Genomic DNA, 435,996 nt, shown 5'->3' with positions numbered 1-435,996 from the left:
ATAGGAAGCGAAGTGAGCATTCCTTATATAATGCACACCTTTGCGGATCGTCATTCTTTTCTCGTGGTTGGAAGGTGCGATACTTTTTAACTTCTTTGCTGATGGTTGTAGGATGTTTTCCTACAATCCTTCCTATCTCAGCAAAGGATTTACCATCATTCAGCCCCTTTTCAACTTTTATTCTCTGGCTGGTAGTAAGGTGTTTCTGGTCATATTTATTATCGTCAGACATTATGTAAACCTCCTATTTATGGATGGAGGAATCCACTGCCTGACTAGGTTATCATGTAAGAGTAAATTCAGCTACATAGAATTTAACCTTACAAACAAGAATTAACTTTTACATTTTAGGATTTTTTCAGATGTGGACTCTTGACGTGGATTTTTTTTGAATTATAATTGTTACTAATTAGTGCTTTGACGTGTTAAAGTACGGGAAGGGGAAGCTGTTATTATGGCTAAGAAAAATTTAGATTGGGCAAATATTGGATTCGCATATCATGTTGCCGACAAGAGATTCGTATCCAATTACAAGGATGGAAAATGGGATGATGGTGTGATCACAGAAGATTCCACAATCACTCTCAGTGAGGACGCAGGTGTTCTTCACTACGCACAGGAGTGCTTTGAAGGCCTTAAGGCTTACGAGACAGAAGACGGAAGAATTGTAACCTTCAGACCTGACCTTAACGCAAAGAGAATGGTAGATTCCGCTAAGAGACTTGAGATGCCTTCTTTCCCGGAAGATAGATTTATCAAGGCTGTTGAAGAAGTTGTTGCAGCAAATGCAGACTGGGTACCACCTTACGGAAGCGGCGCAACTCTTTACATCAGACCTGTTATGTTTGCAACAGGAAATGTTATCGGTGTTAAACCTGCCGATGAGTATCAGTTCAGAATTTTCGTAACACCTGTAGGACCTTACTTCAAGGGAGGCGCTAAGCCAATCGTTGTTAAGATAAGTGATTTCGACAGAGCAGCACCTCACGGTACAGGTAATATCAAGGCCGGACTTAACTATGCTATGAGCCTTCATGCTATTGTAACAGCTCATGAAGAGGGATTTGCAGAAAATGTATATCTTGATGCTGAATCAAGAACTTACATCGAGGAGACCGGTGGAGCTAACATCATCTTCGTAACTAAGGACGGAGGACTTGTTGTACCTAAGTCTCACACAGATTCAATTCTTCCTTCAATCACAAGAAGATCAATTGTTTATGTTGCAAAAGAGATTCTTGGCATGAATGTAGAAGAAAGACCTGTTAAGATTTCAGAAGTTCCTGAATTTGTTGAGATGGGACTTTGCGGAACAGCAGCTGTTATCAGCCCGGTTGGCAAGATCAATGACCACGGCAAAGAGATCGTTTTCAAGAACGGATGCGAAGAGATGGGTCCTGTAATCAAGAAGCTTTACGACACACTCACAGGTATCCAGATGGGAACTGTAGAAGCACCTGAAGGATGGATCCACGAGATCAAAATGTGATTATATTAAAATAATGAAGCGCTCCGGAGAATTTATCCGGAGCACTTTTTATTTGTTGCAGTATTGAGAGTACTTCTTGGGTGAGATTCCAACGGACTTGGTGAATGCTTTTAAGAAATTACTGTAATCCGAAAAGCCGCAGCGTTCGCAGACTTCACTGACGCCAATGCCTTCTGCAAGGAGGGACTTGGCAATGGAGATTCTGCGAGCGGTCATGTATTTGTTTATTGTGGTTCCGGTTGCGGCTTTGAAAATTCTGCAGATGTAGGATTCACTGATATAAAAGTGTCTGGAGAGGTCGCCAATGCTCACCGGGTATTGAAGGTTGTTATTTAAATAGGAGAGGATCGAATCAACCTGTTCGTTGTAGGTTGAAGGTTTCTCTGCCTCTGTATTGTTTTCTCTATCAGCGACGATCTTATTGATCATGACAAAGAGTTCTGTGAAGGTTGCGCGCTCTAAAAGATCGTGTCCGTAGCCGTTGCTGGTAACAAGTTTGTTAATGAAATAAAGGAATCTTCCTTGCTGTTCCTGGGTAAGGCTTAGCTTGTGAGAGAAGTGCTCTGATCTGTTCTGAAAGCATGCATCGAGGTTTGTTTCCTCAGTGGAAATGCTTCTCATATATTCCGGATCTATCATTATTACAATTCTCTCGTGAAGCTCTTTGTCAATTTGAGTAAGATAATGAGAATCATATTGATTGATAAGGAAAAGATCTCCAGGAGCAATATCATAAACCTGATTATCTATAAGGAACTGTTTGCCTCCTGAAATGGAGAAGTATACTTCATAACAGTCATGGATATGCATCTCCATGGCTTTTTCGTCTTTATACAGATGTGCAACGGCAAAATACTTGTTTTCGATGCTCTTAGCCATTGCCTCTTTACAGGAATTCAGCTCTTTCATAATGATTAGATAGATGTAAGCCCTTTCTTTTTAATACCCACATTTTACAATTTAACTTCATTATTTGCAAGTTTTTAATTCGATGAGTAAAATAAACAGAATAAATTGTTATTGTTTTGTCATGCAATATGAGATGTAAATCATGCTGATTCAATTTTATGAAAAAACTGTTGACAAAAATAAGCGCTGTTAGTACAATATCAAAGTATGCAAATGAAAAACGTAAATAATTGCCTGTAAATAAGGCAGTTTCTTATACGGATACAGTAAGGAGGTGTTACTGAAATGTCAATCTGCCCTAAGAATAAGTCATCAAAAGGCCACAGAGATCAGAGAAGAGCTAACTGGAAAATGACAGCTCCTACACTGGTTAAGTGCAGTCACTGTGGAGCTCTTATGCAGCCACATTGCGCATGCAAGAAGTGCGGCTATTACAATAAGAAGAGCATTGTTGAAGTTGAGGATTAATTTTTAGTAAAACCTCATTTTTACAAAGAATAAAGGCTTTCCGGAACTATCCGGAAAGCCTTGATTTTTGTATAGCACTTTAGTAGAATGTTTAAAGATTGCGGATTTTCTTTTCACACGCAAAATAATTTGAGGATGGACTTAAGATGTCTGAACTTGTCAGAGTTGCAGTTGATGCCATGGGCGGAGATAATGCTCCTTTCGTAACAGTTAAAGGCAGTGTCGATGCTGTTAAGGAGAATAGTAATCTCAAGGTATTCCTTGTAGGTCAGGAGGAAGTTGTAAATGCAGAACTTTCCAAATATGACTATCCCAAGGACAAGATCGAGGTAGTTAATGCTACCGAAGTCATTGAAATGGCTGAGCCACCTGTAATGGCAATCCGTAAGAAGAAGGATTCTTCTATAGTAAAGGCCATGTATATGGTTGCACACGGAGAAGCTGATGCATATGTATCTGCCGGAAGTACAGGAGCTACTCTTGTAGGCGGACAGGTAATAGTCGGAAGGCTCAAGGGAGTAGACAGAGCGCCGCTTGCACCGCTTATTCCTACTGAGAAGGGCACATCACTTCTTATTGACTGTGGGGCCAACGTTGATGCAAGATCATCACACCTTGTTCAGTTTGCCAAGATGGGAACCGTTTATATGGAGAACATCATGGGAATCAAGAATCCGACTGTCGGCATTGTTAATATCGGTGCCGAGGAAGAGAAAGGTAATGCTCTTGTAAAAGAGACATTCCCGCTTCTTAAGAACTGTCCTGATATCAACTTCATCGGAAGTGTTGAGGCGAGAGATATCCCTGCAGGTGGAGCGGATATCATTGTCTGTGAGGCGTTTACAGGAAATGTAATCCTTAAGATGTATGAAGGCGTTGCCAAGTCAATGATGCATATCATAAAGGGCAGCCTCATGAGCAGTCTTAAGACCAAGATCGGAGCACTTCTTATAAAAGACGACCTCAAGAAGTCACTTTCAAATTACAGTCTTGATCAGTATGGCGGAGCTCCTATGCTTGGACTGAAAGGCCTTGTAGTCAAGACTCACGGAAGCGCCAATGAAATAGAGGTTAAAAACTCTATTTTGCAGTGTGTAACCTTTACAGAACAGAAAATTAGTGAGAAGATTAGCGCAAAGATATCAGAGTGATAAAACGTGCTGAAATATTTTATAAAAGGAACGGAGATTTAAAATGGAATTCGAGAAGATGAAAGAAGTTATTGCAAACGTACTTAATGTTGATCCTGATGAGATTAAGCCAGAGACAACATTTACAGAGGATCTTGGAGCAGATTCACTTGATCTTTTCCAGATCATAATGGGGCTTGAGGATGAATTTGATGTACAGATCGATCCAGAGAAGACAGAGAATATCACTACTGTAGGAGAGGCCGTAGAACTCCTCAAGAGCGCAATCGCAAGTAAATAAGTTTTGTCTGAGGCGGCTTTGAAAGCTGCCTCATTATTTATATTATGGAGAAATTATGTTAAAAGATGCAGATATAAGCAGATTTGAACAGATGATAGGCTACACATTCCGTGATAAGGAGCTTCTTATACAGGCATTTACTCACAGCTCTTTTGTAAACGAACAGAAGATCAATAAAAGACCTGACTATGAGAGGCTTGAATTTCTTGGAGATGCTGTTTTGGAGATGATTTCAAGTGCCTATCTGTTCAGAAAATTCCCTGATAAAAAAGAGGGACAGATGTCAAAGATGAGAGCTTCTCTTGTTTGTGAAGGCGCTCTTGCATATGACGCGCAGCAGCTTAGTCTCAAGGAATATATTTTGCTTGGCAAGGGAGAAGAGGCTACTGGTGGAAGAAATAAAGAATCCATCATTGCCGATGTTATGGAAGCTGTTATAGGAGCTCTTTTCCTTGATGGCGGAATAGAAGAATCCAAGCGTTTTATCGATAGCTATGTACTTACAAATACTGATGCTGTGGAGATGTTTGGAGACAGTAAGTCATTACTTCAGGAAAAAGCCCAGGGAGAAAATTTGGGCGAAGTAAGGTATGAAATATGTGGCGAAAGTGGACCTGAACATGATAAAATATTTGAGGTCCGCGTTTATGTCGGCGACAAGAATTTGGGAGAGGGGACAGGAAAGACCAAGAAGGCTGCAGAGCAGAAAGCGGCCTACCGGGCTCTTCTTGTATTGAAGAATAAGCAGTAATGTACTTAAAAAGTATTGAGATCCATGGCTTTAAGTCTTTTGCGAATAAGATTAAATTCGATTTTCATAACGGTATAACCGGAATCGTAGGACCCAACGGCTCAGGAAAGAGTAATGTTGCTGATGCTGTCAGATGGGTTTTAGGTGAACAGCGTATAAAACAGCTGCGTGGCGGATCCATGCAGGATGTTATTTTCTCAGGCACAGAGCTTCGTAAGCCTCTTGGCTATGCTTATGTTGCCATCACATTGGATAATTCTGACCATTCCCTTGCAATCGATTATGATGAAGTAACTGTCTCCAGGCGTCTTTACCGCTCGGGAGAGAGTGAATATATGATTAATGGCTCATCCTGCAGGCTTAAGGATGTCAATGAGCTCTTTATGGATACAGGTATCGGTAAAGAGGGATATTCCATTATTGGACAGGGCCAGATTGACCAGATACTCTCAAGCAAGCCGGAAGACAGAAGAAATCTATTTGATGAAGCTGCCGGTATCGTTAAATTTAAGACCCGCAAGGAAACAGCTATCAAGAAGCTCGAAGAGGAAAAGATCAACCTTACCAGACTTTCCGACATTCTTTCAGAGCTCGAGAAGCAGGTTGGCCCACTTGAGAAGCAGTCTGAAGTAGCCAAAGAGTTCCTGCGACTTCGTGAAAGACTTAAAACTCTGGATGTAAATATGTTCCTTGTAGAAAACAAGGCGCAAAAGCAGCAATTTGAAGAAGCTGAGAAGAATCATGAAATAGCTACTCATGCTCTTGATGAGGCAAAAGAGAGCTACGAGAAAACCAAAGAAGAATACGAAAATATCCAGAAACAGCTGGAAGAAATAGACAAAGAAATAGATGAGGCAAGAGCCAGGATCACTGATTCATCCGTCAAGAGAGAAAAGCTTGAAGGTCAGATCGGAATCCTTAACGAGAAGATCAAGTCTGCCTCTGATAATGATGCTCATTTCAAGAAAAGAGAAAAAGATGAGCGTGAAAAGCTGGAAGTCAGATATGCAGAAAGAGATAAATATCTTGAAGAAAAAGAGACAATAGACAAGGAAGCCGGAAGTCTGCAGGCTGACAGGGATAAGGCAAGAAAAGAGCTTGAAGCTACTCTTTCACAGATAGAAAACATCAACAATGAGATTGAGGAGTGCAAGAGCACAATCATAAATACGCTCAGTACAAGAGCTAACATTAAGTCCAAGCTGAGTTCACTTGATACCATGAAGGAACAGGTGAACATCAGAAAGGCTGAACTTACAGGTAAGCTTGTAAGAGCACGTTCTGATGAGTCCAGACAGGAAGAGACTCTTAAAAGGCTCAGAGATGAGTTTGACAGCATTACGGCTGAAATCTCTGAGATGAACAAGAAGCAGAAAGAAACCGAGAAAGAAGTTCTGAGCATTCGTGAAAACATGAGCATCAAGGATACGGAGCTTCGCAAGACTCAGGAACTCTATCAGCAGGAAAAATCCAGACTAGAGGCACTTGCAAATCTCACAGAGAGATATGAAGGCTATGGCGGTAGTGTCAAGAAAGTCATGGAGCGCAAGGAAGACACAAAGGGAATTATCGGTGTTGTTGCCGATATTATCAAGACTGAGCCCAAATACGAGACAGCTATTGAAGTTGCTCTCGGTGGTAATATTCAGAACATTGTAACAGACAATGAAGAGACAGCCAAAGAGATGATCGCTTACCTCAAGCAGTCAAAAGCAGGAAGAGCAACATTCCTTCCTCTTACATCTCTTGATAATCCTCCGGAACTCAAGGCCAAAGAAGCACTTAATGAACCCGGTGTTCTGGGAATGGCTGATGAACTTGTTAATACCGATCCCAAGTACCAAAAAGTTGCGAAAGCTATGCTTGGCAGGATCGTTGCTGTCGATAATGTAGACAACGCGGTTAAGATTGCCCGTAAATACAATTACACAGTAAGAATGGTAACTCTTGAGGGAGAACTTCTTGTTCCCGGCGGAGCTATCAGTGGTGGTGCGTTCAAAAACAATTCCAATCTCCTTGGAAGACGAAGAGAGATGGAAGACCTTGAAAAGAACGTGAAAAAGTATAAACAAAAGGTAGAAGATATCCAGAAGGAAATCGATGATTCCAAGGCAAAGAGAAACGAACTTCGTGCCCTTGCCGAAGAGCTCCGAACAGAGCTTCAGGGCAAATTCATTGCTCAGAATACTGCAAGAATAAATGTAGAAAACGAAGAAAAGAAGCAGGAAGAGCAAAAGGGATCATATTCTGACCTTAAGACCGAAAATGCAGAGATAGAAAGCAAGCTTGCTGAGATAGCGGCTGAGAAGGAAGAAGCGCTTACTCAGCTTGCAGAATCCGAAGAACTTGAGAAAAAGTGCTCAGAGAAGGTTGAATCCTTCCAGGGACAGCTTGAAACGCTGCATAATGAGGAAGAACTTAAGAACGAGAATGTTGCCAAGTGGGACATTGAATTCGAGAAGATTGTTCAGAAGCAGGACTTCCAGAAACAGACTCTCGATCGTATAAACAGTGATATTGAGAGCGAAGAGGAATCTCTTGAGGAGATCCTTGAAACCATCAAGAAAAATAATGAAACCCTTGAACAGTCCAAAAAGGATATTGAAGAAATAAGGCTTACAATTGAAGCTTCAACCGATGTCCAGACAGATGCAACCAAGGAACTTGAGGAGAAAAAGGAAGCCAAGAATGCTCTTTCTCTCTCTCAGAAGGATTTCTTTGAGAAGACCCAGGAGCTCAACAAGCAGATGTCTGATCTTGAAAAAGAAGTTATCAGACTTGTCGGCAAGAAGGAAAAATGCCAGGAAGCAATTGAATCTCAGATCAACTACATGTGGAATGAGTACGAGATCACTCTTGCTGACGCAGCTGCAATGAGAGATGAAGAGATGACTGATATACCTTCGATGAGAAAGGAGACTCATTCTCTTAAGGATTCAATCAAAAAGCTTGGCGATGTTAACGTAAATGCCATTGAGGATTATAAAAACCTCATGGAGAGATATACTTTCATGAAGACACAGCACGATGATCTCATCGAAGCTGAGCAGCAGCTTAAGGAGATCATTAAAGACCTTGATGAATCTATGCGCAAGCAGTTCATTGAGCAGTTTGAGCTCATCAACAAAGAGTTCGATAAGGTATTCAAGGAAATGTTTGGCGGTGGTCACGGAGCACTTGAGCTTGCTGAAGGGGAAGATGTACTAGAAGCAGGTATCAGGATCAATGCACAGCCACCGGGCAAAAAGCTGGTCAACATGATGCAGATGTCCGGAGGAGAAAAGGCTCTTACTGCAATAGCTCTTTTGTTCGCTATCCAGAACCTGAAGCCTTCACCATTCTGTCTTCTTGATGAGATCGAGGCTGCCCTCGATGAGAACAATGTTGTCCGCTTTGCGAAATATCTCCACAAGCTTTCAAGCACTCAGTTCATTGTTATCACGCACAGAAGAGGTACAATGGAAAGTGCGGACAGACTGTACGGAATCACCATGCAGGAGAAGGGTGTGTCAACCCTTGTCAGCGTTAACCTGATTGATAAGGAGCTTACAAATTAATGGCAAAGGGCTTTTTTGCGAAACTACAGATAGGACTTGCTAAGACCAGAGATAAATTCCTTTGGGGAATGGACAATGTCTTTTACGATGATGCATTTATAGATGAGGATTTCTACGAAGAACTGGAAGAAGTCCTTATCATGGCGGATATCGGCATCAATGCCACCAGCAGAATTCTGGACAAACTGCGTGAGCAGGTAAAAGAGAAGGGAATCATCCACCGTAAAGAGTGCAAGCAGCTTTTGATAGAAGATATCAGAGAGCAGATGAAAACTGACGGAGACGATTATGCCTTCGAGGATAAGAAAACCATTATTTTCATTATTGGAGTAAACGGAGTAGGCAAGACAACTACTGTCGGTAAGCTTGCTTCAATATTTAGAAACAAAGGCAAAAAGGTTATAATCGCTGCGGCAGACACATACAGAGCGGCTGCGACAGAGCAGCTTGCAACATGGGCTGAGAGGGCTCAGACTCCAATTATAACCGGTAGAGAGGGAGGCGATCCCGCCAGTGTAATCTATGATGCCACTTCTGCTTTTAAGGCAAGAGATTGCGATATTCTTATAGTTGATACCGCAGGCAGACTGCATAACAAGAAAAATCTTATGGAAGAGCTTGCCAAGATGAACAGGATAATTGATAAGGAGCTTCCTGGTATTTGCAGAGAAAACTTTATCGTATTGGATGGAACAACAGGTCAGAATGCGATAAATCAGGCAAGAGAATTCGGTGAAGCTGCAGATCTTACCGGAATAGTTCTTACCAAGCTTGACGGAACCGCCAAGGGAGGAATTGCTGTCGCCATTGTATCAGAGCTCAATATACCGGTTAAATATGTCGGTGTGGGTGAAGGTATTGATGACCTTGAAAGATTTAATTCAGATGAGTTTGTAGATGCTCTCTTTGATATAAGAAGAGATGACATAGAACAAGATGAAGAACAGGAGAACAGTGATGGCTGACGAAAAGAAAATGACCCTGGACAAATTTGAAGAAGCTTATGAGGACGTCAAGAAAGTAACTCTTGAGACTAAGCTTATTTACTCTGATTACTGGAGCAGTATGACAGGCGGCAAGGTTTATCTTAAACCTGAGAACCTGCAGAGAACCGGCGCATACAAGGTGCGCGGAGCTTATTACAAGATCACGACTCTTACAGATGAAGAACGCAGTAAAGGACTTATAACAGCATCTGCCGGAAACCATGCGCAGGGTGTTGCTTATGCTGCAAAGCAGTATGGAGTTAAGGCTGTAATCTGCATGCCTACGTCAACACCTCTTATAAAAGTAAACAGGACCAAAGCTCTGGGAGCAGAAGTTGTGCTTTACGGAGATGTTTACGATGAAGCTTACCAGAAAGCTTTAGAGCTTGCTGAAGAAAACGGATATACACTGGTTCATCCTTTCGATGATCTTGATGTTGCTACAGGACAGGGCACAATTGCCATGGAGATCATTAAAGAGCTTCCTACTGTTGATGTTATTCTCGTTCCAATCGGAGGAGGCGGACTTGCAACAGGTGTTTCAACCCTTGCTAAACTCCTAAATCCCAAGATAAAGGTAATCGGTGTTGAACCTGCTGGTGCTAACTGCATGCAGGAGTCTTTCAAGGCAGGACACGTTGTAACTCTTCCGACAGTTAATACAATCGCCGACGGTACTGCGGTTAAGACTCCGGGAGAGCATATTTTCCCATACCTCCGGAAAAATATTGATGAGATAATAACTGTACCTGACGAGGATCTTGTTGTTTCTTTCCTCGATATGGTTGAGAATCACAAGATGGTTGTCGAGAATTCCGGCCTTTTATCAGTTGCTGCGCTCAAGCAGCTTGACCTTAAGGATAAAAAGGTTGCCTGTGTTCTTTCAGGTGGAAACATGGATATCATAACGATGTCCTCAGTAGTTCAGCAGGGTCTTATCATGAGAGACCGTATATTCACTGTATCAGTTCTTTTACCTGACAAGCCGGGTGAATTATCAAGAGTATCCGGAATTATTGCCGATGTAAAGGGAAATGTAATAAAATTAGAGCATAACCAGTTCGTTTCAATCAACAGAAATGCTGCAGTTGAGCTTAGAATAACTTTAGAGGCTTTTGGAACCGAGCACAAAGAGCAGATCATAAATGCGCTCAATGAACACGGCTACAAGCCAAGGATAGTAAGGACCAATATTTAATGAATTCAAAAAAAATATCTCCAAAGAAGAGACTCAAGGAGTATCTGATAATTACTTTCGCAGCACTGATCTACGGAGTTGGAACAAGTCTTTTGGTAGACCCTAATAATCTTGCTCCGGGAGGTATGACAGGACTTGCGATTGTTTTAAACAGGCTTGTCGGGATAGGAACCGGTATGTGGTTTCTTATACTTAACATACCGATCCTTCTTATAGCCATTATGAAGTTCGGCATCAGATTTACGATATCAACAATCTATGCCACAACAATGATCTCTGTGTTTACAGATCTTTGTACCAAGTATTTTGGTCAGTATATAATTCACGATATGATACTGGCTGTAACTATAGGAAGTGCAATGACCGCCGTAGCAATAGGACTTATCTTTAAATGCCATGCTACAAGCGGAGGCACTGATGTTATAATTAAGCTGTTGAGACTTCGTTATCCGCATCTTAAGACCGGAATTCTGTATATTATGACAGATATGGTTGTTCTGGTCATCGCAGCCTTTGTATTTCATGATCTTGCTGCTGCGATGTATTCATTTTTGTCAGTACTTGTTGTAAGTGCCGTTGTGGACTTTGTACTGTACGGAAGAGACGGAGCCAAGCTTATTTATATCATTTCAGACAGACCGGACATTATTACCGCAAGGCTGCTTGATGAGCTGGATATTGGTGCAACACATGTATTTGCTCAGGGCGCCTACAGTGGGGAGAAAAAGAAGGTAATAATGTGCGCTATCAAAAAGAGACTCTCACCTCTTGCAGAAGATATAGTAAGAGAAGAGGATCCAAACGCATTTATGATCATTACAAGTGCAAGTGAGATTTTCGGTGAGGGATACAAAAGTTATTTTGATGAGAGAATGTAAGGTATGGCAAATTCAGGGGATTACAGATTACGCAAAGGCGTTAGAAATACGCAGAATATTATATCCATCATTTTCCTGAGCCTGGTGGCTTTGATGGCGCTCACTTTCAGTATTGTGCTTCTTATAAGAAATGCCAATTTACAGCGACAGGAAGATGCAATAAGAAGTGAACTGGATGCTCTTAATCAGGAGGGCTATTATACAGAAGCAGAAGCTACCAAGCTTGTTCAGGATGCAAAAGAGGAAGCAGCTGAGGAGACCAGGAATTCCATCAAAACTATGATACAGCAGAAGCTGGAAAATGGGGATGGGGCTACAAGTACGATCAGATCTCTTTTCCCTGATCAGATTGTAGTGGCAAGTTCAGGAAGATACTATTTCTTCCCGATTTCCGATGATATCGAGCATCATGGTTTCGGTGAGGAAGATTTCGAAATGGGAGATGACGGATTCCTCAAGTATGTAGGCGATGATTCAACAGTAGAAGTCAAGAACGGCATCGATGTTTCAAGGTTTCAGGGTAAGATAAACTGGGAGAAAGTAAAGGCAGCCGGTATTGATTTTGCTATTATCAGAGCCGGCCTTCGAGGAACAACAGAAGGCAAGCTTCTCACAGATGATTTCTTTGAGGACAACATAGAAGGTGCTACTGAAAACGGCATTGACGTTGGTGTATATTTCTATTCTCAGGCTGTCAACAAAGAAGAAGCGGAAGAAGAAGTTCAGCTTATACTGGATCTTATTGAGCCTTACAAGGTTACATACCCTGTAGTAATTGATGTTGAATCTGCTGAATCCGATTCGGCAAGAACAGTTGATCTGACAACAGATGACTATGAACTAGTTGTTAAAACTTTCTGTGATATGGTATCAAAGGCAGGTTACAAGCCAATGATATACGGTAATGTTAAGAGCTATACACTTCTTATGGATGCCATTGATGTAGATGACTACGATATCTGGATCGCATATTACGGAACACCGCTTTATTATCCTTATCACTTCAATATTTGGCAGTACACCTCATCCGGAAGAGTTGACGGAATTGACGGAGACGTAGACCTTAATATCTGTATAACGGATTATTGATATGAAAAATGGATATGATGCTTCATTATCATATGAAGCCTATGAACAGAAAGGGTATTTGAACGAGGATTTTCGCTTCTTTCATATTAAGAGCAGCGAATCCTTCGACATTCCTTTTCATTATCACGATTTTCATAAGCTTATCTTAATACTTGATGGCAACGTAAAATATTATATCGAAGGGCTGGAGTATGACCTCATGCCCTTCGATTTTGTGCTTGTTAACAGGTTTTTGATACATAAACCCGAGATAGTTGAAGGTAAGACTTCAAAAGGATATGACAGGATAATACTTTATCTGTCCGATGATTTTCTAAGGCAATATGGACTTCTTGATTCATTTGATAAGGCAAAAGAGCTAAAGAGCTATGTTGTAAGATTCCCTGCAAATGTAAGTGCCGAGATCTTTAACATGTTTGAGACTGTTGAGGCCGATGAAAAGAAGCAGGACAGTGAATACGCCGGAAGGCTTACTACAAGACTCGATCTCATGAAAGCACTAATCGCTTTTAACAAAGCATGTATTTCCGAAGACTTTGGCTTTAAACCTGAAGCAAGATATAATCGTAAGATTATCGAAATAATAGAATACATCGGAAATAATTTAAGTAAAGATCTCTCAATTGACCTTCTTGCCGATCATTTTTATATGAGCAAGTACCATATGATGAGAACATTCAAGAATGAAACCGGATATTCGATTCATCAATATATTTCCGAAAAAAGAATTCTGCTTGCCAGAAGCTATATAATGGGAGGCATGCCTGCGACAAATGCCTGCATTGAATGCGGATTTCGGGATTATTCATCTTTTAGCCGAGCATTCAAAAATCAGCTTGGAATCATGCCGTCGGATGTAAAAATGTAGGTGTCAAGAAAAAATACTTGACACCTATTTCTTTTTTGTATATTATACTCATTGTGCATATTTGAGGATGAGGTTAACTATGGAGAAAATCGTTGAACAGGGTTTGCTGTACGATTTCTACGGTGAACTGCTGACGGAACATCAAAAGCAGATATATGAGGCGGCAGTTTACAACGATATGTCCCTTACAGAGATTGCCGATGAACATGGCATCAGCAAACAGGGCGTACATGACCTTATCAAGAGATGTACCAAATCCCTGCAGGAATATGAGGACAAGCTTCATATGATAAAAAGGTCTGAGGCAATCAGAGTCCAGGCTGAGAAGCTTAAAAATGTTTCTAACGGGAATGCTGAGCTGATCAGCATATCAGATAAAATTTTAGAGGAGCTTGGTTAATGGCTTTTGAAAGTCTGACTGACAAACTTCAAAATGTATTTAAAGGCCTTAGGAATAAGGGAGTCCTCACTGAGGATGATGTTAAGGCTGCGCTGAAAGAAGTTAAGATGGCTCTTCTTGAAGCAGATGTAAGCTTTAAGGTAGTTAAGCAGTTTGTAAACTCAGTACAGGAAAGAGCTGTCGGCGAGGGCGTTTTAAACGGACTCAATCCCGGACAGATGGTTATCAAGATAGTTAATGAAGAGATGACCAGTCTCATGGGCTCTGAAACAACTGAGATACAATTTAGGCCTATAAATGAGATCACAGTCCTTATGATGTGCGGTCTTCAGGGTGCAGGTAAGACAACAACCGCAGCCAAGATAGCGGGTAAGATCAAGCTAAAGGGCAGAAAACCTCTGCTTGTTGCCTGCGACGTTTACAGACCCGCTGCTATAGATCAGCTCAAGATAAATGCTGATAAACAGCAGGTTGATTTCTTCTCAATGGGAACCGATGTAAACCCTGTTGAGATAGCTAAGGCTTCAATCGATTATGCCAAAAAGAATAACAATAATGTTGTTATCATCGATACGGCAGGTCGACTCCAGATAGATGAAGTAATGATGAAAGAGCTTATTGATATCAAGGAAGCGGTTACTGTTCATCAGACACTTCTTGTTGTAGACGCAATGACCGGTCAGGATGCTGTCAATGTAGCGTCAGAGTTCAATGAGAAGGTTGGCGTTGATGGAATAATCCTCTCTAAGATGGATGGCGATTCAAGAGGTGGTGCGGCTCTTTCAACCAAGGCAGTAACAGGTAAGCCTATTCTTTATGTTGGTATGGGTGAGAAGCTCTCAGATCTTGAGCAGTTCTATCCCGACAGAATGGCCAGCAGAATCCTCGGAATGGGCGATGTTCTCAGTCTTATTGACAAGGCTGTAGAAGCCAATGCTCAGATGGATGCCGAAAAAGAAAAAGAGATGGCCCAGAAGATGAAAAAGGGCAAGCTCGATTTCGAGATGTATCTTGAGAGCATGAAACAGATGAGGAACATGGGCGGACTTGGCGCCATTATGGGAATGCTTCCCGGAATGGGCAAGATCGGTGATGACCAGCTCCCCGATGAAAAAGAGCTTGCAAGGCTTGAAGCCATTGTTCTTTCAATGACTCCCCAGGAACGCAAGAATCCCAAGCTTATGAGTCCTCAGAGAAAATATAGAATTGCCAAAGGTTCAGGTAATGATATTGCAGCAGTAAACAGATTCATCAAGCAGTTCGAGCAGATGAACAAGATGATGAAGCAGATGCCGGGACTTATGGGAGGCAAAAAAGGCTTCGGAAGATTCGGTAAGTTCGGTAATCCTTTCGGAGGCGGTAAGTTCTTTTGAGCAGAGCACTTGATGCTCACTAACTAATGATATGTATTGATTATGCATATAGATAACAATTATTCATTTATATTTAATGGAGGAAATTTAAAATGGCAGTAAAGATCAGATTAAAGAGAATTGGTAAGAAGAAGGTTCCTTTCTACAGAATCATCGTTTCAGATTCAAAGGCTCCTGTACAGGGTAAGTTCATCGAGGAGATCGGAACATACGATCCTAACACAGATCCCAGCACAGTTAAGGTAAACGAGGAGCTCGCTAAGAAGTGGCTTTCAAACGGTGCTCAGCCTACAGAGTCTGTAGCTAAGTTATTCAGACAGGCCGGCATTCAGAAATAATTTTCTAAATTAAAATATGCCGGAGGTTAATCAATGAAAGAGTTAGTTGAAGTTATCGCAAAGGCGCTTGTTGATAACCCGGATGAAGTAGTAGTAACCGAGAAAAAGGACGGGCGTAATATAATGATCGAGCTTCATGTTGCACCTTCAGACATGGGCAAGGTAATTGGTAAACAGGGCCGTATTGCCAAGGCAATCCGTGCCGTTGTTAAGGCAGCCTCAACCAGAGAGAACATCAAGGTTGAAGTAGAAATTGTTTAATTAAATGTAGCCGAATAAGAGAATTTTCTTATTCGGCTATTTTTTACAAGGAGAACAATGAATTATCATGTGATGACTCTTTTCCCTGAGATGATAGAGCAGGGGCTATCTGCAAGTATAATCGGCAGAGCAATAGATAAAGGCTTCATCTCCTTTGAAGCTGTCAATATAAGAGACTATTCAGGTGATCTTAAACACCACAAGGTGGATGATTATACCTATGGAGGCGGAGCCGGTATGCTCATGCAGGCTCAGCCAATATATGACTGTTATAAAGCAATTGAAGAGAAAATATCCGGTCAAAAGCCGCGTGTAATATATGTAACACCCCAGGGATCTGTATTTGATCAGAAAATGGCTGCAGATTTTGCAAAGGAAGAAGACCTTGTTTTCTTGTGCGGACATTATGAGGGTATAGATGAAAGAGTTCTGGAGGAAATTGTTACAGACTATGTTTCAATCGGTGATTATGTCCTTACAGGAGGAGAACTTCCTGCAATGGTAATGATCGATGCGATATCAAGACTTGTTCCCGGAGTCCTTAATAACGACGAATCAGCTCTTACAGAGAGCTTTGGAAACGGACTTTTAGAGTATCCTCAGTATTCAAGACCCGAGGAATGGATGGGCAAGAAGGTACCGCCGATTCTTTTGTCGGGAGACCACAAAAAAGTAGATGAATGGAGACTTGAGCAGTCTATAATAAGAACAAGGGAGAGAAGGCCGGATCTGTACGAGCAGTATATGATAGACAATCCGCCAAAACCCGAGAAAAAGAAGAGAAGAAGAAAACCAAAGGCAGAACCGGAGGGAGAATAAATGACAGAATCATTTCAGGTTGGAGTAATTGCATCGACACATGGTCTTCAGGGAGAGGTTAACGTTTTTCCTACGACCCAGGATCCTGACAGGTTCAAAAAGCTTAAAAAAGTAACGCTCCATACACAGAAAGGTGAAGAAATCTTACTTGATGTCGTAAGTGCGAGATTTTTTAAGAAATTTGTAATCGTAAAATTCAAGCAATTTAATAACATCAATGAAGTAGAGAAGTTCAGAGGTTGTGAACTTACCATCGACAGAAAAGATGCAATCAAACTCAACAAAGGCGAATATTACTGCGCTGATCTTATTGGGCTTAAGATTGTTGATGAAGAGGACAAAGAGCTGGGGACTCTTTCTGAAATTCTTCAGACCGGTGCCAATGATGTCTACGAGATGACAAGGATCGAATCGGATGATAAGGTTTATATTCCGGCTATCAAGGACTGTGTAAAAGAAATAGATGTAGATGGCGGAAAGATAGTGATCCATGTAATGGATGGACTTTTAGACTGAACTAAAATTAATATTCCAAAAAGTTGTTAAATGTTATTATTTGGATTATAATATTAGATAAATATATTTAGTGTGTGTAACTATGCGCATACAAGATGTTGGGGTAATTATTATGGTAGATTATACAGAAGGTGCCGGTTATCAGTACCATACACATGTAAAACCCGGAGATGTAGGAAGATATGTACTTTTGACAGGTGACCCGGGTAGATGTGAATCTATTTCAAAACTCTTCGATAATCCCGTTTTTGTAGCTCAGAATAGAGAATATACCACTTACACAGGTACACTCTGCGGTGAAAAGGTAAGTGTTATTTCGCATGGAATCGGTGGAGCTTCAACAGCAATCTGTGTTGAGGAGCTTGCCAAGTGCGGAGCTGATACATTTATCCGTATGGGTACATCAGGCGGAATGCAGGAAGATGTCATCGGCGGAGATATTGTGATCGCCAACGGTGCAATCAGGGCAGAAGGTACATCCAAAGAGTATGCTCCGATTGAATATCCTGCAGTTGCAGATTTTGAAGTTGTAAATGCCCTTGTTAACGGAGCCAAGACAGTAGGAGCCAAGTACCACGTAGGCGTTGCTCAGTGCAAGGATTCATTTTTTGGACAGCATGAGCCGGAGACCAAGCCGGTAGGTCCTGAGCTTCTTTATAAATGGGATGCTTGGATCAAGTGCGGATGCCTGTGTTCCGAAATGGAGAGTTCAACTCTTTTCATTGTCGGAAGTTACTTAAGACTTCGTACAGGCGCAGTATTATTGGTTGTTGCCAATCAGGAAAGAGCCAAAAAAGGTCTTTCAAATCCTCAGGTTCATGATATGGATGCGGTCTATAAGACCACAATCGAGGGCATCAAGAACCTCATAGCTTTGGATAAAGCCTGAAAAGGTTTTATTATAAATGTTTCTATTATTTCATTACAAACGGAGGGAAATTATGAAAAAGAAACTTTTCGCAGTTCTTATGGCTGCAACAATGGTATCTTCATTAGTAGCTTGTGGTGACACAGCTCCTGCTACTACAACAGATACTGCAGAGACACAGACAGAGCAGACAGCAGAGCCTGCTGCAGAGCCCGCTGCTGACACAGCTGCTGAGGCACCTGCTGCAGAAGCAACTGACATGAGAGTTGCTATGGTTACTGACTACGGCGATATCACAGACCAGTCATTCAACCAGTCAACTTACGAAGCTTGTAAGGCTTTTGGTGAGGCTAACGGTGTTGACTTCACATACTACAAGCCTGAAGGCGATTCAGACGCTGAGAGAGAGGCTATGATCGATAAGGCTGTAGCTGATGGCTACAACGTAATCGTAATGCCAGGTTATGCTTTCGCAGGCGCAATCAAGGATACAGCTGATACTTATCCTGATGTTAAGTTCGTTGCTCTTGATGTTTCAGAGTATGATCTTGAAGGTGATTCTTCAGACTTCAACAACGAGACATTCGCTAACGTATTCTCAGCAGTATATCAGGAAGAGCTTCCTGGATACATGGCTGGATACGCAGCAGTTAAGATGGGCTACACAAAGCTCGGTTTCCTTGGCGGAATGGCAGTTCCTGCTGTTATCCGTTACGGTTATGGTTTCGTACAGGGTGCTGACGCAGCTGCAGCTGAGCTCGGTGCTGATGTAGAGATCAACTATGCTTATGGTAACCAGTTCTACGGCGATGCTGATATCACAGCAGCTATGGATACATGGTACCAGGGCGGCACAGAAGTTGTATTTGCTTGCGGCGGTGGTATCTTCACATCTGCAGGTGAGGCAGCTGCTAAGGTTGGTGGCAAGGTTATCGGTGTTGACGTTGACCAGGCTAAGACAATTGATGGAATGTTCGAGAGTGGTATGACTGTAACTTCAGCTATGAAGGGCCTTCAGGCAACAGTTAACACACTTCTTACAGCAATCAAGGATGGCAGCTGGGATTCTTACGCTGGTAAGATCCTTAACCTTGGTCTTGTATCTGCTGACGACATGAGCCTTAACTATGTAGGTCTTGCTGACAGCACAATCTGGACTGACGGATTTACTGAGGCTGATTACAAGCAGCTCGTTGCTGATATGGTAAACGGCAAAGTTACAGTATCTAACGATTCTTCAGCTGAGCAGCCTTCAGCTACAACAGCTAAGATCAACTTCCAGGGTAACATTAAGTAATTATTCCCTAAGTTAATAAGGGCCGGTGGATTCATAGTCTTCCGGCCTTTTTTCGACAAAAGCAAAACTATTAATGTGTGGAGGAAAAACAGGTGGCAGGAAACAGCGAATATGCTATCGAGATGCTGAACATTACCAAGAGATTCCCCGGAATCATAGCTAATGATAATGTTACAGTACAGCTCAAAAAAGGCGAGATTCATGCACTGCTTGGGGAAAACGGAGCAGGAAAGTCTACCCTTATGAGCGTTCTGTTTGGTTTGTACCAGGCAGAAGAAGGTATTATCAAAAAGGATGGTGTCGAGGTTAAGATCAATAATCCAAATGACGCCAACGACCTCGGAATCGGAATGGTGCATCAGCATTTCAAACTTGTCCAGTGCTTTACAGTACTTGACAACATCATTCTTGGAGACGAGACGACCAAATATGGCTTTTTACAGAAGGAAGAGGCAAGGAAAAAGGTCCTTGAACTCTCTGATAAGTATGGCCTTAAGGTAGATCCGGATGCCAAGATTGAAGATATAACAGTAGGAATGCAGCAGAGAACCGAGATTCTAAAGATGCTCTACAGAGATAATGAGATTCTTATTTTTGATGAGCCTACAGCTGTTCTTACACCTGCAGAGATCGATGAGCTCATGGAGATCATGAGAAACCTCTCCAAGGAAGGTAAGTCTATACTGTTTATTTCTCATAAACTTGCTGAGATCATGGCAGTTGCTGACAGATGCAGCGTTCTCAGAAGAGGTAAGTACATCGGTACTGTAAATATAGCAGATACAAATCAGGACGAACTTTCAAGAATGATGGTTGGTCGTGATGTTCAGCTTGTTGCAACCAAGGAAGATAAAGAACCCGGAGAAGTAATTCTTCACGTTGAGAACATGACTGTTCCCAGCAAGCTTCACCACAACAATGCTGTTAAGAACGTGTCCTTTGATGTAAGAGCCGGGGAGATTGTATGCATCGCAGGTATCGATGGTAACGGTCAGACTGAGCTTGTTTACGGACTTTCGGGCCTTGAGAATTGCACAAGCGGCAAGATAACTCTTTCCGGAAGAGATATTACTCATGCTTCAATCAGGGAGAGATCAACTCACGGAATGAGCCATATTCCTGAAGACAGACACAAACACGGTCTTGTAATGGATTACTCTCTGGCATACAATCTTGTGCTTCAGAGATACTTTGAGCCTGAATTCTCAACCAAGGCAGGTTTCCTTAAAAAGGCTGAAATCAATAAATACGCCGAAAAACTCATTGAACAGTACGATATCAGATCCGGACAGGGTGCACCCACAATTGCCCGTTCAATGTCAGGCGGTAACCAGCAGAAAGCTATTATCGCAAGAGAAATAGACAAGAATCCCGATCTTCTTATTGCTGTTCAGCCTACAAGAGGTCTAGATGTAGGAGCTATTGAGTATATTCATAAACAGCTTATCAAGCAGAGAGATGAAGGACATGCGGTACTTCTTGTTTCTCTGGAGCTTGAAGAAGTTATGAGTGTATCAGACAGAATACTTGTAATGTATGAGGGTGAGATTGTAGGAGAATTTGACCCTAAAAAGACAACACCGGAAGAACTCGGACTTTACATGGCCGGTGCTAAGAGACAGGAGGTGGGAGCATAATGAATAACAAGGAAAAACAAAGCTTCCTTTCAAAGCCTGCTGTTCAGTCCACACTGGCTGCGCTTTTATGTATTGTTATCGGACTGCTTGTTGGTTACGTTGCACTTCTTATTATCAATCCCAAGGGTGCGACAGAAGCCATAATTACAATTCTTAAGAACTATTTTACATATCCATCGCCCAAGGCTGCAATGAAGTACCTTGGTAACACACTTGTAAAAGCTGCACCTCTTCTTATGTGTGCACTTTCAATTCAGTTCTGTTATCAGGCAGGTCTGTTCAATATCGGTGCAGCAGGCCAGTATGTAGCAGGTGCAGGAGCAGCTCTTTACTGTGCGCTCGCCCTTAACCTTCCATGGCCTATCTGTCTTATTGCAGCATTTGTAGCCGGTGGTGTATTCGGAATCATTGTAGGACTTCTTAAGTCTTACCTTAATGTTAACGAGGTTATTTCAGGCATCATGCTCAACTGGATTGGCCTTTATTCCGTAAATATGCTTCTTTCAGGTGTAAAAGAGACAGCGAGCCCTTATACAGTACAGCTTGCAAGCACCAATCCGGGTGCGCTTCTTCCTTCACTTGGAATGGAAAAGCTCTTTTCAAACAATAAGTATGTAACAATAGCTATTCCGCTTGCTGTTATCATTGCAATTGTACTTAAGGTGATCCTCAGCAAAACCGTATTCGGATATGAGATCCGTGCAACCGGTATTGCCAAAGATGCTGCAAGATACAGCGGAATGAAAGAGAAAAAGAACGTCATCATAACACTTTTCATTGGTGGTGCTCTTGCAGGACTTGGTGCAGCGTTCTTATTCCTTTCAGGATATGAGCAGTGGTCAGTAACTCAGTCCTCGGTACCGAGCATGGGCTTTAACGGAATCGCTGCTACATTCCTCGGCGGACTTGACCCTATAGGAACAATTTTTGCATCATACTTTATTCAGCATATTACAAGTGGAGGTTCATACCTTGATAAGAACGTATATCCTTCACAGATTTCAGACTTTATTTCTGCAATCATTATCTACCTTTGCGGTTTTGTTCTTTTCTTCAAGCTTCATCTCAACAGCTATTTGAGAGCAAGAAATGAGAGAGAGAAACAAAAGCCAATTGCAAAAGCAAATAAAGAGGAAGGAGGTAAGAACTAATGGTACTGCTTCTTCAATACACACTTTTATTTGCATCGGTTCTTATTCTGGTAGCACTTGGAGGATGTTTCTCAGAACATTCAGGTGTTATTAACCTCGGACTTGAAGGTATCATGGTAATCGGAGCTCTTGGTGGTGCGCTTACTCTTAAGTATATTGACCCCAGTACTCCCAAGGCACTCATTTTGCTTGCTGTTTTAGCGGCATCAATAGTTTGTGGTGTATTGTATTCGGTTCTTCTTGCCGTTGCCTGCATAAACTTAAAAGCTGACCAGACACTTGTCGGAACTGCTCTTAATATGCTCGCAGCAGCTGCAGCAACAGTTATTGTTAAGTCAATCAATATGGCAGAGAACCCTGATAACGTTTCATCAACCGTTCAGTACATGGCAACTAAGAAGGCTCTAGTTAAGAATATCGGATCATTCCAGTTCAACTGGTTCATGCTTGTAGCTCTGATCATGCTTATTCTTGCATATATCATTCTCTACAAGACAAGATTCGGTCTTAGACTTATGGCTTGCGGTGAGCATCCTCAGGCTGCTGATTCAGTTGGTATCAATGTTTATAAGATGCGCTGGGCAGGTGTACTTATTTCAGGTATGCTCGCAGGAATCGGCGGTATTGTTTATATCACCGCCGGTGTCAGCGAATGGAAGTTTGAGGTGGGTGTTGCCGGATTTGGTTTCCTTGCACTTGCTGTTATGATCTTCGGACAGTGGAAGCCTATAAATATCGGCCTTGCAGCTCTGTTATTCGGTTTCTTCAGAGCTCTTTCAAACGTATATTCAGGCTTCGACTTCCTTGCAGCTCTTAATATTCCGGGCTCGGTATACAACATGATGCCTTATATCATTTCACTTATCGTTCTTGCATTTACATCATCCAATTCAAGAGCGCCTAAGGCAGAAGGAATTCCTTACGACAAGGGATCGAGGTAATAAAGAAACAATTATGGATACACAATTACAGGAATTAATAGATACAGCTCTTTCTATGCGCAAGATGAGCTACACTCCATACTCTCATTTTAATGTCGGAGCAGCTCTTCTTGGAGCAGACGGCAAGATATATACCGGCTGCAACATTGAGAATGCATCTTATACACCAACTAACTGTGCAGAGAGAACAGCGTTTTTTAAGGCAATAAGCGAAGGAATGAGGGAATTCAAAGCAATCGCCATTGCCGGTGGCAAAGAAGATGCCAAAGAGCTGGATTACTGTCCTCCGTGTGGAGTGTGCAGACAGGTTATGAGCGAATTCTGCAAAGATGATTTTAAAATCATCCTTGTAAAATCATCAACTGAATATAAAGAATATACTCTTACAGATCTTGTTCCTGAAAGATTCACACCCGATAATCTTTTGGGTTGACGGATGCACGTATAATATGTTATATTAAAATGCGTTGTGACAATCAGACGGTCCTCTGATGTACATAAGATACATTTAAGAACGTCCATTGAATAGGAGAAAAGATATGAGTACTATTATCGAAGAGCTCGAGAAAGAGCAGCTGAACGCTAACGCGCCTCAGTTCCACACAGGTGATACTGTAAGAGTACACGCTAAGATCAAGGAAGGAAACCGTGAAAGAGTTCAGGTTTTCGAAGGAACTGTCAAGAAGATCCAGGGCGGTAGCAACCGTACAACCTTCACAGTAAGAAAAGAGTCTTACGGTGTTGGCGTAGAGAAGACATGGCCACTTCACTCACCTATCGTTGAGAAGGTAGAGGTTGTTAGAAGAGGTAAGGTAAGAAGAGCTAAGCTGAACTACCTTAAGGGACTTACAGGTAAGAAGGCTAAGGTTAAGGAGCTTGTTACCAGATAATATGTTTTTTGAAGGGCAGTTACTATTTAGTAATTGCCCTTTTACGTTATAAGTTTATTTAGAGGTAAATATGAGATCAAGACGGAATACTTTTACATTTCACCAGAAGAAAAAAAGAATAACCTCAAAGCTTATACGTGAGATCTTTTCATGGATCTTTGTTACACTTCTTGCAATTGTCATTGCAACAGCGCTTGTATTTGCCTTCGGTATGCAGGTCAAGGTGATAGGTGATTCAATGCAGCCTACGCTGAAAAACGGACAGGCAGTACTTATAGACAGAGCGCTTTCTAAGATTATAAGCCCCAAAACAGGTGATATAATCGTATTTTTGCCAAACGGCAATGTAAATTCCCATTATTATGTAAAGAGAATAGTGGCTACTCCCGGAGATAAGGTACAGATCATTGACGGAAGCTTATACGTCAATGACGAGTTAAAGATGGAAGATAGCGATTTGTATGATAAAATGGAAGATGCAGGGATAGCTGCTAATCCGATCAAACTGCAAAGCGGCGAATATTTCGTTCTTGGAGATAACCGAAACAGCTCTGAGGATTCAAGAAGTGCAAATATCGGTATCGTCAAGTCCGGCATGATTGTCGGAAAGGCATGGTTCAAACTGAAGTTTGAAGATTATCGTGGCGGACCGATATTAAATCACTATTAAGGAAGGGTAGATTTATGAATTATCAGTGGTATCCCGGTCATATGACAAAAGCGATCAGAATGATGCAGGAAAACATCAAACTGATCGATATAATAATTGAACTTACTGACGCCCGGATACCTGCTTCAGGCAGAAACCCGGATATAGATGAACTGGGCAAGAATAAATTCAGGCTTGTGATCCTTAACAAAGCAGATCTTGCTGACCCGGAAGTTACAGCAAAGTGGCGGGATCTTTATCAGTCACAGGGCATGTATGTTCTTGAAATGAATTCCAAGACAGGCAACGAAGCCGGCAAAGTAAAAGATCTTATCCTGAAGGCTTGTGCTGAAAAGATAGAGCGAGACAAGAAAAGAGGCATTGTGGGAAGACCTATAAGAGCAATGGTTGCAGGTATTCCCAATGTAGGTAAATCCACATTCATAAATAAACTATCCGGTAGATCTTCTGCCAAAACAGGAAATAAACCCGGTGTTACAAAAGGTAAACAGTGGATATCTCTTGGCAAGAATATGCAGCTTCTTGATACCCCCGGTATTCTCTGGCCCAAGTTTGAAGATGAAACCGTTGGTCTCCATCTCGCACTCATAGGTTCAATGAACGATGAGAACCTTGATACTACAGAGCTTGCCTGTGAGCTGATAAAGATTTTAAAAGAGCTTTATCCGGATGTAATCAAATCGAAATACAATATTACAGACGAACAGATAGCAAAGTTTGAAGAAGAACAATACGCGACACCTTTAAGTGCTGTTTTATCAGCAATTGCTGAAAGCAGAAAGCTTATCAAACAGGGAGCTTTGCCGGATATAGAGAGAGCATCCGCGCTTATTCTTGATGATTTCAGAAATGGAAGATTGGGAAGATTATCAATAGAAAGACCATAAAAAGTGCACAGCACAGAAAAGAGATAAGACATGAATAAAGTTCTAAAGGAAATTCTTAGTACAGTACTATACCTGCTTGTAATTTTTGCTCTTACATTTCTATTTATAACTTTTATTGCTCAGAGAACAGAAGTAAGCGGACAGTCGATGGAGCCTACTCTTCATGACAGAGACTCGCTTCTGGTAGATAAGGTTACATACAGATTCTCAGATCCAAAACGATACGATATAGTTATTTTCCCTTATCAGTATGGAAACAGACAGTATTTTATAAAACGTATAATCGGACTCCCTGGTGAAACCGTAAGAATAGATACCGATGGTAATATCTATATAAATGACACACAGCTTGTAGAAACCTACGGAGCTGAAGTAATTCTTGACCCCGGAAGGGCGATTGATGGCGTCAAGCTCGGACCGGATGAGTACTTTGTCATGGGAGATAACAGAAATCACAGTATGGACAGCCGTGATATTACTGTTGGCAGTATTAAAAAGAAAGATTTCCTTGGTAAAGCCTTTATCAGAATCTATCCATTCTCAAGTTTTGGGGGTGTAGAATAATGCCATCAGCCTCAGAACAGAAGAAAATAGACGCACTAAACAAGGAGAGAGCACGTACATATGAGCTTAGCAAGTATGAAAGAGAAAATGCTCAGTACGGTCTTTTATGCGGTATAGATGAAGTTGGCAGAGGCCCTCTGGCAGGACCTGTCTATGCAGCTGCCGTAATCCTTGATCCGAATGAAGAAATCTTATATCTTAATGATTCCAAGAAATTATCCGAAAAAAAGAGAGAGGCCCTTTATGATGTTATCATGGAGAAGGCCTTAGCTGTAGGCATAGGATGTTCATCTCCCGAGAGAATTGACGAGATAAATATCCTTCAGGCAACATTTGAGGCTATGACCAAGGCTGTTAACTCTCTCAAGGTTAAACCCGGAGCTCTTCTGATAGATGCTGTGCATATACCGCAGCTTGAAGATTACAAGCAGATTTCTATTATTAAGGGTGATGCTAAAAGCGTTTCAATTGCAGCTGCCAGCATAATTGCAAAGGTAACAAGGGACAGAGTCATGAAGGAAATGGCTTTAAAATATCCTCAGTATGCCTTTGAATCAAACAAAGGTTATGGTACGGCTGCTCATATTGCAGCTCTAAAAGAGTTCGGTCCCTGTGAAATACATAGAAGGTCATTTATAGGAAACTTCGTATGAATGTCATAAGTAATGTATCTCAACAAAATACCGTCATTATAGATGGTAGCAGGTTTACAGATCAAAAAGCAGCTGAGAAGCCCTTAGATCTGAGAACCGGATCTACCATCCAGGGTACCGTTGTGTCTGTTTCACAAGGTGAAGGCGGTGAGAGACTTGCGACAATCAGCGTTGGCAACAATGTTATAAATGCTAAGCTTTCTGATGAAATGGGCCTTAGAGAGGGCCAGACTCTTAATTTTTCTGTAAGATCAAATGGCGCAAGCGGAGTGACAATTACTCCGTTATATGAAAACACATCAATTGATCAGAGTACGCTTAAAGCGCTTACAGCTGCCGGTATTGAAATAAATAATGATACCGTTCAAATGGTTAAGGACATGATGGAAGCAGGACTTCCCATTGGGAAGGATGCTCTTCTTGAAATGAACAAAAACCTTTCTGCCAATCCAAATACTTCAATTTCGACAATGGTTGAGATGAAGAGTCTTGGAATTCCGATTAATGAAAACAATATAGTACAGTTTGAGAGCTATAAAAATTACGAGCATCAGGTTACTTCAGCTATGGAAGATATAATGAACGAGCTTCCCGATGCATTTTCAGAGCTTACTGCTTCAGGTAATGACAAGGCGGCTCTTGATCTTTACGGGTCAGTCCTAAAGCTCTTTTCAGGCGAAGAGATTACTTCTGGCCAGGAAACAGTGTCCGTAACACAGGAAGCTGCCGGCGCTCAAAACACCAACGCCTTGGCAGAAGCAACGGAAGAAAGTCTGATTAATCCTGAAATAACCGAAGAAATAGCAAAAGAATCTTCAGAAGGAAATTCACCTGTTCAAAATGGATCTACCATACAAAATGAAGATGCTAAGGCTCAAAATGACGCAGCGCTTCAGGGAAAAAACATTTTATCGGACAGTTTTGTAAATGACCTGAAAAAACTTGGAATTCCTGAAGAAACAATCAAAAACTACGAAAATGCCTTAAAGGAAGTAAGCAAGAATCCGGAAGGCGCTACCTCAGAAGCGACAGCTCGCCTTGAAACAGCGCAAAAAGAACTGTTAAAAGAGCTGTCATCCGCATTTGAGAGCTCCGACACTAGCACTCAGACTTCTGCTGATGCATGGAAGAGTGTCTTTTCCAAAGATGAGTTTACCAAGCTTCTCAAAGACAATATATCTTCACAATGGCATATAAAGCCTGGTGAAGTTGAGAAAAAAGAGAATATTGAGAATCTGTATCAAAGGCTGGGAAATCAGGTTAAAGGTCTGACATCAGCTATTGAACAAAATCTTGGAGCTGAATCAAAGCTTGGACAAACAGCAAATAACCTTCAAAACAACTTAAACTTCATGGATCAGTTAAATCACATGTTCCAGTATGTTCAGCTTCCGCTTCAGATGACAGGTCAAAATGTACATGGCGATCTCTATGTATATCGTAACAAGCATAAAAAGATGACCGATGACGGATCGGTCAGCGCTGTTCTTCACCTGGACATGGAGCACCTTGGCCCCCTTGATGTATATGTAAAGATGAAAGACAACAAAGTTGCTACTAACTTTTATGTGGCAGATGACAGTATTCTGGATCTCATAAATGATAATATTCATATTCTTAATGAAAGGCTTGAAAAACGAGGCTATACAATGAGTGTCAAAATGATGCTCCACGATGAAATGGACGGTCAGGACGCGGCAGTAGACGAGATGCTGGATGTCATGAAGACCCCGATTCTGTCCACAGCCTCTTTTGATGCAAGGGCGTAAGGATAAAAAATGCCGGATGAAAAAGAAAAGCAAAAAGTAAAAACCGCGGTAGCTCTTGCTTACGATCCCAACGAAGACGGAGCCCCCAAGGTCATAGCTTCCGGTAAGGGTGCGCTGGCAGAAAAGATCATCGAACAGGCAAAAGATAATAAGATTCCTGTTCACGAAGATGATAAACTGGCAGAGACATTATCGCGCCTTGAAATAGGGGAAATGATTCCTCCTGAACTGTATGAAGTTGTAGCTGAAATCCTTGTTTTCGTTGATGCGATGGACAAGATCAAAGCAAAAGATAAAACCAGACATTAAAAGAAAGGCACAAATTGAATAAAAGAGTAGTAGGTGATACAAAAGAGCTTCTGGCCTGCAACTATCTTTCGCAGCAAGGCGTCAAGATACTTGAGAGGAATTTCAGATGCAGAACAGGCGAGATCGATATTATCGCAAAAGACGGTAAATACCTGTGCTTTATTGAAGTCAAATACAGGTCGGACGATTTTTTCGGTGAGCCGCAGGAAGCAGTTAATTTCAGAAAACAAAAGCATATTTGCAAAGTCTCAGATTTCTATTTATATTCTAAGTATAAGTCTTTTGACCTTCCGGTCAGATACGATGTAGTAGCAATTTCCCAGAAAGACAATATATTTACATTCAAATGGATAAAGAATGCCTTTTATCATATTTGACATACGAGACAGAGAGGAATATCTATGAATAAAAATATTAAAATAAAGCGCTGTGGAGGCCTGAAAACTTTAGAGCTAAGGGATCACAACGGTTTAAAATATCTTGTATTTCCAAGAATAGAAGAGCTTGGGATGGTAGACCATCTCTTTAGCACCAGACTTGGCGGAGTTTCCAAAGGATACTATTCAGAATGCAATTTAAGCTATACAAGAGGCGATGACAAAGAAGCGGTAGATGAAAACTACAGACGTGTTGCAGATGCTCTTGGCCATGGGAAGACTCTGGATGACTTTGTATGTACATTCCAGACTCATACAACAAATATCCGGATAGTAACAGAAGAGGACAGAGGAAAAGGCCCTGCAAGACTTCGTGACTACACGGATATAGACGGTCTGATAACCAACGTTCCGGGTATAATACTTGGAAGCTTTCACGCCGATTGTCCGCCGGTATATATAATTGATCCTGTTAAAAGAGCTATCGGCCTTGTCCACTCCGGTTGGAAAGGCACAAAAGGCAAAATATCAGCCGGAGCTATTGAGAAAATGAAGGAAAACTACGGCTCAGATGCAAAAGACCTTATCTGTGCTATCGGCCCCTCAATCTGCGGACCGTGTTATGAGATAGGAAGCGATGTGGCAGAAGAGTTTTCAGGTTCTTTCTCCGAAAAAGAACTTGAAGATTACGGAATACTTATTCCATATCCTGAAGGCAAGTACCGCCTGTATCTATGGAACGCGATAAAGCTGACGCTTATGCAAAGCGGTGTAAGTGAAGAGAATATTCTTGTAACAGATATATGTACAAGATGTAATCCTGATCTTCTGTTTTCGCACAGAATACACCATGAAAACAGAGGTAATTTATGTGCGTTTCTATCAATAAAAAATTAATTGTCGTATATTCGTCTATTTCTTAAGAAATCTTAAGAAATTTCGACGGTAAATCTTAAGAATTTAATGATTTAATAGATATTAAGTAAAAAATGTGAGGATGCTATGGAGAATATTTTAGTTTGTGATGATGACAGAGAAATAGTTGATGCCATTGAGATCTATCTTGAACAGGAAGGCTTCAAGGTTTACAAAGCCTACGACGGAGAAGAGGGATTGAATGTTCTTAGGCATGAAGAGATACATCTTGCCATCATTGATATCATGATGCCGAAGCTTGACGGTATACATCTGGTCAAGGAGCTGAGAGAATTCAGTACGATTCCGGTTATATTCCTGTCTGCCAAATCCGAAGATTCAGACAAGATACTTGGTCTTAATATCGGGGCTGATGATTATGTAACCAAGCCTTTTAATCCACTTGAACTTGTTGCAAGGGTCAAATCAAACGTAAGAAGGTATACATCCCTCGGAAAAGTAATAGAAAGAGCCAATGTATATACCTCAGGTGGACTTGTGGTTGATGATAATGCCAAAAAGGTAACTGTTTACGGCGAAGATATCCGTCTTACCCCCATCGAATACAAGATTCTTGCTTTCCTTGCCAAAAACAAAGGAAAGGTATATTCCATTGACCAGATTTATGAGAATATCTGGGGTGACATCTCCGTCAGGACCGATAATACCATAGCAGTTCACATTAGACACATTAGAGAAAAAATAGAAGTAGACCCTCGCGAACCCAAATTCCTTAAGGTTGTATGGGGCGTAGGCTACAAGATTGAGGATGACAGAAGATGAAAAGTGCTACAGGTAAACTACGTTTGATCAGATGGGGTCAGCATTTTATTGCTGCTTTTATTGCCTTTGTGATCGCATATTCGGTTGCAGGAAGTAATATTATGATCAAGGGAATAAACGGATCATATTCCTACAATTTGTATGAATCAGATAAAAACAGAAATTATGAGGATTCATATCTTTTCAATAATATCTTAGGAAACAACATTTCTGATGTACTCAGACATGTTGCCGTTAAAACCCAGATGGAAACGAACGGACAATATGACAGCCAGAAAAAAGTTGATGTTACTGCTTATGTAAACAGGGGGGCCAGCCTTTCAACCGATTATGTAACAGCTGTATATTACCTCTCAGACCTTTTGAAGTGGGCACAGTACGGTTTTAAGTATGAGACAAGGAATTTTACCGAGGAAGAGAGCGCCGGGTTCCTTAGTCCCACTACTACATATACACATCTTAAAAGCAACGGTTATTCAGGCGGAATGAATGCTTACCTGAATTCTCAGATAGAAGGAAACAGTATAACCTTTACTCTATCAGGTAATTCCACTCCCAAAGAGGGCGGAGAACACACTTACCTGATTCCGCGCTATCAGACTGTTGACGGTAAGAATATTGAGAACATTGTTTCTACATGGGAAGAGTATAACCTTGTAAGCACATATGTTGAAGATGCTGCCAACGACCTTCTGACTAATTATGAGGAATATACCAGAGCAGAAGATTACTACGACTATTCAAATACAAATCTGAGATATTATATTGTCAGAACCATAGACGGTAAAACCGATGTATATACAAATATTTCGGAATTAAAGGGTGAGACTACAGGCAAGAATATCAAGTCCATATTCCAGGATTATGGAAAATACATTTATTATTGTCCGTATGAGCTCAGCTATGAAACCAATACATTGATAAAGGAAAGCGTTCTTAGAAATATCGTTAAATCTTTCAGCTATGCATATCCTGATCAAATCAAGATGTATATTGCTGTAGACACAGAAAACTACCCGGCTTCAGATTCATTTACTTCAGGCAAGGACAGCTTTAGCAGATTTATGCCATACAAGTCCCAGTTGTATATTCTCGGAGTAGTTGCAGCAATAATCTATATCATCCTGTTTGTCCTTTATATCGCAATCATGAACAGACAGCTTTTGTTAACAGATAATACGGGTGAGTCCACAGAAAGACATGGTATTTATACTGAAGGTTATTTCCTGATCGGCCTTTTGATCATGGCAATTCCAATTCTTGGATATTTAATCTATAGGTTATTAAACGGAGATCTGTGGAATCTTATAAGAATGGTTTCATTCCCTTATATCTGCGCTTTTGCAGGATTTGTTATCAGTATAGGATTTCTTTTTGCAGTATATGGTCTTATCAGAAAGGGAAAGAGTAAAGTTGCTTACAGGGACAGTTTCTTAAAAGCTCTTATCCTTGCCACCAAGAATCTGATCACCAATACGACTGATAATGCCAATGTAATCATAAGAACCTGGATTCCATTTCTGTTCTTTGTAGCAATGAATATCCTTTTGACACGTATAGGGATTGCAGGAATAGTAATTGCCATTCTTCTTGATATTCTTGTAGGTATTTACCTCTACAGACAAAATCTCGACAGAGATAAGATAATAGCCGTTATTAACGCTATTAAGGATGGTAATGTCAAATCAAAGGTTGATATAAAAGAGCTTCATTCAGACAATATAGCACTTGCTGAAGCAGTGAACTCAATCGGTGAGGGTATTGATGAAGCGGTAAATACAAGCATGAAGGATGAGAAGCTAAAAGCTGATCTCATAACCAACGTATCTCATGATATAAAAACGCCTCTGACATCGATAATTAACTATGTAGATCTTATCAAGCGAGAAGATATTGATAATGAGAGAATACGAGAATATGTTGAAGTGCTTGACCAGAAATCGCAGAAGCTCAAACAGCTTACAGAAGACCTGGTAGAAGCTTCCAAGATAAGTTCAGGAAATATCAGCATTCAGCTATCAAAGATCAATTTCGTGGAACTGGTAAATCAGACCATCGGAGAATTCTACGAGAAACTGGAAGCAGGAAGCCTTCAGGTTATATTCAAGCCACAGGATCAGAACATGTCTATAATGGCTGATTCAAGGCACCTTTGGAGGGTAATCGAGAATCTTCTTAACAACGTATGCAAATATGCTCTTTCAGGCACCAGAGTATATCTTGATATGCATTACGAAATGATAGAGAACGTACAAAAAGTCATTTTCTCAATTAAGAATATCTCTGCAAAAGAGCTAAATATTGATGCATCTGAACTGGCAGAGAGATTTATAAGAGGAGATGAGTCCAGAACGACAGAAGGAAGCGGCCTAGGCCTTTCAATTGCCAAGAACCTGACAATTGCTCAGGGCGGAACCTTCGATATAAGGCTGGACGGTGATCTGTTCAAAGTAATTATCAGCTTTAATGCATGCGAATAAGCAAAATAAAAAAGCTTCCGGAATTTTCAAATCCGGAAGCTTTTATTTTACTCGTAAAGCTCAGGTGCTATGAGACCTTTATTGTATTTATCAACAATCTCATGAATCTTGTCAGTTGGCATATTAACAGTAGACATTGATGCGTCGTGATTTAAGAAATCAATGATAGTAGCAAGGAACTTGCCCATATCTGCGATAAATATGTATTCTCTTGATTTCACATCATCGTTCATATAAGTCAGGTTAGTAGTGATGACTGCATCAAAGTAGCCATCTTTATAACCCTCGTCGAATTTCTTCATTCCGTCAGTGAAAAGACCAAAGGTAGTACAGATGAACACCCTCTTGGCACCCATGCTCTTAAGCTGGCGCGCTGTGTCTATCATGCTGGATCCAGAAGATATCATATCATCGATGATGATAACATCTCGTCCCTTAATATCTGAACCCAAAAACTCATGTGCAACAATAGGATTAGAACCGTTTACGATGTGTGCATAGTCACGTCTCTTGTAGAACATACCGGTGTCTGCACCGATAACATTTGCAAAGTACACAGCTCTGTCCAAAGCTCCTTCATCCGGGCTTATAACTGTAAGATGGTCCTTATCAACTGTAAGATCGCTGATATGAGAAAGAAGAGCTTTCATAAACTGATATGAAGCAAGGAAATTATCAAAACCTCCAAGAGGCTTAGCGTTTGAAATCCTCGGGTCATGTGCATCAAAAGTTATGAAGTTTGAAATACCCATGTCATGGAGCTCTTTAAACATCTGAGCCGCGTCAAGGGATTCCATTCCGGATCTCTTGTGCTGACGTCCTTCATAGAGGAAGGGCATGATAACATTTATTCTTTTGGCCTTACCGGTTATGGCGCCGATTACTCTTTTTAAATCCTGATAATGATCATCGGGAGATTTGTGGTTCTCGTAGTTGTACATCTTATATGTGATGCTGTAGTTGCATACATCGGTAAGAATGTAAACATCGTGGCCACGTACAGACTCATTGATTGTTGCCTTGGCTTCGCCGCTTCCGAATCTGTCTAAAGTGTAAGCAATCTGATAGCTGTCCTTGGCATATCCGTGGAAAGCAGGATCTCCTTCCGGCATTTGATGTAGATTTCTTCTGAATTCTGCGATATACTTGTCAACGCTCTCACCCAGTTCTCTGGCTGATTCCATTACTATGAGATTAAGTGGTGCTACCGGAATGAGAGATTCTAGCTGCTGAAAATCTGGCATGTTTTATCCTTCCTTGTATCTTGTGTGATGCTACATATTTGTTTTACCATCCATATTACTGACACGTCAAGGAAATTCGGGTATAATATGTTGATAAAGGAAAACTATGAAAAAACACAGTATACATATAATTAAATCAATAATTCCCGGCAGTATCGCCGAGGAAATGGGCATCGAAGCAGGAGATCAGCTTCTTAAGATTAACGACAACGATATCGAGGATATTTTTGACTATCAGTATCTTGTACAGGACGATCATCTTGATATCCTTATCAAAAAAGCTGATGGTGAAGAGTGGCTGCTTGATATCGACAAGGATTTTGACGAGGATCTAGGTATAGAGTTTGAGAACGGACTCATGGACGACTACAGATCCTGCAGCAATAAGTGTATCTTTTGCTTTATCGATCAGATGCCAAAGGGTATGAGACCAACTCTTTATTTTAAGGACGATGATTCAAGGCTTTCTTTTTTACAAGGAAACTACGTCACTCTGACAAATATGTCTGATGCTGATATAGACAGGATTCTTAAATATCATCTTTCTCCCATAAACGTATCTTTTCAGACTACAAATCCTGAGCTTCGCTGCAAAATGCTGGGAAACAGGTTTGCAGGTGAAGCATTGAAAAAAGTGGACAGACTCTGTGCAGAAGGTTCAGGAATAGAGCTTAACGGTCAGATTGTGCTCTGTAAGGGAGTTAATGACGGTGATGAGCTTGAAAGGTCAATCAGTGACCTTACCAAGTATCTGCCTAATCTTCAGAGCGTATCTGTAGTACCTGTCGGACTGTCCAAATACAGAGAAGGTCTTTATCCTCTTGAGCCTTTTGATTCAGCGGATGCAGAAAAAGTTATAGATACCATAGAGACCTGGCAGAAAAAAGTCTATAATGAGTATGGTATGCATTTCATCCATGCAAGCGACGAATGGTATTTCCTTGCAGGAAGAGATTTTCCCGAAGCCGATAGATATGATGGTTATCTTCAGCTTGAAAACGGCGTTGGAATGATGAGACTTCTCATAGATGAATTTGATGAAGCCTTTGAAGATGTTCTTGAGCATCACTCTGAAGAATTGCAGAGCATAAACAGATCAATATCTCTCGCAACAGGAAGACTTGTATATCCATGCATTCGTGATATGGCCAAAAGAGCTATGGACATATGCCCGGGACTTGATGTTAAGGTATATGAGATAGTGAATGAATTCTTTGGTGAGAGGATTACGGTATCAGGTCTTTTGACAGGACAGGATATAATAAAACAGCTAAAGGGCAAGGATCTGGGGTCAATGCTGTATCTTCCTGAAAACCTTCTCAGAAGCGGAGAAGACTATCTTCTCGATGATATTACCGTATCAGATATAGAAAGAGAACTTGGAATTTCTGTGGGAATCGCCAAGTGTGGCGGAAGAGATCTCGTAAGTGAGCTCTTTGGATTTGAAATTTAAGACTGGATAAAGGAAACAGAATGAGTAAGAAAAACATAGTAGCGGTTGTAGGACGACCGAATGTAGGAAAATCAACACTTTTTAACGCACTGGCAGGTAGCAGGATTGCGATTGTCCAGGATACGCCCGGTGTTACAAGAGACAGGATCTATCAGGATGTGGAGTGGCTTAATCATAGCTTTACTCTGATCGATACCGGTGGTATTGAGCCTGATTCAAAAGACATTATCCTGTCCCAGATGAGAGAGCAGGCGCAGATAGCAATAGATACAGCGGATGTCATTATCTTTATGGTAGATGTCAAGCAAGGCCTGGTTGATGCTGATGCCAAGGTTGCCGATATGCTCAGGCGCTCAGGTAAGCCTATTGTGTTATGTGTTAACAAGGTTGATAATTTTAAACGAGATGAGATGGACATCTATGAGTTCTATAATCTCGGAATTGGAGAGCCTTTCCCAATTTCAGCTGCAGGCAAGCAGGGCATCGGTGATCTTCTTGAGGAGGTTGTAAGCCACTTTAAGAAGGATTCAACTGCTGAAGAAGAGGATGATTCCATCAAAGTTGCCATCATCGGTAAGCCCAATGTAGGTAAAAGCTCAATAATCAATAAGCTAATCGGTGAAAACAGGCTAATTGTATCAGATATTGCAGGTACAACCAGAGATGCCATAGATACAGAAGTCAAACATAACGGCAAGAAATACGTATTTATCGATACCGCCGGTCTGAGGCGTAAGAACAAGGTCAAGGATGCTCTCGAACACTACATGATAGTGAGAACTGTCGGGGCAGTTGAGCGCGCTGATATAGCTGTTCTTGTAATAAATGCAGAAGACGGGGTGACAGAACAGGATGCCAAGATAGCCGGAATAGCTCATGAGAGCGGCAAAGCTGTTATTATAGCCGTCAATAAATGGGATCTTATCGAAAAAGACAATCATTCCGTTAAGGAGTTTACCAAGAACATCAGAAATACGCTTGCTTTCATGAACTATGCAGAAATAATGTTTATTTCTGCAGAGACAGGACAGCGACTTATAAAGCTTTATGACATGATCGACATGGTAAGCGAGAATCATGCTCTCAGAGTTTCAACAGGTGTTCTTAACGAGATCATGACTCAGGCAGTTGTAATGCAGCAGCCTCCGAGTGACAAGGGCAAGATCTTAAAGCTCTTTTACATTACTCAGGCATCCGTTAAACCGCCGACATTTGTAATATTCGTCAACGACAAGAATTTGATGCACTTTAGCTATACAAGATATATCGAGAATCAGATACGTGAAGCCTTTGGATTTAAGGGAACACCGCTCAGATTCATAATAAGGGAGAGAAAAGAGGATAAATAGTATGTTGGAGAGAATAATCTGTTTACTTGTTGGCTACGCTTTCGGTCATATTCAGACCGCGGTAATGTATGGCAAACTTAAAGGTATCGATATCAGGAAGGTAGGAAGTGGAAACGCAGGAACCACCAATACACTCAGAGTAATGGGCGCAAAAGCCGGACTTATAGTACTTCTCGGAGATATGCTTAAATGCATGGCTGCAATTCTGATAACATATTTCCTTTTTGGAAGAAGTAATCCAAACCTTCAGATCCTTTACATGACATATACCGCAGCAGGTGCTGTACTCGGACATGATTTTCCTCTTCATCTAAAATTTAAAGGCGGAAAAGGTATTGCCTGCACTGCAGGATACACTATACATCTCGGAATAGTGTTCCATTGGAGCTTTATTCTCATGGGCGTTATTGCGTTTTTCCTGCCTCTTAACATCTGTCATATTGTTTCTGTCTGCAGTCTTTGCTATTACACATGCCTTCTGATAATGGTGATCGTATGCGGACAAAATGGCATATTCCTTGATAAATTCGGTGCGGTTCCTCAAGGGGCTCTTATTGAAGTTTACATTATATTAGCTCTCTTAACGGCTCTTGCTTATTACCAGCACAGAGGCAATATCAAAAAGCTCCTTGCCGGTAACGAGAGAAAGACATATATTTTCAAAAAGAATAAAATAGACTAAACATTGGGAGGAAATATTTGAGTACACAGATTGGCGTCATAGGCGCCGGAAGTTTTGGCATTGCCCTTGCATTTCTGCTCTCAAACAATGGTCATGATGTGACTGTTTGGTCAAGAAGTGAAGCTTCTGTAGCCAAACTCCGTGAGTATCACGGCAATGAGGATAAACTTCCCGGCGTAATCTTAGATGACAGTGTTAAATTTACAAGCAGTATACAGCAGGCAGTTTCGGGAAAAGACATTTTGGTTCTTGTTGTTCCTTCTGCACATATGAGAGAAACAGTTAAGCTGATTGCTCCGTTTATTAGTTCAGAACCAGATGAGCAGCCTATTATCGTTAACTGTACCAAAGGTATTGAGGAATCTACACTAATGGTCATGAGCGATGTGATTTTGGATGAATTACCGGGATCAAGAGTTTGTGTCCTTTCAGGTCCGTCTCATGCGGAGGAAGTGGGTAAAAAGCTTCCCACGACTATTGTTGTCGGTGCATTTGATAAGGAAACAGCCAAAGAAGTCCAGAACATCTTTATGAACGATGTGTTCAGAGTTTATATAAGTCCGGATATGCTTGGAATAGAGATTGGAGCAGCTCTTAAGAACGTAATTGCTCTCGCTGCCGGAATGGCCGATGGTTATGGTCTTGGCGATAATGCCAAAGCTGCTCTCATAACAAGAGGAATTGCGGAAATTTCAAGACTTGGAATGGCTATGGGCGGTAAATTTGAAACCTTCGCAGGGCTTTCCGGTATCGGAGATCTGGTTGTTACGTGTGCATCAATGCATTCGAGAAACAGAAGAGCCGGAATCCTTATCGGACAAGGCAAATCCATGCAGGAAGCCATGGATGAAGTAAAAATGGTGGTCGAAGGTGTATACAGTGCCAAGGCAGCGGTTACACTCGCAAGACAATATAACGTGGATATGCCCATTGTTCAGGGAGTTAACGAAATACTCTTTGAGGGTAAATCCGTTGAAGAGGGCATTACAGAACTCATGATAAGAGAGCGCAGAATTGAGAATTCATCTCTGGACTGGTAATAAATAAAAGCCGAAATCATTACCTTAAAGTAATGACTTCGGCTTTTTGATCATCATGCTTTCTTTTTATTAAATGACTTTAAATTTATACTAAGAGCAGGCTTGATAACCTTATTGACAACCGGTAATAATATCATAAGGATGATGACATCAGCGGGAAGTTTACCTGCATTTGCCGCTATTCTCGGAACCATGATTGCCTTAAAAGCATTTCCTGTAGTCATCATAACCCAGAGAGTATTAAGCCCGAGATTGCAGAAAACCTTGACACAAGCTTCTGCAGCAATAACTCTCCAAAGCTTTACAGGTCTTTTGTAGAGAAACAGGCCGTAGATTATACCGGCTACAATAGCAGTAAGAGTATAACCGGGGAAAAATTCACCTGTCGGATTGATGAAGAACTTAATGATATCCATGGCTCCGCCGAATATTGCACCTACCCATGGGCCAAAGAGATATGCAATTATCTGGTTGGGAATACTTGAAAAGCCGATTCTTAAGAAATCGCCGACTTTGATGGTAGCAACAGTGCCAAGAACTATGGCAACAGCGCCCATTACACCGCAAAAGCACAGTACCTGGATCTTTTTCAGTTCATTAACTGAATTAAAACTGAGCCTTTCGCTGTTTTTGAGAGTTAATTCGTTATCTTTTTCAGACATAAAAACACCTCCTTTGCAGTTTCCTTTAACCACATCGGAGGCGCACTTCGCTATCGATGCAGCAGCGGGATGCGACATTAAAACCGCGGATAAATCCTTCGTCCTGATGACAACTCCCTGTTCAAAAGGCACTTAACGCTTTAACGTCTACTCTGCGTAACATATTATTTTCGTGCTTATAATACTTCATTTTTACTTGTAATACAATACAATTTTGGTAAAATTGTTCATGGTGTTATTTAACTTATTAAGGAGCAATATTGAATGACTAAACTTGAAGAATACAAGAAGATAAATAAAGAGCTTGGCTTCATGGCCCATGCAATCAATCTCATGTACTGGGATATGCAGACAATAGCCCCTGAAGGTGGCAAAGAAAGGTTATCCGACAGTATCACATATTTTTCTACTGAAATGTTTAAGAAATCTACCAGTGATGAATATTATAAGCTTGTATGTGATCTTTCCGAGCCCGAAGAGTTTGATAAGCTTGATGACGTAATGAAATTTGATGTAAAAAAGACTAAAAAAGATCTGGACGAAATGAGAAGGATCCCTGCTGATTTCTATGAAGAGTATGTAAAGACTACAACAGCCTCAAGCATGATATGGCCCAAGGCCAAACAGACAAGTGATTATTCACTTTATGAGGAACCTTTAAAGAATACAATAGAAGCAGTTAAAAAGTATCAGAAATATAAACGCCCCGATATGGAGGTATATGATTCTCTTATCGATCAGTTCGAAGAGGGAATGGATACTAAGACAATCGACAGAGTCTTCGGAGAACTTAGAGAGGAGCTTATACCGCTTCTTGATGAAATCCTTAAAAAGCCACAGCCTGATCACAGTAAGTTCACTATGTTTATTCCGGCTTATAAGCAGGCTGAGCTTTGTAAGATGCTTGTAGAATATATGGGCATGGACATGAACGGCTTTGCCCAGGCTGAAACAGAGCATCCTTTCACAACAGGGATTGCTCCGGGTGATGTTCGTATCACAAATCACTATCACGAGAATGACATCCTGCAGCCAATATTCTCTGCGATACATGAGGGCGGACATGCTCTCTTTGACCAGAATATCGACCGTAAATACGATGATACAGCAGGTTCTCAGGTCAATATGATGGGCCTTCATGAGTCTCAGAGCAGATTCTATGAGAACATCCTTGGCAGAAACATCAATTTCTGGAAGCCCATCTGGCCTAAGGTTCTGGAGATCATTCCTGAGTTTAAAGATATTACCCTTGAAGACTTTGTCAGGGAGATCAACCATGTTGAGAACAGTTTCATAAGAACTGAGGCCGATGAACTTACCTATTGCCTTCACGTTATTTTAAGATATGATATTGAGAGAGCAATTTTTGTAGGCGGAGCAGATGTAAAAGATCTCCCTAAGATGTGGAATGATAAGATGCAGGAGTATCTGCATGTAACACCGAAAAATGATGCGGAAGGAATACTCCAGGATATGCACTGGTCAGATGCTAGCTTTGGCTATTTCCCATCATATCTTTTGGGAAGCATATATGACGGAATGTTCCTTGAGGCCATTGAGAGAGACCTCGGAAGCATCGATGATATTCTTGCAGCCGGTGATATTAAAAAGATCACCAAATGGCTTAATGAAAATATTCATCAGTACGGAGCAACAAGAACATCCAAAGAAGTACTGGAAGCCGTATGTCATAAAGAGCTTTCAGCACAGCCACTGATCAAATACTTTAAAGAAAAATACAAGAAGATATACGGTTAAGGAGGAAAGAAATGAAAATTTTTGAGGAACTTAAGGCAAGAGGTCTTATTGCTCAGGTTACAGATGAAGAGCAGATCAGAGACCTTGTTAATAACGGTAAGGCAACCTTCTACATTGGTTTTGACTGCACAGCTGATTCACTTACAGCCGGACACTTCATGGCACTTACACTTATGAAGAGACTTCAGGAGGCAGGAAACAAGCCAATCGCTCTTATCGGTGGCGGTACAACAATGATCGGTGATCCTTCAGGAAGAACCGATATGAGAAAGATGCTCACAAGAGAAGATATCGATCACAATGCTGAGTGCTTTAAGAAGCAGATGGAGAAGTTCATCGACTTCGGAGAAGGCAAGGCAATGATGGTCAACAATGCTGACTGGCTCATGAACCTCAACTACATTGAGCTTCTTCGTGAGGTTGGAGCTTGCTTCTCAGTAAATAACATGCTCAGGGCTGAGTGTTACAAGCAGAGAATGGAAAAGGGTCTTTCCTTTCTTGAGTTCAATTACATGATCATGCAGTCATACGACTTCTACTACATGTTCCAGAAGTACGATTGTAACCTTGAGTTTGGCGGAGATGATCAGTGGAGCAATATGCTGGGCGGAACAGAGCTTATCAGAAGAAAGCTCGGCAAGGACGCTCATGCCATGACAATCACACTTCTTACAGATTCAAACGGAAACAAGATGGGTAAGACAGCCGGAAACGCTGTATGGCTTGATCCTAACAAGACATCACCATTCGATTTCTATCAGTACTGGAGAAATGTCGGTGATGCAGATGTTGATAAGTGCATCAAGATGCTCACATTCATTCCGATCGAAGAGATCCAGGAGATGGAGAAGTGGGATCCAAGCAGGATCAATGAAAAGAAAGAAATCCTTGCCTTTGAGCTTACAAGTCTTGTACACGGAAAAGAGGAAGCTCAGAAAGCACAGGACGCTGCAAGAGCACTCTTTGCAGGTGGCGGAGACATGGCCAATGTTCCTTCAGTATCACTTAAGGAAGAAGACTTCAGAGACGGCGTAGTAGATATTCTTCAGGTTCTCGTATCAGCAGGCCTTTGCGCTACACGTAGCGAAGCAAGAAGAGCCGTAGAACAGGGCGGAGTTTTATTTAATGATGAGAAGGTTACAGATGTTAAAACCACTTATACAAAAGAAACTTTCGCCGATGGAATTATGGTAAGAAAAGGAAAGAAATCCTTTAAGAAAGTTACAGTCTGAATTTAATAAAAAAGTATTTTGAAGGGTCTGACTTTTGATGGTCAGGCTCTTTTTTTATGCAAAATCACGAAAATTGATTTTCGTAAAAGAGGTAACAAAATGACACTTTTATTTTGATTTTAAATTGTTATGATGGACGAGGAAACAGAAAATAAGTTGCATCAAAACAACAATTTATTTCTTTAAGAGAGGGGAAAAATAGTATGGCTAGTAAGAGACTAAGAAAGGTTATGCACAAGTCGTTAGCAGTTGCCACATCTGCAATACTGGTTGCAACTGCGTCAGTTGGAGCAGGATTTACTGCTTTTGCCGAGGATGAGTTCGAGGATGTTTCAGGGCCAGTTATTTCTGATCCGGATGCTGAAGAACCGGAATATCAAGGCCCAAAGGAAGTTGGAAGTATTACTTCTTATTGTGATGGAATAATTGTGGATAATGGTGGCGAAGTTACAGCTCATGGTAATGTTACTGTTGATAGTGGCGTTGGGATACAAAATTCAGGCGGTACAGTACTGGTAGAAGGAAATGTAGATTCTGCTAGTGCAGGAAGTAGTGGGACTAATGGTATTTTTGTTAACGGAGAGGGAACCACTAAAGTTGACGGTAATGTGGCAGGAAACGAAAATGGTATACATGTAGTTACTGAAGAAGCAGAAACTGCAACTGTAACTGTAACCGGTGATGTTACCGGATCAGATTATAATGGAATACAAATTGGCAGAGATTATAATGATATAGATGGTAGTAATGCAACTGTAACTGTAATTGGTAATGTTACAGGAAATGTTGATGGTATACATATAACATCAGGAGGGGAAGTAACTGTTACTGGTGATGTTAAAGCATTAAAAGATGATGGAATTCAAATCGGCCATGCTGGTGGTTATAGTGATGGGATTAGTGGAAATGTAACTGTGAATGGAAATGTTACTTCAGGAAGTTATGGATTATATATTGATAAAGGAATAGTCGATGTTTCCGGTGACATAACAGGAGAATGGTATGGCGTTTCTGCAGATGATAAAAGTAATATAAAAGTTGGAGGAAATGTTACAAGTAAAGAATATGGTATAGACTCATCTAATTCAACAATATCTGTAGAAGGAAGTGTTACAAGTAAAGAAATTAGCATAGAATCAACCAAATCAACCATATCTGTAGGAGAAAGTGTCAACTCAACTATAGGAAATGGCATATATTCGAGAGGATCAGAAATTACAGTAGGAAAAGATGTAGAAGCGAATATATCAGGAATTGGTGCATTTTCAAAAAAAGATTATAGTTTTGAGTTCTTAGAAGGATTTGAAGAATGGGCACATATATCATCTAATTCTGACTTTGTAACAGCCAGACCAATTAGTGAAATATTGAAGCCTGAAGTGATTCCTTCAAAAGTTTATGTTGGTGGCAATGTAACCGCTGGATTAAATGGTGTTACATTAGATCAAAGTAGTACTGTTCATGTAAAAGGTGATGTCACAGCAAGTGGAGAAATTAAAGAAGATGAGCAGGAAGATAGAGAAGCAATTGAATTCGAGATAGAATTCCCAGATGAAATCGAACCCAAATACCCTATAGCTGCTATTACGATAGAGGTCGAAAATGAGGATTTCAGTGAGCGGTTTGAATCCAGACGTCTAGCATTTGCAATACCTGATGATGATGCTGATCCGGATGCAGGTGAAGAACCCAAAGAAGAAAACCCGAAATCAGAATCTGTTAAGGGCATTGTAATAGTAGAGGGAACAGTAAAAGTCGGAGACTACGAAAATGGAGCGTATGGTGTACTTCTGGGAAATAGAGGATATGAAACAGCAGCGGAAATTATCGCAGCAACTCCGGATATAGTTGTATATGAATTTGACCTTGGTAATTCTGGAGAACTTGTTGGTTATGAACATTATAAAACACCAAGTGAAGCGGAAATAAGGCCGATGGCACTTTCACTTGCTGCAACCGATGGAGAAATTACGACGGGTGTTACTCCTATTGATGACGAGTATTCAGAAGAGATCGAGGAACTTGAAGCAGAAGTTATTGATACTGTTAAGGGATTGATCAATTACATTATAAAACACGATGATGAAGTTTCACTGGATTCTTTAAATGATGGTGAAGAAGTAAGAAAATATGAAGGCCTTGAAACTATGAGAATCGGAGAGGTTCTTAGTATTAAATTCCAGGAAGGCTATGAGCTTGAGAATGAGGATTATTTAAAGACAATTGCAACCGTTGAAAAGATATCTGATGGTGTTTACAAGATTACATTAAACAGTGAACTTGGTGGAATCAATATTAAAGCACTCAAGAAAGCTATTGAAGATGACATAATAGAAGATCCGATAGATGATCCGGTAGATGATCCTGATGATCCTCAGGAAGATCCTATTGATCAGCCTCAGGATGAGCCAAATAATGAACCTACAGTAGTAATTATCGAAGAGTCACAGCCTGCTCCTGCGCCGGTTTCAAATCCGGAACCTGTATTGGTTCCTTTAGTAGCCGGTGCTACAGCACCTGCTCCGGCACCCGCTCCCGCTCCTGAAGGAGCAGCAGTTCTTGGTGCAAGAAGAGGAAGCACAGAAGATACAGCTAATTCACCGATAAGAGTGATGATCATTCTTTTTGCTTCACTTGGAGCTTTAGTTGTATGTGGTACAAAGTATTTTGTAAAAGAAAAATAATGTAAAGACGTGAGCCACCAGGCGCACATCAAAAAATGCAGGTGCATAAGCACCTGCATTTTCTTGTTCAAGACAATAACTTATATTACTCACCAAAAACTGCTAGATAATCCTTCTGGAACTTCTCGATACCTGCGTCTGTAAGAGGGTGATGTGTCATCTGCTCAATTACCTTGTAAGGAATTGTTGCGATATCAGCGCCTGCAAGAGCACAGTCTGTTACGTGGATAGGATGACGAACGCTTGCTGCGATGATCTCTGTCTGGATGTTGTGGATGTTGAAGATCTCAGCAACCTCTGAGATAAGATCTGTTCCACGAACACTTATATCATCAAGTCTTCCAAGGAATGGGCTTACAAATGCAGCGCCTGCTCTTGCACAGAGAAGTGCCTGATTTGCTGTGAAGATAAGAGTCATGTTAACCTTGATTCCTTCGCTTGAAAGAACCTTACAAGCCTTAAGGCCTTCGATTGTCATAGGAATCTTAACAACCATGTTCTTGTGAAGCTTGGCAATCTCACGTCCCTCAGCGATCATGCCTTCTGCATCAGTTGTTGTAGCCTTAACTTCCCCACTGATAGGTCCATCAACAATAGAAGCGATCTCCTGAACAACCTCGTAAACGTCACGACCTTCCTTGGCGATAAGAGAAGGGTTTGTTGTTACGCCACAGATAACTCCCATATCATTTGCCTTCTTGATCTCCTCAATATTGGCAGTGTCTAAGAATAACTTCATTTTTCTCACTCCTTTTTAAGCTGTAGTTTATATTACCAAAAAACATACTAACACAATTTATCCATTTCATGTGGTTAATTTTTGCTATTTTCCTCTCAAATAACTAATCAAATATATAAATTGTTTACAATTTATTTATGGAAAATTTGTGATACAATATACACATGGATAAATATATGATTACAGGCATGAGCTGTGCTGCATGCCAGGCAAGAGTTGAAAAAGCAGTAAATAGTGTAGAGGGAGTAGATTCCTGTAATGTCAATCTGCTCACCAATTCAATGGGCGTAGAGGGAAATGCTTCCAAAGAAGCCATCATAAAAGCCGTAGAAAATGCCGGATACGGCGCAAAGGTCATGGGTGAAAAAGACGTTTCTGATTCAGGAAACACCTCGGCTTATGACTTTTCCGAGGAAGAAGAAGCTCTGAGAGACAAAGAGACACCTGTTCTTAAAAAGAGACTGTTCACTTCTCTGGTTTTCCTTATTGTGCTTATGTACATTTCAATGGGGCACCATATGTTTGGATTACCACTTCCGCATATGCTCATGGAAAACCATATTCTTTTCGGTCTTACTCAGATGATCCTGGCTCTTATTGTCATGATCATCAACAAGAAGTTCTTTACAAGCGGATTTAAGAGCCTTATACATGGCTCTCCAAATATGGACACGCTTGTTGCGCTGGGCAGTTCAGCATCTTTCATCTACAGTGTCTTTTCCATTATCCCGGGAACCGATCTGTATTTTGAATCCGCCGCCATGATAGTAACACTTATTACAGTCGGCAAAATGCTTGAAGCAAAGAGCAAAGGAAGAACTACAGATGCCATAAAGAGTCTTATGAAACTCGCTCCAAAAACTGCTGTCATAGTGGGCCAAGACGGCAAGGAAAGAGAGATTCCGATTGAAGCAATAAATGTTGGCGATATTTTTATCGTTAAACCCGGTGAAAATATTCCTGTAGACGGAATCGTAGTAGAGGGAAACAGCTCAGTTAATGAGTCAGCCCTCACCGGTGAAAGTATACCGGTTGATAAATACATCGGCAGCGAAGTAAGTGCTGCTACAATCAATACTTCCGGGTATATCAAATGCAGAGCGACGCGTGTCGGACGTGACACAACTCTTTCACAGATAATACAGATGGTAAGTGATGCTTCAGCCACCAAGGCTCCGATTGCCAAAATTGCTGACAGGGTATCAGCTGTGTTTGTCCCTGTCGTGATTGGCATAGCAGCCATAACATTCATTATCTGGAAACTGGTAGGAGCAGAATTTGGATTTTCATTATCCAGAGCAATAGCTGTTCTTGTGATCAGCTGCCCATGTGCTCTTGGACTTGCTACACCTGTAGCAATCATGGTCGGCAATGGTATTGGTGCCAAAAACGGTATCATGTTTAAGACAGCAACTTCTTTGGAAAATGCCGGAAAAACCCAGATTGTTGCCCTTGATAAAACAGGTACAATCACCAAGGGCGAACCCATTGTAACAGACGTATTTACCGTTGATTCCATTTCCAGAAGCGGCTATTCACTTATTAACAACTCAGAAAACGAGCTCCTTAAGATAGCAGGTCTCTTGGAGAAAAAGAGTGAACATCCTCTTGCAAAAGCCGTTGTTTCTTATGTCGGTAATCCCGGTGCTTATATAGATGATCTTGATGAAGAGGATGAATCTGATGATATAACAGATTTTGAAGTTCTTCCCGGACACGGCCTGCGAGGCATTTACAGGGGTTCTGAAGTGATTGGAGCTTCCTTTAAATACATAAGCAGCATATGCAAAATTTTGCCGGAAGTCAGAGAAAAGGCAACCGGACTTGCATCTCAGGGCAAAACTCCGCTTTGCTTCGCCAAAGATGGTAAGCTCATTGGCATTATAGCCGTTGCTGATACAATAAAAGAAGATTCGGCCAAGGCAATAAAAGAGCTCAAGAATATGGGCGTGCACGTTGTAATGATTACAGGTGACAATGAGCGAACCGCAATGGCAATCGGAGATCAGGCAGGAGTTGATGAAATAGCAGCAGAAATCCTTCCCGAAGGAAAGGAAGCTATAGTCAGAAAGCTTTCTGAATACGGAAAAGTTGCTATGGTTGGTGATGGAATAAATGATGCACCGGCTCTTACAAGAGCAGATACAGGAATAGCTATCGGCGCAGGCACAGATGTTGCGATTGATGCTGCAGATGTAGTACTAATGAAGAGCAGCCTTTCAGATGTATCCGGAGCGATCAGGCTTTCCAGGGCGACACTTAGGAACATATATCAGAATCTTTTCTGGGCATTCTTTTACAATGTCATCGGAATACCGCTTGCAGCCGGAGCCTATATTAAGGCCTTTGGCTGGGAGCTCAGCCCTATGTTCGGTGCAGCAGCCATGAGCCTTTCGAGTTTCTTTGTCGTCACCAATGCTCTAAGGCTTAATCTTCTTAAGATTCATGATCCTTCAAAGGATAAGGTCATGAAAAATGCTATAAAATCTGAAATCCTCACCACAGAGGTGCTTGATGATATCAAGAAACAAACGGATAAAACTACAGTAAAAAGAAAGGATAAAGAAATTATGACAAAGACAATCAACATTGAAGGAATGATGTGCGGGCACTGTGAGATGGCTGTCAAGAAGGCGCTTGAAGCCCTTGATGGTGTTACCGGAGCTGAAGTAAGCCATGAGAAAGGAACTGCTGTAGTTTCTTTTGATGCAGAAGTCGCTGATGATGTACTCAAGAAGGCTGTAGAAGACAAAGACTATAAAGTTACTTCCATTAATTGATTTTTGTGGTATTATATTTAGACGGCCTAAAATAATGGGGAAGGGGAGAAGTATGGAAAAAAAGATTAAGATTAAGTATTTCAACGACAAGATTGAAAAGCTTCAGTACATTGACGGCAAGTCAGACTGGATAGACCTTAGAAGCGCTGAAGATGTTGATCTTAAAGAGGGAGAATTTCATCTTATTCCCCTGGGAGTAGCCATGGAGATACCTGCCGGATATGAAGCACATATAGTTCCAAGGAGTTCTACTTTCAAGAATTTCGGTATAATCCAGGCCAACCACATGGGGATTGTCGATCATTCATATTGTGGAGATAATGATCAGTGGTTCATGCCCGTTATAGCAATGCGAGATACTCACATTGGCTTTAATGACCGTATTTGTCAGTTCAGGATCATGGAGAACCAGCCAACAATCGTCTTCGAGGAGTGTGATCACTTAGAAGGCGCAGACAGAGGCGGTTTTGGTTCTACAGGAACAAAATAATCATCACAAAGAGGAGTTAAAATGACTAAGATTCGTACAAGGTACGCCCCGAGCCCAACAGGACGTATGCATGTGGGCAATTTGAGAACAGCTCTTTATGCTTATCTTATTTCAAAGCATGAGGGCGGAGACTATATTCTTCGTATTGAGGATACAGACCAGGAGAGGTTTGTAGAAGGCGCGACCGAGATCATCTACAAAACTCTTAAGGACACAGGTCTTATTCATGATGAAGGTCCCGATATCGGCGGACCCGTAGGCCCATACGTTCAGAGTGAGCGTCAGAAGGCCGGTATTTACATGCAGTATGCAAAAGAGCTTATAGATAAGGGCGAGGCATATTACTGTTTCTGCGATGAAGAGAGACTTAAGACTCTTGTTCAGAAGATCGAAGTAGACGGAGAAGTAAAAGAAATCAGTGTTTATGACAAGCACTGCCTGCATCTGTCCAAGGAAGAGATTGAGAAAAACCTCGCAGAGGGCAAAAAGTTTGTCATCAGACAGAATAACCCTACCGAAGGAACAACTACCTTCCATGACGAGCTCTACGGAGATGTAAGTGTTGAGAATAAAGAACTTGACGATATGATCCTTATCAAATCGGACGGCTATCCTACATATAATTTTGCTAATGTTGTAGACGACCATCTCATGGGAATCACTCACGTTGTAAGAGGTAATGAGTACATTTCATCTTCCCCCAAATACAACAGACTTTATGATGCTTTCGGATGGGAAGTGCCAAAGTATATTCATTGTCCGCTTATAACAGATGAAGAACATCACAAGCTCTCTAAGAGATCCGGACATTCATCATTTGAAGATCTTATCGAACAGGGCTTTGTACCTGAAGCTGTAGTTAATTTTGTAGCTCTTCTCGGATGGTCTCCTGATGATAACAGTGAGATCATGAGCCTTAAAGAGCTTGTTGAGAAGTTCGATTACAGAAGAATCAACAAGTCACCTGCAGTATTTGACTATACTAAGCTCAAATGGATGAACGGAGAGTATCTCAAGAAAATGGATGAAGATGAGTTCTTTGCTCAGGCCAAGCCATATCTTGAGAAAGCAATCAAAAAACCGCTTGATCTTAAGAAGATTTCAAATATGGTCAAGACCAGAATTGAGATCTGGCCAGATATCGAGGCTATGGTTGACTTCTTTGACGAGCTTCCTGAGTATGACACAGCAATCTATGCTCACAAGAAGATGAAAACTGATAAGGAGTCGTCACTTAAGGTTCTCAAAGAGGTACTTCCTCTTCTTGAAGCTCATGATGATTACACAAATGATGCTCTTTATGCACTTCTTTCAGACTATATCAAAAAGAACGAGTACAAGAACGGTTATGTACTCTGGCCTGTAAGAATTGCCGTATCCGGCAAAGAGATGACACCATGCGGAGCAACTGAACTCATGGAAGTAATCGGCAAGGAAGAGACTCTTAAGAGAATTAAAAAAGGAATAGAATTACTTGAAGCTTAATACATTAAATGATGCTCAGCTCCAAGCTGTTCGCCACAAAAACGGCCCTGCAATCGTACTTGCAGGGCCCGGAAGTGGCAAGACCAAGGTAATTGTTGAAAGACTGAGGTATATGATAGAAGAACACCATATACCGCCATCTGCCATTCTGGTAATTACATTTACCAAGGCTGCAGCGATCGAGATGCAGTACAGATTCTTAAAAATCACGGATAGTTCTTATCCGGAAGTTGTCTTTGGAACATTTCATTCTGTCTTTTACAAGATCATTCGAAACAGTAAATCCAAAAACGAGAGTAAATTAGAAATAGCAAATGAAAAAATTAAATATGAGATTCTAAGGGATAGTCTGTCTATGCTTAGGAGCAAGGGTAAAATTGATGACAAGACTTATGAAGACGCAGGTATAGAACTGCCTGATATTATCTCTGAAATTTCAAGGATAAAGAACCTTGGAATAACACCGGATAAAGCAATCGAAACATTATCAATAAGTCCTGTATTCACAGAGATTTTTGATTATTATAACAACAGGCTTGTTGAGTTTGGCATGATAGATTTTGATGATATGATCGTCAGATGTATGAAGATGCTGAGTGAGAACAAAAGCATACTAAAGACATGGCAGGAAAGGTTTAAATATATCCTCATTGATGAATATCAGGATATAAATCCGGTTCAGTACAGTGTTGTAAGACTTCTTTTAGGCGATTCAAACAATATCTTTGCGGTAGGAGATGATGACCAGTCAATATATGGCTTCAGGGGATCTGATCCGAAGATAATGCTTGATTTTCGTAAAAGCTTTGAAGAGTTTTCACCTAAATTCATTAACTTAAGTATTAACTACAGATGCGGAAGAGAAATTCTTGAAAATGCACTCAAAATAATCGAAGAAAACAATGTCAGATATGCAAAAAAACTTTCTGCCTTCGAAGGTAACGGAAAGGGTGCTGTTGTAACCCGCAGATATGTGAACAAAAAGATTCAGAATGAAACAATAGCTCTTTTCCTGAAAAAACATATTGAGAATCTAAACGAAATTGCAATCCTGTACAGAACTAATTCTGAAGCCATGCAGCTTGCAATGCTGCTTCACGAGTATGGAATTCCTACAAGTCTTGATAACCAAAATAAAAGCCTGTTCACTGACAAGGCAGTTGAGCTTTGTATTTCCTATATATCTTTTGCCTATAACGGTCAGAAAAGAAGCGATTTCTATAAGATCATTAATAAGCCTATGAGGTATATATCCAGAGACTGTGCGCCTTCTGAAGCAGTTAAAGAAATTGATGTATGCAGATACTACAGAGGAAACAGCACCAGATTAAAGAGCGCCAGAGAATTCTTTTCTCAGATATCCATGATAAATCATCTCAGGCCGTCCCTGATGATAAGGTATCTAAGGAAAACAATAGGGATCGATGAATTATATCCCGGAAGCAAAAGTGTTCTTGATGAGTTTGAGAGAATATCCTCGGAATATAACGACAGTAGAAAGTTCCTTACTTATCTTCTTATGAGGCAATCCGCTGAATCAGATAACAGAAATAAAAAACAATCCGATTCAGTAACAGGAAATCGCGTGAATATTATGACTATGCACGGCTCTAAAGGTCTTGAATTCGACACCGTATGGCTGCCGGATCTGAATGAAGGAATTATACCGACACGAAGCGCTGTCACCTGCGAGCAGATAGAAGAAGAGCGCCGTATGCTCTATGTCGCAATGACCAGGGCAAAAAAGGCGCTCATAATGTCATATATAACCGGAAACAAGGAAAATCAGATGCTTCCGTCTCGTTTTATACGTCCCATCAGAAAACTGTGGGAAAAGACCTATAAAGAAAATCAGACATCCTCTGAACCTTCCTCGGGAAGATCTATTAGTTCATCAAATTCTGCGTCATCAAGATAAAGGTCAAATGCTTCCTCTACCTTTGCATATTCTTCATCGTCTTCAATGTTTCCAAGTTCAGGGTCCTTATCAAAGCTCTCCCAGATAAATTCATAGATCCATACAACGCCATCTGTATTCTGTCCCTTTTCATCCAGTGGAAGAAGTACTATATAGTCCTTGGACTCAACTGTAAGAACCAGCATAGGAGCACAGGTAACAACTGAACCGTCATTTATCTCTATATCAACAGTGCCCTGGTCTCCATTTTCGATTCGTGTGTTCATTTCGATGGCATTTTTTGAAAATTCCATATCAGCCTCCCTTGCTATTGATAAAAATTACTGTTTATAGCCTTAGTATAGCATAAACTTAGGCGGATTGTGTGCATAATAGGGGCAAATGTGATAAAATAATACGGCGTATTTAAAAAAATGGGGAATCAGGTGCAAAATGACATCAAAGATAAGGATTTCAAGGGAAAAACCGTATCCGCTGGGATGCTACATCGACTATGACAAAAGCCTAGTTGTCAGAAGCGTTTTTGAAGATAACGTCAGCTGCGGAATAGTTCTTTATCCGGCCGGAAACAACAAGAACAGCAAACCTCTAAAAATAGAACTTCCCAAGACTCTGAAAAGAGGAGCTATCTATTCAGCCAGAATAACCGGAATAGATAATATAGAAGACTATCAGAGCTACAATTACTTCTGTGATGATGAGTTTTTCTGCGATCCTTATGCAAAGCAGTTTTATGGCCTGGAGAAGTTCGGACAGTTTGTACCTGATGCAGATATCAGAGCTAAACTGGACAATAAAGCAGGATTTAACACATCGCATGATACCTTCGACTGGAAGGGGGATGATCACAGCTTTATTCCATACGAGGACAGCTTTGTCTATCTGCTTCATGTGAGGGGATTTACCAAATCCTCCAGCAGTAATGTCGAGCATTCAAAAAGAGGTACATTCTCGGGAATCATAGAAAAAATCCCATATCTCAAATCACTTGGCGTGACAGCTGTAGAGCTGATGCCTGCTTATGAGATGAATGAGATAGATTATACCAATAAGAGATCAGACAAAAGGCGTTCAACCCTGTATTCCAATAACGGAAATATCTCCAGCAAGAACATGCTTGAGCTTAAGCCAAACTTCTGGGGGTATAAAAAAGGATATTACTTTGCTCCAAGGACAGCGTATTGTGAGAATCCTCAGGATGCAGAAAACGAATTCAAGAATTTCGTTAAAACCATGCACCAGAACGGCCTTGAAGTCATCATGCAATTCTATTTTGATGAGCATGAGAGCGGAACTCTTATTATTGACGCGCTCAGATTCTGGAGATGCACATATCATGTGGACGGTTTCCACTTAAAAGGAAGCAGGATACCGCTCAGGATCATTATAAATGACCCGCTCTTTACAGATATCAAGATATGGAACGAGTACTTTAATTACGGCGAGATATATGAAGGAAATACACCATCACAGCGCCTTCTTGCCGATTACAACAACGCATTCCTCTACAACAGCAGAAGATTCTTAAAGAGTGATGACAATGCGGTCTCAGACTTTATGAAGGCCATGATCGCCGGAAGTAATGACCATGGAATCATCAATTATATCTGCGATTATGAAGGCTTCAGACTTGCTGATCTTGTAGCCTACGAGCACAAGCACAATGAGGAAAACGGCGAGAATAACAAGGACGGTACCGACAATAACCTCAGCTGGAACTGCGGAATAGAGGGCAGAACCAGAAAACATGATATTCTTAACTTGCGTAAGAAGCAGATAAAGAATATTCTTACAATGCTTTTCTTTGCTCAGGGAACGCCGATGATCTTCAGCGGCGATGAGTTTGGAAATTCCCAGAGCGGCAACAATAATCCATACTGTCAGGATAATGAAACAGGCTGGGTTGACTGGAAGGCAATGGAGAAAAACAGTGACATCCTGGATTTTGTGAAGTACCTTTCAAATCTTCGTTTTGGTCACAGAATTCTTCACAGCAGGATGCCTTTTAAGCTTATGGATTATATTTCCTGCGGATACCCTGATCTTTCGTGTCACGGAAGAGAGGCCTGGAGACCTGATCTGTCAGGTCACAGCCATATGCTCGGAATGCTGTTCTGTGGTCTATACGATAATGAATCAGCAGACAAGCCATTTATCTATGTGTCTTTTAACATGAACTGGACACCACAGGAAATGGCACTGCCCGGGCTGCCGGAGGGCTATAACTGGAAGCTTGTAATGGATACTGATGACAGAGGCATGAAGCCGGCTGTTAAATCCAAAACCTCTAAGACCGCCGGTAAGAGTTCTTTACCTGAATCAGAAATGTTTACAGAACTTCTTGCAGACAGATCCGTACGTATCTACATGAGTGAGCAGAACAAGAAATCAACCAAAAAGAAAGTGACGGTTAAAAAGAAAAAATGAGTAATATTGATGTGATTGAAGATTTTTTAAGATATGTAAAAATCGATACCCAGTCAGATGACACAACAGGAGCTTCTCCTTCTACTGCCAAGCAGCACGATCTGGCATCTCTTCTTGCAAAAGAGCTTACGGAAATAGGAGCAAGTAATGTTTACTATGACAAAGAGCATTGCTACGTATATGCTTCAATTCCTTCAAACACTGGTAGTGATGCTCCTGCCATCGGCTTTGTATCCCACATGGATACTTCTGATGAAGTAAGCGGCAAAAATGTAAATCCAAGGATTGTTGAGAAATACGACGGAGAAGACATTGTCCTTTCTGCGGACGGCAGTATTGTTTTATCACCTGCTGATTTCCCTGAGCTTAAAAACCACGTAGGAGAAGACCTCATCGTTACAGACGGAACCACACTTCTGGGTGCTGATGATAAAGCCGGTATTGCAGAGATCATGACTATGGCTAAGACTCTTTTGTCTGACCCTTCGATCAAACACGGAGACATCAAGATAGCTTTTACTCCTGACGAGGAAATCGGACAGGGAACAGCTTATTTTGATATCGAGAGATTTGGTGCCAAATATGCTTATACCGTAGACGGAGGCAAACTCGGAGAACTGGAATATGAGAACTTTAATGCAGCAGAAGGAGTCATCAAGGTAAATGGCAGAAGCGTTCATCCCGGTGATGCCAAGAACAAGATGATAAATGCTGCTCTTATCTGTTATGAATTCCATTCACTTCTTCCTGCATTCCAGAATCCCATGTATACCGAAGGCAGAGAAGGATTCTTCCATCTTACTGAAGTAAACGGCGGATGCGAAAGCGCAACCGCTTCATACATCATCAGAGACCACGATGAGAAGCTCTTTGAGCAGAAAAAACAGCTCTTTAAGGATGCTGCTGAATATCTCAATAAGAAATATGGTGAGGGCACGGTTGAAGTTACTGTAAGAGATCAGTACTACAACATGATTGAGAAGATTCAGCCTCATATGCACCTCATAGACAATGCCAAAAAGGTCATGAAAGATCTTGGCATCACACCCATAGACAATCCTATAAGAGGTGGCACAGACGGAGCAGCCCTTTCATATAAAGGACTTCCTTGTCCAAATCTATGCACAGGCGGATACAATTATCACGGTAAATATGAATATGCATCAGTTCAGGAAATGAAACAGGTAGTTAAGATACTCCTTGGAATTGTTGATGCATACAAGTAATTTTGAATTAGAAAGAGTTTTGGTTAATGGAAATAAATATTTTAAACAGCAACAAAAATGATGTACACGATAGCGAGAGCATAAGGCAGCTTGAATTTATAGAACAGGCAAAAGAGAAAGTCTCAGCCCTTGAAAAGGAACTCGGAAGGAAACTTACAGCCTGCGTTGTAACTTTTGGATGCCAGATGAATGCCAGAGATTCAGAGAAGCTCCTGGCAACTCTTAAGCTTGCAGGTTATGAGGAGAGCGAGAGTGAGGATGCAGACTTTGTCATATACAATACCTGCTCTGTTCGTGATAATGCTGATCAGAGAGTTCTCGGAAGACTTGGACAGACCAGTAATTTCAAGAAAAAGAATCCTCATATGAAGGTAGCAATCTGCGGATGCATGATGCAGGAAGCAGGTGCTGTAGAAAAGATTCAAAAAAGCTACAGATTCGTTGATCTGATTTTCGGAACTCACAATATTTTCAAGTTTGCTGAACTTTTAAATACTGTTCTTGAATCAGACAGAATGATAATTGATATCTGGAAGGACACCAACAAAATTGTTGAAGATCTTCCGGTATTTCGTAAGTATCCGTTCAAGTCCGGCGTAAATATCATGTTTGGCTGCAACAACTTCTGCACATATTGTATCGTGCCTTATGTAAGAGGACGCGAGAGAAGCAGATCACCCAAGGAGATCATCCGTGAGTGTGAGAAGCTCGCAGCTGACGGAGTAAAAGAAGTAATGCTCCTTGGCCAGAACGTTAATTCCTATGGCCTTGATTTTAGTGATGATAATCCGGATAAGATCTCTTTTGCAAAGCTACTTGAGCTTGTATGCGAAGTTGAAGGAATTGAGAGGGTAAGGTTCATGACTCCTCATCCCAAGGATTTCTCGGATGAACTTCTTGATGTCATTGCTGCCAATCCCAAGATTGCCAGACATATTCACCTTCCGCTTCAGGCAGGTAACACCGAGATTCTTCGCAGAATGAACAGAAAATATACCAAAGATGACTACCTTAAGCTTGCGGACAAAATCAGAAACAAGCTCCCTGATGTAGCCATCACAACAGATATAATTGTCGGATTCCCGGGAGAGACGAAAGAAGCTGTCCTGGACACCATAGATGTTATTAACAAGGTTAAGTTTGACAATGCCTTTACCTTTATCTACTCCAAAAGGCCGGGTACTCCAGCGGCTAATTTTGAGGATCAGGTACCGGAAGAAGTTGTTAAGGAGAATTTTGACATGCTGCTTAAAGTTGTTCAGGAAACAGCCAAGGAGCAAACAGCCAGGTTACAGGGAAGAATTGAATCCGTGCTTGTAGAAGGCGTTAATGAGCATGACTCATCTCTTTTAACAGGAAGAATGTCTAATAATACGCTTGTACATTTCCCCGGGGGAGAGGAACTTATAGGAGAATTTGTACAGGTAAGCCTTGACGAATGTCATGGATTTTACTATTTGGGGAAGTTAGTTAAATGATTGAAAGTATTGATATCACAAAAGTATCTCCCATGATGCAGCACTATATATCTACCAAAAAAGAATATAGTGACTGCATTCTGTTCTACAGACTGGGAGACTTCTACGAGATCTTTTTTGATGATGCTCTTGTTGCTTCAAAAGAGCTTGAGCTGACACTTACAGGTAAGGCCTGCGGCCTAGAAGAGAGGGCTCCCATGTGCGGAGTTCCTTTTCATGCTGTGGATTCTTACCTGAACAAACTCGTTTCAAGAGGATATAAAGTTGCCATCTGTGAACAGATGGAGGACCCTAAGCTTGCCAAGGGAATTGTCAAAAGAGAAGTCACAAGGATAGTAACACCGGGAACAAACCTTAATATGCAGTCTCTTGAGGAGACCAAGAATAACTATCTGATGAGTATCTTTTACTCACCGGACAGTATAGGAATTTCCGTCGCTGACGTTACAACAGGTGATTATTTTCTTACAGAAGTTGATTCCCTCAGGGCAACAATGGATGAGATCGGCAAGTATTCGCCCAGCGAGATAATCTGTAATAACGCCTTTGAATTCTCCGGAGCAGACCTTGAAGAGATCAGAAATAGATTAAATATATTCATAAATCCTGTTGATAACAGATATTTCGATGAAGATTCCTGCAAACGACTTCTTATGAAGCACTTTAAGGTATCTTCACTGATAGGCCTCGGCGTCGATGATTTCCCAAACGGAATTGTCGCTTCCGGTGCACTTCTGCAGTATCTGATCGATATGCAGAAGTCCGATATCAGCAATATTACTCATATCTATCCTTATCTCACCAGCAAATACATGCTGCTTGACGGCTCTACAAGAAGAAACCTTGAGCTTGTTGAGACCATGCGAGACAAGCAGAAAAGAGGAACACTTCTCTGGGTCCTTGATAAGACCAAAACTGCCATGGGAGCCAGAACCTTAAGAAGCTTTATTGAGCAGCCTCTTATCGATAAGGATGAGATTCTTCTCAGGCAGAATGCAGTTGAAAAACTTGTTAAAAATGTAGTTACCAGAGAAGAGATAAGAGAATATCTTGGACCGATCTACGACCTTGAGAGACTCATGTCCAAGATAGTATTTAAGACAGCAAACCCAAGGGATCTTCTGGCCTTCAGAAATTCCATCAAGATGATCCCTGCAATTATTACAGCGCTTTCTGATATTTCAGGCGATACAGGGATTGATAATGTAGCAGGAGATCTTGATCCGCTTATTGATATTTACGACCTTATAGACAAAGCAATCGTAGAAGAGCCACCACTTGCCATCAAGGAAAGCGGAATTATAAAAGATGGATTTGATGCCGACATCGACCACTTCAGAGAAGCAGGCACAAACGGTAAGCAGTGGCTCGCTCAGATGGAAGAGGAAGAAAAAGAAAAGACAGGCATCAAAAACCTCAGGATTAAATACAGTAATGTTTTCGGTTATTCTTTCGAAGTCACCAATTCGTTTAAAGACAAAGTTCCGGATTATTTTATAAGAAAACAGACTCTTACTAATTGTGAGAGATATACGACGCCTCAGTTAAAAGAGCTCGAGGATACAATTTTAAACGCGCAGGACAAGCTCAATAACCTTGAATATGAGATGTTCTGTAAGATCAGAGATTCCATTGCTCTTGAGATTGACAGAATACAGACGACAGCTAAGGCGATAGCTCTTTTGGATGTATATGCATCTCTTGCATATGTAGCAGAGAGAAATCACTATATCAAACCTGACCTCAACGATAAAGGGCAGATCAATATAAAGAACGGTCGTCACCCTGTTGTCGAGAGGATGCTTGATACATCAGATATGTTCATTGCAAATGATACTTATCTTGATAACAAGAAGCATTGCATTAACATTATTACCGGTCCCAACATGGCCGGTAAGTCAACATACATGAGGCAGACAGCTCTTATTGTCCTTATGTGCCAGATTGGAAGCTTTGTTCCGGCCGACAAAGCGGATATGTGTGTCGTCGACAGGATATTTACAAGAGTCGGTGCTTCCGATGACCTTGGAAGCGGACAGTCAACTTTCATGGTTGAGATGAACGAAGTTGCCAATATCCTAAGAAACGCAACGCCCGACTCGCTTCTCATTCTTGATGAGATTGGACGCGGAACATCAACCTATGACGGCCTTGCAATTGCATGGGCAGTAACAGAGCATATTTCAAACAGAAAAATACTTGGCGCCAAGACCTTGTTTGCGACCCACTATCACGAGCTGACAGAGCTTGAAGGTAAGATGGACAACGTCAACAACTACTGCATAGCAGTAAAAGAAAACGGCGACGATATTGTCTTCTTGCGTAAGATCATCAAAGGCGGAGCCGATAAGAGCTACGGTATCCAGGTAGCCAAGCTTGCAGGAGTGCCTGACATGGTAATTGACAGGGCAAAAGAGATTGTCTCTGAGCTAACCGACAATGACATTACCGACAAAGTTCAGGCAATAGCAAAAGAAAATAAGAGTGACAGAAAGGTCAAAGTCAAGCACTACGACGATGTTGATACCAACCAGATGTCACTGTTTGATACAGTAACCGATGAGGAAGTATTAAGGCGTCTTCAGGAGATTGATATAACTACTCTTACTCCCATGGATGCGCTGAATACCCTCTATAAACTCCAGAGCGATCTTAAGAACAGGTGGAAAAGCTAATGGCATTTATCAATGAACTTGATAAAAACACAATAGATCAGATTGCGGCAGGCGAAGTTGTTGAAAGGCCGGCAAGCGTTGTAAAGGAACTCGTGGAAAACGCAATAGACTCCGGTGCAACTGCTATTACCGTTGAGATAAAAGGCGGCGGTATCGACATGATAAGAGTAACCGACAACGGTTCGGGAATCGAGAAGAGTCAGATCAGAAAAGCCTTCAAAAGACATGCAACCAGTAAGCTTAAGAGTATTGAAGATCTCTTTTCCATTCATTCTCTGGGCTTCAGGGGCGAGGCTCTTTCCAGTATCGCCTCAGTTGCACAGGTTGATCTCATCACCAAGACCAAAGACGAACTTGTAGGAACCAGATACTGTATAAACGGCGGAGAGGAAGCTGCATTTGAAGAAATCGGCGCACCTGACGGATCAACGCTTATAATCCGTAATCTCTTTTACAATACTCCTGCCAGAAAGAAATTCCTTAAGACACCTCAGACAGAGGGAAGCTATATCGGTGATGTGATGGAGCATATGGCTCTTGATAATCCCACGATCTCTTTTCACTACATCAACAACAAAGACGACAAATTCTCAACATCGGGAAACGGCGATCTTAAGGAAATCATCTACAGGATATACGGAAGAGACATCTCTGTAAGCGTTATTCCTTTTAAGGCAGAAGAAGGCGGAATGATACTTGAAGGGTACCTCGGAGAGCCGTCCATAAACCGTTCCAACAGAAACTTTGAGATATTCTTTGTAAACGGCAGATATATCAAGGACAAAGTTATGAGCAAAGCTCTTGAAGAGGGATATAAGCAGTATCTTATGATGCACAAATTTCCCTTTGCCATTCTTCATTTGCGCCTTGATCCTTCCTGTGTGGATGTAAATGTTCATCCCGCCAAGATGGAAGTCAGATTTAACAATCAGCAACAGCTTTATGATTTCATCAGTTCTAACGTAGAGAGAGCTCTCAGTCAGAGAGAAATGATCCCGGATGCACTTCTTGGAGAATGTGACGACGAGCCCAAAGAGATACCAAAGCAGGCAGAAATACATGATTCAGAAGAAAAATCAGAGAAAAAAGCAGCACCTCAGCCTTTTGAAGCACTTCGTTTCGAAAAGCATAAGATAAGCGAAGATACTCCTGTTTTTGCCAAGGGCGTCAAAGCTGAGCCCATCAAGATTGAAGACAGCAATAAATCAGCAGTATGGACCAGAATATTTGGTGATTCAGACGGAAGCATCGCTGAGAAGAACGAGCATCTTTCTCCGATAATCAAATCAGACAACGCAATAGTTGTTGAAAAGGTAACCCAGCTCGATCTGTTTGATGAAAAGGTCCTTACCAAAGAAAATGTAAAAGAATATGACATTCTGGGGCAGATTTTCGGAACCTACTGGATCATAGGCTTTAAGGACAAGATGTTTATTGTCGATCAGCATGCTGCCCATGAAAAAGTCAACTATGAGCGAATGCTCAAGAGATACAAGAATGGTGAAATGCTTTCCCAGATGGTAAATCCGCCTGTTATAGTTGCTCTTACCAGTGCGGAGGAAGAGCTTTTCTTAAATTACAGGCAATATTTTGAAAAGCTTGGATTTAATATTGAAAACTTCGGCGGACGAGAGTATGCTATGAGAGCTATTCCAATCGATCTGTTCGGATGTGATAACGAGAAAGACATGTTCATTCAGATTCTGGATGAACTCTCACATGAGACCGGTCTGGACAGAACTCCGGATGTTATCAACTATAAGATAGCCAGTATGGCATGCAAGGCATCTGTCAAAGGTAATACCAAGATGAGCAGAGCCGAGATGGAAGCTCTTTTGGACGAGCTTCTCACCCTTGATAATCCATACAATTGCCCTCATGGAAGGCCAACGATTATTTCCATGAGCAAGTATGAGATTGACAAGAAGTTTAAGAGAGTAGTTGAGTAATGGATAAACAGAAACTTGTTGTAATAACAGGTCCTACAGCAGTAGGTAAAACAAAACTGTCTATTGAACTTGCAAAAAAAATTGGCGGAGAGATAATCTCCGCTGATTCTATGCAGGTATATAAGTACATGAACATCGGAACTGACAAGATTTCCCCTGATAAGATGGGAGGTGTTCATCATCATCTGATCGATTTTCTTGATCCGCACGATGACTTCAATGTATTTATCTTCCAGAAGCTTGTAAAAGAAGCCATTGCAGATATTTCCAAAAGAGGCAAGGTGCCGATCATTGTCGGAGGTACAGGCTTCTATATCCAGGCTGTACTTTATGACATTGATTTTACTGAGACTGATGAAGATGAGAGCTACAGGCATGAGTTGGAAGAAAGAGCCAGAACAGAGGGAGTTCATGTTTTGCATGAAGAACTGAAGGCTGTTGATCCCGAATCTGCCGAGGCTATCCATGAGAACAATTCCAAGCGTGTAATACGTGCGCTTGAATATTACAAAAAGACCGGTAAAAAGATCTCTCAGCACAATACTGAACAGCATGGAAGAACATCTCCGTATGATTTTAAGTATTTTGTCCTGACTGACGACAGATCTGTTCTGTATTCAAGAATAGAAAAACGTGTTGATCAGATGATAGAAGAAGGCCTAGAGAGAGAAGTCAAAGACCTTCTTACTATGAATATTCCAAGGGATGCAACTTCAATGCAGGGACTTGGATATCGTGAGATGATAGGCTATCTTGAAGGTGAATACGACCTTGAAAGAGCTGTTTATCTTATAAAAAGAAATACTAGACATTTTGCCAAGCGCCAGCTCACCTGGTTCAAGCGGGAGAGAGATGTTATATGGATCGATAAACAGGAATTTGACAGAGACGATGAAAAGATTTTGAAAGAGATGATAAGGATTTATGAACAATAAGATTTACGAAGAACTTGGAATTTCAGAAAAAGTAGTTAAATTTGGCCAGGATATTCTTGATGGTCTTAAAGAGCGGTTTGAAAAAATCGATGAGACAGCTGAGTACAACCAGCTTAAAGTCATCAAGGCCATGCAGGAGAACAAAGTAAGCGAAGCCTGCCTTCTTGGAACAACAGGATATGGTTATAACGATATCGGAAGAGAGAAGCTTGAAGCAGTTTATGCCTCTGTTTTTCATACAGAAGATGCACTTGTAAGACCTCAGATAACATGCGGAACTCACGCACTTGCACTTGCTCTTATGAGTAACCTTCGACCCGGCGACATGCTCTTTTCCCCTGTAGGTAAACCCTATGACACTCTTGAAGAGGTCATAGGAATCAGGCCTTCAAAGGGTTCACTTAAAGAATACGGTATTGACTATACTCAGGTTGATCTTCTTCCTGACGGAAGTTTTGATTTTGAAAACATTAAAAAAGCTCTTTTGACAAATAAAAACATTAAGCTTGTAACAATCCAGAGATCCAAGGGATATCAGACAAGGCCTACGCTTTCAGTCGAAAGAATCGGTGAGCTCATCAGCTTTATCAAAGAGATCAAGCCTGAAGTTATCTGCATGGTTGATAACTGCTATGGTGAGTTTGTTGAGACCATTGAGCCGACAGATGTAGGTGCGGATATGGTTGTAGGTTCTCTTATCAAGAACCCCGGCGGCGGACTTGCGCCAATAGGCGGTTATATTGCAGGTAAAAAAGAATGTGTTGAAAATGCTGCTTTCAGACTCACTTCACCTGGTCTTGGCAAAGAGGTTGGAGCTTCTCTTGGAATACTTCCTCAGTTTTATCAGGGATTCTTTTTGGCGCCTACCGTTACAGCTTCAGCCCTTAAGGGTGCAATCTTTGCTGCAAACATTTATGAGAAGCTTGGATTTGATGTTGTTCCAAATGCCACAGAAGAGCGTTATGACATTATTCAGGCTGTTACCTTTGGAAAACCTGAGGGAGTAATAGCATTTTGTGAAGGTGTTCAGGCTGCAGCACCCGTTGACAGTTTCGTTACACCTGAGCCATGGGATATGCCGGGATACGACGCTCAGGTCATTATGGCTGCAGGCGCCTTTATTTCCGGCTCTTCAATTGAGCTTTCTGCTGACGGCCCCATCAAGGAACCGTATTCTGTTTTCTTCCAGGGCGGTCTTACATGGCCACACGCCAAGCTTGGCATCCTAAAGACCTTGCAAAGGCTTGTGGATAAAGGGATTGTTGTGTTACAATGAGTGATAGGCATTTTAAAAGGCAAGCGGAGCAATCCGTATTATCACGGAGTATATAAATGTAAATATAAACATTCAAGGAGGCTGTTTTGGCTAATATATTTGGAATCGATCTTGGAACCAGCAATATCAAGATCTACAACAGAGACGACGACGGACTTACCGTAGAAAAGAACATGATTGCCATCGAAAACAAGACAAATGTTTTCGCATATGGTAATTCAGCATATGAAATGTATGAGAAGGCTCCCGATAAGATTAAGATATCTTATCCCCTCAACAGCGGTGTTATTGCTGATATCGAGCATATGGAGACCCTTGTTAAACTCTTTATCACAGATCAGATGAAGGGCAGTGTTAAACCATGTGAAGTTTACATTGCAGTACCCAAGGATGTTACTGAAGTTGAGAGAAGAGCTTTTCATGACCTTATAAACGATGCAGGTATCAAGGCCAAGAAGATCATGATGGTCAAAAAGCCTCTTGCAGACGGCCTTGGAATGAATGTAGACGTTATGAATTCACAGGGTGTTCTCGTTGTAAATGTAGGTTATGATACAACAGAGATTTCAATCCTTTCACTCAGAGGTATTGTTGTCAGCAAGCTTATCAAAGTTGGCGGCAAGAAATTTGATGAATCCATCAGAAACGTGATCCGTAAGGAATTCGGTCTACTGATCGGAGAGAAGACTTCAGAAAATGTCAAGATATCCCTCAAGGATCTTGAAAAAGAAGGTAAGGATGCTGTTGTATACGGTCGTGATATCGTAACAGGTCTTCCTGTAGAGAGAATGATCCCGACAGATCTTATCAATCAGTCGCTTATCGAGAACTTTGATGCAATCCTTGATAACATCAAGGCTGCTCTTGAGAAGACTCCTCCGGAGCTTGCAGCTGATATTTTCAAGCACGGTCTTTACCTTACAGGTGGTGCATCACAGGTTTGCCACCTTGCGCAGAGATTGAGCAACGGTGTTGGTCTTAATGTTAATATAGCAGAAAATCCAATTGGTTCTGTTGCTATGGGTCTTGCCAAGATTATTCAGGACGACCAGTATAAAGCTCTTGCATATGGAATTGAAGAGGATAAATAAATGAGTCCCATTGTCAAGAGAAGAGGAGAAGAATTTACCCTGCCAAGTAAATATCTCCTCTTTATTTTAACAATCTTATGTGTAGTAACGATCATAATCACCTTTAACACCAGCTTATTCACCGGACCGCTTAACTCCTTCGCTGGTGTTTTTGTTGTGCCCTTTCAGAAGGGTATGACAACTGTAGGAACGTTCCTGAGAGATACGACTGACAGGCTTGAATCTATTACTAAGCTCCTTGACGAGAACCAGGAACTCAAAAAACAGATTGACGAACTTACTGTTGCCAATACAAATCTTGAACAGGAAAAGTACGAACTTACCGAGCTTCGTAATCTCTATGAACTCGATGCTCTTTATGAGAATTACCAGAAGACAGGCGCCAGGATCATTGCCAAAGACGCAGGAAACTGGTACCACGCCTTTGTTATTGATAAAGGCTCGGATGACGGCATCATGATCGATATGAATGTTATAGCCGGCGGAGGCCTTGTGGGAAGAGTAATTGACGTTGGTCCCGACTGGGCCAAGGTTCAATCCATCATTGCCGATAATGCTGCAGTGAGCGGAATGGTTCTTTCATCATCAGACAATCTTATTGTTTCCGGTGATCTTGAACTCTACAAACAAGGTTATGTCAGCTTCTCCAAGCTTGTAGACGAAGCCGATAAAGTAAGTATCGGAGATAAGGTAGTCACTTCCAATATCAGTGACAAATACCTTCCCGGAATTCTGATCGGCTATATATCAACAATTGACGATGACTCCAACAATCTTACCAAATCAGGCAGGATCACGCCTGCGGTAGATTTTGAACACATGAATGAAGTTTTGGTTTTACTGGACCAAAAGAAACAATACGGTGAATAAATAATATGAATTTTAGGCGTCCATTATACAATTTCATACTGGTTATCGCCTCTTTTATACTACAGACAACTGTTTTCAGAGTAGTGGACTTCGGTGGTATCACACCCAATCTGCTTATTATCCTCACAGCTTCAACGGCATTTATCAAGGGCGATAAGCCCGGCCTTTTAGTTGGATTTTTCAGCGGACTTTTAGTGGATATCTTTTTTGGTAACTATATTGGATTCTTCGCGCTTATCTATATGTACATCGGTTTCGTTGTAGGTAAGCTTCATGTGATATTCTTCACCCAGAATCTTGCCATTCCTATTGTAATAATCAGCCTTGCAGACTTTGTTTTCGGTTTTGTCTGCTATATACTTATGTTTTTGTTCAGAACCAAGTTCAACATAGGCTACTATATGACAAGCATTATTATCCCTGAGCTTGTATATACCGCACTTATCGCAATTTTCTATTATCCGTTTATCCTATGGATAAATAACTCGATCGACGAGAAAGAACAGAGGAGCGCTAAAAAATTTGTTTGATAATTTTTGGGAAGAATTCAAAAAGTTCATAACATCCAGAGCTGTGATAATTTCCACTGTTCTTGTTGTACTTTCCTGTCTTTTGGTCTACAGGCTCTTTTCCCTGCAGGTAATAAATGGAGAGTATTATCTTGATACCTTCAAGCTCAAGATCAAAAAGGAAAAGACAATTGCAGCTGCCAGAGGCAATATCTATGACAGAAACGGTAATCTGCTTGCATATAATGAACTTGCCAATGCCGTAACAATCGAAGACGTATATAAATCCGGTTCAGGCAAGAGTAAAGCCATCAATGATACGCTCGACAGACTTATTGACATTATAGAGAAAAACGGTGACAGCATTGATCAGGACTTTAATATCATCTTAAATGATGCCAATGATTTTGAGTTCACTGTTGAAGGCAACCAGCTTCTTAGATTTCTTGCAGATGTCTATGGGCACAGTTCAATTAACGACCTCAAATACGAGGAAAAGACAAAGACCGCCGATGAAGTTGTTAATGATATGTGTAAGAGCTTCAGGGTTGGTGATACCGATGAGACTACCGGTGACTTTGTTCCCATGAAGGGCTATTCAAAGTCCAAGTCGCTCAAGATCCTCAACATAAGATATAACATGAGCCAGAACAGTTATCAGAAATACATCGATACAACCGTAGCTTCTGATGTCAGCGATAAGACCGTAGCAGATGTGCTCGAAAATGCCGATACTTTGGAAGGTGTTTCCATAGAAGAGAGCACTGCCAGAAAATACGTAGATTCTGAGTATTTCTCACAGCTGCTTGGATATACCGGTAAAATATCTGAAGATGAGCTTGCTGCACTTGCACCAACCAATCCGAGCTACGGCCTCAATGATACAGTCGGAAAATCCGGTATCGAACAGGCTATGGAAAGTGTTCTTCAGGGTACTAAGGGTTCAGAGACCGTTTATGTAGATAATACCGGACAGGTAATTGAGACCAGCAACTATGTTGATTCTGTTGCAGGCAATGACGTGTATCTGACAATCGACAAGGACCTCACAGAGGCATGTTACAACATTATTGAACAGTCACTTGCCGGAATTCTTGTCTCCAAGATACAAAATGTAAAAGAATACCATTTCACCTCAACATCAAGCTCCAGTAACATTGTAATTCCTATATATGATGTTTACTATGCGATATTTGATAACGATGTTGTTGATATCAGCCATTTCAGTGCAGCCAATGCAAAAGAGAATGAGAGAGCTGTTTATGAGCAGTTTGTAAATAAAAACGCAACTGTTCTTGACCAGATAAGACTGGAACTTACCGAAACCCAGACTCCATATACCAATCTGTCAAAAGAATATCAGTGGTATATGAGCCATATTGCCTCTATGCTTTATTCAAACGGCATACTCGACTCTTCCAAAGTCGACAGGGATGACAGCGTTTATGTTGCATGGACCAAAGATGAGACAATATCACTTGCTGAATACCTTAAATACACTATTGCCGTGAACTGGGTCGATGTATCCAAGCTTAGTCTGGATAACCAGTATGCGGATTCGGAAGAGATATTTAAGCACATTGTAAATTATATAGAAAAAGAGCTTGAAGAAGATTATGATTTCCAGACAAGGCTCTATAAATACCTTCTTCTGGACGGTCACATAACAGGAACCCAGGTATGCAACCTTCTGCTTGAACAGGAAGCTATAACCATGGATCCCGAAGAGCAGGCTGTTTGGGAGAGAGGCGGAGAGTCTCCTTATACATTCATGATCAACAGGATATCAAGCCTTGATATCACGCCTGCCCAGCTTGCGTTGGATCCCTGTACAGGTTCAATGGTCGTAACTGATGTTAATAACGGAGATGTTCTTGCGCTTGTTTCATATCCGGGATACAACAATAACCTTATGGCCAACGGCGTTGATGCAGCATATTACGCCAAGCTAAGGAGTGATAATTCAAATCCTCTTTACAATTATGCGACTCAGCAGAAGACAGCTCCGGGTTCAACCTTTAAGATGGTATCTGCAACAGCCGGGCTTAACGAAGGTGTGATAACCACTGATTCCGTTATATATTGCGGAGGACAGTTTGATAAGCTCAATCCTGCTCCTCGATGCTGGATCCATCCGGGAGGACACGGAGGGCTCAATGTTACAGGAGGAATCAGAAATTCCTGCAACGTATTCTTTTACGAAGTCGGATACAGACTTGGTCTTGTCGGCGGAACTTATTCGCCTGAAACCGGTCTTCAAAAACTTGCAGGATATGCAGATATGTACGGACTTACCGAGAAATCAGGAATTGAGATTGCAGAATCCGAGCCCAATGTATCGGATCAGGACGCTGTACGTTCCGCAATCGGTCAGGGTACACATTCTTATACAACAGTAGGTCTTGCAAGATATGTAACAACTGTTGCTAACAGCGGAACCTGCTATGAACTTACTCTTATCGACAAAACAACTGATCCAAACGGTAATCTGCTTGAGGATTACAGTGCAAAAGTTCGCAACACAATAGATATGTCACCTGCATACTGGAATGCTATTCATACCGGTATGAGACAGGTTGTCCAGGACAAGTCCTATTATGCAAACCTCGGTGTAGCAGTAGCAGGTAAGACAGGTACTGCCCAGGAATCCAAGAACAGGCCAAACCATTCACTATTTGTATGCTATGCGCCTTATGAGAAGCCTGAGATAGCTATTGCAACGCGAATAGCCTACGGTTATACATCAAGCTATGCGGCACAGATAACCAAAGAAGCCCTTGCTTATTACTTCGACCTCAGGGACGAAGACGAAATTATATCAGGTACGGCGCAGACTCTGCAGGACGGAGCAACAAACGCTGACTAAGGAACAATATGGATTACTTTAAGAAGTACAGGTTGGTTGATTACGACTTTTTTCTTGCTCTTATGGTCGTGTTACTGACAATAATCGGAATAATGGCAATTAGCTCGGCAGATCCTTCATCTCAGAAAAAACAGATTGCAGGAATGGTGGCGGGCATATTTGCCATGGTTTTTATATCTTTGCTTGATTACCTTTGGTTTACAAGGCTTTACCTGATTGCTTATGCTGCAAACCTTGTTTTACTGGGGCTTGTACTGTCACCCCTCGGAAGCAGTACTAACGGTGCGCAGAGATGGATAAACCTTTTTGGCATCACTTTTCAGCCATCTGAAACAGCCAAAATTTTATTGATTTTATTTTATGCTCAGTTTATTATGAAATATAAGGATAAAGTCAAAAACCTCGGATTTATCGTTATTTGCCTGTTGTTATTGGCTGCTCCTTTAGGTCTTATAGCTTCTCAGCCTGACCTTTCTACCTGTATCATGGTCATGGTCATTTTTGCATCCATTCTCTATGTTGCCGGTATAAACAGGAAGATTGTATGGACAGTACTTGGAATCACGATTCCGACAGCTCTTTTTGTCATATACAATGCTGTTCAGGGTGAGAGCAGTTTGCTTCATGATTATCAGCAGAGGCGTATTCTTGCATGGCTTCATCCCGAAGATTATGCCAATTCCGATGCATATCAGACACTGAATTCAATGATGGCAATAGGCTCAGGACAGCTTTACGGCAAGGGTTACAACACCAATGAGATCAGTTCGGTTCTCAATGGCGGTTTCATATCAGAATCACAAACAGACTTTATTTTCACAGTTATAGGTGAAGAATTCGGATTTGTAGGCGCATGTCTTGTTGTTGCACTTATAATGATGATAGCAATAAGATGCTTTATGATATCACTTCGTGCCAAGACCAAGGCAGGAGAAGTGATTGCAGCAGGTGTAGGTGCCTGGATAGGATTTCAGGGCTTCTTAAATATGGGGGTTGCTACAGGAATCATGCCAAATACAGGTATCCCACTTCCTTTTGTCAGTTATGGACTGACTTCACTTATAAGTGTTTATGCGGGTATAGGCTTTGTACTCAATGTACGACTACAAGGCAACAAATATATTACAGGGAGGGTATAAGTTAATGAATATCGCACTTATAGCACATGACGCAAAAAAGAGACTTATGCAGAACTTCTGTATAGCATATAGAGGCATACTAAGTAAAAATGATCTTTTCGCGACAGGTACAACCGGACGCTTGATAGAAGAGGTTACAAATCTGACTGTGCACAAATATCTTGCCGGACATCTTGGGGGATCCCAGCAACTTGGTGCAGCTATCGAACACAATGAGATCGATCTTGTAATCTTTTTGAGAGATCCGCTTACTGTTAAATCACATGAGCCTGATATCAACAATGTTATGACTCTTTGTGACATGCATAACATACCTGTTGCTACCAACCTTGCATCAGCGGAACTACTGATCAAATCACTTGACAGAGGAGACCTTGAGTGGCGTGAGATGTACAAATAAGCTGCTTAGAGCTTTAAGTATTGTTTTATTGGGGACTATTTGTGTAACAGGTTGCTCCGGACTTTCATATTCATCCAAGTACTCAGTTACCTCATCACAAAGCGATAACAGAAATACTCTTTATTATCCTACATTTGCTTCGGAGCTGTGCGTCGCAGAAGATAACATGAACGAAAACGACGTAGAAATAGCAGAAGTGGCAAGTGCAGGTCTTTTTGACTTAAATAAAAAAGAAACTCTTTTTGCAAAAAATGTAAACATGCAGGTTCAGCCGGCCAGCCTTACCAAGGTAATGACAGCTCTCGTGGCGCTGAAATACGGCAAACTGGATCAGGTTCTTGAAGCACATTCTGATGTTTATGTCACTGAGAGCGGAGCACAGAAGATCAATCTAAAAGAGGGCGACAGAATGACCCTTGATCAGGCTCTTCGCATTCTTCTGATATATTCAGCCAATGACGTTGCCAACTTAATAGCATCAAATTTCGGAAGCTCCATCGAAGATTTCGTAGGCCTGATGAATAAAGAGGCTCAGGCTATCGGTGCGACTAATTCTCATTTTGCAAATCCACATGGTCTTACTGCTGATGAGCATTATGTGACGGCTTATGATATGTATCTCATTTTTAATGCTGCCATGCAATATGACACTTTCAGTGAGATTATCAATACCACCGAGTATTCAACGACTTATCTTGAATCAAGCGGAACATCCAAAGAAATAACGGTCAGTACCACAAACGGTTATTTAAAAGGTGACAAACAACAGCCATCCGGAGTAACTGTCATCGGAGGCAAAACCGGTACAACTCAGGCTGCCGGACATTGTCTAATACTTTTGGCCAGAGATACTGCATCAAATCCCTATATTGCAGTAATCATGCGGGATACAGACAGTGGACAGCTATATACCGATATGACTTCATTACTGAACGAAATCGTTAATTGAGGTTGTCTTTTAGGTACTAAAGACTTATAATATTTTTATAAAAATTTCTACTTGCAGGAGGGTATGCCGATGGTTCAGTTAATTGTTGGGAAAAAGGGAAAAGGAAAGACAAAATGCCTATTAGACAAGGTTAACACCGAGGTAAAGAACGTTCTTGGAAGTGTCGTATTTCTTGACAAGAACACCAAGCACATGTATGAGCTTAACAACAAAATCCGTTTAATTGTAGTACCGGATTTCAGTATCACCAATTCTGATGAATTCATTGGATTTGTCAGTGGTATCATTTCACAGGACCACGATCTCCAGCAAATGTATTTTGACAGTTTTTTGAAAATCTCTTGTCTTGAGGGGAAAGACATCTCAGAAGTTATTGAGAAATTAGACAAGCTCAGTGAGAAATTTGGGGTAGATTTTGTACTTAGTCTCTCATTAGACGAGTCTGAACTTCCAGAGTCAGTTAAATCTAAAGTAGTTATTTCACTTTGATAGTTTTAAATAGGATTATTCTTATAAGCCGCGGCTATCCGCGGCTTATATTCTGAAATTATACTTTAAGGACAGGTAACAGATGGCGAAAGGTCATAATCGAAAGGTTACCAAATATCCCAGAAATATAAACAATATAAATATTGGAATGATATTCTTTGCTGTAATGGCAATCTATATCATTATAAGTGTTATCACATATTTTCGCAGGGATCATATGGTTGGATATGAGGTAAAAGAGGGAGCTCTTTCAACCAACAATATCTATGACGCGGTTGCTCTTCGTACCGAGAAGATTGTAGAAAGTGATACGGCAGGTTATGTCAATTATTTCGCAACAGAAGGCGGAAGAGTGGCTGTAGGCAATCTTGTCTACACAGTTGACGAGTCGGGTCAGCTCCTTGAGTATCTCAAGTCTCAGGGAAGTGAGGAGGTTTCCTTAAGTGACGGCGATCTCTCTGAACTTCGTACGCAGATAGTAAACTTTGACTCATCATTTGATCCTCAGAATTTCCACACAGTATATGATTTTAAAGTCAGCCTTGACGGTACGGTACAAAAGCTTTCCAACAACAGTATTCTTTCAAATATCCAGTCTCTTAACGCGAACAGTGCAACACTTCAGTCTATTAATTATAAAAATGCGCAGGATACAGGTATTGTAATCTACTCAATAGACGGCTACGAAGACCTTACTCTTGAAAAAATGACTTCTGCAGTCTTTGATGAATCAAATTACACTAAGACCCAGCTTGTCAACAATACTCTTGTTAAGTCCGGAGATCCCGTATACAAGCTCTGTACCAATGAAGAGTGGTCAGTAGTGATCAAGGAAGATGATCCTGAAAAGGTACAGGAACTTGTCGATCTGGAATATGTTAAAGTGAGATTCATCAAAAATCAGCATGAATCCTGGGGCAAGGTATCAACCTATACTAATCCTGAAGGTGAAACATTTGTAAAACTGACATTTACAAATTCAATGATAACCTTCTGCAGAGACAGATTTATAAACATAGAGCTAATAACCGAAGATGAGAAAGGCCTAAAAATTCCCAACTCATCAATAGTAACCAAGAGCTTTTATCTTGTTCCCAAGAGTTACATTATAAAGAATAACGAAAACAACACCGGCGTTCTCAAAGTCAAATACGATGAACAGGGCAATGAAACTTCTGAATTCATTAACGTTGTAATCTATAATGAATCAGATACTATGTATTATCTTGGTATGGATACATTAAGAAGCGGTGATAGTCTTATACTTACTGATTCAAACCAGAGATATACCATCAGCAGAACGGACTCTCTTATAGGCGTGTATAACATAAATAAGGGGTATGCTGACTTCAGACAGATCAGTATTCTTTATCAGAATGATGAATACTCAATCGTAAGATCAAATACAACATATGGACTCAATGTCTACGACTACATAGTGTTAGATGCATCCACAGTTGATGAAAATGCTTCACAAGAAGCAACTGAAGAAATGACAGAGGAATCGACTGAAGAGGAAGCAGAAGAATCTGTTGAGGATATTTCTGACACAGGAGTCACAAACGAGCAAAAGCCCGAAAATGGCGGATAAATTTCTTAACAATATTTGACAGAATATGTCATTTTACGTTAAAATTATAGAGGTTTGTTGGGACTAAATGTGAGGAGTATAGTGATATGAGTTTCATGGATAAGTTTTTGAATGCAATTCAACTTAATGGGGAAGAAGATGGTTATTACGATGAACCTGACGAGGGCTTCACTTCCAAGGTAGATTCCATTAACAACCAGACACCTATTGGAAAGGATGATCCGAGCATAGAAATCGCTGAGGAGAAGACCAAGAAGACTGCTCCTAAGGTTTCTCCGAGCAGATCCAAGAAATCTTTATCTGCTTCAGGCATGGAAGTATGTGTAATCAAACCTACTTCGGTTGAGGATGCAAGAGAAATCACAGAAACACTTCTGGCTAATCGTACTGTTGTACTTAACCTCGAAGGTCTCGATGTTGACATTGCTCAGAGGATAATTGATTTCACATCAGGTTCGTGTTTTGCTATTGCAGGTAATCTTCAGAAGATATCAAGATATATTTTCATCATTACACCTGCATCAGTTGATATTTCCGGAGATTTCCAGAATATCTTGAGCGGAACATTTGGCGGTGGTATTACAGAAGGACCACAGCAAATAGATTAAATATCAGGCTGTTGACATGTAGCTTTACAGTCAACAGCTTTTTATTTTGAATAAAATAAACGGAGAAAAGGTATGGAAAACAGACTGACAGTAAACTATGAGGGTAAACCCTGCTATGATATAGTTTTTACCGATTCATTTTCTGATCTGTCAAAAGAGATTTCTTCTCTTGGATTTGAAAAAAGGAAAATAGCGGTAATTACAGATACTAATGTTGGAAAAATATATGGCGATGAAGTAAAAAAGAAGCTTGATGAGATTTCAGACACGGTTGTCATTTATGAAATTCCTGCAGGCGAGAGCAATAAACAGCTCTCAGAAATCGCAAAAATATATGAATTTCTTATGGAAAGACACTTCGACAGGCATGATCTGATCGTTGCTCTTGGCGGAGGCGTTGTAGGAGATATGGGTGGCTTTTGTGCAGCAACTTATCTCAGAGGTATCTCTTTTGTTCAGGTTCCCACAACTCTGCTTGCTCAGACCGACAGCAGCGTTGGTGGTAAGACCGGGGTCGATCTCAAGGGCGTCAAGAACATGGTTGGTGCATTCTATATGCCGAGACTTGTTTATATCAATGTTTCTACACTCAAAACTTTGGATGGCAGACAGTATGCATCAGGTTTTGCCGAGGTCATGAAGCATGGTCTTATCAAGGATCAGAATTTCTATGAGTTCCTTATTGAGAACATGTACGAGATCAATGATAAAGACCCTGAAGTTGTAATGGAAATGGTAAAGAGAAGCTGTGACATCAAGAGAGCAGTTGTAGAAAAAGATCCAACCGAAAAGGGAGACAGAGCTCTTTTAAACTATGGCCACACTCTTGGTCATGCCATCGAAAAGCACAAGAATTTCGAGCTTACACACGGTGAATGCGTTGCACTTGGAGCAATCGCAGCAGCTTTTATCTCCTGGAAAAGAGAACTTATCTCAATGGAAGAGTATTATGAGATAAGGGATATGTTTGTTCCGTTCAATCTTCCTATTTCAATCGAGGATGTAGATAAAGAGGCTGTTCTCGATCTCACAAAGTCAGATAAAAAATCCGACTCAGATAAGATCAAATTCATTCTTTTAAAGAAAATCGGCAAAGCTTTCATCGATGAAACAGTTACACGAGACGAGATGTCAAAAGCTCTTGATGAGATAATCTATATCGAAAATAATGATTAAAGGTTTTAAGCTATGAATACAAAAATGTCTAAAAAGAAAAAAATATTTCTCGCAGTGGATATCATAATGATCATATTGCTTGTGGCACTTGATCAGTTCACTAAATATCTTGCGTGCGAATACCTTCAGGATAAACCTGCAATTCCTCTTATTAAGGGAATTCTTGAACTAAACTTTTTGAAGAACAGCGGAGCAGCTTTCGGAATGCTGCAGAACCAGAAAGTCTTCTTTATACTTGTAGCTGTACTCATCCTCTTTATCATCGCATACGTTCTATTCAGAATGCCTGATGACAAGAAATACAACATTATGCATATACTTCTTGTCATGATTGCAAGTGGTGCAGCCGGCAATATGATAGACAGAATAAGACAGGATTACGTTGTAGACTTTATATACTTTGTCATCATAAATTTCCCGATATTTAATGTTGCAGATATTTACGTAACAGTATCGACCTTCCTCTTTGTAATTCTTTTCCTTTTCTATTACAAAGAAAATGATTTCAGTTTCCTCAGCTTTAAACAGCAGAAAAAATACAGGGAAATCAAATAATGGACGAAAACAGCGAGAAGCTTGAGTTTATTGTTACAGACGAATATGAGGGCCTTAGGATCGATAAGCTTATCAGTGAGCTTGTGGATTCTCTTTCGCGTTCATTTATCAAAAAGCTTATAGACGATGATAAGGTTATCTGTAACGGCAAAAAGGTAAAAGCCAGCTATCAGGTATCGGAAGGAGACAGAATTGAGCTGGAGATACCACCTCTTCAGATTCCTGAAATTGTTCCCGAAGATATTCCGCTTGATATTCTCTATGAAGACAATGATGTTCTCATTGTTAATAAGCCCAAGGATATGGTTGTTCATCCTGCAGCAGGCCATTACACCGGAACGATTGTAAATGCGGTAATGTATCATTGCAGAGATAATCTTTCGGGAATTAACGGTGTTATGAGACCCGGTATAGTACACAGAATTGACAAAGACACCACCGGCTCAGTAATAATCTGCAAGAATGACAATGCCCATATCAAGATTGCCGATCAGCTCAAGGAGCATTCGATAAACAGGGTCTATCATGCAATATGCTATGGAGTCATAGATCATGACGAAGGTGATGTTGATGCCCCGATTGGCAGAAGCCAGACAGACAGGAAAAAAATGGCAGTTGTAAAAAGCGGCGGAAAAGAAGCATTCACTCATTATAAGGTTTTAAAGCGCTTTCCTGAAGATAAAATGACTTATATAGAATGCAGACTAAAAACCGGAAGAACACACCAGATTCGCGTTCATATGGCTCATATAGGTCATCCTCTTTTAGGAGATGAAGTATATGCACCATCTCGAAAGAGTAAATTTAAACTTAACGGTCAATGTCTCCATGCCAAGACCCTTGGATTTATCCATCCGACAACAGGAGAATATGTGGAAGTTGATGCACCTCTTCCTGAATATTTTTCCCATTTGCTAGAGATACTCAAATAGTATAAAATTAAATTATAAAAATGCGAAGGAGTACCGGCGTATGAATACAATAATAACAATCGGCCGTCAGTTCGGTTCAGGGGGAAGAGAAATCGGAGAGAAGCTTGCAGAGCATTTCGGTATTAAATGCTATGACAAGGAGCTTCTTAGCAGAGCTGCCAAGGAAAGCGGCTTCTGTGAAGAGATGATCCAGAATCATGACGAAAGGCCTACAAATTCATTTTTATATAATCTTGTCATGGATACCTATTCCTTTGGTTACAATGCATCAAGCTTTGTTGACATGCCTATCAGCCACAAAGTTTTCCTTGCGCAGTTTGATACAATCAAAAAGATTGCGGATGAAGGTCCATGTGTAATCGTTGGAAGATGTGCGGATTATGCTCTTGCCGACTATGACAACGTCCTTAATCTCTTTATTCACGGCAATGAAGAATGCAAGATCAAGAGATTAAAAGAGCGCTTTGATGACATCACAACTGATGACAAAGCAAGAGAGATGATGAGCAAGAAGGACAAGCAGCGTCAGAGCTACTATAACTACTATTCATCCAAGAAGTGGGGCAGAGCAGACAGCTATGATCTTTGCATCAATTCAAGTATTCTTGGTATAGATGGCACTGTTAAGTTCATAATTCAGTACATTGAAGACTTTGAAAACTCAAAAAAAGCATAATTATGAATTATTGAAATTTTACTTCCGGAAAGCCCTGTGTTTTCCGGAAGTTTTTTTCATTTAGGAGCAATTTTAATACATATTTAATAATAATTTCAATCATGTGATGCTATACTGAGCGCAACACAGAATAAGGGTAATTGTACCCAGCTTGAGAGCGAAACTTAATTACTCCATCCGCAGAATGGAATCTGCGTGTATCTTTCAAGGAGGAAGAATATGGCTAACAACATAGGAGGTAGTATCAACCAGCTGTTTCGCGGTAATTCACCGGGAAATGTAAGCAAAGCCGGAAAGCCTGATGCCAAGGCTAAATTGCCATCAAAAGTTAAAGACGATGGTAAGTTGCAGAAGAGCGATAATCTATTTGGTGCAAGTGCTAAGGTAGAATTATCACCTGAAGTCGAAATGTACGGTAAGGTAGTAGATCTTTTGCAAAAGAAATACGACAACGCCGATGTATTCGTGGCAGGTCCGGGAGAAGATCTTTCTCAGATCGGAGGAGATCTTGAGTACAGCATCATCCTTTCAGAAGACGAAATGAAACTTCTTGCATCGGATGATCCAAAGGACAAGGAAGCCAAAGATAAACTCATGGGGCAGATTGATGATGCTATGAAGACCATCTCTGACATGAGTGAGAAGATTGGCGGTAATACCGATGAATCGGATGATATATCCAATTTTGGTATTAAGATGGACAAAAACGGAAAGATGAATTTCTTTGCGGATATAAACGGAAATTCATTTAAAGCTGATTCCATCGACAATTTAATCAAGAGTTTTGCAGCATCAAAAGCATAATGATAAAAGAAGTTCGTCAGCATATCTGGCGAACTTCTTTTTTATATCTTAATTGTATAGCATGCAAAGTGCATTCTCCACTAAAACACTTGTATATAATTATTGTAAATATAACACAAATTATATTTCGGAATTGTTCAAACAATTAGCCAATATACACACAAAATGTATGGTAATTATATATGTATTTGGTATAATATACTAAGTAAGGCTTTTACAATAACAAAATGGGAGGACAAATTGCATATGTCTACGAGAATTTATGATTGCCTAAAGTGTATCGGTGAAAAGATTATCGAAAACAAGGATTTTCTTACCGATCTTGACAGAGAAATCGGTGATGCTGACCACGGTGTAAACATGGCGAGAGGTTTTACAGCCGTTATTGAAAAGACATCTCCGGATGATCCGGATATCGGCGCGGTTCTTAAAAAGACCGGAATGACTCTTTTATCTACTGTAGGCGGTGCTTCAGGTCCTTTATATGGAACAGCATATATGGAAGCTGCAAAAGTACTTGCAGGAAAAGATACTTTATCGGCCGAGGATTTCAAAGCTGCTCTTGAAGCTGCAATTGCCGGTATTCAAAAAAGAGGAAAAGCTGAGAAGGGTGAAAAAACAATGCTTGATTCTCTGATTCCTGCTCTTGATGCATATTCAGCTAAGATAGCAGAAGGCGGAAGCCTTGTAGACGGCCTTGAAAAGGCTTGTGAAGCAGCTGAGGAAGGTATTGAATTCACAAAGACTATCGCTGCAACCAAGGGCCGTGCAAGCTATCTGGGTGACAGAAGTATCGGTCATCAGGATCCCGGTGCAACATCTGCAACAATGACACTTGAAGTAATCAGAGACTTTCTTAAGGGGTGAGCCATGGTAGGATTAGTAATCGTATCTCACAGCAGTAAGATTGCTGATGGAATAACAGACTTAACAGCTCAGATTGCAGCCGCTCATAAAGGTATTATTGCAGCAGGCGGTATGGAAGACGGAGAAATAGGTACCGACGCCGTAAGAATATCTGAGGCCATTAAAAAAGCCAACGATGGAGACGGAGTTGTTGTTCTTGCCGATCTCGGAAGCGGAATTATGAGCGCAGAAACAGCAATAGAGCTTCTGGACGGTGAAGATATCAATGTAAAACTTGCAGATGCACCAATTGTAGAAGGTGCCATCGCTGCAGCTGTAACAGCAGTTTGCGGTCAGAATATGGAGGCAGTTATTGCAGCCGCTGAGCAGACGCGTGCTGTCAAAAAAATAAATTCATAAAACAAGGAGGCAGGACATGAAGAAACTAATCAATGGGGTTGACAACGTTGTTGACGAGATGCTGGATGGTATGATTGCAGCTTATCCTCAGTATCTGAAAAGGCTCGATGGCTTTGATGTTGTTGTAAGAGCCGGTGGCTCAGATGGTAAGGTTGCTCTTGTATCCGGTGGCGGAAGCGGACATGAGCCGGCACACGGTGGCTACGTTGGTAAGGGAATGCTTGATGGCGCTATTGCAGGCGCTGTTTTCACATCACCTACTCCTGACCAGATTTTTGAAGCTATCAAGGCAGCTAATGGTGGTAAGGGTGTTCTTCTTGTTATCAAGAACTATACCGGTGATGTTATGAACTTCGAGATGGCTGCTGATATGGCACGAGATGAAGGCATTGAGGTTGATCAGGTTATTACAGCCGACGACGTTGCTGTTGAGAATTCTACCTGGACTACAGGAAGAAGAGGAATCGCAGGAACTATCTTTGTTCACAAGCTGGCGGGCGCATGCGCAGAGGCCGGTGGAAGCCTTGCTGATGTTAAAGCAGTTGCTGAAAAAGTTATTGCTAATGTTCGCTCAATGGGTATGGCTGTTGATGCCTGCACAGTTCCAGCAGCAGGAAAGCCAAGCTTTGATCTTGCAGAGGATGAGGTTGAGATCGGTATCGGTATCCATGGTGAGCCCGGTGTAAACCGTGAGAAGATCAGTCCTGTTAATGATATCGTAGATAAACTCCTTGCTAAGATCCTTGCAGAAGGCATCTATAATGCAGGCGACGAAGTAGCTGTTATGGTTAACGGCATGGGCGGAACACCTCTAATGGAGCTCTTTGTAGCAAATAAGCACCTTGCAGATGAGCTTGCCAAGAAGAATATCAAAGTTTATAAGACTCTTGTAGGTAACTACATGACATCACTTGATATGGAAGGCTTCTCAATCACACTTCTCAAGGTTGATGATGAGCTCAAGAAACTCCTTGATGCTCCTGCAGATACACCAGCATTTGTTCAGGCATAATATGATACAATAATATAAAATAATATATTAAGCCGGAGAGTAGGATATCCCTGCTTTCCGGCTTTATTGGAGGAGAAATAATGGCAGCTGCAAAAACCACTACAACCAAGAAAACAACATCAAAAAAGACTACAACTGCAAAGAAGACAGGTACTACAGCTAAGAAGACTACAACAGCAAAAAAGACAACGGGAACAGGTACTTCCGTAAAGGTTACTGCAACCGAGAAGAAACTGCTTGAGCTATACAGAGCTGCTGATTCTGATACCAAAAAGGCTGCAATAGCTCTTTTGAAAGGTGAGAAGTCACAACTTAGCGGCATACTTGATTCTATATTGGAAAACAAGCAAATAATGAATACAGTAACCAGTTTATTTAAGAAGTAAATCAAGAGGCGGATTGTTGGGCAAAACTAAATGAAGAATCATCCGGAGGTAACGAATGGATCAAAAAACAAGAAAGCATTCTATATGTGAAAAGATGCCATATATCGCCGTTATACTCAGCATAATCATTCCTTCGCTTTTAATCGGAATAGGCGGTTCTATAGGTGATTCAATTTCAAAAAATGCAGGAAATATATGTATATGCATTTTTGCTATAATATCGATGCTTGTTTTTTGGCGTTGGTTCTCTCCGGAATTTAAAGGATTTGTTAAGCCTGAAGTTCCGGCCAAGAATATATGTATTGTAATGATCCCCTTAGGGATTCTTTTGCTCTGTACGCTGATAGAGCCATTATTTTTTCAACATTCGTATTATTTTAATCCTTCTCTTAGTGCAGTTATTATGGGAATTGCAGCCGGATTTGGAGAAGAGACAATGTTCAGAATATTATCACTGGCCATAGTCATGAAATATGTCCGAAAAGAAAGAAGATTGGCTGCGATAATTATCCTGGCTGTAATATTTGGGCTTTCTCATGCAGGAAATATTTCACAGGGTGCAGATATAGTCATGACTGCATCACAGATATTCCATACAACATTCATGGCATTTTTGCTAACCGCTTTATATTTAGGGACGGGCAGCGTGATATTCCCGATATTTGCACATGCTATATATGATTTTATCTGTTTTTCAACGGACCCATCACTTTCCGGAAATGGAATACTTACGCAGCAGTATAGTACGGGACAGCTGTTGTATGAGTTCATTGTAGTTATGATCATAGGAATAATTGCACTCTATCTGATCAGCAAAAACAGATTTACAGAAACCAATATAATTTGGGAAAAGAAGTGGAGAGTCGAGGTAAAATTTTCTTATACAGAACTACGATGATGACTCTGTAGGCATGATAGTAAACTTAGCAAAACCATGACTGCACCTGCTATTGGGTAGACAATAATAAGTGAATTGGTCGTGCCATAGATTGCCAGTACACCAGCAAATATGCTTCCAGTGCTAAATATCGCAATGGCTGTATTCCAGAGGTATAGAAATTTTCTGTCAGGATATTTTTCCTTAAGCATAAGGATAGAATAGGGCAGTACGCCCATCGCAAGAGGTATTGCAAATGCATACAGCATGAAGTAGGAGTATACTTCGTGACTGAAGATTTCATATATTGCTCCAAACAGTGCAAGGAAGACTGTTCCGATGATATTAAATAGCAAATGCAGCTTTAATTGTTTTTCCATTTTAGTGTTCCTCCTGTTGAAATTTTTTAGATATATACAATGTCGCTGACACTTCGTTCCTTGATGCTTCCTCCAGTAGTGGGATTGTTGACAACGTATCCATTAAAGTACATTGTGGAAGATCCTCCGCCATCAAGGTTATAGGCTGTTTCAACGCCCAGTCCCTTCATGAAGGTTGCAAGTTCATAGAGACTAAGGCCTTCGCTCTCAGAAGTTCTTCCATCAGACACCACAAAAACAAAGTGATTTGCATCTATGACACCTATGGCAGTTCTTGGATTGCTTGCCTTTGCCTTGGCAACTTCGGCATTTTCATCAACGGTAACAGAGCTGTCTTCTACAAGAGCCGGGCCAAAGGAAAATGCCTGCCATACTCCCATTGAAACAAGTTCTTCGGCTGAATACTCACTGTCATTTAAAACTTCCATTGTTCCATCAGCATAAATACATAAAACATCTGATCCGTTTGCGCTGTCGCGGTAGACAATTCCGTTACGTATAACATATCCATTTTCCTGAACACCGTAGTAATCGCCGTTTATGGCCAGTACAGCATTGTTATTTTCTGCAATCGTAGAGGTTGTGGCAGTGACATTTTTGCCGTAAGTATCATTTGCAAATGCTGTCTTTAAGTACTGAGCGGAGGAAAGAATAACGTCTGCCACATAGATTTTGGTGTCGTTCTGATAATATTCAGTTAATGTAATGCTATAGTTATCTGAACTTACAGTATTTTCGCCTGTATAGGGCTCTGAGGCATTAATACCGGATGAACTTTCTGTGGTTTCTGAAGAAGTCACTGTTGCACCTTCAGATGCACTTGTTCTGGAATGCTTCCTGCCGGAACGAGATTTGTGACTTTCTGATTGCGTATTATCTATAGATTCGGTTAATTGAGTATCGCTGTCAGTCTGACCATCGAACAAGGACGTATTTATTTCTGTGGCATTGGAGTTGTAGCTCTCGCTTATAATAAAGGTATCGAGTGAAATATAAGTCGTAAATGCTATCAGGACAAAAGCTGAACATATAGCCCAGAGGTGTTTTTTCATATGATCTTGCCTGCCTTTCTTAAAAATATAACTGTGTTGTATAAAGTAACTGAGTACAAAAATTCAGAGTTCCACGATTATACGAGCAAGGGTATTTGCCACGATGAGTGAACCGGATATCGCAGATATCACGCAAAACAGTCCGTAATCAACAAGAACTCCGGGCTTCTGTCATTTACTATTATGATTTCAAAGCCTTCCTGATATAGGCCCTTAGAAACATCAATCATTTTTTCATCTGGCATGTATGCGGGAATCAGAGCAATCCTGTTCATTATTAACCCTCTCTTTTGATATAATGATCATAATCTGATGATATATAAGAAGCCTAAAATCAACCTAAATCTAGAGTAAGAGTTATAACATTTCAGGGCAATTCATTATTCAGATAAATAGAAGGACAATAGGAAATGAGAAAGACTATCATGATGATCTTAATCCCCATTCTACTGCTTAGTGGTTGCAGAGGTGAAAGGGATGAGAATTTCACATCGCCCGAAGGAACCAATACGGTAATTGTGCAATATGATTTCGTTAGCAGGCCTAGTGTTTACTACAACGGACAGAAAATCTTTGATTATGAAAAGCCTGGGTTTAATGAAGAGGCGTATTTCTATGTAGAGTGGATTTCAGAAGATGAGTTTTTGCTCAAATACGATGATCCCTCCCATGATGGAAAGTATGCAGAAGAATACACAATAAGTCTTAAATAAAGTACAAGAAAGAGCAATTGATCAAGTTTTTTTGCCTTTGAAATAATCGGCTGTCCTATTTTTGAAAAAGGGGAAGCAGGATAAATGAATATGCCCACGTAATTGCCATGTAGTTGTTTATAACGGCTATGTGGCTTTTTTATATTATAAATTAGTTGACAAATACAACTAATGATTTTATCATTTAAATCCATAGGAGGGCATTCGATGGATAAGGTAAAACTATTTCGAGAAAGTACCAGAGAATTAGAACGTAATTTTGAGAAGCTAAACAGTTCTGATTGCTGTCAATGTAACGTCAATACATCTCAATGCTTTCTGGTTGTTGAGATAGGCAGAAACCCCGGAATATGTGTAAAGGAACTTGCTGAACTTCTTAAGATGGATAAAAGTGCTGTAAGCAGATCTGTAGAAGAACTTGTTCAAAAAGGATATGTTTTGCGAAAACCTTCAACAAGGGATCGCAGGTGCGTAGTGCTTAATCTGACTGATGAAGGAATGGCAAGATTCAGTACAATAGAAAAAGATATGAATATGAAGTTTAAGAGAGTTTTTTCTATGATTCCAAAGGAAAAACAGAGTCAGGTTTTAGAGGCATTAAATATCTATAACGATGCGATAAAAAAATCGGAGGTGGAATGCTGTGATTAGAGAAATGAGAGATGAAGACTGGGGGACAGTAGCAGAGATTTACAAGCAGGGATTAGAAGAGGGAACATCAACTTTTAATACAGAGTGTCCTAGTTTTACTGAGTGGAATGCAGGCCACATAAAGAATTGCAGGTTTGTTTTTGAGGAAGAAGGAAAGGTTGTAGGCTGGATAGCGCTAAGTCCTTCTTCAAGTAGGTGCGCATATAAAGGCTGCGTTGAAATGAGTGTATATGTTGATAGAAACTATAGAGGTCATGGGATAGGAACAGCTTTGGTAAATACGATTATCCGAGAGGCTGAGCAATGTGGATATTGGAGCATATATTCTGCAATATTTTCAATTAATAAAGCAAGTATAGCTTTACACAAAAAATGTGGTTTCAGGGAAATTGGCTATAGGGAAAGAATAGCTAAAGATCGATTTGGAAAATGGCAGGACACAACTCTTATGGAGTACAGAGCTTCATAATTAGTTTATAGGAGAAGCTACTTATGACTATTGAAGAAAAAGCAAACAGGATTATTGAAGATATACGTAATGAAAAAGGCGTAAATCCTATCAAGATGTTTAAGTCAATGGCAAAGAAAGCGTATATAAGCATACATGGGCCAGAGCATCATATATTAGATGGGGCATGTCTTTTAATGGCTTATCATAATGCTGGTGGCAAAATAGATATAGACTATGCCTTGGAGAAGCTTTTGAAAGAAGGACTTCGGATGCCGGGAGCAATGTGCGGACTGTGGGGAATATGCGGAGCGATAACATCTATAGGAGCAGCTCTTTCTATTATTGATGGTACAGGACCACTTTCTGAGGATGGCACATGGGGTTATCACATGGCATTTACATCAAGCGCCATAGGAGAGCTTGGCAAGATAAATGGCCCAAGATGTTGTAAAAGAGATGCTATGATTGCGTTCAAGCATGGAATAGAGTACGTAAGACAGCACTACGGTGTGCAGATTGAATATGAGAAGCAACACTGTGAGTTCTCATCGCAGAACCAGCAGTGTATCAAAGAAAGATGCCCTTTCTTTGGATAATGGAAAGCTTTTTGTTCCGGACGATTTAGAAATTATGGAACTTTGAATTCCAGCATATCTTGCTTGAGGATACATTAACAATTTGTATAATTTCTGCTTGCCAGGTAAAACCGGTCAAAGAATATACTGCTGAAGACATTAAAAATATCCGTAAAAAAACAGGAACCTAGCAAGGATTCCTGGCTAAATGGCTGGGGGTCTAAAAAAAGACTGTACAAGCATGGGAAAGTGGCATGAATGTACCAAACGGCCCTTCCGCAAGACACCTATGGTATGCAACATTGTAAGTGCAATATTAGTGATTGCATTTGTTAGCTTGCCATAAGGGTATTCTTTTTTTCATTGAAGAACCTTCTGGCAAACTCCGGCATATGGTCATCAATCATTCTGTTTGCTTTTTGAATTGAAATCTGATCCTTAGATAATTTATCCATAGATAAATTATAGATCGCAACCTATATCACGAACAGTGACAAGGTTAACGCAACCTTTTTGAGGAGATTAAAGGTCTATAATTGCGATAAAAATGGCATTTTACAGATAGCGCAGGGATAGCGCAGATAGCGCAGGTAGAGTGTTATACTTAACTATTCGCAAAACACAGGTTTTATGAATAGTTAGATATGGAACTTACCCCAAAACCCCAAAACCTGCCAATTTTCGCGGATAGTCATTATTCCGCACCTCAGCATATATGCAGAAACCAGTATGGAGCCGACAATATCCAGATAAAATGAAAATTTGGATGAAGGCATAAGAACTACTGTCAAAAGTGTCAACGTAACGCATACATCCACAATGGATTTGGCACCGTAGAGCCTTGCCTGGATACCAAGTATGGCATTATGCTCCGACTTATATAAAGAACGGTATTTCAGATAAAAAAGCGTATTTGCGATTGCGCCAAATAACGCTATAAAGAACGCGGGAAGTACATTGCCTTTTTCCTGCGTATCAGATGCAAAGGTAAGTATCAGCATACTGATACCACTGATGCACATTATAAATCCCACAAAAACATTGCTCTTTCGCTCGATATTTGATTTCCAGGCAGAATCACGCCCCTCTTCTTTGTTTGTGATAGTGTATACCACAAAAGCCGCGATCAAAGCCAGTAATTCAGCTGTTCTTCTGGTGAAATCAGAAATCTGTGTTGAGCTTCTCCCAAGTGTCAGTCCATAGCCCAGGATCAGTGGTCCGGGAGAGCTTAAAACAACCGAAAGCAGCAAGGTTTTGTATCCACTCTTCTTTTCCTTATTCATTCACTTCCAATCCTTACTTTATTATCTGAGTATCAGCTCAAATACTGACAGTATCACCATAGCAGTCACCGGGCAAAAGAATGTGTCCAGTCCCTTTTCATCCAAAAGCTCTGCCACAGCTGGACAGATAGCGGTAACCAGAGAAATCACTATAGTCCATAAGTTACTGTATAGATTAAAGTACAGCAGTACGGACAGAACACCCACAAAGCTGCAACAAGCCATGGCTCCTGATCCTTCCATAGACTTTTTCCCGGATATGCCTATCTTGTACCTGCCAAAAATCTTACCTATCAGCGCTGCAGCAGCATCTCCCGGTGCCCATGCAAAAAAACACGCCACCACTAGTCCTCTTTTTCCAAAATATCCCCAAAGAACAGTGGCAGTTACAATATACGCCAAGGCATATGCAGTAAAGCTGTATGCGAATTCGCCTCTTCTTCTGGCTACAACTGCCTCACTTATTCCGGGAATTCTTGATAGCAGTATCAGGCATGGAGTGATCACAACAAAAGCACAGGCTGTGATCAGAACGGATTGCCTCCAGTCCTCCAGGGCATAAAGCCACAGTATCAGCGCTGCAAAAGCCAGCATATGAAGAAATTTTCTAAAAACTTCCTTAGCAATCATACTTAGAGTAAAATCCCTACCAATCTCTTCTTATCTTTTCAAAATCGATAGTCTTCCCAACCTTCTTCCATACAATAAACGTCAGGACTGCATTTATTGCTGCAATTGCAAAGTATGTAATAAGGATACGCATCCCATCCGGACCGGTATTAATATAAGACGAACCAGAGTTTTTCACCGGAACAAACAGTCCTTCTGTATAACCGGCAAAAAAGTCAAACAATCCATGTGTCACACCGCAGGCCCAAATATTTCTGGTCTTCCAATACAGTATAAGAAGAGCTAGTCCAAAAACACCTGATTCCAAAGTTTTAGCTATCGCCTGTCCCCATGCAATAGCGGACGTTGCATCAAATTCTCCCACAATATGTGCTGCTCCGAATACTACAGAAGATACTACTGCACTAAGAACAAAAACATATTTCTTTTCCCTGAACTTATAGATTATTGCATCGTTTATAACTGCCCTGAAAGCCAGCTCCTCAAAAAGGCCAACGGAAATGAACATAAGAAATATGATGATTAATCCCAATAACGGTTTATCATTCAAGGGGACCTGCTCTTCTATATTTGAGAGCATCAATAATGTCCCCATGATAAGGGACATTATAAGAAACCCTATGGAATTCTTGATTACATATCCTGTGGAAATGTAACACGATGACAGGGTTTTATCTCCTGATATCTGGTACAGGAAAAAGCATACAGCTCCGCAAAGCATGGTTCTTACTATAAAGAACTGAAAATTCGTCTCTGTATGTACTGTTTTGAAACACACAATCACATATACTATGCAGAGCGCGGCTGTTATCAGTGGAGATCTTTTCATGAATTCAATATACTTTTTAAGCATAGTTCATCTTATCCTCTTCTGATTTTATTGCTTAAGCCCCAGTTTCGATTGTTAGAGCAGAAAAATTCCCTGCGTTCTTCTTGGCTCTTAACAGCACTTTGATTAAAACTACAGTATTTGTGATGATTGCTATGAGGCCAAGTATGCCGCCTCCAATATAATCACCATCCTTAATAACTACAAAGTTAAAAACTGTTCCTGCATCGTACAGAGTATGTAAAGCCATTGGAATAATGAGTGCCAAAATCCAGTATAATACAGTCTGTCCTTCGCCTTTTTGTTTGTTATACTTAGCCCTGCCAATAAATTCTCCCATGATCATGTTAAGTGTCATATGAGTGAACATTAAAGGAGTTCTGATCAGTAAAACAATAAGCGAATCTCCAAAAGTAAAGTCCTCCACAACCGTAAAACCAAGACCAACTGCCGCTCCAAGAAGAATATACTCATAAATATTGCTCACTTTATTTTTAAGGATAATGAGCGTTAAGATGATGGCAAGAAACTTAAACAATTCCTCTACTCCACCTGCCATAAAAAATGCTGTATAAAAAGATGCCGGAAAGCTCTTCATTGAATCAGTCGATACTCCAATGCTTTTTAAAACAAATAATAAACCAATTCCGGAACCGCCGGAAATTGGAACGCAAATACCACCTAAAATCGCCGGCAGGATTGCCTGTAGTTTCCCTATAGGCTCAGGAACTTCTCTTTTGATCATTCTCATATAGAGTAACCCACAAATAACCAAAGCAAATAACGAAGCAATAATCGAAATTATAGTTGTTTTTACGTCCATAATAATTTCCTTTCCTATTAGTTGCTTAAAAAAGTGTCCCTTAAGTTTTAGTACAGATTATTTATATACTCAGTCAATGCCTGCCTGTCATAGAAATGCTCCGGCTGCTGAATCACATAATCCGGTTCAACTCCCTGATCGATGTCATACACAGCCCCGTTTTTCATGTAGCTCAGGCGATTTTTGCTAGACATCTGAAGAATAGTTCCATCTGCAGTAACAAATGGCATTACCGTGCATGCGCCGCCTCCGCTTTGCTGACCTAATATTGTGACCTGTCCCGACGATTTTAATACGCTCGGAACCAGATTTCCGCAGGAAAAACTGATAGGCGAAGTTAGGCAATAGAGATTGTAATCAAGAAGCGAATCCTTTTCATCGTATTTGCCATCAAGATTGGCATCTGCGCGAAAACACTCGTTGGCATAAGCGCCTGTCAGTGTATCCTTGATACATACTGCCCCCTCTCCCAAAAACAGGCTGATTATAAAGCTTGCAGTAACGGTATCGCCACCGGAATTCATACTAAGATCCATGACTACATTCTTTACAGGGCTACCCCTTCTTGTAATCTGAGCATAAGAATACAGAAGAAGACCAACTGTATCCTGAGTATCGGCAGTAGGTGCATTTTCATAATAATCAGCATCCTTATCTTTTGTCCTGAAACTGTCAAAGGTGATATATGCAGTGTTTCCGACTTCTTCATAGCCCGGAACTCCATCAGGGTAAAACTTTTCTCTGGCAGCGTAATACTTCATTGCTGAACTGTTCATATCCTGAATTGACTTGCCAATCTTCCCCTCAACGTTTGTATCCATGCCAATTCGCCACGAATTGAGCAAATACCCGCTATGTATGTCATCAATGAAAAGTTCCATCAAAACTCTCATCGCCCTTGCAGACATCCCGGGATCAGTACTCATTAGAGAATCACGAAGAGCTGTTTCAGCAAAGAAATCGTCAAAATTCTCAATTCCATGACTTTCTTTCAGACCATAATAGTAATCCATTACCATACACAGCTCGTTATAAGTAAACTCCGCAAGCTCATCGCTTTTGCTCTCTTTTGGCTGTGCTTCATAACATTTTCTCAAGAGTTCTCTTCCGGGTTCCGAACCATATTCATACACAAATACTCCTTCATTGTTGTACAAAAGACATACATAACTCGGAAGGGACAACATAATATCACTTAAGGTCTGCATGGGAATATAGCATTTACCATTCTCTTCAATCAGATCTATCCCATATTTTTTCAGATCAAAAACCACCTCCGAGCCAAAGCGGCTGTAAGAGTTTTCCTCTGAGAGTATCAGGCCATCAAAGACTGTATCAGGCTGCAATACATCTATAACCGTGCTTGTCCAGGACGGTACAAAAAAGGCATCAAAATCATAAAAACTTATCGTATCTTTATCACAATCTATCTGCATAGGATACTGGTTTTCACGAGTAATTGTTACCACTGAGCCTTGGATAGAAGTGGTCAGTGCATAGTTTTTATCTTCAATAATCTCGTGATTGACTCTCTCAATCAGGGCGACGGCAGTATCAATGTCAAGGTAGGGAATATCTTTGCTTTCATCAGCGAAACAGAGCTTGATACTTTCCTCATTATCGACAGAATGAAAATATAAAGGAATCTCCATTTCATTAAGGGTGTCTCCGGATAATGTTCCGCATGATGTTAAAAGAATACTCCACCAGATGGTCAATACTAATACTGTCCATAGCGGATTGTATAATTTCTTTTTCATGAATCACCTCCTGATCAGGGACCTGATACTTTCCCTTTATTGTGAGGTACAAGCTCTCATATATAAATTATGAGCCAATCCGGATGTGAACTCCAATAAAAAATTGATAAATTGTGTATTGTTTTGCGTTTAGCCCAATAAAAACGGGCAAGCTTTTCGCTTGCCCATAACTCAATCTATTTATTCAACTAGTATAAGTCTTGTAAATGTCTACCTGATCATAGATACAGCGCCATGAACTCCATGCATCAGCTGTAACACAGATATAATGACTTCCGTCATTGGATATCTGATAACTTGCTCCGCAACAGCCGGACTGGTTTACAAAGCCTGTCTTGGCCCCGACTACAGCACCGTTTGTGTCCTTGTCCTCAATACGGCGAAGAAACCAGTTTGATATCTGAAGCCCTTCGGGATGCTGGGTTGTAGGTGTTGTCAGATAAGTTCTAGCATTCAATATTTCATGGCATAGGCTGTTTTCCTCAGCGGCCTTAAGAATCATAGCCATATCCATCAGCGTACAGTAATGATTTTCATCAAATACACCTACGCAGTTTGTAAAATGAGCTGTATCAGAAAGTCCAAGTTCTTCAAGCTTTTCATTCATCATATCAACAAAAGCTTCCTGACTGCCGGCAATATACTCAGCAAGGCACATCGCTGCATCGCCTCCTGAAGGAAGTATGGTTCCGTACAAAAGATCTTTTACCGTAACCACTTCTCCAACTTCAAATCCAACAGCGCTGCAATCATGTCTGTAAACGAAATCACCTATTGCCTGTGTCATTGTAAATGTATTGTTTATATCATCTAAATGCTCAACGGCGACAAGAAGAGTTAGAATCTTGGTCATTGATGCAGGATTAATTCTTACGTTACCATCCTTGGACGCAACAACCTTACCTGTATCAAGGTTGATCAAAAGGCCATAGGAACTCTGAACCTCTTCGCTGGCAATATAAGCAGTATTCTCATCCTGCTCGATAACATAACCATCAAAAAAGTTTTCAGAATCCTCGGACTTAAGAAGATATTCATTCTCCTCTTCTATTTCAACATCATCTACTACCGTGTCTATTATTGTCATCTCCTGCGTAGCTGTATTTTCGACGATTTCAGCCGGAACAGGTTCTGATTTCTTATGTGTTACTTTATGAATCAAAAAGATTGATGTTGCGACAAATAAGATAATCAGTGATGCCAGCATAGTAAGATGAAGAATGATTTCTTTTTGACGTCTTTTTCTATATTCAGAGGCTGTCAGTCTTCGACCGTCTTTTCGTCTGTAATTTACTCTTGTATTTCCCAATATTTAAATCCACCCAACAAAGAATAGTACAGGCTATATCTTAACATTTATGCACTATATCCATCAATATGAAAATGCCACAATATTTGGTGGCTTGTTTTAGCAAGAATCAATTAGTGGTATAATTATCCTATGCAAAGCAAGAGAAAAGACGAAAAATACTATACCGAACAGGATAAACTTAACACTCTTAAGATGCGAGAAGTCCTTGATACTCTTCCAAGGTTCTGCAGACAGTATTTCAGGGGAATTGAACCCAGAACTTCTGCAAGGACCAGGCTCGGATACGCCTATGACCTTCGCATCTTTTTTGAGTTCATTAAAAACAACAATCCTTCTATGAAAAATACGGATATCAAGGACTTTTCCGTAGATCTTTTGGATCAGATCGGTCGTGAAGACATCGAGGAGTATTTGGAATACCTCTCGCTCTATGAGAAGAATGAAAAAGAGCTTTCCAATGCCGAACAGGGTAAAAAGCGCAAAATGTCTGCTCTCCGTTCCATGTATACATATTTTTACAAATCGGAAATGATTGAGAGAAATACAGCAGAACTCATTGATATGCCCAAGCTTCACGAACACGAGATCATCAGGCTTGAGCCTAATGAAGTTGCAGTCTTGCTCGATCAGGTTGAAGCAGGTGAAAAGCTCACCAAATCTCAGCTTAAATATCATGAAAAAACCAAACTAAGAGATCTTGCCATGCTTACTCTCCTGCTCGGAACAGGAATACGTGTGTCAGAATGTGTCGGAATAGATATCGATGATATAGATTATGAAAATAACGGCCTTAGCATTCATAGAAAGGGCGGATACAATACAACGATCTATTTCCCCGACGAAGTTAAGGCAGCTCTTCTTGACTACCATGAGCAGAGAAAACAGATAGCTCCGTGTGAAGGCTCTGAAAATGCATTTTTCTTATCTCTTCAGAATAAGCGCATCACTGTAAGAGCCGTTGAAAATCTGGTAAAGAAATATGCCAAGAACGTTACTACTATCAAAAAAATAACTCCTCATAAACTGAGGAGCACATTTGGTACTAATCTATACAGAGAATCCGGTGATATTTATCTTGTAGCCGATGTTCTCGGCCATAAAGACGTAAATACTACAAGAAAGCATTACGCAGCCCAGGAAGATGAAAACAGGCGCAAAGCTGCAAGGATGATAAAACTCCGTGAAAATAACAATGAGGGTCAAAACTGACCCTCATGCCGGTGTATATGTCTTTTTAAAAATAGATTTCTCAACAATGAAAATATCATGTGGATCATCCACACTTACTGCTATATAATCGCCTTTTTTACCCACCATGTATGTTTCACTGTCCCAATACGGAAACAGCTTGGTGGTTTTATTTAGCTTTCGGGCATATATATTCATCTCTCCGGTAGATATACATCCCTTTGCATCAGGCATAAGCGGATATATCTGACCATTGTCAGCGTTCTTGATCGTAGGTGTGTAATCAAGATTCAGCTTAAATCTCTTACCGGTAGTTGTATAGGCACTTGCAAACTTCTCCTCTGAAATTGCTGTAACATCTCCGTTGATACCAATAATCAGGACTGTATTGTCCCTGATCTCAACATTGTTATCACCTTTCAATGTACGAACGATAGCCATGTTACCTGAAGGAATATGCTTCTGAGGATGCACGAAACCGACGACGATCGGACTCTTAACATATTTGGTCATTGTTCCGGCATCTAATTTAGCTCTCTTAGCATATATGATTTCAGAATTCTCAAAATAATCATTAAGTCGCTCTCTGATAATGTTCGAAATAGAGAATTTCGCTGAATCATCATCAATTTCGACAAAGTCAGGATAGACCTTTTTTATAAGTTCATTCTTGAGAAGCCCTCCGGCCTTCTCGGTATGTCCACCACCGGAGCCGATCTTCTCCGCAATAAATGAAGCAAGTTCATCTGCTCTTGTCTCTGAAACACAGCTTCTGATTGAGAATTTAGTTCCAAACGGAAGCACTGTATATACAAGACATACATCTATAGTATCTACAGCAACAATAAAGTCACCTATAAGACCAAGAATATTTGGATCACATGGTTCACTTCTGAGTATCGCATAATGATTATCCTTGTGATACTCGACGCCAAGCATGGCGACTCCGGCTATTCTGGCTTCCTTCAGAGTCAGATTCATATTCTTGAGCCTTAAGATAAGATCTTTATCATATCTTAGTGAATCTCGCATATCCAGGTCCAAAGGATGCGCCATCTCTGAAAACGCATTTGTATCAGAATAAAGTCCGTAAAATAAGGCTGTAGAGACCTTCTTGTCAAGGAGCTTATCCTCATCATCTATTTTCAGCAGGTTCCAAATTACAGTGCATGAACTTCCGAGATTACTTCTTACTTCATTGAGCTTCGGAAGATTACCGGAAACCTGATGATGATCAATAACTGCTATTTCCTTGGCACAGAATTTCCTTACATTGCCTTCTCCGTACTGACAGTCAGTCATCAAAAGAAGATCCGGCTTGGATTTTAGTTTCTGTACATATTCGATTGGAATCTGAAGTTTTTTAATAAGATATACAAGATTACTTTTACTGATTTCAAAATTTCCGGAATAAATAAACCGTACCTTTTTATGATACGATTTAAAATACCTGTACAGAACATACCCCGAACAGATTGCATCAGCATCAGGATTGTCATGACATTGTATGACAATCGAATTGTAATTCAACAAGCTTGATAGTTTCATCGTTTTCCCCTTGATACTATATTATATCAAGACGGAATATAAAGCTATGAATATTATTTGAATTCTGTAGAAAAATACGGAATTATGATTGCTTCTCCGGCTTTTATTGAATCAGGGTCAGAAATTGAGTTTATCTTACAAATCTCGCCCATATATGAATTCATATTATCATAATTGTCTGATGAGAAATTCTCATCTGCAATGTTCCAAAGAGTTTCATTGCTGTGTACTGTAACAGTCTTATAATATTTAAATTCCGGCTCATAATCATCTGACTGAGCTGATGTTCTTATAGATGTACCCATAAGAATGAAAAGGAATACAAAGAGAGCTACTGTAAGTCCCAGTAAAATAAACTGTCTTCTTACAATTCTCTGACGTCTTATCTTATTCTTCTGAATTCTGATCTCGCTTTCGCTGTTATATCTGGGATTGTTATAAAGACTTGCTGCTGCTCTCATTGCCTCGCTCATATCTCCACCTCTTAAAGAAACCAAACAAATGTTGCGAACAACTGTTCTGATATAAATATATCGAACATACTTTCTGTTGTCAATAGTTTTTCGAACATATTTTCCGAACAAACATTTGCTTTGCCATGAAAGCTGTGCTATACTTATTTCAGAAAACAAGTCAGGAGGAGCCACTATGCCAAAAGGAAAAATTTCGCCCAAGCAGCAGGAAATTCTTGAGTATATCAAAGAGCAAACTCTTTCAAGAGGTTTTCCACCTGCTGTACGTGATATATGTAAGGCAGTTAATCTTAAATCTACATCTTCCGTACACTCCCATCTTGAAACACTTGAGAAGAACGGATATATCAGAAGAGATCCTACCAAGCCCCGTGCAATCGAGATCTGTGATGATGGCTTTAATATGGTCAGAACCGAGATTGTCAGCATACCCGTAGTAGGACAAGTCGCAGCCGGAACTCCTATTCTGGCCGAGGAAAATATAGATTCCTATATACCCATTCCTGCTGAAATGTGCCCTAAGGGAGCAGATGCCTTTATTCTTAATGTTAAGGGCGATTCAATGATAAATGCAGGAATTTACAACGGAGACAAGCTTTTTGTACAGGTTTGTAACACTGCCAAGAACGGCGATAAGGTAGTTGCTCTTATCGATGATTCAGCAACCGTTAAGACTTATTACAAGGAAAAAGACCACATCAGACTACAGCCCGAGAACGACACAATGGATCCAATCATAGTTAATGACTGTCAGATCCTTGGTAAGGTATTCGGAGTAATGAGATTTTATTGATAGGCATAAAAATAGGGTCAGACTTTATAAAAGTCTGACCCTTTATTTTTAACTATTTGATTATTTTAAATCTGCAGTATCAATCTGCTTACCGTCTCTCCAGATTCTCTCAAGATCATAGAAAAGTCTGTTCTCACTATCAAAGACATGAACCACAATATCTCCGAAATCAAGAAGTATCCAGTTGGCTCCCTCATATCCTTCGACATTTTTTGTCATATATCCGGCTCTTCCAAGCTTTTCCTGAACATTATCAGCCAGAGCCTGAACCTGATTTCTGTTAGTTCCGGCAGCTATGATAAAGAAATCGCCAAGAGTAGATATCTCACTTATATCAATTACGCGAATATCTTCACCCTTTCTGTCTTCAAGGGCATCAACCGCCATAGCAGCCATTTTCTTTGAAACTTCAATATCTGACATGTATACCTCTTTCTTTATTTGTAAAATTTTTTGTAGAATTCATAGGCGTTCATAGTCGCCTCATCAACTTCCTTGCCTATTGTTTTAAGATAAATAACCGAATCATGAAGTATATGCGCAAGGCATCTGTCAATATCAGTAAATGCCTCTTTTCTGATCTCAGCCATATTCTCAAGAGGTTTCCTGTTAGGCTCTATAAAATCAGCTATATACACGATCTTCTCGAGAAGAGTCATATCTTCTCTTCCTGTTGTATGCCATCTTATGGCTCCGAGAATCTCTGTATCATAAATATCGTATTTTGTTCTTGCAAGATACATGCCGACTTTTGCGTGTAAAAGAGAATGATTCTTTCTCTCTACTTCTGTGATCTCAATATTGTTTTTTTCACAGATCTTTATCTGCTCATCATGAGACATGCACTTGGCACAATCATGCAGATATCCGGCTATAAGCGCTTTTTCTGTATCAGCACCGTACAAGAAAGCCATATTTGCAGCTGTATAAGCCACTCCCAATGTATGGTCAAATCTGTCCGGTTTTAATTCACTCTCAAGCTGTTTGCGTAATTTCTGTGATATCTCAATTATCTTCATCTGTATAATCCCTTTATGCAAATAAATTCAATACATTCATCAGGTAAAAGATATCTTACAGATCTTCCGGTCTTGACGCGCTGTCTTATATCTGTGGATGAAATATCAATTCTGTTAAAGGTCATTATCCTTATATCTGCGCCAAATCTTGTATTGAGTTCCCTTCTCTTTCTGTCGAGAGCCGGAAGATCATCTTCCTCTCTGACAGCTGCAAGAATAATACATGATTTCAGGAGTTCATCAGATTTATACCAGGTATCAATTCCTATTATTGAATCTCCGCCCAAGATCAAATAAAGCTCATCACCGGGGTACATCAGTTTAAGTTCATTGATAGTGTCTATAGTATAAACACCTTCAGGCTTATCTATTTCAAGTCTCGAGCAAGTAAAATACGGATTATCCGCAATAGCCATCTTGACCATTTGATAACGGGTATCTCCGTTTGATATCTCGGATCTGTTCTTTAAATGAGCCAGATTGTTGGGCATGAAAATTACTCTGTCCAGAGAAAACTGTTCTCTGGCTGATTCTCCTAATAGCAGGTGTCCATTGTGAATTGGATCAAAAGTTCCACCCAGTATACCAATCTTTCTGCATTCCATAAATGAGCCTCCAATATGGTATATTTTTACTCAGACTTTTTGTTCCTAGGAAGGATTATCTTGGGTTCATCCTTGAAAGGCTTGTATAATACAAACTTTCTGCCGATTACCTGAACAAGATCGGATCTTGTTCTCTCTGCAACTGTACCGGCAACTTCCTTGACATCATCAAGGCAGTTCTTAAGAACTGTAATCTTAATGAGCTCATGTGTATTAAAAGCTTCTGTGATCGCGCTTGTAACCTCAGGTGTAACACTGGATTTTCCTATCTGAAATACAGGCTCAAGATCGGCAGCAAGTCCTTTTAAAAAAGCTCTCTGTTTACTTGTAAGTGTCATTATTCTTCATCCTCATCTATTTCGTCATCGCTCTCGGGAACTGCTGTATCTGCGTTTCTGTAATACTCAAAGCTGAATCCGTACATCCTTACAGTATCACCTTCACCTATATGCAGCTTCTCAAGTTCGTCAAGAATTCCGTTGTCCGCCAGGAATTTCTGGAAGAATGCAAATCCTTTTTCAGAATCAAGATTTGTATAACCCAGCATTTTCTCAATCTTAGGACCTTCAACAACATATTCGGCTTCATCCTGATCGTAGTATACAGAAAATGCTTCATCGGCTTCTCTGGACATTTCTTCAGGGAAGAATTCCTGTTCAAATGTAATAGGTTTTTCTTCGATTTCAGAAAGGGTCCTACTTACATAGTATAACAGTTCCTTGATGCCTTTTCCAGTTAGAGTGGAGGTTGCAAACACTTTCACTCCAAGTGGTTCATACTTATCTTTAATTTTCTGAATTATCTCTGAATCTTCTCCGTCAGGAAGCATATCAACTTTGTTCGCCGCAATTACCTGAACCTTTTTGGATATATCAGCGTTGTAATTAGCAAGCTCTTTATTGATCGCTTCCAGGTCTTCAAGAGGATCTCTTCCTTCAGTTGAAGCAGCATCAACAACATGGATCATCATGCGTGTACGTTCAATATGTCTCAAGAACTCGTGGCCAAGGCCTGCTCCGTCTGATGCTCCCTCTATAAGGCCTGGGATATCTGCAACAACAAAGCCCTTAGCACCATCAAGATCAACAACACCAAGCATTGGAGTAAGTGTTGTGAAATGATAGTTGGCAATCTTCGGCTTTGCATTGGATACCTTTGAAAGGAATGTAGATTTGCCCACATTTGGAAAGCCAACCAGTCCTACATCGGCAATCACCTTGAGCTCAAGAAGAACTTCAAGCTCCATTGCAGACTGACCCGGCTGTGCATACTTGGGAGCCTGCATAGTTGATGTGGCATAATGCATATTGCCGTTTCCGCCTCGTCCTCCCTTTAAGATGACAGCCTCTTTATTATCTCCGCTCATGTCTGCGATAACTTTGCCGCTGTTTGCTTCTTTTATTACGGTTCCTTCAGGAACCTTTATGATAAGGTCTGCGCCATTTTTTCCATGGCAGCGCCTTTTATTTCCGTTTTCACCATTTTCTGCTTTATACTTGCCGCCGTAATGGAAATCAGAAAGTGTGTTGATACCCTCATCTACTTTAAAGATGATATCTCCGCCTTTTCCGCCGTCTCCACCGTCAGGTCCGCCGTTTGGAACATATTTTTCTCTTCTGAAAGAAACATGTCCGTCTCCGCCTTTACCGCTCTGTATAAAGATTTTTGCTTTATCTACAAATACTGGCATATTATTACCTCAAGAAGTATAAGTTAAAAATAGGCTTCAAACAAAAAGTTTGAAGCCTGTCTTAACAAAAATTACTTATTCTCTACAGGATGAACGCTAGCCTGTTTCTTATCTCTGCCCTTGCGCTCAAATCTAAGAACACCATCAACAAGTGCAAATAATGTGTCATCGCTACCGATTCCTACATTAACACCAGGATGAATGTGTGTTCCACGCTGTCTGTATAAAATATTTCCGGCCTTCACGAATTGTCCATCAGCTCTTTTTGCTCCAAGTCTCTTGGATTCTGAATCTCTACCGTTCTTGGTTGATCCAACACCCTTCTTATGAGCAAAAAATTGAAGGTTCATATTCATCATGACTTATTCCCTCCTAAATTTAATGTTCAAAAATTTCTTACCATACTGTTCGTATATACTTGTGACTCCAAGTTCAAAGGACTGCAGTAAAAGATCTGCTTCCTTGGAAGGAACTCCTTCAAACTCCAATCTCAATATACCTTTTTCTTCATTCTGGCTCGTAACAATCTTATCTTCTGTGAATCTCTCCACAGAATTGATAGTATTGATAGTCAGGACCGAAATTGCAGCACATACAATATCTTCACCGTATTCAGCAAATCCTGCATGTCCGTTGCATTCAATCCATTTATAACTGCCATCTGAAGCTTTAGAAATTGTAATAGTCGTCATCTGTATACTGTCAGCTTAAATTACATTGTGATCTTGTCGATCTTAACAGTTGTGAATGGCTGTCTGTGACCGTTCTTCTTGTGATAGCCAGTCTTTCTCTTGTACTTGTAAACAACAACCTTCTTGGCACGTCCCTGCTCAACAACTGTAGCGCTAACCTTAGCTCCGCTTACATCGCCAGCAACCTTAAGTGTCTTGTCGTCGCTTACTGCAATAACATTATCAAATGTTACTTCTTTTCCGGGCTCTACATCAAGCTTCTCTACCTTGATCTCGTCGCCCTCGGAAACTTTGTACTGCTTACCACCAGTTACAATAATTGCGTACATAAGTTACCTCCTTCTTCAAAAAACTCGCTAACTTCGGCGGGGATAGACCCACTTAGGCCTAGTTAAGCGGCATACCATGATATATTATCATTCATTTTCCATGTTGTCAACAGTTTGATTATTATTTTGTAATATTTCTTTTAATGATTTATCGTTTTTGTTTCTTGTGAGCTCAATTATGCCAAGTCCCGTTATATCAACAAATTCTGTATGTACAGTCTCTTTTCTGGCAAGTTCCTTAACATGATTGCAAAGATTTTGAACAGCTTCCTTGTCCTTCATGTTAATAAAATCTATAAGTATCATGCCTGTCAGGTTTCTGAGCCTGATCTGCCTGAATATTTCATCGGCAGCTTCCATATTCACCTTGAAAGTCACATCATTCTTGCCTGAAATTGCTTTTCCGGTATTAACATCAATTGCATTGAAGCTCTCAAGTTGTTCGATCACCAAAAAAGCTCCTGACTTAAGCCATACCCTGTTCATAAGGAGCTTATCAATGTCTTTTTTGAGATTGTGAACCACTGATTCTCTTATCAGTCTCGGTTCATCATCCGTTCTTGTACTGATAAAGGCTCTGGCCTTATCTGTATGATATGTTTCATCCGCACTGTCATTCTTGTGCAGACAGGAAAAGACCTTACGCGTACCGGCAGTTTTCAGAATGCCTATAAGCTGATCAAGGCAGTCCTGTATATCAGATTTAATGCAGTTATCAAACTCGTCTTCGGAAAGCTTTGCCGCATCCGTCCTGATTATCACGCCAAATTCCGTGCCATTAAGCGTATTTCTGTATTCATCAACCAGCTCTTTATAATACTTTTTAGAAGTGCTGATCAGTCTGTTTCTGCAATCTTCCGAAAGTTTAAGAGATGCTCCAACTCCTTTTCTGCCAAGAGTTACAGCACAAAACTTGCCCGATGTCGACAGACGTGATGAAAGCTTGGCCTTTTTAAGCTTGACAGGCTCAGCTTCTACCTGTAGTACAATCTCATCACCCTGCCTGAGTTCATTTGGAGAATCAATGTGTCTGTTTACCACAGTAATCCCAAGAACATTTTTCAAGGCAACATATCCATGCTCATCTTCGCCGTATCTTACAAAAGCTGAGTTTATATTCTTCAGGATATTCTCTACTCTGCACAGATAAACATCGTTTAAAACCGAATCCCTTACAACAGAAACAAACTCCAGTTTATCATCGATATACGCGGATACAATCGGATATTTATCATAGTTTGAAACAAATATATCAGTCATTTAAATATATTCTCTCATCAGTATCGCCCGGTATAAAGGGCTCAATATATGTCTTTTCGCCGTCTTGAAAATCACGGTAAATATCAACTCTGTGTATATCAAGCCAAACAGTGTTAAACTCTCTGCCCATTGATCTGAAGAAGTATTCAAAGAGCAAGGTTGGCTTTAATGTCACTTTACTGCTCATCATAAGAAGTATATCAAGACAATCTTCTCCAAACTCATATTTCAAAATCATAGGCTTCATGTCTATATCTTTTTCACCGCTTTTGGTCTTTTTGATCGCGGGAAGATTGTCTTTTGCAAGATATGACTTCATCGCACTTACCCAGTCAAAATCAGGCTTTGAGTTCTCTCTGAATTTCAGATGGTACTTTGCAGCATAGGAAGTGGTCATAGCTTTTTCTTCGCGTTCGTCAAGTTCAGCAATTGCAACAATCTTTATGCCTTCATTCATCACTGAATTAAGGCTGTTCATTACTTCCTGAATGCTGTTCATGGAATTAACAGTCATATCGAGATATTCGCCATCACTTGTAGCCCCGACACTGAGCGGTTGCGCAAAAGATAACACCTGATGCGGACTGAAGCCTTCAGAATACTTAATATCAACTCCGGCCCTTCTGATAGCTTTTTGAAAATAACGCATGACATCCAAATGTCCTATGAACTTTATCGGGCCGTTCTTTGAAAATTTCAAACGTAATTTATGCATTAACTTTACTCTCCGTGCAAACTCCGACTCCATAGGAAGCCGCGCCGCATCCTAAACATCCTTGTCTGCAATTCATTGATTTCTTGCCTGCCAGGGCATTTTTCCATTCTCTAAGCAAAAACGCCTTGGTCACGCCGCAATCGATGAGATCCCAGGGGAATATCTCATCATCAGCTCTTTGTCTTGTTGTATAAAAGAACGGATCAACGCCACATTCCTTAAATGTATCCATCCATTTTTCGAAGTTGAAGTATTCACTCCAGGCATCAAAAACGCAGCCCTTCTCATACGCCTTTAAAATAACGTCACAGAGCTTTCTGTCACCTCTTGCAAATATTCCTTCCATCATGCTCGCATCAGCTTCATGCCAGTTATACTTGATATGCTTCTGGTTGAGCTGTGACATGATACCTTTTCTGGTCTTGTTGGCTTTATCAAGGAACTCTTCTTTGGTATTCATAGGAGCCCACTGAAAAGGTGTAAACGGCTTGGGAACAAAGAATGATGTACTTGCAACAATATCTATTGTTCTTCCGCCTCTTTTTTCCTTGGGTACAGTCTCAAAATACTCTACAGCAACCTTGTTTGCGATATCACCGATTCCGTAAATATCCTCATCCGTTTCTGTTGGAAGTCCCAGCATGAAATAAAGCTTAACCTTATTCCAACCGCCAAGAAATGCCTCATGTGAGCCGCGAAGAATATCTTCCTCAGTAAGTCCTTTATTGATGACATCTCTCATCCTCTGAGTTCCGGCTTCAGGCGCAAAAGTAAGAGAGCTCTTCTTGACATCCTGAACCTTGCTCATTACATCCAGCGAAAAGGCGTCAATTCGAAGTGAAGGCAGAGAAATATTGATCTTCTTTTCATTGCAGCTCTTTATGAGAAAGTCGATAAGTTCAGGAAGTTTGGAATAATCACTTGAACTTAAGGAGCTTAATGAGATTTCCTCATAGCCTGTGTTCTCAAGTGCTTCAATAGCGATCTTCTTAAGATATTCTACATCCTTTTCTCTCAGCGGCTTATAGAGCTGACCTGCCTGACAGAATCTGCACCCTCTTATGCATCCTCTCATGATCTCAAGTACAACTCTGTCCTGTGTGATCTTGATGTAAGGTACAACAGGTTTTGTAGGATAAAACTCATGAGATAAATCTGTGCACATCTCTTTTTTGATAGTCCTTGGTATATCATCAAAGACCGGATTCATGCTATCAATCGTCCCATCTCCCTTGTACCTGACTTCATAGAACGAAGGAACATATATACCCGGGATTTTGGCAGCTTCATGAAGAAAATCCTCTCTGCTTATCCCTTTCTTTTTTGTATCCTTATAAAGGTCAAAGAGCTCTCTGTACCTCGTTTCACCTTCGCCTATATAGAAAATATCAAAGAAATCAGCTATAGGTTCAGGATTGTAAGTACATGGTCCTCCGCCTATTACAATGGGATCATCCCATGTTCTGTCGTCGCTCTTTAACGGAATCCCGGAAAGATCAAGTACCTGGAGTATGTTTGTATAACACATCTCATATTGGATTGTGAAGCCAAGAAAATCGAAATCCTTGACAGGATCCTGAGATTCAAGCGCAAAAAGAGGAATGTTCTTATCCCTCATGAGAGCATCCATATCCATCCATGGTGAATACACACGCTCACACCAGACATCGCTGTAGGAGTTGAACATTCCGTAAAGAATTTGAATTCCGAGATGAGACATACCTATCTCATATACATCAGGAAAACAGAAGGCAAATCTAATATCGATCTGCCCCTTATCCTTAATTACACTGTTGACCTCGTTGCCTATATATCTTTCAGGCTTTTCAATGGTCAATAATGCCTCATCTGTTAATGCTAAATTATGATTCATATTGCTTTCCTTATCGTCTTGACAGTTCGTCGGTTATATCCTCCCAGCTGACATTTTTAACAGCCATGAGGACCATCATATGATACAGGAAATCACTCATTTCGTAAATAACTTCATTTTCGTTCGGGTTTTTGGCGGCTATAACCATCTCGGTTGCCTCTTCTCCGATCTTCTTCAGGATCTTATCGATACCTTTTTCGTATAGGTAGTTCGTGTATGAACCTTCTCTTGGATTATCCTTTCTGTCCTTAATAACCTCATATACAGCATCAAGCACCTTCTGAGGATTCTTCTCGGAATAATCCTTTTTGGCTATCTCATTAAAGAAACATGAGTAGCTTCCGGTGTGACATGCAGCTCCGATTTGCTTAACTTTTGCAAGAATCGTATCCAGATCACAATCTGCAGTAAGCGATTTTACATACTGGAAATGAGAACTTGTCTCACCCTTTACCCAGAGCTCATTCCTGCTTCTGCTGTAATAGGTCATCTTGCCTGTAAGAAGAGTATTGTTATATGCTTCCTCATTCATATAAGCAAGCATGAGAACCTGATCTGTTCTGTAATCCTGTACAATAACCGGAACCATACCGTCTGAATTCTTCTTGAGCTGTTCCCAGGTAAATGCAGGCTCTAACGCGCTTATCTTAAGCCCCTTTGATGTTAAAAGATCTTTTATCTGATTGATACGTTCTGCATTAGCATTGACGTTTGTTCCGGAAACCGCATCAATAAAGCCATACTTAAAAAACATCTCTTCCGGATGATCTTTGTAAGGCAGTTCCTTAGCATCAAACACAACCATTACAGGAAGTCCCAAGCCGGGATCTGTAATTTTGTCCTGATCTTTTGTAACCAGAACCAGCTCTGAAGCGTAGCTCAAAACATCATCTTTGTTTGTAATCACAGTATCTGCGTTTTCATAGCAGACTACTATTTTTTCTTTTCCAAATTTATCGGAGACTTCCTTCAGGATCTCAATATTGCCCTCTTTTGAGAAGTTCAGAGCAGCTCTTTTACAACCGGCGTATAGGAGCTTTTTGATGTCCTCCATTCTCTTTACATTGCCTGCACCGATTACAGGAACATCCACAGTCTTACAGATGTCCTTGATCACATCAAGAGATTCTTCATGAGCTTTGTCATCACCGGCAGGAGAAAGATCAAAGACTATAATTTCGTCAGCATTTGAATTTGAAAGGCGCTCAGCTTCACTTACCGCATCAAAATCACATACGCTGTCACTCCCAAAACCTTCCATGGCTCTTCCGTTTTTCAGGTAAATTGCTCCGACTATCTTTTTAACGTTATTTCCCATAATCAAAGTGCTCCTTTTGTACTGAGTACGCCTTCAATCCTAGGATCGATCATAGATGCTTCATCAAGGGCTTTTGCAAAGGCTTTGAAGATCGCTTCAATCTTGTGATGATCGTTGGATCCGTTTAATACTTTTATGTGAAGGTTCATAGCTGCCGAGTAAGATACTGCATAGAAAAACTCTTTAACAAGCTGTGTATCAAAATCCCCGACCATTGGTGCGCTAAACTCTGCATCCATAACAAAATATGGTCTTCCGCAAAGATCTATAGCACACATAACAAGAGTTTCATCCATCGGGAGTATCATGCTTCCATAGCGCTTGATCCCCTTTTTATCGCCTAAAGCTTTTGAAATAGCCTGTCCAAGCACGATTCCGGTGTCTTCAACAGTGTGATGACCATCAACATGAAGATCGCCATTTACTGTGACATCCATGTCATAAAAGCCATGTTTTGTAAATCCCTGAAGCATATGATCGAAGAATCCTATACCGGTTGTGATGTTTGAAGTGCCGGACCCGTCAAGATTCAAAGAAACCTTTATGTCAGTTTCTTGCGTTTTTCGTGTCACTTCTGCAACTCTTTTTTCCATAGCTTGTGTCTCCTTATATGCAGCTTACAAAATATTGTGAATTTCAATTATAAACAATATGTAAACTTGCATTTTATATACGTTTTAGAAAGTAAACTTGCAATTTTAATGCCATATGGAACGATTACATGTGTAATTTTATACCATTGACCAGTCGAGTCGTATTGACCATTCCGGATAATCCTACTCGAATCTCACAGCGATTGAATTCGCATGTGCCGTAAGTCCTTCCTGCTTGGCGAATAATTCAATATCACCGTGTACCTTTTCAAGAGCAGTTCTTGAATATGAGATAATACTTGTTTTCTTAACAAAATCATCCACAGAAAGCGGTGAAAAGAACCTTGCTGTCCTGTTTGTAGGAAGAATATGATTCGGTCCTGCGTAATAATCACCAAGAGGCTCTGACGAATAATCCCCAAGGAAAATAGCACCTGCATTCTTAATTTTTGTCATAGTCTCATACGGATTAGCGGTTATAATTTCAAGGTGTTCAGAAGCAACAGCATTGGCAGCTTCTATCGCATCATCCATATTGTCTGCAACAAAAATATATCCATAGTTATCTAATGACTTCTTTATTATATCCGCTCTTGAAAGAGTCTGCAAAAATCCATCTATTTCCTCGGATACTTTATCTGCAAGCTGCTGGGATGTTGTTATTAAAATAGCACTTGCCATTTCATCATGTTCAGCCTGTGATAAAAGATCCGCAGCCACATATCTTGCATTGGCCGTCTCATCTGCAAGAACAAGTATCTCGCTGGGACCTGCTATGGAATCAATTGAAACATGTCCAAAACATGCTTTCTTGGCCAATGCAACGAAGATATTGCCAGGACCTGTAATCTTATCAACCTTCGGCACAGATTCTGTTCCGAATGCCATAGCTGCTATCGCCTGTGCTCCGCCTACTTTATAGCCTTCCGTAACACCTGCTATGTCAGCTGCAACCAAAGTTCCGGGATTAACCTTACCGTCTTTTCCGGGAGGTGTGCACATTACAATTTTCTCAACACCTGCCACCTTTGCAGGAACTACATTCATTAGAACGCTCGAAGGATAGGCAGCCTTTCCGCCCGGAACATATACACCTGAAATCTCTATAGGAAGAATTCTCTGGCCAAGAATGCTTCCATCTTCTTTGGTATCTATCCATGTGTTTCTTTTTTGTTTCTCGTGGAATGCCCTTATATTCTCAGCGCTTCTCTTCATAACTTCAACAAACTCAGGATCAAGCGCTTTGTACGCCTCTTCAATCTCCTGTTTTGTTATTCTGATGCTCGTAGCATCAATCACACATTTGTCAAACTTTTCAGTATATTCAAAAAGAGCCTTGTCGCCGTTTTTACGAATATCATTTATTATTCCGTTAACTGTATCTTCATACTCTCCGTAACTTCCGGGGTTTCTGTTAAGAAGGTTGCCCAAAAGCTCTTTCTTGGTCTCTTCAGTAAGTTTAAGTGTTCTCATTTATTCCAGATTCTCCTTAATATCATTTATAAGCTTTCTGATGCGTTCAGTCTCCATCTGCATACTTACCTGATTAACTATCATCCTTGCAGAAAGAGGACAGATTTCCTCAAGTACTTCGAGGCCGTTCTCACGAAGCGTTGAACCGGTCTCTACGATATCAACTATAACATCTGACAGATTAACAATAGGTCCCAGTTCAACAGATCCGTTAAGTTTGATTATATCAACAGTCTGATGTTTCTTGTTGTAGAAATAATCCTTGGCAATGTTGGGATACTTGCTGGCAACTCTTATCATCTCACGATGTTCCAAAAGCTCTTTTGCCTCATGAGGACCGCAGACACACATTCTGCACTTTCCAAAACCAAGATCCAAAACCTCATATACCCTTCTGTTCTCTTCAAGAATGGTATCAGCTCCAACAATGCCTATATCAGCAGCGCCGTATTCAACATATGTCGGAACATCCGGTCCTTTTGCCAGGAAGAACTTCAGCTTAAGCTCTTCATTTGTAAAAATAAGCTTCCTTGTCTTTTTATCCAGAATCTCTTCGCACTCTATGCCACATTTATTAAGAATTTCCATGGTAGAGTTTACGAGACGCCCTTTTCCGAGGGCAAATGTAAGATATCTCATATTGTCACCCATTATGCCTTTCTGTAATCCAGTGCAACCTTCCGGCCATCTTTTCTCATCTTTATAGCCTCTGAAAGCTGCGGTCCAAAATTCTCTTCATCAAACTCCATGATTACAGTCTGCTTCTCATGCTCCATTTCTACATTCTGCCTGTAAAGAGCTGACATAAGATCATCTAACAGGATCACGAAGCCAATTGCCGGTGCATCCTGGCCGTATTTGCCAAGTAGTGTATTGTATCTGCCTCCTTTTGCAATGGCATCGCCTACACCATAGGTATACGCACTAAAAATGACACCTGTGTAATAATTGAATTTACTCAGCATTCCAAGGTCAAAAGACACATACTGTGTAACATCATACTCTTTCAATACCTGATAAAGTCTTTTAAGACGCTTTATCGCATTTAGAGATCTCTCATTTGAAACCTGTTCCTGAGCCTTATCCAATGCATCGTCAGAGCCGATGAATTCTGCCACCTTTACGATCAGGTTCTTGTACTTTTCAGGGATGTTGCGTTCAACCATTATGTTCTCAGCAGCAAAATAGTTCTTCTGAACGATCTGCTCTCTTATCATAACTTCAGTTTCAGCATCAATTCCGGCTTCCTCACAGATTCCCTTGTAGTACTCAGCATCTCCGATGCTAACTTGGAAATCCTTAAGGCCTGAGCTCAAGAGAGATTCTATTAAAAGAGCTATCATCTCAGCATCAGCATATACAGAATCATCCTGGAAAAACTCAACACCGATATTATAGTTCTCCTTGAGCTTCCCCTGCAGACTGGATGTATTCATAAAAGTACTGCCCTGGTAAACAACTCTTACAGGCTTCTTATCTTCAAGCATCACCTTGGATGCGCATCTTGCTATTGATGGAGTAAAGTCAGGACGAAGAACCATTGTATTTCCGTCCTTGTCAAAGAACTTATAAAGCTCTCTTGCATCACCTGCATTTATCTCCTGAGCAAATACGTCAAAGAATTCAAATGTAGGTGTATCGATATCTTCATATCCGTAAAGCTTCATCTTTTCATGGATTTTGTCCCTGATTATGAGTCTGTCGCTGCATTCAGATCCGTAAATATCTCTCACTCCGTCGGGAGTATGTAATAGTACTTTGTTCATGTCAACCTCACTTTAGTAATGCGCAGTGCTACTTCGATAATTCGCTACCATAGAAAAGAGTTTACATTATATCAAACAATATGTCAAACAATTATTCCCTCTCTTCAAGGTCAATCTGCATGGCGTCAAGAAAAGGAATCAGAAGCCCCGGATCCCTGTGGGGCTTTATTACATATTTAAGGTCCAGCTCATCATGTCTGAAGCTCTTTCTGCCACCGGCCTGAGCTCTGTCCCAGAATATACGAAGTTTTCTGTAGGGAAGATAATAGAATTCGTCCAGAGACGTAAAATAAATAAGAAAAAAAGCAACTCCATTCTGCTCCTCAAAGCTTTGCATGAAGTTAACCTGGTGCTGATGAATATTTTGCAGCGCAAAAGATGTTGTGGCACATTCCTTCGCATCAAAGCATACAGGAATACCCTGGACCGCACCGATGTAGTCCACGGTTGATTTCTGATCAAAGTAGGCAAGAGTTATATGTCTTGTCTCTTTCTCAATGTTTATAGGTGTAATTGGAGTGGGAATTTTCTGAATAAGACAAAGTCCAAGTTCAAGGTACCTCTCATTTGTTCTGTTGACCATGTCTTCAAGCGTGGATCCCCTGAGTCCACGAGATTTCCATGTAGGCATATATACCTCTTATTCAAAAATATCGAATTCTTTTGGAAGCGGTGCAATAAACTCTTTTCCCGAAAGTGATGAAAACGGCTCATCAAGGCCTTGTGGGAACTGTAGTCTGTAGCTGTGAAGAAGCTGATAGTTTATTTTTTTATATGCACTTCCACCATATTTAATATCGCCGATGATAGGATGCCCGATACTTGAAAGATGAGCCCTTATCTGATGCGGTTTTCCTGTTATAAGCTTAACTTCTAGCATTGTAAGCGAGCTTTCACTGTTATACCCCACAACATGAAACTCAGTTTCGATGTAAGAAAAATCCGGATTATGAGGATCCTTATCAAGAATGACAACTTTATTCTTTTTCTCATCCTTGGACAGATAACCTTTTAGCGAAAAATCCTTATCTATCTTTCCTTTTACAAGAGTTCTGTAAAACTTACCAACGTTTCTGTCCTTGATGAGCTCATTCATCTTACGGGCTCCTGTGAGGGATTTTGCGCATATTACAATCCCACTGGTGTTTCTGTCCAGCCTGTTGCATATGGATGGTCTGTAGGTTTCAAGGCTATCCACAGTTATATCGCCTTTATCAAGGAGATAGCCGATAAGCCATTCATTCAGGCTGTAATCTTCTTTTTGCGCCTTCTGTGACAGAACTCCCGCCGGTTTATCTACAAGAACTATATTGTCATCCTCGTAGATTACAGTAAGCTTTCCAAGCTTCTCATAAGCCTTAAGCTCAGGCTCTAAAGAATCCTTTAAAGTGCCCTTACCTCTGAATTTATTTAAAGTATCATCAGTAAAGAAGATCTTTATTACATCTCCTTTTTTTAGCTTCTCCGAGCCATCAGACTTTTTGTCGTTAAGGGTTATGTTCTTTTTTCTCAGCATCTTATAAATAAAGCCACCGGATGCTTCTTTTAAGTACCCCTTAAGAAAGCTGTCAAAGCGTTTATCCTGTTCGTTTTCTCCAACTATGATCTCTTTCATTCATCCGCCTATAAAGATATAGATAAAAGTATTCCCGCAGCTGTCTGAGCCGTTCCGGGGACCCATGAATCCTCTATTGCCTGTGGATCGATATTCTTGTCGCTTCTGAGCTTTTCCAGCTGATCAAGCCTTGAACAGAAGCTGTCGAGCTTGTCAAACACCTTTATGCTGTAATTTGAATATCCGCCCTGTGCCATCATTTTTTTGATGTGTTTCTCTATGTCATCTGTATCAGCAGCATCATCAGAGCATAAGCAGCAGATATTCTTATCAAGTACTGTAGAAGCAGCTACATTAAAGTTCTTGTCATAGCTTGTGATCACATGATCGTAATTTATTAAAAGTCCGCCTCGGTGCGCCTCAATTTCCCTGTGAGCATCATCACTGCAGGCCTTGGCCTTGAGAAACATTATCATATTGACTGCGCTCCAGCCTGTAGGAAGACATCCCAGCGCTGCTATTATGGAAAAGACATTTTTCTGTGTGCCATTGATAGCAAGACCTATTAAAAATATTCCTACAGAAGCCGCAAGACAAATGACAGTCCTTACGGTTGTGATCTTCTTTCTGTAAGCTATATAACCAAAGTCGCCTTTATACTTTTTCATTATTCTGTATATCCCCAATAATCTTCAATATAGTCATCTGCCAGTTCCTTCTTCACATCGTCGCTGTGCCTTGAGTAATCATCACTGACAGCAACAACGGTCATACCTGCGTTTTTGGCAGCTTTAATTCCATCAACCAGATCTTCAAATACAAGACACCTTGAAGGCTCTGCTCCAAGCTCCTCTGCAACGGTTAGATAAATATCCGGTGCAGGCTTACCCTTGACTACCTGTGTCCCTGATTTGACGCTCTGGAACTTGTCTTTTATACCATGAGAAGAAAGGACCTGATTTATCAGTTCTGTCGAGTTACTGGATGCAATGCCAAGCTTTATCCCATTTTGCATGCATCGGTCCAAAAACTTCGAAACACCTTCTTTTAAAGGTACTTCATTGGTATATTTATCCCAAGCCATCTTATTCCAGTCGTCTCCGATTTTCTCGATAGAATCGGAAAGGTTGAACCTGTCCTTAAAATACCTTGCAGTCTCAACAAAACTTCTTCCGCCTATATCCTTCTGCAGGGTCTTGGGCGCTTCTATTCCATGTCCTGCCAGATACTCTATATCTATAGCCTTCCACATCCACATGGAATCAACAAGTGATCCGTCAAGATCAAAGATCACTGCCTCAAAATCGTTTAAATTAATATCTTTCATACAAAATCCTATTTCTTTAATTCGTTTATTTCCTGATCGGTAAGTTCTCTGTAGTCTCCCGGTTTAAGATCATCATCCAGCTTAAGGCTCCCCATGGAAAGACGCCTAAGGAAAACAACCTCATTGTCAACTGCTTCCAGCATCCTCTTCACCTGATGGAATCGTCCTTCATGAATAGTAAGGAAAATTACAGGATTCCCTTCAGCGTCTTCCTCTTCTGCCACCTGTACCTTAGCAGGGAGAGTTAAATCAACACTTCCGTCGTCATTTTTATCTCCGATATTGACACCGTTTTCCAGTTTCTCTATGTCTGTTTCTTTCAAAGGCTTACTGATATGTACTTCATATACCTTGTCCACATGCTTCTTGGGAGATAACAGCTTATGGATCAGATCCCCATCATCGGTTAAAAGAAGCAGTCCCTCTGTATCAATATCAAGCCTTCCGCAGGGAGAAAGCCCTTTTATGTTTTCTCCTGCCAGAAGATCCAGAACTGTCTCATTTCTTCCATCTCTTGTTGCTGATACGACGCCTGCAGGCTTATTCAGGAGATAGTAATGGAACTTACTGTATCTAAGAGGTACCCCGTCAAATGCTATCTCATCATTGTTCTCATCAATGTGAACATCAGCTTTAGCTGCCGGAACACCGTTTACAGTACACCGTCCGTTCTTGACATACTCTTTTATCTGCTTTCTTGTGCCTATATTGAGTTCTGAAAGAAACTTATCTAATCTCAACTTCTCACCTTTAATAATTAAATGTTGCCGCTACCTGAACAGGATTGCTAAGGCTTCCCTTTTCATAGTTGTTATACGAAGCGCAAACAATAGTTGGATTTACAGTTCCACTCGGGACTTTAACATTAAAGGATTGTGTTTCTTTGGTTCTGTCCCACATCTGCAATATGTTAAAGCTCTTGCCTCCGTCATAGCTGTACGTAAAGTATATTACAGGGCTCTGTGAATCCCTGGTAGACATCTCCACAAGAACATTTCCACTGGAAATATCATAATTAAGGACCTTTATCTCACATTTCTCAGGTCCTGTCTCATCCTGATAAAGAACTCTTCCCGGCTTTTTGACAGATGCGTACTTAAATCCTGAATAATCAGCTCCCGTAATAGATGACTTAAGCTTGAAGTACTTGGCAATCGCCGTAGCATCTGCTACAGCAAGTTTATTGATAAAATCTCCTTCTTTGATCTTGGAAACGTCATATCCGTGGTCAAGGTATGCATGCTCCATTATTACGCAGGGCATATTCCTGGCTACGCAGGCTCTTATTATTCCGTAATAATCTTTTCCGGATGATCCTATTCTTGTTTTAACGCCTTTCTGATAAAGGCCAAGTTCATTCCACTGTGACTGTACAATATTGCCAAACTCAGAGCCTGCCACATAATAATTGCCGAAGGTTGAGGTCCATACTTCTGAACCGTAGAATGCATGGTCACCGGATGCATTAAAGTGAATACTGAACACGAAATCAGCACCGACACTCTTGGCGTAAGCAGCTCTGTCCTCCAGCGATATTGCAGTATCTGTAGTCCTTGTGGTATAAACAGTAATCCCGTCGTATTTCTCAAGTTCAGCCTTTAGAGCATTTGCCACTCTCAGAGTCAGCTCTTTTTCTGACAGTCCGTTGTACTGTGCTCCCAGATTTCTGTCCCCCTCGCCGCCATGTCCGGGATCTATCACTACAACTACATTTTTAGGTGCAGCAAAAGACTTTGTGGAAGCAGCTCCAAGCACTGTCAAAAATACCATGATAAAGGTAAATACATACGCAATACTTCTTTTCATCCAAATACCCCCGAGTCGTATAAAGATAAAAAGCTGTCGCAAAAATGCGGCAGCTCTTAGTAATCGCTACTTAATTAAGCATATCAAGATTTAAACTTCCATCATTTGAAGCTCCGCCAACCTGATCCTCTGTTGTAGCAGCATTTGCACCGGAAGAACCGCTAACAGGAGGACGAAGGTCTGCTCTGTTAGACTTGATTATCTCACTGTACTGTGTAAGTGCTGAGAGAATGCTGTCATTGCTCTGAGTTACCTCTTTTACAATGTTGATGCTGTTCTGCTTGACTGACTCGATGATCTCGTCGTTGTTTTTGCTTGTAGCATCAATAGACTGATTGATAATGGAATCCACATTCTCAAGAAGCTGATCTGTGTACTGCACAGCAGCTGCCTTCATTTCGTTGGCTTCTATTGTTGCTTTGTCAAGGATATCCTTGGCCTGGGCAGCAGCCTGTGAAATAACTTCATTGGCCTGAGCATACGCCTGCTGCATGATCTCATGCTCGTTGATAAGCTCGTTGGTGTGTGCTGTTGCCTCGTCAATAAGCTCCTGAGCTTTCTTACGGGCATCATTTAAAATAGCTTCCTTGTTGCTGATTATCTTCTGATATCTCTTGATCTCTTCAGGAGTCTTGCTTCTAAGCTCTCTTAAAAGCTCGTCGATCTCCTCTTTATTGACAATGATCTTAGTCTGAGATAAAGGCTGTGGTTTGCAATTATCAATATATGTCTCGATCTCATCAATAAGCTGTTCTATTCTGCTTGTCATGATAAATACCCCCGACTTTATTTATATCCGTATTTTTTGTACAGCTCTTCGCCAACAAAATCTGAAACGCAAGGTGTAATATCCCCATTATAGCTTGCGATCTCTTTTACAACAGAACTGCTCAGATATGAGTATTCAAGGCTCGTTGTAAGAAATACGGTATCCACCTCATGATGTGATAATTCTCTGTTGATCTGTGAAATCTGAAGTTCATACTCAAAATCAGTTACAGCACGAAGACCACGTATAATAATATGTATCTGATTCTGTTTGCAATAATCTATAAGAAGTCCGTCAAAAGACTCGATTTTCACATTTGGCAGGTCTTTCACAGATTCTTTTAACATTTTAACACGTTCATCAAGGGTAAACAATGGAGATTTGGTCGAATTGGTCATTACAGCAACGATCACTTCATCAAACATGGCCGATGCGCGCTTGATAATATCCAAATGTCCAAGTGTCACCGGATCAAAACTTCCGGGATATACAGCAGTCTTCATACACACTTAGCCTTTCTGTAAAGGAATACATGTTTATTGGTCTTATATTCTTTTTCTCTTCTGACTTCAAATCCATAGTCGTCCGCAAAAGAGAAATCATAGTTTTTGTCGCTCTCGACAATGATCATTGTGTTCTCGGTTACATAGCTCATCTGCGAAAGCTGAGAGAGTGTTCTCTCATACAGCTCACCCTGATACGGAGGGTCTATGAAGATAATATCAACTTCACTTTCCTTGATGCTGCGCAGTGCCAGGACAACATCCTGTTTGAGCACAGTTGCACTCTCCTCAAAATGTGTTGTCTTTAAATTCTGCAGAATGCATTTGTATGCACTCATTGCATTCTCTACAAAATAAGCTCTGCTTGCACCTCTTGAGAGTGCCTCTATTCCGATTCCTCCGCTTCCGGCGAACAGGTCAACAAATACAGATCCCGGAACCTGATTCTGGATCATGTTAAAAAGAGTCTCTTTTATCCTGTCCTGCGTTGGTCTTGTGTCATTTCCTTCAGGAGTTACAAGTCTAAGTCTCCTGGCAGATCCTGCAATTACTCTCATAATCTTACCTTTGTTCCTTTTGTATCTCTGCTTGTGATCTTTAGGTGTCCGAGATGAAGCTCCTTGCCGTTGTGTTCTATACTTCTCTCTTCCATGTCATTTAAGAAGAATACATCTCTAATATAGTCATTCTTGGTAAGTCTCATACCCCTTACACCGACAGCTGCTTTCTTTTTCTCAGGTACGGTATCAATCAGGAACCTGAGGAAATATCCGTCATTGGTGCGAAGTACAAGAGTCTTCTGCGTCCTGATCACTTCTACGCTGACCACTTCATCGTTATCCATAAGCTTAGTGGCAGCAACTGTTCTCTTTGATACATCAAACTCTCCGCCGTCGACAACCTTCATCATGGCATTCTTGGTTGTAAAGAGCAGTCTGTAGAGATTGAGATCAGACTGACTTGACGCCATGATTATGGTTTCCTTGGATGTATCAAAATTGCTTACATTGTCGATAGGAATACCTTTATCTCTCATCTTGCCCTGAGGAAGATCCATAGCCTTGACGGTATGAAGGTTTCCTGTATTTGTAAAGAAACAGATCTTGCCGGTATTCTTCATGATGAATGAATACTTAAACTCAGCCTGTATTGTCTCCTTATTTTTCTCATATGTAGAAGCATCGATGGTTTTGGCATATCCGAATCTGTCCATGATAAATGCCACATCCATTTCTTCTACAGGCTTTTCTTCGTAAACTGCGCTCTCTCTGTTGTCAATGACAGTCTTTCTAGCCTTATGATACTCCTTCTTGATCGCAACAAGCTCATTCTGGATCACCATTGACATTGACTCGTGACTTTCAAGAATGTCCTCATATCTGTAAATATTGGCAACTGTCTCCTCGTGTTCTTTGATAAGAGCTTCGAGTTCAAGACCGATGAGCTTATACAGTCTCATCTCAAGGATGGCATCAGCCTGTGCTTCTGTGAAAAGAAGCTGGGCTGCCATAGCCTTGGATTCTCTTGATTTAAAATTGATTCCTTCTGTATTGCCGTTAACAAGGCAGTCCTTGGCCATTGCTCTGTCCTTAGAGCCTCTGAGTATCTCAATAACAAGATCAATAACGTTGCAGGCCTTTATAAGACCTTCCTGAATCTCTTTCTTGTCCTGCTCCTTTTTAAGAAGTGTCTGATATTTTCTTGTTGCTATCTCAAACTGGAAATCCGCACAGGCACGCATGATCTCCTTTAATGACATTGTCTCGGGACGACCGTTATCAATTGCAAGCATGTTAACGCCAAACGTGTCCTCAAGCTTGGTCTTTTTGTAGAGAAGGTTTGTAAAGTTCTCTACATCAGTATCCTTTTTGAGCTCTATTACAATTCTGATTCCCTCTTTGGAGGACTGGTTTGAAATATCAACAATATCGTTTGTGATCTTCTTCTCAGCAAGCTCCGCCACATCAGCCATAAACTTGCCAATGCCGGCTCCGATCATTGTATAAGGAATCTCAGTGATTACAAGATTAATATGTCCGTTTTTGCCCTTCTCAGTCTCAACCTTACCTCTGATCCTGATCTTACCTGTTCCTGTCTCATAAATCTCAGCAAGTTCATCTTTATTGATGACAATACCGCCTGTAGGGAAATCAGGACCCTTTATATACTTCATCAGCTCTTTGGTTGTAAGAGAGTCATTCTGAATATAAGCGATCTCAGCATCGATTACTTCCGCAAGGTTATGAGGAGGTGTGCTGGTAGCCATACCTACTGCGATACCTTCACTTCCGTTTATAAGGAAATTGGGAATCTTGACAGGAAGGACCGATGGCTCTTTCTCTGTCTCATCAAAATTTGGAAGAAAATCAACGACATTAAGGTTTAAGTCCTCAAGGAAATTCTCCTGGGTAACCTTTGCAAGTCGTGCTTCTGTGTAACGCATGGCAGCAGCGCCATCGCCTTCTATGTTTCCGAAGTTTCCGTGACCGTCAACAAGAGGAATGGCCTTTTTAAAATCCTGCGTCATAACAACAAGACAATCATAGATTGAGCTGTCGCCGTGCGGATGATATTTACCCATTGTATCGCCGACTATTCTTGCGCTCTTTCTGTATGGTCTGTCATATCTGATACCCAGTTCATACATATCGTAGAGAGTTCTTCTCTGAACGGGTTTAAGTCCGTCTCTGATATCCGGAAGTGCACGGGCTACAATAACGCTCATTGCATAGTCGATAAAAGACTTTTGCATGACCTCGGAATATTCAGTTCTGATAATTCTGTCTTCCATTTATATCCATCCTTAAATATCAAGCTCCGCATCAGTTGCATGCAGATGTATAAATTCTCTTCTAGGCGGAACATCAACGCCCATGAGCAGCTCGGTCATCTGTGAAGCCATCTTGGCATCCTCGATCTCAACAAGCTTGAGAAGCCTTCTCTCGGGATCAAGTGTTGTCTCCCAGAGCTGTTCGGGATCCATTTCTCCGAGACCCTTGTATCTCTGCAAAGTAAAGGATTTACCCTTGTGTGCATTCCTGTATTTGGCAAGAGCCACATCGTCATAGAGATACTCTTCCTTGCCCTTACTCGGAAGTGCCTTATAAAGAGGAGGCATTGCAAGATACACATGTCCCTGATATATAAGCTCAGGCATAAATCTGTAGAAAAGAGTAAGAAGCAGCGTTGAAATATGCTCACCGTCAACGTCGGCATCAGCCATGATAATGATCTTGTCATAGCGAAGCTTGTTTATATCAAAGTCATTGCCATATCCTTCAGAGAATCCACAACCGAAAGCATTGATCATGGTCTTGATCTCGGCATTGGCAAGGACTTTGTCGATACTGGCCTTCTCAACATTGAGGATCTTACCTCTGATCGGAAGTATTGCCTGATAATTACGATCTCTGGCCATCTTGGCACTACCGCCGGCAGAATCTCCCTCTACGATAAATATCTCGCACTTGGATGAGTCCTTGCTTATGCAGTTTGCAAGCTTACCGTTTGAATCAAATGAATACTTCTGCTTGGTAAGCATGTTGGTCTTGGCTTTCTCTTCAGTTTTTCTGATCTTGGCTGCCTTCTCGGCACATCCGATAATTGACTTCAGAGTTTCAATATTTCTGTCAAAGAACCTTGTTACTTCATCACCCGTTATCTTTGATACGATTTTGGCAGCATCCTGGTTATCGAGCTTAGTCTTAGTCTGTCCCTCAAATCTAGGATCCGGATGCTTGATTGAAACAACGGCTGTCATTCCGTTTCTGACATCCGTACCGGTAAAGTTGACATCTTTATCTTTGAGGATTCCAAGCTCTCTCGCATACTGATTTATGATATTTGTAAACATTGTCTTGAAGCCGGTAAGATGAGTACCGCCTTCAGCATTGTAGATGTTGTTGCAAAAGCCCAGTACTTCTTCATGGAATTCGTTGACATACTGGAATGCAACCTCAACCTCAACGCCTTCGCTCTCTCCGTTAAAAGAGATAACATCACAGACAGCTTCCTTGGACTTGTTCATGTCCTTGATAAAGCCGGTTATTCCGTCGGGTTCATGGAATTCAATATACTCCTCGACTCCGGGTCTTTTATCCACAAAGACAATAGTAAGCTCAGGGTTAAGATATGCAGTCTCATGAAGCCTTGACTTGATATCGTCCTCTCTGAATCTTGTCTTTTCAAATATGGTATCATCCGGAAGAAAGCTGATGGTCGTTCCCGTTTCTTTGGTCGTACCTACGGTAGGTAAAAGACCGTTCTCCAGCTTGACTGTAGGAATGCCTCTCTCATAGGCATCCTCATAGATATAGCCTTCCCTCTTTACTCTGACTTTAAGCCATGTGGAAAGCGCGTTAACAACGGAGGAACCTACACCGTGTAAGCCTCCGCTGGTCTTATAAGAATTGTTATCGAATTTACCACCTGCATGAAGCATCGTGAGAACAACACGCTCTGCGGTAAAGCCCTTGGCATGCATTCCCACAGGAATTCCTCGACCGTTATCTTCTACAGTCGCGCTGCCGTCCGCTTCCAAAGTCACCGTTATTCTGGAACAATACCCTGCGAGATGCTCGTCGACAGCATTGTCGACAATCTCATATACAAGATGATTAAGTCCCCTGGTTGTTACGCTTCCGATATACATTCCGGGGCGCTTACGCACCGCCTCAAGTCCCTCAAGGACTGTAATGCTGGAAGCTCCATAATCTTGCATAGTCATTAAAAATAACCCCTTTAATTCAATAAATTACTTTTTCATACGTGAAGCTTTTTGGACACTGTAACAGCCAGTGCTCCCGGTCCGATGTGGCATCCGACAGACAGTGACAGCGGATCCATGTGCATCTCATGTCCCGGAAAGGCAGCTTCTACCTCTTTTTTCCATTCCATGGCAGCTTCAAGATTGTTGGTATAAGCTCCGGCAATGATAAAGTCTCCGGCCTCCATACCTCCGAATCTGTTCTCAATATCCGCCTTGATGGCATTTATCATGATGCTCTTTCCCTGAGCAGTAGTTCTTGCTTTGGCAAAAGCATCAAGCTTCTCACCCTGGATCTGAAGTACGGGTTTTAATCTTAAAAGTGTTCCCAGAGCAGCTGCTGCAGGAGTTATTCTTCCTCCCTTTTTGAGATAATAAAGAGTGTCCAGCATAATATAGATACTGGCATCCATCTTTGTCTCAATAAGTTTATCCTTGATCTGCTCTGCAGTGTAACCAGCATCTGCCATAGCCTTGGCATCAAGTGCAGATTGCCTCTGAGTTACGGAAATCCTCTGGTTGTCTATTACAAAGACCTTGCCCTCATATTCCTCCTGAGCAAGCATATACGCACTCTGACATGAACCCGAAAGTCCGCTGCTCATCGGAATGTAGATTATCTGATCATAATCCTTAAGAACTTTGTCCCACAGTGTTAAAAGAGATTCAGGCGTAGGCTGACTGGTTGAAACCGTCGCATCCTCAGCAAGCTTCTCATAGAACTGGCCCTGGGTTAAGTTGATATCCTCAAAGAAGTCTTCACCATTTATCATAAATGGCATAGGCACAACGAAAATACCGAGTTTATCAGCCTCTTTTTGGGTAATACCACTGTTACTGTCAGTAATAATAGCAATCTTAGACATATGATTGGCTGGCAAATGCCAACACTCCTCCTATTTTCTACCTTATTTACTAAAAATATCTTACTTTTATAAAGTGGTAAAGTCAACAAAATTTGCAGATTTTGTGCTTACCAGCTCCTTAAGTACATTATGTTGTGGAAGAAGCAAATCAGGATCTGTAGACAAAATTCTGTCAGCATCCATAGCAGATTCCCGTACAAGATCACTGTCATGATAAATATCGCCGACTTTAAAGCAAAGCTCACCTGACTGTCTCACACCGAAAAGATCTCCCGGACCTCTTTGTTTGAGGTCTACTTCTGCGATAACAAATCCGTCATTCGATCTGTTCATGATATCAAGCCTCTTTGCAGCATCTTCATCGTCTGAAGAATTGATAAAGATACAGTATGACTGTTTCTCGCCTCTTCCAACTCTGCCTCGTAGCTGATGAAGCTGTGAAAGTCCGAATCTCTCTGAGTTTTCAATCATCATAACGGTGGCATTCGGAACATTGATACCTACCTCAATTACAGTTGTAGACACCAAAACATCGATATCTTTTCTCGCAAAAGCCTCCATTATGGCATCTTTCTGAGCAGGCTTCATCTTGCCATGCAACATTTCAATATTAACGGATTCCGGCAGAGTTGCTCGCAGCATCTGAGTGTAGCTTACTACATTCTCAACACCGTCAAGCTCTCCCTCCTCGATCATCGGGCATATAACATAGACCTGGCTGCCTGAAGCAACCTGATCTGCAATAAATTTATATGCTGTAGGTCTGTATCCCGTGCCAACGACACAATTCTTGATTGGTTTTCTTCCTCCCGGAAGTTCGTCAACTATTGAGATACTAAGGTCTCCGTATAGTATGATTGCAAGTGTTCTCGGAATGGGCGTTGCACTCATTGCAAGCACATGAGTCCCCTCACCTTTCCCGGCAAACGTTCCGCGCTGTCTGACACCGAATCGATGCTGTTCGTCAGTGATAACAAGTGCAAGATTCTTGTAGATTACCTTATCCTGTATCAGAGCATTTGTGCCTATGATACAGTTAACTTCACCCTCTGAAATCTGCCTTTGTACTTCTTTCTTATCCTTGGCAGATAAAGCTCCTGTCAAAAGAGCTACCTTCAGGCATTTAATGTCATATTTCTTTATAAGGCTTTTAAAGCTCTCAAAGTGCTGTGCAGCCAAAACCTCAGTAGGCGCCATAAGCGCACCCTGATATCCGTTTGCTGCAGCTGTTATGAGCGAAAGAAGTGCCAAAACAGTCTTACCCGAACCAACATCTCCCTGAATAAGACGGTTCATAACATGGTCGCTCTCAAGATCTCTTTTGATATCTTCCCATGCCCTGAGCTGTGCTCCGGTAAGTCTGTAAGGAAGCTGTTCAAGAAGCCTTGTGGTATCAGCCACTTCTATCATGGGATAATTGTTTTTTATTTCCTCTGAATTCTGCTTAAGAAGTCTGAGTTTTAAAACAAATACAAGAAATTCGTTATACGCAAGTCTCCTTCTCGCATTTTCAAGCTCATCCGCATTTTTAGGAAAATGAATCTTCCTGAGTGCTTCAAGATATCCAATAAGATGAAGCCTTTCAAGAATTTCATAAGGCATAAACTCCTCAAGTCCGCCCGCACTTATAAAGGCCTTATCCACAGCCTTCATAACAGTATTATTGGACAACCCCTTAGTAAGGGGGTATCTTGGCTGAAGGCTCCCAATGAGAGGCGCATACTCTTCCACCTTGTACATTTTGGGGTGATCCATTGAAAAGAAATTTCCCTTACGCCTTACTACTCCTCTGAAAATATATGTACTTCCCGATTTAATGGAATTCACAAGATAAGGCGCATTAAAGAAAGTCATCTTTACACGACCCGTTTCATCAGCTGCTTCAAAAGCAACTATAGACAGGTTCCTTACATGACGCCTTGTTACAGATCCGATTATTGTTAGCTTACAAGCGCATATAATATTTTCTTTAAGGTCGCAGGCCCTTCTGGGTTCCTCAAACAGATCATATCCTCTGGGGAAATAATAGAGAAGATCTCCCAGTGTATTGACGCCGATCTTATTAAAGAGCTTACCGGTCTTTTCGCCTATTCCCTTAAGTTCAATTACGCTTTCCTGTAATTCTCTTTTCCCCAAAGCATTACCCCCGTATCTTATGGACAAAAAAAGCCGGACTAAAACAGCCCGGCTTTAAAAGCTTTATTCAGCAGAGACAACGTAGTAGTAAATTGGCTGACCGCCAAACTGAAGCTCAACATCACACTGAGGATACTGTGCTGAAATTCTGTCTCTGAGAGCTTCTGCATCCTTCTCGTCTACTTCGTCTCCGTAATATACACTGATAAGCTCAAGCTCATCACTCATCATCTTCTCAAGCATACCAAAGGTTACATCCGCAATATCGGAGCCGACATCAAGGATTCCCTTGTCTCCGATTCCCATGTAGTCACCCTGCTTGATGGTAACATCATCGATTACCGTATCTCTTACCGCATAAGTAACTTCACCGGTCTTGACGGTAGAAAGTGACTCTGTCATTGCAGCAATATTGTCATCAATTGCAACGTCCGGTACAAAGTTGATGATAGCTGTTATTCCCTGAGGTACTGTCTTGGAAGGAACGACTACAATCTTCTTGCCATCATCGGAATCCTCTGACATAATGGCCGCCTGATTGGCTGCAAGGATAATGTTCTTATTGTTTGGAAGAACAACTACAGTATCTGCATTTACCTTGGCAACTGCATCAAGAATATCTGCAGTACTGGGGTTCATTGTCTGTCCGCCCTCAATTACATAATCGACGCCGAGTCCTCTAAATATCTCAGCAAGTCCTGAGCCTGCACAAACAGTTACAAATCCTACATCCTTACGAGGTCCGAGATCTTCCTCGGGCTCTGAAGACATATCCACCTTGTCGCCAAGAGGAATATCATCACCGGCACTGTAAGTAGGTGTGAGCTCTGCAGCTCCGTTTATCTCAGTCTGGATCTCTGACCATGATCCGTCCGAGTTCTCATGGAAGAGCTTCTCTCTATGCTCCATCCACATGTTGTCAATCTTCATATTGGAGAGCTGACCGTACATAAGAGCTCTCTGGATAGCAAGTCCCGGATCATTACTGTGAACATGGACTTTGCAGATCTCATCGTCGGCAACCATTACTATGCTGTCTCCGATTGACTCAAGAAATCCCTTGAAATCTATTTCCTGTTTAACATTAAGAGGCTTATTGAGAAGAACGATAAACTCTGTACAATAGCCAAACTTGATGTCTTCCTGCTTGGTCTCTGCACCGGGAACCGCTTTGGCGCCAGGTGTACCTGCATCCTCACTGATTGAAAGATCTATCTCCTTGCCAAGGAATCCGTCACGTGCACCCTTGAGTACCTGAACAAGACCCTGTCCGCCGGAATCAACAACGCCTGCCTGTTTAAGAACAGGAAGCATATCGGGAGTTTTGGAAAGAACCTCCTCCGCATAATCAATTACTTCATTGCAGAAGGTCTCGATATCATCGCATCCCTCCATTGCCAGCTCATGAGCTTTCTCACTTGCACCCTTGGCAACGGTAAGGATTGTACCTTCCTTGGGCTTCATAACAGCCTTGTATGCAGTCTCAACAGCCTTATCAAAAGACTCTGAAAGAACATTGACCGTAATAACATCATGCTGTTTAACAACCTTGGTGAAACCACGAAGAAGCTGTGATAAGATAACACCCGAGTTACCTCTTGCTCCTCTCAGTGACCCTGATGAAATAGCCTTGCAGATAGCTTCAAGATCTGCAGAATCACCCAGGTTCTGAACTTCCTTGGCTGCTGACATGATAGTCATTGTCATGTTTGTTCCTGTATCTCCGTCAGGTACAGGGAAAACATTCAGTTCGTTGATCCATTCCTTTTTGGCATCAAGGTTCTTGGCACCGCTAAGAAACATTTTGGCCATCATCTTAGCGTCAATAGAATTATTACTCAAAACAAATTCCTCCTGAACTTAAAATCGATTTAATCAATGACACGGACGCCTTCGACATAGATGTTTATCTTTTCGATTTCAAGCCCCGTAAATTCCTCAACTTTATATTTAACAGTATCTATAAGGTTTTCTGATACAGCAGAAATACTTACGCCGTATGAAACAATAACATGAAAATCCAGTTTAAGTTTGTTGTTCTGGTCAAGGGTAACATTGATACCTCTTGTCATGGAATCAAGCTTTAAAAGACTAACAAGACCATCCTTAACATTTACGTTAGCCATTCCTACGATTCCAAAGCACTCCATTGCAACCGCACCGGCATACTGGGCAATAACTTCATTATCAATAGAAATATTTCCCATGTGAGTGTTTACCACTGAAGCCTTCATATTTATCCTCCTTAATGCGTAACCTTCAAATTCGCATACATGTTTTATTATAACGTACTTTGAAAAAAAATAAACTATAAATTTTTCAGATTTTACTTGCAATCCTTTTTGATATTTGCTAATATATCAATGTTGCGGAAATTTCCGCATAAATTTGCTATATGAACTTTTACATGGCTTATAAGGAGGTGTCAAAATGGCTAAATGTGAAATTTGTGGCAAGGGCGTTCATTTCGGAAACAACGTAAGCCATTCTCATAGAAGATCTAACAGAGTTTGGAAGTCAAACGTTCAGCACGTAGCAGTTAAAATCAATGGAGCTACACAGAGAATGAATGTATGTTCAAGTTGCCTTAGATCAAACAAAGTTGAAAGAGCTTAATTTCAAAAACAAAAATCACTCGGAGTAATCCGGGTGATTTTTTTATGCTCTTCTTTTCTTTTATTATTTTTATTATTGAGAAATCATATCGAGAATCCAAACAGAGCAAGCTTTGATATTATAAGCTCGCTGATGATCATACCCATTCTCTCTTTTTCCGAAGGGTCGATCTTAACCAGTTGTTCTACTGTATATATCTTTTCCTTAAAGCCCTTTTCTCTTTTTTCGGGATTCTTGTACTGACATACTCTTATCCTGGCTCTGAGTTGTTTAAATATCTTGTAATCAAATCCCTCTTTATTCAGATGATATAAATGTGACTCGATTGTCGTATCGTAATCCACTTCGTCCTTAAGATACTTGGTGATAATGGTCTTGAACTTGAAAGGAGTCATTTCATTGTCCAGTATCTCTTTGTAGTTATACCTTCCTCCGAAATAATGCCTTTCAATGTCCTGCATATAATATTTAAAATCATCTTCGTTTACTATGTTATTCATGCCTTATCGTTTTTGCCCATCTCGATATCTTCAATGTTATCTCCGCTGAACTTGATGGCTGTGCGGATCTTGTCTTCGTCCCATCCTGTCTCTTCCATCAGCTCTTCAACGGTTACTTTACGTCTGAGGTCCTCTGAAAGCTCTTTTGCCTTGTCATTGACCTCGTTAACAAGATTAAGGACCTTCTGCATTCCGGTATCTTCTGCCAGGTTCTCCTCAATGATCTTCTCCATGGCATCAAGCATAAGCTTATATAAAAAACTCTCGACTTCCGAAGGTTCTCCTACAGCATCAAGCATTGTAACCCCTTTTGTAAGCGCTACGTTGCCCTCTCCTATCAGATCTTCCAAAAACACTCCCTGCTCCGCGTACATCCTGGCTACATCAACTACCATAGGCAGATAATTTTCTATAAGCTTATCCTGTGCAGCCTTATCTCCTGCGATGGCAGCCATAGAAACTGCTTCTCTCTCTCCGTCAGAGAGCCTGTTAAGTCCTTCAAGACTCTCGAGATAATCCTGAAGATAGTTGGTCTCCTCAGTTGTAAGGTTATCGGATGTATCAATAGCTTCATCTATGCCGATATTGTGCTGTTTCAGATAATCATAAACCATCTGAAGCTGCTTCTCATCGAGATCAAGTTCAGCAAAAGCATCATCCACCTGCTCCCTGACAATGACGTTTTTATTCTCCCTTGCAAGTCTTGTTACGTACTTGAGGGTCTCCGCAAATTCTTTTTCCTTGTTATCTATGTTTCCCATATTACTCCCGTTATAAGTTATTTAATATGCTGATGTGTAAAGAGATGATCCTGACAATATTCATAGTTGCCATTGCACTTAGAACAGAATCTGAACTCAAGATTGGGATCATCGGTCTCACTTCTGCCACAAACAGCGCACTTGTGCCTTGTTATTCCCTTAGGCGCCATCTTAACATTCTGCTGGAACTCTTTTCTCCTGTGGCTCTCACTGGGCTTAAAGTGATATGCCCTACCCGTTGAAATGTAGAACAGTCCAAGGTTTATAAACTGGAAAAGAATAACAAACAGAACCGGAATGTCTCCTCCAATAATGCCGGTAAATATAGCCTCTATTGCCATATATGCCGCATAGAGTATTCCCAGATACTTGACCTTAACAGGTATTATAAACATAAGCAGAAGCTGGATTTCCGGATAGCTGATAGCAAATGACAAAAATACCATCTCCTGTACGTAATATGTACTGAAATAGCCTGAATAGTACATCATCTTACCGGCAACGGCCATCTCTCCTTCTGCTCCATAGGTTAATACAACCCATCCATAAGAGATAAACGCAGCAACTATCATAAGCAGCATTCCGCCAAAAATGAAAACATTATATCTGAAGGTGCCGACTGTTCTCTCCATTGTCGTTCCGATAAAGTAATACAGATACAAAGTAATGAGCAGCCAGATGCTAAGCGCCGTCGGAGGAATAAGAACCCAGGAAACCAGTCGCCATATCTGTCCGTGAAGGATCAGATAAGGATTTAGTGTAAGGTAATACTGGATCATAGCACCGTTAGGCATAAGCTTTATCACATAGCCTATAACATACAGGACAATGATATACAATGTAAGGTTGTTTATTGCATATCTGCCGAATTTTCTTTCCATATTGCTCAAGAATTTATTCATGTAAAAGACCTCTTCTTAAAAATTTAGACTTTTATATATTAACATATTTTATACAATTTGTTTCGTTGATTTTTACTTACCAGTGCATTATAATCATAGGGATTGTCTTCTGCAACATATAATAAGAAGAAAAAGAGGTATACTATGATTTCCAAGGATTACACATTAGGTATTGATATCGGTTCTACAACCGTTAAGATCGCTCTTTTGGACAATACAAACAATATTGTATTCTCCGATTATAAAAGGCATTTCGCCAACATTCAGGAAACTCTTGCTGACCTTTTAAAGGAGGCACAGGCCAAGTGCGGTAACATCACTCTTCATCCCGTCATCACCGGTTCAGGCGGACTTACACTTGCCAAACATTTAGAGGTTCCGTTCGTTCAGGAGGTTGTAGCTGTATCTACTTCCCTTAAGGCCATTGCACCTAAGACCGACGTTGCAATTGAGCTTGGTGGTGAGGACGCCAAGATCATTTACTTCGAGGACGGAAATGTTGAACAGAGGATGAACGGCATCTGTGCAGGCGGTACAGGATCCTTCATCGACCAGATGGCATCCCTTCTTCAGACAGACGCCACAGGACTTAATGATTACGCCAGAAACTACAATTCATTATATACAATAGCAGCCAGATGCGGCGTATTTGCCAAATCTGATATCCAGCCGCTTATCAATGAAGGTGCTACCAAGGAAGACCTTTCAGCTTCAATTTTCCAGGCTGTTGTCAACCAGACTATTTCAGGTCTTGCCTGTGGTAAACCCATAAGAGGCCATGTAGCGTTTTTGGGTGGACCTCTACACTTCCTTGATCAGCTTCGCGCTGCTTTTATCCGCACTTTAAATCTCGATGACGAACATGCCATCAACCTCGACAACTCTCATCTTTTTGCCGCTATAGGTTCAGCCATGAATGCCGAAGAGAACACCCATTACACAATGGATGAGATGGTTGGCAAGCTCTCAGGCAAGATTGTGATGGAAGCTGAAGTATCAAGGCTTGATCCCCTCTTTGAAAACGAGGAGGATTACAAGGTATTCAAGGATCGTCAGGATAAATATCGTGTCAAGACCAGAAAACTTGATGATTATAAGGGGAATGCTTTCCTCGGAATCGATGCCGGTTCAACCACCACAAAGTGTGCGCTTATCAGTGAGGATGGAGATCTTCTCTACTCTTTCTATTCAAGCAACAACGGAAGTCCTTTAAAGACTGCAATTTCCTCAATTCAGGAGATTTATAAGCTTATGCCCGAAGGCGTAAGGATTGCAAGAGCATGCTCTACAGGTTATGGCGAAGCTCTTCTTAAGTCTGCTCTTCTTCTTGATGACGGTGAAGTAGAGACTATTGCACATTACAACGCTGCTGCATTCTTTGATCCCAAGGTTGACTGCATACTTGATATCGGCGGTCAGGACATGAAATGTATCCACATCAAGAATAATTCAGTTGATTCCGTACAGCTTAACGAAGCATGTTCCTCAGGCTGCGGATCCTTTATTGAAACCTTCGCCAAATCCCTGGATTACAGCGTACAGGATTTTGCCAAGGTAGCTCTTTATGCTAAATCACCTGTAGATCTCGGAACAAGATGTACGGTATTCATGAACTCCAGAGTAAAGCAGGCTCAGAAGGAAGGCGCTGATGTAGCTGATATCTCCTCAGGTCTTGCATACTCTGTTATCAAGAATGCGCTCTTTAAGGTTATCAAGGTATCGGATGCCAAGGACCTCGGCGAGCACATCGTTGTTCAGGGTGGTACTTTCTACAATGACGCAGTTCTGCGTGCCTTCGAGATAATTTCAGGTGCAGAGGCTATAAGGCCCGATATTGCCGGAATCATGGGTGCTTTCGGAGCCGCACTTATTGCAAGAGACAGATACAGTGAGACTGAGGATTATAAGACCACTATGCTCTCTATTGATCAGATCAATGCTCTTCAGTACTCAACCAGCATGACAACATGCCAGGGATGCACCAACCACTGCAGACTTACAATCAACAAGTTTACAGGCGGACGTCAGCACATTTCCGGTAACAGGTGTGAGCGTGGTATCGGTAAGGTCAAAAATGCAGAGGGTATTCCTAACCTCTTTGACTACAAATATAAGAGAATATTTGGTTATGAACCTCTAGATGCTGACAAAGCTCCGAGAGGAACTGTAGGTATACCCAGAGTTCTTAATTTCTATGAGAATTATCCATTCTGGTTCACCTTCTTTACAAAGCTGGGCTACAGAGTTGTTCTCTCGCCAAGATCTACTCACCAGATTTATGAACTTGGTATTGAGTCAATTCCCAGTGAATCAGAGTGCTATCCTGCCAAGATATCTCACGGACATGTTGAGTGGCTCATCAGACAGAAGGTTGACTTTATCTTCTATCCCGGTCTTTTCTATGAGCGCGAAGAGGTAGAAGGTGCAACCAACCACTACAACTGCCCTATTGTTACATCATATTCGGAGAACATTAAGAATAACGTTGAAGCCATTACAGGAGGCGAGGTCAAACTCCGCAACCCATTTATGGCATTTACAAGTATTGAGACCGTAACCGATGCTCTTGTAAAAGAGTTTTCTGAGATTCCTGCAGAGCTTGTCATAAATGCTGCCAAAGACGGCTGGGAAGAGATGGCCGTAGCAAGAAGAGACATACAGATAAAGGGCGAAGAAACCCTTAAATGGATGGAAGAAAACGGCAGACATGGTATCGTTCTTGCCGGACGTCCTTACCATGTTGACCCCGAGATCAATCACGGTATTCCTGATATGATCTGTTCTTACGGAGTTGCTGTACTTACTGAGGATAGCGTATCTCACCTGGGCAAGCCAGAGAGACCTCTTATCGTATCGGACCAGTGGATGTATCACTCAAGACTCTATGCTGCAGCAAGTTTTGTAAGAGAACGTGATGATCTTGATCTTATTCAGCTCAACTCCTTCGGATGCGGACTGGATGCTGTAACAACGGATCAGGTTAACGATATTCTCTCAGGTTCTGACAAGATATACACCTGCCTTAAGATCGATGAGGTAAACAGCCTTGGCAGCGCAAGAATACGTGTACGTTCACTTCTTGCCGCTATCCGTGTAAGAAAGCAAAAGAACCAGCAGAGGACCATCAGATCCACTGCCAATAACAGAGTACTTTTCACTGAGGATATGAGAAAGAACTATACTATTCTCTGCCCTCAGATGTCACCTATACACTTTGATATCTTAGAGCCCGCTTTTGCTGCCTGCGGCTACAACTTTGTTGTTATGCAGAACGATAACAGACATGCGATCGATATGGGTCTTAAGTATGTAAACAATGATGCCTGCTACCCTTCACTTTGGGTTGTAGGACAGATTATGGATGAGCTTCACTCAGGCAAGTATGACCTTAACAGGACAGCTGTCATCATGTCTCAGACAGGTGGCGGATGCAGAGCCACCAACTATGTAGGCTTTATCAGAAGAGCTTTGAAAAAGGCCGGTATGGAGCAGATTCCTGTAGTTTCCTTAAACCTCTCCAAGCTTGAAGCAAACCCGGGCTTCCATATCAACGCCGAGATGCTTCAGAGAGCTGCTTACGGCGCTATATTCGGCGACGTATTCATGAGATGTGTATATCGCATGCGCCCTTACGAGAAGGTCAAGGGTTCAGTCAATGCATGCCATGAGAAATGGAAGAAAGTTGCTACTGACTTTGTAACTTCCAAGCATATGAGCTACTTTAAGTTCCAGAAAATCTGCCGCGACATTGTAGAGGATTTTGATAAGATTGAACTTACAGACGAGGTTAAGCCAAGAGTAGGTGTAGTCGGCGAGATCCTTGTTAAATTCGCTCCGGCTGCCAACAACCACCTTGTGGAGCTTTTAGAAGCCGAAGGCGCTGAAGCGGTTGTTCCCGATCTTATCGACTTTATGCTTTACTGCTTCTACAATCAGATCTACAAAGCCAAAGAGCTCGGTACTTCCAAGAAAGCCGCTGTTCTTATGCGCGGTGCAATCTGGCTTATCGAAAAGCTCAGAGCGGGAGCTGCAAAAGCATTCAGAGAAAGCATACACTTTGATCCGCATACAAGCATCTATGAGCTTGTTAAGTACGCAGAGCCCATAGTATCTATCGGTAATCAGACCGGTGAAGGATGGTTCTTAACCGGTGAAATGGTTGAGCTGATTCACGAGGGAGCAACCAATATAGTCTGCACACAGCCTTTTGGATGTCTTCCTAATCACGTAGTAGGTAAAGGTGTTATTAAACAGATGCGTCATCTGTATCCCGGATGTAACATCGTAGCCATAGACTATGATCCCGGAGCATCTGAAGTTAACCAGCTCAACAGAATCAAGCTAATGCTCTCAACTGCGCAGAAAAAGGTTCAGGAAGAGCAGAAAAAGGTAGTTTGATAAGCAAATAAATTAAAAAATGCCACGGCTTTTGCCGTGGCATTGTTATTACATGATTATTTAAGCTTTGATTTCAATCTCTCAATTGCATCCTCATGTCTCTGGATGGCATAGGTAGCAGATTTAATCTTCAGCTCTGTAGACATCTTCTTTTCATGGATGTCATTGCATTTCTGATAATAATCAAGAATGGATTCATCTTCTACTTCCAGGAATTTGTTGGCAATGCATCCGGGAAGAACAAATTTCTTGACCACATCAGCGAATTTTACTTCGATATATTTTCCATCCTGTTTAGTGATCACACCCTCACCAAACTTCTTGTGAGAAACCTTCATCTTCAGAGCAGATTTCTCCCCAAGAGCTTTCTCCTCTTTCTCAAGAGCAGCAAGTTCGGAGTCCAGTTCGGTCTGAGAAGCCGTGAGTTCCTCAATCTGTTTTGCATTCTCCTCAAGCATTTCCTTGGTTTTCTTAGTAGGTTTTTTCTTGAGATCTGTAGCATTTACGTTTGCGTCTTCGTTTTCAAGATTTAGAGGCATATGCGTTCTCCTTGAAGAAAAATTATCGACTTAACATATTTATTTTAACTTATTTAAATACAAATTACAACTCTGTGGTCTCTCCTCCCTTGAGCTCAATCGTCTTTTTATCAACCTCAATCCATACACTCTGAGAATTTGGATTATAGGCGAAATCCGCGTCAACAGAGACTTGTACGCGGCTTGCCGCATCCAGATAATCAACAATTTCTATGTTGGTTGCATACCATATGTCCGATTTGTTTTCTATTTTTTTAGAAAACTTTTCGATAATATTCCAATTATTATCACGCTCGAATTCATAGCTGTGTCCCCATAAATAAAACATATACAAATACTGGGTTTTATGATTATCTATGAACTGATCTGCCAGATCAAAAAGAGCCGGATCAGCGTGATGGCATGTCGGATCCCATCTTAAGAAATCCCCCGGCATTCCAAAGCCATGCGTTGAATTAACAGTTCTTCCGTATCTGATTCCACATGCCTTAAGAGCATCCACAACATTGTCATCAACAGAGCCGTTGGGATATGCAAGCCCTCTTACTGTATATCCCATGATCCTCTCAAGAGCTCTTCTATCCTCAATCACCTGAAGAATCATCTGTTCCCTGGGTGTTCTTGCTATGGTTGGATGAGTTGCTGTGTGGCACGCAACCTCATGGCCTTTATACAGATCAGTAAATTCAGCCATAGGTATTCGCTCATTATAAGCAACATCAAATGAATTGTTCTCAAGTCCCGAATTCAAGTTGAAAGTTCCTCTGATCCCATGCTCATTGAGGATTGAAACAAGCCTTCTGTCCGGTATCTTGCCGTCATCATAGCTTAGTGTAAGGACTTTGTGCTTTCCTCCCGGAAACTGAGTATATATATTTCTGAACCTCACGGATGCTGACATAAACGTCTCTCCTTATTTGTTAATCTTTTGTGTAAGACCATGCTTGGCAAGACTTCTCTTTTCCTCATCAAGAATCTGCCCCCATTTATACGGAGTATTCTGATATACATAGTAGTTAAGCCAGTTGGTATAAAGATTGTTGGCATGTCCTCTCCAGACAAGATCGGGTTTATTGTCCGGGTTATCATCCGGATAATAGTTTACCGGCGGCTGTATGGGAAGATTCTTGGATAGATCCCTTTTGTACTCAGTATCCAGTGTAAGCCTGTCATACTCTGCATGTCCCATGGCAAATATCTGACTTCCTGCTTTGTTCATGCACAGGAACACACCGGCTATAGGTGATTCAGCAAGAACTACCAGATCATCACACTCATGAATCTTGTCCGCGGGAGTCTCTGTATGCCTTGAATGAGGCATGTAAAAGACATCATCAAAGCCTCTTACAAGCGGAACCTTTCTGTTCATTACTCTGTGCTGATATATTCCGAATCTCTTTTCCGGAAGAGCAACTTTATCTATTCCGTAGTGATAATAAATTCCTGCCTGAGCTCCCCAACAGATATGGAAAGTACTGGTTACATTGACTTTGGACCACTCAAAAACCCTACAGAGCTCATCCCAGTAATCCACTTCTTCAAATGGCATCTGTTCAACCGGAGCACCGGTTATTATAAGTCCGTCGTAAGTATTCTCCTTCAGCTCATCAAAGGTATGATAAAACCTGTTCAGATGGTTAGGTGACGTATTTGTTGAGTGATGTGAACTCATCTGCATAAAAGATACATCGATCTGAAGAGGAGTATTGGACAGAGACCTTAGAAGCTGAAGCTCAGTATCTTCTTTGAGCGGCATCAGGTTCAGGATACATATCTGCAGCGAACGGATATCCTGATGCATAGCCCTGTTCTCATCTACTACGAATATATTCTCCTTTTCAAGTATATCTCTTACGGGCAGGTCATTTTTTACTTTGATTGGCATTTTGCTTATCTCCTTGTCGGTACATGTGCAGATATGTCTGCTTATGTCCGTTTTTTATTTTAGCATATCTAAGAATTCCGCTTCATCTATAACTTTAATACCAAGCTCACCGGCTTTTGTGAGCTTACTTCCCGCCGCTTCTCCCGCAAGCACAAGAGAAGTTTTTTTGGAAACACTTCCGGAAGCTTTTCCTCCGTTTTTAACAATGAGTTCCTCTGCTTCTTTCCTGCCAAGGGTAGGAAGTGTACCGGTCACAACAATTGTCATTCCGGCCAGTTTATCGGATGCATCCGCATCTTTCACAGCCTGCATATTTAGTCCCAGGTTTTTCATTTCCTCAATTATAGCCGTATTCTTGTCATCATGGAAGAAATCATACAGATCCTGTGCAGTTGTCTGTCCTATATCGGGGAGACTCATGAAGCCGTCAACTGTAACCTTTTCAAGCTCAGTCAGGTTGTCAAAATGCTTCATTATCTCTCTTGCGGTGGATTTTCCGACATTTCTGATGGCAAGGCCTGTCAGAAGCCTTACAGGATCGTTTTCCTTGGACTTTTCAATCTCTGCAAGAAGTTTATCAGTATTCTTTTCTTTGCCTATGAGGCCTTTTTCTATCAGTACATCTCTGTGATCTCTGAGATGGTAAATGTCAGCGTAACTCTTAAGATATCCTTCGCTTACAAGCGCATCTATAAGTGTATCTCCAAGGCCCATGATATTCATGGCATCTCTTGAGACAAAATATGCTATTGTCCTTGTTACCTGAGCGGGACAGTTCGGATTGATGCATCTTATATCCGCTGTATCTTCCTCTCTTACAAGATGACTTCCGCATACAGGACATGTTTTCGGTGCTTCGAATACTACCGGCGGCTCTTTTACACATCCATTGAGTTTGGGTATTATCTCTCCGCTCTTAAATAGCTTGTAATGGCCCCCTATTCCAATCTTCATATCTGTAATATAGTCCTGGTTGTGAAGAGTTGCCCTTGAAACACTGGTTCCGCAGAGTCTTGCTGGCTTTCCTGTCTCTGCATCATGGAAGCTTCCGGTAAATGTAAGTTTTCCTGTTCGTCCCACGTCAACGAGTATCTCATCCATTTCGATCACACGCTCTTCGGGCGGATACTTATAGGCAATATGTCCGCTTGAATACTTGCTTCCTGCAGGGAAATCATCTCTCCAGGCCGTATTGTCAACCTTAACGACAGCTCCGTCCAGGTCAAAATCAAGGTCATTTCTCATCTCCCCGATTGCATTAATTGCCTCTATGACCTGCTCCGCATTCTCACATGCCTTGTGATAAACGCATCTTACTCCCGCCTTTTCCAGGATTTCCATTCCTTTGACATGAGATGCCTTTATTTCATCAGGACCGTCCTGAACATTGAAAACAAACATCTTAAGGCCACGTTTCCTTGTAATGGTTGGGTCAAGCTGTCTCAGCGTTCCGGCTGCCAGATTTCTCGGATTCGCAGCAAGCTTTTTCCCGGCCTTTTCCTGTTCCTCATTAAAAGCCTCAAAATCATCGTGAGACATGTAAACCTCGCCCCTGAGTTCAAGATACTCATAAGGAAGGTCAAGTATCTTTTGTACATCGGGAATTACCAGCGCATTGGCTGTTACATCCTCTCCTATAAGTCCGTCTCCTCTTGTCTCTGCCAAAGTAAGATGAAGCTTGCCATCAGCCTCATCTCTGCTATATCTCAGAGACATACTGAGTCCGTCAATCTTCTGTTCAACCGAAAAAAGAGCTCCGGGATGCCTTCCGTGCACCTTATTTACAAAAGCTGTCACGTCATCGGTATTAAAAACATCTTCAATTGAAAGCATAGGAACATTGTGAGTGATCTTGACGCCGGCTTCTCTCTTGGCTGTTCCACCGACAATCTGACTGGGAGAATCTTTGGTGATCAGCTCAGGATTCTCCCTTTCCATAGCTTTAAGCTTCTGCATAAGCTGATCATATTCATAATCCGATATCTCAGGAGTATCCTGATTATAGTAAAGGTCCATATGATACTTTATTGTTTTTGAAAGCTCTTCATATTCCCTTTTTATCTCTTCTGTTGCCATTTTTCTCCCCCAATTTCGTATCTCTGTATAGTGTAGCTATTTCTTCCGCTGTGAGGCGTTCATACTCTCCTGCTTTAATCTTGTGGTTTTTGAGTTCCACACACATGACTCTTGTTCTCTTGAGGCTTACCACCTCAAAGCCAAGTTCATGACACATGCGCCTGATCTGCCTGTTGAGCCCCTGTGTAAGTATAATGTCAAAAGACCTTTTTCCTGTCCTTGTAACTTTGCATGGCCTTGTAGTTCTGTCGAGTTCTCTTAAATATACCCCAAGAGACATGTGTTTCAGAAAGTCGCCGTTTATATCCTTATCAACAGTGACTTCATATTCCTTCTCATGTTTATTGGAACCCTTCATCATAGCCTGAATGAGGTCGCCGTCATCGGTCATTATAAGAAGTCCTTCTGAATCACGATCGAGCCTTCCGGCGTAGGTCACTCTTTCAGAAAAGCCAAGATCATCAATGACAGTCTTTTTGGCGTGTGCATCTCTTGTGGTACATACTACGCCCACAGGCTTGTAATATACAAGATAATTATGCTCACTCTTTGCTTTAATCTCCCGGCCATCAAGAAATACACTGTCAGAGTCTGACACATCCTGTCCGGGTGAAGGGGCAGACCCGTTTACTGTAATTCTTCCGTCAGCTATTAACTTGTCAGCTTCTCTTCTGGAGCAAACTCCGCAGGAAGAAATATACTTGTTGAGTCTCATAGTCCCTCGTCATTAATCAATAAAAAGAACGGCAATTTTCATTGCCGTTCCTCTATAATCTCCGTCACATATCAAGTGATGCTATCTCATAGATTGCATTGCACTTAATAATGCAATCATAATTCTCTTTAATGTGTGCAATTACATGAAGGTTACTAGCTTGAAAATGTCCAAATTCATATGCCATTGTAAACAGTGATGCAAATATCTTGGCCTCTTCATCCTCTCTCATCAGGTCGAGGTAATATCTGCCGTTTACAGGATTCTTGTACAAGCTGCTGGATATCTTCAATCCCTTCGGCGCCTTCTTGCAGAACTTGATGACCGTATTCAGATCATTAAATTCAAAGATATACTCGTGGAATTTGAGCCTGCGCTCGTTCTTGTCTTCTTCAGCATGCTCTTTTTTCCTGCTTGCACCCGTTGATATCTTATCAGCTTTATTCTTAGTGTTCTCTACTGTAGCGCCTTTGTTTACAGTAAGTTTGCCCGGATTGTCCTGGGTATTGTCAGCATCGCCCATAATATCCTTAACTGAATTGGTGAGCTGTTTAAGACTCTTTAAATACTCATTAAGTCTGTTTATGCGATCTTCTGATGCACTGTCACCAATATCCTCAAGGACATTCTTGGGGATCTGAATTCCGGCCTTCTCAGTGAGATTCTTGAGTATCTCGCTGAAGGATGCGGAAGCATTCTCTGAAAGTGTAAGGGAAATTGAATGATCCGGAAGGACTGTTATCTGCATTGGCATAAATGCACCTGTAGGCTTATAATCAACCTCTTCCTCAGCCTTCTTCATGACTTCATGCAAAAAGTCCATGGCTTCCTTTTTCTTTTCAAAAAGGTCCTCAAGCTTGATTCCCTGTTCAAACATATCATCTTCAGTGATGATGCATGTAACTGTATCTTTATTTATTCTCTTAAATTCCATAATTTACCCTGATCAAAACATATCAAAAACAAATTACTGTTTAAAAAACTTATGAATTGTATAATACCACATCTAGCAAATTCTTGGAAGTCCTTCGCCGTACATTGGCCCAACCACGCGCTTTCCGCCTATTTTTGTCCTGACGAAAACTCCACGGTCTCCACCATCTATATCGGCTTTTGAAACCGATCCGATAACCTTTGCATTTTCTCCGTATCTGGATTGTTTTATAAGCAAAAGAGCTTTTTCTGCATCATCCTTATGTACAGAGAGTACCATTTTGCCCTCATTTCCCATATACATAGGATCAAGGCCCAAAATTCCGCAGAAATCCTTAACTGCTGCAGATACGGGAAGTTCTGTTTCAACAAGTTCAATACTGCACTTTGAAGCTTCGCTGAACTCATTAAGAACAGTTCCGAGGCCTCCTCTGGTTACATCTCTCATGGCATGAACACGTACTCCGCCGTCCATAAGCTTTTTTACCATCTCAGAAAGAGGCGCATTGTCAGAGAGAATATTTGATTCGATTCCCATGCGTTTACCCAGTATGGCTGCATGATGATCTCCGAGATTACCCGAAATAATGATCTTATCACCATCCATGAGCTTAAAAGGACCGGGAACATCAAGATCATCCGGGATGAATCCAACTCCCGAAGTATTGATAATAAGACCGCCTTCTCCGCCTCTGTTCTCTATAACCTTGGTATCACCCGTTACTACAACAACGCCTGCCTCTTTGGCTGTCTCAGCCATCGAAGCTATAACCCTGTCCAGAAGGTCGATATCAAGCCCCTCCTCAAGAATACATCCGCAGGTTATATATTTCGGAACAGCTCCGCTCATAAGTAGATCGTTAACAGTTCCGCATACGCAAAGCCTTCCTATATCTCCTCCGGGAAACTCAAGAGGTGTAACCACAAAGGAGTCTGTGGTAACAGCAAGCTTTCCTGCACCCGGAACCACAGCCGAGTCCTCGAGTTTAGATAAATACTCATTATTAAAATGTTTGGCAAATACCTCTGAAATAAGTTTGGAAGTCGACTCTCCGCCACTTCCGTGAGCCATAGTTATTCTCAAGTTAATGCCTCCCCGAAATATAGTAGTTATAACAGCTTCCCTCGGTTGAAACCATACATGCTCCGTGTGCATTGTCCGGAGTACAGCTCTTTCCGAATAAAGGACACTGATTCGGGCTTATCTTGCCCACAAGGACCTTTTCACATGAACATCCGGGCGGCATATGATCCTCATCAAGTCCTGCACTTCCGGCATCATATTGTTTGTACTCCTGCCTCAAAATCATTCCTGATCCTGAAATTTTGCCCATTCCGCGCCATGATGAATCAGAGCACTCAAAGTACTTATCAACGCATTTCTGAGCTGTTTCATTGCCATTTGGAGTAACTGCCTTTTTATACAGATTCTTAAATCCACCCTTGCCCTTCATCTTAACAAGAGCATAGATTGTTAAAAGAAGCTGCTCTCCTTCAAATCCCGAAACCACAAAGGGAATTCCAAGTTCTTTTGCAAGGTCTTTAAAAACTCCCTCGCCGGTCACAGCAGCCACATGTCCCGGAGCGATGAAGCCATCAATTCCGCCTGCGTTATTTACTACCCATCTGATAACCTCAGGCATCGTCTTGAGTGATGTAAGAAGCTTAAGATTATTTATATTCTCCTCTATAGCTTTCTCAATCACCATTGCGTATACAGGTGTTGTAGTCTCAAATCCAATTGCTGCAAAAACATAATTTATAGCCGGATTTTCTTTTGCCAAAGCTATTGATTCCATCGGCGAGTAAAGCATCCTTACATTTGCTCCCTCTGCCTTGGCATCGGCAAGTGACATCTTGCTTCCCTTGACCCTGATGAGATCACCGAATGTCAAAACACAGGTATTCTCGGTAAGAGAAAGCTCTACAAGTTTATCTATAACCGCAGTCACTGTGACACATACGGGACATCCGGGTCCTGAGATAAGTCTTATCTTGGGCGATAACATCGCAGGAATCCCATTTTCAGAAATCGCAGCTGTATGTGTTCCGCAGACCTCCATGATCCGCACTTCATCACCGTCATAGTTTTTCAGCTCTTCAATTACTGTCTGCAAAAAATTATCAGCCGCCAACGCTTATATCCTCAATCTCTCTGAACATCTCTTCAAGTTCATCCGCCATGGAATCATCCATGGTCTGAATGATGCAACCTGCATGAACGAGAACTCTGTCTCCGATATTCACTTTAACAAGTCCAGCCTCTGCAGTTACAATATTTCCGCTAAAGTCAACAGTGGCTTTAGTTCCTTCAAGTCCTATTACTTTTCCGGGTAATGCTACACACATAAATTTCTCCTGTCTGTGCTTTCGGTCAGCATCGCATAGTATGCCTGGCCGAGTGAAATACCTCCGTCTCCCAGCGGAACCTTTCTGTTCCAGTAAACTTCAAAGCCACAGCGCTTAAGTTCCTCTGCAGCTCTGCCAAGGATGATCCTGTTGTTAAAAACTCCGCCGGAAAGGCATACAGTATTTAATCCTGTTTCTTTTTTTAAAGCCGTAAAGGCCCTTATGATCATGTCTACCACCGCCATATGAAAGCCATATGCTATAGCATTTCTATCTGCGGCCTTAGTATTATAACACATGTATATATCTTTAAATAAGGAGACCTGATCAAAGACAAGTCCTTCATCAGTCTTTCTCATTATAAACTCAAATTTCGGATAGTCTCTAACGCCGCCCGTTATAAAGCTCTGGGCACATTTCTCGAGATTTACTGCACATTCACCCTCATAGGTGTTATAGCTGCAGACATCAAGAAGCGCAGATACTGCATCAAATAACCTTCCCATACTTGATGATCTGAAAGCCCCTGCTCCGACCTTCTGAGCAGCCATCATCATTTTGAGATCCTTATTATCCGGGAAAAGAGCTTCATCCAACATTCCTTCACCGATACATTGCCCTATGTAGCAATTCATCGTCTGAACAGCGTTCTTGGCGGCTTCATCTCCGCCTACAAGATTCACATAAGAGAGATGCCCTTTTCTTGATGGGTTGCATTCATCTATAAAGACAAACTCCCCACCCCATATAGCTGCATCTTCCCCGTAGCCGGTTCCGTCAAAAGCCGCTCCAAGTGCAGAACTTAATCCATTTTCAGCCATAACGGAATATATATGGGCAAAATGATGCTGAAGCCTTAACTGTTTTAAGTCCATCTTCGATGCCATATATGATGATGCATAAAGCGGATGCAGATCACTTACAACTACTGTAGGTTTCAGTGAAAAGAGCTTTTCGTAATGCTCCTTTACATGATTCCAAAACTCCATAATATCAATATCATTACTGAGGTCTGAAATATAATGAGTTGTCAGAACTCTGTCTTTTTTGGCATAGGATATAGTGTTCTTAAGGTCTCCTCCGACTGCAAGAACACAGTCTTTATTTTCGGCAAAAGACTCTTTTCCTTCTATAACAAACGGCAAAGGCGCATAACCTCTGGCCCTTCTGATAAACTGGGTAGATTCTCCGGAGCCGATGTTTATTGTAAATACTACAGAATCGTCCTGAGCAATATTTATTTTTCTGTCATGATAAAGAATTCCACCGATCTTATCAAGAAAAGTCTCACGGAATAATTCATCATCAAATATGATCGGATTTCCCGATCTGTTACCACTGCTGACAATAAGAGGTCCCACAGCATCGCAGAGAATCCTGTGTATTCCTGCCGATGGCAAAAAAGCGCCTATATAACTGCTTCCCTTGTCAACTTCAAACGGAAATTCTGTTTTCTTTTTTATAAGAACTATGGGCCTTTCGGAAGATTCCAAAAGTTCTTTTTCCTTTTCGCTTATATAAGCTGCCTCTGATGCAGCCTCTACAGATGAAAACATAACAGCAAAGGGTTTATTCTCTCTGCCCTTTACTTTCCTTAATAACGCAGCTGCTTCGGATGTCGGAACGCAGACAAGCTGATATCCCGATACTCCCTTAAGTCCGATGATCTTACCGGCTTTAAGATCATTAATTGCCTCTCCTACCGCGTCTTCTTTTTCAAATTCAAGCTCATAATCATTTTCATCTATCTGCACATATTTCATCTGTGGTCCACAATCATGGCATGAAATAGTCTGTGCATAATGTCTTCTGCCCTTTCCGTATTCATTAAGGCAGTTATGACACATATCAAAGTCGATCATTGTAGTCGTATCCCTGTCATAGGGAAGACTGTTTAAGATGCTGAACCTTGGGCCGCAAACTGCGCAGCTTATCAGCGGATGACGATACCTTCTGTTTCCCTTATCAAGAAGCTCGTTCATGCAATCATTGCAGATACCTATGTCCGGAAGAAATACAGGGATTTCATCATTAAGATTTATCTCAGAGCTTTCAATGATCAAAAAGCTCTCCGGAACCTCAGTATCTGAAGGTGCATCAAAGGCATTAACGGAAATAATATAAGCTCCTTGTGGCATCTCTTTTTCAAGCAAACAAATAAAAGAGGCAATATCTGCTTCCTTACCGGAAATGAGTATCTCGACAGCTGCCCCTATATTCTTAACATAGCCTTTAAAGCCGTATTCAGTTGCCTTTTCTGCAATAAAGGGGCGATAACCAACACCTTGTACCGCCCCTTTAACTGTTATGATTTTTATCATTCTTTGTTTTCTACAGGTGCTTCCTGCTTAGGTGCCTGTGCTGGAGCTGCAGGCTTTGCCGGTGCTGCTCCGCCGGCTTGTGCTGCCTGTGCTGCCTTAGCCGCAGCTGCAGCGGCTGCTTTTTCCTTGGCTGCCTTCATGAGTGCTTCCTGAGCAGCAATAGCTTTCTCAGACATCTTGAAGGTCTTGGTAACTTTCTCTGAACCGGGCTCCTGGAATCTGAGTCCCATAGAAAGTGACTTCTTAGGACAGTTATCAACACAGCATCTGCACTGAATGCAGCTCATAGGTCTGATTGACCAAGTCTTCTCAGCCTTATCCACGGTTATTGCATGGGTTGGGCATTTAATTGAACATAATCCGCAAAGGATGCAGAGATCCATATCATTCTCAACATGTCCTCTTGTTCCCTCGGGATACTCTTTTTCAGCCTTTCTTGTCTTGGGCTTTGAAAAGAGATTATGTAATACTGTTTTATTAAAGCTTACAATTGCCATTGTGGTCTCCTTTAAGTGAAAAACATCTCTTTTAACAAATGATTATCTCTCTGTACAGCTGATACATGGATCAATTGTAAGAACAAGAATAGGCACATCAGCAAGGTCGCATCCCTTAAGTGTCTCAACAAGTCCTGAAAGATTTGCAAAAGTGGGGGTGCGGACTCTCATTCTGTCTATGAACTTAGTACCGTTAGCCTTAACGTAATAGATAGCTTCTCCACGAGGCTGCTCTATTCTCATTACATATTCGCCATTGGGCATTCCCTTAACAGGAACATCAATATCTCCTGCAGGCATGTGGTCAATGAGCTGACGGATAATGTCAAACGCCTGGAAAATCTCCTTGATACGGCATTCTGTACGAGCATATGAATCGCCTTCATTAGATACAATTGGTTCAAAATCAACATCACCGTAAGCGCAGTATCCTGTAGTTCTGATATCTCTTGCAATGCCGCTTGCTCTAAGGAAAGGTCCTGCGCATCCAAGTGCATCAGCCTGCTCAGCAGCAAGGATTCCAACTCCGCGAAGTCTTGTCTGAACTGCCATATCGTTAAGGAAAGGCTTGGCAATAACCTTAAGATCTTCTTCCATCTTGTTGATTCTCTGGTAGAAGTCCTTCAGCATCTCATCGGATACATCTCTTCTGATTCCGCCAACCTTCATTACTGAGAAGATTACACGTCCGCCTGTTGAAGCTTCAAACATATCAAGAGCTTCTTCTCTGAGTCTCCAGCATTCCATGTAGAGTGACTCAAATCCAAAAGCATCGGCAAGAAGTCCAAGCCAAAGCAGATGTGAATGAACTCTTGAAAGCTCAGACCAGATTGTACGGAGATATTTAGCTCTTGAAGGCACATCAATATCCATAATGTGCTCTACAGCTTCACTGTATCCAAGTCCGTGTCCAAGTGAGCAGATACCGCAGATACGCTCAGCAACATAGACCATCTCATTAAAATCTTTTTTATCAACCAGCTTTTCAAGACCTCTGTGGATGAATCCGATTGAAGGGATAGCTTCAACAACTTTCTCATCCTCCATTACAAGGTCAAGATGAATGGGTTCCGGAAGAACCGGATGCTGGGGTCCAAATGGAATTACACTTCTAGTAGACATTTTGGTTCCTCCAATTATTTAAATGGTGTCTCGATCGCTGTGCGATAGAGCTTGCCTTCAAAATCAATATTGATCATCTTAATCTGAACTCCGAAGAGATCGTGCATTTCATTCTCATAAATGAATGCGCAAGGAAAAATACTTGTGATACTTGAAATTTCCTGATCCTCCGGGAGTACCATCTTAATATTCTTCATCTCGAGGTCTTTTCCGAAAGTATAGATAAGCTCATATGCATCAGGAACTCTTGTTGCGCACTGCTGAATTAGATGATATCCGGCAAATTTAAGCTTCTGAGATTCATCGATAATGCTTTCTGGATTAACAGTTATAAACTCTGTATTCACTGTTTAATTCTCTCCTTTCTCAGAATTATTTGCCGCAGGGGCCGGAGCCGGTGCTGGCTTAGGTGCTGCAGCTGCAGGAGCTGCAGGCTTGGGAGCCGGCTTAGCAGTAGCTTTGATCTTCTCTTCGGCCTGCTGTCTAAGTGCTTCCTCTGTAAGTACGGCATCATACTGTGTGCTTGGATCGTAATCGTCGGCAGTCATATGAATAGCCATCTTTGAATAATCTACTGTGCAGTATCCCTGCTTCATAGATGCTTTTAACTTCTGTCTCTTCTCTTCAAGAATGCCTACAGCCTTAACCACACCCTCAATAAGAGCTTCAGGTCTTACAGCACATCCCGGAACATATACGTCTACAGGAACAACCTTGTCGGCGCCTCCCAAAATGTTGTAGCACTCCTTGAAAATACCTCCGTCACATGCGCATATACCGCAGGCTACAACAACCTTTGGATCAGGCATCATGTTGTAAAGCTGTCTTACAACAGGTGCTGTCTGTGCATTGATACCTCCTGTAAGAAGCAGCACGTCTGCATGCTTGGGATTTCCGGTATTGATGATACCAAATCTCTCAACGTCGTAGAGAGGTGTCATGGTAGCAAGAACTTCTATATCACAGCCGTTACAGCTGGAGCCGTCATAATGTAACACCCATGGTGATTTTGCAATGTTCATTGATTTACTTCCCTTCTATTCTTATTTCAGTACGTTAAGGATCAGCAGATTTGTTCCTGCGAATACCAGGATAACTGTCCATGTAACCTTCAGCATTGTGATGTATTTAACTCGTGGGAACACATTATCAATAAGTGTCTCAATGAAGAATACAACCACACAGGCGATAATTGCCCAGATTCTGCTGATAGGACTCTGCGTAATAAAGAACATTCCAACAATACCCATCATCAGGACTGTGTCATACCACTCCGCAATCTCAACAAGAGCAAGGTTAGAACCGGAAAGGTCTGTTGTAAGACCTTTTACCATTTCCTGATGCATATGATGTGATGTGCTCAGGTCAAATGGTGACTTGCGAAGCTTGATTATCAGAATGAATACAAATCCGATAAAGAAACCGGGAATCTGTAAAATAGCAGGTGAGCTTGCCTTAACAAGGTCGTTTACCATGAAGCTTCCCTGTGCATAATAGAATCCGATGGCAACAAGAAGTGTCATAGGCTCATAGCACATCATCTGAAGAAGCTCACGCTGAGCACCCATAATACTGTATGGTCCGTTGGTAGAAAAAGCAGCCATAACCATAAGTACCTCTGACATTGACAGCGCGAAGAAAACAAGAAGCATATCTCCGCCTGCAAAGAATAGGCAACCTGTAAATACAGTCATGATAAGATATCCTGTCACAAACAGAACCTGGATGCTGTTAACAACGGTGGTCTGCTTATGAAGGAGCTTATTTACATCATAGAAGGGCTGAATAATAGGCGGGCCCTGTCTTCCCTGCATACGTGCAGCGAAAAGTCTGTCTGTACCGGAGAGAAGTCCTCCGATAAGCGGAGCAAGTATTAAATATAGTACAGCTTTTATTATAAAGTTAATTTCCATCAGATAGCACCTCCAACAACGATGATCAGCATTACTGCCACCAGGACAGCTGCTACCCAGATACAAGGCCAGAGAAGTTTCTTTTCACCGAAATATTCTTCCATGTACCAGTTAGACATGTAAAGAGCTCTCTCCTTACCGAATGAATCTATATAATGTCTGTCATCACCGGCGTTAACACCTGCAACGTAAGACATTGTCATCTTGGAGTTCTTACCGATTGAGAGGATTCTTGATCCGATAGGGATCATGAATACCATAGCTACCATGATCATCATGATGATGACATCACTTCCGCCGATAACATCAGGAATGTTTGCGTGATAAGCCTCATCAAGGATCGGCTGTACCATATGTCCTGACATCCATGGGAATGCAAAGCACATGATGATTATAAGTGAAGTAAGAGGGAAAATTGAAACCAGCTCACTTCTTGGTGTTATATCTTCCAGCTCAAATGACTGGTGGATAACAGTACAGATCTTGCCAAGCCACTTAGCCCAGTAGAAAAGAGTACTTCCTGAACCAAATACAAGGAAAAGAACAAGCCATACAGAACCTGAATCAACGAAGGATTTAAGCGCTGCCCACTTTGATACAAGCATTCCGAAAGGTGCCATGAACATACCGCAGATACCGATGATCATGATAAATGCAAGTCTTGGAAGCTTAATGATAAGTCCGTGCATATCCTCAATGTCACGGCTGTGCATGCAGTTCTCGATATCTCCGACAGTCTGGAACAGAAGTGACTTGGAAACAGCGTGAAAAAGAACAAGCATTACAGCTGCCCATACACCCTCCTGAGTTCCTGTGCCTGCACAGGCTGTGATAAGTCCGAGGTTTGAAATTGTAGAATAAGCAAGTACCTTCTTGCCGTCACTAACTGTAATTGCAAGAAGTGATGCTGCAAAGAATGTAAATCCACCGATGACAGTGATCATAACACCTGTCAGAGTTCCCTTCATAAGAGGTGAAAGTCTGATAAGCATATATACACCGATCTTAACCATTGTAGCTGAGTGAAGAAGTGCACTTGACGGTGTAGGTGCAACCATGGCGCCAAGAAGCCATCTTGAGAATGGGAACTGCGCACTCTTTGTAAGTGCAGCAAATGCAAACAGTGTTGCGGGAACTATAAGAGCTGCCTCGCCCATATCTGTCACCTGGCTGAGATTAGAAATACCAAATGCCATGTTGCAGATCATAAGTCCGGCTGCAAAACCGCATCCACCGAGAAGGTTCATCCAAAGTGCTCTGAATGAGTTATCTACTGCTTCCTGTGTTCTTGTATAACCGATCATAAGGAATGAACAAACAGATGTGATCTCCCAGAAGAAATAGATCCATCCGAGGCTGTCTGAAGAAATAAGTCCGAACATTGCTCCAAGGAAAACAAACATAAGAGCAAGGAAATAATTTGATCTGTCCTGTACATCAGTATGATGATTGTGATAGTCCTTCATGTAACCTGATGCATAGATACAGATAAGAATACCTACGATACCTACAATAAGATACATTACTGCAGCAAAGGTATCGATTCTGATATGAGTATTGCCTTCCACTACTCTGCCGGTAAGGTCCATCCAAAGAACAGGAATGGTTCCTGCAAGTGAAAACAGGATCGCATAGTACTTCTTGTACTTGATGCTAAGGAAGCATACAAGGCACATGAGGAAGATTTCTCCTGCGATCACAAACTTATCAGGCAGATGAGTCTCAGTAAGATACACAAACTGTGATGTATCTCCGGATGCAATAACAGAAACCGCTACATAAATAGCAGCTGCCATGATAGTAAACCCACCAATCATAATAACAGCACTTCTGAGACGGCTTGTCTGCTTAAGAAGACCTATTATTACTGCCATGATAAATGGGAATAGAATTAGAAAGTTTACTACGTCAATAATTGGAATAGTCAAGGATTTTCGCCCCTTTCACATACAATTCTCCAAGCGTTTGCTTAGGAGTTTTTCATAAATTTGTCGACGGCCTCATTTAATTCGATGATGGCCTGTTCATCTCCGTCCTGAACTGCGTGGACAATGCAATGACTCATGTGTTCTTTCAGGATCTCTTTTCCGCAGTTATTGATTGCGGATCTCACAGCTGCCAACTGGATGAGAACCTCGGTACAGTCGCGATCATTCTCCACCATGGTCTTTACAGACTCGAGGTGGCCAATTGCCTTTGAAAGCCTATTGACGATGGCTTTCATATGTTCAGGGTCATGATGATGCTCATGGTGATCATGATGATCATGAGAGTGAGCTTTCATATAAACCTCCATAAAGAATGTGCGTTTATGTTAATTTTTTGACTTTCGACTTCAAAAAAATTTAATCCCCAATAAACGCACAACTGACCGAATAACATTATATTTTGTTAGGCATAAAAAATCAATAAAGATTATCTAACATTTCCAATAATCTTGTATAAAAGCTTATAGAGTATTCCCGCTTCCTCTGCAGTGAGCTGAACACATGAGCCCATGGCATCAGGAATAGAGAGCGCTTTGTCTCTTAAAGCTACTCCCTCATCTGTGATGGATACTACAAGATTTCTCTCATCCTCAGAGGATCTTACTCTTGTAATGTACCCCTTGGATTCGAGTTTTTTAAGTACCGGTGTAAGTGTACCGGAATCAAGATAAAGACATTCTCCGAGAGTCTTAACATTAACAGTGTGCTTCTCCCAGAGAACCATCATTGTTATGTACTGAGTATAGGTAAGATCAATATCATCAAGATATGGCTTATACTTCCTTATTATTTCTTTAGAGCAGGCATAAAGAGGAAAACAAAGCTGCTTTCCAAGTTTAAGTGACTCATACTTTTCTTCGTTGGTACCCATAATAATCTCCATTAAAATCAAATTTTGTACTATTAAATTATACCACAAAATTTCGTTTATGACTTGTTATCTTTTTTCCGCCGGTAAAATTTGTCTGAACTTTGCTCTCTACAAAGGTAAAGAACATCGTCAGATAGCGCATAAACGGCTCAGTTGCAATTGCGAAAAGCACAAAGAGCATTGCGCACTTCATTGAAACGTGACTAATTGAAAAAAGATCATTAAATACAATAGCTGCCACTATCATTCCGAGAATACATCCCCCGATAACGCGGAGTCTGTATGCATTAAGCGGATAACAGATATTGGCCAGGATTATAAATCCGACTATCGCAAGAAGGAATGTTGATGCAACCGATACATCCGTCTGGTCAACACCAAAGGTATTACCAAATACCACAAGTGCTGCAATTGCTAAAAAGTCTGTCAAAGCCGCAGGCATTGCTTTCAGTAAAACCTTAATAAGGAAGTGTCCCTCTATCCTTCTGTTATTGGGCTCCATTGCAAGGAAGAATCCGGGTATACCTATATTGAAAAGACTTACCATGGTGATCTGAGATGGCTGCAACGGATATGTAAGCACATTAATAATTGAGAATAGTGCAAGGAACAGTGAGAATATATTCTTTACAAGGAAAAGTGTCGCTGTTCTCTCAATATTATTGATATTTCTACGACCCTCTGCCACAATCTTGGGCATATTGGCAAAGTCGCTGTCCATAAGGACAACCTGCGCTGCCTGAACAGCCGCATCAGAACCGGCGGCCATTGCCACTGAACAGTCCGCATCCTTCATAGCCAGAATATCATTAACACCATCTCCGGTCATGGCTACAGTATGTCCATCCTTCTTAAGCGCCTTTACAATCTTCTGTTTTTGTTCAGGTGAAACACGTCCGAATACCGTATATGTCCTTACGGCATCCGGAATGTCAGCATCATCAAGAGTGCTGGCATCCACATACTTATCGCTGTTTTCTATTCCGGCATTAAATGCAACATTTGAGACAGTCATTGGATTATCACCGGATATGACCTTGACATCCACTCCCTGTTTCTTGAAATAAGCAAAGGTTGCCGGAGCATTTTCCCTGATCGGATTCTGGAGCAGAATAAACACAAGAGGTCTTGTCTTAGCCCCATTCAGAACTCCGTTCGGAAGCTCAATTGACAGATTTTCAGCATTCTCATCAACAACTTCTGAGCCGTCCGCTCCGCCAAAATAGCTTGCAAAGCAAAGTACTCTTAATCCAATTTGAGCATAGCTGTCGATAAGTTCTTTGTAATTAGCGTACTCGTCCTGAATAATAAATTCAGGCGCCCCCATCAGATATGTTCCGTCCTTGAACTGCACACCGCTGTATTTATACTTCGATGAAAACGGATGGAACGACAAACATGTTCTGCTGTTTCTTATGGGGAAGTAATCCTCTAGTGCATGCATGGTAATGTTGTCATCCGGAACACAACCTATATAGTCCGCAATCAGATTAACATAATAATCAAGAGCCTCAGGCTCTTTTGAACCGTCAGAAAGAACCGCATCCGCAACAAGCATACTGTTGTCTGTTATTGTGCCGGTTTTGTCCACGCATATTGTATCAACCCTTGCCAACGTCTCTATACTTCTCATATCGTGAAGCATGACTTTCTGCTTGGCAAGTCTGATTGTACTAAGTCCAAGAGTGATACTAAGAAGCAAATATAATCCTTCAGGTATCATACCGATAAGCGCTGCCACCATTGAAGGAACACTCTCAGCAAATGAGTTCCCCTGAATATAAAAGCTCTGTACAAAAAGAAGTATTCCGACTGGAATAATGATAAGACCCGCAAATGCAACAATCTTGTTAATGGACTTAACCATTTCAGACTGCTCTGATGAAGGCATTTTCTTAGCCTTGAGCATAAGCTTGGAAATGTATGAATCCTGCCCGACTCTGGTAAGCTGTGCAAGACACCTTCCGGAAACCACAAAGCTTCCGGACATAAGCTCATCACCCGGCTTTTTGTTTATCTCATCCGCTTCTCCGGTAAGAAGTGCCTCATTAACGGAAATCTCACCCTCAACGACTACAGCATCAGCGCATATCTGACTTCCTGCAGTAAGAACAATTACATCACCCAGAACAAGCTTATCAACGTGAACAATCGTCTCTTCTCCATCTCTCACAGCCGTCACGGTTGTCTGATGAAGAACCTTAAGCCTGTCCAGTATGTTCTTGGCCTTGATTCCCTGAAAAATACCAATAAGCGCATTGCAGACAATTACCGGAAGGAAGGTAAGTGAATTCCATGCTCCCGAAATTACCAGCAAAATGGCCATAATAAAGAATATCAGGTTGAAATATGTAAAAATATTCTCTCTGATTATCTCTCTGTTGGTCTTTCCAATGCTTTCAATTTGAGTGTTGCCTTTCCCCTGCTGTAAGAGCTCTGCAGCTCTTACACTTGAAAGGCCCGTACTAGTATTATCCATAAGCTAATTATTTTTTGACATTATGATTCATATTCTTGATAGGGATGTTTGCATAAAGAGCCGGTACAGTCTTACCACTGCCTTCTTCAGTATCCATCTGTGTGAAATTGATATCGATTCCATCCATATCAATCTCAGCATACTTTGAAAGGACTTCTATAATGTCACTTCTGATCTTCTGCATGATTTCAGGAGAGCAACTGGCTCTGTCAGATACAAGAACGAGTTTTAAGCGGTCCTTGGCAACATCACTTGATGATTTCTTTTTAAAAATATCTGTAATCTTCATTGCTCTTACCTCCTATCACTTTTTCTTAAACCAGGAAAAGAGACCCTTTCTTGCATCAAGGTCAAGGAAAGGAACAGCCTCACCTGTCACTCTTCTGCAGATATTCATATATGCCTGTCCGGCCAGTGAATTATCTCCAACAAGCGGTTCTCCGTTATTGGTTGCAACTACGATGTTCTCATCGTCCGGAACCTGGCCGATAAGTTCAACCGCAAGAATATCAACAACATCATCTGCAGACATCATATCGCCCCTCTTGATCATATCAGGACGAAGTCTGTTTACTACAAGCTGAGGATTCTTGATCTCATTGGCTTCAAGAAGTCCGATTATCCTGTCTGCATCTCTTACCGCAGAAACTTCAGGTGTTGTTACAACAAGAGCCCTGTCTGCTCCGGCAATGGCATTCTTGAATCCCTGCTCTATACCTGCAGGACAATCAAGGATGACATAATCAAACTCTGTCTTAAGTTCCTCTGTAAGCTTCTTCATCTGCTCAGGTGTTACGCTTGTCTTGTCTCTTGTCTGTGCAGCAGGTAAAAGAAAGAGATTCTCATATTTTTTGTCCTTGATAAGAGCCTGCTTTAATTTACAATTTCCTTCAACAACATCCACCAAAGTGTATACTATTCTGTTCTCAAGTCCTAAAACGACATCAAGATTACGAAGTCCTATATCCGTATCAACAAGAACAACTTTCTTGTTAAGCTTGGCAAGTCCTGTTCCAAGATTGGCAGTTGTTGTTGTCTTACCAACTCCGCCTTTTCCTGATGTAATAACTATTACTTCTCCCATGTTATCCTCCTAAAACACATAAATTAAATCTTGTAAAACTGTCTTAAAAATGACGCACCGTAACCGGTCTTAACTATATGACCGTTTTCTATGTAGGCGACCTCAGGATCTCCTTCACCGCCTCCAAGTATTTTCTTTTTTCTGACCTTTATCTTGGCACCTTTTTCAGCATCCGGAGAGATGGCAATTGCATCTGCAATCCTCACCTGTATAGGTCTCAAATCCAGTGCCATAATAATAGCACTCTGATCTCCGCTTGCTCCTGCAAAAGCATTTCCGCGAAGCTCTCCCAGAATATAGATACTGCCGTAAGAAGTAACATTTGCACCCGGTTTAACATCACCTAAAACAACAATACTCTTCTCACTGGAGATATCCTGGCCCGAGCGCAGATTCCCCCTGTAGATCACAGCAGAATCATCGAACATATCATTTATAACAGTTTCCTGAACCGCCTCTTCAATGACCGGTTCTGCTGTTTTTGCGTGCTTGAATTCCTTTTCAAACACAGATTCATCGTCAATGATACAGGTGATGGTAAGCTCGGAATTCTCCTGAATTAAAGATACAACAAGGTCCTTCTCTTCATCTGTCAGCTCTCTTCCTCTTATAAGGAGTCCCATATTATTCTTGCCCAGAAATGATGACGCCTCTTTGAACTTGTCCTTAACAGACAGGCAAAGATCCTCAAAAGGTAAAGACGGATCCAAAACCAGAATAATCCCTGACTTTGTTCCCTTGATAGTAACTGCAGCATCCAAAATGAAATCACCCAACCTTCTTCATACAATATGTGCGTCTTTCTTCCCCAAAACACACTATGACTAGTATATGACATTCGCCCCGAAAATTCCACCTATAAAGTGCACAAAAAATAGGGGCCTTGGATCAACCAAAGCCCCTATAAAGTAAGTCAATTATAAATTAGCCAAGTGTTCCGGCCTGCTTAGCAACTTCCTCAGCGAAGTTCTCGTTCTTCTTCTCGATACCCTCACCGGTCTCGAAACGAACGATCTTCTTGATCTTAATGTTTGCGCTGTTGTTCTTGCCAACCTGTGCAAGGTACTGAGCAACAGTCTGCTTGCCATCCTCAGCCTTAACGTAAACCTGCTCATTAAGGCAGATTTCCTTGAACTCCTTGTTAAGACGTCCGATAAGCATCTTCTCGATGATCTCCTGAGGCTTTCTCTTTCCTTCAGGAAGCTCCTCGTTCTCCTTCATAGCCTGAGCAAGAAGGATCTCCTTCTCGTGGTTTCTGTACTCCTCTGAAATATCCTCAGAAGAAATGAACTTAGGATTAAGAGCTGCAACCTGCATAGCTACGTTCTTAACAGCATCCTTGATGTCATCGTTAACAACATCAGTATCTGCCTCAACAAGAACAGAAATTCTTCCGCCGCCGTGTACGTAAGGAACTACAATACCGTTCTCTGCAACAACCTTCTCAAATCTTCTGATGCTGAGCTTCTCAGAAATAACTGCTGTGATCTCGACAAGAGCATCGTTAACAGTCTTGGACTCGTCAAGGTTCCACTTCTCAGCCATGAATGACTCAAGATCCTTAGAATCTGAATTAACAGCCTGTGTAGCTACTGCCTCTACGAATGACTGGAACTTCTCGTTCTGTGCAACGAAGTCAGTCTCTGAGTTAACCTCAACAACAGCTGCTGTCTTGTCATCCTTAACAGCGATTCTTGTAAGACCTTCAGCTGCGATTCTGCTGGCCTTCTTCTCAGCCTTCATGATACCGTTCTTTCTAAGGTACTCAACGGCTGCATCCATATCTCCGTTAGTCTCTGTAAGAGCCTTCTTGCACTCCATCATTCCGGCGCCTGTAGACTCACGTAACTCTTTAACCATTGCTGCTGTAATAGCCATTTATATATCCTCCGTAAGGTTTATTTGATTTTTGATTAAGCCTCTACTGTCTCTTCTGTAGCTTCCTCTGCGCCCTCTGCGTCATAGTTTGCAGCTGCATCAGACTCTGCACCCTGGTTAGCCTCGATAACAGCGTCTGCCATCTTACCAACGATAAGCTTTACTGCTCTGATAGCATCATCGTTACCGGGGATGATGAAGTCAAGCTCTTCAGGATCACAGTTTGTATCACCGATACCGATAAGTGTGATTCCAAGAGACTCAGCCTCCTGAATGCAGATTCTCTCCTTCTTAGGATCTACAACAAAGATAGCATCAGGAATTCTCTTCATATCTCTGATTCCGCCAAGGTTAGCCTGAAGCTTTGAAAGCTCCTTCTTAAGCTGAGCAACTTCCTTCTTAGGAAGAACATCGAATGTTCCGTCTTCCTGCATCTTCTCGATAGCCTTCATACGTGCAATTCTGCTCTGAATTGTCTTGAAGTTTGTAAGCATTCCACCGAGCCATCTCTCATTTACATAGTACATTCCGCAACGCTCAGCCTCTGTCTTAACTGCATCCTGAGCCTGCTTCTTGGTTCCAACGAAAAGAATTGTTCCACCCTGCTGTGCAATCTCGAATACTGCCTTGTAAGCCTCGTCAACCTTAACAACTGACTTCTGAAGGTCGATGATGTGGATACCGTTTCTCTCTGTGAAGATGTAAGGAGCCATTTTAGGGTTCCATCTTCTTGTCTGGTGTCCGAAGTGAACACCTGCCTCAAGTAACTGTTTCATTGATACAACGCTCATTTTAATACCTCCGTTTGGTTTAATCTTCCGCACATCCCTTACCCATGAGTCCACAAGGGGCGTTATCCTATGTGGTGGGCTCCCGGCTGATCAGTAAAACTGACACCGGCCAAGAAATAAGATATGCGTGTTTAATTGTTTCCGCCATGCACCTTTAAATGGGCATAAATAGCCTATAAATGTCCACAGCTCTTCAATATTATCACATGAGCCTCGATAAATCAACAAAAAAGAAGTGGAATTTTCCACTTCTTTAAAATTTATCCTGTAGTTATTATCCTTGCAATCTCTTCATATGTTGCATTGGCAGGAATTGTCTTTGTTCCGGATCTTATTATCCTGTCGACTCTTCTCTCAACAAGGTATTTATTAAATGCTACCGCATCATCAATTATTCCCTCTCTTGCAAGAAGTGAAGCGACACCATCGCTTCCCATTCCGCCAGGGATTGTAACAACCTTGCTGGATGAATTAAGAGTTGTCGTCGAATCTGTAATTCCTGTTGACGGAGCTTCGGTTACGCTCTCTGTTTCAGCAGAAGATGTCGTTGCTGAAGCAGCGCTGTCAGCTTCTGACTCGGTTTCTGTTTTAACGTCCTTGACAGGTTCTTTTATTTCTTCTGCTTTTGAAGAGGCGCTTGTTGCATCTGAGCTTTCTTTTGTCGATGCGTCAGAGCTGCTGTCAACTTCTGTGACATCGCTTTCTGTTTCTTCCTTCTCAGTAACCACTTCCGGAACTGACGGATCTGATAGAGCGAGTTCCTGGTTGATTTCTTCAGGTATTTCTTCTCCGATTTGATCCAGTGTCTGATTGGATGAAGATGCATCATTGCCTTCCACCTCACTGTCTTCACTTTGTGTCTGGGTGAGAACTTCCGCAGTAGCTTCTGTCATTCCCAAAGCCTTGGCTCTCTTTATGACTTCGGCATCACTTAGTGTTGCTTTTCTTCCCCCAAGGGCAAAGCCCATAACAATCGCAGTGAGAATAATACCTATTCCCATTCCGCGAAGATAATACTTTAACTTCATTTAAATACACATCCTCTTATCTGACTTTTCTGTGCTTGTTTGAAAGATCGATAACCAGCTTGACTTCTCCGATTCCAAGCCCCAGTTCTCTTGCAATGACCATGTTTGATTTACCGGCCTTGTGCATTTCTATGATCTGTTTGTTCTGAGAAACAGGATCATTGGCAGTAAGTTCTCTCATGTTTTTATCAGGATTTTTGGATCTTCCTTCAACTCTAACCGCCTCTGTTATCTGCACAACCTTGGATGATGTCTGCTCATGGTCTTTTCCGCCGATAACATGAAGTCCCGATATCTGTTCTGAAGTGAGTACCTCAGCCGGAATCTCTTTAAGAACATCAAGTTCCTTAAGATTCTTTTCATCAACATATCCGCTTTGAGGAGCTATCTGTTCAGGTTCAGGTCTCACAACTCTTACAGGTTCCTGCTGCTGTATGGGCTGTACAACCTCTGTCTCCGGAGCAGCCATTTGGGGCTCAGGCTCTTTTGGCTTGACGGGAATCTTAATTCCGCTCAATCTGTCATCTGTTTCATCTAAAAGAATTGCACGTACATTGTCCGGGGTAGCAGCCTTTAAAGAACTTGATGCCTCCTGAGCTTCTCTTGCGGTTGCTTCGGCATCTCTTACTACCTGTTTGGCTTCATCAGCCTTTTTGGTAACCTCACTGACAACATTTGTAAGATTCTTGTGTTTGTCATTGAGCATGTCGTACATGAACATTACTTCATCGTGATTTTTGTGGATATCATTGATAACAGTATCAGAGTATTCGCCAATAGCTGAAAGCTTCTCATTGGATATACGCTCCATGGCTCTCTCTGTTCTGTCCAGAGAATTCTCGACGGTGTCATCCACCATGTCTTCGATGGTTTCCTTCTGATCCTCAACCTCACGCCTAACAAGCTCACGAATTTCACGTTCCATGAGCATCTTGTCTTCTTCGTCAAGTTCCTTACCGGCTGGAAGAAGGTATCCCAATATGATCGCGGCAAATCCCGCGACTATGAGAACAATTTCCGTAATACTTATCATCTCCGCCCAATTACCCCACAAAAATTAAACGTACGAAAAAATACGTCTATTAATTATAATATAGAAAACTTAAATCTTCAAATCGAAACCTGAAGAGATACGCAGATCAACAGGCTTACCGTTTCTGTCCAGCATATTGCCTGCCATCTTTTCCATCTGTTCAACTGACAGCTGTCTCTCCGGCGGCTGATTGTCCCCATTTCCGCCTGAACCTCTTCTGTTTCTTCCACCGTCTCCCATGTACTCATTTGAGCCTTTGTCCTGTGCATCGGAATTCAGCGCACCCTGATCAATATCATTTTTAGCATTTACGGAATGTTCTCTGTTTTGAACTTCCTCTCTGAACTGTGCCTGAAAATTCTGCTGATCGGCAACAGGTCTTGCCTCTTCCGCAGCTCTCATTGATGTAACATCCGTAGATGTCGCCATCACCCCAAAATCAATATGATTAATAGACATGGGTCATACACCTCCTCTCTCCTCATCAGATTGGTGCCAGTCTCACATCCCCTTCCTTAACAACAAACCTGCTGTATTGAACAGGCTTTTTTACAATCATGGAAAGCTCACCTATGTTTACTGTTGTCCCGGGATAAGCTGTCCCCTCAACTATTACTTCAGCTTCCTTGGACTCAGCAAGTTTTTCCATAAGTTCCGAGTATTCCTCTGAATCTTTTTCTATTTGCATAGTCAGAGTTTTGTTAAGTTCAATCAGCTTCTTGGCATTGGCAACCTGATCCGGTGTGAATTTGGCTCCTGCCTTCAGCATCTTGGTAAAGCCCTCTATAGTGGGTTTGATTCCCTCTATATTTTTGCTTGCAGCAGCAATACTTTTCTGAAGCTCTTTTAACCTTAACTTAAGTTGTGGATCTGCACCTACTTCTATAACTGTATTGGCTCCCATCTCGGAACCCAGGATCTTGGCTTGTATCTTGTCTGCGGCAGAAACCTTGCCACCTGCAATAAAGCCTCTTTTACCTGTAACATTAATCTCTGTTCCCGATGAAACCGTTGAATGGAGGATACACTCGCTGGTGATTCCTCCTCTTGCTGATATATTAGCATTTTCTATGAATTTTGTAACTACATTTCCACCGGCTTTTATATTTCCGCCAGCCTTAACACCGCATTCAAGGATTACATCGGCTCCCGCATCAAGTACCGCACCTTCAACAATGCCTTTTACAACTATGTTTCCGCCTGCTTTGACGCTGAAGTTGCTGGCAACTACGCCCTTTACCTGGACACTGCCTTCATATTCGATATTTCCTGTAGCAACATCCACATTTTCAAGTGTAAGAACATCAGAAACAGTGATTTTTCCTTCCTTAACAGTAACATGTCCGGACTTCTCAGCAGTCAGAGTGAGTTTGTCTTCAGAAAGAACTGTATTCTTGCCGTACTTAATATATGTTGACTTAACTGCATGCGGTTTAATATTCTCGCCGTAAATATTTATGCCCGGTTCTCCGAGTTCTTCAGGATGAAGCGTTGCCAGAAGCTGCCCTGCTTCAACATTATTGATGAGGTTTAAGTGGAAGTAGTCAACACTGCCATCCTCTCTTAATGTCGGTTTGGCTCTTAAGTTTGCACTAAAATGAAGCTCCACCTTTGCATCGTGTCCTTCTTTCACAGGCTTACCCTGTGCGACAACAATCTCAGTGCAGTACTTTCTGTGCTCAAAGAAATCATGAATAGCATCAGTCTGTATACCATATGTAACTTTTCTGTACGCCAAAGAATCCATGACTTCTTTTTCTGTCATTAGCTCTGCGCCTTCACTGGGAGGGTAAAAAAATGCCGTGACAGTCATACGATCCTTGGAAATGTCGAATTTACAGCCTTCACGCTCAGGAAGAAGCTGAGCATCTGTAAAAATAACAACATTTTCTTCGGCCTTAGTCACAGCATCGTTTATAATAACTACATCATATTGAATTTTCCTATCATCAAGATAGTCCCTCACGTCGTTGACGTTTAAGGGCTGCCCCCCATCAGTAGGTGCATACACCTTGATTCCGGTGCCTTTTGGTGTTATAACAAGCTGAAAATACCCATTCATAATCCACCTCTGTATTATCTTGAATTAGTCACAATCCCCAGATAATCTCCTAATTTTTCTCTCATTTTCTGAAGTGCCCTGGTGTGTAATTGAGATACTCTCGACTCTGAAACTTCCAGCACTTCCGCAATTTCTTTTAGTGTAAGTTCTTCGTAGTAATAAAGAAGAATAACTTTCTTTTCCTTGTCTGTCAGCTTTTCAAGTGACTCGGCCAACATCTTTTTGAGTTCTTCTTTTTCCATTGCCTCTTCAGGCTTTACAAACGAAGAGCTTCTGTTGTTATTGTCCTCCGGTATGTCAGATCCCTGTTCCATAAACTCGTTAAGGGATACAACACCTGTGACCTTCATCTGGTTCTGCCAGTTCTGATACTCGTCTTCACTTATCTCCATCTTGGCAGCGATTTCTGCATCCGTAGCAACATGACCTCCATCTTTTTCGATTTCTCTGATGGCGGCCTCGATTTTCTTTTGCCTCTGTCTTATGGTACGCGGAATCCAGTCCATTTTTCTGATCTGATCAAGAATTGCACCGCGAATACGAAGACTTGCATAAGTTTCGAATTTTACGTCTTTCATCAGATCAAACTTGTCGATAGCATCTATAAGACCAAAGATGCCGTATCCGACAAGATCATCGTACTCTACGTTAAAGCCCAGGTACATGGAAAGTCTCCCTGCAACCAGTTTTACTAAAGGCGCATACTCCAAAATCAGCTGCTCACGTATATCAGCTGATTTTGTCTTATGATATTCAGTCCATAATTTATTTCTGCCTGCCTCATCCATGCAACATTATCCCCAGTTTTTTAGAATTGAGGTGGCTGCTCCTGGTCATCTCCAGTTCCTATATCTTCGCCACCTTCCGCCTCCATGGCGGCCCTTGCCTCTTCCTCGAGACGTTCTGCTTCAAGTCTTTCCGCCAAAGCCTTCTCATAGTTGATCTCAAGAAATCTGTTGAGCATTTTTTCAATGATCAGTCCAATAACAAGAAAGATAACAACTGAAGCAAAAACAATGATAAAAAAATCTCCTGCCGGATAGTGCTTAAAGTACGTAAAGATCGCGATGATCGCAGTACAGCTAAGCACTATCAGCGGTGTGACAACCTTTGTATTGACTTTTTTAATCTGATCAATATCGGTATTCATATTATTTTCTCAGGCTTTCCAACAGCCCTTATCACAAAGTTTCCGTTCTCCGGATAAAAAATGACCGTTCTACCATAGGAATCACCGGTATCCTGAGCAAGAACCGGAATATTCATCTCCTTGAGCTTCTTGAGTGTAGCCTGTACATTCCTGTCACCAACACGCATTTGTGCGTTGCTGCTTTGGAATGCAAACATCTGGGCGCCTCCCGCGATCTTGGCAACGAGTCTCTGCCTGCTTGCGCCTTTTGCCACAATCTGCTTGATCAGCTCTTCGATTCCCGTATCAGCAAACTTGGGAATATTCGAATTATTCTTAATCTCAGTTGAATCCGGTAGCATTATATGTGCCAGACCACCAATCTTGGTGACCGGGTCCCTTACTGCAATTCCAACACAGGATCCCAGTCCCAAAGTGGTTATTCCGTCAGGGCTGACACAAATATTCAGATCGGCCATACCAACCTTAATTATTTGACTCATATGTCGCCCTTTCGTTTAAAGCTGCACTTCTCCCATTCCAAGTGAAGAAAGAATCTTACTGTATCCATCCATATCTGGCAGAAGAATAAAGTATCCGCTTAACTTTAATTCATCGAAAAACTGTGTCTCGATCAAAAGAATCTTATCGCCCATCATACCGAATTGGATAGCCGGAACACTAAGGATAGCAGCAGCCATATCGATGGCAACGTACGGAATTGATGGAATCATTTTCAGGTTTGTCATCATAGATAAGGAGTTCAGATAGGATCCTGTGATGATATTTCCTACTTCCTTAAGGGCTGACATTTCAACCTCATCAAACTCCTCATCCTCTGATTTGGGTCCTGTTCCCATAAGCTTGTCTACCAGATGTCTCGCAGCAACCTTGTTGAGAAGGAACATAATGCTTCCATCAATATCGCCCTCTACCGCAAGGTAAATACCTGCCATGATCTGCTCAGCGCCGCCCATCATATCACCGACATCCTTGAAATCAAGGAGCCTAACCTGAGGTACAGCCATATCAACCTTGGTCCCGATCATCTGTGCTAGAGCTGTTGTCGCATTTCCGGCACCAATGTTTCCTAGTTCTTTCAAAATGTCAAAATACTGACTTGAAAGATTGTCAAGACTCATCTCACCCATATATTATCCTCCGATCAGCCGGCATTAGATGCTTTCTCTTTTGAATCCTTCTCAGATATCACTGCATCGAGATCAAGTATAGATACAAGACCTCCGTCATAGTGTCCTACACCATTAACAAATGATCCGTTCGTTTTGTCTTTCTTGTCGTCATAGCGAACCTTTTCGACATTTTTGGAATCAAGTGTAAGAACCTGGTTAACCTGGTCAACTATTATTCCTACAAGATCTCCTTCTCCGGACTTAAGGATAATGATCCTGGTCTTGCCGGTAATCTCATCTTCAGAGAGTCCCATTTTCATTCTCACGCTCATTACGGGAACAATCTCGCCTCGGATATTGATAACGCCCTTAAGATAGTCATCAACCTTTGGTACTCTGGTGATCTGCTGCATCCTAACGATGTTATCTATGTATTTGATGTTGATTCCGTATTGCTCATCATCAATCTTGATAATAATGTACTGAATAAGTTCGCCGGTCTCGCTATTATCTCTAAGTTCATTCATATCGATAATCTTCCTTTCTTTTTCATATCAACAATATGCAGCCAAAACTCTTAGATAACTGAGTTTGTATCAAGGATAAGTGCTATCTCACCATCACCAAGGATAGTAGCGCCGCTTATGAGCTTGCACTTAGCTGTATACTTGCCAAGAGGTTTAATAACGATTTCCTGCTGGCCCATGAGTTCATCGATAACAAGTCCGTAGGACTGATCGCCCTTTCTGGTAATTACAACTACCATGTCCTCATCAGTGGACTTTGTAGACTCTGTATCAAGAACTTCATTAAGTCTGATAATAGGAGTAACGCTTCCACGAAGATTGATAACTTCCTTATTCTCAACAAGCTTGATATCTGAAGGAGTTACATCTTCTATACTCTGGATGGAATCAAGAGGAATAGCATATTTCTCCTCGCCGATGATAACCATCAGAGCCTGAATAATAGCAAGTGTAAGAGGAAGTCTGATAACCCATGTCGATCCCTCGCCAAGCTTTGTTCTGACGGTTACTTCACCTGAAAGGGACTCAACCTTTGACTTAACAACGTCAAGACCTACGCCTCTACCTGAAATTTCAGATACCTGCTTGGCGGTTGAGAATCCCGGATGGAACAGAAGCTCAACACACTGCTTCTCTGTTAAAAGAGCTGCCTGTTCAGGAGTTACAACTCCCTTCTCAATAGCTTTATTTTTAACTGCTTCCGCATCGATACCGTTACCGTCATCACCTACTTCGATAACTACGCTGTTACCATCCTGGAAAGCATGAAGGAAAATCTGTCCAACTTCAGGTTTACCGCGCTGTGCACGAAGTTCTGCAGACTCAATACCATGATCGGCACTGTTTCTGATAAGATGCATAAGAGGATCACCGATCTCATCAACAACGGTACGATCCATTTCTGTATCTTCACCGGTCATGGTCAGTTCCATCTTCTTATTAAGTGTCTTATTAAGATCACGGATCATACGAGGGAATTTCTGAAGTACGCTCTCGATAGGAACCATTCGAACTTTCATAACTGATTCATGAAGGTTTGTGGTTACACTTTCAAGGTACTCAATCTGCTCGTTTACATTACCGTTACTTACACCTGATGTGTTAGCTGCTGAAATAAGTGAGTTCTTGGCGATAATAAGCTCACTTACCAGATTCATGAGAACGTCAAGTTTTTCAATATCAACACGGACTGTTCTGTTAACAACAGGCTTTCCTACCGGTTTCTTGCCACCGGCGCCGCCTGCCGCAGGTGCTGCTGCAGGAGTCTGAGCAGCAGGAGCTGCTGCTGGTTTGGGAGCCTCTGCTGCAGGTGCTGCAGCCACAGGTGCCTCTTCCTTCTCCTCGGCGTTCTTTGCGCCATTAAGGTCAAATTCGCCACATTCGCAGCCTTCAACCTCAGAAACAGCCTTAACTATTTCCTCAACCTTTTCTTTTGATTCATCTGTGATAACAATTAAACTGAATGTGAAATCAAATTTCTCATCTTCGATATCCTGTGTTGTAGGATCGGAAACAGCAATTTCACCGATTTCTTCAAGGCCCTTAAATACAAGGAAGCCTCTTGCTGCTTTCAAAATACAGGATTCCTGAATATGAACCGTAACACCGTAAATCTTTTTACCCTGTGCTACAGCTTCTTCCAATGTAGACTTTACAGACGGATCGAGCTTGATTGCTCTGTAATCCGAAGATCCATCAGCTCCGGCTGCCGGTGCATCACCACCTGCACTTGCTTCTGCTGCGGGCGCAGCTTCAGCTGCAGGCGCTGCATCACCACCGCCGCTTGTGCCGTTTCTAATATCTGCCAGAGCTTTGATAATATTCTGGTGCTCCTCAGTACCCTCGTCCTGATTCTCTGTGATATTGTCTACATAGCCCTGAATAGCATCAAGACACTGCAAAAGAACGTCAATATCAGCAGATTTGATCTTAATCTTGCCGCCACGTACGTCTGAGAATACATCCTCCATGTCATGAGTAAGATTCTGCATTCTGGTATAGCCCATTGTTCCGGCCATACCTTTCATAGAATGCGCCGATCTGAAGATCTCATTAATACAATCTTCATTCTCAGGATCCTGCTCGAGAACCATGATATTGTCATTTAGAGACTGAAGGTGCTCCTTTGCTTCATCGAGAAAGACACTTAGATACTGGGAAACATCCATAACCTATTTACCTCCATGAGAAATGATTGATGTTCAACACTGTACACTTATTATCGCATACTTTTGAACATTATATCGGCTTTCTGAATGGAGGAATTTAAGAAATTTAGATTAAAGAATTATAAAAAAGTAATGAAACCCCTCAATTCACACCGACATGCATTATTATTTCCTGGGCAATGTTATCAAGTTTAACAACCTGATCCACAAGCCCAGCCGTTGCTACAGCTTTGGGCATTCCATAAACGGTACAGGTACTCTCTTCCTGTCCGATTACATGTACTTTTTTCTTGCTCTTTAGATTCTTGATTCCTTCTGTACCATCCGCTCCCATTCCGGTCATAACAACACAACATACCTCGTCGTAATCTGAGTCCATCAGGGATTCATACATGAAGTTTGCACACGGCCTTACGCCTTCTCTTGTCGGCCCGTCCACATAATGAATGGTACTCTTACCACCGCTTTTGACTATGTGCATATGCTTACCGCCTCGGGAAATATAAACCGTTCCTGCTTGAAGCTGATCGCCTTCGGCAGCTTCCTTGACTTTGATCTCTGAAAGAGAATCAAGTCTCTCTGCAAGTGATGCAGTAAAGCCTTCAGGCATATGCTGGACAAGTACAACCGGTGTTTTAAGATTCTTGGGAAGCTTCGGAATAACCGACTGAAGTGCTCTCGGCCCTCCGGTTGAACTCGCTATGGCAACAATCCTGTTACCGGTGATCTTACTTGCAGATTTTGTTACAAGCTCAACTACTTTGCGGGATTCCTTGGCTTCTTCGAAAGAGAACGCCTTGGTTGCTACAGGAAGTCTACTGTTTGCCACAGCTGCAAGAGTGTTGATAAACAGTTTACCGAATTCTTCTCCTCTACACTCCGAAGCTCTGTCAGGCTTATGTACGAAATCCTGAGCGCCCAGATCCAGACAGTCCATGGTAACCTTTGCACCTTCTTTGGTATCGGTGCTGGCCATCATGATTCTGGCTTTGATCTTATTCTTCTGAAGTTCCTTAAGCATCGTAATACCGTCCATACGAGGCATATTGATGTCAAGAACTACAGCATCATAAGTATTCTTTTTCAAAAATTCAAGGCCTTCTACTCCGTCCTTGGCCTTGTCAACAACCTGGAATCTTGAATCTGCATTAATAATATCACTGAGGACGGTTCTCATAAGTGCAGAGTCATCAATTAGTAGAATTTTTTTCATAATTAAGTCTGCTTCTTTCTGATTTTTCGTTCTTCCTCAAAGATAAAATGAATGATATCTTCTCTGGAAGTCTCGTCAATATACACGTACTGGATGCGGTGTTCAAAAAGCCCCGGTCTTGATTCCAGTTCCTGTACCTTTAACACGTTACAGATCATTTCATACTCTTTGTTGTTTACATTCCCCGGCAGAGAATATGCGCAGTATATCGTGCTTCCTTCCTCATAACGGAAATTGGCTACAAATCTGAGTCCTCCACCGCTAATATCAACAACGACGCTCTTTTGAAGATCTTCTCCGGGGTCAACCAGATACTTCCTGTTCATCTCAAAGGCTTCAAGTTCCTCTTTGGAACACAGTCTCGATTTAAGTTCAAGCGCACAGCTGAATCTGTAGTATTCCCTTCGCTGAAGCTTTTGAAGTTCGCTTGTCAGATCCATTACGAGAATATACATATTATCGCTGCGGTATCTGTCAACGATTTTGGCAAAGCATTGGAACAGGCCTCTTGTAGAATAAAAGCACATGCTGTATTCGCCATCTACAGGTAACAAAACGATCTTGCCTCTCTCAAAAGGCATCAGCACCTCAATGCGATCATCTGAGGTAACGTCCATTATCTTGCTCATGTAGATGTGTTTGGTACGGGAATCATCGTCCATCCAAATCTTGCCTGTGGCTTTTAGCTCCACCCTGTTGCCCGGTGAAATGTAGTCAGTGAGCATTTATTTGTCTCCATTATTTTGATAATTATATTATAACACGATAGATGTTAATTTGGTGAAACCGGTGCTCCGGATGTAGCATTTGCGGAGATCTGCGTGCTTGACAGTTTCCTGCCGGTAATAATATGCGAAAAGAATGCTGCCATTCCTCTCTGTTTGACCTCTGTTGCTTCTCCCGGATTCATTAAAGTCCCTGCGATGTTCTCGAATGCCTTAACAGACTTAGCATTCGGATACTGAAGAGAAACAGGTGACTGCTGCATTACGCTTCTTGCAAGCATCTGATCCTGCGGGATGGCGCCAAGATATGTCAAAGGAAGCTTGAGATACCTTGCAACAACAGCGTTTAACTTGTTAAAGAGCTGTTGTCCCTCATCATCTGATGATACTCTGTTGGATACCACCTTTACCTTTGTATTTTCTCTAGAGAACCTCGGTGATTGATTAAGTGCCTTCAAAAGAGAATACGAATCTGTTATAGATGTCGGCTCAGGAGTGGTTACAAGAATAATCTCACCACTGGCCACGAGGAATTCCATAACCGCACTTGAAATTCCGGCGCCGGTATCAATTATTATGACATCAGCAATTGCATCGAGCTGAGCCAGATTGACAATTATATAAACAAGATAATCACGGCTTAAATTATACATACCCGATATACCGGAGCCTCCGGATATAAATCCTACGCCTTCCGGTCCCCAGGTAATTATGTCTTTTATATTTTTGCCCTGATAAATAAGATCACTCAGATTGTGTTTGGGAATTGTGCCAAACATTATCTCTATATTGGCAAGTCCAAAGTCGGCATCGAGAATGATAACTCTTTTACCCATCTTCCTGAACTGAACGGCAAGATTTATAGCTACATTACTCTTTCCGACTCCTCCCTTTCCGCTGGTAACGGTTATGATCCTTGCCAGAGGTCTTTGAGGCTTACTCTGATTTTTAATAATATTTCTTAACTGTTGCGCTTGATCCATATATTAACACCCAACAAATTCAGCTCTTTCCACCCAATAGATTTTTAACGATTCTCTGAGCATCAAAAACAGCGATGTCATCCGGTACGTTCTGACCGTTTGTAATATAAGCAATCGGAGATCCGGTGTGCATTCTGATATTGTAGAGATTCCCCTTTGCACCGGTCTCATCCATCTTGGTAAATATCAGCTTGTAAGCAACCATCTCAGAATAAGCATCAGCGATTTCAATAAGATCGCGATATTTTGTGGTTGCAGAAAGAACAAGATAGTTTTCGCAGTCCATCTCTTCTTCCAGAACTCTGATGAAGCTCTCTACGCCGGCCTTAAGTTCATCGTTATGAAGTGAATGACCCGCGGTATCAACCATCAGATAATCGTAGTCCCTGAAGTCCTCTGCCGCCTGCTTCATCTCCTCAACTGAGTATATAACCCTGAACGGTATTTCAAGGATTGAGGCGTAGGTCCTAAGCTGCTCGGCAGCTGCAATTCTGTATGTATCAACTGTAAGCAGAGCTACTTTCTTGTGCTGAGTCACACTAAGTTCTGAAGCAAGCTTAGCTATAGTTGTTGTCTTACCGACTCCTGTAGGTCCTATGAAAATCTCAGCCATAAGTCCGTCATGATCCATCTTGATAGGCTCAGACTTGCCGAACTTAAGGACCATTTTCTGATATACATTTGAGAGTGCATAATCAAAAGGCATTCCGGGCTTGGCAAGTTTTTCTACCTCGTCCGTCAACTGATTAACGTAAATCTCATCAACTTCATTCTCAATCAGCGTGTTATACAGCAATTTGATAAAAGACATTGTCTCTTCGGAAATGTCCTCGTTCTTATTGCTCTTTTCAGGCTCCTCAGCCTTTTCAGGAGATACACTTCTCTGCTCAGCTTCTGCTTTCTCGGATTTGAGAAAGTTCTTTTCAAGAAGATTGCTGAGATTATCAAGCTTCTCCTCAATGGCACTGTTTTCATCCTTAATATCAGGAGCTTTGGCAGCTGTCATATTTGACGAAGCAAGAATAGTATCTCTCTGTGCGATATCCTCTGACGGAGCAGTCTTTCTGGTCGCCGGACGAATATCCTTCTGAGGCGAAAAAGTCCTCTGGGGCCTCTCGGCTTCTTCCTCAAGTCCCACAGTCACCTCGATTTTTTGAGGCGAAAAGAATGAGAAAAATCCGGTTTTTCTTAACGGTTTGACCGTCATTACAACAATACCCGGTCCAAGTTCTCTCCTGGCTTCTTCTGTAGCCTCACTTTCAGTTTTTCCAACATACTTTTTAATAATCATCTTATGCCGTTACCATCCCCACAGATTGTAGTTCGATTGTCGGTTCAACTTCGTTGTAAGAAATTACAATCAGATCCTTGTAATAATCCTGAGTCATTTTCTTAAAGTACATCCTGACTATAGGAGATGCCATGATGATCGCCATCTTACCGGCATCTTCAAGTCTTTTTATATTCTCCCCAACTGCAGTAAGAATTGACTTGGTTCGTGCAGGATCAAGAGTAAGGAACGCGCCTGTTTCTGTCTGTTTGACGCTGCTCATTATCTCCTGTTCAAGTTTTGGATCGAGGGTGAGTACACTGGTCGTCTCTCCCGTTGCAAAATACTTACTGGATATTGCTCTCTTCAGGCTCTGCCTTACATATTCCGTAAGAATGTCAGGATCATGAGTTGAAGGTGCAAAATCTGCAAGTGTTTCAAATATCGTTACGAGATCACGTATGGAAACTCCCTCGCTGAGCAGGTTCTGAAGTACCTTCTCGATTTCACCAAGACTCATGAGCTTAGGCACAAGCTCGTCCACCAGAGCCGGATTGTTCTCTCTGAGGTTGTCCACAAGATTCTGTACATCCTGCCTCGTCATAAGCTCGGCAATATGTTCTCTTATGATCTCTGTAAGGTGTGTAGCAATGATAGAAGGCGGGTCAACAACGGTATAGCCGAAGCTCTCAGCTCTTTCCCTCTGTCCTTCTGTGATCCAGGTAGCAGGAAGATGGAAGGAAGGTTCAACTGTAGGAATTCCGGTGATCTCTTCCTCAACATGTCCGGGATTCATGGCCATATAGTGGTCAAACAAGATCTCGCCGTCACTGACCTGTATACCTTTAATTTTAATGATATATTGGTTGGGATTCAACTGAATATTATCCCTCAAACGGATAATCGGAACCACTGTTCCGAGCTCTAACGCTATCTGTCTTCTGATCATTACAACACGGTCAAGAAGGTCTCCGCCCTGGTTTACATCTGCCAGAGGAATGATTCCGTATCCAAACTCAAGTTCAATAGGGTCAACCTGAAGAAGACTTGTAACGTTCTCGGGCTGCCTTATCTCCTCAGCCTTCTGTTCTTCCTCCGTTGCAACTTCTCCCTCAACTGCCACCTCTTCCATGGTCTGGCCGGCAACTCTTCCGAGAAGAATAAATGAAGCACCGAATGTAACATAGAGGACCGTAGGCAGCGGTGAAAAGATACCGAGGCCTGCCACAACCGCTCCAACCAAATACAATGTTTTGGCCGTTCCAAAAAGCTGTCCGATAAGAAGATGTCCAAAATCTGCCTCTTTGGATCCCTTAGTTACCAGAATACCTGTTGACATGGAAATCATCAGCGAAGGTATCGAGCTTACAAGTCCGTCACCCATGGTCAGGATTGAATAGGTGTTGATGGCCGTATTCGCATCCATGCCCTTTCTTAGCATACCCATTGCTATTCCGCCAATAAGGTTTGTAGCGGTGATGATAAGACCGGCGGTAGCATCTCCCTTTACATACTTGGTAGCACCGTCCATGGCTCCGAAGAAGCTTGCTTCTTCCTGAATCTTGTCACGTCTTTTCTTGGCCTCCGCATCAGTTATTGCACCGGTATTAAGATCCGCATCAATAGCCATCTGTTTACCGGGCATGGCATCCAATGTAAAACGTGCCGATACTTCAGCTACACGCTCGGAACCTTTGTTGATTACCATGAGCTGTACGATGATCAAAATGATATATACGATAGCTCCTACGATAAGATCGCCGCCGCCAACGAAGGAGCCGAATACTTCAATAACTTCACCTGCGCTTCCCTGGGTCAGAATAAGTCTTGTGGACGATACGTTAAGCGCAATACGGAAAATTGTCGTGAACAACAGGATTGTCGGGAAGAATGACATCTCCAGCACATCCGTTGCAAACATGGCCGTAAACATGATCACAAATGAAAGCGACATATCAAAGGCCAGCAGGATATCCAACAGCCAATCCGGAAGCGGAATAATGAGCATGACAATAGCCGCAACGATATAAAGCGCCAGACCATAATCAAATACACGATTCTTGATTTTACTAAGATCCATCATTATCCTCCTTCCGTCAGATTAATTGTTTCTTCTTCATACCTTACCCTGTAAGTGATAAACGTAAGCCAGAACTTCAGCTACAGCCTTATAGAGTTCAGGCGGAACCATTTCGCCAACCTCGACATTTGCATAAAGCATACGGGCAAGAGGTTTGTTCTCTACAATTTCAACCTTGTTATCCTTCGCGATCTCTTTTATCTTCTGTGCCAGATAATCAGCACCCTTGGCAACAACTATAGGTGCATCTGCTTCATCGGCGTCATACTTAATAGCCACAGCATAATGAGTAGGGTTCGTGATGACAACGTCTGCCTGAGGGAGCTGCTGCATCATTCTTCGCCTTGACGCCTCCATCATCCTACGTTTCTGAGCGCCTTTGACCTGAGGATCTCCTTCAGAGTTCTTGTACTCATCCTTGACCTCTTTCTTGGTCATCATCATATCCTTGTTAAACTTTCTTCTCTGATAGATGAGGTCAATGAATGCTATAACCATATAAGCAGCAGCAATCCTGAATCCCAGATCAATTATAAGATTTCCCATAAGTCCGATTGCCTGCTTAAGGGGCATATCATATAACAGGAAAAGAGATTCCGTTCTGCCTGTGAAAAACGAAAAAATCACCGCACCCATAACAACGAGCTTAAGTATTGACTTGCCCAGATCAAAGAGCTTTCTTGCGGAAAAGATCTTTTTCATACCGCTTATGGGATTGAGCTTACTAAGCTTGGGCTGGAGCGGTTTCGAAGTAGGCTTAAACCCGACCTGTACCAGGTCAGAAACAAAAGCAATTATAAATGCAACTATAAAAAACGGAGCAGCGATCAGTAACATAGTGATGATCGCATTTGTGAGGATACTCCTTATATAAGCAATAGGGAGCATTCCGTCGTAAGTTCTCGCTACATTCGGAATATTGTTGTAGACCCTTTCAAAAAGTGTCTGGAAATTCTCTCCCATAAAGGGATAAATTACTCTGATAATGACAAACAGCGCAAGTAAAGTAAACGCAGTGGCAATTTCCTGACTCTTTGCCACCTGCCCTTCTTTTCTTGCGTCGTCAAGCTTTTTAGCGGTTGGTTGCTCGGTCTTTTCAGCACCGTTTGCATCCTCAGCAAAAAACTGCAGATTATATTTAATTAAAAGGCCATCAGTATCAGCCGCTCTGCATGCTGTATACAAACTGCTGTATCATCTCCTTCATGTTGATATAAATAAAGTTCGAAGCATCAGATAGCATTGTCACAGTAATAAACATTATTGCAAGACCAACAACTATTTTTATCTGAATACCCACAGAGAACATGTTCATCTGTGGAGAAACCTTGGCCAGAACTCCAAGAATAACATTGGTTATAAAGGTAATAATAAATATCGGAAGACAAATTCTGAATCCTATGACTATATAATCCTTCATAAAATTCAGCATCGTATTAAGCATACGGTCAGTATTTATTACAGCACCGTTTATGGGTATAAGGGTAAAAGAGTCAACCAGCGCCCTTAAAATATACTGATACATTCCGGTTATTATCAAAGCGATGGTAAGATACTGAGAATAAAGCGAGCCGGTAATTGTAACCTGCTGGCTTGTAGCCGGGTCCATCATTGAAACCATCGACAGACCGATTTGCATATCCACAACGCTTCCTGCAAAAGAAGCAATCTGTTGGCATAGCGTAACTGCAAAGCCGATCAAAAGGCCAACCATTACTTCTTTTAAGACAATGACCGTATATCCTGCAACAGTGTTGTAATTCGGAGGATAAAAAGGAACAGCTCCGTATAAAAGCACCGATAGAAGCAGCCCATAGCCAATCTTGACCAAATTGGGCGTCTGCCTTCCTCCGAAAAATGGGCATACAAAGATGAAACTCATTATCCTCATGACGATAAGAAGATATACTTCAAAATCGCCGTAGCTAAAGGTATGATTGATCATCCTGCACTCCTAGCGTACATATTTTGAAAAATCCGACCAAAGATTTGTGATATAACCGGAAAGCTCTGTCATCATCCAGTTTCCCAGGAGCATGATCATCAAAAACACTCCGATAACCTTTGGCACAAATGTAAGTGTCTGTTCCTGAATAGATGTAACGGTCTGAAAAATAGATACAACCAGACCTATTATCATTGAAGTAAGAAGCACCGGAAGCGACATTCGTATTATGAGCATCAAGGCTTCCGAAACTATTCGATTAATATCCGCCAGTGAGATCATTATGCGCTCCCTTCTGTTCACTAATAGAACGATTTGACAAGGTTACCGATAATCAAGCTCCATCCGTCCGCAAGAACAAAAAGAAGTATCTTGAACGGAAGCGATATGGTGGTAGGCGGCAGCATCATCATACCCATACTCATAAGTACCGATGCAACAACCATGTCGATTACGATAAACGGAATATATATAAGGAAGCCTATAATAAAGGCTGTCCTGAGTTCGCTGACTATAAAACTTGGAACCAGCACCACATTGGGAATGCTCTCCAGTTCTCCATCCCAATCCAAGCCATCAATCTGCATAAAGAGTTTTACGTCTTTAATCTGGGTCTGGCCATACATAAACTGTCTGAAGGGCTTCATAACCTCTGTGAAAAACTCCTGTTGCTCCATATCGCCGTTTTCAAAAGGAATCACAGCTGTGTTATAAGCCTCTGTCAAAGTGGGCTGCATGATAAAAAGTGTCATAAACAAAGCAATCCCAATCAATACCATATTGGGAGGCGATGTCTGTGTACCTATGGCTGTACGGGTAAAATGAAGTGCGACGATGATCCTGGTAAAGGACGTCATCATTACAACAAGTGTGGGCGCGAGCGAAATAAGCGTCAGTGTAATGAGGATCCTCAAGGATCCATTCAACATACCGTTTCCGTTGTCATAGGTAATAGTCACAGTATTGGCTATATTAAGCTTTTTAAGATCATCCGGTGTTTCTGCCGACCCCGGATCTGTAATGTTTGTCCTCTCATCCTGCGTGCCTGTAAGATTGGAATCTCGGTCGACGGTAGGATCAGTGGGCGTTGTATCACTTATTATGTTCTCTGTCGCATGAGACGTAAGGGGAATAGAAAATGCTAAAAAGGAAAACATGGCAAGACAGGCAAGGGCTGACACCAGCCCTCTCCTCAAAAGATACATTATCTCTTTGTTAAAAATCCCAGCTCCCCTGTTCTTACCCATTTACTTCTTTTTATCACCCTTAATCTTTTCAAGGATCTCCTTGAAACTCATATTGTTTTCAGGATCATCTTCCTTGATAATCAGGTCCTCCTTGGATAATTCTCCTAAGTTTGTGATCTCATCCTTGCCAACACCGATAGCTACGTACTTCCCACCGATACGAACTATCTGAATATACTTGGTGGTTGAGATTCTCGCAGTTTCGATAACTTCAATGTTACCTGAAGCTGTCTTTTCCTTCTGGTATCCTGCCATCCATTTTGTAAAAAAATATGTGACAGCCAGAACAATCACGAATATAACGAGCATAGATATAAGCTGTAAATAAGAATCCATAGTCTATGCTCCTATCTTACTGAACAATCTCGGTCACACGAACGCCAAAACTTTCTTCGATTACTACTACTTCGCCCTTTGCTACGAACTTGCCGTTAACCAGAACATCTACAGGCTCACCTGCAACTTTATCAAGCTCTATGATAGTACCGGGTGCAAAGTCCAGGATATCCGCAATAGGCTTGGCTGTTCTTCCCAGCTCAACTGTAACTTCAAGCGGAACATCCTTGATGATGCCTATGTTCTCACCGCCTGCCATAATGGTTGTTCCGCCGGCAAAGGTCTGGAACTGAGCAGGTTGAATATTCATATTCATCATCTGAGGCGCCATCTGCATCTGCGGCATCGCCATCTGCATCTGTGGCATTGCCATCTGAGGCATAGGTCCCGCAGCCATCATTGACGGATCCATTCCCGGCATAGGCTGTGGTGCAGCAGCGGGCATCGGTTCAGGTGCCGGTGCAGGAGCAGGTGCCGGAGCGGGCTCAGGTTCTGAAGAACCGGCATCACCGGTAATAACCGTATCTTTAAGAGTCTTGGCAAAATCAATAGGATACAACTGCATAAGAGTTGAATCCACAAGATCTCCAACCTGCATCTTGAAGGAAATCTTAACGAAAGTTCCCGTCAGGAATTCAGCGATATCTGAAGGATCATCATTAATCATATCAAGAAGAGTAGCCTGTGGCGGGCTGATATCAACCTTCTGATTGATCATGGTGGAAAGTGATGTGGCAGCAGCACCCATCATCTGGTTCATTGCCTCGGAAATAGCTGATAACTGCAGCTCACCGATTTCACCGTCCGTATTGGTTCCGTCACCGCCCATCATGAGGTCGGTGATAACCATAACGTCATGTTCCTTCAAAATAAGGATATTGGTGCCATCAAGACCAACCGTGTACTTGATCTGAATAAATACACAAGGCCTCTCATAGTTATTGATGACGTTCTCCCAATTGGCAAGTTCTACCTGAGGTGTTGTGATATTAACCTTCTGGTTAACAAGGGAATACAGCGTCGTAGCTGAAGATCCCATACTGATGTTGGCAACCTCACCAATTGCATCTTTTTCAGCATCATTCAAAAGAGACTCATCAATTCCACTTCCACCTGCCGGCGCCGTAGCGGCAGCAGCCTCAGCAGGAGCCTCCATCCCCGAATCAACAGGAGCATCTGCAGGTGCAGCGTCGCCCCCACCGGATGTATCCATACCGGCCAGCAAAGCATTAATTTCGTCCTGAGATAACATTCCATCCATGCTCCTACTCTTCCTCCTCTCTTACAACCGACGTAATACGTACGGCATATTTGTCTTTTGCGGTACCGGGCAACGCCGTGAATTTGTAGATATTGCCCACATATACCTGCATATCTGTATTAACTCTGTTATCAAGCCTTATGATGTCTCCGGCTTGCAGATGAACAAAATCATTTACCGAAACATTGCATCTTCCAAGAACTGCTTTTACAGGAACATCCACATGCCGCACCATAGTCTCCAGGTGTTCCTCGTAGTCCTCTTCTGCATTCTTTTGCATTGTTGAGAACCAGAACTTGGTGTTCAGCTTGTCCATAACACTCTCTAAAGTGAAATACGGAAGGCAGACATTCATTAGACCTTCTGTATCGCCAATCTTTATATTAAGTGTTACGATGGCGATCATATCAGTCGGTGATATAACCTGAGCAAACTGAGGATTGGTCTCAATTCTCTCCATTACCGGATTGATGGCAACAACGTTCTGCCACGGTTCAACCATCAGCTGCATACAGATGGTTACCAGCTTCTCAATCAGTGGCATCTCAATGTCTGTAAAGGGCCTTGGCTTATCAAGTCCGTTTCCTTCACCCCCAAGCATTCTATCTATGAAGGAAAATCCAATATTGGCCTGAAGCTCCAGAATAATTGTTCCCTGCAATGGCAAGAAGCTGATTACTCCGAGAATAACCGGGTTACTCAGCGCATTTGAAAACTCAGAATATGTAACCGTCTCAGAGTTAGCAACCGATACAGTAACGTTCTTACGCAGGTAAAGCGGCAATGTTGTGGACAAAAGACGCCCATAGTGTTCGTAGATCATCTCCAGAGTACGAAGATGCTCTTTTGAGAACTTGGCCGGACGTTTAAAGTCATAATCCTTGACCTTCTTTTCGTCCGAGGCCTGCATCTGGTCCACATCAAGCTCACCGGTACTGAGTGCTGACAACAGGCTATCTATTTCGCTTTGTGACAGTACTTCACTCAATGTTTAGTCTCCTTAACAAAATCTCTTTTCATAAAACCTATATCAAGAATAAAGAACGCTTGAGAAGCTGATGTCATAAATAAAGTTTGAATTGAACATCGCCTGAACATTCTCAAGGATAGTTTCTCTTGCAACTGCATCCATTCCGCCCTGAAGTTCTTCCATCGTATAACTTGCAAGCGTATTGGTTATCTCTGACTTAACAACCTCTTTGACGTTAGCAAGATTCTCTTCTGTTCCGAGAGTCGCATAATCTGCACTTGCCTTGTTCATCGAGAACACCACTTCAACTACCATGTAGTGCGCTTTGCCGTCTTCGCCGGGCTTAAGCGCAATTGTCAGCTTCTCATCGCCGGTAAATCCCCATGTTGCCATATCTGTTACAGCAACAACTCCTGATGCCGAACCTGAGAATCCTCCGGTATTGCCGCCGTTTGCCTCAAGTTCAAGGGCAGCAGCTATATCAGAGATAAGCTTGGCTGTCTGTGAATTGGTGGTCATGACACTAAGCATCATAAAACCTGTCATGCCGAGGTTAACTACTAGAAGTGCAAGGATAATGATTGATAACAAATTCTTTTTCATAAGTGTTAGTCTCCTTGTTTAGTATGAACCGCTTAAAGGATTGTATATCTTTATCTCAACTCTTCTGTTACGAGCTCTTCCCTCATCAGTGGAATTGTCAGCAATAGGATCGTACTGGCCTCTTCCTGTATGAACAATCTTGGAAGGATCAAGGTTTGTATGCTCAGTCAGATAGTAAAAGACCGAAAGCGCTCTTCCGGAACTGAGCTCATCATTGTTGGCATATTTGCCGCCGCCAGACATCGGTATGTTATCCGTATGTCCCTCAATATCAATGGTGCCTCCGGCATATGCCTCCAGTATCTGTCCCACTTTGTCAATTACAGGGATTGCATCTTCCTTGATCTCTGTCTTACCTGAGTCAAACAGAATTGAACCCTGTATAGTAAGTTCAACATACTGGCTTGTATAATTCAGCGATACCATATCATCTATCTCGCCTTCATCAAGAGCTTTCTCTATCTTCTCGGCGAGCTCTGCGGATGCTTCAAGCTGCTCTGCCTCAGCGGCATCCATAAGTTCTTCCTGGTCCATATCCCCGACAGCCTTTTCATTCTCGTCGGAATCCTCACCGGATTGCGCAAGTCCCATGGAAGTTACATATGCGGATAACTGATTGAGCTGTGAAACGCCGTCTCCTATCAGTGCGCCTTGACCTATAGCCATTTCACCACCTGAGAATACGCTAAAAGCCTGGCTGAAGGATGCTGCTACCTCTTCGAATTTAGCCGCGTCCATATTGGCCATGGAGAAAAGCAATACGAAGAAGCAAAGCAGAAGGTTCATCAGGTCTCCAAAGGTACCCTGCCACGCCGGCAAGCCGGGTTTTATTTCTTCTTGCTTTTTTGCCATTATTCTCCGCCTCCATCGCCACTGCCGTTCTCGGCTTCATAAGCAGATCTGTCTGCAGGTGACAGGAAGGATTTAAGCTTCTCTTCAGTAACACGCGGGTTTTCACCTGCCTGAATAGAAAGAAGTCCTTCTATAATGATGCTCTTAACCATATATTCTGCGTTGCTACGAGCTTTAAGCTTATTCTCTGCAGGATAACAGAACCAGTTCGCAAGAACCGAGCCATAGAATGTTGTAATGAGGGCAACCGCCATGGACGGTCCGATAGACGACGGATCCGACATGTTCTGAAGCATCAGAACCAGTCCGAGAAGGGTACCGATCATACCCCAGGAAGGACCCATACCTGCAACATCGCCAAAGAAAGAATAGTTCTCTTTATGTCGCTCAGCCATAGCATCGATCTCAGCTTCAAGAATACTCTTAACAAGCTCAGGCTCAGTACCGTCAACTATCAGCATAACGCCTTTTTTCATGAAGGCATCTTCCAGGTTGCCGGCTGCTTCTTCAAGAGCAAGAAGTCCTTCTTTTCTCGCCGTATTGGAAAGATCAATAATGCTCTTTATAACAGACTTGGTATCATCTTTCGGCATTTTGAAGATAAGCGTATAAGATTTGAGTCCGCTGATAAAGCTGGGCATACTTCTCGAACCAAGAACCGCCATGAAAGCACCACCGAAGGTGATCATCGCAGACGGAGCATCCAGGAAGTACTGAACACCCGCAATTCCTGCCGAGAACACAATACTCAGGATCATGAAAACGAAACATAGTCCTACACCAAGCAATGTAGCAATATCCACAACATTTCCTCCTTTGAGAATTTATTGTATGTATTATGAATTGATCAGCTTGTATATCTCACCTATATCTTCTTTTACCAGAACCTTCCTTCCAGACTGCAAAACCAAGACTGTATCCGGATTTCCTTCAACAGTCTCGATCATGTCTGGATTGATCAATATTTTCCTTGTGTCCAGTTTGGTAAGTTCAATAATCCTACTCATAATTTCACGCTTTTAGAAAAATTTCACCACAAAATGAAATTTTATTTCCGCCTATATTAATTTTACCACTCATTTTGCGCAAAATCAGCTATTTTTGTTCACAATTTGGACATATTTGTAACATAATTTCACGTTCGGGATCGAATAATGAAATATTATTCTAAGACATCCTTATCCCCCACCAACTCATCCGTGACATACCACAACATATACTTAGGCATAGTACTAGATATTGTGGTATTAAAAACATTGTACCACTTTTCCATGTAGAAAACAGTATTAATTTGGTAAAATTTTTCTTTAATAAATATAAGAAAAAGAGCCGGAAACTCCGTTTACGGAATTCCCGACTCCAAGTCTTACATAATCATTTAATTATTTAATGATCTTAATGCCACCGATAAGTGGTACAGGCTTCTCTTCCTGGTTGATTGCTGCGATAAGTCCAAGAATCCAGCAAACTACCATAAAGAGGCTCCAGATTGTTCCTACGATAGGAATAACTCCGAGAAGTGAAAAAAGAGTGATAACCAGTGCCTGGTTAAGGTGGAACTTAGCACCCTCTTTGTCACCTGCTGCAAAAGCAATAATAAGGCCGATCAGTGAAAGATAAGCCACAATGCTTGTTGTTTTAGCGTCCATACTCTCCTCCTTAATAATTTGTAAAAAAATGTCACAGTGATTAGACTACCATGTATTATTGTTACCTGCAAGCGAATATTTTGTGTCCAAAATAAAAAAAATAATCCCCTTGGAACGGACGTATTCCAAGGGGAATGATTTATTGATGGATTGTGCCTTTTAATATTATCTCTTAAGGTTTGTAAGCTCCTCAAGAAGTGTATCTGATACTGTGATGATACGGCTGTTTGCCTGGAAACCACGCTGTGTTGTGATCATCTCTGTGAACTCTCTTGAGAGATCTACGTTTGACATTTCCAGAACACCGGTATTCATGTAGCCACCATCTGTTGTGATATCCTGAATAGTTGCCTCACCTGAGTTAAGTGTTGATGCATAGAGGTTATCGCCCTCTTTTGAAAGACCTGATGCATTGGCAAACTCTGCTGATGCAATCTGTCCAAGGAGCTTCGTCTGGCCGTTTGAATATGTTGCGAAGATCTGTCCGTCAGTACTTACGTTAACACCGTTCATCTCACCAACCGCACGACCTGTGTTAAGGGACTTCTTGTCACCCTTTACAGCCTTGATTGTAGATGCACCCTGTGTATTGTAGTTAGTAACTGTTGAGAAATCTACTGTCAGTCTTCCGGGGATTGCTTCTTCACCGTCATTGGACTGCTTCTGATAACCAAATGCCTCATTTCCGGGGATTGACTGATCAAATACCAGATCAACAAGACCTGTGGATTTTCCGTTAGCTGTTGTAAGAGCACCTGTAGCAGGATTGAACTTAAGCTGTACTGTCTGTGTTCCTGTAGTAAGTGTAATACTTCCGTCTGCGTTTATTGAATATGTTCCGTCTGTACCGTAAGCATCAGCATCTTCATCAGTTACCTTATAAACTTTACTGAGAAGTCCCTTATATTTTCCCTCAGCTGTTGCAAGCAGATCACTGATATTGCCGGAATTTGGAAGATCTGTCCATGCTACAGTATCAGTTTTTGTTACATATGTAACAGAACCGTCTGAAGCCTGCTGTGTTCCATAATTCGCATTGATCTGAGGCTGAGCTTCCATTGTCTGATAGATTGAGATCTGTCCGTTTGACGCTATGGAAACCTGATAATTTGCTCTGAATTTTGAAGCATCAAGTCCATAAACATCATTCAGGAACTGAGCATTATAATCTCCAACTGTCTTCTCTGTGCCCTTAAGAACATATGCTGAATAGTCTTCAGAGTTTGTATAAACTGCGCCGAGTTCTGATGCTGCTCTTGCAGGGAAAGCTGTCTCATTGGCTGTAAGTCTTCTTGTAAATGCCTGTCCTGTATATAAAACATTTGAAGTATCTGCTACTTTCTCAGGCATAGTTTTGTAGAAACCGATGCCGTCAGTTCCGGTTAATGTATTTATTCTGAAGTAAGTATATCCGCCATCAGTCATGTAGTTGTTCAACTGAGCAACTTTTACATCGTCAGCAGCACCATCAGCATATGAAATTGCACCTGCTGCTTTAAGAGCCTCTGCCATCCGGAGCTTCTGAGTATCATCAAGGCTGCTGTATGAAAGTACAACATCTTTTTCAATTCCTGTAATTGTACCAATCTGCGCAGCACTAACAGCCTCTGTCGTTGTCGCATCGGAAAGCTTTGATCCATATACTGTAAGCTGTCTGTCTGTTGTAAGCTTGCTCTTATCAAGACCTGAATATGTGAAGAAGATTTCCTCATCATAGTCTGCATAAGCCTGTGTTGCCTCAAGATCGGTAAAATCTGTGTAATACTTTGACAGATCAGATTTTGAAGTCTCTTTTGCAGTAGCTGTTGTCTCAATGTTTGGAGCAGCATAAATTGTGAAACTGTCGTCGCCACTTCCGTTGCTTGTAAATACATAGTCATAATTGGCATTGGTATATTTTGTTAAATCAGCATCAGTAACAGTTGTTGTTGCGCCCTGATCTCTGTATACATTTTTGAGAGTAGTCTTAAGCGCTGTGCTGAGTTTAGATACACTGTCACTTGTATTTGTAGGCATGAGATAAGCTTTGCCGGTACCGTTTTTATCAACGTAATAGTTCATACTATTACTTGTGTTATATGTGTATCCGTTGGGCTTAGCTGATCCGCCGTCAACTTCCTGATCATAAGTAATTGTAAGTGTTCCGCTTGTGGCATCAATTGTATAAGGCGATGTCTTGGAATATCCCAATGTTCCGTCATTTACGTCTTTATCAGAAATGTTATAAACTTTCTGAAGAAGTCCGGCATATGAAGACCTGCTGGAAGTCATAAGATCAGCAAGTGTTCCGGATGCAGGTACACCTGAATACTCTGTAGCGCCTGCAAGGAGATTTACAGTTGATGTTGTTGCTCCTACAACTACCTCATATGCTGGATCAACAGTAGCTTCGGAAGGCTCTGTTGTACCAAACTTAACACCGGCCATTCTCTCTGCGCCGATGGAATTTCCGTCAGAATCAATGATATCAGTAAGCTGAATTGAGAAGAGGTGATCTGTTCCTGTATCCTTAAGTGTAAACTTACCGGTGTAGAGATATCCCTTGTTGTCATAGAACTCAAGAGTTATTGTCTTACCATCATCAGATGTTACGTTTGTGTCGTTGTCATCGATATTTCCACTGTAAAGAGCCTGTGTTGTAGATGCAGGTGAATATGTAGAGTTTCCTGCACTCATGATCTGAAGCGATGAAAGTCCACCGTTTCTGTTAATCTTAATCTCACCGGTCTCTTTATCTTCCTGAGCAACCCATCCCTGAACCAAATATCCGTTTGACTGCATAGCAAGGTTTCCGGCACCGTCTACATAGAAGGAGCCGTCTCTTGTGTAGAGATTCTCTTTTCCGTTGTTAACAACGAAGAAAGATTTTCCTGTGATCATGATATCAAATGGGTTGTTTGTTGTCTGAGTAGCACCCTGAGACTCAATTGCTGTTGCAATCGCGCCACTCTTTGCACCAAGACCGATCTGACGAGCATTAACACCACCCTTTGTAGCTGTTGCGCCGGATGCTGTCTGTGTTGTCTGATACATAAGATCTGAAAATGTGATTGACTGGGATTTAAAAGAAGTTGTATTTACGTTAGCAATGTTGTTACCAAGTACGTCCATCTTGGTCTGATGTGTGCGGAGTCCCGCTACACCAGAATAAAGTGATCTCATCATAAGGCATTGTCCTCCATCAAATTAAAACTGCGACTTCGGACGAAGCTTTTGCGGATAAACCCGGCAGTCTGTCCGGATTTAAAAGATTTCCTGGCAGGTCAGGGCACGTCCACCCATTTTGACCTGCTTCGGTCCAATCATGCAATAACTGCTCCGTCGATATTTGTGAATACGTTGCTTTTGTTTTCTGTCTGATCCATTGCTGTCACTACTGTGCTGCTGGGTACATTTACTATAAATGCCAGCTGATCAACCAGGATAAGTGAATCCTTAATGCCCTTTTCCATGGCTTCTTCTCTTCCATGCGAAAGTCTTTGCATCTGATCCTGTGTAAGCTCTATGTTTCTCATGCTCAATCTGTTCATGGCATGCTTAGAAAACTTAACAGCTCCTTCACTGTTAATATTATCGGCACCATCTTTGATTTTATTTAGAACAGATGCAAAAGAATTTTCTCCTGTAGGCAAAGAATTGTTTTCTTTGCCTACTTTAGGAGTTTTAGGATTCAAAAACTGATCCTGGACCTGTCCTATTGACATATACTGACGATCATCCATTATCATTTTTCTGTCCTCCGGTAGCTTTGGTTATGCCTTTTCTGCAAAGGTCCTGTGAGTGTCACCTCTGATGTCATCGATACGGTTTACATACTGAAGAAGTGCTGTAACATAATTCTTATCCATCATGCCCTTAGCTCTCTCCTCCATGTTCTCAGTGTAGTACTGATACATGGTATCGATTGTAAGTCCATGATCCTCTTCTGTTACCAGGTCAAGGCTGTTTGGAAGCTTGTCAATTGCCTTCTGGAAGTCTTTTACCGCTTCAACAGCTGAAGTATAGTTAGGGTCAAGAACCTGAGCCACATCGTCGATGTCGTAGTTTGTTCCGTTAATGTTCAGGTAAGCTTTGTTTCCGCTGTAAGTGACAAAATCAACAACACCTTCAACCTCAGTTGTCGTTCCGGTATCCGGATTGGTCTGGCTGACAACAACCGTCTTTCCGACCATCTCAGATGCTCTGGAAAGCGACATCGCATTGGCCATATTGGAAAGCTGCTCAACCTGTGTAAACGTTGCATACTGTGAAATGTATTCAGTGTTGGATGTCGGCTCCAAAGGATCCTGATATTTCATCTGCGCTACAAGGATCTGCATGAAGGCATCTTTGTCATAGCCACTAGGGGCAGTCTTAGACGCTGCTTCCTGCTCTTTAGTCTTTATCCCTGAATTTATTACTTCACCATTCTTTATAATTGCTTCTACTGAATTAATATCTGCCATAATGACCTCTTTTTCCTGAGCTTCAGTTACGCACTGAAGTCAACCATATTACCATTTGCTGCCATCATTTGAAGCGCTATTCTTTCAGCATCGCTCTGAGCTTCGATAGTCTCATCTTCATCAAGCTCTCCAAGGTTTATCCTTCTGAGGGGCTTAACCTTTCTCTCTGCACCCGCTTCACCGCTCTGTCTTTCATTACCCTGTTCAAGATTCTGCTCGAAACCGTGGCTTGCGATTGTAACTTCGATTGAAGTAACCTTTATACCCTGCTCATCAAACTTCTGCTGAAGCTGTACCATCTGTGCTTCAACAGCCTCTTTTACCAATGTATTCTGTGCTGTAAACTTAGCTACTATTCCGTCTTTACCACTGGTTAAAAGAATATTTACATTACCGAGACTTGCGGGATGGAGCTGAAGTTCCATTGATGTCTCTTCTGCTTTTGCTGAAATGGTTATCTTTTCAGTGATCTGTCTAATAATGTTTTCCATCTGTGCTCTGTCCGTGTAGGAAACCATATCCGTTCCGTCCACTTTGACAGCAGCATCTGCGATATTATTCATTACCTGATTGAAAAGATTTGATGACTCTGCGCCATTGTTAAGAGAATTTTTGTTACCGCCTTCCTTTGAACCATTTGTGGTAATCTCGACTTTCTTCTCTTCAACCATTGGCCGGTCTGTGAACGCCTCTGACTGTGGTGCACCGGTCTTTGTGTTCTTGTCTGTATTAACGAAAGCTTCTTCACCGGTTGCGGTCTTTACGTTTTCGTTAATTTCATCTTCAGGCTCTGCTTCGACTTTTGCATTAAGATTTCCTTCAATGACTTTTCCAAAGTCCTCTTTAGCATCTGATATGCCTGCCTGAAGTTCTTCCTCTGACAGATCGAACTCATTCATAAGTTCGTCCTTCATACTTTCTGCACCCTCCATGAGGTCCTGCAATGAAGTATATATGTCAGTGTCTGTTATAAGATCGATTGTCTCCTCCTGGCCGCTTATCTGAGTGAGCATCTGAGCTATGTTAGCCGGATTCAAAAGATCTACTGCCATGAGGCCAAGTATCTGCATCGCATTTACTACATCATCCTCTGAGATGTTTAGTTCTTCTGCGAATTGAGCTACAAGCTCTTTTCCTGCCTCATTTATGGCTTCCTGCAGCTTTGTGTCAGCTTTTGCGCCTTCCGTTTCATCTATCACAGTATTTGTATTGTTATCTTCAACGCTGTTTGTTTCCTGTAAATCAGCTTTTGTGATTTCTGTCTGTCTGTTTTCATCAATCTTTGTAGTAGAAGTATTTGCCTTAACCTGTTTTGCGTTATCCAAAGACTGATTTGCCTGTTTCGATACATCCGTTGTCTTATTCTGGATCATTGTATCTGATACCTTGTTCAGAACCATGTCAAAACTGCTGTTTACTGCTCTTGATGCATCTCTGACTGTTGTGACATTTGAAACGCTTGTGGCTGCAGTGCCCTGTACCAGGTAAGCTGCCATTGTGCTCACCATATTATTTGCACTGCTCATCAAAACCCTCCTTCCATATTCTATTTTTTATGGGCATACATACTCCGCCCATAATCTTTCGTTAAATATATCGGAACATACAGAAATAACTTTAGCTTTACGCCAAAATTTCTTTTAACAAAAAGGCGCCTTAAACGGCGCCTTTTAACACTCTGATCACTTGTTTTTAACAATCGGAGGAATCTGTGATACAAGATTATCGATATGTTCGAACACACTGCTCTTTGTGGTTCCCAGTGCATTTACTCTGTCGAGCTGGTTAACAAGTGCGTCGTATTTGTTGTTTATATCATTGAAGCTGTTTCCAATCCTGGAGAGTTCATCGGATGCAGTATCTGCTGTATCTGAAATCTCCTGCTGTACTGCATTGGCACCATTGGCACTCTCGATGATCTCAATAAACGTATCTTTGGTCTCGTCTACTTCTTTAAGGCTTCTGTCCATAGCATTTATTGAGTTCTCCATGCTGACTGAAAGCTTCTCACTTTCCTGTCCGGCTGCATCAATTGAAGCATTTACCTGACTGATCATCACTTTGATCTCATCGGCAAGTTCCCTTACCTCAGTTGCAACTACAGCAAAGCCTTTTCCTGCAGCTCCTGCTCTTGCAGCTTCAATTGAAGCATTAAGCGCAAGAAGATTTGTCTGAGTTGCAATTCCGATGATCTTTTTCATGTAATCCGAAATCTGATCAACAGCACTCTTGAAGTTTTCAAAGCCCTGTGCCATTTCATCAAAGCTCGCTCTTACCTCATTTGAGCTTGACTTGAGTTCTTCAACCTTATTCTGGGCATTTTCAACACTGTTAAGAATGTTGACTTTAACGTCCTCGAATTTGGAAGCACTTTGATTAACAGCATCAAACATTTCATTGAAAGCATCCATCTGCTCTCTAAGCTGCGCATTGCTTTCAATAACCGCTCCAACCGCTTCTCCCATATCATGTATTTCAGTCAGAGAATTCAGTTCGTTCTGAACGAGCTCTTTCTGAAAAACTTCTATTGAATCAGCAATATAGATAAGAGATTGCAATCTCTCACTATCATCTTTAACCTCTACCTTGGGCTGATTTTCCACAGTTTCATTCTTTTTCTTAAAAATATCTGTAAGCATATCCATTCTCTCCTTATTATTCGAATACAACACAGGTCATTGTCTGATTAACAAATTGCGAATTGTAATGCTCACCGAATCCAATGAGCCCACAGGAGGTGCCAAGGGTAGCTATTTTGCCCAGATAGGAATTAAGTTCACCTCTTTCCTTCAGAACCAGATAGCGGAATATACAGTTAACCGAATATACACCGGAAATCTTATTAAAGTCATTCTTTATCTTATCGATTGTAGCCTGCGCAACTTCCATAGGATCACGCATCTCAAGGATTGTTAAGATATCGGAGTCATTGATCTGTCTGTAACAGATAAGTCCGGAGCCTGCCACGTCCTTGATAGAAACGATACATACATCATTTCCGATCATCTTTCCAAGAGGATTCTTAAAGGTCTGATTTACGATTTCCTTATCTGTAGAAGTATGTGTAAGATCCATATATACCTGCTTAGCTGAACGGCCATTGAGTTCGCCAAGATAGTATTTTGCTTTATCCGTCTTGGATGCGATAAGCTGTGTGTTATCTCTTGGAACATAGATATTTTCCTTATATGTCTTAACTCTTCCGCCTTCGTTGCGGATTACGGCATAAGTCATTGCATCCTGATAAATCTTACCATTACAGGAAACTTTTCCGGCATCACCTGTTGCTCCCATGATCTGAAGATTGTATTTATCAACAAGTCCACGTAGAGTTGTAAGAACCGCAGCATCATTTCCAGTACAGAAGTCGATAATAGCTGTATTTTCGCTTCCCGGTTTTACCTTTTTTATATCTTCTTCAAGTCTGCCGATATATCTTGCAGGCATTGTAGAAACACTCTCAAGAATACCTGATGCGACCGTTACGCCCTCAGAAAATGCCATTACGGAAACGCCATTTTCCAGAATTGATGCATCATATCCCATACCGACACAGCCGATGCTCGGAACGCCGGGGAATAACTGTTCAACATCTGCAACCGCTTTTTCAAAGCTGTCTGCACTACAGGTAAAGACAATCAGTTTAGGCTTACTAAGCCCGGATACCGCTTCTTTCACATTACATGATGCGCTTTTTCCATAGAACATTTTCATGAGGCTTTTCTCCTTTTTTGAAATAAAGTTTTCCTTTATTAAGTATATCTGTTAATAGTCAATATTACATTAAACTATGTATGAAAATTTCATAAACAAATTCACTATGTACAAAAAAATCCACCATCAAAGCTGATGGTGGATATATCAATTTATACAATTTAACCTGTAACCTTAGTCGTCTTCTGCTCAAGCGCATTAGGTTCAAGAAGTTGTGTCAGCTTGGCAGCATTGGGTTCTTCCATAGCAGCCAGGATATCGCCTCTGTTTTCAACAGACATCTGTGCCAGGATTCTTGCAACAAGCTCTATCTGGTTCTCTGTTACCATTTCGTCAAAGATCTTGGCCGCACTCTTTGCCTTCATTCCCGAATAAGTAGTTGCGAAAGCCTTTATAGCCGCATCATCTACGCCGCCCTGAACAACACTTCTGTAAATCTCAGCAGCTGTATCGGGATCAATCTCCTCATAGTACTGCCTGTAATTTGCTGCGTCAGGAGCATTTTCACCGTATACCACTTCGTTGTAAAATTTCTCTCGCTCCTCATAAAACTCTTTTTGCTGAAGTTCAAAAGGGGCAAGTCTTGTAACTTCAGCTTTTAATTTCTCGTTTTCTGTAGAAAGAGCACTGTTTTGCTCCATCTCTGACTGAAGGGCCTGTTCCAGTCTCTTAATATATGCAAGAGCATCCTCCATAGTTTCTAAAGAGCCTGAAGTTGTTCCATCACCGGAGACATCTGTTACTGTTATATCCTGAGTGTCAGTACTGCTTGAAGACTTCTTCTCATAAGAACCCTCAGGAAGGATCCAATTAACATACGGAACATCCTTAAGAATCGGAGCAAGTACATCCGAGCCAAAGCCGCCAACATCAAGCTTTACAAGAAGCACCATGATTGCCAGCCATATGAGAATTATCAGGAATGTAATTACCAGTGTTGCAAGCCCTCCGGCATTATCTCCGTTAATCTCCGCAGCTCTGTCGGCAAACTCTCTTTCCTGCTCCTTTTGTGCCTTAACCTGTTCTTTAAGCTTTTTTCTGTATTCTTTTTTGTCAGCTTTTAGCTTGGCCTTGGCCGCTTTAGGGTCTTCAGGTGTATTTAATAAATTAGTATCAGCCATTTATTCCTCTTCCTTTTGTTTTTGTCCGTAAGTAAAGCTTGTTCGCTGATCGTTTTCTTTTGCTTCTTCCTGCTTCTGCTCCTCAAGGTACTCTGAAAATGCTCTGTCTCTAAGAGTCTCCTGCATCTTTCGCTCCTGGATGTTCCTGGTCAGTTTGATCCTCACCTGTTCGACGCGGTCTTCATACTGTTTGATCACTCCCGCCTGATGTTTGATCATTACATCCATCTGCGCAGTCGCATACTGATTATCCAGAATCTCCTGGAGTTTTAAGCTGTCATCATTTCTTAGCTCTTCTGCTTCTCTAAGATAATTCTCTTTTCTTGTTATGTATTCCTCAAGAATATCAAGCTGCTTGTTGAGCTCTGCCTGTGCTACAGCGAACTCCATCTTGGTCTGGTTTTCTGTCTGCTGCTTGATATTGAGGACACTTTGCATTTTGTAGACAAACCTTGCCATAAATCAAGCCTCTTAATCTCTGAATATACCAAGCAGCTGATTTCTGATATCCTCAAATGTGAATTTCTCGTCCGTCTCCTGTGTCAGGAAAGCATTTACCTGATCTATCTTCGATATCGCATAATCAATGTTTTTGTTGGCGCCGCTTCTGTATGCTCCGATATTTATCAGATCTTCCGCATCATTGTAGGTTGCAAGAACAGTCTTGAGCTTACCTGCAGCTTTTTTGTGTTCCGGATCAGCTATGGCAGACATACATCTTGAAATGCTGGCCAGTACATCTATGGCCGGATAATGATTCTTTTGAGCAAGCTTTCTGTTAAGAACAATATGCCCGTCAAGGATACCACGTGCAGTATCCGTGATCGGCTCATTCATATCATCGCCGTCTACAAGGACAGTATAAAGACCTGTGATTGACCCCTTTCGGGATCTTCCTGCTCTTTCAAGGAGCTTGGGCATTTCGGCATATACAGACGGAGGATATCCTCTTGAAACCGGAGGTTCTCCGCTGGCAAGACCAATCTCTCTCTGAGCCATTGAAAAACGGGTAAGCGAATCCATCATCAGAAGGACATCCTTACCTTTATCTCTGAAATACTCAGCAATCGAAGTGGCAGTTTTGGCGGCCTTAAGTCTCTCAAGCGCAGGCTTGTCAGAAGTAGCACAGACCACTATGGATCTCTTCATACCTTCCTCGCCCATATCTCGCTCGATGAATTCGCGCACCTCTCTTCCACGCTCCCCGATAAGGGCTATAACATTTATATCGGCCTGAGTATTTCTTGCAAACATACCAAGAAGTGTGGATTTTCCGACACCGGATCCGGCAAATATACCGATACGCTGTCCTTTACCCACAGTAAGAAGACCATCTACCGCTTTTACGCCAAGAGGAAGCACCTCTGAAATAGGGTCTCTGGTCATGGGATCCGGTGGCTGATTCTCGACAGAGTATGCCACGCCTCCTTCAAGCTGTACACCCTGGCCATAGTTTGTTCCGTCTATCCTGCCAAGGCCGTCCAGAGTCTTCCCCAAAAGTCCTTCACCAACATTTACTCGAAGCGGTGAATCCGTATTTTCTACAATGCTTCCGTTACCGATACCGCTGGTATTCTCATAAGGCATCAATTGGACATGACCGTCCTTAAAGCCTACAACCTCCGCCATAGAAGGTTTTACAACACGGTCTGTTATAGGATCGTCTGTCTTTTTCTTGGGATAAATAAGGCATATATCTCCAAGCTTGGCATCCGGTCCGGCAGACTCGATGGTAAGACCGATAACATTGACCACCTTACCTCTTGTGCGGTAAAACGGTGCATTTTGCATCTTTTTGTATTTTGACAAATCAACCGAACTTATAAGCATATTTATCCGCCTTTATCTTCGTTTTCTGTCAAAAGAAAGGAGCTTAAGTTTCCTTGTGATTTCTGAAAGTTCAACGCCCAGGCTGCAGTCAAATACACCGCTGTCTGATTCTATCATGCACTCATTTTCCTTAAGGAGCGGATCCTCAATTATCTCCATGCTAGTATTGGGCGATGTGATGCAGGCATCCAGCTCGTCCTTCTGATCCATGACATCATCGTAATCATCAGATGAAATATGGACAATGAGATCGTTGCCGGTTTCGATCCTGGAAAGAGTTGTCTTCAAAAGATGAAGGATTATTCCCTTATCTTCTCTAAGTTCAATATTAAAAACATGCTCATAGATCTGTGTGAGTACATCCACCATTTCAGGCTCGAGCTCGTCGACTATCTGCTGATACTCTTTTTCCAGATCTTCGCGCTGCTGTTCATAGTCTGCCTGGAGCGCCTGGGCAGCTGCAACACCTTCCTGATATCCTGCATCATAACCTTCCTGATGTCCTTGCTGCTGAGCGGAAGCCATAATCTCCTGAGCCTGTTGATGAGCATTGTTTATTATCATATCAGCCTGTTCCTGAGCCTGCTGGAGCTTAAGATCAATCTCAGCCTGCATTGCTTCCATATCAAATTGAGGATCAGGAACTGATTCCAGCATGCTCTGATCCTCTGTTAGCTGCGATAACTGCTCCATATCGATGCCGGGGATAAAATCATCCCCTTCACCACCGTCATAGGAGGGCTCATCCGCGGCCATCTGAGCCCTTTGTTTCTTTAGTTCAAGCTCCTGAAAAGCTTCTATTTTTTGATTAGCCAGCTCGTTACTGTCTATGATCCTTGCTTCAGACTGATCATAGCTTACGAAGCCAGCTTTAAAAAGATTAGACAACTAGTTCATCACCTCCACCTCTGGAGATTACGATCTCACCGGAATCCTCGAGCTTTCTGATTACATTTACAATCTTCTGCTGAGCTTCCTCAACATCCTTCATACGCACAGGGCCCATGAAGTCCATATCTTCCTTGATCATAGCAGCCAGACGCTTGGAGAGGTTGTTGAAGATAGCTGTCTGTACCTGCTCGGTAGCACTCTTACATGCAAGAGCAAGATCAGAGTTCTCAACCTCACGCAGCACTCTCTGAATGGATCTGTCGTCCAGAAGAAGAACATCCTCGAATACGAACATCTTCTTTCTGATCTCGTCGGCAAGCTCCGGCTCTTCGATTTCCAGAGTCTCCATAATGTGTTTCTCTGTTGCTCGGTCTACGGTGTTGAGGATTTCTACTACAGCGTCCACACCACCGATGATTGTGTAATCCTGGTTTACAAGTGATGACAGCTTTGATTCCAATACCTTCTCTACCTCTTTTATCGTATCCGGACTTGTTCTGTCCATTGCTGCTATACGCTTTGCAACATCAGCCTGTCTGTCAGGCGCAAGAGCAGAAAGGATCATAGCGCTCTGAGCCGGAGACATATATGACAAAATAAGGGCAATTGTCTGCGGATGCTCATCCTGAATGAATGTAAGGATCTGCGAAGGTTCAGTCTTTCTGATAAACTCAAAAGGCTTAACCTGAAGTGAAGCAGTGAGCTTACTGATAACATCCAGAGCCTTATCCTCACCGAGAGCTTTTTCAAGAAGCTCTTTGGCATAGGTGATACCACCTTCTGCAATATACTGCTGTGCAAGGCAAACTCCGTAGAACTCTTCAAGAACTGCCTCTTTTATCTGAGAAGTTACACTTCTCGTATTGGCAATCTCCAGAGTAAGCTCCTCTATTTCTTCTTCCTTGAGATGCTTAAATATGGCGGAGGATTTTTCCGGTCCCAGTGCGATCAGAAGAATCGCCGCTTTTTGTGTCCCCGTAAAATCGGCGGTTAAGGCATTTCCACCGGTTTCTTCCATGTCCATCATAGTTTCATTACTCCCCTTTAAAATTTCTAATTAAACGAAGTCCTCATTGAGCCAGTTCCTGAGAAGTGTAGCCGCTGCTTCCGGATTCTCGTCAACAAACTTCTCGATAAGTCTCTTGGTCTCCGATCCCTGATCCATCTCGATATCACTGAGAATCTCTTCCGGCTGTGACTCAAGAAGCTGTTCAACAGAAAGCTCTTCCGGCTGCTCCGGAACTTCCTCTGTCTTCTTGCTGGTCCACATGCTTCTGATGATGATGAATGCCAGAAGTGCAAGGATTACAAGAATGAGTACAATCTGAAGGACATCGGTTACAGTAACAGCATTGGCTGTTCTGTCGAAAAATACATACTCCGTATATGCTGCCATTGCGACATTTTCAGACGTTATTCCGGTGGCCTTGGATACTACATTTATCATCTCCGGCGGAACTTCCATGACTATAGGTTCTGTATTATTTACCTTAAAGTCATTCCAGGTCATGTTTTCATGTTCTTCGGCTTTGTAATCCTCTTCTTTCATAATGGCATAATTGATAGCCGTGACAGAAATTGAAGACTCGTCATATTTGATACGCCCCGGGACGTTGGTCTCTGTAGTTATCTTCTCATTCGGAAGGTAATCCCTTGACTCCTCGGTAATTGAAGAAGTTGAATTGGTATTATCCTGTGTTACGTATGTAGTCTCATCCTCTGCATTCGTATCAGTTCCGGGAATTCCGCTTATTCCACTGACATTCTCAGCGTTGTATGTATCTTCATGGCTGAGAACACCCTGAGTCTGATCCTCCGCAGGAGTGTATGTATGCTCTGTAGTTTCTTTATTGCTGAAATCCATTACCAGATTGCTGGCAACTTCTATATTGTCATAGAGCTTGGTTCCGAGAAGAACCTTTTTAACCTCACCTTTTACAATCTGTTCAGCCTTGGCCTTGGCAGAAAGCTGAGTTGTTGCAAGGCCTGCAGTTGTCGTATCTTCTCCTCCGGAAAAGAGCATGTTGCCCGCCGAATCCATTATGACAATGTTATCGGTGTTCTCGTTACCTATGGCAGAAGCCACCGCTCTTGCAAGATATGCTGCATTATCCTCATCAAACTTGCCGTCCTCTTTCATAGTCAAAAGAATCCACGCATGAGCCTGCTCTTTATTGCCAATAAGGGTACCGTCGTTATCAGGAATGTTCAGCTGTACATTTGCTCTCTCCACAGCATCAAACTTTGACAGAAAATCCTGCTCAAGTCTTGATTCCAGATAGAGTACGTATTTCTTTTGTTTGTCTGATTCAGTTGTTGAAAAGCTTCCGTTGGTGACATTATCGATACTGTAAGCATAGGACTGAATGTCGTTTGCTCCCAGCAGCAGACTTGCTGACGCCTGATCCTTCTTTAGAACTCTAAACTCAAGTCCATCGTCTGACATTTTATAATTTATAGAATCAGAATCAAGAAGGTCTCTTATCTCAGAAGCCTCCTTGGTAGATTGGGCAGTAGCCAATAAAACATATTGCGGTTGGTTAAGTACAGACACCAAAATAATGATGGTCAATAATACAACCGTGCTGGCACCTATGATCAAGGTTTTCTGCCTGGCTGTAAATTGGTTCCACCAGTCGAGAATTTTCTGCCAAATAGCTCTTACTCTTTCAGGCATTTATTCTCCCTCCCCTCTATAAATGAAGCTATCGCGATATACGCCCTTGAATCCCTATATCGCTCAAATCTGCATCTGCGTCAACTCCCTATACGCAGACATCGCACGATCTCTGATGGCCACTGTGTATTGAAGCGCCATCTGCGCTTTCTGAAGAGCAATCGAAAGATCGTGTGTATTCTCTGTCTGACCCAGAGCCCATTTGATTTCTTCGTTCTCTGCGTCAGAAAGATAAGCATTAGTAGTAGATATATTATCTACAGCTGCCGAGAAAATGCTTTTAAAGGATTCATCGTTTCCTGTTGAATCCCCAAGCACATTGTAAACTCTGCTGTTAGTCTTCTCAGCATGTCGTATAACATCTGATGTAACATTTCTAAGTTGCGAAATATCAAGAGATGCCATTTATCTCCCTCCCATTAACTGTTGCCAAGTTCAAGTCCCTTGGAAGCTATGTTCTTACTTGCATTAAAGGCTGTTACATTGGCCTCATATGATCTGCTGGCGTCAATAAGGTTGGTCATCTCTGTGACTGTGTTGACGTTGGGATATGTTACATATCCGTTCTCATCAGAATCCGGATGTGACGGATCGTAGACAATATTCATCTGTGTCCAGCTGTCATCCTCAACGCTTACAACCTTAACTCCCCTGCCTGAATAGTGGTCAAGTCTCTCATTTAAAATTCTTGAGAAAGGAGTCTGAGTGCCCTTCTCGGCAAATCTCACAACCTTCCTGACATAAGGAGTCCCTTCCGCTGTTCTTGTGGTGTTGGCATTGGCAATATTCTCAGAGATGATATCCATCCTGAATCTCTGAGCCGTCATACCCGATGAATTGATATTGAATGAATCAAATATATTCATGCTCTGTCCTCCTTATCATGAAGACCTTGTTACGGCACTAATGGTCTGGAACTCATGCTTGAGTCCTGCCATCAGTCCCTGGTACTTGAGCTGATTGGCTGCCAATAGAACGTTTTCGGTATCAACGTCAACGTTGTTTTTATCTGTTCTGTAGGAGAAGCCGGAATAATCATTGACCACTCTTGCCTCAAGGTGCTTATCCTTAATATCGGCAACTTTTTTGTCCATGGTCTTATATCTGGAGTGCCCCAAAGCCCTCTCCAGCTCGCTCTCAAAGTTAAGGTCCTGCCTCTTGTATCCGGGAGTATCGATATTTGCAATATTGTTAGCAATTATCTCATTCCTGGTCCATGATGCATCGGCCGCTTTATCCATGACATTAATGTAATCAAAGACATTACTGTTTATCAAAAGCCACTCCTCCTTTTTACTCTATTTAATAATAAAATTTTTTTGTGTAAAATACAAGTAAAATATACTTTATATTGTATATCGGTATATATTTTGCTACAAAATGTATGAAATAAACAAAAAAGGATTTATCGCATTTGATAAATCCTTTCATCATAATTTCCATCCATGTCGCTGATACTGTTTTTCACAATATTCATCGGCAATTTAGATTTCCTGCTTTAGCTTTTTTATCTCGCCAAAGACAACATCGTTGGTAACCTTAATGTATGTGCCCTTCATTCCTGAAGATCTCGATTCAATAACCCCAGCGCTCTCAAACTTCCTGAGGGCATTTACGATAACACTTCTTGTGATCCCAACTCTGTCAGCAATCTTGCTGGCTACCAGCACACCTTCCATTCCGTCCAGCTCATCAAATATATGAATGATGGCCTGCATCTCGGAGAAGGAAAGAGTTCCTATTGCCGATTTTACAACTGCAAGTTTTCTGCTTTCTTCTGCATTCTCCTCATTGACTGCCCTGAGCATTTCAAGTCCTACAACAGTGGTGCCGTATTCGCAGAGAATAATATCATCGATGTCGTAAGGCTTGTCGGTCTTGTATATAAAAAGAGTGCCCAGCCTCTCTCCGGCTATTTCGATTGGTGTTATTATCGCCTGGAATTTGGATGCATCTATTCCTTCAAATCCAAGAGTCTCAAGATTGACGTTTTCTTTTGTCGAAAGTATTGTTAGTAATCTTTCATTCAACATCGGATCAATAAACGAACCAACGTTATCTACCAAAAGATCGCTGAGTGAATCAACATTTTCACTTTCGCCTATACCGAGAACTTTGCCCTTTTTACTTATAACAAACATGTTGGAGGCTAAGATGTCACATAGCACTCTGCATATGTCGTTAAAGACAACCTTCCCGGAATTACTGTTGTGCAAAAGCTTGCCAATCTTTCGGGTCTTATCCAGTAGCTGTACACTACTCATCAGATTTCTCCTTTACCAGGTATTTCCCCACCTTTCATAGTGACGATTCAACATAGACGTTAAACCGTATATAAACTCACTACGCTATTTGTATCATAGCATAAATAAATAGGCGCTTCAAACAATAAAGCGCCTACAATTATGAAAAAACGTTAAAGTTTTCAGAAAATAAATATATATGGATTAGTTCGGAATATCGTAATCATAATAGTAATCAAGGCCGAAATCAGGATTCTTGGTTACGTCCTCGCCATAGATTGTTGTCCAGTCATTTTTCATTGAAACAGGAACCCAATTATGCTCTATGCTCAAATCGTGCATCTTCTTGGCCTTAGCTTCATTGCCGTATTCTCTTTCAAGATCGTCACAACAAAGCATAAACGCCAAACTCTTATACGGATTATTGTTAACCACATAATCGCACATACTGGAATCTCCGGTGCTGTTACCAAAAGCCAGTACCGGCTGTACTCCAATCTCCTGCGCTATAACGGATACTTTGTTCATCTGAAGATCTTTTGTCAGGAACTTTCCGCCGGTAATGATCTTATCACCCGGCTGCATTTGAACTTCAAGCCCATCAGCATCTCCCTGGCTGCTTGAGATAATATTCTCATCTGAACCTATAACCTGGCTCATTGGAATATTGAGCTTATCTTTTACTATTCCTCTGGATATAATTCTGTCTGTTCCGCTGACAACATATACTGTAAATCCGTTTTCCTGCAGATAATCCACAACCTCAACCATAGGCTGATAAAAAGACTCTTTTCTTGTCATTCCGTCATATCCCGGAGCCGCTTCTTCTCTGAACTTAAGAACATAGTCCATGAATTCATCCATCGTCATCCCTTTAAATGCAGAGGCAACAGCCTGTCCGTGCATATTCATCATATCCTCAGGAAATTCTCCGGTCTGTATTCCCTTAAGTATTGCGTATGCTGTCTCTTTTTCAAAGTCAGAAGCTTTGTCCTTATAATCAGGATCCTCAAGAACTCTGTATATCAAAAGACAATGATCAAAGTAATAAGGATTGGTCTCTGATATAAGTGTTCCATCCATATCAAAGACTGCAATTCGTCTGTCAACAGGTATATAATTCGGACTGTTTATATCGGTAATATCCGCCATATATGAAGTAAGTTCTGCCTTAAGAGGTGCTGAATCCGTCCAGGAAGACAGTTCTTCATAGCTTCCCGGTGTACCCGGCTGTCCCTTACTTCCGACGTTTCCAAGAGATACAACAACAAGGATAGCAGCAAGTAAAACTCCCACTGCCTGTGTCCACTTCGGAAAAGTGGTCTCAGCGCTTTCATCTGTTCCAAGCTGCTGATTTTTAGCTTTTGTAAAAAGAGCTATACTTCCTGCGATAAGTACTCCCGCCAGAGGGATAAATTTGTTGATCCTTCCGTACATTACTCCGGGGAATCCAAAGATGAAAACCAGATACAGAATGACTTCCAAAACCACGATTCCAATTGAAATTATCTCTGAATCCTTTTTATCTATTCTGTCTGCAAGGATCACACAGTTACATGCAATGACAGCCATAATGAGCCTTGTTATGCCGGATACAACAGGTTCTATTCCCGTTGTTATGATAAGAACTGCTCTTAGTATCTCCAAAAGCGCATAACAATTGATGATAAATACCAGATATTTTCTGTTTTCATCCTTAGACTTGAATGTTCCGAATCCGATGATCAAAAGACAAACCAGTGCTTGTCCGGCATAAATTATGATTCTTCTGATCTCGTGGCTTCTAAAACAGGCATAGCCCGATAAAATAAGCGCAGCCACCACAAAAACGGTTTGAGCAATGATTCCCCATCGCATTTTCTCGGAAATGCCACTTTTTCCATTTACAGAGTTGTTATCCATGATGTCTTTACCTCCATTTCGTATATAAATATTATTATAAACCAAAAAAAGACCCGGACCTTAATCAGTCCGAGTCTTTATGATTTTTTTATGTTTAGTTGTTTTCTTTATTCTCTTTGTCCTCGACCCATCCGCATTCCGGATTGCCACAAGCAAGCTTATTGTTCTTGGCATACATTACGCCGCCGCACTTAGGACACTTCTTGGATACAGGTCTCTGCCATGACATGAAGTCGCAGTTAGGGTTATCGATACATCCGTAGAATATTCTGCCCTTCTTGGTTCTCTTAAGAACAATGTCTTTGCCGCACTTAGGACAGCTTGCTCCGATCTTCTCAAAGTAAGGCTTGGTGTTTTTGCACTCAGGGAATCCCGGACATGCCAGGAATTTACCGTGAGGGCCATACTTGATAACCAGATTTCTGCCGCAAAGTTCACAAATTTCATCTGTTGCCTCATCCTGAACCTGAACCTTCTCAAGTTCTTCCTCGGCAGCCTTCACAGCCTTGTCGAGATCAGGATAGAAATTCTCTATAACAGTCTTCCACTTAACATCACCTTCAGCAATTCCATCAAGAAGTGCTTCCATATTGGATGTAAAGTTTACGTCCACAATCTGAGGGAAGGCATCCATCATCATCTTGTTTACAGCCTGGCCAAGCTCTGTAATGAAAAGAGATTTGTTTTCTTTCGTAATGTAGTGCCTTGCCATGATAGTTGAAATTGTAGGCGCATAAGTACTTGGTCTGCCAATTCCGAGAGCTTCAAGGTCGTGAACCAGAGAAGCTTCTGTATAATGAGGAGCCGGCTGTGTAAAGTGCTGTGCTGACTCAAATGAATCAAATTTAAGTTTGGTATTTGTATCAAGGTTCTTCATGAGAGCATTCTTCTCAATCTGATCCTCATCATCAGTATAGACATTAAGGAAACCGTCAAAAACAGTCTTGGATGCAGCCACGGTAAATCTGTGCTCTCCTGCATCAATCTTGACAGAAGTGGTCTCATACTTGGCAGCAGCCATTCTGCTTGCCATAAATCTTCTCCAGATAAGCTGATAAAGCCTGAACTGATCTCTGGAGAGATAATCCTTGACCATCACGGGAGTGTGATCAATGTATGTGGGACGGATCGCCTCATGAGCATCCTGTATCTTACCTTCCGTCTTCTTGGCTCCTGCTCCGTCAGCAAGGTATTTATCGCCAAAATTCTTGACTATATAATCATTGGCTGCCGCAACAGCTTCATCGGATACACGGGTTGAATCGGTACGAAGATAAGTTATAAGACCTACTGTTCCCTCTTTTCCGAGTTCAATTCCTTCATAAAGCTGCTGAGCTACTCTCATTGTCTTCTGAGTTGAGAAGTTAAGAGCCTTGGAAGCTTCCTGCTGAAGTGTTGATGTTGTAAAAGGAAGCGGAGCCTTCTTGGTTCTCTCACCTTTCTTGACATCACTTACAACAAACTTCTTGCCCTCAATTGCCTTACATATCTCATCAAGTTCCTTCTTTGATGAAATCTCTTTCTTGTCGTTCCCGATACCGTAATAGTGTGCAACAAGCGGCTTCTTCTCGCCTTCAGCCATAAGCTTGGCATCCAGTGTCCAATATTCTGTAGGAATAAAGGAATCTATCTCTTCCTCTCTGTCGGCAATTATCCTAAGTGCCACAGACTGAACACGACCTGCTGAAAGTCCGCGCTTTATTTTGGACCAGAGAAGCGGAGAAATCTCATAACCCACCATTCTGTCAAGAACACGTCTTGCCTGCTGTGCATCAACAAGATTCATGTCTATGTCTCTTGGATGCTTCATAGCTTCCTTGACAGCATTCTTAGTGATCTCGTTAAAGGTCACTCTCTGAACCTTGGCATCGGCTTCATCAAGCTTAAGTGCAGAGCACAGGTGCCAACTGATAGCTTCTCCCTCACGATCCGGGTCGGTTGCGAGATAAACTTTGTCAGCCTTCTTGACCTGTCTTCTGAGTTCAGCAAGAACATCTCCCTTTCCTCTGATAGTTATATACTTGGGCTCATAGCCATGCTCGATATCAATTCCCATGGTACTTCTGGGAAGATCCCTTACATGTCCGTTACTGGCTGCCACTTCATAGCCGCTGCCCAAAAATTTCTTAATAGCCTTTACCTTTGTAGGTGACTCAACAATAAGTAATGAATTCTTTTTAGTAGTATTAGTTTTCTTAGTCGCCATTAGCTATAATAATGCCCCTTTTTTTATTTAGCCCGAAAGCTCGCTTCTTATTAATAAACATTTTTAAAGATTAAGTCAAGTGTACATTTTTGTTCACTTGACTTAATCTTAAATGAAATATCGATTATTTATCACTCTCAGGCAGCCATGCTGTCTCTTTTGGAGTCTTTTTAATGAATGGCCTTGCAACAGCCTGTTTAAGGCCGTTTGGAAGGATGTATTTAAGCTTGTCCTCTGCCTTTCTCATTGTTGAAGCTCCTGGGTTATCCCTGGTGAGTTTGATAGCGTCAAACTCGCATCTAGTTGTGCAAAGTCCGCAGCCCACACACTTGTTAGGATCAACGATTGAAGCTCCGCAGCCAAGACATCTGGATGTCTCTTTCTTAATCTGTTCCTCTGTAAGGAGCTGTCTGGTATCTCTGAATGTCAGCTTGCCGTCTTCAGTCTTACCAACACCGGGGTGCTGGCGTCCAACATGGTCATAATCTTTAATTGATATATCATCCTTATCCAACTCAATGAAGAAGTTAGGATCACGACCTATTGTAAGTGAGGAATGAGGCTGTACAAATCTGTGAATAGACTCTGCTCCTTCTTTTCCGCATGCAATGGCATCAATGGCAAATCTAGGTCCATAGAACATGTCTCCGCCAACAAATATGTCTTTTACGGAAGTCTGGAATGTTACACTGTCTGCAACAGGAGCCGGTCCTCTGAACTCTACGTTCTCATCCTTAAGAAGGTCTCCCCAAACGGTTGCCTGACCTACTGCAAGAATAACATTGGAGCATGCAATCTCCATAGTCTGGCTCTCATCGTACTGTGGATCGAATCGTCCCTCTGCATTCTTAACCTGTGTGCACTTCTTGAATACGATGCCCTTAACTTTACCGTTCTCTTTGAGGATCTCCTTTGGTCCCCATCCGCCCTGAAGAATAATTCCTTCGGACTCTGCAACTTCGATTTCCTCAGGAAGAGCCGGCATAATGTCTCTTGTTTCAAGAGATACCTGAGTAACCTTGGATGAACCGCAGCGAATAGCAGTACGGCTTACGTCTATAGCAACATTTCCGCCACCGATTACTACAGTGTCACCACTAAGTTTGTAATTCTCATCGTCAATTACATCATGGAGGATGTCCACGCCCTTGATAACGCCCTCTGCGTCCTCTCCGGGTACATTAATTCCTCTGCCGCCCTGACATCCGATAGCGATATAAAATGCCTTGTAGCCTTCATCTCTGAGCTGCTTAAGAGTAATGTCTTTTCCGACTTCTACTCCAAGACGGATATCTACTCCAAGGTCTCTTAAAACGTCTACTTCAGCCTCGATAACATCCTTCTCCATTACAAAGGAAGGAATTCCGTATGTAACCATTCCGCCGGCTTTCTTATTCTTATCAAAAAGAGTTGGCTTATAGCCCTTAAGAGCCAGGTAATAAGCGCAGGAAATACCTGCAGGGCCCGCACCGACGATAGCTACTTTCTCATCAAAGCCTCCGCCGATCTTAGGAATTACCTTATCCGGTACAAAGCGTGTCTCAGACTTAAGATCGCGCATAGCAACGAACTTCTTGATCTCATCGATTGCAAGAGCCTCATCAATTGTTCCTCTGGTACATGCATCCTCACAACGTCTGTTACAAACATGTCCGCAAACAGCCGGAAGCGGATTGTACTTCTTGATAAGGGCAAGAGCCTCATCGTATCTGCCCTGTGAAGCCATCTTAATATATCCCTGTACGGGAAGATGTGCAGGACATGCAGTCTTACAAGGAGCTGTACCTGTTTTGTGAGTGTTGATGCGGTTTATGTCACGATAATCCTCAGTCCACATATCCGTAGACCACTTCTTCTCTGTAGGAAGAGGCATCTTAGGATAAATAACCTCGCTGCCGTCCTTCTTGCAGAGCTTCTGACCAAGAGTCGCAGCACCGGCAGGACAAACCTCAACGCAGCGTCCGCAAGCTACGCAGTTATTCTTGTCAACGTGAGCAACATATGCTGAACGTGACATATTAGGTGTATTAAAGAGCTGTGATGTACGAAGCGCATAGCATACGTTTACATTACAGTTACAAATAGCGAAAATCTTCTCTGATCCATCGATGTTTGTGATCTGATGTACAAATCCGTTATCTTCAGCCTGCTTGAAAATCTCAAGGGCTTCTTCCTTGGTAATGTAACGTCCATCCTTCTGAGTCTCAACGACGTAGTCAGCCATATCGCCAACTGCGATGCACCATCCTTCAGGATCATCCGCACAACCCTGATCATAGGTCTTTCTTGATCTTCTGCAGGAACAAGGAGAAGCTGCATACTTGCCCTCATAGTAATCAAGCCAGTATGAGATCTTCTCAAGACCTATAGCGCTGCCCTGCATTTCAATAGCCTTCTCAACAGGGATTACATGCATTCCTACACCTGCGCCGCCCTGAGGAACCATATGTGTAAGTCCCTCAAGAGGAATACGTGTCATTCTCTCAAAGAAAGGACCGCCTTCAGGATGCGCTGCAAGTACCTTGCCGTTCATGTTTGAGAACTCTGCAGATCCGGGAACAAACATAGGAAGCACATACTGCTTCTCATGCTTCGGATTCTCATAGTTCCACTCTATGATGCCGTTATATGACATTTCATCCAGGTGCTTCTGAAGTTCCTCCTTGGAGTACTCAGGACAAAGAGCTGCGATCTGCTCAAAAGTCTTGGGTTTACGCTTTTCCATCTTAAGCGCTATCTCGCACTGCTCATCTGTAATAAGATTATATACGCCCCAATACTCAGGGCTCTCTTTTGTTATCTTCTTGATTCCGAGTTTGATTTCTTTTCTGTCGGTAATATGTGTCACAAGCCTTGCCAGTGGCTCTCTGAAAGGAGCATCCATATCAACTGTCTCAGGAATGACTCCTGCTCTCGGATCTACCTTGTTTCTATTAGGATCTAAGGAATAGGGGGTCATTAAATCCTTCATATCAAATTGCTCTTTATTCATCTCTTACCCTCATCTTTCTTGATTTGACAAATAGTTTATGTAGCCGCTATCTCTTTTATCATGAATTCGTTTCCCTTCAAGAGATAGGTGTGCTCGCTTCCGCAATTGGGACATATCTTGCCATATGTCACAGTTTCGTATTCGCTCTTACAGTCCTCACAATAGGTCACAGCAGGAAGGGTTTCTATGATAAGCTCTGAGTCTTTCATAAGCTCTGTCCTGTTTGCAGCCCATTTCCATGCGTCTGTAAGAAGCGATGGAACAACGCCGGACACCTCTCCCAGCTGCAGAGTAACCGAATGAATTTTCTCAAGTTCGTTCTCTTTTCCAAGTTCCGTAAGATCGTCTATTATGCGAAAAACAACTCCTAATTCATGCATGTTTTTACCTGTCTGCCTTTTAATTTTTTCGAAAAAAATGCCGAGCGATAACGCATAAACTTCCCCTGTTTATCGCCCGGCATCTCTATAGTCTCTTTGCCAATGATTATTTACTTGATACTCTCATCGATATTCTCTGAAAGCCACTTAGCCCATTCCTCTATTCCCTCGCCTGTCTTGGCACAGATAGGAATAACCTTAGCCTTGGGATTGCGCATATGGATGTACTCCTTGCACTTCTCAAGATCGAAGTCGAAGTATGGCATTACGTCTATCTTGTTGATAAGTACAACATCACAGATAGAGAACATAAGCGGATACTTCAGGGGCTTGTCATGTCCCTCAGGAACTGAGAGTATCATGGCATTCTTGGTGCTGCCGGTATCAAATTCAGCAGGACATACAAGATTTCCAACGTTTTCAAGGATTGCAAAATCAACATCCTCAAGACCCAGCTCTTTAAGTCCCTGTCTTGTCATATCAGCATCCAGGTGGCACATTCCACCGGTATGAAGCTGAATTGACTTAACTCCTGTAGCTGCTATAGTCTTGGCATCAACGTCTGAATCGATGTCCGCTTCCATTACACCAATTCTGTATTTATCCTTAAGGGCCTCAATAGTCCTGGTAAGAGTTGTTGTCTTACCTGACCCCGGGGATGACATCAGGTTCAAAAGAAATGTCTTAGATTCCTTAAGTTCTCCTCGTAGTCTCTCTGCATCCTGGTCGTTACTCTCAAAAACACTTCTTTTTACTTCAATAACTCTGATGTTATCCATTAAATTTCTGCCCTTTCCATGGCAAGATCAAAGTCCTTAGTACCAACGAATACGTTGTTGGAGTAAGGGTTCTTGCCCATCTTGATTGATCTCTTAATGATCTCAGCCATGCAGATCACGTTAATGGCAATTGCAAGAATAGCTACAACGCCCTGTGCTGTAGGATTAGCTGTGATGCCGAGTGCTGAGATAGCCTCTCCGGCTGCTGCAGTTTTACCTGCACCTGAATTATACAGGGAAATAGCTTTCTCGTAAAGCATTGCTGTGTTTACACCGGCCTCTGTTGCTCCGCCGTAAATTGAAGGAAGTGCTGCCTGGAATCTTCCAACAAGCTGGAATGTAGGAACAACCTGTGCCCACATGCACCAGATAGCAAGTGTATTAGCACGGTTCTGGATCCATGCGCCCTTGTTCCAGAATGCGTTAGCAAATGTAGGAGCAAGAAGAAGTGCAACACCACAGTACCATGAGTGTGTAGGAAGGTTGAGGTATGTGTACTCAAAATTCCATACATCGTATGCAAGAATGAACCATACTGTCATATCAGGCCAAAGCATATCAGCATGATTCTTGTCCTTGGATGAATAAAGGTGAATACATCCTGTCATACAGAAGATGTTGATAAGACCTGCAATGGCGTTAACAACGTTCCACCATCCGCCGTAGATGAATACACCTTCGTTGGATGCCCACCAAGCACCTGAAAGGTTGCCGGCGATCTTGTAAGATGCGATAGCTGACTCCATATCAGATACATTAGCGATCATGATGTTGGCAGCAACGATGAACCATGGGAACCACTTGAACCATTTTTCCTTGCCGATGCCCCATTTGTACTTGATCATCATGAAGCCTACGCAACCGATATCAGCAGCGTAAAGCTTGAAATAATGGAACCATCCGTCCATGTATGCAACTGTTGGGTTTGCCTTGCCACCAAACATACCAACATGTGCAAGAATAAAATAAATAGTTAAAATTGTAGGAATGATAACAAAAACTAACATTCCGCCGGCCTTTGTTCTACGACCGATCTCGTTCATGAGAATAAGACCCACAAACACCAGTACCCAGCCTATGAGCTGCATAGAAGCAGCATCGCTATAGAGTTGGAATAACATAACAAAATCCTCCTTTGACATTGCATATTTATATTTTTGCGCAATATCACTACATTATGTTATTGTAGCATATTGCACAATAATATACAAGGTTTTAACGCTTTATTTGTCTAAAGTGGGGCACTGTTTTTTGTAATATCAGTTTCCGCAAAAACGTTTTAATCCTTCAGTTTCCAAATGGAATATCGAAATCATCTCCTGCTTTAATCGGAATATCAAAGTCTGTAGCGGTGCCCTTTTCAGATTTAGACTCTGCTAACTTCCGAGGCTCTTTTTCCGAAATTATTTCGGATTCATTTTCAGGCTCTTCTTCATGAATAATCTGCTCAGTTTCCTTTTCAATTATTTTTTCTGTCAGTTTTTCTTCAGCCTCTTCTGTCTTTTCTTCTACTTCTTCTTTATCTTCTTTATCTTCTTTATCTTCTACCTTTTCTTCCTGTTCAATTTCCTTCAATTCAGGATAGTAATACTCTTTTTCCTCTGTCTCCTTTTGCTCTTCCTTCTTCGCTTTTACCTTGATAAGTCCTCTGTCCACAAGGTCAGATCTTCTTACATACCAGAGAAGTATTATCAGCATCAAAAGTCCCAGTGCCGTCACAATAATACTCTCAACAAGATACGGATAAACAATCCTTATCTTTGTCATTCCGCTTCTTGTTATAAGAAGTCCGTTATCAACAAATATGCTCTGCTCGGAATTAAAGCAGTCATGATATGCAAGCCCCGTATTTATATAATCGACATTGGAATCAACAGTGATCTCATTGGTCCCATAGTTTATTGATATCGGATATATCTCTCTTTCCGGAAGTATCCCCGGCTCCATTCCCATTACCCACTGCATTAGTTTCTCTGCATTGGTATCCTGAGTAAGATAGTAATAAAACGGAATATTGAGTCCAATGTAGCAGATATTATCGTTGAGTCCTGTACCGAAAAATGCCAGTTCAACATTATTATCCGAAATGGTTCCTCCAACATTCTGCAGTCCGTTCAGATAGTAAGTTACCCACTTTGAGTATCCCCTGGGGAACAGATCACAGTCCATTTCTCCAAAATCCCTGGTATACAGAATAGGATATCCGTTCTCAAACTGAACAACGTTACAGGTAACGCCAAGGAACGTCTTGGATCTGGTCTCACGGTCTTCCGGCATTCCATCTGCGAGGATCACTATCCTTACACCGTTCTCCGAAAGAGTTTTAACCATATCCTCAGCCCTGGCTCTGTCCTCATAGAAGAATCCACTGAGGTAAACCGTTTTAAACTGTGACAGATACTCATATGAATAGTGGTCTATATAGTAGTCACCGGTCTCTTTGATATTGGGAAATGCCAGCGAGAGACTGTATGCACTGTATCCGATTCCTATAGCATCATATTTGGCTTTCGTGCCGTAGGTTCCGTCAACATTTAAGTGATACAGCATATAACCTTCATTTTCATCAATAATGTCATAGCCGAGACTCTCTGCCGCTTTATCGAGTTTTACAAGAGTCCTCTCGCCATATGTTGCCTGTGCTTTCTGAATAATTATGGTATCTGCCCCAAGTTCGATGCATCTGTCAAACAGATAAGCAAAATACTCATCACTCATGGCACTGTTAAGGCGCTTTGTATTACCGGAAGTGGCCGAATATTGCCATCCGCTTCCGAATACACTCATATTCTCTCCGCCAAAATCGCTTATCAGAAAAGCGCCTTCAGCTCCAAGGCTTGAAAGGTCAAAAAGAGCTATTCGCTGTACGCAGAGCTCTTTTGCCTCCTTGATCAGTGTATCCTCGCTCTCCTTGATATACCTTGACTGAGGAGCCCTGTTGTTCTGCTGTCCGATTATCCAATAGAATGAAGGAACGCAGTCAGCGCATATAAGAACGATAAACAGTATCAGTACCCACTTCCTGAGCTTGTCCCAGTACAGTACTCCAATCAGAACAAGAGCCAGCGCAATAGACAAAAATCTCAGCATTAAAAGCAGTTCCGATCCCGGAACGATACTGATAACCACATATGCCGATGCTGCAGTAAGCAGAACTATTATGATAGCTGTAATAAATCCCGGAGCAGATGATTTATTGCTGGCAAGAGCTCCAAGGATCGCAATTATAAACAATGACAATCCAAAATACGCCAGTTCCGGTGACTTGGTCATTCTAAGCACAGGATTCAAGGTCACAAGAATACTCTGAAAGAATACGGCTGCATACTCTTCACCTTCCGCGGCAATATTTCCCTTTATGTACGGAACAAGAAACATTCCGCTCAGCAAAAACGAAACAACAATGCCCGCAATAATCTTTGCGATACGTCTTCTCTTTTTCTGAAAGATTCTGAAGATAACAAGAAAGACAACTGTCCCGACCGTTGTCATCTTTGCAAATTCATAGTTGCTTTGGATCATCAGGAAAAGAGCCAGTACCACCCCCAGAATATGTACCCAATATCCATTTTCCAGAAACTGATATACCGAATAAAACAGTAATGGCAAAAAGACATATGCCAATGACTTCGCGATATTTCCTTCAACAAACAACGTGTATATATTGTTCGGCAGAAAGAACCATATTATTCCGAATAACAGGCCGGTAACAGGTCTTTTCCGAAGCATCCCGATAATTGTCCAGGCAGCAAGTCCCAAACAGAAGATGCATGACACATAATAAAGATATGCACTAAAAACGTTGCCCCCGGCTGCAAATTCGCATACCGCAAACAGTATAGGGGAAAGCGGAGTCTGGTATCTGAACAACTCAATACCGTTGTACATGAGCCTTGAATATAGAGGAATGCTCATCTGCCTGTTAAGGGATTTGTAGATAACATCTCCCCTGAAAATATGGTACATAGTATCAGAACCAGAAGGGTAGAGACCTCCGGCCGCCAGAAAATCCATCAAAACCACGGAGATTACTGCCCCGAATATGAACATAAATACTATAACAATGAAATTTGTAACCTTATTCTTCATTTATGCTCTCTTCGACTATTGAATGTATGATATTTCCAAGAGCATTTCTTGTATGCTCCTGAAGATCATTTAAGTATTCATCTCTTCCTCTGAAGGAATATATATATGTTCTCGACGGAGTCTCGCTTGCTTCAACCTTGATAAGAAGTCCGCCTATTCTTTTTACTTCCTCGTAAAAATGAGGCGCAAAGTAGTCCATCATATTCTCAAGCGTCGGTATCACGTGATCAAAAGGAGGGATATCATTGATGAGCTTGTCCTGATAGGGCTCAAGATATTCATCAACAGCCTTCTCAAAGTCAAGAAACTTGATGAATTTGTCCTTATCTACAAGCACCTCAATTACAAATTCCCAGGTGTGTGGGTGACTCTCACCTTTTTTCCCATTGAATATAACGAAGTGATTGGCGTTTAAATACAATTTGAACTTATACTCTCGCAGCGCATCATTACGCATTCTTCTTGTCCTCTGTGTTTTCGCTCTTTGTTCTGTATCTTGACTCTGTCCTGCTGTCAGGTCTCATGACCTTTCCTGTCTCAACACCGGTCAGTGGAGGATTTCCCATACGTTCCATTATCTTGTTAAACTTCTCTTCCATGGCAGTTGCAGTGGCCGCTGTCTCACTTCCCAAGAACTCACAGTCTCCCTTTACTGCCTTGGAAAGCTCTTTTGCCTTGGTTGCATTGCATTTAACGCTTAAAATCAGTGCAAGATGAAGTCTGCCATCATAGAATCTGATATCATGCTTGCCAAGAGTTACACAGTTTCTTCCAAAGAATCTTGATACAGTCTCCTTGTCACCGTACCTAAAAGCGATAAACGAAATCGGGAAGGCAGCTCTTTTATCCTTGTACTCTTCCATAAACAGCCTGACTGTGGGAAGTGAAAAGAGATTCTTCCTGTTATCATAGATTTCATCCGTCGTCAGTTTCTCATTTAATTTTTCTACCGCACTGTTAACTTCCTTCAGTTCCTGCCCTGTCTCAAATATCTTCTTCTGCATGATATTGTGCATGATCGTAAGAATGATAGGCATGATAAATATCAGTGAATAAACAACGATAAAGATGATGATCATCTCCATCTTGGAGCCCAGGAATTTATTGTTATCAAGAAGTACTGTGGTATTTGTTAAAAGACATATCCTGTATTCCTCACCACCGTACTCAAAAAGAGCGCCACTTGCTATATAATCTTTTCCGTCAAGTTCTATTCTCTCGTGATTAACTTTATTAACTATCAGGTTATCGATAAAGTTCGTAGCCGAGTCGGATCTGTAATATGAATTTGCCGTCAGCGACTGATATCTGTTGGTTTCAAGAGCATCCTTAACATAGAGCATTGTCTGTTCTTTTGAAAATGTCCAATAGCGGTTTGATGAAGAATCCAGAGTACTAAGGATATTCTCTATAATCTCCTGATCGGTCCTGTTTTCTTTCAGGTTAATCTGGTCAATAACCAGCTGAACATACGAATCCTGCTGGGTTGCGCACACGTCAATAAGACCGTCCTCATATCTTTGCATTTCAAAGAATGTGAGCCCGGCAAGGCCTGCTACAACAACTGCCATCAGAATCAGCACCAGTGTAACGCTTATATACTTTTTCTTGTTCTTTTTCTTCTTACTCATGGCTCATTCAGGAAAGAATAAAGTCTCTTGCTGATGCTCGTAAGTTTCATGGCTTCCGCCTTAACTTCCTGTTTGTACTCCTCTATCTCTTCGGTCAGTGTCTTGGTCTTCCATGCACTGGTGGTATTCATACTGTTGAAGATTCCGGTAAGTCTGATAAAGAATGTCAGGACATTAAAAAGCGGAAGGATCGGAACCACCCACCAAAGAGTCCTGTAGTACTTCTTTATGTCAGGAAACTCCTCCAAAAAAAGATTAATTGAAATGAAATATAAATAGGCGATGATGATATAGCAGATCATTACAAGTATGGTTGAATAAACGATCATGGTGGTCGAAAAGCCCATCAGGAAAAGACATAACAGAGCAACGCACCAGATTACTCTCGGAAACGCAAAGGTGTGATCGTAAATAAGAGTCCTTACATTTACATCTCTGAGAATCCTTATAGGTCTAAAGCTTCTTGAATCAAAAAGCTTGGCAACTTCCAAAGAACCTCTTTGCCATCTCTGCCTCTGAGTATAGAGTTTATTCATGCCCTCTATCGGACCCACAAAATATATGGCGTTATCACAGAGCTTAACCTTCTGCCCCATGAGATATCTCATCTGGAATGTGATCTGAGTATCTTCTGCAATGGTGTTAGTGTTGTACATTCGCGACTTGAGCACTGTCGATTTTCTGAAAGCCGAGAAAGCACCTGATAATGTGTACACGTTGTTATTCTCAGATGCATAGCTTCGTCCTGCCAGAAACGCCTCGACATACTCAACAAATTCGATCTGTCTAAGAAGTCTTGAGAAAAAATGCCTGTACTCCTCGATCTGTTCAGGAATTGTAAGTATTGCCCCTGTCATACAGCCTATGGTGTGATCAGATTCAAACTCATCCACCATGTTCTGAAGTGCATGTTTCTCCAGCACTCCGTCGGAATCAATGTTTATGATATATTTTCCTGTACTGTTATAGAGCGCCATGTTCAAAGCCCTGGATTTTCCCTGTCTGGCGTTAAGCCACTGCATCCTGATGGTGGGAAATTCCTTCTGAGCTTCAGTATATACATGAAACGAATCATCTTTTGTTCTGTTGTTTACAAGATAAACTCTTATCTTGCTGTCGTCATAAGTCGACTCGTGAATTGACTTGATGCAGTCATGAAGGGATTCACTGGAGTTATATACCGGTATGATCAGTGATATCTCCGGATAGGCCTGAGGCTTTGGCGGATGATAGTTTCTGATCCTCTTTTTTATAAGGACTATGGCACTGCCGATAGAGGGGATAATCTCCATCATAAAAGGGATGATTATCCACGCGCCCCAGAATATAAAGGAGTTTAGTAGATTATTTATTCTCATCCTCTTTTTCCTCTGCTTTTTCTTCAGAAGTATCCTTTGTTTCTGCAGCCTTCTCTTTGTCATAAGAGAAGCTTCCAACCTTCATCCTCACTACCTGAGATTTGGTAAATACATAGAAGTAAAGAATTATGGTTGCTGCGTAAAAGAAAATTCTGCCCACGTAAGTATGCGCAATATAATACATATCCTCGCCTCCGAAGTGTATCATTGTGGCGATAATGATAATTCTGAGTGCATTGGCTACGATGATATAGATAAATCCAACGGCTGAAAGGATTGCCCTTTCCGATACCGAGTAAACTCTGTAGAAAGTCAGTATAGACAGGTAGACCATTATTTCGATGATGCCCGAACATTCAAAGTCTATCTGAAGAGTTATCGATCCGGATTTTGTTGCGACAAACAAAATTCCGTATTTAAAGAAGGGAGTAAATGTGCCGGTGAGTCTTCCTACAAAACCGGCAAGAGCTGCAACTATCCTTGCCAGAGGCTGAGTCGCCCAAGGCCTGACAAACACCATCATAAGTACAAACATTCCGAGCATGCCGACAGTAATAAATGCCGCCTGGTTATTAACTCTGTAAAAGATCCTTAGGTTAATAAGCCAGATTGCTGTCAGCACCACAAAAATGATTATCATAGTGGTTGTCGAAAAATTGATAGTCGAAAAAAAGGTAGTCAATCTTTGCATAAAAACAGCCTCCCTTGTAATAAATGATATCACCAGGGAGGCGTTAAATTAAGCATTTTTGTCCATTTTATAGATATTTAATATTCGCTATATCAATAATTTTAGTTTTTTCCAAAGGTAAATCTCTTTTTTGCCACAAAGGGAACCAACGCAGAAAGCACACACATTCCGGCACTTGCAACAGGTCCCGTCGATGTTCCGGCTGATGTAACAACCTCCGGACCTATCCTTACATACTGCGATGATACCTTCTTAAGATCCGATTCAACAAGGCCATATCTTGCAGCAAGTTTATTGGAATCCACATACCACTCCATATCATGTCTTCCCTCTGTAAGAGTGATAGTAGCCTTTCCGTAACATACATCAGCATCTGCAAGGTTGTTTATATTCTTTGAAGTTCCCCAGCAGCCAACATCAAAGATGTAGTATTCGTAAGATCCGTTTTCAAGATTCTGTTTTGCAGGATTCCAGTTTATGTTTCCTGCAGAGTCAACAGTTGCAAGCCTCATCTGAAGAGCATGGCTCCAATCATCATTTACGATAATCGAAACACCCTGAGTGTATTCTCCGCCTTTCTCATCAAGGTGAGACTGCATTCTTGTCTCGCAATGTCCGTAAACATTGTTGTCTACATAAATAGCAGCCTCTCCGTCAGGAACGTTTTCATGAGTTCCTGCTGTTGCGTACTGGATCTCCTTGTGAGGATAGTTATCCCAATCTCCGTAGAGTCCATCATACTTTATGTCCGTTGTACTCTCATGCGCGAGAGTATCACCGTATCCATCAAGTGTTGTGTCAGACAGATAAAGTCCAAAGCTGAGCCCGCCGTTGTTATTCGGAAGTGAGCTTGTAGGGATAGCTATCTCCCACTGGCTTCCTGTATGGTTTGCCACTGCTCCCTGTGCACCTACAACAGCTCCATCCTCTGTAAGCTGGAATACAAGTGTTCTTCCGAGATCTGTTGTGATCGCATACTTACCGTTGTGATTGGGACCTGCCCAGGTTGCTGAATTCGATCCATCATCTTTTATATAAATAAACACATAATCGCTCTCAATTACCCAGGCAACTTCTTCTACGCACTGATCTCCGTTAGGTTCGTTGAGAGTAGACTTCTGAACCGCATTCCAGTCGTTGAAAGTACCGTCCAGAGAGATTCCTGTGTAAACTGCTCCGCTGTTATCCTGAGCAATAGGTGCTCCGTCAATCTCTGCCTTGTATTCTCCGCTCGAGAGTGTGAAATCCATAGAGTCAAAATATGACGCAGGAATTGTAATAGTAGCTATCTCTGTATCATTCTGGTCTGTAGATTTTGATACGGTGGCTCCGCCGATATTGGCCCAGTTATCACCATGTACTCCGTTTCCATCCCAGTCAAACTGGATTGTTCTTGTGGTACCGTCTGCATAAGTTATAGTGATCGGATTGCCCTGATAGGAATAATCCCAAGGATTTGAGTGCTTGGTCTTGTAAGAAATAACAACGCTCTCCCCGTTATTTGAGACCTTAAGTCCCATAACATCCTTGATCTGTGCATCATTTGACCACATTCCGGACTCACCTGATGAGCTCGAAGAACCTGAAGATTCTTCCGAAGATGTACTTGAAGCAGCCTCCTGAGACTGCTGGCTCTGTTCCTGCTGTGCCTGTTGTTCCTGCTGTGCCTGTTGTTCCTGCTGTGCCTGCTGTTCCTGTTGTTTCTGCGCTGTTCTCCTGGTTTCTTCTTCAGCATTTTCATTATTTGAAGCCTCAGGATTTGTATTTTCCTGTGTTGTAGCTTCAGCATTACTTGCAGGTTCCTGAGAATTATCATCTCCACCGGCTACAGGTGGGGGCGTAATATTCTCATTATTTGCAGGTGTTTCTGTTCCGGCATTATTCTCTTCAGGAACAATCGGCTCAATAGGGGCTATCGGCTGCAGTTCGGAGCCTGAATCGCCGCTACCGGTTCCCTGCTCAGAACCACTCTGGCTACCGGATTCCTGAGATCCGCCCTGCTGAGCCTCGGTGCTCTGGCTGCTTTCAGATGCATCCTGTGTCAAAACCTGTGGCTCTGACGCATTTTCATTGCCAAGAGTCGCATCTTCTGCAGCAAATACGGTTGCGCTCATCATATTCATTGCTATAAAGATTGCTACGATTCGATAGAATTTGTTTCTCATCTTAAATCTCCTCATACTCATCAATCACGAAGTTCATTCGTTATCACATATACGCGAAGAGGTGTTTCACCTATTTCAAAGCGATCCATCTCGTAGTTTATTTCTTTCAGTGCTTCATCAATCTCAAAGCAAAGAACTTCTCCGAGTCTCTCAATTGTTGCATTTTCCTTAAACTCCGGGAGGTCATTGAGGTATTTGTTCTCGTACTTATCAAGGCATCTCTGGATTATATCTTCTACCTTTCGGTAATCGATAACATCCTCAGTCTCTGTCCTGATACTGCAGTTAATGGCAATGGTATGAGCATGAAGGTTTTCTGTATTGCCGTCATAACTATGCTGGATTGCAATAAACCGTTTTAGCTTATACCTTTTTTCTTCTATAACCTGCATGAGTTTTGCCTTTCGTCAAGATATGCACAGTATTTTACAATTTTATGATAATCAATACACAGGTTTAAATCTATTAAAAAAAGTTAAAATCTTACCCATATAATAATAAAGTTTCAATCAAAAAGACCCGGAAGAGAATTAAAATTTCTCTTTCGGGTCCTGTTTATTCTTCCATGCTTAATACTCTCAAATATTCTAATGTATGATATGCAATTGCAATATTGTGATTCGGATAGGCTTCCATAAGCTCAGCATAGTTCTCTGTAACTGCCTCCAGCCCATCTTTGTAATAGGTTATGGTATTATTTGTCTGTGAGAGCAGCCCCGGTTGAAGTTCATAGACATTAACCATGCGCTTGCCGTAATATCTTGCAAGGGCTGCTTCTCTTTTAATGTTTTCTATCTCCATCCCCTTAAGATAATTGAGCACAAAGACCTGATCCGACTCCTTGAGTAGTTTTCTCATTGCTTTGTCATGCCCCATATTATCATAGGAATAAGGAATACAAATACATATATCCAGATGATCCTCATCGGATGCACATTCCTGTCTTATATTCATAATGTTGTTTGTGTATTCCTCCAAGAGCTGATCCGGTGTATTGTGCCACTTGTCGAGAACATAAGGCTCTACATCGTAGACAATTCCCTTTATTCTTGCCTCCGGATCCGTCTGGCTGTTCAGGTTTCTGACTCTCTCAAGTACACGCCTCATCCCCTGATACTCTGATTCATACGACCACTCAGGTTCACCGTCCAGAATATAAACCTCAATCTCTACCTCGTTCATTGATCTCAGGAAGTCCAACATCTCCTGATCCGTATACTCCGGTCTCAGGTATTGATAGATCTCTGTTATCCGGTTATCCTTAATACACTGTATGTCTTTTATATTAGGCAGATGATCCCAGGAGAATACACCAGCTCCCAGTTTAAAGAGCTCTTCCGTATCTATTTCTTTTACTTCTTCCTCTGTTGTAGCCTCATTGGAGCTGCTATCATCCACGACAGCTTCATCAGCTTCAGGTACAAAACTCTCATTAATTGATATTGTCTGATTATGATCAGAGTCATAGAGAGAAGCCGCTTCAGTTCCCGAGCATGCAGTAAGCATTAACATCGGCAAGGCCATGTATATTATGCAGTTTTTTATCTCTTTAAAGCCTTTCAAAAAGTTCCCTCTTTCTCCTGATCATTTCCTCTATATTGTCCATATACAACTTGACATCCTTGATGTTATCACATCTTTCGATTCGTCCGCCCTCTCCGAACACTCTCTTTGTCACAGTTCCGGCACCGAGAGCTACAATCGACTGGACTTCTTCATTTATAAGGATGTTATAAATACCGGCTTTTCCCTCTTTTGCATATCCGGTATTTTCTAAGTTCCCGCTTATATTCTTTTGTCTGTACAGATAATATGGCTCAAGCCCCAGAGTCTTAGCTCCCATGCGGGCTATTTCCATCATTTCTCCGGTATTGCTCATTGAATATTGCAAAGAAACCTTAAGCTCTCCCTTTAGCTCTTTTTCCCTAATGGTCTCAAAGAGCCTTGATCCCCTTTTTATGGCAAGGGAATGAACCGTCAGATCATCAGGAGCAAGCTTTACTATCTCATCGATGGTATGCTGAACATCCTTCTCCGTCTCGCCCGGGAGCCCCAGGATAATATCCATATTGATATTATCAAAGCCCTCTTCTCTGGCCATCTTAAATGAGTCGATGAGCTGCGCTACGGTATGTTGCCTGCCTATGAGTCTTAAGGTATCATCACTCATGGTCTGGGGATTTACAGAAATCCTCGTCACTCCCATCTCTTTCATGGCAATGAGCTTGTCCCTTGTTATTGAATCGGGTCTTCCGGATTCTACCGTGAATTCTTTTACATGGGACATATCCAGTTTGTCCCTCAGGTAGCCTATAAGTCTTCTTATCTGATCAGGTAAAAGAGTTGTCGGCGTACCTCCGCCTATATAGACAGTATCAAGGGTCTTATCCGCAAAAGCATCTGCCACATAATCTATCTCTTTCTCAAGGCAGGTGATGTAATCGTCTACAATTCCCTTAAATGCGCCTATAGGGTAGGATGTAAATGAGCAGTAGAGACATGTAGTCGGACAAAAGGGAATTCCGATATAAAGACTGTATCCGTTCTCATAGTCTATATCTGAGAGAATTCTCTTTTCCCTTCTGGCGATATCAATCGCAAGGTCGGTCTTCTCCTCGCTTACAAGGTACGTTTCTCTCATATAGTCATGGATTTCTTTATTGCTCATCCCCTCATCAATGAGATTCATGGCAATCCTTGTGGGTCTGATGCCTGTCAGATCGCCCCAGGGAAGCAGCTTTCCTGTTTTGGCAGAAAGGTCTTTGTAAATACTTCTCTTCAGCTCATTTTTATCTCTGTTTACATCAATAAAGGATATCTCATCATCAGGTGAAATATCCGTTTCCTTTTCAGGTACGCTGCCCTTCTCACCTACAATCACCCTTACATCCTCATCGGGATAAAAGGCCTTGTAAAGTGAATGTATATCATATTGAAATTTATCTTCTTTAATATAAACTACTTGCATCCTTGCATCTCAAATAATAAATGGATTGTACAGCTTCTCATGCCCGATCGTGGTTATATCACCATGTCCGGGATAAACTATTGTATCCTCAGGCAGAACAAAAAGCCTTTCCTTGACACTACGTATGAGCTCTGATGTGGAACTTGTCGGAAAATCCGTTCTTCCTACAGACTCTTCAAAAAGAGTATCGCCGGCTATAAGGATACCATCTTTTTCAAAATAATAGCAGCATCCTCCGGAAGTGTGTCCCGGAGTCGCAATAAGTCTGCACTTCAGACCTGCTGCTTCTATTTCTGCATTATCTTCATATAGTATGTCCGGAGTAACAGAGAATCTCAGGCCGTAATCGTTGGACAGATTAAGGTACATGTCCTTACACATGGCCTGTTCCTTGATGTAACACCCGATCTGGGCTCCTGTAAGTTCCCTGAGCTGCTCAGCTCCTCCTATATGATCAAAGTGACCATGGGTTAAAAGAATCAGATCAACAACAAAATCTTTCTCAGTGAGGGCTTCATAAATCTTAGCACCCTTATCGGCAGGATCAAAAAAGATACAATGCCTTTTGCCGTTATCGTCTGTGATAGTATCGTCAAAGACAAAGTAGCAGTTTGTGCCCACCATTCCAAGGGTAAACATTCCAACCTGAGTTTGTTTATCTGCCATCAGCCCGTAGTCCTTTCGATATCAATTACGCTGTCGATCTGTCTGATCTTATCTACAATCTCACGAAGCTGGTCTCTTGATGAAACCTGGAAAGATGTCTCCATGGTTGCCAATCCCTGTTTGCTGGTTCTGGTATTCATGGAAATGATATCTATGCCCTTTTCGGTGAGAGCCCTTGAAACATCAGCAAGAAGTCCGCTTCTGTTATTGGCGAATATCTTGATGGTAGCAGCATATTTACCGCCTGACTCTGAGCTCTCAGCCTGCCATTTGGCTTCGATAAGTCTTGTTCTGTCTTCTTCCTGCATCTTGATGACATTGACGCAGTCTCTTCTGTGAATGGATACTCCTCTTCCTCTTGTGACAAATCCGCAGATATCATCACCGGGTACAGGATTACAGCACTTGGAGAATCTTACTGCCACATCGTGAACACCTTTTACGATGATGGCGTTATCTGTTCCCGAAACCTGAGGTGTCACATTGGATTCAGCAACTGCTGCAAGCACTTCTTCATCGGTAATGTTGCGCTTGTGCTCTGTCTCTGAAAGCTCGAGTATCTTGTTTATAATCTGGCCTTCCTTGAGTCCGCCGTGACCTACTGCTGCAAGCACGGCATCCCATTCATGGAAGCCATATTTCCTGGTAACAATAGCCTGAAATTCAGGCTTGGCAATAATGAAATAATCAAGTCCCTTACTCTTACAGTACTCTATAAGAAGTTCCTTGCCCTTGCTGATGTTCTCTTCTTTCAGTTCATGTCTGAACCACTGATTGATCTTGTTCTTGGTAGAAGTAGACTTGGCAATTGAAAGCCAGTCACGGCTCGGTCCCTTGGAATTCTGGCTGGTTACAACCTCGATTCTGTCGCCGTTTTGAATCTTGTAATCAATTGGAACAAGTTTGCCGTTGACCTTGGCACCAATCATCTTGTTACCGACAGCACTATGAATGCTGTAAGCAAAATCAATAGGTGTTGATCCAGCCGGGAGGTTCTTGACTTCACCGGTAGGTGTAAAGCAGTAAACATCCTCAGAGAACAGGTTAAGGTCACTCTTAAGAAGGCTCATGAATTCCTGGTTGTCAGAAAGATCCTGTTGCCATTCAAGAATCTGACGAAGCCATATGAGCTTCTCTTCCTCACCGTTTTCAGCCTTCTTGCCGTCGGAAGCCTCTTTATACTTCCAATGAGCAGCGATACCGTACTCAGCAGCCCTATGCATGTCATAGGTTCTGATCTGGATCTCAAACGGCTGTCCGGTCGGCCCAATAAGTGTCGTATGAAGCGACTGATACATATTGGGCTTGGGCATTGCTATGTAATCTTTGAATCTGCCGGGAATGGGCTTGTACATCTCATGGATGACGCCCAGAGCAGCATAACAGTCTTTTACCGTATCGACGATAATCCTGATGGCGAAGAGATCGTATATCTGATCCAGAGTCTTGTTCTGGTTGCGCATCTTCTTGTAAATACTGAAGAAATGCTTAACCCTTCCGTTTACTTCGCCCTTTATGCCTGCGTCTGAAATGCTCTTTCGAACATTCTCGCAGATCTCTTCAACATACCTCTCACGCTCGCTCTTTCTTACAGCTACCTTCTCTGCCAGATCCTTGTATACGTCAGGCTTAAGGTATTTAAGAGAAAGATCGTCCAATTCTACCTTGATCCTGCTGATACCAAGTCTTCCGGCGATTGGTGAATAGATGTCCAGTGTTTCCTGGGCAATCCTCTGCTGTTTCTCAGGAGGCATATGCGTAAGAGTACGCATGTTGTGCAGACGGTCAGCAAGCTTGATCAGAATGACTCTGATATCCTTGGCCATTGCAAGAAACATCTTACGCAGGTTCTGAGCCTGCATATCAGCCTGTTCAGGTGTCTTGCTGCCTGCATCTGTTGAAAGCTGCAGAGCTGTCAGTTTGGTAACTCCGTCTACAAGAAGTGCTACGTCACTTCCAAAGCTCTCTTCTATTTCTTCTTTGGTGCAAATAGTATCTTCAACGACATCATGAAGAAGCCCTGCTGCTATGGTCTCTTTGTCCATTTCCAAATCAGCAAGGATGATACCTACGCAAAGCGGGTGAATAATGTACGGTTCACCTGATTTACGCAGCTGTCCCTCATGTGCGTCACGCGCCTGTTTATAGGCCTTCTCGATCAGCGTGATATCATCCGACGGATGATATCTGCGCACTCTCTGAATCAGTTCATCATAGAGTTTATCGGGGGTCTGAAACTCGGGCGTGGCTTCGATTTTTCCGTCATCGAACTTTTGCGCCATTAAAAGTTACTTCCCTTCGTAGCTAAGTGCTGAATCTAATCTGTATTTGCTGAGTCTCTCGCGGCCTTTAAGTCCCTTGAGCTCCATAAGTACTAAAATACCGGCCACTTCTCCGCCAAGCATCTCAACGAGCTTGATCATAGCTTCGATTGTTCCGCCTGTAGCCATAAGATCATCTACAAGAAGGACCTTCTGTCCCGGTTTGATGGCATCCTTGTGAAGTTCAAGAGTAGCTGAGCCATACTCAAGATCATATGTTACCTCAACTGTCTCACAGGGGAGCTTGCCCTTCTTACGAACGGGAACAAGAGCCTTGCCTCTGTTGTAAGCTATAGGTGCACTGAAAATGAATCCTCTTGACTCAGCTCCGAGTACAACATCAAAGTCGAGGTCACTTACAAGCTCCTGCATCTTGTCGATTGCAAGCTTGAATCCATCTGCATCCTGAAGCACAGATGTGATATCTCTGAACATGATACCTTTCTCCGGGAAATCCGGTATAGTACGTACATAATCTTGAAGTTCTTTCATTTTATAACCCTCTCTGCACATTATATTTAATTGTCTGTGCGTTTTATCAATAATACGACATTTTATTATATCACAATTATGCGCAAGTAGCATATACACAATAAAAAAAGATGGCGAAGTTCGCCATCTTAAGAGCTGGAAAAGGGACTTGAACCCTCGACCTACTGATTACGAATCAGTTGCGCTACCGACTGCGCTATTCCAGCATGGTTGGTTCACCGCTGTTGTTTAATTCAAAAGGGCACATCACTCATTATAATGTGCCCTTTGTCAGTTTTCAAGCAAAAATAGATGCCTTATTTCTTTTTGGGTGCAGGTCTTCTTGCACTTGATGTGGCAGGTTTATCTGCCTTCTCTTTGGCAGAAGTCTTCTTGGCGGCAGTTTTCTTTGCCGGTGCTTTCTTGGCCGGAGTCTTCTTGTCAGCAGTCTTTCCGCTCACACTCTTTATTGCTTCCTCTGAGACAATTGAGAAGATTCTCTCTTCCTCTATCTTCTCATATTTCTCTTCTATTGCCTTTTCCTGCTCAAGGAGTTCTTTCTCATATTTGAGCTTGAGTTCCTGAAGAATTCTCTCCTCTTCCTCACTCTGTTTCTGCTTGAGAGCAGCAATTCTCTCTTCTTTCTCTTTTTCCTTCTTTATCTCTTCCTCTTCCTTGATGGCACGGATCTTCTTTTCCTGTTCCGTATAAGGAGTGTAGCTGAAGATTGAAAGTGATGCGGGAGCCATGGATACGGAGATAGAGTAAAGTCGTCCGTCGATCTCTTTTCTCCTTGCTTCCTTGCGGCCCTCATTAAGGATTCCGCTTCCGCCGTAGCTTACATCATCCGAATTGTAAACCTCTGTATATCTGCCGTCAGCCGGAACACCGATTTCAAAGGTTCTCTCAATACCCGCCATATTTGCAACAACTACCTGCATTTCATCGTCATTCTCTGTCTTTCTGACAAAAGCAAGCATACACTCGTCTGCAGCCAGAACATTGATCCATTCAAAGCCGCTGTCACTGTCATCAAGTACATGGAAAGCAGGCTTTTTATCATAAAGCTCATTGAGCTTTTTGATCATGTTCTCAACAAACACAGCCTGGTCAACAGTAAGCGCATCCGGCTCCATATAAACGTGCTTTCTTCCGGGATGTACCATCATATAGCTCAGTGCCAGTCTAAGATTGGCCATCTTCTGAGCAGAATCTCCGGGCATCAGATAGTAAAGTCCCTCGAGGCCCTTCTCCATATCTTCATGTGTGAAAGCAAGTATAAATCTCTCTGTATAGCTGTAGATAAGACTAAACGTAAGCTCATCGTGGTGGCCTGATCTAAAGAGCGGATCATTCTGCATATATGACAGGAAATCTCTCGACCATCCGTTATTCCACTTGTAGTCAAAGCCAAGACCGCCGTTTTCAACAGTATCTGTTACATGTGGCCAGCAGGCTGTCTCTTTTGTTATAAGAATTGTACCCGGATTGTCCTTGTGTATGACGGTTGTGAACTGCTTAAGGAACTCCAGTGCCTCAAGATTCTCATTGCCGCCGTAAATATTAGGAAGCCACTCTCCGGGCTTTCTGTCATAGTCGAGGTAAAGGATCCTGGAAATATCGGATGTTCTGATTCCGTCAATGTGGAAATTCTCAATCCAGTAAAGCGCATTGGAAATAAGGAAATTCGTTACCTCCTTGCGTCCATAGTCAAATATCATGTCTCCCGACTTGGGATGAACGCCTATCCTCGGATCGGCATACTCATAAAGAGTTCTTCCGTCAAAATCGCTCAGGCCGCATGAAGCCTTCGGGAAGAAGGTCGGAACCCAGTCAAGGATAACCCTGATCCCGGCGCCATGACATGCATCCACGAATTTCATGAAATCAGCAGTATCGCCGTAAGCATCATCCAGAGCAAAGAAATCAAGGATATGATAAAAATGTCCGGGAACATGCTTCATTACAGGCATGAGTTCAATGGTATCAAAGCCGTGATTGGTAACATATTCGAGAACGTCTGTTGTGATCTCATCCATAGTACTCTTGCCTTCATGTCTTCCGGCAAAAGACTCCAGACAGATCTCAGCGATTGAAAGCGGGCTCTGAGCTACGTCAAACTTTGTTCTCGCTTTCATCCACTTGTCATCTGTCCACTTGATAGCTTTAAGAGGTGTAATAACAGATATAATACCATTCTCACCTCTGGACTTGATTGCATACGGATCCGGACGTTTTAGGATAAGGCCGCTTCTGGTCTTAATTTCAAACTGATATCCATCATTTTCCTGAGCTCCGGGTATGAATATCTCAAACACGCCTATGGGATCCAGTCTGTGCATCTGACATATACGGCCGTCCCAATTGTTAAAGTCACCGATAACACTGACTCTGGCAGCAGCAGGTGCCCAAACCGCAAAGTTAGTACCGCTTATTCCGTTTCTTGTCATAGGGTGAGCGCCAAGCTTCTCATATATACGGAAATGAATTCCGCTTCCAAGCTTGATAAAGTCCTCCCTGTCCATAAGAGGTCCAAAAGCATAAGGATCAAAGACTTTGCTCTCAACACCCTCAGCATCGGTAATTGTAAAATAGTATTTGAGCTTATCAACATACGGAACTATGACAGCAAAAAAACCGGCTTCATCAGCAAGTTCCATCTCATAGCTCTTTTTGCTGTTCTCAATATATACCTTGATGGATTGCGCATCCGGGTAAAATGCCTGAATAAGGTAACTGTTTCCCACCTTGTGTGCTCCCAGTATTCTGTGTGGGTTGTCACCATCGGAGTAAATAATCTCTTCTATTTCCGGCCAATTCATCATTTTGTAAAGTTTATTATTCACGACACTGCCTCCCTTATGGATTTGTAATTAAATCATACCATTAATTTCATGTATAAATAACCCACTTAAGAGTTTTGGTTCAAACCATGTGGACTTAGGCGGCATAAGCTTACCGGCATCCGCAACGTCAAAAAGTTCTGATATTGATGTAGGATACATAGAAAATGCCAGACACATGTCATCGTCAGCTCTTCTTTCAAGCTCGGAAAGTCCTCGGATTCCTCCGACAAAATCTATTCTCTTGTCGGTTCTGGGATCCCCGATTCCGAGAACAGGTGAAAGAAGTTCATTCTGAAGCACGGATACATCAAGCCCTTCAACAGCATCATCCTTGTAAATGTCCTTGTGGGCCTTAAGGCGGTACCACTTCTTGTCCAGATACATTCCAAATTCGCCCTTGCAGGAAGGATGCACCGCTTCACTTTCTTCGTTCACATCAAATTTTTCAGCAACCTTAGCCATGAACTCTTCACGGCTAAGGCCATTCAGATCCTTAACCACCCTGTTATAATCCATTATCATGAGCTGTGAATCAGGGAAAAGAACTGACAGGAAGTAGTCAGACTGCTGCTTGCCTTTGAGCTTTCCGGCGTTTTCTTCTCTCATCTTAAGGCCGACCTTCACAGCTGATGCACATCTGTGATGTCCGTCAGCTATATAAATCTCGTTTATTGATGTAAATATCCTGCAGATCATATTGTTTTCTTCTTCATCAGCCATAACCCAGACTCTGTGAGTAACACCGTCATCAGAAGTAAAGTCATATACAGGCTCATCCATAGCTTTGACCTTGTCAATTATCTGACTTATAAGCTGATTTTCTCTGTAGCACAGAAAAATCGGTCCTGTCTGGGCTTTACAGGTATAGACATGGTTAATTCTATCCTGTTCCTTCTCTTCTCTGGTATTCTCATGCTTCTTTATAACATTGTTCAGATAATCATCTATAGAAGCGACAGCAACAATTCCCGTCTGGCTTCTTCCGTTCATGGTGAGTTCATATATGTAGTAGCATTTCTCCTCATCCTGAATGAAATCACCTTTTTCTATCCTGGCCCAAAGCTCTTTTCCCGCCTTCTCATAGACTTCCGGAGCATACATATCATGCCCCTCTTCAAAAAAAGTCTCAGGCCTGTCGATCGCAAGGAAAGAATCAGGGTTCTTCTCAACTATTTCTCTCGCCTCTTTGGTGTTATATACATCATAGGGAAGAGCTGCAATTGCAGACACCTTCTCAGTATTTGGTCTGTATGCCTTAAAGGGCTTAATATCTGCCATTTTTATGTCCTCCGAATAAAATTTAAGGAGAGATCCTGATAAATCAAAATCTCTCCTGTTATCATACCACTTAAAATGCGTTTTAGACGTCTTTTCTTACTACTCTTACTCTGATTACGCCGTCAACTTTTGAAAGCTTTTTAACTATTTCGTCTGTAACCGTATCTTCAAGGTCAATAAGTGTATAAGCATAATCTCCCTTAGACTTGTTGGTCATATCCGAGATATTCATGCCTGCAGCGCCAAGAACAGTTGTGAACTGGCTGATCATGTTAGCTACGTTCTTGTGGAAGATAGCAACACGAGGCTTGTTGCAGATTCCCATGTCGCAATTAGGGAAGTTAACCGAGTTGTTGATGTTACCGTTCTCAAGATAATCCTTGAGCTCAAGAACCGCCTTTACAGCACAGTTGTCTTCGGACTCTTCTGTTGATGCTCCAAGGTGAGGGATAACAATACATCCGTCATGACCTGCAATTACAGGGTTCGGGAAGTCTGTTACATACTTTCTGATCTTGCCTGCATTGATTCCGGAAAGTACATCTGCCTCATTGCAGAGGATATCTCTTGCGAGGTTGATGAGGATGACACCCTTCTTCATCTTCGCAATTGCATCTTTGTTTATCATGCCCTTTGTTGAATCAAGAGCAGGAACATGTATTGTGATGATATCGCACTTTGAGTAGATATCATCTACATTTGTAACATGCTTAACATCTGAAGAAAGTCTCCATGCTGCATCGATTGAAAGATATGGATCATATCCGTAAACTTCCATGCCGAGCTGTCTTGCAGCATTAGCTACGCGGACACCGATTGCTCCAAGTCCGATGATACCGAGCTTTTTGCCAAAGATTTCGGTTCCGGCGAATTTCTTCTTGGACTTCTCTGTAAGCTTGGCGATCTCAGGATCTCCGGCATTGGCCTTAACCCACTCTGTTCCACCGATAATATCACGGCTGGCAATGAGCATTGCAGCAAGAACCATCTCTTTTACGCCGTTAGCGTTGGCTCCGGGAGTATTGAATACAACAATACCCTGTTCTGCGCACTTGTCACAAGGAATATTGTTAACTCCGGCACCCGCTCTTGCAATTGCAAGAAGATTGTCGGAAAAATCCATTTCAAGCATGTTGGCACTTCTTACAAGGATTCCGTCCGCATCGTCAACATTGTCTACTGCACTGTAATTATCATTGAAATTATTAAGACCGATCTTAGCGATTGGATTTAAGCACTTATATTTGAACATCTCTTCCTCCTTATGCGTTTTCTTTCTCAAACTTATCCATGAACTCAACGAGCTTCTTAACACCTTCGATAGGCATTGCGTTGTAGATACTTGCTCTCATTCCGCCAACTGTTCTGTGACCCTTAAGGCTTACGAATCCTGCCTTTGTAGCCTCAGCTATAAACTTGGCGTTAAGTTCGTCTGAATCTGTTACGAAAGGAACATTCATAAGAGAACGATCTTCCTTTCTTACTGTTCCCTTGAACATCTTGCTCTGGTCAAGATAATCATAGAGAACCGCAGCCTTCTCCTCATTTCTCTTCTTCATCTCTGCAAGGCCGCCCTGTTCCTTGAGCCATTTGAATACAAGACCGCACATATAGATACTCCAGCAGTTAGGAGTGTTGTATAAAGATCCGTTGTCAGCCTGAGTCTTCCACTTAAGCATTGTAGGTGTGTAAGAAGGTACATCATCTGTTATAAGATCTTCTCTGATGATGCTGATAACAAGGCCGGCAGGTCCTACATTCTTCTGAACGCCTCCGTAGATAACGCCGTACTTGGATACATCCACAGGCTCAGATAAGAAGCATGATGAAACATCAGATACAAGGATCTTGCCCTTTGTGTTGGGAAGAGTCTTGAACTTGGTTCCGTAGATTGTGTTGTTTTCACAAATATATACATAGTCAAGGTCATCTGCAATATCAAGATCAGAACAATCAGGAATATATGAAAAGGTCTTATCTGCACTTGATGCAAGTTCTACTGCCTCTCCATACTTCTGAGCTTCCTGGTAAGCTTTCTTAGCCCACTGTCCTGTGATGATATATCCGGCCTTCTTGTTCTTCATAAGGTTAAGGGGAACTGCTGCGAACTGCTGGCTTGCTCCGCCCTGTAAAAAGAGAACCTTGTAATTGTCAGGAATGTTCATAAGATCTCTAATGTCCTGCTCGGCAGTCTGAATAACGTTGTCGAAGGTCTTGGATCTGTGGCTCATCTCGTTGATGGACATTCCACATCCGTTGTAATCAAGCATTTCTGCTGCAGCCTGTTTTAACACTTCTTCCGGAAGTACTGCCGGACCAGCTGAAAAATTATAAACTCGTGACAATTTAAATCTCCTCCTAATCAAAAAAATCTTTTTGCGTTTGCAACTATAAATTTCATTGTAAACGCAAAAAGATTTTTGTCAATAATGTCATTTCATAATGCGTGTTATTTTATTATTTTAGAGGTGATTTTTTAAGTCACGATACATCTTCAAAAGTAACGGAGTCTCTTTTGCAATAATGTCAATTTCTCCGTTTTTACCTGCACTTTCAAGGTTTTTGGCAAGATCAGAAATCTCTATCGCACCTACTGTTCTGGCAGAACTTTTCAGAGAATGAACCAAGGTTGTGTAGGTGTCATAGGCTTCATTTTTCCATGAATTTTCAATTTTTTCAGACTTGGAATCTATCGAATCTTTAAAAACAGAAAGCACTTCAAGATAATCTTCAATTCCTCCGCAAAGATAAATTCCAAGATCGGTATTCAGCTGCTCAAGTTCCAAAAGTTTTTCCGGAAGAACATACTGATTGTCCATATGAAGTATGGCTTCTTCAGAAGAATTTTCACGGAAGTCCGCCTCTTTCTGAGTACCTTCTCTCATCTCATATCCGGTATCTTCATCGATCATTTCAAGCATTATATCCGCAAATTTCGGATCAAACTGAGCACCTTTTCCCTTTTCAATTTCGCCTCTGACCCTTTCCTGTGGCATGGGTTCACGGTAGCTGCGGTTACTGGTCATGGCATCATACGCATCGGCAACTGCAATGATCCTTGCTTCTTCAGGAATTTCGTTACCTCTTAGTCCGTCAGGATATCCTCTGCCATCCACTCTCTCATGATGCCATCTTGCACCAAAAGCGAGCTGCGGCATTTCCTTAATCCTTTTAAGAATATTGTTTCCGGTTACCGGATGCTTTTTGATCTCAGCAAACTCTTCATCTGTAAGGCGGGAAGTCTTATTGATGATCCAGTCCGGGACACCGATCTTTCCGACATCGTGCAAAAGCCCCATCATATAGATCTCATCCTGCTGACTGTCATCATATCCGTATCTCTTGGCAATTTCTTTTGAATATGCAGCAACTCTGCCGGAATGGCCATTGGTATAGGCATCCTTTGCATCAATTGCCTCAGCAATAGTCTGAACCACATGGAGCGTTAACCTGATATTCTCCTGGGTCTTTTTCTCAACTTCCTTTGCAAGCTCTTTTTTAAGACGTTCAAATTCGATGGTCTTAGTAACACGCATAAAAAGGATGTCCGGAACCACAGGCTTTCTTATAAAATCAACAGCTCCGAGATGGAGTCCATCTGCCTCAGTCTTAAGATCCTCATCGCCCGTCAAAAAGATTACCGGTATTTCCCCCTCCGGCTTTTCCCTGAATGCCTTTAAAGTCTCAAACCCGTCCATCTCATCCATATAGACATCCAAAAGAACCAGGTCGGGAAGCGGAACCATTCCCTCGACATAATTAAGAAGCTCTTTTCCGGACGAGAGTTTTGTGACCTTCATGTCTTTCTTAGTAAGAATGGAAGAAATATGCTCAAGGCTTTCTACATCATCATCTACAACAACTACCCAAAACATAAAAGTTTCCTCCTATCCAAAGATCTCCTCAACTGCCTTCATGAGTGAAGGACGCCCTTCAGATTTGGACACAATTCCATCGGGTCTCACATCTCCTGATCCCTCACAGTCGGTATCATCCATGCCGGTTCTGTAAACAACGGGGATATCCTTAGTCTCCGGATTTGAGCGGATAGCTGCAAGTACCGCAGGCCCATCCATCTCAGGCATCGCATAGTCAAGAAGTATAAGATCCGGTCTGTCAGAAGAAATCTTATCAAGCGCCTCTTTTCCGGATGCAGCCTTCATTACTTCATAGCCGCCCTTTTCAAGCCACCTTCCGGTCATGGCCAGCATATCTTCATCATCATCAATAAGTAAAATGCGTTTCATAGTTTTCCTCCTTCAGTGACTTATTTATAAAAGACTCTTAAGCACGGAGAACAGTTCATCCGGCTCTATCGGTTTTGCAAGATGCGCATTCATTCCCGCATCAAACGACCTTCTTATGTCCTCAGCCAGTGCATTGGCAGTAAGTGCAACGATAGGAATGCTTCCCGCATCAGGCCTGGAAAGCCCTCTTATTGCCTTTGTCGCATCAAGTCCGTTCATCTTCGGCATCCTGATATCCATGAGGATCGCATCATAAGTTCCCGGCTCGCTTTCCTCAAAAAGTTTCAGTGCCTCCTCTCCATCATGTGCTACATCCACATCGATATCATTTAGCCTGAGGAGCTGCTCCATGATCCTTATGTTTAGTTCGTGGTCCTCCGCAAGCATGACCTTCTTGCCTGTAAGTGCAGATGCCTTGCTGGATTTCTTTTGATCTTTCTTGTGCTCCGTGAGTATCTTCGAAAGCTCCTCTTTAATATTTCCCGCAAACATAGGCTTTGCCAAAAAGCCGTTTACACCCGCAGAAAAAGCTTCCTCCATAACTTCATACCAGTTGTACGTTGTGAGAATCACAGCCACTTCATCCTTACTATAAAGCTCTCTGATGCGTCTCGTCAGCTCAATGCCGTCCATCTCCGGCATCTTCCAGTCAACAAGCATCAGATTAAACGCAGGCTGATGTCTCGGAATATTCTTGCATATATCAAGTGCTTCCCGGCCGCTTAACACATACTCCGGCTCAATTCCCACTCTGTGAAGTATCATCTTCGCATGCTCGCAGGCTGTCACGTCATCATCAACAATAAGAGCACGTATGCTGGCCGGATCAAAAGAATCCTTGACATTTTCGCTATTGCTACATATTCCCAGCGGAATTATAACCGTAAATGTTGACCCTTTTCCTTTTTCTGAAACAGCACTTATAGTGCCTCCCATCATCTCAACAATATTCTTTGTTATGGCTAGTCCCAGCCCCGTTCTGCCGGGAACACCTTCGCCTTCCACTGCAAATGGTTCAAACAGATGTGGCATAAATTCTTTATCGATACCTGCCCCCGTATCCGTGATTTCCATGCAAATCTGTGCTTTTCCATCTCCGCGTTTTTCTTCTTTTACGGCAAAAGAGATTTTCCCGCCCTCCGGAGTGAAATTGATGGCATTTTCCAAAATATTGAAAAGCACCTGTTTGATCTTTAGATCATCTCCCACATAGCGCTCGTCAATAGGTCCGTTCACACTGCAATCAAAAGAAATCTTCTTATCGTCACATTTTGATTCAGTGATGGTGTTTATCTGTTCCAGCATATTACCGAATGAAAACTCTTCATTTTTGAGCTTCATGCTGCCGGACTCTATAAGACTCATCTCAAGGATATCGTTAATAAGCGAAATGGTATGCCTTACACTTACGCCAATATGAGAAATTATGTCTCTGGTCTCCTCATCGAGCCCCTTCTTTTGCAGTGCGATATTGTAAAGACCAACAATATCATTAAGGGGTGTCCTTATCTCATGACTGACATTAGATAAAAACAGAGTCTTGGCCAGATTAGCCTTCTCCGCTTCTTTAAGAGCTCTTGCAAGAAAGAGCTGTCTCTCCTCTTCAACTACTTTAAGAGCGACTCTGCTGCTCTCGTCCTTTACCTCGTAGTCCTTTAAAACCTTTCCGAGAATATCTTTCAGCGCTCTGTAATCGCGTAGCAGCTCCGGAATATTCGCTTCCACCAAAGCCATATCTCCCGCCTTGGCGCCGAGCTCTATTTCCTTGGCCTTGTCAGAAAGCTTGCAGGCTCCGATTGCAGCCGACGTGCTCTTAAGAGAATGGACATTGAGGGCAAGGGCATCAAGGTCATTATTCTCCAGATTTTCTTCTATCTGTTCCGCCTTAGTGTCGATGGACATGGAATAGGTCTCGATGGCAAAGATGTAGTCTTCAACATCTCCGCAGTATTCGATACCTTTTTCCGGATCAAGCTCTTTATACTCAAATATAACCTTAGGAAGTTTTGAAAACTCATCATCTTCAGGTTCTTCTTCCTTACCGTCATATAAAATGACCGAATCCTGCGGAAGATATTTGATCATCATACGTTCCATCTCATCGATGTTTACAGGCTTTGAGAGATAGTCAGTAAATCCGGCCTTCATCATCTTCTCTTTATCCCCTGTAACAGCACTTGCTGTAAGAGAGATTATAGGTGTACTTTCAAACTTCTCGGGATACTTCTCCCTGAGGGCCTCGAGAGTCTCAATACCATTCATCTGCGGCATCCTGTAGTCAAGAAAAACAAGGTCATAATGCTCTTTTCCGAATTTCTCGATGCACTCAGCTCCACTTGTGGCTACATCAATATGAATCTTGGTGCGCTTAAGCAGCCCGGCAATAACCTGAAGGTTCATTGGTGTATCATCAACTACAAGGATTCCGAGTCCCGGCGCAGTAAACAGCGTATGTTTGCTCTTTACCGTCGAGGTATCATGCCCGTGAGGTTCTAAGTCAAAATTTCCTATCTCTGTCCAGTCAGATACTTTCTGAGTGAGGGCAAAAGAGAATTTGGAGCCCTTCTCATATCTGCTCTCCACTTCAAGTTCGCTTCCCATAAGCGATAGGAGCTGTCTTGTTATCGCAAGTCCCAGGCCCGTCCCCTCAATGGTTCTTGTCTTTTTAAGATCCAGTCGGTCAAAGGGCTCAAACAGCCTTTCCATATCCTCTTCTCTGATTCCGATTCCGGTATCTACTACAGCCACTTCAAATCTGACTGCATCATCAAGCTTCTCAAGGAGCTTTATTTCAAAATCAACACCGCCCTTTTCGGTGTATTTGACAGCATTGGTGAGAATATTGGTTATGATCTGCTTAATTCTTATCTCATCGCCAAAAAGATGTACCGGTAATTTAGGATCAACTATAAAATTAAGCTCAAGTCCCTTTGCCTCGGCCCTGAACTGCACCAGATTATAGAGATCCACCACAAGGGACGAGAGGGAATACTCTTCATTTTCAAGGGTTAGTTTTCCGTTTTCAATCTTCGAGAAATCAAGAATATCACTGATGATTCCAAGAAGACTCACTCCGGCCTTACGAATATTTTCAGAGTAGTCCAGTATGGTAGAATTCTCTGTTTCTCTCTGGATCATCTCATTCATTCCAAGAATTGCGGTTATGGGCGTTCTGATCTCATGACTCATGTTGGAGAGAAATGCGCTCTTTGAGTTGTTTGCCGCTTCGGCCTGTTCAAGCGCTGTCGCAAGAGACTGAGCCCTCTGCTTTTCCTGTTCTGCCAGCTTATGCTCCGTTATGTCCTCAATAAACACATAGTAAACTGCACCATGGCCGGGGAGCGATGCATAATGGCCATAGTCATCGACCCATCTGATTGTCCCGTCTTTTTGTATGATCCTGTAAACAACATAGTCAATACTTCTTCTGTTTGAAGGCTGTGCAATCTGTTCATCAATAGAACTTTGAATTTTCTCAAAGTCATCCGGATGGACCATGCCACGAAAACTGTTTCCGGTAAACTTCCTGAATTCATCTACTGTTTCGCAGCCGTAGATCTCGCAGGTTGACTGATTGACGTACAAAAGCTCCATGCTTTCATCCGCACGATATATAAAGAAACCTCCCGGCATCTGCTCAGCAATCCATTCTACCGCAGTCATTCCTTCTCTGGACTGTATGGTTGTCATTATCTCATCACTGATAACTCTGTTTTTCTGCATAGCGCTTTCCTCATCTTCATCGCATGCTGCCAATTGCATTATCTATCTTATTTCCCAAATCTTCGTACTTCATAAGGAACTCCGAAACCTTAACGTTTCTTTCCTCTTCACCCAAGCCCTCGACCTTCTTCTCTATTTCTTCTGCAAGGGCCGACAGCTCTTTTGCACCAATTGCACGTGACGTACTCTTAACAGAGTGGGCAGTCAGAGTCAGATTCTTCAAGTCTCCGTTTTCAATAAATCCCCTTATCTTCGAAGCCTTATCTGCCACTGAAGCTGCATAGACCTTAAGAGCTTCCATATACTCTTCTTCATCTCCGCAGTACTCTATTCCACTCTCGATATCAAGTTCCCCTATAGCTTTTACCTGTGTCGGAATCTCATCAAAAGAAGCCTCTTCATTGTATGGATTAGCCCCTGTCTTATGTATCTTGGATTCCGGCAGATACTTAAGAAGCATATTCTCCATTTCAAACAGCGTCACAGGTTTGGTCAGGTAATCCGTAAAACCACTTGCGATCATCTGCTCTCTGCCTCCGGCCAAAACGTTGGCTGTAAGGCATATTATCGGTGTCTTTTCTGTCTTTTTTGGGTATTTATTCCTAAGTATTTCCAAAGTCTGGCTGCCACTCAGATTCGGCATCCGCTGGTCAAGAAATACACAGTCATAGTCTTTATCAGCAAAGAGCTTAATGCACTCATCGCCGCTCTCAGCCGTTTCAATGTTCATTTCATTCCCCTTAAGAAGGCCGCATATTACCTGCAGGTTCATCGGAGTATCATCAACAATGAGTATCTTTGCTTCCGGAGCAGTAAATGTTGCCGTTCTCTTCTTTTTATGAGAGCCATCATCGCTAAGATAAATGGGCTTATAGGGTCCTATTGGTGTTTTATCTGATATTTCCTGTTCGACAGTAAAGGAAAACTCAGAGCCCTTTCCATACTCACTCTCAACCTTTATCTCACTGCCCATCAATGCCAGAAAGCTGCGCGAAATGGCCAGCCCCAGCCCGGACCCTTCAATATTTCTCGTTTTTTCCAGGTCGAGTCTGTCAAATGCGGAAAAGAGCTTATCCATCTCCTCCTCTTTGATTCCAATGCCGGTATCTGTGACTGCGACTTCCATGGTAAAAGAATCTTCAGTCTGCTCAAGGAGCTTTGCAGAAAACTTCACTTCACCCTCTTTGGTATACTTCACAGCATTGGTCAAGAGATTTGCACAGATCTGGCGAAGCTTTTGCACATCGCCCACAGCTTCAGAAACAAGCCTTTCATCAATGTCCATGATAAGGCTTAAGTTCTTTTCCTCAGCCCGGTTTAAAACCATCATATGAAGACTGCTGAAAAACTGAAGAAGTGAATACTTCTGCTTGTTCAGTTCCATACGTCCGGCTTCTATCTTGGAGAAATCAAGGATTTCATTGATGATACCAAGAAGGCTTTCACCTGCTTTTTCTATATTTTCAGCATAGTGGAGCACATTACTGTCATTTGACTCCATCTGTATCATTTCATTCATGCCAAGGATTGCAGTAATCGGCGTTCTGATCTCATGAGACATATTGGAGACAAAGTCAGTTTTCATACGATTTGCCTGCTGTGCATGCATAAGAGTCCTTACGATAAGCGCAATCACCAAAAGCGCAATGATAAGAAGCATCGTAAAGAATATCCACATATTGTCTCTTAATCTGTCAGTAAGTGTATATGTGTAAAGCTCATTTGAATATTTGTTTGCTATATCACTCGGGTAATCCGTGCCTATAACCTTTACCCCGTGATTAAGGAGTTTTAACAGGCCTTCATTTCCAATCTTGACGCCAAAGCACCTGTCATCCAGATGGCTTAAGGTTCTGGAAGAAAGTCCTTTGTATTTGCTGTTTCTAAGTATCTCGTTTGCTCTAAGGCCATTAAGAGTGGTGACACCCGCTTCTCCCTTAAGAACTGCCTGCAGACATGCGTCAAATCCGTTGTAGAGTATGATCTCCGAATCCGGATAATAAGTACGGATATAGTAATACTGCATTCTATTGTTTTCATTTACAGCAATTTTAGAAAGGCTCTCTTCACGGTATTCATCCTTATAGACCAGCTCCATGGTCGAATAAACAACTGAAGTCGACTGATAAATACCGTTTACTTCCGAGTAGTAAAGACCTCCGCCCACAGGAAATCCCGCATCGATTTTCTCATCACGCAGCGCTGCAACCATCTCGTCATAGCTGTCATATCCAATGTATGACACTTCCAGATCCCTGATATCCATGTTGTCAAGCATCTTGGGGATTATGTCTTTTATTATGCCGTTTACATTTCCATCTTTGTCTGTTGCACTGTAGGGAAGATAGTCATTAAGATAACCTATTTCCAGAGTCTTGTTTTCTGAAAGCCACTGTCTCTCAGCTGCAGAAAATGTATGGCTCGAAACGCTTGATGAATAGTATTTACTCTGAAGATTTGCCACATAATTCGGTTCTTCCATGGCAAGCATGTTCTGTGCTTCTTCCAGTTCCGAAAGAATATCCAGGCGATCTTTTGTCACACACAGATAATAGTCCGATGTGCCAAAGGTACATAATACCTCCGCATGCTTACGTCCATAAGCTCCATCACCTTCTGCGGCCATAACATCAACAGCCTTGGTGTCAAAGGCTGTAAAAAGAGATTCATAATCATCGAAAGTAACTATCTCTGCATTTATTGAGTTTTCATTAAGGTAGTCTTCAAGGATATCAACGATGGCGCTTTGAAGTACGCCGATTTTCTTCCCTGAAACAGAATTTGGAGAAAATGTGACCGATTCGTCATCATCATGTTTGACAAGGGTATAGACCTCGTTCCCCATAGGGGCCGATGGATACCCAATAATACTAAGCCTGTCATCTCGCTTTGCAAGACCGGCAAGAAGATCTATATCACCGGATAGCAGCATATCATACAGCTCTCCAAAGCTGCCGTAGACATACTCATAATTCCAACCGGTATATTCCGAAAGCTTTCGGTAATACTCATACGCATAACCTGTCTTAACTGCCTCGTCAGAAGCGCCTTCTTCGAAGACTTCATTCTCGTAATATCCGATCCTTACCGTTTCTGCGCTCTCTCCATCGGCACAGACAGGAATGCTTACTGTTAATGCAAAAAAGCACACAATTAACAAAGAAAAAAGCATGGAGACTACTCTTTTCCTCATAGAAAATAGCCGTTTAGGATAAAACTCATGGTGTTTTACGCATATTCTCATACTACTAATATATCACTAGAAGCGCACCTTCATCCACTTTTTCCCGAAGTTTTTATGACTATCGTTCGTAAATTCATAAAAAAATCCGGCAGCAAATGCTGCCGGAAAAATATCAGTAATATAGAATTACAGGAGTTCCAACATCTACAACATCCCAGAGCACTTCTACGGAATCGTAAGGACAATTAATGCATCCGTGGGATCCGTCTGATTTGTAGATCTCTTCTCCAAATTTGCTGCGCCAGTTCGCATCGTGAATTCCAACTCCCTTGTTAACTCCGAGCCAATAATTCACGTAAGAAACATAATCAACACCGCGAAGGTAAGTGTGATATCTCTTGTTGTAGACAGGATAGATTCCAGTGGGAGTTCCTCTTGATCGGTTTACGTTTCCCGTCACAACAGGCATATCCATGTTGAGCTCGCCGTCAACATAGTAGTACAGCATCTGCTTGCCCATATCCACCTCGATATAGGTCTTGCCGAGCTTCTCATTGGCGTCATATACCACTGCACTGTCTGAAAGCTTAACTTCCCTTTCCTCAGTACCGCTTGCTGCTCCAGTCAGCATCCTGTCCTTAAGATGGTCAAACTCTGACTCAATATCAAATATAGAGCCGTCACCTCTGCTGGTAGAATTTAAAATTATCGTATTGCTGACACCCTTCCTGTACTCATCCATCATCCAGGATGTATCATGAGAGTCTGCAAGATTTTGGAAGAAAGCATACATCTTGCTCTCAGATACGATCGGATTGTAATCAGTATCTGTTACGATGCCTTCCACTATCTTAATGTCTTCTCTTTCGGGAAGCCCCTTCTCTTCACCTGCAATAATAAAATGTCCAAGTCCGGGATTGCTTTTACTTGTCTTTTCCTCAAGAGCCGCTTCGTAATCTCTCTGAGTCAGAACAAAGTTACTGGCCTTATTCTTATCAAGAGTTATCTTGGCACCTTCAAGATCATAGGTCACATTACAATTCTGAATAACATCAAGCTTACTAAAAACATTGACCTTATCCTGGTCGGAACTTCTGACATCAAGCTGCGTATAGCAGTCATCACACTCAGTAAGATCAAGAACGCTCTGCCTTGAAAGCATTGACTCATAAACCTTATCAATTATTCTTTCCTTCTCAGGCAAAGTTATAAATGCATTCTCAAGTACGTATCCGTCTTCTGTCTTCTCAATTGAGCACTTAAGATCTGATGGATCAATGAATATCTCCCAATCGGATACCATTTCAGCCACCTTATCCCTGTTCAGCATTACATCGGGTTCATACTCACAACTCAGGTTTTTGAAAGCATAAATTCCCCATTTTAACGGGTCAGTATTTCTAAACACCTCAGTAAGAGCACCGGTGTAATCCATAGTAAGGTCGGCGTCGGCGGAACTTACAAAGAGCCTTGCTCCGCTCCTGTCCATAATGGCAATGCCATCATATGGCGAGTCCTCTAAAAGCTCTGCATTGACCTCACTTACTGATTTTCCGGTACAGTAAATACCATTTATCCAGGTAAAACACGGGAATCCGCCCCTGTAATAGAGCCCCAGCGCAAAATAGAGCGCAGCCATAAGCACAATTATTGTCGCGGTAGCTGCCAGGGCTCCCTTCAATACCTTTTTCATAATCTCCTCAATTTATTATTTCTTGTTTTTAAGGTCCTTCTCATCAAAGACTTCGCTTATTGAAGCTCCCGGAGGCACCATAGGGAATACCTTGTCGTCTTCTTCTATAATGCAGTCAAGAAGAACCGGCTTCCCCATCTTAAGTGCTTTCTTAAGAGCAGGAGCAACCTCACTCTTCTTGGTAATTCTTATAGCTTCACAGCCAAGTCCCTCAGCAACCTTACAATAATCAACCTTATCTTCAAATACAGTCTGTGAGTAGTGCTGCTGATAGAAAAGTGTCTGCCACTGCCTAACCATTCCAAGTACATGGTTATTGATCACAACCTCAATGATCGGAAGATTGTATCTGGAGGCAGTAGCCATCTCGTTCATGTTCATTCTAAAGCATCCGTCGCCTGCGATGTTGATGCAGACTTTATCGGGGTTACCAACCTTGGCGCCGATACATGCTCCAAGTCCGTAGCCCATTGTTCCAAGACCGCCTGATGTAAGGAAAGTCCTGGGCTTTTTATATTTGTAATACTGTGCAGCCCACATCTGGTGCTGTCCCACATCTGTAGTGATAATGGCATCGCCCTTTGTGAGCTTGTCAATCTCCTCGATTATGTAAGGACATGTGAGCTTATCAGTATCATAGCCCAGAGGGAACTTCTTTTTATAATCTGCTATCTTTTTAAGCCACTCACTATGATCAAGCTGATCCAGCTTCTCATTTATTGCAGCAAGTGCTCTCTTAAGATCTCCAACAATAGCAAAATCAACTCTTACGTTCTTGTTGATCTCAGCAGCATCAACATCGATCTGCAATATCTTGGCCTTAGAAGCAAATGTCTTGGCATTACCGGTAACACGGTCTGAAAATCTGGCTCCCAGAGTGATAAGAAGATCACACTCACTTACTCCGAGATTGGATGCCTTGGTTCCGTGCATTCCGATCATGCCTGTATAAAGCTTGTCTGTTCCATCGAAAGCGCCCTTACCCATAAGGGTATCACAAACAGGTGCATCAACTTTTTTGGCAAATTCCTTAAGCTCTTTTGAAGCCTCGGAGATTATAGCGCCGCCGCCAACATAGATAAAGGGGCGCTTTGAAGCCTTTATCATCTTAACAGCCTGATTGATATCATCTGTGTGATACTTCTTGACAGGCTCCTCTTCTGATATTGTAACAGGTCTGAAATCACAGGTCTTGGCTGTAACATCCTTTGTAATATCGACAATTACAGGTCCGGGACGTCCGCTTTTTGCAATCTTAAAGGCCTTTCTGATTGTGTCAGCAAGATTCTTAACATCCTTGACGATATAGCCGTGCTTGGTGATAGGCATTGTAATACCGGCGATATCTACCTCCTGGAAAGTGTCTTTTCCCAAAAGAGGAAGGTTAACGTTGCAGGTAATAGCCACCATTGGGACAGAATCCATATAGGCTGTTGCAATTCCCGTTACAAGGTTTGTTGAACCCGGTCCGCTTGTTGCAAAGCACACACCAACCTTACCTGTAGATCTTGCATAGCCGTCAGCTGCGTGAGCTGCACCCTGCTCATGGCTGGTTAAGATGTGAAGGAAGTTATCACTCTGCTTGTAGAGTTCGTCGTAAATGTTAAGGATTGTTCCTCCCGGGTATCCAAAGATTGTGTCAACCCCCTGTTCCTTAAGACACTCAAGAACAATCTGTGATCCTGTAAGTTGCATTTCAATACTCCTTTGGCTTCTATATTATTCGCCCGAAACAATTCAGGCTCTTGGAATTTCAAGTACAGCTCCTCTGTTTCCGCTGGTTACAAGCTCTCTGTATCTTGCAAGATAACCTGTTGTAACCTTGGGTTCTCTCGGCTGCCATTTCTCTCTTCTCTTTGCAAGCTCTTCATCTGAAACCTTAACATTAAGAGCGTTGTTCGGGATATCGATTGAAATGATATCGCCCTCTTCGATAAGAGCAATAGGTCCACCGACAGCTGCCTCAGGTGAAACATGTCCGATGGAAGCACCACGGCTTGCACCTGAGAATCTTCCGTCTGTGATAAGAGCAACGGATGAGCCAAGGCCACGGCCTGCAATAGCTGATGTAGGATTGAGCATCTCTCTCATTCCGGGGCCGCCCTTAGGTCCTTCGTATCTGATAACGACAACGTCTCCGGCAACAATCTTGCCACCAAGGATTGCTTCAATAGCATCCTCTTCACAATCAAATACTCTTGCAGGTCCTTCGTGAACCATCATCTCCGGAACAACGGCGCTCTTCTTAACAATACCTGTATCGGGTGCGATATTGCCCTTGAGAACAGCGATTCCGCCTGACTGCATGTAAGGATTCTCGATAGGTCTTATAACCTCAGGGTTCTTGTTGTATACACCCTCAAGGTTTTCTTTTATTGTCTTACCTGTTGCTGTAATAAGATCTGTATTAATAAGATTCTTCTTAACAAGCTCTGACATAACGGCAAGTACTCCGCCGGCTTCGTTGAGGTCTTCCATGTATGTGGGACCTGCAGGTGCAAGGTGGCATAGATTTGGAGTTTTGGCAGATACTTCGTTGGCAATCTCCATATTGATATCAACTCCGGCCTCGTGTGCAATCGCAGGAAGATGAAGCATTGTATTTGTTGAGCATCCAAGAGCCATATCCATGGCCATTGCATTCATGAATGCCTCTTTTGTCATGATGTCTCTGGGACGGATATTCTTCTCGACAAGGTTCATAACTGCATATCCGGCCTTCTTGGCAAGTCTGATACGAGCCGAATATACAGCAGGAATTGTTCCGTTACCGGGAAGTCCCATTCCGATTGCCTCTGTAAGACAGTTCATGGAATTGGCTGTGTACATGCCTGAACATGATCCACATGTAGGACAAGCCTTCTCTTCAAGTTCGCAGAGCTGCTCATCAGTCATCTTACCGGCTGATACAGAGCCAACAGCCTCAAACATTGATGAGAGTGAAGTCTTATGGCCTTCAAATCTTCCGGCCATCATAGGACCTCCTGATACAAATACAGTGGGAATATTTACTCTGGCAGCAGCCATCAGAAGTCCGGGTACATTCTTGTCACAGTTGGGAATGCATACCATTCCGTCAAAGGCATGTGCTTTGGCAAGACACTCTGTACTGTCTGCAATAAGATCTCTTGTAACAAGTGAGTACTTCATACCGATGTGTCCCATAGCGATACCGTCACATACAGCGATTGCAGGAACCACTACAGGCATTCCGCCCGCTTCTGCTACAGCCAGCTTAACAGCTTCTGTGATCTTATCCAGGTTCATATGTCCCGGAACAATCTCGTTGTAGGAACTAACAATACCGATAAGAGGTTTGTTTCTCTCTTCTTCCGTAAAACCAAGTGCGTTGAACAGACTTCTGTGTGGAGCCTGCTGAAGCCCTTTCATAACTCTGTCGCTATTCATTGCCATAATTCTCTCTCCTCCTGCTTACTTAATATATAAAATAAAGTTTTCATTCTCATATATATTGCGCATTGAATCTATGTAGTCCCAATCGATAGTTTCATAGGTCTGATAGAATTTCCAGAAATCAGGCCCACTGTAACCGGGCTCTAAAAGATTTTTATCTATAATAACACAATCTGCGCCGTTTACATCAGTCTTTTCACAATCAATGTTCCATCCGAATTTGAGAAGGTACTGCTGATCGCAATCAAGAACCGCAATATTCTTGCGTCTTGTGACATCTGCTATATATAGCGTATTGTACACGTTATTTTCTCTGGTACCAAGCTGACAATTGTAATCATAGCTGGTTACTCTGACTATAAAAAGAACTATGCAGAAAATCAGCGGCAGATAGATACCCTTTCCGTTGTACCACTTCTCACCTTTAACTGTTGTCTCGCTCTCGTTGTGAGCCACATTTTCCACAGTACTGCCGGCCTTTTTACGCATCATGTCGTTATATATTCTTATGGTCACATTTATAAGCCTCTCGAAGCATGCACAAAAGCACACCGCAAGAATAAATGCTCCATAGCTGAACACTCTGAGATATGGAAGCTTTTTTTGAACAACAAGCATAAGGCCGGTCACAATAACATTGGAAATTATCATGACATTTATGATAGTTCTGCTATAGGCAAAATGTCTGATGCACTCATAGCCTGCAACCCCTATACTTACAAGAACCACCACCGGAATAATATACATAAAGCCGGGGATCATATAGTTATAGAGCCTTAAAACCCATCCAACGCATTCTGCTCTGAAATCAGCTGAAGAAAGGCTCTGTATATACGGCTGAGAAAGCATATAATCCATTCCCCTGAGGAGTGAACTTACCGGAGCCCTTAAGAGCACCGTTGCATGACTCATTCCGAAATACTCTGACCCTTCTGTTTTAACCAAAAGGTTAGAGCCTATTGCAAGCCATATAAGCGCATACAGCGCTGTCGTGATAAGCGCAGCAATCAGGCCATGATTAAAGAACTTCACGAATTTCCTGTAGTAGACGTTGTCCTTAAGGCTGTCATGAAGCGCTCTGCTCTTATAAGCATTTACGAGAAGATAAACCGTGATTGCGACACTTACCGGGATAACCCAGTATATACTGCTCGGAACAGTATATAATCCCATGGCAAAAGCAAATGTGATGCACAGGTAGTAAACCGGCTTGGTCTCCTCAAGGCTGCAGATATATCCGGCAATATAAACAGAGAGCAAAAAACAAGTGGTAGCCAGAGTATATCCTCTTCCCTGTATACTGTACTCCACAACCACCTGCATGGCCGAATAAAGCATAAGTGCTCCGAAAGCCAGGCCATGGGAATAATATCTTTTACATATTCTGTATACCAGTATCAGATTAGATATCGCGCAGATAAAAGACACTCCGCGCAGAGCAATAAAAGGGTTGCCTAAGTAATAAAGAAATGCTGATAAAACAGAATATCCAACATGGTTGTTGGGAAGCGGCCAATGGATGGCTGAGTAGATAACTCCCCTGCTGATAAATGTATAGTAGGTATACAGCTCATCGTACTGAGGCGTTATGGCAAACATTCGCCACAGATAATATGACGACATGGCTATTATAAAGAGAGTTGTTGCCATTGCCTCAGGCTCATGAGGCAGCAGATTATATATTCTTTTTTCAGTTTTATAGGTTAACGATTCGTTCAACTAGAAGGTCTCCCATTTGCTTACAGCCTACCTGAGTAAAGCCCTCTCCTGCTGATGCTGACATGAGATCAACAGTTCTGTAGCCGTCCTCCAAAACTTTTCTGACTGCATTTTCAATAGAATCTGCTTCCTTGTCCAGGTTAAATGAATATCTGAGCATCATCGCAGCCGAAAGAACTGTTGCGATGGGGTTAGCTATATCTTTGCCGGCAATGTCGGGAGCACTTCCGTGACTGGGCTCATAAAGACCAAAACTTGTATCATTGAGGGAAGCACTTGGAAGCATTCCGATGGAGCCTGTGATCATGCTGGCTTCATCAGAGAGGATGTCGCCGAACATATTCTCTGTGAGAACCACATCAAACTGAGAAGGATCTCTGACAAGCTGCATTGCACAGTTATCAACAAGCATGTGCTCCAGAGTAACATCCGGATAGTCCTTGGCAACTTCCTCGACAACTTTTCTCCAAAGTCTTGAGGAATCAAGGACGTTAGCCTTATCTACGCTGATAACACTCTTTCTTCTCTTTCTTGCGACTTCAAATGCCTTAATGGCAATTCGTCTGATCTCGCTCTCTTTGTAAACAAGAGTATCCGTAGCTGTGATCTCTCCGTCAACTTCCTTGGTAAATCTCTCGCCGAAATACAGTCCACCTGTAAGCTCTCTCATGATGAGCATATCAAAGCCCTTGGCAGCAGCTTCCTCCTTGAGAGGACACGCTTTCATAAGCTGGGGATAGAGATATGCGGGTCGCAGGTTTGCAAACAGATTAAGTGCCTTACGAATACCAAGAAGTCCGGCTTCAGGTCTCTTGGAAGGTTCAAGTTTGTACCATGGTGATGTGGAGGTATTACCTCCGATAGATCCCATCAAGACTGCGTCTGCACTCTTAGCAGCATCAATTGTCTCCTGGGTAAGAGGAACGCCGTAAGCGTCAATAGAACATCCTCCCATTAAAACATCTTTGTACTCTATCTCATGGCCATATACATCTGCCACCTTATCAAGTACTTTTTTGGCCTGAGCGACTATCTCAGGACCTATTCCGTCACCCGGAATACATGTGATGTTTAGTTTCATACTCTCCTCCTGAATATAGAAATTAAGCCCGATTGGGTAGTCCCAACCAGGCTTTAACAGACATGAAAAATATTACTTCTTTTTCGAATCAGAAGTATCATTAGTTGAAACAACTGCATCTTCAGGCTTTTCAACCTCAACAATCGCTTCCTTAACCATTGGGATACGGCAGTTCTTGTTGTTACCGAACTCAACGATTACCATGTCGTCGTTGATGTCGATTACTGTACCGATGAATCCGCCTGTTGTCTTGACACTGTCCCCAATAGCCAGAGATGAAAGGATCTGTGCTCTCTGCTTCTTTTCCTTGCTCTGCGGACGCATGAACAGAAAATAGAATACTGCGATTACCGCTGCATAAACCAGAACCATTGAAATGATACTCTGTGTATTAGCTGATGCTTCTGCACCTGTTAAAAGTAAACCCATAACTTCCTCCATACCTTAAAAAAATAATATACACCAAACAATAATACTAAAAAGAGGATTCAAGTTCAAGCTTTTTAACCCTTTCTCCAGTTTTTAGCAATATTGTAAGCATCTTTTACCGAATCACCGTCAAACTCCTGCATTCCATCGAGCTTACGTTTCTTGTACTGAGCGAATTCACCTGCATCAAGCGCATCCCTGATCTCTTCCATCATGTGGTTATAAAAATAGAGATTATGAAGTACGCAGAGTCTCATTCCAAGCATCTCCCCAGCTTTAAGAAGGTGTCTGATATATGACTTGGAATATCTTCTGCAGGCAGGACACTGACAGCCTTCTTCTATGGGCGTATCATCCATCTCGTATCTTGCATTGAGAATGTTGATATGTCCCCTGTTTGTATAAAGGTGTCCGTGGCGGCCGTTTCTGCTGGGATATACACAATCAAAGAAATCAATACCTCTCTCAACAGCCTCAAGGATGTTTGCAGGTGTTCCAACACCCATAAGATAAGTCGGCTTATCATCAGGCAGATAAGGAACAACAGTTTCTAAAACATGATACATCTCCTCGTGGCTCTCGCCTACAGCAAGTCCTCCCACTGCATATCCGTCAAGATCAAGATCCCTTATAACCTTGGCATGCTCTATCCTTATATCATCGAATATCGCTCCCTGATTGATACCAAACAGCATCTGATGAGGGTTAACCGTGTATTCAAGACTGTTTAATCTGTCCATCTCTGCTTTACAGCGCCTTAGCCATCTTGTAGTCCTGTCTACCGACATCTGAACATATTCGTGCTCAGCCTTAGCTGATGGGCACTCATCAAACGCCATGGCAATTGTCGAGCCAAGATGAGACTGAATCCTCATGCTCTCTTCAGGTCCCATGAACAGCTTGTGTCCGTCTATATGGGAATGGAAATACACTCCCTCTTCCTTAATTCTTCTTGTCTTTGCAAGAGAAAAGACCTGAAATCCGCCTGAGTCTGTCAGAATAGGCTTATTGCAGCTCATAAATTTGTGCAAACCGCCCATTCGATAGATGAGGTCGTCCCCCGGTCTTAAATGCAAATGGTACGTATTGGAAAGGACCACCTGGGTACCTATTCCCTCAAGGTCCTCCGTGGAAACGCCTCCTTTTATTGCTGCAACTGTCGCAACATTCATAAACACCGGAGTCTGAATAACTCCATGAACAGTAGTAAACTCTGCCCTTTTGGCATTTCCTTCTTTTTTTAAAATCTTGTACATATATTCCTCTTAACTCATTTAATCAACATATAAATTCCAGAACTCTTCCAGGCAGAGGTTATTGTCTGTGATCACGTTTGCCGCATCAACACCTACATATCTGAAGTGCCATGGCTCATATTCTATACTTGTGATCTCCTCTTTACCTGAAGGGTATCTTAAGATAAATCCGTATTGCGCACTGTTATCCGCAAGCCACTTACCTGCAGCAGTATCTCCAAACCCTTCATCCAGAGATGAATATCCGTCAGTAATAATGTCAACTGCAAGACCAATCTGATGTTCCGATGATCCGGGAACAGTTACTGCCTGTGAAGCAAGATTGTAGGCATCCATGTATGACATCCCACCGCCCATGTAACGATCAACCTTATTACCAAAGAGCATAGTCTGTCGGTCTATATCTCTGTACGGTGAGCAGACAATAAGATTAACACCCTCAGCTCTTGCAGCCTTGAGCATATCAAGCAGAGGTGAAATAACTCTCTCATCGCACTGCATACTTCCGCTGATGGTCCCCAGCTCAAACTCATAATCATCAGGGATTGGGTGCTGCTTGTTTACAAGTACCAGCTTCCAATCATCACTGTTAAAGGAAACTTCATCCGCTCCCTGGGATAAAAGAGCTCTGGATTCCTCAACACTTACGCTGGCAGGTATTTCTGAATCAAGAATCTCTGAAACAGAAACCATGTTCTCAATTTCAGCAGCATCAGGATTTACCACCTCGCTGGCCTCCTGAAGCACTTCAGTATCCACATCCCTTTCAGTAATAAGCTCGGCATCAGACTCGGCAACTTCTTCTTCGGAAAGTACTTCCTGTACCTCTTCTGTTCTCTCTATAGCTTCTGAATTGGCAGCAAAACTGATATTCAAAGACATAGCCGGATAGGAAAAGCTACTGCTTGAAATAAAGAAAAGAATTATACAGGCCAAACATGTAAACCTTTTGGCATTTCTGTAGAAATAGAACAAAAAGTTATAGACTGTTATAGTGACCATAGCAAAAGCAATTCCCAAAAAAGAAAATGCTTTGTGCTTTCTATTGAATTTTGTGGCCTTGGAGATTACCTTATTTCTAAAGGTAAGCTTCATTTCCAAGCTACTGGCATTCATATCGGAAATATCCCCTCTTGTTCCGGATATTTATTGCAATATAAAGAAAACTACCATACAATTATATAACTAATTCACAAAAAATTCACTATTTTGGGCTGAAAAAGTCATTTATACTCAATCTAACAACCTAAATTTCATAATAAGGAGAGCTTATGTCAGGATCAATAACTGGTAAAAACATAAGGATTTCAACCTGGGGTGAATCCCACGGAAAGGCTCTGGGATGCGTTATTGACGGTTTCCCCGCTGGCCTTGATATTTCCGAGGAGGACATTCAGAAATTCCTGGACCGCAGAAAACCCGGAACATCTACTGCAACAACTTCCCGCAAGGAAGATGATCTTGTGGAGATCCTATCCGGAATATTTGAAGGCAAGACCACAGGTACCCCGATATCTCTTTTAGTAAAAAACACATCTCAGCGCTCAGCGGATTACAAGGAGATTGCCTCCTACTATCGTCCCGGCCATGCTGATTATGGCTATGATCAGAAGTATGGATTCAGGGACTATCGCGGCGGCGGTCGTTCTTCCGGAAGAGAGACCATCGGCAGAGTCGCAGCCGGAGCAATCTGCAGTAAGCTTCTTGAAATAATGGACATAAAAGTCTGTGCTTACACAAGATCCATCGGCGACGTTGAAATTGATTACAACAAGTTCGATGAGGCTGTAAGGCTCACAACTCCTACCGCCATGCCCGATGCCGAAGCAGATAAAAAAGCCATGGAACTCATCGAAAAGGCCCGTGAGGAAAAAGATTCCCTCGGAGGTGTTGTCGAGTGCAGGATCACAGGTGTTCCTGCCGGCATAGGCGAACCGGTATTTGATAAGCTCGATGCTCTTCTTTCACAGGCAATAATGAGCATCGGCGCAGTTAAGGCCGTCGAGATCGGTGATGGCATCAACGCTTCCAGAATCAAAGGTTCTGAGAACAACGATGCCTTTGAAAACAACGGATCTTACATCACCAAAAAGACAAATCACAGCGGCGGAATACTTGGCGGAATGTCAGATGGCAGCGATATCGTAGTCAGGGCGTATTTTAAACCGACTCCCAGCATTGCATCCACACAGGAGACCATCAATAGTAACGGCGAGAATATCACAGTAAATATCAAGGGCAGACACGATCCTGTTGTTGTCCCGAGAGCTGTAGTCGTTGTTGAGAGCATGTGCGCACTCACAATACTTGATCTTATGATCTCCAATATCACATCCACCGTAGACCCGATAATCAGCTTCTATAAAAACAAACAAAAATAAATTAAAAGAGGGCAGTCAAATCGACTACCCTCTTGTTTTATGTCTTATTTGCCACTAAGCTTGTGGAATACGATACAGTTAGGTCTTGAAACTGTAAGCTCCGGTCCGTTCATAACCATTGTTCCCTTGTCCATATCCACAGTAAAGAATGTAAGTGAATCCGACTCGTGGTTAAGTGATACAAGGTGCTTGTTGTCAGGGAAAAGAGCTGCATCCTTAGGATACTCTCCCGCTACAGGGAGCTGGATCTTCTTGGTCAAAAGACCTGTCTCCTTGTCTACCTTGTAAACAACAGCGTTGTTCTCGCCTGCAGTCGAGCTTACAAGGTAATTGTAATCCTCCGAGAATGAAAGAGCACTGCATGCAACACCGATTGAATCAGATTCATCGGAGTTTGTAACCTCCTGAATCTTGTTGAACTCAGGCATTCCGTTCTCTTCATGATACTCATAAACATCTATTGCACACTTCTGCTCAAGGCATATATAGAGGAACTTGCCATCCTTGGAGAACTGCATATGTCTGGGTGATGATTCCTGATCACAGTGAATGACATCAACCTCTTTGATCTTGCCATTGTCATGGTTGAGCGAATAAATATTAACTCTGTCCATTCCAAGATCTGCCGCGAGCAGATACTTGTTATCCTTGGAAACCTTGATGCACTGAACGTGAGGTACATGGTTACGTCCTGCAGCCGTACCAAGGCCCTTGTGATATCTCTCATCAGTTATCTCACCGATGCTTCCGTCTTCGTTAAGTCTTAAAATTGTCACCTTGCCATCGTGATAGCCTGCAGTAACAAGGAATTTGTCATTCTGATCCTCGTTGAGGTAACAGCCGCGCATTCCGTTAATTGACGCTTCATTGAGGAACTCAAGACTTCCATCCTCAAGAATATGATAAGCCTCTACGCCGTCATCTGTGATTGAATACAGAGTATTTCCGGAGTGAGATATTCCGATATATGAAGAATTGGTGATCTCAACCTTCTGTTTCTCGGTCATACGTCCGTTCTTAAGATCTACATCATAAATTCTGATTCCGTATTTGGTGCCAAGTCCTGATGTATAGCTTGACACATAGGCTACATATTTATCTTTCGCTGCCACCGTGGTGCCTCCTAAAAGCATAATTTGAAAAAAGCTTTATTTATCACATTCTATCACAACTATTACAAATAAAAAAGGTCGCTCAGCAAAGAGCGACCCTATTTTATCAGATTTTCAAGGCCAGTTTACATACTTGCCATCGATACAGACTCCTGCATAACCATTGGCGATCATAACTGCCTTGTCGGACTCGGAAATAACAGGTGTAGCATTTTTATCGCCTGTAGCCACATTGAAATAGTTAGCACCGTCACTTACAACACCGGTCTGTCTGTAACCGGCCATGATTCCGTTGCCCTTTGTAAGCGAGAACGATGCCATTGGAACACCTGTTTCGTTATAGAGCATTGAAATTTTCCCGGTCTGAACCAGTGACCCGGTCTTACCTTTTGCAATAGTAACAGGAAGTGAATTGTTTACAGGCTTAATATTCTGAACATAGACCTCAACACAATCATGAGCGTCTTTTGTTCCAAGTCTTTCATCATCTGCATAGAAGTGGAAAAATACATTTTTACTCTGTTCATCATCACCGATGTGGAATGTCACATTCTGGGACCCTGATTTAAATGAACACTCAAGGTATGTTGCATCACTTGTTGCCCCCTCCACATAATAAGTGTAGTTAAAATCACTTCTCATAGACATGGTCTTTGATGATCCGGCATCAATCGACATTGTTGTCTCACCAAAATCAAGCCAGAACTGCTCACTGGACGCATAAGCCTTACCGGCCGGGATCATCGCGATCAGTGCGAGACCAAGAATAGCTGCTGTCAAACACCTTATGATTCTATTCATCAGAAATTACCTCCGCTTATACTTTTAGTAAATATCGCCCTATTGCAAGTAATTACATTATAGATTCAAATTATCGATATTGCACATAAATTATTTCTAAACAGCATAAACAATCTTTAGAAATATGTGATGTTAAGGTTAGCTGTATCAGCGCAGACTCTCGCTTCTGCCCCCATCACAATCGGCAGCATCGGATCAATATGTCCTATTTCCGCATCCATGATAATGTCTTTTCCAAGGGATGCAAGAATATCAGTCACAGCATTGTACTGATCAACTCCCATCTGATCCTGTTTCCATGCAGTCAGTGGTCTGCCGATGATAAAACCTGCTGCAGTATCAAACCAACCTGCCTCTTTAAGACACCAGATACTTCTTCTGATAGACAATGGCGTGAGGTCACAGGCTTCCAGAACCCAGATGATGTTTCCGTTCTCCTTGACAAATTCCTTCATTCTGTCAAATCTTGTTCCGCAGATGTTAACAAGAATATCCAGACATCCTCCAAGGAGCATTCCCTGCATTTCGGTCTTATCCTCAGATCTGATCAGCTTGCCGTCCTTATTCCTGTAGATTACAAGCTTTCTGTCTTCATTGTTGGCATAAGGTGCCCGCAGATACTCATCGGTATACTCTTCCGGCGAAGGAGCTGCTTTCTGCGGATCCACAAATCTCTTATATCCGTCAAAAGAGCTCTTTGTTCCCTCAAGGAGTGCAAAGGAGTCAAATTCAGTCTCTTCCCATTTCTTGGCATAACCGCAAACACAGGGGCCGTATATTCCCTGAACTCCGGTTATCGTCACCAAGGGAAAAATAAAGTTCGTATTATCCGAATATCCGATGAACCACTTTGGCTTGTAATTTCTAAGCTCATAAAAGTCCATGTTGCTTATGGTCTCACACATGAGTTCTCCGCCGCCTGCTGAAATGATTGCATCGAGGTCCTCTCTCTTATAGAAATCCATAAGCTCTTTTCCTGTAACCTCAGGGTCAGTGCTTATACCAAGTCCGTCGCATTTAAAGACAGTCTCTCCTGCAACAAGCTTATATCCTCGATTTTCTATATTCTCTTTTGCAATCTTATACATCAGGCTGTAAGGCTCTGTCGCAGGTCCAAAGGACGGAGCTGTTATACCTATTGTATCTCCGGATTTTATATGATCAGGTTTTTTAATCATGTGTTCTTCCTTATTTCTTGAGATCGGCAAGTTTTGAATATGACTTGCGATAGTGTCTGTTCATCTTGATACATTCAAACAGCGATAAATAGTGACCTTCTCCGTTTCTCATCACTGCTATGTATGCAATACAGCCCTTATCAAGTACCATAGCCACTGCTTCTGCATCATCCTCTGATGAGCCCACACAATATGCACCATCATTAGGTGCAAATACCACATTCACACTATTTTTGATATTATGATAGATCTCATCTTCGTTATTAGGGATCTTAACTCCCACTCCGATAAGCTGGGCAAAGTCGTCAAGAAGAGGCTTCATATGATTGGCGCGTCTTGAAACCATGAGCGCCGCCTCTGACTTATTGTGCTTTATATAATTAACATCTTTTCTCTTATCGTAGATCTGTTCATGGATGCGTTTTACTCTCTCGGGTGTATCACTATTGTCATAAACAATACTGTCTCCGTCTCTGTGAGAGTTATAACCGTATTCCACTCCGTGAGTCATGTCCATCTTGCAGACATCAATCAGAAAGTCGTTGCAGGCTGACTCCATTACCTCAGCTTCGTACACAGCCTCATTGGAATTCTTGCCAAGGCAGAGTGTTCCATGATTGGCCATAATGATTCCGTTGGAATCCGAATACTTCTTAAGGGTTCGTGTAACGTTTTCAGCAAGTTTATCAGTTCCCGGCATAGCGTAAGCTGCCACAGGAATTGTGATATCCTCATCCTCGTAGTATGAAAAAATCTTCTTAAGTCCAAGAGTACCCGCGCATGTAGCAAAAACCTGGTGCGTGTGCACGATAAAGCCACAGTCCTTGCGTACCTTGTAGGCAGCTGCGTGTACTTTCAGTTCACTTGAAGGTTTATACTCTCCTTCATAAGAAAGGTCGTTTATATTGACCTGAACTATCATTTCAGGGGTAAGATCCTCATACCTGATACCGCTGGGGGTAATAAGCATATGATCATCATCGACTCTGCTGCTGATATTGCCCCAGGTTCTTACAAGAAGACCGATTTCATGGAGATCTCTGGATATTCTTATAATATGCTTTTTAGCATCCAAAAGTTCATTCTGATTCATGATTATCCTCTGATCTGCCCCTCTCCGGTTATCTCATATTTGTAGGAAGTCAGCTCCTTAAGTCCCATTGGTCCTCTAGCATGGAGCTTCTGAGTGCTGATACCTATCTCGGCGCCAAGTCCGAATTCAAACCCATCTGTAAATCTTGTTGAAACGTTGACATAAACACAGGCTGCATCGACCCTGTCAAGGAATCTCTGCGCAGTCTCTTTGTTCTCTGTTACGATGCACTCAGAGTGACCTGTATTGTATTTATTGATGTGAGCAATTGCTTCATCAACGTTTTTAACTGTCTTAACAGAGATTATATAGTCAAGATACTCTTTTCCGAAATCCTCTTCAGTAGCTGTCAGAGCATTCTCAATAAGCGGCTTGGATTCTTCATCGGCACGCACTTCAACATTGTGCTCATTCATTGCCTTACTGAACAGAGGAAGGAAGCTGTCCTTGATATCCTCATGAACCACAAGAGATTCTGCAGCATTGCAGACACCGATCCTCTGGGTCTTGGCATTTATGATTATCGGAATAGCCTTATCAAGATCTGCATCCTTGTCTACGTAGATGTGACAGTTTCCTGTTCCTGTCTCGATCACAGGTATGTTTGAATTCTCTGTGACAGCTCTTATGAGACCTGCACTTCCTCTTGGGATAAGAACATCCACATACTGCTTCATGGTCATGAACTGTTTTGTGACTTCTCTGTCAGTATCCTCGATTAGCTGGATAGCTTCAGGAGTAACTCCGTTTGCTTCCAGTGCCTTCTTAATAGCTTTGGTTATGGCGATATTGCTGTGAATGCAGTCGCTTCCGCCCTTAAGGATTACAGCATTGCCCGACTTAAATGTAAGTGCAAAGGCATCAGGTGTTACATTCGGACGTGACTCATAAATGATTCCAACTACGCCCATGGGAACTCTTACCTTCTTGATCCTCATTCCGTTTGGACGTGTAAACTCCTCCATAACTTCTCCGATTGGATCAGGAAGACCCGCTACCTGTCTGAGTCCCTCAGCGATAGCTTCGATTCTCCCATCATTCAGAGTAAGCCTGTCTATCATTCCGGGATGCATACCGTTCTTTTTTGCATTCTCAAGGTCTATGCCATTGGCTGCAATAATGTCTGCTGATTCGGCGATTATCTCATCCGCAACAGCCAAAAGCGCTTTATTCTTAATTTCAGTGGAAAGATTTTGGACTTCATACTTGGCATCAAAAGCCTTCTGACAAATCTCTGTAAGTGTCATACATTCCCCTCCCCGATACTTCAATTTTCTGAAAAAATTCCACTAAATTATCCCATAAACCCACAAAAAAGTCCATGAAAAAATGGCCCCCCGGGACGGAGTCAAGGGACCATTTTCAGAATATTTCTTATTTTTTCTTTCTATTTTTCAACAAAAGCGCTCCTGCAACAGCCAGCACACATGCGACGCCTGCAATGATCGGCACAACTGCCTTTTTACTGCCGCCTGCCCCACCTGTACCGCCTTTAACAAGCACAACAGAAGATATGGGTTCTACAGTAACAGTACCTGAAACAGACTCAATCACTTCTGTTCCGGCCTTATCTCCCTTAACGTAAACATTCCATTTTCCATCGGGAAGTGCAACAGATGTCTCTGTCTCGTTAGGGTTAAAGGCAAGGAATATCTTCTCAGCACTTTCGCCCTCAAGTGACTTGTCTGAATTATCCATGACAAACGCCAGCACATTCTTATCAAGTCCTTCGACAGCACTGACCCTTGATGAAACCTCCTCTGCTGTTGAAAGCCTTAGAAGTGAATGCTCTTTCCTGAAAGCAATCAGCCCCTTGTAATATTCAAGGTTCTTCTGATACTTGTCATCATCAAGATTTTCCCACTTAATGCAGTTTACTTCATCACCCGAACTGTAGCTGTTTGAGTCAAAAGAGCCATCCTCTTTGACCTTGGTTCTGAGAATTTCCTCACCAGCCTGCATGAAAGGCACACCTTCAGCTGTGAGATAAAAGCTTGCTGCCAGGTTGCTCATCTTGATCCATGACTCTTCATCCAGATCTGTCCTGGATCCTGCAATCCTGTCAAATAATGTATTGTTGTCATGGCATGACGCATACTGGATTATCTGAGATGGATTCTTTGACCAGGTTTCATTTGCAAGGAAAGAATTTGTCATGGCTCTCTCTGCATTCCTTGCTCCTGAAGCCCAACCAACTTCAGAAGTGCTGAACACGCTTCCCTTCAGGCCATCACGTATATTGTCGTTGAAATATGCAAAGCCCGGTGTCTTCTCTGAAGACTGCTGTGTTGCCATAACAACATTATCCCTGGTCACATCACTGCTCATGCTCCAGCCCTCACCATAGAAAATAACATCCGGGTGAGTCTCATGTACCTTAGTAACAATTTCATTTATAGTATCCACATCAAGCAGTCCTACCAGATCAAATCTGAAACCATCGATGTGATACTCATCTGCCCAGTAGCATACTGAATCGACAATATACTTTCTGACCATACTTCTCTCTGAGGCAGTATCGTTACCGCATCCGGATCCGTTTGAATAGGTTCCGTCGGGATTTATCCTCGAGAAGTATCCTGGAACAAGACGATTTATGCAAAAATCTTTTCCGCTGTATACATGGTTGTAAACAACATCCATAACAACAGAAAGTCCGTTGTCATGAAGAGCCTTTACCATCTCTTTTGTCTCTTTTACCCTTACGTTTCCATCATGGGCATCGGTAGAATAAGATCCTTCCGGAACATTGTAATTGACAGGATCATATCCCCAGTTAAAGCGTTCTGAGGTCTCATCGTTCTCATCAACCGATCCGAAATCATAGAAAGGCAGCAGATGAATGTGAGTAACTCCAAGACTCTTAATATAATCAACTCCTGTCGGATTACCTCCTGCAGTCTTTGTTCCTGTCTCTGTGAATGCAGTATATTTACCTGCATTTGCCATATTCCCGTTCTCATCAACAGAAAAATCGCGGATATGAAGTTCATATATTACTGCATCATTTATGCTTTCTGATGCATGCGGATTCTTATCGTCTGCCCAGCCGTCGGGATCTGTTGAGTCAAGATCGATGACCATAGCTCTTTTACCGTTAACACCCGTAGTCCTTGCGTAAGGATCACAGGCTTCCACATTCAATCCGTCAAGAACTGCTGTGTATGTGTAATAGGTTCCGGCAAGATTTTTTGAAACTTCACAAACCCATGTGCCCTTCTCATCGGCATTCATTTGGGCTGTTTCAATAAGATCTTTTTTCCATGGATCACCTGTCTCGTACAGGTTTACAGATACGCTCTCAGCCGTAGGTGCCCATACACGGAACACGGTCTTGTCCGCAGATACTGTAGCGCCCAGGTCATCACCTTCATAGGTGTACTTATCTTCGAATTCCTGTGTTGAATAAACAATGGGCATATTAACAGGAAACTCCTGACCGTCAAACCCAAGACGATAGTTCCTGTTTGCATCGAGCACTTCTCCGATTGTCAGGTCATAAAAATACTGAGTATCAGAAGCTTTTTCTGAAAGCTCAGCCTTAGTCACTTCTATATCTCCGAGACGTCCGCTGACATAAAAAGTGTCAATCTGTGACTTATCAATCTCTCCTGTAAGTTCAATCGTTATTGTCTTATCTCCATCATAGACAGCATTTTTCAGCTTAGTTCCAGTCATCACATCCTCCCCGTATTCCTTGACTGCGCCTTCAACTCCCGATTCCACATAGGCGTGAACCGTTCCTGAAACCACTTCAGACAGATCAATGAACTGGTCCATATCAACGTCTTTATCCCAGTCCTGCGTTCTGACAATAAATCCAACTTTTGTTTTTCCAGCAGGAACGCTATATGTTGCCACCATCTCTCCGCCTTCATCTTCAAACGGAATTCCTGCACCTTCTCCTCCGTCAGGCCACATCCAGACGTCCCATCCATCGTACTTCTCATCATCCCTGTGATAGTGGAGCTTAAGTGTAACTCCCTCGTCTGCTCTTACAGTGATCGACAAACCGGGGTCTGCCAGCAAGGCAAAAGACATAAATACTGCCGTCAAAAGAGCTAAACCCCGCCTAAATACAACTTTTTTCACTTATCAAATCCTCCCCTTGATTTTATGGAAAACGTTTTCCTATGTATTTTACTCCCTGGGGCTATTATGCGTCAACGAAAAAAACACCCCCAACTACATCATTTGTAGTTGAGGGTGTCTCTTAAATTCCTTTAAAGAAGAACTCAAACTGATATTTTCCTTCCTTCGGAAGAAGGTATTCAGGATGTGGTCTTGATCCCCAGCTGTCATCGCCTGCGATACCCATCTGCCCCATTGACGCTCTTACGTAGGTGTAGTGAACCTGTGGAAGCTCAAACGGATGAGATGCATTCTCCATCTCGTGAGGAGAATATGGCAATGCGCTGAAGTAAAAAGGTTTTCCAAAGAACATCATTCCTCTTCCTCTCTTGTCGGTTACCTTTGCGTATCTGACATCGCACTTGTTACCGCACTCCTGAGGAACAAGGTATTTGGCTACATTGTCTTTAACTTCGTTTTTGTATATGCCAAGCTTTCCACCGCGCTTTCTGTCGGCATAAGTTTCATCAGGTCCAAGGCCGTACCATGTCAGCTGATCGTAATCAGCATTAAGCTTAAACATCATTCCAAACTCAGGTGCATCCCCAAGCTCTTTTACAAGATCCATGTCCATCGCACATCTGATGGTTCCATCGCCGAATACTTCGTAGGTTACAAAGCACTCTGACCTTGGTGTTGTTGGCAGGAAGTACTTGTATCTTATGCTGATAGAATTCGGCCCCGGTACAACTTCAGGCATCTTCATATCTGCCATAGAGTAGCCCTTTAGTGTAGAGTACATACTTGCAATCTTCCACTGAGCGTAGTCATTGGTCATGGTATAGCCGTTATCATTGTCAACCGGTGCTCTCCAGAAGTTTGGAGCAGGGCTCTTCTCTATCATCTCTTTTCCGCAGTACACATAGGAAACCAGCGCAGCTGACGGGTATGTGAAAAGAGCTGAGAAGTCATCACCGTATATTCCAAGATTACTGTTTCCAAGAACAACCTTAAGCGGCTGTGAGCACTTGTACTCGCTAAAGTACTGGCCGACAGTAGTCTGTCCGAAAGCAACCTCGTGACCCTTCTTAGCCCAGAGTGTATCTTCCTTAAGAGCAAAAGAAACAGTCAGAGTAAACTCAACGTCCTTTCCCGACATGGACTCTGCCTTCTCAAACTCATCCATTCTCTCCAGGATTTCTCCCGGCACATTAAAGCTCTTTGAAGAAAGAGGCATAAGGCTTATATCCACAGGATGCTGCGCAATCTCTTTTCCGTTTACATTTAATATGATACAGGCATCAAAGGTATCTGTATTGACGAAGAGATTCTTATTTATTACCTTAAACTTCTTGCCGCTCTTATCAAACTCTACCGATATGTTCTGGTAATTGAACTTCACCTCCTGCATCTTGGGTGAAGGAGTTCTGTCGCCGTAAGCGATTCCGTTTCCTGAGAAGTTGCCGTCATTTGGTCTGTCACCAAAATCTCCTCCGTATGCTTCAAACTCTTTTCCGTATCTATCCTTCTTTGTAATTGACTGGTCAATATAATCCCAGATAAAGCCTCCCTGATATCTTGGCTCAGTATCTGTCAGGTCAGTGTAATAGTGCATTCCTCCACAGGAATTACCCATGGCATGTGTATATTCGCAGCAGATAAACGGCTTATCCTTGTTCTTATCAAGGAACGCCTTAATATCTGCAGCATGAGGATACATCTGACTCTCCATGTCAGATGTGTCATTGTATGTTCTGTCGTGGAAGACTCCCTCGTAGTGTACAAGCCTTGTGTCATCAAGCTTTTTGAAAAGAGCCGACATCTTCCTGATCACTTTTCCGCCATGAGACTCGTTGCCGCACGACCAGATAAGAATTGAAGGATGGTTTTTATCCCTCTGATAACAGGAGTTTACTCTGTCCAAAAGAAGACCTTCCCATATCCCGTTGTCTCCCGGAACAACATATTCCTTTGGCTGAGCGCCTCTCTCAAAGGGCTCCCAGGTTCCGTGAGTCTCCATGTTGTTCTCAGCTATAAGATAAAGTCCGTACTCATCGCAAAGCTCATAAAGGGCAGAGTCATCAGGATAGTGACTTGTCCTTATGGCATTGATATTGTTCCTCTTCATGGTTGTGATATCAGTGATCAGCTCTTCTCTGCTTGGAACACGTCCGTTTTTATTGCTGAACTCATGCCTGTTGACGCCCTTAAAGACAATTCGCTTGCCATTAAGAAGCATCAGCCCGTCTTTCATCTCGAAACGCCTAAAGCCCACGTACTGTCTGATAACCTCAGATACCTTGCCCTTGGCATTTTTAACAGTAATGAGAAGTTCATATAGATTAGGCTCCTCTGCACTCCATAGCAAAGGCTTGTCTACTTTAAAGGTCCCTTCGCACTCTCCATTTGAAGAGATTGTTATTGCATCCTCAAGAATCTTCTCCCCCCTGTAGGAAAGCACAAATTCTGCAGTTCCTGTACCCTGCGTCAGGGCCTTGATCTCAAGCTTTGCACTTTTTAAGTTTGAAGCAAGCCCCGGTTTAACAGAAAGATCAGATATATGTGTACTTGGAATACTATACAAGTAAACAGATCTGAATATTCCGGAGAATCTGAAGAAATCCTGATCCTCGCACCAGCTACCGGCTGTCCACTTGAACACTCTTACGCATAGTTTATTCTGTCCTTCAACAAGGTAATCCGTCAGATCAAATTCTGCCGGATCGAAGGTGTTCTCAGAATATCCTACGTATCTGCCATTGAGCCAGAGCGCAAATCCGCTTTCAACTCCCTGGAAAGAAATGCATACTTTATCGTGAGCAAAGCCCTCCGGAAGTGAAAAGAGCTTGACATAATCCGCAACCGGATTGAACTCCTGTGGAATTTCAGGAGGAGTAAGTCTTTCCCTTCCATCCCACGGATACTGAACATTAACATACTGAGGCTTGTCGTATCCTTCCATCTGAATGTGAGCAGGAACACGGATTCTATCCCATCCTGTTGTATCAAAATCTACATCAAAAAAGCCTTCCGGAGCATTTTTTATATTCTTTGCATAATGGAAATGCCATACACCGTCAAGGCTAAATCGAAAGCTGCTCTCACCGGTTGAAAGCTCAGCCACTGACTTATATGCCACATGGTCAGAGTGTGCCGGCAACCTGTTCTGAGCAAAAATCTCAGGATTTTTTACTATCTCATAATCAAATGTTTCCATGATATTCCTCACCTTATTGTTTCATTTTCATTGATAAGCATCATCGGCTTTATATCATTGACATCCGCATCGATGATCTCGTCAGATATCTGGCATGCAAAGCAAACAGCTACAGTCCTGTAATAGGGGTGTGCGCTTAAATATCTGTCATAAAAGCCCGCGCCGTAACCAATCCTGTTAAGCTGCCTGTCAAAAACAGCCCCGGGCATGATCACAAGAGTCTTTTCAGGATCAAGTTCTTTTGCAATATCCGATGATTCGGTAATCTCAGGCTCTCTAATGCCAAAAGCCCCCTCGCTCATCTCCTCCAGAGAGTCGATCCTTACAAATTCCATCTCTGATTTTTCTACATCTGTCACTTTGGGGCAAAAGACATTTTTCCCTAGAGAAAGTGCATCCAGAATCATCTCATCAGTGATGACCTCTCCTTTTCTCGAAGCATATGCCAGAATATTATCAGCATTCTGATATTCAGGAAGTTCAACAAGCCTCTCCAGAATCTGTCTGCTCTTTTCCTGCTTCACCTCTGTAGGGATGGTCTGTCTCTTTGCTATATATATTGTTCTAAGTTCTCTCTTATCCATATCGTCCTTACCTTCAAGTCAGCAATTTTTCGGCAACCCATTCGGCACTTCTTATGCCATCCATAGCTGCTGACATTATGCCGCCCGCGTAGCCGGCCCCTTCTCCGCAGGGGAATAATCCCTCTATTCCGGTAGATTCTCCTTTATCATTTCTTGTGATGCGGACCGGGGATGAAGTCCTGCTCTCAACTCCAAGCACAAGTGCATGGTCATCGTTGTAGCCTCTTATCATCCTGCCAAAATTCTCCATACCCTCTACAAACGCCTTGTTGAGTTCATCCGGAAGAATCGTGTGTACATCGGCAAATTCATATTCTCCCTTTGTCTGTGGATTAAAACTCTCAGCATCAATGTAGTTCTTATCAGGCCCCTTTTCAGCGTTGCCACAGGCTTTCTTAAAGTCACCGTAGTACTCTGCAGGTATCCTTCCTCCGGCCAGCTTATATGCATTCTCTTCAAGCCTTCTTTGGAATTCCACACCGGAGAGCACATCGCTTCCTCCGAAATCCTGCGGGTCAACGGTTATGATAATTGCAGAGTTGGCGTTTTTACCGTCACGTCCGCTGTAGCTCATTCCGTTAACCGCAAGCCTTCCCTTCTCTGAAGATGCGTTGACCACATATCCTCCGGGACACATGCAGAAGGAATAAACGCCTCTGCCGCTTTCTGTAGTCGTAACAAGCTTATATGGAGCTGCTCCGAGTCCCTTTACATGCTCTGATCCGTACTGGCTCATGTTAATAAGGCTCTGTGGATGTTCAACTCTAAAGCCCACTGCAAACGGTTTTGGCTGCATATCAGCATTTTTGTCTTTGAGCATGTAGAATGTGTCTCTTGCACTGTGCCCGATGGCCAGAACCGCCACATCGCAATCTATCTGCTTCTTGTTTCCATCAGCCCCTTCTGCTATTACGCCTTTAAGTGAACCGTTTTCACTTAATACAAGCTCCGTTACCTTAGTTTCAAAATAGACTTCGCCGCCATAGCTCTTTATATCTTCTCTTATATTCTTAACAACACTCTTTAGTATATCCGTACCAATGTGGGGTTTGGCTTCATACTTTATCTGCTCCGGAGCACCATGATCGGTAAAGATATCAAGAGCTTCCATTCCCCTGCACTCTTTATCTTTAACCATGGTGTTGAGCTTACCGTCTGAAAATGTTCCGGCTCCGCCCTCTCCAAACTGAACATTGGTTGTCTCATCCAGCTCTCCGGTAGCCCAGAACTTATCTACAATCTCGCTCCTCTTATCCACATCCGCTCCACGCTCCAATATCAGCGGCTTAAATCCCTGTTTTGCCAGTTCATATCCGCAAAAAAGCCCTGCAGGTCCGCAGCCGATGATAATGATGCGCTTATCCGAAAGGTCTTTTTCCTTATGGACTATGCCCGGGACATGACTCCAGAAATCATATTTCTTCTCGGAAACAACAGACACGTTCTTATCCCTGCACGCCTTAACAATTTTCTCCTCAGGTTTTCCATTCACCTTAAGATCAATTGTATAAATATGGTATAACTCCGGCTTCTTCCTGGCATCCAGGGAATGCTTAACTATACTCAAAGATTCAATATTTATCTCCTGAATCTTCAGTATTCTACAAGCCTTTTTCTTAAGAAACTCAACCATAGCCTTCGTGCTATAGTCCATATTCTCATCATGTTGTATTTTTATCTGATTGATTCTTATCATATATGTACTTTCTTTGTTATTTCACAATGATGCAGCGCAGCCGGCGATACTTCCGCTGGTCCAGGCGAACTGAAGGTTATATCCGCCACATCTTCCATCAACGTCGAGAAGTTCTCCAACACAGTACACTCCGGGAGCGCCCTTGCAGGAAAAATCACTTCCTATATCTCCGAGACTGACGCCTCCTGTTGTAACCTGAGACGCCTGGTAGCCATAGCTGCTATCAATGGCAATTTTCAGATTTCTGTAGTTATCCAGAATGCAATCCGCCATGCTCACGGATATGTTTTTCATCTTCATTTTTCTGCCAAGCTTCATTCTGCCAAGAACCATATCGGTGATACCACTGTTGGCAAAACCCTGCAGGAATTCTTCCAGGCTTCTGTCATCCTTGAGGCGCAGCATATCTGATTTCAGAGCTTTAAAGTCGCTCTCGTCATAGTCCGGAAAGAAATCGATAACGGCAAAGATTGGCTTTTTGTCCTCTACAAATCTTATGACCTCTCTTGATGCCTGCATAACAGGTATTCCTGAGATTCCGTCAGAACTAAGCTGAATCTCACCGTATTCCTTCGCAATGACTTCTGTTCCCAAAATAAAAGAAACCTCTGCAGTAGCTCTCACTCCCGCGGAAGGCATGATTTCTCCGTCCGCCACTTTAAATCCAACAAGTGCCGGATAAGTGTCCTTTACAGACATTCCAATATTCTTGCATATGTAGTAGCCATCTCCTGTGGACATGGTACTCTTGGCACCGGAAAGCGCACCCATTGAAAGTATCACAGCATCAGCTTCGTACTCCGCCTTATTGGAGCTTAGCCTTACTCTTCCGCCATCAAGACATTTTACGGCTTTTACCTGCTCACCGAAATTCACAGTTACACCAAGTCGTTTTATCTCATTTTCAAGCGCATTGACAACACTCATGGCCTGTCCGGAAACCGGATAGATGTATCCGTCTTCGCTTTTGATCACAACTCCCAGAGATTTAAAGAATGATATGACATCCTCCACACCATAGGTAGAGAGCCATTCTTTCATTCTCCCTCTTGCAGAAGCGTTGTAATATTCCTCTCTCATATCAAGATTGGTCAGATTACATCTGCCGTTACCTGTCATGGAAAGCTTTTTGCCAAGACAGGAATTTTTCTCAATAATGGAGACTTTCGCACCGTTTCTTGCTGCGTAGATAGCTGCGCACATTCCGGCAGCCCCACCGCCTGCAACAATTATTTCCTTATTCAAATTCAACCCTCTTCATATCTGTCGCGCCTTATGGCAACGGAAATGCCGTAGAAAAGTTTACCAAACGGTATCTTCCCCAGCTCATGGGCCAGGACGCCCCCTGTTACAACCATGACAAGCATATATACCGCCCAAAAAAGCACAATGCAGATGATCAGTGTAAGTATATCTCCGATGACATTGATAAGCAGTTTGTTTACCAGAAATACAATAAGTCCGGCTGCTGCGGCAGACGCCACAGGAAGTATCAGACTCTTCATCCATTCGTGATGATGATGCAGAACCTTGGAAAGCATGAAATAGCAGGAAGCATCGTATACACCCACAGACAAAAGGCTTGCAAGCAGAACACCCATCACGCCCATATTAAGCGGCCATATAAACAATAACAGGCAGAGAATATGCACTGCCCATCCTATTCCAAGATTGACCAGTATGGCTACAGATTTACCCATATGATTCAAAAGCCAGGAAGACATAAGCGCATGGCATGTGCAGAGTATCATTATCCCACCGAGGCTCATCAGAGAATTGGCCAGAGCATTGCTCTTTCCGTACAGTGCAATAAGCAGAGTCTCTGCTGTTGCGAACACGAAAACCGATACCGGCACAAAAAACATATTGGAAAACCTTATAAGGCGCTTGTATCTGTCCCTTGCGCCCTCGTATTCATCTCTTTCAATCCTTGCCATTACCCTGTTCATAGGCTTAATGTAAGGTATAGTGCAAATAGTTGTAAAAAGAGCTATCGTGCAGATAACGTATCCCGCGTAAGTCCCGTAGCTTGACATAAAGTCTATATCGCCATGAACCTTTCTGGTAAAGATGCAGTAAACACAAAGATCAACAATAACTGCGAGTGCCGGTGTCGCGTACAGTGGCATAATAGGTCTTATTCCGGCCAGTACATCATTTTTATTATCGAGATATCTTGGAGCTCCGTTCTTAACAAGCTCCTGAATCTCGCTCTTTCTCAGGTGATAGCTGATAATGGTCTGAACAAATCCCACTATACTTCCAAGAAGTATTCCCGCCATAAGTCCCGTCGATCCATAAACTGCACTGAACTCATCGGCATGAAGAAGTCCGTTAACTTTAAGGCCGTAGTTATAAAGTATAGCCACAGCAATGGTACCCGATACAATGGACACAGTTGCAATAAGCAAATCTGAAAGCATAATAGGCTTGGTATATCCTATTCCCTGGAGGTATCCCCTTAGTACACCCTGAATCCCCAGGAATATTACGGATGCTCCCGCCAGCATGAGCTGGATAAATCCTCTGTCAGAATCAAGTACTGCTTTGCAAAGCGTGTAGCTGAGTGCGATCAAAAGACCTCCCGTCACCAGCGAGCATATACTGAATATCCTCATTGACCTCTGCATATTGGTCTCAGCATTGTGAAACTGCGATCTTCTTGCACGAAGCCTTACCATTATATAAACCGCCTTTTGTACCGCCAGTACAAAACAACAGTAAAATATTCCGTAGATAAAAAACGGGCCGACTGCAAAGAAAGCTCCTTTATCGCCACATATTCTGATTGCCACAATCCAATAGACCATCATTACCATTACTGCAAGGTAAACGGTGGCTGTCAGGATGTGAGGCCTTATTCTCTTCTCTTCTGAATAGGTCTTCATATTTTATTTCCCCGTACAGGTATCAGTCTCTGGTTATACCAAGTTCTCCCAGAACATCCTCCTGCTTTTTTTCCATAACCTTTGCCTCTTCCTCTTCCATGTGATCATAGCCGCACAGGTGAAGCATACTGTGTGCTACCAGAAAGGCAAACTCCCTTTTTATGCTGTGACCGTAGTCCTCAGCCTGAGAACGTACTCTGTCCTCGTTTATTACAATATCTCCAAACATGATTCTGCCGGTGTCAGGGTCAAGAAGATCCACCAGCTGTTCCCCTAAAAGCACTGAGAAATCCCCAGCTCTCTCATAGCTTACATTCGGGAAAGACAGTACATCAGTCGGTGCATCGATTCCTCTGAACTCCTTGTTAAGCTCATGGATACCCTCACTGTCTGTTATTGTAAGGCCCACTTCCAGATCGGCAGCGCATCCTTCCATCTCAAGAACAGTATCGGCAACACTGTTTGCAAGCTCCTCTATATCAAAACCAAAATCAGCATGGACTTCATTCTCAACGTAAAAAGTCATAGTATAATTTCTCTTTCTTGAGCAGGGCTCTCATCTTATCAAAATCCCTGAAAGTAACGGCATAGTCCTTCAGATCACCATCACTGACCTTCTTATCCAGGATGCTGTCTATCAGTTTATCATAATCTATTTTAGCATCTTTATTCTGTTTTATCAGATACATAATGGATGCAATTACCGTCTCACTGAGTTGTACCGCCAGAGCTTCTCTTGACTTGATGGCACCTTTCTCAGGTTCGATATACTCATGAAGGAACTCTATCGCCTCCACAGGGAAATCATTCTCAATATAAAAATGTTCTACATCAGGCCACTTAAGGCTTCCATCCAAAAGACCTATTCTGTGGTAATAAGCACAAGCCTTTACCGCCCTTGCATTAAATCCAAGTCCGAGAGCAATCCTCTCCGCAAGATATCCGGTATGAATCGCCCTGAAATACTCGTCCTTGTCTTTCTCCTTGAGAGTAACAAGAAGCGGATACTCAACATCGTTGATCTCCATGTACATATCATTGGATTTCCTGATGACATAAACACCGAACATGTTGAGGAAGATCAGAAGAATGATCAGATTCAACATCAGATTCAGTATGGGAAGTATCAAAAGGTTGATGGAAAAAGTCCTATTCTGGAACAGAACATAAAAAGCTATCAGCAGCACCGCCTGCATCAGCATTGAAATAAAGACCGGAAGTGCTATCTGCGTATTCTCTCCAAGGTCTTTAAACAGCGCCAGAGCTACAGTTCCGGCAAGAACATACATGAACAGCTCATCGATGCCCCCGCTCTCCTCCAGCATTACAGAGAGAGTTACAAAGAATACTCCTGACAGCATACCTATCTCTGTGTTTGAGAACAGCGCCATCACAACGATAAGCGACATATACGGCCAAAATGCGCTGGGAACCAGGGAAAAGAAACATGACAAAACCACCATGATCATGTAAACAACAAAATACCTGTTTCTCTTATAGAAGTTGTCGTAGGAGAACCCTTCCTTACCTCTTCCTGCTGCATCCATCAGCATGAAGATAATGGTTCCTGCACCGATCAAAGAAACAATGGTATTTCGCAGTATTGCTTCATGGCTTTTTCCCAATATAAATGATATGCCAAACACGAACGCTCCCGTAAACAGGAACATAATGGCATACAGAATCTTTATCCTGTTAAGTGACCCCTTCTCACTTTCCATTTAGCGAACTTCTCTCCAACTTCTGAACTCTTTTCCTGGTCTGCTTATTTGCAGTCTTTTTCTCATAGTCCTCATATGCCTTAACAATCTTCTGAACAAGTGGATGTCTGACTACATCGGCACTTGTAAGATTACAGAAGGCTATGTCGTCAATGCCCTTTAGTACTGAAGTTGCAACATCAAGTCCCGACTTTGTTCCGGGTGCTAAATCTTTCTGGGATGCATCACCCGTTATTATCACCTTGGAACCAAAACCTATTCTGGTCAGGAACATCTTCATCTGAGCCGGCGTTGTATTCTGAGCCTCATCCAGAATGATAAAAGCGTTGTCAAGAGTTCTTCCTCTCATATACGCCAGCGGAGCAACCTCAATAAGTCCCTTCTCCATATTCTTGATGAAGTTCTCGGTACCCATAATCTGATAAAGAGCATCGTACAGAGGTCTTAAATACGGATCAACCTTACTCTGGAGGTCTCCGGGCAAAAATCCAAGCTTCTCTCCGGCCTCAATGGCAGGTCTTGTAAGTATGATACGGCTTACCTCATCCCTCTGAAAAGCTGTGATAGCCATAGCCATAGCAAGGTAGGTCTTACCTGTTCCGGCAGGGCCAAGGCCAAATACGATCATCTTATTTCTTATGGCATCAATATATCTCTTTTGTCCAAGAGTTTTGGGTTTAATAGGCTTACCGGAAACCGTATGACAGATAACGTCCATATCAATTCCTGCAAGGACGTTGTCTTTTTCCTTGACCTCTTTCTCTATTGTATCATCATTCTTAAGCGAAATGGCGTATTCTACACTCTGCTCTTCAACAAGAGAGCCTCTCCTTGAGAGAGTCACAAGCTCTCTTATGATCTGAGATGCCCTGTTTGCACCTTCCTTATCTCCTATTATGTGAAGCTGTCCGTTTCTGTCTATAATTTCTACAGAAAGGCTCTTTTCTATCTTTCTGATATAACTGTCGTTACCGCCAAAGATATTTCTCTCATCCTCAGCTGTAAGCTGCAGTGTCAGTTCTGTGATCTCACTCATACATATCCCCAAATCCGTTATTTGTGATAGGGCTCATTGTTTATTATCCTGTAGCCCCTGTAAATCTGTTCCAGCAGTATAACTCTCATCATCTGATGTGGGAAAGTCATATCCGAAAAGCTTATCCCCTGGTCTGACCTTTTTAGAACACTCTCATGAAGCCCCAAAGATCCTCCGATAACAAACTGAATATGGCTGACTCCCGAAAGAGCTTTTTTATCAAGAAAATCAGCGAATCCTTCAGATGAAAAGCGCTTGCCGGCTATCTCCAGAGTACATACAAACGCATGGTCATCGACATTCTTAAGGATTCTCTCTGCCTCTTTTTTCTTGATCTGATCACAGACAGCCGGCGGTGCATCATCCGGTGTCTTCTCATCCTGAACCTCAATTATATCGAGCTTACAGTATCTGCTAAGCCTTTTGGAATATTCTGCAATAGCATCGTTCCAGTACTTCTCTTTAATTTTGCCGACAACAATAAGAGTTATCTTAATCACTAATACTCCTTATTTACGTACACTTCCGCCGGTTATGATTCCTGTTACGCCATTCCCCTTGGCGCCTTCTTCTGTCATGTAAATATGACGCTCATTGTCCTCTCGAAGGCTAAGTACCGGAATCTTACCCTTGGAATCAACAGCTGCGTATAATACCTGCTCCCAGGTACCAGCATTGCATTTGCCATCCCATTCGGTAGTATCGCCGTTTTTATCGACGATGATTATGTACATATCACCATTATAGTTGCCATCCTTAAAACCGCCAATGGCATTCTGCAAATAGATATCCTTATCATTCATATTCTCAGAAACATAGTCATAGTGCTCCTGGCCCTGACCATTTGGAAGGTCTGATGCCCACTCACCGGAATACATATGCTCTTTTACTACATACTGACTGTAATTCGGATAAAAAGAGATCCATGTTCCCTGTCCGCTTCTGACACCCTCCGACCAGTCTCCGAAGTAGTACTGGTTATTGGCATATATGGCAAGTCCCTTACCGTTTGGAAAGCCGTCTCCTGTAGTATCTCCGTAGTAAAAGAAATCATTACTGCCCTGTAAACTGTATGACATTACTTCAAATCTTTCAAGATGCGCAAGATCTCTTACTGCCTCTGTGTTTCCCTCTGCCCAGTATGTATACATCTCCTTCATCTGGCTCTTGGCATCGTATTTGACTCCCTTATAAACATCCTTTAAAACAGCAGTATTTGTTGCATAAAAGCTGTTTCCAGAAACTGAATTCTCAGCTGTGTCCTTGTATTCTGAAGTGGCCGGCTGTGAGGCTGCTGTTGTAGAGCTGTCTGAAGCTGCCTCTTCTGTACTCGCTGTAGAAGCAGCATCTGCTGCGACTGTTCCCACCGATGCATCTGATGACGCCTGGCTGTTTGCATAATCCGTGATGCTTGCATTCATCTTCGCTTCATCACCCTTGTTTTTTCCTGAAAGAGCAAGGAAAAGAATAAGAATAAGCAGTATTACCGACGCGATACCTGCGGTAATCGCAATCTTTATTTTTTCTTCTTTGTTCATGATATAATCTCCGTTTCACTAACTTTGTTATTATACCATGGTATCAGGTAATTCTTAAGATTTACCGTCGAAAATTCTTAAGATTTCTTAAGAATTAGACTTTATTTCAATAAAAAACTGCCACAGAATAATCTGTGGCAGTCTGCACTCAATAAATTACTTTGAAAGATACTCGTCGATACCCTTTGCAGCAGCTTTTCCTGCTCCCATGGCAAGGATAACTGTAGCAGCTCCGGTAACAGCATCTCCACCGGCAAATACGCCCTTCTTGGAGGTCTGACCGTTTGCTTCCTCAGCAACGATACACTTTCTTCTGTTAACTTCAAGACCTTCAGTTGTTGAAGAGATAAGAGGGTTAGGTGATGTTCCGAGAGACATGATAACTGCATCACACTCAATCTCAAACTCTGAACCGGGGATCTCAACAGGGCTTCTTCTTCCTGACTCATCAGGCTCGCCAAGCTCCATGCGGATACATGTAATGCTCTTTACCCATCCGTTCTCGTCTGCGTGGATCTCAACAGGGTTTGTGAGAAGATCAAAGATGATTCCCTCTTCCTTGGCATGGTGTACTTCCTCCTTACGTGCAGGAAGCTCTTCTTCACCACGTCTGTAAACAACGTGAACCTCAGCTCCGAGACGAAGGGCTGTTCTTGCTGCATCCATCGCAACGTTTCCGCCGCCGACAACAACACACTTCTTAGCTCTCATGATAGGAGTAGTTGAGTTCTCATCAAAAGCTTTCATGAGGTTACTTCTTGTAAGATACTCGTTAGCTGAGAATACACCCATAGCCTGCTCGCCGGGGATATTCATGAATCTTGGAAGTCCTGCACCGGATCCGATGAATACAGCCTCAAAGCCTTCCTTCTCCATGAGCTCATCTATAGTAACACTCTTACCGATAACAACGTCTGTCTCAAGCTTAACGCCAAGAGACTTAACGTTCTCGATTTCTTTCTTAACAACAGCATCCTTAGGAAGACGGAACTCAGGAATACCGTAAACAAGTACTCCGCCGGCCTCATGAAGAGCCTCAAAAATAGTTACGTCATATCCCATCTTGGCAAGATCGCCTGCACAGGTAAGACCTGAAGGGCCTGAACCGATAACGGCAACCTTCTTGCCCTTTTTCTCCTTGGCACCTTCCGGTTTAATGCCCATCTCACGTGCTGTATCGGCAACGTATCTCTCAAGCTTACCGATAGAAACAGGATCGCCCTTGATACCTCTTACGCACTTGCCTTCGCACTGGCTCTCCTGAGGACATACACGTCCGCATACTGCAGGGAGTGCACTGGATTTACTGATAACCTGATAAGCTTCCTCAACATTGCCTTCCTTAACCTTCTGGATAAATCCGGGAATATCGATAGATACAGGACATCCGGCAACGCACTTGGGATTTGGGCAGTTAAGGCATCTTGTAGCCTCATTCTCTGCTTCTTCTTTATTGTATCCAAGGCATACTTCCTTGAAGTTCTTAGCTCTCTCTTTTGCGTCCTGCTCACGAACAGGAACTCTTACAAAACCATCCATTTGTTTGCCTCCTTATTCATGATTATTCGCAATTGCCACATCCGCCGTGGTGAGTGTCGCCCTCCTGAGCCTTGAGCATGAGTCTGCCCTCCTCAGTCTTATAGAGCTTCATTCTGTTCATGGCCTGATCAAAGTCAACCTTGTGACCATCAAACTCAGGACCGTCTACACAAGCGAATTTAACTTCTCCGCCAACAGTGAGTCTGCAGGCGCCGCACATACCTGTTCCGTCAACCATGATTGGATTCATGCTTACGATTGTAGGAATTCCAAGCTCCTTAGTGAGCTTGCAGACGAATTTCATCATGATCATAGGTCCGATTGCTACGCAGTGATCATACTTATGACCTTCATTCCAGAGATCCTGAAGCGCTACCGTTACCATACCGCTTCTGCCGTAGGATCCGTCATCTGTTGTGATGTGAAGGTTACATACTTCCTTGAATCTGTCCTCAAGAATAACAAGGTCTTTATTCTTGGCACCGATGATTACGTCACAATCCACGCCGTGCTCCTTGAGCCACTTAGCCTGTGGATATACAGGAGCTGTTCCGACACCTCCCGCGATGAAAACAATCTTTTTCTTCTTGAGTTCTTCGATATCTTCCTCAACAAGGTCAGACGGTTTTCCAAGTGGTCCTACAACATCAGCAAGCTCATCCCCAGCTTTAAGCTTGGAAAGTTTGTAGGTCTCTGCACCGATAGCCTGAACAACGATTTCAACAGTCCCCTTCTCTCTGTCGTAGTCACAGATTGTAAGCGGGATTCTCTCTCCATCCTCATTGACGCGGATGATGAGGAACTGTCCCGGCAAACATGAGCCTGCAACACGGGGAGCTTCAACAATCATCTGAAAAATGTTTGTTGTAAGCTCACGGGCTTCCAAAATTTTGAACATAAAAATTCTCCTCCTATCTATTAGATATTGTTATCAGTGTATATTTGCCACTGGAATCATAACCAAGTCTGTTTACGGTTCCGTCGTGAGTATTTACGGCATACATAAGTCCAGTAGGTGCGCTTGTTCCGTCATTAAGAACATGATTCTCAACAACAACATAGTACTCACCTGCACCTTCTATCTCGATGATCGAGTTATAAATATATTCATTGTGACCTTCAATTCCTCTGACCTTTCCTGAATTGTCCAGAAGAATATCAAGTCTGACAAGTGTGCTCACAAGGCTGTTAACAGCCTGTTCCGGTGCAACAAGTCTTGAATAGACAAGATGATAATCCCTTTCAACAATCTCACTGAAATTCCCGTCATTGTCATATGCAATGAATTTGTAATGACTTGTACCCACAGGCATTGTTATCGGAGATATGTATTGCTTGGATTCCATGGTGGGATCTGAGCCGTCTGTTGTGTAGAATATCGAATACTCCGCCTTGGTAACAGCAACAATCATCGTATTCTGATTGTACTCACCGCTTGGTTCCATTATCTCAGGAGGGGGTACAGCTCCTGCTTCGATAACATATTCGCTTTCTGCTACAACCGAACTGATTCCGTATTCATTAACCGCAACTGCCTTAATGTTATATACGCCTTCATTCTCCAGAACGATCTCGTTCTCATACAGAATACTCTCATCGCTCGGGACACCGTCATTAACGGTATAATAAATTGCGTTTCCTGATCCGTCAACCATTCTAAGACTAACATTTACAATATCATAAGTTCCGGATTCCGGATAAATGGCCGGAGCATTGGGAACATACTTGGAACGCAATTCTTTTACTGTCTCTGAGTCGTTATCCGCAAAGAGCTCACCGGCTTTGCTGAAATCTCCTGTCTGCTTATAGATCGACATAATACTCTCATATGCAGATTTAACCTTGTCCTCCGGAAAAAGACCCGAATCCACAATAATCATCAGAGAATCAACAGCACCTTCAAAGTCTCCTTCTTCCAAATAGTAGTCTGACATTCTGAAAATTATGTCTGAATTGTCAGGATGCTGTTTATTGCCTTCTTTCAGCTGCTCAATAGCACCGGCTGTATCACCTGATGCCTTGGCAGACTCAGCAAGACTGAGATAATACAGCGAAGTCTTGTTGTGATATGCAAGGAAAACAGAGGCAAATACTATCACAAGAATAAGTGCTGCAAATGCTGCTACAATTATCTTCCATCTCTTTGCAATAGCCTTAAGCAGAGCTTTTCTCTTTCGCCTCTTTTCCTCTTTGGCCTTCTCATCTCTATTAAGTTCGTCTGCCACCCCGGATAGAGTGGCATTTATTTCATTTTCTACTTCCGGCTCAAAATCCGGCACAATGTTGATCTCTGTACCGCAATTGTCACAGTACATGTGCCCTTCCGGAATTTCAAGCCCGCATTTGGGACATTTCATTGGCACTCCATATAATTAAGCATTGTGCAAAAGAGCTGCCTCATAGCAGTTATTCATAAGCATAGCGATAGTCATCGGACCAACACCTCCGGGTACCGGAGTAATGTAGCTTGCGATCTCCGAAACCTCGTCGTACTTAACATCTCCGCAGAGCTTACCGTCTTCTCTTCTGTTGATGCCGACATCGATAACCACAGCTCCTTCCTTAACATGATCTGCGGTTATAACGCCAGCTTTACCGACAGCTGCAATTATTATATCAGCTCTTTTACAAACTTCCTCAAGATTTTTGGTTCTTGAGTGAGCAATTGTCACCGTAGCGTTTTCTCTAAGCATCAGAAGTGACATCGGCTTGCCTACAATATTGCTTCTTCCGATAATAACGCATTCCTTGCCGGAAATGTCGTATCCGTCAGTGCCTCTTTTCAGAAGCTGTATTACTCCTGCGGGAGTACATGACACAAATCCTTTATCACCAACTACCAGGGCTCCCACATTCATCGGATGAAAACCATCAACGTCCTTGGAAGGATCAATTGCATTTATAACGGTCTTTTCGTCAATATGCTTTGGAAGCGGCATCTGGACAAGGATTCCGTCCACATCTCTTCTTCCGTTGAGTTCATCAATAAGCTTTAGGAGTTCTTCCTGTGAGGTCTCCGCCGGAAGCTCATAGGACAGTGAGTTGTACCCTATATACTCACAGGCTCTCTTCTTGTTGCGAACATAAACCTGAGATGCAGGATCCTCTCCGACCAGGATTACAGCCAGAGTTACTTCAATTCCGTTTTCCTTAAGAGCTTCTGTCTTCTCTTTAAGATCATCCTTAATCTGTTGTGAAATAGCTTTTCCGTCAATAATCTTAGCGCTCATGTATCCTCCTTAGAAAAGCCCGACTATTTTGCCGTCTTTATCTACATCGATATCAAAGGCTGCAGGTCTCTTGGGAAGTCCGGGCATAGTTACGATAGCCCCTGTAAGTGCTACTACAAAGCCTGCTCCTGCCGATACATAAGCTTCGCGAACCGTGATATTGTAATCCCTTGGTCTGCCCAACATATTAGGGTCATCAGAGAGTGAATACTGAGTCTTGGCCATGCATACAGGAAGCTTTCCAAAGCCCATCTCTTCAATCTTGGCAAGCTGTCTTGACGCTGCAGGAAGGAAGTTCACTCCGTCTGCACCGTAGATCTCTGTAGCGACCTTGGTGATCTTATCTGTAAGAGAAAGATCATCAGCATATATAGGTGCGTAATTTGATGGCTTGGTCTCGATTGTGTTTATAACTTCCCTGGCGAGAGCTTCTCCGCCTTCTCCGCCTTTTGCCCATACTTCTGAAAGAGCAAACTTGCAATCTCTCTCTTCACAGAACTGCTTAACATAAGCCATCTCTGCTTCGGTATCTGTAAGGAATGCATTGAGGGTCACAACTACCGGAACACCGTATTTCTGGATATTTTCAATGTGCTTTTCAAGGTTTACGATACCCTTTTTGAGAGCCTCAAGATTCTCTTCTCCGAGATCCTTCTTGGCAACTCCGCCATTGTATTTAAGGGCTCTGATTGTTGCAACAAGAACAACTGCATCAGGCTTAAGACCCGCAATCCTGCACTTGATATCAAGGAACTTCTCGGCACCGAGGTCAGCACCGAAGCCCGCCTCAGTAACTGTATAGTCTGAGAGCCCGAGTGCTGTCTTGGTTGCCCTTACAGAGTTACATCCGTGTGCAATGTTTGCGAAAGGTCCGCCGTGTACGATTACCGGTGTGTGCTCCAAGGTCTGAACAAGGTTAGGCTTGATAGCATCCTTTAAAAGAGCTGCCATTGAGCCGACTGCATTGAGATCGCCGGCAGTTACAGGCTCACCGTCTCTTGTGTAAGCGACGATTATCCTTGAAAGTCTTGCCTTGAGGTCATCCATATCGCTTGCCAGGCAAAGGATTGCCATGATCTCGGAAGCAACAGTGATAACAAAATGATCTTCTCTCGGAACACCGTCTGCCTTAGCTCCGAGACCTACTACTATATTTCTGAGGGCTCTGTCGTTCATGTCCTCAGCTCTTTTCCATATTATCTGGCGTGTATCGATACCAAGTTCGTTACCCTGCTGAATATGGTTGTCTATAAGTGCTGCAAGAAGATTGTTTGCTGAAGTGATGGCGTGGAAATCGCCTGTGAAGTGTAAGTTCAAATCTTCCATTGGAACAACCTGGGCATATCCGCCGCCTGCTGCTCCGCCCTTGATACCAAAGCATGGTCCAAGTGATGGTTCCCTCAGTGCGATAACAGTCTTATAGCCAAGTCTGTTAAGCGCATCTCCAAGGCCGACACTGGTAGTAGTCTTGCCTTCTCCCGCGGGAGTTGGGTTAATAGCAGTTACAAGGATGAGTTTGCCTTTTTTGTTTCCTTCGACCTTTTTAAGATACTCCTCTGTAAGCTTGGCCTTGTACTTGCCATAGTACTCAAGGTCATCCTCGGTAATTCCGAGTTTCTCGGCAACCTCTCTGATGTGAAGCATTTTAGCTTCCTGTGCGATTTCGATGTCACTCTTTACAGCCATTTAATCTCCTCCATTCACATACGCGTCAAATTCTTGCTTACTCATTAGCACTTTCCTAGGCTTGGTGCCCTCCTCGTCTCCTACAACGCCTGCCTCACAGAGCTGATCCATGATCCTGGCTGCCCTGTTAAATCCAATCTTGAACACGCGCTGAAGCATACCGATTGAAGCTTTTTCTTTTTCTATGATAATGTTCCCAGCCTGAACAAAGTACTCGTCTCTATCTGATCCCGTATCACCTGAGGATGATCCGCCGGATGCAGAGCCCACTGCCATGTTATCGATTGAATTCATAGCCTCTTCATTATATGTGGTCTCTGAAGCCTGATTTCTTAAGAAATCTGTAACCGCCTGCACTTCTTTGTCTGATACGAATGCGCCCTGAACTCTGGCGGGCTTGGTGTAGCCCTGAGGGTAAAAGAGCATATCACCCTTTCCCAGAAGCTTCTCGGCACCGTTGATATCAAGGATTGTCCTGGAATCAACACCGCTTGAAACAGCAAATGCAACACGGCTTGGCATATTGGCCTTGATAAGGCCTGTAATAACATCTACGGATGGTCTCTGAGTTGCGATTATAAGGTGGATGCCCGCAGCTCTCGCAAGCTGTGTAAGTCTGCATATAGCATCCTCAACCTCATTGGCAGAAACCATCATGAGGTCAGCAAGCTCATCCACTATTACAACAATCTGCGGAAGTACAGTCATATCCGGATCTTTACTGTCAGCTGCAAGCTTGTTGTAGCCCTTGAGATCCCTTACACCTGTGTCCGCAAACTTCTTGTATCTGTTGGTCATCTCAGCAACGGCCCAATTGAGCGCAGCAGCAGCTTTCTTGGGGTCTGTTACAACCGGGATCATAAGATGAGGAATTCCGTTATATACAGAAAGTTCAACAATCTTAGGATCGATCATGATCATCTGCACCTCTTCGGGTTTTGCCTTATATATGAGGGACATGATGATTGTATTGATACATACCGATTTACCGGAACCTGTAGCACCCGCAATAAGAAGGTGAGGCATCTTGGCAATATCGGTTACAACAACCTTACCTGCAATATCTTTACCTACCGCAAAGGCAAGCTTGGATGAAAAGTTCTGATATTCTGAGGATTCAAAGAGATCTCGGAGTGCTACTGCCTGGTTCTCCTTGTTTGGCACCTCAATTCCCACAGCTGCCTTACCCGGGATAGGCGCCTCAATCCTTATGTCACTGGCTGCAAGATTCATCTTGATATCATCTGCAAGTCCGACGATCTTGTTGACTCTGACTCCGGCTTCAGGCTGAAGCTCAAATCTTGTTACTGAAGGTCCCTGACTTATATCGGTAACCGTTACATTTACACCAAAGGTTTTAAGTGTTTCCTGAAGCTTGACTGCTGTCTCCTTAAGAGCTCTGGCCGAATCGGTGTTCTTGTTCCTGACACCCTTCTCAAGAAGATTAAGAGGCGGGAATACGTATTTCTTGGGTACGCTTCTCTTATGCTTCTCAATCTCTTTTTCCATACCCGGGCTCGTTGTGTGAGGTCCAGGACCAAGATTTACAGAAGAAGGCTTTGAGCCGTTAATTGTACTGTCAGCTCCGGCACTTCTTGAAATGTGGTCCTGAGCATGGATCACATAATCACCGTTCATTCCGTTTCCGAGATGCTCTGCATGAACAGGAACATCCGGAAGAATGTCTTCCTCGGAATCAAATTCATCTGTTGCTCTTGCCACAAGCTTTTTCATGGAAGGCGAAAGCTCTTTGACCGGTTCATGCTCAGGTTCAAAGTTATCCTCATCCCTGTAATCCGGCTCATAATCTGTCTCCGGCTCGTCATCTTCTTCAGGATCATATCTTCCGGCAGATTCTATCTCTTCTATGGCATCACTGCTGTTCTTTAAAATGATCTCATGAATATCGTCGTGGAACTCATCTTCATCGGGAATAAAGAGATTCTCCGATTTCCCTTTATCCTCGTTGTGGAGCTTTATCTCTCCCAAGTCATCGCCGTCCTCATCCTGCTTATCAAGTGCAGTATCTATCATCACGCCGCTGACCTTTTTCTCCATACGGAGGATCTTCTCGTCCTCCTTCTGTTCGATGGCAAGTCGCCTCTCTTCCTCAATCTCGGCGCGTCTTGCTTCCATCTTCTCGCGTCTCTTCTCGGCATAATCCCTGTAGTTGTCAGCTTCCTGCCTGGTCTTGTCAATGAGCTTTCTCCCGCCCTTCTTGAGGCCTCTGACGAAGGACTGCTGCGTTACCACAACTATAGATGCGATGCCAATAAGAAGTATCAAAAGAGCTGTTCCAGCCAGGGACAGATACTTGTAAGATGCATAGGCCATTGAGCCCGCAAAAACACCGCCACCGTTTTTTAGTTCGCTGGCTTTTGAATAAATGTCTTTTATTACATAGGATTCTGAAGACTGTGGTCTGCCTGTCAGCAATTCTGCCAACATTCCGATCACAAAGAATAAAACAACACCTGCAACTATCTTGCGAATAGATGCAATCGACCCAAAATTGGCGATTCCCACCACAACAGCTGCAAGTATGACAATAGGCGCAATATATGCGGTTATGCCGAACAATCCAAATAAGACACCGCTTACTGCGCTGCCAAGTGCTCCGCATACGCCGAAATTACAAAGAAAAAGAAAAATGGTAAGAGCGATCACACCAATCACGATCAGTTCGCTCTTTAAAGAATAATCCAGCTCTTCCTCCCGTACATTCTTACGCCTTGATGATGTACTTTTAGACCCGGATGATCTTCCTGTAGATCTCCTGGTAGAATTTCCCCTCGTATTTGCCACTATATCCTACCCGTCACAAAACTTTCTTTTATAAATTCGATCTGTTAATTATACGTGAACAGACCTTAGATAGTATACCATTTTTAAATCCTTTATGCTATACTAACTACTGATTTAAGTTTAGTCCAGATAAATAGTGAAGGAGAACATAATGGAATTTACACAGGAATTGGAAACCGGCACATTTAAGATGATCGGCAACACCGAAACTTCCCTTAAGATCAAGGAAGTTGCTGAGAAATGCCGTCTTGTCAAGACAGATAACGGTGTAAAGGTAGAACTTGCTTATACAGGTCCTAACGCCAGCAAATATATGCAGTACGTCGAGAAGCATAAAGAGGAGCTCACCAAGTACCTCATGCATCCCGATGAGGCTGATCTTTTCGAGTGGATGGAGACATCACATCAGAATCCCACCACCCTTAAAAAGCACGAGAAAGAGCATCTCATCCTCTACGTAAACTTCGACCCCGAGACACGTATGGTTCTTACCGGAATCGCTGATGAGAATGTAACCATGAAGCTCGGATCACCTCTTATGGAGGTCAACGTAGACCAGCTTACACGTAATGAGTTTAAGCTTGAGATCTACAACATGCTTCTTCTTGCCGATGAGATTTCAGTACTTATGGGCAATGCAGATCTTCGCAAAATGGCTAACATTCAGATTGTTAAGACTTATCTTACAGAGATTTATGACAAATATCACGAAAATGTATGATGATATAGGGACAAAAGCAAAACGCTATCTTGTGCTTGCACAACGATAGCGTTTTATTTTTGGACCTTTATCATTTTTTTGCTACAAACAGCGTTCCAACCTTCTTCTTCTCAATTACATCGTAGAGCTTCTCCGGGTTTTTGCCATTTGTAACGAGTACATCTATTCCATGAGAGGTTGCAAGTTCTGCAGCTTCAAGCTTGGTGATCATACCGCCGGTTCCGCGATTTGAGCCCGATCCTGATGCTACATTCTTGAGTTCTTCCGTAATCTCCTCTACCCTGCTGATGACCTTGGCATTGGGATCAGTCTTGGGATTGCCGTCATAGAGTCCGTCAATATCAGAGAAAATAATAAGTTTACTTGCCTTGCAGAATACTGCAACCACTGCAGAAAGCATATCGTTATCCGAAAAGAGCTTTTTCTCAGATTCAATTTCTGCATGGCTGACAGAGTCGTTCTCGTTAACTATAGGAATAATGTGATTCTCGAGGAGTGCATCAAAGGTATTCTTCAGATTTTCGCTCCTAATTGTGTCAGTGATATCTCCGTTATCAAGAAGGATCTGACCTACCATTCTTCCATATTCTGAAAAGAACTTGTCATACAGGTGCATCAGTTCAGTCTGGCCTACAGCAGCTGCAGCCTGCTTCATTCTGATCTCCTTGGGTTTCTGGGCCAGTCTCATCTTATTAGCGCCGACCGCGATAGCTCCGGATGAAACAAGCACAAGATCATATCCGAGATTCTCTACCCCCGAAAGAGCTCTGCACAAATGGTCCAGTGCTCTGATGTCTACATTGCCATCTTCATTTGTTATTGTGGAAGTACCAACCTTGACCACAATTCTCTTTTTACTAAGTGTCATGGCTCTCCTCTTATATAATTTCACACTTTAATTTGTTAAAAACACATATCCCTATTATATAACTGAAGTCCGAGAAATCAAGAACTTAATTCCCAGGACTTGAAATTGGGATAAAAAAAGAGTATATTAGATTGCGTGCAATTTAATTTGGGATTTGATTTGAAATATGAGGATAAATTATGAAGACTAAAGCATTTGAAGCAATTGATATGACAATAGGAACACCTTGGCAGCAGATACTTAAGTTCACGGTTCCAATGCTCCTTGGAAATGTTGTTCAGCAGTTATACAGTACAGTAGACAGTATCGTTGTCGGAAGATACGTTGGCGACAACGCTCTTGCTGCTGTAGGAAGTGCTGCTCCAATTCTGAACCTCCTTCTGGTTCTCTTTATAGGAATAAGTATGGGTGCTACGATCATGGTTGCCCAGTACCTAGGCGCAAGGGACAGAAACGCTTTGTCCCTCACCATCGGTAACTGTGTAACACTTATCCTTATTGCATCAGTTCTGATGACGATCATCGGTGTTGCCATTGCAAGACCGATGCTGGTGCTGCTCAGGACACCGGATAGCATTCTGGACTGGGCGACAGACTATCTTGTCATTCTGTTCCTCGGTAGCATCGGACTGGGATTTTACAATATCCTTAGCGGTGTTTTAAGAGGTCTCGGAGATGCAATGTCGGCCCTTATATACCTGATTGTAGCAAGCGTAATCAATATCGTACTCGATATATTATTTGTAGCAAAGCTGGGGCTCGGCGTACCCGGTGTTGCTCTTGCAACCATCATCGCTCAGGGCATTTCAGCAGTTCTTTGCATAGACAGACTTCGCAGAATGAATGATACCTTTGATTTCGGATTTAAATACTTTAAATGGAGCGGACAGTATGCAGGACAGATTATAAGGCTGGGCCTTCCTTCAGGAATAACTCAGGCTATTTTCTCCATGTCAATTGTCCTTGTACAGTCACTTACCAATACTTTCGGAGAACAGCTTATTACTGCCAACGTCATGGTCCAGCGTGTTGACGGTTTTGCGGTTCTTCCAATCTTCTCTTTTGGTTCAGCTCTTACTACATTTGCAGGCCAGAATATCGGCGCCGGCGATAAAGAAAGAGTTGAAAAGGGTTCACGCCAGGGACTTTTCATGTCACTTATGTTCTCAGTACTGATCGTTGCTGTTATCCTTATCTTTGGAAGACACCTCATGGGAATCTTCACTGATACAGAAGAACTTATTGATCTCAGTATGCATATCATGAGAATCCTTGCAGCAGGTTACCTGTTAATGGCCATAATTCAGGCTCTTACAGGTGTCATGCGTGGAGCAGGCGATACTGTAACTCCTATGTGGATTTCCATCATAGAGACCTTTTTCCTGCGTATGCCACTTGCCTATCTTATGGTATACCTCACTAAATCCGAGGCTCTTCCACTGGGCAATCAGGATATGATCTACTATTCTCTGCTAATAGCCTGGGGAATCGGCGCCGTAATGAGTATTCTCTTCTACAGATTCGGAAAATGGAGAAACAAAGCCATCGCTTTATAATAGTAAATAAAACGTCCCCGGTGTCTCATCAAACAACAAAAAACGGCTCTACTGAGCCGTTTTTTAGTGGATTAGGCGGGAGTCGAACCCGCGTCCAAAAATTCATCCCCTGTCCTTCTACTATCATAGCCTGTTATTTCGGAATTCTGCATTCCTGTTCCCTCATACCTGCGGTAACCGGCAACTGCAGATAATCGGTAGCCCCTGATACGTCCATGAAGTCGAGGCATCCCCCATGTCGTTTCCTACAAAGTTTGACGCCGGTTATCTGATGTGTAGGTGCATCAGAGCCGACGCGCCGCACTTAGGCAGCGAGTGCTAAATTATCGTTAGCGTTTAATTTTAATTTGAGGTTTAACGCAACCGTCCTTCGGATAGCTTCTCCAGCTTCAAAATCCCTGTCGAAACCTTTACTAACCCTTATTCAATTTGCTTTATAAGTATATCGGCTTTTGATGATAAAATCAATAACCTGTTGGTTTACTTAAAGCTCTGTCTGAAGTCCCTCTGAGCTTCTCTCTGCTGGTCCTTCTTGGCCATATCAGCCCTCTTGTCATAGAGCTTTTTACCTCTGGCAAGACCGACTTCAACCTTTACCCTGCCGTTTTTAAAATATACCTCCAGGGGAACAAGAGTGTAGCCTTGTGTCATCTTCTGCTGGTCAAGTTTTCTGATCTCAGCCTTGTGAAGAAGAAGCCTCTTTACACGAAGAGGATCTTTGTTGAAGATATTGCCCTTCTCGTAGGGACTGATATTCATTCCGTTGATGAAGGCTTCTCCTCTATCAATGGTAACCCAGGCTTCCTTGATGGAACACTTTCCCTGCCTTATCGACTTAACCTCTGTTCCAAAGAGTTCAATTCCTGCCTCATACTTCTCTTCTATGAAATAGTCGTGATATGCTTTTTTGTTGTTAGCGACAAGTTTTCTTGCCTTGTTATCTTCTGCCATTTTTATCACCTGTTATCTCTTCTTTTTTCTGCCCTTGCCCTGGGAGCTTCTTGCTGCCTTGCTTGTTGCAGACTTTTTGTACTTGTGTACCTTGTAAACCTTGCGTCCTGCAGGTTTCTTAAGTTTAGGTTTACCGGTTCTGGGATCAGGTTCCACATCCCTGAGATCCACCATCTCTCCGCGAACGCTCACCTTTTTCCTGCTCTTTTTAGGCTCTGATTTCTTCTTTGGAGTCTCGTCGTAAGACTCATCATCTTCTTCATCAGCCTCTTCCTGAGCGATTCCCATGAGTTTTCTGACCTTGCTTGCCCTGAACTCAGCCACTTTCCTGGCCTCGGAATACTCCACAAAATCATCTCCGTCATCATCCATATCAGGGTCAATGATCTTAAAATCTATAGCCTTGGTGAGTCTGTCAGCACCTACCACCTTGATCCAGACCTTCTGACCAAGAGTATATTCCTTGTGATAGCGTTCTCCGACAAGTCTCATATTATTCTCATCATAAACATAGAAATCATCTTCCATGGAAGCTGCCCTGATCATACCTTCGCAGGAATTCTCAAGCTCCACAAAAAGTCCCCAGGCTGTAACGCCCGAAACAACGCCTTCAAAGCGTTCTCCAAGATGATTTTCCATGTACTGTGCCTTTTTTAGCTTATCAGTTTCTCTCTCAGCCTCTTCAGCCCTTCTCTCAGTCTCGGACGAATGCTTAGCAACTTCATCCAGGATCTCGCTGTAGTGACGGGCCTTGGCTTCACTCATCCTGCCCCTTAGATGATCCTTGATGATCCTGTGTATCTGAAGGTCAGGATAACGCCTGATAGGTGATGTGAAATGGCAATAAAAATCAAAAGCCAGTCCAAAATGCCCCGTACACTCTGTGCTGTACTTGGCCTGCATCATGCTGCGAAGAGCCATTCTGCTGATGACTGCCTCTTCCTTGCAGCCCTCAATATTCTTAAGGAGCTTCTGTATCTCTTTTGGCCTTACCTCTCCATCGTTTCTGATCTTCATGTGATGGCCAAGGTGCCCGGCAAAGGTTGCCAATGTAGCCATTTTCTCCGGATCCGGCTGTTCATGGATACGGTATACGAAAGGACTCTGCAGGTAAAAGAAATGTTCAGCCACCGTCTGGTTTGCTGCAAGCATAAAGTCCTCAATAAGCTTAGTTGCTGTGTTTCTCTCATGAGGGACGATATCGATGGGATTACCCTCTTTATCCAGAAGTATCTTGGACTCAGGGAAATCAAAATCTATCGCTCCTTTCTTCTCTCTCTTTTTACGAAGGATAGCCGAGAGTTCAGCCATTTCCTTAAACATTGGAACCAGCTCTTTGTAGCGCTCTATAGTCTCAGAATCTTCATCCTCTATAATCTTGGCAACGTCGGAGTAATTCATTCTCTCGTTGACATTGATGACAGTCTCGGCAATCTCATGATCAACAAGACCTCCGTTCTTATCAAAGGTCATTAGACAGCTGAGTGCAAGTCTGTCCTCTCCGTGATTGAGAGAGCAGATTCCATTGGAAAGCCTGTGAGGAAGCATAGGAATTACCCTGTCCACCAGATATACACTGGTGCCCCTCTTTAGGGCTTCCCTGTCAAGAGCAGAGCTCTCCTGTACATAGTTAGTGACATCCGCAATGTGAACACCGAGGTGGTAAAGACCTTCCTCATCAATATGAAGGCTTACTGCATCATCAAGATCCTTGGCATCTTCACCATCGATGGTAACCATAACAACATCACGCAGATCCTTACGCCCGTACATGTCAGCCTCACTGATCTGATCCGGGCATCTGTTAGCCTGATTGATAACCTTCTCAGGGAATTCATATGGAATATCGTATCCCATGACAATAGAGAGTATATCAACTCCGGGATCGTTGATGTTTCCAATGACCTCTTTGACCTTGCCCTCAGGTTTTCTGCGTTTTAAAGGATCGCCGTAATCAGTGATCGTAACTACAACCTTATCTCCTGTCACAGCAGCCCCGTGATGCTCTATCGGAATAAAGATATCGTTTGTGATCTTGCCGTTATCAGGAACAACAAAGCCGAAATTCTTCTCGGCCTGGTAAGTTCCCACTACCTCTTCAATGCCTCTTACCAGTATATTTCTGATGCGTCCCTCTTGACGCCTTCCCTGTGAGTCAGGAAGAAGTTCGACCTCGACCGTATCCGTATGAAATGCACCATGTACATAATCCTCGGGGATAAAGATATCTTCCTCCATCCCTTCTACTTCCACAAACCCAAAGCCTCTGGCGTTACTGATAAACTGGCCAACCACATAGTTTTTATTATTCTTTTTACCGCCTGTAAGGCTCTCATCCATGCGCTTTAAGCGCTTTCCTTTACTCATAAACTCTACCTATAAAACAAGGCACCCTAATTAAATTAGAGTGCCTCAAAACAATTCATCAAAATGAAACCGGGAATTAAAGGATTCCCATATTAAGAACGATTGCAAAAACAATGAAAAGGACTGAAAGAGCAACTGTTATCTTCTTGAGAACGCCTTCTCTTGAACGGCCCTTGTTCTTGCCCCAATATGTATTCTCAACTGTTCCCTGAATTGCACCAAGTCCCTGATTCTTGCCTTCCTGAGCAAGCACAAGAACACAAAGTGCGACACATACTATGATAAATAATACTCCGAAAACATATCCTAAAACACTCACGATCAAACCTCCAAAGGTAATACTATCATTTAAAAACACGCAACAGTTACTATAACATATTAGCAGCGTTCAGTCAATTCTTTCTTAAATCACTTCTTAATAAGCAGGGACTTACCTGTCATCTCTGCAGGCTTCTCCTCACCCATGCACTCGATAAGTGTAGGAACGATGTCTGCAAGGCATCCACCCTCTGCAAGTGTGTATGCAGGATCATAGTTAACAAGGATGAAAGGAACAGGATTGGTTGTATGAGCTGTCCAAGGCTCTCCTGTCTCATAATCAACCATCATATCTGCATTACCGTGATCGGCGCAGATGAAGAGTGTTCCGTTTGTTGCCTTAATGGCATCAACAATCTTGCCAACACACTCATCAACAACTTCGATAGCCTTAACTGCTGCAGGAATAACTCCTGTATGACCTACCATGTCAGGGTTTGCGAAGTTAGCTACAACCACGTCATACTTCTGAGAATTGATTGCATCAAGGATCTTGTCGCAAACTTCAGGAGCGCTCATCTGAGGCTTGAGGTCATATGTAGGAACATCCTTAGGGCTGTTAACAAGTACTCTGTCCTCGCCCTCGTTAGGCTGCTCAACACCACCGTTGAAGAAGAATGTTACGTGAGCATACTTCTCTGTCTCAGCGATACGAGCCTGCTTAAGACCTTTGTTTGCAAGCCACTCACCAAATGTGTTTGTGAGCTGGACCTTCTTGAAAGCAACTTCCTTGTTAGGGATAAGAGGATCATAATCTGTAAAGCAAACATAAGTTACGTCCTTACGAGGTCCTCTGTTAAACTTATCAAACTCATCGTCACAGAAGCAGTGTGTGATCTCTCTTGCTCTGTCAGGACGGAAGTTGTAGAAAATGATTGAATCTCCATCCTTGATAGTAGCTACAGGTGCACCGTTCTTCATGATAACTGTAGGAATAACGAACTCATCTGTCTTGCCGTTCTTGTATGAATTAACCATGCACTCATGAGCAGAGTCAGCCTTGTTGCCTTCACCCTTTGTAAGTGCGTTGTATGCGATCTCTACACGGTCGTAGTTGTTATCTCTGTCCATTGCGTAGTAACGGCCTGAGATTGAAGCGATGGCACCAACACCGAGCTCCTTCATCTTGTCCTCAAGCTGCTGTACGAAATCAATTCCGCTCTCAGGTGGAGTATCTCTTCCATCAAGGAAGCAGTGTACATAAACCTTATCAAGGCCATTCTTCTTGGCAAGCTCTAAAAGGCCGTAGATATGTGTAATGTGGCTGTGAACACCACCGTCTGATACAAGACCGTACATGTGAAGAGCTGAATTCTTCTCCTTGCAGTTGTAAATTGCCTGCATAAGACCTTCGTTTGTAAAGAAATCTCCGTCCTCGATAGACTTGGTGATCCTTGTGAGCTCCTGGTATACGATTCTGCCGGCACCCATATTCATGTGACCAACTTCGGAGTTACCCATCTGTCCGTCAGGAAGACCAACAGCAAGACCTGATGCATAGCCCTTTACGAAGGGATAATCCTTCATAAGACCGTCCATCACTGGTGTGTTTGCCATAGCAATGGCATTATACTCAGGATTGTCATTAAGACCATATCCGTCAAGAACTAAAAGAACTGTAGGTTTGGAACCTCTCATATTTATATCCTCCATTTGTACAATAGATTAAAACTTATTTTTCCTTGCATAGTATATCTCATTGAGCATACCTATGACAAGCATTTAACAATACTTTTATAATTAGTGATATGCATAGTACCCATCAATATCAAGATACTCGACATCTCCGTCCTCTCCGATGCGCAGATATACTCTTGTAAGATATAAAAGGCCACCGTCCGGTGTGACAACAGGTGTGCTTATAGCGTGAGTATAATCATATTCTATTCCATCATTGTCATAAGCCGCCTCAAGCTCTTTTACCGTAAAGGACAGATCTGCATATCCGACAGTCTGCACTTCCTGACCGTTTGAAGCCTTAAGCTCAAACCTTGAGACATCTATTTCTGCGTCGTTATCATCTGTATGTGTACTAATCACAGCAATATGCTCATATCTTGAAACATCGATCACATCCACGTCTTTATATGCATAGATTTCCTTATCGTTTTCGAACGTGTCTTCAAAATAGTAAGAATCGCTTTCTTTAAGTTCTTCATCAAATTTAAAATCAGGATATTTCGCCTCAAGCTCTTTTACAAAATGTGTTCCCTCAGCATTTCCGTTATTTACAATTTGCCTGTAAGCAGACCTGGCCTTGGCCTTCTCCTGAGAAGTTGTCGCTTCACCGCCGACAGCAGCCTCAATATAGCTCAGTACTACTCCTTTCTGAGATCCGGTTATAGCAGCATATACGTTGATACCGGGCACAAGGTAATAGACAATTACAAGGATAAGGGCAATTGGGAAAAGAAATCCACCAATCCCCTCCTGTTTTTTAAGCCTGTAAACATAATAGATAAGGTAGATCACTTCAAAAACAATGAACATAATGCCGAGATATCTTCTTGTTGTAATGCCGTACTGGCCTATTCTCATGGCAAGGCACATGATCTGAATGATGATAAACGGCGCAAAGAAAAGCGGAGCGGCCTTAAGTATCTTTAATATTCTGCCTTCTGTGCAGCCCTGAGCCATGGTTATGATCACAAGTCCTGTCGCAAAAAGAGCTGTCGTAATAGAGTAGGCTTCATTGGAAGGGAATGTCATTGTAAAGATTATCTTCAGGATATAGACGTACACAATAACAGCTGCGACAGCAAGCAGCCCTGTGAACACATATCCAACCATGATCCGGGAAAACTTTGCCATGCTCTCTCCCATTTTGGAAAGGCCGACTAAAAGCGCAGGATATCCCACAAGTGCAGCAATAAGCAGCTCTACCGTTCCTGTATAATCGAAGCTTACAATAAGAGCATCAAATACCCATAAAATGCAGAGTGCGCCGATTGCCACCACAACATACACAGCAAGAGCTTTAAGGCTTCCAAGAAATGCCTTGACACTGTAGCCTTCAAAAGACTCACCGCTCCTCTTGTACATAAAAAACCATGCGCTGATCACACAAATCAAAATGTATGCCCATAAAAACCTATAGAATATATCAAGGCTAAAGCCCCGCTCGCTCAGAGCAGAGACGTCCTTTGATGACATAAATCCCTCTCTGTAGGCATGTACCAGGCTAAGTCCAAGAGAAATCACCATCACAATGATGTAAACAAAAGATTTCCTGATTTCAAAAAGACTCGTAAGCCTGCCAATCTGTTTTTTGTAATTGTAATTGGATTCGCAGAGAACAAAGCCGAAAATAAGACCCAGCGACAGGGTCTGTATGAATGTAATGACCCGCCATGCGCCGCTTCCGTTCTTTAGATTTAAAATATCTTCAAGAAGCGCAGTACACACTGCAAAAATCAGAACAGTAAGAATAGAAGCAGGATGCTCTTTGAAAATTCCCTTGGCATCCTCCTTTAGATTATTAAACCACAACATACTCTTTTCACTCCTCTTTCACAAAAACTTATCCCCAATTAACGCTGATCAGTAAAGTCCCCTCTTTAACCGAAACTTCCGCCTCCTCATCAATGATAAATTCATTGCTCACTCCAAGCGGAAAATCATTCGACAGCGTTCCGTCTTCCATGCTGTACATAAGCCCCTTAAGACTCACACCACGGGATACGTCAGACAAAGAAAAAACTGACAGATACCCTGTGTTCCCCCTGTGAAACTTAATTGTCTCATTCTCAGCTATAAACAGCATTGAATCCTTGTCCATTATATAGCCTCTGCCTCCATGATGCTTAATAAAGGTAAGCGTCTGTATATTGGCCAGGCTATGATCAAAGCGGCTTCCGCCCAGTGCTCCGTACAGATAAAACTTCCTGTATCCCCTGGAAAGCCCTATCTTAACCGCTTTTAGCGTATCCGTATCATCCTTCATGACTTCAAGCTGCACGATACGCTCCGGATCGCGCTCTGCAATCTCTCTAATACCACTAAGGACCTCAGGTGGAGCGGCTTTGGCTGAATCAAAATCTCCCACGATGAGGTCCGGTAAAATACCGAGCCTTTGAGCATAACCAAATCCCGCGTCCGCTGCGATACAAAAATCGCCCTCCCGAAGGTCAATCTCGACCTCCGGAAAGCTTCCTGCTGATATGATCACACACTTTGGCTCACTATCAATATTATTCATAAATTATGCTCTGATTCTGGATTCGATGGTATCGATATCCATCTCCCATTCATTTTCTCCACCCCAGTCACCGATGATGGAATTGATTGTGTTTCCGTCTTCAGTAGTGATGGTGGTTTCAAGCCTGTAGTTCATCTTGGCTACCCTTGTTGAGCCGCCCTTTGTTATGTAGCTCTTAAGGTAAGTCACATCATACTTGGTATGTGGATAAAGCTGTCCGTTAATCGCACCCGGCTCATAAGATATAGCATCTCTCTGAACTCCGTCATCCTCAAAAAAGTTCGCCCAGAGTGTTATTACACCTGCTGTCTCAGGATTCTCCTCAAAGTCGAGGAATCTGTAGCTCCACTTGCCCTCACTGTTGTTAAGAACAATCGCCTCACGGCTGATAGGAACGTAGGTCGTATTCTCCTGAGGTGTATACTCATCATTTAAAAAGATATCTCTGAGAGCCAGATACTCATCTGATACTACAAAGCTCCTGAGTTCATCTACATTTCCCACATCCAGCTGTGTGAAAATATCGGCAAAAATGCCCTGAACTTCCTGCGCATTGGTCAGGCACTCTTTGAAAGATTCGAGATTCTCATCTGTTCCCACCTGCGCCTGTATCTCACTTATAAGTGAAAGGTAAGCCTCTACGTCTGAATAATTCATGGTAAAAGAGCTTACTCCCGGTGTAGCATACTCAAGAATGACGTCTTTAAGTTCATCGGTTGGGTTAGCTGCATAAACTGCCAAAAGCTCTTTTTCGAAAGTCTCATATCCGGCAAAAGTAAACGTATCGCTTCCGCCTTCCGAGGAATATGTTGCAGCATCCGATCTGAAAAGTGCATCCTGATTGTAGCTGTACGCATCCGCAAATACTCTCGAATACGCTGCATCAAGAAGTTCTACCGCATCCTTGTTGGTATTGTCATCCTTAAGTACAGATTCAATGGAAAGAACTGTTTCCATGTCGGCATTTTTGGTGTTCATGGAATCCACTGCCTCATTGAGGATTACTGTGTGATAGTTTTCCAAAAGGCCTGTATTCTCTGTGTTCCTCCAGCCATCATAAAGTATCTTCTTGGCTGATTCTGAATCATCAATGCTAAGGAATGCTCCCGCCATATTGCTGTATGCCGTAACCGAATGCTTGTCGATCTTGATTGCTTCCGAATATGAATCTATAGCCGCCTCGTAATCGGCGTCCTTGGTATATCTGTTTCCTGCAGCAATCGCTTTATTTACTTTTACAAAAGGAAGGTGATTGTATCCTACGTATCCGCCTACAACTAAAACAAGTGCAGCAGCACAAAGAACTGCTATTTTCCTCATGTCGTAGCGACGTCTCTTCTTCCTTCGTGGTTTTCTTACTGTTACATTTCTACTGTAACTTTTATCTGAATTTCTGTAACTATGTACCCTGGCCGTGCTCAAAACGAATTCCCTTACTTCCCCTCAAAATTGAAAAATTAATACAACAAAAGAAGCCATATGCATCCCCACATACAGTTTCTCTCCTCAAAAATCATACACACTTTTGATAGTATAGCACAAACACAGCTCTACATAAAGCGTAATTTATTTTGACAAAAATATGGAAAATACGACACAGTAGCTTCAAAAGCGTAGACAGTCAGTGACCCCAAAAATAAAATATAATTATCATATATACATACATTTAAACTACTGTTATTTGGAGGGAATAAAATGAAAATTGCTCTTATCAATGAGAATTCTCAGGCAGCCAAGAATGCAATGATCTATGGCGCTCTCAAGAAAGTTGCGGACAAGCACGGCTTTGAGGTATTTAACTACGGTATGTACTCAGCAGAGGATGAAGCTCAGCTCACATACGTACAGAACGGAATCCTTGCATGTGTCCTGCTTAATTCCGGCGCAGCTGATTATGTTGTTACAGGTTGCGGAACAGGCGAAGGCGCTATGCTTGCATGCAACAGTTTCCCGGGTGTTATCTGCGGACATGTAACAGATCCTCTTGATGCATACACCTTCGCACAGGTTAATGACGGAAATGCCATCGCAATGAATTTTGCACTTAAGTCAGGCTGGGGCGCTGAGCTCAATCTTGAGTACAGCTTTGAGAAGCTCTTTTCAGAGCCAAGCGGACAGGGCTATCCAAGAGAAAGAGCCGTTCCCGAGCAGCGCAACAAGAAGATCCTCGACGAAGTAAGAAAAGTTACTGTAGTTCAGGATGTTCCTGCAATTTTAAAGAGCCTTGATCAGGATCTCGTAAAGGGTGCATTCTCAGGCGAGCATTTCCTTGAGTACTTTGATGCCAATGCCAAAGATGAGAGCATCAAAGCTGCAGTTCACGAAATTCTCGGAAAGTAAAAAGTTGAGTCAGTGGGTACGGTTCTCTCGGGAATCCCCACTGACTCAAAACTTATTTCACCACTTCTATAACATCATCCAAAACATAATGAAACAGAGGATAGGATGTATTCTCATTTTCTATATAGGCAGTTCTTAGATCTATCGTATCCGAAGGATCCTCCGGATTGGTACCGGTATAATTCCCTTTAAAAACAAAATCCACATCACCCTTTTTAAATCTTTCAACAACCGCATCCATTGCTTCCTGCGTCCCCGGTGCACAAGCCTGAAGGTTCAGATCTATTATCTCAACCCATCCGTTTTCAAAGCCCGCTGAAATATCAGATCCATGGATATTTCCGGTGACAACCTTTTCAATCTCTCTGCTGTTCATAACCGCATCGACAGCACCAAGAACATACGGCTCCCAACAGATTCTGGATGTAACCAGTGAAGATCCCGGTGCCACCTCGGACATGCTCTGGTTATAACCCACAAAATATACTTCTTTTTTCTGAGATATTTCCTCACATGCGATTGCAGGCCCGATCGTATCTGTATGCTGGGATATTATCACGCAGCCGTCATTTATAAGTTTTTGTGCCGCATTCTTTTCCTGGGCATAGCTGCTCCAGGTATGAGTATAAGAAACACGCATCACAGCCTGTGGCACAATACTTCTTACTCCCAGCAAAAATGCCGTATATCCCGAAATCACCTCAGAAGTAGGGAACGCTGCGACAAAGCCGACTATAGCCTCATCATCTCTGATAATGCCCTCCTGTATCATCTGCTTAATCTTCATGCCGGCTGCTATTCCGCTGACATATCGGCCCTGATAAGCCTCGCCCTTAAATGTATGATAATTATCCGGTACCGTCAGGCCACTCATATCCATATATGATGTCTGGCAAAACTGAATGTCCGGATACTGAGGCGCAAGGTCTTTTACCAGTTCACTGTATCCGTTGAAAAAGATGATATTGCATCCTTTTGCCGCCAGATCTCTTAAAGGTTCTTCCATCTCTTCATCAAGTACATTGCTGCAGGTCAGTATTTCAACATGTTCTCCGTATTCTTTTTCCAGGGCGTCCTTTGCCAGTGAAAAATTATAAGTGTAAGGAGTACTCTCATCGTTGTCGTATATAAAGCCTATCTTAAGAGTATCTCTGCCCGTTGCCGGATGAAGATATCTGAATATTCCAAGGAAACAGACGAGCATAACAAGACATGTCAGGAAAGTTGCCAAGTAAGTCCTTTTCATACCTTCGCTCCTTTCTCCGCTTCACTGCTGTCTTTTTCATCCTTCTTCATCTGAGCGGCCTGAATCTGTTTATCTTCTTTTTCACGTCTTGCAAGTTCTTCCTGAGCTTTCTCATCCACCTTCTGAACCTCTGACTGCTTCTGCTTGTAAATTGCCTCCAGATCTATAACACCTTTGTCAACCAGGCGAAGGAAAGCATCAAGAGCTACGGGATCGAATTGTGTACCCCGTCCTCTTTTCATTTCATTCATGACATAATCGTTATCCATATGATTTCTGTAGACACGATTTGAAGTCATGGCATCGAATGCATCTGCAACACCGATTATCCTTGCAAAAAGAGGTATCTCCTCTCCCTTTAATCCATCCGGGTATCCCTTTCCGTCATATCTCTCATGGTGATACCTTGTTCCGTCAACAACGTGCTCCACAAGTGTGAAATCCTTTAATATCTCCGCTCCACCTACAACGTGGGATTTCATCTTGGCATATTCATCATCAGTCAGACGTCCCACTTTGTTCAGGACACTGTCAGGTATACCGATCTTGCCGATATCATGCATCTGAGCGGCTTTTCGAAGGTTTGACAGAGCCTTGTCACGCTGCCACCACGGGAAACAATTCATCTCCTCGGCTATAAGCACCGCATATTCTGCGACTCTGGAGGAATGCTGACTTGTGCGAACATCCTTGGCATCGACGGAATTAGCAATGGCCATTACTGTCTCATTAGCCATATTGATCTTTATCTGCTGCTGGTTCAGCTGCCTCTGAACCACGAGCCATGTAGACCAGACAATGAGTGCAATAAGTACAAGCAGCATGTAAGCCCTAAAGCCTGATTGCTCGTAAAACTCTCCTTCTTTTATCAACTGGAATTTTCTTTCCTCCAGAACTCTCTCACCGGCGCTGTCCAGTATAGCGAGATGGAAAGTAAAATCACCCGCAGGCAGATTTACGTAAATTATATTATTAAGGCTGTTCTGAGGGACTATAGTCCACTGAGTATCGTATCCTTCCAGATAATAACCGACATTTGGTTCCTGAATCGTATAGTTTAATATCTCCGGATCCAGTTCAACTCTGCTTATTCCCTGACCGATAGTGATAATTCCTTTTCGATCAATCGGAACCTGGTTTCCGTCAAGTCTGACAGCTGCCAGCTGCATCCTGTAGGATCTGACATCACTGTTGTATTTTTCAACATCAATGACGTATACACCGGTATCACAAGGCAGGAACAGTTCACCGTTTCCGTTATAATAATTCCATGAATTGGCTGTAAGGGAAGTTCCGAGTCCTCTCCTGGCATCAAGAAGCTCCCAGCCTATTTCTCCGCCTTCCACCAGCTCATCTCTCTCAACAACATAGATTCCTGCGCTAGACATAACAAAAAGTGTATCCTCATCCTTTACCCAGATATCATAGTTATTAAAGTAAGGGAATTTGTCCAGGATCCTTATGTTTCCGTCCGGTTCAAGATAGCAAAGGCTGTTACTGGTTACAATAAACACCCCTTCTGATTTCGGATCCTTAATTGTTCTTAAGATTACCCCACTGCTTAAACCATCATCACGGGTGAGCATTTTTTCCACTTTCCCATCCTTAAGAACAGCAATACCATCGCCGTCAGTGCCCGCAAGAACGGTGCCATCGCTCATCTCGGTAATTGTGAGTATCATGGAGTTGATTAGCCCGTCTTCGTTTTTAATTGTCTTTATGATCTCATGATTTCTGATGTAGCTTATCCCTGTATCTCCCGCTGCTACGATGGTTCCGTCAGACAATCCCGTCACAATACGGGCGCGGTTTCCAAAGCTTCCGTTATCAGCATTGTATTCCCAGCATTCACCGGTAGGCAGATACTCCAGAAGTCCGCTTCCGTATGTGCATATCCACAGATGGTTTTTGTCATCGACATACATACATCTGATACGCTTACCATCAAGTTCCTCTGTGAGCTCATTTTCTATCTCGTTGTGACAGCCCTTATCGACTATATCAAGTCCCTTGTCAGTTCCGATGTAATAGCATCTCTGCCAGGAAACGATGGTGTTGACCACGTTTCTGTCCATTCCGATGGCTCCATACACATCCCTGAACGGAGATTTGGCAAGTCGCAAAAGCCCAAGCCTTGATGATGTAAACCAAAGATTTCCCTGGTAATCGCACAGCATGTTGTCTATAGAATTGTTGAAATCATTTGTATTTAGTATGTGATATCCGTGTATATCAATATATGCAACACCGCTGTCCGATGAGACAAACATTGTGCCATCATTTATGAAGGTGATATTGTTTATGTGCAATACATCTTTACAGGTAGTAACCTTAACCTTCTTAAAGCTCTCTTTTCCAATGTTAAAATTGTAAATATTTCCGGTACTCGTACCTACCATCAACGTTCCGTCCGGAGCGAATGTACAGCAGTTGAACTGTTCCTCTCCTTCAGGGAGCTTCGTTGAACTGATGACCTTCCCACCCTTCATAAGGAAAAGGGTTCCATCGGAAGAAATAGCTGCGACATATCCGTTCTCATCCGCTGTCAGACTCTCGGCATAATTCACCTCCGAAAGTGTACCTGCGGCCTTCATTCCGTTATTCATCACAAGTACCTGCATACTTCCGCTGGTACCCACATAATAATATCCGTCACTTGCACGAACTATGCTTCTTACGGAATTGGAAGGAAGTCCTCCGGCCTGATCCAGGACATTTACTACCTTCTCACGTATTACTATGGACAGACCGTTATCGTTGGTTCCGATCCAAAGTCTTCCCTCTTCATCCACATAGAGACAATTCACGTTCTTTACGGATTCATAAGTATCAATCCAACGAAACTCACGCCCGTTATACCTGTACAATCCAGCATAGGTTCCAATCCATAGCACGCCGTCATTGGTCTGTGCAATATCGTTGGCTTCACCGCATGGAAGCCCGTTATTGCTGCTGTAGATACTTTGGACGTAATCATTGTAATCAACGGAATCATCGGATATGCCATCCTCCGCTCTGACAGGCACAGAAAGACATGCAGACAGGCACAGCAAAAGAGCCAGTCCCGTTGTTGCACCTTTTCTGATAGCATCACTTTCTTCTTTGTTGTGCTGAAGACGCTTTAAAAGAATGACTATATAAACTGCCGCTATAGTCAGGACTTTATCGACAAACTCAAGGGCAAGCTGGCCGAATACGGCACATATAAACGGAGGCCATTCCCTGTCCAGAAGATAATATACCACTCCGTCTCCCCATTTATTACCGGTAAAGCCTTCGGCAAATATCAAGTTAGTGGGAACTGATACAACAAGAGCTGTGATTACAACTAAAGTTGCGGCTTTCATAAAGCCGTACAGATGATCGAACCAATGTCTTTTAGCAGCCATACCCACAATAATGCCAAGTGCAATGCTTGTAGGAGAATATGCTGCTGACAAAGGATTCATAACAGAATATGCAAGATTCCCGGTAAGACCCACCATTGCACCACAAACAGGTCCCAGGACATATGCGCAAAGTGCCGTGCCAAATGAATCAGCCCACAGCGGTAGTTCCAACCATCCGGCAATAAACTTACCACACAGATTCAGGCAGACGCACATAGCCACAAACAGAATGATTTTTGGAGTATTCCACTTTCTCATAGGTCTGCTCTCCTAAAGGCCCCCAACTCATTGACATTTAGTACGAACAAATCCCCTTATATCATTATATTCTAAATATCGTTTACTTTCAAAAGAAAATATAAATCATTAAATTTATTATTTCAATCCAAGCACTTCGCCGTAGATCATAACCGCATTGCGGACACATTCTTCGCAAGGGCACAGTGGCTTGCCATCTGTCACTGTCTTAAGGTCCTTGCACTTGATGGCTCCGCACCTGCCCGCAAACTCCTCCTGGATCCGTCTTGTAATTCCAAGAGTTCCTTTGCCTTCAGTCTTAAGACCTGCTATCATTCCGGCTCCGATGAGGGCTCCGCAAGTTGCCTCAAGATTTCCCATTCCGGCACAGAATCCTGCCGAGATCTGCTTAAGCTGTTCCTCGGATAGTCCGGTCTCATCAGCAAGTGCGACTGTCACTGACTGTGCACAGTTATACATGCCGGATGTTTTCATTTCAACTGCCTTAGCAGCTCTTTCTTCTATAGTCATAATCAAACTCCTTTCCTTGCCTTGATCCTACATATACCCTGAGTCATTGTTCCCATAGGACAGAATGAACACCAGGTTCTCTCTTTATACAATACCATTACAATAAGCCCAATAAGTGTTGATGTCAGCATCAGGCTGTAGAAGCCAAAGCCAAACTGAGCCACCCAATCCGGGAATATACTACCATTATACGCCCATTTCCACGGTACTTTAAATGTCCAAAACAGTTTAATGGCTTTCCTTAACGATTCCGCACCTGAAAATACCAGATAAGTCTGAAACACCATTGTTCCAAACATAGTCAGGAAAAAGGCCAGAAATCCATATCTGAACCACTTTGATGATATCCATTTAGGCGCCTGCTTTCTTCTTGAACACTTGAGTTTTCTGCCAAGTACCCAAAAGAGCTGTCCCCTTCCGCACATGTGATTGCAGAACCACTTGTTTCCACCGAATATCGCAAAAATCAATGGAAGAATAAAATCAATCATGCCAAGCCACGCAAAGAGTATGTTAAAAAATCCCAGCGCAAAATAGAGAATTGACCATATCCAAAGATAATCATACCAATGCGCCTTTATATTTACATTATTTTTCATATGCCTGTGTCCTCCGTCTCTCTTACCGTTATTGATCCCGTAGGACACGCCTTTTCACAAATACCGCAGCCGACGCACATCGAAGTATTCACATCTGCAAAACACCCTCTGTATATATTTATTGCGCCTCTGGGGCACTGCAGAGCACATACACCGCAAGCGACGCATCTGCCTGTATCATTAACTGCCCTTTTCATTTCCTGATAATCTCCTGCCGTTTTAATACTTGATTTTCATAAGCAACAAGCATATTATATCTGGTATAAAAAACATATCAAGTACGCAGTTAATATGAACCTGGTAAGGAAAATGATACTATGAGTAAAATAGCGAAAAAAGAACCATTATGTGAAGATATCGCAGGAAAAGGATGCGGACTGAAGAAGGTAATAGACATTGTCGGCGGAAAGTGGAAGATCATGATCCTCTGTGTGATCGACAATAAGGAAGTGGTCCGCTACGGTGAACTCACCCGAGCCATACACGGTATCACCAATACCATGCTTGCCAATTCGTTAAAAGAGCTGGAAGCTGACGGCCTGGTTGAGAGAAAGCAATACGATGAAATGCCTGTAAGAGTTGAATATAATCTTACAGATAAATCAAAAAGCCTCATCCCCATTCTTTTGCAATTAAAAAAATGGGGCGAGGACAATTTGTAATTTTTCATTATATATTTTTAAAACTGTTTGCTGTCTACATATTCCTTAAATCTTGGAAGTCTTAAGACAATTTTGCCACGGATTGAGCCGTCTATAACTCCCTTTTCGATGAGACGCCTTCTCGGCTCACTCCAGTCACTGTGGCTCTTCTTGGTGAGCTCCAAAAGCTCAGATGCATCCATATTATCTTTTTGCACAATAAAACTCAGATACCACTTATCCTTGGGAGGAAGCTCACTCCATATCTTGTCGTAAACCTTCTGAGCCAGGGCATCATCGACCTTGGCAAGAACCATAGGTGTAATTTCTTTGCTCTTTGAATCCCACATATATTTACCAAAGGCCTGATATGCGAAAGCATACCCCTTGGTCATCACTGCAAGTTCATATGCCACATCGTCAGAAAGCCCCATTGTAAGCTTATAGTCCTCCCTGATGACTCCTATATTAAGCGGTGTCATCTCATACTTGGTAGCTCTGAGGAAAAACGTCAATCCGTCAGTATTCTCAATATCTTCAATATCCTCATAAAGGCCTGCCACAAGAAGATATACCGGAAGATCTTTTCGAATCAGAATCTGATACTCCTGAATGAAATCAACAAGCGCATCTGTCTTTCTGACTTCATCAATCGTAACAAGCACTCTCTTTTTCTGCTTGTTTATAACTTCGAGCAGTTCTTCCAGAACAAGATCAAGACTTGCTGCCGGACTCTTCTTTTTTAAGTTAAGGCCTATGCCGAAAGCTGACAGATTTAAATTCGCATCCACATAGGATGTAATGAATGGTACTTCAGTATATAGCTTGGCCACAAGGTCATTGGTAATTTCAGCTCCCGGCTTAAGGTTTACGATGATCCACTCTCCCTGTTCCGAGAGTTCTTTTTCTATGGCGGTAAGCGTAACAGTCTTACCTGTTCCTCGTATTCCCGTTATTTTGAATGCCTGCTCCTCAGCGATATCGCTGTTGAATGCACTTACTATCTCATCAATAATAATATCCCTGCTGATATACTGCGTAGGGATTCTCCCAAAGCTAATGGCATATGGATTTCTTTCAGTCATACCTGCCTCCGTCTGTAAACAGCTAATATAAAACGATATAATATCCGAGCCTTAACTATAATATCATATAATTTAATATATTTCCATATAATTTGATATAATTACATATAATTTACTATAATCCCTGTTCCAACAATATAAAGCAATAGAAAACAGCAGTGGATATAAAACCACTGCTGTCTGCGTATACAAAACAATATCAGGCTATTGTATAGGACACTCTGAACTTCTCTCCTGCGCCCAGTCTGTTGCCATACTCCCTCTCGGAAAGATCTCCGGTAAACCCGACTCTGTCACATCTTCCATACCAGGGCTCTATGCAAACAAACGGAGCATTCTTGCCTGCAGGTGACCATACTCCAAATAAAGGAGCATCAAAGCTGACTGAGACAAGTTCCTCTCCCGCACTGTTTATAACAGCGACCATGTCAGCCTGCTCATCCTCTATTATAAGTGCATCTTCATCAAAGAGTTCCGGTTTAAGCGCAAGCTCTCCATCATTAAGAGATAGTTCTTTTGAGTTATCAGAAAGACATCCGCTTCCATCAAGAGAAATAATCTTAGACTCAATATTTCCCAAAACCCTCTTTCCTTTTTTCATGAATAAAAGCTTATCCCCGGAAAGGTCACAGTTAAAAGCCGGATGACCACCTATGGAAAAGAATATATCCCCATCCGTAGGATTCTCCACTTCCCATATAACCTCCACTCCGTCAGTACCAAGCTTGTATCCAAGACGAAGCACAAAAGAAAACGGATATTTTTCATGTGTAGCTTCATTGTCCCTTAGTTCAAAAACCAGTTCATCACCGGTCTGTGAAAGCAGGGAAAAGTCCATATCTCTGGCAAAACCATGTTGTCCCATTTCGTAAGTCCTGCCGGCAAATCTTGACTTCTTTTGCCAATAATTACCTACAAGCGGGAATAACACAGGAGATGTTCTGCCCCAAAAAGCAGGATCAGCCTGCCACATGAGCTGCCGTCCATTTTTCAAAAGCGATGTAATCTCAGCCCCGTGATCAGATACTGTAAGGTTGTAAGTGCCATTTGAGATACTGTATTTTTTCATCCGAAAGCCTTTCTGTTATTTGCAGAGTTCGTAAGTATCTCTTGCGATTGCAAGCTCTTCGTTAGTAGGAACCACCATAAGAAGAACCTTAGAGTCAGCAGCAGAGATAGTCTTCTCTTCGCCGCGAACCTTATTGGCCTCAGCATCAACCGTTGCACCGAGGAATGAAAGTCTATCGCAGATAAGTCCTCTTGTGAATCCGCTGTTCTCACCCACACCTGCTGTGAAACAGATAACATCAACGCCACCCATAGCTGCTGTGTAAGATCCGATATACTTGGCAACCCTGTATGTGAACGCATCTACTGCTCTCTTGGCACCCTCATCGCCCTTAAGATATGCATCCTCAAGATCTCTGAAGTCTGATGAAAGGTTATTGGAAAGACCGTAAACACCTGACTTTTTGTTAAGAAGGTTTGTTACGTCTGCAACTGTAGAGTTTTCTTTCTTCATTACAAACTCAACAACTGAAGGATCGATGTCACCGGTTCTTGTTCCCATGATAAGACCCTCAAGAGGTGTAAGCCCCATTGAAGTGTCAATGCACTTGCCGTCCTTAACAGCTGAAATTGATGCACCGTTTCCAAGGTGGCAAACAATTATCTTAAGATCCTTAATGTCTTTGCCAATGATCTCTGCAGCGCGCTTGCTTACATAAGAATGGCTTGTACCGTGGAAGCCGTATCTTCTGATACCGTACTTCTCATAGTATGAATATGGAAGACCGTAAAGGTATGCTTCCTGTGGCATTGTCTGATGGAAAGCTGTATCAAATACTGCAACCATAGGAACTCCGGGCATAACCTTCTGGCATGCTCTGATTCCAATCAGGTTAGCAGGATTGTGAAGAGGTGCAAGATCTGAAACCTCCTCGATTGCCTTAATAACTTCATCGTTGATAACAACTGACTTAGTGAACTTCTCGCCGCCGTGTACGATACGATGTCCAACAGCTCCGATCTCCTCAAGCTTAACAACGCCGTCCTCTGCATTTGTAAGAGCTTCGATGACCATCTCTATAGCCTTGTTGTGATCAGGCATCGGCTCTTCCTTGGTAATCTTGTCCTTGCCGGCAGGAGTATAAACAATACGGCTTCCGTCGATTCCGATTCTCTCGCAGAGTCCTTTGCAGATAACTGCCTCTGTTTCAGAGTCGATAAGCTGGAACTTCAGTGATGAACTTCCACAGTTGATAACAAGTATTTTCATGTAGTAACCTCTTTTCCCATTTTATTTAAAGTCAAAAAACTTCCAATAATAAATATACTTATATTATAATTTAAGGACAAGGGTAAAACTTGTACAAAAATTGGAAAAACGGGTAATTTCCTATGAAAACTATCGGAATAATAGCAGAATTTAATCCATTTCACGAAGGTCACAAGCACCTTATCGAAACCTGCAAAAAAAATCTCGGAGCTGACAGAGCCATAGTTGTCATGAGCGGAGATTTTGTCCAGCGCGGAGCACCGGCCATCGTAAACAAATTCGCCAGAACAAAAATGGCGCTTAGTTGCGGTGCAGATCTTGTTCTTGAGCTTCCGGTATACTACAGCACCGGAAGTGCCGAGTACTTTGCCCAGGGTGCAGTAGCAATACTAAATGGTCTTGGATGTGTTGATTATCTATGCTTCGGCAGCGAACATGCCGATCTTGATAAGCTTGATACCATCGCGGATATCTTAAACAGCGAACCCGGGCTCTATAAAGAGATCCTTGAAAAAGAGCTAAAAGAGGGAATGCCCTATCCTGCAGCCAGTGCCAGTGCACTCATGGCTGCTCTTAAAAATCAGTCTGTCGATAACAATATCGATGTTTACAGGCAGATCTTTTCATCACCTAACAGCATCCTTGCAATAGAATATCTGAAAGCACTCAAAAAACAAAAGAGCAAAATAAAACCCTATACCATAGAACGCTTCGGTCAGCCCTATCACAGCGACGATCTCGGCGGCGTTCCGAGTGCATCCGGCGTAAGGGCCAGGATCTTTACGGCCTCAGAAAACTATACCAAAGCCCATGCCAAAGAGCTTTTAAACGGCTTTATGCCCGATGGCGCCATCAGAGAAATCGCATCATATGGCGGAAGCTTTTTATCCTCCAATGATCTGTCCCAGCTCCTTCGTTACAAGCTAACTTTGGAAAAGGATAAAGGATATACAGATTATCTTGATGTCAACACTGACATCTCAAATCTCATGGTCAATAATCTTGACAGCTTTGATAATTTCAGTGATTTCTGCACGAAGCTAAAGAGCAGAAATCACGTATACACAAGGATAAGCAGATCTCTTTTGCATATCCTTCTGAACATTACCAAGGAAAACATGAACGAGTATAAGAAGGACTCTTTTACCGGCTATGCACGGGTACTGGGGCTTAATTCCGCTTCATCCGATGTTCTTGCGCGTATTCACGATTCATCTGTGATCCCTGTCATCGACAGGCCTAAATATGCTAAAAAGACCTTAAGCCCCCTTCAAAAAAGACTTTTTGACGAAACACTCACCGCCAGCAGCATCTATAATTCTGTCTCTAAGTCCTACGAGGGGTCGGAATACAGTTTAAAACCGATAATTCTTTAATATATTTAAATTGAAGTGAACTTTTTATCGTGATAACATATATATGTATGGACACTGCTGATTGATTCACGGAGGCGTCATGGGTCTTATTAAACTTGAAAAAGGTCAGATCCTGCATAAAGCCGGTACAGATATAGTTTCTACTGTGGAAGTTCTGGTCAAGGGAAGTCTTAAAATTTCCAATCCCTACTCTTCCATCAATGCCGGTGTCGGAACTTTCATAGGCATCGTCGAACATCCGGGCAAGCCCTATAACTACACTATAGAGGCTTTAGAGGAGTCCGCCGTCTATTCGTATCCGTATGAGTCTGCTGCAGACATTCCCAAAGTTGTAAAATCAAATCCTAAGATTGCTCCAATCCTGGCTTCACAGTCAACGGATACGGCTGCGCTTGTCTGCGCTGTCTATGATCAGCAGTTTGACGATGCTGTCAAGGAATACGATCAGATCATGGCTGACTACGCAGATTATCCTGATCTGTGCATCAAGGTCGGTGAAATTGCAAAACAGTTCCCGGAGATCGATGAACTGATACCTCCTGAACGTTCCAAAAAAATTCCCCAATGGACAATAGATTTCATTAACTCACTAAAAGAGAATGAAGCCGTACTGAAAAAGACGCTCTACCCTCTCAACATCGATATTGCCACCGGAATGGTAATGAGCACTTTCAATATCTACTTCACAATTTCCGATGAAGTAGTTCTTTTAAACGAATACAGAAGGTCTCTGAAAAAGAAAGCCGCAGGTTTTATTTCTGCCATGAAGGTCATAAGAGCAAGGCTCTCTGACCAGGAAAAAGCGGCAAGCGGTGAAGGTGAACCTACAGTCACTGTCGTGAATGCCCTGGCAACAATACTTTCCTATTCAGGTGTCAGCAGCGAAGTTGCTGCTGTGTTTGAAGAACAGATAACAGCATTTAAGGCAAACGAAAACAGATACGATTCATCAGACGAAGCAAGAGCACTCAGAAGAAGCATCGGATCTACTTTCTATAACATTTATCTCCCGGCCTTTTTAAAGAGCCTTACCGATGAAAATGTTCCTACAGAAGTTAAGATGTTCTTCATGTTCGGATTTGTTGATGAGGAGCTTGCAGGCGATAAATATACCACTATCCTCTACAACATGGCCAAGGCCTATATTCCTGATCCAAAAGGAAACGTTTTTACAATATATGAATGGCTGAAGAAGATATTCATGCTGGAGGTTGAACCTTCAAGAAATGAATTCGATCAGGACTGGCCAACATATCTGCGCGACCAAAAGACAAGCGGGGCCATAAATGAAGCTCAGATGGAAGCCATGTTTGGCAATCCTCAAAAGAGGCTTGAATTTGAGATTCACAATCTCTTTTCGCTGGGCAACAGAATGACCTTTGGACGTATATCCTCTTTTGTTCCCGTCTTTGACTCTCAGAATGTCCTAAGGCCTCTGGATATGGCATATCAGACATCAGCCAAGGTCAATGAATACTTTGATATGATACGCAGTATCGATTACGGTGTGTTCTGCAGACAGGCTGTTTATTCAAATACTGATATCGGTATTACACAGCTGTATTACGACGATGACATTACTCCTTATATGATCCTTATGCCAAACGTCGGAAGCCGCGCAAGCCTCTGGCAGGAAATAGACGGCAAAAACAGAAGAACCAGGGCACGTATGATAGTCTCGATCTTTAATACCGAGAACACCGAAGAAGCCATGATCAAGCTCTTTGGCGAGTTCAGGTGGGAAATGTGCAAGACTGCTCAAGGCGTGCATTGGAACGACGTCACAGACCCGTCACTGACATCGATGTACTGCGACTATTTGCAGTTCTTTAAAAAGAACTCTTCACTGTCCGCAGAAAATAAGGAGAAGTTAAAGACAGACCTCAAGAAATACAGCAATAACTACAAAAATGTCTTTATCGCAGACTATCTCTCCTATATTAAGTTTGAGTCCGCCGGTTCACCAAGGCTCAACAAGGTCGCCAGAGAAATCCTGTTTACCTTCTGTCCGTTCTCGAAAGAAATACGTGAAAAGATCGGCGATAACCCTCAGTATACAGAACTGATCAATCACTATCAGGCTCATATGGGAAATCTCATAAAGCCCATTACAAACATAATCCACAAGCTGAACAAAGAGGAAATCGATGTCCCGCCGGAGGTGACAAATCAGCTCAAACATCTTCAGAAATAAAAACATCCCCGAGCACCGTTCATACCGGCGTCCGGGGATTTCTTTTGCAATATGTTTTCTGCTTATATATATTAGTTGAGTGCCTCAACAGCGTCAATCATAGCATCTGTTGAATCACCGTTGAATGATGTTGCTGCGAATGCGAGCATGTAGTCACCCTTCTGAAGGTTAACCATCTCGTTGTGGAACTCAATGCCGTTGAACTCACCGTTCATCTTAAGAACCTTGTGGTTTTCTCCTGCAACTTCCTTCTCTACAACATCGTATGTGATGTTTGAGATACCCTGAGCCTCAAGAGCTGACTTAGCCTGGCCTACGCTTGCTACAAGAACAGCTTCCTCATCAAGGATTGCGTTTGCAAGTGATGCATTTGACTGTACTGTTACGTTAACGTTGTTAAGACCTGTTGAATCAGCAGCATAAGCGATGATTGTTGCTGTTCCGTCCTCGATAGCCTTAGCAAGAAGCTTGTTGTCTGAAAGCATGTCTGCTGTTAAACCTGTGATCTGAGCAAGAGCTTCATCATCAACAAATGCGTAACCATCAAGAAGGTTAAGCTTAACACCGAAGTACTCGTTTACATAGGAATTTCCCTCAACTGTACCTACTGAAAACTCACCTGCTTCTTCCATTTCTGCCTGAGGCGCCTCACCCTCAGCACTAACCTCAGCAGCCTGCTCCTCAAGAGACTTCTCATCTTCAGAAGATGCCTCAACAGATTCCTCAGCTGTAGCCTCTGCAGACTCCTCTGCCTGGACCTCAACTGCAGGCTCATCAACCTCTGCACTCTTACCGCAGGCTGAAAGAGCCATAACCATTGTCATTGTCATTGCGATTGCAATAAGTTTTCTTTTCATAATTCTCTCCTCTACATAACTATTTGTTTCTTCTAAAAACACAACATCGAATAACTTAACAGATATGAGAGGATTCAGCAATGAACAAAATTACCAAAGTTGTTTCATTTATTGTAATAATTTTCTATCACGGATTCTATGCACTTTCTTGACTCAACAGCTGTTTCAGGCTTGGTATCTTCAAGGGTTGCATGGATAAAGGGCTTATTTTCAAGCGCAAATCGTATGATATTCGTATAATCCATATCGCCGAATCCGCATCCCACGCTCTTTACTTTATCCCCCTCAAGAAGGCAGTCTTTCAAATGGATCATAGCCACATCCTTACCGATTATATCGATGGCTTCATCTATGACTTCCATCCTCCTGTCATAATTGTCCGTCCATAACAGATTAACCGGATCAAATATTATCTTGAGATTAGGCGATCCAATGCGATCCAGAACCTCTCTTGCTCTTTTTGCATCGTAGACAATATGTCTGTAAACCGGCTCAATAGCAACTATGACTCCGAATTTCTCTGCACATTCCACAACCGGGCGAAGATTTGTTATAAAGATCTCAAGTGCCTCCTTTGAATGGCAGGCCTCTTTGTCATATGTATAACCTTCATTGGGAGCTCCGGTCTCAGTTCCGACCATTCCGCATCCTGCTATAGAAGCAAAGCGGATATGAGCATAGTATTTCTCCTGGATTTCAGCGAGTTTCTCGGCATTGGGATTAGCCAGATTTAAATAGCACCCCAGAACCGCCATATCAAGATCTGCCTTTCTGAGGGCATTCCTTAAATACATTGCATATCCCGGTGTAAGGGCATTTGTATCCGCAGTAAATCCCGGAACCTTGGACAGTGCCAGGTGGATGCAGGAAAATCCCTGTCGTTTTACTTCCTGTAACCTCTCCTCGAAGGGGAGCTCTTTTACATCGTGAAATCTGATTCCAAGCTGTATCATTTTGTCATCTCCATTCTGTAGAATATTCCTTTTTTATCCATAAGCTCTTTTGCAGTGCCACACTCTGCCACTGTGCCTTTGTCTATTACAACTATCTTGTCAGCCTTTTCAATCGTAGCAAGCTTATGGGCAACTATAAAGGTAGTGCATTTATTTGACATATTTTCCAGCGCATAGGTAACCTCTTTTTCCGAAAGAGCATCCAGAGCAGATGTTGCCTCATCAAGAAGGATTACCTTCGGGTGTCTGATCAAAGCTCTCGCGATTGAGATTCTCTGCTTCTGTCCGCCTGAAAGCTTATCTCCGTGCTCTCCCACCTTCGTTTCAAGTCCCATGGGCAGCTTATCGATCACGCTCTTTAAGCCCGACTCCTCGATAACTCTGTCAAGCTCAGCGTCAGTAATGTCGCTGGTTCCGTAGAGTATATTATCTCTTATGCTTCCGGAGAAAAGAATTGTATTCTGTGGAACAACAGCAAGGTTCTTTCTGTAGCTCTGAAGATTTATGTGACTGAGATCCTTATCGTCAACGAGGATCCGTCCGCTTGTAGGCAGTCCGAATCCGACAAGAAGATTCATAATAGTTGACTTACCTGCTCCGGATTCACCTACAAACGCAACAGTCTCGCCCTTATTAACACGAAGATTGATATCATGAACAGTATATTCATCGCTGTCCGGATATGAATAGCCGACATTTTCAAATGTGAAATTGCCCTCAATATCTCTAACTTCCTCTTTGTCCGAACTGTCCTCAACATGCTCAAATTCAAGGATTTCCCCAATACTGCTCACAGACTCAAGGCCTTTGGATATCACAGGAAGAAGTGTCAAAAGAGATGATACCTGTCCTACTATGGATGTGAAGTAGCTCTGATAAAGAACAACATCTCCGATCTGCACTCTGCCTTTAACGGCCAGTATTGAAGTAAATGCAAGGCACAAAACCTGAAATATCTGGAAGAACGCCCAGCTTACCGCTCCGAAATTGCCCTGAATGATATCAAGGTTATACCCCGCCTGGGCAATGAGGTCCACCTGAGTATCCATCCTCATTATCTCCTCATCTTCCAGCGCATGAGCTCTTGTCACGGGTACCAGTTGTACCATCTCCATGACCTTGGCAGAAGTCTCTTCCATTTCCTTCCTGAATTTCTGATTATGCTTCTTGATAGGCTTTTTAAAGGTAACCACCAGCAAAGCTGCAAGAGGTACCATGAACAGGAAAAAGAGAAATACGACTATGCTCTTTGTTATCGTTACAGCCAGTGCCACTGACATGTTGATAATGATATTGATCAGCGAAACGAATATCTGGTCAGAAAGCGTCTCAACCGCCTCAACATCCCTTATAACCTTGGACTGAAGCCTTCCCGAGAGCATATCCTTTTGATGTGGAATGGACATGACCTGGATCTTGTGCACCAAGGCACTTCTAAGTCCCGCTTCCACCTTTCTTACCGACTTGCTCCTGAAATGAATATGCAGATAGTTCATCGGCACATTAAGTATCAAAAGAAATACCATCAGAACTATATTAAATATGATCAGTGTAATTACATTTGGTCTATGGTCGGTCACCGCATTTATGATGTTTACTGTCACGATAGGCAGTATCCATACCGGAGAGTGCTTTATCACATAAAATACAGTGGACCAGAAAAAGTTGTGGTACATCCCCTTATAAAACCCGATCAGGGTCATCAGAGGATTTCCCTTATGTTTTTTGTAGCTGTCAAAATAGACATCTGTATCCAGTTTCATTGGTAAACCTCAAATCATCTTGTTTTGTATGTGTTATATAACATTATACCTGTCATTGGAGAAGGTTACAGTAAGCTCGTTATCTCCTTCATAAACGTACATTCCAACAAGCGCTCCGGTAAATCTCTTACCACGGCTAAGGCCTTCGTCACACAGGTAAAAGACATTTTCAAGAGTCGTATGTTCAAGCCTTGAGTCACCTTCGTTTATATTGTAAGAAAGTCTTCGTTTCAGGCCGTCAGTATCCATATAGAGCTTTATTGAACCTGTATCACCGGCCAACGCGTCTTTTGACAAAAGAAATCTGTCCTCATCTCCTATGTGTTCATTGGAATAGACAAAAAGGCTCCCGTTCTTTTTTGTCACTCCGAATTCAAAGAAGGTGTTTTCATCGTAGTAGCCGGTTATTCCTGCGCTCTGTCCCTCTGTCATATCCGGTAAATCCATGGTTACCGAATATGAAAAAGCAAAGGATGTCTGCCTTCTGAGAACTATATTCCTGCTATCCACACTGTTAAGCGGCGCTTTGCTGCCACGGATCCTAAAACAACTCTTATCAGGATCACAGTATACATCTCCTGCTCTAAAAGGCCTGGAAGTCATATATTCCATGTAAAGCCCGCATGGAGAGAGTATCTGTTCCGGACCGGATACGATCTCTTTTCCGGAAGTCTCTTCCATATCAGGGAATGGCTTAACCTGCATTGCAGAAGGTCCATTTAAGCCGTTCACTACAGGCCATCCGTCTGCTGTCCAGGTGACGGGATCAAGTGCCGTCTCTCTTCCAAGTATACTGTAGCCATATCCTATCTGCCTTCCGCACAGATAGACCATAAACCATCTGCCGTCTTCTGTCTCTACAAGATCGCCGTGTCCGCATCTCTGGATCGCTGCACCTTCATCTTCCTGCCTCATTATAGGATTGTATGGACAGGGTTCATAAATTCCGTGCAGCTCTTTTGACCTTGCCACCGTTACTCTGTGTCCAAGACCTGTTCCTCCCTCAGCTTCCAGAAGATAATAATAGCCGTCCTTCTTGTATAAATGAGGTCCTTCCGGAGCTCTCTTGTAATCTCCGTAATAAAGAAGCTGAGCATCAGATATCTTACGGGTTCCCGACTTATCCAGCTCAAATATCCTCGCTCCACGGTTTAACAGCATATATCTCCTGCCGTCATCATCATTAAAAATACTGGGGTCAATTCCATCCTCATCGATGAAAACAGGCTCGGTATACGGACCTTCCGGTCTCTCTGAGCTTACCACTATCTGCCTTCTGTATGTGGGCGGAACATCATTGAGTCTGTAAGTTGCAGTGATATAAAAGCGCCCCTCATAATATGAAATGTCAGGAGCCCAGTAGCCGCGCCCGCCTTCAAGTTCATCAAGATGCGCCCAATCAGGGTTTGTTATTGCATGTCCTATTATCTCCCAGTGTATGAGGTCCCTTGAATGAGATATTGGAATACACGGGAAAAAGATAAATGAGGAATTTACCATATAGTAATCAGAGCCCACTCTGACGATGGACGGATCCGGATAAAAGCCTGTCCGTACAGGATTATGGTAGAAGTCCTCATATTTATGGCCGTAGCGTTCCTCAAGATATTTCTCAATCTCTACCCTTTGTCCGTGAACCATATCCCACGGGGTCACGAGATCTGCATCTCCCGCAAGGGGATCCATTCCACACCTCTCCACAAGATATTTAAAAGCCTCAATCTCACCCGATTCAGCTCCGTAGTGAAGCACATTTCTATGCTCATCATCATACTCATTAAGGCTTATCCGTGAATACTCAACAAGGTATTTAATAATTTCCGGATTCCCAAGCCTTGCAGCTTCAAACAGAGCCTCTTTGCTTACCAGTGATGGCTCGTTTATCAGAATATCCTTTAGTTTGTCCAGATCATTTTGCCTTATTGCATCAATCATAGGATTTCCTCTACAACAAAACTCTTAAAATCAGCATATCCCTCCGGATCATTACCGGTTCCCGAAGACAGAGCAAATATTCCAAGCTTGGCACCGACCCAGGTGTGATCTGACGGTGTAAAATCGATTCCAAGATCTATCATGACGTTTTCATTATCTGCGCCCGGCTCAAACATTAGCGTACGGTCAAAAGACAGATACACCTTCAGTTTCATCTGCTCACTGTCAGGTTTTGGGGTTACGTTTTGAAAGTATGTCTCCCCTCCTGTAAAGGTCATGATCCATTTTATGTTCTTAAGTGCATAGTCAAAAGACTCATTGTTTTCTTCAACTGTTTTCTTAAGAGGTAACGAGAGATCAACCACTTCAGTCTTGGCGTTATCATCGCCCTCGGAATGAATTGTCTTTACAAAGTACTCTCCGTTTTCATCCCTCTCAATAAAAGCTGCAACGTATTGGCCGCCTGTCATGCAGACTCCGGCACGCTCTCCCTCTTTCAGCCCCGATGCATCCATAACAGTTTCTTCTTCAAATGCCGGATATATGAGCTTCTGAGTCAGCACATTGGCGCTGCGCCACAGTATTGGCTTCTCCTCACGAGATGGATTTTTGCAAAAGAGCCTTAGGCCATCCGAAACAGATCCATCTTCATCTGTCACTTCTCCGTAGAAACTATCATCATGATCCCCCATCCACTGCCACTGCATTCCAAGGCTACCCATGTAAAAATCATCCGATGCCTCCAGATATACGGGTTCATCGTTTGTAAACACAGGCTTATCCAGCTCATAGGCAGGTTCTCCGATTCCGTCTTCATCAAGATCTGAACCGACAACAGGCCAGCCACTGTCCCATGTGACATACTGGAGATGACAGATCCTTCCGTACAACCCTCTGTCCTGAAAGTGAAGGAAATACTCTTTTCCGTCAGGCGTATCAACAAGTCCGCCCTGGTGAGGTCCGTTTATTACAGTATTGCCCTGATACATAACCGTTTTGATCTCATACGGGCCGTAAATACAAGTTGATCTGAGTACCACCTGATAGCCTTCTCTTACACCCCCTGCAGGTGCCCAGATGTAATAATAGTCACCTCTTTTATATACCTTGGGCCCCTCTATGGTTACAGCGGGGTTCTTTGGGTCATTGCCATCAAATATAAAGTGGTCTTCGCTTATTGCCTCAAGACCGTCGGGACTCATTTCAAAGATTCCGAGTATGCTCTTAAATCCAATCCTGCTCTTGGCATAGCCATGGATGATATATGCCCTTCCATCTTCATCCCAGAACGGGCACGGATCAATCAGCCCCTTTCCTGCGAGTACCAGATGCGGCTCATACCACACGCCAAAAGGATCTTCAGTTCTTACAACGTAGTAGCCTTCATCCGGCATTCCGTAGTATATGTAGTACATTCCCTCATGGAATCTTATAGAAGGTGCCCAGACACCCTCTGAGTGCCTTGGAATCTTAAAGCGCTCCTGACCTATGTTTTCCAGAGCATAGTTAACCAGGCTCCAGTTCACAAGGTCTTTTGACACAAGAATTGGAAGCCCCGGGGTGTAGTTAAAGCTGCTGGCAGTCATAAAGAACGTATCTCCGACTCTTATCACATCAGGGTCGGAGTAATCAGCAAAAAGTACAGGATTTCTGAATGTATATCCAAGATCAGAATATGTTTTCATATTTTTCTCATCCGTTTATCTCTATTTTTGTAGTGTCTTTTACAAACCCGTCATCCGCAAGGAGGGATGCATAAACTCCGCCAAGCTCCAAAAGTCCCTTTGCAATCATTCCTGCATAAAGCATAGCCCCCTCATACTTTAGATGGGAGTTGTCAGTTTTACCTTCAGGTGCCCACTCTGCTTCTCCCGGCTCCAGATTCATGTAATATTTCTTCGAAGCCTCATCTCCCGTTTTGGCAAGAAATTCCCTGCTCATGGTGAAAAGATCTATCACCGGAACATCCAGTTTTTCGGCAGTCTCCTTCATTCCAAGCACATATTCAGTATGCTCCGAGGGTTTAAGCTTTCCGTTTTCGTCAAACAGTCTTCTCTCAACCGATGTTATAAAGACTGGATAAGCTCCCTTGTTTCTTGCGACATTTACAAACTTGCCAAGATTTACTGTAAACTCCCCGTGAGGATCGGTATATCGTGACGGGTCATTTATCTTTTCATCATTGTGTCCGAACTGGATAAAGAGAAAATCTCCCTTTGTGATTTCATTATAAATAGGCGCAAGTCTTGATTCGTCAATAAAACTCTTAGTGCTTCGTCCGTTTACCGCTCTGTTGCAGACTGCCACATCCATTGCTGTAAACCTGTCAAAAGCCTGACCTATTCCTGTCTGAGGATAGGTTGATGCCTTATTGGTGGCTACCGTTGAATCTCCCGCCCAAAATATGTGTCTCATTTTCTGCTCCTTCAAAAACAGCCGTCCAAGCTATAAACCTGGACGGCCTGTTTAAGTATACATATTATTTTAAATTACTCTTTTACGGCTCCTACGTTAACACCCTTTACGAAGTACTTCTGAAGGAAAGGATAAAGAAGCATGAAAGGAAGGATCGCACATACAATTGCTGAATAGTAAAGTGTACTCTGTGATACCTTATATGCTGTTGTAGGCGTATCTCCGTCCATGACCATAACTCTCAGAATGTACTGGAAGTTAACCTGATCACGGTTTGTGATATAGATCTGTACTGTTGAATAATCGTTCCATACGGTTACCGCAAACATAAGACCGATTGAAGCAAGAGCTGCCTTTGAAAGAGGAAGCACGATCTTGAAGAAGATTCCCATAGGGGAGCATCCGTCAATCTTAGCTGCTTCAAACAGTGATCCGGGGATACCTTCAAAGAAGTTACGCATAAGAACGAGGTTGTATACGTTCATACCATGCTTAACAACAAGTACCCACATGTTATTGGTAAGACCGAGCTGTTTCATTACCAGGTACTCAGGGATCATACCACCTGAGAAAATCATGGTGAAGAGCAGGAAGTATGCAAACAGTGTTCTTCCGGGCATCTCATACTGTGACAAAACGTATCCACCAAGGGTTGACATTACAAGACCGAGAAGTGTTCCGAAAATAGTTGTGATAACTGAGTTAAGGAATGGTCTGTAAAGCTTAGCTGTATGAAGGATTGTTCTATAACCGTCAAGTGTTGGTTCATTAGGGAAAAACTGGAATTTGTAAACACCAACAGCATTGAAGGAATCAACAACAACCTTCCAGATTGGGAAAAGAACTATAAGTCCCAACAAAATAAATACTATGTAATTTACTACATCAAATGCATCGGTCTTTTTCTTACGACCTGCACCAAATTCTACTCTCTTTGCCATCGTAAGCCTCCTTAAATAATACCGCGACCGCGGACTTTCTTGCTGGCCCAGTTACAAATAAGTACCAGTGCGCATCCAACAAGTGACTTGAAAAGACCTACCGCTGTAGTATATCCATAGTTAGGGATAGCTGTCATAAAGGTCTTACGATAGATGTATGTTGAAATAACATCTGAAACAGCAAATACTCTGTTGTTGTACATAACGAATACTGACTCGAAGAGGTTAAGAACCTTAGCCAGATTCAGGATAAGTACGATAATGATCGTGTTGAGAAGCTCAGGAACTGTTACGTACCAGATCTTCTGAAGTCTTGTAGCACCATCGATATCAGCTGCTTCATAGAGCTCGGGGTTGATTCCTGCAAGGGTTGCAAGGAAGATAACTGTTCCCCAACCTGTCTCCTTCCAGATATTTACCAGATAGTAAACAGGTCGCCAGAGCGTAAGCTCATGCATGAAGTCAATACTCTCTTTTATAAGTCCCCAGCTCTTAAGTGTTTCATTTACGAAACCTGTTGAAGAAGTTGAAAGGAAAAGAGTGAAAATAGCTGCTGTAACTGTCCATGACATAAAGTGTGGCAGATAGATTACTGTCTGCAGCACTTTCTTGGCAAACAGATTTGCCATCTCATTGATGAAGACAGATACAATAACAGCAGTACCTGTTGTTATCAGCAGCTTTATGATTGAAAGCTGAAGTGTATTAAAAAAGGCTTTCCAGAAATCCGCATCAGCGAACATCTTCTCGAAATGTTTTAAGCCTACCGGTTCCATTTTCTTAAGTGTGTAGTCATAAAAAGCGTATCTTACGCCCAGCATTGGCCAATAATAGATAATAAGAACATATATAACTACAGGAAGAAACATAAGGTAAAAACCTCTGTGGTTCCATATACGCATACCCAAAGGCTTTTTGTTTATAGTTTGACCTGTGGATGTAACCTTTTGTGTTTTGCTCATTTTACTGCCCCATTCATATAAATACTTTTGTTGATTGCGGTGAAATAAAGGATTTCTTTAAGGTTCTGCATGGGCACCCGGATGGATGCCCATACAGATTATAGATAGTTTAAAAGAATCTGTTTTGAAAAAAGAAATTACTGTGCATTAAGCTCGTCAAGGATCTCTGTGATTGTATCGCCCCACTTAGCCTGGTACTCAGCGATAGCATCCTCTGCGCTCTTCTTGCCTGCAACAACCTCGTTCATAAGAGTTGTCTTATCTGTTGCAAGATCAGCCTCAACCTCTGTGAGGATCTCTGATGAAGGTGACTGAGGAGCATCTACACAGTTCTCTGTGAAGAACTTGTTACCAGCCTGTACAAGCTCGTCATTATCTACGAAACCGTTTGTAAGAGGAGCAATAACAAGTACCGGATCAAGGTGATTCTTCTTCCATACAGAGTTAGGGTCGTTAGGAGACTGCTTAAGGTGGAACTCACCCTCTGCATACTCGTAATCCTTCTTCTTGTCAGGATCATCAGGGTTAGTTGTGAATGACTCAGCGTGTGTTGACCAGTGAACATCCTCAGCACCATATGTCCAAAGTGTCTGAACCTTGTCACCATCAAGCATTGTCTCGATAAGTGCATCGAAGATAGCCTGCTCACGAGAGTTGTCGCCGTCACCATCATCTGTGATTACCCATACAGGAGCCTCACGGTTGATGTAACCGCCCCATGTATCTGTGATCTCCTTGATAGGAGGAAGCTGTACAAGTCTGTCATCGCCAAGATCTGCATCAACGTCGTTCTTGTCAAGGTTATCTGTAAGAGTTCTAAGCCATGTACCAGCCCAGTAAGTGAATACACCTTCTGATGTTGTCTGGTCATTTGAGAACCATTTCTCACGTGCTGTCTTTGTTGAAGCTTCCTCAGTATCCTTATCGATCACGCCATCAGCGTAGCCCTGAGCAAGTCTTGTAAGAGCATCGATTGTAGCCTGCTCCTGGAATCCGTCAACCCACTGTCCGTCCTTCTGGTAAATAGCCGGGTAAGCACCCTGCCAGAACTCAGGCATGTAGTTGATGTAAGGAGCCTCGTCAAGCTTACCGAAGCCTGCTGCGATAACACCTGTCTGGCCATCCTTTGTGAAAGCCTTGAGCATGTTGTAGTAGTCATCGAATGTCTTGATGTCATCAACCTTAAGTCCTGCAGCATCGAGCCATGACTGCTTGATGTAAGTAACACATCCGTTACCGTATGTAGGAGCGAAAGCGTAAAGCTCGCCGTTTGCAGTCTTCATGTTCTCGTTGATTGAAGGAAGTGTGATCCTTGACTGGAACTCTGCGTTTGCATAAGCATCAGCCATGTTCCAAAGGATACCTGTGTTCTGATACTGCTTGAACATTGTTGCGCTCATGATAAGAGCATCAGGATACTGTCCGTCACCGGGCTGTCCTGTTGTAAGGAGCTGAGCTACATTGTCCTTGTAACCTGAGTGCTCAGGCTGGTTGATGTGAAGCTTGATATCGTGACCAATCTTCTCTGAAACAGCTGCTTCCCACTGCTCAATGAAAGCATCCTGTCCGTTATCAACGTTAGCTGTAAGTGTTCCGTCTACTGTGATGTAGAGGTCTGTGAGCTCATAGCTGCCAGCCTCTGCTGTGTCAGCTGACTCTGTAGCTGTAGCATCAGTTGTCTGAGCTGCTGTGTCAGTGCTCTGGCCGCCGTCTGTTGCTGCAGGTGCAGACTCTGATCCGCATGCTGCAAGAGAAGCTACCATTGCTGTTGAAAGAATTAATGATAAGACTTTCTTTTTCATTTAATTTGTTCCTCCCAATTAGAATTTTTGAAAATTAAATGTAAGCACTTTCATTTGCTTATGTTTGTACTTTATCATGTATCTGAAAGCATTGCAAGTACAAATTTTGTATGATTTGTAACAATCTCCTTAATTTTTTGTCGAAAGTGGCATTTATAAGCCAGTTTTGGAAAGTGCTTACATGTTAAAATTTACAAAAAATTTATTTAAAGTGTCACTCCTCTTTTCCAAATTGCCATATCATGGAAGCCGGCCAGTTCACTTTTTAACTTTTCACCGGATGCTGTCCTTACAATTTTGTCAAAAAGCTCATCCGTCAGCTCTTCAAAGGTCTCTCCATCCAATATCCTGCCTGCACTGAAATCGATCCAGTTGCTCTTCTTATTGGCAATTGTATTGTTGCTGGCTATTTTCATAGTAGGAACAGGACATGCAAAAGGAGTTCCTCTTCCTGTTGTAAAGAGCACTATCTGAGCTCCCGCACTTGCCAGTGCTGTTGCTGCACAGAGATCATTCCCCGGTGCGCACAGGAGGTTGAGTCCTGTAACATCAGTCCTGTCACCGTACTCCATGACATTCATTACCGGATAATCTCCGGATTTCTGTGTGCATCCAAGTGACTTATCTTCAAGGGTTGTGATTCCTCCTGCCTTGTTTCCCGGAGAAGGATTCTCATATATAGGTTCACCCTGCTTTGTAAAGTATTCCTTAAAGCCGTTTATCATATTAACGGTATCTTCAAAGGTCTTTTCATCCTTGCATCTGTTCATCAATATGGTCTCTGCACCAAACATCTCAGGTACCTCTGTGAGGATGCTTGTTCCGCCGTATTCTATGATGCGATCGGAGATCCTTCCGACCAGAGGATTTGCTGTGATACCTGAAAATCCGTCACTTCCGCCGCACTTAAGACCGATGATAAGCTTTGACAGATCTGCATCTGTTCTCTCATCTGAAGATGCGGTATCTATAAGCTCTTTTAACAGATTAAGTCCGTCCTCCATCTCGTCATCAGACTTCTGGCAGACAAGGAACTTAACTCTGTCCTTGTCATACTCTCCTATATAAGGCATAAGAACATCGATGTTGCTGTTCTCGCAGCCAAGTCCGAGAACAAGAACCCCACCTGCATTCGGATGTTTTATAAGGTCAGAGAGGATTGTTCTTGTATGTTCCTGGTCATCTCCTGTCTGTGAGCATCCATAGTTATGTGTGAAAGCAACAACTTCATCAATGCTTCCCTTTACATAAGAATTAGCCTGCTTGGCCAGTGCGGTTGCAATGTTGTTGACACAGCCTACTGTGGGGATTATCCATATTTCATTTCTGATTCCCACTCTGCCATCGCCCCTTACAAAGCCCTTAAACGAGCCCTTTCTGCTGGCCATCTTAGCCTTTTTCTCTGGAACATATTCAGGATCGGGCTGATACTTATAATCAAGGATTCCCTCAAGGTTAGTCTTGATGTCATGAGTATGAACCCATCTTCCTACACTGATCTGTTCCGTTGCATGGCCGATTGCATAGCCGTACTTAACAATGTCTTTTCCCTCAGAAATATCTTTAATTGCCATCTTGTGACCTGCAGGAATGTCTTCCAAAGCCTCTACAACCGTGCCGTTCCCCAGAGTAATATCCTCACCCTTCTTCAGTTCTTCAAGGCATACAACCACATTGTCCTCGGGATGAATCTGCAAAAATTTACCCATTTGTAACCTACCCTTCTTAATCATTGAAAACAAAATTGTAAGCGTTTACAATAAAATCATATCTTTTCGCAAGTCACACGTCAACAAATTTTTCTATTGTATTTGCCATAGTAGTCCTGTATAATACATTTTGAAAAAATTATGAAAATGCTTTCATAAAGGAAAGAGTTGGAGGGTATACAAAATGAAACAATTTATGGACAAGGATTTCCTTCTGCAGTCTGAATCTGCCAAGAAGCTTTACCATGATTATTCAGAGAATATGCCTATCCTTGACTATCATTGCCACATCAGTCCCAAGGAGATAGCCGAGGATCGCCATTTCGATACAATCACTCAGGTATGGCTCGGAGGAGATCATTACAAATGGCGCATGATGCGCTCTTTCGGCGTTGATGAAAAATATATCACAGGAGATGCTTCAGATAAGGATAAATTCCTTATGTTTGCAAAATGCCTTGAGAAATCCGTAGGTCACCCGCTTCATCACTGGGCACACCTTGAGCTTCGCAAGTATTTCGGATATCAGGGAGTTCTTAATTCCAAGACAGCTGAGGAAGTTTATGATCTTTGCAACAAGGTCCTTCAGGATCCCGCAACCAGCGTAAGATCTCTTATCAAGGCTTCCGGTGTAACACTTATCTGCACAACAGACGATCCTGTTGACACTCTTGAGTGGCATGACAAGATCAAGGAAGATACAACTTTTGATGTTAAGGTCCTTCCTGCATGGAGACCCGACAAGGCTAAGAATATTACCAAGCCAGAGTTTACATCATATCTTGAGACACTTTCACAGGTGAGCGGAGTTAAGATTGACTCTTTCAAGTCTCTCAAGGAAGCTCTCAAGGTAAGACTTGATTACTTTGCTTCAAAGGGCTGCACTGTTACAGATCACGCACTTGAATATGTAATGTACTACCCTGCTACCGATGAAGAGGTAGAGGCCATTTTTGCAAAGAGACTTTCAGGAGCTGAGCTTTCCAAGGAGGAAGACCTGAAATTCCAGACAGCTTTCATGCTCTTTGAAGGAGAAGAGATTGCAAAGAGAGATTGGGTAATGCAGCTTCATTTCGGATGCAAGCGTGACAACAACACTCCTATGTTTGAGAAGCTCGGTCCCGACACAGGATATGATTCAATTGATGCTTACTATCCTATGGGTGAGCTTGCAGATTTCCTTAATGCTCTTCATGTTAAGAATTCCCTTCCAAAGACAATTCTTTACTCACTTAACCCTAACGATAACAAGATCATCAACACCATGCTTAATTGCTTCAACGAAGGTCCCGCAGTTGCCAAGATCCAGCAGGGAAGCGCATGGTGGTTCAACGACAGTAAGTTCGGTATGGAAGAACAGCTCAGATGTGTTGCAGAATCCAGCAACCTCTCAGGATTTGTAGGAATGCTGACAGACTCAAGAAGCTTTACTTCTTACACTAGACATGAGTACTTCAGAAGAATCCTCTGCAATTATCTTGGATCTCTCGTTGAGAACGGCGAGTACCCATCAGAGGATCTCGATATCCTCGGTGAGATCGTTAAGGATATCTCTTACAACAATGCTGTAAGATACTTTAAATTCCCATTGGAAGTGAGATAATTTATGGGCAACCAGATGACAATTTATGACATTTCCAAAAAGGCCGGAGTTTCAATCGCTACCGTCTCCCGCGTACTTAACGGAAGCACTAACGTTAAACCCCGTACCCGCAAGAAAGTCATGGATATAATTGAACAATACGGCTACAAGCCTAATGCATTCGCCAGAGGCCTTGGTCTTAATTCAATGAAGACCATCGGTATCCTCTGTGCGGACTCATCAGACCTGTATCTTGCCAAGGCCATCTACTACATTGAGCAGAAGCTCCGTGAAAACGGCTATCACTCAGTTTTGTGCTGTACCGGTTACGAGGTGGAGAACAAAAAAGAATCTGCTAATCTCCTGCTCTCTCAGCACGTAGATGCAATTGTCATGATAGGATCAAACTTCATCATGAACAGCCCTGAGGACAACCAGTATGTAAGAGATGCTGCAGCTTCTGTGCCGATCATGCTTCTTAACGCAGACTTCGACTGCAACAACGTTTACTGCACCCTCTGCGATGATTACAAGGCAACTCAGGACGCCACAGAGCAGCTGATTACAGGCGGTGCGGAGAACATACTGTATCTCTACAACAGCAACTCCTATTCAGGTCTCAAGAAACTGGCAGGATTTCAGAATGCACTTTTAACTCATGATATTCCGCTCAAGAAGCAGCTCATGCAGTGTTTCAAGGGAAGTCATGAAGATATCGACGGCGTTAAGAGTTTTGTTGAGAATCTTTACAAAAAGGGACTTAAGTTTGATGCCGTAGTCACAAGTGATGACTTTTTGGCTGTAGGTTCAATGAACTTCGCAAGAGCCAATCACATCAAGGTTCCGTCAGAACTGCAGGTAATAGGATATAACAATTCTATCCTCTCCCACTGCTCAGAGCCGGAGCTTTCTTCAATCGATAACAGACTTGAGGATATGTGCATACAGCTTGTTAAGACACTTATTGGAACCCTCACCCAGAATGAAATGCCACAGAAGACGATCTTCTCTGGCGAACTGATAAAGAGAGGTTCCACAAGAATCTGAAACAAAATCATATATACATAAAACAACCGGGATAAAGAACCTTACTTTATCCCGGTTGTTTTATGTATTATTTCTTTTGCTTTTAGCCTTAATAAAAGGACCTGACCAATAAACATGGTCAGATCCCAAAATCTGAGGTTAATTTAGTCAGGCTCCCTTCTCCTGCTCTAATGAAGGCTCTGCTGACTGACTTTTGTCTTCAAATCTTCTGAATATGTTGGCCAGAAGCGCACCTGATATATTGTGCCAAACTGAGAATATAGCTCCGGGTACTGTTGCCATTGCAAGATCAGGGAATGCTGAACCTGCAAGAGATGTAGCAAGGCCGGAATTCTGCATTCCGATCTCAATAGAAAGAGCTTTCTTTTTGGCCATTGGAAGCTTAAGGATAAGTCCAAGTGCAAATCCAACAACATATCCGAGGATGTTGTGAAGGATAACTACTGCAAATACGATTGCTCCTGTTTCAAGGATTCTTGCAGCATTATGTGAAACAACTGCAGCTACAATAAGTGTTATTGCCACTACAGAAATGAGAGGAAGCACATCCGATACCCTCTCGGTATATTTGCCCCAGAATCTGTTAATGATAAAGCCAAGGGCTATCGGAACGATAACAACTTTGATTATTGAAAGGAACATGCTCATAACATCTACAGTTACGCTTGTCTTTAAAAGGAGGTATGTAATCGCAGGTGTCAGGAAAGGTGCAAGCAGTGTGTTTACACTGGTCATGCCGACAGAAAGTGCCACGTCACCTTTACTAAGATAAGTCATAACGTTACTTGCTGTTCCTCCGGGGCAGGTACCAACCAGGATAACTCCGGCTAAAAGACCTGTCTCAAGTCCGAAAATCTTCCCCAGTGCAAATGCCAGAAGAGGCATAATGGTAAACTGGGCGATGCATCCGATAATAATGTCTTTCGGACGTTTAAACACTATGGCAAAATCACTGAATTTCAGGGTAAGACCCATTCCGAACATTACTACCATGAGCAGGTAGTTGATCCATGATGTCTGAATCCACAGACATGACTTTGGCACAAACAGTGCCAGAGCTGCAACTACCAAAACAATGATTGCCATGTACTTCCCAACAAAATCACTTACTCTTTTCATATTCAGTTTTCCTCCTGATCCGTTTTTACAGTTCTGAAGTACAATGAGGACATCTTGTTGCCTCAATGTTGATCTCGCTCTTACAGCGAGGGCAGATCTTGGTTGTAGCTGGTGCTTCTGCTTCTTCCTTGGCAAATTTCTCTGCTACTTTGTTCATGGATTTTACAAGACAAAAGATTACAAGAGCCATAAGAATGAAGTTGATAACTACAGTGATGAAAGTTCCGTAGTTGAGAGTAACTGCACCGGCTTCCTTGGCTGCCTCGAGAGTGGCGTAAGAATTACCGTCAAGACAAACAAACATGTTATTGAAGTCAATTCCACCTGTGATGATGCTGATAAGGGGCATGATGATGTCATCAACGAGTGAAGAAATGATCTTCTGGAAAGCTCCGCCGATGATAACACCGACTGCCATATCCATCACATTTCCACGCATGATGAACTCACGGAATTCAGCCGCAAAGCCCTTGCCTTTGCCGGCCACGTTTTTGATCTTTTCTGTCATATCCTTTTACCTCCACAAAATTTTTTCATACTCTTGAAATTATAGCACAATATGCCTAAAATTAAATAGTGTGCAGGCGTAGTACATCGGTAGTATGTCAGCTTCCCAAGCTGAAGAGGCGGGTTCGATTCCCGTCGCTTGCTTAAAAAAATCCCGGCAAACAATTTGCCGGGATTTTTATATCTCTTAGCTATTCTCATTTACAAATATTGAAACTCTGCTCTGTATTATCTCCGCTACTTCCTGTGCAGTCTTCTGTCCCTTGAAGTAAGCAGCCGCTTCTTCGTTTACAATGTTATTCACCTCTTCGTTTGGTGAATATGTAAGGGTGAGGGACTCAACAAAATCTTTTACCGTGTCAACATCTTGCTGAGAAAGAGGCTTAACCTCTATCTGTGTATCACCAATCCAGTAATACTCTTCTTCGTAATGCTTTACTCCGTCATCATCAACCCAGGATTCCTTTTCCATAGATTTCTTGGCAAGTGCGTCAAACTTGTCCTTCCTGATGGGGAAATCATACTCTATACTGTCCTGATATTCATCAAGATAAAGCTGTCTGATCAACTTCCAGCATTCCTCGGGATACTTAGTCTGTGCACTGACAGCAAATCTTGCATTTGGCGTAAGGATTGAGCAGTTGACTCCCATCTCATTCGGGAAGCCTATAAGAGAGATATCGCTTCCAAAGGTTCCGTCAACATATCTTTTATAAGGTCTGAAGCCGTTGAGGTAAACAATTGAATATAGTGCATTACCTGTTCTGTAGCATGCTTCATCGTAGTCCATCCACATGTCTTCTGTTATTTCATCCGGGAACTCTTTTGCAAACTCCAAAAGCTCAATAAAGCCGTCACTGTTAAAGTTGCAGCTCTTATTTTCCCAATCAACAAACTTATTTCCTGAAGAAGCAAGACCGTAATACATGATTGTATCCTTGGCAATCATACCAAAAGAATCAGAGTATGAAACGCCCTTTTGCTGTATCATTTCCTTGCAGTCCTTGAGTGTAAGAACATCCAGCCCTGCCATATTGGAAGTCTTCGCAGCCAGAGTGTTAACATAGAACGAAGGAACAACCTGGTACAGCTTGTCACCTGTCTTAAATGCTTCAAAAGCGTTCTCTACAAACTCCACATCCTTGAGCTCAGGGTCAGTTGCAAGGTAGCTGCTAAGATCAAGGAACAGCCCTTTATTTATATAACTGTCTATGGGCTCATCATTTACAAAATACATGATATCAGGAACATTGCCTGATACGATATCCAGATTAAACTGTGTGGCTCCGGCCTGCCAGTCATCCTCTGAATCAAGCTTGGAGTAATCAACAATCTTTATCTTGTAATCATCTGAAGTCTGATTATACTTGTAAATCATATCTCTTACATTGTAGTCAATGTTGCTTCCGGCAAGAGTTATGATCGTCTTGTCTTTAACCTGGTCGGCAGGGACCTTGGTCAGCCTGCACAGGCTGTAGTTATAGGATTCATCGGGAAGATTTGCAATAAATTCCTGATCGCTTACTGCGACAACACTGCTTACCGCATAACTAATGCTGATATCGGAATCTACGAAATCAAGAATTTTAGTCAAAGTATCTTTTCCTTTATCATATCCGTAGAATCCATCTGTCTTTGAAACATACAGGTCATAACCGTTTCCGCCAAAGAATGAGTAGTCATCGTAGGTCTTAAACTGTTCTGATGGGTCGGAGAGCTTGCCTGTTTCGGGGTCAAAGCTTCTGAGTTCAATTCCGTGATCTCCCCAGAGGGAAGCAAATATCTGTCCGTCAAATCCACTGTACAGAGTAATGGATGATCCATCGTATTCATCGCTTGAGTCGCCGGTTTCTGCTATTGTGGTAAAAGACTGATCGGCATCGTTAAACTTCTGAATACCCCTGTTGGAGCTAAGGATGAGTCCGTGGGTATCATCATAGACCATTCCGTACAAAGAGAAATAATTATCCTCGTCCTGTCCGTCGGAGAGCATTATATTAAGGAGCTCATTTCCGGATGCATCGAACTTAAGAAGATACTGTTCCTCATGATAGTTGTAGTCTTCTTCCATCTCATCACCGCCGACAACCATCTTATCAACGATAACATCACTATCAGCCGGTGTTTCCTCTTCAGTCACAATGATCTCTTCTCCCGATCCTTCTCCGTCTCCGGATACTGCGCCATCCTCAGTGTCTGCTCCGTCTCCCATACCCTCTTCATCCAGATGCTCCTCGAAGTCAACAATATTCCCCTGGTCATCTGTATAATAATATTTGTAGAGGATGCAGTACATATTACCATCCTTGTCATAGGTCATATCTCCGTGGCTTTCTGAATCAGCCTCAGGGATTTTTACAGTCTTAATATCGCTTCCATCGGAGTTAAAAGAGCAGATGGTGATGTTTTCCCCATCCGAATATGTTGCAGCATAAATTCTGTCTCCAACGATAGAAATATTGCTGTAGTCTGAAGCATCAGTAATATCAAGCTTCTCGCTCTTAAACACATAGTCCTTGGATCCCTTTGCCGCCTCATCAACAAGGCTTGATCCTCCTTTATCTCCGAGAGAGCATCCGCTTAGCGTTCCCAGCAAAAGAGCTGTGGATGCGATCAGGGAAATTCCCCTGGTTATAATAGATTTCCTTTTCATAACTTCTCCTTCTTTCTCTTATATTCAACTTCCAGATCGTACTTCTTGTCGGAAAGATATTTTACTATTCCTCTTACTGTCCACTTCTTGTGCCTGTAGGAATTCACCACAAAGATCACAAGAGTAACCGTAAGCACTGTCAGACAGATCATTCTTACAAGAAGAATAAGCGCAAGAACATCCTCATAGCCTCTGGCTGTGTTCTCCCAGTAGGGATAATATATCGCCTTGCTCCACATACTTCTTGTAAAGAAGTTTTTTAAAACCGAAAACAGCGAGAATGCCGAAAACCTCTCGGTATTGTCAATCACTGTGATAAACTCATCATTTATTCCGATACTGTCTTTACATATCTTGGCGGCCAGTCCTTTAACGGGATTAGGACACACAACTTCGATGCAGGTGATGCCTCCGCTTTGAGCCACGGTCCCATCCTCTGATACTTCTACCGATTCTGTGATCCCACTCAGGATAGTTCCGTATCTGGCCAGCGAATCATAGGACATGTAAACATAGCTTGTATCCTGTTGTGCGGCTTTTCTGATCCTGCCTGTATCTCTTTTTACAACACCCTCTATATAGTGTGGAATGCCCTCAATATAGATGCACTGTCCGATAATGTCAGTTGATCCAAAGAGCTGCCATGCCAGTTCCTCATCAATCACAATACCGTCCTTCATCAGGTCATCTCCGGAAAAGAAAGATCCGGCCACGAAATTCATGGGATGGAACAAAAAGAAATCGCCGCCTACTCCAAATGCTTTTACTTTCTCAGCTGTCTTGTTCTCATAACTTAAGCTGACCTGGCCCTGAGCACAGTATGCAAAGCTATAGAGCTCCTGAATAGGCGTCTTCTGAGGAACGGTATACTCCTCCATCTCTTCTTTGATCATGTCATCGATGCTTATAGTGTCGATTATCTGAGAGTCTGTGCTCTGATCCTGCTCCTGATCATCGTCATCAGCCACAACTCCGGATTCAACGAGTTTACTCTCCAGTAGATAAGTGAACTTCTTGAGATCATCTTCTTTTACCAGCTGATCTTCAGTAATATAGATACTTATCTGAGCCATATTCATATCATCGGACCAGCGCTCTGCAAGGTGCTGTTCCGGAAGGTTGTTCAATATATGAGATGAAATGAGCCCCATAAAGAAATAAACTGCAATCGAAGCCACACACAGGATTATGGTGAGCGCTCTTTTCTTTATAAAATTTACGGTTGTTTCAGTAATACCTCTAAGACTCATTACTCGTTTGCAAGCCTCACCTGATCTCCGGCTTTAATAAGTGTTGTAGCTGTTGTGATGACATACTCATCGCCGTCAACTGCAGCGGCAATGGCCGTATTGTTGTCATCCTGTGCTTTAACTGTGACATCTACTCTTGATGCCATGTATCTGTTGCCCAATGGGCTTGATTTACTGGTTACTACAAGAATGAATTTGCCATTGCTATCGGTCTTAATTGCACTGTTTGGCACTACAAGATCATACTCCACAGCTCTCTCACCGATTGCAAGAGAAATGTTCTGTCCGGGAGCCACGTCTTTGCTCTCAATCTTAAAAGTCAAAAGCTTCTTGTTGCCCGGATCGGTCTTATCATTTCTGATGGCTGTGAGTGTTGCCTTAAAATCATCCCCAAACTGCCAGATATTCTGTGGCTTGGCGCCATCACCCACCTTGAGCTTCTGGGCCTGGGCATTGGTTACTGAAAAGCTTGTCGTCATGTCTTTTCCGTCAACCTGGATAACTGCAATGGTTTCATCAGCTGAAGTTGACTCGCCTGCCACCTTGGATAAGCTGGATACTGTTCCGGCAACGGGAGATTTAACAGATGCTCCAACCGTCTCCTCTTCAAGCTTTGCAATATGATCTCTCTGCTCACTGATCTTATCTCTCATCTGGCAGAGACTTATTTCTGTATTGATGCTCTTTAAGAGCTTGGTCTTTTCAAGTTCAGCAGCCTTGAGCTCAGCTTCGGTTTTTGCTTTGATCTGCATAAGCTCAGCAAGCTTCTGATCATAACTTAAAGTCTGCTGTGTTCCGTAGTTTTCAAGCTGTGAGCTGTCCTTGGTAAGCTCTGCGATCTGTGTCTGAAGCTGTTGTATTCTCTCTTCGTTTCCATCATTTTCAGCTTTTGTCAGTTCATAGTTGAGCTCTGCAATGGTGTATGAAGGAGTTGCTGCATTGTAGGAATTGCCGGCTGCGTCATAGTTATCCTTCTGAGTCATATAATCTATATCTGCCTGAGCTGCATTATCTGCATTGAGTGCATTGTTGTATCTGTCTGTGGCAGCGGCAAGCTCTAACTGAAACATGTCGTAGGTTGTCTTTCTACCGCTTCTCACATTGGATATGACATCATTCGGAATATCTCCGGAAAACAGCGACTGTTCATAAGAAAGTTCAAGGTCATCCAGTTTATCTTTTGCATCTATAAGCTCCTGTGATTCCTTGTCCTCAAGATAGTAGATAACATCTCCTATCTCAACGTGTGCGCCTTCCTTGACAGCAACACCGGATATTTTCCTTGTCTCTTTTACCGTGATATTGTATGGATCCTCTGCAGATACGGTTCCTGTTCCTCTGATCTGAGGAGAGATGGTACCGCTCGTTATCTGCTGAGTTGCTACCTGAGGCAGCGAATAATTCATGATGGTGTTGGAGAAAAAAGTAAGGATCAGCATGATGGACAAAAAAGCTATGGCCACATTCTTGACCATATCCTTCCTGTTTCTGCCACTGTCCTTCTTATCATCTCCGGACCCGCCCAGATTCTCTCTTAGAACTAATTCTTCAGACATAACAAAATTCTCCCGTAAAACTTATTTAACCTTTGATTCCTCCCTGGTAAGAGATTCCCTCTACCAGATAATCTTCCCCGTATAAAAATATCAGAAGAGGTGGAATGAGATATATTACCGCCACTGCGAATGCCAGGCTGATCTCCCCTGTATTGATCCTGGACAGAAATACCGACAGCGGATGCATATCCGAGTCAGGTAAAAGAATCAGCGGCTGTTCCACCATGTTCCAATAATCAAAAAATAACAAAATGGCAATGGATGCAAGTCCACCCTTGCAAAGCGGTAGATTGATCCTCGAAAAGATCATCCATTCATTTGCCCCGTCTACCCTTGCAGCCTCCATGACTTCAGTCGGTATCCTCCTCATAAACTTCGTCAGAAGATACACTGCAAACGGACTGAAGAACCCCGGAAGCAGGATAGCCCATTTGGTACCGTACAGTCCCAGTGCTTTGGAAACCAGGAAATTCGGTACCAGTGTAACCTGGTAAGGCATCAGCATGATTATGATATATGAAAAAAAGATAATCTTCTTGGCCTTACTGTCGTATCTTGAAAAGCCGTAAGCAGAAAGCGCTGCAATAGTGAGCTGTACTACTACGATTGGAATCGTGTAGAATACTGAGTTCCAAAACTTTAAAAGATACTGTGGACTCTTGAAAAGAACGGCAATGTACTGTGCAAAAGTTATCATGTCGGGGATAAGTTTTAGGTTTACTTTGTTAGAAACAAATACCTTACCGCCCTTTTCCGTTGTCGCAAATATACTTCCATAGTTTGCCGCTATCTCCGATGCCGACATGAAGGAGTTTGTGATAGTGAGTATGATTGGCATCAAAAAGATGATAGCAAAAACTATTGCAGCCGTAGTTACTATGACCGTCTTAAAATCATCTATTCTTTTTTTATGTTTATATTTTCTTAGTAGTGGACGCATGTTCCTGTCCATTAGCCTTCTACATCCCTTCCAAACCTGTTTTCAACCTTTAACATCACGAATACCAGCGCCGATACCACAATAAACATTATGATTGCTGCAGCGGAGAGCTTTTGATAATCAAGTGAAGCAAAAGTATTATTCATAAAATGCTGCAACATGTATAGCGTTTCGTAAGGATGATCTCCGGTCATAAGATACACTTCCCTGAAAACCTTGAAAGAATTGATCAGGGACATGATCGCCACAAACAGAATTGTGGATGACATGTATCTTACCTTTATATGCCAGAAAATCTGGTATTTATTGGCGTGCTCCAATGCCGCAACCTCCAGAAGATCCTTGGGTATACTGGCAAGAGCCGCCATAAACAGTATCATGTTATAACCAAGATTCTTCCAAAGGAAAAGAGCTATTATTACAACCATTGCCTTGTCAGACTTAAGGAAATCAGTCTTGGCAATTCCAAACCCCGCAAGGAAATCATTGACTAGTCCATTGTAGTTAAACAGCACCTGCCAGATAAGAACTACCGAGGCAATAGGCACCATCAGAGGACTTAAGAAAAATGTCCTGAAGTAGCTCTTTCCCGGTATCCTGGATTCCATAACCGCTGCCAGGAAAAGAGATAACACCACTGCCAGAGGTACTGCCACCATTGAGAACTTGAGTGTATTTATCCCTGCCTGCTTAAAAGCTGCATTGTTCCACACATTGACAAAGTTCTTCAAGCCCACAAAATTCATTCGGATGGGGTTATCAATAAGCGAATAAAAGATAACCACCACAAATGGTGCGGCAAAAAACAGCAGTACTCCAAGAAGTGAAGGCAACAGGAACAGCCATGATATAATGCTCCTCTTCCGGTTCGCGGAAAGGTTTTTAAATTTAGTTGGTATCTTCTTTAACAAACTGCGGAACCTTCCCCTTCAGAATTGAGTAATATGTGCTTGAATACTCGTCGAACTCTCCGTTCCTGTATACCTGAACAGAATACTGATCATTTATCAGACTGTAGTCATACCATGGGTTGTAATAACCGCTTTCAACAATGACAGAAAGGAGCTCTTTTATCTGCTCAGGATCTGTATAAGATGCATGACTTGTCTCTACGTTTATGTCCACATCACTATACGGCATTGTCTCCAGATCATAACCCGGATAGTAATTATCAACCTTTACTTCCCTGACATCAGATGCATCCAGATTATTATTTTTGTATATTCCAATCTTTTTCAAATATGCAATTGTATTGGCATAATTATCAAAAACATCAAGGTTTCCGTAAACATAACTGTCGTTGTTACCTTCATAGATCACAGAACCGACCGGCATATGAGTACTCATATACTCAAAGCTGTAATTCTCCAAGATATCTTTTCTGTATGCTTCACTAAACTCCTCATATACGAAGTTCTTGGTAGCCACTGATCTTCCGCCGGATTCATATGAGAGATTGTGAAGAGCAGGATTATCAAGTTTTCTTACAGCGTCATCATTAAAGATATCAAAATATCCTCTCTTAAATTCCTCACTGTCAATGATCCGAGCCAGTTCTGCATCTACTGTCTTAAAAGGAACAGTAATGTATCTGTATACCTTTCTTCCACTTTTTAATCTATAGAGAATCTGAATATCATATCCGAGGTTTTCATAGATATCCTCTTCATAGTTCTTTTGCTGGATCTTTCGGGTCTCCATACCGGCCTTAGCCAGCTTCACAAAATCTTCTGTATTAGTTATAGTCATCAGTCCGTCATCACTGATGCTGCCGTTATACATTACTCTGTCATACAGATTGAACTGCCTTCCGTTATTCTCGATAGCACAGCTCTCAATCTTATCCGCAGCGGGAACATAGCTGTCAAATCCAAGAAGATCTCCCTTAAAAATGGTAAATATAAGAAGCACAATTGCCAAAGCCATAATTGTCTGTGCCTTGCCCTTAAACACTTTTTTGATATTGCGCTCAAGAAGAACTTCTGCAATACAACCTGCAACGATTGTAGCAAGCACCATAATAAGGCACATCTGAGTAAATAAACGTGTTGTCCATACACTCTCATATACAAGATAAACAATATATCCGACTCCAAGACCTGTTGCCACACAGACAACTATCTTGACCAGCCATCTGAAAGGTCTTATTACTATGCCCTTTCCTGCCCACTCTGACTGTCTCATTCTTGCAAAGATCATGACGAAAACAAATGCGATAAGTCCTGTTATCAGAATATCTATCTCACGAGGAAGTATTTTCGGCATAACATTACTGATATACTCGGGAGCAATAAGGGCGTACGAAGCTCTCAGTTCTTCAGCAAGCGATACATAGATTCCGAATCTGTCATACATAGGAGAAAACCAAACCCTGAAAGGCTGCGACGAACTGAAGGTTGCATAGAATATGTTCTTAAAGAAGTACAATTCTCCTGCAAATAGTATTGAAATAAATGCAAAACATCCTGTAAGAAGAATAGCTATTGGAAGTGTTCCGCTCAGCATAACAGCAAGTACTGTTATGTTGTAAAAAGCAAAAAACAGGTTAAACGCTCTTATAGTCTCTATAAGTACTGACAGATACAGGTACTTGCCAACAGCACCCATGCAGGCTGCGATGATCAGCGCAATCACCTCACATCCCACATACATGATCAGAAATGTAGTAATGGCATCGAAATAGTTCCCTGCAATTCTCTGTGACCTGGTTGTAGGCTGACTAAGATAAAAGTCCAGCTTACTTGTGCTAAAGACATATGAGAATCCCTGAAGTGCAAACATTACTGCAATTCCTATTACAAACACAAAGCCAAGCTGTTCAACACCGAGTACTCTTGACACTGCCCTAAGCTTTTCCTGATATAGCACAGCATCGCTCTGGTTATATCTTGCAGCATAATTGATGGTTCTTGAAATCATCATGATCACGCCCAGGATAAAATATGCAGCCAAAAACGGCAGTGCAATGTAACTTGACCAAAGTGTTCTGTTTATATAGGTCCTATGATTTTTTAATCTTTCACCCAAGGACAAATTTGCGGATGTCATACCCAACTACCTCCGTTTCACTTATAAAGATCTCTTCCAATGAAAGTGCCAGAACTTCGAAGAATATCGGATTGCCTCTGCCAAAGGCTGCCTCTATCTCTTCTCTCTCACCGCGGATCGTAATGGTGTGAAGTCTTCCCCTGGTCTCATGAAGCAACACATTAAGACCCTCCAGCGCTTTCTTCTCATCTTCTTCAGAAGCAAATACACACTGTACCTTCTGCATCTTGATCTTCATATCCTCTATATCTTCTGACAGGATCACTCCTCCCTGATGAAGAAGACCTATGTGATCACAGATATCTTCAAGTTCCCTTAAGTTGTGGGATGCAATGATCGGAGTCATTCCTCTGTCTGCCATCTCTCCTGCAAAAAGACTCTTTACCCCCTGTCTCACAACAGGATCAAGGCCGTCAAAAGTCTCATCACACAGAAGGTATTTGGTTCCGGCGCAGATTCCAAGGAGTATGGACACCTGCTTCTTCATTCCCTTTGAAAAAGTGTTTATCCTTCTTTTTACGTCAAGTCCAAATCCGCTGCAAAGCTTGTGAAATCTAAGTTTGTCAAAACCCGGATATATATTTTCATAAAATGTAGCCATTTCCTCAGGTGTAGAATTCGGAAGAAAATACTGATCGTCTGATATGTAAAAGATATCCCGCTTAACCTCGGGGTTGTCATAAACAGGTCTCTTATCTACCAGGACAATTCCCGCATCCGGCTTGATAACACCTGAAATGATCCTCAGTATCGTGCTCTTTCCGGCTCCGTTTGTTCCAACCAGTCCAAACACCTCACCGTCCAGAATATTCAGCGAAACACGATTGACAGCTTTTATGTCGTCGAATGATTTTTCAAGATTCAGTAATTCAATCATGCTTTCCCTCCCCAAGCTTATCTAAATGCTTTTTTATCTCCTCAACAAGCTCTTCCAGTGAAAGCCCTATTTCATGAGCTTCTGTAAAGAGCCTGACAATCTCTTTTACCAGTTCTGATTTCTTGCCTTCCACCAGCAGGTCCCTGCCTTTTACAAAATTTCCCCTGCCCTTCACCGTATAGATGAATCCCTGGCGTTCCAACTCAGCATAGGCTTTCTGGACCGTGTTGGGATTGGTGGAGAGCTCAACCGCAAGGCTCCTTACTGACGGCATCTGATCACCCTCCCGGAGTATCCCCTTGTATATCTGCATTTTGAAGTTTTCAACAATTTGTTCGTAGATAGGTCTGCTATCCTGGAAGTCGATTAGTTTCATTGTTTCCCTCCGAAAGATGATCCCCGACGAAAAAAAATACAAAGTGTACTATCCGAACTAGTACACTTTGTATTCTATGACTATCGCGCTTATATTGCAATAGATTTTTTAAATTGCTTCTACATTTCTTGTAGCAACTACGTCAACGCCTGTTCCGGCAACATCTTTAATAAGGACATCTCCTATATGAGCAGGTGCTTTTGCCTCTGCAGCATCAATGTCTTTCATTACTTCAAAGATCTTGCTCTTTGGAATATCATTGGCAGTCTTAACAGAAACTCTCTCCTTGTCACCACCAACAATCTTCACTGTGCTGGTAACAATTCTTGTGGGATTGACCACTTCTTTTCTGGCATAAATATCGCCCTTGGCGCATGTGTTACCTGTTACCTCTTTAACTTCTCCATTATCCAAAGTAACTGTAACAAGGCACCCCATAGGACATCCGATACATGTTAATTCTCTGGTTTCCATAAGCCTTACTCCTTTTCTATCTTTACAGTTATCTTCTTAAGATTTGGATGCTCATCGAGTTTCTTTTTCTGAAGAATGATCTGCTCCATCTCACCCGGTGCAAGGATCCTCTTCTCATTGTGCATAACTCTCTCGTCATCAAAGTATACACTTACGAAGGAATTCTTATAAACATCACCTACTCTGAATCTTACAGTGAGGAGGTCATCCATTCTCTCTTTATTGATTGTGCTGGGTACTGTATATCTTGCCCCGTCAGTAGCACAAAGCTCGATAACATTATCGCCTGTAACTTCCTTGCAGCCGTCAGCTATGTACTTAACAGCATTCTGTCCGGCTCTCTTAGCCTCTTCCGATACATAATCAACAAGATCATGTACATGAAGAACGTTACCACAGGCAAATACACCGGGAATGTTGGTCTCGAGAGACTCATTTACAACAGGACCAGATGTAACAGGGTTCATAGAAACACCTGCTGATCTTGAAAGCTCATTTTCAGGAATAAGTCCACAGGAAAGAAGAAGTGTATCACATGTATATCTCTCTTCTGTTCCGGGGATAGGCTTTCTGTCCGGGCCAACCTCAGCGATTGTAACGGCTGTAACATGGTCTTTTCCCTCGATATCAACAACGGTGTGTGAAAGCTTAAGAGGAATTCCGTAATCATCAAGACACTGAACTATGTTTCTCTTAAGTCCGCCGGAGTATGGCATAAGCTCTGCCACTACCTTTACCTTGGCTCCCTCAAAGGTCATTCTGCGGGCCATGATAAGTCCGATATCACCTGATCCGAGGATTACTACCTCACGACCGGGCATATAACCTTCAATATTTACCAGTCTCTGTGCAGTGCCTGCCGAGAAAATACCTGCAGGACGATATCCGGGAATGTTCAGGGCTCCACGAGGTCTTTCTCTGCAGCCCATTGCGAGGATTACAGCCTTGGCGGGAATCTGGAACATGCCATCTTCCCTGTTCATAGCTGTTACTGTCTTATCAGGTGCAATATCCATAACCATGGTATTGAGCTTGTACTCTATACCAAGATCAAGAACCTGCTTAATAAAACGATATGCATATTCGGGACCTGTAAGCTCTTCTTTAAATGTATGAAGTCCGAATCCATTGTGGATACACTGGTTTAAGATTCCTCCAAGCTCATGGTCTCTCTCAAGAATAAGGATGCTGTCATTGCCGGCTTCCTTGGCTGCCACAGCTGCTGCGAGGCCGGCAGGGCCGCCGCCTACTATTACGATATCATATGTCTTCATGACCCGCTTACCTCCCCTTTAGTTCTCTCAAGAACAATGTTCGATCTTCCGCCGCTCTTTGTAATCTTCTCATAAGGAATTCCAAGTTCGCGATGAAGGATTTCCATGGTTCTCGGTGAGCAGAATCCAGCCTGGCATCTTCCCATACCGGCTCTTGTTCTGCGCTTTACGCCATCAAGGCTTCTTGCGCCAAGAGGTCTGTGGATTGCATCGAGGATCTCGCCCTCTGTGATAGATTCACATCTGCAGATAATTGTTCCGTATGCAGGATTTTCTTTAATGAGAGCATTTCTCTCTTCTACTGAAAGGCCTTCAGTTTTCTTCACGCCCTTACGTGTGCTGATCCAGTTAGCCTTCTCTTTAAGTCCCATCATATCCTTCATCATGTTACCAACCATCTCGCCGATAGCAGGGCTGCTGGTAAGTCCTGGTGACTCGATGCCTGCACAATCGATAAAGTGTGGTGCATCGTCAACTTCTTTGATGATGAACTCATGATGTGATTCATGAGCACGAAGTCCTGCAAATGATGTTATAACGTTTCTTATAGGAAGGTTTCTTACATGATCGCCTGCCTTAGCAATAAGATCATCAATTCCTGCAGCCGTTGTGTTGTTTCCTTCCTTATTCTCAATATCCACAGCTGTCGGTCCAACGATAAGATTACCGTGGATTGTAGGTGATACAAGAACACCCTTTCCAAGATTTGTGGGCTGAGGGAAGATTGTGTGCTTAACATGTCCGCCTACAGTCTTATCAAGGAGGCAGTAGTCTCCTCTACGAGGTGTAATATGGATCTTGTCAGCACTTACCATATTATGTATTACATCAGCATAGACACCTGCAGCATTTACAACGTATCTTGCTACATACTCACCGTTGTTTGTTCTCAGGTGCCAGTTGCCGTCTTCGCCTTTTTTAATATCTTCAACTTCTGTGTTAAAACGGAAATCAACGCCGTTCATATTAGCGTTCTCTGCCATTGCAATATTAAGCTCGAATGGACAGATGATTCCGCTTGTAGGAGCCCAGAGTGCTCCCTCAACGTTTTCTGAAAGGTTAGGCTCCATCTCAAGAGCCTCCTCTCTGTTAAGGATTTTCAGTTCCTTAACTCCGTTGGCAATACCTCTGTTATAGAGGTCTTTAAGGCCGTCAATAGCTTCCTTGTGAATGCAAACGACCATAGCTCCGTTTCTCTTAAACGGAATATCCAGGTCTTTGGCAAGATCACCCATCATCTCATTGCCTCTGACGTTGAGCTTAGCCATAAGTGAGCCTTCAGCTGCATCAAATCCGGCATGAACGATGGCCGAATTGGCTTTAGATGTTCCTTCACAAACATCTTCACATTTCTCCAGTACGCAAACGTTTGTCTCATAACGGGACAGCTCTCTTGCGACTGCAGATCCGGTAACACCGGCTCCGATTACGATCACATCGTATAACATAATAATCTCCTTCTTAAACAAGTTGTTCTGCTATAAAAAGGCGAGAGAAAGTAACCTGCGTTCTCCGCAGCTTATCCCCCTCTCGCCTCCTATCACTATTTAGTTAGCACTTAATTCACATTAAAAGATTGCCATGTGAAGAAGAGAAGCTACGATACCGCCGCAGATAGGTGCTACAAGCGGAATCCAACCATAAGCCCAGTTTGCGTTCTTCTTGCCGAAGTTAGGAGCAAGGAGCTGATAAGCAAAACGAGGAGCTGAATCTCTTGCTGCGTTCATAGCGTATCCTGTAAGTCCACCGAATGATGCACCACATGCAACGATTACGCCGTAAACGAGAGGCCATGTAACAGCACCGGCATCAGCAGGAATAGATGCAAGTGTGAATACAAGAATGAATGTAGCAACGAACTCTGAAAGGAAGTTCAATACTGCATTAGGAATTGAAGGAGCTGTGCAGAAGCATCCGCGAACTACGTCATCATTAGCTGTAGCCTTAATATGATCCTTGAAAAGAACCATAAGGATAGCTGCGCCACAGAAACCACCGAGCATCTGAGCGATGATGTATCCGGGAACAAGAGCCCAATCGAATCCGCCTCTTATAGCTGCGCCGATTGTAACTGCCGGATTGAAGTGTGATCCTGATAATGATCCGAATGTGAAAGCGGGAACCATAACTGCCATGCCCCATCCGATAAGGATGTAAACAGCTCCGCCGCCCTTGAATCCGGACTTCTCCAGACTAACGTTACAGCAAACGCCGTCACCAAGAAGTACAAGGATCAATGTTCCAACAAATTCTGCAATATAAGCACTCATAATATTACCCCCTTTTTGTGTATGTGAATTTTTTCCTCACCTAAATTAGTATCAGCCCTTAGCCCATCCAAGAGTTGCTTTAACAGCCTGCTTCCAGCCTTTAAGCTTCTCAGCACGAGCCTCTTCTGTCATAGAAGGCTCAAACTCTCTGTCGATAGCCCAGTTCTTGATAACATCTTCCTTGCTTGACCAGAAGCCAACTGCAAGACCTGCCAGATAAGAAGCACCCATAGCTGTTGTCTCAACGCATACAGGACGATGTACGGGAGCGTTGATGATATCTGACTGGAACTGCATAAGGAAGTTATTCTTGCAGGCACCGCCGTCAACCTTAAGAGCTGCAAGCTTGATTCCTGAACCCTCTTCCATTGCTCCGAGAACGTCGTTGGTCTGAAGAGCAAGTGACTCAAGAGTTGCACGAATAATGTGTTTCTTGTTAACACCACGTGTAAGTCCTGTGATAGCTCCACGTGCATAAGGATCCCAATAAGGAGCACCGAGTCCTGTAAATGCAGGAACTACGTAACATCCGTTTGTATCAGGAACCTGAGTTGCGAAGTACTCAGAATCAGGTGATGTATCAACGAGTTTAACCTCATCACGGAGCCACTGGATAGCTGCGCCTGCTACGAAGATTGAACCCTCGAGAGCATACTCAACCTTGCCGTCAAGACCCCAAGCGATAGTTGTAAGAAGTCCGTTGTTAGGGAACTGAGGCTTTGTGCCGATATTCATAAGCATGAAGCATCCTGTTCCGTATGTGTTCTTAGCCATTCCTGACTCGAAGCAGGTCTGTCCGAACAGAGCTGCCTGCTGATCACCTGCTACGCCTGCAATCTTGATAGGTCCGCCGAAGAATTCAGGATCTGACTCACCATACTCTGTGCAGCTGGAAGGAAGTGCCTTTGGAAGCATGCTCATAGGAACTTCGAGCTGGTCGCAAAGTTCTTTATCCCAGTCAACAGTGTTGATGTTGAACATCATTGTTCTTGATGCATTTGAGTAATCAGTAGCGTGTACTTTACCCTTTGTAAGTTTGAAGATAAGCCATGAATCAACAGTACCGAAGCAAAGCTCACCCTTCTCAGCCTTTTCGCGAACGCCCTCTACGTTGTTGAGGATCCAGCGAAGCTTGGTTCCTGAGAAATAAGGATCGAATACAAGACCTGTCTTGTTGTAAGCAGCGTTGTCGATTCCGGGATACTTATCCATAAGTTCCTGCTTCATATCTGCTGTTCTACGGCACTGCCATACGATAGCATGATATACAGGCTTACCTGTAGCTCTCTCCCAAACAATTGTTGTTTCACGCTGGTTAGTGATACCGATTGCTGCGATGTCTGTGTAGGTTGCCCCAACCTTTGCCATAGCTTCACGAGCAACTGAGAGCTGTGTCTGCCAGATTTCATTAGCATCATGCTCTACCCAACCGGGCTGAGGATAATACTGTGTGAATTCCTTCTGAGCAACAGAGCACATCTCACCCTTCTCGTTGAACAGGATACATCTGTTACTAGTTGTACCTGCATCCAGCGCCATAACGTACTTTGCCATTACTTAACCCTCCTTTTTCTTGTGAAAGAAATAATATTATTAAAGCCCCTTCGCTTTAACTTCTCTAAAGTTCCCACACATCCCTGTTGGTGGTGGAAATTGCAAGTGCCCCGGCATCCAGCGCATTCATCACATCTTCCTTGTCCGCTATTAACCCCCCGGCTATTATCGGAACTCTGCTGACCTTGTTGATCCTCTTGATCATTTTCGGAAGAACTATACCCGGTAAAAACTCGATTATGTCGGGTTTTATTCCGGGGCTTCTTGCCTGTTTTTCAATGTTCTGCAGTGCAAGAGAATCAAGTATGAAATATCTCAGCACCGTATTGAGCTCAAGCTCTTTGGCATGAGCGATGAGATTGCTCTTCGTGGTTATGATCCCATCCGCCTGTGTATTGTTCTTAATAAAATCAAGGCAAACATCCTTGGAGTTATTAAGTCCCGTTATCAGATCCACATGTACCATTGCCACCTTGTCGGCCTTCTTGATCTTGTCGACTATGGCAGGTATGCTGCATATGTCTCCATACAGTACAAATATGATCTCTACGTCTTCTGTAAGTGCTATCTCAAGCCCTTCATCATCTTTTACTGCTGCGATGATAGGGTTGGTCTCTATTTTGTTAATAAATTCTCGGTTTTTCATTTCTATTATAATAAATAAAAAAAGAGCAAACAAAGTAAAATGAGGTTCCCCCTCATTTAACCCTTACTCTTTTCTCAAGGCTCTCTATAAATTTTAAAGTACACCAGGATGTCAAATTCATCATGTCACCGCTCCAAACAATACCAAATCATTTTCGGTCAGTTCTTTACGACAAATTCATCATATATCTTATTTGTGCAAAATGCAATAGCATCGTTTATACTTTTTTTATTTTTTGTACTATTTAACAAATATATTGTACACTTTTTGTCATAATCTGATACTAAAAGTATAAATATTGCACAAACCACTTTAAAGTGTTAAAGTTTCCGATAGGCATAATGCGCATAAAAGGCATTAATTGACATTTGTGTCATTTGTTATCCTCCATACAAAATAAAAAACCTCAGGTGTTTAAACCTGAGGTTTATCCTGCGCTGATGCATCAACGCTCTCTACCATCATATTTATTGCTTCCATGGCCACTTCATAAAGCATTGCCATTTCTCTTGCACCCTCGTCATCTTTCTCTGCGATTTTTTTGTACTGCGATGTGAAATATGACTTGGCCTGTTCTATTGTCCCACGACTTATGACATGACCGTTGGCAAAAATCGTCCCGGTATCTGTATTGAATTTGTTTGAAGTATACTTTGCTTTCTGGGCATCTCCCATTCCCATTGATTTCGCCAGTGAGTGGATCAGATCTTCTCTTTCCTGTGCCATAGTCGCCTCCTGATAGTCTTCGTAATTATATCTGTATTTATTATAGTATATCGCGCATCATAATTAAATCATTTTCATTCTCCCACAGCTTCATAAGCAGTATAGTATGTCTCGACATGGTCAAATCTGTAATAAGCATCTCCCTGAATTGAAGCTGCGCTTCCTGGTTCAAGGCAGACTTCATCTGTATTCTGAGGGATCATCCACATACAATCCACCAGTTCATTGCCGTCAAAGAACAAAACATACGCATCCACTTTTACTTTCTTGTCTGACCTGTTCTCCGCTGTAAGTATCGCAGAATTCTCCTCAATTTCTGTAGAAACCGATATCTCTGTCGACATGTCTTTTTCATAAGGTTCTCTCTTTGAAATAGAGAACTCAAATGCATCGGGAATTCCTCCGCCAAGATCATTTTTGTCAAACCTTCCCTCGAAGACAAATACACTTCCGTCTCTTACAACCTCTACAGTCTTCTCGGAAGTTGCCATTTCATTGCCGTCCTTGTCTCTGGCTGTAAAGATACATTCATATCTGCACATATCTCCGGTCTTGTTCTGAAGTACCAGAACAGGATTGGCATTGTGATCATCCTCTCTGAAATACTGAGCAATTATCAGAGTTCCCACCGGAAGTCCTCCATAGGACGGCATATTATCATCCGAAGGAGCGATACTGATAATTCCTCCCTTATTCTTTTCAGAGGCGGATATACTGTCAAGACTCTCAAATATAGCCGGCAGTTTTTCAGCAGCTTCATCTTCTTGTTTTTCTGTTGTTCCTGTTCCGGTGTGAGTAACCGGTGTATTGGAATAATAAGTGATTTCATCGGAATCCGGCTGATCCGGAAGTGCGTCTTGTTCTTCGCCGGCAAAATCTTTGGCGTTATCATCCGTAAACCCGAATCGAATTCCCAAATTCGAATAGTTGTTTATCATTATCCTCTGATAAAAATTTCGGCCGCTTTCATCGCTTCCCGGAAGATGAAAACCAAAGGTATTTAAATACATTACTATCGGAAGAATAATACCTGCAAAAGAAATTGCCAGAACCCTTACAACATCTATAGACTTCTCCTCTATAAGAAGTCTTATGCCCATAATAAATGACACCAGTGACGGAATAATCCCCACCAGAAAAAATGAGCTGATAAGCCCTATTATTGAGATAATAAGAGCAATTGTAGTTATATGCATGAAAGTCCCCTCAAATTTCTGTGCATATTGTACAAAAGTAACTCAAATATAAATGTCAATACTTGTATATAGAATATTTTATACTACAATATATGGTAGTTAAAGTGTTATGTGAAAAGTTTTGTGAGGAGGTATAAATATGACTACAGCTGCGACTTTGGAAGCACTCGATCTCAGTGTCATTCGCAACATTCTTCGTTCGATGATTAACGAGCACTGGTCAGTTACAGAAGCTCTTGATGAATATGACATTCCTGAATCTCTTCGTGATGAGTATGAAGCCCTGATTGAGAAATGTTTTATTGATTAAGGTTCCTTCAGAAGGTCAAGTCCTACATCGTAGACTTTTCCGGAGGTTGCATCCTTAAGCCAATCAGCCATAGAGATTCCGTTTTGTGTGAACAACATAAAATGTGGCTCTCTCACACTGCAATGTACGGTCCCGCCCATGGTAATGAGCGGGATTTTCCATTCATTAAGGAATATCCCAAAGTGAGGCGTTATCTCTTTTAACTGCCTTACCATCTCACAGAGCTGATCAAAATACTCTTTTTGCACATCAGCATCTGTCTCATACTTCTTGTTTACAATATCGTTGTAATACGCGCTCAAAAGATAATCCCTTACAGAACTTGAATACAGGAGTTTAAATCTCTCACCATATCTGCTGTAAAGGTCTTTGTACCATTCCAGAGTTATATTGTCCCCATGGATAGGCTTCCAGAAACGCTCCCCTGCCTGCCATATATTTTTGGCAGTTGAGCGCCACTTCTTGTAAAGAAGCTGTCCACTGTCTGAAAACAGTGTGATATTTCTTGCGTTAGGATAGTAATTGTCAACAACCTCTCCCGCGAGTGCAGGTACAGCAAAAGCACCGGCGGAATTGCCGGCTATAAGAAGATTGCTCGGTGCCGGAAAAAGCTCTTTTGCCACCTTCATACTCTCAAGGAAATTTACATAACCGTGAAAATGAAGTATCTCGTCCTTACCATCTTCTGTCTTGTAAGGGTAATCATGATTGCCGATGTGGAAATCCCCGGTAGCATAAGTGATCACAACAAAACTCCAGTCCCTGAAAGGATTGGCTTCGTTTTTTATGTCAGTGATACCGACGTTTATATTCATCAGCTGAGTAAAGGGTCTTAGATTGTTCCAATAGAAATTGGGCTGATGAGCTGCTACCTTGCCGCCTGTAACCGGTCTTGCAGCCGTATATTCATTCCAGGCTACTCCGCCGCCCGAGAAAAAAACGCAGAGTTTATCGGGATCAGCCAGTTTTACATATATGTAATACTCTGACCCATCCCCGGAAAGTCCATTCTTAAGCGGAACTCTGTACCATGTCATCTTAGCAGGATCCTCAGGGAGATCCTCCGCCATTTTGCCGGAATTCTCTATAGCTCTGCCGATGGAATTTTCAACAAAATCACCGGCCCTTGATGCGAACACGATACCTCTTTTGAGATTGTTTTTATTAAGTCTGTTCTTAAGGTTCATATGTTAAACATCTTCTCCGATGCGTTTTTAAGGTCTCTGAATCTGAAAATGACCAGAGCCGCGATTATTATCATATATGTGATAATGCTGGCTACTGCAGGCCACGGAAAACTGTTCATGCCGTTTCTGATAAAGATTATCTGGATCAGTGACATGATAAAATCAAGCACAATATACAAAATGTACTCATCAAGACGGAGCTTCAATACCCAGGCTATTACATTTGTTGCAATGGCAAGTCCTATAAGAGTCATCGGGATCATCCAGTTTATGCTCCAGGCATGAAAGCCTGTTTTAACATCAATGTAATAATCCACCACAATCGCGACTATCACCTCAAAAGTGATCACCTTGATCAGGTTGTTCCTAAGATACATGGTGGCAAGGACATCTATCCATCCAACCAAAATACCGAGCATTACAGGACCGATAAAGGAAAACTCTCCCTTAGTCATTATGTTTATCGCACCGAATATTATCTCAGATGCTATGAATAAAAAGGTGCACATTTTAAGGAAAGTGATGTTGCTGATCTTTCTCTTTTCAAGCGTAGGAAAAGACGGATTCTCATCCCCTTCCACTTCCTTAAGGCGTCCCTGACACAGCGGGCAGCATTCCTTCCTGCCTCTTATCTTTACATTACATTTCTGACAAATCTGCATTTACTCTTTTTCCTCTTGCATATCATAATCATTTGAACCCAGCTCAATTTCTATTCCTTCCTCAGAAAGACATCTGAAGAAATTAAGCATGGTCTTATGTGTCTTAAACGGAGAAACCTCTCCGAATACCATCTTATCTTTGAAAGTACATACACATACCTGCTGAGATGACGCTGTCATGAAGGCACTGAACCTGTCAATGTAGTCCTCAACTTCAACAGGCATCCTGATCTGTCCCAAGTTAGACATGGACGTGGTAACGCCTCTCTTGGCGGCCCTGTCAAATCTGCCGATAGTGAAGTCCTTGATTGGAAGCGGCACCATCTTGATGGCCAGATTATGCTCAAGTGAAGAATATGAATTCATGGTCTTTTCTATATTTTCAGATGAGAGCTTCTCTTTAAAATCTTTTGCCACCGGATCGATGATGCTCTTTAACTCTCCGTCGTAATCAGCCGGATTATAGTCTATATTTATTACGCCAAAGAAATTCCTTGCAGTTCCGCTCTTATAGAACTGACGCAGGTTAACCGGAACACTGACCACCACATGTCTCTTTCTTTGATGTCTGTTCATGCCCAGAATAACCGCTTTGATGTACATTGCAACACAGAGAACACCTACTGTCGAATTGTACTTATGTGCCAGATCAAGGAATTTGGAAGCAGAAACCGTTCCCTCAAGAAGGTGCGGCAAAAGATTGTCATCCACCTCTCCGGTAACCTGATAAGCCTTGATCGATCTCATCTCTCCAAGCTGCTTAAGTCCCTTTTGCTTTGAATAATTGTCAGTGAAAGCATCTACATTCTTCTCTTCAACGGAGAAATCGTCAGATGGCTTTATATTCTCACTTAGGTTGTGCTTTATCTGGAGATACCTTGTAACAAGGCTCTTGAAAAACATGAAAGCTCCTGTACCGTCTGCCAGTACATGGAACATCTCAAGATTGATCCTCTTGTTAAAGTAATTGACTCTGTACAAGAGATTCTTTTTCCCGGGAATATAAAGAGGAAGGCAGGCAGGAGTATGCTCCTGCTCTACCTTAGCCATTAAATTACTGTCCTCAAGATAATACCAGAATATTCCCCTGTGAAGGACACAGTTAAAAAATGGGAATTCCTCGATTGTATCATCCAGAGCCTGCTGAAGAACCTGTGGGTCCACCACTTCCTTCAGCTCACATGTCAATCTGAATACCCTGGTGTTGGCTCCCTTTGCAGTTGAAGGTACAATCTTGGCTGCATTATCGAGCTCATACCAGTTTGCTCTCTTTTCCATAAACAAAAACTACCTTTGCATTATACTTATCAGAGTTTTTCAAGTCTCTCTGTGACTATATCCATGTTGCCTCTGCTCATCCTGTAAATAACATCCTCAAGGGATATGAATTTCTTGTTCCTGATGAACTTGAGGTACTTGGTTGTAAAGCGCATCTTGATGCCCTTGCTCTCAATCCCTGAGTTAACCTTGTCCTGAATTGTAGCACAGGTATCGGCAGGATCATGAGCCATACTCTTATTGAGAATGCACAAGAGTGTTCCGGCAGTGCGAACAAAGCCTTCGCAATTGGGGTCATCGGATACATCTATGGACTGAAGTGCACCAACCGACCACTTCTTTAAAGTATGATAAATTCCGTACTCACAGTCAAGCTCAACAAGTTTATCTGCAGTTCCGTCATAAAGCCATACTTCATTACCTTTAACAAACATATCTCTCACTCTGAACAGGCTTCCTTCAAATGGAAAAGAAATTCCGGCGCCGTCGCACCCTGTAAGCATAATATTCGCATTGATCTCTTCAACGAAGGATTCGGGCTCAGGTATATCATCCCTATCATCCTGAGGTTCTGTTTCAGGAGCTGCAGGCTCAACATCTTCACGCAGTTCCTCTTCTTCCCTGACATCCTCAAACTCGTCCTTTTTGCCTTCAATTCTGGCATTCTCAGTATGTTTGATCCTGTAGGGACCAAAGCCTGATGTCTGAACGGTAAACCTGTCGGTATTGCACTCCTCAAAAGGACCTGCCACAGGGAATCTGCTGCGTTTTCTGCCAAAGTAATCCATATCAAACATAATGGCACTGCCATCAGGATTTTCAAATCTCTGTTCAGGTTCAAAAGCAATTCCGAGAGCATCTGTATTCATAGGCATAGTGAAGTTCCTTGGCAGATACTCATAGAGATTGGTATGAATTGTGTATCTTCCGTCTTCCTCATCAAGATAAAGGCTTATCTTGTGGTCATTGTCCACATGGGCAGCCAGCTCACCATCGCACGGTCTTGCTCCGTTGTAGTACGCATTTCCACCGGTATAAACAGGAAGGTATGAATAGTAAATATCATTTCCGTCTTTCCATTCTGGTATTTTGGTGAACTTGGAAAAATACTCAGAAGCTGTCGGGAAGTTGTTGTAAGGACATGTTCCGACAATAAAGTTATGCTGATCCATGGTATCACTGTTTTCAGAAATACAGAAATCCAAAAGATCCTGTCTCACCTTCTGTTGAATGAAAATATTGTTATAGAACCTTGCATCACCGTGTTGAATTGTCATAAAGCCGGCAATCTTGGTGGAGTGAGGCACATGGTAAGGCGTAAATCTTGCAGTTGTCATCTTTCTGGTTCCGTCATCGGTTCCTGACCCGACATAGGAGAAAGATCCGGCAATGAGATTATGAATAAACGCAAGTCCCTGTGTACTCAGTCTGCATGCTGTCTGTGACAGGAGCAGATTGTGATCTATAAGTGTCGGTCCGTGAGATACCTCCACAAAAATATCCTCACCAAGCGAAAGGCCATGATCAATGATGGTTCCCTCAGGCGGAACATTGTCGTGCATAAAGTTCTGGGTTACTCTCGTGCCCTGCGCCTGCCAGTCAAGCCACAGTCCTCTTGTACAGTGGTCAATATGATTGCGTCTGATTATGGTATCAATGGCAGCGTGAAGCTTGATACCGCCTATCTCAGCGCCTGCCAGATTATGCTTGTTGTTAATATGATGAATGTGATTATCCTCGATAATGCAGAAAGCACCGCCAAGATGCCCCACAATACCCGTCTGACCACAGTCATGAATGTCGCAGCGTCTTACTATATGGGAACCGATATTCTCTTTGTCCCAACCCTCATTGACCGCCTGACAGATACAGTCTCTCTCTGTCTGACTTCCAATCTTGACATAAGTTGTGGACCATTTATTGTTATTGCCTCTCTGAAAATATTTACCCAGAGATATTCCGCTGCATTTGGATTCATAGATCTCACAGTCCTCGATGATCCATCCTTTGGACCAGTGAGGACCCACCATACCCTCCTGATAAGCCGTTGGCGGTGCCCACTGTGTGGCAGCACATCTTACAGTAAACCCGCAAAGTGTGATATAGCTTATTCCTGTCTTTTCAGGATAGAAACATGCCTTTCTGACTGAAAGCTCAACATTCTCTTCATTTGGATCCTTGCCCTGGAAATTGGCATAGATAACGGTATTGCCGTCTTCCTGTGCCGTAAACCACACATAGGTTGAAAAATCAGCATCCCAGGATCTCTTGTCCTTGTGTGGATGCATGCAAAGAGAGAGGTCAAAGACCTCATACATTGACTTTCCGTCCAGATAAATATCGCCGGTGTGTGGACTTTTTTCTGATGGCGAGAACCAGTCTCCCTTAACCTCATCGATATAGGGATTGTAATCACCAAAGAAACTGTTTGGAATTCTGACACGCCATACGTTTTCAAAGCTCTCCCATCCCGATAGGCGCTCCGCACCTGTGATGACAGCTTCTCCGCGAGACGTACTGATGTATTGTATCCTATCCTGTTCAGTTCCTGAACAAGCAGGCTTAACCCATTCTCTGTATATACCGGGAGCCACAAATACAGTGTCTCCCGCCTTTGCTAAAAGCGCAGCCTCCTGTATTGTTTTGAAAGGGTGATCAATGGAACCGTCACCGCTTCTAAGTACACTGCCGGATACATAAATCTGCATACCTTTGCCCCTCCAATCTGCTATACTAGTATAAGTATATCACGTTTTAACAAAGCCTTGCTAAGGAGAAGACAAATGGGAAGAATGAAATTTATCTATGCCATCGCCATATTGGCAGCATTTATACTCACAGGAGTTATAATGAGCTTTATAAGCTCTCTCTTTTAAACATTATTCATCTTTTTATTCTGATAAAGATCTGAATCAGCCCTTGCGATAAATGCCTGAAGTGAAACAGGTGCCTTATAATCGTACTGGGCTATTCCTATGCTTACGGTCACATCATAAGCTGCTCCGTCAATATCAGACAATCTTCTGAGATTATTTTTAATCTGTTCAGCGAGATAAGTGGCTTCTGCTCTGTAGGCCATCTCTGCCACGATCACAAACTCATCTCCGCCGTATCTTGATACAAACATTCTGCCTCTGGGTCCCTGGCAAGCGTCCTTGATTGCACTTGCCACTCTGATCAGAGCTCTGTCGCCCTCCGTATGTCCAAATGCATCATTTATGGCACGAAGCTTGTCCACATCCACTATAAGCAGGAAAAGACTCATTCCTGTTTCTTCATTTCTCATTTTCTTGACCAGGAACTTGTACATCTGATTTCTGTTATTGGTCTGTGTAAGAGGATCAATGGAAATCATATTGTCCTGAATGGTTGTGTACACATAGAATACTGCAGCCACTGCACCATAGCATAAAAACGGTACTCGCCAGTATACTGCCTGAAGAATTCCGCATACGATCGGTGCAAACGGGAAAATACCGATCATCAGATAAATACCTCTCTCAGCGTATCTATCCTTATTGGCAAATCTTGAAAAAGCCTTAATGGATGAAGCTATCATGTATCCAAAAGGAATAATTACCAAAACAATATAAAATCTTCCGTTTACCAGTGTTCCGCTTTCATCAACATAGAAAAGGAGTCCTGTCCAAAAAGCTGTTATGCAAAGAACAGCTGAGACAATGACCGGGACAAACACCAGATGTCTTTTTTTCTTGTCTTCAACTATGCCCTCGCCCTGAAGTGATTCAGAAACGATAAACCAGTTGTAAGTAGATACAGTTATTAAAATATAAGTGAAAACATTTGACAGGTATATAAGCGACACCGAATAACTGATAATCTGACCATCAACAAGAGCCCAAAACATTTCTGCCAGGAAATAAAGCATAAGTGTTCCAATGAGTCTGTTGAGATATATTGAAGATGCCTGCTTATTAACCCCCTTTAAGATCTTATAGAAGATTATTGCCAGAAGCAAAAAACAAGCCAGATGTGCCTCTATATAGTAAAAAACGTACTCCAAAACAACTCCTCCAGAAATTACGTAATAGTATTTAAGATCAAGCTCCTCCGGCTATCGCCTTCAGCGCTTCAAATTCCGAGTCATACACGCCCCCCATAGCTTCCACTTCTTCCCATGTGTACCATGAACCTGAAAGCTGAACGCCCCTGATTGAAATATCGGTTGCAATAACCATAAACGGCTTGTGATTCACAACGATATAGCATGTCCTGTTGAGTCCAAAAGGAGTGACAAACACATGCCCCGTATCTATCAGATGATTCAATTGATCAATTGATAAAGCCTTGGATAAAGGAACTGTTTTGAGCATAAATGCCTTCCCGGATATTCGCAAACAAAAAGCCAAAACGTATACAAATTTATTATACTATCTGGCTTTTTTAGTGTAAATTCGTTTATATTTATTTAATAATATGTGTATAGTCTCTTTCTCCGAAAATACCTGTACCAACACGCACAAATGTGGCACCTTCCTCGATTGCCACCTGATAATCACCTGTCATGCCCATTGACAGGGTATCCATATTTACACCTTCAATATTCATGCCGTTTATCCTATCCTTGAGCTCTCTGAGGCCCTTAAAATACACTCTGTTGCTCTCAGGATCCTCTGTATACGGCGCAATAGTCATAAGTCCTCTGATATTCAGATGAGGGTATGCGGATATCTCTCTGACAAAATCCGGTGCCTCATCAGGAGAAAGTCCAAATTTACTCTCCTCGTGAGCCATATTTACTTCTATCAGAACATCGATGACCTGATCAGCCTTGGCAAACTGCTTCTCTATCTCGGCTGCCAGCTTGACATTGTCCACTGAGTGGATCATGCAGACCCTTCCGGGCAGATATTTGACCTTATTGGCCTGAAGATGGCCTATCATATGCCAGTTAAGCGGTTCTTTGATTTCTTCTGTCTTGTCCTTGATCTCCTGGACTTTATTCTCACCAAAAACCTTTATTCCGCAATCCATAGCCTGCCTTATATCACTTACAGGTTTGGTCTTGCTTACAGCGATCAGGGTTACCTCATCCCTGCCTCTGCCGGCCTTTTTGCAGGCCTTAGTAATGTTTTCCTCAACAATTTCGAGATTCTCTTTGATCATAATCGCTCCAGATGCTAGATTTTTTACTCTGTTCAGTATATCATAAACTTGTAAGTCATGAAATGGGGGTTGTTTCTATGAAAGTCAGCGAAATCGCTAACGGTTCCGAAGTAAAAATCCACGCTGCCATCTCCGGCCACAGTATTGTTGTTATGACTGAGGCTATTTTCGGTGTTTCAGCCGGGCTTTTAGTCAAGCCCATGGAATACTTTGGCAAATATATGCAGTTTTTGGAACCATCAAGTGTATCAATAAGAAACAAACGAGACGGACGTGTCTACAAATTCATGTCCACCACTATTACCCCGGTCAAGACAAGATACGGCAACTTCCATCTTATCAGAAGTTCTTCCGCTTTAACTCCCGAAAATTCAAGAAAAGCAGAGCGATTCTATATCGAAAAGCTCGGACTTATATCCATCAACGGCAACAATATGGACCTCAAGAACTGCATAGTGCATGACATTTCGATGCGAGGCATCTCGCTCCTTGTAGACAATACCACTTCTCTTAAACTTGGTGATACCATTGATGTAATGTTCAGATATGGTGCAATGCTCCACAACTACGAGCTCTCCACCAAGGTCGTAAGAAATTTTGAAGTCAATGGCAAAAAAGCTGTCGGCTGCAGCATCTCAAATCTGAATGTTGATCTCATAGGCCTTCTGGTCTCCAAAAAGAATGAAGGTAAGACTAAACTCGATGAAATTCCTGAGACAATTCTCAATCCTTCTATTCCGGAAAAAGATCAGATCAAGGAAGTCGAGGAGGATATTGCAAAAGACATTATTCCGGAGAGACCACGCACCCTCACAATATCATCGGTTGGCACCAATCCCTTCGATCCCAAAAATCTCGAGCACATCACAGATAAGACACTGCGTCAGGCCAAACAGGAAGAGAGAATGGCCAAGCAGGCAAAAGAGATTGAAAATCTACTGGACCTTAGAGACATCTAAACCTTATATGCATACTAAAAGCCCTGAGTCAGTGTGACTCAGGGCTTATTATATTCAGGTCAGAATCTCATCTGCTTCTCAACCATTCTTACAAACTCAACATTATTGCGAGTCTTGGAAAACAGATTGATGCACTGATCAACAGCTTCGTCAGCCTTCATGCTGTTAAAGCCTTTTCTGAGACTGTTGATAGCTGTAAGCTCTTCCTGTGTAAGAAGAAGATCTTCTCTTCTTGTGCTGGACTTAGGAATATTGATAGCAGGGAATATTCTCTTTTCCTGGAGTTTTCTGTCGAGAACCATTTCCATGTTACCTGTTCCCTTAAACTCCTCGTAAATAACATCATCCATCTTGGAGCCTGTCTCAATAAGAGCTGTGGCAAGAATTGTAAGACTTCCACCCTCTCTCATGTTTCTGGCTGCACCAAAGAATCTCTTAGGCATATGTAGAGCTGCAGGATCAAGACCACCGGAAAGAGTTCTTCCTGAAGGCGGAACTACAATATTGTAAGCTCTTGTAAGTCTCGTGATGGAATCAAGAAGGATAACAACATCCTTGCCGTGCTCAACGAGTCTCTTGGCTCTCTCCATAACCATCTCGGCAACTCTCTTATGATGCTCAGGAAGCTCGTCGAAGGTTGAATAGATAACCTCTGCATTTGGTCCCTCGATAGACTCCTTGATATCTGTAACTTCCTCAGGTCTCTCATCGATAAGAAGGATAATGAGGTGAATATCTCTGCTGCTCTTTAAGATTGACTTGGCAACATCCTTAAGAAGTGTTGTCTTACCTGCCTTAGGAGGTGACACGATCATACCTCTCTGTCCCTTACCGATAGGGCTGATAAGATCCATGATTCTCATGGCAACACTGCATCCCGGCTGCTCAAGAGGAATCTTGACGTTAGGGAAAATAGGAGTCATCTTCTCGAAATCCCATCTGCCCATAGCAACCTCAGGCTTATATCCATTTACTGTATCAAGACGAAGGAGAGCCGCAAATTTATCATTTTCCTTCTTGGCTCTGCAGATACCCTTTAAGATATCACCTGTCTTAAGATTAAACTTCCTTATAAGGCTCGGCGCTACATATACGTCATTCTCACCGGGGAGATAATTCTCGCATCTGATAAAGCCGTATCCGTCCTGCATTACCTCAAGGATTCCGTCAGCGCTGTCGCCGTCTTCCATCTCCTGCTGAGGCTGCTCTTCTTCTTTGGTAGTCTCCTCTGCTGAAGGATTGTTCTTGCCTGTTGTTACAACTATTTTTTTCTTGTGTGGTGACGGCTTGTCCTTGGGCTGCTCAGGCTCACTCTTCTCTGTCTTGGGAGCTTTGGCAGAAGCATTTGCTGCTTCCTTCTCATCAAGCTCGCACATAAGATCAATGATCTCTGATTTCTTCATTCCCGATGCGCCCTTTATTCCACGCTTCTTGGCTATGTCACGAAGGTCGCCCAATTTAAGTGTCTCGTATTTTTCTCTCAAAAGTCTCTCCATTTCTGCGCTGTCTGCGCTATTACTACTTATATCCTGTCATTACATTTACTAATCACTGGGATTTATAAACGACTGCATTACAAATGCGTTTGTTTAAAGACATCTTAACTGTATGATATATACATAATGAAAATACATCATCCATAAAAAAAAATCAACAGTTTTAAAAAACTATTCAGATGTTTTTGGGGCTATAAGCGGATATGAATTAGGAATGTTCCACGGTAGGCGCCTTCTGGTCGCATGCGAACTATTTACCTATAATGATGTGAAAATTAGCATAACAGTTTTTTCTACATATACGACAAAAAGTAGCCCATGGGTATAGAAATCCAAGAGACTGAAATTTGGGAAGGGCTTATTTTCTCTATATATAAGATAAAGTGGCCTTGGGGTATATAAAACCCGAAAGTTAAAAATTTTTCTGTCCTTTTTCCAAGCCCGCCTTAATGACATATATACTTGAAAAATACAAGAGTCAAGGGATGATGTGTTTAATGAAAGTATATATCACAAGCTTTATACTCTCTCTACAATTAAAGGGAGGCACTATTAAGTGCCTCCCTCATCATTCAATACATAATTATTTAATCTTGAGCAGATGTGTCCGTTGTAAAGCCATATTCCAAAGTAAATCCGTCGTCGCCTTCAATGCCAACATTGGCAGTAACCTGATCTCCATTCCCTTCAAGAGTAATACCCACTTCATACTCTGTTGCAGCTGTTCCTTCATCGTCGATCAAGCCTGTAGCAGGCCACTCAGAGGAAAAAACTTCTCCTTCTGTTTCATACTCTTCGACACATGTAGCCGTTCCCTCCGAACCAGTAGTTCTTGGTTCACTATCAGGATCTACCGGATCGAAATTAGCTGTCTCTGCTCCTGGCATAAACATCACGCCGCCGTCATCCTTGATTCTTTTAGGGTGTATAGGAATATTTAAGACTTCTGTTCCCATAGAGCTTGTATCCCATGATAAAGATGAACTTTCATCATTTATTACAACAGGATCAGTATATACATAATCATCTGTAGATGCATACAGCATTGGTTCTGTGGTTTTGTCAGAGAAGCTATTTATGTTCCATGCACCATATCCCCCTGTAGTTCCTCTATAAATCTTGATATCCAAGCCTGAAGATGTCGTAATCGTAGCTACAGGTTCATAATTATCCATTATGCTGCTAGCTGTATCCTGATCCCCACTTGTACCACCTTCAGTACCAGATTCTGATGCTCCACCACTTTCGCCAGCACCTGATGCGTCTTCACTTGCACCACTTCCGGAAGGTGTTGCGTCACTACCTGCACCATTACCAGAAGTAGATGATCCATTACTTGCATTATTGCTTGTTCCGCTGGCTGCACTGTCATTACCGGAAGACGATGAATTACTATTTGTAACAGTAATAACAACGTCATTGCCTTTTTCTTTTTCGTTGTCTATTATCTGTTTGGTTTCAATTGCAGCTTTATAATCGGTAATACCCATCTTTTCTGCAAGTTCATAAATCTCAGGTGTGATCTTGCAAGAATCATCTCCAAGTACAGTAACAGTTATATTATTCTTGGCACAAGCCTCCAGGGTTGTAATAGTTCTGTTATCTGCCTTGCCAACTGTTGCATAGTGCAGATAATAAAGAAGTATATTCGTGCCACAGGTATCTCTTGCATCCGAGTATGCTGCAGCATATGCCGAAGGGTCAAAGTCTTTGGAGCAAACTCTTCCCTCATAAATTCCGTAATTACAGAAATGATCAAAAAGTGCATCATAATCTGTTGTTCCAAGTTTTTCCACTACATCCGGATTCTGAGCAATGTAGTAATCAAGATTAAAGAAATCCTTTAATACTGTCTTTTCTTTTTGCGTTGTTGTTCCATATACAATTTTGTTCGGATCCGTCAGCTGAGTAAGGCCTTTTGCCTCTGCAGGTGCAACAGCCATCACGAAAAGTGACAGCGCTAATGGGATTGCCACAGCCGCTGCAATTACCTTCATAACCATTTTTTTGCTCATATGATTCCTCCTTAAAAATAGATTTAACGCATAAGAGCATTTTGACAAATAACAAGTAAAAAAGGTAAGCTCACAAATGTGACCCTACCTTTTAACCACATTATCCATGCGGATTCCAAGCACTCTTAAAAGACCATAAAGAATATTAAGTACTTCTAAACTTCGTCAAATCTAAAACAATCAGATGATATTTTTGATACAATCCGACTCTGCTTTTTGTACCCGTTTTCTCATATATGGAAGCAACATGTTTCTGAAACACACGTCTAGATATATAAAGCGAATCAGCGATATCCTGCCCCGATTCCTCCGTAAAAAGAAGTTTCTTCAAAACTTCACTTTCTCTGTCAGTAAGACTGTATAGTTCAGTCATTTTGGCAAACACTTCGTCATCACTGACAATATCAGCAGGAACTTTTATATCTGCTACTACATCTTTTTCTTTTTCGGAAGTGTCTTCGTCTTTGTTCGTGATCAGGAAATCACCATTTATAATCATCGTTATGAGCATCAAAATAATACAGACAATATGCAATACAATAATTAGTGTTACGTTCATATTGCCCCAGGGAATTAGTGAAAAGATAACGCCCGCTACTCCGTCAATTATCCTGCCTATACTTGGAACAATTGTAATACCTTTTCCGGTGTATGGAGCTATTCCCCAAAACATCAGATACATATAGCACATCAATGCACCAATTACAGTATAAAACAGAGCCATATTGGCATTACTTCCGGGATTTTCCGAGAAGATAACCGGTGATATCAAAAGCCAAAGGATCAGCAGGACCATAGTCACATTCACATATTTTCTTTTACTGATATCACCCACAATTCCAATTATTATATAGCCAAGAATGGCAAAAAGCCTCGGCCATGAAAAAGCACTAACCTGTAATCCTGATTCAACCATGAGCCTTATCAGATTGCTGTCATAATATGTCAAAAGCAATACAGAGATCACTGAGATAACTAATACAGTTATCAGGTTCTTATTTGCCTTATTATTGCCCGGATCACTTTTTCCGATAGCTGTCGGTACGCAGTCAATAAGAAGCCATTCCCATGCCTCATTGACAATGGCTATAGTCACAACTGCAAAGGCCATAATAAAGAACAACAGCAGCAATCTGTTATCTGTCAGTATCTGAGTGAGGAATTGGAGCAAAAATGCTGCTGTAGCTGATGCTACCAATATCCTGCCAACGTTTTTGGCATCTATCAGTGCTACAGCCATAAAGAAATTCAAAGTTCCTCCAAAAAGGCCAAGAAACAGCGTTGCCAAAGGAGCCAGGATAAGAAACGATATTCTGCTCTGATAAATTATTATGATAAAACTAAGGAGGAAAAATATTGCTGAAATAGCTTTGATAAAAACTGCTCTTATGTTGTCATCACCTAATCTGTTCCACACCAGAGCAAAGAGTATGAATCCGGCCACCAAAAACAGCTGATCAACATAGTACATTGCAAGCTGTTCACCCGATGTTAAAACTCCTGTCGAGTTTTTTGTACACAGTGTTTCCACAGTCATATGTATGAAGAGATACATTGAAAACACAGCTGCTATTATTGTCTCTTTTGTACTACCCTTCAGTCCTCTAACTCTCTGTAACATCTAAGCTCTCGACCTCATAAGTAATTTGAATACGCCTGTATTTAATTATACCACTATAAAAGGCTCACTGTGATTTTTCACAATGAGCCTTCGTATATCCATTATTATTTAAATTATTACTGGAAGTTTGTAACCAAAGCTACGATTCTGAGCATGAACAGTACAAAGATGCACCACATGATAGGGCTGACATCCTTAATCTTTCTTGTGCAAACCTTAAGAAGAACCCATGCGATTACTGCGAACATGATTCCTGTTGCGATTGAGTATGCAAGAGGCATCATTACGATTGCAAGGTAAGCACCTACTGAATCAGCGATATCGCCGTCAAATTTGATCTTAGCTGCGCTCATAAGCATAAGCATTCCTACATAGATAAGTGCAGGAGCTGTTGCGAATGAAGGAATTGCAAGGAAGATAGGGCTAAGTACAAGTGATACAAGGAAAAGCACACCTGTTGTAAGAGCTGTAAGACCTGTTCTTCCGCCTGCTGCTACACCGGCACTTGACTCAACAAAGCTTGTGATTGTTGATGTACCAAGAAGTGAACCACATGTTGTACCAACAGCGTCTGCAAGGAATACCTTACCTACTCTCGGAAGGTTGCCATCCTTGTCAAGCAGTCCTGCCTTATCAGCAACACCTACTACTGTTCCTACAGTATCAAAGAGGTCAACATAGAGGAAACTGAAGGTGATTGCCAGGAACTGAATGAGGTGACTTGCTGCCCATCCAAAGTTAAGCTTGAATGCTGTATCCTTAACTGCTCCGAGCTGAAGACCGTTTGAGAAGTCAGGGAATACATTGCCTGTTGTGTAAATTCCGGCTGCCTGGAGAATCATTCCGACAATCCAGATAGCGATGATACCGATGAGAACGCCACCGGTTACATTATAGTGAACAAGAACTGCGATAACGATAAGGCCTATAAGTGCAAGGACCATATCAAGATCTGAGAAGCTTCCAAGACCTACTACTGTTGCATCGTTAGCAACAATGATTCGTGCATTCTGCATTCCGATGAAAGCAATAAACAGACCGATTCCGGCTGAAATACCATATTTAAGGTTCTGTGGAATACTGTTGATGATCTGCTCACGGAACTTGAAGAAAGAAAGCAAAATAAAGATGATACCTTCTACAAATACCGCTGTAAGAGCGATTCTGAAAGGATCTTCCTCACCGGCAAGCTCTCCCAGACAAACTGTGTATGCAAAATATGCATTCAGTCCGAGTCCTGCGGAAAGACCGATAGGATAATTGGCAAGAAATGCCATAATGAATGTAGCAATTGCAGATGCAAGGGCTGTTGCTACAAAGACACCGTTCGCATTCATAACTGTTCCCAGAATATTAGGGTTAACAGCCAGAATGTAGGCCATAGTCAGGAACGTGGTAGCACCGGCAATGATCTCCTTTTTGACGGTAGTATCATGCTCCTTTAGTTTGAATAACTTCTCCAACATACTTTTCTCCTCTTTTCTCCTCTTGTGAAATAAGTTATTAGGGGCTTATTTTTACATAAATTGCAAGGTTATCTGCTAAATATCCTGGCAATAGTGTAAACAACTGAATATATGTTGTCATAGAACTCAAATAATACATGCGCCATCAATGAAATATAAATATTTCTGGTTGCAACATAAGCTATGGTCACAGGTAATGCCATTATCATCCACTCTACAACCCCCAACAGTCCATGAGCACGGGTGAGCGCACACAGTACCAAAGAGATTAGGGTAAAGACAAATACCTTCTTTTTGCTTCCGAATTTGATGATCGCTTTCCTGAAAAAGAGCTCTTCAGCCACAGGCTTGAGCAGGATCATCATAATGGCATACATCAGTGTCGGCAAAAGCTCATTGTGGTAGATTATCTGGACCATACCGGTCTTAGCCATTGGAAACAGCTCCGGTATAACCTCTGTTTTGAGGTAGTCAGCAATGTACAATCCGAAAAATGTAATTGCTACAGGAATCCAAAAAGTAACTACTCTGCCAAAATTCTTATGTAATTTTCTGAATGAAAACTGCTTATAAAAATAATAAAAATAATAAAGAATACCCAGGTAGAATACAAAGAACAAATACAGCGTCTGTCTGGGCAGAAAAATCGTGGATATAACTAACAGCAGCTCCCATAAAAATGGAATATATAACTGATTCAAAGCCGTCTCCTTAGTTTAAACCAAATCAAATTTATTATATATTCGCCGACAAATGAGGTCAATCGGAAATTGAGCTTCACATGGAGAGTTCTTCCCACTCATCATAGAGTCTCTGAAGATTCTCCTGAATCTCATTCTGCTCATCGGTCAGCTTTCTTAATTTGGCGAGGTCTGTTCCCACTGCAGGGTCCGAGAGCTGTTCTGTAATTTCAGCATCTCTCTGCTCCAGTTTCTCAATTTCCTCTTCACACTTTTTAAGCGCAGCTTCCATTTTTCTCTTCTTAGCCTGCGCTTCCTTCTGGGCTTTCCAGTCCTCTGATCCGGAAGTCGGCTTATTATCTGCTTCAGGGGCCTGTACATCTGAAGACTCATCTGAACTCACATACTTATATGCGCTGTCTGCAAATCCGGCCTGAGAACGGCTCTTTTCACCAAAAAGTCTCTCCATTCGCTCATCAACATGCTCTAAGTAATAGTCGTAATTGCCGATATAGTTCACCAGCTGTCCTTTTGTAAGATCAAGGATCCTGGTAGCGGTCTTATTGATGAAATATCTGTCGTGACTGACGTAGAGCACTGTACCCTCGTAGCCTGATATAGCAGATTCCAGGATTTCTTTGCTGGTGATGTCCAGATGGTTTGTAGGCTCATCCAGGATCAGAAAATTGGCATCCGAAAGCATGAGCTTGGCAAGACTTACTCTTCCCTTCTCACCGCCTGACAGGTCACCGATCCTCTTAAACACATCATCTCCCGTGAAAAGAAATGCAGCCAGAGTGTTCCTGATCTGAGTATTGTTAAGGGTTGGATATGCATCAGAAATCTCTTCAAAAAGAGTCTTCTCATCGTGAAGCACATGATGCTCCTGATCATAGTATCCAACATGAACCTTGACACCGTAAGTTATCTTTCCTGCGTCCATAGGCTCTACCTGATTTATTATTTTAAGAAGTGTGGTCTTACCGGTTCCGTTGTCACCGATTATCGCCACATGCTCTCCCTTCTTGATCTCAAAATCAAGACCATCAAAGAGCTTTTCATTGCCAAAAGACTTAGAGACGCCCTCAGCAGTAAGAACATCGCCGCCACTCTCACAGTTTGGCTTTAAGGTGATCTTCATGCTGTCATTAATATCCTGAGGCTTGTCAATGACCTCGATCTTGTCCAGCATCTTCTCTCTGCTCTCGGCTCTTTTTATGGATTTCTCCCTGTTAAAAGACTTGAGTTTGGCAATAACTTCTTCCTGATGCTTGATCTCAGCCTGCTGCTTGATGTAAGCGTTCCATTCAATTGCCCTTTTCTGCTCTTTCTTGATGGCATAATCCGAGTAATTGCCGGTAAACGAAGATACTCTGCAGTTCTCCACCTCTATAACCTTATCGGCAATCTTATCAAGGAAATACCTGTCATGGGATACGATCATAACAGCTCCCTTGTAATTAAGCAGATAGTTTTCAAGCCATCTGATGGAATTCATATCCAGGTGGTTTGTAGGCTCATCCAGGATTATAAGATCGGGATTCTGCAAAAGAAGCTTACCCAGAGCAACTCTCGTCTTCTGGCCTCCGGAGAGAGTACTTATCTTTTTATCAAACTCCTCCTCCAGAAATCCAAGGCCCTTGGCAACACCTGTGACTTCGCTCTTCCAGGCATAGCCGGACATTCTCTGGAACTCATCGTTCATCTTGGTATATCTGTCCAAAAGAGAATTAAGCTCATCTCCCTGAAGATGCTTCATCTGCTCCTCAGCATCCCTTATGGCATCTTCAAGCTCCCATACTGCTCTTTTTACCTCTTTGAATTCCTCATAGATGGTGTTTTCTGTGTCAATATTCTGATTTTGGGCAAGGTAACCCACAGTCACATCCTTTGAAAAAGTAACGTCACCGTCATCGGGTGTAAGCTCACCCAGTATAAGCTTAAGAAGGGTTGTCTTGCCGGCTCCGTTAATACCGACAATGGCAACCTTCTCATTATTCTCCACATGAAAAGAGGCATCCCTAAGGATGTCCTTTCCATCAAAGCTTTTATATAATCCGTGTACCGAAAGAATCATCTTAACTCCATGTAAAACATTGATATAATACGAATTGCTTCGTTCAGGCTTATGCCCCTTGTATCATATCATATTCTTCGGCTATTGCATCTAAAAATTCTTCGCTTCCCATCTTTTCAGGATTTGGAAGTGACGTGATAAGAGCAAGGTCTCCTGTCATACGACCTGATTCAATAACGGAAAGTGTTGCTTTCTCCATCTTGTCGGCCCAGTCCTGAAGCTCTTTTATTCCATCAAGCTCTCCTCTCTTTCTGAGAGCTCCTGTCCATGCAAATATTGTTGCAACAGGGTTTGTGGATGTAGGTTCGCCCTTGAGGTATTTGTAGTAGTGTCTCTGAACAGTACCGTGAGCAGCCTCATACTCATATACACCTGTAGGTGATACAAGAACTGAAGTCATCATAGCAAGTGAACCGAATGCTGATGAAACCATGTCGCTCATTACATCTCCGTCGTAGTTCTTGCAGGCCCAGATAAATCCACCCTTTGATTTCATTACACGTGCAACGGCATCATCAATAAGTGTGTAGAAATATGTGATACCTGCCGCTTCAAAATCCTTCTTGAACTCTGTCTCGTATACTTCATCGAAGATTTCTCTGAATCTTCTGTCATAGGTCTTGCTGATTGTATCCTTTGTTCCGAGCCAAAGTTCCTTTTTCTCAGCCAGAGCGTATTTGAAGCATGCTCTTGCAAAGCTCTTTATGGAAGCATCCTTATTGTGGATACCCTGAATGATTCCGGGCTCTTTGAACTCTTCAATGGTCTCTCTTACAACCTTTCCGTCATCGCCTGTAAATACAAGCTCTGCCTTGCCGGGACCGGGAACTCTGATCTCGACATTCTTATAAACATCACCGTAAGCATGTCTTGCAAGAGTGATTGGCTTCTCCCAGGTTCTTACGTTGGGTTCGATTCCCTTTACCATGATAGGTGTGCGGAAAACTGTTCCGTCAAGGATTGCTCTGATGGTTCCGTTAGGGCTCTTCCACATCTTCTTGAGGTCATATTCTTTTACTCTCTCGTTGTTGGGAGTAATGGTTGCACACTTAACGGCAACACCATACTTAAGGGTTGCATTGGCTGAATCAACAGTAACCTGATCATCAGTCTCATCCCTGTGCTTAAGTCCAAGGTCGTAGTACTCACTCTTTAAGTCAATGTGCGGAAGTATAAGTTTGTCCTTGATCATCTGCCAAAGGACTCTTGTCATCTCATCTCCGTCCATCTCGACGATGGGTGTTGTCATCTGTATCTTGCTCATGGTCTTATCTCCTTGTTTATCATTATTATTGTATTAGTTTTCGAACATATCCAGAAGGCCATGATCCACCATGTTCTCATAGGCGTTGATCATATGCTGGTTTGCAAGCTCCTCGGCCTTGTCGGGATTCTTTTCCCTGATGGCTTCCATGATGTACTTGTGCTCAACATTGGACACAGCACCACGACTGCTTGAAAGGGTCTTTTGCCTTACTCTCCAGACGTACTGGTGATAATCCTTGAGAAGGTGTTCAAGCATCTTGGAACCTGATGCCTCATAGAGGATAGTGTGAAATCTGTTATCCAGCTCAGCCATCTGTTCCATATGGCCTCTTGCAGCATGGAATTCAGCCAGGTAAATAACCTCCTCCATCTCTTCAAGCTGCTCCTTGGTGATGTTCTCGCATGCCCATCTGGCGCAGAGTCCCTCGAGCTTGGATCTGATCATATAGATATCCTGGATGTCTTTTACCTTGATACCTGTAACATAAGCTCCTCTGTTGGGAATTATGGTGATAAGTCCCTCCAGTTCAAGCTGTCTGAAAGCTTCTCTGACAGGAGTTCTTGATACACCAAGTTCCTGACCGATGGCAACTTCTTTAAGTTCCTCATGATCTTTGTATTTACCGTTTAATATGTCTTCCCTGATCCTGTGGAAAACACGGCCTCTGAGTGAATACTTGTCCGTGACTTCCTGCTTCAAATCATGATTGTCCATACCTTGTCGTGGTCACGCCTTAGTGATCACTTCTCCTTCCTTAACAATAATTCCAAGTTCGTTTCCTACTTCTTCTATCTTTTTAACGAGCTCGCCGTCTGTCATTACAGTTACTCGTCCATTTGCATACTCGTTGTCAACCCACTCCTTGACCTTCAATACGAGAGGTGTCTGCTTGTTGAGGGCATGCTCGTCTCTGAGCTTATAATGAACGTTGATCCAGTGAGCGATTCCGGCAAGACCTGATGTGTTGGAAACAGCACTTACAGGAGGTCTTCTGAGGAACTTCTCTGTATCGAAGATGTTGTAGATCTCCTCATTCTTAAGAAGTCCGTCAGCATGAATACCCGCTCTTGTTACATTAAAGTTCTTGCCGACAAAAGGAGTGTTGGCAGGAACGGTAAATCCGATTTCCTTCTCATAGTACTCAGCGAGATCAGTGATAACCTGAGTATTCATGCCATTTAAGTGGCCTTTGAGCTGTGCATACTCAAATACCATAGCTTCAAGAGGCGTATTACCTGTTCTCTCACCGATACCAAACAGTGAAGTATTGACTGAACAGCAGCCATAGAGCCAGGCTGTTGTGGAATTGGTAACTGCCTTATAAAAGTCGTTGTGACCGTGCCACTCAATGAGTTCACTCGGAACACTGGCATTGGTATTTATAGCATATATGATTCCCTGAACACTTCGCGGGATAACAGCACCTGCATAGTTTACGCCATAGCCCATAGTATCGCAAGCTCTGACCTTGATCGGTATCTTGTACTCATCCTTGAGTTTCATAAGCTCAATGCAGAATGGCACAACAAAGCCGTAAATATCTGCTCTGGTAATATCCTCCAGATGACATCTCGGGCTGATACCCTCTTCAAGACAGCTCTTTACAATGCTGAGGTAATGCTCAAGCGCCTGTCTTCTTGTCATTTTAAGCTTAAGGAAAATATGATAGTCAGAGCAGCTTACCAGAATTCCGGTCTCCTTCATGCCGATCTCTTTTACCAGCTTGAAGTCCTCCTGGCTTGCACGGATCCAGCTTGTTACCTCAGGGAACTCATAGCCCCTCTCCATACACTTAACAGCCGCATCTCTGTCGCTCTTACTATATAAAAAGAACTCGCTCTGCCTTATCATTCCGTTAGGGCCGCCCAGTTCATGAAAATAGTCGTATATTCTTACAATCTGCTCAGTAGTATAAGGTGCCCTTGACTGCTGTCCGTCACGGAAAGTAGTATCAGTGATCCATATATCCTTGGGCATATTATGTGGAACAATTCTGTCGTTGAAAGGAATCTTAGGGACTTCCTCATAAGGAAACATATTTCTGAAGACGTTTGGCTTTGCTACATCGTCAAGAATATACATGTGCTCCTCGATCTGAAGCAGATTATTCTTGTCGTTCATAGTTACCGGTCGATTTTGGAAAGTATTCTGATCGCTCATAACAAAACCTCTTTCATAAAATGTACTTTGCGTATAATTGTATACAATCATACCATCCATGTCAAGATTTCGATAATGGCAAAAGAAAAAGCGGCTCCCTTTACGGAAACCGCTCTGAATCACGTATTAGATCAAAATGAGTTCTTTCTGCTGAAGTACTTTTTGAGCTCCTCAATAGGCTCGGGTTTTGCGTAATGATAGCCCTGAATGTAATCAAATCCCCTGTTAACGGAATACTGATTCTGGGATTCATCCTCTACACCTTCTACCAGAGTAATGAAGCCGTTCTTCTTGAGAACTTCTATCATGTAGGACAGGATATCATCCATTCTGTCGTCATCCAATGACTTATATAGAATAGATTTATCAAATTTAATGGTCTTGACAGGACAGTTCATTATCCTCTCAAGCGATGAATAACCTGTACCAAAGTCGTCCAGGTACAGCTGTATTCCTGCCTGATTAAGTATCTTCATGTTGGTGCTGGCCTGTTCATAATTCTCAAACATAGCCGTTTCCGTGATTTCCATCCTGATCTTTGATACATCAAAATCATATCTCTCAATGATGTCGAGATAATCCTGATACATGGTCTTGTGAGAAAGCTCTTTTGACGAAACATTGATTGAAATCGCATCAAAATCATAGTATTCTTCAAGGCTCTCAACAGCCCGGCACACCTTGTTCAGTATGATACAGGTCAGGGCATGTACACATCCTCCACTCTCCGCAATCGGAATGAACATATCGGGAGTATACATTTTATCTCCGACCTTAAGTCTCATGAGTGCTTCCGCAACCTTGAAAGCTCCTTCCTCAACGCTGTAAATCGGCTGTGCGTATACCTGTACTCTCTCATCGTCCAGATTGAGTCTGTTTCTGATATCCTTTAGAGCAACTGTAATATCGTAAACATTGGCAAAGCTGTCCATATCTTCAGGTTTTGCCACATAATAATAACTGCTGTTCTGATCCTTGAATCTCTTGGAAATGTATTCGTTGAATTCTCTTACTTTTAACGGCCTGTCAAGTTCAGAAATGACCTCCTCCACAATAATGAGGTAATTGAACGGAACCTTAAGTTCTGCTTTTACGCCGTCATAGACGCCACGGATCTGATCAGCATATTTTCTGGCCTGATTTTCATCGCTGCAATTGATAACGTTTACAAATTTCTCATTCTCAAGTCTGTACATTGTAATCATAGGACTGATGTTTTCTATTGCTCTGCACGCACTCAATCCTATATACATAATCTCATCGTCATTTTCATTAATGAAATTATCAGCTGTAGGCATCCTGAATTCTGCATACATAAGATAGAATTTCTTCCGTCCGGCATTCTTTTTCAAAAATTCGTCCAAAGCATTTATACTCTGACACCCACTCTGCTCATCATAGGGAATATTGTGGAAAAGTAAAAACGCCAGAGTAAATACCGGAACATAGGTCAGTCCACTAAAAACTGTATGATTGGTGCTTATACAGTAAATCTGAGCGCATAAGATTATTATTTCAGCAGGAACAATGATGCATACTGTGTGCCAGATGACCCTTGAGATATTGGATCTGTTAGTTACCGAAGCATAGAAGCAGATGATACATGTCAAAATTCCCGCAATACAGTAAAATCTTGTAAAATGTGCTATATCAATGCCATTGAGGGTCATTTCATAGAGTCCGCTGACAGCTATATCCACAACAAGTGCGATAATATAGCAAGCAGAAAGTGCTGTGTACATCAGTAAAAATTCTCTGCGCTGCCTGCGTCTTTGAATAGACATCATGTTCACGTAAGAAAAAATATAATACAGAACTCCATTGTATGCCAATGTGAACAATATAAGCAATGTCATAAACAACGTTTTATTAAATGACTCGCCCGGATCACTTGCCATGTGAAGGATTATTATCTGAATAATTATTGCAAAGATTGCCCATATATTGCCCAGGAAGATGTATCTGTAAACATAAGACTTCTTAGGCTTTGTATACAGCATGACAAACAAAAGTAAACCTGCTATCAGCAGGCTTGCGTATTCGCCTATGGAGTTGTAAATAATCATTGAACTCATTTGCATGTAATAATATTATCACAAAACCGTATATTTTTTCATAAAACTATTATTAAATTAAGAAAAGACTCCTCCGGAATCCGAAGGAGTCTTGTTGTTACTGTGAAATTTTGAATTCTTTATTCTTCTGAGTTTGCGGCTGCAACCTTATCTGCTCTGTCGGCAACTTCCTTGGCCTGAACATCTGAAGGAGCCTGCTCATATCTTGCAAATTCATACTCGAAATCGCCTGCGCCACCGGTCATTGAACGGAGCTGTGTGCAGTATCCGTAAAGTTCCATCATGGGAACCTCAGCCTCGATAACCTGCTTGCCTGTAAGTGAAGGATTCATTCCGAGAACCCTTCCTCTTCTCTTGTTGAGATCACCCATAACATCGCCGGTGAAGCTGTCAGGTACTGTAACCTTGAGTGAAACAATAGGCTCAAGGAGAACAGGTGATGCTTCCATGAAGCCCTTCTTGAAGGCACCTGATGCTGCAACCTTGAATGCCATTTCGGATGAGTCTACAGGGTGATATGATCCGTCGTAAAGAACAGCCTTAACGCCCACTACAGGATAAGCTGCCAAAGGGCCTCTCTGAACAGACTCTGCAAGACCCTTTTCTACTGCCGGGAAGTAGTTCTTGGGAACTGCTCCACCAACAACTTCCTGCTCGAATACATAAGGTGTAAGCGGATCGCCTGATGGCTCGAAGCGCATCTTAACGTGTCCGTACTGTCCGTGACCACCGGTCTGCTTCTTGTACTTGTACTCAACGTCAGAATTCTTGCGGATAGTCTCTCTGAAAGCAACCTTAGGCTTGGTAAGATCGATATTAACCTTGTATACGTTAGCCAGCTTGGACTGAACAACCTCAAGGTGCATATCGCCCATTCCATAAAGGAGTGTCTGACGATTCTCAGCATCGTTTACAACCTTAAGTGTCTGATCCTCAGCTGAGAGCTTAGCCAGTGACTGTGCGATCTTGTCGATATCAGCCTTATTCTGAGCGTGGTATCTCATGTATGTGTAAGGCTGTGAAATATCCATCTTAGCGTACTGAACAGGATTAGCCTTGGTAGAAAGAGTATCACCCGTTGCAATATCAAGCTTCTGGAGAGCTCCGAGGTCACCTGCGTGAAGCTCTGAAACTTCAGTTGCCTTGTTGCCCTGGAGTACATAGAGCTTACCGAGCTTAACATCTACGTCCTTACTTGCGATGAACATCTGATCATCAGGCTTAAGGACACCTGAACGAACCTTGATAAGTGAGTACTTACCGATGAAAGGATCGATCATGGTCTTGAATACGAAGGCTGTCTTAGGCTTACTGAAGTCGAAATCAGCTTCGAAGATCTCATTAGTATTTGTATTAATGCCGGCCATCTTACGGTTCTCAGGACTTGGCATGTACTTAACAATATCATCAAGGACTGTATAAATACCCTGGCAGAGTGTGGAGGATCCCATCTCGATAGGAACAATAGATCCGTCACAAACGTTACTTCTTGCAGCGGCTCTGATCTCAGCCTCTGAGAATGTATCACCGTTGAAGTATCTGTCCATGAATTCCTCAGAGGTTTCTGCTACTGTCTCAATAAGAGTATCTCTGAAGAGCTTGAGGTTAGCTTCGTTGTACTCGGGAACCGGGCACTCAACAACTTCTTTGCCTTCCCATCTGAAGCCCTTTTCCTGTATTACGTTAACATATCCGACAAATTTCTCGTTCTCACGGATAGGAAGATTGAACGGAGCCATCTTCTTGCCGTACTTATCAGTGAGGTCCTGAACAACCTGTCTGTAAGAAACATCGTCGATATCCATATCTGCTACAAAGAACATACGCGGAATCTTATACTTCTCGCAAAGGTCCCATGCTCTCTCTGTTCCAACTTCGATTCCGGCCTTACCTGAAACAACGATGATAGCTGCGTCCGCAACGCTGATTGCCTCTTCAACTTCACCTACAAAATCAAAGAATCCGGGAGTATCCAGCAAATTGATCTTGTGTCCGTCCCACTCCAGAGGAATGGTTGTTGTGCTGATAGAAAAATGTCTCTTCTGCTCTTCCTTATCAAAGTCGCTTAAGGTGTTTCCGTCCTCAACCTTTCCCATACGGGAAGTGATTCCTGCAAGATAAGCCATTGCTTCTGCAAGTGTGGTCTTACCTGCACCGCCATGCCCCAACAGCACCACGTTACGAATCTTGTCAGTAGTGTAAACGTTCATATCTAATCCTCCAGTCTGGATATTTTGGGTAAAATGTATGAGATATGATACAGGTCCCCAAGAAAATCATATAACCATTTTACTAAAAAAGTGTTGTCAAAACAAGTATAATAGGTGGTTTTGCACAAATATAATTGAGTTGATTTTCTCGCTTTAAAGTGATATAGTGAGAAGCGAACTTTCCATATAAATAGGAGGACTTTTTTTCATGGACTTTAAGACCTATGGATTTATAGGACTCGGCCTTATCGGAGGATCCATTGCCCGTGCCATCAAGGCTGTTTCCCCTGAATCCAGGATCATCGCATATACTCCCCACAGAGCCACTGTGGATGCAGCTTACGAGGACGGCATCGTAGATCTGCCACTCGACGCCATCGGGGAGGACTTCCGCTCTTGTGATTACATCTTTCTGTGTGCACCTGTTGAAGTTAATAACTGGAATCTTGAATCTCTTTTGCCATATATTGACCCTAAGACCACCATTACTGATATTGGCAGCGTCAAGACCAGTATTCATGAGAAGGTAAAAGAGCTTTCGCTGGAAGATCAGTTTATCGGCGGACATCCCATGGCCGGTACCGAGAGGATAGGCTATGGCAATTCCAAGGCCAAACTCCTGGAAAACGCATACTATATTCTTACCAAAACAGATAAAACCGATGACAAGAGACTTGAAGACTATGTAGAACTTGTAAAGGCAATCGGTGCCATTCCGCTTGTTGTTCCATATCTTCAGCACGACTACGCAACAGCGGCCATAAGTCACGTTCCGCATGTAATCTCAGCTTCTCTTGTAAATCTTGTCAAGGACAATGACACAGAAGATCATCTTCTCAAGACAATAGCTGCCGGAGGATTTAAGGATATAACCAGAATATCTTCTTCCTCGCCCATCATGTGGAATCAGATCTGCACCACCAACAAGGAGAATATCTCAGCTCTCCTTTCAAGTTATATTGATGCTCTTTGCGATATCAAACTGGCTATAGACGAGAAGGACGAGGACAAGATCCTTGATTTCTTTACTTCGGCGAGGGAATACAGAGAGTCCTTCAGCGATCTCTCTTCAGGCCCTATCAAGAAGGTATATCGTATCAAGGTGGAAATCGACGACAAACCCGGTAATCTTGCCCGGGTTGCTACTCTTTTGTCCGATAACAACATCAACATCAAGAACATCGGTATCGTACACAACAGAGAATATGAACGCGGTACTCTTCGCATAGAGTTCCACGATGAAGCGGGCCTTAGTAAAGCCCAGGAAATACTTACCGACAACAACTACACCATTTACACCAAGTAAACGCGTCTACGCACGGAGAAAACAGACTATGATAGCACTTGATAAAGCAGCAAAACCCCTAAAGGGTGATATTTTTGTTCCCGGGGACAAATCCATATCCCACAGGAGCATCATGTTCGGCGCTCTGGCCAAGGGTACTACTGAGGTTACCGGCTTTCTTGAAAGCGCTGACTGCCTCTCTACAATCGATTGTTTCAAAAAGCTCGGTGTGGAAATTGAGCATACAGTAAGACCCACCCATGGGGTTCCCACAATAACCGTACACGGCAAGGGCCTTCATGGCTTTAAGGCGCCTGATTCCACACTCTATACAGGAAACAGCGGAACAACAACAAGACTAATGTCCGGAATTCTGGCAGCACAGCCCTTTGACAGTGTTATCACCGGAGATATGTCCATAGAGAAAAGACCTATGGGCAGAATAATGAAGCCTCTGACAAGCATGGGCGCTGATGTCGTTTCAGTTATGGGAAACGGCTGTGCTCCTCTTCGCTTTACCGGAGGAAGGAAGCTTCGCGGCATAAACTATCACAGCCCGGTTGCTTCGGCTCAGGTTAAATCCTGCATCATGCTTGCAGGACTTTACGCTGAGGGCGACAGCGTGGTTTACGAGCCCGCTCTTTCAAGAAACCATACCGAGATTATGCTGGCCTCTTTTGGCGCTGATATACACAATGAGCTTGCACGAGACGGCAGTGCTGTAGCAATTCTTCATCCCGGAACGCCTCTTATAGGGCGTAAAGTAAACGTACCGGGAGACATCTCTTCCGCTGCATACTTTATTGTAGCTGCTCTAATGGTTCCGGGCTCAGAAGTTCTTATCAGAAATGTAGGAATCAATAAAACAAGAGCTGGCATTTTAAACGTTCTTAACCAGATGGGCGCAGATATAACTCTTCTTAATGTTGATGAGTCCTCAGAACCCAAGGCCGATATTCTGGTCAAGTACTCTGAGCTTCACGGCAATGAGAATAATCAGTTCATCATCAGCGGAAAAGAAATACCGACTATGATAGATGAACTTCCAGTAGTTGCAGTTCTTGCTGCTACCAGTAACTTCGATACCATTATAAAAGATGCTGCCGAACTGAAAGTTAAAGAGTCAAACAGGATAGCTGCTGTGGTAAGGGGACTTAAGAGTATGGGATGTGACCTCGAAGCCACAGATGACGGAATGATAATCCATGGTGGCAAGCCCCTTAAAGGAGCCGATATAAACTGCTACAGCGATCACAGGATTGCCATGAGTTTTGCAGTTGCAGCTCTTGCAGCTGAAGGCACCACCAGAATTTTGGATGATGAATGCGTCGGCATTTCTTATCCGACCTTCTTTAAAGACTTACAGGGACTGTTGTAAAACAACAGCCCCTGCTTTTTTATTGTCAATTATCAGTGATTCATATAGAACATTCTTGCAAGTTCAGAGTTTCTATCGAGAATGATTGTCTTCTCACCCTTTCCGAGTGACTCCTTAAATGCATCAAGTGATCTTACATAGTTGTAGAACTCTGACTTCTCAGGAGTGTTGTACGCCTCTGAAAGAGTTCTCATGTACTCTGCTTCTCCTTCACCGGAGAGCTTGGCAGCTGACTTCTCAGCATCAGCCTTTAAGATTGCAACCTTCTTGTCTGTCTCGTTCTTGATCTTCTGAGCCTCAGCTGCACCTTCAGCCTGATAAGAAGCTGCGATGTTGTTACGCTCCGAGATCATTCTCTCGTATACTGCTGCCCTGTTGTCATCGGGAAGGTCAAGTGCCTTGATCTCTGCCTTTACGATCTCGATTCCGTATCCTGACATATCTGAATTGGCATCATTTGTTATGAGTTTTGTAAGGACCTCTCCTCTTGACTCGATAACTTCGTCCTGTGTCATAGATGAGATTGCTGTCTTGGTAGCGTTGTAAACTGCTGCCTCAATTCTCTCCTGGGCTCTTGCATCAAGTGCATTAAGTGACTGAATATACTTGATGGGATCAACAACCTTCCAAAGTACATATGTATCTGTGATCATGGACTTTTTGTCCTTAGTAATTACATCGGATGCAGGAATATCGTAAATCTTGGTTGCTGCACTGATGCGCTGGGTTGTCTGTACAAAAGGTGTTATCATCTTAAGTCCGGGATCGGATTCAACTTTGACGATCTTACCGAACTGCCTTACTGCTACATATTCCTTCTGGTGAACTGTATATAAAGAGTTACCAAGAATGATAAGAGCAGCAATTACTAATATTGTAATTATTGTTCCTGTTATTTTTTTCTTCATAGTCTTTTCCCTCAACTTTCACGTGTTCTATCAGTTACCGCCTGTGCTCTCAGAACTCTCTGAAGTTCCTGATGTCACTGTGGTTCCCGCAGATCCTGTAACGCCTGTGGTAAAGCTCTCCAGAGGAAGCATCTGCTGTGTGTTTCCGTCTGTGATGATAACCTTGGCATCAGGAAGAACGTTTTCCATTGCCTCATAGAACATTCTCTGCTTGGTGATCAGAGGGTATTTGCTGTATTCTTCAAAAATACTGTTAAACTTGGCTGCCTCACCTTCTGCTTCTGCAATTCTGGCTGCCTTTTGTGCTTCAGCATTCTGGACGATCCTGTCTGCCTCAGCCTCAGCTGCCGGAACCTGCTCGCTCTGGTACTTCTTGGCATTGTTAACTGCTGTCTCTTTTCCCTGCTTAGCAGTCTCAACAGCTTTGAAAGCCTGTTTGATCTCATCTGTCGGGGGCTCTGCGTCCTGTACTGTAAGGTTTACTACAGTAAGTCCTACATTCTCTTCCTGGAGCGCTTTTGAAAGTCTCTCCTTGGCTTCTGCCTGAATCTGTCCCTTAGCTGTTGTAATGACTTCATCTACAGGATAATCGATTACTGTTGAACGGATACTTGCAAGAGCGATATTCTTCATAATGCTCTCAGGACTGTTTGTGTTGTAGATATATGCCACCGGATCGCTTACCTTGTACTCAAGGTAGAAATCAATATCAACGAAGTTGAAGTCTGAGGTGATCATAATTCCCTCATCATCGATCGTGATATTCTGCCCGTTTCCATCGACAGCATATCCGATTCCGATTCCATGGGTTGTCATATCAACCTTATGTACCTTCTGGATAAACGGAATCTTGAAGTAGAGTCCTGCGGAGTTGGTCTGTACAACCTTGCCGAACTGTGTGACTACGGCCTGCTCCTGCTCACTTACATTGTAGAAAGAACCCATAACTACTGAAAGAATAAATATTATCAGTATAACCAGTAATATGTTCTTCCCAAGTTTGGATGCATCAAATTCTCTCTTTGGTCTTACATTCATAACACTTCCTCCTCTATGTTAAAAACATCCATCTGAATATATCATAATGGTAACTCCGGTGCAAAGTTTCTTATATAACAGGGTCTGCGAATTAGCGGCAGCTATCTTGCTGTTTTGTGATTTATTTCTCAATCTTTTTTTGATATACTAAGTCCTGAAAATAAGATTTGAAAGGGGATAAAGAAATGATCAACGGAATGGGCCTTATAACAGGACTTATTATTGGCGCAATTGCAGGATGGCTTGCAGGACAGCTCATGCATAATGAGGGTGGTCTCCTTAGAAATATCATCCTTGGTGTTATCGGAGGTTTCGTAGGAAACCTTGTTCTGGGACTTGTAGGCATCCACGGATCAGGAATCATCGGAAACCTGATCGTAGGCGTCATCGGATCCTGCCTGGTAATCTTCGCAGGCTCCAAGCTTCTTAAGTAAAGATATGTAAAACAGCCCGAAAGTCGTTTGGCTTTTGGGCTGTTTTTTGTTATCTGATAGTGTTGAGCATATAATTAAATCTTCTTCCGAAACCTTCAGATGCCTCGAAATACATGTGAGTTCTTGCGATAAGACAGCCGTCGTCTCTCGGAATTATATAAGCAAACTGCATCATATCAGCTGTTCCGTGAGTATTCTTGTCTTCTGATGCTGTAATTTCGATGCAGTTTCCAACATTATCAAGCTGCATCTCATACCTTGTGACGTCATATTCTTCTGACAGCTCTTTTTCCAGAGCACCGGCAACTGTCTCAGCATCATCTGAGCTGCGTGTCACCTCAAGATAGTTCTCCGGACTGTTAACATCATCATAAACAGAAATAAAACATTCACGGTCAGCATCACTCTTGCGAACAAAGGACTCATAGTCGTAGTCCATTTCAAAACCGATCACATCATTTACTATGTGTTCGTAATGAACTGTCTCTTCCATTCCCTCGAGGATTATTATGGAATCGAAGCGCTCGCCATCTTTCATGCCGCTATTTGTCTCTTCCGTGGAAGGTTCCTCAGCCTCTTTTGAAGGCTCTTCTTCTGCAGCCGATTCTGCTTCTGTAACAGGAGTTGTCTCTGTGACGGGTGTCTCATTTGAAACAGCTTCGAAAATATCTGTGCTCTCTTTTTCCTGTTTGCCGCATCCTGCAAGCATCGTCATTGTAATGAGTAACAGTGCATAGATAGATTTTTTCTTCATACGTCTTCTCCTCCTTTTACCCTTTGAAGTTGGGTCCAAGCCAGATACGACAGATCAGGTCTACAATAAACAGCGCAAATACCACAATAAACAATATATTATGGATGCGATTGTTTTTGTATTTGTCCTGAAGCCTTATAATAGCCGGATGTATCAGACAAATTGCCAGGCAAATGAGTAGACCAAACATCAGACTGGGAACCAGAGCGATTCTGCCCTTAAAATTCATGAAGTATCCGTTATAGTTCCATGTGTATCCGCCAACAGCCATATCCATAATATAGCTTCCGACCAGCTCAGCCACTGTCGCTATCACAGCCCCGACTATGAAAACGGTCCATGGCTTTTTGATCTTAAGGAGTTTAAATATTCCCAAGATAATAAAGAATCCTATACCGTAAATAGGAAGCCAGGGGCCAAATAATGTCCCCCTGTTAAGAAAACCTCTGCGATGATATATCACATCGCACCATATAGACTCATACAGCCATCCTCCAAAGCAATATATCAAAAAGTATTCAATATAATCCCGGATTGTATCCCAGCATTTGATCTTGTCCTTCATTTCTTCCTCACCCTCAACTGTCCTAACATATTTTATCATGATAACATTTTCTACGCCCAAAGGGTACTTTTTATGGTATATGGAGAAAGTTTTTGCCTGTAAAATTTTTGGATACCTGATTTTCTTTGCCCATGGCCTACTTTTTGTCATATATGTAGAAAAAGAAAAAACCATCTCTTTCATTTTCTACGCCCAAAGGGTACTTTTAGTCATATATGTAGAAAAATAGCTCAACATTACTTTTTCACTCATATGTTTTCTTTGCCCACGAGGCACTTTTTCTGATATATGTAGAAAATTGAACAGATAATGTCTACCCTGATCAGAGGATATCTATATACTCACCGTTAAGCGCTTTGTTCATGCTGCGTACTGCGCAGAATTTTCCGCACATGCTGCAGGTATCACCGTGATCATCCTCAGGTGCTCTGCTGTCTCTGATCGCTTTTGCGGTGGCCGGATCCAAAGCTTCAAGCCACTGGGCATCCCAGTCGAGTTTTCTCCTTGCCTTGGCCATTCTATCATCCCTGTCTCTTGCTCCGGGGATTCCCTTGGCAATGTCTGCTGCATGAGCAGCTATCTTGCTTGCTATTATTCCCTGATGAACATCATCGACATTGGGAAGTGCAAGGTGCTCAGCCGGTGTTACATAGCACAAAAATGCTGCGCCTGCTGCAGCTGCAATAGCTCCGCCGATAGCAGCTGTGATATGGTCATATCCGGGTGCTATATCGGTTACGAGAGGCCCCAATACATAGAAGGGTGCTCCCTTACATATTGTCTGCTGTATCTTCATGTTGGCTTCAATCTGATCCATGGGAACGTGTCCGGGACCTTCTACCATTACCTGCACATCTCTTTCCCATGCTCTCTCGGTAAGCTCACCCAGTCTTATCAGTTCTTCTATCTGGCATCTGTCGGTTGCATCCGCAAGACATCCCGGTCTGCAGGCATCACCAAGACTTATGGTCACATCGTGTTCTCTGCATATCTCCAGAATCTCATCGTAGTACTCATAGAACGGATTCTCCTGTCCTGTCATTGCCATCCATGCAAATACAAGGCTTCCGCCACGGCTTACGATGTTCATTTCTCTTTTGCCGTTCTTTATCTGCTCGATGGTATTTCTGCTTATTCCGCAGTGGAGGGTAACAAAGTCAACACCATCTTCAGCATGGAGCCTTACAACATCCACGAAGTCCTTAGCAGTAAGAGTCGCAAGGTCTCTTTGGTAGTGAATGACGGAGTCATAAATAGGCACCGTACCTATCATCGCAGGGCAGGATGTGCAGAGCTTTCTCCTGAAGGGCTGGGTATCTCCGTGGCTTGAAAGATCCATGATAGCTTCTGCGCCCATATCTACTGCTTCCATAACTTTCTTCATCTCAACATCAAGGTCCTTGCAGTCTCTGCTGACACCAAGATTAACATTTATCTTGGTCTTTAACATACTTCCGACTCCGTTGGGGTCAAGTCCCTTGTGGGCAGGGTTTGCCGGGATAACCACTTTTCCCTCGGCAACCATCTGTCTTATAAATTCCACATCTCTGTTTTCTTTTTCTGCAACCACCTTCATTTCCGGTGTCACAATGCCTTTTCTTGCAGCCTCCATCTGTGTGGAATAAGGTCTGTTTGTCTCTGAATTCATACACTCTCTCCTGATAATTTATTATGCAAATACATGCCAAAGAGGCCCATGACCGCTTCCGAGGTCAAGCTGCTCTCTTATAGATCTGTCAAGGTACTCCTTGGCTCTTTTAACACCGGATTGTATATCACAGCCAAGCGCCATATAAGAAGCTATTGCGCTGGATAAGGTACAGCCGGTTCCGTGAGTATTTGGATTGTCCACTCTCTCAGACTCGTACCAGAATAGTTTTCCGTCTGTCGTTGCCAGTACGTCGGAGGACAATCTGTCATTTAGCATATGACCGCCTTTTACAAGACAGTTGCAGCCGTATATCTGAGTAATCCTCCCGGCGGCCGCCTCCATATCATCTCTTGTCTTTATCTCATCCGATCCGAGCAGCACTTCCGCCTCCGGAATATTCGGCGTAATAAGACTTGCCAAAGGAATAAGCCGCGCACATAGCGCCGAAATTCCATCTTCCTCCATAAGCCTTGCTCCGCTGGTTGCAACCATCACAGGATCAAGCACTATATTACCGGCTTTATAAAAGGAAAGCCTGTCGGCGATCACCTCAATGAGATCACTCCTGAAAGTCATTCCAATCTTGACCGCATCCGGAAAGATATCCGTAAACACCATATCCAGCTGATCGGAAAGCACCTCTTTTGTCACCCTCATGATACTCTTTACGCCGGTTGTGTTCTGAGCAGTTATGGCTGTTATAGCACTCATGCCGTATACGCCGCAGCCATGCATTGTTTTTAAATCTGCCTGGATTCCTGCACCGCCGCTGCTATCGCTCCCTGCTATCGTTAGCGCTGTTTTCTTTTTCATTTTGCTATTTTTCCTTCTTTTACCATGTTCTGCAGTCTTTCAAGTACATGATTATGCTTGAGCACTGTGACAAGAATTGCAGCAATAATTGTTCCTCCTACAGTACTTACAAGGAACGGAACTACGTATACAAAAAGCGCAACCTCTTTGCCCATAACAAAAGCCGCAACAGGGTATGCAAGCAGTCCTCCGATGATTCCTGTTCCTATCACCTCCGCTACATATGTGAGCGAAAGCTTTCCGGTGTGCTTATATACAAGACCGCAACAGAACGCTCCTACCATACTTCCGGGAAAAGCAAGAAGAGTTCCTGTTCCCAGAAGGTTTCTTATGAGGGATGTGCAGAATGCTATTCCAAGTCCGTAACCCGGTCCTAAAAATACAGCTGCAAGAACATTGACCATGTGCTGGATCGGAAAACACTTTGATCCGCCGATAGGGATGGAAAATGTCGATAATACTACTGCCAGTGCCACAAACATCCCCGATAATACAAGCTTTACTACTGATTCTTTCTTCATTTCAAAATCTCCTCCTTAGCCTTTTGTTTAAGGCTTTTTGTATTTTCTTTTATATCCAAAGCACCAAAGATGCTTGATATCACTGCAATCCCCGAAAGTCCCAGCCCCGCGAGCTGTCCCAGATTCTCACCTGTTATCCCTCCGATTGCGACCACAGGGATCGGGATGTTCGATGTGATCTCTTTATATGTCTCAAGGCTTGTTATCGGCTTTGCATCCTTCTTGGTATCCGACCCGAATGCCGCTCCTACCCCAAGGTAATCTGCCCCCTGCAAAAGAGCTTTCTGCGCCTCCTTTAAGTTATGAGCAGTTGCACCGATTATGAAATCTTCTCCAAGTATGGCTCTTGCCTTTTCTACCGACTCATCCTCAAGGCCAAGATGGACACCTGCTGCGCCCACAACCCTGCATACCTCCACGTTGTCGTTGATGATAAGAGGAATGTCGAAGCTCTCACAAACCTTATTGACCGCTATTGCAGTCTTTATGTACTCAGTAGTGGTCATGTTCTTCTCGCGGAGCTGAATCATGGTTGCTCCCCCAAGGATGGCCTGCTCAACAGAATCTGTAAGGCTTATGCCTTCCTTCAGGATATCTCTGTTAGTTATAGCGTACAGAAATGTATCAAGTCCGCTAAGTCGCTCTCTTCTGTTAAGCCTGGTAAGGCTAAGCTGATCTATCAGGGCGTTTTTGTAATGCATAGTTCCAAGTCTTTTTTCTTTTTGGCAAAAGAGCTCTGCCCTGGCGGCATTTATCTGATATACGGACACTGCTGCCCTTATGGCATTTACGAAGTCTCCGGTTTCACCTTCTTTTTTGGCTGCCCCCAGGTATGCGCCGATTATTGCGCTCATCATGCATCCTGCTCCGGTAAAGAGCTTTTGCATGCTGCTGCCTCCCGGAAGTTCCAAAAGCAGATTGGATGCAGCATCACCAACAGATACTTTGCTGCCGCTTGCCACGATCACTGCCCCTGAAGCTTTTGAAAGGGCCAATATTTCCTTCGTATACACATGCGTCTTCGTATCTTCAACACCGGAGAAGTGATCCCTGTCGTTTTGTTCTCCGCAAATACCGGAGATTGAACAAAGCGCTTTTATTTCAGCGGTATTCCCTCTTATGCATGTAAAGTGCACTTCTTTCAGAAGTTCTTTTAACATATCTCTTCTGAAGTCTGTCGCACCTGCACCTACAGGATCAAGGACGATCGGTATCCCAAGCTCGTTAGCTCTTTTCCCGGAAGATAAAAAGACCTTCAGCCTTTCGGGAGAGGGTGTTCCTGTATTGATGACAAGGCTGTCACAGTTTTCTGTTATCTGTGCACACTCGCATAGAGCATCTCCTCCTATTGCTGTTGCGCCTACAGAAAGACATGCATTTACCACGTCATTTACGGTGATATAGTTGGTTAAAATGTGTATTTGCGGGCGAATATCCCAAAGATCATAAGTCATGAAAATCACGTTTGATCATGACTGAGAGAATTTGCTGTCAGCTTCTGTATGATGGTAAAAAACAAGCGCCATCTGATACAGATGACGCTAATTACGCATTACTAATTGACGATTCCTACGTTGGCATTATCCAAATCAGGTTTAGGGTCGTGCATTCATGCACCTCTCAGCCATTATCAGCTCCCCTTGTCCGGTATTTTATTGTGTTTGCAGGTCTTTGTAACCTACAGTTATAGAATATATCACTCCACCCCGGCATATGCAATAGCATTCTCGCAGAGATTTAGCAGAATTTCAACATTTTTAACCATAGACCGTATTGGAACATATTCAAATCTTCCATGGGCATTTTCGTAACCGGCAGAAAGATTCGGACATGGGAGACCTCTGAATGACAGGGCTGCGCCGTCCGTTCCGCCTCTGAAAGGTTCACAGACAGGCTCTATGCCCGCTTTCTTAATTGCTTTTTTCAGATTATCAATCATAAACGGGACGTCCTTCAGTACTTCCTTCATGTTGCTGTACTGATGGGTTATGGTAAGCGTCACCCTGTCCTGCCCATATTCAGCTCTTAGCTTATCAGCACATTCTTCTAAAAATGCTTCACGCCTTTTGAAATTATCATGGTCAAAATCACGTATAAGAAGCCTTACTCTTGCATGCTCGCAGTCACTCTCACAGGATATCACATGGTAGAAGCCTTCTACACCCTCCGTGTACTGTGGTCTCTCATTTCGGGGAAGCATAGCCATAAACTCAGCCGACATATCAACTGCATTTATCATGATTCCCTTGGCAGTTCCGGTATGAACGCTTCTGCCTGTAAATTCCAGCACCGCTTCCGATGCATTGAACGTCTCATCCTCATACCAGCCCAGGTGATCCCCATCCAGTGTGTAAGCAACCTTTGCTCCGAACCTCTCAAGATCAAGGTCTCTTGCAAGACCACCAACCTCCTCATCGGGAGTAAATGCAATACATACATCTCCATGCTTTACATCGCCGTGGTTCACAAGATATTCGGCAAAAGACATTGTGGCTGCAATCGAAGCCTTATCATCTCCGCCAAGAAGTGTTGTTCCGTCTGTAAGTATAAGGTCCTGTCCTATATACATGCCAAGGTTTGGATAGTCAGAAGCCTTCATAATGATGTTTTTCTCTTTGTTAAGTACAATGTCTCCGCCGTCGTAGTTTTCCAATACCCAGGGCTTTACATTTGTGCCACTGGCATCAGGTGCAGTGTCCATATGCGCTATAAAGCCTATAGGCATCACCGTATCATTCTGTATGTTGGCAGGAATCCTGCCATAGACAACACATCCATCTTCATCCATGAAAACATCGGATACACCTATATTTATAAGCTCATCCTTTAGCACACGTGCAAGGTCTTTTTGCTTATCCGTCGTTGGCCAGTGTCCTGTATATTCTGCTGACTGCGTATCAATCCTTGCATAGCGCATCAGTCTCTCTTTTACCTGTTCGTATATTTCTCTTTGATCCATATCAGGCCATCTCTCCCGCCACATTTATAGAATAATTATCTCGTATTTCCTTAACATCTTCGGTCAGTCCCAAAATCCACATGAGCTTTGTAAGTGCTGCCTCCGTTGTCATGTCGTGAGCCTCAAGTGCGCCGATCTCAAGAGCTCTTTTCCCTGTCTCATAGACATCCATCTTGGTTCCTTCATATCTGCACTGGGTTCCGACAACTACAGTAATTCCGCTTTGAATAAGTTTATCCAGAGCCCCGATGAAATCATGCTTAATAAAAGGCATTCCTCCGATTCCATAAGCTTCAATATATATTCCCTTGTACCCCTGATCGGCAATTGACTCAATAAAGCTCCTGTGTATTCCCGGGAACATTTTTATCATGCAAACCTTATCTGAGTATGTGTCAGTCAGTTTGAAAATCCCGGTTCTCTCGGGAACTGCTGCCGTGTCAATCTTCATTCCCAAAGAGCTTATTGTCGCAATATTAGGATAGTTGATACTCTCAAATGCATCAAAGCTAAGCGACCTTACTTTTGAAGCCCTGCACCCAAGCATTACTTTTCTGTTAAACGCAACAAACACACCCGGGATCTGACTGGCTGCCATGTGGATTGCGCATCTGCAATTTTCCATAGCGTCAGCCACAGGATTGGTGATGGAGAGCTGCGAGCCTGTTATTACGACGGGAATGTTTATGTTCCTCAGCATATATGAGAGCATGGATGAAGTATATGCCAACGTATCAGTGCCATGTATAACTACAATTCCATCATAATCATTTCGGCACTGACTTATTCTCTGTGCCAAAGAGCTCCAGTCCTCCGGGAATATATTCGCACTGTCCACGGAGCAAAAGTCCTCAATTTCAATATCAGTATCACCCGATACCATCTGAAGCTCCTTCTGCATATCATGGATTGAAAGCCCCGGTATAAGGCCGTTACTCTTCATTACGGCGGATAATGTTCCGCCTGTATTTATTATCAGAATCTTTCTACTCATATCTTTTTCCTCAACATTATCATTATTTTAAAAAAGATCCTCCATATAGGGCTTTAGCATATCCATAAGAAGATCCGTTGCCTCCTCAGGCGAGGTGTCAGGGTAGTTTCTTATCCACAGATCCATAACTCCGAGAAAGCCCGACACCAGAAATCTTATCAGAGTATCTGCCTTTTTCCCCTTCTTTGAAGAAGAATGATCCACTGCAATCTTAACCTGTTCCTCAACGGTAGTCTCCATCTTTTTCAGGAAAGTTCCGTTTTTATCATTTTCCAGAAGCAGTTTGTATATTTCCTTGTTTTCTCTTAGATAATCAAAAATCATCTGAAGCGAGTCTCTTTTTATCTTTATCTCTTCGCTTCCACTGCACTGTGTGAGCATCTCATCCACATAGCTGTCAATGCAATAATCCATCAGATGATACTTATCCTCAAAGTGCAGATAAACTGTTCCTCTGTTAATATCCGCTTCATCAGCAATATCCTGAATTGTGATTTTCTCAAAGCCTTTTTCCTTAAGAAGCTTTAGAAAAGCATTTAAAATTAGTTTTCTTGTTCTTGCAACTCTTCTGTCCATATTACCTCTTTCTGAACAATTTAGCCCTATCTGTTGATTATCCAACATTTCCGGAAACAATAACTATTGCAGGTGCTATTTATCAGCTATATGATGACGATAACACACAGATGTTTATAAATCAACAAATGTTCACAAAGGAGTTTTATTATGAAAATACTTATTTTAGGAAGAGGCGTGATCGGAAGTCAATATGGATGGGCGCTTGAAAATGCAGGAAATACGGTAGATTTCTTTGTAAGAAAAAGCATCCGGCATACTTACGCTGACTATATAGAGCTGCACACCTATGATGGCAGAACGAAAAAGAATATAGATACAAAATGGGATATCAATCTGAAATACGAGATTTCACCGGAAGAAAAGTATGATCTGATCCTGATCAGCGTAAATCCCGAGCAGGTAACGAATGCTGTAGAGAGCGTAAAATACTTTGCCGGTGAAGCCACAATCCTTCTTATGGGCAACTATGGCGGAAATCCCGTGGATAATATCGATATCCTCCCCAAGGACCGGTTCGTTGTCAGCTTTCCAAGCGCAGGCGGAGGAATCACAGAAAACGTTCTAAACGGCATCCTTTATGGTTCCGTCCAGATAGGCACTTCTTCTGATGCCCTCTCAAGTAGGGAGCAGATGGTAAAAGAGCTCTTTGAATCAGCAGGCTTTAAAGTGTCTGTCCACAAAGATATCAATGCCTTTCTCTGGAATCACTACGTGCTCAACGCTGCTATGGAGACGGAAGTCTTAAAGCGCGGAAGTTTTGAAGCTGTGATAACTTCTAAAGACGGCCTGGCAAGTATGATGCGAAACGTAAAAGACATGATCCCATATCTCAAGGCCAAGAACATCTCTCCGGATCTGCCTGTCAGAGCCATGAGTATACTCCCTGCAGATATTATTGCATCTCTAATGATGCGCACCTTGTATAAGCCTGGTACACCAGCATATAACGCCGTAGCTTTCAACAAGTATACCGTAGGCTACAGTGTAAGAGAGATCTGCGAAGATGCCCGTAAACTGGGAGTTTCACTTCCTCGCATAGAAAGTGCGCTGTAAGTCATTTATGAGAATTCATATTTCTCTCATAGCACCATCTTGATAAGTCTTTTATAAGATCAAGCGGCAGTTCTTTATTATTAGGCAATTGTATAGCGCCCTTACTTGTTTTATAGTCCTGCAATCGATCAGCAAAAAACTCAATAGCTTCAGGCCCTGGATACAATCCAATATGCTTTTTGGCAGCGGCAAAATGGATAATATTTCTTCCTTCCCAAAAAGTTGGCATTCCCCACGATATGCGTTCTTCTGCATTTGGCATTGCATCACTGATCACTTTGTAAACGTCTTCCAAACGAGGGCGAATTGTTTCATCTTGTTCAGCTATATATTTCTTTATTGGATTCATATTTGTATGTACATCCTTTTGATCGTTAGTTTGAACAGCCATAGAATTGATACCTTCGCTTTGCTTCATAACTAATTTCAGCTATGCCCTGTGTTCCCATATGTTCTACCACAACAGATGACACAGCACATCCATACTTGCAAGACTCCTGCAGGCTAAGACCTTTTGAAAGGCCATGGATGAATCCGGCCACAAAGCTGTCTCCTGCGCCGGTGGTATCGATGACCTTAGCATCGGGATAAGCTGGGATGTGGCCTTCTTCGGAAGCATTTTTGTAGTAGCATCCCTCTTTCCCGCATTTGATGATCACGGTATTTGCTCCGTGCTCAATAAATATCTCTGCGCTCTCTACAGGGTCACTCTCGCCGGTCAGGATCGATGCTTCCTTCTCATTTGGGATTATATAATCGATATACTTAAGGATCGGCTCTAGGTCTTTTATCGTCTCACCATTCTTGGCAGTTGTCATGTCTGCAACGAGGACACGGCCGGGAGTTTCTTTAATCTGTCTAAAAACCTCTTCCATGTCACTTACTGTCAGTTTGGGCGACACAAAGATACTGGCAAAACTCACGATATCTCCGGCATCATCAAGATGAGGCAGTATATGCTCCTTGGACAGTTTTCTTAAAGAGCTCTTAGGATTTGTGATGAAATATCTCTCACCATCGCCGTCCACAAGAACTATATTTGTTGCTGTCGGAATGTCTGCGCTTGTAGTTATTTTTCGGGTATCAACCTTGTTTCTGTCAAGACACTTTTTCACGATCCCGCCGGCTTCGTCACCTCCTAAAAGAGATATTATCTCAGTCTCATTCCCAAGACCTGACAATACAACAACCTCATTAAGGGCATCCCCTCCGCAGGACATACCTATATTTTCTGCAGGGACGGAGCCCTTCTTAAAAATCTCTTTATCTACTGCTCCCGCGTATATATCTACTATTGCTGCTCCAATAACTGTGACCTTACAACTCATACATAACTCCTGTTACAAAAGTGGCAGTACCTTATCTTCTATAAACTCTACTCTGTCAAAGATGCGAGGCTTAAATGTACCTGTGATTCCCACTGATACGTTTCTCTCTTTGCTGACATAGATTATGTTTCCGCTATCTCCGATTGCCGCGTAAACTTCTCTGTCGTCAAACGGTTTGTACCAAAGATATCCGTAGCTCATATATCCCATCCGCTCACCAAGTTTGAGGTGAGGCGTGAGCATGTCTTTTAAGTAGTTCTCGGAGATGATCCTTTTGCCGTTAAAAGAGCCGCTTTCAAGGACAAGCTCTCCGATCACCGCCATGTCTTTTGCCGACATACACAGTCCCCAGCCGGCTGTGACACTTCCCTGCGGATCAGTGTACCACTCATATTTCCTGGGGTTTTTGTTCATGAAGAAATCAAACTGATCCTCCTTGGAGCTGTCTCCGTGTGGGATCCTTGCAGGAAGTCCCAATGGGCCAAAGAGCTCTCTGTTGGCAAGATCTAAGCATTTCTCTCCCGTAGCTCTTTCAATTATTCCTGCCAGAATCTGGATACCGAGAGTTGCGTACCTGAACTCACCCGTGATGCCACCTCGGCCTCCGAGGTTATCCAGAATCGCAAGAGTAAAGTCCTGTGACGTGCACACCTTCTTCCAGGGCTCCGACTTTCCCTTATACGGAGCTGTCATTGTGAGCAGGTGCCTGATCGTGACATCATAGATAGTCTTCTCCCCGCGCTTAACCTTGTAATCCGGGAAAAAATCCATCACCTTCTGATCCACGTCTTTGATGCAGCCCTTATCCAGTGCGATTCCCGCAAGCAGAGCCATAATGCCTTTGGTAACAGAATTGACGTTCATTGCATCCTCGGTCTTAAAAGAATGCCAGCAATCGTTATAAGCAGTCATGCCGTCCCTGATCGCATATATCTGACAGATATTGCTCTCATTGCCGCTGCTTCCTGCCACAAACTCATGGAACTGTTCTTTATTCATCAAAAAAGCCTCCTCTTAGGTAAGATTCGGACGTCCTAAGAAAAGGCTAATATGATTAAAAATTGTTTTCAAGCAAAATCTTAAAATTATTTGATTACAGGTTCAATTCTCCTTGAAATAACAACTGCAAGAGCAAGCTTAAGAAGATCAGGGATGATGAACGGGAATACGCACCATCCAAGCACTGTAATAAGTCCTACTTCTCCGCTGGTTCTCATATAAACATGCATAAACCATGCTGTTCCGAATGCGTAGCATACTGCAAGTCCGATGACCAGTGCTACTATCTTAATGACAATGTTCTTCTTGAAGAACTTGGTGAAAAGAATGTATATAAATCCTGTAAATAAGAATCCGATAATATATCCGCCTGTGTTTCCTAAAAGTACTCCGATACCTCCCGAAAATCCCGCAAAAACAGGAACTCCGATAGCTCCGAGAAGAATGTATACCAGGGTTGCAATTGTTCCTCTCTCACCGCCAAGTGCCAGCAGTACAAAGAATACTGCGAATGTCTGAAGTGTAAAGGGAACTGCTGTCGGTATGCTGATCCAGGAACATATAGCTATAAGCGCTGCTCCGATTGCGATGTATACCAGATCTAATACTTTTGAATTATCTCTTGTCTTAACTGCTTCTGTACTACTCATGATGTCTGTATCCTCCAACAAAGTTATTTGTAAAAAGCCTTTATGAAGGTAACACAACAAAAATAGATTGTCAACCATATAAATCATTTAGGTTGACAATCTAATATATTAACAATAATCTTTGCAATCAGCGAATTTTTGGTCACTGTGGCTTTCCCGTTTGCAAACAGACTTGATGCTCTTTTTTTAACGTCATCAGGAAAGCTGTTTATATCCGAATCAAAGTTGATTCCAATCCCTGCAACTATCCACTGCAGGGTTCCTGAGTCAAACTCGCTTCCGGATTCCAGCAGGATTCCGCATATTTTCTTACCGTCGACATACAGATCATTGATACCGTCAATATAGGCTTCGATACCTGTAAGCTCCTTGATAGCACTGATAACAGCATTTCCGACAAAAGAGGTAACTTCTTTATAGTCGGTACTGAACAAAAAATCAGGCCTTAAGACAATGCTCATATAAAGCCCGCCTTCAGGTGAAAAGAAAGAATGATCCTTTCTGCCCCTTCCGCCTGTCTGAGTCGCAGCAACTATGACTGTTCCGTGAGATGCTCCCGTCACCGCAAGCTCTTTTGCCTTATCACTTGTGGACTTAAGGCTCTCATACACATAAATATCAGCCTTGTCGTAATCAGCCGGCAGAGATGCCTTAATACCCTCCACTGAAATAATGTCGTTACCGCTTGTCAGCTTATATCCCTTGTTACTGACTGCCTCAATGCAGTAGCCCTTTTCACGAAGGTCCTTAATGGCCTTCCAGATTGCATTTCTGGAAACGCCGCACTGTCCTGCAATCTCTTCGCCGGATGTATATTTGTCTTTATTCGATTCAAGTATAAACAGTACTTTTTCTGATGTAGTCATTTTATAAGTCCTCTTCTCATTACACTGTTATATTCTTAGATTCAATAAACCTTTGAATCTTCTCATATCGTTCACACATCGAACGATGCGCAGGATCCGGGATCCAGCTTCCGTTGTGATGATGAAGGGTGTAGCTTAACTGCGTGTTGTAGATGATCCCGGTATCAAAGCTTTTGCCTGTCAGAACTTCAAATGGATAAACAGTGATATCCTCAACAGACTGGAAACCGCCGTTTTTTTTGAGGCCATGCTTCTCAATGACCTGCGTGTAACGCACCGGACATGTGGAATTGTCCCAGGTCCCATCAGGCTTAAAGTATGGTCTTTTCTCATAGCTCTCACAGATTTCCTGAATGATTGGATGCCCCGGCCTGGCACCCATTCCGGAGCCGCATTCAATTCGTCCCAAAGACTCAAAGCTCATATAGGCATCATTGTACAACAGATCATCAATGGAACGAAGCATCTCCACATCAAGATCCATATAAATACCACCATATCTGCGAAGCAGGTCTGCCCTGGTATAATCCGATGCAAATGCCCAATTCTTATTCTCTATAGCCTGTTCAAAGAAAAGACAATGATCCGGCTTATATGACTCCAGATTCCAGATTTTTATCTCATAATCAGGCGCATACTTCTTCCAGGATCCAAGGCATTTCAGATACAGCTCAGGCATAGGATCCCCTGAAAACCAGATTGCATGGATTATCTTGGGAATCATTGGTTTGTTATGCTTTCGATAATTCACAGGTGGCTTATCAGCCGATAAAAGAAGTATATCCTCATAAAGTGATTCCAGAAAAATAGACGGAACAGCACCAAACCCTGCCAAACGCCTATCGGCCCTCAGCTGAGAGAGGATCTCTTCATAACCCGCTACAGCGATCAGAATAATTGTCTTGTCGACGTCCATCTCATAGAGCTCCTCTTTTTCGACAACTCCCTTGAAATTGTTTATCAGACCGCTTCTACGCAAAAAAGGGCAGGTGATATTTCTAAAATGCTTACCACTACCCAAACAAACAATATCTTTTGTTTTTAATGCTTCAAAGTATTCGATTATTTTCATTGACCTGCCAACAGCCCCTATTATTCATACCATTTCTCCATTAACCAAATAGTTGTTTTTTTCAAAGCATCAATGGTCTTGGTTTCAAGAACACATCGTGCATTTGTCTGCTCGGCAAGACTGAGCCTTTCCTTTAAATCAATTTCTCCGTCTCCAAGAGCCAGATGATTCCTGGGCGGAACCTCTGATCCGTCATGGATATGGAAATGGATCAAATGATCCTTATGACTCATTATGAAGGGAACATCTTTTTCGCCTGTGGCCTTTGAATGACCTATATCCCAGGTAAGCCCAAACTTTGGACTCTCCAGCAAAAACTCGATCGCTTTCTTTTCATAATCCCGAAATCCGTCTGTGTTTTCCACAGCAATCATGATATCGCTGTCCCCGATCCACTCCTCACATTTTTCGCGAAATACAGAAAATGACTTCATGTAGGTATCAAAATCCCGGTCATACATCTGCACTTTGCGATCAGGTAAAGTGATGAATATACCATGGTGCATGTGCATGTTGAGAGTGAGGGGCTGGCTCGCATCACCATAAAGGTCACGCAGCGGTAAAAGAGCTTTTGCCACCTCAATAGAACGCCTCGCTGTCTCAAGATATGCTTCCGAAACCAGACGGTTAAAATCTGCAATGTTCAGGTTTTCATCAAGATGAATTGTATAGTAGATCCCTGCCTTATCCGCGAGTTCAATAAGGCGATCAGTCTGCTCCAATTCGTCAACCTGATATTCAGGAAAGTTCATGTTTAATTCTATAAATTTGAGTCCAAGACTACTGCAAAGACTAATATTGTCCTCCAGAGTTTTGTTCTCAATAAGTGTTGGCATTCCAAACTGGATCATACATCACTCCCCATTATCGTATTGTTTCCTTAGATACTCTCTCAACCTGACCGGCGGCTTCTTCAGGAGTTATTTTCCCTGTTGCAAGCTCCTCAAGCGCATGACATACTGCAAGGCTCAGGTCTTCATACTTGATTCCTCTTGGCCCTGCAACATTGTTTTTGCCGTTTTCAATTATCACTTCAAGGTTTTTCTGGCCATCCTCGCTAAGCCCCTTGACGCTTAGTTCCATATCAGCTCTGGATGGCATATATTCAAGATATTGATTGACTAAAAGGTCCTGTCCTTCATTTACCAGATAGTCCATGAAGCGGAAAGCCGCTTCTTTCTGCGTTGACTCAGGGTTCATGCAAAGGACCACATCGGGATTTGCTGTTACAGGGGCTTTTTTCCCATCGCCATTCCAGTCGATCAGGAAAACATCGTGGTCTGCACCCTCTTTATCAAAAACAGCCCTTGTTTTCTCATCGCTTACAGTATACATGTTCATGGCCCAGGATCCGTTGGTGAACATGGATATACTGCCCTCACGCTGGAACATGTCATTAACAGTATCGTAGATTGGCATTTTAATAGCTTTGTCCTGGAACACTCCGCCCTCAAAGCAGTCCTGCCATATCTTAAAGGACTCTATTATAGGCTCTGATTCAAAGCTTGCCTTACCCTCTATAGCATTGTATAGAGTATCTCTGTCACAATCCGCCGCGATAGACATCCACATATCAAGATTCATCCATGAATCCTTGGCGCCAATCGCCAAGGGAAGTTGCCCGTTCTCACGAAGAATACGGCAGATTTCCTTCATTTCCTGATAGTTTACCGGAACTTCGCATCCATATTGCCTTAACATATTTACATCTGCCCACATATATCCGGCATAAGTCTGTCCAAGAGGAAGTCCATAGATTTTACCTTTTGAATCACTTACTCTATCAAGACATGAATCAAGAAATTTATCCTGCCAATTCTCTCCCCATTCTCTTTCACAAAAAGGAGTCAGATTCTCCTCAAAGATCCTGAATGTATCAAAGGCAGAACCGGTACTTATTCCATATACGTCAGGTCCATCACCATCTATCAGTTCTACACGCATATGTTCCTGATATGCATCTGATCTGGTAAAAACATATTTGACCTCTATATCGGGATTCTCTTTTTCAAACGAGTCTATGATCTTGTATATCGGACTATCCGGTCCGTAATCTGCCGGATTCCAGGTTTGAAAGGTTATGATTGTTTTCCCATCCTGCTCTTTTGGTTCACATCCGGAAAGAGTAGTTAAACATATGATCATAGCCAAAATACACAGAGCACTTTTTCTCATAAACGATTTCCTCGCATCATCCAATTAACATGCGTACTTTAAAAATATCATTTTCAGCTATATATCTGATATTGCTGCCTGTCTTATTCACAAAGTCAAGAACGCTTCTGGTTCCGATTCCATGGCCGTCCTCTGAAGCAATCGGATGCCCATCTTCATCAAGCTTAACCGGCCCACTACAGGAATTTGATATCTCCAAAAGAAGCTGCTGCTTATATTTGGCAGAAACTTCTATGAAACGCTCGGCTTCAGGGACCTTGTCGCAAGCATGGATCGCATTCTCAAGTAAGTTGCTAATGGCAATAGCCAGTTGCATCTCATCAACACCAACATTATGAGGAATATTGGCAGATACCTTTACTCTTATATTATTCCTCTCTGCAATGGCTACATAGTGCATAAGCGCTGCATTGACAGTAGTATTCTCGCAAAAGCTTCTGCTTCCCCTAGGCTCCTGAGACATACGCTCCTCAAGACATTTTTTGGCTTCATCCACTTTTCCGTCCTGTATCAGAGATAAGATAAGCGCTTCAAAGTGTCTCCTGTCATGGCGCATAGCTCTGTCCTGCCGAAGGATCTCCTCTGTAGCATTCAGACGCTCTTTCATGCTGTTTGTAGCCATTTCCAAAATAGCTGCATCCGATTTTAATTGATACTCCCTCTGCTTAAGTACTGTTGAGTCAACCAGTGCATAGAGCTTTCCGATAACTTCTCCATCTGCCGAAAGCTCTTTTTCCTCAGGTGTGTAATACTTATCGCCAATCTCAATGGTATCGCCTTTAATGATTGCTTCTCTTAAGGTATTAACGACACTCATTGGATCTTTGGTAATATCAGGATAAAGCTCTTTTGCATGCTCATTGTAATACTGAAGCTTGTCGTCAACATCAAGAGCAATAACTCCCTCTGATAACCTGTCCACAATATAATCTCTGGCCATATCAATGACCCCAAGAAGGTTATATCTGAATATGGCTATGAACATGGAAATAGTGATCGCAACATTTCCAAAAACAGTTAAGTCAAAGTAATATGTAATAAAGAAAACATGTGCAATCTGGAACAAATAGAGAATTGACGCAATGAGGAATCCACCGATAATGATAACGGCACGCCTTTTGGCAATTTTACCCTTGTGATATTTTATGGATCTGAACAGCATTGCTAAAACGATCACAATGACAACAGCCTGATACTGCATAAACGCCTTATGTACTATACCGGCTCTCTGCAAAAGAACCGGAAACATACCGGTCTTGTCGTACCAGATTTTGGAATAGTATAGATTATGGTTCTGAAATGTAAAAATGATGGCATAAACAAACACATCAATTAGAAGTAATGCTCTTACAAGGAACTTCGGAATCGAAATGTGACACAGCTCAGCAGAAATCATAATAATGGAAAATAAAATAAACGCTCTACCTGCATACGAGAACTTTAGAGCAGCAATATGGCCATCTTCAGTTTTTGAAAGAAGCTCCAGAAGATATCCGGTATTGTTGACCAGCATTGTGATGCAGTTGAGAAAAAGATATGCATGAAGCTTGTTCTTGAGGTTTCTAAATACAACAACCCCCTCAAAAAGCATAGCAAATATGCTAAGTATTATCGCTGCTAAAAGAAATTCCCTCATAGTCATTTCTGTTTATCCTTCATTCCATACACATGCATGCAGTTCATTACCCTCCATTCCATAATACTCTATCATTCGAGAAAAAACAGACCCAATCATACACTGATTTGGGTCCGTTTTACACTGATTTATTTAGTTTTGTTATACCGCGTCTTCCTTAAGGGCTTCTATGATGTTATCATCCTTGATCTTGCTTATGCTAAGAGCCATACTGATGCCCAGAATTCCAAAGACTGCGATCATTGTGACACCATATATGAGCCAGTCAGGATCGAAGGTAAGCAGCTTCATATCGAAGGTCGAGTACATAATGTAGCTGAGCAAAAGAGATATTGAAAGTCCCCAAATAAGCGCCTTTATGCCGTAAAGAAGCGTTTCAAGTCTTATCATCTTTTTAAACCCTGTATTGTCAAGGCCCACAGATTTATACATGGCGAACTCTTTTCTCCTAAGGAGCACTCCCGTTGAGATCGTGTTAACGATATTCGCAATAGCTATAAGGGTAAGAAGAATAGTGAACCCATACATAGCTGTCTTGAGCATCAGCGTGATAGCGTCCATAGCCTTTATTGAAGCGTAAAGGTTTGAACTGTAATAATTGTGGTATCCGCCCTCTTCCAAAATTGAATATATCCTTTCAAGGACTTCTTCTGGACGTGAGGTTTCAACTCCCAGATCCAGAACGAGCATATCTTCGGGAAGAACTTCTTTTGCTTTTTCAAAATACATGGAGGCAGGCACATAGACAGCAATATTGGTCTTAGGTGTCATGTTATAGATCTTGTTATTTCCGTCATATTTTACCAGTGCTGCAATCTCTATAGCTGGTGGATTTCCCTGCATCTTATCATAGTGAAGAACCTGTCCCAGGATCTTATCATTGAATACCTCGCTGGGCTTATTTTCACGGAAATAGTCATTGAGCAGAACACCTTTTAAGGTATCGCCATAGTATTCGTCCCTTTCAAGCCCATTATCTGTAAGGATCTTATCAAAATCCTCATCATCAGCTATAACCACATCCATGCAGTCTAATTTCAGGTCAACAAATCCACGCGAAAGGAACTTTTTATCAGCGATATCTGTGTTTGCCAGCTCGTAATGTGACTCAGGGGACTTTCTGAACAAAAACTGTATCATACCGGCGCTGTAAACATCATCAACGCCTTCTATCTGCTCTATTTCGCTCCTAAGTTTGTCACTTTCCGAAAGCAGGCAGGATGCTACAACCTGATACGGAAAATCAACCTCATACTGATTGGCTCTTGCAATTGAATTACAGAAAAAGTTGATCGTAAGGAACAAGATCACCGAAACCGCGATGGTAGCGGTAATAACTTTTCCCTTTACACCATTTCTTTTTATATTTTTGTAAGCAAGCTCCCCTTCATATCCAAAGATCTTGCGGATTAGAGGATTCACACGAAGCCCCTTTGCTTTTACTTTTACCACGTTGCTCTGCCTGAGGGCATCAATAGGCATAACCTTGGCTGCCCTGATGGCTGGAACAAAGGTTGAAATAAGTATTGTAAGAGCTGCAAAAAACACGATCGCTGCAATTACAGGAGGCTCACATACTACAGGTATACTGCCCCTCATCCCCTCTGCGCCTACAAAAATGTCAGCTTCAAGGATCCTCCTTCCAAGAAATGCCAGGGTGATCCTGGTTCCAATGTAGCCACACAATAGTCCCAAAGGAATACCAATGATTCCCAGAATGAGTCCTTCAAAATAAATTGAGGATCTCTTTTGCCTTGCTGTGGCTCCGACGCTGGCAAGCATTCCCAGATAGCGCATTCTCTCTGTAAGAGACATACCTATGGAATTGAAGATCAGAATGACTGATGTAGCGATCACGATCGCAAGTGCAACTGCCATCATTACGAAAAATGACCTGTAAGAGCCTCCGCTTCCTTCAAAAGCGAAGCAGCTAAGCAGATACTCTGTATTAAGATCGTACTTTTGGATCTCATGATCTGCGATGATGTGCTTGATCTGCTTAAGCGCTGTATGGTTACAGTTTTTTAGCAAGATTACCACCTGGGCCTTTTCAGAGTCAGGAAAATAGCCTTCATCCAGGCATCTTATAATATCCCAGCTTCCGGTAGGTTTGTTGCCGTGAAGAATTGCTGTCACTGTGCAGGTCTCAGTGGACAGCGCCTTGAACTGTTCATCTGACCTGTAGTTTCCTCCCAGGTATACTAATTTACCCTGCTCATCGTACATATATCTGTAGCCCTGCTCAAAGGTAAGGGTATCTCCGATTTTAAGATCCTCCAGGCCATTATCAATAAGGAACTGCTCTTCAACTGCTATCTCGGAGGAATTCTTTGGAAGGACTCCATCATAGTCTGATATTACCCTCATTGACATATATACAGGATCTGCCTGCTCAATATTTCCAATGCTAAAGCGCTCTTCTCTGCCGCTATTAAGTCTTACACCAGTTTTCTGCTCTGTTGTATCGCACAGGCCAACGCTTTCAATCCTGTCATCCTCTGACAGTGATACGTACTGCTGATACGTGATCTCACTGAACTGAGCATGTACGTTTCCGTCAGACTGTATTGACAGATAACCAAAGAACTTAAAGAAAGAAAATACACCCAAAATAATGGCGCTTATAAGTGCCGTTGATGCCGCGATTCCAAGTATTGTTACCACCGATCTTTTCTTGTTTCCAAGAAGGTGTCTAAGTGTCAGGGTTGATACAATATTCATGATGCCATCACCCCTTCTTTCTTTGAATCCCTTGTTATCCGGCCATCCTCGATGGTGATAACTCTGTCAGCGGAAAGTGCGATCTTTTCATCATGTGTGATGATGATAACCGTCTGGTTGTTTTCCTTGTTGAACTTTCGTAGAAGCGAAATGATCTCCTTACTGTTCTCAGAATCCAGGTTACCTGTGGGCTCGTCTGCAAGAAGAAGAGCCGGATGGTTCATAAGTGCCCTTCCTATTGATACTCTCTGCTGCTGACCACCGGAGAGCTGATTTGGAAGATGTGATAATCTCTCTTTTAATCCCAGCTTTTCCACAAGGTCATTAAGGAGCTTTTTATCAGGCTTTTTCCCATCCAGCAAAATCGGAAGTGTCATATTCTCTTCCACGTTCAGGATTGGAATAAGGTTGTAAAACTGATAAATAAGTCCGATGTTTCTTCTTCTAAAGATCGCAAGCTTGGTCTCATCAAGTTTTCCGATGTCCGTTCCTGCGATGTTGCAGCTTCCCGATGTAGGGACGTCAACCCCGCCAAGAATATGGAGCAGTGTGGATTTGCCAGACCCGGAAGGGCCTACGATTGCCACAAACTCTCCCTGTTCTATATCAAAAGAGACATCTTTAAGAGCATCAACTCTTGTCTCTCCTGTTCCATAAACTTTGCAAAGGTTTTTGATCTCCAAAATGTTCATTTTTGTTTTGTCTCCCTTCTTAAACATTTTTCATTGTCTAAGAAAAGTTTAGTTTTCCATGCTTACAATCCCGTGACTTTTTCATAACAATTCTGTAATATTACCCAATTTCAATGTTTCGCCCTTAAATGATCGTCTTATAAAACCGCACAGAGAACTTTGTCCCCACTCCTTCGGTGCTTTCAACAATAATGTCGCCATGCTGGCTGGTAATAATGGTCTTTGAAAGAGCAAGCCCTATACCAACGCTGTCCTTCCCGGCGTTTTTCCCTTTATAGAACCTTTCAAAAATATGCGGCAGGTCTTCCCCTGCTATTCCGCAGCCTGTATCTTCTATTGTGATCTCCTTGTAGATATTGGTATCCGACGTACTTATAGATAGCACATCCCCACTCTCCATATGTTCAATGCAATTTTTCACAATATTTTGAAGCGCTTCTATAGTCCAGTTTCTGTCACAGTTAAAAGAAATATCAGAGATCTTCTTTTTACAGCTGATATTTTTAAGTTCCATCTGAATTTCAAAGGCTTTTATGACTTCCTGAACAAGGAGCTCAGCCTGTATTTGTTCAGGCTTCATGGTTATGGTCCCTGCATCGATCTTTGATAATTTTAAAAGCGTCTGAATAAGCCAGCTCATCCTGTCCAGCTGATTTGACTGTGTTGTAAGAAATTCTTTTCGTTTCCCTTCATCACCCTCTGTCTTTAAAAGATCGTTCATGACGATCATGGATGTCAGAGGAGTCTTGAGCTGATGACTGATATCTGCTATGGCATTTGAAAGTGCCAGCTTATCTTTTGATAAAAGCTCTTTTTGATAATTAAGAGTAGATGTTGCCTTGTAGATGTTTGTCTTAAGAAGTGACAGTTCGCCCTCTTCCTGATCAAGAATGCCGGGAGCCTCATCTCCGGCAAGAACTCTCACAAGATATGAGTTCAGCCGGTCGATGGCAGCATATCTTCGCCTAGTTATTATCACAAAGCCTGTTGTAATGCCCATTCCCAGTAGCAATATCAGAAAAAATGCAGCTATACCACAGATAGCATATCCACATACAGAAAGAGCAGCTGTAAATACAGCTGCCGTAATAAACATAAACTTGAATTCCTTATTTCTGAACATCCTGCAATTCCCCACTCATGCAAACTCTATGTTACTTTTCAAGTATATACCCAAGTCCTCTGACAGTTTTAATGATCTGAGGGTTAGCCGGATCTTTTTCTATCTTATCCCTGAGTCTTTTTATATAGACAGTAAGAGTATTGTCATTGACAAAATCTCCGCTCACATCCCACATCTCTTCAAGAAGCCGGCTTCTTGACATGACAACGCCCCTGTTATTATAAAATGCTAACAGCAATCTGTATTCCAGGGCAGTAAGCTCAACCATTTCCTCTTTTTCAGTGGACTCATCCAATAAGCCAACTTTGGCTTCTCCAGTATGAATGCGGACGTTTTTTATTTCAAGGATCCCGCTTCTCTCCGCTCCGGAATTAGCCACCCCTTTGCCACTTCTCCTAAGAACAGTCTTTATCCTGGCCATAAGCTCATTGATCCTGAAGGGTTTGCACACGTAATCATCTGCACCCATCTCAAGGCCCATGACCACGTTTACTTCTGCATCGCTTGCTGTCAGAAAGATTACCGGAACATCCTCTTTTTCTTTGATGAATTTGCAGACATCATATCCATTTCCATCCGGAAGATTTATATCAAGGATGCATATATCAAATGTATTTATGATAAAGGCGTCTTGCGCTTCTTCCTTGGTCTTCATATGGACAACATCATAGCCCTCTTTTTCCAGAGAGTACTTAAGCCCCATTCCAATTGCGTCATCGTCTTCAAGTAAAAACAGCTTCATTTCATGTGCTCCTTGTTCATCTATATATAAAGATTATACGCAGAGTAGTGCTAATAATCCATATGAAGCAAGTCCCAGGCTTGCAGCACAACAGCTTGGTGCATCAATAAAGATATCCAGTTTAGTCGCCCTGAACAAAAAACCAACGAGCTGGAAAACTACCGGATTTAATATCACGCACCATATTGGAGCATTGATAAAGCCCATAATAATAAGCACTATGACAGCGATCGCCGGAATAATGACCAGCATTGAATAAAGTGCGAAAAACGGAACATAAATCTGCTTAAAGGTTGACTGGATCACATCTTCAGCCAGTTTCTGATCAGCTTTTGCAATGATCTTTCGGTATATAGTCGGCTGCTGGCAGAGGAATGTATGAATCATAAATCCACCCATGGCTCCAATCAGGAATATGACTGTGAGAACTGTTGCAATTACCGGATGCCCCTTATGGAGTGTCATCATCACTGCAATGAATCCGCAGGAGTACATAGGCACTGCAAACATCGCTAAAATTGCCGACCATACAAACCTCCAATGTGCCATGTTTTCCCATTCACTGTCGATTATTCCCATTTTCCCGAGTTTCTTATTCTGTGGTCCTTTTAAATCCAGCAAAAGATCTGCTACAGCACAGATAAGACCGCCAATAATTCCAATTACTGCCAATATAGTATTCATTTTCTCCTCCAATACTTTATGAAGCCTTCTGTACGAGTGGCTCTGACTGATGCTCACCTGCAAGATTATTAAGCCAGCGCTCTTTCTTCAGCCAGAAATGGAATATAAGAGTCCTTACAATGTCCAGAAGCTTTACGCAAAGGTACATCTGTACCGGCCCGATATCGGTATATCTTGCAAGCAGGAAAAGCATAGGAAGCATGACCGCTATTGTTATTCCGGCATCTGCATATGCGCCCATCTTCGTATCGCCACCGGATCTTGCAATGGCCTGCTGTGCGTTTACAAGTACCCATACAGGCATAAAGAATGCCATAAGTATTACCATGCTCCTTGAAATTGCAATAGCACTCGGACTTAGCTTTCCAAACACAACAGGAATGATAAGTGTTGTAGCAAATCCGACAAAAGTCATGGCAACGCCAAATACGACAGCTCCTGATAATAGCCATGTTTTTTCTCTGCGGGCTTTTTCAAGATTTCCCTCGCCAAGGGTTTTTCCAATTATTACAGTAGTTGCAGAGTAGATTCCGCCAAATGCTACAAAAAACAGATTAGCTATGGCAAAACTCGATGCCATACCTGAAACCACATCTGCTCCTCCTCTTCCGTTATAGATAGCTGTCGTTAATGTTTCTGAAAGAACCCAGGTCATCTCACAAAACAGCATCATAGCGCCTTTTCTTATTATTTCTTTAAACAGCTTTCCATCTACCATGAAATCTCTGTTAAAGCGAATTGAAAAATCAGGTCTGCTTTTAAAATAAATACATACAAATATTACAAACTCCAGTGTTCTGGCTATAACAGTTGCATAAGCAGCTCCTCGTACCCCAAGTGCACGGAATCCAAAATTTCCATAGATAAGAAGGTAGTTGAATACCGTATTTGTAAGTGTAGCAATAACTGTTACTATAAGAGGTGTTTTAACTTTTCCCATATCCCTAAGTGAACTGGCAATGCTCATAGAAATGCACATTGGAATTCCTACAACAGACATAATTCGTATGTATGGAACTGCCTCATCAAGAATAAGAGGCGCCTGTGTGTTTCCAATAACCATAAGTGACAGGATTTCTCTTGGATATACAAGGCACACCATAAGGTATGGAATGAGCGCCACAAATCCTGCAAGAAGTTTAAACATAAACGCCTGCTGCATTCCGCCATGGTCTTTTGCACCGAAAAACTGCGTAAGGAATATTCCTCCGGTCATGGTGATCGTGTTAATTAAAACCATAAACACAAAAAGCACCTGACCTGCAATATTTACACCAGACATTGATATATCACCAAGTCCTGAAACCATAAAATTATCTATAAGTGATACCATGCTTTGTATGAGCTGCTGAAGCATTATAGGTACTGCTATCGCCAGCACATTTTTATAAAATTTTCCATCTCCAAAAATCTCATTCGTTTTTTCCATCACATTAATTCTCCCTAACTCTAATCTGATCGCTCACCATCCCACAATCATTACATTATCACCAAATAAAAAACAGACCCTTTATTTCACTCAAATGGGTCTGTTTTACACTTATTTATAACTATCTCTGAAAGATTAAAAAACTGATCCTTGTAATCAGATGTGTAGGATCTTAGCAGCTCCTCAACATATCCCGGTGGAAATTCAGCAAGGAAACGCTGCTCAGCAGCAATCTTATCAATGTATTCTTCAATTGCATCAATTCCCGTTTTGCCTTCGATTGGCGCTACCGTAGGATAATCCATCGTAATGATCGTCTCCTGAGGAGAAAATCTTGGAGAATAAAGCTTGAAGAACCCCGGAATAGCCTTTAAAACAGTATCATTCAGATTACGATTGCCATATGAAGAAAATGAAGATATAAGGACCTTATATTTTCCCTTGGCACGTTCTACCTTATCCACAACCTCCTGAAACCCTACTTCATACAGGCTTCGTACATCCGTCTGCTGGCGGGTTGCAAGGCCATTTGCATTCATAGACACAGCTTCATGAATGCAATATAAAACCGCTTCCATCAGATGCTGTGCTGCCTCATAGGTAACGGAAGTGCTCTCACCTCTGGTATATAGATCAGTTAATTCCGCAACTATTGGAATAAGCTCTTCCGGATTATAATTCATCAAAATCGTCTCCTAAGTTTAGTTTCTCACGTTTATATCGGTCAGCCCAGTTCTCTCCAGCTCGGACTTTTCTAGCAAAATCCTCCAGTGCTGTTCCCTCAAGATATTCAAGATCACCACCGGACTCGTTTTCGTAAGCGTTTTTCATTATCGTGAGCAGTTCTTCGTCTGAAACCATATCCATTGATTCATTCTTGTACAGGAAAAAGATCTCCTGCAAGCGGGCAAGAGTTTGGGCATAATCTTCCTGATTGATAAATGAAGAATCCGCAAATGCACGAATAAGCTTGGGGCTTATGCTATCGCCAAATTCAACTCGCCTTTCCGCCTTCAAAATATCTCCTCTGGCAGCCACCAAGGCCGTTGCCTCTTCCTTCGTCAGTGTAAGCCCATTTTCTTTGCTGGTCTCATTTGTTTCCAAAATCCGGTTTACCTGATAGTCTTCAGATAGTTTTTGCAAATAGTTATTCTGCAATTATTCCTCCTACATATGATCCATACACAACCTGCATCCATCCTACAGTAATTCTGGCAGAATTCACACCCTCTTCATCGCTATAAAATGATAAAAACTCATGAAACATTTTTGTATCAAGCTTATTACTCCATTTATTTCTGTCAAGGTTTTTGTGTATGTAATCTGCCTTGTCAGAAATGAACCTATCCCGGTTTTCATTGGCAGCATAATCATAGTCAAGAGTTTCAAGCCACTTATCAAATCCGGCATTAAACTCATCAATATAAGTCATGTCGTCAAATACATAGCTGTGCCCCTTGTCTTTTAGCTTCATAAAAGAAAATCTGGGATCGTCTTTGTATTTGTCATAGTAAATGTCGTATCCATAGGATATTCCTACAACATTATCGTCTTCACTGTGAACTACCATGACTCTGGTATCGCTTGATTTAAATCCCCTCATGGCTGTTGCACTTGCATACTTTCCGAATTTAATTCGCTCATGAATCCTTATACAGGGCATCATAAGAGCTGTTAATGGTCCAAGCTGCTCTTTAGCACCAACCTCAAAAACATCAGATGACTTGTTGCATCCGGATACAGCGATCACTGCTGCAACTTCAGGATGATACTCAAGGACACTGCAGGCGCTATATGCTCCCCAGCTATGTCCAAAGAGCATGATGGGGACATCCGGGAAATCATCATTATTCTCAACAAAGCTAATTGCTTTATCAAGATCTATCACGCCCTGCGGTATTCCGCCAATAGTGCTGCCTTCACTTTCATCATTACCTGTGACATCATATGCAAAAGCGTAATATCCATTCCTGGCAAAAAAGTTCGCGACTTCCAAATAGAAATTATGACCTGACCCAAATCCATGAGCTATAACAACTATCCCATTAGGTGCACTGTTAGTACTATATAGATATCCGGAAAGCATCTGTCCCTTGTCTGATGCAAACTCATAATGAGTTGCGTTTAGTCCCTCAAAATCTGAGACCTTAAGGGATGTAGGCTCATATGTATCCAGTCTTTTACCGAATACATTGTTGTAGCAGTACACCGAAAATCCATAGTCCAGACCAATAAGTAAAACCAGCGTGATCATAACTATTGTAACAATTTTCTTAATCTTAAACCCATTCATATCCTGACTCCGTTACAGCAATCAGTCAAGTGCCATATCAGCAGCTGCTGTTGCATGTATAATTGTTGTGTCATATGTCGGAAGTGCGCTGTCCTCATCTTTTATGAGCATACCAATCTCGGTACAGCCAAGTATCACGCCCTCAGCTCCTTTTTCCTTCATATCTTCAATAATCCGCTTATACTCATCTCTTGATGAATCCAAAACTTTCCCAAGACAAAGCTCGTTGAAAATTACATCGTTTACAAATTCCATATCTTTGGACTCAGGAAGCACAACTTCAAGTCCTGCATCAACAAGCTTGTCTTTAATAAAGTCCTGCGTCATCGTAAATCTGGTCCCAAGAAGACCGACTTTCTTTATACCATCGCGCTTTATTGCATCAGCGGTAGCATCAGCTATATGAAGGATTGGTATGCTTATTTCCTTTTCGATATCAGGAACAAGCTTATGCATTGTATTTGTTGCTATTACGACGAAATCAGCACCGGCTCTTTCAAGTCTTACTGCAGCATCTGCCAGTATCACAGCATTTCCTTGCCAGTAGCCATTCTTCATATTTTCTTCAAGCTCAGCAAAATCAACGCTATACATTAGAATTTTTGCGCTGTGAAAGCCTCCAAGGCGCCTTACCACCTCTTTGTTTATGATCTCATAATATGTAACAGTACTCTCCCAGCTCATACCGCCAATAATTCCTATGGTTTTCATCTTATCCCTCCGATGTCTTTTCTTATTTCAGTTCTAAAATCGTCCTGCCAGCCCTTGTATCCTGCCAGTTCACCTCCAAAACAATCATCTTTATCATACATGCTTTTTCCGGTATTTCCGAAAAATCTTTTCATCCAAAATAAGTGACTCGGGATTTCCATCTTTCTTTTCATCTTCTTATCCTCCCGTAAATAAACAAAGTTGTTATTCTTTTTCCGATCATCAATTTATCACCAAACAAAAAACAGCCCCGAGATTACACTCATTTGGGGCTGTTTTTCACTGATTTATATTATTTTTTAAACCAAAATGAATAATGATACTTCTTTCTAAAGCCGAGCCTCTCATAGAATTCCATATCGGAAATGACGTAAGCTCTTTTTGCTCCAAGCTTTTTGGCTCTGCCCAGCGCTTCAAAGATAACAGCCTTAGCAACGCCTTTTCCTCTATATGAGGGAATAGTGCATACAGGCTCAACATAAACATAGTCAGTCTCTGTCATATACCATAGCAGACAACATGCCACCATTTCTCCCTTTTCATTGACCGCAGCAACACCTAAATCCTTGTTAAAATGCTTCCTGATCCTTGGAATGATTTCTTCTTCACGCTCAAATTCTGCTTTGTCATAGCCATGGTCAAATCCCTGCCAGAAGAGCCATTGAAGTTCATAAGCATTTTCCATCGGATCCGGGCAAAAGAATTTAAGCCCGTCCGGAAGTTTCGCTTCAAGCGCATCATCAAGCTTTCTCTCCATTATGATCTCATCCTGATCGGCAATTTTAAATCCCAGTTCTTGAACCATCTCTATCTCAGCGGGATTTTCATCACAGATTGCCATTCCAAAACCGGAATCGTCTTTAAGCTCATTGCAGGCATATTTCAGAACGGCCTGATATAAATCTTTATACTCCGGAAGAACTCCGCAAAAGCCCTCACCAAAATACATATCGTAAATTGCAGCGCCAACAATTTTGTCATCCACAATCCAAAGGCCAATGGAGTTCTTTAAGCTCTTATCAAATTCAGGATGTTCAATCATCCATTCAAGTCTCGCCCAGTTCCAGTTAATGTGGCTATCATCTTTCTCATTTAATGCAATGAGAAAACCACATAATGCATCATACTTGTCATCTGTGTAGTTCTTGAATTTAATATCAGTTCTCATTCTTATTTACATCCTCTTTGATCTTTCCAAGGTAAATACAATAGACAATTGCTGCAACAATTGTAACCCCAACATAAATCTGATCCACAAGTGCGTTGTCAGCCCCAAACATAGAAAAGGCATCAATCATTGAGTGGGCTATTATGCATGGAAAAATGCTCCCACTCTTATAAAAAACAAATGTAAGGATAAATCCCCAGGAAACCGCAAAGATCATCTGAACTATAGTTTCAAAGCTTGTCTGTCCTGTAAAAAGGTTAATAATGTGTCCCATACCAAAAGTCAGTGAAGAAACAATTATAGCTACTGCTGCCCTTTCCTTTGACAACATTGCTGAAAAAAGAAAGCCCCTAAACAGCATCTCTTCCACAAAGCCAACCAGAATCATAGAAAGCACTGCAATAACAAGCTCAATTCCGTGATAAGACAGTGCAAAACCATCCCAAAGATTTCCGGTCGCCAATATCCACATAGGGATAAAGTATAAGAACCTTTTTGTGTTCTTGGGCCATGAAGCTAATCCGCATTCTTTTTCCAGATGATTTCTCTTTACGAAAAAAATGATTCCATTCGCAAAGACAGTTATACCAAGCAGCATTGCAATGCTCTGATATCCAAAATTTCCTTTTAAGTACGACATAACAACGCAGTACAAAACGATGCACAAAACCGCAAATAATATCCTGTTCTTTTCATACAGCTTTCTCATTTATGCTGTCTCCTTTTAAGCTCTTATACGGCGATTCTATCTTGAAGCAACCTGCACAAATCCGCCGCATTTCCATTCACTCCATCAAATCTGTAATCCACAGCTTCAGAATCAAACAATCCATGTTTCCTCTCAAGCATCTGCTCAACAGGTGCCGGCAAGTTTCCATGCATTCTCTCCTTAAAACGTTCCTTTATAGTATCAATATCAGCTGTAACCAGCACCTTTACTGCTCCATCAGGCAGAAAACCAATGTGTTCCTGATCAGCTATAATATAAATAATATTTTCCTTGTTGATGGCACTCCTAAGCTTTTCCTTAAAAAGAGCTGTTGCTTCACTCTCGCTCTTGGCCATTCTGAGATAGTCTTTACCTGTTATCACCTCAGCTCCTATTGTTCTCTGTATTTCATTTGCAAGTGTGGATTTTCCACTGCAGTTTTCACCTATAATTCCTATGACCATTGTCCTCTCCTTCTGTTCGTTCATCACTTCTGCTAAAGCATTTTCTTCAGTTTAAGACACATATAATACATTCCATCTGAAGATCATATGGTTCATCTTCCACATAGGAAGAAATGGGGTCAGAACTGAGACGGAACCCCATAGCGGAGTAAAAGTTTATCGTTTCCTCAGATGAACAACAGGATGCATACAAGGCATGCGCTCCTCTCTTCAGGGCTTCCTGTCTGGCGACTTCAAGCAGGGATCTGCCAATTCCACGACGGCGGTAATCCGTGGACACATGAAAGCTATCTATGATGAGTCGCCCTTTATTTAGCTTGGGGATCAGCATAATCTCGCCAACCACACAGTTTTCCTCAAACGCACAGTATGTCACATATTTCCCACTGAGAATATCCTCTGCTTTTTGCAGGCGGCGTGTAGCATCCCAATCCTCGGTGAAAGGGTTGTAAACCAATATCATTTTCCCATCATGCAGACTATACACATTCTTCACTTCCTGATATCGCTGAAAGTCTTTCAGTGAATCGCGTGTGAAGTTATGTTTGTCAGCAAGCTTAATTTCCATATAATATTATTCCTTCCATTATGCCTATTTTCACTTACTACCTTCGTTGTAGACAATGAATCTTGGTCCTTCTTCTCCAATCTTTCCATTAGGCTCAAATCCACATTTCTTCAGGACTTTCTGAGACGCAACATTGTCAGGATCTGTCTCAGCCTCTACAGCAACAATTCCATGGTGATCAAATGCCCATTGTAATGCCAGCTTAACAGCCTCTGTCGCATAGCCATTTCCCTGAAACTCTTCTAAAATTCCATATCCGATTTCAGGGTTGTCTTCCTCAAGTCCTTTGAAGCACAAATCTCCGATGTGCGTCCCATCTGTCTTTTCTATCATCCACATAGCATACCAGTCCCACTGGTCTGGATGCGCAAGGCACCCATCAAGCATTTCACCGTATGCCTTCTTAAGTTCATCATCCTTTTCTGCCAGGATGCTGCTCTCCATCTGTTCTCTATTGGCAGGATAAATCCTTATTCTATATGTTTCCATCTTAATTCTCCTGTCATCAATCAAAAATCTGTCCGGGAAGCTTTAATTTCTCCTTCGGAGGGAATGTCTTGTCAAACTCCTCAACATCTGCATCTTCGACATAGTATCCCTTAGGGGTCTGATATACCCCTGTGATGCCATCAAGATATCCCGGGATCAATTCTCTGCACAGGAAAAATGACGCATCCTCGCCCTCCGGAAGGTCATGGTATCTGATTCCAAACTTGCTTGCATAGTCAAATCCGCAGTGGCTGTAGAATCCGATATTCCCTTCAAAAAGAACTGCTCCAAATCCCATCTCTGCAGCCTTTTCAAGGGAATAATCCAAGATAGCCTTACCATAGCCTTTTCTCTTTAATTCCGGTGTAATTCCAATAGGTCCCATGGTAAGCACATCTATAGTTCTTCCATCATCTGCCTCAATAACAGTTTTCATGAACATGTTCTGCCCGATCAGCTTCCCATCCTGTTCCATAACAAAGTCAAGTTCAGGGATAAATGCAGGGTCATCTCTTAATACATGAATTACATAATGCTCACTGCACCCGGGACGATACACGTTCCAAAACGACTCTCTAACTAAGTTTTCAACTTCTCTATAATCTTTCTTTTCTTCTAATCTGATTATGTAATTACTCATTGTTTTCTCCTCTATTTGCTATCATTACGTTTTTTCCCGTTTTAAAAGAAGCATTCCTTTTATTGTCGTTAGAATAAAAGCAAGAGATGTGGCATAAGCAGCTCTTGTTATTGCCAGAACAAGTACCGTTATTACACTAATTCCCATAGACAATGCGATCATTACTCGCTTTGATTTTTCAAGGTTAAAATAGTTTAGAACTACTATGACGATTCCTGTCATCACAAGTGTTAAAAACAATCCCCAGTAAATTACCCTGATATCAGCCGAAACATCGCTGTATTCAAGCAAACTCACAGCAAAAACTGATCCATCTGCCGGATGCGGAAACAGCGGAAGGAATATCAGTCCGCATACCATCAGATCAACTAATCCCATAATATAATCCAATACTCTGTGAATATTTGCCCTGTTCTCTTTTTCTGCAATAGTTACAAGTTTTTCACTTGAAAGAAGCTCGTCTATTGAAACAGAGAAATACTTAGATATCTCTTTTAACGAATCTATACTAGGATAACCTCTTCCAGACTCCCACTTTGAAATAGCTGTTCTAGAGACAAACAAATCCTCTGCAAGTTCCTCCTGCGTCATTCCTTTGCCGTTTCTCAGTTCCAATAGCTTTTCGCCAAATTCCATAAAAGATATCTCCTTTTTAGGATTCACTTATGCATGATAGAACGAAACCCTTGTACAAATAATACAAGCCAATGCTTAACAGTACTGAGCCTATGATATCCGTAAACCAATGGACTCCGGATAACAGCCTTCCCACAACCATAAAAAGCGAAAATAAAACTGCTAAGACGTTAATAATCTTCTTTGCCTGATCATTATTCAGCCTCCGGGAAGTCTGCTCAATCAGTGTCGGCATAACACTAAGTACAAGTAGCGTAGTAGATGAAGGATATGATGCCTCCATAACACCTTCTATAGGAATTGGCCTGTAGTTTATAGGTATCATCTCAAAAATCAGATATGCAAAAATGACAATAATATAATAGATGCCAAGAATTAAGATATCCTTATCCACTTTGAGCAGGCTCTTTCTACTTATTAGTTGTATAAAGCCAACACCTCCAAATATCATACATATAATTATTGGTACAAGCCCAAGCCAATCAGTGATTGTATAAAGGGTCATATTGACTCCGGTCAATGCATGAAATTTGGTATTAAAATCAGCAAATCCTATGTCTGTTCCATTCTGTCCCACCGGCTGAACATCGATTGTCATTATAAGTACTGTCCATAAAACAAACATTGCGATCAAGATGCAGCCAATTAGTAAACTCTTCTTTTTTGTTTTCATTTTTTGATCCTCTCTCTTGAAAAATTTCCTTCCGGCTTCTTCAAAGTAGCAAAGGTCATGAAAAACTAAAAGAATCGTTCAGTAACATAGATGATACGCTTCGTGTCATCCGCATGGATACTGCTTTCCCAGCATTTATACATCTGTGTTCATTATGAGATCAAAAGCTCCCCAATTTCTATATGTGGGTTCCTATATCTGGCGGAACTCTTCTCTCTATTATGGTGGATAGCATTCTTAGGGCAGTTCTGAATACAAGCTCCGCAGCTTATACAATTCTTTGAAAAGAGCGGACGACCATTTTCAATATGTATATTACCCATCGGACAAAGTCTTGAACATGTGCCACATCCCGTACACGCATCGTTCACGGTAACTTCTTCTGTAATACCATTTCCTATAGGAAACTCATACTTTTTCTTGTGGCTGCTTGTAATAAGTTTGCTTAAAAGCGAATTCCTTTTAACGTGCTTTTTCTTTTCAACTATATCGCCCACTATCTGGTCAATTGCGTCCTGCTGCTTTTTGCTATCGCCTTCCTGTTTTTTCATGTCAGCAAAAGTAATGCAGTTCTCGGCCATTAAAACTGAATTAATATAGTCGAACTTTCTTCCATTTGCCAGAGTGATCTTGTTTACCTCGTTGCAAACAGATCCGGCAAAACATCCGTAAGTTGCTATGGCGAAGAGATAGTTGCACTCCACCTTCAGTTTCTGCAAAAACTCCTCAATATATGGTGGTATACAAAGTCCGTAAACCGGAAATACTATACCCACAACATCATCTTTTATCTCATAGATTCCCTGTTTGATCAGCTTGGGAATAGATAAACACTCTCCTCCCAAGCACTTGGCCACATACAAGCAATTTCCAGTTGAGCTGAAATACAAGTTTTTCATTCAATATCCTCCAAATGTTTAAAACATAAACTGTATAGTAACTATACCCTTTGGAGAAAATAAAACATGAATTACACTAATTATTTTGCTTTTTACACTGATTTATCCAGATCATCAAGCGCCTTGTCAAAAGCTTCAAGGAACTGACTCATGCTATCCAAAGTACTTTCAGGTATTTGGTCAAGCATAGCTTCATACATAGTTCCCATGTTTTCATGCATCTTGCGGTGATCATTCCTTGCCGCTTTACCTTTTTTAGTAAGATACAGGCACACAGCCGCATCAGAATCTGGAGACACTCTCTTCTCCATAAGATCTCTGTCCACGAGCTTGTTGACCATCTGTGATACAGCGCCCTTAGTAATTCCGCGCACCTTGGCAAGTTGTGTGATGTTGATCCCCTCACTATCTCCAACTATGGCTATTGTATGGATTTCAGGCTGAGTAAGGATTATATCCTTGCAGTAAACCTGAGGCTTTTTTTCATATTGAATGTATTTATGGATGATTCTCTCCATTAACCAGGCAAGTTCCTTGTAGCTGTTCATAGCTCACGCTCCTAATTTGTGATAAATACGATACTCTGCTGAATATGTCTTTTGTATATAGGATACCATTACAAAAGCCACTATCACAGATAAAATATGACTTATCAGAAACGCAAACCATACTCCATTTAAGCCAAAGAGCTGTTTAAAAATATAGGCAGTTGGAATTCTGAACACTATGTAATAAAGAACCAAAAGAACCATCGCCATTCCCGGCTTACCAACTCCCGTAATATATCCCTGCATACAACTTGTGAGCATGTACAGAACATAGCCAATACTGATTATTGAAAAGAACCTTGATACTACCTGTGCGACTTCAGCCCCCTGTCCAAAAACTGCTGTGAGCTGACCTGAAAAAAGAATCACTAGCACGCTTGTAATTGCAATGAGAGAGCCTCCTATGATCATGCTGGATTTCAGATAATCCATTGCCCTGTCATGCCTTTTTGCTCCAACACATTGTCCCACTATTGATGTCACTGCCATACACATTCCTGTCGTAGGCATAAACATTATAAGTTCAAGATTTCTGGCGACTCCAAAGCCTGCTATAGTGTTCATTCCAAATGAAGAGATGAAAGAAATCATAAAAGCAGAACTAAGCGGAGGCATGATTGACTGTACTGTAGTTGGCACAGATAAACGGACCATGGTTATGGCATCATTCATATTGATCTTTTTAAAATCCATAGAAAACATCTTTTTCTTTTTGTGATAAATAATGGCGTAAACCAGGCATAGAACTTCAGAAGCCACTGTAACAATTGCTGCACCGGCTAATCCATAACCTTTTATTGCAAAAGGATCAGCAACTGCATTAAACACTGCTGTGAGCATCATACCTTTCATCTGAAACATTGGATCCCCAAATGCTCTAAAGATTGATGTAAACACCATGTAAATAAATAACGCTGCATTTCCCAACAAATAGATTTTTAAATATGTTGCAGCATCATAGAAAATAATTTCCGGTGTTCCCATAAGAGCCAGTATCGGATCAACAAGTATCTCGCCTAAGATGAGAAGTACAACTGAGAAAATGGTGGACATTGCTATAACGGTCCCTACTGCCCCCGGAATATGTTTTCTGTCATCTGCTCCTACAAGATTAGCTATCATAACTGAAATACCGTTACCGACACCCATTGAAATGGAATTTAAAAACAAAACAATCGCCGTTCCAGCGGTGAGCGCCGACATCCCCAGCTCTCCAAGCAGGTTTCCGACCCACAAGCCATCCACCATGTTGTAGATCATTAGCATGATCATCCCAACCATAAGTGGAGCAAACATCTTGATAAGTGACTTATTTGTTTCACCATTGATAAAATCTATTTTGCTATTCATTTTTTCCTCCTTCTGTATAGCTGCTATACTGTTTAGTAACTATACACTTTGCGAAATAAAAAAGACTCCTTGCACTTATTTGGAGTCTTTTTACACTGATTTTTAATGCACTCTACTTTTTCATTTTTTCAGGTCTTTTGCCATCATGTATTCTGTAATTCCGGGACGGTACAGGTTTGGAATTTCTCCAACTTGCTGATAGCCGTTTCTTTCATAGAACCGCTTTGCTTCCGGATTATAATCCGCGACAACAAGGAAAAACTTGTCTGCCATTTCATACGCAATATTTTCAGAAAAATCCAGCAGAGCCTTGCCGATTCCCTTGTTCCTGTATTCTTCCTTCACGGCGATGATGTGCAGGTATGGAAAACTGTGAAACGCTCCTTTGGGAATGATATATGTAAAGCCAACGCATTCTTCACCGATGAACGCCACATACAAATTTTCTTGGCGAATCCCTTCAAGTATCGCGTCTTCCGCGCTTCCCGGCGATGAAAAGTATTTTTCGCCGAGCATTGACCGGCAAAGTGCGTCCCTGCAATCCTTCAGATGCTGTTCGCTTGCTTTTATAAATGTTATCTCGTGCATTCTAAACCTCCCCAATTGTCCCGACCGGTTCTCCTCTATGTTTTGAATAAAACACAAACTCCTTATCGCGCTTTATTTCTTTATAGCCAAGCTTAGTATAAAAGCTATTTGTCCTGACATTCCAAACAGGAGTATCCAGTGTATACTCCCTTACTTCTGGGAACATATTCTCCACTTCCCGCATAATAAAGAGCCCATACCCTTTTCGAAAATGCTCCGGTGCAACGAATATCCTGCCAACATTCAAAACATCATTTTCTAAAAAAAGGATTGCTCCGCCAACAATGAGTCCATCATCTGTCAATTTATACAAGTGCCCGTGCCGTGCCATTTTCGTATGAAATTGTAATGACATATATCCGGGAGGCCCTCCCGGTGATGCAGCACCGATCAATACATCACTGTCAAATGCGCGCTTCGATATACCGTTCAATGAAAGAGCATCAGAAGTACTTGCCTTTAATAACTGTAAACTCATATTGCCTCCTTAACTGACCAACATCCTGACTTTGAAGATTTTTTCTTCAGCTATATATCTTATCTCGCCCTCAGTCTGATTTATGAAACTAAGAACACTTCTGGTTCCTATTCCATGATCCTCCTCATTACTAAATGGATGGCCTTCCTCATCCAACTTGATCTTATCAACACATGAGTTGCTGATTTCAAACAAAAGCTGACTCTTATATCTGGCTATAATATTGATCCTTCTCTCATTCTCTGGCACTTTTTCGCAAGCATGAATGGCGTTTTCAATAAGGTTGCTGATCACTATGGCAAGCTGCATCTCATCCACATTCAAATCTGCAGGTATAGTCGCAGATATATTAACTTTAATGCTCTTTTTTTCGGCAATTGCCAAATAGTGTGTTATTGCCGCATTAAGTGTGGTATTTTCACAATACTTTTTCACTCCATGCGGTTCTTGATTGAGCCTTTCATTAAGACATTTAAGGGCTTCCTGTGTATTACCTTCCTGCAAAAGAGTTTGCAGAAGAGTCTCAAAATGTCTTCTGTCATGACGCATAACCCTGTCCTGTTGCATGATATTTTCTAAAATAGCAATATGCTCTTTCATAGCTATTGTTAATGTGTCTGGATTTGACAAAACATCCGTCATGAATATCCCCCCCTTTCATACTACTAATTACAGTAAATTATATGAAGGAAGCCTTTACGGTTTCTGTGCCAGTACGCGGCCAACTGGAACCCAGCCAATGTATTTGGGATGGTCACCCGAAAGTGCTGTCATCTTCTCAACCTCCAAATAGTCATCAATCCTTACCGTATCCCAGGAATGAATTATATTATCCTCACCAATATAGATGCCACAGTGTCCCCAGTTTATCAGCTCTGCACCGTTCCGGCACAAGCAGTCATAAAACACAAAAGCCCCTAGTTCCGGAATTCCCGTTCTAAGCGCGTCACTGTACATTTCACTGGATTCCTTTGCTGAGTCTCCGCCGAATATCTCAATATCATTACTTTTTTCAAGAGCATCTTCGATAAAGGAAAGACACCAGCCTGCATACTCTGTACTGCCAATCTTCTGCTTCGCCCATCGGATCATATTATCAATCAATTTTGATTTATCCATTTATCTTCAGCTCCCTCAAAATTTACTCATCGTCTATACTGATCCATACCTGCTATCAGTACATTCATTGATATCTCCAGACTTTCATCTATAGAAATCGGATTGCCAAAAGAATTGTGGATCTGAAGCATAACAAACCCCTCAAGGAAAGCTCTGTAGGTTCTAAGCAGATGATTGGCCACATCTCTTTCAATTCCCATGCTATCTGTCTGCCTAAAGAAAAATGAATACAAACCTTCTGTAGCTTCAAGTAAGGACTCATCCAAATACTTGTTATACCAAAGCATTGCCTCGAATACGCCGGGATTCTCCAAAGCAAACTTATGAAATGCCCTTCCGAAATTCGCGATGTTTTCTTTTGGATCATCCGAATCAATTCCTGCCACAACCTCCTCGGAAACCTTCTTCCAGCCATAAATCATAAGCTTACGATGCACATCATCTATCGTCTTTACATGGTTATATAAAGAGGGTTTTTTGATACCTAAATAATCCGAAAGCGTTGTAACGGTCAAATATTGTAGCCCCTTTTCATTTGCTAATTCAGCAGCTTTTTCTATTATTTCTTCCTTAGACAATCCTGTTCTTGGCATATTTACTCCCATCCCATTTTACTAACAATGTTAGTTACCATTATACTAACATTGTTAGTTTTGTCAACCAAAAAAGTGGGCATAAGCATTCTTATCCCTACGCCCGCAGATCAGTTTTAATGTCCTTTATGCTTTTCTCTTTTCTTTTCCTGTTTTAGTACAAACAAACGTTGATTCTCTGCTTCCTTTTGTTCACGGCTTCTGCATTTCCGTTCCAGTTTATTCTGCTCCTGTTGTAATTTGAGAGCCTGTTGCGATTTTGTACCTATGCCGGTCTCCAGTGTCTGCTTTTTCGCATCGCGCTGTGCCCTCTTGGGATTTTTCTTAGTTTCCTTTAAAGTTGTTTCAATCTCCGGACTAAAATGCAGATGATAATAATTCCGATTAGTAAACTCCAATACCTCTATGTCCTTTGGTTCAGCACCAAATGTCACTTTAGCTGCTGATAGTTTGTTGTCGCTGATCCTCTCGAATATGCCCACCCAAAACGGATCTTCAAAATACACGATCAGCCTGTCATTTACTCTATCCATTGTTAATCATCTCTCATATTAGGGCCTTCAATTTAGCCTCTGTACATTTATATGTAGTAGTAGTGACCATACTTTATCATAGCAAAAGAAAACTGCCCCAATTCACATTGTTTCTGAAACAAAAGGAGCTTTTAAATCATAATCCGAAATTTCGGAAATGGGTACGGGCAGTTTGAGACCGATTTTTGAATCTCTGTGATTTATTTGTTTTGAATGAGCATCGTCGCCACTCCTGTCCACGGAATATAGCTGTATCGTATCATTCTGCAATGATATAAACGCATGACCAAAACCTGCAGGAATCAGTACAGCCAAGGTATTTTCTTCTGATAGTTCAATTGACTCCCATTGAAGATAGGTTGGCGACTTTTCTCTCAGATCAATAACGTAATCCAACCCTCTGCCTTTTATAACTGTCACAAACTTCGTCATTGGGGAACTTTCATCTCTGTAGTGTATTCCAAAAAATGTTCCTTCTTTAGGCATACTGTAAATTCTTGTCTCCAGTGCTTTAAAATCAACAGTATTATCAAAAACATATGTCAAAGATCCACGGTTATCAACACGTGAATGAAGCTGATATATTTTGACTTTTCCAAATATTTCTTTTATCACCATATCCACCGTATCCTCCGTTAATCACCGCAACAATTCATTTACTTCATCCTCTCCTCTGGCTTTTTCTTTGACTTCCTAAGCAGTCAACATAGGTCTTTTCTTATATCTTCAACTATATTCCGCCCTCTCATCTTACCTATTTCTGCCCAGGTTATAAAAATCACCAGCAAAGTCACTACCAAAATGCCCAAAAGCAGTGATAATACAGGTAGTTCATATCTGACAGGGAAAATTTTTCTCACAGACAAATTGATAGCATAAGGAAGAATTATTCCCCAAATGATACCGCGCGCGCACCCTTTAATTGAGCATATGATGCTTTCACTGTATACCATCTTTTCAAGTGAAGAGTTTGTCATTCCAATGCTCTTTAATACCGCAAATTCTCTCTGTCTGATCCTTACATTTGCGCTCAGTGTACTTATGACACCTGCAAAGCCCATAATCATCAATAGGATTATCAGTCCGTTTAGAATAATCTCTCCAAGGATTATAGCGATATTCATGACCTTGACAATTTGATCCACCCTACTGATCCTTACTGAGTACCCCTGCTCAACATAGGAATCTTCTGTGAGGATTGGATAATACTCATCCATTACACTTCTTGCATATTCGATAAAAGAATTATCGTCCTTTGGATCACAATACCAGGAAAATCCCCTCATATTTCCAGAAGGCACAATGATACTTACAGGTTCAGGTGCCAGTGAATAAAAACCGCTTGAAGGAAGCTGGTCCTTGTATAAGATGCCATCGATACTGAGTTCTTTTGCTGCGTCAGAAGAATCTATCAGATTAATCTTTTTTGTATCTGCCGAAAACGGCTCCAACTCTTTTATCCTGCCATTGTCATTGTAGGAATAGCAGTTTATCAGTATATTGCTGCCAATCGGTACACCTGCTCTTTCGCAAAGCATCTCATAGGTTTTTTCATCTGCTGCGATCAGTTCTGTTGACACTTCACCAAACTCATCTATGATTTCAGGAAGCAATAGGAACTCACTACTCATGACTTTTTCATCAGGAATAGTTTTATATGTACTTCTGTCAAAACCTACTCCTATTACCTTTAGTCCATCCTGATAAGATCTAAGCCTCTCAGATATCTCCCGGGCAGTATCAGTAGAAATGGGCTTTACGATCACATCCTCTGGTTTCCCGGTCTTAATATTATCCACTTCATCCATAATGGATATATAGTCCACAACCATGTCATTGCCTATTGAACTCATCCATTTCATGGCATTATCTGCCTGATTTTTCAAACTCCCTGCAAGCATTATCAGCATTATCGATAGTGCAAGCGCTCTTACCGTTGATCTATAGGCAGTCTTGTTTCTTTTGACATTTCCAGCCCCCAGTATTCCCTCGTATCCAAAAACTTTATCAATGACAGGGTTTTCTTTTACCTTTACATTTTTTATCAGGTTCAGGTGAACTCCCTTAATACAATCAATCGCAGCTATTTTCCCTGATTTCCTGGCTGGTTTTGCAGATGATACAAGCACAACTATCATAGAAAACAGCGCAGAAAACACATATGTAACCAAGTCAACATGAAAATCGAGCGCAAAATTAACCGGACGCATAACGATACTCTTTGATAACTCATTAAAATACGCTATATATCTTCCTGCAATGGTAACCCCAACAAAACCTATGAATGTACCGGTTAAAAGGCCTAGCGGAATTGCAAAAACGCTTATCCATAAACTTTCAAATACAACAGTTTCTCTTATCTGCCTCCTGGTAGCGCCGATACATTTCAGGACACCAAATTCTCCAATCCTCTTAACAGTACTGCTCTCATAGATATTGGAAATCACAGTTATAGACATAAACGCAATAAGAAGTCCGAGAAACACTGAAGGAATAGCAAGCATCACAAGGTACGCCCCTGAATATTCTCCAAGCCCCGGCCCCAGGAAATTCTCAAGCATCCTGTACCCACTTGTAGCAAAGCACATAACAGCAGTCAAAAGAGCTGCTGAAAGCGCTGTAGCGATAATTGTACCTATAGTCCTTTTCCTGTTCCTCTTGATCTGATTAAGTGCCAACTCTGCTGTCAGTCTCATCTATTCATCACCTCGTCTCTTATGATCCTTCCATCGCCGATGGTGATGATTCTGTCTGCGCTAAGGGCTATCTTCTCATCATGAGTGATCAAAAGAATAGTCTGTCCAAATCTTTCATTAGTATATTTCAATATATCGATTATCCCGCCTGATGTCTTACTATCAAGATTTCCAGTTGGCTCGTCTGCCAGAATAAAAGCAGGGTCATTGATAAGTGCTCTTCCGATAGACACCCTCTGCTGCTGTCCACCAGACATTTGTCCTGGAAGATGCTCTGCTCTTTCTGAAAGCCCCAGGACAGAAAGTATCTCTTTTACTTTTTCATCATTCCTCTTCCTGCCATCAAGGCGCCATGGAAGCACGATATTTTCTTCTGCGGTCAGTGTTGGAATAAGGTTATAGAACTGATAGATCATGCCAAGGTTTCTGCGTCTGAATATTGCAAGTTCATCCTCAGACATGCCCGAAATACATTTGCCATCAATTAGAACTTCACCGGATGTTGGTGTATCTATCCCTCCTATCATGTTCATCAGAGTGGATTTTCCTGATCCGGAAGCGCCTGTGATCGCAACGAATTCTCCTTTTTCAACAGAAAAAGAAATCTGGTTGACAGCAACTACCTCGCCATCCCCCACACCGTATTTCTTAGTCAGATCTTTTACTTCAAGTATTGCCATAGCTGTTATCTTCCTTTCATTCCATACCCTCAAGCAATTTAAGAACAAATTTTAAGAGCAAATATTTTTAACGCTCTCCATAATTATTTCCGGTTCCGTTAAGTGCATATAATGAGTGCTTTTCTTAGCCTGGATCCATATTGCTCTTTTCGAATAACCCAAATACTCTTTCATGATTTCCTGCCACAGTTGTTCGATCCTGGTAGCAAAAGGACGGATATTTCTACCAAATTCCATATTTTCCTTGATTGCTTCCTCAGATGAATGAGTCACAAGAATGATTGGAATATCCGGATAATTCTCCTTTGATACCATATTTTTTAGCGCTGCATCATCGTGAGCTAACCTATACTCTTCCCTGCATGTGCGTAGGTGCGTGGTATTTACAAGCGAATTCAGGATATCCTCTTTTTGCTTCTCGGAAAAGTCAGCGTAATAAAATGGCGGTGCTTGACACATTACTCTCTTTACAAAGCCTTTCATCCCAAGCCTTGTAAGTGTCTCTAAAACCTTAAAGTTTTTACTCTTATCTACTCCGGATCTTTTAAACTCCTTAGCAGTTAATTCCTTCTTAAATCTATTATCCTCTGTAGATAATGGATCCAAAAGAATAAGGCCCTTTACTATCTCCGGATAGATGCCACAAAATTCGCTGGCATATAGTCCACCCTGTGAATGTCCTATTATCACTAACTTTTCATCATGCGGAATTTCATCCAGGAGATTCATTAATTCTTTAGCAATATTCGTTGGCGTTCTTTCTTTATCACTCTTGCCACTGTGATTGATCCCGGCTCTTTCATAAACAAGCACACCGTGGTCCTCTCCTAGCTCTCTTGCAAGCGTTTCCCATTCAGCTATGCATGCCCCAAGGCCCATTTCTATCACAATATCTACAATTTTACTTCCAAAAATCTTATAATGCATGATTGCACTCCTTTTGTATTTCAAACCATATCTTTCCGGAGCCACATCGGTCACGGCAGATCATTATCAGTTTCCCTATCGTGATTGCATTCGCAATACATACATACTGTTCCATTTGATAACTTAAATCCGTTCTTTTCGTAAAACTTAGCCGCTGGTGCATACTCGCTTGTATAAAGAACAATGCCTGCAAGTCCTTTTTCTTTACTGTAATTTTTGACCGCATTTAATAGTTGTTTACCTATTCCATGCCCTTGTCGTTCGGGAAGTACCGCCATCTCATTAATGTAAATTTCTTCTTTGCTTCCGGAAATTTTACAAAGCGCAAATATACAACCTAGCACTTCATCATTTTCTTCATAAACATATCCAACAAATCTTTTCTGTTCAAAAAAATCGCGAAGATATTCTGTTGCATTTTCTGCAGTCCAATCTATTCCCCAATGTTCCATGGGGAAAGCTTTTGCATAAATCATGCCACATTGTGCTAAGTCAATGTTCTCCATAAGTCTAATCATTTTGCTATACCACCATCAAATTCTAATTTATTGGTTTCTTTGCACAACCCTAGATTTGTCATAGCTTCCGGATTGTTCTCACTAACTGCGATTTTTCTAAGAACTCTTTTGATAAGGGGCAGGAAAATAATTGAAATTGCCAGTAAAACAAGGCCTGTAATAAGCATTGAATTATCCTGAACCCTCTCCATTTCGGTTGCCTCAGCAAGATCCAGTCCCGCCGAATTTGCTGCCATTTCTCCTAGCAGCAATATTATGAATCCCAAGCTGTTGATGATACTGTGCATAATAACGGATGTCCAGATGCTGCCACTTGCATGATTTGCCAAAGCAAAAATGATTCCGAGGACGATTGCATAACACATCTGATTGATATTCAGATGAATTATCCCAAACATGAGAGCTGAAATACATGTTGCCGTCAAAAGATATGTGACTTTTTTTAATCTGTTAAAACAAAATCCCCTTAGAGCTATCTCCTCACAGATTGATGCTGCTATTACCACAACAAAGAAAGAACCAAGCAGTGATCCTGACGTCATTTCAGATGCAGATTCTACCGCTGTATTTGGAACAAATATCTGCGACAGGACATTGGCACACCAAAATGGCGGCAAGCTTAAAAGTGTCAGTCCCACAGTCAGAAAGACTGTTCTGGGTCTGATCTTGCGAAAGCCAAAGCTATCAATAAGGCTTTCCCCCTTCAACTTAGTGTAAATGATTGCCGGCAGCAAGATTCCTATTTCCATTACAGTTCCATATATAGCAAAAGGAATGTTTATTCCCTTATTGGGGAGAAAATCAAACAGTTTACTCAAAGCAAAATTTATTATGAGCATTACCATATAGGTAACGACAATTCCTATCGTTTCAATCTTCATCTCTTTTTCCTCCCATCATTACGAGTACTCTATCTGCATTCTGCAAATGTCAACACATCACAGCCCTTTTGAGCATAGTAATCGTACATCTCAGGCAGCTTTCTCAGATCATAGCTTGTCACACAATCAGATATTACATGCACTTTGTATCCGCATTTTGCAAGGTTATAGCTTGTAGATTTCACACACCCCGTTGCATCAGCTCCAGCGATATAGAACTCTTTTATTTCATTATTTTCAATAAAGTTCGAAAACGTCTCACAGGTGAGTGCACTTGCTTTTGATTTTTCAAAAATATTCTCTGATACTACATTTAATTCCGGGACCAGCTCAGCTCCCTTGCTGCCGGGTTTAAAGGTTCTTGTTTTCTCAGACAGATTAAAATGTTTTATATAGATTACGCGCATGTCATTTTCTGATGCCCAGTCAATAGCTGTATTTACACGCTCTATGATCAGTTTGTAGTTCTTCGTGATGTCGTTCTGAAGGTCTATAACAACCAATGCCTTGTTCTCCATATTTTATCTCCTTTATTCTCGAGTTTTGTTATGTTTACAGCATAACAGTCCGGAAGCGTTAAACTGTCTGTTTCACTGATTTGCATAAGTTTTACACTGATTTTTGAGTAACAAAAAACACTGCAGGTCACAACCTGCAGCGTTCATCGTCTCTCATACTCATACCCGATCCATAGTTAAAGTATATCAAAAGCCATATCATACATTTCTCTTGCATCATTGGTATTTCTTATATAGTTTGGCTCGTCCGGCTCATATCTTACATATTTTTCTACTTCTTCAATAAGGGCCAGGTAACAAACCGCTAATGCATATCTAACTTCAGTCTCTTTAGAAAGAACTATCCTTTCTGTCGCAGTCTCGTTGTAAATATCCAGCTCTTTCTGTTTGGCTGAAAGTGGTGCTTTTTGTCCTGCACCCAGAGTAATAAAATCAGCTACCGGATCGCCCCAAAAGCCTCGCTCAGGATCAATCCAACAGATCTTGCCATCATGATAAAGGACATTACTGTCCCACAGATCAAAATTCACCATTCTGCAAGGTACACTCTGAAGGAGCCCTGTATGTTTATCAATATATGAAATGAACTTCTCCCCATCAGGGGTCTCGTATCCAAGAGCCTTACAATCCTTAACAAGATTACCCGCCATGGACTTTAGCGCATCATACCATGTATCGTGAAGTCCGGATTGTATGTAGCCAAACCTGTCATTTTTGATCCAGTGTATCTTGGTAAGCATTTCTATTTTCTGCTTCTGAACGTTTTCATATTCATTATCCGAGAAGTTTACTGCCCACAAGGGTTCTCCTTCCATCATCTGCATGATAAAGCAATTACTCTTCACAATATCTTTTGAAAAATCAGATACATACACTTCCGGGCAAAGAATATCTGTGTTCTCATGCATCATCCTATACCAGAACACTTCTGATTCCATCATGTTTTTCTCATATGAAAGAACCGTCGCGCCTTCCGGAGGTGCTATCTTGAGGGCAAAGCTCTTTCCATCATCAAGCATTACCTTATATGCAGAATTGAACTCTCCATTGCCAAGTGGTGCAATGCTTTTCACATTCCCAATTTTATGAAAAGAGAAAAGTTCCCTTATTTCTTCAAGTGTCGCTTCATATTTCGTTTTACTCTTTATCATCCTGACTCCTCTCCTGCCCTTTCTCTTTTTCCCACTCCGTACGCGAAATTGCATACGCGTAAGATATTTCATTCTTGGGATCAGGGTATTCTTTCACTTTTTTCATGCCATTGGCCATAGCTGTTGAGTAGGAGCCGATATTGGTATACTTCATATAAGAGTAAATCTTATCATAATCTGTATTCTCAAATGCCCAGTCTCTGCATGCGCGAGCAGCTTCTTTTGCAAATCCCTGTCTCCAGAATTTCTTGTTAATGTGATAGCCTATTTCAGGTAGTAATTCTCCGTCAATATTCTGGATAGTAATGCCACAATCGCCTATGAATTCCCCTGTATTTTTAAGTGTGACTGCCCATAATCCGAACCCATAAGTTTTATAATTATCAAGATTCCAGGTTATCCACCCCATAGTTTTCTCTCTGTCAAACGGGGCCGGATAATGCTGCATAGTCTCAGGATCGGATAATATTTCATATAAGGCATCAAAGTCATCTACTGTGAATTCTCTGAGGATCAATCTCTCTGTTTCTATTTTCATAGTAGCCTCCCGGATCATTCATACTAATCAATTATTTTATTTGGCCATTTACAGATTCCCACCTCAAGAGCTCTTTCTTCCTTCAGATGAAAATCTGCATATTTACAGTACCAGCAGCCTTTCAAGCTTGGAATTGCATCCTCTCTTGGTGTGTATGCAGGACAGATATCCTCCGGCCATACACTTCCATCTCTCTTGGGAATATCATAATTGTTTGTGTTTTTATCCATTATTTACAACTCCTTAGAACCTATAGTCCATATAACTATCCATAACTTCAGAATATCTGCTCTTTGTAACAGGTATTTGCTCCCCACCTCGAAGCGTAATATCTATCTTAGTCAATTTATCAATTGCTGCTATGTTCACAGCTATTGATTCATGGCATCTTACAAAATCTTTGCCGGAATGATTCTCTGAAAGATATTCTGCAAATCCTATCCTTAAGGTTGGTGTTGATATGATTTCGCCATTATCCATGTGATATGAAACCACATGATTGCGATATTCTATATAAAGAATGTCACTAAGATGCAATGTCTGCAGACCACCTTTGACCTTTATGCAAACGCTTTTATCACTCCCAATATCCACGCGAGAAATAGCCAGATCAAGAGTTGAAAAGAACTTTTCTTTTTCAATGGGCTTCAAAATATAATTTATAGGATTTACATCAAAAGACTCCAGCGCATATGAGCTCTCAGAAGTTGCAAAAATAATCTGGGCATCCGGCTGATTCCATCTGAGTTCTCTGGCAGCCTGTATTCCTGTAACCATTGGCATAACAATATCCAGAATGTAAATATGGGGTCTATAATGCTCGCACTCTTCTATAAGTGTATCCGGGTGATCAAATATCCTGACCTGGGCTTTTATAGAGTTTTTCTTCAAATAGTCCTGAAGAAGAACATTTACCTTTTCCCGGTCAGACTTGTCATCATCACATATAGCTATACGTAATTCAGAATTCTCAATATAGTCCTTGTTTTCCATAAATCCCCCTGTCATAGCATGATTATCTTTAACTACAACACATTATATCAAAGTCCTGAGCTTTATTTACCCTCAAGTCTGCGTTTGGCATCAGGATTGTTACTGATTATGTCAGAAAGTTTTGAACATGCTGTCATTTCATTGCAGTCTCCGCAAGTAACAACCTTCCTGCCCAATGCGCATTGCCTGATCTGACACAAAGACTGGCAAAAAGGCGTCTTCACTCCTGTAAGTCTGCAGCCTACGCAATTTATCATATCGGGGGTTATCTCTACTCCATTCAGCTCAGACCATTCTTTAGCAACCTTTTCTCTAAGCTCGTTGTCATCATTAACTGTTGCTATACGAGCTTCACACTGTTCACAATCAAGTCCGCAGAATGCGATATAATCCGTCATGGCCAATCTCCTTTTCCTAAATATGTTTTACACAAATTTACACCCAATATATTACTTTATATGTGGGGATACAAACCGGATGAACAGGCAGCACACCAGAATATCTCTCAACTATGTATCCCTGTTCTATCAAGGAATCTGCCCGTCTGTCCATTTCTCTTTCGCTATTACATATAATTTCATGTTTTCTTTTCATTTTTGACTCCTTTCAATAACCATACCAAAGCTTTACTTGATGCCATCCCCTTTCACACCCTAATCTATCACAACCAAAAACAGCCCCTATCAGTTACACTGATAAAGGTCTGTTTTACACTTACTTTATTTTATTTAGCAGATCAGTCAAATCTCTTACCGAATTTTCCAAGCAACAAGAATGTTCCCAACACTGCGTTAAATGTTACTGCCGAAAAGGTGCTGAATCTCTCAAATAACCCGAATACTGCTTTTGGCATAATTCCTGTTCCGATAGGTCCTAGAAGCATTGCTGCAAGACATACGCATGACCAGATAAAAAGAGATTTCATCCCCTCTTTCTTTGCTCCGATTATTGATAGTATCAGCGCTGCCAGAGAAAATATCACCACAAGAGCAGTTACTATAAGGTGCATCACATTCTGAGGGTGACTACTGTCAGCATCTGCCACCCATGGAAAAAGCTTATAACCAACATCCGAAATCCATTCCATAGCAGCAAAGAAATATATTCCAAATCTCAAGAGCTTAGTCTTAAGATTCCGGGATGCCACGCAGACGGCCATGATAGAAACCAATCCGCATGGTCCATACAAGGCATTCAGCTGCCCGGCAAGCTCCGCAGATGGAGCTCCGACAGCACTTAGATCACTTACCGCCATGCTAAGCCAGTCATATCCCGGATAAGCAAGAGGCGAAAACACAACCATCGCGGTATATGAAAGCAGGCTGATTATTCCACATATACCAAGTTTTGTTAATTTCATAGTGTATCTCCTGTTCTGGGTCTTGTCTTAGTAGGATGCGCCTTGGAAACAAATATCATGGCGTCATAAGCTTCATGAGGATTTTTCCATTCTCTGTAAGTATATGGAATTGCTCTCATAACAATTCGGTTAATTCCTCCTATGGACTGATCTCCCAGACTTCCCATGAAAATATAACCGTTTATTTGTGCTGCTATACTTGAATCATCCGGAACTTTTGAAAAATCAAGCATACATATGTCGTTGCCACTCTTATATGCCGCCTTTGCCAAGGGATCATGCGAATAAGCAGTGAAGGTTGTTCGCTGCTTCTCATTTTTGGGCAAATTGCAGGTTGTTTTATAATAATCTGTTCCTATACTAAAGTACGCGTCACTACCAACCTTATCCGCTAGAATGTTTCCCATAACCTTATCATTTCCGCCACGGTACGTTCCAAATTGTTCCATATGACCGTTATGTCCACATATGAAGATCATCTTATTACCAAGCTGTTCTTCCTGCGCCAGAATCCACATAACATTCTCTGCCATAAAGGTATCACGAAGGCCAAATGAGCCATTGGGATTATTTTCATATTCGTCAAAGAGCTTGCTGTTTTGTATCAGCACATCTGCATAATGAGCTGCTGCCTGATCGTGATTTTCTAATAAAATATCTCGTACCTCTGAGAGTATTTTTTCTCTGTCTTCCCTGCTAAACTCATCTGAATAATCTACGCCATCCATTAGCTGATCAAGCCCAGTGGTACTGATTCCGAATTCTGTCAGCGCTTCAATGACATATTTAAACTCATATTCTTTATCCTGCATGTCGAATCCATAGAATCGTATATCCTGTCCTTCTACAGCCGTCTCATTGTAAGATCTCATCCAGGATATGAGATTTGCCATCTCATCTGTTCTGTAAATCTGAAATCCAAGAGTTTCGGTTGCTTCTTCCAAAGTTCCCTCCCCTCCGTGGATGTAACGGTTTATGGCTTCACAGCCACCGGTGTCTGCTTCCAGAACAAATGCTCTTATTCCTTTGTTTTCTACCATATCCTGGAATACAAGTTTCTTTAGTTCCTGAAACTCCCTGTTACCATGGGTTGCTTCGCCAAGCGCAACAATACGTGTGCTTTCGGGAACATCTATTTCGGGAAGTTCATCCCCTGTGATTGTTTCTGCATACTTTGCAAATTCACCTATATCCGCGCTTTTTCCTGTACTAAAACCACCAAAGTAGGCATAGACCAAGCTACAGGTAACCATCAACAGTAATATGACAGTAACAATGATCAATCTGATCGGTTTCTTATTTTTCTTTTCCATCTCTATATCCTCCATTTCAAAGACACACTATCACATAGAAAAACAGACCTTATCAATTACACTGATAAAGGTCTGTTTTACACTTACTTTTTTGCGCGAATCATGCATGCGTTATTGCTTGCATCATGTATTCTTCGTCACGATTATCTTCAAAGAACTTTCCTCGTACGAAGAAGGTGGTGTCTTCCTCATGAAGCTCAGTTTTTTCAAAACCACCGGTGTCCTTCGGAGTAAAGCAAAGGACAACTTTCTTTACCTGAGATCCAAATGCCCTGATCACCTCATCTACTGCCCCATCCCCAACGATGGCATGTAGGATAAGTGTATCATCCTCCACTTCAGCTACAGCATAACTACTACACTCCTCAATGTAGAACAGGTTTTCCGTCATAAACTGTGACAGATAGAACATATATAGTCCGGGATTTCCTACCATATACAACTGTGCGTTCTGATTATTTGTATCGAGTATCTTAGCCACCCTGTCAAAATCAGTCTTATCCGTCAGCGGAATATTTTGGGCTTTGCATTTACCGGATATGGTCACTTCTTTTGAATACTGATATTCTTTTGCTTCTTTAAATCCAAATTTCGGATAAAACTCAAGTACAGAATCATTGGCGAAAAGGTAAATTCCATCAACTTTTCCGTCATAGTCTTTTATAACCTCTTCCATCAAAGCTCCGGCATACCCTTTTCCTCTGTGGTCATTGTCCGTCATGATTGTTCCAAGCTGTATCAGCTTTACAATTTTACCCTTATAATTCATATTACAGGCGTTTACTGAAACATTTGATACAACCTCTCCATCTATCACCACAGAATATGGGATGTAGTTGTCCTGCCAAAATCCGTTCTGGTACCAGTTCTCGAAATTAAGCCCAAAAGTCTTTTCAGCCAGTCTGTTGAATGATGCTCTAAGAGCATCATTGTTTCTGTAATTCTTTTCTATGTGAAAATTCTTAATTTCATTCTTCATCAGTTCAACCTCCAACTCTATTTACTATAACATGACCTCGTGCCCTTTTTCCTATAACTGTAAGTGTATATGTTCCTTCTGCCTCAATGCCAACCTGAAACTTCGCAGACTCAATCCTATTTCCCTGATAGATTGGCTTATCATCATCCTTTTGGATAAGCAAAGACAAATCCCCGGATTCAACATCAACCGTCACTTCAAGAGCCTCCCCCTCTTTCATCTCCAGTTCATGAGAATAAGACGTATTAAGAATTTCAAAGGTCATATCAAAATGATCTTTATCTCGGGTCATATTTCCATTAAAAGCCGCTCCTTGTGCACATGCGCAAAGCAGCGTCGAAACAATCAACACTGTAACAGTTGTTAAAACATATCGCTTTATCTCATATTTTTGTTTTCTCATGACATATTTTTACCACTTATAAAAAACAGCCCCCTCTCATACACTGAAAAGGAGCTGTTTTACACTGATTTATCAAATATTTAAAGGATCAACCATGAATAAGCCGTCACGATTACAGTAAAAGAGAATTCGTCTGACTCCACGGATTTTAAACCGAGCTTCTGCACTGCCTTCCGGATAGAGCTTTACTATTTGAATATCATCGGATGAAACCGCAGCCACGAACGAAATGTAATGTTCCTTCGTCATGCTGTGATCTATCCGCACATAATACTCATCCTCAATGCGCTCAATAACTGCCATGTGGTGTTCGTCTGCAGGTTCTGCCTCAAGTGGTATAAGCTGTATACCATGACAATGGATAGCCGCTTCTCCCATGCTATGTATGACGTTTCCGCAGACCGGACAAACATAAAACTTTGATCTCAGCATATTTGCAGATATGTTTTCGTTATGAATGGTATTTCCTGATATAAGTTCGGTTACCGAAATTCTGAATGCCTCAGCTATCGGTTCTAAAAGTGTAATGTCCGGATAGCCTTTGGCTGTTTCCCACTTTGATACTGTCTTATCACTAACTCCAAGCTTTTCCGCCAGCTGAAGCTGTGTCATCTTATTCTTTTCCCTAAGCTGCTTAATTACTGTGCCTGTAACATATTGATTCATTTTTTCTTACCTCCATGCACAGATTGTAATATGGGATAAAAGAATATTGTACCTACGTAGAGTAGAGTCTATGCTTTCATTTATCTAAAGGCCATTTTTATCCTACTCCACATACTTAAGGTAGCTGCTCACACAGTAAAGAGTCTGACCATTGTATTCAACTCTGGCCCATCCAAACTCTGCATTGATCCCGGTCATTACCGCAGTATCTCCGGCGTACAGCGTTGCGATTACTATAGAATCCTCATCTGTCACACTGGGTTTATTCCTGAGATTAACAACTTCTTTAGCGGTAACGGTTTCATTACAGTCCATGAACTTGGTCTTGAAACCTGAAGTATCCTCCGGCTGTTGTGTGATCTCTTGCTTAGGGGCGCTCAGATCCGTGGTAAGATAGCTGGAAACAGCATAATATGTATTGCCTTCATATATAACTCGGGACCATCCGCTGTCACTGATTCCGGTCCTCTGGGCTGTCTGACCGTTCTGCAGTGTTACCTTGACCGTGCTGTCGGAGCCCTGGCCGGGCTTATCCCTTAAATTTGTGCTGTTCTTGGCGGTGACTGTTTCATCTACAGCGTTGAAGTTCATCAAGGCTTCCACATCGGCTGATACTGTTTCTCTTTCTGTTGTGTCCTTGGCTGTTTCTGTGCCGCTGTATCCAAAGTAGGCCACATCTACATCCACTGATTGGCCAATGCCGGCAACTGTTCCCATATTAGAGTACTGCCACATGGCGCATTGGCCTTCATAAGACGGACCTGCAGCGAGTTTAGAGGAATCCTGATTATACCAGGCCATCCATATCTTATATTTCTGCTCTATCTGAGAAGTGTTCCACTGAGCATCTCCTCTGTTTCATATATCAACTTCTATTGCTGTAAGTTAATTGCACCTGCTCAAAGATGAGCCTCCTCTGTAGGCATCGCCATACTCTTCTTCATTCCATGTCTCATAGTATTCCAGTACATCATTATCACTTTCAGCAGTCTTTAATGTATATTGGATTCCGGCTGATGTTTCAGCCTGCACAATATATTTCCCGGGTGAAGTTTCCTCTAAGTAAGAAATTTCGTCTGTATGGTCCACAATAAAGTCAGCATCTTTCATATGTCCGTAGTTTATCTGAAGGCCCTCAAACTGCACATAGTATTCCGGTTGCATTTCCCCATCCATCTCATATCCTATGGAAGCTGTCTGCCATGTCCCTGAAAGCACGTCTTCCTGATTCACAGAAGCCATGTCTTTTCTTTCCATGTTAAATTCCATATGCCCGGTATCATATCCGCAGTCAATGGGAACTGTCCTGGTCTCAATACCATTATCTGACTGGACCGGATAAGTAAAGTAGAGTCTGTCACCTTCCCACTTAAACTCCGGTTTATCCTCTGCCTTTGCTGTATAAGCCCAAGCCTCATATGCATAATTAACGTTATCCTGCGTTCCGTCTATGGTATCATTCAGGATTATTCCATAGCAGCCTGCTTCTTTACTGATGATACCCAGTGCCTTATATCTTCCTGTCGGTTCCAGTGCCAGGGAAACAACAGCATCTGTTTCTCCTTTAAGGTCAATTACAGTCCCCCATTCCTGACCTTCTAACCCGCATTCTCCAAGTATCCTGTCAATCACCGCATAATACTCATCGCCATCAATCGGATCCGCATATCTGAACCCTTCGCTAACGGAAGAAGGTGCAAGATAAATTGAAGTCGGTCCATCTGCACCACCTATTATCGTAACGTTATCATCTTTCTTTTCACCACATCCTGATGCGCTTACTGCAAGAGCTAACATCAGGGCGGTAACTACTGCCTTTTTCATATGCTTATTACTCCTCAATTAAACATTCTCTCATCCACAGTACCACATTTCTTCATGAGATGAGTGAACACCTTATGAATAATTTAATACTATTAAAACTAAAGAAAAGGACAGGTATCACACTGATTCTGTCCTTTCCAAATTTTCCACTATTATAATTTCTTTTTATATCCGCTGTTATCCTCATACGGAAGATAGTCCATGTTCCATGAATATGGATTGCGATCGGCAGCCATAAGAGCCGCTGTCTTTTTCATTCCATCAATATCTTTTTTTGTGAATTTATTCTTACCGGCAACTCTGCAGAATACTTGTGTTGCCCACATTGACATCGCATTTGCATAATACTCCGTAAGTTCATCTAACGAAGGCCTTCTGTCCATGCTCTGCAAAAAAGGTACGTTATTCACGCACCTTTTAAATGAGCTACGATTGGCTCAATGTATTTTATGTCAGATATATCATAGGATGAAGACATCTTCTCTGCCATTCCCCTTTCCTTCTCGGTAGCATCTTTTTTATTCTTAAGAGTCGATACAAACATCTTCATTGCAAGTCTTGAAGGAGCCTTCATCTTTTCGTAGTTAAAACCGCCCTGGCAATAGAACACTTTTATATAACTCTTCTGCTCTTCCGATAACACATTCTGAAGGAATGTATCTACATCCGGATTGTCATTAGGGCTGCCACCTACACAGAACATAGCAAGACGCTTGTTCTTCCAGTCAGAAGCCTTCTCGAAAAACCACTTCGCTTTAACAACATTCCCTGCCATAAGCCATCCACCATAGCAGATTGCATCGTAGCCTTTAAAGTAATCGGCGCTCTTCTTCTGAGCAGCTTTTAAATCCAGCAGATCTCCGCCTGTTCTGTCTGCAAGCCATTCCGCATATCTCTTTGTAAATCCTGTCTGTGAGGTGTAGATTATCAGCGTTTTCATAATTCACTCAAATTCCTTTCCATTTTCATTATTGTCTGTATGGTGGTCTGCAGGCTCTTTTCATCGATACCTTCAAAGATACGGCCTATCACATACCGGCTCTGCTGACCGTTATTGTCATTCTGTTCCAAAAATGCCCTGCATTTATCAGTGACGAATATGCGCTGCTTTCGCTTGTCTTTTTCATCAGGTGTAGCTGAGACAAAGCCTTTTTTCTCAAGCTTTAACAGAATCTGTTTAACATTCTGATGTGAACTGCCCATTACGTCTGAAAGCTCATTGAGCGTAGGCGGTTCCTTACATAAGTTAATACAGATTATGGCAAAGAACTGCTTCCAGGTGATTTCCTTGAAATACGCATCAGCAGCTGCCTGATACCTATTGTCAAATGCACTTAGAAGTCCCAGTAAAAAAGGCTGTGGAGGCATATCCCCGAACTTCACTTTCTCAATATTCATCACTTCATCGTAATTCATAAAAAGCCCCTCGTATAATATGTAATATATTACCTATATAAACAATGTAATATGTTACATATTTTTTGTCAACTATTTTTGCACATAAAAAAAGCTTCATTTTACTGAAGCCTTTTTTAACAGCTTTTTTGCCTTGGTGCACCACTTAAGGTACGCCTCATAGGTGTCAATTCCAAATGTTACGGTCAGATAATAGAAAACATGGTCTTCTTCATCAAGTACTTTTTCCAGGTTTTCTTTGTACATATTTAGCACTGCCAGATTTCGCTTAACGTCTTCCTCAAAGATTTCAATGTTCCTGATCGTGACGCTCCTGTCCGCTGCTCCTCCAAAATACAACTTAAGCAGAGTTTCATATTTCAGCTCATTGGAAGCCTGTGATTCCTCAAGCCATGTTCTTAAAGCCTTGGTTCCCTGTCTGGTTATATGATAAGGAATCCTCTCACGTCCACCATTCTTGGAGTTCTTCTTTTTGTAGATTAGGCTCTCTTCTTCCATTGAACTCAGCGCAGGGTAAATATTTCCAAAACTCCCTTTCCAGAAAAAACCTATCGCTCCGTCCAGCCTCTTTTTTATATCATATCCGGTCAGATCCTCATGGGATAAAAGACCTAAGATTACAAGATCAATTTTCCTGTCCTTTGCCATATCTCTTTCTCCTGATCACTTCCAAGTAAACTTATATTTTAGGACTGATTTCGGGCATTCATCGACGCATGCGCCGCACTGGATACACTCAGTATGTTTAGCGTTTCTGCAGTCTTTAACAAGCTCTTTTACATCAAGTCCCATAGGACAGACTCTGCTGCACTTTCCGCAGGAAATGCATTTGTCTTTGTCTGCTTCAATATGAAGCTGCGGTAGATGCAAAAGCCTTCCGATACTGCTTCCGATTACCATAAACGGTGCCATCCAGCAAATATAATGGCATGCTGCTCTTCTGCCATGGATAAGTGCCGGTATCAGCAGTAAAAATATGACACCATAGTAGATCACATAATTATATATGCTTGCAATTGATATGCCATGGTCGGTCATGTAAAAAGGATTTATGCGCACGTCATTCTTGCCCATCACAAATGTAGCGATCACTGCGCATATCCAGATGATCCATATCACATATTTGATTTTATCACGTTTCCCCTGCTTTGCAGGATTGTTATTTATCCTGAGAGCACATTCCTGAAGTCCTCCCGCCGGGCAAAGGTATCCACACCAGACTCTTCCGAAGAACATTGAAAAGACAAGCATCGCTGCAAACACTATAAAACTGCCGTTTATGACATGTTCCATAGCTGCATTTATGATCAGGTATGGCGAGAAATACCACATTGTAATTGGGAAAAGAAGTAATGATATCAGTAGGGTTGTTTTTCTTATTCTTTGTCGCATAACTGTAATCTCCTTTTGTAAATGCCAATATATCATATTGATATATCTATTTGATATATTATACTCACTAATATCTTATGTCAACAAAGAAAAACAGACCCTGTTTTCACTTATTAGGGTCTGTTTTACACTGATTAAATTGCTATGTCATTTCTATATAATTAGAGTTAATCCGGTTGTTGACCATCATGTGGCTTCCACGCACATTCGGTAATATTCATATCGGTAAAGACTGCTTTAAAGCTCGAGTCTTCCGGACTACAGGCATAAATTCCGAAACTGATCTTCCCTGCGCCCTCCCACATATGACATACTCTCATCTGGCTGAAAGTCTTACCGTCTTTAGAACATTCAATACAATAATCATCCTCTCTACGACTAAGGCGATACCACATAGTCTTTACATCGGCCGGGATTTCTGTCGTTGCCCAGTCTGAGTAACCATGATTGGTTACCACCGAGCCCAGATGCTGGAACGTCTCATTTTCATATTCAATAGATCCTTTCAACCAGTTCTCACTGTCCAAATACATGACTATTCCGCACTGATCGAATCTATGATGGCTATCTGAGAAGTTCGTTTTTACAATAAAAGAAAAGAATTTTTCCTCTGTCTCCATCTGAAATACCGGCGCATTATCATTTCGAAAATGATAATATGTTCTTTGCCACAGATCTGTATGAGGCTCTGTGATTATTTCTATACGATCTGGCCCAATTGCGAATTCCGTAGGTTTTCTTATCCACTTAAAACTTTCAAAATTCATTTTTTCCCCTCCTAAAACATACATTTGCATCATTACTATCCTGTAATATATGACATATCATTAATATGCCTTACTCGATGTTTTCCATCATCACCAATAATCATATGTGATACCCCTCCAGCAGGACCATGGATATCAACTTCATAAAATGATTCAACCGGAAGTCCTATATACATTGCATTCCAAATACTCAAAAGATCACCATGAGACACGATAATGATGTTCTCTTCTTTACTGTTAATAACTTCATCGTAAAAAGATTTCAGACGATTCCATGCATCTCTCCGACTTTCCCCATCAGAAAACAGTCTGTCATCAACAGTATTCTCTGGACACTCAATATTTTCACGAAGCCACTGAACCGACTTACCGCAACATTTTCCAAGATTTCTTTCTCTTAGCTCCTGCTTAAAAATCGGTTCTATACCCAGATATTTAGCTATTTCTTCAGCTGTCTGTATAGCACGCTTTAGATCCGAAGAATACAAAACCACCTTTTTACCGGCAAGTTCATTGCTCAATTTCTTTCCAATGTGATCTGCCTGTTTTTTCCCAAGTTCTGTTAAATCCCAATCTGTCCACGAACCTACCATTCCATTCGTATGATGAATTGACTGTGTATGTTGAACAGTGATAATGTGTTTCATCTAATATCTCCTTAGTCGATTCTACTGAAATATATTCTTTCAATCCCTATTATACATAAACCAAAAGTGTATCAAAAATCATTTCTTTATCGATACAAATGCCATGTTAATCATAATTGAAATGTATTTTGTTTTTTGTGTGACAATTTTGTGATAGTCGCCATGATAATATTAACTCAACATAAAACAAACCAACACAAATAAGACACATAACAACCCAAAATAGATTGAGAAAAGAGAGAGGTAAAGATTATGAAGACTTTAAAGAAAACAATGGTAGCAATAATGATGTCAGCAATGATGATAAGCGTAACACCTATTACAACATTTGCATGTGAGAGTACACCTGTTGAGATTACAGAA

At 42.2% G+C, this 435,996-nt stretch carries 406 protein-coding genes, 2 tRNA genes, 1 other RNA gene and 2 riboswitches; of the genes, 96 read left to right on the top strand and 313 right to left on the bottom strand.

Annotated elements, in window-relative coordinates; genetic code table 11:
* Positions 1-232, bottom strand: a 232-nt coding sequence (locus tag G590_RS0102045) for a helix-turn-helix domain-containing protein (protein WP_026493857.1), incomplete at its 3' end; no start/stop codon positions are given.
* 222 nt (positions 233-454) lie between these two features.
* On the opposite strand from G590_RS0102045, the gene G590_RS0102040 reads away from it, so the two are divergent.
* A complete protein-coding gene (locus G590_RS0102040; RefSeq protein ID WP_022764009.1) occupies positions 455-1,489 on the top strand; it encodes a branched-chain amino acid aminotransferase in 1,035 nt (344 codons plus the stop codon).
* A gap of 48 nt (positions 1,490-1,537) precedes the next feature.
* On the opposite strand, the gene G590_RS0102035 is transcribed toward G590_RS0102040, so the two are convergent.
* Entirely contained in the window at positions 1,538-2,398 is an 861-nt protein-coding gene (locus tag G590_RS0102035) for an AraC family transcriptional regulator (protein ID WP_022764008.1), read from the bottom strand.
* Between the two features lie 285 nt (positions 2,399-2,683).
* Between G590_RS0102035 and rpmF the strand changes: the two genes are divergently transcribed.
* The 33 genes from rpmF (at position 2,684) to G590_RS20290 (ending at position 33,522) form a co-directional block, all read left to right on the top strand.
* Positions 2,684-2,866 carry a 50S ribosomal protein L32 gene (gene rpmF / locus G590_RS0102030; protein ID WP_022764007.1) on the top strand — a complete coding sequence of 61 codons (183 nt, stop codon included), beginning with the start codon at positions 2,684-2,686 and terminating at the stop codon, positions 2,864-2,866.
* Positions 2,867-3,012: 146 nt separating this feature from the next.
* A complete protein-coding gene (plsX, locus tag G590_RS0102025; RefSeq protein ID WP_022764006.1) occupies positions 3,013-4,017 on the top strand; it encodes a phosphate acyltransferase PlsX in 1,005 nt (334 codons plus the stop codon).
* A 43-nt stretch (positions 4,018-4,060) separates the two neighbouring features.
* Complete coding sequence (gene acpP, locus G590_RS0102020; protein ID WP_022764005.1) at positions 4,061-4,297, top strand: acyl carrier protein; 237 nt, start codon at positions 4,061-4,063, stop codon at positions 4,295-4,297.
* A gap of 55 nt (positions 4,298-4,352) precedes the next feature.
* Positions 4,353-5,048, top strand: a complete 696-nt coding sequence (gene rnc / locus G590_RS0102015) for a ribonuclease III (RefSeq protein WP_022764004.1) — start codon at positions 4,353-4,355, stop codon at positions 5,046-5,048.
* Positions 5,048-8,605, top strand: coding sequence for a chromosome segregation protein SMC (smc, locus tag G590_RS0102010; protein ID WP_022764003.1), 3,558 nt, complete (start codon positions 5,048-5,050; stop codon positions 8,603-8,605). The genes rnc and smc overlap by 1 nt, the downstream gene beginning before the upstream one ends.
* Positions 8,605-9,570: a signal recognition particle-docking protein FtsY gene (gene ftsY / locus G590_RS0102005; RefSeq protein ID WP_022764002.1), complete on the top strand. Its 966-nt coding sequence runs from the start codon at positions 8,605-8,607 to the stop codon at positions 9,568-9,570. Before smc ends, ftsY begins: the two co-directional genes overlap by 1 nt.
* On the top strand, positions 9,563-10,789 hold the full coding sequence (gene ilvA, locus G590_RS0102000) for a threonine ammonia-lyase (protein ID WP_022764001.1): 1,227 nt from the start codon (positions 9,563-9,565) through the stop codon (positions 10,787-10,789). The genes ftsY and ilvA overlap by 8 nt, the downstream gene beginning before the upstream one ends.
* On the top strand, positions 10,789-11,667 hold the full coding sequence (locus G590_RS0101995) for a YitT family protein (protein WP_022764000.1): 879 nt from the start codon (positions 10,789-10,791) through the stop codon (positions 11,665-11,667). Before ilvA ends, G590_RS0101995 begins: the two co-directional genes overlap by 1 nt.
* 3 nt (positions 11,668-11,670) lie before the next feature.
* Entirely contained in the window at positions 11,671-12,756 is a 1,086-nt protein-coding gene (locus tag G590_RS20295; RefSeq protein ID WP_022763999.1) for a glycoside hydrolase family 25 protein, read from the top strand.
* Position 12,757: 1 nt separating this feature from the next.
* On the top strand, positions 12,758-13,624 hold the full coding sequence (locus tag G590_RS0101985; RefSeq protein ID WP_022763998.1) for an AraC family transcriptional regulator: 867 nt from the start codon (positions 12,758-12,760) through the stop codon (positions 13,622-13,624).
* Positions 13,625-13,703: 79 nt separating this feature from the next.
* A complete protein-coding gene (gene ylxM / locus G590_RS0101980) occupies positions 13,704-14,024 on the top strand; it encodes a YlxM family DNA-binding protein (protein ID WP_022763997.1) in 321 nt (106 codons plus the stop codon).
* Positions 14,024-15,397 (top strand): signal recognition particle protein, encoded by a 1,374-nt coding sequence (gene ffh, locus G590_RS0101975; protein WP_022763996.1) that lies wholly within the window; start codon positions 14,024-14,026, stop codon positions 15,395-15,397. The genes ylxM and ffh overlap by 1 nt, the downstream gene beginning before the upstream one ends.
* 92 nt (positions 15,398-15,489) lie before the next feature.
* On the top strand, positions 15,490-15,735 hold the full coding sequence (rpsP, locus tag G590_RS0101970; RefSeq protein ID WP_022763995.1) for a 30S ribosomal protein S16: 246 nt from the start codon (positions 15,490-15,492) through the stop codon (positions 15,733-15,735).
* A gap of 33 nt (positions 15,736-15,768) precedes the next feature.
* Positions 15,769-15,996: a KH domain-containing protein gene (locus G590_RS0101965; RefSeq protein WP_022763994.1), complete on the top strand. Its 228-nt coding sequence runs from the start codon at positions 15,769-15,771 to the stop codon at positions 15,994-15,996.
* A 57-nt stretch (positions 15,997-16,053) separates the two neighbouring features.
* Entirely contained in the window at positions 16,054-16,815 is a 762-nt protein-coding gene (trmD, locus tag G590_RS0101960) for a tRNA (guanosine(37)-N1)-methyltransferase TrmD (RefSeq protein WP_022763993.1), read from the top strand.
* On the top strand, positions 16,816-17,331 hold the full coding sequence (rimM, locus tag G590_RS0101955) for a ribosome maturation factor RimM (RefSeq protein WP_022763992.1): 516 nt from the start codon (positions 16,816-16,818) through the stop codon (positions 17,329-17,331). It abuts the gene before it with no gap.
* Positions 17,332-17,443: 112 nt separating this feature from the next.
* Positions 17,444-18,220 (top strand): uridine phosphorylase, encoded by a 777-nt coding sequence (gene udp / locus G590_RS0101950; RefSeq protein ID WP_022763991.1) that lies wholly within the window; start codon positions 17,444-17,446, stop codon positions 18,218-18,220.
* A 52-nt stretch (positions 18,221-18,272) separates the two neighbouring features.
* Positions 18,273-19,496 carry a BMP family lipoprotein gene (locus G590_RS0101945; protein WP_022763990.1) on the top strand — a complete coding sequence of 408 codons (1,224 nt, stop codon included), beginning with the start codon at positions 18,273-18,275 and terminating at the stop codon, positions 19,494-19,496.
* Between the two features lie 122 nt (positions 19,497-19,618).
* Positions 19,619-21,133 (top strand): ABC transporter ATP-binding protein, encoded by a 1,515-nt coding sequence (locus G590_RS0101940; RefSeq protein WP_026493854.1) that lies wholly within the window; start codon positions 19,619-19,621, stop codon positions 21,131-21,133.
* Positions 21,133-22,284, top strand: coding sequence for an ABC transporter permease (locus G590_RS0101935; protein ID WP_022763988.1), 1,152 nt, complete (start codon positions 21,133-21,135; stop codon positions 22,282-22,284). Before G590_RS0101940 ends, G590_RS0101935 begins: the two co-directional genes overlap by 1 nt.
* Complete coding sequence (locus G590_RS0101930; RefSeq protein ID WP_022763987.1) at positions 22,284-23,225, top strand: ABC transporter permease; 942 nt, start codon at positions 22,284-22,286, stop codon at positions 23,223-23,225. The genes G590_RS0101935 and G590_RS0101930 overlap by 1 nt, the downstream gene beginning before the upstream one ends.
* A gap of 13 nt (positions 23,226-23,238) precedes the next feature.
* Complete coding sequence (locus G590_RS0101925) at positions 23,239-23,658, top strand: cytidine deaminase (protein WP_022763986.1); 420 nt, start codon at positions 23,239-23,241, stop codon at positions 23,656-23,658.
* A gap of 106 nt (positions 23,659-23,764) precedes the next feature.
* Complete coding sequence (gene rplS, locus G590_RS0101920) at positions 23,765-24,115, top strand: 50S ribosomal protein L19 (RefSeq protein ID WP_022763985.1); 351 nt, start codon at positions 23,765-23,767, stop codon at positions 24,113-24,115.
* A 70-nt stretch (positions 24,116-24,185) separates the two neighbouring features.
* On the top strand, positions 24,186-24,785 hold the full coding sequence (gene lepB, locus G590_RS0101915) for a signal peptidase I (protein ID WP_022763984.1): 600 nt from the start codon (positions 24,186-24,188) through the stop codon (positions 24,783-24,785).
* A 14-nt stretch (positions 24,786-24,799) separates the two neighbouring features.
* On the top strand, positions 24,800-25,672 hold the full coding sequence (gene ylqF, locus G590_RS0101910; RefSeq protein WP_022763983.1) for a ribosome biogenesis GTPase YlqF: 873 nt from the start codon (positions 24,800-24,802) through the stop codon (positions 25,670-25,672).
* A gap of 30 nt (positions 25,673-25,702) precedes the next feature.
* Complete coding sequence (gene lepB / locus G590_RS0101905; protein WP_022763982.1) at positions 25,703-26,236, top strand: signal peptidase I; 534 nt, start codon at positions 25,703-25,705, stop codon at positions 26,234-26,236.
* Complete coding sequence (locus tag G590_RS0101900; protein ID WP_022763981.1) at positions 26,236-26,889, top strand: ribonuclease HII; 654 nt, start codon at positions 26,236-26,238, stop codon at positions 26,887-26,889. Before lepB (G590_RS0101905) ends, G590_RS0101900 begins: the two co-directional genes overlap by 1 nt.
* Entirely contained in the window at positions 26,886-28,658 is a 1,773-nt protein-coding gene (gene fliK / locus G590_RS0101895; protein ID WP_022763980.1) for a flagellar hook-length control protein FliK, read from the top strand. The genes G590_RS0101900 and fliK overlap by 4 nt, the downstream gene beginning before the upstream one ends.
* Before the next feature lie 9 nt (positions 28,659-28,667).
* Positions 28,668-28,967, top strand: coding sequence for an EscU/YscU/HrcU family type III secretion system export apparatus switch protein (locus tag G590_RS0101890; protein ID WP_022763979.1), 300 nt, complete (start codon positions 28,668-28,670; stop codon positions 28,965-28,967).
* Positions 28,968-28,981: 14 nt separating this feature from the next.
* Positions 28,982-29,344 carry a YraN family protein gene (locus G590_RS0101885; RefSeq protein WP_022763978.1) on the top strand — a complete coding sequence of 121 codons (363 nt, stop codon included), beginning with the start codon at positions 28,982-28,984 and terminating at the stop codon, positions 29,342-29,344.
* Between the two features lie 24 nt (positions 29,345-29,368).
* On the top strand, positions 29,369-30,241 hold the full coding sequence (gene pgeF / locus G590_RS0101880; protein WP_022763977.1) for a peptidoglycan editing factor PgeF: 873 nt from the start codon (positions 29,369-29,371) through the stop codon (positions 30,239-30,241).
* A gap of 105 nt (positions 30,242-30,346) precedes the next feature.
* Positions 30,347-31,042 carry a response regulator transcription factor gene (locus tag G590_RS0101875; protein WP_022763976.1) on the top strand — a complete coding sequence of 232 codons (696 nt, stop codon included), beginning with the start codon at positions 30,347-30,349 and terminating at the stop codon, positions 31,040-31,042.
* Positions 31,039-33,522, top strand: coding sequence for a histidine kinase dimerization/phospho-acceptor domain-containing protein (locus G590_RS20290; RefSeq protein WP_022763975.1), 2,484 nt, complete (start codon positions 31,039-31,041; stop codon positions 33,520-33,522). The genes G590_RS0101875 and G590_RS20290 overlap by 4 nt, the downstream gene beginning before the upstream one ends.
* Positions 33,523-33,569: 47 nt before the next feature.
* Here the strand turns inward: G590_RS20290 and G590_RS0101865 are convergent, their stop codons facing one another.
* Positions 33,570-34,766, bottom strand: coding sequence for a ribose-phosphate pyrophosphokinase (locus G590_RS0101865; RefSeq protein WP_022763974.1), 1,197 nt, complete (start codon positions 34,764-34,766; stop codon positions 33,570-33,572).
* Positions 34,767-34,872: 106 nt separating this feature from the next.
* Between G590_RS0101865 and G590_RS0101860 the strand changes: the two genes are divergently transcribed.
* The 4 genes from G590_RS0101860 to G590_RS0101845 are packed head-to-tail and all read left to right on the top strand — an operon-like array spanning position 34,873 to position 39,290.
* Complete coding sequence (locus G590_RS0101860; RefSeq protein WP_022763973.1) at positions 34,873-36,219, top strand: DUF512 domain-containing protein; 1,347 nt, start codon at positions 34,873-34,875, stop codon at positions 36,217-36,219.
* Between the two features lie 20 nt (positions 36,220-36,239).
* The gene (gene der / locus G590_RS0101855) at positions 36,240-37,568 is read left to right on the top strand and encodes a ribosome biogenesis GTPase Der (RefSeq protein WP_022763972.1); all 1,329 of its coding nucleotides are present in this window, start codon (positions 36,240-36,242) and stop codon (positions 37,566-37,568) included.
* A 1-nt stretch (position 37,569) separates the two neighbouring features.
* Positions 37,570-38,250: a glycerol-3-phosphate acyltransferase gene (locus tag G590_RS0101850; protein WP_022763971.1), complete on the top strand. Its 681-nt coding sequence runs from the start codon at positions 37,570-37,572 to the stop codon at positions 38,248-38,250.
* A gap of 17 nt (positions 38,251-38,267) precedes the next feature.
* Complete coding sequence (locus G590_RS0101845; RefSeq protein ID WP_022763970.1) at positions 38,268-39,290, top strand: NAD(P)H-dependent glycerol-3-phosphate dehydrogenase; 1,023 nt, start codon at positions 38,268-38,270, stop codon at positions 39,288-39,290.
* A gap of 53 nt (positions 39,291-39,343) precedes the next feature.
* On the opposite strand, the gene G590_RS0101840 is transcribed toward G590_RS0101845, so the two are convergent.
* On the bottom strand, positions 39,344-39,952 hold the full coding sequence (locus G590_RS0101840; protein WP_022763969.1) for a folate family ECF transporter S component: 609 nt from the start codon (positions 39,950-39,952) through the stop codon (positions 39,344-39,346).
* Between the two features lie 60 nt (positions 39,953-40,012).
* A riboswitch (THF riboswitch) is annotated at positions 40,013-40,109 on the bottom strand.
* A gap of 107 nt (positions 40,110-40,216) precedes the next feature.
* Here G590_RS0101840 and G590_RS0101835 point away from each other — a divergent pair.
* The 3 genes from G590_RS0101835 to G590_RS0101825 all read left to right on the top strand — a co-directional run bounded on the left by G590_RS0101835 (position 40,217) and on the right by G590_RS0101825 (position 45,626).
* Complete coding sequence (locus G590_RS0101835; RefSeq protein WP_022763968.1) at positions 40,217-41,710, top strand: carboxypeptidase M32; 1,494 nt, start codon at positions 40,217-40,219, stop codon at positions 41,708-41,710.
* An 11-nt stretch (positions 41,711-41,721) separates the two neighbouring features.
* Positions 41,722-42,942, top strand: a complete 1,221-nt coding sequence (tyrS, locus tag G590_RS0101830) for a tyrosine--tRNA ligase (RefSeq protein ID WP_022763967.1) — start codon at positions 41,722-41,724, stop codon at positions 42,940-42,942.
* A 203-nt stretch (positions 42,943-43,145) separates the two neighbouring features.
* Positions 43,146-45,626, top strand: coding sequence for a hypothetical protein (locus G590_RS0101825; protein WP_022763966.1), 2,481 nt, complete (start codon positions 43,146-43,148; stop codon positions 45,624-45,626).
* Between the two features lie 85 nt (positions 45,627-45,711).
* Here the strand turns inward: G590_RS0101825 and fsa are convergent, their stop codons facing one another.
* Positions 45,712-46,365 carry a fructose-6-phosphate aldolase gene (gene fsa / locus G590_RS0101820; RefSeq protein ID WP_022763965.1) on the bottom strand — a complete coding sequence of 218 codons (654 nt, stop codon included), beginning with the start codon at positions 46,363-46,365 and terminating at the stop codon, positions 45,712-45,714.
* A 164-nt stretch (positions 46,366-46,529) separates the two neighbouring features.
* On the opposite strand from fsa, the gene G590_RS0101815 reads away from it, so the two are divergent.
* The 4 genes from G590_RS0101815 to G590_RS0101800 are packed head-to-tail and all read left to right on the top strand — an operon-like array spanning position 46,530 to position 53,038.
* Complete coding sequence (locus G590_RS0101815) at positions 46,530-49,145, top strand: heavy metal translocating P-type ATPase (protein ID WP_022763964.1); 2,616 nt, start codon at positions 46,530-46,532, stop codon at positions 49,143-49,145.
* A gap of 52 nt (positions 49,146-49,197) precedes the next feature.
* Positions 49,198-49,635: a dUTP diphosphatase gene (locus G590_RS0101810; RefSeq protein WP_022763963.1), complete on the top strand. Its 438-nt coding sequence runs from the start codon at positions 49,198-49,200 to the stop codon at positions 49,633-49,635.
* 21 nt (positions 49,636-49,656) lie between these two features.
* On the top strand, positions 49,657-51,120 hold the full coding sequence (gene gltX / locus G590_RS0101805) for a glutamate--tRNA ligase (RefSeq protein ID WP_022763962.1): 1,464 nt from the start codon (positions 49,657-49,659) through the stop codon (positions 51,118-51,120).
* Positions 51,110-53,038 (top strand): ATP-dependent helicase, encoded by a 1,929-nt coding sequence (locus G590_RS0101800; RefSeq protein WP_022763961.1) that lies wholly within the window; start codon positions 51,110-51,112, stop codon positions 53,036-53,038. Before gltX ends, G590_RS0101800 begins: the two co-directional genes overlap by 11 nt.
* Here the strand turns inward: G590_RS0101800 and G590_RS0101795 are convergent.
* Positions 52,972-53,331 (bottom strand): DUF1292 domain-containing protein, encoded by a 360-nt coding sequence (locus G590_RS0101795; protein ID WP_022763960.1) that lies wholly within the window; start codon positions 53,329-53,331, stop codon positions 52,972-52,974. The genes G590_RS0101800 and G590_RS0101795 overlap by 67 nt on opposite strands.
* 139 nt (positions 53,332-53,470) lie before the next feature.
* Here G590_RS0101795 and G590_RS0101790 point away from each other — a divergent pair, with 139 nt between their 5' ends.
* The 27 genes from G590_RS0101790 to G590_RS0101660 all read left to right on the top strand — a co-directional run bounded on the left by G590_RS0101790 (position 53,471) and on the right by G590_RS0101660 (position 83,221).
* A complete protein-coding gene (locus G590_RS0101790) occupies positions 53,471-55,465 on the top strand; it encodes an alpha-amylase family glycosyl hydrolase (protein ID WP_022763959.1) in 1,995 nt (664 codons plus the stop codon).
* Positions 55,462-56,691 (top strand): peptidase T, encoded by a 1,230-nt coding sequence (gene pepT, locus G590_RS0101785; protein ID WP_022763958.1) that lies wholly within the window; start codon positions 55,462-55,464, stop codon positions 56,689-56,691. Before G590_RS0101790 ends, pepT (G590_RS0101785) begins: the two co-directional genes overlap by 4 nt.
* A gap of 26 nt (positions 56,692-56,717) precedes the next feature.
* Complete coding sequence (gene miaB, locus G590_RS0101780; RefSeq protein WP_022763957.1) at positions 56,718-58,169, top strand: tRNA (N6-isopentenyl adenosine(37)-C2)-methylthiotransferase MiaB; 1,452 nt, start codon at positions 56,718-56,720, stop codon at positions 58,167-58,169.
* Complete coding sequence (mutS, locus tag G590_RS0101775) at positions 58,166-60,844, top strand: DNA mismatch repair protein MutS (protein WP_022763956.1); 2,679 nt, start codon at positions 58,166-58,168, stop codon at positions 60,842-60,844. The genes miaB and mutS overlap by 4 nt, the downstream gene beginning before the upstream one ends.
* Complete coding sequence (gene mutL, locus G590_RS0101770) at positions 60,844-62,793, top strand: DNA mismatch repair endonuclease MutL (protein WP_022763955.1); 1,950 nt, start codon at positions 60,844-60,846, stop codon at positions 62,791-62,793. The genes mutS and mutL overlap by 1 nt, the downstream gene beginning before the upstream one ends.
* On the top strand, positions 62,793-63,728 hold the full coding sequence (gene miaA, locus G590_RS0101765; RefSeq protein WP_022763954.1) for a tRNA (adenosine(37)-N6)-dimethylallyltransferase MiaA: 936 nt from the start codon (positions 62,793-62,795) through the stop codon (positions 63,726-63,728). Before mutL ends, miaA begins: the two co-directional genes overlap by 1 nt.
* Positions 63,718-65,004, top strand: a complete 1,287-nt coding sequence (locus G590_RS0101760; RefSeq protein WP_022763953.1) for a methionine gamma-lyase family protein — start codon at positions 63,718-63,720, stop codon at positions 65,002-65,004. The genes miaA and G590_RS0101760 overlap by 11 nt, the downstream gene beginning before the upstream one ends.
* Before the next feature lie 86 nt (positions 65,005-65,090).
* Entirely contained in the window at positions 65,091-66,095 is a 1,005-nt protein-coding gene (locus tag G590_RS0101755; RefSeq protein WP_022763952.1) for a rod shape-determining protein, read from the top strand.
* Entirely contained in the window at positions 66,096-66,965 is an 870-nt protein-coding gene (gene mreC, locus G590_RS0101750) for a rod shape-determining protein MreC (protein ID WP_022763951.1), read from the top strand. It abuts the gene before it with no gap.
* Positions 66,966-66,970: 5 nt separating this feature from the next.
* Entirely contained in the window at positions 66,971-67,495 is a 525-nt protein-coding gene (mreD, locus tag G590_RS0101745; RefSeq protein ID WP_022763950.1) for a rod shape-determining protein MreD, read from the top strand.
* Positions 67,488-70,340, top strand: a complete 2,853-nt coding sequence (locus tag G590_RS0101740) for a penicillin-binding transpeptidase domain-containing protein (protein ID WP_022763949.1) — start codon at positions 67,488-67,490, stop codon at positions 70,338-70,340. The genes mreD and G590_RS0101740 overlap by 8 nt, the downstream gene beginning before the upstream one ends.
* An 8-nt stretch (positions 70,341-70,348) precedes the next feature.
* Positions 70,349-71,479, top strand: coding sequence for an FtsW/RodA/SpoVE family cell cycle protein (locus G590_RS0101735; protein WP_022763948.1), 1,131 nt, complete (start codon positions 70,349-70,351; stop codon positions 71,477-71,479).
* A 4-nt stretch (positions 71,480-71,483) separates the two neighbouring features.
* Positions 71,484-71,879 carry a methylglyoxal synthase gene (gene mgsA / locus G590_RS0101730; RefSeq protein ID WP_022763947.1) on the top strand — a complete coding sequence of 132 codons (396 nt, stop codon included), beginning with the start codon at positions 71,484-71,486 and terminating at the stop codon, positions 71,877-71,879.
* Positions 71,863-72,828 carry a D-alanyl-D-alanine carboxypeptidase family protein gene (locus G590_RS0101725; RefSeq protein WP_022763946.1) on the top strand — a complete coding sequence of 322 codons (966 nt, stop codon included), beginning with the start codon at positions 71,863-71,865 and terminating at the stop codon, positions 72,826-72,828. Before mgsA ends, G590_RS0101725 begins: the two co-directional genes overlap by 17 nt.
* A gap of 69 nt (positions 72,829-72,897) precedes the next feature.
* Positions 72,898-73,317 (top strand): hypothetical protein, encoded by a 420-nt coding sequence (locus G590_RS0101720; protein WP_022763945.1) that lies wholly within the window; start codon positions 72,898-72,900, stop codon positions 73,315-73,317.
* Between the two features lie 82 nt (positions 73,318-73,399).
* Positions 73,400-74,908, top strand: a complete 1,509-nt coding sequence (locus G590_RS18060; RefSeq protein ID WP_022763944.1) for an HlyD family efflux transporter periplasmic adaptor subunit — start codon at positions 73,400-73,402, stop codon at positions 74,906-74,908.
* A gap of 86 nt (positions 74,909-74,994) precedes the next feature.
* Positions 74,995-75,516 (top strand): cell division protein SepF, encoded by a 522-nt coding sequence (locus tag G590_RS0101710; RefSeq protein ID WP_022763943.1) that lies wholly within the window; start codon positions 74,995-74,997, stop codon positions 75,514-75,516.
* Between the two features lie 72 nt (positions 75,517-75,588).
* Positions 75,589-76,692, top strand: coding sequence for a 3-dehydroquinate synthase (gene aroB / locus G590_RS0101705; protein WP_022763942.1), 1,104 nt, complete (start codon positions 75,589-75,591; stop codon positions 76,690-76,692).
* A gap of 12 nt (positions 76,693-76,704) precedes the next feature.
* Entirely contained in the window at positions 76,705-77,247 is a 543-nt protein-coding gene (gene lspA / locus G590_RS0101700; protein WP_022763941.1) for a signal peptidase II, read from the top strand.
* A complete protein-coding gene (locus G590_RS0101695) occupies positions 77,247-78,179 on the top strand; it encodes an RluA family pseudouridine synthase (protein WP_022763940.1) in 933 nt (310 codons plus the stop codon). Before lspA ends, G590_RS0101695 begins: the two co-directional genes overlap by 1 nt.
* 40 nt (positions 78,180-78,219) lie before the next feature.
* Positions 78,220-78,855: an AAA family ATPase gene (locus G590_RS0101690; RefSeq protein WP_022763939.1), complete on the top strand. Its 636-nt coding sequence runs from the start codon at positions 78,220-78,222 to the stop codon at positions 78,853-78,855.
* A gap of 219 nt (positions 78,856-79,074) precedes the next feature.
* Complete coding sequence (locus G590_RS0101685) at positions 79,075-79,659, top strand: DUF6033 family protein (protein ID WP_022763938.1); 585 nt, start codon at positions 79,075-79,077, stop codon at positions 79,657-79,659.
* A 246-nt stretch (positions 79,660-79,905) separates the two neighbouring features.
* The gene (gene dhaL, locus G590_RS0101680) at positions 79,906-80,526 is read left to right on the top strand and encodes a dihydroxyacetone kinase subunit DhaL (RefSeq protein WP_022763937.1); all 621 of its coding nucleotides are present in this window, start codon (positions 79,906-79,908) and stop codon (positions 80,524-80,526) included.
* A gap of 3 nt (positions 80,527-80,529) precedes the next feature.
* Complete coding sequence (gene dhaM, locus G590_RS0101675; RefSeq protein ID WP_022763936.1) at positions 80,530-80,925, top strand: dihydroxyacetone kinase phosphoryl donor subunit DhaM; 396 nt, start codon at positions 80,530-80,532, stop codon at positions 80,923-80,925.
* 16 nt (positions 80,926-80,941) lie between these two features.
* Positions 80,942-81,937: a dihydroxyacetone kinase subunit DhaK gene (dhaK, locus tag G590_RS0101670; RefSeq protein WP_022763935.1), complete on the top strand. Its 996-nt coding sequence runs from the start codon at positions 80,942-80,944 to the stop codon at positions 81,935-81,937.
* An 80-nt stretch (positions 81,938-82,017) separates the two neighbouring features.
* Positions 82,018-82,323, top strand: coding sequence for a hypothetical protein (locus G590_RS21470; protein ID WP_022763934.1), 306 nt, complete (start codon positions 82,018-82,020; stop codon positions 82,321-82,323).
* 55 nt (positions 82,324-82,378) lie between these two features.
* The gene (locus G590_RS0101660) at positions 82,379-83,221 is read left to right on the top strand and encodes a CPBP family intramembrane glutamic endopeptidase (RefSeq protein WP_022763933.1); all 843 of its coding nucleotides are present in this window, start codon (positions 82,379-82,381) and stop codon (positions 83,219-83,221) included.
* Here G590_RS0101660 and G590_RS18055 read toward each other — a convergent pair.
* The 3 genes from G590_RS18055 to G590_RS21240 form a co-directional block, all read right to left on the bottom strand.
* Entirely contained in the window at positions 83,203-83,580 is a 378-nt protein-coding gene (locus tag G590_RS18055; RefSeq protein ID WP_022763932.1) for a hypothetical protein, read from the bottom strand. The two genes, G590_RS0101660 and G590_RS18055, sit on opposite strands and share 19 nt — an antisense overlap.
* Positions 83,581-83,606: 26 nt before the next feature.
* Positions 83,607-84,632, bottom strand: a complete 1,026-nt coding sequence (locus G590_RS0101650) for a phosphodiester glycosidase family protein (RefSeq protein ID WP_022763931.1) — start codon at positions 84,630-84,632, stop codon at positions 83,607-83,609.
* Positions 84,633-84,760: 128 nt separating this feature from the next.
* The gene (locus tag G590_RS21240; RefSeq protein WP_022763929.1) at positions 84,761-84,907 is read right to left on the bottom strand and encodes a hypothetical protein; all 147 of its coding nucleotides are present in this window, start codon (positions 84,905-84,907) and stop codon (positions 84,761-84,763) included.
* A gap of 135 nt (positions 84,908-85,042) precedes the next feature.
* On the opposite strand from G590_RS21240, the gene G590_RS0101640 reads away from it, so the two are divergent.
* The 4 genes from G590_RS0101640 (at position 85,043) to G590_RS0101625 (ending at position 87,043) form a co-directional block, all read left to right on the top strand.
* Positions 85,043-85,345, top strand: coding sequence for a hypothetical protein (locus G590_RS0101640; protein ID WP_022763928.1), 303 nt, complete (start codon positions 85,043-85,045; stop codon positions 85,343-85,345).
* Between the two features lie 207 nt (positions 85,346-85,552).
* Positions 85,553-85,996, top strand: a complete 444-nt coding sequence (locus G590_RS0101635; RefSeq protein WP_022763927.1) for a MarR family winged helix-turn-helix transcriptional regulator — start codon at positions 85,553-85,555, stop codon at positions 85,994-85,996.
* A complete protein-coding gene (locus G590_RS0101630) occupies positions 85,989-86,465 on the top strand; it encodes a GNAT family N-acetyltransferase (protein WP_022763926.1) in 477 nt (158 codons plus the stop codon). The genes G590_RS0101635 and G590_RS0101630 overlap by 8 nt, the downstream gene beginning before the upstream one ends.
* Before the next feature lie 23 nt (positions 86,466-86,488).
* Positions 86,489-87,043 carry a DUF5714 domain-containing protein gene (locus G590_RS0101625; protein ID WP_022763925.1) on the top strand — a complete coding sequence of 185 codons (555 nt, stop codon included), beginning with the start codon at positions 86,489-86,491 and terminating at the stop codon, positions 87,041-87,043.
* A gap of 617 nt (positions 87,044-87,660) precedes the next feature.
* Here G590_RS0101625 and G590_RS18050 read toward each other — a convergent pair.
* The 6 genes from G590_RS18050 to G590_RS18045 all read right to left on the bottom strand — a co-directional run bounded on the left by G590_RS18050 (position 87,661) and on the right by G590_RS18045 (position 93,656).
* Positions 87,661-88,305, bottom strand: a complete 645-nt coding sequence (locus G590_RS18050) for a cation transporter (protein ID WP_022763924.1) — start codon at positions 88,303-88,305, stop codon at positions 87,661-87,663.
* A gap of 21 nt (positions 88,306-88,326) precedes the next feature.
* On the bottom strand, positions 88,327-88,935 hold the full coding sequence (locus tag G590_RS0101615) for a hypothetical protein (protein WP_022763923.1): 609 nt from the start codon (positions 88,933-88,935) through the stop codon (positions 88,327-88,329).
* A gap of 16 nt (positions 88,936-88,951) precedes the next feature.
* Positions 88,952-89,515, bottom strand: coding sequence for a CPBP family intramembrane glutamic endopeptidase (locus G590_RS0101610; protein WP_196802455.1), 564 nt, complete (start codon positions 89,513-89,515; stop codon positions 88,952-88,954).
* Between the two features lie 304 nt (positions 89,516-89,819).
* Positions 89,820-90,587 carry a PrsW family glutamic-type intramembrane protease gene (locus G590_RS0101605; protein ID WP_022763921.1) on the bottom strand — a complete coding sequence of 256 codons (768 nt, stop codon included), beginning with the start codon at positions 90,585-90,587 and terminating at the stop codon, positions 89,820-89,822.
* A 47-nt stretch (positions 90,588-90,634) separates the two neighbouring features.
* Positions 90,635-92,347 (bottom strand): S41 family peptidase, encoded by a 1,713-nt coding sequence (locus G590_RS0101600; RefSeq protein ID WP_022763920.1) that lies wholly within the window; start codon positions 92,345-92,347, stop codon positions 90,635-90,637.
* Positions 92,348-92,531: 184 nt separating this feature from the next.
* Complete coding sequence (locus tag G590_RS18045) at positions 92,532-93,656, bottom strand: D-alanyl-D-alanine carboxypeptidase family protein (protein ID WP_155828706.1); 1,125 nt, start codon at positions 93,654-93,656, stop codon at positions 92,532-92,534.
* A 132-nt stretch (positions 93,657-93,788) separates the two neighbouring features.
* Between G590_RS18045 and G590_RS0101590 the strand changes: the two genes are divergently transcribed.
* Complete coding sequence (locus G590_RS0101590; protein ID WP_022763918.1) at positions 93,789-94,868, top strand: tyrosine-type recombinase/integrase; 1,080 nt, start codon at positions 93,789-93,791, stop codon at positions 94,866-94,868.
* A 3-nt stretch (positions 94,869-94,871) separates the two neighbouring features.
* Here G590_RS0101590 and G590_RS0101585 read toward each other — a convergent pair whose 3' ends face one another.
* Together G590_RS0101585 and G590_RS0101580 are read right to left on the bottom strand one after the other, a co-directional pair.
* Entirely contained in the window at positions 94,872-96,395 is a 1,524-nt protein-coding gene (locus G590_RS0101585; RefSeq protein ID WP_022763917.1) for a DHH family phosphoesterase, read from the bottom strand.
* A 53-nt stretch (positions 96,396-96,448) separates the two neighbouring features.
* On the bottom strand, positions 96,449-96,868 hold the full coding sequence (locus tag G590_RS0101580; protein WP_022763916.1) for a LysM peptidoglycan-binding domain-containing protein: 420 nt from the start codon (positions 96,866-96,868) through the stop codon (positions 96,449-96,451).
* 175 nt (positions 96,869-97,043) lie between these two features.
* Between G590_RS0101580 and lexA the strand changes: the two genes are divergently transcribed.
* Positions 97,044-97,661 (top strand): transcriptional repressor LexA, encoded by a 618-nt coding sequence (gene lexA / locus G590_RS0101575; protein ID WP_022763915.1) that lies wholly within the window; start codon positions 97,044-97,046, stop codon positions 97,659-97,661.
* Between the two features lie 60 nt (positions 97,662-97,721).
* Here the strand turns inward: lexA and rsfS are convergent, their stop codons facing one another.
* The 31 genes from rsfS to G590_RS0101420 all read right to left on the bottom strand — a co-directional run bounded on the left by rsfS (position 97,722) and on the right by G590_RS0101420 (position 126,955).
* Positions 97,722-98,084, bottom strand: a complete 363-nt coding sequence (gene rsfS / locus G590_RS0101570; protein ID WP_022763914.1) for a ribosome silencing factor — start codon at positions 98,082-98,084, stop codon at positions 97,722-97,724.
* Positions 98,085-98,098: 14 nt separating this feature from the next.
* Positions 98,099-98,680, bottom strand: coding sequence for a bis(5'-nucleosyl)-tetraphosphatase (symmetrical) YqeK (gene yqeK / locus G590_RS0101565; RefSeq protein WP_022763913.1), 582 nt, complete (start codon positions 98,678-98,680; stop codon positions 98,099-98,101).
* The gene (gene nadD / locus G590_RS0101560) at positions 98,677-99,285 is read right to left on the bottom strand and encodes a nicotinate-nucleotide adenylyltransferase (RefSeq protein ID WP_022763912.1); all 609 of its coding nucleotides are present in this window, start codon (positions 99,283-99,285) and stop codon (positions 98,677-98,679) included. The genes yqeK and nadD overlap by 4 nt, the downstream gene beginning before the upstream one ends.
* 26 nt (positions 99,286-99,311) lie before the next feature.
* Entirely contained in the window at positions 99,312-99,623 is a 312-nt protein-coding gene (gene yhbY / locus G590_RS0101555) for a ribosome assembly RNA-binding protein YhbY (protein WP_022763911.1), read from the bottom strand.
* Entirely contained in the window at positions 99,623-100,975 is a 1,353-nt protein-coding gene (obgE, locus tag G590_RS0101550; protein ID WP_022763910.1) for a GTPase ObgE, read from the bottom strand. The genes yhbY and obgE overlap by 1 nt, the downstream gene beginning before the upstream one ends.
* Before the next feature lie 71 nt (positions 100,976-101,046).
* A complete protein-coding gene (gene rpmA, locus G590_RS0101545) occupies positions 101,047-101,334 on the bottom strand; it encodes a 50S ribosomal protein L27 (protein ID WP_013280832.1) in 288 nt (95 codons plus the stop codon).
* Positions 101,335-101,337: 3 nt separating this feature from the next.
* Positions 101,338-101,667: a ribosomal-processing cysteine protease Prp gene (locus tag G590_RS0101540; protein WP_022763909.1), complete on the bottom strand. Its 330-nt coding sequence runs from the start codon at positions 101,665-101,667 to the stop codon at positions 101,338-101,340.
* A 20-nt stretch (positions 101,668-101,687) separates the two neighbouring features.
* Positions 101,688-101,996 (bottom strand): 50S ribosomal protein L21, encoded by a 309-nt coding sequence (gene rplU / locus G590_RS0101535; protein ID WP_022763908.1) that lies wholly within the window; start codon positions 101,994-101,996, stop codon positions 101,688-101,690.
* Positions 101,997-102,083: 87 nt separating this feature from the next.
* Positions 102,084-103,256 (bottom strand): ribonuclease E/G, encoded by a 1,173-nt coding sequence (locus G590_RS20285; protein WP_022763907.1) that lies wholly within the window; start codon positions 103,254-103,256, stop codon positions 102,084-102,086.
* Positions 103,249-103,971, bottom strand: coding sequence for a TIGR03936 family radical SAM-associated protein (locus G590_RS18035; RefSeq protein WP_022763906.1), 723 nt, complete (start codon positions 103,969-103,971; stop codon positions 103,249-103,251). The genes G590_RS20285 and G590_RS18035 overlap by 8 nt, the downstream gene beginning before the upstream one ends.
* Positions 103,964-105,844 carry a TIGR03960 family B12-binding radical SAM protein gene (locus G590_RS0101520; RefSeq protein WP_022763905.1) on the bottom strand — a complete coding sequence of 627 codons (1,881 nt, stop codon included), beginning with the start codon at positions 105,842-105,844 and terminating at the stop codon, positions 103,964-103,966. The genes G590_RS18035 and G590_RS0101520 overlap by 8 nt, the downstream gene beginning before the upstream one ends.
* A gap of 10 nt (positions 105,845-105,854) precedes the next feature.
* Positions 105,855-107,162 (bottom strand): bifunctional phosphoribosyl-AMP cyclohydrolase/phosphoribosyl-ATP diphosphatase HisIE, encoded by a 1,308-nt coding sequence (gene hisIE / locus G590_RS20970; protein ID WP_022763904.1) that lies wholly within the window; start codon positions 107,160-107,162, stop codon positions 105,855-105,857.
* A 2-nt stretch (positions 107,163-107,164) separates the two neighbouring features.
* Positions 107,165-107,755, bottom strand: coding sequence for an imidazoleglycerol-phosphate dehydratase HisB (hisB, locus tag G590_RS0101510; RefSeq protein ID WP_022763903.1), 591 nt, complete (start codon positions 107,753-107,755; stop codon positions 107,165-107,167).
* 183 nt (positions 107,756-107,938) lie between these two features.
* Positions 107,939-109,228, bottom strand: a complete 1,290-nt coding sequence (gene hisD, locus G590_RS0101505) for a histidinol dehydrogenase (protein ID WP_022763902.1) — start codon at positions 109,226-109,228, stop codon at positions 107,939-107,941.
* A complete protein-coding gene (hisG, locus tag G590_RS0101500; RefSeq protein ID WP_022767174.1) occupies positions 109,229-109,867 on the bottom strand; it encodes an ATP phosphoribosyltransferase in 639 nt (212 codons plus the stop codon).
* 11 nt (positions 109,868-109,878) lie between these two features.
* Entirely contained in the window at positions 109,879-110,994 is a 1,116-nt protein-coding gene (gene hisZ, locus G590_RS18030; protein WP_022763900.1) for an ATP phosphoribosyltransferase regulatory subunit, read from the bottom strand.
* Between the two features lie 91 nt (positions 110,995-111,085).
* The gene (locus tag G590_RS0101490) at positions 111,086-111,625 is read right to left on the bottom strand and encodes a Holliday junction resolvase RecU (RefSeq protein WP_022763899.1); all 540 of its coding nucleotides are present in this window, start codon (positions 111,623-111,625) and stop codon (positions 111,086-111,088) included.
* A gap of 9 nt (positions 111,626-111,634) precedes the next feature.
* The gene (locus G590_RS0101485; protein WP_022763898.1) at positions 111,635-112,609 is read right to left on the bottom strand and encodes an RluA family pseudouridine synthase; all 975 of its coding nucleotides are present in this window, start codon (positions 112,607-112,609) and stop codon (positions 111,635-111,637) included.
* Positions 112,610-112,617: 8 nt separating this feature from the next.
* Positions 112,618-113,217: a hypothetical protein gene (locus G590_RS20275; protein WP_022763897.1), complete on the bottom strand. Its 600-nt coding sequence runs from the start codon at positions 113,215-113,217 to the stop codon at positions 112,618-112,620.
* Positions 113,217-113,876 carry an HAD family hydrolase gene (locus G590_RS0101475; protein WP_022763896.1) on the bottom strand — a complete coding sequence of 220 codons (660 nt, stop codon included), beginning with the start codon at positions 113,874-113,876 and terminating at the stop codon, positions 113,217-113,219. The genes G590_RS20275 and G590_RS0101475 overlap by 1 nt, the downstream gene beginning before the upstream one ends.
* 8 nt (positions 113,877-113,884) lie before the next feature.
* Positions 113,885-114,616, bottom strand: coding sequence for a pseudouridine synthase (locus G590_RS0101470; protein WP_022763895.1), 732 nt, complete (start codon positions 114,614-114,616; stop codon positions 113,885-113,887).
* 10 nt (positions 114,617-114,626) lie between these two features.
* Complete coding sequence (locus tag G590_RS0101465; protein WP_022763894.1) at positions 114,627-115,682, bottom strand: N-acetylmuramoyl-L-alanine amidase family protein; 1,056 nt, start codon at positions 115,680-115,682, stop codon at positions 114,627-114,629.
* 70 nt (positions 115,683-115,752) lie between these two features.
* Positions 115,753-116,451: a vacuolar family H+-ATPase subunit H gene (locus G590_RS0101460; RefSeq protein ID WP_022763893.1), complete on the bottom strand. Its 699-nt coding sequence runs from the start codon at positions 116,449-116,451 to the stop codon at positions 115,753-115,755.
* 17 nt (positions 116,452-116,468) lie between these two features.
* Positions 116,469-116,954 carry a pantetheine-phosphate adenylyltransferase gene (coaD, locus tag G590_RS0101455; RefSeq protein ID WP_022763892.1) on the bottom strand — a complete coding sequence of 162 codons (486 nt, stop codon included), beginning with the start codon at positions 116,952-116,954 and terminating at the stop codon, positions 116,469-116,471.
* Positions 116,951-117,511, bottom strand: coding sequence for a 16S rRNA (guanine(966)-N(2))-methyltransferase RsmD (gene rsmD, locus G590_RS0101450; RefSeq protein WP_022763891.1), 561 nt, complete (start codon positions 117,509-117,511; stop codon positions 116,951-116,953). The genes coaD and rsmD overlap by 4 nt, the downstream gene beginning before the upstream one ends.
* Positions 117,508-119,745, bottom strand: a complete 2,238-nt coding sequence (locus G590_RS0101445) for a DNA gyrase/topoisomerase IV subunit A (protein ID WP_022763890.1) — start codon at positions 119,743-119,745, stop codon at positions 117,508-117,510. The genes rsmD and G590_RS0101445 overlap by 4 nt, the downstream gene beginning before the upstream one ends.
* A 12-nt stretch (positions 119,746-119,757) precedes the next feature.
* Positions 119,758-121,680, bottom strand: coding sequence for a DNA gyrase/topoisomerase IV subunit B (locus tag G590_RS0101440; protein WP_022763889.1), 1,923 nt, complete (start codon positions 121,678-121,680; stop codon positions 119,758-119,760).
* Between the two features lie 35 nt (positions 121,681-121,715).
* Positions 121,716-122,585, bottom strand: a complete 870-nt coding sequence (locus tag G590_RS0101435) for a DegV family protein (RefSeq protein ID WP_022763888.1) — start codon at positions 122,583-122,585, stop codon at positions 121,716-121,718.
* Between the two features lie 66 nt (positions 122,586-122,651).
* Complete coding sequence (gene recG / locus G590_RS0101430; RefSeq protein WP_022763887.1) at positions 122,652-124,721, bottom strand: ATP-dependent DNA helicase RecG; 2,070 nt, start codon at positions 124,719-124,721, stop codon at positions 122,652-122,654.
* A gap of 63 nt (positions 124,722-124,784) precedes the next feature.
* A complete protein-coding gene (locus G590_RS0101425; protein ID WP_022763886.1) occupies positions 124,785-126,563 on the bottom strand; it encodes a DAK2 domain-containing protein in 1,779 nt (592 codons plus the stop codon).
* A gap of 29 nt (positions 126,564-126,592) precedes the next feature.
* The gene (locus G590_RS0101420; RefSeq protein ID WP_022763885.1) at positions 126,593-126,955 is read right to left on the bottom strand and encodes an Asp23/Gls24 family envelope stress response protein; all 363 of its coding nucleotides are present in this window, start codon (positions 126,953-126,955) and stop codon (positions 126,593-126,595) included.
* Positions 126,956-127,151: 196 nt separating this feature from the next.
* On the opposite strand from G590_RS0101420, the gene rpmB reads away from it, so the two are divergent.
* Positions 127,152-127,337, top strand: a complete 186-nt coding sequence (gene rpmB / locus G590_RS0101415) for a 50S ribosomal protein L28 (protein WP_022763884.1) — start codon at positions 127,152-127,154, stop codon at positions 127,335-127,337.
* A gap of 83 nt (positions 127,338-127,420) precedes the next feature.
* Here the strand turns inward: rpmB and G590_RS0101410 are convergent, their stop codons facing one another.
* Genes G590_RS0101410 through G590_RS0101400 form a run of 3 tightly spaced genes read right to left on the bottom strand, consistent with a single transcriptional unit; the run spans position 127,421 to position 129,500 of the window.
* Complete coding sequence (locus G590_RS0101410; protein WP_022763883.1) at positions 127,421-127,837, bottom strand: hypothetical protein; 417 nt, start codon at positions 127,835-127,837, stop codon at positions 127,421-127,423.
* Positions 127,834-128,598, bottom strand: a complete 765-nt coding sequence (locus G590_RS0101405) for a hypothetical protein (RefSeq protein ID WP_022763882.1) — start codon at positions 128,596-128,598, stop codon at positions 127,834-127,836. The genes G590_RS0101410 and G590_RS0101405 overlap by 4 nt, the downstream gene beginning before the upstream one ends.
* Before the next feature lie 17 nt (positions 128,599-128,615).
* Positions 128,616-129,500, bottom strand: coding sequence for a hypothetical protein (locus G590_RS0101400; protein ID WP_022763881.1), 885 nt, complete (start codon positions 129,498-129,500; stop codon positions 128,616-128,618).
* A 144-nt stretch (positions 129,501-129,644) separates the two neighbouring features.
* On the opposite strand from G590_RS0101400, the gene G590_RS0101395 reads away from it, so the two are divergent.
* Complete coding sequence (locus G590_RS0101395; RefSeq protein WP_022763880.1) at positions 129,645-133,898, top strand: 2-hydroxyacyl-CoA dehydratase; 4,254 nt, start codon at positions 129,645-129,647, stop codon at positions 133,896-133,898.
* A 56-nt stretch (positions 133,899-133,954) separates the two neighbouring features.
* Here G590_RS0101395 and G590_RS0101390 read toward each other — a convergent pair whose 3' ends face one another.
* The 102 genes from G590_RS0101390 to G590_RS20245 form a co-directional block, all read right to left on the bottom strand.
* Positions 133,955-134,437 (bottom strand): hypothetical protein, encoded by a 483-nt coding sequence (locus G590_RS0101390; RefSeq protein WP_022763879.1) that lies wholly within the window; start codon positions 134,435-134,437, stop codon positions 133,955-133,957.
* 64 nt (positions 134,438-134,501) lie between these two features.
* A complete protein-coding gene (locus G590_RS0101385) occupies positions 134,502-135,338 on the bottom strand; it encodes a polysaccharide deacetylase family protein (protein ID WP_022763878.1) in 837 nt (278 codons plus the stop codon).
* A gap of 12 nt (positions 135,339-135,350) precedes the next feature.
* The gene (metA, locus tag G590_RS0101380) at positions 135,351-136,322 is read right to left on the bottom strand and encodes a homoserine O-acetyltransferase MetA (protein ID WP_022763877.1); all 972 of its coding nucleotides are present in this window, start codon (positions 136,320-136,322) and stop codon (positions 135,351-135,353) included.
* A 54-nt stretch (positions 136,323-136,376) separates the two neighbouring features.
* Positions 136,377-138,398, bottom strand: coding sequence for an NAD-dependent DNA ligase LigA (gene ligA / locus G590_RS0101375; protein WP_022763876.1), 2,022 nt, complete (start codon positions 138,396-138,398; stop codon positions 136,377-136,379).
* Positions 138,367-139,113 (bottom strand): pseudouridine synthase, encoded by a 747-nt coding sequence (locus G590_RS18020; protein ID WP_022763875.1) that lies wholly within the window; start codon positions 139,111-139,113, stop codon positions 138,367-138,369. Before G590_RS18020 ends, ligA begins: the two co-directional genes overlap by 32 nt.
* A 64-nt stretch (positions 139,114-139,177) precedes the next feature.
* Positions 139,178-140,047, bottom strand: a complete 870-nt coding sequence (locus G590_RS0101365; RefSeq protein WP_022763874.1) for an adaptor protein MecA — start codon at positions 140,045-140,047, stop codon at positions 139,178-139,180.
* Positions 140,048-140,119: 72 nt separating this feature from the next.
* Positions 140,120-141,130 carry a hydrogenase expression/formation protein HypE gene (gene hypE, locus G590_RS0101360; RefSeq protein WP_022763873.1) on the bottom strand — a complete coding sequence of 337 codons (1,011 nt, stop codon included), beginning with the start codon at positions 141,128-141,130 and terminating at the stop codon, positions 140,120-140,122.
* 1 nt (position 141,131) lies between these two features.
* On the bottom strand, positions 141,132-142,181 hold the full coding sequence (gene hypD, locus G590_RS0101355) for a hydrogenase formation protein HypD (protein ID WP_022763872.1): 1,050 nt from the start codon (positions 142,179-142,181) through the stop codon (positions 141,132-141,134).
* On the bottom strand, positions 142,171-142,395 hold the full coding sequence (locus G590_RS0101350; protein WP_022763871.1) for a HypC/HybG/HupF family hydrogenase formation chaperone: 225 nt from the start codon (positions 142,393-142,395) through the stop codon (positions 142,171-142,173). Before G590_RS0101350 ends, hypD begins: the two co-directional genes overlap by 11 nt.
* Positions 142,386-144,716: a carbamoyltransferase HypF gene (gene hypF, locus G590_RS0101345; RefSeq protein WP_022763870.1), complete on the bottom strand. Its 2,331-nt coding sequence runs from the start codon at positions 144,714-144,716 to the stop codon at positions 142,386-142,388. The genes G590_RS0101350 and hypF overlap by 10 nt, the downstream gene beginning before the upstream one ends.
* Complete coding sequence (locus tag G590_RS0101340; RefSeq protein WP_022763869.1) at positions 144,713-145,213, bottom strand: 4Fe-4S binding protein; 501 nt, start codon at positions 145,211-145,213, stop codon at positions 144,713-144,715. Before G590_RS0101340 ends, hypF begins: the two co-directional genes overlap by 4 nt.
* A gap of 42 nt (positions 145,214-145,255) precedes the next feature.
* Positions 145,256-146,335, bottom strand: coding sequence for a hydrogenase large subunit (locus G590_RS0101335; protein ID WP_022763868.1), 1,080 nt, complete (start codon positions 146,333-146,335; stop codon positions 145,256-145,258).
* A 14-nt stretch (positions 146,336-146,349) separates the two neighbouring features.
* The gene (locus G590_RS0101330; RefSeq protein ID WP_022763867.1) at positions 146,350-146,682 is read right to left on the bottom strand and encodes an NADH-quinone oxidoreductase subunit C; all 333 of its coding nucleotides are present in this window, start codon (positions 146,680-146,682) and stop codon (positions 146,350-146,352) included.
* A 3-nt stretch (positions 146,683-146,685) separates the two neighbouring features.
* Positions 146,686-147,357, bottom strand: a complete 672-nt coding sequence (locus G590_RS21800; protein ID WP_022763866.1) for an NADH-quinone oxidoreductase subunit B family protein — start codon at positions 147,355-147,357, stop codon at positions 146,686-146,688.
* Positions 147,358-147,378: 21 nt separating this feature from the next.
* A complete protein-coding gene (locus G590_RS0101320; RefSeq protein ID WP_022763865.1) occupies positions 147,379-148,248 on the bottom strand; it encodes a respiratory chain complex I subunit 1 family protein in 870 nt (289 codons plus the stop codon).
* Positions 148,248-150,176, bottom strand: coding sequence for an NADH-quinone oxidoreductase subunit 5 family protein (locus tag G590_RS0101315; protein ID WP_242829752.1), 1,929 nt, complete (start codon positions 150,174-150,176; stop codon positions 148,248-148,250). Before G590_RS0101315 ends, G590_RS0101320 begins: the two co-directional genes overlap by 1 nt.
* 41 nt (positions 150,177-150,217) lie before the next feature.
* A complete protein-coding gene (locus G590_RS0101310; RefSeq protein ID WP_022763863.1) occupies positions 150,218-150,532 on the bottom strand; it encodes a metal-sensing transcriptional repressor in 315 nt (104 codons plus the stop codon).
* 131 nt (positions 150,533-150,663) lie between these two features.
* Positions 150,664-151,107, bottom strand: a complete 444-nt coding sequence (locus G590_RS0101305; protein ID WP_022763862.1) for a MarR family winged helix-turn-helix transcriptional regulator — start codon at positions 151,105-151,107, stop codon at positions 150,664-150,666.
* Between the two features lie 37 nt (positions 151,108-151,144).
* On the bottom strand, positions 151,145-153,586 hold the full coding sequence (locus tag G590_RS18015; RefSeq protein ID WP_022763861.1) for an HAD-IC family P-type ATPase: 2,442 nt from the start codon (positions 153,584-153,586) through the stop codon (positions 151,145-151,147).
* Between the two features lie 7 nt (positions 153,587-153,593).
* The gene (minE, locus tag G590_RS0101295) at positions 153,594-153,875 is read right to left on the bottom strand and encodes a cell division topological specificity factor MinE (protein WP_022763860.1); all 282 of its coding nucleotides are present in this window, start codon (positions 153,873-153,875) and stop codon (positions 153,594-153,596) included.
* Between the two features lie 15 nt (positions 153,876-153,890).
* Entirely contained in the window at positions 153,891-154,670 is a 780-nt protein-coding gene (gene minD / locus G590_RS0101290; RefSeq protein WP_022763859.1) for a septum site-determining protein MinD, read from the bottom strand.
* A gap of 23 nt (positions 154,671-154,693) precedes the next feature.
* Positions 154,694-155,431, bottom strand: a complete 738-nt coding sequence (locus G590_RS18010) for a septum site-determining protein MinC (RefSeq protein ID WP_155828705.1) — start codon at positions 155,429-155,431, stop codon at positions 154,694-154,696.
* 163 nt (positions 155,432-155,594) lie between these two features.
* Positions 155,595-156,548 (bottom strand): translation elongation factor Ts, encoded by a 954-nt coding sequence (tsf, locus tag G590_RS0101280; RefSeq protein ID WP_022763857.1) that lies wholly within the window; start codon positions 156,546-156,548, stop codon positions 155,595-155,597.
* Between the two features lie 35 nt (positions 156,549-156,583).
* Positions 156,584-157,339, bottom strand: coding sequence for a 30S ribosomal protein S2 (gene rpsB / locus G590_RS0101275; RefSeq protein WP_022763856.1), 756 nt, complete (start codon positions 157,337-157,339; stop codon positions 156,584-156,586).
* A 260-nt stretch (positions 157,340-157,599) separates the two neighbouring features.
* The gene (locus G590_RS0101270) at positions 157,600-158,367 is read right to left on the bottom strand and encodes a membrane protein (RefSeq protein ID WP_022763855.1); all 768 of its coding nucleotides are present in this window, start codon (positions 158,365-158,367) and stop codon (positions 157,600-157,602) included.
* Between the two features lie 16 nt (positions 158,368-158,383).
* Positions 158,384-159,400, bottom strand: a complete 1,017-nt coding sequence (locus G590_RS0101265) for a DUF6115 domain-containing protein (RefSeq protein ID WP_022763854.1) — start codon at positions 159,398-159,400, stop codon at positions 158,384-158,386.
* Between the two features lie 69 nt (positions 159,401-159,469).
* A complete protein-coding gene (locus G590_RS0101260; protein WP_022763853.1) occupies positions 159,470-159,859 on the bottom strand; it encodes a hypothetical protein in 390 nt (129 codons plus the stop codon).
* Between the two features lie 25 nt (positions 159,860-159,884).
* Entirely contained in the window at positions 159,885-161,462 is a 1,578-nt protein-coding gene (locus G590_RS0101255) for a DUF342 domain-containing protein (RefSeq protein ID WP_022763852.1), read from the bottom strand.
* Positions 161,463-161,476: 14 nt separating this feature from the next.
* Complete coding sequence (locus G590_RS0101250) at positions 161,477-162,250, bottom strand: FliA/WhiG family RNA polymerase sigma factor (RefSeq protein WP_022763851.1); 774 nt, start codon at positions 162,248-162,250, stop codon at positions 161,477-161,479.
* Between the two features lie 20 nt (positions 162,251-162,270).
* Entirely contained in the window at positions 162,271-162,612 is a 342-nt protein-coding gene (locus G590_RS0101245; protein WP_022763850.1) for a hypothetical protein, read from the bottom strand.
* Positions 162,609-163,094 carry a chemotaxis protein CheD gene (locus G590_RS0101240; RefSeq protein WP_022763849.1) on the bottom strand — a complete coding sequence of 162 codons (486 nt, stop codon included), beginning with the start codon at positions 163,092-163,094 and terminating at the stop codon, positions 162,609-162,611. The genes G590_RS0101245 and G590_RS0101240 overlap by 4 nt, the downstream gene beginning before the upstream one ends.
* Positions 163,095-163,109: 15 nt before the next feature.
* Positions 163,110-163,742: a chemotaxis protein CheC gene (locus G590_RS0101235; protein ID WP_022763848.1), complete on the bottom strand. Its 633-nt coding sequence runs from the start codon at positions 163,740-163,742 to the stop codon at positions 163,110-163,112.
* 14 nt (positions 163,743-163,756) lie between these two features.
* Positions 163,757-164,251 (bottom strand): chemotaxis protein CheW, encoded by a 495-nt coding sequence (locus G590_RS0101230; protein WP_022763847.1) that lies wholly within the window; start codon positions 164,249-164,251, stop codon positions 163,757-163,759.
* Positions 164,252-164,301: 50 nt separating this feature from the next.
* Complete coding sequence (locus tag G590_RS0101225; protein ID WP_022763846.1) at positions 164,302-166,419, bottom strand: chemotaxis protein CheA; 2,118 nt, start codon at positions 166,417-166,419, stop codon at positions 164,302-164,304.
* Positions 166,420-166,561: 142 nt separating this feature from the next.
* Positions 166,562-167,632 (bottom strand): protein-glutamate methylesterase/protein-glutamine glutaminase, encoded by a 1,071-nt coding sequence (locus tag G590_RS0101220; RefSeq protein ID WP_022763845.1) that lies wholly within the window; start codon positions 167,630-167,632, stop codon positions 166,562-166,564.
* A gap of 2 nt (positions 167,633-167,634) precedes the next feature.
* Positions 167,635-168,357, bottom strand: coding sequence for a flagellar brake protein (locus G590_RS0101215; protein WP_022763844.1), 723 nt, complete (start codon positions 168,355-168,357; stop codon positions 167,635-167,637).
* Positions 168,358-168,404: 47 nt separating this feature from the next.
* Complete coding sequence (locus G590_RS18005) at positions 168,405-169,340, bottom strand: MinD/ParA family protein (RefSeq protein WP_022763843.1); 936 nt, start codon at positions 169,338-169,340, stop codon at positions 168,405-168,407.
* Positions 169,341-169,359: 19 nt separating this feature from the next.
* A complete protein-coding gene (gene flhF, locus G590_RS0101205; protein ID WP_022763842.1) occupies positions 169,360-170,631 on the bottom strand; it encodes a flagellar biosynthesis protein FlhF in 1,272 nt (423 codons plus the stop codon).
* Between the two features lies 1 nt (position 170,632).
* A complete protein-coding gene (gene flhA, locus G590_RS0101200; RefSeq protein ID WP_022763841.1) occupies positions 170,633-172,690 on the bottom strand; it encodes a flagellar biosynthesis protein FlhA in 2,058 nt (685 codons plus the stop codon).
* Between the two features lie 36 nt (positions 172,691-172,726).
* Positions 172,727-173,875: a flagellar biosynthesis protein FlhB gene (gene flhB / locus G590_RS0101195; RefSeq protein ID WP_022763840.1), complete on the bottom strand. Its 1,149-nt coding sequence runs from the start codon at positions 173,873-173,875 to the stop codon at positions 172,727-172,729.
* Positions 173,850-174,635, bottom strand: coding sequence for a flagellar biosynthetic protein FliR (locus G590_RS0101190; RefSeq protein WP_022763839.1), 786 nt, complete (start codon positions 174,633-174,635; stop codon positions 173,850-173,852). The genes flhB and G590_RS0101190 overlap by 26 nt, the downstream gene beginning before the upstream one ends.
* Before the next feature lie 9 nt (positions 174,636-174,644).
* Positions 174,645-174,917, bottom strand: a complete 273-nt coding sequence (gene fliQ / locus G590_RS0101185) for a flagellar biosynthesis protein FliQ (protein WP_022763838.1) — start codon at positions 174,915-174,917, stop codon at positions 174,645-174,647.
* A gap of 20 nt (positions 174,918-174,937) precedes the next feature.
* Positions 174,938-175,882: a flagellar type III secretion system pore protein FliP gene (fliP, locus tag G590_RS18000; RefSeq protein ID WP_022763837.1), complete on the bottom strand. Its 945-nt coding sequence runs from the start codon at positions 175,880-175,882 to the stop codon at positions 174,938-174,940.
* Entirely contained in the window at positions 175,883-176,218 is a 336-nt protein-coding gene (locus tag G590_RS0101175) for a flagellar biosynthetic protein FliO (protein WP_022763836.1), read from the bottom strand. It abuts the gene before it with no gap.
* A gap of 16 nt (positions 176,219-176,234) precedes the next feature.
* Positions 176,235-177,479, bottom strand: a complete 1,245-nt coding sequence (fliY, locus tag G590_RS0101170) for a flagellar motor switch phosphatase FliY (RefSeq protein WP_022763835.1) — start codon at positions 177,477-177,479, stop codon at positions 176,235-176,237.
* A 4-nt stretch (positions 177,480-177,483) separates the two neighbouring features.
* Entirely contained in the window at positions 177,484-178,467 is a 984-nt protein-coding gene (gene fliM, locus G590_RS0101165) for a flagellar motor switch protein FliM (protein WP_022763834.1), read from the bottom strand.
* A gap of 42 nt (positions 178,468-178,509) precedes the next feature.
* The gene (locus tag G590_RS0101160; RefSeq protein ID WP_022763833.1) at positions 178,510-179,052 is read right to left on the bottom strand and encodes a flagellar basal body-associated FliL family protein; all 543 of its coding nucleotides are present in this window, start codon (positions 179,050-179,052) and stop codon (positions 178,510-178,512) included.
* An 18-nt stretch (positions 179,053-179,070) separates the two neighbouring features.
* On the bottom strand, positions 179,071-179,904 hold the full coding sequence (locus G590_RS0101155) for an OmpA/MotB family protein (RefSeq protein ID WP_022763832.1): 834 nt from the start codon (positions 179,902-179,904) through the stop codon (positions 179,071-179,073).
* Positions 179,904-180,707, bottom strand: a complete 804-nt coding sequence (locus G590_RS0101150) for a motility protein A (RefSeq protein ID WP_022763831.1) — start codon at positions 180,705-180,707, stop codon at positions 179,904-179,906. Before G590_RS0101150 ends, G590_RS0101155 begins: the two co-directional genes overlap by 1 nt.
* Positions 180,708-180,740: 33 nt before the next feature.
* Positions 180,741-180,911 carry a flagellar FlbD family protein gene (locus tag G590_RS20965; RefSeq protein WP_022763830.1) on the bottom strand — a complete coding sequence of 57 codons (171 nt, stop codon included), beginning with the start codon at positions 180,909-180,911 and terminating at the stop codon, positions 180,741-180,743.
* A 375-nt stretch (positions 180,912-181,286) separates the two neighbouring features.
* Positions 181,287-181,553, bottom strand: a complete 267-nt coding sequence (locus G590_RS0101140; RefSeq protein ID WP_022763829.1) for a hypothetical protein — start codon at positions 181,551-181,553, stop codon at positions 181,287-181,289.
* Positions 181,554-181,718: 165 nt separating this feature from the next.
* The gene (locus G590_RS21795; protein WP_022763828.1) at positions 181,719-184,718 is read right to left on the bottom strand and encodes a flagellar hook-basal body complex protein; all 3,000 of its coding nucleotides are present in this window, start codon (positions 184,716-184,718) and stop codon (positions 181,719-181,721) included.
* Positions 184,719-184,855: 137 nt separating this feature from the next.
* A complete protein-coding gene (locus G590_RS0101130; RefSeq protein WP_022763827.1) occupies positions 184,856-185,281 on the bottom strand; it encodes a TIGR02530 family flagellar biosynthesis protein in 426 nt (141 codons plus the stop codon).
* Positions 185,282-185,305: 24 nt separating this feature from the next.
* A complete protein-coding gene (locus G590_RS20265; protein ID WP_022763826.1) occupies positions 185,306-185,998 on the bottom strand; it encodes a flagellar hook capping FlgD N-terminal domain-containing protein in 693 nt (230 codons plus the stop codon).
* Between the two features lie 26 nt (positions 185,999-186,024).
* Entirely contained in the window at positions 186,025-187,524 is a 1,500-nt protein-coding gene (locus tag G590_RS0101120; protein WP_022763825.1) for a flagellar hook-length control protein FliK, read from the bottom strand.
* 156 nt (positions 187,525-187,680) lie between these two features.
* Positions 187,681-188,637 carry a methyl-accepting chemotaxis protein gene (locus tag G590_RS0101115; protein WP_022763824.1) on the bottom strand — a complete coding sequence of 319 codons (957 nt, stop codon included), beginning with the start codon at positions 188,635-188,637 and terminating at the stop codon, positions 187,681-187,683.
* 16 nt (positions 188,638-188,653) lie between these two features.
* Positions 188,654-189,712, bottom strand: a complete 1,059-nt coding sequence (locus G590_RS0101110) for an FIST signal transduction protein (RefSeq protein WP_022763823.1) — start codon at positions 189,710-189,712, stop codon at positions 188,654-188,656.
* 161 nt (positions 189,713-189,873) lie between these two features.
* Positions 189,874-190,833 carry a hypothetical protein gene (locus G590_RS17980; protein ID WP_051142103.1) on the bottom strand — a complete coding sequence of 320 codons (960 nt, stop codon included), beginning with the start codon at positions 190,831-190,833 and terminating at the stop codon, positions 189,874-189,876.
* The gene (locus tag G590_RS0101100) at positions 190,834-191,292 is read right to left on the bottom strand and encodes a flagellar export protein FliJ (RefSeq protein ID WP_026493831.1); all 459 of its coding nucleotides are present in this window, start codon (positions 191,290-191,292) and stop codon (positions 190,834-190,836) included.
* Positions 191,293-191,304: 12 nt separating this feature from the next.
* Positions 191,305-192,663 carry a flagellar protein export ATPase FliI gene (gene fliI, locus G590_RS0101095; RefSeq protein WP_022763822.1) on the bottom strand — a complete coding sequence of 453 codons (1,359 nt, stop codon included), beginning with the start codon at positions 192,661-192,663 and terminating at the stop codon, positions 191,305-191,307.
* Positions 192,664-192,675: 12 nt separating this feature from the next.
* Positions 192,676-193,551: a FliH/SctL family protein gene (locus tag G590_RS0101090; protein ID WP_022763821.1), complete on the bottom strand. Its 876-nt coding sequence runs from the start codon at positions 193,549-193,551 to the stop codon at positions 192,676-192,678.
* Positions 193,544-194,581: a flagellar motor switch protein FliG gene (gene fliG / locus G590_RS0101085; protein ID WP_022763820.1), complete on the bottom strand. Its 1,038-nt coding sequence runs from the start codon at positions 194,579-194,581 to the stop codon at positions 193,544-193,546. Before fliG ends, G590_RS0101090 begins: the two co-directional genes overlap by 8 nt.
* A 30-nt stretch (positions 194,582-194,611) precedes the next feature.
* Positions 194,612-196,231 carry a flagellar basal-body MS-ring/collar protein FliF gene (fliF, locus tag G590_RS0101080; RefSeq protein ID WP_022763819.1) on the bottom strand — a complete coding sequence of 540 codons (1,620 nt, stop codon included), beginning with the start codon at positions 196,229-196,231 and terminating at the stop codon, positions 194,612-194,614.
* Positions 196,232-196,294: 63 nt separating this feature from the next.
* Positions 196,295-196,636: a flagellar hook-basal body complex protein FliE gene (gene fliE / locus G590_RS0101075; protein WP_022763818.1), complete on the bottom strand. Its 342-nt coding sequence runs from the start codon at positions 196,634-196,636 to the stop codon at positions 196,295-196,297.
* A gap of 14 nt (positions 196,637-196,650) precedes the next feature.
* Positions 196,651-197,097 (bottom strand): flagellar basal body rod protein FlgC, encoded by a 447-nt coding sequence (gene flgC / locus G590_RS0101070; protein WP_022763817.1) that lies wholly within the window; start codon positions 197,095-197,097, stop codon positions 196,651-196,653.
* A gap of 15 nt (positions 197,098-197,112) precedes the next feature.
* On the bottom strand, positions 197,113-197,508 hold the full coding sequence (flgB, locus tag G590_RS0101065; RefSeq protein ID WP_022763816.1) for a flagellar basal body rod protein FlgB: 396 nt from the start codon (positions 197,506-197,508) through the stop codon (positions 197,113-197,115).
* A 207-nt stretch (positions 197,509-197,715) separates the two neighbouring features.
* Entirely contained in the window at positions 197,716-198,495 is a 780-nt protein-coding gene (gene codY, locus G590_RS0101060) for a GTP-sensing pleiotropic transcriptional regulator CodY (RefSeq protein ID WP_022763815.1), read from the bottom strand.
* Positions 198,496-198,678: 183 nt separating this feature from the next.
* Positions 198,679-200,376: an HAD family hydrolase gene (locus G590_RS20260; RefSeq protein ID WP_022763814.1), complete on the bottom strand. Its 1,698-nt coding sequence runs from the start codon at positions 200,374-200,376 to the stop codon at positions 198,679-198,681.
* A 94-nt stretch (positions 200,377-200,470) separates the two neighbouring features.
* Positions 200,471-202,582, bottom strand: a complete 2,112-nt coding sequence (gene topA / locus G590_RS0101050) for a type I DNA topoisomerase (protein WP_022763813.1) — start codon at positions 202,580-202,582, stop codon at positions 200,471-200,473.
* 124 nt (positions 202,583-202,706) lie between these two features.
* A complete protein-coding gene (locus G590_RS0101045) occupies positions 202,707-205,466 on the bottom strand; it encodes an FAD-dependent oxidoreductase (protein ID WP_051142107.1) in 2,760 nt (919 codons plus the stop codon).
* Positions 205,467-205,609: 143 nt separating this feature from the next.
* Complete coding sequence (locus tag G590_RS0101040; protein WP_022763811.1) at positions 205,610-205,954, bottom strand: hydrogenase maturation nickel metallochaperone HypA; 345 nt, start codon at positions 205,952-205,954, stop codon at positions 205,610-205,612.
* A gap of 110 nt (positions 205,955-206,064) precedes the next feature.
* Positions 206,065-206,733, bottom strand: a complete 669-nt coding sequence (gene hypB, locus G590_RS0101035) for a hydrogenase nickel incorporation protein HypB (RefSeq protein ID WP_022763810.1) — start codon at positions 206,731-206,733, stop codon at positions 206,065-206,067.
* Positions 206,733-207,854 carry a DUF5692 family protein gene (locus G590_RS0101030; RefSeq protein WP_022763809.1) on the bottom strand — a complete coding sequence of 374 codons (1,122 nt, stop codon included), beginning with the start codon at positions 207,852-207,854 and terminating at the stop codon, positions 206,733-206,735. The genes hypB and G590_RS0101030 overlap by 1 nt, the downstream gene beginning before the upstream one ends.
* Positions 207,855-208,020: 166 nt before the next feature.
* Positions 208,021-210,822, bottom strand: coding sequence for a 6-pyruvoyl-tetrahydropterin synthase-related protein (locus G590_RS0101025; RefSeq protein WP_022763808.1), 2,802 nt, complete (start codon positions 210,820-210,822; stop codon positions 208,021-208,023).
* Positions 210,812-211,279, bottom strand: a complete 468-nt coding sequence (locus tag G590_RS0101020; RefSeq protein WP_022763807.1) for a 6-carboxytetrahydropterin synthase — start codon at positions 211,277-211,279, stop codon at positions 210,812-210,814. Before G590_RS0101020 ends, G590_RS0101025 begins: the two co-directional genes overlap by 11 nt.
* On the bottom strand, positions 211,272-212,453 hold the full coding sequence (locus G590_RS0101015; RefSeq protein ID WP_022763806.1) for a hypothetical protein: 1,182 nt from the start codon (positions 212,451-212,453) through the stop codon (positions 211,272-211,274). Before G590_RS0101015 ends, G590_RS0101020 begins: the two co-directional genes overlap by 8 nt.
* Positions 212,450-213,811, bottom strand: a complete 1,362-nt coding sequence (locus tag G590_RS17970) for a TIGR03111 family XrtG-associated glycosyltransferase (RefSeq protein WP_022763805.1) — start codon at positions 213,809-213,811, stop codon at positions 212,450-212,452. Before G590_RS17970 ends, G590_RS0101015 begins: the two co-directional genes overlap by 4 nt.
* A complete protein-coding gene (xrtG, locus tag G590_RS17965) occupies positions 213,798-214,502 on the bottom strand; it encodes an exosortase family protein XrtG (RefSeq protein ID WP_022763804.1) in 705 nt (234 codons plus the stop codon). The genes G590_RS17970 and xrtG overlap by 14 nt, the downstream gene beginning before the upstream one ends.
* A 101-nt stretch (positions 214,503-214,603) precedes the next feature.
* Positions 214,604-216,667: a Firmicu-CTERM sorting domain-containing protein gene (locus tag G590_RS0101000; RefSeq protein ID WP_022763803.1), complete on the bottom strand. Its 2,064-nt coding sequence runs from the start codon at positions 216,665-216,667 to the stop codon at positions 214,604-214,606.
* A gap of 20 nt (positions 216,668-216,687) precedes the next feature.
* Positions 216,688-217,059: a 6-carboxytetrahydropterin synthase gene (locus G590_RS0100995; protein ID WP_022763802.1), complete on the bottom strand. Its 372-nt coding sequence runs from the start codon at positions 217,057-217,059 to the stop codon at positions 216,688-216,690.
* Between the two features lie 163 nt (positions 217,060-217,222).
* A complete protein-coding gene (locus tag G590_RS0100990) occupies positions 217,223-218,230 on the bottom strand; it encodes a hypothetical protein (protein WP_022763801.1) in 1,008 nt (335 codons plus the stop codon).
* The gene (gene hemZ, locus G590_RS0100985; protein WP_022763800.1) at positions 218,217-219,635 is read right to left on the bottom strand and encodes a coproporphyrinogen dehydrogenase HemZ; all 1,419 of its coding nucleotides are present in this window, start codon (positions 219,633-219,635) and stop codon (positions 218,217-218,219) included. Before hemZ ends, G590_RS0100990 begins: the two co-directional genes overlap by 14 nt.
* A 9-nt stretch (positions 219,636-219,644) precedes the next feature.
* Positions 219,645-220,301 (bottom strand): MBL fold metallo-hydrolase, encoded by a 657-nt coding sequence (locus G590_RS0100980; protein ID WP_022763799.1) that lies wholly within the window; start codon positions 220,299-220,301, stop codon positions 219,645-219,647.
* Positions 220,301-222,583 (bottom strand): RelA/SpoT family protein, encoded by a 2,283-nt coding sequence (locus G590_RS0100975; protein WP_022763798.1) that lies wholly within the window; start codon positions 222,581-222,583, stop codon positions 220,301-220,303. The genes G590_RS0100980 and G590_RS0100975 overlap by 1 nt, the downstream gene beginning before the upstream one ends.
* A 6-nt stretch (positions 222,584-222,589) precedes the next feature.
* Complete coding sequence (locus tag G590_RS0100970) at positions 222,590-223,114, bottom strand: adenine phosphoribosyltransferase (protein ID WP_022763797.1); 525 nt, start codon at positions 223,112-223,114, stop codon at positions 222,590-222,592.
* A gap of 133 nt (positions 223,115-223,247) precedes the next feature.
* A tRNA-Thr gene (locus G590_RS0100965) sits at positions 223,248-223,320 on the bottom strand.
* A 90-nt stretch (positions 223,321-223,410) separates the two neighbouring features.
* Positions 223,411-225,939: a 1,4-alpha-glucan branching protein GlgB gene (gene glgB, locus G590_RS17960; protein WP_022763796.1), complete on the bottom strand. Its 2,529-nt coding sequence runs from the start codon at positions 225,937-225,939 to the stop codon at positions 223,411-223,413.
* Positions 225,940-225,966: 27 nt separating this feature from the next.
* Complete coding sequence (locus G590_RS0100955; RefSeq protein WP_022763795.1) at positions 225,967-227,217, bottom strand: DUF1015 domain-containing protein; 1,251 nt, start codon at positions 227,215-227,217, stop codon at positions 225,967-225,969.
* Positions 227,218-227,299: 82 nt separating this feature from the next.
* Positions 227,300-228,469, bottom strand: a complete 1,170-nt coding sequence (locus G590_RS0100950; protein ID WP_022763794.1) for a phosphoglycerate dehydrogenase — start codon at positions 228,467-228,469, stop codon at positions 227,300-227,302.
* A 10-nt stretch (positions 228,470-228,479) separates the two neighbouring features.
* Positions 228,480-229,562: a 3-phosphoserine/phosphohydroxythreonine transaminase gene (serC, locus tag G590_RS0100945; protein WP_022763793.1), complete on the bottom strand. Its 1,083-nt coding sequence runs from the start codon at positions 229,560-229,562 to the stop codon at positions 228,480-228,482.
* A 117-nt stretch (positions 229,563-229,679) separates the two neighbouring features.
* Positions 229,680-231,092 carry an HD domain-containing phosphohydrolase gene (locus tag G590_RS17955; protein ID WP_022763792.1) on the bottom strand — a complete coding sequence of 471 codons (1,413 nt, stop codon included), beginning with the start codon at positions 231,090-231,092 and terminating at the stop codon, positions 229,680-229,682.
* Positions 231,093-231,104: 12 nt separating this feature from the next.
* Positions 231,105-231,464 carry a response regulator gene (locus tag G590_RS0100935; protein WP_022763791.1) on the bottom strand — a complete coding sequence of 120 codons (360 nt, stop codon included), beginning with the start codon at positions 231,462-231,464 and terminating at the stop codon, positions 231,105-231,107.
* Positions 231,465-231,488: 24 nt separating this feature from the next.
* Complete coding sequence (locus G590_RS20255; protein WP_022763790.1) at positions 231,489-235,187, bottom strand: response regulator; 3,699 nt, start codon at positions 235,185-235,187, stop codon at positions 231,489-231,491.
* 16 nt (positions 235,188-235,203) lie between these two features.
* Positions 235,204-238,359 carry an ATP-binding protein gene (locus G590_RS20250; RefSeq protein WP_022763789.1) on the bottom strand — a complete coding sequence of 1,052 codons (3,156 nt, stop codon included), beginning with the start codon at positions 238,357-238,359 and terminating at the stop codon, positions 235,204-235,206.
* Positions 238,360-238,543: 184 nt separating this feature from the next.
* Positions 238,544-240,064: a L,D-transpeptidase gene (locus G590_RS0100920; protein WP_022763788.1), complete on the bottom strand. Its 1,521-nt coding sequence runs from the start codon at positions 240,062-240,064 to the stop codon at positions 238,544-238,546.
* A gap of 15 nt (positions 240,065-240,079) precedes the next feature.
* Positions 240,080-241,759 (bottom strand): biosynthetic-type acetolactate synthase large subunit, encoded by a 1,680-nt coding sequence (ilvB, locus tag G590_RS0100915; RefSeq protein WP_022763787.1) that lies wholly within the window; start codon positions 241,757-241,759, stop codon positions 240,080-240,082.
* 42 nt (positions 241,760-241,801) lie between these two features.
* Positions 241,802-243,472: a dihydroxy-acid dehydratase gene (ilvD, locus tag G590_RS0100910; RefSeq protein WP_026493828.1), complete on the bottom strand. Its 1,671-nt coding sequence runs from the start codon at positions 243,470-243,472 to the stop codon at positions 241,802-241,804.
* Between the two features lie 24 nt (positions 243,473-243,496).
* The gene (locus G590_RS0100905) at positions 243,497-245,197 is read right to left on the bottom strand and encodes an ArnT family glycosyltransferase (RefSeq protein ID WP_022763785.1); all 1,701 of its coding nucleotides are present in this window, start codon (positions 245,195-245,197) and stop codon (positions 243,497-243,499) included.
* On the bottom strand, positions 245,175-246,278 hold the full coding sequence (leuB, locus tag G590_RS0100900; protein ID WP_022763784.1) for a 3-isopropylmalate dehydrogenase: 1,104 nt from the start codon (positions 246,276-246,278) through the stop codon (positions 245,175-245,177). The genes G590_RS0100905 and leuB overlap by 23 nt, the downstream gene beginning before the upstream one ends.
* A gap of 72 nt (positions 246,279-246,350) precedes the next feature.
* Positions 246,351-246,707 (bottom strand): preprotein translocase subunit YajC, encoded by a 357-nt coding sequence (yajC, locus tag G590_RS17940; RefSeq protein WP_022763783.1) that lies wholly within the window; start codon positions 246,705-246,707, stop codon positions 246,351-246,353.
* A 74-nt stretch (positions 246,708-246,781) separates the two neighbouring features.
* Positions 246,782-247,963, bottom strand: coding sequence for a tRNA guanosine(34) transglycosylase Tgt (gene tgt / locus G590_RS17935; RefSeq protein WP_022763782.1), 1,182 nt, complete (start codon positions 247,961-247,963; stop codon positions 246,782-246,784).
* A gap of 18 nt (positions 247,964-247,981) precedes the next feature.
* A complete protein-coding gene (locus G590_RS20245; RefSeq protein ID WP_051142102.1) occupies positions 247,982-249,079 on the bottom strand; it encodes a M15 family metallopeptidase in 1,098 nt (365 codons plus the stop codon).
* Positions 249,080-249,234: 155 nt separating this feature from the next.
* On the opposite strand from G590_RS20245, the gene aroC reads away from it, so the two are divergent.
* Positions 249,235-250,344 (top strand): chorismate synthase, encoded by a 1,110-nt coding sequence (gene aroC, locus G590_RS0100880; RefSeq protein ID WP_022763780.1) that lies wholly within the window; start codon positions 249,235-249,237, stop codon positions 250,342-250,344.
* 44 nt (positions 250,345-250,388) lie between these two features.
* Here aroC and G590_RS0100875 read toward each other — a convergent pair whose 3' ends face one another.
* The 22 genes from G590_RS0100875 to G590_RS17920 form a co-directional block, all read right to left on the bottom strand.
* The gene (locus G590_RS0100875) at positions 250,389-251,456 is read right to left on the bottom strand and encodes a lactonase family protein (protein ID WP_026493827.1); all 1,068 of its coding nucleotides are present in this window, start codon (positions 251,454-251,456) and stop codon (positions 250,389-250,391) included.
* A 114-nt stretch (positions 251,457-251,570) separates the two neighbouring features.
* Entirely contained in the window at positions 251,571-252,257 is a 687-nt protein-coding gene (locus G590_RS0100870) for a hypothetical protein (protein WP_022763779.1), read from the bottom strand.
* Positions 252,258-252,373: 116 nt separating this feature from the next.
* Positions 252,374-253,435: a S66 family peptidase gene (locus tag G590_RS0100865; RefSeq protein ID WP_022763778.1), complete on the bottom strand. Its 1,062-nt coding sequence runs from the start codon at positions 253,433-253,435 to the stop codon at positions 252,374-252,376.
* A 10-nt stretch (positions 253,436-253,445) separates the two neighbouring features.
* Complete coding sequence (locus G590_RS20240; RefSeq protein WP_022763777.1) at positions 253,446-254,528, bottom strand: class II aldolase/adducin family protein; 1,083 nt, start codon at positions 254,526-254,528, stop codon at positions 253,446-253,448.
* Positions 254,529-254,530: 2 nt separating this feature from the next.
* Positions 254,531-255,775 (bottom strand): glutamate-5-semialdehyde dehydrogenase, encoded by a 1,245-nt coding sequence (locus tag G590_RS0100855; protein WP_022763776.1) that lies wholly within the window; start codon positions 255,773-255,775, stop codon positions 254,531-254,533.
* A gap of 127 nt (positions 255,776-255,902) precedes the next feature.
* Positions 255,903-258,620 (bottom strand): type I pullulanase, encoded by a 2,718-nt coding sequence (pulA, locus tag G590_RS0100850; RefSeq protein ID WP_022763775.1) that lies wholly within the window; start codon positions 258,618-258,620, stop codon positions 255,903-255,905.
* A gap of 121 nt (positions 258,621-258,741) precedes the next feature.
* Positions 258,742-261,816, bottom strand: coding sequence for a glycoside hydrolase family 2 TIM barrel-domain containing protein (locus G590_RS0100845; RefSeq protein WP_022763774.1), 3,075 nt, complete (start codon positions 261,814-261,816; stop codon positions 258,742-258,744).
* 8 nt (positions 261,817-261,824) lie between these two features.
* Positions 261,825-262,400, bottom strand: coding sequence for a 5-formyltetrahydrofolate cyclo-ligase (locus G590_RS0100840; protein WP_022763773.1), 576 nt, complete (start codon positions 262,398-262,400; stop codon positions 261,825-261,827).
* A 13-nt stretch (positions 262,401-262,413) separates the two neighbouring features.
* A complete protein-coding gene (locus tag G590_RS0100835; RefSeq protein ID WP_022763772.1) occupies positions 262,414-264,096 on the bottom strand; it encodes an NAD(P)/FAD-dependent oxidoreductase in 1,683 nt (560 codons plus the stop codon).
* A gap of 21 nt (positions 264,097-264,117) precedes the next feature.
* Positions 264,118-265,341 (bottom strand): aminoacetone oxidase family FAD-binding enzyme, encoded by a 1,224-nt coding sequence (locus G590_RS0100830; protein WP_022763771.1) that lies wholly within the window; start codon positions 265,339-265,341, stop codon positions 264,118-264,120.
* Between the two features lie 2 nt (positions 265,342-265,343).
* Positions 265,344-266,984, bottom strand: coding sequence for a polysaccharide biosynthesis C-terminal domain-containing protein (locus G590_RS0100825; RefSeq protein ID WP_022763770.1), 1,641 nt, complete (start codon positions 266,982-266,984; stop codon positions 265,344-265,346).
* 22 nt (positions 266,985-267,006) lie between these two features.
* Positions 267,007-267,510 carry an rRNA maturation RNase YbeY gene (ybeY, locus tag G590_RS0100820; protein WP_022763769.1) on the bottom strand — a complete coding sequence of 168 codons (504 nt, stop codon included), beginning with the start codon at positions 267,508-267,510 and terminating at the stop codon, positions 267,007-267,009.
* The gene (locus G590_RS0100815; protein ID WP_022763768.1) at positions 267,494-268,705 is read right to left on the bottom strand and encodes a hypothetical protein; all 1,212 of its coding nucleotides are present in this window, start codon (positions 268,703-268,705) and stop codon (positions 267,494-267,496) included. The genes ybeY and G590_RS0100815 overlap by 17 nt, the downstream gene beginning before the upstream one ends.
* Positions 268,695-269,741, bottom strand: a complete 1,047-nt coding sequence (locus tag G590_RS0100810; protein WP_022763767.1) for a PhoH family protein — start codon at positions 269,739-269,741, stop codon at positions 268,695-268,697. The genes G590_RS0100815 and G590_RS0100810 overlap by 11 nt, the downstream gene beginning before the upstream one ends.
* A gap of 17 nt (positions 269,742-269,758) precedes the next feature.
* On the bottom strand, positions 269,759-270,238 hold the full coding sequence (gene rlmH / locus G590_RS0100805) for a 23S rRNA (pseudouridine(1915)-N(3))-methyltransferase RlmH (RefSeq protein ID WP_026493824.1): 480 nt from the start codon (positions 270,236-270,238) through the stop codon (positions 269,759-269,761).
* A gap of 12 nt (positions 270,239-270,250) precedes the next feature.
* On the bottom strand, positions 270,251-271,279 hold the full coding sequence (locus G590_RS0100800) for a hypothetical protein (RefSeq protein ID WP_022763765.1): 1,029 nt from the start codon (positions 271,277-271,279) through the stop codon (positions 270,251-270,253).
* 156 nt (positions 271,280-271,435) lie between these two features.
* Entirely contained in the window at positions 271,436-272,818 is a 1,383-nt protein-coding gene (gene gltA / locus G590_RS0100795) for an NADPH-dependent glutamate synthase (RefSeq protein ID WP_022763764.1), read from the bottom strand.
* A 22-nt stretch (positions 272,819-272,840) separates the two neighbouring features.
* Positions 272,841-273,716: a sulfide/dihydroorotate dehydrogenase-like FAD/NAD-binding protein gene (locus G590_RS0100790; RefSeq protein ID WP_022763763.1), complete on the bottom strand. Its 876-nt coding sequence runs from the start codon at positions 273,714-273,716 to the stop codon at positions 272,841-272,843.
* 13 nt (positions 273,717-273,729) lie between these two features.
* On the bottom strand, positions 273,730-275,175 hold the full coding sequence (locus tag G590_RS0100785) for a chitobiase/beta-hexosaminidase C-terminal domain-containing protein (RefSeq protein ID WP_022763762.1): 1,446 nt from the start codon (positions 275,173-275,175) through the stop codon (positions 273,730-273,732).
* Between the two features lie 15 nt (positions 275,176-275,190).
* Entirely contained in the window at positions 275,191-276,048 is an 858-nt protein-coding gene (gene folD / locus G590_RS0100780) for a bifunctional methylenetetrahydrofolate dehydrogenase/methenyltetrahydrofolate cyclohydrolase FolD (RefSeq protein WP_022763761.1), read from the bottom strand.
* 9 nt (positions 276,049-276,057) lie between these two features.
* A complete protein-coding gene (locus G590_RS0100775; protein WP_022763760.1) occupies positions 276,058-277,734 on the bottom strand; it encodes a formate--tetrahydrofolate ligase in 1,677 nt (558 codons plus the stop codon).
* Positions 277,735-280,539, bottom strand: coding sequence for an FtsK/SpoIIIE family DNA translocase (locus G590_RS17920; protein ID WP_035762132.1), 2,805 nt, complete (start codon positions 280,537-280,539; stop codon positions 277,735-277,737).
* 151 nt (positions 280,540-280,690) lie between these two features.
* On the opposite strand from G590_RS17920, the gene G590_RS0100765 reads away from it, so the two are divergent.
* Positions 280,691-281,260, top strand: coding sequence for a hypothetical protein (locus G590_RS0100765; protein WP_022763758.1), 570 nt, complete (start codon positions 280,691-280,693; stop codon positions 281,258-281,260).
* A gap of 70 nt (positions 281,261-281,330) precedes the next feature.
* Here the strand turns inward: G590_RS0100765 and proB are convergent, their stop codons facing one another.
* Positions 281,331-282,128, bottom strand: a complete 798-nt coding sequence (gene proB, locus G590_RS0100760) for a glutamate 5-kinase (RefSeq protein WP_022763757.1) — start codon at positions 282,126-282,128, stop codon at positions 281,331-281,333.
* A gap of 179 nt (positions 282,129-282,307) precedes the next feature.
* Between proB and G590_RS0100755 the strand changes: the two genes are divergently transcribed.
* Positions 282,308-283,684 carry an MATE family efflux transporter gene (locus G590_RS0100755; protein ID WP_022763756.1) on the top strand — a complete coding sequence of 459 codons (1,377 nt, stop codon included), beginning with the start codon at positions 282,308-282,310 and terminating at the stop codon, positions 283,682-283,684.
* 64 nt (positions 283,685-283,748) lie between these two features.
* On the opposite strand, the gene ssrA is transcribed toward G590_RS0100755, so the two are convergent.
* The 8 genes from ssrA to G590_RS0100720 all read right to left on the bottom strand — a co-directional run bounded on the left by ssrA (position 283,749) and on the right by G590_RS0100720 (position 292,838).
* Positions 283,749-284,104, bottom strand: a transfer-messenger RNA (tmRNA) gene (gene ssrA / locus G590_RS20950).
* A gap of 60 nt (positions 284,105-284,164) precedes the next feature.
* Entirely contained in the window at positions 284,165-284,635 is a 471-nt protein-coding gene (smpB, locus tag G590_RS0100750) for an SsrA-binding protein SmpB (RefSeq protein WP_022763755.1), read from the bottom strand.
* A gap of 12 nt (positions 284,636-284,647) precedes the next feature.
* Positions 284,648-287,002 (bottom strand): ribonuclease R, encoded by a 2,355-nt coding sequence (rnr, locus tag G590_RS0100745; protein ID WP_026493823.1) that lies wholly within the window; start codon positions 287,000-287,002, stop codon positions 284,648-284,650.
* 76 nt (positions 287,003-287,078) lie between these two features.
* The gene (gene secG, locus G590_RS0100740) at positions 287,079-287,321 is read right to left on the bottom strand and encodes a preprotein translocase subunit SecG (RefSeq protein WP_022763753.1); all 243 of its coding nucleotides are present in this window, start codon (positions 287,319-287,321) and stop codon (positions 287,079-287,081) included.
* 89 nt (positions 287,322-287,410) lie between these two features.
* Complete coding sequence (gene gpmI / locus G590_RS0100735; protein WP_022763752.1) at positions 287,411-288,958, bottom strand: 2,3-bisphosphoglycerate-independent phosphoglycerate mutase; 1,548 nt, start codon at positions 288,956-288,958, stop codon at positions 287,411-287,413.
* 102 nt (positions 288,959-289,060) lie between these two features.
* Positions 289,061-290,812: a DUF4153 domain-containing protein gene (locus G590_RS0100730; protein ID WP_022763751.1), complete on the bottom strand. Its 1,752-nt coding sequence runs from the start codon at positions 290,810-290,812 to the stop codon at positions 289,061-289,063.
* A gap of 28 nt (positions 290,813-290,840) precedes the next feature.
* Positions 290,841-291,518 carry a thiamine diphosphokinase gene (locus G590_RS0100725; RefSeq protein ID WP_022763750.1) on the bottom strand — a complete coding sequence of 226 codons (678 nt, stop codon included), beginning with the start codon at positions 291,516-291,518 and terminating at the stop codon, positions 290,841-290,843.
* 3 nt (positions 291,519-291,521) lie between these two features.
* Complete coding sequence (locus G590_RS0100720; RefSeq protein ID WP_022763749.1) at positions 291,522-292,838, bottom strand: tetratricopeptide repeat protein; 1,317 nt, start codon at positions 292,836-292,838, stop codon at positions 291,522-291,524.
* A gap of 375 nt (positions 292,839-293,213) precedes the next feature.
* Here G590_RS0100720 and G590_RS0100715 point away from each other — a divergent pair, with 375 nt between their 5' ends.
* Positions 293,214-293,858, top strand: a complete 645-nt coding sequence (locus G590_RS0100715) for an RpiB/LacA/LacB family sugar-phosphate isomerase (RefSeq protein ID WP_022763748.1) — start codon at positions 293,214-293,216, stop codon at positions 293,856-293,858.
* Positions 293,859-293,910: 52 nt separating this feature from the next.
* Here the strand turns inward: G590_RS0100715 and G590_RS17915 are convergent, their stop codons facing one another.
* The 5 genes from G590_RS17915 to G590_RS0100690 form a co-directional block, all read right to left on the bottom strand.
* Positions 293,911-295,104 (bottom strand): BMP family ABC transporter substrate-binding protein, encoded by a 1,194-nt coding sequence (locus G590_RS17915; RefSeq protein WP_022763747.1) that lies wholly within the window; start codon positions 295,102-295,104, stop codon positions 293,911-293,913.
* On the bottom strand, positions 295,101-298,751 hold the full coding sequence (locus G590_RS17910) for an HD domain-containing phosphohydrolase (protein WP_022763746.1): 3,651 nt from the start codon (positions 298,749-298,751) through the stop codon (positions 295,101-295,103). Before G590_RS17910 ends, G590_RS17915 begins: the two co-directional genes overlap by 4 nt.
* Positions 298,752-298,868: 117 nt before the next feature.
* Complete coding sequence (locus G590_RS0100700; RefSeq protein ID WP_022763745.1) at positions 298,869-299,261, bottom strand: C-GCAxxG-C-C family protein; 393 nt, start codon at positions 299,259-299,261, stop codon at positions 298,869-298,871.
* 2 nt (positions 299,262-299,263) lie between these two features.
* Complete coding sequence (locus tag G590_RS0100695) at positions 299,264-299,860, bottom strand: 4Fe-4S binding protein (protein WP_022763744.1); 597 nt, start codon at positions 299,858-299,860, stop codon at positions 299,264-299,266.
* The gene (locus G590_RS0100690; RefSeq protein WP_022763743.1) at positions 299,857-300,057 is read right to left on the bottom strand and encodes a 4Fe-4S binding protein; all 201 of its coding nucleotides are present in this window, start codon (positions 300,055-300,057) and stop codon (positions 299,857-299,859) included. Before G590_RS0100690 ends, G590_RS0100695 begins: the two co-directional genes overlap by 4 nt.
* A 120-nt stretch (positions 300,058-300,177) precedes the next feature.
* Between G590_RS0100690 and G590_RS0100685 the strand changes: the two genes are divergently transcribed.
* Positions 300,178-300,522 carry a winged helix-turn-helix transcriptional regulator gene (locus G590_RS0100685; RefSeq protein ID WP_022763742.1) on the top strand — a complete coding sequence of 115 codons (345 nt, stop codon included), beginning with the start codon at positions 300,178-300,180 and terminating at the stop codon, positions 300,520-300,522.
* A 17-nt stretch (positions 300,523-300,539) separates the two neighbouring features.
* Here the strand turns inward: G590_RS0100685 and G590_RS0100680 are convergent, their stop codons facing one another.
* From G590_RS0100680 to G590_RS0100670, 3 genes are all read right to left on the bottom strand, one after another.
* Positions 300,540-301,586: an ATP-binding protein gene (locus tag G590_RS0100680; protein WP_022763741.1), complete on the bottom strand. Its 1,047-nt coding sequence runs from the start codon at positions 301,584-301,586 to the stop codon at positions 300,540-300,542.
* A 199-nt stretch (positions 301,587-301,785) separates the two neighbouring features.
* On the bottom strand, positions 301,786-302,655 hold the full coding sequence (locus G590_RS0100675) for an aldose 1-epimerase family protein (protein WP_022763740.1): 870 nt from the start codon (positions 302,653-302,655) through the stop codon (positions 301,786-301,788).
* A gap of 15 nt (positions 302,656-302,670) precedes the next feature.
* Positions 302,671-303,864: an acetate/propionate family kinase gene (locus G590_RS0100670; protein ID WP_022763739.1), complete on the bottom strand. Its 1,194-nt coding sequence runs from the start codon at positions 303,862-303,864 to the stop codon at positions 302,671-302,673.
* Positions 303,865-303,986: 122 nt separating this feature from the next.
* Between G590_RS0100670 and G590_RS0100665 the strand changes: the two genes are divergently transcribed.
* Together G590_RS0100665 and G590_RS20235 are read left to right on the top strand one after the other, a co-directional pair.
* The gene (locus G590_RS0100665; RefSeq protein ID WP_022763738.1) at positions 303,987-305,240 is read left to right on the top strand and encodes a tRNA(Met) cytidine acetate ligase; all 1,254 of its coding nucleotides are present in this window, start codon (positions 303,987-303,989) and stop codon (positions 305,238-305,240) included.
* Between the two features lie 79 nt (positions 305,241-305,319).
* On the top strand, positions 305,320-307,434 hold the full coding sequence (locus tag G590_RS20235) for a hypothetical protein (protein ID WP_022763737.1): 2,115 nt from the start codon (positions 305,320-305,322) through the stop codon (positions 307,432-307,434).
* Positions 307,435-307,505: 71 nt separating this feature from the next.
* On the opposite strand, the gene G590_RS0100655 is transcribed toward G590_RS20235, so the two are convergent.
* The 10 genes from G590_RS0100655 to G590_RS0100610 all read right to left on the bottom strand — a co-directional run bounded on the left by G590_RS0100655 (position 307,506) and on the right by G590_RS0100610 (position 320,771).
* Positions 307,506-308,291 (bottom strand): hypothetical protein, encoded by a 786-nt coding sequence (locus tag G590_RS0100655; RefSeq protein ID WP_022763736.1) that lies wholly within the window; start codon positions 308,289-308,291, stop codon positions 307,506-307,508.
* Between the two features lie 104 nt (positions 308,292-308,395).
* Entirely contained in the window at positions 308,396-309,244 is an 849-nt protein-coding gene (locus G590_RS0100650; RefSeq protein ID WP_022763735.1) for a sugar phosphate isomerase/epimerase family protein, read from the bottom strand.
* On the bottom strand, positions 309,241-311,007 hold the full coding sequence (locus G590_RS0100645; protein WP_022763734.1) for an ABC transporter ATP-binding protein: 1,767 nt from the start codon (positions 311,005-311,007) through the stop codon (positions 309,241-309,243). Before G590_RS0100645 ends, G590_RS0100650 begins: the two co-directional genes overlap by 4 nt.
* 33 nt (positions 311,008-311,040) lie before the next feature.
* Positions 311,041-312,942: a family 43 glycosylhydrolase gene (locus G590_RS17900; RefSeq protein ID WP_022763733.1), complete on the bottom strand. Its 1,902-nt coding sequence runs from the start codon at positions 312,940-312,942 to the stop codon at positions 311,041-311,043.
* Positions 312,939-314,627, bottom strand: coding sequence for a glycoside hydrolase family 43 protein (locus G590_RS0100635; RefSeq protein ID WP_022763732.1), 1,689 nt, complete (start codon positions 314,625-314,627; stop codon positions 312,939-312,941). Before G590_RS0100635 ends, G590_RS17900 begins: the two co-directional genes overlap by 4 nt.
* Positions 314,628-314,634: 7 nt before the next feature.
* The gene (locus G590_RS17895) at positions 314,635-315,357 is read right to left on the bottom strand and encodes a rhamnogalacturonan acetylesterase (protein ID WP_022763731.1); all 723 of its coding nucleotides are present in this window, start codon (positions 315,355-315,357) and stop codon (positions 314,635-314,637) included.
* Between the two features lie 74 nt (positions 315,358-315,431).
* Positions 315,432-316,298 (bottom strand): carbohydrate ABC transporter permease, encoded by an 867-nt coding sequence (locus tag G590_RS0100625; protein WP_022763730.1) that lies wholly within the window; start codon positions 316,296-316,298, stop codon positions 315,432-315,434.
* 11 nt (positions 316,299-316,309) lie between these two features.
* Complete coding sequence (locus tag G590_RS0100620) at positions 316,310-317,260, bottom strand: ABC transporter permease (RefSeq protein ID WP_022763729.1); 951 nt, start codon at positions 317,258-317,260, stop codon at positions 316,310-316,312.
* Positions 317,261-317,397: 137 nt separating this feature from the next.
* Positions 317,398-319,062 carry a hypothetical protein gene (locus tag G590_RS0100615; protein WP_022763728.1) on the bottom strand — a complete coding sequence of 555 codons (1,665 nt, stop codon included), beginning with the start codon at positions 319,060-319,062 and terminating at the stop codon, positions 317,398-317,400.
* Positions 319,063-319,268: 206 nt separating this feature from the next.
* The gene (locus tag G590_RS0100610; RefSeq protein WP_022763727.1) at positions 319,269-320,771 is read right to left on the bottom strand and encodes a UxaA family hydrolase; all 1,503 of its coding nucleotides are present in this window, start codon (positions 320,769-320,771) and stop codon (positions 319,269-319,271) included.
* A gap of 184 nt (positions 320,772-320,955) precedes the next feature.
* Here G590_RS0100610 and uxaC point away from each other — a divergent pair, with 184 nt between their 5' ends.
* The gene (uxaC, locus tag G590_RS0100605; RefSeq protein ID WP_022763726.1) at positions 320,956-322,374 is read left to right on the top strand and encodes a glucuronate isomerase; all 1,419 of its coding nucleotides are present in this window, start codon (positions 320,956-320,958) and stop codon (positions 322,372-322,374) included.
* A 3-nt stretch (positions 322,375-322,377) separates the two neighbouring features.
* Positions 322,378-323,400: a LacI family DNA-binding transcriptional regulator gene (locus G590_RS0100600; protein WP_022763725.1), complete on the top strand. Its 1,023-nt coding sequence runs from the start codon at positions 322,378-322,380 to the stop codon at positions 323,398-323,400.
* A gap of 147 nt (positions 323,401-323,547) precedes the next feature.
* Here G590_RS0100600 and G590_RS0100595 read toward each other — a convergent pair whose 3' ends face one another.
* Both G590_RS0100595 and mscL read right to left on the bottom strand, forming a co-directional pair.
* Positions 323,548-324,519: a bile acid:sodium symporter family protein gene (locus tag G590_RS0100595; RefSeq protein WP_022763724.1), complete on the bottom strand. Its 972-nt coding sequence runs from the start codon at positions 324,517-324,519 to the stop codon at positions 323,548-323,550.
* 25 nt (positions 324,520-324,544) lie between these two features.
* On the bottom strand, positions 324,545-325,027 hold the full coding sequence (mscL, locus tag G590_RS0100590; RefSeq protein ID WP_022763723.1) for a large conductance mechanosensitive channel protein MscL: 483 nt from the start codon (positions 325,025-325,027) through the stop codon (positions 324,545-324,547).
* Between the two features lie 72 nt (positions 325,028-325,099).
* Here mscL and G590_RS0100585 point away from each other — a divergent pair.
* Positions 325,100-325,170, top strand: a tRNA-Gly gene (locus G590_RS0100585).
* 43 nt (positions 325,171-325,213) lie between these two features.
* Here G590_RS0100585 and G590_RS0100580 read toward each other — a convergent pair.
* From G590_RS0100580 to G590_RS0100505, 16 genes are all read right to left on the bottom strand, one after another.
* On the bottom strand, positions 325,214-327,679 hold the full coding sequence (locus tag G590_RS0100580; RefSeq protein WP_022763722.1) for an ABC transporter substrate-binding protein: 2,466 nt from the start codon (positions 327,677-327,679) through the stop codon (positions 325,214-325,216).
* Complete coding sequence (locus G590_RS0100575) at positions 327,676-328,929, bottom strand: ABC transporter permease (RefSeq protein ID WP_022763721.1); 1,254 nt, start codon at positions 328,927-328,929, stop codon at positions 327,676-327,678. The genes G590_RS0100580 and G590_RS0100575 overlap by 4 nt, the downstream gene beginning before the upstream one ends.
* Entirely contained in the window at positions 328,929-330,485 is a 1,557-nt protein-coding gene (locus G590_RS0100570) for an efflux RND transporter periplasmic adaptor subunit (protein ID WP_022763720.1), read from the bottom strand. Before G590_RS0100570 ends, G590_RS0100575 begins: the two co-directional genes overlap by 1 nt.
* 25 nt (positions 330,486-330,510) lie before the next feature.
* Positions 330,511-331,437, bottom strand: coding sequence for a carbohydrate ABC transporter permease (locus G590_RS0100565; protein WP_022763719.1), 927 nt, complete (start codon positions 331,435-331,437; stop codon positions 330,511-330,513).
* Complete coding sequence (locus tag G590_RS0100560; RefSeq protein ID WP_022763718.1) at positions 331,437-332,336, bottom strand: carbohydrate ABC transporter permease; 900 nt, start codon at positions 332,334-332,336, stop codon at positions 331,437-331,439. The genes G590_RS0100565 and G590_RS0100560 overlap by 1 nt, the downstream gene beginning before the upstream one ends.
* On the bottom strand, positions 332,314-334,473 hold the full coding sequence (locus G590_RS0100555; RefSeq protein WP_022763717.1) for a DUF6449 domain-containing protein: 2,160 nt from the start codon (positions 334,471-334,473) through the stop codon (positions 332,314-332,316). Before G590_RS0100555 ends, G590_RS0100560 begins: the two co-directional genes overlap by 23 nt.
* Entirely contained in the window at positions 334,445-335,350 is a 906-nt protein-coding gene (locus G590_RS0100550) for an ABC transporter ATP-binding protein (protein ID WP_022763716.1), read from the bottom strand. Before G590_RS0100550 ends, G590_RS0100555 begins: the two co-directional genes overlap by 29 nt.
* Positions 335,343-335,726 carry a GntR family transcriptional regulator gene (locus G590_RS0100545; RefSeq protein ID WP_022763715.1) on the bottom strand — a complete coding sequence of 128 codons (384 nt, stop codon included), beginning with the start codon at positions 335,724-335,726 and terminating at the stop codon, positions 335,343-335,345. Before G590_RS0100545 ends, G590_RS0100550 begins: the two co-directional genes overlap by 8 nt.
* Before the next feature lie 108 nt (positions 335,727-335,834).
* Complete coding sequence (locus G590_RS0100540; protein ID WP_022763714.1) at positions 335,835-336,200, bottom strand: DUF1667 domain-containing protein; 366 nt, start codon at positions 336,198-336,200, stop codon at positions 335,835-335,837.
* A 5-nt stretch (positions 336,201-336,205) separates the two neighbouring features.
* On the bottom strand, positions 336,206-337,474 hold the full coding sequence (locus G590_RS0100535) for an NAD(P)/FAD-dependent oxidoreductase (protein ID WP_022763713.1): 1,269 nt from the start codon (positions 337,472-337,474) through the stop codon (positions 336,206-336,208).
* Positions 337,471-338,922, bottom strand: coding sequence for an NAD(P)/FAD-dependent oxidoreductase (locus G590_RS0100530; RefSeq protein ID WP_022763712.1), 1,452 nt, complete (start codon positions 338,920-338,922; stop codon positions 337,471-337,473). The genes G590_RS0100535 and G590_RS0100530 overlap by 4 nt, the downstream gene beginning before the upstream one ends.
* Before the next feature lie 120 nt (positions 338,923-339,042).
* Complete coding sequence (locus tag G590_RS0100525) at positions 339,043-339,744, bottom strand: MIP/aquaporin family protein (protein WP_022763711.1); 702 nt, start codon at positions 339,742-339,744, stop codon at positions 339,043-339,045.
* A gap of 51 nt (positions 339,745-339,795) precedes the next feature.
* The gene (glpK, locus tag G590_RS0100520) at positions 339,796-341,298 is read right to left on the bottom strand and encodes a glycerol kinase GlpK (RefSeq protein ID WP_022763710.1); all 1,503 of its coding nucleotides are present in this window, start codon (positions 341,296-341,298) and stop codon (positions 339,796-339,798) included.
* Positions 341,299-341,362: 64 nt separating this feature from the next.
* Positions 341,363-341,944 (bottom strand): glycerol-3-phosphate responsive antiterminator, encoded by a 582-nt coding sequence (locus tag G590_RS0100515; RefSeq protein ID WP_026493815.1) that lies wholly within the window; start codon positions 341,942-341,944, stop codon positions 341,363-341,365.
* Positions 341,945-342,358: 414 nt separating this feature from the next.
* On the bottom strand, positions 342,359-342,670 hold the full coding sequence (locus G590_RS0100510; RefSeq protein ID WP_022763708.1) for a hypothetical protein: 312 nt from the start codon (positions 342,668-342,670) through the stop codon (positions 342,359-342,361).
* Positions 342,671-342,744: 74 nt separating this feature from the next.
* Positions 342,745-343,866: a hypothetical protein gene (locus G590_RS0100505; protein ID WP_022763707.1), complete on the bottom strand. Its 1,122-nt coding sequence runs from the start codon at positions 343,864-343,866 to the stop codon at positions 342,745-342,747.
* 139 nt (positions 343,867-344,005) lie between these two features.
* Here G590_RS0100505 and G590_RS21235 point away from each other — a divergent pair, with 139 nt between their 5' ends.
* Entirely contained in the window at positions 344,006-344,176 is a 171-nt protein-coding gene (locus G590_RS21235) for a hypothetical protein (RefSeq protein WP_022763706.1), read from the top strand.
* Here the strand turns inward: G590_RS21235 and G590_RS0100495 are convergent.
* The 7 genes from G590_RS0100495 to G590_RS0100460 all read right to left on the bottom strand — a co-directional run bounded on the left by G590_RS0100495 (position 344,173) and on the right by G590_RS0100460 (position 352,430).
* Positions 344,173-345,363: a pectin acetylesterase-family hydrolase gene (locus G590_RS0100495; protein WP_022763705.1), complete on the bottom strand. Its 1,191-nt coding sequence runs from the start codon at positions 345,361-345,363 to the stop codon at positions 344,173-344,175. The genes G590_RS21235 and G590_RS0100495 overlap by 4 nt on opposite strands.
* Complete coding sequence (locus tag G590_RS0100490; protein ID WP_022763704.1) at positions 345,360-346,025, bottom strand: DUF6320 domain-containing protein; 666 nt, start codon at positions 346,023-346,025, stop codon at positions 345,360-345,362. Before G590_RS0100490 ends, G590_RS0100495 begins: the two co-directional genes overlap by 4 nt.
* Positions 346,026-347,303 carry a hypothetical protein gene (locus tag G590_RS0100485; protein WP_022763703.1) on the bottom strand — a complete coding sequence of 426 codons (1,278 nt, stop codon included), beginning with the start codon at positions 347,301-347,303 and terminating at the stop codon, positions 346,026-346,028. It abuts the gene before it with no gap.
* Positions 347,304-347,332: 29 nt separating this feature from the next.
* The gene (locus G590_RS17890) at positions 347,333-350,011 is read right to left on the bottom strand and encodes a right-handed parallel beta-helix repeat-containing protein (RefSeq protein WP_022763702.1); all 2,679 of its coding nucleotides are present in this window, start codon (positions 350,009-350,011) and stop codon (positions 347,333-347,335) included.
* A gap of 164 nt (positions 350,012-350,175) precedes the next feature.
* Positions 350,176-351,327: a GGDEF domain-containing protein gene (locus tag G590_RS0100470; protein WP_022763700.1), complete on the bottom strand. Its 1,152-nt coding sequence runs from the start codon at positions 351,325-351,327 to the stop codon at positions 350,176-350,178.
* A gap of 37 nt (positions 351,328-351,364) precedes the next feature.
* Positions 351,365-351,637, bottom strand: a complete 273-nt coding sequence (locus G590_RS0100465; protein WP_022763699.1) for a hypothetical protein — start codon at positions 351,635-351,637, stop codon at positions 351,365-351,367.
* Positions 351,638-351,728: 91 nt separating this feature from the next.
* On the bottom strand, positions 351,729-352,430 hold the full coding sequence (locus G590_RS0100460) for a YggS family pyridoxal phosphate-dependent enzyme (RefSeq protein ID WP_022763698.1): 702 nt from the start codon (positions 352,428-352,430) through the stop codon (positions 351,729-351,731).
* Positions 352,431-352,507: 77 nt separating this feature from the next.
* Between G590_RS0100460 and G590_RS0100455 the strand changes: the two genes are divergently transcribed.
* Complete coding sequence (locus tag G590_RS0100455; protein WP_022763697.1) at positions 352,508-353,389, top strand: PilZ domain-containing protein; 882 nt, start codon at positions 352,508-352,510, stop codon at positions 353,387-353,389.
* 59 nt (positions 353,390-353,448) lie between these two features.
* Here G590_RS0100455 and rho read toward each other — a convergent pair whose 3' ends face one another.
* From rho to G590_RS0100400, 11 genes are all read right to left on the bottom strand, one after another.
* Positions 353,449-354,873, bottom strand: coding sequence for a transcription termination factor Rho (gene rho, locus G590_RS0100450; RefSeq protein WP_026493814.1), 1,425 nt, complete (start codon positions 354,871-354,873; stop codon positions 353,449-353,451).
* A 599-nt stretch (positions 354,874-355,472) separates the two neighbouring features.
* Positions 355,473-356,900, bottom strand: coding sequence for a hypothetical protein (locus G590_RS20230; RefSeq protein WP_022763695.1), 1,428 nt, complete (start codon positions 356,898-356,900; stop codon positions 355,473-355,475).
* A gap of 145 nt (positions 356,901-357,045) precedes the next feature.
* Entirely contained in the window at positions 357,046-358,521 is a 1,476-nt protein-coding gene (locus tag G590_RS0100440; RefSeq protein ID WP_022763694.1) for a helix-turn-helix domain-containing protein, read from the bottom strand.
* 116 nt (positions 358,522-358,637) lie between these two features.
* The gene (locus G590_RS0100435) at positions 358,638-359,984 is read right to left on the bottom strand and encodes an NCS2 family permease (protein WP_026493813.1); all 1,347 of its coding nucleotides are present in this window, start codon (positions 359,982-359,984) and stop codon (positions 358,638-358,640) included.
* A gap of 71 nt (positions 359,985-360,055) precedes the next feature.
* Positions 360,056-360,688, bottom strand: coding sequence for a CPBP family glutamic-type intramembrane protease (locus tag G590_RS0100430; protein ID WP_022763692.1), 633 nt, complete (start codon positions 360,686-360,688; stop codon positions 360,056-360,058).
* A gap of 76 nt (positions 360,689-360,764) precedes the next feature.
* Positions 360,765-362,744, bottom strand: a complete 1,980-nt coding sequence (locus G590_RS0100425; protein WP_022763691.1) for an ABC-F family ATP-binding cassette domain-containing protein — start codon at positions 362,742-362,744, stop codon at positions 360,765-360,767.
* 49 nt (positions 362,745-362,793) lie between these two features.
* Positions 362,794-364,008: an NADP-dependent isocitrate dehydrogenase gene (locus G590_RS0100420; RefSeq protein ID WP_022763690.1), complete on the bottom strand. Its 1,215-nt coding sequence runs from the start codon at positions 364,006-364,008 to the stop codon at positions 362,794-362,796.
* 33 nt (positions 364,009-364,041) lie between these two features.
* Positions 364,042-364,725: a GntR family transcriptional regulator gene (locus tag G590_RS0100415; protein WP_022763689.1), complete on the bottom strand. Its 684-nt coding sequence runs from the start codon at positions 364,723-364,725 to the stop codon at positions 364,042-364,044.
* A 12-nt stretch (positions 364,726-364,737) separates the two neighbouring features.
* Positions 364,738-366,171 (bottom strand): 2-isopropylmalate synthase, encoded by a 1,434-nt coding sequence (locus G590_RS0100410; protein WP_022763688.1) that lies wholly within the window; start codon positions 366,169-366,171, stop codon positions 364,738-364,740.
* Between the two features lie 131 nt (positions 366,172-366,302).
* Positions 366,303-368,237 carry an EAL domain-containing protein gene (locus G590_RS20225; protein WP_196802454.1) on the bottom strand — a complete coding sequence of 645 codons (1,935 nt, stop codon included), beginning with the start codon at positions 368,235-368,237 and terminating at the stop codon, positions 366,303-366,305.
* A gap of 128 nt (positions 368,238-368,365) precedes the next feature.
* Complete coding sequence (locus G590_RS0100400; RefSeq protein WP_022763686.1) at positions 368,366-370,456, bottom strand: elongation factor G; 2,091 nt, start codon at positions 370,454-370,456, stop codon at positions 368,366-368,368.
* A gap of 208 nt (positions 370,457-370,664) precedes the next feature.
* Between G590_RS0100400 and G590_RS0100395 the strand changes: the two genes are divergently transcribed.
* Positions 370,665-371,762: a prephenate dehydrogenase/arogenate dehydrogenase family protein gene (locus G590_RS0100395; RefSeq protein ID WP_022763685.1), complete on the top strand. Its 1,098-nt coding sequence runs from the start codon at positions 370,665-370,667 to the stop codon at positions 371,760-371,762.
* Positions 371,763-371,790: 28 nt separating this feature from the next.
* Positions 371,791-373,119 (top strand): 3-phosphoshikimate 1-carboxyvinyltransferase, encoded by a 1,329-nt coding sequence (gene aroA / locus G590_RS0100390; protein WP_022763684.1) that lies wholly within the window; start codon positions 371,791-371,793, stop codon positions 373,117-373,119.
* A gap of 32 nt (positions 373,120-373,151) precedes the next feature.
* Here aroA and hflC read toward each other — a convergent pair whose 3' ends face one another.
* Together hflC and hflK are read right to left on the bottom strand one after the other, a co-directional pair.
* Positions 373,152-374,027: a protease modulator HflC gene (hflC, locus tag G590_RS0100385; RefSeq protein WP_022763683.1), complete on the bottom strand. Its 876-nt coding sequence runs from the start codon at positions 374,025-374,027 to the stop codon at positions 373,152-373,154.
* Between the two features lie 30 nt (positions 374,028-374,057).
* On the bottom strand, positions 374,058-375,065 hold the full coding sequence (gene hflK / locus G590_RS17875) for an FtsH protease activity modulator HflK (RefSeq protein WP_022763682.1): 1,008 nt from the start codon (positions 375,063-375,065) through the stop codon (positions 374,058-374,060).
* 185 nt (positions 375,066-375,250) lie between these two features.
* On the opposite strand from hflK, the gene G590_RS0100375 reads away from it, so the two are divergent.
* Positions 375,251-375,499, top strand: a complete 249-nt coding sequence (locus G590_RS0100375; protein WP_022763681.1) for a GlsB/YeaQ/YmgE family stress response membrane protein — start codon at positions 375,251-375,253, stop codon at positions 375,497-375,499.
* A gap of 49 nt (positions 375,500-375,548) precedes the next feature.
* Here G590_RS0100375 and G590_RS0100370 read toward each other — a convergent pair whose 3' ends face one another.
* From G590_RS0100370 to G590_RS0100330, 9 genes are all read right to left on the bottom strand, one after another.
* Positions 375,549-376,253, bottom strand: a complete 705-nt coding sequence (locus tag G590_RS0100370; RefSeq protein WP_022763680.1) for a hypothetical protein — start codon at positions 376,251-376,253, stop codon at positions 375,549-375,551.
* A 16-nt stretch (positions 376,254-376,269) separates the two neighbouring features.
* Positions 376,270-376,857, bottom strand: coding sequence for a putative ABC transporter permease (locus tag G590_RS0100365; RefSeq protein ID WP_196802453.1), 588 nt, complete (start codon positions 376,855-376,857; stop codon positions 376,270-376,272).
* A 283-nt stretch (positions 376,858-377,140) separates the two neighbouring features.
* Positions 377,141-378,466, bottom strand: a complete 1,326-nt coding sequence (gene thiC / locus G590_RS0100360) for a phosphomethylpyrimidine synthase ThiC (protein ID WP_022763678.1) — start codon at positions 378,464-378,466, stop codon at positions 377,141-377,143.
* A 21-nt stretch (positions 378,467-378,487) separates the two neighbouring features.
* On the bottom strand, positions 378,488-379,282 hold the full coding sequence (gene thiD / locus G590_RS0100355) for a bifunctional hydroxymethylpyrimidine kinase/phosphomethylpyrimidine kinase (RefSeq protein WP_022763677.1): 795 nt from the start codon (positions 379,280-379,282) through the stop codon (positions 378,488-378,490).
* Positions 379,279-379,803 carry an energy coupling factor transporter S component ThiW gene (gene thiW, locus G590_RS0100350; protein ID WP_022763676.1) on the bottom strand — a complete coding sequence of 175 codons (525 nt, stop codon included), beginning with the start codon at positions 379,801-379,803 and terminating at the stop codon, positions 379,279-379,281. The genes thiD and thiW overlap by 4 nt, the downstream gene beginning before the upstream one ends.
* On the bottom strand, positions 379,800-381,257 hold the full coding sequence (gene thiE, locus G590_RS20945; RefSeq protein WP_022763675.1) for a thiamine phosphate synthase: 1,458 nt from the start codon (positions 381,255-381,257) through the stop codon (positions 379,800-379,802). The genes thiW and thiE overlap by 4 nt, the downstream gene beginning before the upstream one ends.
* A gap of 94 nt (positions 381,258-381,351) precedes the next feature.
* Positions 381,352-381,454: riboswitch (TPP riboswitch) on the bottom strand.
* Between the two features lie 45 nt (positions 381,455-381,499).
* Entirely contained in the window at positions 381,500-382,762 is a 1,263-nt protein-coding gene (gene pepT, locus G590_RS0100340; protein ID WP_022763674.1) for a peptidase T, read from the bottom strand.
* Position 382,763: 1 nt separating this feature from the next.
* A complete protein-coding gene (locus G590_RS0100335; protein WP_022763673.1) occupies positions 382,764-383,756 on the bottom strand; it encodes an asparaginase in 993 nt (330 codons plus the stop codon).
* 27 nt (positions 383,757-383,783) lie between these two features.
* Complete coding sequence (locus G590_RS0100330; RefSeq protein ID WP_022763672.1) at positions 383,784-384,332, bottom strand: TetR/AcrR family transcriptional regulator; 549 nt, start codon at positions 384,330-384,332, stop codon at positions 383,784-383,786.
* 150 nt (positions 384,333-384,482) lie between these two features.
* Here G590_RS0100330 and G590_RS0100325 point away from each other — a divergent pair, with 150 nt between their 5' ends.
* On the top strand, positions 384,483-385,388 hold the full coding sequence (locus G590_RS0100325; protein ID WP_022763671.1) for a ketopantoate reductase family protein: 906 nt from the start codon (positions 384,483-384,485) through the stop codon (positions 385,386-385,388).
* Position 385,389: 1 nt separating this feature from the next.
* On the opposite strand, the gene G590_RS17865 is transcribed toward G590_RS0100325, so the two are convergent.
* From G590_RS17865 to G590_RS0100010, 64 genes are all read right to left on the bottom strand, one after another.
* Positions 385,390-385,779, bottom strand: a complete 390-nt coding sequence (locus G590_RS17865) for an iron chaperone (RefSeq protein WP_022763670.1) — start codon at positions 385,777-385,779, stop codon at positions 385,390-385,392.
* Positions 385,763-386,716 carry a carbohydrate kinase family protein gene (locus tag G590_RS17860; protein ID WP_022763669.1) on the bottom strand — a complete coding sequence of 318 codons (954 nt, stop codon included), beginning with the start codon at positions 386,714-386,716 and terminating at the stop codon, positions 385,763-385,765. The genes G590_RS17865 and G590_RS17860 overlap by 17 nt, the downstream gene beginning before the upstream one ends.
* A gap of 12 nt (positions 386,717-386,728) precedes the next feature.
* A complete protein-coding gene (locus G590_RS0100310) occupies positions 386,729-387,715 on the bottom strand; it encodes a serine hydrolase domain-containing protein (protein ID WP_022763668.1) in 987 nt (328 codons plus the stop codon).
* A gap of 86 nt (positions 387,716-387,801) precedes the next feature.
* The gene (locus G590_RS0100305; protein WP_022763667.1) at positions 387,802-388,365 is read right to left on the bottom strand and encodes a biotin transporter BioY; all 564 of its coding nucleotides are present in this window, start codon (positions 388,363-388,365) and stop codon (positions 387,802-387,804) included.
* An 83-nt stretch (positions 388,366-388,448) separates the two neighbouring features.
* Complete coding sequence (locus tag G590_RS17855) at positions 388,449-389,231, bottom strand: biotin--[acetyl-CoA-carboxylase] ligase (RefSeq protein WP_022763666.1); 783 nt, start codon at positions 389,229-389,231, stop codon at positions 388,449-388,451.
* A gap of 19 nt (positions 389,232-389,250) precedes the next feature.
* The gene (locus G590_RS20220) at positions 389,251-390,303 is read right to left on the bottom strand and encodes a glycosyltransferase family 32 protein (protein ID WP_022763665.1); all 1,053 of its coding nucleotides are present in this window, start codon (positions 390,301-390,303) and stop codon (positions 389,251-389,253) included.
* Between the two features lie 20 nt (positions 390,304-390,323).
* Complete coding sequence (locus tag G590_RS0100290) at positions 390,324-391,154, bottom strand: sugar phosphate isomerase/epimerase family protein (protein ID WP_022763664.1); 831 nt, start codon at positions 391,152-391,154, stop codon at positions 390,324-390,326.
* 13 nt (positions 391,155-391,167) lie between these two features.
* The gene (locus tag G590_RS0100285) at positions 391,168-392,478 is read right to left on the bottom strand and encodes an ABC transporter substrate-binding protein (RefSeq protein WP_022763663.1); all 1,311 of its coding nucleotides are present in this window, start codon (positions 392,476-392,478) and stop codon (positions 391,168-391,170) included.
* A 16-nt stretch (positions 392,479-392,494) separates the two neighbouring features.
* Entirely contained in the window at positions 392,495-394,120 is a 1,626-nt protein-coding gene (locus G590_RS20215; protein WP_022763662.1) for a histidine kinase N-terminal 7TM domain-containing protein, read from the bottom strand.
* 135 nt (positions 394,121-394,255) lie between these two features.
* Complete coding sequence (locus G590_RS0100275) at positions 394,256-396,835, bottom strand: ABC transporter permease (RefSeq protein WP_022763661.1); 2,580 nt, start codon at positions 396,833-396,835, stop codon at positions 394,256-394,258.
* Positions 396,832-397,527 carry an ABC transporter ATP-binding protein gene (locus G590_RS0100270; protein WP_022763660.1) on the bottom strand — a complete coding sequence of 232 codons (696 nt, stop codon included), beginning with the start codon at positions 397,525-397,527 and terminating at the stop codon, positions 396,832-396,834. The genes G590_RS0100275 and G590_RS0100270 overlap by 4 nt, the downstream gene beginning before the upstream one ends.
* A gap of 124 nt (positions 397,528-397,651) precedes the next feature.
* The gene (locus G590_RS0100265; RefSeq protein WP_022763659.1) at positions 397,652-398,650 is read right to left on the bottom strand and encodes a sensor histidine kinase; all 999 of its coding nucleotides are present in this window, start codon (positions 398,648-398,650) and stop codon (positions 397,652-397,654) included.
* A gap of 31 nt (positions 398,651-398,681) precedes the next feature.
* Entirely contained in the window at positions 398,682-399,392 is a 711-nt protein-coding gene (locus tag G590_RS0100260; RefSeq protein WP_022763658.1) for a response regulator transcription factor, read from the bottom strand.
* Between the two features lie 33 nt (positions 399,393-399,425).
* Positions 399,426-400,076 carry a DUF6796 family protein gene (locus tag G590_RS0100255; RefSeq protein ID WP_022763657.1) on the bottom strand — a complete coding sequence of 217 codons (651 nt, stop codon included), beginning with the start codon at positions 400,074-400,076 and terminating at the stop codon, positions 399,426-399,428.
* 16 nt (positions 400,077-400,092) lie between these two features.
* Complete coding sequence (locus G590_RS17840; RefSeq protein ID WP_022763656.1) at positions 400,093-401,505, bottom strand: MATE family efflux transporter; 1,413 nt, start codon at positions 401,503-401,505, stop codon at positions 400,093-400,095.
* 86 nt (positions 401,506-401,591) lie between these two features.
* Positions 401,592-402,188 carry a DUF6179 domain-containing protein gene (locus G590_RS17835; protein WP_022763655.1) on the bottom strand — a complete coding sequence of 199 codons (597 nt, stop codon included), beginning with the start codon at positions 402,186-402,188 and terminating at the stop codon, positions 401,592-401,594.
* On the bottom strand, positions 402,178-402,663 hold the full coding sequence (locus tag G590_RS17830; RefSeq protein ID WP_022763654.1) for a DUF6323 family protein: 486 nt from the start codon (positions 402,661-402,663) through the stop codon (positions 402,178-402,180). Before G590_RS17830 ends, G590_RS17835 begins: the two co-directional genes overlap by 11 nt.
* Entirely contained in the window at positions 402,653-403,798 is a 1,146-nt protein-coding gene (locus G590_RS17825; RefSeq protein ID WP_022763653.1) for an alpha/beta hydrolase, read from the bottom strand. The genes G590_RS17830 and G590_RS17825 overlap by 11 nt, the downstream gene beginning before the upstream one ends.
* Before the next feature lie 21 nt (positions 403,799-403,819).
* Positions 403,820-404,509: an aspartate/glutamate racemase family protein gene (locus G590_RS0100230; RefSeq protein WP_022763652.1), complete on the bottom strand. Its 690-nt coding sequence runs from the start codon at positions 404,507-404,509 to the stop codon at positions 403,820-403,822.
* Complete coding sequence (locus tag G590_RS21230; RefSeq protein WP_022763651.1) at positions 404,506-404,682, bottom strand: hypothetical protein; 177 nt, start codon at positions 404,680-404,682, stop codon at positions 404,506-404,508. Before G590_RS21230 ends, G590_RS0100230 begins: the two co-directional genes overlap by 4 nt.
* Before the next feature lie 119 nt (positions 404,683-404,801).
* Positions 404,802-405,677, bottom strand: a complete 876-nt coding sequence (locus G590_RS0100220) for a GNAT family N-acetyltransferase (RefSeq protein WP_022763650.1) — start codon at positions 405,675-405,677, stop codon at positions 404,802-404,804.
* A complete protein-coding gene (locus G590_RS0100215; RefSeq protein ID WP_022763649.1) occupies positions 405,667-406,386 on the bottom strand; it encodes a CPBP family intramembrane glutamic endopeptidase in 720 nt (239 codons plus the stop codon). The genes G590_RS0100220 and G590_RS0100215 overlap by 11 nt, the downstream gene beginning before the upstream one ends.
* A 23-nt stretch (positions 406,387-406,409) precedes the next feature.
* Positions 406,410-406,874 (bottom strand): hypothetical protein, encoded by a 465-nt coding sequence (locus tag G590_RS0100210; RefSeq protein WP_155828703.1) that lies wholly within the window; start codon positions 406,872-406,874, stop codon positions 406,410-406,412.
* Between the two features lie 22 nt (positions 406,875-406,896).
* On the bottom strand, positions 406,897-407,418 hold the full coding sequence (locus G590_RS20210) for a GNAT family N-acetyltransferase (protein ID WP_022763647.1): 522 nt from the start codon (positions 407,416-407,418) through the stop codon (positions 406,897-406,899).
* Positions 407,419-407,448: 30 nt separating this feature from the next.
* Complete coding sequence (locus tag G590_RS17815; RefSeq protein WP_022763646.1) at positions 407,449-407,907, bottom strand: GNAT family N-acetyltransferase; 459 nt, start codon at positions 407,905-407,907, stop codon at positions 407,449-407,451.
* 16 nt (positions 407,908-407,923) lie between these two features.
* Positions 407,924-408,547: a GNAT family N-acetyltransferase gene (locus tag G590_RS0100195; RefSeq protein ID WP_022763645.1), complete on the bottom strand. Its 624-nt coding sequence runs from the start codon at positions 408,545-408,547 to the stop codon at positions 407,924-407,926.
* Between the two features lie 24 nt (positions 408,548-408,571).
* A complete protein-coding gene (locus tag G590_RS0100190) occupies positions 408,572-409,183 on the bottom strand; it encodes a helix-turn-helix domain-containing protein (protein ID WP_022763644.1) in 612 nt (203 codons plus the stop codon).
* A gap of 16 nt (positions 409,184-409,199) precedes the next feature.
* Positions 409,200-409,856, bottom strand: coding sequence for a phosphatase PAP2 family protein (locus G590_RS0100185; protein WP_022763643.1), 657 nt, complete (start codon positions 409,854-409,856; stop codon positions 409,200-409,202).
* Between the two features lie 152 nt (positions 409,857-410,008).
* Positions 410,009-410,755 (bottom strand): EFR1 family ferrodoxin, encoded by a 747-nt coding sequence (locus G590_RS0100180; protein WP_022763642.1) that lies wholly within the window; start codon positions 410,753-410,755, stop codon positions 410,009-410,011.
* A gap of 92 nt (positions 410,756-410,847) precedes the next feature.
* A complete protein-coding gene (locus tag G590_RS17810) occupies positions 410,848-411,303 on the bottom strand; it encodes a MarR family winged helix-turn-helix transcriptional regulator (RefSeq protein WP_022763641.1) in 456 nt (151 codons plus the stop codon).
* A gap of 3 nt (positions 411,304-411,306) precedes the next feature.
* The gene (locus G590_RS17805; RefSeq protein ID WP_022763640.1) at positions 411,307-412,653 is read right to left on the bottom strand and encodes an MATE family efflux transporter; all 1,347 of its coding nucleotides are present in this window, start codon (positions 412,651-412,653) and stop codon (positions 411,307-411,309) included.
* 120 nt (positions 412,654-412,773) lie between these two features.
* Positions 412,774-413,241, bottom strand: coding sequence for a GNAT family N-acetyltransferase (locus G590_RS0100165; RefSeq protein ID WP_022763639.1), 468 nt, complete (start codon positions 413,239-413,241; stop codon positions 412,774-412,776).
* 1 nt (position 413,242) lies between these two features.
* On the bottom strand, positions 413,243-413,719 hold the full coding sequence (locus tag G590_RS17800; RefSeq protein WP_022763638.1) for a GNAT family N-acetyltransferase: 477 nt from the start codon (positions 413,717-413,719) through the stop codon (positions 413,243-413,245).
* A gap of 9 nt (positions 413,720-413,728) precedes the next feature.
* Positions 413,729-414,361: a sensor histidine kinase gene (locus G590_RS17795; protein ID WP_022763637.1), complete on the bottom strand. Its 633-nt coding sequence runs from the start codon at positions 414,359-414,361 to the stop codon at positions 413,729-413,731.
* Between the two features lie 54 nt (positions 414,362-414,415).
* Positions 414,416-414,838 carry a hypothetical protein gene (locus G590_RS17790; RefSeq protein WP_022763636.1) on the bottom strand — a complete coding sequence of 141 codons (423 nt, stop codon included), beginning with the start codon at positions 414,836-414,838 and terminating at the stop codon, positions 414,416-414,418.
* Between the two features lie 26 nt (positions 414,839-414,864).
* On the bottom strand, positions 414,865-415,431 hold the full coding sequence (locus tag G590_RS0100145) for a TetR/AcrR family transcriptional regulator (RefSeq protein WP_026493806.1): 567 nt from the start codon (positions 415,429-415,431) through the stop codon (positions 414,865-414,867).
* A 116-nt stretch (positions 415,432-415,547) separates the two neighbouring features.
* Positions 415,548-415,964 carry a YjdF family protein gene (locus G590_RS0100140; RefSeq protein ID WP_022763634.1) on the bottom strand — a complete coding sequence of 139 codons (417 nt, stop codon included), beginning with the start codon at positions 415,962-415,964 and terminating at the stop codon, positions 415,548-415,550.
* A gap of 102 nt (positions 415,965-416,066) precedes the next feature.
* Positions 416,067-416,582: a dTDP-4-dehydrorhamnose 3,5-epimerase family protein gene (locus tag G590_RS17785; RefSeq protein ID WP_022763633.1), complete on the bottom strand. Its 516-nt coding sequence runs from the start codon at positions 416,580-416,582 to the stop codon at positions 416,067-416,069.
* A gap of 83 nt (positions 416,583-416,665) precedes the next feature.
* Positions 416,666-418,660 (bottom strand): ABC transporter permease, encoded by a 1,995-nt coding sequence (locus G590_RS0100130; RefSeq protein ID WP_022763632.1) that lies wholly within the window; start codon positions 418,658-418,660, stop codon positions 416,666-416,668.
* Entirely contained in the window at positions 418,657-419,340 is a 684-nt protein-coding gene (locus tag G590_RS0100125; protein ID WP_022763631.1) for an ABC transporter ATP-binding protein, read from the bottom strand. The genes G590_RS0100130 and G590_RS0100125 overlap by 4 nt, the downstream gene beginning before the upstream one ends.
* A 51-nt stretch (positions 419,341-419,391) precedes the next feature.
* Positions 419,392-420,267, bottom strand: a complete 876-nt coding sequence (locus G590_RS0100120) for an alpha/beta hydrolase (RefSeq protein WP_022763630.1) — start codon at positions 420,265-420,267, stop codon at positions 419,392-419,394.
* A gap of 50 nt (positions 420,268-420,317) precedes the next feature.
* Complete coding sequence (locus tag G590_RS20205) at positions 420,318-420,785, bottom strand: GNAT family N-acetyltransferase (RefSeq protein WP_022763629.1); 468 nt, start codon at positions 420,783-420,785, stop codon at positions 420,318-420,320.
* Positions 420,782-421,666 (bottom strand): CPBP family intramembrane glutamic endopeptidase, encoded by an 885-nt coding sequence (locus tag G590_RS20200; RefSeq protein ID WP_022763628.1) that lies wholly within the window; start codon positions 421,664-421,666, stop codon positions 420,782-420,784. The genes G590_RS20205 and G590_RS20200 overlap by 4 nt, the downstream gene beginning before the upstream one ends.
* 29 nt (positions 421,667-421,695) lie before the next feature.
* The gene (locus tag G590_RS0100105; RefSeq protein ID WP_022763627.1) at positions 421,696-422,184 is read right to left on the bottom strand and encodes an isochorismatase family cysteine hydrolase; all 489 of its coding nucleotides are present in this window, start codon (positions 422,182-422,184) and stop codon (positions 421,696-421,698) included.
* Between the two features lie 176 nt (positions 422,185-422,360).
* Positions 422,361-423,335 (bottom strand): phosphotransferase family protein, encoded by a 975-nt coding sequence (locus G590_RS0100100; RefSeq protein WP_022763626.1) that lies wholly within the window; start codon positions 423,333-423,335, stop codon positions 422,361-422,363.
* Complete coding sequence (locus G590_RS0100095) at positions 423,322-423,873, bottom strand: GNAT family N-acetyltransferase (protein WP_022763625.1); 552 nt, start codon at positions 423,871-423,873, stop codon at positions 423,322-423,324. The genes G590_RS0100100 and G590_RS0100095 overlap by 14 nt, the downstream gene beginning before the upstream one ends.
* A 23-nt stretch (positions 423,874-423,896) precedes the next feature.
* The gene (locus G590_RS0100090; protein WP_022763624.1) at positions 423,897-424,103 is read right to left on the bottom strand and encodes a hypothetical protein; all 207 of its coding nucleotides are present in this window, start codon (positions 424,101-424,103) and stop codon (positions 423,897-423,899) included.
* A gap of 13 nt (positions 424,104-424,116) precedes the next feature.
* Positions 424,117-424,866 (bottom strand): LytR/AlgR family response regulator transcription factor, encoded by a 750-nt coding sequence (locus G590_RS0100085; RefSeq protein ID WP_022763623.1) that lies wholly within the window; start codon positions 424,864-424,866, stop codon positions 424,117-424,119.
* Positions 424,867-424,928: 62 nt separating this feature from the next.
* Entirely contained in the window at positions 424,929-425,264 is a 336-nt protein-coding gene (locus G590_RS0100080) for a DUF3795 domain-containing protein (RefSeq protein WP_022763622.1), read from the bottom strand.
* Positions 425,265-425,301: 37 nt separating this feature from the next.
* On the bottom strand, positions 425,302-425,460 hold the full coding sequence (locus G590_RS21225; RefSeq protein ID WP_155828702.1) for a hypothetical protein: 159 nt from the start codon (positions 425,458-425,460) through the stop codon (positions 425,302-425,304).
* A 142-nt stretch (positions 425,461-425,602) separates the two neighbouring features.
* Positions 425,603-426,226 (bottom strand): DUF998 domain-containing protein, encoded by a 624-nt coding sequence (locus G590_RS20195; RefSeq protein WP_022763621.1) that lies wholly within the window; start codon positions 426,224-426,226, stop codon positions 425,603-425,605.
* Positions 426,223-427,539, bottom strand: coding sequence for an erythromycin esterase family protein (locus G590_RS17760; RefSeq protein ID WP_022763620.1), 1,317 nt, complete (start codon positions 427,537-427,539; stop codon positions 426,223-426,225). The genes G590_RS20195 and G590_RS17760 overlap by 4 nt, the downstream gene beginning before the upstream one ends.
* Positions 427,540-427,639: 100 nt before the next feature.
* The gene (locus G590_RS0100065; protein WP_022763619.1) at positions 427,640-428,518 is read right to left on the bottom strand and encodes a GNAT family N-acetyltransferase; all 879 of its coding nucleotides are present in this window, start codon (positions 428,516-428,518) and stop codon (positions 427,640-427,642) included.
* A 4-nt stretch (positions 428,519-428,522) separates the two neighbouring features.
* Positions 428,523-428,921: a hypothetical protein gene (locus G590_RS0100060; RefSeq protein ID WP_022763618.1), complete on the bottom strand. Its 399-nt coding sequence runs from the start codon at positions 428,919-428,921 to the stop codon at positions 428,523-428,525.
* Between the two features lie 72 nt (positions 428,922-428,993).
* The gene (locus G590_RS0100055) at positions 428,994-429,587 is read right to left on the bottom strand and encodes a helix-turn-helix domain-containing protein (RefSeq protein WP_022763617.1); all 594 of its coding nucleotides are present in this window, start codon (positions 429,585-429,587) and stop codon (positions 428,994-428,996) included.
* Positions 429,588-429,689: 102 nt separating this feature from the next.
* Entirely contained in the window at positions 429,690-430,322 is a 633-nt protein-coding gene (locus G590_RS17755; RefSeq protein WP_242829750.1) for a hypothetical protein, read from the bottom strand.
* Positions 430,323-430,472: 150 nt separating this feature from the next.
* Positions 430,473-431,411, bottom strand: coding sequence for a hypothetical protein (locus G590_RS0100045; protein ID WP_022763615.1), 939 nt, complete (start codon positions 431,409-431,411; stop codon positions 430,473-430,475).
* A 152-nt stretch (positions 431,412-431,563) separates the two neighbouring features.
* A complete protein-coding gene (locus tag G590_RS0100040) occupies positions 431,564-431,821 on the bottom strand; it encodes a hypothetical protein (RefSeq protein ID WP_155828701.1) in 258 nt (85 codons plus the stop codon).
* A complete protein-coding gene (locus G590_RS0100035) occupies positions 431,818-432,351 on the bottom strand; it encodes a flavodoxin domain-containing protein (RefSeq protein WP_022763613.1) in 534 nt (177 codons plus the stop codon). Before G590_RS0100035 ends, G590_RS0100040 begins: the two co-directional genes overlap by 4 nt.
* Positions 432,348-432,827: a MarR family winged helix-turn-helix transcriptional regulator gene (locus G590_RS0100030; protein ID WP_022763612.1), complete on the bottom strand. Its 480-nt coding sequence runs from the start codon at positions 432,825-432,827 to the stop codon at positions 432,348-432,350. The genes G590_RS0100035 and G590_RS0100030 overlap by 4 nt, the downstream gene beginning before the upstream one ends.
* Before the next feature lie 96 nt (positions 432,828-432,923).
* Positions 432,924-433,475, bottom strand: a complete 552-nt coding sequence (locus tag G590_RS0100025; RefSeq protein ID WP_022763611.1) for a PadR family transcriptional regulator — start codon at positions 433,473-433,475, stop codon at positions 432,924-432,926.
* Positions 433,476-433,490: 15 nt separating this feature from the next.
* Positions 433,491-434,219, bottom strand: a complete 729-nt coding sequence (locus G590_RS0100020) for a 4Fe-4S binding protein (RefSeq protein ID WP_022763610.1) — start codon at positions 434,217-434,219, stop codon at positions 433,491-433,493.
* A 167-nt stretch (positions 434,220-434,386) separates the two neighbouring features.
* Positions 434,387-434,986 (bottom strand): DUF1349 domain-containing protein, encoded by a 600-nt coding sequence (locus G590_RS0100015; RefSeq protein WP_022763609.1) that lies wholly within the window; start codon positions 434,984-434,986, stop codon positions 434,387-434,389.
* A 35-nt stretch (positions 434,987-435,021) separates the two neighbouring features.
* Complete coding sequence (locus G590_RS0100010) at positions 435,022-435,633, bottom strand: histidine phosphatase family protein (protein WP_022763608.1); 612 nt, start codon at positions 435,631-435,633, stop codon at positions 435,022-435,024.
* Positions 435,634-435,996 lie beyond the last annotated feature (363 nt).

It is taken from the genome of Butyrivibrio sp. XPD2006, assembly GCF_000420865.1.
Classification (GTDB): Bacteria; Bacillota; Clostridia; order Lachnospirales; family Lachnospiraceae; genus Butyrivibrio.
The sequence above is the reverse complement of the archived record's forward strand: the minus strand, read 5'-3'. Positions and strand labels throughout refer to the sequence as shown.

Bases quoted from the DNA above. Each gene is read 5' to 3' on its own strand.
- G590_RS0102040 (WP_022764009.1), top strand. From the start codon at position 455: ATGGCTAAGAAAAATTTAGATTGGGCAAATATTGGATTCGCATATCAT.
- G590_RS0102035 (WP_022764008.1), bottom strand. From the start codon at position 2,398: ATGAAAGAGCTGAATTCCTGTAAAGAGGCAATGGCTAAGAGCATCGAA.
- rpmF (WP_022764007.1), top strand. From the start codon at position 2,684: ATGTCAATCTGCCCTAAGAATAAGTCATCAAAAGGCCACAGAGATCAG.
- plsX (WP_022764006.1), top strand. From the start codon at position 3,013: ATGTCTGAACTTGTCAGAGTTGCAGTTGATGCCATGGGCGGAGATAAT.
- acpP (WP_022764005.1), top strand. From the start codon at position 4,061: ATGGAATTCGAGAAGATGAAAGAAGTTATTGCAAACGTACTTAATGTT.
- rnc (WP_022764004.1), top strand. From the start codon at position 4,353: ATGTTAAAAGATGCAGATATAAGCAGATTTGAACAGATGATAGGCTAC.
- smc (WP_022764003.1), top strand. From the start codon at position 5,048: ATGTACTTAAAAAGTATTGAGATCCATGGCTTTAAGTCTTTTGCGAAT.
- ftsY (WP_022764002.1), top strand. From the start codon at position 8,605: ATGGCAAAGGGCTTTTTTGCGAAACTACAGATAGGACTTGCTAAGACC.
- ilvA (WP_022764001.1), top strand. From the start codon at position 9,563: ATGGCTGACGAAAAGAAAATGACCCTGGACAAATTTGAAGAAGCTTAT.
- G590_RS0101995 (WP_022764000.1), top strand. From the start codon at position 10,789: ATGAATTCAAAAAAAATATCTCCAAAGAAGAGACTCAAGGAGTATCTG.
- G590_RS20295 (WP_022763999.1), top strand. From the start codon at position 11,671: ATGGCAAATTCAGGGGATTACAGATTACGCAAAGGCGTTAGAAATACG.
- G590_RS0101985 (WP_022763998.1), top strand. From the start codon at position 12,758: ATGAAAAATGGATATGATGCTTCATTATCATATGAAGCCTATGAACAG.
- ylxM (WP_022763997.1), top strand. From the start codon at position 13,704: ATGGAGAAAATCGTTGAACAGGGTTTGCTGTACGATTTCTACGGTGAA.
- ffh (WP_022763996.1), top strand. From the start codon at position 14,024: ATGGCTTTTGAAAGTCTGACTGACAAACTTCAAAATGTATTTAAAGGC.
- rpsP (WP_022763995.1), top strand. From the start codon at position 15,490: ATGGCAGTAAAGATCAGATTAAAGAGAATTGGTAAGAAGAAGGTTCCT.
- G590_RS0101965 (WP_022763994.1), top strand. From the start codon at position 15,769: ATGAAAGAGTTAGTTGAAGTTATCGCAAAGGCGCTTGTTGATAACCCG.
- trmD (WP_022763993.1), top strand. From the start codon at position 16,054: ATGAATTATCATGTGATGACTCTTTTCCCTGAGATGATAGAGCAGGGG.
- rimM (WP_022763992.1), top strand. From the start codon at position 16,816: ATGACAGAATCATTTCAGGTTGGAGTAATTGCATCGACACATGGTCTT.
- udp (WP_022763991.1), top strand. From the start codon at position 17,444: ATGGTAGATTATACAGAAGGTGCCGGTTATCAGTACCATACACATGTA.
- G590_RS0101945 (WP_022763990.1), top strand. From the start codon at position 18,273: ATGAAAAAGAAACTTTTCGCAGTTCTTATGGCTGCAACAATGGTATCT.
- G590_RS0101940 (WP_026493854.1), top strand. From the start codon at position 19,619: ATGCTGAACATTACCAAGAGATTCCCCGGAATCATAGCTAATGATAAT.
- G590_RS0101935 (WP_022763988.1), top strand. From the start codon at position 21,133: ATGAATAACAAGGAAAAACAAAGCTTCCTTTCAAAGCCTGCTGTTCAG.
- G590_RS0101930 (WP_022763987.1), top strand. From the start codon at position 22,284: ATGGTACTGCTTCTTCAATACACACTTTTATTTGCATCGGTTCTTATT.
- G590_RS0101925 (WP_022763986.1), top strand. From the start codon at position 23,239: ATGGATACACAATTACAGGAATTAATAGATACAGCTCTTTCTATGCGC.
- rplS (WP_022763985.1), top strand. From the start codon at position 23,765: ATGAGTACTATTATCGAAGAGCTCGAGAAAGAGCAGCTGAACGCTAAC.
- lepB (WP_022763984.1), top strand. From the start codon at position 24,186: ATGAGATCAAGACGGAATACTTTTACATTTCACCAGAAGAAAAAAAGA.
- ylqF (WP_022763983.1), top strand. From the start codon at position 24,800: ATGAATTATCAGTGGTATCCCGGTCATATGACAAAAGCGATCAGAATG.
- lepB (WP_022763982.1), top strand. From the start codon at position 25,703: ATGAATAAAGTTCTAAAGGAAATTCTTAGTACAGTACTATACCTGCTT.
- G590_RS0101900 (WP_022763981.1), top strand. From the start codon at position 26,236: ATGCCATCAGCCTCAGAACAGAAGAAAATAGACGCACTAAACAAGGAG.
- fliK (WP_022763980.1), top strand. From the start codon at position 26,886: ATGAATGTCATAAGTAATGTATCTCAACAAAATACCGTCATTATAGAT.
- G590_RS0101890 (WP_022763979.1), top strand. From the start codon at position 28,668: ATGCCGGATGAAAAAGAAAAGCAAAAAGTAAAAACCGCGGTAGCTCTT.
- pgeF (WP_022763977.1), top strand. From the start codon at position 29,369: ATGAATAAAAATATTAAAATAAAGCGCTGTGGAGGCCTGAAAACTTTA.
- G590_RS0101875 (WP_022763976.1), top strand. From the start codon at position 30,347: ATGGAGAATATTTTAGTTTGTGATGATGACAGAGAAATAGTTGATGCC.
- G590_RS20290 (WP_022763975.1), top strand. From the start codon at position 31,039: ATGAAAAGTGCTACAGGTAAACTACGTTTGATCAGATGGGGTCAGCAT.
- G590_RS0101865 (WP_022763974.1), bottom strand. From the start codon at position 34,766: ATGCCAGATTTTCAGCAGCTAGAATCTCTCATTCCGGTAGCACCACTT.
- G590_RS0101860 (WP_022763973.1), top strand. From the start codon at position 34,873: ATGAAAAAACACAGTATACATATAATTAAATCAATAATTCCCGGCAGT.
- der (WP_022763972.1), top strand. From the start codon at position 36,240: ATGAGTAAGAAAAACATAGTAGCGGTTGTAGGACGACCGAATGTAGGA.
- G590_RS0101850 (WP_022763971.1), top strand. From the start codon at position 37,570: ATGTTGGAGAGAATAATCTGTTTACTTGTTGGCTACGCTTTCGGTCAT.
- G590_RS0101840 (WP_022763969.1), bottom strand. From the start codon at position 39,952: ATGTCTGAAAAAGATAACGAATTAACTCTCAAAAACAGCGAAAGGCTC.
- G590_RS0101835 (WP_022763968.1), top strand. From the start codon at position 40,217: ATGACTAAACTTGAAGAATACAAGAAGATAAATAAAGAGCTTGGCTTC.
- tyrS (WP_022763967.1), top strand. From the start codon at position 41,722: ATGAAAATTTTTGAGGAACTTAAGGCAAGAGGTCTTATTGCTCAGGTT.
- G590_RS0101825 (WP_022763966.1), top strand. From the start codon at position 43,146: ATGGCTAGTAAGAGACTAAGAAAGGTTATGCACAAGTCGTTAGCAGTT.
- fsa (WP_022763965.1), bottom strand. From the start codon at position 46,365: ATGAAGTTATTCTTAGACACTGCCAATATTGAGGAGATCAAGAAGGCA.
- G590_RS0101815 (WP_022763964.1), top strand. From the start codon at position 46,530: ATGGATAAATATATGATTACAGGCATGAGCTGTGCTGCATGCCAGGCA.
- G590_RS0101810 (WP_022763963.1), top strand. From the start codon at position 49,198: ATGGAAAAAAAGATTAAGATTAAGTATTTCAACGACAAGATTGAAAAG.
- gltX (WP_022763962.1), top strand. From the start codon at position 49,657: ATGACTAAGATTCGTACAAGGTACGCCCCGAGCCCAACAGGACGTATG.
- G590_RS0101795 (WP_022763960.1), bottom strand. From the start codon at position 53,331: ATGGAATTTTCAAAAAATGCCATCGAAATGAACACACGAATCGAAAAT.
- G590_RS0101790 (WP_022763959.1), top strand. From the start codon at position 53,471: ATGACATCAAAGATAAGGATTTCAAGGGAAAAACCGTATCCGCTGGGA.
- pepT (WP_022763958.1), top strand. From the start codon at position 55,462: ATGAGTAATATTGATGTGATTGAAGATTTTTTAAGATATGTAAAAATC.
- miaB (WP_022763957.1), top strand. From the start codon at position 56,718: ATGGAAATAAATATTTTAAACAGCAACAAAAATGATGTACACGATAGC.
- mutS (WP_022763956.1), top strand. From the start codon at position 58,166: ATGATTGAAAGTATTGATATCACAAAAGTATCTCCCATGATGCAGCAC.
- mutL (WP_022763955.1), top strand. From the start codon at position 60,844: ATGGCATTTATCAATGAACTTGATAAAAACACAATAGATCAGATTGCG.
- miaA (WP_022763954.1), top strand. From the start codon at position 62,793: ATGGATAAACAGAAACTTGTTGTAATAACAGGTCCTACAGCAGTAGGT.
- G590_RS0101760 (WP_022763953.1), top strand. From the start codon at position 63,718: ATGAACAATAAGATTTACGAAGAACTTGGAATTTCAGAAAAAGTAGTT.
- mreC (WP_022763951.1), top strand. From the start codon at position 66,096: ATGAGTCCCATTGTCAAGAGAAGAGGAGAAGAATTTACCCTGCCAAGT.
- mreD (WP_022763950.1), top strand. From the start codon at position 66,971: ATGAATTTTAGGCGTCCATTATACAATTTCATACTGGTTATCGCCTCT.
- G590_RS0101735 (WP_022763948.1), top strand. From the start codon at position 70,349: ATGGATTACTTTAAGAAGTACAGGTTGGTTGATTACGACTTTTTTCTT.
- mgsA (WP_022763947.1), top strand. From the start codon at position 71,484: ATGAATATCGCACTTATAGCACATGACGCAAAAAAGAGACTTATGCAG.
- G590_RS0101720 (WP_022763945.1), top strand. From the start codon at position 72,898: ATGGTTCAGTTAATTGTTGGGAAAAAGGGAAAAGGAAAGACAAAATGC.
- G590_RS18060 (WP_022763944.1), top strand. From the start codon at position 73,400: ATGGCGAAAGGTCATAATCGAAAGGTTACCAAATATCCCAGAAATATA.
- G590_RS0101710 (WP_022763943.1), top strand. From the start codon at position 74,995: ATGAGTTTCATGGATAAGTTTTTGAATGCAATTCAACTTAATGGGGAA.
- aroB (WP_022763942.1), top strand. From the start codon at position 75,589: ATGGAAAACAGACTGACAGTAAACTATGAGGGTAAACCCTGCTATGAT.
- lspA (WP_022763941.1), top strand. From the start codon at position 76,705: ATGAATACAAAAATGTCTAAAAAGAAAAAAATATTTCTCGCAGTGGAT.
- G590_RS0101695 (WP_022763940.1), top strand. From the start codon at position 77,247: ATGGACGAAAACAGCGAGAAGCTTGAGTTTATTGTTACAGACGAATAT.
- G590_RS0101690 (WP_022763939.1), top strand. From the start codon at position 78,220: ATGAATACAATAATAACAATCGGCCGTCAGTTCGGTTCAGGGGGAAGA.
- G590_RS0101685 (WP_022763938.1), top strand. From the start codon at position 79,075: ATGGCTAACAACATAGGAGGTAGTATCAACCAGCTGTTTCGCGGTAAT.
- dhaL (WP_022763937.1), top strand. From the start codon at position 79,906: ATGTCTACGAGAATTTATGATTGCCTAAAGTGTATCGGTGAAAAGATT.
- dhaM (WP_022763936.1), top strand. From the start codon at position 80,530: ATGGTAGGATTAGTAATCGTATCTCACAGCAGTAAGATTGCTGATGGA.
- dhaK (WP_022763935.1), top strand. From the start codon at position 80,942: ATGAAGAAACTAATCAATGGGGTTGACAACGTTGTTGACGAGATGCTG.
- G590_RS21470 (WP_022763934.1), top strand. From the start codon at position 82,018: ATGGCAGCTGCAAAAACCACTACAACCAAGAAAACAACATCAAAAAAG.
- G590_RS0101660 (WP_022763933.1), top strand. From the start codon at position 82,379: ATGGATCAAAAAACAAGAAAGCATTCTATATGTGAAAAGATGCCATAT.
- G590_RS18055 (WP_022763932.1), bottom strand. From the start codon at position 83,580: ATGGAAAAACAATTAAAGCTGCATTTGCTATTTAATATCATCGGAACA.
- G590_RS0101650 (WP_022763931.1), bottom strand. From the start codon at position 84,632: ATGAAAAAACACCTCTGGGCTATATGTTCAGCTTTTGTCCTGATAGCA.
- G590_RS21240 (WP_022763929.1), bottom strand. From the start codon at position 84,907: ATGAACAGGATTGCTCTGATTCCCGCATACATGCCAGATGAAAAAATG.
- G590_RS0101640 (WP_022763928.1), top strand. From the start codon at position 85,043: ATGAGAAAGACTATCATGATGATCTTAATCCCCATTCTACTGCTTAGT.
- G590_RS0101635 (WP_022763927.1), top strand. From the start codon at position 85,553: ATGGATAAGGTAAAACTATTTCGAGAAAGTACCAGAGAATTAGAACGT.
- G590_RS0101625 (WP_022763925.1), top strand. From the start codon at position 86,489: ATGACTATTGAAGAAAAAGCAAACAGGATTATTGAAGATATACGTAAT.
- G590_RS18050 (WP_022763924.1), bottom strand. From the start codon at position 88,305: ATGAATAAGGAAAAGAAGAGTGGATACAAAACCTTGCTGCTTTCGGTT.
- G590_RS0101615 (WP_022763923.1), bottom strand. From the start codon at position 88,935: ATGATTGCTAAGGAAGTTTTTAGAAAATTTCTTCATATGCTGGCTTTT.
- G590_RS0101610 (WP_196802455.1), bottom strand. From the start codon at position 89,515: ATGCTCTCAAATATAGAAGAGCAGGTCCCCTTGAATGATAAACCGTTA.
- G590_RS0101605 (WP_022763921.1), bottom strand. From the start codon at position 90,587: ATGGACGTAAAAACAACTATAATTTCGATTATTGCTTCGTTATTTGCT.
- G590_RS0101600 (WP_022763920.1), bottom strand. From the start codon at position 92,347: ATGAAAAAGAAATTATACAATCCGCTATGGACAGTATTAGTATTGACC.
- G590_RS0101590 (WP_022763918.1), top strand. From the start codon at position 93,789: ATGCAAAGCAAGAGAAAAGACGAAAAATACTATACCGAACAGGATAAA.
- G590_RS0101585 (WP_022763917.1), bottom strand. From the start codon at position 96,395: ATGAAACTATCAAGCTTGTTGAATTACAATTCGATTGTCATACAATGT.
- G590_RS0101580 (WP_022763916.1), bottom strand. From the start codon at position 96,868: ATGAGCGAGGCAATGAGAGCAGCAGCAAGTCTTTATAACAATCCCAGA.
- lexA (WP_022763915.1), top strand. From the start codon at position 97,044: ATGCCAAAAGGAAAAATTTCGCCCAAGCAGCAGGAAATTCTTGAGTAT.
- rsfS (WP_022763914.1), bottom strand. From the start codon at position 98,084: ATGTCAGATATTGAAGTTTCAAAGAAAATGGCTGCTATGGCGGTTGAT.
- yqeK (WP_022763913.1), bottom strand. From the start codon at position 98,680: ATGAAGATAATTGAGATATCACAGAAATTACGCAAACAGCTTGAGAGT.
- nadD (WP_022763912.1), bottom strand. From the start codon at position 99,285: ATGGAATGCAGAAAGATTGGTATACTGGGTGGAACTTTTGATCCAATT.
- yhbY (WP_022763911.1), bottom strand. From the start codon at position 99,623: ATGACACTTACAAGTAAACAGAGAGCTTTTTTAAAAGGACTTGCTGCC.
- obgE (WP_022763910.1), bottom strand. From the start codon at position 100,975: ATGCCAGTATTTGTAGATAAAGCAAAAATCTTTATACAGAGCGGTAAA.
- rpmA (WP_013280832.1), bottom strand. From the start codon at position 101,334: ATGATGAATATGAACCTTCAATTTTTTGCTCATAAGAAGGGTGTTGGA.
- G590_RS0101540 (WP_022763909.1), bottom strand. From the start codon at position 101,667: ATGACGACTATTACAATTTCTAAAGCTTCAGATGGCAGTTATAAATGG.
- rplU (WP_022763908.1), bottom strand. From the start codon at position 101,996: ATGTACGCAATTATTGTAACTGGTGGTAAGCAGTACAAAGTTTCCGAG.
- G590_RS20285 (WP_022763907.1), bottom strand. From the start codon at position 103,256: ATGACTGATATATTTGTTTCAAACTATGATAAATATCCGATTGTATCC.
- G590_RS18035 (WP_022763906.1), bottom strand. From the start codon at position 103,971: ATGCATAAATTACGTTTGAAATTTTCAAAGAACGGCCCGATAAAGTTC.
- G590_RS0101520 (WP_022763905.1), bottom strand. From the start codon at position 105,844: ATGAATCATAATTTAGCATTAACAGATGAGGCATTATTGACCATTGAA.
- hisIE (WP_022763904.1), bottom strand. From the start codon at position 107,162: ATGGGAAATAACGTTAAAAAGATAGTCGGAGCAATTTACCTGAAAAAC.
- hisB (WP_022763903.1), bottom strand. From the start codon at position 107,755: ATGGAAAAAAGAGTTGCAGAAGTGACACGAAAAACGCAAGAAACTGAC.
- hisD (WP_022763902.1), bottom strand. From the start codon at position 109,228: ATGAGAACACTTAAACTTACTGAAGAGACCAAGAAAGAGCTTTTGGGC.
- hisG (WP_022767174.1), bottom strand. From the start codon at position 109,867: ATGAGATATCTTACATTTGCCCTCGGAAAAGGGCGTCTCGTAAACTCT.
- hisZ (WP_022763900.1), bottom strand. From the start codon at position 110,994: ATGAACAAAGTACTATTACATACTCCCGACGGAGTGAGAGATATTTAC.
- G590_RS0101490 (WP_022763899.1), bottom strand. From the start codon at position 111,625: ATGCCTACATGGAAATCTCGTGGACTCAGGGGATCCACGCTTGAAGAC.
- G590_RS0101485 (WP_022763898.1), bottom strand. From the start codon at position 112,609: ATGAAAGAGATCATAGTTGGAGAAAACGAACAGGATAAACGCTTTGAC.
- G590_RS20275 (WP_022763897.1), bottom strand. From the start codon at position 113,217: ATGAAAAAGTATAAAGGCGACTTTGGTTATATAGCTTACAGAAAGAAG.
- G590_RS0101475 (WP_022763896.1), bottom strand. From the start codon at position 113,876: ATGAAAGATATTAATTTAAACGATTTTGAGGCAGTGATCTTTGATCTT.
- G590_RS0101465 (WP_022763894.1), bottom strand. From the start codon at position 115,682: ATGAAAAGAAGTATTGCGTATGTATTTACCTTTATCATGGTATTTTTG.
- G590_RS0101460 (WP_022763893.1), bottom strand. From the start codon at position 116,451: ATGACAAGCAGAATAGAACAGCTTATTGATGAGATCGAGACATATATT.
- coaD (WP_022763892.1), bottom strand. From the start codon at position 116,954: ATGAAGACTGCTGTATATCCCGGAAGTTTTGATCCGGTGACACTTGGA.
- rsmD (WP_022763891.1), bottom strand. From the start codon at position 117,511: ATGAGAGTAATTGCAGGATCTGCCAGGAGACTTAGACTTGTAACTCCT.
- G590_RS0101445 (WP_022763890.1), bottom strand. From the start codon at position 119,745: ATGGAAGACAGAATTATCAGAACTGAATATTCCGAGGTCATGCAAAAG.
- G590_RS0101440 (WP_022763889.1), bottom strand. From the start codon at position 121,680: ATGACTATGCAAGATTATGGAGCTTCCAGCATTACAGTCCTTGAGGGA.
- G590_RS0101435 (WP_022763888.1), bottom strand. From the start codon at position 122,585: ATGTCTAAGATTGCTATTATTACTGACAGTAACAGTGGTATTACCCAA.
- G590_RS0101420 (WP_022763885.1), bottom strand. From the start codon at position 126,955: ATGAAGGCTTCAGTGGTAAACACTCACATGGGAAATATTTCTATTGAT.
- rpmB (WP_022763884.1), top strand. From the start codon at position 127,152: ATGGCTAAATGTGAAATTTGTGGCAAGGGCGTTCATTTCGGAAACAAC.
- G590_RS0101410 (WP_022763883.1), bottom strand. From the start codon at position 127,837: ATGAATAACATAGTAAACGAAGATGATTTTAAATATTATATGCAGGAC.
- G590_RS0101405 (WP_022763882.1), bottom strand. From the start codon at position 128,598: ATGGGAAACATAGATAACAAGGAAAAAGAATTTGCGGAGACCCTCAAG.
- G590_RS0101400 (WP_022763881.1), bottom strand. From the start codon at position 129,500: ATGAATAAATTCTTGAGCAATATGGAAAGAAAATTCGGCAGATATGCA.
- G590_RS0101395 (WP_022763880.1), top strand. From the start codon at position 129,645: ATGATTTCCAAGGATTACACATTAGGTATTGATATCGGTTCTACAACC.
- G590_RS0101390 (WP_022763879.1), bottom strand. From the start codon at position 134,437: ATGCCTCTAAATCTTGAAAACGAAGACGCAAACGTAAATGCTACAGAT.
- G590_RS0101385 (WP_022763878.1), bottom strand. From the start codon at position 135,338: ATGTCAGCATCCGTGAGGTTCAGAAATATATATACTCAGTTTCCGGGA.
- metA (WP_022763877.1), bottom strand. From the start codon at position 136,322: ATGCCAATCAAAGTAAAAAATGACCTGCCCGTAAGAGATATACTTGAA.
- ligA (WP_022763876.1), bottom strand. From the start codon at position 138,398: ATGGCAACAGAAGAGATAAAAAGGGAATATGAAGAGCTTTCAAAAACA.
- G590_RS18020 (WP_022763875.1), bottom strand. From the start codon at position 139,113: ATGAGACTCAACAAGTATATTTCTTCCTGCGGAGTTTGCTCCAGAAGA.
- G590_RS0101365 (WP_022763874.1), bottom strand. From the start codon at position 140,047: ATGGAATTTAAGAGAATAAATAAAGATACAGTTACATGCATCATCACT.
- G590_RS0101350 (WP_022763871.1), bottom strand. From the start codon at position 142,395: ATGTGTGTAGCATTACCCGGAAAAGTAATAGGACTTGAAGGAACTAAA.
- hypF (WP_022763870.1), bottom strand. From the start codon at position 144,716: ATGATAAAAATCATAACAGTTAAAGGGGCGGTACAAGGTGTTGGTTAT.
- G590_RS0101340 (WP_022763869.1), bottom strand. From the start codon at position 145,213: ATGGCAATTGTAAGCTTTAATAAAACAGTATTACATAATCTCTTTTCA.
- G590_RS0101335 (WP_022763868.1), bottom strand. From the start codon at position 146,335: ATGTCTACTAGAAGTGTAATTCCATTTGGACCCCAGCATCCGGTTCTT.
- G590_RS21800 (WP_022763866.1), bottom strand. From the start codon at position 147,357: ATGAACATTGCAAAATCACCATGGGTGTTACATTATGACGGCTCCAGC.
- G590_RS0101320 (WP_022763865.1), bottom strand. From the start codon at position 148,248: ATGGAAATTAACTTTATAATAAAAGCTGTACTATATTTAATACTTGCT.
- G590_RS0101310 (WP_022763863.1), bottom strand. From the start codon at position 150,532: ATGAAAGCTCACTCTCATGATCATCATGATCACCATGAGCATCATCAT.
- G590_RS0101305 (WP_022763862.1), bottom strand. From the start codon at position 151,107: ATGGGTACCAACGAAGAAAAGTATGAGTCACTTAAACTTGGAAAGCAG.
- G590_RS18015 (WP_022763861.1), bottom strand. From the start codon at position 153,586: ATGGATAATACTAGTACGGGCCTTTCAAGTGTAAGAGCTGCAGAGCTC.
- minE (WP_022763860.1), bottom strand. From the start codon at position 153,875: ATGAAGATTACAGATATTTTTAAAAAGAAATCATCAAGTGATGTTGCC.
- minD (WP_022763859.1), bottom strand. From the start codon at position 154,670: ATGGGAGAAGTAATAGTTATTACATCAGGAAAAGGCGGAGTTGGTAAG.
- tsf (WP_022763857.1), bottom strand. From the start codon at position 156,548: ATGGCTATTACAGCAGCAATGGTTAAAGAGTTACGTGAGTCTACAGGC.
- rpsB (WP_022763856.1), bottom strand. From the start codon at position 157,339: ATGAGCGTTGTATCAATGAAACAGTTACTTGAGGCAGGTGTTCACTTC.
- G590_RS0101270 (WP_022763855.1), bottom strand. From the start codon at position 158,367: ATGAAGTTAAAGTATTATCTTCGCGGAATGGGAATAGGTATTATTCTC.
- G590_RS0101265 (WP_022763854.1), bottom strand. From the start codon at position 159,400: ATGATAAGTATTACGGAAATTGTTCTCATAGTCGCGGGATTTGCCGCG.
- G590_RS0101260 (WP_022763853.1), bottom strand. From the start codon at position 159,859: ATGTCTATTAATCATATTGATTTTGGGGTGATGGCGACATCTACGGAT.
- G590_RS0101255 (WP_022763852.1), bottom strand. From the start codon at position 161,462: ATGAATGGGTATTTTCAGCTTGTTATAACACCAAAAGGCACCGGAATC.
- G590_RS0101250 (WP_022763851.1), bottom strand. From the start codon at position 162,250: ATGGATGAGGCAGGCAGAAATAAATTATGGACTGAATATCATAAGACA.
- G590_RS0101245 (WP_022763850.1), bottom strand. From the start codon at position 162,612: ATGAATACCGATATTGATCAGATTAAAAAAGTCAATACAAAGGTTGTC.
- G590_RS0101240 (WP_022763849.1), bottom strand. From the start codon at position 163,094: ATGAGTCAAATAATTAAGGTTGGTATGGCCGATCTGAATATTTGTGTC.
- G590_RS0101235 (WP_022763848.1), bottom strand. From the start codon at position 163,742: ATGGGTGAGATGAGTCTTGACAATCTTTCAAGTCAGTATTTTGACATT.
- G590_RS0101230 (WP_022763847.1), bottom strand. From the start codon at position 164,251: ATGAATGAACTTAGAGATAATAGCGAGACCGGCGAACTTATTCAGTAC.
- G590_RS0101225 (WP_022763846.1), bottom strand. From the start codon at position 166,419: ATGGATGTTTCCCAGTATCTAAGTGTCTTTCTCGATGAAGCAAAGGAG.
- G590_RS0101220 (WP_022763845.1), bottom strand. From the start codon at position 167,632: ATGAAAAAAATTCTACTAATTGATGACTCTGCACTTATGAGAACCGTC.
- G590_RS0101215 (WP_022763844.1), bottom strand. From the start codon at position 168,357: ATGCTCACTGACTACATTTCACCGGGCAACAGGGTGGAGCTAAAAGCC.
- G590_RS18005 (WP_022763843.1), bottom strand. From the start codon at position 169,340: ATGGATCAAGCGCAACAGTTAAGAAATATTATTAAAAATCAGAGTAAG.
- flhF (WP_022763842.1), bottom strand. From the start codon at position 170,631: ATGATTATTAAAAAGTATGTTGGAAAAACTGAAAGTGAGGCTACAGAA.
- flhA (WP_022763841.1), bottom strand. From the start codon at position 172,690: ATGGATCTTAGTAAAATCAAGAATCGTGTATTTGATTATGGTCTGGCG.
- G590_RS0101190 (WP_022763839.1), bottom strand. From the start codon at position 174,635: ATGATCAATCATACCTTTAGCTACGGCGATTTTGAAGTATATCTTCTT.
- fliQ (WP_022763838.1), bottom strand. From the start codon at position 174,917: ATGATCTCACTGGCGGATATTAATCGAATAGTTTCGGAAGCCTTGATG.
- fliP (WP_022763837.1), bottom strand. From the start codon at position 175,882: ATGGGTAAGAACAGGGGAGCTGGGATTTTTAACAAAGAGATAATGTAT.
- G590_RS0101175 (WP_022763836.1), bottom strand. From the start codon at position 176,218: ATGGATTCTTATTTACAGCTTATATCTATGCTCGTTATATTCGTGATT.
- fliY (WP_022763835.1), bottom strand. From the start codon at position 177,479: ATGGATGGAATGTTATCTCAGGACGAAATTAATGCTTTGCTGGCCGGT.
- G590_RS0101160 (WP_022763833.1), bottom strand. From the start codon at position 179,052: ATGAAAAAGAATTTGTTATCAATCATTATCCTTGCACTTCTAGTAGTT.
- G590_RS0101155 (WP_022763832.1), bottom strand. From the start codon at position 179,904: ATGGCAAAAAAGCAAGAAGAAATAAAACCCGGCTTGCCGGCGTGGCAG.
- G590_RS20965 (WP_022763830.1), bottom strand. From the start codon at position 180,911: ATGAGTAGGATTATTGAACTTACCAAACTGGACACAAGGAAAATATTG.
- G590_RS0101140 (WP_022763829.1), bottom strand. From the start codon at position 181,553: ATGGACGCTAAAACAACAAGCATTGTGGCTTATCTTTCACTGATCGGC.
- G590_RS21795 (WP_022763828.1), bottom strand. From the start codon at position 184,718: ATGATGAGATCACTTTATTCTGGTGTAGCGGGACTCCGCACACATCAG.
- G590_RS0101130 (WP_022763827.1), bottom strand. From the start codon at position 185,281: ATGATAATGGATGATCGTCAGTATATGTCAATAGGACAGGTCCAGGAT.
- G590_RS20265 (WP_022763826.1), bottom strand. From the start codon at position 185,998: ATGGCAGATATTAATTCAGTAGAAGCAATTATAAAGAATGGTGAAGTA.
- G590_RS0101120 (WP_022763825.1), bottom strand. From the start codon at position 187,524: ATGAGCAGTGCAAATAATATGGTGAGCACAATGGCAGCTTACCTGGTA.
- G590_RS0101115 (WP_022763824.1), bottom strand. From the start codon at position 188,637: ATGCTTACAGATATTTTTAAGAAAAAGAATGAAACTGTGGAAAATCAG.
- G590_RS0101110 (WP_022763823.1), bottom strand. From the start codon at position 189,712: ATGAAAATGTTCTATGGAAAAAGCGCATCATGTAATGTGAAAGAAGCG.
- G590_RS17980 (WP_051142103.1), bottom strand. From the start codon at position 190,833: ATGGCTGATACTAATTTATTAAATACACCTGAAGACCCTAAAGCGGCC.
- G590_RS0101100 (WP_026493831.1), bottom strand. From the start codon at position 191,292: ATGGCAAGGTTTGTCTACAAAATGCAAAGTGTCCTCAATATCAAGCAG.
- fliI (WP_022763822.1), bottom strand. From the start codon at position 192,663: ATGCTTATAAGTTCGGTTGATTTGTCAAAATACAAAAAGATGCAAAAT.
- fliG (WP_022763820.1), bottom strand. From the start codon at position 194,581: ATGATGGACATGGAAGAAACCGGTGGAAATGCCTTAACCGCCGATTTT.
- fliF (WP_022763819.1), bottom strand. From the start codon at position 196,231: ATGCCTGAAAGAGTAAGAGCTATTTGGCAGAAAATTCTCGACTGGTGG.
- fliE (WP_022763818.1), bottom strand. From the start codon at position 196,636: ATGGCATCTCTTGATATTTCGCAACTTAGAAATGTTACATCAGATGTT.
- flgC (WP_022763817.1), bottom strand. From the start codon at position 197,097: ATGAATATATTTGATTCATTCAATATCAATTCATCGGGTATGACGGCT.
- codY (WP_022763815.1), bottom strand. From the start codon at position 198,495: ATGAGTAGTGTACAGCTACTGGATAAGACCCGAAAGATTGGCAAGCTT.
- G590_RS20260 (WP_022763814.1), bottom strand. From the start codon at position 200,376: ATGGATAACAACTCTGTAAATGGAAAAAGTGGCATTTCCGAGAAAATG.
- topA (WP_022763813.1), bottom strand. From the start codon at position 202,582: ATGGCGACTAAGAAAACTAATACTACTAAAAAGAATTCATTACTTATT.
- G590_RS0101045 (WP_051142107.1), bottom strand. From the start codon at position 205,466: ATGGATGCTCCTTTCAGAGAGCCACTGGCAAGGCTTGTGACACATATT.
- G590_RS0101040 (WP_022763811.1), bottom strand. From the start codon at position 205,954: ATGCATGAATTAGGAGTTGTTTTTCGCATAATAGACGATCTTACGGAA.
- hypB (WP_022763810.1), bottom strand. From the start codon at position 206,733: ATGGATAACATCAGAGTTATTGAAGTAAAAAGAAGTGTTTTTGAGAGT.
- G590_RS0101030 (WP_022763809.1), bottom strand. From the start codon at position 207,854: ATGTTATTCCAACTCTATAGCGATGCTGCTTCTATGCAGCTCATAGGC.
- G590_RS0101025 (WP_022763808.1), bottom strand. From the start codon at position 210,822: ATGAAGAATAAGGTTACAAATTTCATTGTTATAGTATTTATGTTCATA.
- G590_RS0101020 (WP_022763807.1), bottom strand. From the start codon at position 211,279: ATGCGTAATGATGCGCTGCGAGAGTATAAGTTCAAATTGTATTTAAAC.
- G590_RS0101015 (WP_022763806.1), bottom strand. From the start codon at position 212,453: ATGAGTAAGAAGAAAAAGAACAAGAAAAAGTATATAAGCGTTACACTG.
- G590_RS17970 (WP_022763805.1), bottom strand. From the start codon at position 213,811: ATGAGAATAAATAATCTACTAAACTCCTTTATATTCTGGGGCGCGTGG.
- xrtG (WP_022763804.1), bottom strand. From the start codon at position 214,502: ATGCAAAGATTGACTACCTTTTTTTCGACTATCAATTTTTCGACAACC.
- G590_RS0101000 (WP_022763803.1), bottom strand. From the start codon at position 216,667: ATGAGAAACAAATTCTATCGAATCGTAGCAATCTTTATAGCAATGAAT.
- G590_RS0100995 (WP_022763802.1), bottom strand. From the start codon at position 217,059: ATGCAGGTTATAGAAGAAAAAAGGTATAAGCTAAAACGGTTTATTGCA.
- hemZ (WP_022763800.1), bottom strand. From the start codon at position 219,635: ATGCAAGTAGTTTATATTAAAGAAGATAAATTTCAATATGATATACAT.
- G590_RS0100980 (WP_022763799.1), bottom strand. From the start codon at position 220,301: ATGGCAGATAAACAAACTCAGGTTGGAATGTTTACCCTTGGAATGGTG.
- G590_RS0100975 (WP_022763798.1), bottom strand. From the start codon at position 222,583: ATGGCGCAAAAGTTCGATGACGGAAAAATCGAAGCCACGCCCGAGTTT.
- G590_RS0100970 (WP_022763797.1), bottom strand. From the start codon at position 223,114: ATGAAAGAACTTCAAGATTATGTACGTACTATACCGGATTTCCCGGAG.
- G590_RS0100955 (WP_022763795.1), bottom strand. From the start codon at position 227,217: ATGGCAGATATTAAGCCCTTTAAGGCATACAGACCAAATACTGAGAAG.
- G590_RS0100950 (WP_022763794.1), bottom strand. From the start codon at position 228,469: ATGTTCAAATATAAGTGCTTAAATCCAATCGCTAAGATCGGTCTTAAT.
- G590_RS17955 (WP_022763792.1), bottom strand. From the start codon at position 231,092: ATGTTTTGGGTAGTTGTTGTAGATGATGATGTAGAAAGCCTTGAGCAT.
- G590_RS0100935 (WP_022763791.1), bottom strand. From the start codon at position 231,464: ATGAAACGCATTTTACTTATTGATGATGATGAAGATATGCTGGCCATG.
- G590_RS20255 (WP_022763790.1), bottom strand. From the start codon at position 235,187: ATGCAGAAAAACAGAGTTATCAGTGATGAGATAATGACAACCATACAG.
- G590_RS20250 (WP_022763789.1), bottom strand. From the start codon at position 238,359: ATGCTTTTTTCTTTGTTAATTGTGTGCTTTTTTGCATTAACAGTAAGC.
- G590_RS0100920 (WP_022763788.1), bottom strand. From the start codon at position 240,064: ATGAAAAAGGTATTGAAGGGAGCCCTGGCAGCTACCGCGACAATAATT.
- ilvB (WP_022763787.1), bottom strand. From the start codon at position 241,759: ATGCAACTTACAGGATCACAGATTGTTCTTGAGTGTCTTAAGGAACAG.
- ilvD (WP_026493828.1), bottom strand. From the start codon at position 243,472: ATGAATAGCGACAGAGTTATGAAAGGGCTTCAGCAGGCTCCACACAGA.
- leuB (WP_022763784.1), bottom strand. From the start codon at position 246,278: ATGAAACTAAACATCACATGTATTCCGGGTGACGGAATAGGTCCTGAG.
- yajC (WP_022763783.1), bottom strand. From the start codon at position 246,707: ATGGGTTTACTTTTAACAGGTGCAGAAGCATCAGCTAATACACAGAGT.
- tgt (WP_022763782.1), bottom strand. From the start codon at position 247,963: ATGTACAAGATTTTAAAAAAAGAAGGAAATGCCAAAAGGGCAGAGTTT.
- G590_RS20245 (WP_051142102.1), bottom strand. From the start codon at position 249,079: ATGAATGCCAGTAGCTTGGAAATGAAGCTTACCTTTAGAAATAAGGTA.
- aroC (WP_022763780.1), top strand. From the start codon at position 249,235: ATGTCAGGATCAATAACTGGTAAAAACATAAGGATTTCAACCTGGGGT.
- G590_RS0100870 (WP_022763779.1), bottom strand. From the start codon at position 252,257: ATGAATAGAATCATAAGGTGTTTGACAGCAGCTATTCTTGGTCTCGCA.
- G590_RS0100865 (WP_022763778.1), bottom strand. From the start codon at position 253,435: ATGATTAAAAAACCTGATCATATAAAATCCGGAGATACAATAGGTATA.
- G590_RS20240 (WP_022763777.1), bottom strand. From the start codon at position 254,528: ATGAATCAGAATGAACTTTTGGATGCTAAAAAGCATATTATAAGAATA.
- G590_RS0100855 (WP_022763776.1), bottom strand. From the start codon at position 255,775: ATGACACTTACAGAGATTTGTCAGAAGGCTTTTGATGCCAAGTATGAA.
- G590_RS0100845 (WP_022763774.1), bottom strand. From the start codon at position 261,816: ATGGAAACATTTGATTATGAGATAGTAAAAAATCCTGAGATTTTTGCT.
- G590_RS0100840 (WP_022763773.1), bottom strand. From the start codon at position 262,400: ATGGATAAGAGAGAACTTAGAACAATATATATAGCAAAGAGACAGACC.
- G590_RS0100835 (WP_022763772.1), bottom strand. From the start codon at position 264,096: ATGATAAGAATCAATCAGATAAAAATACAACATGATGAGAATATGGAC.
- G590_RS0100825 (WP_022763770.1), bottom strand. From the start codon at position 266,984: ATGAAGACCTATTCAGAAGAGAAGAGAATAAGGCCTCACATCCTGACA.
- ybeY (WP_022763769.1), bottom strand. From the start codon at position 267,510: ATGACTTTTTACGTTGAGAATGAAGTCCATGCTGATTTTGGTTTTGAT.
- G590_RS0100815 (WP_022763768.1), bottom strand. From the start codon at position 268,705: ATGGAAAGTGAGAAGGGGTCACTTAACAGGATAAAGATTCTGTATGCC.
- G590_RS0100810 (WP_022763767.1), bottom strand. From the start codon at position 269,741: ATGAGTGAGATCACAGAACTGACACTGCAGCTTACAGCTGAGGATGAG.
- G590_RS0100800 (WP_022763765.1), bottom strand. From the start codon at position 271,279: ATGAACAAAGAAGAAAAAATAAAGATTGCGATTACCGCAGGTATCGCG.
- gltA (WP_022763764.1), bottom strand. From the start codon at position 272,818: ATGGATGGTTTTGTAAGAGTTCCTGTTCGTGAGCAGGACGCAAAAGAG.
- G590_RS0100790 (WP_022763763.1), bottom strand. From the start codon at position 273,716: ATGTTCAAAATTTTGGAAGCCCGTGAGCTTACAACAAACATTTTTCAG.
- G590_RS0100785 (WP_022763762.1), bottom strand. From the start codon at position 275,175: ATGAAATGTCCCAAATGCGGGCTTGAAATTCCGGAAGGGCACATGTAC.
- folD (WP_022763761.1), bottom strand. From the start codon at position 276,048: ATGAGCGCTAAGATTATTGACGGAAAAGCTATTTCACAACAGATTAAG.
- G590_RS0100775 (WP_022763760.1), bottom strand. From the start codon at position 277,734: ATGGCTGTAAAGAGTGACATCGAAATCGCACAGGAAGCTAAAATGCTT.
- G590_RS0100765 (WP_022763758.1), top strand. From the start codon at position 280,691: ATGGAATTTACACAGGAATTGGAAACCGGCACATTTAAGATGATCGGC.
- proB (WP_022763757.1), bottom strand. From the start codon at position 282,128: ATGACACTTAGTAAAAAGAGAATTGTGGTCAAGGTTGGTACTTCCACA.
- G590_RS0100755 (WP_022763756.1), top strand. From the start codon at position 282,308: ATGAAGACTAAAGCATTTGAAGCAATTGATATGACAATAGGAACACCT.
- smpB (WP_022763755.1), bottom strand. From the start codon at position 284,635: ATGGCAGAAGATAACAAGGCAAGAAAACTTGTCGCTAACAACAAAAAA.
- rnr (WP_026493823.1), bottom strand. From the start codon at position 287,002: ATGAGTAAAGGAAAGCGCTTAAAGCGCATGGATGAGAGCCTTACAGGC.
- gpmI (WP_022763752.1), bottom strand. From the start codon at position 288,958: ATGAGAGGTTCCAAACCTACAGTTCTTTTAGTTCTTGACGGATATGGT.
- G590_RS0100730 (WP_022763751.1), bottom strand. From the start codon at position 290,812: ATGTTGTGGTTTAATAATCTAAAGGAGGATGCCAAGGGAATTTTCAAA.
- G590_RS0100725 (WP_022763750.1), bottom strand. From the start codon at position 291,518: ATGAATAATATTGATAGTGAGCCAAAGTGTGTGATCATATCAGCAGGA.
- G590_RS0100720 (WP_022763749.1), bottom strand. From the start codon at position 292,838: ATGAGGAAAATAGCAGTTCTTTGTGCTGCTGCACTTGTTTTAGTTGTA.
- G590_RS0100715 (WP_022763748.1), top strand. From the start codon at position 293,214: ATGAAAATTGCTCTTATCAATGAGAATTCTCAGGCAGCCAAGAATGCA.
- G590_RS17915 (WP_022763747.1), bottom strand. From the start codon at position 295,104: ATGAAAAGGACTTACTTGGCAACTTTCCTGACATGTCTTGTTATGCTC.
- G590_RS17910 (WP_022763746.1), bottom strand. From the start codon at position 298,751: ATGAGAAAGTGGAATACTCCAAAAATCATTCTGTTTGTGGCTATGTGC.
- G590_RS0100700 (WP_022763745.1), bottom strand. From the start codon at position 299,261: ATGACTATAGAAGAAAGAGCTGCTAAGGCAGTTGAAATGAAAACATCC.
- G590_RS0100695 (WP_022763744.1), bottom strand. From the start codon at position 299,860: ATGAAAAATAATGTAAATATAAAGGCGCATTGGTATGATTATCTTTGG.
- G590_RS0100690 (WP_022763743.1), bottom strand. From the start codon at position 300,057: ATGAAAAGGGCAGTTAATGATACAGGCAGATGCGTCGCTTGCGGTGTA.
- G590_RS0100685 (WP_022763742.1), top strand. From the start codon at position 300,178: ATGAGTAAAATAGCGAAAAAAGAACCATTATGTGAAGATATCGCAGGA.
- G590_RS0100680 (WP_022763741.1), bottom strand. From the start codon at position 301,586: ATGACTGAAAGAAATCCATATGCCATTAGCTTTGGGAGAATCCCTACG.
- G590_RS0100675 (WP_022763740.1), bottom strand. From the start codon at position 302,655: ATGAAAAAATACAGTATCTCAAATGGCACTTACAACCTTACAGTATCT.
- G590_RS0100670 (WP_022763739.1), bottom strand. From the start codon at position 303,864: ATGAAAATACTTGTTATCAACTGTGGAAGTTCATCACTGAAGTTCCAG.
- G590_RS0100665 (WP_022763738.1), top strand. From the start codon at position 303,987: ATGAAAACTATCGGAATAATAGCAGAATTTAATCCATTTCACGAAGGT.
- G590_RS20235 (WP_022763737.1), top strand. From the start codon at position 305,320: ATGGGTCTTATTAAACTTGAAAAAGGTCAGATCCTGCATAAAGCCGGT.
- G590_RS0100655 (WP_022763736.1), bottom strand. From the start codon at position 308,291: ATGAAAAGAAAACTTATTGCAATCGCAATGACAATGACAATGGTTATG.
- G590_RS0100650 (WP_022763735.1), bottom strand. From the start codon at position 309,244: ATGATACAGCTTGGAATCAGATTTCACGATGTAAAAGAGCTCCCCTTC.
- G590_RS0100645 (WP_022763734.1), bottom strand. From the start codon at position 311,007: ATGAAACTGGATACAGATGTCTATTTTGACAGCTACAAAAAACATAAG.
- G590_RS17900 (WP_022763733.1), bottom strand. From the start codon at position 312,942: ATGATTGATGCAATAAGGCAAAATGATCTGGACAAACTAAAGGATATT.
- G590_RS0100635 (WP_022763732.1), bottom strand. From the start codon at position 314,627: ATGAAAACATATTCTGATCTTGGATATACATTCAGAAATCCTGTACTT.
- G590_RS17895 (WP_022763731.1), bottom strand. From the start codon at position 315,357: ATGAGACACATATTTTGGGCGGGAGATTCAACGGTAGCCACCAATAAG.
- G590_RS0100625 (WP_022763730.1), bottom strand. From the start codon at position 316,298: ATGGCAAAGAGAGTAGAATTTGGTGCAGGTCGTAAGAAAAAGACCGAT.
- G590_RS0100620 (WP_022763729.1), bottom strand. From the start codon at position 317,260: ATGAGCAAAACACAAAAGGTTACATCCACAGGTCAAACTATAAACAAA.
- G590_RS0100615 (WP_022763728.1), bottom strand. From the start codon at position 319,062: ATGAAAAAGAAAGTCTTATCATTAATTCTTTCAACAGCAATGGTAGCT.
- G590_RS0100610 (WP_022763727.1), bottom strand. From the start codon at position 320,771: ATGGGTAAATTTTTGCAGATTCATCCCGAGGACAATGTGGTTGTATGC.
- uxaC (WP_022763726.1), top strand. From the start codon at position 320,956: ATGAAACAATTTATGGACAAGGATTTCCTTCTGCAGTCTGAATCTGCC.
- G590_RS0100600 (WP_022763725.1), top strand. From the start codon at position 322,378: ATGGGCAACCAGATGACAATTTATGACATTTCCAAAAAGGCCGGAGTT.
- G590_RS0100595 (WP_022763724.1), bottom strand. From the start codon at position 324,519: ATGAAAAGAGTAAGTGATTTTGTTGGGAAGTACATGGCAATCATTGTT.
- mscL (WP_022763723.1), bottom strand. From the start codon at position 325,027: ATGACAGAAAAGATCAAAAACGTGGCCGGCAAAGGCAAGGGCTTTGCG.
- G590_RS0100580 (WP_022763722.1), bottom strand. From the start codon at position 327,679: ATGAAAAGGAAATCTATTATAACCAGGGGAATTTCCCTGATCGCATCC.
- G590_RS0100575 (WP_022763721.1), bottom strand. From the start codon at position 328,929: ATGAGTCTTAGAGGTATTACTGAAACAACCGTAAATTTTATAAAGAAA.
- G590_RS0100570 (WP_022763720.1), bottom strand. From the start codon at position 330,485: ATGTCTGAAGAATTAGTTCTAAGAGAGAATCTGGGCGGGTCCGGAGAT.
- G590_RS0100565 (WP_022763719.1), bottom strand. From the start codon at position 331,437: ATGGACAGGAACATGCGTCCACTACTAAGAAAATATAAACATAAAAAA.
- G590_RS0100555 (WP_022763717.1), bottom strand. From the start codon at position 334,473: ATGACATCCGCAAATTTGTCCTTGGGTGAAAGATTAAAAAATCATAGG.
- G590_RS0100550 (WP_022763716.1), bottom strand. From the start codon at position 335,350: ATGATTGAATTACTGAATCTTGAAAAATCATTCGACGACATAAAAGCT.
- G590_RS0100545 (WP_022763715.1), bottom strand. From the start codon at position 335,726: ATGAAACTAATCGACTTCCAGGATAGCAGACCTATCTACGAACAAATT.
- G590_RS0100540 (WP_022763714.1), bottom strand. From the start codon at position 336,200: ATGGAAACCAGAGAATTAACATGTATCGGATGTCCTATGGGGTGCCTT.
- G590_RS0100535 (WP_022763713.1), bottom strand. From the start codon at position 337,474: ATGAAGACATATGATATCGTAATAGTAGGCGGCGGCCCTGCCGGCCTC.
- G590_RS0100530 (WP_022763712.1), bottom strand. From the start codon at position 338,922: ATGTTATACGATGTGATCGTAATCGGAGCCGGTGTTACCGGATCTGCA.
- G590_RS0100525 (WP_022763711.1), bottom strand. From the start codon at position 339,744: ATGAGTGCTTATATTGCAGAATTTGTTGGAACATTGATCCTTGTACTT.
- glpK (WP_022763710.1), bottom strand. From the start codon at position 341,298: ATGGCAAAGTACGTTATGGCGCTGGATGCAGGTACAACTAGTAACAGA.
- G590_RS0100515 (WP_026493815.1), bottom strand. From the start codon at position 341,944: ATGAAAAACCGAGAATTTATTAACAAAATAGAGACCAACCCTATCATC.
- G590_RS0100510 (WP_022763708.1), bottom strand. From the start codon at position 342,670: ATGGCACAGGAAAGAGAAGATCTGATCCACTCACTGGCGAAATCAATG.
- G590_RS0100505 (WP_022763707.1), bottom strand. From the start codon at position 343,866: ATGCATATAACTACAATTGCTCTTATTATCTCAATAATAGGGCTTATC.
- G590_RS21235 (WP_022763706.1), top strand. From the start codon at position 344,006: ATGACTACAGCTGCGACTTTGGAAGCACTCGATCTCAGTGTCATTCGC.
- G590_RS0100495 (WP_022763705.1), bottom strand. From the start codon at position 345,363: ATGAACCTTAAGAACAGACTTAATAAAAACAATCTCAAAAGAGGTATC.
- G590_RS0100490 (WP_022763704.1), bottom strand. From the start codon at position 346,025: ATGCAGATTTGTCAGAAATGTAATGTAAAGATAAGAGGCAGGAAGGAA.
- G590_RS0100485 (WP_022763703.1), bottom strand. From the start codon at position 347,303: ATGGAAAAGAGAGCAAACTGGTATGAGCTCGATAATGCAGCCAAGATT.
- G590_RS17890 (WP_022763702.1), bottom strand. From the start codon at position 350,011: ATGCAGATTTATGTATCCGGCAGTGTACTTAGAAGCGGTGACGGTTCC.
- G590_RS0100465 (WP_022763699.1), bottom strand. From the start codon at position 351,637: ATGCTCAAAACAGTTCCTTTATCCAAGGCTTTATCAATTGATCAATTG.
- G590_RS0100460 (WP_022763698.1), bottom strand. From the start codon at position 352,430: ATGATCAAAGAGAATCTCGAAATTGTTGAGGAAAACATTACTAAGGCC.
- G590_RS0100455 (WP_022763697.1), top strand. From the start codon at position 352,508: ATGAAAGTCAGCGAAATCGCTAACGGTTCCGAAGTAAAAATCCACGCT.
- G590_RS20230 (WP_022763695.1), bottom strand. From the start codon at position 356,900: ATGAGCAAAAAAATGGTTATGAAGGTAATTGCAGCGGCTGTGGCAATC.
- G590_RS0100440 (WP_022763694.1), bottom strand. From the start codon at position 358,521: ATGTTACAGAGAGTTAGAGGACTGAAGGGTAGTACAAAAGAGACAATA.
- G590_RS0100425 (WP_022763691.1), bottom strand. From the start codon at position 362,744: ATGATTCTTTCGGTACACGGATTATATAAAAGCTTTGATGGAAAGGAC.
- G590_RS0100420 (WP_022763690.1), bottom strand. From the start codon at position 364,008: ATGAGCAAGATACAGATGACAACACCCATCGTCGAGATGGACGGAGAT.
- G590_RS0100415 (WP_022763689.1), bottom strand. From the start codon at position 364,725: ATGGACAATCATGATTTGAAGCAGGAAGTCACGGACAAGTATTCACTC.
- G590_RS0100410 (WP_022763688.1), bottom strand. From the start codon at position 366,171: ATGAGCGATCAGAATACTTTCCAAAATCGACCGGTAACTATGAACGAC.
- G590_RS20225 (WP_196802454.1), bottom strand. From the start codon at position 368,237: ATGATTATTTACAACTCCATAGGCGAATACGCAAGCCTGCTGATAGCA.
- G590_RS0100400 (WP_022763686.1), bottom strand. From the start codon at position 370,456: ATGAACGTTTACACTACTGACAAGATTCGTAACGTGGTGCTGTTGGGG.
- G590_RS0100395 (WP_022763685.1), top strand. From the start codon at position 370,665: ATGGACTTTAAGACCTATGGATTTATAGGACTCGGCCTTATCGGAGGA.
- aroA (WP_022763684.1), top strand. From the start codon at position 371,791: ATGATAGCACTTGATAAAGCAGCAAAACCCCTAAAGGGTGATATTTTT.
- hflC (WP_022763683.1), bottom strand. From the start codon at position 374,027: ATGAAGAAAAAAATAACAGGAACAATAATTACAATATTAGTAATTGCT.
- hflK (WP_022763682.1), bottom strand. From the start codon at position 375,065: ATGAATGTAAGACCAAAGAGAGAATTTGATGCATCCAAACTTGGGAAG.
- G590_RS0100375 (WP_022763681.1), top strand. From the start codon at position 375,251: ATGATCAACGGAATGGGCCTTATAACAGGACTTATTATTGGCGCAATT.
- G590_RS0100370 (WP_022763680.1), bottom strand. From the start codon at position 376,253: ATGAAGAAAAAATCTATCTATGCACTGTTACTCATTACAATGACGATG.
- G590_RS0100365 (WP_196802453.1), bottom strand. From the start codon at position 376,857: ATGATAAAATATGTTAGGACAGTTGAGGGTGAGGAAGAAATGAAGGAC.
- thiC (WP_022763678.1), bottom strand. From the start codon at position 378,466: ATGAATTCAGAGACAAACAGACCTTATTCCACACAGATGGAGGCTGCA.
- thiD (WP_022763677.1), bottom strand. From the start codon at position 379,282: ATGAAAAAGAAAACAGCGCTAACGATAGCAGGGAGCGATAGCAGCGGC.
- thiW (WP_022763676.1), bottom strand. From the start codon at position 379,803: ATGAAGAAAGAATCAGTAGTAAAGCTTGTATTATCGGGGATGTTTGTG.
- thiE (WP_022763675.1), bottom strand. From the start codon at position 381,257: ATGACTTATGATCTTTGGGATATTCGCCCGCAAATACACATTTTAACC.
- pepT (WP_022763674.1), bottom strand. From the start codon at position 382,762: ATGGATCAAAGAGAAATATACGAACAGGTAAAAGAGAGACTGATGCGC.
- G590_RS0100335 (WP_022763673.1), bottom strand. From the start codon at position 383,756: ATGAGTAGAAAGATTCTGATAATAAATACAGGCGGAACATTATCCGCC.
- G590_RS0100330 (WP_022763672.1), bottom strand. From the start codon at position 384,332: ATGGACAGAAGAGTTGCAAGAACAAGAAAACTAATTTTAAATGCTTTT.
- G590_RS0100325 (WP_022763671.1), top strand. From the start codon at position 384,483: ATGAAAATACTTATTTTAGGAAGAGGCGTGATCGGAAGTCAATATGGA.
- G590_RS17865 (WP_022763670.1), bottom strand. From the start codon at position 385,779: ATGGCTGTTCAAACTAACGATCAAAAGGATGTACATACAAATATGAAT.
- G590_RS17860 (WP_022763669.1), bottom strand. From the start codon at position 386,716: ATGAGTTGTAAGGTCACAGTTATTGGAGCAGCAATAGTAGATATATAC.
- G590_RS0100310 (WP_022763668.1), bottom strand. From the start codon at position 387,715: ATGAATAAAGAACAGTTCCATGAGTTTGTGGCAGGAAGCAGCGGCAAT.
- G590_RS0100305 (WP_022763667.1), bottom strand. From the start codon at position 388,365: ATGAGTAGTACAGAAGCAGTTAAGACAAGAGATAATTCAAAAGTATTA.
- G590_RS17855 (WP_022763666.1), bottom strand. From the start codon at position 389,231: ATGACTACATCAGAAAAAGTACTGTTTATACTTGAATCGAATAAAGAC.
- G590_RS20220 (WP_022763665.1), bottom strand. From the start codon at position 390,303: ATGAAAATAATCGAATACTTTGAAGCATTAAAAACAAAAGATATTGTT.
- G590_RS0100290 (WP_022763664.1), bottom strand. From the start codon at position 391,154: ATGATCCAGTTTGGAATGCCAACACTTATTGAGAACAAAACTCTGGAG.
- G590_RS0100285 (WP_022763663.1), bottom strand. From the start codon at position 392,478: ATGAGAAAAAGTGCTCTGTGTATTTTGGCTATGATCATATGTTTAACT.
- G590_RS20215 (WP_022763662.1), bottom strand. From the start codon at position 394,120: ATGACTATGAGGGAATTTCTTTTAGCAGCGATAATACTTAGCATATTT.
- G590_RS0100275 (WP_022763661.1), bottom strand. From the start codon at position 396,835: ATGAATATTGTATCAACCCTGACACTTAGACACCTTCTTGGAAACAAG.
- G590_RS0100270 (WP_022763660.1), bottom strand. From the start codon at position 397,527: ATGAACATTTTGGAGATCAAAAACCTTTGCAAAGTTTATGGAACAGGA.
- G590_RS0100265 (WP_022763659.1), bottom strand. From the start codon at position 398,650: ATGTTCAGAAATAAGGAATTCAAGTTTATGTTTATTACGGCAGCTGTA.
- G590_RS0100260 (WP_022763658.1), bottom strand. From the start codon at position 399,392: ATGAAGCTGTTTTTACTTGAAGACGATGACGCAATTGGAATGGGGCTT.
- G590_RS0100255 (WP_022763657.1), bottom strand. From the start codon at position 400,076: ATGAATACTATATTGGCAGTAATTGGAATTATTGGCGGTCTTATCTGT.
- G590_RS17840 (WP_022763656.1), bottom strand. From the start codon at position 401,505: ATGGAAAAAACGAATGAGATTTTTGGAGATGGAAAATTTTATAAAAAT.
- G590_RS17835 (WP_022763655.1), bottom strand. From the start codon at position 402,188: ATGAATTATAATCCGGAAGAGCTTATTCCAATAGTTGCGGAATTAACT.
- G590_RS17825 (WP_022763653.1), bottom strand. From the start codon at position 403,798: ATGAATGGGTTTAAGATTAAGAAAATTGTTACAATAGTTATGATCACG.
- G590_RS0100230 (WP_022763652.1), bottom strand. From the start codon at position 404,509: ATGAAAACCATAGGAATTATTGGCGGTATGAGCTGGGAGAGTACTGTT.
- G590_RS21230 (WP_022763651.1), bottom strand. From the start codon at position 404,682: ATGAAAAGAAAGATGGAAATCCCGAGTCACTTATTTTGGATGAAAAGA.
- G590_RS0100220 (WP_022763650.1), bottom strand. From the start codon at position 405,677: ATGAGAACTGATATTAAATTCAAGAACTACACAGATGACAAGTATGAT.
- G590_RS0100215 (WP_022763649.1), bottom strand. From the start codon at position 406,386: ATGAGAAAGCTGTATGAAAAGAACAGGATATTATTTGCGGTTTTGTGC.
- G590_RS0100210 (WP_155828703.1), bottom strand. From the start codon at position 406,874: ATGAACGAACAGAAGGAGAGGACAATGGTCATAGGAATTATAGGTGAA.
- G590_RS20210 (WP_022763647.1), bottom strand. From the start codon at position 407,418: ATGGAAATTAAGCTTGCTGACAAACATAACTTCACACGCGATTCACTG.
- G590_RS17815 (WP_022763646.1), bottom strand. From the start codon at position 407,907: ATGGAAACATATAGAATAAGGATTTATCCTGCCAATAGAGAACAGATG.
- G590_RS0100195 (WP_022763645.1), bottom strand. From the start codon at position 408,547: ATGAGTAATTACATAATCAGATTAGAAGAAAAGAAAGATTATAGAGAA.
- G590_RS0100190 (WP_022763644.1), bottom strand. From the start codon at position 409,183: ATGGAATTTGGCGAAAAGCTATTGGAACTGAGAAACGGCAAAGGAATG.
- G590_RS0100185 (WP_022763643.1), bottom strand. From the start codon at position 409,856: ATGAAAACAAAAAAGAAGAGTTTACTAATTGGCTGCATCTTGATCGCA.
- G590_RS0100180 (WP_022763642.1), bottom strand. From the start codon at position 410,755: ATGAAAAACTTGTATTTCAGCTCAACTGGAAATTGCTTGTATGTGGCC.
- G590_RS17810 (WP_022763641.1), bottom strand. From the start codon at position 411,303: ATGAACAGCTACAAGGAACTTGCCTGGTTAATGGAGAGAATCATCCAT.
- G590_RS17805 (WP_022763640.1), bottom strand. From the start codon at position 412,653: ATGAATAGCAAAATAGATTTTATCAATGGTGAAACAAATAAGTCACTT.
- G590_RS0100165 (WP_022763639.1), bottom strand. From the start codon at position 413,241: ATGCACGAGATAACATTTATAAAAGCAAGCGAACAGCATCTGAAGGAT.
- G590_RS17800 (WP_022763638.1), bottom strand. From the start codon at position 413,719: ATGAGTTTACAGTTATTAAAGGCAAGTACTTCTGATGCTCTTTCATTG.
- G590_RS17795 (WP_022763637.1), bottom strand. From the start codon at position 414,361: ATGACGGATGTTTTGTCAAATCCAGACACATTAACAATAGCTATGAAA.
- G590_RS17790 (WP_022763636.1), bottom strand. From the start codon at position 414,838: ATGGATAAATCAAAATTGATTGATAATATGATCCGATGGGCGAAGCAG.
- G590_RS0100145 (WP_026493806.1), bottom strand. From the start codon at position 415,431: ATGCCAAGAACAGGATTGTCTAAGGAAGAAATAATAGAAAAAGCTGCT.
- G590_RS0100140 (WP_022763634.1), bottom strand. From the start codon at position 415,964: ATGGATAGAGTAAATGACAGGCTGATCGTGTATTTTGAAGATCCGTTT.
- G590_RS17785 (WP_022763633.1), bottom strand. From the start codon at position 416,582: ATGGTGATAAAAGAAATATTTGGAAAAGTCAAAATATATCAGCTTCAT.
- G590_RS0100130 (WP_022763632.1), bottom strand. From the start codon at position 418,660: ATGAGACTGACAGCAGAGTTGGCACTTAATCAGATCAAGAGGAACAGG.
- G590_RS0100125 (WP_022763631.1), bottom strand. From the start codon at position 419,340: ATGGCAATACTTGAAGTAAAAGATCTGACTAAGAAATACGGTGTGGGG.
- G590_RS0100120 (WP_022763630.1), bottom strand. From the start codon at position 420,267: ATGCATTATAAGATTTTTGGAAGTAAAATTGTAGATATTGTGATAGAA.
- G590_RS20205 (WP_022763629.1), bottom strand. From the start codon at position 420,785: ATGATTAGACTTATGGAGAACATTGACTTAGCACAATGTGGCATGATT.
- G590_RS20200 (WP_022763628.1), bottom strand. From the start codon at position 421,666: ATGAAGATTGAAACGATAGGAATTGTCGTTACCTATATGGTAATGCTC.
- G590_RS0100105 (WP_022763627.1), bottom strand. From the start codon at position 422,184: ATGGAGAACAAGGCATTGGTTGTTATAGACCTTCAGAACGACATCACG.
- G590_RS0100100 (WP_022763626.1), bottom strand. From the start codon at position 423,335: ATGATAAAGAGTAAAACGAAATATGAAGCGACACTTGAAGAAATAAGG.
- G590_RS0100095 (WP_022763625.1), bottom strand. From the start codon at position 423,873: ATGAAAATAGAAACAGAGAGATTGATCCTCAGAGAATTCACAGTAGAT.
- G590_RS0100090 (WP_022763624.1), bottom strand. From the start codon at position 424,103: ATGGATAAAAACACAAACAATTATGATATTCCCAAGAGAGATGGAAGT.
- G590_RS0100085 (WP_022763623.1), bottom strand. From the start codon at position 424,866: ATGGAAAACAAGGACTATATTGAGAATTCTGAATTACGTATAGCTATA.
- G590_RS0100080 (WP_022763622.1), bottom strand. From the start codon at position 425,264: ATGACGGATTATATCGCATTCTGCGGACTTGATTGTGAACAGTGTGAA.
- G590_RS21225 (WP_155828702.1), bottom strand. From the start codon at position 425,460: ATGAAAAGAAAACATGAAATTATATGTAATAGCGAAAGAGAAATGGAC.
- G590_RS20195 (WP_022763621.1), bottom strand. From the start codon at position 426,226: ATGAAATTAACAAAACTTGGTATATGTGGAATAATCAGCCTGCTTTCA.
- G590_RS17760 (WP_022763620.1), bottom strand. From the start codon at position 427,539: ATGGAAAAGAAAAATAAGAAACCGATCAGATTGATCATTGTTACTGTC.
- G590_RS0100065 (WP_022763619.1), bottom strand. From the start codon at position 428,518: ATGAAGAATGAAATTAAGAATTTTCACATAGAAAAGAATTACAGAAAC.
- G590_RS0100060 (WP_022763618.1), bottom strand. From the start codon at position 428,921: ATGAGAAAACAAAAATATGAGATAAAGCGATATGTTTTAACAACTGTT.
- G590_RS0100055 (WP_022763617.1), bottom strand. From the start codon at position 429,587: ATGAATCAATATGTTACAGGCACAGTAATTAAGCAGCTTAGGGAAAAG.
- G590_RS17755 (WP_242829750.1), bottom strand. From the start codon at position 430,322: ATGTGGCAGTACTCTAATATGGGAACAGTTGCCGGCATTGGCCAATCA.
- G590_RS0100045 (WP_022763615.1), bottom strand. From the start codon at position 431,411: ATGAAAAAGGCAGTAGTTACCGCCCTGATGTTAGCTCTTGCAGTAAGC.
- G590_RS0100035 (WP_022763613.1), bottom strand. From the start codon at position 432,351: ATGAAAACGCTGATAATCTACACCTCACAGACAGGATTTACAAAGAGA.
- G590_RS0100030 (WP_022763612.1), bottom strand. From the start codon at position 432,827: ATGAATTACGATGAAGTGATGAATATTGAGAAAGTGAAGTTCGGGGAT.
- G590_RS0100025 (WP_022763611.1), bottom strand. From the start codon at position 433,475: ATGGCAAAGGACAGGAAAATTGATCTTGTAATCTTAGGTCTTTTATCC.
- G590_RS0100020 (WP_022763610.1), bottom strand. From the start codon at position 434,219: ATGCGACAAAGAATAAGAAAAACAACCCTACTGATATCATTACTTCTT.
- G590_RS0100015 (WP_022763609.1), bottom strand. From the start codon at position 434,986: ATGAATTTTGAAAGTTTTAAGTGGATAAGAAAACCTACGGAATTCGCA.
- G590_RS0100010 (WP_022763608.1), bottom strand. From the start codon at position 435,633: ATGAAACACATTATCACTGTTCAACATACACAGTCAATTCATCATACG.